The organism is Pseudomonas sp. B21-031 (assembly GCF_024748985.1).
In the GTDB taxonomy this organism is placed as follows: domain Bacteria; phylum Pseudomonadota; class Gammaproteobacteria; order Pseudomonadales; family Pseudomonadaceae; genus Aquipseudomonas; species Aquipseudomonas kermanshahensis.
Window position 1 is genome coordinate 3,662,246 of record NZ_CP087181.1, and the last position, 456,112, is coordinate 4,118,357.

At 61.3% G+C, this 456,112-nt stretch carries 438 protein-coding genes, 7 tRNA genes and 9 pseudogenes (2 of these 454 cut by a window edge); 235 read left to right on the forward strand and 219 right to left on the reverse strand.

Annotated features, from left to right (window positions below; all coding sequences use genetic code 11):
* The 5 genes from LOY53_RS16075 to LOY53_RS16095 form a co-directional block, all read right to left on the reverse strand.
* Positions 1-355, reverse strand: the 5' portion of a protein-coding gene (locus tag LOY53_RS16075; protein ID WP_252824826.1) for a phenol hydroxylase subunit P4. It extends 5 nt beyond the left edge of the window; only the first 355 of its 360 coding nucleotides appear in the window; the start codon lies at positions 353-355; its stop codon lies beyond the left edge, outside the window.
* A 73-nt stretch (positions 356-428) separates the two neighbouring features.
* Complete coding sequence (locus LOY53_RS16080; protein ID WP_252824828.1) at positions 429-1,943, reverse strand: aromatic/alkene/methane monooxygenase hydroxylase/oxygenase subunit alpha; 1,515 nt, start codon at positions 1,941-1,943, stop codon at positions 429-431.
* A 32-nt stretch (positions 1,944-1,975) separates the two neighbouring features.
* A complete protein-coding gene (locus tag LOY53_RS16085) occupies positions 1,976-2,245 on the reverse strand; it encodes an MmoB/DmpM family protein (RefSeq protein WP_085273131.1) in 270 nt (89 codons plus the stop codon).
* Positions 2,242-3,237 carry an aromatic/alkene monooxygenase hydroxylase subunit beta gene (locus tag LOY53_RS16090; protein ID WP_252824829.1) on the reverse strand — a complete coding sequence of 332 codons (996 nt, stop codon included), beginning with the start codon at positions 3,235-3,237 and terminating at the stop codon, positions 2,242-2,244. The genes LOY53_RS16085 and LOY53_RS16090 overlap by 4 nt, the downstream gene beginning before the upstream one ends.
* 55 nt (positions 3,238-3,292) lie before the next feature.
* On the reverse strand, positions 3,293-3,550 hold the full coding sequence (locus LOY53_RS16095; RefSeq protein ID WP_252824831.1) for a phenol hydroxylase subunit: 258 nt from the start codon (positions 3,548-3,550) through the stop codon (positions 3,293-3,295).
* A gap of 373 nt (positions 3,551-3,923) precedes the next feature.
* On the opposite strand from LOY53_RS16095, the gene LOY53_RS16100 reads away from it, so the two are divergent.
* From LOY53_RS16100 to LOY53_RS16115, 4 genes and pseudogenes are all read left to right on the forward strand, one after another.
* Complete coding sequence (locus tag LOY53_RS16100) at positions 3,924-5,627, forward strand: sigma-54-dependent Fis family transcriptional regulator (RefSeq protein ID WP_252824832.1); 1,704 nt, start codon at positions 3,924-3,926, stop codon at positions 5,625-5,627.
* A 159-nt stretch (positions 5,628-5,786) separates the two neighbouring features.
* Complete coding sequence (locus LOY53_RS16105; protein WP_258702964.1) at positions 5,787-8,579, forward strand: amino acid adenylation domain-containing protein; 2,793 nt, start codon at positions 5,787-5,789, stop codon at positions 8,577-8,579.
* Positions 8,580-8,620: 41 nt separating this feature from the next.
* Positions 8,621-8,815, forward strand: a pseudogene (locus LOY53_RS16110) (RNA polymerase subunit sigma); the annotation flags it as partial.
* 12 nt (positions 8,816-8,827) lie between these two features.
* Positions 8,828-8,995 (forward strand): annotated as a pseudogene (locus tag LOY53_RS16115) (hypothetical protein); the annotation flags it as partial.
* Between the two features lie 132 nt (positions 8,996-9,127).
* On the opposite strand, the gene LOY53_RS16120 reads toward LOY53_RS16115, so the two are convergent.
* Positions 9,128-9,583 (reverse strand): hypothetical protein, encoded by a 456-nt coding sequence (locus tag LOY53_RS16120; protein ID WP_252824834.1) that lies wholly within the window; start codon positions 9,581-9,583, stop codon positions 9,128-9,130.
* Positions 9,584-9,782: 199 nt separating this feature from the next.
* Here LOY53_RS16120 and LOY53_RS16125 point away from each other — a divergent pair, with 199 nt between their 5' ends.
* The 9 genes from LOY53_RS16125 to LOY53_RS16165 all read left to right on the forward strand — a co-directional run bounded on the left by LOY53_RS16125 (position 9,783) and on the right by LOY53_RS16165 (position 17,354).
* The gene (locus LOY53_RS16125) at positions 9,783-11,117 is read left to right on the forward strand and encodes a lysine N(6)-hydroxylase/L-ornithine N(5)-oxygenase family protein (protein WP_252824835.1); all 1,335 of its coding nucleotides are present in this window, start codon (positions 9,783-9,785) and stop codon (positions 11,115-11,117) included.
* Positions 11,118-11,284: 167 nt separating this feature from the next.
* Positions 11,285-12,478 carry a PepSY domain-containing protein gene (locus LOY53_RS16130; RefSeq protein WP_252824836.1) on the forward strand — a complete coding sequence of 398 codons (1,194 nt, stop codon included), beginning with the start codon at positions 11,285-11,287 and terminating at the stop codon, positions 12,476-12,478.
* Positions 12,475-13,014: a thiamine pyrophosphate-binding protein gene (locus LOY53_RS16135; RefSeq protein ID WP_099454583.1), complete on the forward strand. Its 540-nt coding sequence runs from the start codon at positions 12,475-12,477 to the stop codon at positions 13,012-13,014. The genes LOY53_RS16130 and LOY53_RS16135 overlap by 4 nt, the downstream gene beginning before the upstream one ends.
* Positions 13,011-13,331, forward strand: a complete 321-nt coding sequence (locus LOY53_RS16140) for a hypothetical protein (RefSeq protein ID WP_027596194.1) — start codon at positions 13,011-13,013, stop codon at positions 13,329-13,331. The genes LOY53_RS16135 and LOY53_RS16140 overlap by 4 nt, the downstream gene beginning before the upstream one ends.
* A 26-nt stretch (positions 13,332-13,357) precedes the next feature.
* On the forward strand, positions 13,358-13,927 hold the full coding sequence (locus LOY53_RS16145) for a DUF6162 family protein (protein WP_099428923.1): 570 nt from the start codon (positions 13,358-13,360) through the stop codon (positions 13,925-13,927).
* Positions 13,928-13,943: 16 nt separating this feature from the next.
* Positions 13,944-14,846 (forward strand): metal ABC transporter substrate-binding protein, encoded by a 903-nt coding sequence (locus LOY53_RS16150; RefSeq protein WP_258702965.1) that lies wholly within the window; start codon positions 13,944-13,946, stop codon positions 14,844-14,846.
* Entirely contained in the window at positions 14,843-15,592 is a 750-nt protein-coding gene (locus LOY53_RS16155; RefSeq protein WP_027596191.1) for a metal ABC transporter ATP-binding protein, read from the forward strand. The genes LOY53_RS16150 and LOY53_RS16155 overlap by 4 nt, the downstream gene beginning before the upstream one ends.
* Positions 15,589-16,488 (forward strand): metal ABC transporter permease, encoded by a 900-nt coding sequence (locus LOY53_RS16160; RefSeq protein WP_027596190.1) that lies wholly within the window; start codon positions 15,589-15,591, stop codon positions 16,486-16,488. The genes LOY53_RS16155 and LOY53_RS16160 overlap by 4 nt, the downstream gene beginning before the upstream one ends.
* On the forward strand, positions 16,485-17,354 hold the full coding sequence (locus LOY53_RS16165) for a metal ABC transporter solute-binding protein, Zn/Mn family (RefSeq protein ID WP_258702966.1): 870 nt from the start codon (positions 16,485-16,487) through the stop codon (positions 17,352-17,354). The genes LOY53_RS16160 and LOY53_RS16165 overlap by 4 nt, the downstream gene beginning before the upstream one ends.
* Before the next feature lie 98 nt (positions 17,355-17,452).
* Here LOY53_RS16165 and LOY53_RS16170 read toward each other — a convergent pair whose 3' ends face one another.
* From LOY53_RS16170 to LOY53_RS16190, 5 genes are all read right to left on the reverse strand, one after another.
* Positions 17,453-18,505 (reverse strand): DUF1615 domain-containing protein, encoded by a 1,053-nt coding sequence (locus LOY53_RS16170; RefSeq protein WP_252824840.1) that lies wholly within the window; start codon positions 18,503-18,505, stop codon positions 17,453-17,455.
* A gap of 26 nt (positions 18,506-18,531) precedes the next feature.
* Positions 18,532-19,083 (reverse strand): hydrolase, encoded by a 552-nt coding sequence (locus LOY53_RS16175; RefSeq protein WP_252824841.1) that lies wholly within the window; start codon positions 19,081-19,083, stop codon positions 18,532-18,534.
* A gap of 57 nt (positions 19,084-19,140) precedes the next feature.
* Positions 19,141-19,860 (reverse strand): thioesterase II family protein, encoded by a 720-nt coding sequence (locus LOY53_RS16180; protein ID WP_099454588.1) that lies wholly within the window; start codon positions 19,858-19,860, stop codon positions 19,141-19,143.
* Complete coding sequence (locus LOY53_RS16185; protein WP_003256222.1) at positions 19,857-20,078, reverse strand: MbtH family protein; 222 nt, start codon at positions 20,076-20,078, stop codon at positions 19,857-19,859. Before LOY53_RS16185 ends, LOY53_RS16180 begins: the two co-directional genes overlap by 4 nt.
* A gap of 383 nt (positions 20,079-20,461) precedes the next feature.
* Positions 20,462-20,863 carry a hypothetical protein gene (locus LOY53_RS16190; RefSeq protein WP_252824842.1) on the reverse strand — a complete coding sequence of 134 codons (402 nt, stop codon included), beginning with the start codon at positions 20,861-20,863 and terminating at the stop codon, positions 20,462-20,464.
* A 345-nt stretch (positions 20,864-21,208) separates the two neighbouring features.
* Between LOY53_RS16190 and purU the strand changes: the two genes are divergently transcribed.
* From purU to LOY53_RS16220, 6 genes are read left to right on the forward strand one after another with little or no spacing between them, the layout of a single operon-like run.
* Positions 21,209-22,075, forward strand: a complete 867-nt coding sequence (purU, locus tag LOY53_RS16195) for a formyltetrahydrofolate deformylase (RefSeq protein ID WP_252824843.1) — start codon at positions 21,209-21,211, stop codon at positions 22,073-22,075.
* Positions 22,072-22,983 carry a bifunctional methylenetetrahydrofolate dehydrogenase/methenyltetrahydrofolate cyclohydrolase FolD gene (gene folD, locus LOY53_RS16200; protein WP_258702967.1) on the forward strand — a complete coding sequence of 304 codons (912 nt, stop codon included), beginning with the start codon at positions 22,072-22,074 and terminating at the stop codon, positions 22,981-22,983. Before purU ends, folD begins: the two co-directional genes overlap by 4 nt.
* Positions 22,965-24,206 carry an FAD-dependent oxidoreductase gene (locus LOY53_RS16205; protein WP_258702968.1) on the forward strand — a complete coding sequence of 414 codons (1,242 nt, stop codon included), beginning with the start codon at positions 22,965-22,967 and terminating at the stop codon, positions 24,204-24,206. The genes folD and LOY53_RS16205 overlap by 19 nt, the downstream gene beginning before the upstream one ends.
* A gap of 12 nt (positions 24,207-24,218) precedes the next feature.
* Positions 24,219-24,524 (forward strand): sarcosine oxidase subunit delta, encoded by a 306-nt coding sequence (locus tag LOY53_RS16210; protein ID WP_252824846.1) that lies wholly within the window; start codon positions 24,219-24,221, stop codon positions 24,522-24,524.
* Positions 24,521-27,424 (forward strand): 2Fe-2S iron-sulfur cluster-binding protein, encoded by a 2,904-nt coding sequence (locus tag LOY53_RS16215; protein WP_258702969.1) that lies wholly within the window; start codon positions 24,521-24,523, stop codon positions 27,422-27,424. The genes LOY53_RS16210 and LOY53_RS16215 overlap by 4 nt, the downstream gene beginning before the upstream one ends.
* Before the next feature lie 3 nt (positions 27,425-27,427).
* Positions 27,428-28,030, forward strand: coding sequence for a sarcosine oxidase subunit gamma (locus tag LOY53_RS16220; protein ID WP_258702970.1), 603 nt, complete (start codon positions 27,428-27,430; stop codon positions 28,028-28,030).
* A gap of 116 nt (positions 28,031-28,146) precedes the next feature.
* Here LOY53_RS16220 and LOY53_RS16225 read toward each other — a convergent pair whose 3' ends face one another.
* Positions 28,147-29,322, reverse strand: coding sequence for an MFS transporter (locus tag LOY53_RS16225; RefSeq protein ID WP_258702971.1), 1,176 nt, complete (start codon positions 29,320-29,322; stop codon positions 28,147-28,149).
* A gap of 95 nt (positions 29,323-29,417) precedes the next feature.
* Between LOY53_RS16225 and LOY53_RS16230 the strand changes: the two genes are divergently transcribed.
* The 5 genes and pseudogenes from LOY53_RS16230 (at position 29,418) to LOY53_RS16250 (ending at position 35,463) form a co-directional block, all read left to right on the forward strand.
* Positions 29,418-30,347, forward strand: coding sequence for a LysR family transcriptional regulator (locus LOY53_RS16230; protein ID WP_258702972.1), 930 nt, complete (start codon positions 29,418-29,420; stop codon positions 30,345-30,347).
* A 124-nt stretch (positions 30,348-30,471) separates the two neighbouring features.
* Positions 30,472-31,203 carry a helix-turn-helix transcriptional regulator gene (locus LOY53_RS16235; RefSeq protein ID WP_252824851.1) on the forward strand — a complete coding sequence of 244 codons (732 nt, stop codon included), beginning with the start codon at positions 30,472-30,474 and terminating at the stop codon, positions 31,201-31,203.
* A 112-nt stretch (positions 31,204-31,315) separates the two neighbouring features.
* Positions 31,316-32,806 carry an efflux transporter outer membrane subunit gene (locus tag LOY53_RS16240; protein ID WP_258702973.1) on the forward strand — a complete coding sequence of 497 codons (1,491 nt, stop codon included), beginning with the start codon at positions 31,316-31,318 and terminating at the stop codon, positions 32,804-32,806.
* Positions 32,803-33,960, forward strand: coding sequence for an HlyD family secretion protein (locus tag LOY53_RS16245; RefSeq protein ID WP_258702974.1), 1,158 nt, complete (start codon positions 32,803-32,805; stop codon positions 33,958-33,960). The genes LOY53_RS16240 and LOY53_RS16245 overlap by 4 nt, the downstream gene beginning before the upstream one ends.
* Positions 33,950-35,463 (forward strand): annotated as a pseudogene (locus LOY53_RS16250) (DHA2 family efflux MFS transporter permease subunit). The gene LOY53_RS16245 and the pseudogene LOY53_RS16250 overlap by 11 nt, the downstream one beginning before the upstream one ends.
* Positions 35,464-35,522: 59 nt before the next feature.
* Here the strand turns inward: LOY53_RS16250 and adhP are convergent.
* From adhP to LOY53_RS16265, 3 genes are all read right to left on the reverse strand, one after another.
* Complete coding sequence (gene adhP, locus LOY53_RS16255) at positions 35,523-36,533, reverse strand: alcohol dehydrogenase AdhP (protein ID WP_099428906.1); 1,011 nt, start codon at positions 36,531-36,533, stop codon at positions 35,523-35,525.
* Positions 36,534-36,858: 325 nt separating this feature from the next.
* On the reverse strand, positions 36,859-37,188 hold the full coding sequence (locus tag LOY53_RS16260; protein WP_027596171.1) for a hypothetical protein: 330 nt from the start codon (positions 37,186-37,188) through the stop codon (positions 36,859-36,861).
* Between the two features lie 35 nt (positions 37,189-37,223).
* The gene (locus tag LOY53_RS16265) at positions 37,224-38,894 is read right to left on the reverse strand and encodes a hypothetical protein (RefSeq protein WP_252824855.1); all 1,671 of its coding nucleotides are present in this window, start codon (positions 38,892-38,894) and stop codon (positions 37,224-37,226) included.
* Positions 38,895-39,257: 363 nt separating this feature from the next.
* On the opposite strand from LOY53_RS16265, the gene LOY53_RS16270 reads away from it, so the two are divergent.
* From LOY53_RS16270 to LOY53_RS16280, 3 genes are all read left to right on the forward strand, one after another.
* Positions 39,258-40,253, forward strand: a complete 996-nt coding sequence (locus LOY53_RS16270) for a 5'-nucleotidase (RefSeq protein ID WP_252824856.1) — start codon at positions 39,258-39,260, stop codon at positions 40,251-40,253.
* 64 nt (positions 40,254-40,317) lie between these two features.
* Entirely contained in the window at positions 40,318-40,578 is a 261-nt protein-coding gene (locus LOY53_RS16275; protein ID WP_252824857.1) for a helix-hairpin-helix domain-containing protein, read from the forward strand.
* Positions 40,575-41,060, forward strand: a complete 486-nt coding sequence (locus tag LOY53_RS16280; RefSeq protein ID WP_252824858.1) for a GNAT family N-acetyltransferase — start codon at positions 40,575-40,577, stop codon at positions 41,058-41,060. Before LOY53_RS16275 ends, LOY53_RS16280 begins: the two co-directional genes overlap by 4 nt.
* Before the next feature lie 415 nt (positions 41,061-41,475).
* On the opposite strand, the gene LOY53_RS16285 is transcribed toward LOY53_RS16280, so the two are convergent.
* Complete coding sequence (locus tag LOY53_RS16285) at positions 41,476-42,162, reverse strand: hypothetical protein (RefSeq protein WP_408981378.1); 687 nt, start codon at positions 42,160-42,162, stop codon at positions 41,476-41,478.
* Between the two features lie 175 nt (positions 42,163-42,337).
* On the opposite strand from LOY53_RS16285, the gene LOY53_RS16290 reads away from it, so the two are divergent.
* The 3 genes from LOY53_RS16290 to LOY53_RS16300 all read left to right on the forward strand — a co-directional run bounded on the left by LOY53_RS16290 (position 42,338) and on the right by LOY53_RS16300 (position 45,973).
* Complete coding sequence (locus LOY53_RS16290; RefSeq protein ID WP_258702976.1) at positions 42,338-43,162, forward strand: AraC family transcriptional regulator; 825 nt, start codon at positions 42,338-42,340, stop codon at positions 43,160-43,162.
* 72 nt (positions 43,163-43,234) lie between these two features.
* Positions 43,235-43,609, forward strand: a complete 375-nt coding sequence (locus LOY53_RS16295) for a cupin domain-containing protein (protein WP_252824861.1) — start codon at positions 43,235-43,237, stop codon at positions 43,607-43,609.
* 318 nt (positions 43,610-43,927) lie between these two features.
* Positions 43,928-45,973 carry a TonB-dependent receptor domain-containing protein gene (locus tag LOY53_RS16300; protein WP_258702977.1) on the forward strand — a complete coding sequence of 682 codons (2,046 nt, stop codon included), beginning with the start codon at positions 43,928-43,930 and terminating at the stop codon, positions 45,971-45,973.
* A 72-nt stretch (positions 45,974-46,045) separates the two neighbouring features.
* Here the strand turns inward: LOY53_RS16300 and LOY53_RS16305 are convergent, their stop codons facing one another.
* On the reverse strand, positions 46,046-48,223 hold the full coding sequence (locus LOY53_RS16305) for a methyl-accepting chemotaxis protein (RefSeq protein ID WP_408981307.1): 2,178 nt from the start codon (positions 48,221-48,223) through the stop codon (positions 46,046-46,048).
* A gap of 1,029 nt (positions 48,224-49,252) precedes the next feature.
* On the opposite strand from LOY53_RS16305, the gene LOY53_RS16310 reads away from it, so the two are divergent.
* On the forward strand, positions 49,253-49,522 hold the full coding sequence (locus tag LOY53_RS16310; RefSeq protein ID WP_252824864.1) for a DUF3077 domain-containing protein: 270 nt from the start codon (positions 49,253-49,255) through the stop codon (positions 49,520-49,522).
* 500 nt (positions 49,523-50,022) lie between these two features.
* On the opposite strand, the gene LOY53_RS16315 is transcribed toward LOY53_RS16310, so the two are convergent.
* The 11 genes and pseudogenes from LOY53_RS16315 to thrS all read right to left on the reverse strand — a co-directional run bounded on the left by LOY53_RS16315 (position 50,023) and on the right by thrS (position 58,867).
* Positions 50,023-50,463, reverse strand: coding sequence for a pyruvate kinase (locus LOY53_RS16315; protein ID WP_252824867.1), 441 nt, complete (start codon positions 50,461-50,463; stop codon positions 50,023-50,025).
* 227 nt (positions 50,464-50,690) lie between these two features.
* Positions 50,691-51,128: pseudogene (locus LOY53_RS16320) on the reverse strand (transposase); the annotation flags it as partial.
* A gap of 264 nt (positions 51,129-51,392) precedes the next feature.
* Positions 51,393-51,469 (reverse strand) — tRNA-Pro (locus tag LOY53_RS16325).
* Between the two features lie 99 nt (positions 51,470-51,568).
* A complete protein-coding gene (locus LOY53_RS16330) occupies positions 51,569-51,925 on the reverse strand; it encodes a MerR family transcriptional regulator (RefSeq protein ID WP_008100384.1) in 357 nt (118 codons plus the stop codon).
* Positions 51,906-52,208, reverse strand: coding sequence for an integration host factor subunit alpha (gene ihfA / locus LOY53_RS16335; protein WP_003250679.1), 303 nt, complete (start codon positions 52,206-52,208; stop codon positions 51,906-51,908). The genes LOY53_RS16330 and ihfA overlap by 20 nt, the downstream gene beginning before the upstream one ends.
* Positions 52,209-52,212: 4 nt before the next feature.
* Positions 52,213-54,594: a phenylalanine--tRNA ligase subunit beta gene (pheT, locus tag LOY53_RS16340; RefSeq protein WP_252824961.1), complete on the reverse strand. Its 2,382-nt coding sequence runs from the start codon at positions 54,592-54,594 to the stop codon at positions 52,213-52,215.
* Positions 54,595-54,627: 33 nt separating this feature from the next.
* Positions 54,628-55,644: a phenylalanine--tRNA ligase subunit alpha gene (pheS, locus tag LOY53_RS16345; protein ID WP_027596148.1), complete on the reverse strand. Its 1,017-nt coding sequence runs from the start codon at positions 55,642-55,644 to the stop codon at positions 54,628-54,630.
* 109 nt (positions 55,645-55,753) lie between these two features.
* On the reverse strand, positions 55,754-56,110 hold the full coding sequence (gene rplT, locus LOY53_RS16350) for a 50S ribosomal protein L20 (RefSeq protein ID WP_003250671.1): 357 nt from the start codon (positions 56,108-56,110) through the stop codon (positions 55,754-55,756).
* Positions 56,111-56,138: 28 nt separating this feature from the next.
* Complete coding sequence (rpmI, locus tag LOY53_RS16355; protein ID WP_008100408.1) at positions 56,139-56,333, reverse strand: 50S ribosomal protein L35; 195 nt, start codon at positions 56,331-56,333, stop codon at positions 56,139-56,141.
* A gap of 60 nt (positions 56,334-56,393) precedes the next feature.
* The gene (infC, locus tag LOY53_RS16360; protein WP_016487884.1) at positions 56,394-56,945 is read right to left on the reverse strand and encodes a translation initiation factor IF-3; all 552 of its coding nucleotides are present in this window, start codon (positions 56,943-56,945) and stop codon (positions 56,394-56,396) included.
* Positions 56,945-58,867: a threonine--tRNA ligase gene (gene thrS / locus LOY53_RS16365; RefSeq protein WP_027596147.1), complete on the reverse strand. Its 1,923-nt coding sequence runs from the start codon at positions 58,865-58,867 to the stop codon at positions 56,945-56,947. Before thrS ends, infC begins: the two co-directional genes overlap by 1 nt.
* Before the next feature lie 334 nt (positions 58,868-59,201).
* Here thrS and LOY53_RS16370 point away from each other — a divergent pair, with 334 nt between their 5' ends.
* Together LOY53_RS16370 and LOY53_RS16375 are read left to right on the forward strand one after the other, a co-directional pair.
* Entirely contained in the window at positions 59,202-59,504 is a 303-nt protein-coding gene (locus LOY53_RS16370; protein WP_252824963.1) for a hypothetical protein, read from the forward strand.
* A 162-nt stretch (positions 59,505-59,666) separates the two neighbouring features.
* Positions 59,667-59,879: a cold-shock protein gene (locus tag LOY53_RS16375; RefSeq protein WP_027596145.1), complete on the forward strand. Its 213-nt coding sequence runs from the start codon at positions 59,667-59,669 to the stop codon at positions 59,877-59,879.
* A gap of 61 nt (positions 59,880-59,940) precedes the next feature.
* Here the strand turns inward: LOY53_RS16375 and LOY53_RS16380 are convergent, their stop codons facing one another.
* Entirely contained in the window at positions 59,941-60,258 is a 318-nt protein-coding gene (locus tag LOY53_RS16380; protein ID WP_027596144.1) for an I78 family peptidase inhibitor, read from the reverse strand.
* Between the two features lie 288 nt (positions 60,259-60,546).
* Here LOY53_RS16380 and LOY53_RS16385 point away from each other — a divergent pair, with 288 nt between their 5' ends.
* Positions 60,547-60,759 (forward strand): hypothetical protein, encoded by a 213-nt coding sequence (locus LOY53_RS16385; RefSeq protein WP_252824965.1) that lies wholly within the window; start codon positions 60,547-60,549, stop codon positions 60,757-60,759.
* Here the strand turns inward: LOY53_RS16385 and LOY53_RS16390 are convergent.
* The 7 genes from LOY53_RS16390 to LOY53_RS16420 form a co-directional block, all read right to left on the reverse strand.
* Entirely contained in the window at positions 60,731-61,738 is a 1,008-nt protein-coding gene (locus tag LOY53_RS16390; RefSeq protein ID WP_252824967.1) for a nucleoside hydrolase, read from the reverse strand. The genes LOY53_RS16385 and LOY53_RS16390 overlap by 29 nt on opposite strands.
* A 152-nt stretch (positions 61,739-61,890) precedes the next feature.
* A complete protein-coding gene (rbsD, locus tag LOY53_RS16395) occupies positions 61,891-62,289 on the reverse strand; it encodes a D-ribose pyranase (protein WP_027596141.1) in 399 nt (132 codons plus the stop codon).
* The gene (gene rbsK / locus LOY53_RS16400) at positions 62,286-63,194 is read right to left on the reverse strand and encodes a ribokinase (RefSeq protein ID WP_252824969.1); all 909 of its coding nucleotides are present in this window, start codon (positions 63,192-63,194) and stop codon (positions 62,286-62,288) included. The genes rbsD and rbsK overlap by 4 nt, the downstream gene beginning before the upstream one ends.
* Positions 63,195-63,203: 9 nt before the next feature.
* A complete protein-coding gene (locus LOY53_RS16405) occupies positions 63,204-64,226 on the reverse strand; it encodes a LacI family DNA-binding transcriptional regulator (RefSeq protein ID WP_252824971.1) in 1,023 nt (340 codons plus the stop codon).
* A gap of 4 nt (positions 64,227-64,230) precedes the next feature.
* Positions 64,231-65,226, reverse strand: coding sequence for an ABC transporter permease (locus LOY53_RS16410; protein WP_258702978.1), 996 nt, complete (start codon positions 65,224-65,226; stop codon positions 64,231-64,233).
* Positions 65,223-66,776, reverse strand: a complete 1,554-nt coding sequence (locus LOY53_RS16415) for a sugar ABC transporter ATP-binding protein (protein ID WP_099454637.1) — start codon at positions 66,774-66,776, stop codon at positions 65,223-65,225. Before LOY53_RS16415 ends, LOY53_RS16410 begins: the two co-directional genes overlap by 4 nt.
* Positions 66,777-66,797: 21 nt before the next feature.
* On the reverse strand, positions 66,798-67,754 hold the full coding sequence (locus tag LOY53_RS16420) for a sugar ABC transporter substrate-binding protein (RefSeq protein WP_252824973.1): 957 nt from the start codon (positions 67,752-67,754) through the stop codon (positions 66,798-66,800).
* A gap of 345 nt (positions 67,755-68,099) precedes the next feature.
* Between LOY53_RS16420 and LOY53_RS16425 the strand changes: the two genes are divergently transcribed.
* Positions 68,100-69,188: an asparaginase gene (locus LOY53_RS16425; RefSeq protein WP_027596135.1), complete on the forward strand. Its 1,089-nt coding sequence runs from the start codon at positions 68,100-68,102 to the stop codon at positions 69,186-69,188.
* Between the two features lie 183 nt (positions 69,189-69,371).
* On the opposite strand, the gene LOY53_RS16430 is transcribed toward LOY53_RS16425, so the two are convergent.
* Positions 69,372-71,495 (reverse strand): TonB-dependent receptor, encoded by a 2,124-nt coding sequence (locus LOY53_RS16430; protein WP_258702979.1) that lies wholly within the window; start codon positions 71,493-71,495, stop codon positions 69,372-69,374.
* A 219-nt stretch (positions 71,496-71,714) separates the two neighbouring features.
* Here LOY53_RS16430 and LOY53_RS16435 point away from each other — a divergent pair, with 219 nt between their 5' ends.
* Both LOY53_RS16435 and LOY53_RS16440 read left to right on the forward strand, forming a co-directional pair.
* Positions 71,715-71,957, forward strand: coding sequence for a DUF1654 domain-containing protein (locus tag LOY53_RS16435; protein WP_027596110.1), 243 nt, complete (start codon positions 71,715-71,717; stop codon positions 71,955-71,957).
* Positions 71,958-71,963: 6 nt separating this feature from the next.
* A pseudogene (locus LOY53_RS16440) lies at positions 71,964-72,655 on the forward strand (endonuclease).
* A 3-nt stretch (positions 72,656-72,658) separates the two neighbouring features.
* Here the strand turns inward: LOY53_RS16440 and LOY53_RS16445 are convergent.
* Together LOY53_RS16445 and LOY53_RS16450 are read right to left on the reverse strand one after the other, a co-directional pair.
* Entirely contained in the window at positions 72,659-73,084 is a 426-nt protein-coding gene (locus LOY53_RS16445) for a GTP pyrophosphokinase (RefSeq protein ID WP_027596108.1), read from the reverse strand.
* 177 nt (positions 73,085-73,261) lie between these two features.
* On the reverse strand, positions 73,262-73,831 hold the full coding sequence (locus LOY53_RS16450; RefSeq protein WP_027596107.1) for an SPOR domain-containing protein: 570 nt from the start codon (positions 73,829-73,831) through the stop codon (positions 73,262-73,264).
* 341 nt (positions 73,832-74,172) lie between these two features.
* Here LOY53_RS16450 and LOY53_RS16455 point away from each other — a divergent pair, with 341 nt between their 5' ends.
* Genes LOY53_RS16455 through LOY53_RS16475 form a run of 5 tightly spaced genes read left to right on the forward strand, consistent with a single transcriptional unit; the run spans position 74,173 to position 78,678 of the window.
* Positions 74,173-74,691, forward strand: coding sequence for a TRAP transporter small permease (locus LOY53_RS16455; protein ID WP_027596106.1), 519 nt, complete (start codon positions 74,173-74,175; stop codon positions 74,689-74,691).
* Positions 74,691-75,974 (forward strand): TRAP transporter large permease subunit, encoded by a 1,284-nt coding sequence (locus LOY53_RS16460; RefSeq protein WP_258702980.1) that lies wholly within the window; start codon positions 74,691-74,693, stop codon positions 75,972-75,974. The genes LOY53_RS16455 and LOY53_RS16460 overlap by 1 nt, the downstream gene beginning before the upstream one ends.
* Before the next feature lie 27 nt (positions 75,975-76,001).
* Complete coding sequence (locus LOY53_RS16465; protein WP_258702981.1) at positions 76,002-76,997, forward strand: TRAP transporter substrate-binding protein; 996 nt, start codon at positions 76,002-76,004, stop codon at positions 76,995-76,997.
* A gap of 51 nt (positions 76,998-77,048) precedes the next feature.
* Positions 77,049-77,852, forward strand: coding sequence for a carbon-nitrogen hydrolase family protein (locus tag LOY53_RS16470; protein ID WP_258702982.1), 804 nt, complete (start codon positions 77,049-77,051; stop codon positions 77,850-77,852).
* A 25-nt stretch (positions 77,853-77,877) separates the two neighbouring features.
* On the forward strand, positions 77,878-78,678 hold the full coding sequence (locus LOY53_RS16475; RefSeq protein WP_258702983.1) for an HpcH/HpaI aldolase/citrate lyase family protein: 801 nt from the start codon (positions 77,878-77,880) through the stop codon (positions 78,676-78,678).
* Between the two features lie 63 nt (positions 78,679-78,741).
* Here the strand turns inward: LOY53_RS16475 and LOY53_RS16480 are convergent, their stop codons facing one another.
* Positions 78,742-79,641 carry a LysR family transcriptional regulator gene (locus LOY53_RS16480; protein ID WP_252824981.1) on the reverse strand — a complete coding sequence of 300 codons (900 nt, stop codon included), beginning with the start codon at positions 79,639-79,641 and terminating at the stop codon, positions 78,742-78,744.
* Between the two features lie 112 nt (positions 79,642-79,753).
* Here LOY53_RS16480 and LOY53_RS16485 point away from each other — a divergent pair, with 112 nt between their 5' ends.
* From LOY53_RS16485 to LOY53_RS16500, 4 genes are read left to right on the forward strand one after another with little or no spacing between them, the layout of a single operon-like run.
* Positions 79,754-80,422 carry an RraA family protein gene (locus tag LOY53_RS16485; protein ID WP_252824983.1) on the forward strand — a complete coding sequence of 223 codons (669 nt, stop codon included), beginning with the start codon at positions 79,754-79,756 and terminating at the stop codon, positions 80,420-80,422.
* Positions 80,423-80,469: 47 nt separating this feature from the next.
* Positions 80,470-81,537 (forward strand): TRAP transporter substrate-binding protein, encoded by a 1,068-nt coding sequence (locus tag LOY53_RS16490; RefSeq protein ID WP_258702984.1) that lies wholly within the window; start codon positions 80,470-80,472, stop codon positions 81,535-81,537.
* Between the two features lie 26 nt (positions 81,538-81,563).
* A complete protein-coding gene (locus tag LOY53_RS16495; protein ID WP_258702985.1) occupies positions 81,564-82,169 on the forward strand; it encodes a TRAP transporter small permease subunit in 606 nt (201 codons plus the stop codon).
* Entirely contained in the window at positions 82,163-83,443 is a 1,281-nt protein-coding gene (locus LOY53_RS16500) for a TRAP transporter large permease (protein ID WP_258702986.1), read from the forward strand. Before LOY53_RS16495 ends, LOY53_RS16500 begins: the two co-directional genes overlap by 7 nt.
* Positions 83,444-83,489: 46 nt before the next feature.
* Here LOY53_RS16500 and LOY53_RS16505 read toward each other — a convergent pair.
* Positions 83,490-83,566: transfer RNA gene (locus LOY53_RS16505), tRNA-Val, on the reverse strand.
* A 631-nt stretch (positions 83,567-84,197) separates the two neighbouring features.
* On the opposite strand from LOY53_RS16505, the gene LOY53_RS16510 reads away from it, so the two are divergent.
* On the forward strand, positions 84,198-84,491 hold the full coding sequence (locus tag LOY53_RS16510; RefSeq protein WP_258702987.1) for a DUF3892 domain-containing protein: 294 nt from the start codon (positions 84,198-84,200) through the stop codon (positions 84,489-84,491).
* Here the strand turns inward: LOY53_RS16510 and LOY53_RS16515 are convergent, their stop codons facing one another.
* The 8 genes from LOY53_RS16515 to LOY53_RS16550 all read right to left on the reverse strand — a co-directional run bounded on the left by LOY53_RS16515 (position 84,492) and on the right by LOY53_RS16550 (position 92,454).
* Positions 84,492-84,776: a hypothetical protein gene (locus LOY53_RS16515; RefSeq protein ID WP_258702988.1), complete on the reverse strand. Its 285-nt coding sequence runs from the start codon at positions 84,774-84,776 to the stop codon at positions 84,492-84,494.
* Positions 84,773-85,135 carry a hypothetical protein gene (locus LOY53_RS16520; protein ID WP_258702989.1) on the reverse strand — a complete coding sequence of 121 codons (363 nt, stop codon included), beginning with the start codon at positions 85,133-85,135 and terminating at the stop codon, positions 84,773-84,775. The genes LOY53_RS16515 and LOY53_RS16520 overlap by 4 nt, the downstream gene beginning before the upstream one ends.
* Complete coding sequence (locus LOY53_RS16525; RefSeq protein WP_258702990.1) at positions 85,132-85,563, reverse strand: lysozyme; 432 nt, start codon at positions 85,561-85,563, stop codon at positions 85,132-85,134. Before LOY53_RS16525 ends, LOY53_RS16520 begins: the two co-directional genes overlap by 4 nt.
* A gap of 97 nt (positions 85,564-85,660) precedes the next feature.
* A complete protein-coding gene (locus LOY53_RS16530; protein WP_258702991.1) occupies positions 85,661-86,464 on the reverse strand; it encodes a hypothetical protein in 804 nt (267 codons plus the stop codon).
* Between the two features lie 13 nt (positions 86,465-86,477).
* Positions 86,478-88,427 (reverse strand): hypothetical protein, encoded by a 1,950-nt coding sequence (locus LOY53_RS16535; protein ID WP_258702992.1) that lies wholly within the window; start codon positions 88,425-88,427, stop codon positions 86,478-86,480.
* Positions 88,428-88,470: 43 nt separating this feature from the next.
* Entirely contained in the window at positions 88,471-88,953 is a 483-nt protein-coding gene (locus LOY53_RS16540) for a hypothetical protein (protein ID WP_258702993.1), read from the reverse strand.
* Positions 88,953-92,063 carry a host specificity factor TipJ family phage tail protein gene (locus tag LOY53_RS16545; RefSeq protein WP_258702994.1) on the reverse strand — a complete coding sequence of 1,037 codons (3,111 nt, stop codon included), beginning with the start codon at positions 92,061-92,063 and terminating at the stop codon, positions 88,953-88,955. The genes LOY53_RS16540 and LOY53_RS16545 overlap by 1 nt, the downstream gene beginning before the upstream one ends.
* Positions 92,035-92,454: a hypothetical protein gene (locus tag LOY53_RS16550; protein WP_258702995.1), complete on the reverse strand. Its 420-nt coding sequence runs from the start codon at positions 92,452-92,454 to the stop codon at positions 92,035-92,037. Before LOY53_RS16550 ends, LOY53_RS16545 begins: the two co-directional genes overlap by 29 nt.
* Before the next feature lie 150 nt (positions 92,455-92,604).
* Here LOY53_RS16550 and LOY53_RS16555 point away from each other — a divergent pair, with 150 nt between their 5' ends.
* Positions 92,605-92,853, forward strand: coding sequence for a hypothetical protein (locus LOY53_RS16555; RefSeq protein ID WP_258702996.1), 249 nt, complete (start codon positions 92,605-92,607; stop codon positions 92,851-92,853).
* Between the two features lie 9 nt (positions 92,854-92,862).
* Here LOY53_RS16555 and LOY53_RS16560 read toward each other — a convergent pair whose 3' ends face one another.
* The 38 genes from LOY53_RS16560 to LOY53_RS26720 all read right to left on the reverse strand — a co-directional run bounded on the left by LOY53_RS16560 (position 92,863) and on the right by LOY53_RS26720 (position 115,861).
* Positions 92,863-93,216, reverse strand: a complete 354-nt coding sequence (locus tag LOY53_RS16560; RefSeq protein ID WP_258702997.1) for a hypothetical protein — start codon at positions 93,214-93,216, stop codon at positions 92,863-92,865.
* 12 nt (positions 93,217-93,228) lie between these two features.
* On the reverse strand, positions 93,229-93,711 hold the full coding sequence (locus LOY53_RS16565) for a DUF1833 domain-containing protein (protein WP_258702998.1): 483 nt from the start codon (positions 93,709-93,711) through the stop codon (positions 93,229-93,231).
* Positions 93,708-96,134: a phage tail tape measure C-terminal domain-containing protein gene (locus tag LOY53_RS16570; RefSeq protein ID WP_258702999.1), complete on the reverse strand. Its 2,427-nt coding sequence runs from the start codon at positions 96,132-96,134 to the stop codon at positions 93,708-93,710. The genes LOY53_RS16565 and LOY53_RS16570 overlap by 4 nt, the downstream gene beginning before the upstream one ends.
* Before the next feature lie 47 nt (positions 96,135-96,181).
* Entirely contained in the window at positions 96,182-96,508 is a 327-nt protein-coding gene (locus LOY53_RS16575) for a superinfection immunity protein (protein WP_258703000.1), read from the reverse strand.
* 61 nt (positions 96,509-96,569) lie between these two features.
* Complete coding sequence (locus LOY53_RS16580; RefSeq protein ID WP_252825484.1) at positions 96,570-96,731, reverse strand: hypothetical protein; 162 nt, start codon at positions 96,729-96,731, stop codon at positions 96,570-96,572.
* Between the two features lie 62 nt (positions 96,732-96,793).
* Positions 96,794-97,264 (reverse strand): phage tail assembly chaperone family protein, TAC, encoded by a 471-nt coding sequence (locus tag LOY53_RS16585; RefSeq protein ID WP_172233624.1) that lies wholly within the window; start codon positions 97,262-97,264, stop codon positions 96,794-96,796.
* Between the two features lie 3 nt (positions 97,265-97,267).
* Positions 97,268-97,759, reverse strand: a complete 492-nt coding sequence (locus LOY53_RS16590; protein ID WP_060538367.1) for a phage tail tube protein — start codon at positions 97,757-97,759, stop codon at positions 97,268-97,270.
* A 62-nt stretch (positions 97,760-97,821) separates the two neighbouring features.
* Positions 97,822-98,190: a DUF3168 domain-containing protein gene (locus LOY53_RS16595; protein ID WP_258703001.1), complete on the reverse strand. Its 369-nt coding sequence runs from the start codon at positions 98,188-98,190 to the stop codon at positions 97,822-97,824.
* Positions 98,187-98,672 carry an HK97-gp10 family putative phage morphogenesis protein gene (locus LOY53_RS16600; protein ID WP_258703002.1) on the reverse strand — a complete coding sequence of 162 codons (486 nt, stop codon included), beginning with the start codon at positions 98,670-98,672 and terminating at the stop codon, positions 98,187-98,189. The genes LOY53_RS16595 and LOY53_RS16600 overlap by 4 nt, the downstream gene beginning before the upstream one ends.
* The gene (locus LOY53_RS16605; RefSeq protein WP_252825488.1) at positions 98,665-99,006 is read right to left on the reverse strand and encodes a phage head closure protein; all 342 of its coding nucleotides are present in this window, start codon (positions 99,004-99,006) and stop codon (positions 98,665-98,667) included. Before LOY53_RS16605 ends, LOY53_RS16600 begins: the two co-directional genes overlap by 8 nt.
* Positions 99,006-99,482 carry a head-tail connector protein gene (locus tag LOY53_RS16610; RefSeq protein WP_258703003.1) on the reverse strand — a complete coding sequence of 159 codons (477 nt, stop codon included), beginning with the start codon at positions 99,480-99,482 and terminating at the stop codon, positions 99,006-99,008. Before LOY53_RS16610 ends, LOY53_RS16605 begins: the two co-directional genes overlap by 1 nt.
* Before the next feature lie 3 nt (positions 99,483-99,485).
* A complete protein-coding gene (locus LOY53_RS16615) occupies positions 99,486-99,713 on the reverse strand; it encodes a hypothetical protein (RefSeq protein WP_258703004.1) in 228 nt (75 codons plus the stop codon).
* A gap of 41 nt (positions 99,714-99,754) precedes the next feature.
* Positions 99,755-101,011 (reverse strand): phage major capsid protein, encoded by a 1,257-nt coding sequence (locus LOY53_RS16620; protein ID WP_019752318.1) that lies wholly within the window; start codon positions 101,009-101,011, stop codon positions 99,755-99,757.
* Positions 101,012-101,020: 9 nt separating this feature from the next.
* Entirely contained in the window at positions 101,021-101,722 is a 702-nt protein-coding gene (locus LOY53_RS16625) for an HK97 family phage prohead protease (RefSeq protein WP_019752319.1), read from the reverse strand.
* Entirely contained in the window at positions 101,719-103,053 is a 1,335-nt protein-coding gene (locus tag LOY53_RS16630; protein ID WP_252825492.1) for a phage portal protein, read from the reverse strand. The genes LOY53_RS16625 and LOY53_RS16630 overlap by 4 nt, the downstream gene beginning before the upstream one ends.
* Positions 103,046-103,210 (reverse strand): hypothetical protein, encoded by a 165-nt coding sequence (locus LOY53_RS16635; RefSeq protein WP_075044692.1) that lies wholly within the window; start codon positions 103,208-103,210, stop codon positions 103,046-103,048. The genes LOY53_RS16630 and LOY53_RS16635 overlap by 8 nt, the downstream gene beginning before the upstream one ends.
* 11 nt (positions 103,211-103,221) lie before the next feature.
* Positions 103,222-104,931, reverse strand: coding sequence for a terminase large subunit (locus LOY53_RS16640; protein ID WP_258703005.1), 1,710 nt, complete (start codon positions 104,929-104,931; stop codon positions 103,222-103,224).
* On the reverse strand, positions 104,931-105,314 hold the full coding sequence (locus LOY53_RS16645; protein ID WP_019438292.1) for a hypothetical protein: 384 nt from the start codon (positions 105,312-105,314) through the stop codon (positions 104,931-104,933). Before LOY53_RS16645 ends, LOY53_RS16640 begins: the two co-directional genes overlap by 1 nt.
* Positions 105,315-105,441: 127 nt before the next feature.
* Entirely contained in the window at positions 105,442-105,810 is a 369-nt protein-coding gene (locus LOY53_RS16650; RefSeq protein WP_258703006.1) for an HNH endonuclease, read from the reverse strand.
* Complete coding sequence (locus LOY53_RS26715) at positions 105,801-106,157, reverse strand: hypothetical protein (RefSeq protein WP_309475929.1); 357 nt, start codon at positions 106,155-106,157, stop codon at positions 105,801-105,803. The genes LOY53_RS16650 and LOY53_RS26715 overlap by 10 nt, the downstream gene beginning before the upstream one ends.
* Positions 106,158-106,238: 81 nt before the next feature.
* A complete protein-coding gene (locus LOY53_RS16660; RefSeq protein WP_258703007.1) occupies positions 106,239-106,574 on the reverse strand; it encodes a hypothetical protein in 336 nt (111 codons plus the stop codon).
* 2 nt (positions 106,575-106,576) lie between these two features.
* Complete coding sequence (locus LOY53_RS16665) at positions 106,577-106,900, reverse strand: phage holin, lambda family (RefSeq protein WP_108191429.1); 324 nt, start codon at positions 106,898-106,900, stop codon at positions 106,577-106,579.
* Between the two features lie 316 nt (positions 106,901-107,216).
* A complete protein-coding gene (locus LOY53_RS16670) occupies positions 107,217-107,489 on the reverse strand; it encodes a DUF2513 domain-containing protein (RefSeq protein WP_258703008.1) in 273 nt (90 codons plus the stop codon).
* Positions 107,490-107,608: 119 nt separating this feature from the next.
* On the reverse strand, positions 107,609-107,977 hold the full coding sequence (locus LOY53_RS16675; protein WP_258703009.1) for a hypothetical protein: 369 nt from the start codon (positions 107,975-107,977) through the stop codon (positions 107,609-107,611).
* A gap of 127 nt (positions 107,978-108,104) precedes the next feature.
* Entirely contained in the window at positions 108,105-108,479 is a 375-nt protein-coding gene (locus LOY53_RS16680; protein ID WP_186703018.1) for an antiterminator Q family protein, read from the reverse strand.
* Positions 108,476-108,763, reverse strand: coding sequence for a hypothetical protein (locus tag LOY53_RS16685; protein WP_258703010.1), 288 nt, complete (start codon positions 108,761-108,763; stop codon positions 108,476-108,478). Before LOY53_RS16685 ends, LOY53_RS16680 begins: the two co-directional genes overlap by 4 nt.
* On the reverse strand, positions 108,760-109,317 hold the full coding sequence (locus tag LOY53_RS16690) for a hypothetical protein (RefSeq protein WP_252825506.1): 558 nt from the start codon (positions 109,315-109,317) through the stop codon (positions 108,760-108,762). Before LOY53_RS16690 ends, LOY53_RS16685 begins: the two co-directional genes overlap by 4 nt.
* Positions 109,314-109,820: a hypothetical protein gene (locus LOY53_RS16695; protein WP_258703011.1), complete on the reverse strand. Its 507-nt coding sequence runs from the start codon at positions 109,818-109,820 to the stop codon at positions 109,314-109,316. Before LOY53_RS16695 ends, LOY53_RS16690 begins: the two co-directional genes overlap by 4 nt.
* Positions 109,807-111,219, reverse strand: coding sequence for a DnaB-like helicase C-terminal domain-containing protein (locus tag LOY53_RS16700; protein WP_258703012.1), 1,413 nt, complete (start codon positions 111,217-111,219; stop codon positions 109,807-109,809). Before LOY53_RS16700 ends, LOY53_RS16695 begins: the two co-directional genes overlap by 14 nt.
* Positions 111,216-112,034 (reverse strand): ATP-binding protein, encoded by an 819-nt coding sequence (locus LOY53_RS16705; protein WP_258703013.1) that lies wholly within the window; start codon positions 112,032-112,034, stop codon positions 111,216-111,218. The genes LOY53_RS16700 and LOY53_RS16705 overlap by 4 nt, the downstream gene beginning before the upstream one ends.
* Positions 112,021-112,815 (reverse strand): helix-turn-helix domain-containing protein, encoded by a 795-nt coding sequence (locus LOY53_RS16710; protein WP_252825514.1) that lies wholly within the window; start codon positions 112,813-112,815, stop codon positions 112,021-112,023. The genes LOY53_RS16705 and LOY53_RS16710 overlap by 14 nt, the downstream gene beginning before the upstream one ends.
* Positions 112,812-113,042: a hypothetical protein gene (locus LOY53_RS16715; RefSeq protein ID WP_258703014.1), complete on the reverse strand. Its 231-nt coding sequence runs from the start codon at positions 113,040-113,042 to the stop codon at positions 112,812-112,814. Before LOY53_RS16715 ends, LOY53_RS16710 begins: the two co-directional genes overlap by 4 nt.
* A complete protein-coding gene (locus LOY53_RS16720; protein WP_258703015.1) occupies positions 113,039-113,656 on the reverse strand; it encodes a hypothetical protein in 618 nt (205 codons plus the stop codon). Before LOY53_RS16720 ends, LOY53_RS16715 begins: the two co-directional genes overlap by 4 nt.
* Complete coding sequence (locus LOY53_RS16725) at positions 113,653-114,399, reverse strand: Rha family transcriptional regulator (protein WP_258703016.1); 747 nt, start codon at positions 114,397-114,399, stop codon at positions 113,653-113,655. The genes LOY53_RS16720 and LOY53_RS16725 overlap by 4 nt, the downstream gene beginning before the upstream one ends.
* Positions 114,396-114,686 carry a hypothetical protein gene (locus LOY53_RS16730; protein ID WP_252825521.1) on the reverse strand — a complete coding sequence of 97 codons (291 nt, stop codon included), beginning with the start codon at positions 114,684-114,686 and terminating at the stop codon, positions 114,396-114,398. Before LOY53_RS16730 ends, LOY53_RS16725 begins: the two co-directional genes overlap by 4 nt.
* On the reverse strand, positions 114,683-114,952 hold the full coding sequence (locus tag LOY53_RS16735) for a hypothetical protein (protein WP_252825523.1): 270 nt from the start codon (positions 114,950-114,952) through the stop codon (positions 114,683-114,685). Before LOY53_RS16735 ends, LOY53_RS16730 begins: the two co-directional genes overlap by 4 nt.
* Positions 114,949-115,284 (reverse strand): hypothetical protein, encoded by a 336-nt coding sequence (locus LOY53_RS16740; RefSeq protein WP_252825524.1) that lies wholly within the window; start codon positions 115,282-115,284, stop codon positions 114,949-114,951. Before LOY53_RS16740 ends, LOY53_RS16735 begins: the two co-directional genes overlap by 4 nt.
* 253 nt (positions 115,285-115,537) lie before the next feature.
* Positions 115,538-115,861, reverse strand: a complete 324-nt coding sequence (locus tag LOY53_RS26720; protein WP_309475930.1) for a Cro/CI family transcriptional regulator — start codon at positions 115,859-115,861, stop codon at positions 115,538-115,540.
* Positions 115,862-115,966: 105 nt separating this feature from the next.
* Between LOY53_RS26720 and LOY53_RS16750 the strand changes: the two genes are divergently transcribed.
* The 10 genes from LOY53_RS16750 (at position 115,967) to LOY53_RS16795 (ending at position 121,861) form a co-directional block, all read left to right on the forward strand.
* The gene (locus LOY53_RS16750; protein WP_252825525.1) at positions 115,967-116,713 is read left to right on the forward strand and encodes a LexA family transcriptional regulator; all 747 of its coding nucleotides are present in this window, start codon (positions 115,967-115,969) and stop codon (positions 116,711-116,713) included.
* A gap of 140 nt (positions 116,714-116,853) precedes the next feature.
* Positions 116,854-117,249, forward strand: a complete 396-nt coding sequence (locus tag LOY53_RS16755; RefSeq protein WP_252825526.1) for a response regulator transcription factor — start codon at positions 116,854-116,856, stop codon at positions 117,247-117,249.
* A 92-nt stretch (positions 117,250-117,341) separates the two neighbouring features.
* Positions 117,342-117,755, forward strand: coding sequence for a carbon storage regulator (locus LOY53_RS26725; RefSeq protein WP_309475931.1), 414 nt, complete (start codon positions 117,342-117,344; stop codon positions 117,753-117,755).
* Complete coding sequence (locus tag LOY53_RS16765; protein WP_258703017.1) at positions 117,752-117,895, forward strand: hypothetical protein; 144 nt, start codon at positions 117,752-117,754, stop codon at positions 117,893-117,895. The genes LOY53_RS26725 and LOY53_RS16765 overlap by 4 nt, the downstream gene beginning before the upstream one ends.
* Entirely contained in the window at positions 117,892-118,686 is a 795-nt protein-coding gene (locus tag LOY53_RS16770) for a hypothetical protein (RefSeq protein ID WP_258703018.1), read from the forward strand. Before LOY53_RS16765 ends, LOY53_RS16770 begins: the two co-directional genes overlap by 4 nt.
* Positions 118,683-119,417 carry a DUF1566 domain-containing protein gene (locus LOY53_RS16775; RefSeq protein WP_258703019.1) on the forward strand — a complete coding sequence of 245 codons (735 nt, stop codon included), beginning with the start codon at positions 118,683-118,685 and terminating at the stop codon, positions 119,415-119,417. The genes LOY53_RS16770 and LOY53_RS16775 overlap by 4 nt, the downstream gene beginning before the upstream one ends.
* A complete protein-coding gene (locus tag LOY53_RS16780; RefSeq protein WP_258703020.1) occupies positions 119,414-119,944 on the forward strand; it encodes a hypothetical protein in 531 nt (176 codons plus the stop codon). Before LOY53_RS16775 ends, LOY53_RS16780 begins: the two co-directional genes overlap by 4 nt.
* Positions 119,941-120,483, forward strand: coding sequence for an ead/Ea22-like family protein (locus LOY53_RS16785; RefSeq protein ID WP_258703021.1), 543 nt, complete (start codon positions 119,941-119,943; stop codon positions 120,481-120,483). The genes LOY53_RS16780 and LOY53_RS16785 overlap by 4 nt, the downstream gene beginning before the upstream one ends.
* Positions 120,484-120,492: 9 nt before the next feature.
* Positions 120,493-120,723, forward strand: a complete 231-nt coding sequence (locus tag LOY53_RS16790; RefSeq protein WP_258703022.1) for a hypothetical protein — start codon at positions 120,493-120,495, stop codon at positions 120,721-120,723.
* Between the two features lies 1 nt (position 120,724).
* Positions 120,725-121,861, forward strand: coding sequence for a tyrosine-type recombinase/integrase (locus LOY53_RS16795; protein ID WP_258703023.1), 1,137 nt, complete (start codon positions 120,725-120,727; stop codon positions 121,859-121,861).
* Positions 121,862-121,993: 132 nt separating this feature from the next.
* Here LOY53_RS16795 and LOY53_RS16800 read toward each other — a convergent pair.
* Positions 121,994-122,070: transfer RNA gene (locus LOY53_RS16800), tRNA-Val, on the reverse strand.
* 201 nt (positions 122,071-122,271) lie between these two features.
* On the opposite strand from LOY53_RS16800, the gene LOY53_RS16805 reads away from it, so the two are divergent.
* The gene (locus LOY53_RS16805; protein WP_027592660.1) at positions 122,272-123,555 is read left to right on the forward strand and encodes an FAD-binding oxidoreductase; all 1,284 of its coding nucleotides are present in this window, start codon (positions 122,272-122,274) and stop codon (positions 123,553-123,555) included.
* Positions 123,556-123,621: 66 nt separating this feature from the next.
* Here LOY53_RS16805 and LOY53_RS16810 read toward each other — a convergent pair whose 3' ends face one another.
* Entirely contained in the window at positions 123,622-124,365 is a 744-nt protein-coding gene (locus LOY53_RS16810; RefSeq protein WP_258703024.1) for a peptidase C39 family protein, read from the reverse strand.
* Positions 124,366-124,531: 166 nt separating this feature from the next.
* On the opposite strand from LOY53_RS16810, the gene LOY53_RS16815 reads away from it, so the two are divergent.
* Positions 124,532-124,708: a hypothetical protein gene (locus LOY53_RS16815; protein WP_177323871.1), complete on the forward strand. Its 177-nt coding sequence runs from the start codon at positions 124,532-124,534 to the stop codon at positions 124,706-124,708.
* Between the two features lie 128 nt (positions 124,709-124,836).
* Here LOY53_RS16815 and LOY53_RS16820 read toward each other — a convergent pair whose 3' ends face one another.
* Together LOY53_RS16820 and LOY53_RS16825 are read right to left on the reverse strand one after the other, a co-directional pair.
* Positions 124,837-125,589, reverse strand: coding sequence for a TerC family protein (locus LOY53_RS16820; protein WP_027592662.1), 753 nt, complete (start codon positions 125,587-125,589; stop codon positions 124,837-124,839).
* A 28-nt stretch (positions 125,590-125,617) separates the two neighbouring features.
* Positions 125,618-125,857: a hypothetical protein gene (locus LOY53_RS16825; protein ID WP_099454668.1), complete on the reverse strand. Its 240-nt coding sequence runs from the start codon at positions 125,855-125,857 to the stop codon at positions 125,618-125,620.
* A gap of 134 nt (positions 125,858-125,991) precedes the next feature.
* On the opposite strand from LOY53_RS16825, the gene nhaR reads away from it, so the two are divergent.
* The 3 genes from nhaR (at position 125,992) to LOY53_RS16840 (ending at position 128,960) form a co-directional block, all read left to right on the forward strand.
* Positions 125,992-126,885 (forward strand): transcriptional activator NhaR, encoded by an 894-nt coding sequence (nhaR, locus tag LOY53_RS16830; RefSeq protein WP_099454669.1) that lies wholly within the window; start codon positions 125,992-125,994, stop codon positions 126,883-126,885.
* 82 nt (positions 126,886-126,967) lie between these two features.
* Positions 126,968-128,179 (forward strand): serine/threonine transporter SstT, encoded by a 1,212-nt coding sequence (gene sstT, locus LOY53_RS16835; protein ID WP_099428857.1) that lies wholly within the window; start codon positions 126,968-126,970, stop codon positions 128,177-128,179.
* A 133-nt stretch (positions 128,180-128,312) separates the two neighbouring features.
* Complete coding sequence (locus tag LOY53_RS16840) at positions 128,313-128,960, forward strand: YceH family protein (RefSeq protein WP_099454670.1); 648 nt, start codon at positions 128,313-128,315, stop codon at positions 128,958-128,960.
* A gap of 5 nt (positions 128,961-128,965) precedes the next feature.
* On the opposite strand, the gene LOY53_RS16845 is transcribed toward LOY53_RS16840, so the two are convergent.
* From LOY53_RS16845 to LOY53_RS16885, 9 genes are all read right to left on the reverse strand, one after another.
* Positions 128,966-129,154, reverse strand: coding sequence for a hypothetical protein (locus LOY53_RS16845; protein ID WP_027592667.1), 189 nt, complete (start codon positions 129,152-129,154; stop codon positions 128,966-128,968).
* A 59-nt stretch (positions 129,155-129,213) separates the two neighbouring features.
* Entirely contained in the window at positions 129,214-130,776 is a 1,563-nt protein-coding gene (gene ahpF / locus LOY53_RS16850) for an alkyl hydroperoxide reductase subunit F (RefSeq protein WP_099428855.1), read from the reverse strand.
* Positions 130,777-130,900: 124 nt separating this feature from the next.
* Positions 130,901-131,464 (reverse strand): alkyl hydroperoxide reductase subunit C, encoded by a 564-nt coding sequence (gene ahpC, locus LOY53_RS16855; RefSeq protein WP_027592669.1) that lies wholly within the window; start codon positions 131,462-131,464, stop codon positions 130,901-130,903.
* 284 nt (positions 131,465-131,748) lie between these two features.
* Entirely contained in the window at positions 131,749-133,104 is a 1,356-nt protein-coding gene (gene gorA / locus LOY53_RS16860; protein ID WP_258703025.1) for a glutathione-disulfide reductase, read from the reverse strand.
* A gap of 97 nt (positions 133,105-133,201) precedes the next feature.
* The gene (gene galU / locus LOY53_RS16865; protein WP_099454672.1) at positions 133,202-134,041 is read right to left on the reverse strand and encodes a UTP--glucose-1-phosphate uridylyltransferase GalU; all 840 of its coding nucleotides are present in this window, start codon (positions 134,039-134,041) and stop codon (positions 133,202-133,204) included.
* A 47-nt stretch (positions 134,042-134,088) separates the two neighbouring features.
* Positions 134,089-135,450: a UDP-glucose/GDP-mannose dehydrogenase family protein gene (locus LOY53_RS16870; protein WP_258703026.1), complete on the reverse strand. Its 1,362-nt coding sequence runs from the start codon at positions 135,448-135,450 to the stop codon at positions 134,089-134,091.
* Positions 135,451-135,597: 147 nt separating this feature from the next.
* Positions 135,598-136,512: a c-type cytochrome gene (locus LOY53_RS16875; protein WP_252824994.1), complete on the reverse strand. Its 915-nt coding sequence runs from the start codon at positions 136,510-136,512 to the stop codon at positions 135,598-135,600.
* Entirely contained in the window at positions 136,509-137,159 is a 651-nt protein-coding gene (locus LOY53_RS16880; protein ID WP_186681141.1) for a cytochrome c, read from the reverse strand. The genes LOY53_RS16875 and LOY53_RS16880 overlap by 4 nt, the downstream gene beginning before the upstream one ends.
* A 145-nt stretch (positions 137,160-137,304) precedes the next feature.
* Positions 137,305-137,664 (reverse strand): hypothetical protein, encoded by a 360-nt coding sequence (locus LOY53_RS16885; RefSeq protein WP_027592675.1) that lies wholly within the window; start codon positions 137,662-137,664, stop codon positions 137,305-137,307.
* A 160-nt stretch (positions 137,665-137,824) separates the two neighbouring features.
* On the opposite strand from LOY53_RS16885, the gene LOY53_RS16890 reads away from it, so the two are divergent.
* The 8 genes from LOY53_RS16890 (at position 137,825) to csrA (ending at position 143,602) form a co-directional block, all read left to right on the forward strand.
* Positions 137,825-138,127: a DUF1883 domain-containing protein gene (locus LOY53_RS16890; RefSeq protein WP_027592676.1), complete on the forward strand. Its 303-nt coding sequence runs from the start codon at positions 137,825-137,827 to the stop codon at positions 138,125-138,127.
* A gap of 7 nt (positions 138,128-138,134) precedes the next feature.
* Positions 138,135-138,305 (forward strand): hypothetical protein, encoded by a 171-nt coding sequence (locus LOY53_RS16895; RefSeq protein WP_099428851.1) that lies wholly within the window; start codon positions 138,135-138,137, stop codon positions 138,303-138,305.
* A gap of 51 nt (positions 138,306-138,356) precedes the next feature.
* Positions 138,357-139,433: a nitronate monooxygenase family protein gene (locus LOY53_RS16900; RefSeq protein ID WP_258703027.1), complete on the forward strand. Its 1,077-nt coding sequence runs from the start codon at positions 138,357-138,359 to the stop codon at positions 139,431-139,433.
* A 106-nt stretch (positions 139,434-139,539) separates the two neighbouring features.
* Positions 139,540-140,298 (forward strand): molybdate ABC transporter substrate-binding protein, encoded by a 759-nt coding sequence (gene modA, locus LOY53_RS16905; protein ID WP_258703028.1) that lies wholly within the window; start codon positions 139,540-139,542, stop codon positions 140,296-140,298.
* Positions 140,298-140,978 carry a molybdate ABC transporter permease subunit gene (gene modB / locus LOY53_RS16910; protein WP_027592679.1) on the forward strand — a complete coding sequence of 227 codons (681 nt, stop codon included), beginning with the start codon at positions 140,298-140,300 and terminating at the stop codon, positions 140,976-140,978. Before modA ends, modB begins: the two co-directional genes overlap by 1 nt.
* Before the next feature lies 1 nt (position 140,979).
* On the forward strand, positions 140,980-142,071 hold the full coding sequence (gene modC, locus LOY53_RS16915) for a molybdenum ABC transporter ATP-binding protein (RefSeq protein WP_252824999.1): 1,092 nt from the start codon (positions 140,980-140,982) through the stop codon (positions 142,069-142,071).
* A 57-nt stretch (positions 142,072-142,128) separates the two neighbouring features.
* The gene (locus tag LOY53_RS16920; protein ID WP_252825001.1) at positions 142,129-143,151 is read left to right on the forward strand and encodes a DNA topoisomerase IB; all 1,023 of its coding nucleotides are present in this window, start codon (positions 142,129-142,131) and stop codon (positions 143,149-143,151) included.
* Positions 143,152-143,404: 253 nt separating this feature from the next.
* On the forward strand, positions 143,405-143,602 hold the full coding sequence (gene csrA / locus LOY53_RS16925) for a carbon storage regulator CsrA (RefSeq protein WP_023381281.1): 198 nt from the start codon (positions 143,405-143,407) through the stop codon (positions 143,600-143,602).
* Positions 143,603-143,648: 46 nt separating this feature from the next.
* On the opposite strand, the gene LOY53_RS16930 is transcribed toward csrA, so the two are convergent.
* From LOY53_RS16930 to LOY53_RS16940, 3 genes are read right to left on the reverse strand one after another with little or no spacing between them, the layout of a single operon-like run.
* On the reverse strand, positions 143,649-144,002 hold the full coding sequence (locus tag LOY53_RS16930; RefSeq protein WP_252825003.1) for a response regulator: 354 nt from the start codon (positions 144,000-144,002) through the stop codon (positions 143,649-143,651).
* Positions 144,003-144,013: 11 nt separating this feature from the next.
* A complete protein-coding gene (locus LOY53_RS16935; protein WP_252825005.1) occupies positions 144,014-145,459 on the reverse strand; it encodes an ATPase domain-containing protein in 1,446 nt (481 codons plus the stop codon).
* Positions 145,460-145,487: 28 nt separating this feature from the next.
* Positions 145,488-146,624 (reverse strand): nitrogen regulation protein NR(II), encoded by a 1,137-nt coding sequence (locus tag LOY53_RS16940; protein WP_258703030.1) that lies wholly within the window; start codon positions 146,622-146,624, stop codon positions 145,488-145,490.
* Positions 146,625-146,900: 276 nt separating this feature from the next.
* Here LOY53_RS16940 and LOY53_RS16945 point away from each other — a divergent pair.
* Positions 146,901-146,985 (forward strand) — tRNA-Leu (locus LOY53_RS16945).
* A 104-nt stretch (positions 146,986-147,089) separates the two neighbouring features.
* Positions 147,090-147,503, forward strand: coding sequence for a DoxX family protein (locus tag LOY53_RS16950; RefSeq protein WP_099454684.1), 414 nt, complete (start codon positions 147,090-147,092; stop codon positions 147,501-147,503).
* Position 147,504: 1 nt separating this feature from the next.
* Here the strand turns inward: LOY53_RS16950 and LOY53_RS16955 are convergent, their stop codons facing one another.
* The gene (locus LOY53_RS16955; RefSeq protein ID WP_252825007.1) at positions 147,505-147,702 is read right to left on the reverse strand and encodes a hypothetical protein; all 198 of its coding nucleotides are present in this window, start codon (positions 147,700-147,702) and stop codon (positions 147,505-147,507) included.
* 333 nt (positions 147,703-148,035) lie between these two features.
* Positions 148,036-149,283 (reverse strand): IS256 family transposase, encoded by a 1,248-nt coding sequence (locus tag LOY53_RS16960; RefSeq protein ID WP_252823597.1) that lies wholly within the window; start codon positions 149,281-149,283, stop codon positions 148,036-148,038.
* A 370-nt stretch (positions 149,284-149,653) separates the two neighbouring features.
* On the opposite strand from LOY53_RS16960, the gene LOY53_RS16965 reads away from it, so the two are divergent.
* Complete coding sequence (locus LOY53_RS16965; protein WP_252825008.1) at positions 149,654-149,905, forward strand: hypothetical protein; 252 nt, start codon at positions 149,654-149,656, stop codon at positions 149,903-149,905.
* Positions 149,906-150,240: 335 nt separating this feature from the next.
* Here LOY53_RS16965 and LOY53_RS16970 read toward each other — a convergent pair whose 3' ends face one another.
* The 3 genes from LOY53_RS16970 to sohB all read right to left on the reverse strand — a co-directional run bounded on the left by LOY53_RS16970 (position 150,241) and on the right by sohB (position 152,157).
* Positions 150,241-150,465 (reverse strand): hypothetical protein, encoded by a 225-nt coding sequence (locus LOY53_RS16970; RefSeq protein ID WP_027592688.1) that lies wholly within the window; start codon positions 150,463-150,465, stop codon positions 150,241-150,243.
* A gap of 445 nt (positions 150,466-150,910) precedes the next feature.
* Positions 150,911-150,984 (reverse strand) — tRNA-Cys (locus tag LOY53_RS16975).
* A 153-nt stretch (positions 150,985-151,137) separates the two neighbouring features.
* Positions 151,138-152,157: a protease SohB gene (gene sohB, locus LOY53_RS16980; protein ID WP_085273210.1), complete on the reverse strand. Its 1,020-nt coding sequence runs from the start codon at positions 152,155-152,157 to the stop codon at positions 151,138-151,140.
* 198 nt (positions 152,158-152,355) lie between these two features.
* On the opposite strand from sohB, the gene LOY53_RS16985 reads away from it, so the two are divergent.
* The 4 genes from LOY53_RS16985 (at position 152,356) to LOY53_RS17000 (ending at position 155,489) form a co-directional block, all read left to right on the forward strand.
* Entirely contained in the window at positions 152,356-153,069 is a 714-nt protein-coding gene (locus LOY53_RS16985) for a histidine phosphatase family protein (RefSeq protein WP_252825009.1), read from the forward strand.
* A gap of 54 nt (positions 153,070-153,123) precedes the next feature.
* A complete protein-coding gene (locus LOY53_RS16990) occupies positions 153,124-153,441 on the forward strand; it encodes an SCP2 sterol-binding domain-containing protein (RefSeq protein ID WP_085273065.1) in 318 nt (105 codons plus the stop codon).
* Positions 153,442-153,630: 189 nt separating this feature from the next.
* Positions 153,631-154,698, forward strand: coding sequence for a phosphotransferase family protein (locus LOY53_RS16995; protein ID WP_252825010.1), 1,068 nt, complete (start codon positions 153,631-153,633; stop codon positions 154,696-154,698).
* Positions 154,699-154,721: 23 nt separating this feature from the next.
* Positions 154,722-155,489, forward strand: coding sequence for an SDR family oxidoreductase (locus tag LOY53_RS17000; RefSeq protein ID WP_252825011.1), 768 nt, complete (start codon positions 154,722-154,724; stop codon positions 155,487-155,489).
* Here LOY53_RS17000 and LOY53_RS17005 read toward each other — a convergent pair whose 3' ends face one another.
* Both LOY53_RS17005 and LOY53_RS17010 read right to left on the reverse strand, forming a co-directional pair.
* Complete coding sequence (locus LOY53_RS17005) at positions 155,490-156,311, reverse strand: bifunctional 2-polyprenyl-6-hydroxyphenol methylase/3-demethylubiquinol 3-O-methyltransferase UbiG (protein WP_252825012.1); 822 nt, start codon at positions 156,309-156,311, stop codon at positions 155,490-155,492.
* A 32-nt stretch (positions 156,312-156,343) separates the two neighbouring features.
* Positions 156,344-156,694, reverse strand: coding sequence for a hypothetical protein (locus tag LOY53_RS17010; protein WP_027592695.1), 351 nt, complete (start codon positions 156,692-156,694; stop codon positions 156,344-156,346).
* 113 nt (positions 156,695-156,807) lie between these two features.
* Here LOY53_RS17010 and LOY53_RS17015 point away from each other — a divergent pair, with 113 nt between their 5' ends.
* Complete coding sequence (locus LOY53_RS17015; RefSeq protein WP_252825013.1) at positions 156,808-157,110, forward strand: RcnB family protein; 303 nt, start codon at positions 156,808-156,810, stop codon at positions 157,108-157,110.
* A 1-nt stretch (position 157,111) separates the two neighbouring features.
* On the opposite strand, the gene LOY53_RS17020 is transcribed toward LOY53_RS17015, so the two are convergent.
* A complete protein-coding gene (locus LOY53_RS17020; protein WP_258703031.1) occupies positions 157,112-158,272 on the reverse strand; it encodes a GGDEF domain-containing protein in 1,161 nt (386 codons plus the stop codon).
* 221 nt (positions 158,273-158,493) lie between these two features.
* Between LOY53_RS17020 and LOY53_RS17025 the strand changes: the two genes are divergently transcribed.
* The 4 genes from LOY53_RS17025 to LOY53_RS17040 all read left to right on the forward strand — a co-directional run bounded on the left by LOY53_RS17025 (position 158,494) and on the right by LOY53_RS17040 (position 162,676).
* Positions 158,494-158,682 (forward strand): hypothetical protein, encoded by a 189-nt coding sequence (locus LOY53_RS17025; RefSeq protein WP_252825014.1) that lies wholly within the window; start codon positions 158,494-158,496, stop codon positions 158,680-158,682.
* A gap of 74 nt (positions 158,683-158,756) precedes the next feature.
* Positions 158,757-159,143: a glycine zipper domain-containing protein gene (locus LOY53_RS17030; RefSeq protein WP_027592699.1), complete on the forward strand. Its 387-nt coding sequence runs from the start codon at positions 158,757-158,759 to the stop codon at positions 159,141-159,143.
* Positions 159,144-159,283: 140 nt separating this feature from the next.
* Entirely contained in the window at positions 159,284-161,113 is a 1,830-nt protein-coding gene (locus LOY53_RS17035) for an SLC13 family permease (RefSeq protein ID WP_252825015.1), read from the forward strand.
* A 138-nt stretch (positions 161,114-161,251) separates the two neighbouring features.
* Positions 161,252-162,676 (forward strand): sensor domain-containing diguanylate cyclase, encoded by a 1,425-nt coding sequence (locus LOY53_RS17040; RefSeq protein ID WP_252825016.1) that lies wholly within the window; start codon positions 161,252-161,254, stop codon positions 162,674-162,676.
* Between the two features lies 1 nt (position 162,677).
* Here LOY53_RS17040 and LOY53_RS17045 read toward each other — a convergent pair whose 3' ends face one another.
* Positions 162,678-163,439, reverse strand: a complete 762-nt coding sequence (locus LOY53_RS17045; RefSeq protein ID WP_033696804.1) for a TSUP family transporter — start codon at positions 163,437-163,439, stop codon at positions 162,678-162,680.
* A 98-nt stretch (positions 163,440-163,537) separates the two neighbouring features.
* On the opposite strand from LOY53_RS17045, the gene LOY53_RS17050 reads away from it, so the two are divergent.
* The gene (locus LOY53_RS17050; RefSeq protein ID WP_252825019.1) at positions 163,538-164,443 is read left to right on the forward strand and encodes a LysR family transcriptional regulator; all 906 of its coding nucleotides are present in this window, start codon (positions 163,538-163,540) and stop codon (positions 164,441-164,443) included.
* A gap of 132 nt (positions 164,444-164,575) precedes the next feature.
* Here LOY53_RS17050 and LOY53_RS17055 read toward each other — a convergent pair whose 3' ends face one another.
* A complete protein-coding gene (locus LOY53_RS17055) occupies positions 164,576-164,770 on the reverse strand; it encodes a hypothetical protein (protein WP_252825021.1) in 195 nt (64 codons plus the stop codon).
* 417 nt (positions 164,771-165,187) lie between these two features.
* Positions 165,188-165,541: an SH3 domain-containing protein gene (locus tag LOY53_RS17060; RefSeq protein ID WP_085273059.1), complete on the reverse strand. Its 354-nt coding sequence runs from the start codon at positions 165,539-165,541 to the stop codon at positions 165,188-165,190.
* Positions 165,542-165,751: 210 nt separating this feature from the next.
* On the opposite strand from LOY53_RS17060, the gene LOY53_RS17065 reads away from it, so the two are divergent.
* The 7 genes from LOY53_RS17065 (at position 165,752) to LOY53_RS17095 (ending at position 170,442) form a co-directional block, all read left to right on the forward strand.
* Positions 165,752-166,798: an alpha/beta fold hydrolase gene (locus LOY53_RS17065; RefSeq protein WP_252825023.1), complete on the forward strand. Its 1,047-nt coding sequence runs from the start codon at positions 165,752-165,754 to the stop codon at positions 166,796-166,798.
* Positions 166,799-167,133: 335 nt separating this feature from the next.
* On the forward strand, positions 167,134-167,319 hold the full coding sequence (locus LOY53_RS17070) for a hypothetical protein (protein WP_252825025.1): 186 nt from the start codon (positions 167,134-167,136) through the stop codon (positions 167,317-167,319).
* A 90-nt stretch (positions 167,320-167,409) separates the two neighbouring features.
* Positions 167,410-167,616: a DUF6434 domain-containing protein gene (locus tag LOY53_RS17075; RefSeq protein ID WP_258703032.1), complete on the forward strand. Its 207-nt coding sequence runs from the start codon at positions 167,410-167,412 to the stop codon at positions 167,614-167,616.
* A gap of 166 nt (positions 167,617-167,782) precedes the next feature.
* Entirely contained in the window at positions 167,783-168,391 is a 609-nt protein-coding gene (locus tag LOY53_RS17080; protein ID WP_252825028.1) for a methyltransferase domain-containing protein, read from the forward strand.
* Positions 168,392-168,445: 54 nt separating this feature from the next.
* The gene (locus tag LOY53_RS17085) at positions 168,446-168,619 is read left to right on the forward strand and encodes a hypothetical protein (RefSeq protein WP_252825030.1); all 174 of its coding nucleotides are present in this window, start codon (positions 168,446-168,448) and stop codon (positions 168,617-168,619) included.
* 117 nt (positions 168,620-168,736) lie between these two features.
* The gene (locus tag LOY53_RS17090) at positions 168,737-168,991 is read left to right on the forward strand and encodes a type B 50S ribosomal protein L31 (RefSeq protein ID WP_252825032.1); all 255 of its coding nucleotides are present in this window, start codon (positions 168,737-168,739) and stop codon (positions 168,989-168,991) included.
* Positions 168,992-169,291: 300 nt separating this feature from the next.
* A protein-coding gene (locus tag LOY53_RS17095; protein ID WP_212624354.1) for an IS3 family transposase occupies positions 169,292-170,442 on the forward strand; the annotation gives its coding sequence in 2 pieces (ribosomal slippage) (positions 169,292-169,526 and positions 169,526-170,442; 1,152 coding nt in all).
* 21 nt (positions 170,443-170,463) lie between these two features.
* Here LOY53_RS17095 and LOY53_RS17100 read toward each other — a convergent pair.
* Together LOY53_RS17100 and tnpC are read right to left on the reverse strand one after the other, a co-directional pair.
* Positions 170,464-171,339 (reverse strand): MurR/RpiR family transcriptional regulator, encoded by an 876-nt coding sequence (locus LOY53_RS17100; RefSeq protein WP_258703033.1) that lies wholly within the window; start codon positions 171,337-171,339, stop codon positions 170,464-170,466.
* Positions 171,340-171,837: 498 nt separating this feature from the next.
* Positions 171,838-172,813 (reverse strand): annotated as a pseudogene (gene tnpC / locus LOY53_RS17105) (IS66 family transposase); the annotation flags it as partial.
* A gap of 92 nt (positions 172,814-172,905) precedes the next feature.
* Here tnpC and LOY53_RS17110 point away from each other — a divergent pair.
* Complete coding sequence (locus tag LOY53_RS17110; RefSeq protein WP_258703034.1) at positions 172,906-173,832, forward strand: bestrophin family protein; 927 nt, start codon at positions 172,906-172,908, stop codon at positions 173,830-173,832.
* Positions 173,833-173,880: 48 nt separating this feature from the next.
* Here LOY53_RS17110 and LOY53_RS17115 read toward each other — a convergent pair whose 3' ends face one another.
* Positions 173,881-174,831 carry a GlxA family transcriptional regulator gene (locus LOY53_RS17115; RefSeq protein ID WP_258703035.1) on the reverse strand — a complete coding sequence of 317 codons (951 nt, stop codon included), beginning with the start codon at positions 174,829-174,831 and terminating at the stop codon, positions 173,881-173,883.
* A 107-nt stretch (positions 174,832-174,938) separates the two neighbouring features.
* On the opposite strand from LOY53_RS17115, the gene LOY53_RS17120 reads away from it, so the two are divergent.
* The 4 genes from LOY53_RS17120 (at position 174,939) to LOY53_RS17135 (ending at position 178,222) form a co-directional block, all read left to right on the forward strand.
* Positions 174,939-175,736, forward strand: a complete 798-nt coding sequence (locus LOY53_RS17120) for an SDR family oxidoreductase (protein WP_258703036.1) — start codon at positions 174,939-174,941, stop codon at positions 175,734-175,736.
* 21 nt (positions 175,737-175,757) lie between these two features.
* Complete coding sequence (locus LOY53_RS17125) at positions 175,758-176,522, forward strand: SDR family oxidoreductase (RefSeq protein ID WP_258703037.1); 765 nt, start codon at positions 175,758-175,760, stop codon at positions 176,520-176,522.
* A gap of 26 nt (positions 176,523-176,548) precedes the next feature.
* Complete coding sequence (locus tag LOY53_RS17130) at positions 176,549-177,067, forward strand: carboxymuconolactone decarboxylase family protein (protein WP_258703038.1); 519 nt, start codon at positions 176,549-176,551, stop codon at positions 177,065-177,067.
* 147 nt (positions 177,068-177,214) lie between these two features.
* Positions 177,215-178,222: a zinc-binding alcohol dehydrogenase family protein gene (locus LOY53_RS17135; RefSeq protein WP_258703039.1), complete on the forward strand. Its 1,008-nt coding sequence runs from the start codon at positions 177,215-177,217 to the stop codon at positions 178,220-178,222.
* A 96-nt stretch (positions 178,223-178,318) separates the two neighbouring features.
* Here the strand turns inward: LOY53_RS17135 and LOY53_RS17140 are convergent, their stop codons facing one another.
* Positions 178,319-179,323: an SGNH/GDSL hydrolase family protein gene (locus LOY53_RS17140; protein ID WP_258703040.1), complete on the reverse strand. Its 1,005-nt coding sequence runs from the start codon at positions 179,321-179,323 to the stop codon at positions 178,319-178,321.
* Between the two features lie 272 nt (positions 179,324-179,595).
* On the opposite strand from LOY53_RS17140, the gene LOY53_RS17145 reads away from it, so the two are divergent.
* The 12 genes from LOY53_RS17145 to LOY53_RS17200 all read left to right on the forward strand — a co-directional run bounded on the left by LOY53_RS17145 (position 179,596) and on the right by LOY53_RS17200 (position 194,458).
* Positions 179,596-181,260 carry an FAD-dependent oxidoreductase gene (locus LOY53_RS17145; protein ID WP_309475933.1) on the forward strand — a complete coding sequence of 555 codons (1,665 nt, stop codon included), beginning with the start codon at positions 179,596-179,598 and terminating at the stop codon, positions 181,258-181,260.
* A gap of 16 nt (positions 181,261-181,276) precedes the next feature.
* A complete protein-coding gene (locus LOY53_RS17150) occupies positions 181,277-182,215 on the forward strand; it encodes a D-2-hydroxyacid dehydrogenase (RefSeq protein ID WP_258703041.1) in 939 nt (312 codons plus the stop codon).
* A gap of 211 nt (positions 182,216-182,426) precedes the next feature.
* Positions 182,427-183,527 carry an LLM class flavin-dependent oxidoreductase gene (locus tag LOY53_RS17155; RefSeq protein WP_258703042.1) on the forward strand — a complete coding sequence of 367 codons (1,101 nt, stop codon included), beginning with the start codon at positions 182,427-182,429 and terminating at the stop codon, positions 183,525-183,527.
* A 121-nt stretch (positions 183,528-183,648) separates the two neighbouring features.
* On the forward strand, positions 183,649-185,229 hold the full coding sequence (locus LOY53_RS17160; protein WP_258703043.1) for a GMC family oxidoreductase: 1,581 nt from the start codon (positions 183,649-183,651) through the stop codon (positions 185,227-185,229).
* A 344-nt stretch (positions 185,230-185,573) separates the two neighbouring features.
* Positions 185,574-187,007 (forward strand): NAD-dependent succinate-semialdehyde dehydrogenase, encoded by a 1,434-nt coding sequence (locus tag LOY53_RS17165; protein ID WP_408981379.1) that lies wholly within the window; start codon positions 185,574-185,576, stop codon positions 187,005-187,007.
* A gap of 70 nt (positions 187,008-187,077) precedes the next feature.
* On the forward strand, positions 187,078-187,581 hold the full coding sequence (locus LOY53_RS17170; RefSeq protein ID WP_258703045.1) for a flavin reductase family protein: 504 nt from the start codon (positions 187,078-187,080) through the stop codon (positions 187,579-187,581).
* A gap of 13 nt (positions 187,582-187,594) precedes the next feature.
* Positions 187,595-188,848: an FAD-binding oxidoreductase gene (locus tag LOY53_RS17175; RefSeq protein ID WP_258703046.1), complete on the forward strand. Its 1,254-nt coding sequence runs from the start codon at positions 187,595-187,597 to the stop codon at positions 188,846-188,848.
* Between the two features lie 181 nt (positions 188,849-189,029).
* Complete coding sequence (locus LOY53_RS17180; protein ID WP_258703047.1) at positions 189,030-190,970, forward strand: sigma-54-dependent Fis family transcriptional regulator; 1,941 nt, start codon at positions 189,030-189,032, stop codon at positions 190,968-190,970.
* A gap of 113 nt (positions 190,971-191,083) precedes the next feature.
* Positions 191,084-191,440 carry a RidA family protein gene (locus LOY53_RS17185; protein ID WP_258703048.1) on the forward strand — a complete coding sequence of 119 codons (357 nt, stop codon included), beginning with the start codon at positions 191,084-191,086 and terminating at the stop codon, positions 191,438-191,440.
* A gap of 131 nt (positions 191,441-191,571) precedes the next feature.
* Positions 191,572-192,693, forward strand: coding sequence for a Re/Si-specific NAD(P)(+) transhydrogenase subunit alpha (locus LOY53_RS17190; protein ID WP_258703049.1), 1,122 nt, complete (start codon positions 191,572-191,574; stop codon positions 192,691-192,693).
* A gap of 11 nt (positions 192,694-192,704) precedes the next feature.
* Positions 192,705-193,025 carry an NAD(P) transhydrogenase subunit alpha gene (locus tag LOY53_RS17195; protein WP_258703050.1) on the forward strand — a complete coding sequence of 107 codons (321 nt, stop codon included), beginning with the start codon at positions 192,705-192,707 and terminating at the stop codon, positions 193,023-193,025.
* Positions 193,022-194,458: an NAD(P)(+) transhydrogenase (Re/Si-specific) subunit beta gene (locus LOY53_RS17200; RefSeq protein ID WP_258703051.1), complete on the forward strand. Its 1,437-nt coding sequence runs from the start codon at positions 193,022-193,024 to the stop codon at positions 194,456-194,458. The genes LOY53_RS17195 and LOY53_RS17200 overlap by 4 nt, the downstream gene beginning before the upstream one ends.
* Before the next feature lie 54 nt (positions 194,459-194,512).
* Here the strand turns inward: LOY53_RS17200 and LOY53_RS17205 are convergent, their stop codons facing one another.
* Positions 194,513-195,763: an MFS transporter gene (locus tag LOY53_RS17205; protein WP_258703052.1), complete on the reverse strand. Its 1,251-nt coding sequence runs from the start codon at positions 195,761-195,763 to the stop codon at positions 194,513-194,515.
* A 744-nt stretch (positions 195,764-196,507) separates the two neighbouring features.
* On the opposite strand from LOY53_RS17205, the gene LOY53_RS17210 reads away from it, so the two are divergent.
* Positions 196,508-197,320 carry a helix-turn-helix transcriptional regulator gene (locus tag LOY53_RS17210; RefSeq protein ID WP_209967465.1) on the forward strand — a complete coding sequence of 271 codons (813 nt, stop codon included), beginning with the start codon at positions 196,508-196,510 and terminating at the stop codon, positions 197,318-197,320.
* 238 nt (positions 197,321-197,558) lie between these two features.
* Positions 197,559-198,866, forward strand: coding sequence for a histidinol dehydrogenase (gene hisD, locus LOY53_RS17215; protein ID WP_209967467.1), 1,308 nt, complete (start codon positions 197,559-197,561; stop codon positions 198,864-198,866).
* Positions 198,867-198,937: 71 nt separating this feature from the next.
* On the opposite strand, the gene LOY53_RS17220 is transcribed toward hisD, so the two are convergent.
* The 3 genes from LOY53_RS17220 to LOY53_RS17230 form a co-directional block, all read right to left on the reverse strand.
* Positions 198,938-200,092, reverse strand: a complete 1,155-nt coding sequence (locus LOY53_RS17220) for an MFS transporter (protein WP_258703053.1) — start codon at positions 200,090-200,092, stop codon at positions 198,938-198,940.
* A gap of 83 nt (positions 200,093-200,175) precedes the next feature.
* Positions 200,176-201,558 carry an amino acid permease gene (locus LOY53_RS17225; protein ID WP_258703054.1) on the reverse strand — a complete coding sequence of 461 codons (1,383 nt, stop codon included), beginning with the start codon at positions 201,556-201,558 and terminating at the stop codon, positions 200,176-200,178.
* Positions 201,559-201,734: 176 nt separating this feature from the next.
* Positions 201,735-202,793 carry a LacI family DNA-binding transcriptional regulator gene (locus tag LOY53_RS17230; protein ID WP_258703055.1) on the reverse strand — a complete coding sequence of 353 codons (1,059 nt, stop codon included), beginning with the start codon at positions 202,791-202,793 and terminating at the stop codon, positions 201,735-201,737.
* A gap of 882 nt (positions 202,794-203,675) precedes the next feature.
* On the opposite strand from LOY53_RS17230, the gene LOY53_RS17235 reads away from it, so the two are divergent.
* From LOY53_RS17235 to LOY53_RS17270, 8 genes are all read left to right on the forward strand, one after another.
* Complete coding sequence (locus LOY53_RS17235) at positions 203,676-204,335, forward strand: ThuA domain-containing protein (protein ID WP_258703056.1); 660 nt, start codon at positions 203,676-203,678, stop codon at positions 204,333-204,335.
* Between the two features lie 93 nt (positions 204,336-204,428).
* Positions 204,429-206,216 carry a thiamine pyrophosphate-binding protein gene (locus tag LOY53_RS17240; RefSeq protein WP_180688484.1) on the forward strand — a complete coding sequence of 596 codons (1,788 nt, stop codon included), beginning with the start codon at positions 204,429-204,431 and terminating at the stop codon, positions 206,214-206,216.
* Positions 206,217-206,238: 22 nt separating this feature from the next.
* On the forward strand, positions 206,239-207,831 hold the full coding sequence (locus LOY53_RS17245) for an FAD-dependent oxidoreductase (protein ID WP_258703057.1): 1,593 nt from the start codon (positions 206,239-206,241) through the stop codon (positions 207,829-207,831).
* Between the two features lie 68 nt (positions 207,832-207,899).
* A complete protein-coding gene (locus LOY53_RS17250) occupies positions 207,900-209,159 on the forward strand; it encodes an MFS transporter (RefSeq protein ID WP_258703058.1) in 1,260 nt (419 codons plus the stop codon).
* Positions 209,160-209,282: 123 nt separating this feature from the next.
* Positions 209,283-210,506, forward strand: coding sequence for a carbohydrate porin (locus LOY53_RS17255; protein ID WP_258703059.1), 1,224 nt, complete (start codon positions 209,283-209,285; stop codon positions 210,504-210,506).
* Positions 210,507-210,615: 109 nt separating this feature from the next.
* Positions 210,616-211,005, forward strand: coding sequence for a heme-binding protein (locus tag LOY53_RS17260; RefSeq protein WP_258703060.1), 390 nt, complete (start codon positions 210,616-210,618; stop codon positions 211,003-211,005).
* 262 nt (positions 211,006-211,267) lie between these two features.
* A protein-coding gene (locus LOY53_RS17265) for an IS3 family transposase (protein WP_212624354.1) occupies positions 211,268-212,418 on the forward strand; the annotation gives its coding sequence in 2 pieces (ribosomal slippage) (positions 211,268-211,502 and positions 211,502-212,418; 1,152 coding nt in all).
* A 383-nt stretch (positions 212,419-212,801) separates the two neighbouring features.
* The gene (locus LOY53_RS17270; protein WP_258703061.1) at positions 212,802-213,314 is read left to right on the forward strand and encodes a transcriptional regulator; all 513 of its coding nucleotides are present in this window, start codon (positions 212,802-212,804) and stop codon (positions 213,312-213,314) included.
* A 780-nt stretch (positions 213,315-214,094) separates the two neighbouring features.
* Here the strand turns inward: LOY53_RS17270 and LOY53_RS17275 are convergent.
* Positions 214,095-214,184: transfer RNA gene (locus LOY53_RS17275), tRNA-Ser, on the reverse strand.
* Between the two features lie 254 nt (positions 214,185-214,438).
* Here LOY53_RS17275 and LOY53_RS17280 point away from each other — a divergent pair.
* From LOY53_RS17280 to LOY53_RS17315, 8 genes are all read left to right on the forward strand, one after another.
* On the forward strand, positions 214,439-215,110 hold the full coding sequence (locus tag LOY53_RS17280) for a Bax inhibitor-1/YccA family protein (protein WP_003251184.1): 672 nt from the start codon (positions 214,439-214,441) through the stop codon (positions 215,108-215,110).
* A 181-nt stretch (positions 215,111-215,291) separates the two neighbouring features.
* Positions 215,292-216,671, forward strand: a complete 1,380-nt coding sequence (locus tag LOY53_RS17285; protein ID WP_033696754.1) for a nucleobase:cation symporter-2 family protein — start codon at positions 215,292-215,294, stop codon at positions 216,669-216,671.
* Positions 216,672-216,788: 117 nt separating this feature from the next.
* The gene (gene tusD / locus LOY53_RS17290; protein WP_099428820.1) at positions 216,789-217,181 is read left to right on the forward strand and encodes a sulfurtransferase complex subunit TusD; all 393 of its coding nucleotides are present in this window, start codon (positions 216,789-216,791) and stop codon (positions 217,179-217,181) included.
* 1 nt (position 217,182) lies between these two features.
* The gene (gene tusC, locus LOY53_RS17295; RefSeq protein ID WP_258703062.1) at positions 217,183-217,542 is read left to right on the forward strand and encodes a sulfurtransferase complex subunit TusC; all 360 of its coding nucleotides are present in this window, start codon (positions 217,183-217,185) and stop codon (positions 217,540-217,542) included.
* Positions 217,542-217,838, forward strand: a complete 297-nt coding sequence (tusB, locus tag LOY53_RS17300; protein ID WP_252825056.1) for a sulfurtransferase complex subunit TusB — start codon at positions 217,542-217,544, stop codon at positions 217,836-217,838. Before tusC ends, tusB begins: the two co-directional genes overlap by 1 nt.
* Positions 217,835-218,170, forward strand: a complete 336-nt coding sequence (locus tag LOY53_RS17305) for a TusE/DsrC/DsvC family sulfur relay protein (protein ID WP_027592724.1) — start codon at positions 217,835-217,837, stop codon at positions 218,168-218,170. The genes tusB and LOY53_RS17305 overlap by 4 nt, the downstream gene beginning before the upstream one ends.
* Positions 218,167-219,168, forward strand: a complete 1,002-nt coding sequence (locus tag LOY53_RS17310) for a glycosyl transferase family protein (RefSeq protein WP_258703063.1) — start codon at positions 218,167-218,169, stop codon at positions 219,166-219,168. The genes LOY53_RS17305 and LOY53_RS17310 overlap by 4 nt, the downstream gene beginning before the upstream one ends.
* 94 nt (positions 219,169-219,262) lie before the next feature.
* Positions 219,263-220,225: a glutathione S-transferase family protein gene (locus LOY53_RS17315; RefSeq protein ID WP_252825059.1), complete on the forward strand. Its 963-nt coding sequence runs from the start codon at positions 219,263-219,265 to the stop codon at positions 220,223-220,225.
* Positions 220,226-220,341: 116 nt separating this feature from the next.
* Here LOY53_RS17315 and cysG read toward each other — a convergent pair whose 3' ends face one another.
* From cysG to LOY53_RS17345, 6 genes are all read right to left on the reverse strand, one after another.
* Positions 220,342-221,733 carry a siroheme synthase CysG gene (gene cysG, locus LOY53_RS17320; RefSeq protein ID WP_027592727.1) on the reverse strand — a complete coding sequence of 464 codons (1,392 nt, stop codon included), beginning with the start codon at positions 221,731-221,733 and terminating at the stop codon, positions 220,342-220,344.
* On the reverse strand, positions 221,734-223,014 hold the full coding sequence (gene serS / locus LOY53_RS17325) for a serine--tRNA ligase (RefSeq protein ID WP_085273003.1): 1,281 nt from the start codon (positions 223,012-223,014) through the stop codon (positions 221,734-221,736). It lies immediately after the preceding gene.
* 30 nt (positions 223,015-223,044) lie between these two features.
* Positions 223,045-223,419 carry a fluoride efflux transporter CrcB gene (crcB, locus tag LOY53_RS17330; protein ID WP_085273002.1) on the reverse strand — a complete coding sequence of 125 codons (375 nt, stop codon included), beginning with the start codon at positions 223,417-223,419 and terminating at the stop codon, positions 223,045-223,047.
* Positions 223,416-224,741 (reverse strand): replication-associated recombination protein A, encoded by a 1,326-nt coding sequence (locus LOY53_RS17335; protein WP_085273001.1) that lies wholly within the window; start codon positions 224,739-224,741, stop codon positions 223,416-223,418. Before LOY53_RS17335 ends, crcB begins: the two co-directional genes overlap by 4 nt.
* A gap of 12 nt (positions 224,742-224,753) precedes the next feature.
* Positions 224,754-225,377 carry an outer membrane lipoprotein chaperone LolA gene (gene lolA / locus LOY53_RS17340; protein ID WP_027592731.1) on the reverse strand — a complete coding sequence of 208 codons (624 nt, stop codon included), beginning with the start codon at positions 225,375-225,377 and terminating at the stop codon, positions 224,754-224,756.
* Positions 225,378-225,438: 61 nt separating this feature from the next.
* Entirely contained in the window at positions 225,439-227,856 is a 2,418-nt protein-coding gene (locus LOY53_RS17345) for a DNA translocase FtsK (RefSeq protein WP_258703064.1), read from the reverse strand.
* 403 nt (positions 227,857-228,259) lie between these two features.
* On the opposite strand from LOY53_RS17345, the gene aat reads away from it, so the two are divergent.
* From aat to infA, 3 genes are all read left to right on the forward strand, one after another.
* Positions 228,260-228,940 (forward strand): leucyl/phenylalanyl-tRNA--protein transferase, encoded by a 681-nt coding sequence (gene aat, locus LOY53_RS17350; RefSeq protein ID WP_252825061.1) that lies wholly within the window; start codon positions 228,260-228,262, stop codon positions 228,938-228,940.
* Between the two features lie 56 nt (positions 228,941-228,996).
* Entirely contained in the window at positions 228,997-229,704 is a 708-nt protein-coding gene (locus LOY53_RS17355; RefSeq protein WP_258703065.1) for an arginyltransferase, read from the forward strand.
* 102 nt (positions 229,705-229,806) lie between these two features.
* Positions 229,807-230,025, forward strand: a complete 219-nt coding sequence (gene infA, locus LOY53_RS17360; protein ID WP_002553999.1) for a translation initiation factor IF-1 — start codon at positions 229,807-229,809, stop codon at positions 230,023-230,025.
* 169 nt (positions 230,026-230,194) lie between these two features.
* On the opposite strand, the gene clpA is transcribed toward infA, so the two are convergent.
* A complete protein-coding gene (gene clpA / locus LOY53_RS17365) occupies positions 230,195-232,465 on the reverse strand; it encodes an ATP-dependent Clp protease ATP-binding subunit ClpA (protein WP_027592735.1) in 2,271 nt (756 codons plus the stop codon).
* A 30-nt stretch (positions 232,466-232,495) separates the two neighbouring features.
* Entirely contained in the window at positions 232,496-232,858 is a 363-nt protein-coding gene (gene clpS / locus LOY53_RS17370) for an ATP-dependent Clp protease adapter ClpS (protein WP_003251220.1), read from the reverse strand.
* Positions 232,859-233,088: 230 nt separating this feature from the next.
* Between clpS and cspD the strand changes: the two are divergent.
* Positions 233,089-233,347 (forward strand): annotated as a pseudogene (gene cspD, locus LOY53_RS17375) (cold shock domain-containing protein CspD); the annotation flags it as partial.
* Between the two features lie 71 nt (positions 233,348-233,418).
* On the opposite strand, the gene icd reads toward cspD, so the two are convergent.
* Positions 233,419-234,675, reverse strand: a complete 1,257-nt coding sequence (gene icd, locus LOY53_RS17380; protein ID WP_252825063.1) for an NADP-dependent isocitrate dehydrogenase — start codon at positions 234,673-234,675, stop codon at positions 233,419-233,421.
* Between the two features lie 414 nt (positions 234,676-235,089).
* Here icd and LOY53_RS17385 point away from each other — a divergent pair, with 414 nt between their 5' ends.
* From LOY53_RS17385 to LOY53_RS17445, 13 genes are all read left to right on the forward strand, one after another.
* Positions 235,090-237,315: an NADP-dependent isocitrate dehydrogenase gene (locus LOY53_RS17385; RefSeq protein WP_027592738.1), complete on the forward strand. Its 2,226-nt coding sequence runs from the start codon at positions 235,090-235,092 to the stop codon at positions 237,313-237,315.
* A gap of 203 nt (positions 237,316-237,518) precedes the next feature.
* Complete coding sequence (locus LOY53_RS17390) at positions 237,519-237,959, forward strand: NUDIX hydrolase (protein ID WP_258703066.1); 441 nt, start codon at positions 237,519-237,521, stop codon at positions 237,957-237,959.
* Positions 237,960-238,018: 59 nt separating this feature from the next.
* A complete protein-coding gene (gene mnmA, locus LOY53_RS17395) occupies positions 238,019-239,143 on the forward strand; it encodes a tRNA 2-thiouridine(34) synthase MnmA (RefSeq protein ID WP_027592740.1) in 1,125 nt (374 codons plus the stop codon).
* Entirely contained in the window at positions 239,140-239,766 is a 627-nt protein-coding gene (hflD, locus tag LOY53_RS17400; RefSeq protein WP_027592741.1) for a high frequency lysogenization protein HflD, read from the forward strand. Before mnmA ends, hflD begins: the two co-directional genes overlap by 4 nt.
* Before the next feature lie 246 nt (positions 239,767-240,012).
* Positions 240,013-241,383: an adenylosuccinate lyase gene (purB, locus tag LOY53_RS17405; RefSeq protein ID WP_027592742.1), complete on the forward strand. Its 1,371-nt coding sequence runs from the start codon at positions 240,013-240,015 to the stop codon at positions 241,381-241,383.
* A gap of 81 nt (positions 241,384-241,464) precedes the next feature.
* Positions 241,465-242,631, forward strand: a complete 1,167-nt coding sequence (locus tag LOY53_RS17410; protein ID WP_252825065.1) for a cupin domain-containing protein — start codon at positions 241,465-241,467, stop codon at positions 242,629-242,631.
* Complete coding sequence (locus tag LOY53_RS17415) at positions 242,624-243,052, forward strand: GNAT family N-acetyltransferase (protein WP_027592744.1); 429 nt, start codon at positions 242,624-242,626, stop codon at positions 243,050-243,052. The genes LOY53_RS17410 and LOY53_RS17415 overlap by 8 nt, the downstream gene beginning before the upstream one ends.
* 235 nt (positions 243,053-243,287) lie before the next feature.
* Entirely contained in the window at positions 243,288-245,246 is a 1,959-nt protein-coding gene (locus LOY53_RS17420) for a DNA topoisomerase III (RefSeq protein WP_258704181.1), read from the forward strand.
* Positions 245,247-245,410: 164 nt separating this feature from the next.
* On the forward strand, positions 245,411-246,700 hold the full coding sequence (locus tag LOY53_RS17425) for an FAD-binding oxidoreductase (RefSeq protein ID WP_258703067.1): 1,290 nt from the start codon (positions 245,411-245,413) through the stop codon (positions 246,698-246,700).
* On the forward strand, positions 246,693-247,244 hold the full coding sequence (locus tag LOY53_RS17430; protein ID WP_099428809.1) for a helix-turn-helix domain-containing protein: 552 nt from the start codon (positions 246,693-246,695) through the stop codon (positions 247,242-247,244). Before LOY53_RS17425 ends, LOY53_RS17430 begins: the two co-directional genes overlap by 8 nt.
* Before the next feature lie 15 nt (positions 247,245-247,259).
* The gene (locus tag LOY53_RS17435; RefSeq protein ID WP_027592748.1) at positions 247,260-248,606 is read left to right on the forward strand and encodes a glutamine synthetase family protein; all 1,347 of its coding nucleotides are present in this window, start codon (positions 247,260-247,262) and stop codon (positions 248,604-248,606) included.
* Positions 248,607-248,794: 188 nt separating this feature from the next.
* Entirely contained in the window at positions 248,795-249,625 is an 831-nt protein-coding gene (locus LOY53_RS17440; protein WP_258703068.1) for an alpha/beta fold hydrolase, read from the forward strand.
* Positions 249,626-249,767: 142 nt separating this feature from the next.
* Positions 249,768-250,547: a TSUP family transporter gene (locus LOY53_RS17445; protein WP_252825071.1), complete on the forward strand. Its 780-nt coding sequence runs from the start codon at positions 249,768-249,770 to the stop codon at positions 250,545-250,547.
* Here the strand turns inward: LOY53_RS17445 and nudC are convergent.
* Both nudC and LOY53_RS17455 read right to left on the reverse strand, forming a co-directional pair.
* A complete protein-coding gene (gene nudC / locus LOY53_RS17450) occupies positions 250,515-251,345 on the reverse strand; it encodes an NAD(+) diphosphatase (RefSeq protein ID WP_252825072.1) in 831 nt (276 codons plus the stop codon). The genes LOY53_RS17445 and nudC overlap by 33 nt on opposite strands.
* 34 nt (positions 251,346-251,379) lie before the next feature.
* The gene (locus tag LOY53_RS17455) at positions 251,380-252,192 is read right to left on the reverse strand and encodes a crotonase/enoyl-CoA hydratase family protein (RefSeq protein WP_252825074.1); all 813 of its coding nucleotides are present in this window, start codon (positions 252,190-252,192) and stop codon (positions 251,380-251,382) included.
* 150 nt (positions 252,193-252,342) lie between these two features.
* Here LOY53_RS17455 and nhaB point away from each other — a divergent pair, with 150 nt between their 5' ends.
* The 5 genes and pseudogenes from nhaB (at position 252,343) to LOY53_RS17475 (ending at position 256,289) form a co-directional block, all read left to right on the forward strand.
* Positions 252,343-253,845, forward strand: coding sequence for a sodium/proton antiporter NhaB (nhaB, locus tag LOY53_RS17460; RefSeq protein WP_186681223.1), 1,503 nt, complete (start codon positions 252,343-252,345; stop codon positions 253,843-253,845).
* Between the two features lie 92 nt (positions 253,846-253,937).
* Positions 253,938-254,489 (forward strand): lipocalin family protein, encoded by a 552-nt coding sequence (locus tag LOY53_RS17465; RefSeq protein ID WP_099428804.1) that lies wholly within the window; start codon positions 253,938-253,940, stop codon positions 254,487-254,489.
* An 82-nt stretch (positions 254,490-254,571) separates the two neighbouring features.
* Positions 254,572-254,871, forward strand: a pseudogene (locus tag LOY53_RS26925) (NIPSNAP family protein); the annotation flags it as partial.
* The gene (locus LOY53_RS26930) at positions 254,866-255,312 is read left to right on the forward strand and encodes an NUDIX hydrolase (protein WP_408981380.1); all 447 of its coding nucleotides are present in this window, start codon (positions 254,866-254,868) and stop codon (positions 255,310-255,312) included. The pseudogene LOY53_RS26925 and the gene LOY53_RS26930, both read left to right, overlap by 6 nt.
* Before the next feature lie 17 nt (positions 255,313-255,329).
* On the forward strand, positions 255,330-256,289 hold the full coding sequence (locus LOY53_RS17475; RefSeq protein ID WP_258703070.1) for an MBL fold metallo-hydrolase: 960 nt from the start codon (positions 255,330-255,332) through the stop codon (positions 256,287-256,289).
* A 339-nt stretch (positions 256,290-256,628) separates the two neighbouring features.
* On the opposite strand, the gene LOY53_RS17480 is transcribed toward LOY53_RS17475, so the two are convergent.
* Both LOY53_RS17480 and LOY53_RS17485 read right to left on the reverse strand, forming a co-directional pair.
* A complete protein-coding gene (locus LOY53_RS17480; protein WP_186703736.1) occupies positions 256,629-257,912 on the reverse strand; it encodes a Zn-dependent hydrolase in 1,284 nt (427 codons plus the stop codon).
* A gap of 31 nt (positions 257,913-257,943) precedes the next feature.
* Complete coding sequence (locus LOY53_RS17485; protein ID WP_252825077.1) at positions 257,944-259,434, reverse strand: NCS1 family nucleobase:cation symporter-1; 1,491 nt, start codon at positions 259,432-259,434, stop codon at positions 257,944-257,946.
* A gap of 625 nt (positions 259,435-260,059) precedes the next feature.
* Between LOY53_RS17485 and hydA the strand changes: the two genes are divergently transcribed.
* The 3 genes from hydA (at position 260,060) to preA (ending at position 264,249) form a co-directional block, all read left to right on the forward strand.
* Positions 260,060-261,499, forward strand: a complete 1,440-nt coding sequence (gene hydA / locus LOY53_RS17490; RefSeq protein WP_258703071.1) for a dihydropyrimidinase — start codon at positions 260,060-260,062, stop codon at positions 261,497-261,499.
* A gap of 107 nt (positions 261,500-261,606) precedes the next feature.
* Complete coding sequence (locus tag LOY53_RS17495) at positions 261,607-262,974, forward strand: NAD(P)-dependent oxidoreductase (RefSeq protein ID WP_258703072.1); 1,368 nt, start codon at positions 261,607-261,609, stop codon at positions 262,972-262,974.
* Positions 262,975-264,249 (forward strand): NAD-dependent dihydropyrimidine dehydrogenase subunit PreA, encoded by a 1,275-nt coding sequence (preA, locus tag LOY53_RS17500; protein ID WP_252825083.1) that lies wholly within the window; start codon positions 262,975-262,977, stop codon positions 264,247-264,249.
* Between the two features lie 40 nt (positions 264,250-264,289).
* On the opposite strand, the gene LOY53_RS17505 is transcribed toward preA, so the two are convergent.
* From LOY53_RS17505 to gnd, 8 genes are all read right to left on the reverse strand, one after another.
* A complete protein-coding gene (locus LOY53_RS17505) occupies positions 264,290-264,685 on the reverse strand; it encodes a DUF4440 domain-containing protein (protein WP_252825084.1) in 396 nt (131 codons plus the stop codon).
* Between the two features lie 2 nt (positions 264,686-264,687).
* Complete coding sequence (locus LOY53_RS17510; protein ID WP_027592763.1) at positions 264,688-265,308, reverse strand: TetR/AcrR family transcriptional regulator; 621 nt, start codon at positions 265,306-265,308, stop codon at positions 264,688-264,690.
* Positions 265,308-265,664, reverse strand: coding sequence for a VOC family protein (locus LOY53_RS17515; protein ID WP_252825086.1), 357 nt, complete (start codon positions 265,662-265,664; stop codon positions 265,308-265,310). The genes LOY53_RS17510 and LOY53_RS17515 overlap by 1 nt, the downstream gene beginning before the upstream one ends.
* A 62-nt stretch (positions 265,665-265,726) precedes the next feature.
* Positions 265,727-266,014, reverse strand: a complete 288-nt coding sequence (locus tag LOY53_RS17520; RefSeq protein ID WP_099428796.1) for a HigA family addiction module antitoxin — start codon at positions 266,012-266,014, stop codon at positions 265,727-265,729.
* Between the two features lie 15 nt (positions 266,015-266,029).
* On the reverse strand, positions 266,030-266,308 hold the full coding sequence (locus tag LOY53_RS17525) for a type II toxin-antitoxin system RelE/ParE family toxin (protein ID WP_099454756.1): 279 nt from the start codon (positions 266,306-266,308) through the stop codon (positions 266,030-266,032).
* 127 nt (positions 266,309-266,435) lie between these two features.
* On the reverse strand, positions 266,436-268,232 hold the full coding sequence (locus tag LOY53_RS17530; protein ID WP_258703073.1) for a glycoside hydrolase family 15 protein: 1,797 nt from the start codon (positions 268,230-268,232) through the stop codon (positions 266,436-266,438).
* 47 nt (positions 268,233-268,279) lie between these two features.
* Complete coding sequence (zwf, locus tag LOY53_RS17535; RefSeq protein ID WP_099454758.1) at positions 268,280-269,785, reverse strand: glucose-6-phosphate dehydrogenase; 1,506 nt, start codon at positions 269,783-269,785, stop codon at positions 268,280-268,282.
* Positions 269,782-270,789 (reverse strand): phosphogluconate dehydrogenase (NAD(+)-dependent, decarboxylating), encoded by a 1,008-nt coding sequence (gene gnd / locus LOY53_RS17540; RefSeq protein ID WP_338110232.1) that lies wholly within the window; start codon positions 270,787-270,789, stop codon positions 269,782-269,784. The genes zwf and gnd overlap by 4 nt, the downstream gene beginning before the upstream one ends.
* Before the next feature lie 180 nt (positions 270,790-270,969).
* On the opposite strand from gnd, the gene LOY53_RS17545 reads away from it, so the two are divergent.
* From LOY53_RS17545 to LOY53_RS17585, 9 genes are all read left to right on the forward strand, one after another.
* Positions 270,970-271,137: a DUF6026 family protein gene (locus LOY53_RS17545; RefSeq protein WP_252825089.1), complete on the forward strand. Its 168-nt coding sequence runs from the start codon at positions 270,970-270,972 to the stop codon at positions 271,135-271,137.
* Positions 271,138-271,682: 545 nt separating this feature from the next.
* Complete coding sequence (gene glgA / locus LOY53_RS17550) at positions 271,683-273,242, forward strand: glycogen synthase GlgA (protein ID WP_099454759.1); 1,560 nt, start codon at positions 271,683-271,685, stop codon at positions 273,240-273,242.
* A 14-nt stretch (positions 273,243-273,256) separates the two neighbouring features.
* Positions 273,257-274,999 carry a malto-oligosyltrehalose trehalohydrolase gene (treZ, locus tag LOY53_RS17555; protein WP_258703074.1) on the forward strand — a complete coding sequence of 581 codons (1,743 nt, stop codon included), beginning with the start codon at positions 273,257-273,259 and terminating at the stop codon, positions 274,997-274,999.
* Positions 274,996-277,065 (forward strand): 4-alpha-glucanotransferase, encoded by a 2,070-nt coding sequence (gene malQ, locus LOY53_RS17560; RefSeq protein ID WP_252825094.1) that lies wholly within the window; start codon positions 274,996-274,998, stop codon positions 277,063-277,065. Before treZ ends, malQ begins: the two co-directional genes overlap by 4 nt.
* Entirely contained in the window at positions 277,062-279,836 is a 2,775-nt protein-coding gene (locus LOY53_RS17565; protein ID WP_252825096.1) for a malto-oligosyltrehalose synthase, read from the forward strand. Before malQ ends, LOY53_RS17565 begins: the two co-directional genes overlap by 4 nt.
* 14 nt (positions 279,837-279,850) lie before the next feature.
* Complete coding sequence (locus tag LOY53_RS17570) at positions 279,851-280,117, forward strand: DUF2934 domain-containing protein (protein ID WP_258703075.1); 267 nt, start codon at positions 279,851-279,853, stop codon at positions 280,115-280,117.
* A 159-nt stretch (positions 280,118-280,276) separates the two neighbouring features.
* Positions 280,277-282,430, forward strand: a complete 2,154-nt coding sequence (gene glgX, locus LOY53_RS17575; RefSeq protein WP_085272612.1) for a glycogen debranching protein GlgX — start codon at positions 280,277-280,279, stop codon at positions 282,428-282,430.
* Positions 282,431-282,494: 64 nt separating this feature from the next.
* A complete protein-coding gene (locus tag LOY53_RS17580) occupies positions 282,495-283,289 on the forward strand; it encodes an endonuclease/exonuclease/phosphatase family protein (RefSeq protein ID WP_258703076.1) in 795 nt (264 codons plus the stop codon).
* Between the two features lie 317 nt (positions 283,290-283,606).
* On the forward strand, positions 283,607-284,683 hold the full coding sequence (locus LOY53_RS17585; RefSeq protein WP_252825100.1) for an autotransporter outer membrane beta-barrel domain-containing protein: 1,077 nt from the start codon (positions 283,607-283,609) through the stop codon (positions 284,681-284,683).
* A 159-nt stretch (positions 284,684-284,842) separates the two neighbouring features.
* Here LOY53_RS17585 and glgB read toward each other — a convergent pair whose 3' ends face one another.
* From glgB to LOY53_RS17600, 3 genes are all read right to left on the reverse strand, one after another.
* On the reverse strand, positions 284,843-287,053 hold the full coding sequence (glgB, locus tag LOY53_RS17590; protein ID WP_099454766.1) for a 1,4-alpha-glucan branching protein GlgB: 2,211 nt from the start codon (positions 287,051-287,053) through the stop codon (positions 284,843-284,845).
* A complete protein-coding gene (gene treS / locus LOY53_RS17595; RefSeq protein ID WP_258703077.1) occupies positions 287,054-290,371 on the reverse strand; it encodes a maltose alpha-D-glucosyltransferase in 3,318 nt (1,105 codons plus the stop codon). It abuts the gene before it with no gap.
* Between the two features lie 211 nt (positions 290,372-290,582).
* Complete coding sequence (locus tag LOY53_RS17600) at positions 290,583-292,601, reverse strand: alpha-1,4-glucan--maltose-1-phosphate maltosyltransferase (protein WP_258703078.1); 2,019 nt, start codon at positions 292,599-292,601, stop codon at positions 290,583-290,585.
* A gap of 141 nt (positions 292,602-292,742) precedes the next feature.
* Between LOY53_RS17600 and LOY53_RS17605 the strand changes: the two genes are divergently transcribed.
* Complete coding sequence (locus LOY53_RS17605) at positions 292,743-292,904, forward strand: hypothetical protein (RefSeq protein WP_003251307.1); 162 nt, start codon at positions 292,743-292,745, stop codon at positions 292,902-292,904.
* A gap of 123 nt (positions 292,905-293,027) precedes the next feature.
* Here LOY53_RS17605 and LOY53_RS17610 read toward each other — a convergent pair whose 3' ends face one another.
* Positions 293,028-294,710 (reverse strand): AMP-binding protein, encoded by a 1,683-nt coding sequence (locus tag LOY53_RS17610; RefSeq protein ID WP_252825106.1) that lies wholly within the window; start codon positions 294,708-294,710, stop codon positions 293,028-293,030.
* Positions 294,711-295,032: 322 nt separating this feature from the next.
* Here LOY53_RS17610 and LOY53_RS17615 point away from each other — a divergent pair, with 322 nt between their 5' ends.
* Genes LOY53_RS17615 through LOY53_RS17630 form a run of 4 tightly spaced genes read left to right on the forward strand, consistent with a single transcriptional unit; the run spans position 295,033 to position 300,591 of the window.
* Positions 295,033-296,196 carry an isovaleryl-CoA dehydrogenase gene (locus LOY53_RS17615; protein WP_027592784.1) on the forward strand — a complete coding sequence of 388 codons (1,164 nt, stop codon included), beginning with the start codon at positions 295,033-295,035 and terminating at the stop codon, positions 296,194-296,196.
* 19 nt (positions 296,197-296,215) lie between these two features.
* Entirely contained in the window at positions 296,216-297,823 is a 1,608-nt protein-coding gene (locus LOY53_RS17620) for a carboxyl transferase domain-containing protein (RefSeq protein ID WP_027592785.1), read from the forward strand.
* Positions 297,824-297,826: 3 nt separating this feature from the next.
* Positions 297,827-298,642 (forward strand): gamma-carboxygeranoyl-CoA hydratase, encoded by an 816-nt coding sequence (locus tag LOY53_RS17625; RefSeq protein ID WP_099454772.1) that lies wholly within the window; start codon positions 297,827-297,829, stop codon positions 298,640-298,642.
* On the forward strand, positions 298,639-300,591 hold the full coding sequence (locus LOY53_RS17630) for an acetyl/propionyl/methylcrotonyl-CoA carboxylase subunit alpha (RefSeq protein ID WP_258703079.1): 1,953 nt from the start codon (positions 298,639-298,641) through the stop codon (positions 300,589-300,591). The genes LOY53_RS17625 and LOY53_RS17630 overlap by 4 nt, the downstream gene beginning before the upstream one ends.
* 113 nt (positions 300,592-300,704) lie before the next feature.
* Here the strand turns inward: LOY53_RS17630 and LOY53_RS17635 are convergent, their stop codons facing one another.
* Positions 300,705-301,403 carry a LexA family transcriptional regulator gene (locus LOY53_RS17635; protein WP_099454774.1) on the reverse strand — a complete coding sequence of 233 codons (699 nt, stop codon included), beginning with the start codon at positions 301,401-301,403 and terminating at the stop codon, positions 300,705-300,707.
* A gap of 88 nt (positions 301,404-301,491) precedes the next feature.
* Between LOY53_RS17635 and LOY53_RS17640 the strand changes: the two genes are divergently transcribed.
* On the forward strand, positions 301,492-301,803 hold the full coding sequence (locus LOY53_RS17640; protein WP_252825112.1) for a DUF6124 family protein: 312 nt from the start codon (positions 301,492-301,494) through the stop codon (positions 301,801-301,803).
* A 435-nt stretch (positions 301,804-302,238) separates the two neighbouring features.
* A complete protein-coding gene (locus LOY53_RS17645; RefSeq protein ID WP_027592790.1) occupies positions 302,239-302,754 on the forward strand; it encodes a DUF4880 domain-containing protein in 516 nt (171 codons plus the stop codon).
* A 38-nt stretch (positions 302,755-302,792) separates the two neighbouring features.
* Here the strand turns inward: LOY53_RS17645 and LOY53_RS17650 are convergent, their stop codons facing one another.
* From LOY53_RS17650 to vasI, 4 genes are all read right to left on the reverse strand, one after another.
* The gene (locus tag LOY53_RS17650; RefSeq protein WP_408981381.1) at positions 302,793-303,647 is read right to left on the reverse strand and encodes a DMT family transporter; all 855 of its coding nucleotides are present in this window, start codon (positions 303,645-303,647) and stop codon (positions 302,793-302,795) included.
* 75 nt (positions 303,648-303,722) lie between these two features.
* Positions 303,723-307,346 (reverse strand): type VI secretion system membrane subunit TssM, encoded by a 3,624-nt coding sequence (tssM, locus tag LOY53_RS17655; RefSeq protein WP_258703081.1) that lies wholly within the window; start codon positions 307,344-307,346, stop codon positions 303,723-303,725.
* An 8-nt stretch (positions 307,347-307,354) separates the two neighbouring features.
* Positions 307,355-308,809, reverse strand: coding sequence for a type VI secretion system protein TssA (tssA, locus tag LOY53_RS17660; RefSeq protein ID WP_258703082.1), 1,455 nt, complete (start codon positions 308,807-308,809; stop codon positions 307,355-307,357).
* Positions 308,797-309,444 carry a type VI secretion system-associated protein VasI gene (gene vasI / locus LOY53_RS17665; RefSeq protein WP_252825119.1) on the reverse strand — a complete coding sequence of 216 codons (648 nt, stop codon included), beginning with the start codon at positions 309,442-309,444 and terminating at the stop codon, positions 308,797-308,799. The genes tssA and vasI overlap by 13 nt, the downstream gene beginning before the upstream one ends.
* Before the next feature lie 354 nt (positions 309,445-309,798).
* Here vasI and tssB point away from each other — a divergent pair, with 354 nt between their 5' ends.
* From tssB to LOY53_RS26730, 17 genes and pseudogenes are all read left to right on the forward strand, one after another.
* On the forward strand, positions 309,799-310,302 hold the full coding sequence (tssB, locus tag LOY53_RS17670; protein ID WP_258703083.1) for a type VI secretion system contractile sheath small subunit: 504 nt from the start codon (positions 309,799-309,801) through the stop codon (positions 310,300-310,302).
* 17 nt (positions 310,303-310,319) lie between these two features.
* Positions 310,320-311,810, forward strand: coding sequence for a type VI secretion system contractile sheath large subunit (gene tssC, locus LOY53_RS17675; RefSeq protein WP_258703084.1), 1,491 nt, complete (start codon positions 310,320-310,322; stop codon positions 311,808-311,810).
* Positions 311,807-312,217 carry a type VI secretion system baseplate subunit TssE gene (tssE, locus tag LOY53_RS17680; RefSeq protein ID WP_252825125.1) on the forward strand — a complete coding sequence of 137 codons (411 nt, stop codon included), beginning with the start codon at positions 311,807-311,809 and terminating at the stop codon, positions 312,215-312,217. The genes tssC and tssE overlap by 4 nt, the downstream gene beginning before the upstream one ends.
* 3 nt (positions 312,218-312,220) lie before the next feature.
* Positions 312,221-313,987 carry a type VI secretion system baseplate subunit TssF gene (gene tssF, locus LOY53_RS17685; protein WP_252825127.1) on the forward strand — a complete coding sequence of 589 codons (1,767 nt, stop codon included), beginning with the start codon at positions 312,221-312,223 and terminating at the stop codon, positions 313,985-313,987.
* Positions 313,951-314,967 carry a type VI secretion system baseplate subunit TssG gene (gene tssG / locus LOY53_RS17690; RefSeq protein ID WP_258703085.1) on the forward strand — a complete coding sequence of 339 codons (1,017 nt, stop codon included), beginning with the start codon at positions 313,951-313,953 and terminating at the stop codon, positions 314,965-314,967. The genes tssF and tssG overlap by 37 nt, the downstream gene beginning before the upstream one ends.
* Positions 314,964-315,530 (forward strand): FHA domain-containing protein, encoded by a 567-nt coding sequence (locus LOY53_RS17695; RefSeq protein WP_252825130.1) that lies wholly within the window; start codon positions 314,964-314,966, stop codon positions 315,528-315,530. The genes tssG and LOY53_RS17695 overlap by 4 nt, the downstream gene beginning before the upstream one ends.
* Complete coding sequence (tssJ, locus tag LOY53_RS17700; RefSeq protein WP_252825131.1) at positions 315,527-316,321, forward strand: type VI secretion system lipoprotein TssJ; 795 nt, start codon at positions 315,527-315,529, stop codon at positions 316,319-316,321. The genes LOY53_RS17695 and tssJ overlap by 4 nt, the downstream gene beginning before the upstream one ends.
* A 55-nt stretch (positions 316,322-316,376) precedes the next feature.
* Positions 316,377-317,720, forward strand: coding sequence for a type VI secretion system baseplate subunit TssK (tssK, locus tag LOY53_RS17705; RefSeq protein ID WP_252825133.1), 1,344 nt, complete (start codon positions 316,377-316,379; stop codon positions 317,718-317,720).
* A complete protein-coding gene (gene icmH / locus LOY53_RS17710) occupies positions 317,717-318,523 on the forward strand; it encodes a type IVB secretion system protein IcmH/DotU (RefSeq protein WP_252825135.1) in 807 nt (268 codons plus the stop codon). The genes tssK and icmH overlap by 4 nt, the downstream gene beginning before the upstream one ends.
* 132 nt (positions 318,524-318,655) lie before the next feature.
* Positions 318,656-319,171: an Hcp family type VI secretion system effector gene (locus LOY53_RS17715; RefSeq protein WP_252825137.1), complete on the forward strand. Its 516-nt coding sequence runs from the start codon at positions 318,656-318,658 to the stop codon at positions 319,169-319,171.
* Positions 319,172-319,243: 72 nt separating this feature from the next.
* Positions 319,244-321,289 (forward strand): type VI secretion system Vgr family protein, encoded by a 2,046-nt coding sequence (locus LOY53_RS17720; protein WP_258703086.1) that lies wholly within the window; start codon positions 319,244-319,246, stop codon positions 321,287-321,289.
* A 14-nt stretch (positions 321,290-321,303) separates the two neighbouring features.
* Positions 321,304-322,659 carry a DUF2169 domain-containing protein gene (locus LOY53_RS17725; protein ID WP_258703087.1) on the forward strand — a complete coding sequence of 452 codons (1,356 nt, stop codon included), beginning with the start codon at positions 321,304-321,306 and terminating at the stop codon, positions 322,657-322,659.
* A 1-nt stretch (position 322,660) separates the two neighbouring features.
* Positions 322,661-323,017: a DUF4150 domain-containing protein gene (locus tag LOY53_RS17730; protein ID WP_252825140.1), complete on the forward strand. Its 357-nt coding sequence runs from the start codon at positions 322,661-322,663 to the stop codon at positions 323,015-323,017.
* A 4-nt stretch (positions 323,018-323,021) separates the two neighbouring features.
* The gene (locus LOY53_RS17735; RefSeq protein WP_258703088.1) at positions 323,022-324,353 is read left to right on the forward strand and encodes a polymorphic toxin type 15 domain-containing protein; all 1,332 of its coding nucleotides are present in this window, start codon (positions 323,022-323,024) and stop codon (positions 324,351-324,353) included.
* Between the two features lie 3 nt (positions 324,354-324,356).
* The gene (locus LOY53_RS17740; protein WP_258703089.1) at positions 324,357-325,019 is read left to right on the forward strand and encodes a GAD-like domain-containing protein; all 663 of its coding nucleotides are present in this window, start codon (positions 324,357-324,359) and stop codon (positions 325,017-325,019) included.
* Between the two features lie 9 nt (positions 325,020-325,028).
* Positions 325,029-325,262, forward strand: a pseudogene (locus LOY53_RS17745) (contractile injection system protein, VgrG/Pvc8 family); the annotation flags it as partial.
* Positions 325,263-325,420: 158 nt separating this feature from the next.
* Positions 325,421-325,807: an RHS repeat-associated core domain-containing protein gene (locus LOY53_RS26730; protein ID WP_309475934.1), complete on the forward strand. Its 387-nt coding sequence runs from the start codon at positions 325,421-325,423 to the stop codon at positions 325,805-325,807.
* A gap of 221 nt (positions 325,808-326,028) precedes the next feature.
* Here LOY53_RS26730 and LOY53_RS17755 read toward each other — a convergent pair.
* From LOY53_RS17755 to LOY53_RS17785, 7 genes are all read right to left on the reverse strand, one after another.
* Positions 326,029-326,104 (reverse strand) — tRNA-Gly (locus LOY53_RS17755).
* A 63-nt stretch (positions 326,105-326,167) separates the two neighbouring features.
* Positions 326,168-326,728, reverse strand: coding sequence for a CDP-diacylglycerol--glycerol-3-phosphate 3-phosphatidyltransferase (gene pgsA, locus LOY53_RS17760; RefSeq protein ID WP_027592792.1), 561 nt, complete (start codon positions 326,726-326,728; stop codon positions 326,168-326,170).
* Between the two features lie 33 nt (positions 326,729-326,761).
* A complete protein-coding gene (gene uvrC / locus LOY53_RS17765; protein ID WP_085272601.1) occupies positions 326,762-328,585 on the reverse strand; it encodes an excinuclease ABC subunit UvrC in 1,824 nt (607 codons plus the stop codon).
* Between the two features lie 5 nt (positions 328,586-328,590).
* Positions 328,591-329,229: a UvrY/SirA/GacA family response regulator transcription factor gene (uvrY, locus tag LOY53_RS17770; RefSeq protein ID WP_027592794.1), complete on the reverse strand. Its 639-nt coding sequence runs from the start codon at positions 329,227-329,229 to the stop codon at positions 328,591-328,593.
* A 63-nt stretch (positions 329,230-329,292) separates the two neighbouring features.
* On the reverse strand, positions 329,293-329,682 hold the full coding sequence (locus LOY53_RS17775; RefSeq protein WP_252825143.1) for a helix-turn-helix domain-containing protein: 390 nt from the start codon (positions 329,680-329,682) through the stop codon (positions 329,293-329,295).
* 121 nt (positions 329,683-329,803) lie between these two features.
* Positions 329,804-330,235, reverse strand: a complete 432-nt coding sequence (locus LOY53_RS17780) for a GNAT family N-acetyltransferase (RefSeq protein WP_258703090.1) — start codon at positions 330,233-330,235, stop codon at positions 329,804-329,806.
* A 13-nt stretch (positions 330,236-330,248) separates the two neighbouring features.
* Entirely contained in the window at positions 330,249-330,635 is a 387-nt protein-coding gene (locus LOY53_RS17785) for a DUF488 domain-containing protein (protein ID WP_027592797.1), read from the reverse strand.
* A gap of 128 nt (positions 330,636-330,763) precedes the next feature.
* On the opposite strand from LOY53_RS17785, the gene LOY53_RS17790 reads away from it, so the two are divergent.
* Positions 330,764-332,380 (forward strand): inorganic phosphate transporter, encoded by a 1,617-nt coding sequence (locus tag LOY53_RS17790; protein WP_252825145.1) that lies wholly within the window; start codon positions 330,764-330,766, stop codon positions 332,378-332,380.
* Between the two features lie 106 nt (positions 332,381-332,486).
* On the opposite strand, the gene LOY53_RS17795 is transcribed toward LOY53_RS17790, so the two are convergent.
* From LOY53_RS17795 to LOY53_RS17805, 3 genes are all read right to left on the reverse strand, one after another.
* The gene (locus tag LOY53_RS17795) at positions 332,487-333,182 is read right to left on the reverse strand and encodes a glutathione S-transferase N-terminal domain-containing protein (RefSeq protein WP_252825146.1); all 696 of its coding nucleotides are present in this window, start codon (positions 333,180-333,182) and stop codon (positions 332,487-332,489) included.
* An 87-nt stretch (positions 333,183-333,269) separates the two neighbouring features.
* Positions 333,270-333,767, reverse strand: coding sequence for a PaaI family thioesterase (locus tag LOY53_RS17800; protein ID WP_258703091.1), 498 nt, complete (start codon positions 333,765-333,767; stop codon positions 333,270-333,272).
* A 103-nt stretch (positions 333,768-333,870) separates the two neighbouring features.
* The gene (locus LOY53_RS17805) at positions 333,871-335,253 is read right to left on the reverse strand and encodes an amino acid permease (RefSeq protein ID WP_027592801.1); all 1,383 of its coding nucleotides are present in this window, start codon (positions 335,251-335,253) and stop codon (positions 333,871-333,873) included.
* 255 nt (positions 335,254-335,508) lie between these two features.
* Here LOY53_RS17805 and gcvA point away from each other — a divergent pair, with 255 nt between their 5' ends.
* Both gcvA and LOY53_RS17815 read left to right on the forward strand, forming a co-directional pair.
* Positions 335,509-336,405 (forward strand): transcriptional regulator GcvA, encoded by an 897-nt coding sequence (gene gcvA / locus LOY53_RS17810; RefSeq protein WP_027592802.1) that lies wholly within the window; start codon positions 335,509-335,511, stop codon positions 336,403-336,405.
* A 132-nt stretch (positions 336,406-336,537) separates the two neighbouring features.
* Positions 336,538-337,782 (forward strand): aspartate aminotransferase family protein, encoded by a 1,245-nt coding sequence (locus LOY53_RS17815; protein WP_258703092.1) that lies wholly within the window; start codon positions 336,538-336,540, stop codon positions 337,780-337,782.
* A 3-nt stretch (positions 337,783-337,785) separates the two neighbouring features.
* On the opposite strand, the gene LOY53_RS17820 is transcribed toward LOY53_RS17815, so the two are convergent.
* Positions 337,786-338,088 (reverse strand): hypothetical protein, encoded by a 303-nt coding sequence (locus LOY53_RS17820; RefSeq protein ID WP_027592804.1) that lies wholly within the window; start codon positions 338,086-338,088, stop codon positions 337,786-337,788.
* 173 nt (positions 338,089-338,261) lie between these two features.
* Between LOY53_RS17820 and LOY53_RS17825 the strand changes: the two genes are divergently transcribed.
* Together LOY53_RS17825 and fusA are read left to right on the forward strand one after the other, a co-directional pair.
* Positions 338,262-338,687 carry a hypothetical protein gene (locus tag LOY53_RS17825; RefSeq protein ID WP_027592805.1) on the forward strand — a complete coding sequence of 142 codons (426 nt, stop codon included), beginning with the start codon at positions 338,262-338,264 and terminating at the stop codon, positions 338,685-338,687.
* A gap of 73 nt (positions 338,688-338,760) precedes the next feature.
* Entirely contained in the window at positions 338,761-340,872 is a 2,112-nt protein-coding gene (fusA, locus tag LOY53_RS17830; protein WP_099428753.1) for an elongation factor G, read from the forward strand.
* Between the two features lie 143 nt (positions 340,873-341,015).
* Here fusA and LOY53_RS17835 read toward each other — a convergent pair whose 3' ends face one another.
* On the reverse strand, positions 341,016-342,458 hold the full coding sequence (locus LOY53_RS17835) for a SulP family inorganic anion transporter (protein ID WP_252825149.1): 1,443 nt from the start codon (positions 342,456-342,458) through the stop codon (positions 341,016-341,018).
* A gap of 176 nt (positions 342,459-342,634) precedes the next feature.
* On the opposite strand from LOY53_RS17835, the gene LOY53_RS17840 reads away from it, so the two are divergent.
* The 15 genes from LOY53_RS17840 to nuoN all read left to right on the forward strand — a co-directional run bounded on the left by LOY53_RS17840 (position 342,635) and on the right by nuoN (position 361,066).
* Positions 342,635-343,369 carry a secretin N-terminal domain-containing protein gene (locus LOY53_RS17840; protein ID WP_252827442.1) on the forward strand — a complete coding sequence of 245 codons (735 nt, stop codon included), beginning with the start codon at positions 342,635-342,637 and terminating at the stop codon, positions 343,367-343,369.
* Between the two features lie 490 nt (positions 343,370-343,859).
* Entirely contained in the window at positions 343,860-345,185 is a 1,326-nt protein-coding gene (aceA, locus tag LOY53_RS17845) for an isocitrate lyase (RefSeq protein ID WP_012273289.1), read from the forward strand.
* A gap of 908 nt (positions 345,186-346,093) precedes the next feature.
* On the forward strand, positions 346,094-346,507 hold the full coding sequence (locus LOY53_RS17850) for an NADH-quinone oxidoreductase subunit A (protein WP_003251427.1): 414 nt from the start codon (positions 346,094-346,096) through the stop codon (positions 346,505-346,507).
* Between the two features lie 10 nt (positions 346,508-346,517).
* Entirely contained in the window at positions 346,518-347,195 is a 678-nt protein-coding gene (locus tag LOY53_RS17855; RefSeq protein ID WP_012313769.1) for an NADH-quinone oxidoreductase subunit B family protein, read from the forward strand.
* A gap of 79 nt (positions 347,196-347,274) precedes the next feature.
* On the forward strand, positions 347,275-349,056 hold the full coding sequence (nuoC, locus tag LOY53_RS17860; RefSeq protein WP_027592809.1) for an NADH-quinone oxidoreductase subunit C/D: 1,782 nt from the start codon (positions 347,275-347,277) through the stop codon (positions 349,054-349,056).
* 2 nt (positions 349,057-349,058) lie between these two features.
* Positions 349,059-349,556, forward strand: coding sequence for an NADH-quinone oxidoreductase subunit NuoE (gene nuoE, locus LOY53_RS17865; protein ID WP_003251433.1), 498 nt, complete (start codon positions 349,059-349,061; stop codon positions 349,554-349,556).
* Positions 349,553-350,932, forward strand: coding sequence for an NADH-quinone oxidoreductase subunit NuoF (gene nuoF / locus LOY53_RS17870; protein ID WP_099454798.1), 1,380 nt, complete (start codon positions 349,553-349,555; stop codon positions 350,930-350,932). The genes nuoE and nuoF overlap by 4 nt, the downstream gene beginning before the upstream one ends.
* Before the next feature lie 132 nt (positions 350,933-351,064).
* A complete protein-coding gene (gene nuoG / locus LOY53_RS17875; protein WP_027592812.1) occupies positions 351,065-353,779 on the forward strand; it encodes an NADH-quinone oxidoreductase subunit NuoG in 2,715 nt (904 codons plus the stop codon).
* Positions 353,776-354,783: an NADH-quinone oxidoreductase subunit NuoH gene (nuoH, locus tag LOY53_RS17880; protein ID WP_027592813.1), complete on the forward strand. Its 1,008-nt coding sequence runs from the start codon at positions 353,776-353,778 to the stop codon at positions 354,781-354,783. The genes nuoG and nuoH overlap by 4 nt, the downstream gene beginning before the upstream one ends.
* Before the next feature lie 11 nt (positions 354,784-354,794).
* Entirely contained in the window at positions 354,795-355,343 is a 549-nt protein-coding gene (gene nuoI, locus LOY53_RS17885) for an NADH-quinone oxidoreductase subunit NuoI (RefSeq protein ID WP_027592814.1), read from the forward strand.
* 10 nt (positions 355,344-355,353) lie between these two features.
* Positions 355,354-355,854: an NADH-quinone oxidoreductase subunit J gene (gene nuoJ / locus LOY53_RS17890; protein WP_027592815.1), complete on the forward strand. Its 501-nt coding sequence runs from the start codon at positions 355,354-355,356 to the stop codon at positions 355,852-355,854.
* A 3-nt stretch (positions 355,855-355,857) separates the two neighbouring features.
* Positions 355,858-356,166 (forward strand): NADH-quinone oxidoreductase subunit NuoK, encoded by a 309-nt coding sequence (nuoK, locus tag LOY53_RS17895; protein ID WP_008096201.1) that lies wholly within the window; start codon positions 355,858-355,860, stop codon positions 356,164-356,166.
* Positions 356,163-358,016, forward strand: a complete 1,854-nt coding sequence (nuoL, locus tag LOY53_RS17900) for an NADH-quinone oxidoreductase subunit L (protein ID WP_252825151.1) — start codon at positions 356,163-356,165, stop codon at positions 358,014-358,016. Before nuoK ends, nuoL begins: the two co-directional genes overlap by 4 nt.
* Positions 358,017-358,056: 40 nt before the next feature.
* Entirely contained in the window at positions 358,057-359,589 is a 1,533-nt protein-coding gene (nuoM, locus tag LOY53_RS17905; RefSeq protein WP_085272594.1) for an NADH-quinone oxidoreductase subunit M, read from the forward strand.
* A gap of 7 nt (positions 359,590-359,596) precedes the next feature.
* The gene (nuoN, locus tag LOY53_RS17910; RefSeq protein ID WP_085272593.1) at positions 359,597-361,066 is read left to right on the forward strand and encodes an NADH-quinone oxidoreductase subunit NuoN; all 1,470 of its coding nucleotides are present in this window, start codon (positions 359,597-359,599) and stop codon (positions 361,064-361,066) included.
* A gap of 65 nt (positions 361,067-361,131) precedes the next feature.
* On the opposite strand, the gene LOY53_RS17915 is transcribed toward nuoN, so the two are convergent.
* A complete protein-coding gene (locus tag LOY53_RS17915) occupies positions 361,132-361,380 on the reverse strand; it encodes an ogr/Delta-like zinc finger family protein (protein ID WP_099454802.1) in 249 nt (82 codons plus the stop codon).
* A gap of 201 nt (positions 361,381-361,581) precedes the next feature.
* On the opposite strand from LOY53_RS17915, the gene LOY53_RS17920 reads away from it, so the two are divergent.
* On the forward strand, positions 361,582-361,971 hold the full coding sequence (locus tag LOY53_RS17920) for a helix-turn-helix domain-containing protein (protein ID WP_252825152.1): 390 nt from the start codon (positions 361,582-361,584) through the stop codon (positions 361,969-361,971).
* Here LOY53_RS17920 and LOY53_RS17925 read toward each other — a convergent pair.
* Genes LOY53_RS17925 through LOY53_RS17935 form a run of 3 tightly spaced genes read right to left on the reverse strand, consistent with a single transcriptional unit; the run spans position 361,968 to position 362,955 of the window.
* A complete protein-coding gene (locus LOY53_RS17925; RefSeq protein WP_252825153.1) occupies positions 361,968-362,330 on the reverse strand; it encodes a hypothetical protein in 363 nt (120 codons plus the stop codon). The two genes, LOY53_RS17920 and LOY53_RS17925, sit on opposite strands and share 4 nt — an antisense overlap.
* Positions 362,323-362,700 carry a head completion/stabilization protein gene (locus LOY53_RS17930; RefSeq protein ID WP_252825154.1) on the reverse strand — a complete coding sequence of 126 codons (378 nt, stop codon included), beginning with the start codon at positions 362,698-362,700 and terminating at the stop codon, positions 362,323-362,325. Before LOY53_RS17930 ends, LOY53_RS17925 begins: the two co-directional genes overlap by 8 nt.
* Positions 362,701-362,706: 6 nt before the next feature.
* Complete coding sequence (locus LOY53_RS17935) at positions 362,707-362,955, reverse strand: helix-turn-helix domain-containing protein (RefSeq protein ID WP_252825155.1); 249 nt, start codon at positions 362,953-362,955, stop codon at positions 362,707-362,709.
* A 219-nt stretch (positions 362,956-363,174) separates the two neighbouring features.
* Between LOY53_RS17935 and LOY53_RS17940 the strand changes: the two genes are divergently transcribed.
* Complete coding sequence (locus LOY53_RS17940; protein WP_252825157.1) at positions 363,175-365,241, forward strand: TonB-dependent receptor domain-containing protein; 2,067 nt, start codon at positions 363,175-363,177, stop codon at positions 365,239-365,241.
* A gap of 44 nt (positions 365,242-365,285) precedes the next feature.
* Here the strand turns inward: LOY53_RS17940 and chrR are convergent, their stop codons facing one another.
* Positions 365,286-365,843: a class I chromate reductase ChrR gene (gene chrR, locus LOY53_RS17945; RefSeq protein ID WP_252825158.1), complete on the reverse strand. Its 558-nt coding sequence runs from the start codon at positions 365,841-365,843 to the stop codon at positions 365,286-365,288.
* Between the two features lie 157 nt (positions 365,844-366,000).
* On the opposite strand from chrR, the gene LOY53_RS17950 reads away from it, so the two are divergent.
* Positions 366,001-366,219 carry a hypothetical protein gene (locus LOY53_RS17950; RefSeq protein ID WP_027592824.1) on the forward strand — a complete coding sequence of 73 codons (219 nt, stop codon included), beginning with the start codon at positions 366,001-366,003 and terminating at the stop codon, positions 366,217-366,219.
* Here the strand turns inward: LOY53_RS17950 and LOY53_RS17955 are convergent.
* The 4 genes from LOY53_RS17955 to LOY53_RS17970 all read right to left on the reverse strand — a co-directional run bounded on the left by LOY53_RS17955 (position 366,203) and on the right by LOY53_RS17970 (position 370,574).
* Entirely contained in the window at positions 366,203-368,452 is a 2,250-nt protein-coding gene (locus LOY53_RS17955; protein ID WP_027592825.1) for an Orn/Lys/Arg decarboxylase N-terminal domain-containing protein, read from the reverse strand. The two genes, LOY53_RS17950 and LOY53_RS17955, sit on opposite strands and share 17 nt — an antisense overlap.
* 70 nt (positions 368,453-368,522) lie before the next feature.
* The gene (gene dnaQ / locus LOY53_RS17960; protein ID WP_252825160.1) at positions 368,523-369,281 is read right to left on the reverse strand and encodes a DNA polymerase III subunit epsilon; all 759 of its coding nucleotides are present in this window, start codon (positions 369,279-369,281) and stop codon (positions 368,523-368,525) included.
* Positions 369,282-369,340: 59 nt separating this feature from the next.
* A complete protein-coding gene (gene rnhA / locus LOY53_RS17965; RefSeq protein ID WP_027592827.1) occupies positions 369,341-369,787 on the reverse strand; it encodes a ribonuclease HI in 447 nt (148 codons plus the stop codon).
* 13 nt (positions 369,788-369,800) lie between these two features.
* Entirely contained in the window at positions 369,801-370,574 is a 774-nt protein-coding gene (locus LOY53_RS17970; RefSeq protein ID WP_027592828.1) for a class I SAM-dependent methyltransferase, read from the reverse strand.
* A gap of 85 nt (positions 370,575-370,659) precedes the next feature.
* Here LOY53_RS17970 and gloB point away from each other — a divergent pair, with 85 nt between their 5' ends.
* From gloB to LOY53_RS18050, 16 genes are all read left to right on the forward strand, one after another.
* Positions 370,660-371,439: a hydroxyacylglutathione hydrolase gene (gene gloB / locus LOY53_RS17975; RefSeq protein ID WP_099454808.1), complete on the forward strand. Its 780-nt coding sequence runs from the start codon at positions 370,660-370,662 to the stop codon at positions 371,437-371,439.
* A 100-nt stretch (positions 371,440-371,539) separates the two neighbouring features.
* Complete coding sequence (locus tag LOY53_RS17980; RefSeq protein WP_252825161.1) at positions 371,540-372,973, forward strand: lytic transglycosylase domain-containing protein; 1,434 nt, start codon at positions 371,540-371,542, stop codon at positions 372,971-372,973.
* A 177-nt stretch (positions 372,974-373,150) separates the two neighbouring features.
* Positions 373,151-374,980, forward strand: a complete 1,830-nt coding sequence (locus LOY53_RS17985) for an extracellular solute-binding protein (protein ID WP_216642501.1) — start codon at positions 373,151-373,153, stop codon at positions 374,978-374,980.
* Positions 374,977-376,812, forward strand: a complete 1,836-nt coding sequence (locus LOY53_RS17990) for an extracellular solute-binding protein (protein WP_258703093.1) — start codon at positions 374,977-374,979, stop codon at positions 376,810-376,812. Before LOY53_RS17985 ends, LOY53_RS17990 begins: the two co-directional genes overlap by 4 nt.
* A gap of 1 nt (position 376,813) precedes the next feature.
* Complete coding sequence (locus tag LOY53_RS17995; RefSeq protein WP_027592833.1) at positions 376,814-377,887, forward strand: microcin C ABC transporter permease YejB; 1,074 nt, start codon at positions 376,814-376,816, stop codon at positions 377,885-377,887.
* 1 nt (position 377,888) lies between these two features.
* Positions 377,889-378,908, forward strand: a complete 1,020-nt coding sequence (locus tag LOY53_RS18000; protein WP_027592834.1) for an ABC transporter permease — start codon at positions 377,889-377,891, stop codon at positions 378,906-378,908.
* A 1-nt stretch (position 378,909) separates the two neighbouring features.
* Positions 378,910-380,520, forward strand: coding sequence for an ABC transporter ATP-binding protein (locus LOY53_RS18005; protein WP_099454811.1), 1,611 nt, complete (start codon positions 378,910-378,912; stop codon positions 380,518-380,520).
* A 411-nt stretch (positions 380,521-380,931) separates the two neighbouring features.
* Positions 380,932-382,974: a TonB-dependent siderophore receptor gene (locus tag LOY53_RS18010; protein WP_258703094.1), complete on the forward strand. Its 2,043-nt coding sequence runs from the start codon at positions 380,932-380,934 to the stop codon at positions 382,972-382,974.
* Positions 382,961-384,262 carry an ABC transporter substrate-binding protein gene (locus LOY53_RS18015; protein ID WP_258703095.1) on the forward strand — a complete coding sequence of 434 codons (1,302 nt, stop codon included), beginning with the start codon at positions 382,961-382,963 and terminating at the stop codon, positions 384,260-384,262. The genes LOY53_RS18010 and LOY53_RS18015 overlap by 14 nt, the downstream gene beginning before the upstream one ends.
* Complete coding sequence (locus tag LOY53_RS18020; protein ID WP_258703096.1) at positions 384,259-385,593, forward strand: di-heme oxidoredictase family protein; 1,335 nt, start codon at positions 384,259-384,261, stop codon at positions 385,591-385,593. The genes LOY53_RS18015 and LOY53_RS18020 overlap by 4 nt, the downstream gene beginning before the upstream one ends.
* 68 nt (positions 385,594-385,661) lie before the next feature.
* The gene (locus tag LOY53_RS18025) at positions 385,662-386,177 is read left to right on the forward strand and encodes a sigma-70 family RNA polymerase sigma factor (protein WP_258703097.1); all 516 of its coding nucleotides are present in this window, start codon (positions 385,662-385,664) and stop codon (positions 386,175-386,177) included.
* On the forward strand, positions 386,174-387,136 hold the full coding sequence (locus LOY53_RS18030) for a FecR domain-containing protein (RefSeq protein WP_258703098.1): 963 nt from the start codon (positions 386,174-386,176) through the stop codon (positions 387,134-387,136). Before LOY53_RS18025 ends, LOY53_RS18030 begins: the two co-directional genes overlap by 4 nt.
* Before the next feature lie 92 nt (positions 387,137-387,228).
* A complete protein-coding gene (locus LOY53_RS18035) occupies positions 387,229-389,709 on the forward strand; it encodes a TonB-dependent siderophore receptor (protein ID WP_258703099.1) in 2,481 nt (826 codons plus the stop codon).
* Between the two features lie 236 nt (positions 389,710-389,945).
* Positions 389,946-392,876 (forward strand): aminotransferase, encoded by a 2,931-nt coding sequence (locus LOY53_RS18040; RefSeq protein ID WP_258703100.1) that lies wholly within the window; start codon positions 389,946-389,948, stop codon positions 392,874-392,876.
* A gap of 195 nt (positions 392,877-393,071) precedes the next feature.
* Positions 393,072-393,977, forward strand: a complete 906-nt coding sequence (locus LOY53_RS18045) for a LysR family transcriptional regulator (protein ID WP_027592843.1) — start codon at positions 393,072-393,074, stop codon at positions 393,975-393,977.
* A gap of 58 nt (positions 393,978-394,035) precedes the next feature.
* Entirely contained in the window at positions 394,036-394,512 is a 477-nt protein-coding gene (locus LOY53_RS18050) for an ester cyclase (protein WP_027592844.1), read from the forward strand.
* Positions 394,513-394,527: 15 nt separating this feature from the next.
* Here LOY53_RS18050 and LOY53_RS18055 read toward each other — a convergent pair whose 3' ends face one another.
* From LOY53_RS18055 to LOY53_RS18120, 14 genes are all read right to left on the reverse strand, one after another.
* The gene (locus tag LOY53_RS18055; RefSeq protein ID WP_252825175.1) at positions 394,528-395,220 is read right to left on the reverse strand and encodes a response regulator; all 693 of its coding nucleotides are present in this window, start codon (positions 395,218-395,220) and stop codon (positions 394,528-394,530) included.
* On the reverse strand, positions 395,217-397,871 hold the full coding sequence (locus tag LOY53_RS18060) for a sensor histidine kinase KdpD (RefSeq protein WP_258703101.1): 2,655 nt from the start codon (positions 397,869-397,871) through the stop codon (positions 395,217-395,219). Before LOY53_RS18060 ends, LOY53_RS18055 begins: the two co-directional genes overlap by 4 nt.
* 159 nt (positions 397,872-398,030) lie before the next feature.
* Positions 398,031-398,582 carry a potassium-transporting ATPase subunit KdpC gene (gene kdpC, locus LOY53_RS18065; protein WP_186703915.1) on the reverse strand — a complete coding sequence of 184 codons (552 nt, stop codon included), beginning with the start codon at positions 398,580-398,582 and terminating at the stop codon, positions 398,031-398,033.
* 10 nt (positions 398,583-398,592) lie between these two features.
* Positions 398,593-400,647, reverse strand: a complete 2,055-nt coding sequence (gene kdpB / locus LOY53_RS18070; protein WP_258703102.1) for a potassium-transporting ATPase subunit KdpB — start codon at positions 400,645-400,647, stop codon at positions 398,593-398,595.
* A gap of 9 nt (positions 400,648-400,656) precedes the next feature.
* Positions 400,657-402,351, reverse strand: coding sequence for a potassium-transporting ATPase subunit KdpA (gene kdpA, locus LOY53_RS18075; protein ID WP_085272576.1), 1,695 nt, complete (start codon positions 402,349-402,351; stop codon positions 400,657-400,659).
* A gap of 9 nt (positions 402,352-402,360) precedes the next feature.
* Complete coding sequence (gene kdpF / locus LOY53_RS18080; protein ID WP_033693985.1) at positions 402,361-402,450, reverse strand: K(+)-transporting ATPase subunit F; 90 nt, start codon at positions 402,448-402,450, stop codon at positions 402,361-402,363.
* A 132-nt stretch (positions 402,451-402,582) separates the two neighbouring features.
* A complete protein-coding gene (locus LOY53_RS18085) occupies positions 402,583-403,629 on the reverse strand; it encodes an AI-2E family transporter (RefSeq protein WP_027592850.1) in 1,047 nt (348 codons plus the stop codon).
* Between the two features lie 12 nt (positions 403,630-403,641).
* On the reverse strand, positions 403,642-404,436 hold the full coding sequence (locus tag LOY53_RS18090; protein WP_252825179.1) for a DUF4892 domain-containing protein: 795 nt from the start codon (positions 404,434-404,436) through the stop codon (positions 403,642-403,644).
* A 109-nt stretch (positions 404,437-404,545) separates the two neighbouring features.
* Positions 404,546-405,400 carry an alpha/beta hydrolase gene (locus LOY53_RS18095; protein WP_252825180.1) on the reverse strand — a complete coding sequence of 285 codons (855 nt, stop codon included), beginning with the start codon at positions 405,398-405,400 and terminating at the stop codon, positions 404,546-404,548.
* Positions 405,397-406,185 (reverse strand): alpha/beta fold hydrolase, encoded by a 789-nt coding sequence (locus LOY53_RS18100; protein WP_099454823.1) that lies wholly within the window; start codon positions 406,183-406,185, stop codon positions 405,397-405,399. Before LOY53_RS18100 ends, LOY53_RS18095 begins: the two co-directional genes overlap by 4 nt.
* Positions 406,186-406,279: 94 nt before the next feature.
* The gene (locus LOY53_RS18105; protein ID WP_258703103.1) at positions 406,280-406,633 is read right to left on the reverse strand and encodes a hypothetical protein; all 354 of its coding nucleotides are present in this window, start codon (positions 406,631-406,633) and stop codon (positions 406,280-406,282) included.
* 98 nt (positions 406,634-406,731) lie between these two features.
* Entirely contained in the window at positions 406,732-407,190 is a 459-nt protein-coding gene (gene sixA / locus LOY53_RS18110) for a phosphohistidine phosphatase SixA (RefSeq protein WP_252825182.1), read from the reverse strand.
* Positions 407,187-407,534, reverse strand: coding sequence for a DUF4389 domain-containing protein (locus LOY53_RS18115; RefSeq protein ID WP_027592856.1), 348 nt, complete (start codon positions 407,532-407,534; stop codon positions 407,187-407,189). Before LOY53_RS18115 ends, sixA begins: the two co-directional genes overlap by 4 nt.
* A gap of 36 nt (positions 407,535-407,570) precedes the next feature.
* Complete coding sequence (locus LOY53_RS18120; protein WP_027592857.1) at positions 407,571-408,596, reverse strand: NAD(P)H-dependent glycerol-3-phosphate dehydrogenase; 1,026 nt, start codon at positions 408,594-408,596, stop codon at positions 407,571-407,573.
* A 137-nt stretch (positions 408,597-408,733) separates the two neighbouring features.
* On the opposite strand from LOY53_RS18120, the gene LOY53_RS18125 reads away from it, so the two are divergent.
* The 5 genes from LOY53_RS18125 to fabB all read left to right on the forward strand — a co-directional run bounded on the left by LOY53_RS18125 (position 408,734) and on the right by fabB (position 415,654).
* Positions 408,734-410,881 carry a TonB-dependent siderophore receptor gene (locus tag LOY53_RS18125; RefSeq protein ID WP_252825183.1) on the forward strand — a complete coding sequence of 716 codons (2,148 nt, stop codon included), beginning with the start codon at positions 408,734-408,736 and terminating at the stop codon, positions 410,879-410,881.
* On the forward strand, positions 410,881-411,771 hold the full coding sequence (locus LOY53_RS18130; RefSeq protein WP_252825184.1) for an ABC transporter substrate-binding protein: 891 nt from the start codon (positions 410,881-410,883) through the stop codon (positions 411,769-411,771). Before LOY53_RS18125 ends, LOY53_RS18130 begins: the two co-directional genes overlap by 1 nt.
* Positions 411,768-413,699, forward strand: coding sequence for an ATP-binding protein (locus LOY53_RS18135; protein WP_027592860.1), 1,932 nt, complete (start codon positions 411,768-411,770; stop codon positions 413,697-413,699). The genes LOY53_RS18130 and LOY53_RS18135 overlap by 4 nt, the downstream gene beginning before the upstream one ends.
* A 207-nt stretch (positions 413,700-413,906) precedes the next feature.
* Positions 413,907-414,422 carry a 3-hydroxyacyl-[acyl-carrier-protein] dehydratase FabA gene (fabA, locus tag LOY53_RS18140; protein WP_027592861.1) on the forward strand — a complete coding sequence of 172 codons (516 nt, stop codon included), beginning with the start codon at positions 413,907-413,909 and terminating at the stop codon, positions 414,420-414,422.
* Between the two features lie 11 nt (positions 414,423-414,433).
* Positions 414,434-415,654, forward strand: a complete 1,221-nt coding sequence (fabB, locus tag LOY53_RS18145) for a beta-ketoacyl-ACP synthase I (protein ID WP_027592862.1) — start codon at positions 414,434-414,436, stop codon at positions 415,652-415,654.
* A 54-nt stretch (positions 415,655-415,708) separates the two neighbouring features.
* On the opposite strand, the gene LOY53_RS18150 is transcribed toward fabB, so the two are convergent.
* A complete protein-coding gene (locus LOY53_RS18150) occupies positions 415,709-416,713 on the reverse strand; it encodes an amidohydrolase family protein (protein WP_252825186.1) in 1,005 nt (334 codons plus the stop codon).
* 115 nt (positions 416,714-416,828) lie between these two features.
* Here LOY53_RS18150 and LOY53_RS18155 point away from each other — a divergent pair, with 115 nt between their 5' ends.
* Complete coding sequence (locus tag LOY53_RS18155; RefSeq protein ID WP_252825187.1) at positions 416,829-417,692, forward strand: pirin family protein; 864 nt, start codon at positions 416,829-416,831, stop codon at positions 417,690-417,692.
* Between the two features lie 134 nt (positions 417,693-417,826).
* Here the strand turns inward: LOY53_RS18155 and LOY53_RS18160 are convergent, their stop codons facing one another.
* From LOY53_RS18160 to LOY53_RS18175, 4 genes are all read right to left on the reverse strand, one after another.
* Entirely contained in the window at positions 417,827-418,552 is a 726-nt protein-coding gene (locus LOY53_RS18160; RefSeq protein WP_252825188.1) for a dienelactone hydrolase family protein, read from the reverse strand.
* A gap of 64 nt (positions 418,553-418,616) precedes the next feature.
* On the reverse strand, positions 418,617-420,521 hold the full coding sequence (gene htpG, locus LOY53_RS18165) for a molecular chaperone HtpG (RefSeq protein WP_252825189.1): 1,905 nt from the start codon (positions 420,519-420,521) through the stop codon (positions 418,617-418,619).
* A gap of 70 nt (positions 420,522-420,591) precedes the next feature.
* Complete coding sequence (locus tag LOY53_RS18170) at positions 420,592-421,074, reverse strand: PaaI family thioesterase (RefSeq protein ID WP_238215980.1); 483 nt, start codon at positions 421,072-421,074, stop codon at positions 420,592-420,594.
* A complete protein-coding gene (locus LOY53_RS18175; RefSeq protein WP_252825190.1) occupies positions 421,071-421,547 on the reverse strand; it encodes a PaaI family thioesterase in 477 nt (158 codons plus the stop codon). Before LOY53_RS18175 ends, LOY53_RS18170 begins: the two co-directional genes overlap by 4 nt.
* Positions 421,548-421,700: 153 nt before the next feature.
* On the opposite strand from LOY53_RS18175, the gene LOY53_RS18180 reads away from it, so the two are divergent.
* Positions 421,701-421,976: a hypothetical protein gene (locus tag LOY53_RS18180; protein ID WP_027592869.1), complete on the forward strand. Its 276-nt coding sequence runs from the start codon at positions 421,701-421,703 to the stop codon at positions 421,974-421,976.
* A gap of 67 nt (positions 421,977-422,043) precedes the next feature.
* Here the strand turns inward: LOY53_RS18180 and LOY53_RS18185 are convergent, their stop codons facing one another.
* From LOY53_RS18185 to sdhC, 11 genes are all read right to left on the reverse strand, one after another.
* Positions 422,044-422,793, reverse strand: coding sequence for a DUF599 domain-containing protein (locus tag LOY53_RS18185; protein ID WP_099454833.1), 750 nt, complete (start codon positions 422,791-422,793; stop codon positions 422,044-422,046).
* Between the two features lie 223 nt (positions 422,794-423,016).
* Positions 423,017-424,330, reverse strand: a complete 1,314-nt coding sequence (gene brnQ / locus LOY53_RS18190) for a branched-chain amino acid transport system II carrier protein (protein ID WP_027592871.1) — start codon at positions 424,328-424,330, stop codon at positions 423,017-423,019.
* A gap of 494 nt (positions 424,331-424,824) precedes the next feature.
* The gene (gene sucD / locus LOY53_RS18195) at positions 424,825-425,709 is read right to left on the reverse strand and encodes a succinate--CoA ligase subunit alpha (RefSeq protein ID WP_003254203.1); all 885 of its coding nucleotides are present in this window, start codon (positions 425,707-425,709) and stop codon (positions 424,825-424,827) included.
* Complete coding sequence (gene sucC, locus LOY53_RS18200; RefSeq protein ID WP_008091914.1) at positions 425,709-426,875, reverse strand: ADP-forming succinate--CoA ligase subunit beta; 1,167 nt, start codon at positions 426,873-426,875, stop codon at positions 425,709-425,711. The genes sucD and sucC overlap by 1 nt, the downstream gene beginning before the upstream one ends.
* Positions 426,876-427,047: 172 nt before the next feature.
* Positions 427,048-428,484: a dihydrolipoyl dehydrogenase gene (gene lpdA, locus LOY53_RS18205; RefSeq protein WP_099454834.1), complete on the reverse strand. Its 1,437-nt coding sequence runs from the start codon at positions 428,482-428,484 to the stop codon at positions 427,048-427,050.
* A 93-nt stretch (positions 428,485-428,577) separates the two neighbouring features.
* The gene (odhB, locus tag LOY53_RS18210) at positions 428,578-429,798 is read right to left on the reverse strand and encodes a 2-oxoglutarate dehydrogenase complex dihydrolipoyllysine-residue succinyltransferase (RefSeq protein ID WP_027592873.1); all 1,221 of its coding nucleotides are present in this window, start codon (positions 429,796-429,798) and stop codon (positions 428,578-428,580) included.
* Positions 429,799-429,840: 42 nt separating this feature from the next.
* The gene (locus tag LOY53_RS18215) at positions 429,841-432,672 is read right to left on the reverse strand and encodes a 2-oxoglutarate dehydrogenase E1 component (protein WP_027592874.1); all 2,832 of its coding nucleotides are present in this window, start codon (positions 432,670-432,672) and stop codon (positions 429,841-429,843) included.
* Between the two features lie 245 nt (positions 432,673-432,917).
* The gene (locus tag LOY53_RS18220) at positions 432,918-433,622 is read right to left on the reverse strand and encodes a succinate dehydrogenase iron-sulfur subunit (RefSeq protein ID WP_008091906.1); all 705 of its coding nucleotides are present in this window, start codon (positions 433,620-433,622) and stop codon (positions 432,918-432,920) included.
* 11 nt (positions 433,623-433,633) lie between these two features.
* The gene (sdhA, locus tag LOY53_RS18225; protein ID WP_027592875.1) at positions 433,634-435,406 is read right to left on the reverse strand and encodes a succinate dehydrogenase flavoprotein subunit; all 1,773 of its coding nucleotides are present in this window, start codon (positions 435,404-435,406) and stop codon (positions 433,634-433,636) included.
* A gap of 3 nt (positions 435,407-435,409) precedes the next feature.
* Complete coding sequence (gene sdhD / locus LOY53_RS18230; protein ID WP_027592876.1) at positions 435,410-435,778, reverse strand: succinate dehydrogenase, hydrophobic membrane anchor protein; 369 nt, start codon at positions 435,776-435,778, stop codon at positions 435,410-435,412.
* Positions 435,772-436,158 carry a succinate dehydrogenase, cytochrome b556 subunit gene (sdhC, locus tag LOY53_RS18235; protein ID WP_077068487.1) on the reverse strand — a complete coding sequence of 129 codons (387 nt, stop codon included), beginning with the start codon at positions 436,156-436,158 and terminating at the stop codon, positions 435,772-435,774. Before sdhC ends, sdhD begins: the two co-directional genes overlap by 7 nt.
* A 351-nt stretch (positions 436,159-436,509) precedes the next feature.
* On the opposite strand from sdhC, the gene gltA reads away from it, so the two are divergent.
* On the forward strand, positions 436,510-437,799 hold the full coding sequence (gltA, locus tag LOY53_RS18240; protein ID WP_027592878.1) for a citrate synthase: 1,290 nt from the start codon (positions 436,510-436,512) through the stop codon (positions 437,797-437,799).
* A gap of 85 nt (positions 437,800-437,884) precedes the next feature.
* Here gltA and LOY53_RS18245 read toward each other — a convergent pair whose 3' ends face one another.
* From LOY53_RS18245 to LOY53_RS18285, 9 genes are all read right to left on the reverse strand, one after another.
* Positions 437,885-438,490, reverse strand: coding sequence for an START domain-containing protein (locus LOY53_RS18245; RefSeq protein ID WP_252827444.1), 606 nt, complete (start codon positions 438,488-438,490; stop codon positions 437,885-437,887).
* A gap of 33 nt (positions 438,491-438,523) precedes the next feature.
* Positions 438,524-438,778 carry a YkgJ family cysteine cluster protein gene (locus LOY53_RS18250; protein WP_027592880.1) on the reverse strand — a complete coding sequence of 85 codons (255 nt, stop codon included), beginning with the start codon at positions 438,776-438,778 and terminating at the stop codon, positions 438,524-438,526.
* Between the two features lie 130 nt (positions 438,779-438,908).
* Positions 438,909-439,385, reverse strand: a complete 477-nt coding sequence (locus LOY53_RS18255; RefSeq protein WP_258704182.1) for a hypothetical protein — start codon at positions 439,383-439,385, stop codon at positions 438,909-438,911.
* Positions 439,386-439,446: 61 nt separating this feature from the next.
* Positions 439,447-440,889 carry a PLP-dependent aminotransferase family protein gene (locus tag LOY53_RS18260; RefSeq protein WP_252825192.1) on the reverse strand — a complete coding sequence of 481 codons (1,443 nt, stop codon included), beginning with the start codon at positions 440,887-440,889 and terminating at the stop codon, positions 439,447-439,449.
* 274 nt (positions 440,890-441,163) lie between these two features.
* Positions 441,164-441,976, reverse strand: a complete 813-nt coding sequence (locus tag LOY53_RS18265; protein WP_252825193.1) for an OmpA family protein — start codon at positions 441,974-441,976, stop codon at positions 441,164-441,166.
* Positions 441,973-442,326 (reverse strand): DUF4398 domain-containing protein, encoded by a 354-nt coding sequence (locus tag LOY53_RS18270; RefSeq protein ID WP_027592884.1) that lies wholly within the window; start codon positions 442,324-442,326, stop codon positions 441,973-441,975. Before LOY53_RS18270 ends, LOY53_RS18265 begins: the two co-directional genes overlap by 4 nt.
* A 9-nt stretch (positions 442,327-442,335) precedes the next feature.
* On the reverse strand, positions 442,336-443,157 hold the full coding sequence (locus LOY53_RS18275) for an ABC transporter substrate-binding protein (RefSeq protein WP_258703104.1): 822 nt from the start codon (positions 443,155-443,157) through the stop codon (positions 442,336-442,338).
* A 235-nt stretch (positions 443,158-443,392) separates the two neighbouring features.
* Positions 443,393-444,322 (reverse strand): electron transfer flavoprotein subunit alpha/FixB family protein, encoded by a 930-nt coding sequence (locus LOY53_RS18280; RefSeq protein WP_027592886.1) that lies wholly within the window; start codon positions 444,320-444,322, stop codon positions 443,393-443,395.
* Positions 444,323-445,072, reverse strand: a complete 750-nt coding sequence (locus LOY53_RS18285; RefSeq protein WP_027592887.1) for an electron transfer flavoprotein subunit beta/FixA family protein — start codon at positions 445,070-445,072, stop codon at positions 444,323-444,325.
* A 538-nt stretch (positions 445,073-445,610) separates the two neighbouring features.
* On the opposite strand from LOY53_RS18285, the gene LOY53_RS18290 reads away from it, so the two are divergent.
* Positions 445,611-447,293 (forward strand): electron transfer flavoprotein-ubiquinone oxidoreductase, encoded by a 1,683-nt coding sequence (locus LOY53_RS18290; RefSeq protein ID WP_258703105.1) that lies wholly within the window; start codon positions 445,611-445,613, stop codon positions 447,291-447,293.
* Between the two features lie 71 nt (positions 447,294-447,364).
* On the opposite strand, the gene LOY53_RS18295 is transcribed toward LOY53_RS18290, so the two are convergent.
* The 5 genes from LOY53_RS18295 to LOY53_RS18315 form a co-directional block, all read right to left on the reverse strand.
* On the reverse strand, positions 447,365-447,766 hold the full coding sequence (locus tag LOY53_RS18295; protein ID WP_252825196.1) for a type II toxin-antitoxin system MqsA family antitoxin: 402 nt from the start codon (positions 447,764-447,766) through the stop codon (positions 447,365-447,367).
* A 1-nt stretch (position 447,767) separates the two neighbouring features.
* Positions 447,768-448,022: a type II toxin-antitoxin system MqsR family toxin gene (locus LOY53_RS18300; RefSeq protein ID WP_309475935.1), complete on the reverse strand. Its 255-nt coding sequence runs from the start codon at positions 448,020-448,022 to the stop codon at positions 447,768-447,770.
* A gap of 137 nt (positions 448,023-448,159) precedes the next feature.
* Positions 448,160-449,485: an MFS transporter gene (locus tag LOY53_RS18305; protein ID WP_099454840.1), complete on the reverse strand. Its 1,326-nt coding sequence runs from the start codon at positions 449,483-449,485 to the stop codon at positions 448,160-448,162.
* Positions 449,486-449,557: 72 nt separating this feature from the next.
* Positions 449,558-450,037: a histidine kinase gene (locus LOY53_RS18310; protein WP_258703106.1), complete on the reverse strand. Its 480-nt coding sequence runs from the start codon at positions 450,035-450,037 to the stop codon at positions 449,558-449,560.
* Positions 450,038-450,206: 169 nt separating this feature from the next.
* A complete protein-coding gene (locus LOY53_RS18315) occupies positions 450,207-450,683 on the reverse strand; it encodes a sigma-70 family RNA polymerase sigma factor (RefSeq protein WP_099454842.1) in 477 nt (158 codons plus the stop codon).
* 228 nt (positions 450,684-450,911) lie between these two features.
* Between LOY53_RS18315 and LOY53_RS18320 the strand changes: the two genes are divergently transcribed.
* Genes LOY53_RS18320 through LOY53_RS18330 form a run of 3 tightly spaced genes read left to right on the forward strand, consistent with a single transcriptional unit; the run spans position 450,912 to position 455,456 of the window.
* Positions 450,912-452,084 (forward strand): efflux RND transporter periplasmic adaptor subunit, encoded by a 1,173-nt coding sequence (locus LOY53_RS18320; protein WP_252825198.1) that lies wholly within the window; start codon positions 450,912-450,914, stop codon positions 452,082-452,084.
* On the forward strand, positions 452,085-454,049 hold the full coding sequence (locus tag LOY53_RS18325) for a MacB family efflux pump subunit (RefSeq protein ID WP_258703107.1): 1,965 nt from the start codon (positions 452,085-452,087) through the stop codon (positions 454,047-454,049). It abuts the gene before it with no gap.
* A 3-nt stretch (positions 454,050-454,052) separates the two neighbouring features.
* Positions 454,053-455,456, forward strand: coding sequence for an efflux transporter outer membrane subunit (locus LOY53_RS18330; RefSeq protein ID WP_258703108.1), 1,404 nt, complete (start codon positions 454,053-454,055; stop codon positions 455,454-455,456).
* Positions 455,457-455,646: 190 nt separating this feature from the next.
* Here the strand turns inward: LOY53_RS18330 and LOY53_RS18335 are convergent, their stop codons facing one another.
* A protein-coding gene (locus tag LOY53_RS18335; RefSeq protein ID WP_252825201.1) for a PvdJ/PvdD/PvdP-like protein crosses the window boundary here: on the reverse strand, positions 455,647-456,112 show its final stretch. It continues 1,160 nt past the right edge of the window; the window shows 466 of its 1,626 coding nt (coding positions 1,161-1,626); the start codon falls outside the window, past its right edge — the gene reads right to left on this strand; its stop codon occupies positions 455,647-455,649.

The following is a 456,112-nucleotide window of genomic DNA, read 5'->3' on the forward strand; positions in this document are numbered from 1 at the left end:
TATGGCTGCCGCCCAGGCCTTCAAGGCCGGGGGTATGCAGGTGCAGCAGGCTCTTGTGGACCACACCATTGGCGGCCAGCCCACTGGACAGGTCAGGCGTGAATGGCTGTTCGTCCAGGCGCCAGCGTACGGCGGTGAAATCCACCTGCGCGGCATCGGGGTGCAGGGCAATGGCCGGCTTGACCACGTGCTCGATGAAGGCCGCGAACGGCTGCGCCGGGTCCACGGGCAGGGTGAACGGCGCGCAGAACAGCAGGTGGTTTTCCCAGCACAGGTACACCAGCTGGGCGCCGTGGAAGTTGGCCTGAAGGTCCAGGGGCTGGGCGGTGTAGGTGCCGATGGCAGTCACGGGCATGGCAAGGTTCCTCTTGTTCTTGTATGGGCCCGGGCGCAGCAAGGCGCCCAGGCAGTTGCGGTGTTTTGGCGGTTCAGCCGGTCTTGCGCCCGGCACGTTGCAAGGCCTCCCAGCGCTGCTGCTCGGGCGAGCCCTGGTACTCGAAGTTGTCCTGGCCGGGGGCGATGTTGTAGTAGTCACGCACCACCGCCTCGACATCCCCACCGCCACAGTTGCCCTGCAGGATCTGGTGCACCGGCAGCCAGGCCTGCACATATTTGTCGGGCTCGTAGGCGAAGATGTCGCAGCAGCCATCGGAGCAGAAGTGGTAACGCTCGCCTTCGTGTACCAGGCTGCGGTGGCTCAGTTGCGTGGGCGCGTCCGGCTCGGTGAAGGCCAGCGGGATCTGGCAGATCTGGCAGAGCATCGGCAGGGTCGGGTTGTAGAAGCGTTCGCCGCGCGCCTGCAGGTCACGCCAATGCTCGTAACGCGGCCGGTAGTAGCGGTCGAACGTGTCCGGGTACTTGGCCGAGAGCCAGTCCAGCTCCTCGTCGGTGGGGATCCAGGTATGGAAGTTGGTGGCCTGGCTGTACTGGTAGAAAATCGACCAGGCCTGGTGGCTGATGTGTTCTTTGCCGATGGTGGTCTGCTCGACGTATTTCGGCGGGCGGATGCCATAGCGTTCCAGGTCCTTGAACAACGCGCCGCCGGCCTGCTCGAAGTACACCTCCCAGGCCTCGGCCCACGACATCACTTTGTTCGGCAGCATGTAATCCATCATCATCCCGACCAGGGTCAGCAGCCGGTAGCCACGCCAGAACCATTTGTCGATCCAGCGCTGGACGATCGGCACGTTGTCCTCGTGCTGCTCGAGCAGAAACTTGATCACCTCAAGGCCTAGGGTCATGTGCCGGGCTTCGTCCGACTGCGCCGAGAAGCCGAAAGTGACGGTGGCCATGTCGCCGTTGAACGCGGCACCGGACATGAACGGCACGAACAGCAGGTTGGTCAGCACGTACTCGAAGGAGAACGAGATGGCCGTGAGGAACTCGAACGGGCCAGCCGTGCGGGCGTCCTCGAAAAACGACTTGGGCACCGAGAGAAACCACACCCGGTCGTGCATGTGGGCAAAGTCATGCAGGCCGTTGAAGTGCTTGTTGTAGTGGCTCATCGCGTGCACTTGGGTCTGCACGTGGCGCAGTTCGTCTATCGCCTGCATCTGGCAGGCCACCCGCGCACCGGCACCGCCAAAGTGCCGGCCGACGCGGGCGAAGCCTTGGTAGGCCTGGTATTCCAGGGGCGTCACACCACTCAAAAACAGCTTCAACGCGTTGACGTAACGGGCATCGGAAATGTTCTGGTGGCCGTTGTTCTGGGCGAAGGCGTCGAAGATCGCGTACAGCTTCTTCTCTTTTTCGGCCTGGTATTTCCAGTAGGCGTCCATGGTCAAGCGGAAGGGATCTTCCCACTTGTCCCAGTCGGTGATCTTGATGCCCTCGAAGCGTTCGTAGGGGTAGATCGCGTCTTTGCTCTGGTAGCTCGGTTCCCAGCCCAGGTCGCGGGTCAGGCAACGGTATTTGTCTTTCTGGTTGAGGCGCTTGGCGGCCATGGTGGCTCTCCGAATGCTTGTCGTTGGGCGGGTCAGTTCCAGTGCAGGGCGAAGCAGTCTTCGTCTTCCTCGACGTTGCCGCCGAGGGTGATGACGTCGATCAGCATTTCCTGCACGTCCCATTCACGGCCGGTCTTTTCCTCCACCGTGGTGCGGTGAATCTCCAGGCGCCCTTCGGCCTGCACGCGGATCATCGCGGGCTGGTGCTGGACGACCGCGTGCGGGTTGTCCTGGGTGATGGCCTCGACGATGTAGCGTGCACTGTCGTTGTCCTGGAAGGCGATGTAGACGAGGGAAGTCATGCGGCGTCTCCACTGAGGCCGAGTTTTTTCAGGCGTGCGCCAAAGGCGCTGTCGATGGCATCGAGGGCTTCGCGGCCAGGGCCGACCTCGGCCAGCGGCAGCAGCGCCTCCCGTGCGCGCACGCGCCACTGGGCCACCCAGCCGTCGACCAGTTGGCGGTTGTGTGCGCTCTCCCCGACCACGGTCTTGACCAGCGCATCGACCCACCGCTGGCTCTCGGCAAACCACAGGCGCATGAACTCGGTGAGCATGCCGACCTGCCCTGCCCCGTCGGCCACCAGTTGTGCATCGAAGTGCTCGAACAGCAGCGGGTACAACAGCCCATCACTGACCAGGTTTTGCGCCAGGGTCAGCTCGAACCAGTCCTGCACCACCAGGCTGTCTTCGACATAGCGGCGCAGCCCTTGCCAGGCCGGTTCGTCCAGCCAGCGCTGCTTGGCTTCGGCCAGCAATGCCAGGCCGTCGTCTTCGAGCAGCAGGCCGATGCGCGACAGGTACTGGGCAATGGCCAGGCGGTCCATGGCCTGGAACATGTGCATCTGGGTGACGCTGGTACCGAAGGCGTCGGCGGCAATGCCGCTGTTGTTCATGTTGGCGCCCAGTTCGGCATGGCGCAGCGGCAGCAGCACGCGGGCGATCAGGGCACGCGTTGCGACGGGCAGGCTGGCCAGCAATTCGCGCTTTTCGCAGAAGGCGAAGCTGTGCTCGGCGTTTTCCTGCATCCGTGCCCGGGCCTGCACGTAGGTGCCGTAGTAGTACTGGCGCGGGTCGCTGACGGTGTACCAGTCGGCCATGCACACGGCGGTGCGGCTGGGGTCGTTGAGCAGCTTGTCGGGCTGCCACAGCGGGCGGTAGTGGAAGTTGCTGGCGGCTTCGATGTCGAAGCTGGCTTCCTGGTAGCGGCTGGCAGGTTTATCGCCGAAACGCCGGCGGGTGTGGCTGAAGGTCTGGCGGATCGGCTCGACCGTGGCCGTCTTGATCTCGATACTCATGCAAGGCGTCCTGTACTTGTTGTTGTGGGGAAGCAATGCGCCGGCAAACGGCGCGTCAGTCGTTTTCGTCGTGGCGCTCGCCGTAGCGCCACTTCTGCATGTCGGCATCGACGGCAGCGGCCATTGCGGCGTCCATGTGAAGCACCCGGTTGCTTTCGCAGAAGCGCGCGAAGGCAGCGCGTGGCAAAACCAGTTCGACGAACAGGTCCGGGTAGGCGATGGCAAAGTCGAACTCGACAAAGGCGGCATCCGGCGCGCTGCGTACCCGGACGTAGCGCGGCATCTGCTCGAAAGGCGTGGTGGCTGGGGTCATCGGTTGTGCTCCGGTAAGGCTTGCAAGGGCTAGAGCAACCGCTGTGCCAGGCCTGTTTCCAGAGCAGTAAAAACAGTTCAATTCATTGATTTAAAACGACTTTTTCACATATCAAAGATAAGCCGAGACACGATCAAGCGGGCGCCGCAGCCCGCCCGATTGATCATTTGCTCAATCGCGCAACGGCACTTCGAGCAAATGACCAACGCGTCCTGCGATTGACTTTTGCGCAGGTTTCAGGCGGTTTAGAAAGAAGAGATGACCCGAGCCTTGCCTGAGCCGCCGAGGTCGTCCCGGCGCGACCAACCACCCGCCTATGCCTGAGCGGAACGCGCCGATTCCCCATACAACTACAAGCAAGGGGCGCACGCGAATGATTACCCAGTACAGGGCGCCGGAACCTGCGCCGGCGCTGAAGGACCTCACCGAACGGGTGCGTTTCCTCGGCACCGAAGGCAAGATCTGGCTCGACGAACAACGCATGCTGCTGGTGCAGGCGGCGATGATGGCCGGTATGCGCCGCGAGCTGATCGAAATGCTCGGCGTCGAACGCGCCAAGGGGTTTTTCCTGCGCCTGGGCTACCAGTCCGGCCTCAAGGATGCCGAGCTCGCCCGCAAGCTGCGCCCCAACGGCAACCCGGTGGAGATGTTTTTCATCGGCCCTCAATTGCACTCGCTCAAAGGCATGGTCAAGGTCCGCCCGCTGCAGCTGGAGATCGACCTCGACAACGGCCATTTCTACGCCGACATCGAATGGCAAGACTCTTTCGAGGTGGAAAACTGCCAGCAAGAAAACCTGCAGTCCGAGCAGCCAATCTGCTGGATGCTGCTGGGCTACGCGATCAGCTACAGCTCGTTCTTCCTCGGCCGCCAGGTGCTGTACAAAGAGGTCAGCTGCCGCGGTTGTGGCGGCAGCGAATGCCGCATCATCGGCAAGCCGGTGGAGCAATGGGAAGACGCCGAAACGTTCATGCGCTACTTCCAGAGCGACCCGGTGATCGATGAGTTGCAGTCCTTGCAGGTGCAGGTGGCCAACCTGCGCCAGCGCCTGCAGTACGAATCGGGGCAGTTCTACGGCATCGGCCAGTCGGCGGTGTACCGGCGCTGCTGCGCGCTCACCGACAAAGTCGCCTCGGGCAAGGCCTCGGTGTTGCTGCTGGGCGAAACCGGCGTCGGCAAAGAAGTCATCGCCCGCAGCCTGCACCTGCGCAGCGAGCGCGCGGGCGCGGCATTCGTCGCCCTGAACTGCGCGACCATACCGCCCGACCTGATCGAGGCCGAACTGTTCGGTGTCGAGAAAGGTGCCTACACCGGCGCCCAGCAGGCCCGCATGGGCCGTTTCGAGCGGGCCAACGGCGGCACCCTGTTCCTCGACGAAATCGTCGAGCTTACGCCACGCGCCCAGGCCAGCCTGCTGCGGGTGTTGCAGGAAGGCGAACTGGAGCGGGTGGGCGACAGCCGCACGCGCAACGTTGATGTACGAGTGATCGCCGCCACCCACGAAGACCTGGAGCAAGCTGTCAAGGACGGGCGTTTTCGCGCCGACCTGTTCTACCGGCTGAACGTGTTCCCGGTACGCATCCCCGCACTGCGCGAGCGCCGCGAGGACATCCCGCTGCTGATCGAGCACTTCCTCGGGCGCCTGCATGAAAGCTACGGCAAGAAAACCCTCGGCCTCAGCGACCGGGCCATGGAGGTGTGCCTGCATTACGACTGGCCGGGCAACATCCGCGAGCTGGAAAACCTCATGGAGCGCGGCGTGATCATCACCGATGAGAACCAGAGTATCGGCCTGGATGCGTTGTTCCCGCATGCACCGCCCGCCATCGACAGCATCGGCCTTGGCAGCGATGGCCGGCTGGTGGCCGACAGCGACCTGTCAACGCCAGGCTGGGTGGCGCAGATCATCGACAGCGGCACCGGCCTGGATGCCGTCGAGGAGGCGCTGATGCAAGAGGCCATGGCACGCTGTCGGCAAAACGTTTCGGAAGCGGCGCGGCTGCTCGGCATGACCCGCCCTGCCCTGGCCTATCGGCTGAAAAAGGCACCCGGCGAGAGCGTGGCCGGTAAGCCTTGAGCATTTGGGGCTGCTTTGCAGCCCCTCGCGACGCAAAGCGGCCCCAACATTTCAGCGCCCACGCAAATACCGCAAGCGCATTGGCGCCATTCGCTGCCCTGCACTAGCGTTGTGCTATCCAGCCAGCCACTTGCCGTTCATGCGGAGCGAACACACAACATGCCGGATCTGCGCCCGAACCCGACGCTGAGCCTTGAGTACCGTGCCGAACGGCCGATCTTCCAGGCCTTTGTGGAGCAGGCGAGTCGCTCGCCCGAGGCAACCGCGATCATTGCCCACGAGGCCACCTGCAGCTATCGACAACTTGAGCAGATCAGCCAGGGAATCGCCACGTATCTGCTCGAAAACGGCGCCATCAGCGCCGATCGAGTAGTCATTGTCGCAAGCCGCGGCGCGGCGCTGGTCTATGCCATGCTAGGCGCTTTGCGCGCCGGGCTGACCTTCACCGTCGCCGACGCCGCGTACCCGGCTGCGCGTATTGGCCAGATCATCCGCACCCTCGAACCTGCCTTTGTATTGCGCTGTGGCGACGCCGAGGTCGAACCTGGCCGTGCGCACTGCGTGAACGTGCCGCACGCCCCCGCCGGTGCCCTGCAACACTTCGCCAGCCAGCCAGCGTCCCTGCCCGCAGTCAGCGCCACTCAGCCGGCCTACATCACCTTCACCTCGGGCAGCACTGGCGAACCGAAGGGTATCGTCACCCATCATGCGCCGCTGGTGCACTTCGTCGACTGGCACGTGCAGCAGCATGGTTTCACCCAGGATGACCGCTTTTCGCTGTTATCCGGCCTGGGCCACGACCCGGTTTACCGCGATGTGTTCACGCCACTGTCGATTGGCGCCACCATCCTCTGTCCGGCCCAGTCCACCCTGACTGACCCGTCCCGCCTGGCTGCGTGGATACACGACCACGGCGTGTCCGTCATCCACCTGACGCCGCCTTTGGGCAAACTGATCGAAACCGGCGCACGGATGCATGGGCTGCTGTTCGAACGTTTGCGTTACTTGTTCTGGGGCGGCGATGCGCTCAGCCCTACGCTGTACCAGCAGATTCGTGCGATTGCGCCACACGCCACCAGCGTCAACTTCTACGGCACCACCGAAACGCCACAGGCCATGGCCTTCCACGTGCTCGACCCGCACGCAGACAACAGCAAAATCCCGTTGGGCAAAGGCATAGACGGCGCGCAACTGTTGCTCGTCAACGAGGCCAACCACCTGGTCGAAGCCGGCGAAGTCGGGGAAATCCTGATCCGTAGCGCATACCTGTCGCTGGGTTATTGGGGCGACCCGGCTCTGACCCAGGAAAAGTTCGTGGTAAACCCGTTCACCGGCGCCCCGGCCGACCGCTGCTACCGCACCGGCGACCTGGGCACTTACCTGGCCGATGGCAGCGCTACTTTTCTAGGGCGCGGCGACAGCCAGGTGAAAATCCGCGGCCATCGCATCGAACTGGCGGAGATCGAAAACGCCATCACCCAACAGCCGCGCATCAAACAATGCGTGGTGCTGGCCAACCATGACAACGCAAGTGTCAGGCTGGTCGCCTATTGCGTCGCCGATCAGCCCTTAGCGACCGCTGAACTGCGCCAGACCATCGCAGGCATGCTGCCGGACTACATGGTGCCGGCGATGTTCCTGTTCGTGCCGAGCATTCCACTCACGCCCAACGGCAAGATCGACAAGCGTGCCTTGCCTGCGGCTTTCGATGACAGCGCCTCCAGCACCCCGCAGGCACTGTCACCGCTGGCGTTGAAACTGTCCGAGGCCTGGGCGCAGATACTGCAGGCTCCGCACATCGATGCCCGCCTCACCTTCGTGGAGCTCGGCGGCGACTCGCTGTCATTCGTCCGCGCCTCGATGGTGCTCGAAGCGCTGATTGGCCACTTGCCGGATCGTTGGGAGATGATCCCGGTACAGGACCTGGCTGAACTGGCCGAACCAAGCACCCCGGCCAACGCGTGGTCGATGCGGGTCATGGAGGTGCCGGTGTTCCTGCGCATGATCGCCATTTTGCTGATTGTCGTCGGGCATTTGAATGTGTTCTCGGAATGGCGCATTGCAGGCGAGACATCGGTGCTGTTCCTAATCTCCGGCATCAGCCTGGCCAGGTTCCAGTTCAAGGCCATCGATGAGCGCGGCGATGCGCGCATGCTGCTCAAGTCCCTGGCCGCCATCGCGGTGCCGACGATTCTGTACACAATACTGGTGCAGGCGGTGTTCGACCGAGTCCACTGGCAATCACTGCTGTTGATCTCCAACTGGTTCCCGCCCGACAAGGTCGGCGTGTTCAATTACTGGTACATCGAAGTGCTGGTGCAGATGCTGCTGATCCTCGGTGTCGTGATGTCGATCAAGCGTGTGCGCAAGGCGATCATCGCCAACCCGTTCCCCTGTCTGATCATGGCCTCGTGCGCACTGGTGGTGGCGGATGTGCTGCTCAGCCGCTTCGTGTTCGACACCACAGCCCTGCTCAACCGGGTGCCTCAGCATTACCTGGCCGTGATGGTACTGGGCATGGCCATTCACTACGCTGATACGACGCTGCGCAAAGCGGTCGCCAGTGCGGTGGCGCTGCTACTGATTGCCGAGCTCGACCTGGTGGCCCTTGCCGGCCTCGGCTGGCAGGCGTTTGCCCGTTACATCGATATCGCCCTGCCGGCGATGCTGGCCTTGATCTGGTTCCGGTCGGTGCCCGTGCCGAGCGTGGTCGCCAAGGCGGGCGCGATGATCGCCTCGTCCACCTTGTTCATCTACCTGACGCACTTCCAGTTCCAGTCGCTGGCACGGCGCATCGTCGATCAGCCGTTGTTCGCGGTGGCCCTGGCCCTTGTCGGTGGCGTGCTGGTGACGTACTGCTGGAACACGCTGACCCGGCACGTCATTGCACGCCTTGGCGGGCGGCGCAAGGCGCGTGGGGAACAGGCCGTGGAACGCGCAACCTCTCCTTGAAGCGGTAAACGTTGTCGGACCGCGGGTCATTGCCAAGCCTGATGATCGACCACCTGCGCCGCGTGCACCTGGAACGGGCCTGGTTGCAGGTACTGGCCGAGCAACCCGAAGCGTTGGACATTTCGGCAGAACAGCGTGTTGCCCTGCTGCAGACCTTGTTCGAGCTCGATGCGATGCTGGCAGCGCTCGGCACCAAGGTGCGTGAGGCGTTCTTGCTTTCGCAGGTCGATGGCCTGCCCTACAAACAAACCCTGGTGGACCTGATGACGCGCTACCAGTACAGCGAGCACCTGAGCTTCACGGTCAATGCCAACAACGTGTTCGACAAGGTGTACCTGACCGGGCTGGGCAACTTCGACACCACCTACTATGGCGAGCCACGCAACCTGATGGTCACGACCCGCTGGGATTTCTGAGGCTGCTGGTGTAGGAGCAGCCTTGTGCTGCGAAGAGGCCGGTGCAGGCCCCTGACATCTAGGGGATATGCACCGGCCTCTTCGCAGCGCAAGGCTGCTCCTACAAACAGTCCTAGGCCAGTCAGTTAGGGCCTAGGCCTGGGTGCTGACCATCCCACCCGCGCTGCTGCCACCGCTCTCTTGCAGCGCTTCGAGCAGTTGCGCGGTCGCCTGCATGATTTGCCCAGTCAGGGTGGCGATGCTGGCCTGCTTGGCGCTCACCGCAGCGGCCTTGGCAGTTTCTTCCATCTTCGACGCCATCAATGCGGCTAACTGCTTCTGTTCTTCAGCCAGCTGCTTTTGCAGTTCCTTGATCATCTGCCGCAGCTGCTGTACGGCCGCCGACTCGTCGCTGCTCTCGCTGCCCTGTGCCGACTCCGCCTGGCCACCGCCACCCGCCTTCAAGGTGTCGCCACTGATGCTCAATGGCCCGCCTTTTTCGCTCTGCGCGGCCTGCTTAGCCTGCTCGCGCTCGGCGGCAGCCGCGGCGCTCATCGCCTGGGCGGAAACACCATTGATGTGGAGGTTACTCAAAGATATTGCTGTCATGCCGATTCCCTGCCTTCGGGTCAGTCCTTGCCTTGACTCCCCTATCGGCCGGCGGACGCAGTTCTTTAGCCCGCGGCGACAAAACCCTGTAACCCCACCAGTAAATTCCCCCTCGTGTGGCTCGTTCCAACACATGTACTTGCGCAGGAGCCGGAGCCCCGGCGGGCGTCCACATTCGACCATTCAGGGAATCGCAGCCATGAGCCAGTCCTCACAGCAGGAAACAATCAAAGATCTGATCGGCGTGGGCTTCGGCCCTTCTAACCTGGCCTTGGCCATCGCCCTGGAAGAGCTCGCTCAGTCCCAGGGCCATGCCCTGGACGCGCTGTTCATCGACAAGCAGAAAGACTACCGCTGGCACGGCGAAACCCTGGCGACCCAAAGCGAGCTGCAGATTTCGTTTCTCAAGGACTTGGTCTCGCTGCGCAACCCGACCAGCCCTTACAGCTTCGTCAATTACCTGCACCAGAAGCAGCGCCTGGCCGACTTCATCAACCTCGGCACCTTCTACCCCTGCCGCCTGGAGTACAACGACTACCTGCGCTGGGCCGCCGAGCACTTCGCCACCCAGGCGGTGTATGGCGAAGAAGTGGTGCGCATCGAGCCCGAAGTGACGGCCGGCCGGGTCGAGCACCTGCGCTTGGTCTCGCGCGACCTGCAAGGCCGCGAATACAGCCGCCGCACCCGCTCGGTAGTGGTCGGCAGCGGCGGCACGCCGAAAATCCCGGAAAAGTTCAGCGCCTTCAAAGATGACCCGCGCGTCTTCCACCACTCCCAGTACCTCAGCAGCCTGAACAAACTGCCATGCACTGAAGGCAAGCCGATGCGCATCGCGGTGATCGGCTCTGGCCAGAGCGCCGCCGAGGCCTTCATCGACCTCAACGACAGCTACCCGTCGGTCAAGGTCGACATGATTCTGCGCGGCTCGGCACTCAAACCGGCCGACGACAGCCCGTTCGTCAACGAGATCTTCTCCCCAGGCTATACCGACCTGGTCTACAACGAGCCGGCCGACCAACGCAGCAAGCTGCTGGGCGAGTATCACAACACCAACTACTCGGTGGTCGACCTGAACCTGATCGAACGCATCTACGGCATCCTCTACCGCCAGAAGGTCGCCCACCAGTTCCGCCACAACGTGCTGTGCCGGCGCCAGGTGGAAGCAGTGGTGGCCACCCGCGAAGGCCTGGAACTGACCCTGCGCGACCTCGCCACTGGCCAGCACCAGACCCACCGCTACGATGCGGTGATCCTGGCCACCGGCTACGAGCGCCGCTCGCACCGCGAACTGCTGGCACCGCTAGCGGGTTACCTGGACGACTTCAGCGTCGACCGCAACTACCGCGTCCTGGCCAGCCCAGACCTGCAGGCGTCGGTATACCTGCAAGGTTTCTGCGAGAACAGCCATGGCCTGAGCGACACCTTGCTCTCGGTGCTGCCCGCCCGCGCCGCCGAGATCGGCCAGGCGCTGTACCAGGACCTGTCGCGCCTCAATGGCCGTTCGCAACCGGCTGTCGCCCTGACCAGCGCCTGATTCCCGCCTCTACTCGCCGGCCTGTCGCCCTGCGCGAAGGCCGGCCTGCGCTTTCTGAAACATTTGCTTGCATTTAAAACGGCAGGATTTCCATTCTCATTCGTCTTTATAAGTGCAGCCCTCTTGGTTGGGCATAAGCTCGACTACACATTTCAGAAGACGATCAGATGGCCAAATCCCCGAAAAAATCCAAATCCAAGTTGTGGTTCCTGGTCCACAGCTGGCTCGCCCTCCCGATCTGGTTCTTCGTGCTGATCGTCTGCTTTACCGGCATGCTCGCCGTGGTCAGCCAGGAGATCGTCTGGCTGGCCAACCCGGACGTGCGCGCCAGCAAGCCTGACGGCGATGCCGAGCGCCTGAGTTACCAGCAGGTGCTCGATGCCCTGCACAAGGCCGAGCCGGACATGGCCGTGGAGTCGCTGAGGCAGCCCGATGGCTCGCACTTTGCCCTGACCGCCAATGTGACCTTCCCCGACGGCACCAGCCCAACGCTCTACGTCAACCCGTATACCGGGGCCATCCAGGGCAAGAGCCCGGACTTCAACTTCGAAGGCTTCACCCGCGCCTTGCATGGCTGGTGGCTGGTGCCCTTCACCAATGGCTTCAGTTGGGGTTGGTACCTGGTCTCGATACTCGGCCTGCCGATGCTGGCCTCGCTGGTCACAGGCCTGGTGGTCTACAAGAAATTCTGGAAAGGCTTCTTCAAGCCCGTTCGCACCGGCCATGGCTCGCGCATCTTCTGGGGTGACCTACACCGGCTGGCCGGGGTTTGGTCGATCTGGTTCATCGCGGTCATTTCCATTACCGGTACCTGGTTCCTGATCCAGGCGATTTTGTTCGACAACAACATCAGCATCTCCAGCCGACCTATCGTGCCGGTCATCGCCCGCGAGGATGTGCCGCAGACAGCCGATGGCAGCCAGGCACCGCGCATCGATGTGGATGAAGCGGCGCGCATCGCCGGCTTGGCGATCCCGGGCCTGGAGATCAGCTCCGTTTCGCTGCCTGCTACTGCCTACAGCCATGTCACCCTGGGTGGCCGCGGCTGGTACCCGCTGATGTTCCAGTCAGCCGCCGTCAACCCCTACACCAGCAACGTCGACAGCCAGTTCCTGCTCAGCGACCGCTCTGCCCTGGAGTTCGTCACCGAGTCCATGCGCCCCTTGCACACCGGCGACTTTGGCGGCCTGGCGATCAAGCTGATCTGGTTCTTCTTTGGCCTGGTCCTCACCCTGATGGTGTTCAGCGGCCTGTTGATCTGGACCAAACGCACCGCCCAGGCGACCGCCGCCGCCCTCAAGCGCAGCGAGCGTGCGCCACGCGCGGCCAGCCGTGAAACCACCGTGGAGATCCGCCCATGAGCCAGGCCAAGACCCTGCCCGCCAGCCCGCTCAAGCAGTGGTGGCTGAAATGGCGCTTCCACCTGAACATCCTGCTAATCCTCATCCCGCTGGGCTTCATGCCCAAGTACTTCGAAAACGCCAGGCTGTTCCGTGGTGACGCCGGGTTGGGGGCGAACGTGATCAGCGACATCCAGGTCGGACCCTACAGCCTGGACCTGGCCGAACTGCGTGACGAGGCACCACGCGCCGACGGCCCGGCCGGCCATTTCAAGTCGTTCAGCGCCTCGCTGTGCAAGGCCTGCATCAATGACGTCAAGGCCGTCTACCTACGCATCGGCAAACCGCGCAGCCTGCGCGCTGCTGGCACCATTTTCTTCGGCGCGCCGTACCGCATGGGCACCAACCTGCTGATACCGCCGCGCACCCAGCCTGATGCACAGATCTGGATCACCCTCGAAGGCTGGGACGGCAGCATGCACCAGGCTTCGGTCCCCCTGGCCAAGGCCTCGCCCGCCACCGTGGCCTGGCTCGAGAAACAAGGAGGCAAGAAATGAAACACCTGATGCGTAAGCTCGCCCTGCCCTTGCTGGTACTGGCCGCCGGCCCGGCCCTGGCCCACAACCCGATGTGCGAATGCGAAGAAGTGGCCAGCGGCCAGGTCAAATGCACCGGCGGTTTCTCGGATGGCAGCGGCGCCCCTGGGGTGACCCTGGATGTGATCGGCTATGACGAGCAGGTGCTGGTCGGCGGCAAGCTCGGCGACGACTCGACCCTCACCTTCAAACGCCCCGACGGTGAGTTCTACGTGCTGTTCGATGCAGGCCCTGGGCATGTCGTCGAAGTCGACTACGCCGACATTGCCCAACCATGAACAGCCCGGCCATGAATAGCCCAGCCATGAACCGCGCCCAGGTAGTCCGCCCGGCCGGCGCCGGCCACGAAACCCTGTACGTGCTGCTGGTCAGCCTGTTGATCGTGGTGCTGGCCGCCACGGTGGTGATGCTGCGTGGCGAACGCGAGGACGAACAGACCATCGCCAGCCACCAGATCGACGCCCGCCGCGACCTGACCCCTGCCGAACAAGGCCTGTACACCGACCTGCGCGTGGCTTTCGACGAGATCCAGTTGCTGCGCGAGGAAACCGCCGCCGTGCCAAGCGTACAAGCCCTGGCCGACGACGGTTTGCCCCCTTTTGTGGTCGATGCGGGCAGCCAGAGCCGCGGTGGCCACCAGTGGTCGTGGCTGGCAACTGGCGCCTACCTGGGCCGCAGCCAGGCCCCTCAGGTGGCCGGCAGCCTGCTGCTGATTCTGCCTGACGACAGTACTGGCCAGCCGGATGTGTGGCTGCGCCGCGACAGCGCCGCCGTTACGCCGGACGACCTGGGCCACGCCGCCCTGATCGCCGCCGGCTGGCAACAGGTGGTCAGCCACTACGACGCCGGGGTCACCCGCGAACACCGTCACTGAACCCAAGGACTCCCCCATGTTCCGCTCCGCCCTCGCCCTGCTCCTGGCCCTTGCCCTGCCGGCACTGGCCCTGGCCGATAACGGCAAGCCACTGCGCATCGGCATTACCCTGCACCCGTACTACAGCTACGTCAGCAATATTGTCGGTGACAAGGCCGAAGTGGTGCCGCTGATCCAGGCGGGCTTCAACCCACATGCCTACGAGCCGCGCGCGGAGGACATCAAACGCATCGGCACGTTGGACGTGGTGGTGCTCAACGGTGTGGGCCATGACGACTTCGCCGACCGCATGATCGCGGCCAGCGAAAAACCCGGCATCGCCACCATCGAGGCCAACCAGAATGTGCCGTTGCTGGCCGCCACCGGCATCGCCGCGCGTGGCGCCGGCAAGGTGGTCAACCCACACACCTTCCTGTCGATCAGTACCACCATCGCCCAGGTCAACAACATTGCCCGCGAACTGGGCAAGCTCGACCCGGACAACGCGAAGCTCTACACGCAAAACGCCCGCGCCTATGCCAAACGCCTGCGCGCCCTGCGCGCCGAGGCCCTGGCCAAGGTCACCGAAGCGCCCAGCGCAACCTTCCGCGTGGCGACCATCCATGCGGCCTACGACTACCTGGTGCGTGACTTTGGCCTGGAGGTCACTGCAGTGGTCGAACCGGCGCACGGCATCGAGCCCAGCCCGGCCCAGCTGAAAAAGACCATCGACCAGCTCAAGGCGCTGGACGTGAAAGTGATCTTCTCGGAGATGGACTTCCCGTCCGCCTACGTCGAGACCATTCAGCGCGAATCGGGCGTGCGCCTGTACCCGCTGACGCACATTTCCTACGGTGACTACACCAAGGAAAAGTACGAAGTGGAGATGAAGCGCAACCTCGACACCGTGGTCCGCGCCATCCAGGAGAACCGCGCATGACCGCCGCCGCCCACCTCGCTGCGGCCAATGGCCCGCGCATTGAGTTTGCCGGCATCGACCTGACCTTGGGCCGCACCCGCATTCTCGAACAGGTCAGCTTCAGCGTGGCGGCCGGCAGCGTGCATGCGATCGTCGGCCCCAACGGCGGCGGCAAAAGCTCGCTGATCAAGACCCTGCTCGGGCAGATGCCGCACCAGGGCCAACTGACTCTGCACTGGCCGAGCCCCCACGAAGTGATCGGCTACGTGCCCCAGGCGCTGGAGTTCGACCGTGGCCTGCCGATGACCGTGGACGACTTCATGGCCGCCATGTGCCAGCGCCGGCCCGCCTTCCTCGGCCTGTCACGCCGCGTGCAACCGGCCATCGATGCCGCGCTGGCCCGGGTCGGCATGCTCGACAAGCGCAAGCGGCGCATGGGCGCGCTGTCCGGCGGTGAACGCCAACGCGTGCTGCTGGCTCAGGGGCTGATTCCCGAGCCGCAACTGCTGGTGCTGGATGAACCCATGTCGGCCCTCGACGAAGCAGGCATTCAGGTGTTCGAGCAGTTGCTGCACGGCTGGCGCCAGGCTGGCACCACTGTGTTGTGGATCGAGCACGACCTGGAGGCCGTGCTGCGCCTGGCCGACCGGGTCACCGGCCTGAGCCGCCAGGTGCTATTCGACGCCCCACCCGCACAGGCCCTGACCCCAGAGCGCCTGCTTGGCCTGTTCTCCGTTCACCCGCGCAGCGAGAGCCTTGCCTCATGAGTTTTGAAGCATTTCGCCAACTGGTCCAGGAATGGGCCAACACCGGCTACCTGCCCGAGGCGCTGGCCTACGGGTTCGTGGTCAATGCCCTGTTGGCCGGCCTGATGATCGGCCCGGTGCTGGGCGGCCTGGGCACCCTGGTGGTGGTCAAGCGCTTTGCCTTCTTCTCCGAGGCGGTTGGCCATGCCGCGCTCACGGGGGTGGCCATCGGCATCCTGCTGGGCGAGCCGTATACCGGCCCTTATGGCAGCCTGTTCGGTTACTGCCTGCTGTTCGGCATCCTGCTCAACTTCCTGCGTAACCGCACCGGGTTGTCGCCGGATACGCTGATCGGCGTGTTCTTGTCGGTGTCCCTGGCCCTGGGTGCGAGCCTGCTGCTGATGCTGGCGGGCAAGATCAACGTGCATATCCTCGAAAACGTGCTGTTCGGCTCGGTGCTGACGGTCAGCGCCCAAGACCTGGTGGTGCTGGGTATCGTCGCGGTGCTGGTGCTGGCGCTGGCCTTGCCGCTGTACAACCGCATCATGCTGGCCAGTTTCAACCCGCAACTGGCGGCGGTACGCGGGGTGGCGGTGAAGACCCTGGACTACCTGTTCGTGGTGCTGGTGACCCTGGTCACGGTGGCTTCGGTGAAGGTGATCGGGGCGATTTTGGTCGGTGCGCTGCTGGTGATTCCGGCGGCTGCGGCGCGCCTGGTCAGCCAGTCGCTCAAGGGCTTTTTCTTCATTTCGGTGCTGATCGCCACGCTGAGCACCCTGCTCGGCATCTTGTTGCCGATCGTTTGCGACCTGCCGGTACCTTCCGGCGCTGCGATCATCCTGGTCGCCGGCATCTGCTTCGCACTGGCCGCGCTGGCCCGCGCGCTTGTTCCACGCTTGCAAGGAAACCCGGCATGAACCTGAAACAGCTGACCTTGGCACTGACCCTGGCGGGCCTGCCTTCGCTCTCTTTTGCCACGCAAGTGCTCACCACCTTGCCGGTGACTCACAGCCTGGCCACCGCCCTGCTCGACGGCACTTCAGTGCAGCTCAAGCGCGCAGCGCCTGCCAACCTGCCGGCCAGCCGCCAACCTTCGTACTTCAGCAGCCGCGGCGGCGAAAGCCTGGCAAACGCCGCGCAACAGGCCGACGCAGTCATCGGTATACGCTCGATCTGGCGTGACGACCCGCTCTACCCGATGGCCCGGCGCAGCAATATCCGCATCGTCGAAATTGATGCGGCGCGCCCGGTGGACGGCGCCTTGCCAGGGATTGCGGTGACCGGCGACGACGCCTACGGCGCCTACCCGTGGCTGAACCCGACCAACCTCGGGCGCATGGCCGATGTGGTGGCCAATGACCTGGAACGGTTGTCGCCGGCCGACAAGGCGAAGATCCAAGGCAACCTGGCCGGCCTCAAGCGTCAGCTGCTGGAGCTGACGGCCAGCAGCCAGACCCAGCTGGCCGAGGTAGACAACTTGACCGTGGTCAGCCTGTCCGAGCGCTTGGGCTACCTGGCCAGCGGGTTGAACCTGGATGTGGTGGAGCAGGCGCTGCCGGCCGAGGGCAAGTGGGATGCGGCGGCGCTCAAGGCGCTGGGGGAAAACCTGAAAAACCAGGATGTGGCATTGGTGCTGGACCATCGCCAGCCGGAGCCGGCGGTGGCTGAGGTGATCAAGGCTGCAGGGGCCCGGTTGGTGGTGGTGGACAGTGATGCCGATGATGCGGTGGCCGGGTTGAAGGCCAGTGTTGACCAAGTGGTTGGCGCGTTGACCGAAAGCTGATGCCGCCTGTACTGGCCTCTTCGCGGGTAAACCCGCTCCCACAGGTCTCCGTCGGTGACGGGCTTGGCCGGGAAGAGGCCGGCACAGGCCATCGACATTCAGCGCTTCATGCACCGCTGATACCGCTCATCCACCCTGCCCGCAAACCACGCGGTGGTGAGCTTGCGGGTAATCTTCGGGCTCTTCAGCTCGATCCCCGGCAAGACCGCACGCGCCACCGGTTTGCCTGCCGCCGCATCCGCCAGCTCGAACACACCGCTGTACAGCTTGCTGTCTTCAAAGGCCAGGCTGTCACCCGACTCCAGCTGGCTACGAATCTGCGGGTTGCGCAAACCCAGCTTCACCCCCAATTTGCGCGCCGCCAGTTCGGTGGTACCGGGCATGATCGCGCCGGGGGCAATCAGGTCGCCATCCAACGCCAGGCTGGCGCCCGTCACCTTGCTCAGCGCTGCCTGGAACGCCGCATTGCGGCTGGCGTACCAGCCTGCATTGAAATCAGCGAAGCGGTACAGCTGGCGATCGTAATGCGCCGGGTAGCCCAGCAAGTGGGCAATGCCGAAATACAGGCCGCCACGGCGGCTGAACACTTCTTGGCGGATCGTGCCGTCATAGCTGTAGGGGTAGTCCTTGGCGTGCTTTTCGGCGAAGTCGATGCTGACCTGCATCGGCCCGCCGGTGTGCACCGGGTTGAGCCCACCCAGCAAGGTCTTGCCCAGTGGCAGGCGGGCGATGACTTCGTCGTACAGCGCACTCAGTTGCTTCTCGCTGCGCACGGCCAGCAGCCGCTGCTGGTAACTCTGGCCGTTGCCGGAGGGCGTCTTCAGCGCGCCATCCACCAGCAGGCGGGGAATGTGCAGGCGCGCGGCGCGGCGGTCAATTTCGTCGCGGGCGATGCGCCCGAGGTTGGGCACCTGGGGGTCGGCGTTGAAGGTCGACTCCTGTTCGGTGACCGCCAGTACCGCGCACAGGTTGCTTTTGCTAGGCACAATGCGCTGCGCTTCGAAGGCCTGTTGAATGTCCTTGGCCCAGCCCACACGGTCTTTGGCTTGCGCGGGTAATAAGCGCATCAGTTGGGCGCGCACCTTGGCCGGGTCCGCTTCAGGCTCTTCTTCACGACGCCCAGCACAGCCTTGCAGCAGCGCCAGGGCCATCAGGGCCGTCGCCAGTAACCGCGCGTTCAGGGCTGCTCACCGACCAGGTAGGTCTTGCTGATATGGCGGAACTGCGGGTGGCTGGCACTGCCCAGCAGTTCGAACAGCACCATCTCACGGGTGACGATGTGCGCCCCGGCTGCACGCATGCGCGCCAGGCCCGCGGCCTTGCTGGCTGCGGTGCGGCTGTCACAGGCATCCTCGACCACGAACACCTGCTTGCCCAGCGCCAGCAGGCCGAGCACGGTTTGCAGCACACAGACGTGGGTTTCCATGCCGCAGACGATCACCTGCTCACGCGCCATCAAACTGGCCGGCAGGCACTCGGCGGCCACACAGGAGAAATGGCTTTTTTCCACTACCTGGGCAGCAGGCGCTGCAGCGGTCAGTTCCGCCAAGGTAGGGCCAAGCCCTTTGGGATACTGCTCGGAAATGACCGTCGGCAGTTCCAGCTCCGCAGTCGCCGCCAGCAACCAGCGCACTCGCGCCCGAGTGCCTTCGGGGTCGCTCATGGCACCGATGAGTTTTTCCTGGATGTCGACGACCAGCAGCGTGGCCTTGTGTGGATCGATCAGCATTGTCTGCCCCTTGCCTGGGAAAAGGCCTAGCCTCCCCCAGGCAAGCGGTGACGTCAATCAGGCCGAAAGCCGATGCGGCTCAAGCGACGCAGTCAGCACGCCGAGCACACGGTCTTCGTGTTCGTGGATGAAGAAGTGGCTGCCGGGGAAGACTTCCAACGAAAAGTCGCCCAGAGTTTCCTTGCGCCAGGCCAGCAGTTGCTCCTCGCTGGCTCGGTCGTCTTCACCACCCAGTACGTGCAGCGGGCATTGCAGCGCTGGCCGCTGGCGATAGGCATAGCGGCCGCACAGCAAAAAGTCAGCGCGCAGGATCGGCAAGGTCAGGCTCATCAACTCGGCATTGCCCAGCACTTCCTCTGGCGTACCGTTGAGTTCGCGCAATTCGCTGATCAGCTCGTCGTCGCCCTTCGGGTCGCGCCAATTCTTACCATCGTAGTCTTCGCGCCGGGTGGGGGCAGCGGTGCCGCAGGCGAACAACGCCAGCGGCGGCGCACACCCCAGCGCCTGTAGCTCATGGGCCAGCTCGAAGGCCAGCAGCGCGCCCAGGCTATGACCGAGCAAGGCATACGGCGCGCTGGCGGCCAGGCGTTGCTCGGCCGCCAATTGCCGGGCGAGCGCCTGCATGTCGGTCTGCAGCGGTTCGCCCATGCGCGCACCGCGCCCAGGCAGCTCCACCGGCCGCACCTGCAACCAGGCCGGCAGCTTGCGCCGCCAGCGGCTGTAAACCATGGCGCTGGCCCCGGAATACGGCAGGCACAGCAGGTTCATCGAGGTCACTGCGCTGCGGCTTCGGCCATCTTCTGGCGCAGGCTCAGCGGGCGCATGTCGGTCCAGACCTCGTCGATGTAGGCCAGGCAGTCTTTTTTCAGGCCGCTCTTGCCTACTGCTCGCCAACCATTGGGGATTGCCTTGTAGTCGGGCCAGATCGAGTACTGCTCTTCGTGGTTGACCACTACCTGGAACTGGATATCGTCGCGGTCGAATACGGAAGTCATTGCCTGTCTCCTTGAGTGATAGGTGCCGGTACGCGCTTGGCGTAGGACGGTTCTCAAGTAGACGTAGGGCGGTGCGGGAAAATTAGGGGGTGATTGAAAGGGGCATGGCGTTGTTTTTGCTGCGCCTGGGAGATCCAGCGCCGCCCGCGCGGCGCTTCGCAGCACAAGGCTGCTCCTACAAGTGTTTCGGGCCAATTATTCCTGAGGCATAGGCGCCCACCTCGATATCACGTCGGACCAACAAAGCGGTCGCGCGCCGCCCTCACAAGCGTGACTGGCCCGAAACAGATGTAGGAGCAGCCTTGTGCTGCGAAGCGCCGCGCGGGCGGCGCTCGATCTCACAGGCGCCAAAGCAATAAAGACATGCCCTGTAACCCACCCCCTCACGCCCCCCGCAGCAGGTCATGGTCATCCAGCAACCGATAAGCCACCTGCGGATTACGCTCCAACCCCCGCCGAATCGCCGCCGGTATCAACTGCCGGGTCTTGCGACAAAGCCCCGGTTGCTCTTCCAGCTCGATGACGATCCCGCGCATGGTCCGCACCTCATTGAACCCCGGGGCAATGTGCACACGGATGCCAAGGTTTTCATACATCCGCTGTTGCAGACGCTGCAGGTCTTCCAAGTCCTTGAGGTTCTCCAAACGCTCGAGCAGGCGCTTCTCCTCCTGCCGCGTGAGCAGCAGGATGCGCTGCGCCGCTGACGGCTGCTCGGTCAGGTGCTCGCGGCCGCAGTTACAGGCGCCAGGGGGGCACGGTTGGCGAAGGTTGGGTGGTGTGCTCATGGGGCAAGCATAGCCTTCTTCGCCATCAAGCCCCAATTCGAACCTGTTAGGGCCAAAAGGGCCGCTGCGCGCCCCATCGCCGGCAAGCCAGCTCCCACGAGAATGCACGGTTCCTGTGGGAGCCGGCTTGCCGGCGAAGGGCTGTACAGCAGCCCCAGCCCCAAAAAATCCAGATTATTTCCTGCCAGGCAAAAAAATTTCACAAAACGCTAGACCTCCACCCATCACTTCGCCTATAAATCGCCTAAAGGAAATTTATATTCCTACCAAGAAACACTCTTCGCCGTCCCGCGAACCCCTTTGCCCTTGTGCCCGACCTGCCCCACTCCACCACGAGGCCCCGACATGCATCCCGCTCCCGATCATTTCATCCTGCGCGTCAGTTGCCCGGCCGTGTCCGGCATCGTCGCCGCGGTGACCACCTACCTGGCCGAGCACGGTTGCTACATCAGCGAGATGGCGCAGTTCGACGACGAGGACAATGGCCGCTTCTTCATGCGCGCGGTGTTCCGTTACAACACCGGTGTCAGCGGTGACACGCCGCAACTGGAAGCGGGCTTTGCCGACGTCGCCCAGCATTTCGACATGCAATGGAGCCTGCACAGCAGCGCCCGGCCGATGCGTGTGTTGCTGATGGTCAGCAAATTCGACCACTGCCTGTCCGACCTGCTCTACCGCCACGCCAAGGGCGAGCTGGACATGCACATCACTGCCGTGGTTTCCAACCACCTGGACCTGCGCCCCATGGCCGAACGCCAGGGCATCCGTTTCGTCTACCTGCCGGTAACCAAAGAGACCAAGGCCGAGCAGGAGGCCGCGTTGATGCGCATCGTCGAGGACACCGGCACTGAGCTGGTGGTGCTGGCGCGCTACATGCAAATCCTCTCCGACGACCTGTGCCGGCAACTGTCGGGCCGGGCGATCAATATTCACCATTCGTTCCTGCCCGGTTTCAAGGGCGCCAAACCTTACCACCAGGCTTACCAACGCGGGGTCAAGCTGATCGGCGCCACCGCCCACTACGTGACCAGCGACCTCGACGAAGGGCCGATCATCGAGCAGGAAGTGCAGCGCGTGGACCACGCCTACGCCCCCGACAACCTGGTAGCCATCGGCCGTGACACCGAGACCATCGCCCTGTCGCGTGCGGTGAAGTACCACCTGGAACACCGGGTGTTCCTCAACCACGACCGCACGGTGATCTTCAAATGAACGCCCTCCCCAGCGTCAAGCTGATCGACGGCAAGGCCACAGCGGCGCGGGTGCTGGCCGAGGTCCGTGAGCAGGTGCACACCCTGCGCCAGGGCGGTGTGCAACTGGGCCTGGCCGTGGTGCTGGTAGGCGCCGACGCCGCCAGCCAGGTGTATGTGCGCAACAAGGTGCTGCGCGCCGAGGAAGTGGGCATCCGCTCGCTGGAGCATCGCCTGCCGGCAGACACGTCTCAAGCCCACCTGCTGACCCTGATCGACCGGCTCAACCGTGACAACGCGGTCAACGGCATCCTCGTGCAACTGCCCTTGCCGGCACACATCGACGCGCACCGCGTGCTGCAAGCCATCAGCCCGCTCAAGGACGTGGACGGTTTCCACAGCGAGAACGTCGGCGGCCTGGCCCAGGGCCGCGACGTGCTCACCCCCTGCACCCCCAGTGGCTGCATGCGCCTGTTGCGCGATGCTTGCGGTGAGTTGCGCGGCAAGCACGCAGTGGTGGTGGGGCGTTCGAACATTGTCGGCAAACCCATGGCCGCCCTGCTGCTGCAAGCCGACTGCACGGTGACCGTGGTGCACTCGCGCAGCCACGACCTGCCGGCGTTGTGCCGCCAGGCCGACATCCTCGTTGCTGCGGTCGGCAAGCCGCGCCTGATCGGCGCGGACTGGCTCAAGCCCGGCGCAGTGGTGATCGACGTCGGCATCAACCGCATCGATGAAGACGGCCGCAGCCGCCTGGTCGGCGATGTCGATTTCGCCGCTGCCCTGCCCCAGGTCGCCGGCATCACCCCAGTGCCCGGTGGCGTCGGCCCGATGACCATCGCCTACCTGATGAAAAACACCCTGCTCGCCCTCGACCTGCAACAACAGGCCGCCCAACAGGAGCGCACCGCATGCCTTTCGCCCTGCTGAAATACGGCCTGAGCGCCGACTACCCGGTAGAAGTCGACCTGCCGCCACCCTGCGAACTCAAACCGCGCTACGACGTAGTGATCATCGGCGGCGGCGGCCACGGTGTGGCCATCGCCTACTACCTGGCCAAGTACCACGGCATCACCAACGTCGCGGTGCTGGAAAAGGCCTACCTGGGCGGCGGCAATACCGCACGCAACACGGCGGTGATTCGCTCCAACTACCTCACCAGTGAGGGCGTGCGCTTTTACGCAGAATCGGTGCGGATGTTCCAGAACCTGTCCAACGAGTTCGACTTCAACATCATGTACTCCGAGCGCGGCCAGCTGACCCTGGCGCACACCGACGCCACCGTGCGCGCCTTCCGCCAGCGTGCCGAGGTCAACAAGCACTTTGGCGGGCGCACCGAGATGATCGACCGCCAGCAGATCCGCGAACTGGTGCCGAGCCTGAACCTCGACCCCGGCCACCTGCCGGTGCTGGCCGGGTTGTGGCACATCGACGGCGCCACCGCACGCCACGACGCGGTGGCCTGGGGCTACGCCAAGCAGGCCGCCAAGCGCGGGGTCGAAATTCATCAACTGACCGAGGTGCAGGACCTGCTGATCCGCAATGGCCGCATCGAAGCGGTCAAAACCAACCGCGGCACCGTGCAGTGCGGTTGCGTGGTCCAGGCCGTGGCCGGCGCCAGTTCGCTGCTGATGGCCAAGGCCGGCATCCGTGCGCCGATTCACACCTATCCGCTGCAAGCCATGGTCACACAGCCGTTCAAGCCGTTCCTCGATCCGCTGGTCAGCTCGTCGGCGCTGCACTGCTATGTGCAACAGACCAGCCGTGGCGAAATCGTCTTTGGCGGCGGCTCCGACCCTTACCCGCTGTACAACACCCGCTCCACCCTCGACCTCAAGGAAAGCCTGCTGGCCCACGCCATCGAGATGTTCCCGTTCATGGCCAACGCCAAGCTGATGCGCCAATGGGCCGGGATGACCGACATGACGCCGGACTACAGCCCGATCATGGGCCTGTCGCCGGTCGACAACTACTACCTGGACGCCGGCTGGGGTACTTGGGGCTTCAAGGCCACGCCCATCTGCGGCAAGACCATGGCCGAGCTGGTCGCCAGTGGCGGCAAGGTGCCAGAGATGATCGCGCCCTTCGCCCTGGAGCGCTTCAGCCGCTTCCAGCAAGTCAACGAAATGGGCGCGACCGCCGCCAGCCACTAAAAGGACCGCACGATGAAGATCCTGACCTGCCCCTTGAACGGCCCGCGCAACATCAGCGAGTTCACCTACGGCGGCGAGTTCAAGCACATGCCCAACCCGGCCGCCTGCAGCGATGCCGAATGGGCCGACTACGTGTTCAACAGCGATAACCACGCCGGTGTGGTCATCGAGTGGTGGCTGCACAACGCCTCCAGCTACTGGTTCCTGGCTGAGCGCCACACCGTCAGCGACCAGGTGCTGCGCACCTTCGACCCGAAAGCACTGTTCGACCGCCGCGTCGACTTCACCCCCGCCGCCACCCCGGAGATCGCCGGATGAACAGCCACACTCGCCTCCCCGCGCCCATGGGCCTGCTGATTGACCGCGAGCGGCCCCTGCGTTTCAACTTCGATGGCCAGGCCTGCTCGGGCTTTGCCGGTGACAGCATCGCCAGCGCCCTGCTCGGTAACGGCCGCTGGCTGCTGTCGCGCTCGTTCAAGTACCACCGTCCGCGAGGCCCGCTGAGCCTGGCTGGGCAGGATGCCAACACTCTGGTGCAACTGCCCGACGAACCCAACGTACTGGCCGACCTGGAGGCGGCGCGTGATGGGCAGGTGGTCGAGGGGCAGAACTTCAACGGCAGCCTGGAACACGACCGTGACGCCTACCTGGGCACGTTTTCGCGGTTCATGCCGGTAGGCTTCTATTACCGCTCGTTCTACAAGCCCAAGGGCATGTGGAAGGTCTGGGAACCGCTGATCCGCAAGAAGGCCGGCCTCGGCGTGCTGGACCTCGGCTTCAAGCCGCAGTACTACGACAAGGCCTATCTGTTCGTCGATGTGGCGGTGATCGGCGGCGGCCCTGCCGGTTTGCGCGCGGCGCTGGTCGCGGCCAACGCCGGGGCCAAGGTGCTGCTGATCGAGCAGCAACCGGTGCTGGGAGGCTCGCTGACCTACGCCCGCTTCGACATTGCCGGCACCCGCGCGGCCACCCTGCGCCAGGAGCTGCTGGCGGCTGTCGAGGGCCACCCGAATATCCACGTGCTGCTCGAGGCCACCTGCAACGGCTGGTTCACCGACAACTACCTGCCGGTGATTCAGCACAAGCGCCTGTACAAGGTACGCGCCACGCGCTGCCTGGTGGCGGCGGGTTCATTCGACCAGCCGGTGGTGTTTCGCAACAACGACTTGCCCGGGGTGATGCTGACCAGCGCCGCGCAACGGCTGATGAAGCTGTACGCCGTCAAGCCGGGGCAACGGGCGGTGATCCTCACTGGCCATGACGATGGCTACCTGGCCGCACTCGACCTGCAGGAACAAGGCGTGGCCATCGCCGCCCTGGTGGACATGCGCGCCGCGCCCGCCGATGCCGCGCTGGCCAGCGAGCTCAAGCGCCGCGACATTCCCCTGCACCTGGGCAGCACCGTCTATGAAGCCTTGCATGACAAGGGCATGCGCCATGTGACTGGCGTCGATATCCGCCCGATCACCGGCCAGGGCAAGGTCGGCGACCATGGCCTGCGCCTGGCTTGCGACCTGCTGTGCATGTCGGCCGGCTACATGCCGGTGTACCAACTGCTGTGCCAGGCTGGCGGCAAGCTGGCCTATGACGTCAACCGCGACGAGTTCACCCTCAGCAACCTACCGGCAGGGCTGGATATCGCAGGCTCGGTGAACGGCCGGCATGTGCTGAGCAATGTGCTCACGGACGCCACCCGCGCAGCTAGCGAGGCCCTGGCGGCGCTTGGCCTGGAGGCCCCTGCGCAGGCAAGCTTCGTCGCAGAGGCCAAGGTCAATCATCCGTGGCCGATCTTCCCGCACCCCAAGGGCAAGGATTTCGTCGACTTCGACGAAGACTTGCAGGTGCGCGATATCGTTAACGCCACCCGCAGCGGCTATCGCGACGTGCAACTGGTCAAGCGCTTTTCCACGGTCGGCATGGGCCCGTCCCAAGGGCGCCACTCGGCGCTGCCCACCGCGCGCTTGGTGGCCCAGGCCACGGGCCGCAGCATCAGCGAAACCGGCGTGACCACGGCGCGCCCCCCATTCCAGGCGGAAAAGCTGGCGCATGTCGCTGGCCGCGCTTTCGACCCGTACCGGCAGACACCGATGCACCGCCGCCACCTGCAAGCAGGCGCGAAGATGATGCCCGCCGGCATCTGGCAGCGCCCGGCCTACTACGGCAAGCCCGAGGACCGCGAACGCTGCATGCAAGAAGAAGCGCGGCATGTGCGCGAGAAGGTTGGGCTGATCGACGTCTCCACCCTCGGCGGCCTCGACGTACGCGGCCCGGATGCCGCTGAGCTGCTCGAGCGCCTGTACACCTTCGGCTTCGCCAAACTGGCGATCGGCCGCACCCGCTATGCACTGATGACCAACGAGCACGGCGTGGTGATCGATGACGGCGTCTGCGCCCGCCTGGCCGAGCAGCACTTCTATGTCAGCGCCACCACCAGTGGCGTCGACCGCATCTACCAGCAGATGCTCAAGTGGAACGCGCAGTGGCGCCTGGACGTCGACATCACCAACGTCACCGCCGCCCTGGCCGCCGTCAACCTGGCCGGCCCCTTGTCGCGCCAGGTGCTGGCCAAGGTGTGCGAAGGCGTGGAACTGTCGGCCGAGGCCTTCCCTTACCTGGGCGTACGCCTGGGCAAGGTGGCGGGCATTTCGGCGCGCATCCTGCGGGTCGGTTTCGTCGGCGAGCTGGGCTATGAAATCCATGTGCCGGCACGCCATGCCGAACGCCTGTGGGACGCCTTGATGCAAGCAGGCGCCGGGCTGGGCATTCGCCCGTTCGGGGTCGAGACCCAGCGCCTGCTGCGGCTGGAAAAAGGCCATGTGATCATCAGCCAGGACACCGATGGCATGACCCACCCCGCTGAAATCGACATGCAGTGGGCGATCGGCCGCAAGAAACCGTTCTTCGTCGGCAAGCGCTCGATCGAGATCCTCGAAGCGCAGCCGCTCAAGCGCAAGCTGGTCGGCTTCACCCTGCCCAAGGGCAGCCCGCAGCCACTGGAAGGCCACCTGGTGCTGGACGGCCCGGACATCAGCGGCAACGTCACCTCGTGCGAGTACTCGCAAACCCTGGGGCAGATCATCGGCCTGGCTTACGCCGGCGCCCACCAGGCCACCCCCGGCATGCACATCCCGATCCGCGTGGAGGGCGGTGTGATGGTCAATGCCAAGGTGGTGCAACTGCCCTTCCATGACCCCGATAACCTGCGCCAGGAGCTGTGAGCCATGACTAGCCTGAAGACAGAACAGTGCTTCTATCCCCAGCCACAGGCCGAGCCACTGCTGACCTGCGCGCTGACCGACCTGACCGACCTGGCGCGGGTGGGTTTTCGTGGCGCCGACAGCGCGACTTACCTGCAAGCACGCGGCTATCGTTTGCCGCCACAGCCCAACCAGGCGCTGCGCCAGGACGACGGTAGCTGGGTGGCGCGGCTGTCAGCCACCGAGTACCTGCTGCTGGGCAGTTTCGCCGACCAAGGGGCGCGGATTGCCGCCGAAGAGGCCGACTGGTTGCAGGACGCCCAGCGCAACTACCTGCTGCCGCGCCAGCACAGCCACGCCTGGCTGCAACTGTCGGGGCAGCATTGCAGCGCGGTGATGGCCAAGCTATGCGGGGTTGACCTGCGTGCCCAGGCCTTCCCGGTCGGAGCCGTGGCGCAGACATCAGCGGCGCGGATCAATGTGATTGTAGTGAACGTCGGGCGTGAAGCGGTGCCGGCCTTGCAGCTGCTGTTTGACCGGGCTTCACGGGCGTATTTTTGCGAAGCGATGCGGGATGCGATGGCGGAATTTGAAGGGGTGGAGATTGCGCTGGCCGCTGCGTACTAGCGGCAGGCGCGATTGAGGTAGGAGCAGCCTTGTGCTGCGAAGAGGCCCGTACCCGCAGCGAAGATCCACGGTGTTGCCACCGGCCTCTTCGCAGCGCAAGGCTGCTCCTACCCCCCTTACAGCGTGGCCAGCCGTGAGGCCTGGACGGCCCGCGAGCGCCAGGCAAACAGCAACACCATCACCAGGCCCAACCCCGCCATCAACGCACCCGCCAGGGAAATCGCCGGGTAACCCAGCCCTGCATTGATCACCGCGCCACCCAGCGCGGCACCGATTGCATTGCCCAGGTTGAACGCCCCGATATTCACCGCAGACGCCAAGTTGGGCGCCTCCTTGGCGGCCTCCATCACGCGCATCTGCAGCGGCGGTACCAGGGCAAAACTGGCAGCACCCCACACCAGCACCGCCAGTGCGGTAGGCAGTGCCCAGGGCATCAGCAGCGGGAACACCAGCAACACGGCAATCAGCACCGCCAACGAGACGATCAGCGTGCGGTCAACCGAACGGTCCGCCGCCTTGCCCCCCCACACGTTGCCCAGCGTCAGGCCAATACCGAACAACACCAGCATGGTGGTGATAAACGCAGTGGAGGCCTGGGCTTCACTGTGCAGGATTGGCGCAATGTAGGTAAAGACGGTAAACATCGCACTAGAGCCCACCACGGTCAGAGCCAACGCCGCCAGTACCGGGCCACGGCCCAGCACGCGGATCTCGGCCATCACCCCGTCGCTTTTCGGCAGCGGCACATTAGGCAGTGCGTACCACAGCGTCGTCATCGCAATCAGCCCCAGGCCCGCAATGCCCCAGAAGGCCGTACGCCACCCCAGCAATTCGCCAAACCAGGTGGCCAGCGGCACACCGCCGATGGTCGCCAACGTCAGCCCCATGAACATGGCCGCCACGGCCCCTGCCCGTTTTTCAGGCGGCACCACGCTGGCCGCAACGATCGAACCAATGCCAAAGAACGCGCCATGGTTGAGCGAGGTCACCACGCGGGCAACCATCAGGCTGGCGTAGTCGGTCGCCAGGGCCGACATCAGGTTACCCAGGGTGAAAATGGCCATCAGCCCGATCAGCAGGTAACGCCGTGGCACCCTGCCGGTGGCCAAAGTCATCAGCGGGGCACCGATCAGCACGCCGAGGGCGTAGGCACTGACCAGCAGCCCGGCTGCGGGGATCGAAACGCCAAGGTCAGTGGCAATACTGGGCAACATGCCCATGGGAGCGAACTCGGTGACGCCGATGCCAAAGGCACCGATGGCGAGTGCGACGAGGGGTGGATTGATGCGCATGAAACGGCTCCTTATCTGTGCCTGAAATGCTACGATCCGTTTCATGCGGGCACTAGTCTGCATTTTTGCCAACCACCTTTGCGCACGAGGCACAAATGGACGTCACCGGAAGGTCTGGAGAGATGGAGATTTTTGCCAAGGTGGCGCAAGAAGGCAGCTTGTCTGCGGCGGCACGCGCGCTGGGGCTGACGCCGTCGGCTGTCAGCCGGATCATCGCGCGCACCGAACAGCGCCTGGGCACTCGCCTGCTGTTGCGCACCACCCGCGCCATTACGCTGACCCCCGAGGGCGACGCCTACCTGCGCGGCGCACGGCGCATCCTGGCCGACCTGGATGAGGTCGAGGATGCCATCACCGACCAAGGTGTACCGCGGGGCCGGCTGCGGGTCAGTGCCGCACTGGGCCATGCGCGGCTGACGGTGGTGCCTTTGCTGGCGCAGTTCAGCGCCTTGTACCCGCAAGTGCTGGTCGACCTTACCTTAAGCGACGAAGTGGTCGACATCGCCGGCGGCCAGGCCGATGTCGCGCTGCGTTTCGGCCATCTGCCGGACAGCTCGCTGAGCGCCCGCTACATTGGCGACACCGGCCAAGTGATCGTCGCCTCGCCCGACTACCTGCAACGCTGCGGTACCCCGGTGGAACCTGAAGACCTGGCCCGCCACAACTGTTTGCGCTTCAACTTCCGCCGCGCTGAAGCCGACTGGCCGTTTCGCCGGGACGGGCAGGCCTTTGCCCTGAAAGTCACCGGTAACCTGGAGTGCAGCAGCGGCGAGGCACTGGCCCAATTCGCCAGGCTGGGGGCCGGCATCGCGCGCATCGGCACCTTCACAGTGGCCGATGACCTCAACAACGGGCAACTGGTGCCCGTGCTGGAAGCCTACAACCCCGGTGACCGCGAGCCGATACACGCCGTATTCGTCGGTGGCCCGGCGATGCCGGCACGGGTGCGGGTGTTCGTGGACTTCCTGGTCCAGCATCACCAGGGCTGGCCAACCCGCCACGAACAGCCACGATTTACACCCTGAGCGCAATTCAAGCGCATATTTCTGCGTTGCACGCGAACACTTAGCAACCCCGCCTGAACGCCTTGCGATAGCATTGGATCCAATCGTTACCCCTGCTCGCCACATACGGCCCGAGGAGATTGGCATGCAAGCTTTGGGAATGGACTACCGACACGGCGAAGTGGTTGCCAGCCACTGCCATGCCGAAGATCAACTGATGTATGCCGCCAACGGCGTGATGCGCGTGTGCAGCGATGGCGGCAACTGGGTGATACCGCGCGGGCAGGCGCTGTGGATACCAGCCGGCATGAGCCACGAAGTGCGCATGCAAGGCGAAGTGGCGATGCGCACCTTGCTGCTGGGGTCGCACGTCACTCGCTGCCATGTGATCGCGGTCTCCGGCCTGCTGCGCGAGTTGATCCTGGCGGGGTCACGGATGTTGCAACGCGACGAGCCGCTGGGCGAGCACGCTCGGGCACTGATCCAACGAGAACTGGAAACGGCCGAGCGCATCGACGCCTTCGTGCCAGTACCGCAGCATGCGCGGCTGCGCGCCTGGTGCGAGGGGTTTCTCGAAGACCCGGCCCAGGACCTGACGCTAGAACAGTGTGGCGCGCAGTTGAACATGAGTGCCCGCACCCTGGCGCGGTTGTTCCAGCGTGAGGTGGGGATGTCGTATGGCGAGTGGCGGGCCCGAACCCGCATGATCCTCAGCCAGCAGTGCCTGGCCGATGGCAAGCCGATCCTGAACGTGGCGCTGGAGCACGGCTACCAGAGCGCCAGCGCATTCGCCGCGATGTTCAAGCGCATCCTTGGCTACAACCCCAGCGCCTGGCAAATCAGCGTGCTCGGCACCGGCACCGCGCCCACGCACTGACCGCCAAGGCTGAGGTTGTCCCAGTTGCGCGCACGGTTGTCCCGCTTGCGGCAGCGGGGCCGCCCTGCCGCTCGATAAGCTGGCTTCACGACCCCTCATACGACTTTGCGTGATGCCAATACGATCCCTTTCCTGCCCTGCCGGGCGCGCCGCCGCCCTTGGCTTGTTCGGCGTGCTGACGGCTTGCACCGGGCACCCCACAAACGCCGTGCCCCCCACTGCATTTCAGGCAACCCCTGCACTGCACCTGCCTGCCGGCGTCAGCGACCAGGCGCTGCCCGCGCGCTGGTGGGCGCTGTACCAAGACCCGCAGCTCAATGCCTGGGTGCTGCAAGCCTTGGCGCACAACCAGGACCTGGCGCAGGCCGAAGCCAATGTGCAGGCCATGCTCGCCGGCATTGGCGAGTTCGATGCCCGGCGCTGGCCGTCCACCTCCATTGGCATGGGCGCGAGCTATGGCAAGAGCGCCGATGACCAGACCCTGGCCGAGGCGACCGACAGCCATGCGCCCTCGCAATGGGCCTTCAACCCGGCCATCGAGCTGGCTTACCAGGTCGATGTGTGGGGCCAGGTGCGCGCCGCCATCGAGCGGGCACGGGTGCAGGCCGAGGCCAGCCGCGATGCCCTGGACCTGGTGCAGCTGCACGTGGTCAGCCAGACCACCCGCGCCTACATCGACCAGTGCGTGTACGGTGCCCGCATCGCCGCAGCCAGGCAGTCCCTGAACACCCTGGAGCGCAGTGTGCAGCTCAGCGACCGCCAGCGGCAGGCCGGGGTCGCTACGGAGCTCGATAGCGTGCGCCTGCTGGGGTTGCGCGAGCAGGTGCGGGCGCAGCTGCCGATGCTGGAGGCGCGCCGGCAGGTGGCGCTGTACGAACTGAGCATGCTCAGTGGCCAGGACCCAACAACGCTCACGGACGACACCGACACCTGCCAGCGCATCCCGACTCTCGCCGCGCCGTTGCCCGCTGGCGACGCCTGGCGCCTGCTCGAACGCCGGCCCGACGTGCGCAAGGCCGAGCGCGAACTGCAGGCTGCCGCCCTGGAAGTCGATATCGTCAAGGCCGACCTGTATCCGAAAGTCAGCTTCGGTGCCTCGTTGACCTCGTCGGACCACCACCTTGCCAACCTGGGTGACAGCCGCGCGGTGATGTTTGCCATCGGGCCGTTGATCAGCTGGGAATTCCCCAATATCAAAGCCAACCGCGCACGGGTGAACAAGGCCCAGGCCTTGCAAAACGCGCAGGTCGCTCATTACCGCGGGGTAGCGCTGGCCGCCCTCAAGGATGTGCGCCAGGCGCTGGCGCGCCTTGAGGGTGAGCGCCAACGGGCCTTGGCCCTGGGTGCGGCCCTGGCGCAAGGCGAGCGTGGCTTTGCCCTCGCGCAACGCAACTACCAGGCAGGCACCGTTGATGCATTGGCGTTGCTCGACAGCGAGCGCGACCTGATCCAGGTCAGGGCCAGCCACGTCGTGGCCCAAGGCCGCCTGGCGCGTGCCCAAATCAACCTGTTCCGCGCCCTGGGCGGGCGCTGGCAGTCGTCACCAGCACCGGCCCCAAACCAGGTGCACCGCTCCGCCCCCGAGACTGGAAGCCAATCATGAATGTTGCCGTTAGCAAAAACCCGCTGCCCGATGACCAGGCCCAGGCAGTTGCCACCGCCCCCAGGCCTACCCGTCGCCGCCTGGCGCTGTACGCCGGTGGTGGCCTGACGGTGCTGGCAGCACTGGCATTCAGCGGGTACTGGTTGACCACGGGGCGCTACCTGGAAACCACCGATGACGCTTACGTGCGCGCCGACTGGGTGGCCTTGAGCGCGCGCGTGGCCGGCTATGTGGCCAAGGTGGAAGTGGAGGACGACCAGGCCGTCAAGGCCGGCGATGTGCTGGTGCACCTGCAGCACCGCGACTACCGCGCCCGCCTCGAACAGGCCACTGCTGGCGTGGCCGAAGCGCACGCCGCGCTGGCCGCCGCCCAGGCAGGCCAGCAAGTGGCCGCCGAACGCATCAATCAGCAGCAGCAGGCCATCGTCCAGGCTGAAGCGGCCGTGCACAGTGCCAACGCCGAGCGCCAGCGCAGCGAGCTGGACATGCAGCGTTACCGTGGCTTGGTGCGCGATGACGCAGCCACTGTGCAGCGCTTGGAAGCCGCCCACGCCAACGCCGTGCAAGCCGGTGCCGCCCTGCAAGGCGCGCAGGCACATTTGCGTGAACAGCGCTCGCAGCTGGCGATGGCCAAGGCACAGGCATTGGCGGCCGATGCCCAGATCAAGCAACGGGCAGCGGGCCTGAGCCGTGCCCAGGCCCGGCAGGCGCTGGCCGACCAGGATGCACAGGACACCGTCCTGCGCGCGCCCATCGACGGCGTGGTCGGCCAACGCCGCGTGCGCGCCGGGCAGTACGTGGTGCCTGGCCAGCCGCTGCTGGCGGTGGTGCCGTTGCAACAGACCTACGTGGTTGCCAACTACAAGGAAACCCAGCTGGCACACATGCGCCCGGGGCAACCGGTGCAGGTCCGTGTCGACAGCTTCTCCAGCCAGCCTGTGCAAGGCCACGTGGCCAGCTTCTCGCCGGCGTCCGGTAACGTCTTCGCGCTGCTGCCATCGGACAACGCCACTGGCAACTTCACCAAGATCGTCCAGCGTTTTCCGGTGCGCATCGTCCTCGACCGGCCGGCAGACGGCCTGCAGATACTGCCCGGCATGTCGGTGGTGACCACGGTCGACACCCGCCCCGTGGAGCCTGCCGATGAGCAGTGAGCAACGCGTACCGTTACGCGCCTGGGTGGCCGTGTTCGGCGGCCTGCTCGGCTGCTTCATGGCCGGCATGAATGTGCACGTTACCAGCGCGGCGCTGCCCGAGATCCGCGGCTCGCTGGGCGCGAGCTTCGAGGAAGGCTCGTGGATTTCCACCGCCTACCTGGTGGCGGAAATCGTCATGATTCCGCTGACAGCCTGGCTGGTCGAAGTGTTTTCCATGCGCCGGGTGATGTGGACGGGTTCGTTCATCTTCCTGCTGGCGTCGATCGCCTGCTCGTGGGCACCCAACCTTGAGGCGATGATCACCCTCAGGGTGATTCAGGGCGCTGCCGGCGCCGTGCTGATCCCCCTCTCCTTCCAGCTGATCATCACCGAACTGCCCGCCAGCAAGATGGCCATGGGTATGGCCCTGTTCAGCCTGGCCAACAGCGTGGCCCAAGCGGCCGGCCCTTCCATTGGCGGCTGGTTGACCGATGTCTATTCGTGGCGTTGGATCTTCTACCTGCAGCTGTTCCCCGGTATCGCCTTGCTGCTCGCCATCGCCTGGTCGATCGAGGCCAAACCCTGCAACTGACCCTATTGCGCCGTGGCGACTGGCTGGGCATCACGGCCATGGTCGTTGGCCTGGGCGGCCTGCAGATCGTGCTGGAAGAAGGCGGCCGGCTGGACTGGTTCGGCTCAACGTTCATTGTCGGCATGTCAATCATCGCCGGCCTGGCGCTGGCGGTGTTCGTCTATACGCAGCTGTACGGCCAGCGCGCGTTCATCAACTTGCGCTTGCTGGGGCGGTACAACTTCGGGGTGGCCAGCGTTGCCATGTTCATCTTCGGCGGGGCTACCTTTGGCCTGGTATTTCTGGTGCCCAACTACCTCTCCCAACTGCAGGGCTACAGCGCCCGCGACGTGGGGGTGGCGCTGATCGCCTATGGCGTGGTGCAGCTGCTGCTGGCACCGTTGATGCCACGGCTGATGGCCTGGACCAGCGCCAAGTTCATGGTGGCCAGCGGTTTTCTGATCATGGCTGCCGGCTGCTGGCTGGGCGCGAGCCTGACAGTCGACAGCGCCGACAACGTCATCATCCCATCCACGGTGGTACGCGGCATTGGCCAGCCGTTCATCATGGTGGCGCTGTCGGTACTGGCGGTGGCGGGGTTGGAAAAGCGAGAAGCGGGCTCCGCTTCAGCGGTGTTTTCCATGCTGCGCAACCTCGGGGGCGCCATCGGCACTGCGGCGCTGACGCAGATCGTGGCCACGCGCGAGCGTTACCACAGCGAGCGCATTCACGAGCATGTGACGGTGTTTGCGCCCAGCGTTCAGGAGCGCATCAGCCAAACCGTGCAGAACTGGCTGCCGGCCCAGCAGCAGGCGCTGGAGGGGTTGGCGGCGACCATTCGGCGGGAGGCCTACCTGATGGCTTACAGCGATGCGTTCTACCTGGCGTGCCTGGCGCTGATCGGCTGCGCGGTGGCGGCGCTGGTGCTGCGGACCAGGCAACCGGCTTGACCCCACACTGAAAACGGCCCGCACACGCGGGCCGCCTTCATTTGGGCAGGCAGCAGCCTTCAATCGGCGAATTGAATCACCATGCGGCCTTTGATCTTGCCCGCTTGCATCTCTTCGAAGATGTCATTGATGTCTTCGATCGGGCGCAGGGTCACCTTCGGCACCACCTTGCCTTGGGCGGCAAACTCGAAGGCTTCGTGCAGGTCCTGGCGGGTGCCGACCAGCGAACCGACGACCTCGATACCGTCGAGTACCAGGCGTGGAATATCCAGGCTCATGGCTTCTGGCGGCAGCCCCACAGCCACGAGGCGACCGCCCGCGCGCAGTGCATCCACTGCAGAGTTGAACGCGCTCTTGGCCACTGCCGTGACCACGGCAGCATGGGCGCCCCCGGTCTTGGCCTGGATGACTTTCGCGGCGTCTTCGTCGCGCGGGTTGACCACCAGGTCGGCGCCCATTTCACGGGCGAAGGCCAGTTGATCATCGTTGACGTCGATGGCAATGACCCGGGCGTTGAAGACGTTTTTGGCGTACTGCAGGGCAAGGTTGCCCAGGCCGCCAAGGCCGTAGATGGCCAGCCATTGCCCAGGGCGGATATTCGATGATTTCACCGCTTTGTAGGTGGTCACGCCGGCGCAGGTGATGCTGCTGGCGGCCGCTGAATCCAGCCCATCCGGGACTTTAACCGCATAGTCGGCCACCACGATGCACGCCTCGGCCATGCCACCGTCGACCGTGTAGCCGGAGTTTTTCACCTCACGGCACAGCGTTTCGTTGCCGCTGTTGCAATATTCGCAGTGCCCGCAGCCCTGGAAGAACCACGCCACACTGGCCCGGTCACCCGGCTTGAGCGACGTGACACCCGGCCCCACTTCCACGACCACGCCAATCCCTTCGTGGCCCAGAATCACACCCGTCTTGTCGCCGAAATCGCCATTCTTGACATGCAGGTCGGTATGGCAAACGCCACAGCACTGCATCTTCAGCAACGCTTCACCGTGCGCCAGCGGCCGCAGTGTTTTCTCCACTACGTCCACGCGACGCCCTTTGGCAACGACAGCAGCTTTCATAAACACCTCCGTGTCTGTCTGAGTGAGCTTGAGAGAATGCTCGGATCAGCATAGTGGCGGATGGAGGAAGAGGCGTTGCTTCAGGTCAGGTTTTGAACGGGGAGCGGGTTTACCCTAATGCCAGTCAGTTATGCCCAATGGGTCCGCTGCGCGGCCCATCGCAGGCAAGCCAGCTCCCACAGGGTGAGCGGGGCTCTCGAGAATTACGCCTTGCCTGTAGGAGCTGGCTTGCCAGCGATGGGCTGCGCAGCAGCCCAATGAATGCCGGTAAAGCTAAACGTTTGCCGTAAACAGTGGCGATGGGCCGCAGAGCGGCCCGGTAGGGTCAGTCGACGCGCACGAACACTTGCTTGGCCATGTTGTTGCCACCAATCGACTCAAGACGCTTGCCACCGTCCAGCACGCGGACGTTGATCAGCGCGACACCGTTGGCATCACGGGCTACCACCACGTCGTCCTTGCGCTCCCACTCGTCGACCTTGATCTTGTTGCCTGCGGCAATGATGTAGTCGCTGGAGAACTCGACCGTCTGCTTGCCTGCGCTGTAGCCCATCACGCTGGTCGTGGCCTCGTAGGTGCCATCCAGCGCGTCGTTGCCGCAGCCAGCCAGTACACAGAACGGCAGTGCTGCCAGCACGTATTTGAAGTGACGCATAGGTAATCCTTGTCTGTAAATCCTGAAAGAAACAATCAACCCTTGGCGGTGCCCACCAGGGAGTCGATCAACATCGCCGAGGCCGTGTCGCCGTTTTCCAGCACCAGCTGGCGAATCGATTTGCCGAACGCCGCCAGCGGCGTGTCGAAGGTGAAGTCGGACTTGCCCTGGTAGCTGGCAGCGAAGCGGATCACGTTCTCGGACCAGCCCACACGCTGCCCGGCTGCGGCCAGGTTGTAGCTGTTGAAGAAGGCCGCGGCCACCGGCGTGGTGCCATCGACATCGGCTGCATTCAGGTCAGCGCCCGCCGCGACCAGCGCGTCGGCGTAGCTGTGGTTACGCTGGGCCATGCAGGCATGCAGGGCCGTCTCGCCGCCGTAGGCCTTGGCGTTGACGTCGCTGCCCTTGAGCAGTGCCTGGAACAGCGCTTCAGGCTGCTGGCCGGCGCCATGGCGGCGTTGCAGGCTGCCGGCTTGCTGGCAGAACACCGACAGCGCAGTGTCGCCGTAGACGTTGTGCGCCTTCAGGTCTTCCTTGCCCGCCAGGGTGATCATGTGCGCGAAGCTGCACGAGCTGTAGTCGCTGCCCGCCAGGCAGTTCATCAGGCGCGTGTTGCCGTTGATATCCCGCCCCATCGGGTCGGCGCCAACCGAGATCAGGTACTCGTAGGCGTTATCGGCGACCACGGTGATCAGCGGCTTGTTCTCGTAATGCAGGCGTTGATTGACATTGATGCCGGCGCTTTTCAGCAAGTAGGCGAAGGCGTCGAGGTCCTTGATCTCTTTTGCCCAGTCCGACGTACGCGCCTGCCCCTGGGCGGCGTCCCACAGGCGCATGGCCATGGGCGAGGTGTCTGGCGGGCTATCGACATCACGTACCTGGGCCGAGCCAGGCTGATAGTTGACCCACACACCAGCCTGCTTGTCATCCTTGTAGCTGCCCTTTTCGGACACCGTGCCGGCAGGCCAGCCGCGAATGAAGTACACCTCGTACAGGCCGTTCTTTTTACCTGCGCTGTACTCGACCTTTGTGGCCGGCAGCGACGTGCCATCCGTGAACGACGTCCAGGTCTCACGCACGCCATCGAGCTCGCCAGCCTTGTAGGTCGCGCGGTCCTTCAGTGTGCCCTGGTAGTCATAGTGCTCCACCAGGCCATCGAGCTTGCCGGAGCCATCGCTGGCGAAGGTTTCCAGCAAGGTGAGCTTTTGCTGGCCATCGACCACCTTCCACTCGCGTTGGGTGCCGACACGGATCGCGCGCTTGCGGAAATCAACGGTCGGGATCTCTGTGCTGTCACTGACCTGCAAGCCTGTGGCGCAGTCGTAGTGCTGCTCGCTGCGGCGCCCGCCCTCGAGGGTGATGACGTTGTCCAGGTGATCGGCGAACTCGCCCTTGCACCAGGTTTTCTTGGGCCCGACGAACGCACCGTCCTGCAACTGACCTTCAACCAGCAGTTTGCCGTCCTGGTCGAACTCCTTCCATTCCCCGACCACTTTGCCGTCTTCGACCTTGAACGCCTGCAGCACCCGGTCACCCACCTTGTGCACCACGGTGCCGTTCAACCGCTCGCCCGACTTGCGCTCCAGGTACAGCGCATGCGGCGACCCGACAGTGCCGGTGTAGCTGGTGACTTCGTCGAAGTTGTATTCGGAGTTGCAACCTGCCAAGGCGGAGGCCAGGGCACAGAGAACGAAACGCTTTTTCATGAATATCCTTGTTGAAATGCGTGCAGCCTGTTGCGGGGCATGGCTTCGCCAACGACCAGCAATGGCCTGGGTGCAACGGAGTTAATGCAATGCGCAAAATGGCGGGCAGTGCCGCTGGAGGACATCGGCTAGAAACGCATCAAGAAACTTGCCTTTCCATGGTTAACCGCTCTGGAATGCGGGTTTCGGCGGAATTATACATAGTAGCCTAACGATGGCAACGCTAATGATCTGTGCCGCGTTTGCAAGCATGCGCCTTCCCTGTGGGCTTGCCCGCGAAGGGGCGCGGAGCGGCCCCAATTAACCATCACCCGCCTGCATACCCGTATACTCGTCAACTGCACCCCTCAAGGAGCACGTTCAATGCCCTACCCCATCGAACACAAGCTGGTCATTGGCGTGGCCTCCAGTGCACTTTTCGACCTCACCGTGTCTGACGACATCTACAAGGCCGACGGCGTCGAGGCTTACCGGCAGCACCAAGAGCAAAACCTGGATGACCCCTTTCCGAGGGGCGTTGCGTTCCCCTTCATCCGTCGCTTCCTCAGCATCAACCAGGCCTTCCCCGACCAACTCCCCGTGGAAGTGGTGTTGCTCTCGCGCAACTCGCCCGAAACCGGCTTACGCGTGTTCCGCTCCATCAGCCACTACGCCCTGGACATCACCCGCGCCGCCTTCATGTCCGGCCGCTCGCCCCACGAGTACATCCCGGCCTTCAACGCTTCGTTGTTTCTCAGCGCCAACGAAGACGACGTGCAGCGCGCCATCGACGCCAGCTACCCCGCTGGCCTGGTGCTGCCGACGCGCATCTACGACGACGAGATCGACACCGAGCTGCGCGTGGCCTTCGACTTTGACGGCGTGATCGCCGATGACGAAGCGGAAAGCGTGTACAAGCAGAACGACAACCTGGACGACTTCCAGGCCCACGAGCGGGCCCGCAAGGCCATCCCCCACCAGCCCGGGCCACTGGCAGACCTGTACCGCAAGCTCTCCCACATTCGCACGCTCGAAGACCAGAAGCTGGCACAAGACCCGAACTACAAACGCATCTTGCGCATCGCCATCGTGACCGCGCGCAATGCGCCGTCGCACGAGCGGGTGGTGACCACGTTGAAGGATTGGGGTGTGTCGCCGGATGAGTGTTTCTTCCTAGGCGGTATGGAAAAACCCCGGGTGTTGTCGATTCTCAAACCCCACGTGTTCTTCGATGATCAACGCAGCCACCTGCAATCACCGGCCGGCGACCTGCCGATGGTGCATGTGCCGTTTGGGGTGGCAAACAGAAGTGGGCCGAAGCGGCTTTCGAAAGAGCCAGTGGAAACACCACAAGGCAATGCACTGGTGAAACTTGATTAGCCCTAGCCGGCCAGCGAGTTGGTAAACTCCGGCCGCAGCATTTGCCGATAACAGGAGTTTACGGATGCCATTTCCACTGACGGAACACACAGCATTGCTGGCCCTCAAGGGCGTAGGGCCAACCGTTGTCGCTCGCCTTGAGCAGATGGGGATTGATTCGCTGGCGATGCTTAGCGAAGCGAATGTCGATGACATTTTGGCCCAGGCATCAGCGGCCGTTGGCTCCACATGCTGGAAGAACAGCCCCCAGGCGCGGGCTGCGATCAATGCGGCTATTCAGTTGGCGAAGGAAACCCAGTTGAGTGCATCGGGGGCGCGAGCGTGAGTTGCCCTATTCGCTTGGCGAATGCAGACGATGCCGAGGGCATAAGCCGAGTCGTGATAGCGGCCTTACGCGGGTCGAACGCGGCTGACTATGATGCCGAGACTATCTTGCGCATCGAGGCGTCTTTCAGTGCGGCGGCCATTCTTGAGAGCCTGACTCGGCGGTTGGTGTTTGTGGCATTGATTGAGGATGAGGTGATTGCCACGGCCAGTCTTGACGGGGATGTGGTCAAAAGTGTGTTTGTCGAACCCCAGCATCAAGGGCTTGGGGTCGGGAAACAGATGATGGCAGTGATCGAAGATGAAGCGATTGCGCGTGGGCTGAAGGTGTTGCGTGTGCCCTCCTCCATTGCGGCGGAAGGGTTTTATGCGGGGTTGGGGTTTTGCAAAGTGCGGGATGCGTTTTATGGGGAGGAGCGGACGGTTGTCATGCAGAAAACGCTTCCAGCCTTTGACCCTTCAGGCAGGTCGCGTTTTGTGTGAGATCACCTAGCACTTGCGCTGCTATTTGCCGATCGAATGCGGCTGTGATTGGGGCTGCTGTGCAGCCCCCTTGGCCCCACCCTGGGCTCTATTGTTGCCGGTGTACGAGACATACGCCGAGCCATCAGGGTTAGCTAAGTTATCGCCCGGGGTTGCATGACAGCCCCGAACAGCCCAGCCTCACTCAGCACCCGGCGGGATTCCATCCTTGTTCTTGTCCTTAAGCTTGGCCTTTTCCTCTTCCGTGGAATGCGCCGGTACTTGGCTTTGTTGCTTCTGGTCGTCTTTGCGCTCAGTCATCGTGCTGCCCTCTGGTTGATGTTCGTTAGGCACCCCTGCAGTTGGGCAGTTCAAATATAGGGGCGCAGCACCACGGCGGTGGGTTGCCCCTCCACGCCGATAAAAACGCATTACCTCATGGCCGCATCAAAGGCTCGATACCGATCCATTTCTTCACAGGTTGGTAGCAGAGTTTGATCGGTGGAATCGGCAGTTTCTGGCCTTGGACCTCCAACGCGCCCAGGTGGATAGTCCACTTGGAATGGGCATCGAACTTGTCCGTTTGGAAAATCACATAGGCGGAGCCGTAGCGTTTGTTGTTGGTGATCTTGGGGATGTTGCGGTGTACTTCGTCGCTGTTGATGTCGTAGGGCGATGGGCGCGCGGCGGTTGGGTAAACGATCGGATAGTCGTAGGTTTTGTCGATGCCCAGGTACACCTCGGGCCGCGCCTGCAGGCGTGAGCCATCTTCGAAGGTGATATAAGCCTGGCGACTGTCGTAGAGGACCGGGATCGGTGGCTCGCCGCGGTTGGAGCTGGACGATGGGCGCTGGCGGTTTTTGTTGTAGGCGATCAGTTGCACATAAAATTCACGCCGCGCGTATTTCTCGCCGGGGTATTCAACGTGCAGGACTTGCTCGATTGGCCGGTCGCTCCAGTGGGCGGCGTGGTCGTAGAGGTAGGTTTCCAGGTAGAGGGTGGTCTCCCCTTGCGGGCCTGGCACTTTGAAGTGGAATTCGGATTGGCAAAGGTCTGCGTAGGCGGGGCGCTCGCGCTTCCAGGGGACGCAGGCGGCGAGTGTGGCCACTGCCAGCAATAGCATGAGCGATTGGGTGCATTTCACGTTGGACATAACCCTCCTTGGTTCGCGTTTTCTGTACGCTAGGACCGCCGATCTGGCTCAGGGGTTCAGGCCTCTGACCTGAGTGCAGCTTTAATCAGTAGGCAACCGTTTTCAAGTGACAGTCACGCAGGGAACCCGGCAGGAAAGCCCCTCCATGGAACGTAGAACAGCCCACGCAGCCACCTCGGACTGGGTCATACGCAGCGCTCAACCCGGCAGCGTAGAGCGGATCGAAGCATGGTTCGGTAGCCATGGCTACGATCCGCATCGTCACGACACCTACTCGATCGGCCGCACCCTCGCCGGCGTACAGAGCTTTCACTACAAGGGGACGCTGTGCCACGGCGTACCGGGTAATACGCTGGTCCTGCACCCTGACGAAGTGCATGATGGCATGGCCGGTACGGATGCGGGCTTTCGCTACCGCATGGCCTACATCGACCCGGCGCTGATCCAAAACGTGCTCAGCGGTGAGCCGTTACCCTTCATTGCTGGCGGGCTGTCCAGCGACCCGCGCCTGTACCGCGCCAGTGAAGCCTTCGTGCAGGCACTGGACCACCCGCTGGAAACACTGGAAGAGCAGGACGCCGTCTATGACCTGACCATGGCCTTGCGTGCGGTCGGCGGCAAGCCACGCGGTCGCAAACGCCTGGACTACCGCTCGGCCGAGCGCGCCCGGGCATTCATCATGGAGCACTTGCACCTGGGCATCACCCTGGAGATGCTCGAACAGGCCAGCGGGCGCGAGCAATGGAGCTTGTCACGGGACTTTCGCGCCCTTTACGGCACCAGCCCCTACCGCTTTGTCACGCTGCGGCGCCTGGACACTGTTCGGCGGCTGATGCTGGATGGCTTTTCGCTGGTCGATGCAGCCCTGGCTGCGGGCTTTCACGATCAAAGCCACATGACCCGACACTTTACCCGCTGCTATGGCGTGTCACCGTTGCGCTGGCTGGAACGGCTGCGGCCTGCGCGCTGACTTGCAGGATCGTACAAGAGCGGCGCGCTTCGGGTCCGATAGGCTGACTACCTCAACTACAGAGGGTCCGTCATGACCAACGCCAACTTGCAACCTGTAAACCTGGCCCAAAAGGCTTCGCTGATCGATCGACAGTGGAGCCCGAGGGTGGTCGCCGAAATGAACGACTACCAGTTCAAGGTCGTGCGAATCGAGGGTGAATTCATCTGGCACTCGCACCTAGAGACCGACGAAGCATTTCTTGTGCTTGAAGGCACGTTGCGCATCGACCTGCCCGAAGACTGCGTCTATGTGAACCCGGGCGAACTGTATGTGGTGCCACGTGGGGTGGAGCACAGGACAGCGGCCCAGGGGGAAGCGAAACTGATGATGATCGAGCCTCGCGGCGTGCTGAATACCGGCCATGAAGGGGGTGAGCGTACAGCCTTGAACGACGTGTGGATCTGAGTCGGTGCTGCTTCAGGGCGGCATTATTCAGGGCGCTTCAAGCGCAGCTGGATGAGCCGCTGTGGCCCTGGGTGGATTGATCGCGACCTGAACGCTCTTTCGGGACTCTCACATTCTTGGTGTGCGGTCCGGTAACAGCCGGCCGTCGAGTAGCCGTGGCTGCATGCCTGGAATGCCCTTTCGGTAGGTCATTTTTTTGTAAATGTTCAGTAAATTATTTTTCACATTTTCTTTTAAACAATTCTCATTTGCGTTAGTGTCCTGCCCCGATTGCATTCTGCCCCTGGAATCCAACCGCTCGACAAGGACTGTTTCACGATGCCATGCCCACCTTTTTCCCGTGCCCTGCTCACCGTCGCACTGCTCACCGCGACTGCCGTCCAGGCCGAGGAAGCCCATGAGCTTGAACCGCTCCCCGCCACAGAATTGGAAGCTTCGTTCGTCACCGCCACGGGCGGCGGCACTGATGTGCGCGACGCGCCAGCCAGTGTCAGCGTCATTACCCGGGAAGAGATCGAGCGACAGCCGGTCTACGACCTGAACACCCTGCTACGCCGCATACCCGGCGTCACCGGGGGCTACGGCCCGGTGGGCGAACAGTCGAAGATCAAGCTGCGCGGCCTCGACGACAAATACACCTTGATCCTGGTGGACGGTAAACGCGTCGGCAGTTCCGCCGACACCCATTACCGCCGTGATCTGGGTCGCCAGGACATCAACTGGATCTCGCCGAACATGATTGAGCGGATCGAGATCGTGCGCGGGCCGATGTCATCGTTGTATGGGTCAGACGCCATGGGCGGCGTGATCAATATCATTACCCGCAAAGTGTCCCGTGAGTGGAGCGGCTCGCTCAACGTCAACACCACGATCCCCGAAGACTCCGACCGTGGTCAGACCAACCAGACCAGCGTTAACCTTTCTGGCCCTGTCACCGACTCCCTGGGGCTGCGCCTGGGCGCGAACCTGACTCGGCGCGCTGCCGACGAAGCCGCGCCGCGCCTCGATGCATTAGGTGACTTCGTTTACAACGACGGCGCCGGCGGCGCCAAAGACCACAGCGTCAACGCGTTGCTTAATTGGCAGATCAACGAGAACCATGAGTTGTCCTTCGAAGCGATCCAAGGCGTAGAGCGTTCGTGGTCGTCGAAAAAAACCTACGGCGACTGGGGTGACACGGTAGGTGAAGCCTTCGGTGCCGGACGGCTCACACGTGATAGCTTCGTGGTCTCTCACCACGGCGACTGGGGCTTTGGCACCTCGCGTATCGACGCTTACCTGAACAAGTTCAACAACGACCTCAGCGAGGGCAAGGCTAACTCGGAAGAAAAAATCGTCGAGGGTAGCCTTAACATCCCGTTTGACCTGTTGGTAAACCAGCGCCTCACCGTTGGCGGCCAGTGGAAACGTGAGCAACTGACCAACACCGACACGCTAGGCACCGTACCCGTTGATTACCAAGGGGCAGCGGTGGGCGGCGCGGACCTTGAGGGCGACTACTCTGCGCTGTTCGTCGAGGATGAGCTGTTTCTGCTCGATAACCTATCGCTGACGTTGGGGAACCGCTTCGACCACAGCGACGAATACGGCAACCATAACAGCCCACGTGCTTACCTGGTCTATCACCCTCACCCTGACTGGACGGTGCGCGGTGGCGTGTCACGAGGCTTCCGTGCCCCCAGTCTGAAAGAAGGCAGTGCTGGCGCGGCGACCAACTCGGGCGGTCGCGGTTGTACATCGCTACGCCCACTGGGTTACGTCACCGGCAGTTGCTGGATGGCAGGCAACCCGAACCTGCGCCCAGAAATCAGCACCAATAAGGAGATTGGCGTCTCCTTCGACCGCGACGGTTGGGAGGCCAGCCTCACTTACTTTCACACCGACTTCGAGGACAAAATCGAGTACGCGCCGCTGGGGTATTTCCAGGGCCGCTGGTGGACCATGCTTGAAAATGCTGAGGAGGCCCGCACCCGCGGCTGGGAAGGCAGCACCAAAGTGCCGTTGTGGGAAAATGCCAGCTGGCGCACCAACGCCACCTACATGCTCGAAAGCCGCAACCTGTCGACCGGTGAAGACCTGATCAGCTCGCCGAAACTGTCGTTGTTCAGCGCCATTGACTGGCAGATCACTGAACGGATCGGCACAGAATTGTCAGCTCAGCACGTGGGCAAGCAACGCGGCCTGGGCACCGACTTCGTCAAGTCGTACACCACGTACGATCTGACCGCCAACTGGTCAGCCACCCGCTGGCTGACCCTGAACGTCGGCGTGCAGAACCTACTGGATGAAGACCCACGTGATGACTCGACCAGCTTTTACGTGCCCGGTCGGGCGTATTTTGCCGGGATAACCACCTACTTCTAATTGGCAGCGGACAACCCAGAATTCGCGCGTTTATACGAATTCTGGGTTAGTTGAGTGAGGCGCCGTCGGCGCTCAAGCCGCAGCGACCCGTTCGCCATCACCGCTGACCTCGAATTGCCCCACCAGCTTCTGCAGCTTGCCAGCATCCACCTTTACCTTCTGCGCGCTGTTTTGCAGCACCACAGCGGTCTGGCGCATCTCGCTGGAGGAGTGGTTAACCTGCTCGATGGTCTTGCCATACTCGATGCTGCGGCGGTTGAGCTGCTGAATGATGGCGAACATGCCCTCCACCGCCTGGTGAAGTTGCACGTTCTCCGACGACGCATCCTCAGCCAGGCGCAAACTATCATCGACGTTCTGCACGCCCTCCTCCATAAAGCTCACCGCTTGCTGCGTTTCGTTCTGCAGGCCTTCGACCATGTGCCGGATATCGTCGGCCGCCCGCGCGGTGCGGGCCGCCAGACTGCGCACCTCATCGGCTACTACCGCGAACCCACGGCCATGCTCGCCCGCCCGCGCCGCCTCAATGGCGGCATTCAACGCCAGTAGGTTGGTCTGGTTGGTGATGTCGCTGATCAGCCCGGTGATATTGCCAATCTGCGCCATGCGGCTGTCGAGCAGCTGCACACTGGAGGCCGAGCGGGCCACCACATCGCGAATCGATTGGGTGCCCGCCTGCACAGCCAGGTACTGCTCGCGGGCACGGCTGACCACCTCGTCCATGGCCTGCTTCATGTGTTCGGCGCTGACCGAAGCCTGCTGCAGCTCACCGAGCTGCTCCTCCATGATGATCATCATCTGGTGCACCGCATCGGCCACCTCGACAGAGCTCACGCTCGCTTCCTGGCTGCGCCCGAGCATCATCTGGTTGGTGCTGCCAACCGTGCGGCTGGCCTTGACCACCTGCCCCACCACGGCATCCAGGCGGTCGATGAAACTGTTGATCCAGCGCGCCATGTCGCCACTCTCGTCATTGGCCAGGGCGCCCGTGTCCAGGCGCTGGCGCAGGTTGCCCTCACCCTCGGCGATGGTGCGCAGCACACCGCTCATGCCGTTCAACCTGGCCGCCAGGCGCCTGGGCCCGAGCACGCCGAACAGCAGCGTAGCGCCGACCATGCTAAGGGCCTGGATGGCGTCGTTCACCCCCTGTGGCAGCCCGGCGTAATGCTGCACCAGGTAATTACAGCCGAACAGCCCCACCATGGTCGCCACGTAGGGTTTCATCAACCGGTAGCTCAGCGAACGACGGCGGTAGACCTCCTCCAAGTCTGCCTCGCACATCATGCCCCAGCGGTCGAGCGACCCTGGTAACTGAAAGGTCACGCCCTTGCCGACCACCGGCACATGACGGTAGTCCGAATAACCCGGGTACGTCACGAACAGGTTGGCGCCACGCCGGATGGTTTCGCGCACACCGGGGTGCAGCTCACGCGTGGCGGGGTCGGTGAAGCGCAGCTCCAACTCGGTATGGCGCTGCACCTGCACAGTGCTCCAGGGCGTACGCACGCCGCTCTTGAGGTTTTCGCCATGGGTAAACGTCCCGTCCTCGAAGCGCGAACGGGACAAGGCGGTGCCTGGTTGCACGGTCGGGTCGAAGCGTGACTGCACCATGAACAGATAATTGTCGCCCGACTCGGCATAGATATGCCCGGCCTCGCGCTGGATCAGATCGCCCAGCACATCATTGGGGACCCGGCCACACAGGCAGCCCAGGACTTTGCCCGCGTGCCTGATTGGTTGGTAGAACATCAGCGTCACCTCATCGTGAAAACGCGACGAGGATGGGCCGATCTGCAAGGTCAACGGGTCGCTGTAGGGCCCGTGAAGAAACGGCGCTTTCAAACCATGGGCCAACGCCGCGTGCTGCTCAATCTGCGTGCTGCCACGCTTTGGCCAAGTGGATACCCTGACGTTGCCAGTGCAGTCAATCACACTCAATTCGGAAAAGTCTTCGGCCTGTGCCAGCTTGTCGAGTAATGCCGAAGGCTGCACATGAGCGAAGTCTGCTGCCAGGTATTCCGCCAACTCTGCCAGGTGATCCCATTGTTCGCGCGCCCAGTTGTGCAGCAACTGCACCCGCGTCTGGGCTATGGCTTCGAACGTCTGCTCGATTTCTGCATAGTTCGAACGATTGAGGCGGCACGCCCACCCCATGCTGAACTTGCCGGCTTTGCCGAACCAAGGGAGCCAGCCCCGCTCGCTGGATGACAACTGCATGGAACTACTTGAAAGCGACATTAAGTTCACCATAAGCGACACAGATATCAAAATGCCAGCAACTTCTACGCCAACTGTAATCCAAGCGTATTGAGGGGTAGTAGCTAGCACTGGACGCTTACTGATGGTGCATAAAGGCTGTTATTTCAGGCCACTTTGCACCCTGAAGGGGCGCGGGGAGAATGAAGGGATCGTTGTCATGGTCTGCTGCAAACGGGCAACAAAAAGCCCGCTCTAGGCGGGCTCTAACGACTATTGAGGTGTACGTTAGGAAGGTTGGAATCTCGTGTTGCAGGCATGGCACAGCCAGGTACGACGCCACTCTTCGTACTGATCATATTGCACAACGTTGTGCCGCCAGTGCCGCACAAATCCGATTACACCGATGGTGATGAACGTCACACCAATGAAGAACCTGGTCCAGTCCACTTCCCAGGACAATTTGAGCCCATCGTAGAGGATGATGCCCCCCACCACTGTAAGCACTATCGGGCCACGCAGACGTTTAGCGCCTGGAGGTGCGACGCTAGCGCTCAAGTTAGTCTGCTGGCGCCCGGTTGTTTCAACAGTTACACGCGGCCCGAATCCTGAGTGCGCCTCATGAGTGGCTTGGAAATGAGAGGTTCCGGCGGCATGAATGACAGAAAGAAGCTGTACGTTTTGACCCTGACAGTGTGGGCAGGTGATGGCACTTTGACTTACCACAAGTTCAGTCCTTTGAGATGGTAGAGGCGCGAATTTTAAACTAATTCTGAATATTCTTGCACTCACATGGAGTTACGCTTCCCTGTGCGGTGAGCGCGATACAGGTAGTTAGGCCTAACCGCTGAAAAATCAGATTTCGCCCCTTTCTTGTAGGGCATTTCCCAAAGATACTCGCGACGCCTGTACCGAAGCCGTCGCCCAGCAGGCGATGATGATGCAACCCAAGTCGCCCTCCTCCTTGTTGATCATGGCCTCAGTGCACGAACTCGAAGCCCTGCGCAGAATGCTTGAAATAGCATTGGCACAGCTGCAAATGCCGATGCGTCCGACGAGCCAGCACTGAAGTGAGATCAAACCATGGCCACCGAAGAAACCAAATTCACTGTCGGCAAAACCACCTTCTACCAAGGTGAAAACCAGACCCACCCATTGTTACGCATCGAACCCGGCATCCCCTGCCAGAGCGCCCGCGAACAAGCCTCGGAACTGATGGGCTACGCCCGCGACCTGTCCATCGACGGCCTGATGGAAGACAAACCCCAGCTGCTCTGGGCCTCGCACTACCTCTGCGCCCTGGCCAAGGCCCTGCTGGACGATGCTGAACTGGGCATGATGACAACCCCTTGACCCCTACCCCATAAGCCCAGCGCCGCTCTTGTGGAGCAACAGCCTTGCTCAACATCCAAAAGTCAGCGCGGTCCTTCCCCGGTGGGAGCCGCGCTTGCCGGCGATGGGCCGCAAAGCGGCCCCAGCAATCCATACCCCGCCGACGTCGAGGAGCATTCACTCATGCCCCAAGCCACCCTCACAAACAGCCCAAGCAGCAGTAATCCAGGTCATGGTCACGGAATACCCAAGCGGTTGTTCACTGCTACCCCCGGCATACCGTCAACAAAGCCAAAGACCAAGCCTCCAAACTGATGGACTGCGCCCGCTACCTTAACCATACCGGCGTCATACTGGGCGACCACCAAATGGTCGCAGCGGTCCACCACGTCAATACGATGGTTCGTGCGCTACTGGACCAACTCGATGCTGGCCCCCTGCTGAACAGTAATAATGCAGCAGTTCGGCTGCCTTGCTAGTTCGAACATTGGAATTACTCAGCCACAAAGCGTCGTTGTTGCTCAGACCACAAGATCTAACTTTCTCTTTTTGAAGGAGCTGATGACACGGTGATGCCACTCTCGAATGATTTTTGTTGTCTCGACTTCGTTTACGCACCTTTCGAGAGTACCTCGTGGCTGAGGCAATGTCCGTCCATCCAGCTCCCAATCTAATACCCGAATTGGCCTACGATTGACGATCCAACCAAGAGCGGGGTCCTCATCGACCACTTCATACCAACCGCCAACAACCTGGACCAATGCAATCAGCTGCCCGCCATTCTTCACGGCAACTATATCGTTGACCTTCATGTCATCGCGGAACGCATCGATAGTGGATTTGCCCGCCTTCCAGTCTCCCAAACCAATGATCTTCTTGTGTTCAAGAATCGAGTGGACATTTTCCTTTGCAAAGGATGTGTCATCCGGGTGAATTTGCATGTGCCAGTAGGTAGGAGTCATGTTTATCCCTTAGATATGACTGTTTTGATGACGTAGACAACCGCTGTGCCGCGCGCCAAGCTAGCACTTAGCCATCACGGAGTCGAGTGCCCGCGATGGGCAGCACTAAACCAGATCAGTCAAAGCTCAGAGGCGAAAGCAGACAATCTCCCCTACACACAACTGCTCAAGGGTGGATAGTCAAATCGCAAAAGATAACGTCTACTCGATCTCCTACTCAGGTAGACCTAGGCACTGTACGAAAAGTAATGTTGTAAACAGCGCCGCCAGCAAGCCGGCGTAACCATCGCAGCGGAGCTTTCCGTTAGCTTGCAATAGCGTGTACCCAGGCGGCGGTACCCCTTCAACGCATCATATAGCCGTTCGATAGCGTTCCGCTGCCGATACTTGGGCTTGTCAAACAAGCGCGGTAAGCCCGGCTTCGCTTTGCGCTTCATATCACGCAGCGGAATCACCGGCTGCATCCGATAGCTGTCGCAGTATTGCCGCAAGGATTCTGTATCATAGCCTCTGTCGGCCAAGAGCCAGCGGCAGAGCTTGCGTGGCCTACCTCGATTCGAAAAGATATGGACACCGTCCAGCAGTCACTGAGCATGGGAGATGTCGCTGGCGTTACCAACTGAGAGCGTGAAGTGGAGTTGGATGCCACGGGCATCACTGACCATCGATGTGATGTGATGTGATGTGAATAGGTCTGCGATTATTTCCCATTCTGCATCGGAAAGTTCGTATCGCTTAGACAAGGCAGAACCCCTCGCCTAAAAAGCGAGAACTCTACGGAAAATCAGGCTTTCAGAGGCTCCAGCGAGGTTTCAAAGATTCTCATACAGAACCTAGGAGGAAGGCATGAGAACTAGAGAAGTCACGCAAAAGTCACGCAAATGAAAAAGGCCAATGCTCTGAACATTGGCCTTTCCCATTGGGATTATTGGTCGGGACGGAGTGATTCGAACACTCGACCCCTTGCACCCCATGCAAGTGCGCTACCGGGCTGCGCTACGCCCCGACTCTATTCTCGATACCGCTGAGAACGTTGAAGAATCTACCCTAACCTTTTGATAAATGAAAGCTTTTTCTTAAAAAATTTTCCATTCGTCGGAGCAAATCACTTCTTCAACACCACCAACACATCCTCCAACTCAACAATCATCTGCCGAATCAGCTGCTTGTACTGGCTTGACTCATCCTTCACCTCATCACTGGAGAGCCGCAACCGCGCCCCGCCAATGGTGAACCCCTGGTCATACAGCAGCGCTCGAATCTGGCGGATCATCAGCACGTCCTGGCGCTGGTAATACCGCCGATTCCCCCGCCGCTTCACGGGGTTCAACTGAGGGAACTCCTGCTCCCAATACCGCAGCACGTGCGGCTTTACCGCGCAAAGCTCGCTGACTTCACCAATGGTGAAGTAGCGTTTGCCCGGTATGGGGGGCAGTTCGTCGTTATGGCTTGGTTCCAGCATAGGCCTCAACCCGGGCCTTCAACTTCTGCCCTGGACGAAAGGTGACGACGCGGCGAGCGGTGATCGGGATCTCTTCCCCTGTCTTGGGGTTGCGGCCCGGCCGCTGACGTTTGTCGCGAAGGTCGAAGTTGCCGAAACCGGACAGCTTGACCTGCTCGTTCTCTTCAAGTGCGTGCCGAATTTCTTCGAAAAACAGCTCGACCAACTCCTTGGCCTCACGCTTGTTAAGCCCCAGCTCCTCGTACAGCCTTTCGGCCATCTCAGCTTTCGTCAGAGCACCCATGCCGTTATTTCCTTAACGTGGTGTTCAACCTTTGTTCGAGCGAGGTGAGGATATTTTGCAGGGTAACGTTCACCTCATCGTCGTTAAGAGTGCGCGATGGATGCTGCCAGGTCAAGCCGACGGCCAGGCTTTTTCTATCAGGATCAATGCCTTTACCTTGGTAGACATCAAACAGCCTGAGGTCTGTGAGCCATTCGCCTGCATTGTCACGAATTAATTCAAGCACCGCGTTAGAAGCTACATCACGTCCTGCAATCAAGGCCAGGTCACGACGGGTTTCTGGGAACTTGGACAGTTCGCTGAACTTCGGCAGGCGGCCTTCGACCACGTCACCCAATACCAGCTCGAACAGGAACACCGGGCGGTCCAGGCCCAGGGCTTTGGCAAGCTCGGGGTGAATAGCGCCGAGGTGGCCGACGGGCTTGCCGTCGCGCTCGATGAGGGCGGTCTGGCCTGGGTGCAGGGCGGGGTGTTTGCCGGCGCTGAAGGTGAAGTCGCTCAGCGCGCCGGAGTAACCCAGCAGGGCTTCCACGTCGGCTTTGACGTCGAAGAAGTCGATGCCGTCGCGGCCGTTGGCCCAGCCTTCTGGCAGGCGGCTGCCGGTGACGACGCCGGCGATCATCGGTTGCTGCTCGAGGTTACCGAGCTGGCCGACGAAGCGCAGGCCGCTTTCGAACAGGCGTACGCGGTCTTGCTGGCGGTTGAGGTTGTGCTGCAGCGCCTTGACCAGGCCCGGCCACAGGGACGCGCGCATGGCGGCCATGTCGCTGGAGATGGGGTTGGCCAGCAGCAGCGGCTCGACGCCAGGGGTGAACAGCTCGAACAACTTCGGGTCGATGAAGCTGTAGGTGATGGCTTCCTGGTAGCCGCGGGCGACCAGCAGGCGGCGCAGGTTCGGCAGGTCACCGCGGGTTTCCGGCTTGCCCTGGGGCGCGAGGCGCGCTTGTGGGTAGCGGACCGGCAGGTTGTTGTAGCCGTACAGGCGGGCCAGTTCTTCGATCAGGTCGACTTCCAGGCTGATGTCGAAGCGGTGGCTTGGGACGTTGACGGTCCACTGCCCTACCCCGTTCGCCGTGGTGGTCAGCTCCAGGGCGTTGAGCAGTTGCTCGACCTGGGCGGCTTCCAGCTCCATGCCAAGCATCTGGGTGATGCGTTCGGCGCGCAGGGTTACCGGGGCGACGTTGGGCAGGTGCTGTTCGCTGACGGCTTCGACGATCGGGCCGGCTTCGCCGCCGACGATTTCCAGGATCAGCGCGGTGGCGCGCTCCATGGCTTCGCGGGCCAGCTGCGAGTCGACGCCGCGCTCGTAGCGGTGCGAGGCATCGGTGTGCAGGCCGTAGGAACGGGCCTTGCCAGCAACGGAGATCGGCTCGAAGAAGGCGCTTTCGAGGAACAGGTCGCGGGTTTTTTCGGTGTTGACGCCGCTGTGCTCGCCACCCATGACGCCAGCAATGGCCAGGGCGCGGGTGTGGTCGGCGATGACCAGGGTATCGGCACGCAGGGCGACTTCCTGGCCGTCGAGCAGGACGAGTTTTTCGCCCTCTTCAGCCATGCGGACGCGGATGCCGCCGTTGATTTCGGCGAGGTCGAAGGCGTGCATCGGCTGGCCGAGTTCGAGCATCACGTAGTTGGTGATGTCGACGGCAGCGTCGATGCTGCGCACGTCACTGCGGCGCAGGCGTTCGACCATCCACAGCGGGGTCGGCTTGGACAGGTCGACGTTGCGGATGACGCGGCCCAGGTAGCGTGGGCAGGCAGCCGGGGCAGTCACTTCGACCGGACGCACTTCGTCGTGGGCAGCCGGTACAGCCGGGACGACTGGGCGGGTGACCGGGACGTTGTACAGGGCGCTGACATCGCGGGCCAGGCCGGCCAGGGACAAGCAGTCGCCGCGGTTCGGGGTCAGGCCGATTTCGATGCTGGCGTCGTCCAGGCTCAGGTACTGGCGAATGTCTTCGCCAACCGGGGCGTCAGACGCCAGTTCCAGCAGGCCGTCGTTTTCTTCGCTGATCTGCAGCTCGGCCGCCGAGCACAGCATGCCGAACGACTCGACGCCGCGCAGCTTGGCCTTCTTGATCTTGAAGTCACCTGGCAGTTCGGCACCGATCATGGCGAACGGGATCTTGATGCCCGGGCGCGCATTGGGGGCGCCACAGACAACCTGGAAGGTTTCCTGGCCGTTGCTGACCTGGCAGACGCGCAGCTTGTCGGCGTCCGGGTGTTGCTCGGTGGCGAGGATTTCGCCCACGACGATGCCGCTGAACTGGCCGGCAGCGGGGGTTACGCTGTCGACTTCGAGGCCGGCCATGGACAGGCGGGCGACCAGTTCGTCACGGGAGACTTGCGGGTTTACCCAACCGCGCAGCCACTGTTCACTGAATTTCATGCTGTTCTCCTGAAAGTTGCGTCGGGCATTGACCTAGCGGAATTGCGCGAGGAAGCGCAGGTCGTTGTCGAAGAACAGACGCAAATCGTTGACGCCGTAGCGCAGCATGGCCAGGCGCTCGGCGCCCATGCCGAAGGCGAAGCCCTGGAATTCTTCAGGGTCGATGCCGGACATGCGCAGCACGTTCGGGTGGACCATGCCGCAGCCCATGACTTCGAGCCAGCCGGTCTGTTTGCAGACGCGGCAGCCTTTGCCAGAACACATCACGCACTGGATGTCGACTTCAGCGGACGGCTCGGTGAAGGGGAAGAACGAGGGGCGGAAGCGCACAGCCAGTTCTTTTTCGAAGAAGACGCGCAGGAATTCTTCGATGGTGCCCTTGAGGTCGGCGAAGTTGATATCGCGATCGATCAGCAGGCCTTCGACCTGGTGGAACATCGGCGAGTGGGTGATATCCGAGTCGCAGCGGTAGACGCGGCCCGGGCAGACAATGCGAATGGGCGGCTGGCTGGACTCCATGGTCCGCACCTGCACCGGCGAGGTGTGGGTGCGCAGCAGCATATTGGCATTGAAATAGAAGGTGTCGTGCATCGCCCGTGCCGGGTGGTGGCCGGGGATGTTGAGCGCTTCGAAGTTGTGGTAGTCGTCTTCGACCTCTGGGCCTTCGGCGATGCCGTAGCCGATATGGGTGAAGAACTGCTCGATGCGCTCGAGTGTACGGGTAATCGGGTGCAGGCCGCCGGTGGTCTGGCCACGGCCTGGCAGGGTGACGTCAATGCATTCGGCAGCCAGGCGAGCGCTGAGCTCGGCTTCTTCATAGGCGGCCTTGCGTGCGTTGAGCACCTCGGTGACGCGTTCCTTGGCGTCGTTGATCAGCGCGCCGACTTTCGGCCGCTCTTCGGCTGGCAGGTTGCCCAGGGTCTTCATCACCTGGGTCAGCTCGCCTTTTTTGCCGAGATATTGAACCCGGATCTGTTCCAGGGCATTGATGTCTTCAGCGCGCTCTACGGCCTCAAGGGCTTGGGAGACCAGCGCATCCAGGTTTTCCATGTACAGACTCCAGATACGAAAATAGGGGAAGAGCTTTGAAGGCTCTTCCCCTATCGATGACGTTCAATGCCCGGCGACGCTAGCGCCGCCGGGTGATTGTCGCGGGTACTTAAGCCAGAACGGCTTTAGCTTTCTCGACAATCGCAGCAAACGCCGCTTTTTCGTTCACTGCCAGATCGGCCAGAACCTTACGGTCGATTTCGATCGACGCCTTTTTCAGGCCAGCAATCAGACGGCTGTAAGACAGACCGTTGGTGCGGGCACCGGCGTTGATACGAGCGATCCACAGTGCGCGGAACTGACGCTTCTTCTGGCGACGGTCACGGTAGGCGTATTGACCGGCCTTGATGACAGCCTGCTTGGCTACGCGGAATACGCGCGAGCGTGCACCGTAGTAACCTTTAGCCAGTTTCAGAATTTTTTTGTGACGCTTACGAGCGATAACGCCGCGCTTTACACGAGCCATGAGTAACTTCCTCTATCTTTGACCAGAATTAACGAACGCGCAGCATGCGCGCGACTTTCGCGACGTCAGACGGGTGCAGCAAGCTGCTACCACGCAGTTGACGCTTACGCTTGGTCGACATTTTGGTCAGGATGTGGCTCTTGAAAGCGTGCTTGTGCTTGAAGCCCGAAGCTGTTTTCAGGAAACGCTTCGCAGCACCGCTCTTGGTTTTCATTTTTGGCATGTTGGAACTCCGCATTCGATAAAATTACACATAATCATCAGGCCTGCCGTGCCCGGGAGATTACTTCTTTTTCTTGGGGGCGATGACCATCATAAGCTGGCGTCCTTCCATCTTAGGATGCTGCTCAACGGTGCCGTATTCAAGCAGGTCATTTTCAACCCGCTTCAACAGCTCCATGCCCAGCTCCTGGTGGGCCATCTCACGACCACGGAATCTCAGAGAGATCTTGGCCTTGTCCCCATCGGTAAGGAAACGTACCAGGTTGCGTAGTTTTACCTGGTAATCCCCATCCTCCGTCCCTGGACGAAACTTGATTTCTTTGATCTGGATCTGCTTCTGGTTTTTCTTGGCTTCGTTAGCCTGCTTCTTCTTTTCGAAGAGGTGCTTGCCGTAGTCCATGACCTTGCAGACCGGCGGTACCGCGTCTGCAGAGATTTCCACCAGATCCAGCTTCGCTTCATCAGCGATACGCAGCGCTTCATCAATCGAGACGATGCCAACCTGCTCGCCGTCTGCGCCAATTAACCGAACCTCGCGGGCCGAGATATTCTCGTTGATCGGGGCCTTCGGTACAGCACGTTTATCGTTTCTCATTTCACGCTTAATAGTCATTACTCCGATTCTTGGCGACCACGCCGGGAAACCGCTTGTGTCAGGAGCTCAGCGAATTGCGCGACGGGCATGGAGCCCAGGTCTGCGCCTTCGCGAGTACGCACAGCGACGGTTTGCGTTTCGACTTCGCGGTCCCCTATAACCAAAAGGTACGGGACCTTGAGCAAAGTATGCTCGCGGATTTTAAAGCCGATCTTCTCATTTCTCAAGTCCGACTTGGCACGGAAACCGCTACCGTTCAGAGATTTCTCAACCTCAAGGGCGAAATCGGCCTGTTTGTCGGTGATATTCATGACCACTGCCTGAGTCGGCGCCAGCCATGCCGGGAACACACCCGCGTAATGCTCGATGAGCATGCCGATGAAGCGTTCGAACGAACCGAGGATGGCGCGGTGCAGCATTACCGGGCGCTTGCGGCTGTTGTCTTCGGCGATGTAGCTGGCGTCCAGACGCTCTGGCAGGTTCGGATCGTACTGCAGGGTACCACACTGCCAGTTACGGCCGAGGCAGTCGCGCAGGGTGAATTCGATCTTAGGACCGTAGAACGCGCCCTCGCCCGGCTGGTATTCCCACTCCAGGCCAGACTCATTCAGGGCATCGGCCAGGGCGCCTTCGGCGCGGTCCCACAGCTCTTCAGAGCCCACGCGCTTGGCTGGGCGGGTCGAGAGCTTCATGGCGATGTCGCTGAAACCGAAGTCTTTGTAGACGTCCAGGGTCAGCTTGATGAAGTCGGCGGCTTCTTTCTTCACCTGATCTTCGGTGCAGAAGATGTGCGCGTCGTCCTGGGTGAAGCCACGTACACGCATGATGCCGTGCAGGGCGCCAGACGGCTCGTTACGATGGCAAGCACCGAACTCGGCCAGGCGCATCGGCAGGTCGCGGTACGACTTCAGGCCCTGGTTGAACACCTGCACGTGGCATGGGCAGTTCATCGGCTTGACCGCGTAGTCACGGTTTTCCGACGACGTGGTGAACATGTTCTCGGCGTAGTTGGACCAGTGGCCGGAACGCTCCCACAGAATACGGTCAACAACCTGCGGGGTCTTGATCTCGAGGTAGTTGTTGTCGCGCTGAACCTTGCGCATGTACTGCTCGAGCACCTGATAGACGGTCCAGCCGTCCGGGTGCCAGAACACCATGCCTGGGGCTTCTTCCTGCAGGTGGAAGAGGTCGAGCTGCTTGCCGATCTTGCGGTGGTCGCGTTTTTCGGCTTCTTCGATGCGCTGGATATAGGCGGCCAGCTGCTTCTTATCTGCCCAGGCAGTGCCGTAAACGCGTTGCAGCTGCTCGTTCTTGGCATCGCCGCGCCAGTAGGCGCCGGACAGCTTGGTCAGCTTGAATGCCTTGAGGAAGCGCGTGTTCGGCACGTGCGGGCCACGGCACATGTCGACGTATTCTTCGTGGTAGTACAGGCCCATGGCCTGTTCATCCGGCATGTCTTCGACCAGGCGCAGCTTGTAGTCTTCACCACGGGCCTTGAACACGTCGATGACTTCGGCGCGCGGGGTCATCTTCTTGACGACGTCGTAATCCTTCTCGATCAGCTGCAGCATGCGCTTTTCGATGGCGGCCATGTCTTCTGGGGTGAAGGGGCGCTCATAGGCGATGTCGTAATAGAAGCCTTCGTCGATCACCGGGCCGATCACCATCTTGGCGGTCGGGTACAGCTGTTTCACCGCGTGGCCGATCAAGTGGGCGCACGAGTGACGAATGATCTCCAGTCCCTCTTCATCTTTAGGGGTGATGATCTGCAGGGTGGCGTCGTGGGTGATCAGGTCGCAGGCGTCGACCAGCTTGCCGTCGACCTTGCCGGCCAAGGTGGCCTTGGCCAGGCCGGCACCAATAGAGGCGGCGACGTCGGCTACGGATACGGCGTGATCAAACGAACGTTGACTGCCATCGGGAAGAGTAATAGTGGGCATGGCGCCTCCTCTCCTAGTGGTGACCCCTACCAAAGGTCACGTGGGTTGGGATGAGCCAGTACAAGATCCGCGCTGTCTTTCTCAAGAGAAAGCCTGCCTCACAGTGGCAGAAGCCTTTCGGCTTACCAGGGGCGAACCAGAGTGACTGGAAGGTAAAATACAGGTGAGCTACACGTTGTCAGCTACAAGCCGAGCATGCTAGCACGCGGGGTTGGGCACGATGCAGAAATATTTGGAAATTACACAACCGGGGTGAACTTACACGGAAAAATTCCTATCAGACTTTGGGAAGCATCCTACTCTTGATGAGACCTAAACCAAGGAGTGTCTGGTTATGAGATTTCCGTCTCTTCTGGCCCTGAGCGTTGCTGGAGCCCTGCTGCTGCCGGTTGCGGCCAACGCGGGTTCGTTCCCGGCTGGCGCGAAGCAAAACTACATGTCCCAGTGCACCAAGGTCGCCTCTGGCCAGGGCCTGGACGCCAAGGCGGCGCAGCAGCACTGCACCTGTGGCGCAACAGCTATCGAAAAGAACTTCAGCGATGACGACATCAAGGACCTGAACAGCAGTGATGGCGTGGACGCCAAACTGATGCAGAAAGCTCAAACGGTTGTTAAGCAAGCATGCACGAAGGGCTGAAACCATAAAGCCGGGGTCCGCCACCCATTGTTTGCGCTGGATCAACATCCGGCGAACGTAAAAGGCGCTAGATGCGCAGAATTAGACTATGATGTTGCCGGTGCTTCGGAGCCTCGGCAACATCGCACCACTGAAAAAATCAAATGTCTGGAGATTCACCCCATGTCCAATCGCCAAAACGGCACCGTCAAATGGTTCAATGATGAAAAAGGCTACGGCTTCATCACCCCACAAAGCGGCGGCGACGACCTCTTCGTACACTTCAAGGCCATCGAATCTGACGGCTTCAAGAGCCTGAAAGAAGGCCAGGCTGTTTCCTTCGTGGCCGAGAAAGGCCAGAAAGGCATGCAGGCTGCACAGGTTCGTCCGGAGTAATTCGGACAGCTGTAAAAAAACCCGCCCTAGTGGCGGGTTTTTTTATGGGGCTTGCAAAGGCTTAGCCGCAGTTGACGCGGGTTACCACACCTTGCTCATCCACATTCAGGTTAAGGCGCTCGGAGCGGTACTCCAGGGTCACCACGTCGTGCGGCTTGAGAATACGGGCCATCTGCGAGCCACTGGCTTTGCGGGCCTGCTCCAGCAGGTCAGGGCTGCCCGGCTTGCCGATGGCAAAATCGGCACCGCTGGCTTCGCAGCGACCGTCGTTGCCTGCCGGTGCGGCAGGCGCACTGCCAGCAGAATTGCCACCGGTACTGCAACCAGCCAGTACAGCAGCCACCGCCAGGGTCGCCAGGTAAGCACGGGTACGGAACATGAATCCTCCTAAAATCGATCTGGGCACTGTCTGATCCGACAGCTGCGCGCATTGTTTGTTGCAAAACCGCACAAGTCTGCCTGAACATGCCGGTGGAGGCGAAATGCAATCGTGACTGGATTTTGCACAATACGCTTGGTTTGCCGCGCAAAGCTTTTTATTCTTATGTCGCAGAGTCATTGACGCAAAGGCATGATTTACTGCAAGAAGTGGAGCGCGCCGTGCCTCCCTCGAACATCAGGATCCGGTGTTCGCCCCTTCGTCCCAGGCCCCCAGTGAGAGCCTTTCATGAGCAGCCACAGCATCGACGCCGATATCAAGGTCAAATGGGCGGAGGGCCAGAGCGCCTACAGCCCCAGCACGCCGGAAGAGTTGCTACTGATAGCCATCGACCTGCTGGTGCGCGACCGCGGCAGCGAGGCGGCGCGCAGCTTTATCGACCAAGCATTCGAGCGCTTCGCTCGGCATTCCCCTATTGCAATCGAGCCAGGCGCGCGCTGAGCAGGTCGAAGAAGCCCTGAGCATCCCCCTCCTCTACCCACATGACGTTGGCAGGCTGTTTCAGCACGCCATACCAGTCGGCGATGGTCTGGCCAAAGGTCGGACCCTCGCGGCTGTCGATGGCGATGTGAATGCGTCGGCCACTGAACAGCTCGGGTTTTAGCAGGTAGGCAATGACGCTGGCGTCGTGCACCGGGCCGCCAGGCATGCCGTACAGGTCCATGTCGTGGGTGATGTAGGCATTGAGAATATCCACGACCCGCTTGCTGGCCTGGTTGTTGACCGCCGCGAGTTGCTTGAGGCGTGCTTCGCTGGTCAGCAGCTTGTGGGTGACGTCCAGCGGCAGGTAAGTCAGTTGTACGCCACTGGCCAGCACCACCTCGGCGGCATGCGGGTCGGCGTACAGGTTGAATTCGGCTGCAGGGGTGATGTTGCCGCCGTTGAAATGGGCGCCGCCCATGACCACGACTTCTTTGATGCCTTGGGCGATCTCCGGGCGCTGGATGAGTGCCAGGGCCAGGTTGGTCTGTGGGCCGAGCATGGCCAGGGTGATGCTGTGGGGTTTAGCACTGCCGAGGGTGTCGACCAGGTATTGCACGGCATTGCCTTGGGCCAGTGGCTTTTGCGGCGCGTGGACTTGCACACCGGTCAGGCCTTCTTCGCCATGCACTTCGGCGGCGTAGATGGGCGTGCGCACCAGCGGGCGGCCGGCGCCGGCGTATACGGGGATGTCTTCGCGGCCAGCCCATTCGCGGGCCAGGCGGGCGTTGCGCGAGGTTTTATCGAGGCGCACGTTGCCGGCCACGGTGGTGATGGCGCGGATGTTCAGCTCATCGGGCGAGGCCATGGCCAGGAACAGCGCGACCACGTCGTCGGCACCGGGGTCGGTGTCGATGATCAGGTCGCGCGGGGCGGCCTGGAGGGTGGTGGTGGTGGCTGCGGCCATGAAGGTGAGTCCTTGTAGCAGAGGTTTGAGCATGGGGCACTCCTGTTGCCTTGGTTAAAGGTTGCGGGGCCGCTTTGCGGCCCAATCGCCGGCAAGCCAGCTCCTACAGAGATTGTGAATACTTCGGCAAACTGCACAGGACCTGTGGGAGCCGGCTTGCCGGCGATCAAGGGCATCGCCCTCGGCTAGAAGGTCACCCCGGATATCAGGGCAATGTTGCTGTACGGCTGGCACTCCCCCGTACGCACCACGGCACGCGCACTGCGTGACAGCACTTTGAATTCCTCATGGCTCATCCACTCCCGCTTGCCCAGCTTACCGCGCAAGCGCTCAATCTCGACCAGCCCGGGCGGCACCACTTTCTGCATCTCCTCGGCCAGCACATGCCGCTCTACCTGCATCTCGCTCAGCACCACCCGCAGCACGCTGGCAAAGTCCGGTATGCCTGGCGTCAGCGCCAGGTCAATCAGCTCGACGCCAGGCGGCACCGGCAGCCCGGCATCGCCAATCACCAGAATGTCGCCATGCCCCAACCCGGCAATGGTCCGTGACAGGGCGATGTTGAGCAGCGCGGTTTTTTTCATGGCTGCAGCTCCGAGAGGTAGGGAATCGACGGTTGCGCCCCCACGCGGGTAACCGACAATGCCGCAGCGCGCTGGCCGAAGGCGATTGCCTCGCCCTCCTCCAGGCCCCGCACCAAAGCTGCGGCAAAACCACCCACGAAGGTGTCGCCAGCGGCCGTGGTGTCCACCGGCTGCACCACCGGCGCGGGGAAGTGCTGATGGCCCTGCGCGGTCACTAACAGGGCGCCTTGGGCGCCGAGGGTGATGATCACTTTGCCAGCGCCCAGTTGTAGCAATCGCTCACCGGCGCGCAGGGCGCTGCCCTGGTCGGTGACGGCGATACCGGTCAGAGCTTCGGCCTCGCTTTCGTTTGGGGTCAGGTAATCGATATGGCCAAACCAGGTTGAGGGCAGCGGGCCTGTAGCAGGCGCCGGATTGAGGATCACACGCTTGCCCAGTTCGTGCCCCCTGGCCAAGGCCCAGGCCACGGTTTCGGCCGGCACTTCCAACTGACAGATGATGACGTCGGCCGCCTGCAGCAACGTGTCGAAACGCTGCACCGTCTGCGGCGTCAGCAGGCCATTGCCACCCGGAATGATGACGATGCAGTTCTGACTGGCAGCGTCGACGGTGATCAGCGCCACACCGCTGGAAACCCCTTGGCACACGCTCACCGCCTGGCAATCAACGCCTTCGCGCTCCAGCGCCTTGCGCAGTTGCTGGCCATAGGCGTCATCGCCGATGTTGCCGACCATCGCCACACTGCCTCCCAACCGTGCCACCGCCACTGCCTGGTTGGCGCCCTTGCCGCCGGGCGCCGTGAAAAACGCCTCGCCGGGCAAGGTTTCACCGGCCCGCGGCAAACGCTGGGCGCGGGCGACCAAGTCCATGTTGAGGCTACCGACCACCACTACCTTGGCATGCATAAGCGCTCCTTAGCGGTAATCATTGAACAGGTCCGGGCGTGGCCCGGTGGACTCGCGCTGCACGATGCGCGGGGCGACGATGCGCTGCTCTGCCGAACCCTGCCGAGGCGTGGCGATGCGCGATAGCAGCAACGCGGCGGCGCTTTCGCCCAGCTCGCGGATCGACTGGCCCACGGTGGTCAGCGGCGGGTAGACGTAACGGCTGAGCTCGATGTCATCGAAGCCAATCACCGACAGTTCACCCGGTACGTTGATGTTGCGCTCGGCGGCGGCGCGCAGCACGCCAAAGCCAATCATGTCGTTACCGGCGAAAATCGCCGTCGGCCGGTTGCCGTCCAGCAACTGTGCGGCCGCGCCGTGGCCGCCTGGGCTGGTGAAATCGCAATGCAGCACGCGGCTGGGCTCCACCGCTACGCCCGCCTCTTGCAGGGCGCGACGGAAACCGGCCAGGCGCAGTTGGCTGACACCGGTTTCGGCCGGGCCGCCGATGTAGGCGATGTCGCGATGGCCAAGCTCCAGCAGGTGCCGAGTGGCCAGGTAAGCGCCGTGCTCGTGGTCGATGCGCACCAGGTCGGCGTCAACGCCGTCCAGCTCGCGGTCGACGATGACCATGGGCGTGCGCACGCAGGCCAGGCTTTGCAACAGGTCGCTGTCTTCACCTACAGACGCTACAACCAGGCCATCGATGCGTTTTTCCAGCAGTACACGCAGGTAGCTGCGCTGCTTTTGCGGGTTGTCGTCGGAGTTGCACAGGATCACGCAGTAGCCGTTGCGCTCGCAGGCGTCTTCGATCCCTCGCGCCAGTTCGGCGAAGTACGGGTTGACGCTGTTGGGCACCAGCAAACCGATGGTGGCGGTGCTGCGCGCCTTGAGCGAGCGCGCCACCGCGCTGGGTACATAGTCGAGCTCGACGATGGCGGCCTCGACCTTGAGCCGCACCTGTTCACTGACAGGGCGGGTCTTGTTCAACACATGGGACACGGTGGTGTAAGAAATACCCGCCAGTGCCGCGACGTCTTTAATGGTTGCCATGTTTTCAGTTCCGCCGGCCTGCACGCCGGCTACGGTAAGTGTCGAGCACCACGGCGATGACGATGACCGCCCCGGTGATGATGCGTTTTGTGGGTTCCGATGCGCCGATCTGCGCCAGCCCTGCGGCCAGCACCGAAATGATCAGCACACCAAAGAAGGTACTGATGACCGAACCGCGGCCACCCATCAGGCTGGTGCCACCGATCACCACGGCGGCAATCACCTGCAGTTCAAGGCCGGACCCGGCGTTGGGGTCGGCGGCTTCGAGGCGCGAAATCTGGAACAGCGCGGCCAGGCCGGCGAGCAGGCCCATCAGGGCGAACACCAGCACTTTGTAGGGGCGCGGGTCGATGCCCGCCAGGCGCACGGCCTCTTCGTTGGTGCCGATGCCGATCAGGTAGCGGCCGAACACCGTGCGGGTCAGCACCAGTTGGGCCAGGACAATCACCAGCAAGGCGATGAGGAATGCCGGCGAAATACCGAACACGATCGGGTTGGAGAACCAGGCATAGGCATCGCCGATATAGGCGGTGCGCGAGTCGGTGAACTGGTAGGCCAAACCGCGGGCCATCTCCAGCACGCCGAGCGAAACGATGAACGAGGGGATGCGCCAGGCCACGGTAACGCCGCCGGTGATGCTTCCGGCCAGGGCTGCCACGGCCATGCCGAGTAGCGCCGAGGGCAGCACGCCCCAGCCCCAGCCGAGAATGGCCACGCTGACTGTCGAGGCCGCCAGCGCCAGCACCGAGCCAACCGACAAGTCGATGCCGCCGATGATCAGCACGAAGGTCATGCCGACCGCCAGCACCATCAGGTCGGGGATCTGGTTGGCCAGGGTGCTGAAGGTGGCATAGGACCAGAAGTGGCTACTGAGGAACGAGAACAGCACGATCATCGCCAGCAGCGCGCCGGCCAGGCCCAGGTAAGTGCCCAGGCCAAAGTACGTGCCACTGCGGCGCACGGGGGTGGCGTTTTGGCTGTCGAGGGGAGTGGTTTTCATGCATCCATCCTGGGTGCTGCGTCATGCAGCAGTGCGTCACGTGTTTGATAGCCGGCAAAGGCAGCGGCAAGCAGCTGGTCCTGACTCCAATGGTCGCGCTCGAAGGTGTCGATCAGGCGACCGGCCGAGAGCACGGCAATGCGGTCGCAGATCAGCATCAGTTCGCGCAGGTCGCTGGACACCACCACCAGGGCCTTGCCCTGGCGGGCCAGTTCGGCCAGCAAACCGTAGATGTCGAACTTGGCGCCGACGTCGATGCCTCGGGTTGGCTCATCGAACAACAGCACCTGGCAATCACGCTCCAGCCAACGGCCGATCACCACCTTCTGCTGGTTGCCACCGGACAGTTCGCCCACAGCCTGGTGCGGGCCGGCGCTGCGGATGCGCATGGCCTGGATTTGGCGTTCGGCGAGGGCCATTTCAGCCTCGCTGTCGAGAACACCGGCGCGCGATACCGCGCCGAGGTTGCCCAAGGCGATATTGGCGCTGATCGACTGGGTCAACAGCAGGCCTTCGCCTTTGCGGTCTTCAGTGATCAGGGCGATACCGGCTTTGACGGCGGCTTTGGGTGAGTCGATGGTCACTGCCTGTGGCGGCTGGCCCAGGGCGATGCTGCCACTGTCGGCGCGGTCGGCGCCGTAGATCAGGCGCAGCAGCTCGGTGCGGCCGGCGCCAATCAGGCCAGAGATACCGAAAATCTCCCCTGCCCTGACCTCGAACGACACCTCACGCACCTTATCGCCCCGGCTAAGCCGGTCGACCTTCAGCAAGGGTGCGCCAATCTCGCGGCGCCCCAGGTCGATGTGTTCGCCCAGCTCACGGCCGACCATCAGGTTGACCAGCTCGGCGCTGCTGTAGCGCTGGATCGGTTCGTCGCACACCAGCTTGCCGTCACGCAGCACGACGATGCGCTGGGCCACGCGCTGCAGTTCTTCGAGGCGATGGGAGATATAAACGATGGCCACACCGCGCTGACGCAGGCGTTCGATTTGGGTGAACAGCAGCTCCACTTCACGCGCAGTGAGCATGGCGGTGGGTTCGTCGAAGATCAGCACATGGCAATCGCCGATCAGGTTGCGGGCGATTTCGACCATTTGCTGATGGCCGATGCCCAGCTCGCCGACCGGGGTGTCCGGGTCGATGGCGTCCAGCCCGACCTGGGCCATGGCAGCGGTGGCCAGTTGGCGCAGGCGCTTGTGGCTGATCCAGCCGAAGCGGCTGGGCAGGTTGTCGAGGAACAGATTTTCGGCCACGGTCAGGGTCGGCAGCAGGTTGAGTTCCTGCATGACCATGCGCACACCGAGGCGCTCGGCCTCGCTGCGGCTGCCGGGCGCGTAAGCCTGGCCGCGGTAGGTCATGTGCCCGGTGGTGGGCACCTCGAGGCCACTGATGAGCTTGGACAACGTGCTCTTGCCAGCACCGTTCTCGCCCGTCAGGGCCAGTACTTCACCGGCGCGCAGGCTCAGGCCGACGTCACCAAGCACCGGCTGGGCGTAGGTCTTGCCCAGCCCGCTGGCGGCGAGCACCACTTCATTGGCCGTTGCAGGCATGGCCCTCTCTCCTGGCGGGTATCAGGGCTGGGTGATGAGCGTGACGGGGGTCTGGATGACATTGTCGGCATCCACGTCCGGCTTCTCACCGTTGATCATCTTCAACGCCGCCTCGATACCGAACACCGCCTGCTTGCTGGCGGCCTGGTCAAGCGTGGCGAGTACGCGGCCGTCCTTGAGCATGGGTTTGATGGCATTGATGTTGTCGTAACCGACCACTTGCACCTGGCCGGCCTTGCCTGCGGCGCGCACGGCCGACACGGCGCCCAGGGCCATGCTGTCGTTACCGGCCAGCAGGGCCTTGAGCTCGGGGTATTCGTTGAGCATGGAGGCGGCAACGGCGTTGCCTTTGTCGATTTCCCAGTTGCCGGACTGCACCGAAACGATCTTCATCTGCGCGGCTTCCATCGCATCCTTGAAGCCGGCGGTGCGCTGCTGGGCGTTGGTGGTGGTCGGCACGCCTTCGATGATGCCGACCTGGTCACCGGCCTTGAGCTTCTGCTGGGCCAGGTAGTCGCCCACCAAGCGGGCGCCTTTGCGGTTGTCGGGGCCTACGAAGGGTACGCTGATGCCTTTGCTTTTGAGCAGGTCGGGGTCTAGGCGGTTGTCGATGTTGATCACCACCACGCCTTGATCCATGGCTTTTTTCACGGCTGAAACCAGGGCTTTGGAGTCCGCTGGCGCAATCACCAGGGCTTTGGCCCCTGCGTTGACCATCTGCTCGACGATGCGGATCTGCTCGCCGGTGTCGGTTTCGTTCTTGATGCCGTTGGCGATCAGGTCGAAATCATTGGCGTGGCTTTTTTGATAATCCTTGGCGCCGTCTTCCATGGTGCGGAAGAATTCGTTGGCGAGGGACTTCATCACCAAGGCGACTTTGGGTTTTTCTTCGGCGTGTGCAGCACTGAGCGGCAAGGCCAGGGAAAGTGACGAGACGACAGCGAGGGCCAGCAGACGACCGGGGAACGGCAGTTTCATGGACGATGACTCCGAATCTTGTGTTTTTTATCGGATCGCAAACGTTTGCGTTGACTCACTATGGAAACAGGACCTGGTTTTGTCAAATCCGTTTAACTGTTAATGGCGAGTCACGCCTGGCGCAGATTATCCGGAATTTTTCCGAAAAACCGAACAGGTTTTCCTATGCTTGTTCGGGATTCCGAATGAATAGGGCCGCTGCGCGCCCCATCGCGGTCAAGCCCGCTCCCACAGGTGCAGGGTTGCGCAGGCAAATACGGGCTCTTGCCAGGGATGGTACGAAACATGCGTTGTTTCTTGTGCGATACAGCAATCGCCTCAATAGGAAGAGAGAGAACAATAACTATGAATGCTGCACTTAAATCCTTCGCCCCCAGCGCACTCGCGTTGCTGCTGATCCTGCCGACCGCCGTTTCCGCCAAAGAAGCCGAAACCCAACAAAAGCTGGCAAACGTGGTCATCCTCGCCACCGGCGGCACCATTGCCGGCGCGGGCGCCAGCGCGGCCAACAGCGCCACCTACCAAGCGGCCAAACTGGGCGTCGACAAGCTCATCGCCGGTGTACCCGAGCTGGCCGACCTGGCCAACGTGCGCGGTGAACAGGTGATGCAGATCGCCTCCGAGAGCATCACCAACGAAGACCTGCTGAAACTGGGCAAGCGCGTCGCCGAATTGGCCGACAGCAACGACGTCGATGGCATCGTCATCACCCACGGCACCGACACCCTGGAAGAGACCGCCTTCTTCCTTAACCTGGTGGAAAAAACCGACAAGCCAATCGTGGTGGTCGGCTCGATGCGCCCGGGCACTGCCATGTCGGCAGACGGCATGCTCAACCTGTACAACGCCGTGGCCGTGGCCAGCGACAAGCAGTCGCGTGGCAAGGGCGTGTTGGTGACGATGAACGATGAGATCCAGTCTGGCCGCGATGTCAGCAAGTCGGTCAACATCAAGACCGAAGCGTTCAAGAGCGCCTGGGGCCCAATGGGCATGGTCGTTGAAGGCAAATCCTACTGGTTCCGCCTGCCGGCCAAGCGCCATACGGTCAATTCGGAATTCGACATCAAGCAGATCAGCAGCCTGCCGGCCGTGGACATCGCCTACGGCTATGGCAACGTGACCGACACCGCCTACAAGGCACTGGCGCAGAACGGCGCCAAGGCGATCATCCATGCCGGTACCGGCAATGGCTCGGTGTCGTCACGGGTAGTACCGGCGCTGCAAGAGCTGCGCAAGAACGGCGTGCAAATCATCCGTTCGTCCCACGTTAACCAAGGCGGTTTCGTGCTGCGTAACGCCGAGCAACCCGACGACAAGAACGATTGGGTCGTGGCCCATGACCTGAACCCACAAAAAGCCCGCATCCTGGCCATGGTCGCAATGACCAAGACCCAGGACAGCAAAGAGCTGCAGCGGATTTTCTGGGAATACTGAGTGCTGTAATGCGCCCATGCTTGAAGCCGGCGTGCTGCGCTCGGCGCGCGCAAGCGGTGGCCTGACTGCAGCATGCACCCCTAGGGTAGGAGCAGCCTTGTGCTGCGAAGAGGCCGGTGAAAGCAGTAACGATCACTGTGCTGTTACCGGCCTCTTCGCAGCACAAGGCTGCTCCCACCTATATCAGCGGAACTGATACTCCAACCCGGCGCCCGCATACCACGAACGCCCCGGCGCAGCTTCGTAGTAGCGTGCGTTGCCGTCACCTACGATCACTGACCCCACATACTGCCGATCAAACAGGTTATCCAAGCGGATCAGCTGGTGGAACGTCCACGGCCCAGCGTGCTGTTCGAAGCGCGTCCGCCAGTTGAAGACGGTATAGGCCGGCGCCGGTTTTGCGGTATTGCTGTCCTCCACATACACCTTGCTGCGGTACTGCCCTTCAACCCCCATGCTGACAAACGTCGCTGGCGTCCACACAAGTTCGCCGAACAGATTGTCGAGCGGCACGCCCGGCAGGCGGTTTCCATCCTCGATGGTCTGCGTGCCCTGGGCGAAGTCTTCGGCGTAGCGGGCATCGGTGCGGGTGTACACCATGGTCGTCTGCCACTGATCGCTGAGGTCGCTGTGCAGGCTCGCCTCAAACCCGCGGCGCAAGGTCTTCCCGGCGTTTCGGTAGCTGGTACGGCCGTCGGTGGCGCTGGCCACCACGATTTCGTCTTCCGTATGGATTTCGTAAACCGCGGCGTTGAGCCGGGTACGTTCGCCGAGCCGGTATTTGACGCCCACTTCATACTGGGTGCTGGAGGCAGGCTTGAGCCCGAAGTTGAAGCGTTCAACCAGGCCAGGGGCGTAGGCCATTTCGGCCTGGGTCGGGGTCTCGAAACCTTTGCCGACACTCACGTAACCACGCACATCCGGCGTAAACGCATACATCACCGACAGCGATGGCGTGTTCTGCTGGTACGTCTTCTTGCCACTGGAGTCGCCATTGGCCAGGTAGTGGTCATCGACGCGCATTTGCATCGAGCTGTGGCGCAGGCCAAGGTCAGTGGTCCAGTTGCCGAGTTCCCAATGCGCCTGGATGTAGGGGTCCAGGCTAGTTGCGGTGTCTTGCTCGTCACGCCGCAGCTCACCTTTGACACCCAGCGTGTCGCCGCTGAAATTCTGGTAGCCGCGGCGGTCGTCCTTGCTCTGGTCATAGTCGGCGCCAACCGTGACCGTGAGGTTGCCGGGGGCGGCTACAACAGGCTGTATCCAGCGCAAGGTGCCGCCATGAAAGGCACGGTCGAAATCCACGACACCACCGCCACGCTGGCTGTTGGAGGCCACTGTCTTTGGAATGGACAGGTACTGCACGACGCTACGCTGCCCCGCGTAGAGGTTGAACTGCAACGTGGCATCGCCGAAATAGCGCTCGTAGTTCATACCCAACTGCTGATGGTCGATGCTCTTGCGAGTGTTGTAGAGGTCCGCCACCGCTGCGGTGGAGCGAGGGTCATGTTTATAGGCGTCCCAGGTTTGCCCCAGCGGGTCTTGCGTGTTGTTCTGTTCGAGGCTGCTGTAGATCAGCGCCAGGCGCGAGTCAGCGTCGGGCCTTACGTGCACCTTGGCGAAGGTCTGATCGCGGCGGGCGGCGCTGTGGTCACGGTAACCGTCGGTGTCCATGCGCGATGCATCGAGCACGAAGCCGGCGGTTTCGTTGCCACCCTCGGCCGACAGGTGATTCTTGTTGAAACCGTCGCTGCCAAAGGTGGTTTCGGCCCCTACCCTTGCAGGCCCCTGCCCGTCCCGGCTGAACATCTGGATAACGCCGCCGGCGTTGCTCCCGTACAGGGTCGCTGCGGGGCCGCGCAACACTTCGATGCGATCGGCCACATCCAGGTTGAGCGAGGCGGCCTGCCCCTGGCCGTCTGGCGTACTGGCCGGGATACCATCGCTCAGCAGCTTGAGACCGCGAATACCAAAGGCCGAACGTGCGCCGTAACCGCGCGATGACACTTGCAGGTCTTGCGCATAGTTCTGCCGGTTTTGCACCACCAGGCCCGGTACTTTGGTCAGCACTTCTGAAAGATTAACGCCCAACTGGCCGTCGGTCCCGTGGGAAAGGTCCACGGTATCGATCGAAAAAGGCAGGTCGAAACTGCCGGTTGGCGCGTAGGCACCAGTGACCACCACCGGGTCGGTGATCAGCACATCGACTGCCTCGGTGCTGGCATGGCTCAACGGGCTGATGCTGCCGGTCAGCAACAGGGTCAGGCCTGTGCGCAAAGGGGCAGGTCGATGTAAACGGAATGGGTACATGTGAAGCTTCCTGAAGCTTGGGCCTGACCGATTTCGCGTCATGCCCAAGGCGTCACTGCTGTGTCCAGGCACAGAGCGCGCGAATGATAGCGGAGAGGTGATGGCACAGATGGTACCAATCCTTCACCTCGGCCACACACACTTTTGCCTCACAGGCAGTTGCGAATTTACTTACGGTGAAATACTGTACGCACATACAGCAAAAACAAGGAAATGCCTGTGGCCAGCACCTCCTCAGCAACACCGAGCAGCTATGAACAACTGGGCGTACGTATCCAGAAGATCATCAACAGCCCCACTGCCCAACGCAGCCGGGCAGCGCTGATCTTCCGCCTGGAGCAAGAGTCCCCGGATGACTGGGAGACCCTGCTCGAAGAAATCGCCGAGAACGACAACGTCACCCTCGCCCATCGCGACGATGGCGGCGTGCAGATTTTCTGGACCGTGCCCAAGGAAGACTGACTGCGCATGAGAGTTTCGCTTTTCGCTGCAGCCTGCCTGCTGTTGTCCACCCCGTTCGCCCATGCCGATGCCCCACGCACGTTCCAGGAGGCTAAGAAGGTCGCCTGGAAGCTGTACGCGCCACAATCGACGGAGTTTTATTGCGGCTGCAAGTACAAAGGCAACAAGGTCGACCTGGCCTCTTGCGGCTATACACCGCGCAAGAATGCCCAACGGGCTTCGCGCATCGAATGGGAGCACATCGTGCCGGCCTGGCAGATCGGCCACCAGCGCCAGTGTTGGCAGGACGGTGGGCGCAAACAGTGCTCGCAGCACGATGAGGTGTACAAGCGCGCCGAGGCCGACCTGCACAACCTGGTGCCCAGTATCGGTGAGGTCAAGGCGACCGCAGCAACTTCAGTTTCGGTTGGTTGCCTGAGCAGCAGGGCCAGTACGGCAGTTGCCTGACCCAAGTCGACTTCAAGGCCACGAAGGTCATGCCACGCCCTTCGATCCGCGGCATGATCGCACGCACGTACTTCTACATGAGCAAGCAGTACAACCTGCGCTTGTCGAAACAGGACCGGCAGCTGTTCGAAGCATGGAACAAAACCTACCCGCCGCAGGTATGGGAGCTGCAGCGCAACCAGCAGGTGGCCTGCGTGATGGGGCGCGGTAATGCGTTTGTCGGGCCAGTGAACCTCAAGGCCTGCGGCTGAGGCTCAAGCCAGTGTCTGCAGGTAGGCGCTGGCCTCCCGGTAACGGGCTAGCCGCGCCAGGTCGGCGGGGCCAGGAACTGGGATGCGCGAGAGGTCGCTGTTATCGGCCAGGTCGGCCAGTTTGACGGTGCGCGCCAAGGGGTCACCACCAAGGCGCTGGACGAAGTCTTGGTAAGACTCGCCATCACGTCGGCTCAGCGCCAGCAGCGCGGCAAGAATCTTCAGTGCAAAGCCTTCACGCGCCAAGTCGGACAGGGTCATCGGCGTGTCTTCGATGACATCATGAAGCACCGCGACGATCCGCTGCTCGGGCGTGGAAACCCGCATCATCACGCGTAGCGGGTGCAGGATATAGGCCGCCCCACCCTTGTCGTATTGCCCTTCATGCGCCCTGGCAGCCACGGCAATGGCCCGCTCCAGTGTAGACATGAGGCCCTCCCCGTTCAGCTCTCCCAGTGCAAGCATAGCCCGCACGGGCATATACGCCCAGCCTTTGTAGGCGCAGCCTTGTGCTGCGAAGAGGCCGGTGCAGACGCCCTGTATTCAGGTGGCTGCACCCGCCGCTTCGCAGCACAAGGCTGCGCCTACACGGTGTGGGTTGCGGGGTTAGCGCTGGGCGCCATGCTGGATGACCACCGAATCGGTGCCCAGCTTGGCCATCACCTCGGCCTTGCGCGCCTCGGCTTCTTCCTTGGTCGGGAATGGCCCCATCAGCACCACCGGCTTGCCGTTGCGGTATTCGACCGAAGACGGGATGCCCTTCTCGATCAGGCGCGCCGTCATGTCGCTCAAGGCACCCATGTTCGCCCCCTGCACCACTTCGACATCCCAGCCTTCCGGGGCCGGCTCACCGGCCAGCGCCTCGGCGCGGCGCTGCAAGTCGGCACCACCGCACAGCTCGCGGATGCGCAGGTTGTTGCCGCTGTCATCGACGATGATCTCGTATTGGCCATCACGCTTGATCGCCACGTAGCTGCGGTAGGCTTCGTATTGCCCGGCGTCGTCCTTGCCGCGAACCTGACCGCAGATGGTGCCGTGGGTGTCGATCCGCACGTTGCCGAACTTGGCAGTCTTGGGGTTGTGCAGGTGCTCGGCCACCTGTTTGTGCACGCCTTCGACTTCGTTCTCACAGCCCGCCAGGGCGAGCACTGCCATTACCACAGCCAGTTTGCGCACGCGTGTACCTCCAGATTCGAAGGGGCGGATTCTAGCATGCCGCCCCCGGGCAAGGACCGCGACCATACGTTACACCCTGCTACCGCGATGCGCCGACCACGGGCCCCTGCGCAGCCACGGCCCGTGCACTGATCGCCATTTCTTATCCCCCTGATAAAAAACTTGAGGCAGCCGAAACCGGGCGTTTCAGACAACAATCCAGGCAGTCGTACGACGACGTATGTCCAATAATAAAAAGGTGACCCCATGCCCCGCTCACACCTACAGGTGGATGTTGCTGTCCGCGCTCTCGCACCAAGCGCTTTCGGCGCTCCCTGGGCAGCTCTGCTCCAGGAGGCGCCATGAAAACACTGATCGATAGTTACTTTCTGGTTCTGAAAACGCTGGTGATCGCCTGCCTTGTGGCCATCACTTGCCTGATTTTCACCAATGTCGTGTTGCGCTATGGCTTCAACTCGGGCCTGTTCTTCAGCGAAGAGATCTCCCGCCTGGCATTCGTCTGGCTGGTATTTGCCGGCGCCCAACTGATGCTTCACGAAAACGGCCACATCGGTGTCGACATCGTCACCCGCCGTGTTTCACCCGGTGTGGCCAGGTGCCTGCTGGCACTGACGCAACTACTCATGCTCTACGTGACCTGGCTGTTCCTTGACGGCAGCTGGAAGCAGACCGTGATCAACCTGCATGTCGGCGCCCCCTCCACCGGCATTTCCATGGCTTTGTTCCATGGGGCGGGCCTGGTCTTTTGCATCCTTAGCGGGCTGCTGATCTTCACCCAACTGGTCAGAAACCTGATGGGCACCCTCCCCGCGCACACCCCGGCCGAGCCCTCGGCAGCCGAACACGGAGCAGTCGAATAATGGCCCTGTCAGTCTTCGTCGGCGTGCTAATGGCCGCCATCTTGATCGGCGCCCCCATCGCCTACGCCCTGATCCTCTGCGGCGTGGCGCTGATGTGGCTGCTGGGCCTGTTCGATGGCCAGATCATCGCGCAGAACATCATCAATTCGGCAGGCAGCTTCCCCCTGCTGGCCATTCCGTTGTTCATCATCGCTGGCGAGGTCATGAACAGCGGTGGCCTGTCCAAGCGCATCATCAAGCTGGCCATCACCCTGGTCGGCCACCTGCGCGGCGGGCTCGGCTACGTCACCATCTTCGCCGGCGTGCTGCTGTCCAGCCTGTCCGGTTCGGCACTGGCCGACGCCGCCTCGTTAACCGCCCTGCTGCTACCGATGATGGTCCTCGCCGGCTACAACCGCGACCGCTCCGGCGGCCTGATCGCCTCGGTATCGGTGCTCGGCTCGATCATCCCGCCCAGTATCGGGTTCGTCGTGCTGGGCGTCGCGTCCGGCCTGTCGATCACCAAGCTGTTCCTGGCCGGTATCGCCCCCGGGCTGATGATCGCCGCCGCCCTGGTCGTGGCCTGGTGGCTGATGTCGCGGCGCAACACTGACGTCGAACTAAGCCCGAAGGCCAGCGGCAAAGAGCGCCTAAAGGCCTTGGTCGACAGTTTCTGGGCATTGATGCTGCCGGTGATCATCGTGATCGGCCTGCGCTTTGGCGTGGTCACCCCCACCGAGGCCGGCGCGGTGGCCAGCGTCTATGCACTGCTGGTGTCGTCGTGCATCTACCGCGAACTGAGCCTCAAGTCGCTCAATGACCTGCTGCTGCGCGCCGGCAAGACCACCGCCGCCGTGATGTTCCTGGTCGCCGCCGCCTCGATACCGGCCTGGATGATCACCATCGCCGATATCCCCGGGCAGATCATCGACCTGATCCAGCCGGTGATGGACAACCCGCGCCTGCTGATCGTGGTGCTGATGCTGTTGATCCTGGTGATCTCGATGGTCATGGACCTGACCCCGACCGTGCTGCTGCTCGCCCCCATCCTGGTCCCCGTGGTGACCGCGGCGAACATCGACCCGATCTACTTCGGCGTGCTGTTCATGATCAATTGCTCGATCGGCCTGATCACCCCGCCCGTGGGCACGGTGCTCAACGTGGTCTGTGGCATCGGCAGGATGCGCTACGAAGCGCTGCTCAAGGGCACGTTCCCGTTCCTGATCGCCGAAGTCATCGTGCTGTTCCTGCTGGTCATCTTCCCCGAACTGGTCACCGTCCCTGCCCAGTGGTTTGGCCACTGATCCCCACAACAATAAAAGGTACACAGCATGAAGAAGCTCGCCGTCATCGCCGCCCTGTTGCTTTCCAGCAGCCTGAGCATGGCCGCCGACTACAACGCGCGCGTGATCAAATTCGCCGCTACCAGCCCCAAGGGCACGCCACCGGCCATCGGCATGGAGCTGTTCGCCAAGAAAGTGCAAGAACGCAGCGATGGCAAGATCAAGGTGCGCACCTTCCCCAATGGCGTGCTGGGTGGCGACGTGCAGGTGCTGTCGTCGCTGCAAGGTGGCGTGGTGGAAATGATGACCTGGAATGCCGGGCTGATGATCAACCACGTCACCGACTTCGGCATCCTCGATTTCCCGTTCCTGTACACCGACACCGCCAAGGTGGATGCCATGCTCGATGGCGAAGTGGGCAAGATGCTCACCGATCAGCTGCCTGAGAAAAACCTGGTAGGCCTGGCGTTCTGGGAGCTCGGCGTGCGCAACCTGACCAACAACGTGCGCCCGGTGCAAAACCTGGAAGACATCGCGGGCCTGAAGATCCGTGCCCAGCAATCGCCCCTGTTCCTCGACGTGTGGGCGGCGCTGGGCGCCAACCCCACGCCGCTGCCCTTCACCGAGGTGCACACGGCGCTGGAAACCGGCACGGTGGATGGCCAGGAAAACCCGGCGGCGTTGATCCTCGCCTCGCGCTTCAACGAGGTGCAGAAGTACCTGAGCCTGACCCGGCACAACTACAACCCGCAGATCGTGCTGATCAGCAAAACCTTCTGGGACACCCTCAACCGCGACGAGCAGCAACTGCTTACCGATGTCGCCCAGGAAGTGCGCCTGGAGCAGCGCCGGATCTCCCGCGAGGCCGACATCAAGGCCATCGCCGACCTGCGCAGCGATGGCATGCAGGTCAACGACTTGCCGGCCGAGGAACTCGCACGCATCCAGGCCAAGATCCGCCCTGTGGTCGACAAGTACGCCGCCCAGATCAACCCCGAATTGGTCAGCAAGGTCTACCAGGCCATGGGCTACCAGGCGCAGTGACGCTACCCGCGCCGCCCCCGGCGGCGCCCTCTATTGCCAATAAGGAACAGCATGAAAATCTCCGTCGCCCAGATTCACCCGGTGGCCGGCAACCCGGCGCGCACCCTTGAAAAAGTCGCCGAACTTGCACGCCAGACCGCCGCCGAAGGTTCACGTCTGATCGCCTTCGCAGAATGCCTGATCACCGGTGGCGCCTTCGACAGCCGCGAAGACCTCGAACGCGGCGCCATCACCCTCGACGCCCTGGCGCCATTGCTGCAGGTATCGGCAATGAGCGGCATCCTGATCGTGGTCGGGTTTTACGAACGGCATGAGGCCTCGGTCTACAACACCGCCGCGCTGATCGGCCCGCAGGGCATCATCGGCCTGCACCGCAAGCGCCATTTGCCATTCATGATCGGCGACCGCTTCACCGACCGCCCCAGCGAGTGGACACCGCCGGTATTCGACACCGAGATCGGCCGTATCGGCTTGGCCATCTGCTATGAAATCCGCTTCCCCGAAGTGGTGCGCACGCTGGCGCTCGAAGGCGCCGACATTGTCGTGCTGCCCGCCGCATGGCCCGAGCAGGCGCGCATGCTGCCGGACATTTTCAGCACCGTCCGCGCGGCAGAGAACATGGTCTATTTCGTCGCCCCCAACCGCAACGACATGGATGAAGGCATGCAGTTCATCGGTACCAGCCACATTATCGAACCCTCCGGCAAGACCTTGGTACGCGCAGGGCTCGAAGACGGTGTGTACAGCGTCGAGATCGACCTGGCCAAGGCCCGCAACAAATCGCTGATCCGCGACCCTGGCGTGTTCGAAGTGCACCCGTTCCGCGACCGGCTGCCCGAAACCTACCGCATCTGATACCCGCCAAAGGCAGACCTCAAGTATGAACCCAAACTCCCCAAACCCGTCGCTGAAGGCCCGCATGGCACGCGGTACCACCTTTGGCATGAACATCTACAGCACAGCCTGCATGGCCATCGAAGTGGCCGGCAACTGGGGGCTGGACTTTGTCTTCATCGACGCCGAGCACACTGCGCTAGGTGTCGACAGCCACATGGAAAAACTCTTGCTGGCCGCCAACAGCGCCGCCATCCCCGGCCTGGTGCGGGTGCGTGGCACGCTGGAGTGGGACATTCGTAAGGCGCTGGAAATGGGCGCGGCGGGCGTGATCGTGCCGCAGGTGCACACAGCGGCGCAGATGCGCGAGATCATCCGCTACAGCAAGTTCCCCCCGCTGGGCCGCCGCGGCGGTGACAGCTCGGTGCGCTCGGCAGGCTTCGCCGGGCCTGGCTTCGACTGGGCCACGTATACCCAGGCGGAGAACACCCGCAGTGTGATCGTGCCGATGGCCGAGAGCTTCGAGTTCTTTGACAACATCGATGAAATACTCGATGTGGAGGGGATCGACGCCGTGCATTTCGGCCCTGCCGACTACTCCCTGTCGCGACAATTGCCGGTCGACTACCGCCTCGGCAACCCGGAAGTGCTGCAACGTTTGCAGTTGCTGATCGAGAAATGCCACGCCCGCTCGATCCAGGTGATGGTGCCGTGCTTCCCCGCAGACCAGGCCACGGCGCAACGCTTGATCGAAATGGGCAGCGACATGCTGTTGATGGGCAGTGACCTGTCCTGGCTGAACCAGGTCGGGCAACAGATAGCGGCCGTGAAACACGCATTGGCTTAAATGCCGGCCGGCCAGGGTGCATGCGCCCGGCCGGCCCTATTGCTGCCTTATAAAAGCGACTAACTAATCAACCAAGAAATTCTGTTTGACCAAGGTCGCGCGAATAATCGACACCAAGGTGTCGAGTTGCATATCCGGGCGTTCGGTCAAATAGGACAGGCAGAACTTGGCTGGCGGAATCGGCGGATCGCACGGCAAGGTCTTCAACATATCCACGGCCAACATGTCGCGAATCAACGGTACCGGCAAAATGCCAATGGCATGCCCCGCCGAGACCATCTTGGCAATAAAGGCCAGTGAATTGCTTGAATGAAAGGCATGGCTAACCGAGCCACTTTCTTTCAGCCAGCGGTCCACCACTGAATACAGTGTCGAGGGCGCACTGTGGGTCACGATCGAATATTGCCGGGCATGCTCCGCCAAAAAAGGCCCCTGGGCCACGTCCAGGTGCCGCGCGGCCACCCACTGAAAGGTCATCCAGCCGAGAAACACATCGGTCACATCCTCACGCGTGGCCGGGTTGGTCAGCAGCGCGATGTCGAGTTCATGATCGTTCAGCTTGCGGTTGAGCACGGCGCCGACGTCGATGGAAATCTCCAGGGTGATCTCCGGGAAGTGCGCCTTTATATCGCTGATCACCGCGGTTAGCCCGACCATGGCCGAGCACTCGTCCGCGCCGAGGCGCAAGCGCCGGTGCTTTTTTTGCTGTGCGGCAAATTGCTCGAGTTGCGTGCTGTTGTTTAGCACCTGCTCGGCATGGCGCAAGGCGGTATGGCCATCTGCGGTGAGGCTCATGCGCTGCTTGCTGCGGTCGAACAACTTGACGCTGAGCAGCGATTCCATTTCCTTGATCCGCGCCGACACCGCAGGTTGGGTCAGGTGAAGATGGCGGGAGGCCGCGTGAACACCCCCAAGGCGGGCGGTCCAGTAGAACGCCTCGATCTGCATCAGCGTAATACGCATGATAAAAACTGCTCCGGTAACTGCTTACGGATTTTTATTATCGACCGTTCGGCGTGCTTGTTAGGATGACCGAAACCCTTCGAAAAAGCATCCGGCATAACAAGAACTTCCTATGTATATTATCGAAGCACTGCCCGCCCCGATCAGCGCCACCGAACTTGAAGTACTGATCAACGCCGAACCGGCAACGATCGGCCACTTCATTACCCACGGTATTGCCAACCCCCACATCAAGGCCCACTTTCAGAATGTGCGGGCCGTCGGTACCGCGGTCACCGTGAGGATGCCCGGCAACGATGGCGGGATTTTGCACTACGCCATGGGCTGCGTGCGCCCAGGCGACTTTCTGGTGGTAGACCGCTGCGGCGAGCGCATAACCGCCGCACTGGGCGGCGCCATGGCGTATGCCGCCAAGCAGGCTGGCGTGGCCGGGATCATCGTCGATGGCTATGTCACCGACCTGGGCGAAATCCGCGAGCATGGCGTGCCTGTGTGGTCCCGCGGCGCCAGCGCGATCACCACCCGCGTGATCGGTCAGGAGGGCGAGTTCTGCACGGCCATCCAATGTGGCGGGGTGATTGTCCACCCCGGCGATGCGGTGGTGGCCGACGAAAACGGCATGGTGTTTCTGCGCCCGGGCCAGGTCATCGAACTGGCTCAGCGTGCCATCGACTTCCAGCGCAACGAAAAGCACACACTGGCGCGGTTGGCCAAGGGTGAGAAGTTCCCTGATATCGTCGGCTCGCGGCCGGCCATCGAGGCGGCGTCCCGCCCACGCTGACTCAACATCGCCTGAAGTAGCTCCCGAACAAGAACAAGAGGACTACCGTGAAGTTCAGCCCCCTGCTCATCCCCCTGGCGCTCGGCGCGCTGCTCAGTCATTCGCCTGCGTTTGCGGACACGCCTGCGACGCAACAAGCGACCCCTGTGATCCGCTTCAACGTGGTCGGCGGTGGCAGCCACAACTATACGTTCCGCGCGGTTGAACAGCCGTTCTGGAACCAGACGTTGCCAGCGCAATCGCAAGGCAAGGTCACCGCGCAGTTGCTGGGGTTGTCGGAGAGTGGCCTGAAAGGCCCGGAGATCATTCGCCTGATGCGTTTTGGCGCAGTCGATATCGGCATGGGCGTGTTCGCCTTCGTGGCCGGCGACGATGCCACCTTCGAGGGCGTGGACCTGCCCGGCCTGGCCGATACCATCGACACCGCCCACACCATCGCCGACGCCTACAAGCCGGTGCTGGAACAACGCATGGCCGAGCGCCACGGTATCAAGCTGCTGGCCACCGTGCCGTATACCGCGCAGGTGTTCTTCTGCCGCGACGCCGTGCACGCGCTGGCCGACCTGAAGGGCCGTAAAATCCGTACACGCGGGCGCAACATGGCCGAACTGGTCAAGGCCATCGGCGCTGCGCCGGTTACCCTGCCTTTTGCCGAAGTGGTGACCGCCATGCAGACCGGCGTCATCGACTGCGCCATCACCGGTATTGGTTCTGGCAATGCCGCCAAGTGGTACGACGTTGCAGGCTACCTCTACAACCTGCCCGTCGATTGGTCGATCGGCTTCTATGGCATCGGCCTGAAGCGCTGGCAGCAACTGCCGCCCGAGGTACAGCAATTGCTGCAGGCGCAATCGCAGGTGCTGGAGGATGCCTTGTGGCGCGAGACCGCCAATGAAAACCGCTATGCCGAAGCCTGCAATGTCGGCAGCCCTGAATGCCAGATTCACCACCCCGCGCACATGACCGCCTCGGCCCCGACCGCCAGCGAAAAACAGGCGCTGCGCCAGGCTGCGCTGCACATCGCCAATGACTGGGGCAAACGCTGCGGCGGCCCTTGCGTAGCGCGCTGGAATGCTACCGTGGGCGATGCCATCGGCATGCGCCTGGCCCCATGAGCCACCTTGCCCCGGAGACTACCGACATGCACACCCCCCGCTCAGGCATGGGTGTCATCAACACCATTGCCAAAGCCAGCACCTGGGTCGGCGGCTTCGCCCTGCTCGCCTGTGCGTTGCTGATCAGCATCGACTTGATCTTGCGCAAGGCCCTGGGTCTTTCTCTGGGCGGCGCCGATGAAATGGCCGGGTACGTGCTGGCGATCACCAGCGCCTGGGCGTTTCCGGTCACCTTGCTGAAACGGGCGCACATACGCGTAGACATCCTCTACACGCGCCTAGGCCTGCGGCCCAGGGTGGCACTCGACCTGTTCGCCCTCGCCTGCATGGCGCTGCTGGTCAGCACCTTGGCCTACCACGCAGGGAACGTGCTGTGGGACTCCATCGAATACCGCTCGGTGTCGAACACGCCCTTGCAGGTATCACAGTGGATACCGCAGTCGCTGTGGTTCGCCGGTTACCTGTTCTTTGCCCTGACCCTGGCGAGCCTGGCGATCACCTGCCTGGGCCACTTGCTGAAGGGCCGCTGGCACGCTATCAGCACACTGATCGGCATCAACTCGGTGGAAGAGGACATCCAGGCAGAACAATACCCAGACAGCACCACGGGCAAGGAGCGCACGCCATGCTGAGCCTTACCCTGTTCATGCTGCTGGCGCTATTGGCGTTGAGCGTTGCCGCCGCCGTCAGTGTCGGCCTGCTGGGGATGTCGCTGTCGCAGCTGTTCTCGACGCTGCCGTTGAGTAGCGCCATGGGCGAAATTGCCTGGAACACCAGCAGCGAATTCTTGCTGGTGGCGATCCCTTTGTACATCCTGATGGGTGAGCTGCTGGTGTGTTCAGGCGTCGCCGGGCGCATGTACCAGGCCGTCGAGAAGTGGCTGTCGTGGTTGCCGGGTGGCCTGATGAATTCGAACATCGGCGCCAGCGCACTGTTCGCCACCACCAGCGGCTCCAGCGTAGCGACCGCCGCCACCATTTCGACCCTGGCCATCCCCGAGCAGGAACGCAAAGGCTATAACGCGCCGCTGTTTCTCGGTTCGATTGCCGCCGGCGGCACGCTGGGCATCCTGATTCCACCCTCGATCAACATGATCCTGTTTGCCTTGATCGCCAACGTGTCAGTGCCCAAGCTGTACCTGGCCGCGACGCTTCCCAGCATCATCCTGAGCATGCTGTTCATCGCACTGATTGTGGTGGCGTGCCTGATTCGCCCACAGTTGGGCGGCCGCAAAGAGACTACCCGCTGGGCCGAGCGCCTGGCCTGCCTGCCTGACCTACTGCCGCCGCTGGCCATCTTCGCCTTGGTGATCGGTTCGATCTACAGCGGCTTCGCCACGGCCAGCGAATCAGCCGCGCTGGGGGTGCTGAGTGCCTTTGGCCTGGGCCTGTGGCGCCGGGCATTCACCTGGCAAAGCCTGGGCCAGGCGTTCGAGGCTACCCTGCGCACCACCGGCATGATTATTTTCATCACCCTGTCAGCGTTCTTTCTCAACTTTGTGCTGGCATCCATCGGCCTGACCACCACACTGGTCAATTTTGTCACCGGCCTGAACCTGTCGCCGATGGCCACACTGCTGGCGATCATCCTCTTCTACATCGTACTGGGCTGTTTCATGGACACACTGGCCATGCTGATTACCACCGCGCCACTGATCGTGCCGATTGTCGTCGCCTTGGGCTTCGATCCGCTGTGGTTTGGGGTGGTGTTGATCGTGTTGTGCGAGATGGGCCAGATTACGCCGCCGTTCGGCATGAACCTGTTTGTGGTGCAGAGCATTCGTGGGCGGGGCAACTTCATGGACGTGGTGTACGGCGCGCTGCCGTTCTGCCTGGCGTTGCTGGTGCTGATCGGGCTGTTGATCGCTTTCCCGCAACTGGCACTGTGGTTGCCGGCGGCTTTCTAGCAGGCAATAAAAAAGGGCGATCTGTGTAGATCGCCCTTTTTCGATTTGGTAGGCACAATTGGACTCGAACCAACGACCCCCACCATGTCAAGGTGGTGCTCTAACCAACTGAGCTATGTGCCTGTCGTGTGGTGCGCATATTAGACATCGAATGCGTACCTGTAAAGCGTTTTTTTCAGAAAAATCAAAAACTTTCAGCTTTGCTGCGCTACCGGGTTTTGTAGGAGCAGCCTTGTGCTGCGAAAGGGCCCGAGTGGTCACCGCAGATCAATGTCAGCGGCACTGACCTCTTCGCAGCACAAGGCTGCTCCTACAATAAAACGCGCGCGCAATAAAAAAGGGTGACCCTTGCGGATCACCCCTTTTCGATTTGGTAGGCACAATTGGACTCGAACCAACGACCCCCACCATGTCAAGGTGGTGTGCGGATAATCGTCAAACCATTGATTTCAATAGACTTTTCCCGCCAGGCGAAAACCCCGAAAAAGCCGAAATAAGCCTATAACAATCAATAAGTTAGCGAGGGGTTTTGCAAATTGGTCTGCGTAAAGAATTTTCGACGAGCCGTCAGCGCACAAAATCCAAGCTCGCAACCCTATGGCGGCGAACAGCCAGCTATTTCCCAAATCTGCCCAATAGTTGCGAACCACTACCAATGCCATCAAATTGACACCAGCTACCTTGAAACCCCTGCCTAGGATCACCACCTTTTCTTCGCCTCACTACTGAGGCATCGCCTGGACAGGAGAAGACCGTGGCAGATTTTTGCATCACAGAAGTGAAGTACGACAGTGATCACGAACGAATTGAGTGGGTGAAAGTCCGCGAGGACAAAGGCGACAACGCCCCCGGGCCGTGGAGAGTTACGCATCGCGCCTTCATCGTAGATCTAATTCGCCTTGGCAAGGCATCGTTCCAAACCAGAACGCAGGACCGCTACGGGAATTGGAAAAAGGGCGCCAAGATTGAAGTCTACGGCGACAAGTTCCTGACCACCGAAGGCAACAGAACCGAGAAAGACAACCTTGGTGAGCTGCCCGAGTTCTGATCACTTACAAGCAGATACGGCGGCGGCCAGCTGCCGCTCGTATCCTACCCGCTGCCGGCGCTCAGCCAGCAGCGCTCTCACCTTCACTTCAAGGCTGTCGGTCTTGCGCAGTCCATCTGCCGCCCAGGCCGGTACCGCGACCTCCGGCGCCCGGCACGGCACCTGCACCGGCACCTCGACGCGTACGGTACGGATCTCCGGTTCGACCTGCCTGGCGCAGGCGGCCAGCAGCACAAAGCCTGCAAGCCCCCCCACCCCTCGCAGGAATTTGCCTGCAACCTTCATAGCCCAAGCTCCTTGTCGATGATCGAAGCCGCCGCCGCGCACTGATCGCCGCCGGTTCGCTCCTGCTGCAAGCGGTTCGCTGCGGCGTAGTCGAGAATCGAGCTGGCCTTGGCTTCGCCCACTGCCTTCTCGGCGCCGGTCTGGCGTGCGTTCGCGGCCAGGATCAGGTCGCCCAGTGCCCTGCCCTGCTCCTGAGCTAAGCCGGACAGGTTGTCGCGCGCGGCGATGCACTGAGTGGCCTTGTTTTGCTGGTCATCGAGCAGCGGCCGGAAGTGCCCGGTGGCTGCCCAGGTGCCCGCCATCATGCCGATCAGAATCAGCAGACCAGCGCCGGCAAGCCGCGTCACCCAGCCGTTCACTGCCGCTCCAGGAACAAATCCCGCTCAGCAGCGCGCCGCCGGGTGAGGCCGGCCAGCACCTGCCCGCCTGCCTTGTTCCAGCGCGGGAACTGTTCGGCAGCCGCTGGGTAGTTACCGGCGTTGAGCAGTCGGCGGAGCGTGGACGATTCGAAATTTGCGGCACCCAGGTTGTAGGTGAAGCTCATCAGGGCGTCCCACTGGTTTTGGTTCAGCGGTGCCGTGACCAGACGCTGCACCTCTGGCTCGAAGCGCTGCACATCGTTCAGCAGCATGCGCTCCGCCTGCTCCTTGGTGATCGACATCCCCGACTTCACGCCCCGGGTGGCGCCGTAGCCGATGGTCCAGACGCCGACGGAATCTTGATAGGCCTGCAGGCGCAGCCCCTCGAATGACTTGATGAGGCTCAAGCCACGTTGCGATGTCCGCATTGGGTTTCTCCAGGCGAAAAAGGCCCGCGCATGGCGGGCTGCATGAATTTCAGGCACAAAAAAACCGCTAAACGCGGCCTGGTTCACAGCATGCAGATCAGGCGATGCTGTACTCGGCCTTCAGGGCCGCTACCAGCTGGGAAAGCTGTGCAAGGTGGGTGGTGCTAGTGCGGAGCGATCGGTTGAATACGAAGACATCCCCAACTTTCGCCGTACGCAGGCTGTTGCCGCTGCCGTGATAGCCGATTTCGAGGTAGCTTTCCGCGCCTGCCGCACTGCCGGTGGTCTTGGTGTTCTCGGCGAACGTTTCTACTTGGTTCACCGCGATCGAAACTTTCTTTGTCGTATCGTCATAATCAACAATCGCGACGGCCCAGGTCCCGGCCGGGCGCGCCGCTTCGGCATGTGGCGGGCTGTTGGTGCTGCCGTAGGCAACAAGGCGCTTGACCTCCGGAGAGGCGGTGGTGGTGTCGTACCGCAGCACCGTCGCGATCGCGGCATCGCCGGTATACGCCATCATGAAATTCAGGCGGTCGGTGGGTTCGGTGATGGCGATGAGCATGACCACCGTGTAGGAGGCTGGCAGACTCCCAGGCTGGAACGCCAGCGCGCCCAAGCTGTTGTCAGCAGAGAACCCCAGCGCTGGCTTGCCACCCACGGTGCTCAGCCGCAGGACCGAAGGCACCGACCCCTTCTGCAACAGCTTTTCGCCGGTAACCCGGCAATTGCCCGAGACACCGCCCTCAGCGAGGGCCACCAAGCTCTTCGGCGCCATCGCCCGGTGGATATAGGGCATCGTCGATGCGATGCGGTCGGCGGCGGAAACATTGAGTTTAACCGCGCCAGGTGCTGCAGGTGCCTGGACGCCAGGCAGAACAATCAGTTGACCTCGCAAAGCCATGAGGTGCACTCCATCAGTTGGTGACTTGAATTCGTTGGTGGCAGGCCCAGTTGTAAACTGGGATACCAGCAGCATCGAGATCGGGCGCGCTGTCCCGGATACAGGTCCGGGCGCCGGTGGTCGGGCCAGCGCGACTTCCTGCGACCCCGATGTCGGCGATACCAACCATCTGCCCGGTACCGGTTGGCTCGTTGCTCAGGGTGAGGCGCAAGGTATCGAAGCCAGTCTTCTCGACCTTCGTCACCGTCGCGCTTGAGGTGCTGTCGACCCAGCGAAGCCCGTAGAAGCCAGGGTCCAGCACGTTAACGGTGTCGATAACCAACGGACCCGTCGGAACGTGGAAACGCAGGTCGACCGTTACGCCGGAGCGCTTGGCCGCCAGACAGTGCAGCGGGAGCCAGATACGCTTGTTTATTATCGCGCGCGCTGCCCTGGCTACCATCACCCCGTCTCGCGCGTAGGAACTTGCAGGCAGATGGATACCGTCCGTGTTGCTCGGCAACCAGTACTGCGGCCCCGCCATCACAAACTTCTCGGGGTTCTCCAGCGCCGCCTGCAGTTGCTCATGCGGAATGTTGCTGAAGGACCGGTTGTACGCCGGCGCTGTCCAGTTGCTCATCTGGGTCAACAGCATCGGGATGGTGTTCAGCTGCCCGGATACTGCCCGCAGATCGGCGTCATAGTCGGTTTGAAGTTGCAGCAAGTGACCGATGTACACCCCGGCGGCCATGCCGCCGTCATGTTGCCCCTGGTTCCAGCCAACAAACGGAATCTCGTACCCGTAGCCAAGGCGATCGGCCTCGGCCTTCGCTGCCGTGGCTGCGGTGATGCTGTTGTTGTAAGGGATGGTGCCCTTGTTCAGCGAGATGATGCCTTGGGCGCCGCGGGAGTGGTCGCTGGTGAGCAACCCTACATCTGAAGGGAGGCCACGCAGACGATTGATGTTCGCAGCAGCCTGCAGCGCAGGCGACTCCAAGGCCTTGGCAGCCAGCGGCTTGAACGGAGCCACCATCGCCGAAGACAAGGTCCCCGTTTCATCAGTAAGTTGCACCCCATCATTTAGTGTGAACAGCCGGTTAGCAGCTGGTGGCTGAACAGTAACCGGGGTGCCCGAGCCGATACCGCGCATCAGGGACTGGCCGTTGAAAAGGATGTGCAGAATTTTCTTTACATAAGGCGCCACTGCCCCCGCGATAGGGAGATCCACAGATTGGATGCTCACGGAGTTGAAGCGCCGTAGGAAGCTGACAGTACCAGACTGCAAATCAGGGTCAGTGTTGTCGCCGCTGGAAGTGAGCTGGTATGGAACCCCGCTCACCAAAACCCACACATCGCGCTGGCCTGACGGCCCTTCAACCCATGCCATGTAACTGGCTGCGCTGGCTGGAGGCTGATAGAACACAACCTCACCGCTCCATTTAATACCCAGGATAACGGTGTCGTTCTGGTCACAGAGCGCCCAGGCGAAGTCACCGACCAGCGACAGGCCGGGCAGCCGGTCGAGGATCGCATCGACGACACCGTCGGTTCTCACCCCAAGGATTACCCGAAGCAGCTCGTCAGTGAGGGCCCAGGGGTGTGTTTCCGACATGTTGCGGGGTGGTGCTGTCTCGACAGCGAACTGGGTGCTGTCCTGCACCTGCTTGACCTTCTTGGCATTCGGGTAGGTTTCAACGAACACCGCAGCCCCGGACACATTACGGTAAACGTTCACATACTCATCGTCAGCGCTCGAAAGCACGCTGAAGTTCGTGCCATCGGCAGTCCCGACCAAGCCCAGCTCGACCGATGCATAAGGCATCGCCCCGCCAAGAAGTGTGGCTAGGTTCGTCATCACCATCGCATTGGTTGGCCGGATTACACCGCCGCCAACGTCCATCATCTTGACGTCCGGAGACAGCAGTAGCTCGTTGGTTTTATCAATGGTGACCTTCAAGCGTGCGAGATCTTCTGCTCCGCTCATGTTTACTCCAGGCAAAAAAAAGCCCACCGAAGTGGGCAGGGAATTAGGTGGCCGGCGCGCCGGGCCATGATCGGGTGTACCAACGCTCAAGTAGCGCGCGCAGCTGGGCGGTCATTACCGTGATCGGCATGCCGGCCAGCAGAGAAGTGAATTCAGCCTCGTCCACCACTGGCAGCTCAAAAAGCTCAAGCTCTGCGGTGTAGCGCCACAAGTCGACGCCCACCAGCTCAGGCCCTTGGTAAATGTCGGTGAACCTGGCCCGTGTCGGCTTAATTCCAAGCGGGCTTTTGATCGGGCAGAGGAACCAGTCCGCATACCCGATCCCCCACTTGCACCAGCCTTCAAACAGGCGGGCCTGCGCGGCGGTGAGCAGCCAGGAAACGCTGACCATCGTGGGAACACTGCGGAAACGGCGGCGCTGCCGTGCGCGGCCGCTGGCCATGGTCGTCCTGACAATCGGGCTCACAGCTGAGAAGCCGTAGCCCTCGCGCAGCGGCAACGGCAGGCCGTCAGGTAAAGAGAGCATCAAGTTGATCCCCGTGGTGGTGCGAAGTTGTCATCGTCGGCGTACACGCGCACGTCGTAGTTCACGGCCTCAACATCGCTCGTGAAGTCCTTTGGAGCGATCGAGCCAATCAGGATTGGGTAGCACCACCTGGTGGTTGTGCCGAACAGCAGGTACGGTGGCTCAATGTCCCAACTCAGGTCGGGCTCAAAGTCCAACCCGGGCACCGTCAGCCGCGTGTCATCGACTCGGGTGGCCGGCCATGGGCCACTGAGCGTGCCGTCCGGCTTGCGCAAGCCAACAACGTGGCCGGCGCCTTCCTCCCAGGTGAGCGGTTCCGAGCTCTCCAGCAAGGTCAGGCTGTTTCCTACCTGGAAGTCGATGAGCACAGAGCTCTGTCCATAACCCGGGATGTCATCCGCGGCAGCGCAGTAGCTCTTGTACCGGCTATTCATCGCATCCAGCTCGGTGGTGAAGCTGTAGCCATGGCGCTGGTACTTGTAACGGCGGCGTTGCCGGATGCCGATCCGCCAGGCCCTGTCCCTGTTGATCACCCCTTGCAGCGTGATCTTTTCTGTTTTGGCCCCTACGTCGCCGGCCAACCGACACTTAACCGTCTCCTTCTGCCAGGTGCTTTCGTCGATGTACTCGACATCGACACCGTCGTAGTCGTCAGGCCGCACTGTCGTGAACTTGCGCGTCAGGTTGCCGATGATGTTCTGCGGGGTGTACATGTGCTCGTACACCGATCGCGGCTCGTCGCGCACTGGGCGTATCAACCCGCGGTCAATCGTCAGCTCAGCAAAGCCCGCCATCAGCACCGTGTTCAATGCCTCAAGCACCGTCTCCTGCCCGTTGACCTCCAGATCAAACTTGTCGCCACGGGCCCGCCAGATTGCATCCAGGCGGTCCAGTTCGACCAGATCAAGGTCGTCGTCGGTGTAGCCGATGGTCCTGGCCACATGGGCAACCCACGGCACAATGTCCCGAGTCGGCGTCTCGACCGCCCAGGCACCGCCGCTTCGTACTGGAAGCACCCGGGTAGGACGAACCGACACCATGGTTTGAGATTGCGCCGACAGCCGGTTGCTGCCCTTGATGTAGACGACCATGACCGTCACGTCGGCATAGCGGCGCGGCACGCGCTCAATCCGGGCACGCAAGCCAAACCACTGCACGCGGTCTTGCTTGTTAGAGCTGGTCGACTCCTCACCGATTCGACGCACGCGCACTTCCGGACGCATGACGGTCGGCAGCGAGATCTTCCGGGTGTAGCCCATCTGATCCGGCGATGTCGCCGTGTAGGTCGTTGTGACGGAAGTCCAAGCGCCGGCAGTGGCGATATCGCGGTACTGGATCTCGACCTTGACGCTGACCTGCCGGGGGTTGCCGTTCTTGTCGGTGTAGCGGATCAGGCCTTGCGGGAAGAAGAAGTCCACCTCAAGGCGGCGGGTAACCTCCCCGTCCGGCAGCGCAGCAATCGGGCCGGACCAGTCGCCTTCGGTCGTGGAACCGTCGAGGACGATATTCACGTCATTGCTTTGGATCGGATCGAAGCCATCCCAGTCGTCATCTTCAGCGCCGGTGTCGGTGAGCCGCGTGACGGTAATGGCTGACGGCCCATGCGCTTCGTTCTCGGGCGTGTCCTCGTCATCCTCCTCGGAGTCGTCGGAGACGGCGGTAATCCGGTAGCGTAGGTCGCGATAACCGATAGTCGAGAGCAACTCGCCAACCTGCAGACCAATCGCCGGCGCGCCGCCGTCGTAAGCCAGGGTCATTTTGGCGAGCTGGCCATCGGTGGCAGCTTCGGACTTGGTGCCGGTGGCAAAAACCGGGCTGGCCCCGAAAATATCTGAGGTGGAGCCGGTGAGTCCCAGCGCAACACCGCTGTATGGCGCTGCCTGCTCGGCGATCCGCAGGCGACCGGACGAAGCGCTGGCCAGCAGAGGTGTGCCAGCCAACCCGCTGTTTACCGCTGAGACCAGGCCCGCCAGATTAGTGGTGTCGGCATTCAGCGTTACAGGGTACGTGCTTGCACCGCGGGTAACGGTGAAGGTGAGCGGCACCACATCGAAGTTGAAGCGGTTTGGCGCAGCGCTACCAGTCACCATGGACGGGCTACCGGGAACTTCCGGAGTGCCAGGCACGTCAGGGTCGTAGGTGGCCACCAGGTAATCGCCGGCGTTGGCCCCGGCGATCTCGATCTTCATGCCCACGAAAGGCTGCAACATGGGCAGGTACTTACCGCTGATCACCGTGGCGGTGCCATCGGCGGGCGCGGTGAAGGTGTACGGGTACGGCACCTCAATGCGGGCGATCATGCCGCTGGTCCATCCCGCCGGGAACCACCCAGCACCTTCAGGAACGGTGAGCACAAAGTCGTTGGCCTGGACCGCATTGCCAGAGAACTGCTGCTGAACCGCCACCGTGGTGGTCAGCGTCAGGCCGGCATTGCCGGTGTTGGTCGCCCCTACCTCGGTTGCACTGTGCCACCACTGGGCAGCCGTCTCGCTGGCCAAGTCCTCACCCGGCCCATACACCGCGTAACTGGCCGTGCCGCCCAAGGAGGCGATCGTCGTGTCACCGACCAGAATATCGCTGGGCAGCACCTGGTACTTGCCCTTGCCGATGCACAGCAGTAGCTCTGCCCACTGCTCGGTCGGATCTCCGAAGTACCGGTGAACCGGCACAAGCATGTCGGGGAAGCGCTTCGGGTACCCGGCCAGCTCCGGAATTACATCGTTCAGCGCGGGCTGGTTGCCCTTCACTGTGGAAAGGTTGAGCTCCTTGGAAGTCCGATTTTGAGTGCTTGGCGTGGCCGGCTTCACCGGGTCGAATGGGTTTCCCAGGCCAAACAGCTTGGCCAGCGGGCCAGGCTTGAAGATGGTCTTGAGAGCACTGCCTTTCGGCTCGATGTAGATCGACACCTGGTCGCCTGGGCCAACCTCGGTTTCAGCCCAGGCGGCGGGCGCAACCAAACTGCCGTTCACCATGATGCTGATTGGTGGCACCGGCCGGGGTTCATAACTCCGCACCTTGGCCTTCAGCCAAGCCTCCAGAGTCGTGACCTGATCCAGTGGATGGCGCTCAAGCGCCCCGCCTTCAAGCTTGCTCGGAAAGATCTCGATCACGATGGTATTTCACCTTTGGATATGACCGCTCGAAGTCGATCAGGCGCATGTTGGTCACCCCCGCAATGGGGTTGATTTCGAAGACCCGCAGTTCGCCGTCAATCGGAACCACCACGCCGACGTGCGTGCACAGGCCGCCATGGATCACGGCCGCGATTGCCCCAGGCACCGGCGGGCCGACTGGCATGAGGTCGGAATACTGGGCGTAGGCTTTGGCGGATGAGCGAAGGTCCCGGCGATCAATCGGGCCGAAGGACGGCAACGGCGGGAGGCTTAGCACTTCTTCGCGGATAGCCAGGACCAAGCCCCAGCAGTCGAGCAGGTATCGTCCGTCCACGACCTCGCCCCGCGCCCCGTCTTCATACGTCGCGGTGAAATATTTGTCGTACATGGGGTGCTCTTGGCTGGCCAAAAAGCCAGTAACGCAGGCCGCTTGCTACGTAGTAGCGTTACGCCTGCATGAAGATGGATTTACCGCTCAGACGCGGGCAGCCGCGAACCGCTCGCGAACGTTGGCAACGAATGACCTAGGAGGTCTGATTTGAGTACATATGCATCGGATATAGATAACGCGCTTCAGGTAGTAGCCAGGCAGGCTGAAAACGGCCTGAATCTTAAGGACCTTGAGGAGTCCACCACCTTCGAAGCGCTCGATGCACTTTCGAAGACCGGAATGGCTAACTTCATAGTTACCCGCTTTGCGAGTGGCCGATACCGATTCAGGTGGATAGCCAGGCCGCACATCATGCCGGCAGGTGAACAGCGCCTGAAGGAGATCCGCGGCGAGTAACGGAGCTGGTCAAGCGAGAGCTTTTGCTTCGGCTAACTGCCGAGCCTTGCTCTCGCCCTCAAGCTCGAGCAACAGCTCGGTGATTGATGCGTGCAACTCCCCGCCGACACCGGTCTCATCAGAAACATCCCACCAGCGACCCTTGATCATCTCAGCCTTCCGGTGAACGCTGACCTCAAGAGCCCTGAGACGATCAAGGTCGGATATCAGCCGATTGAAGTCAGCCATTACCTCAGCCTCGGCGCCGGATTGCACCAGGTGCGAGAAAACCTTCCCACCGCCCAGATGGATGATGAGTTCGCCCCCGGCCACTGCGGCACCCAGGCTTTCGCCAGATTGATTTTTCAAGACAACTTCAGTCATGGGTATCACCTTTCAAAGGTATGTCAGCCCTGGGGCAAAGTCGGTGGTGTATCGGGACCTGTTCCACATCATGTTGATCAGGTCGTAATAGCCAGCCTCGACCTGGATGGTTGGACCATCCATGGTCCCGCCGAACGAGGTCATGCGGTACGGCCGGTCGGCAGGCTCGCCCGGCACGCTGTACAGGTACTCGCGGTAAACGATCGTGACCCTGGCCTCAGCCGCAAGCGAGGCGTCCAGCAGTTGCTGGGCCTCGCCGGTCACGTTGTCGATAACGAAGGTCAGCGTCTGGGCGCCGGTGTTGTCCTTGGCCGGGAGGGACACGTCGATAGCCGAGGCCAGGAACGTGACCGTTTTGCCGGCCTCGGTCGTTGCCCTGAAATCTTCGAAGTCCTGAACCAGGTAAAGCGTCTTGGCCCAGGCCGGACAGGAGATCTCCAGCGTCGAGATAATGTCATCGCCTCCCGAGGCATAAACGACTTCAAGCGCCGTCATTTCGGGTCCCTCCTCAGGCCGTAGGCCGCACCGGCGGCGCGGCTAACCTTGCCGGTACCGCGGGCAAATCCGCTGGCGATTCTGTCTTCAGCAGCTTCGAGGATCACCGCCAGCTCGCCTTCGGACATTTCCCGGCGGGCGCGCACCGGCGGGCCGTTGTTGATGATCTTCAACGCCCCGGGCTGAGTGGAGTTGTTCGCCACGCTATCCAGCGTGCGATCCAGCTTGGCACTGGTCTCGGCCGTGGTTACCCGCTCACCCTTCTTCAAGTTCCAGGTGCCGTCAGCCGGCACGTAATCGATGCCGTCGTGCGCCTGGCCGTCGAGGGAAGCGCCCACGGCGGTCATCAGCACGCCAGCGGCGCCGGCGGCAGCGATGGCAGCACCAGGCGCAATGGCTGGACCTACGAAGGGAACGCCGATCATGGAGACGAAGGCGTTCAGCGCGGCCATGGCCACCTGCGCGGCGGCAAAGGACAGCAGCGCATGGCCCATGGATTGAATGAACGTTGAGGCGAAACCCTTGATGTCGAGTTTGCCGGTCTCAGCCCACTCGGTAACGGCATCTGTCAGGTTGGCCAGGGTATCGGCGCCAACCTGCTGCATGCTGCCGTAAAGGTCCATCGCCGCTTCGGCCTGGGTGGCGAAGCCGCTTATGAAGCCGGCCGTACCGCTGAGCTGAAGCTTGTCGATGTCCTCGTAGTACTTCTCCTGCATGGCCCGGCGCTCTTCGAGCGCATCGTTGAGGATCTTCGTCTCGCGCTCATACGCCGAATCCGAAACGTCGCCGGCCTCATGCCGCTGGCGGAGATCCTCAAGCTGATCCTGATAGTCCTGCTCGATCGCCAGCAGATCCAGCACGCGCTGTTTCATCTCGTCGCTGCTGTAGGCATTCAGCAGCGGCGCATCCAGTGCGCGCTGGTCAATGTCCAGTTGCCGCTTCACGCTTGCGCCAAACTCGCTGACCGCCTTGTCATCCTCCTTGGCCTGTTTCAGCTTTTTCAACTGATCAAGCTCGGCCGCCAGGCCCTTCAGGCGCTCCTGCTGCTTGGCGCTCAGCCCGGTGAGGTTTCCAGACTCCAGTTCAAACTGAAGCTTGGCAACCTCGGTGGCCTCCTTGCGCTTGTCGGTCTCGGTGTTGATGAGCGCGATCTGCCGCTTGTAGCCCTCCTCAGCCGTATCGAACTGACCCTGAAGTTTCTTCGCGGCAGCCTCAGCTGATTTCGCTGCCTCCTGCTGCGCGGGCGTGAACGCTGAGAAACTGCCGGATTGACCCTTCCGCATTTGCTCAAGCAGGTCCGCCAGTTCTTTGACCTGATTCGTTGGGCCTTGGCCAGGATCCTCATCAAACGAAGCCATCAGGTCGCCGTACCCAACGGCAAGGTCACCCATTTGGGCCTTCGCATTGCTGATCGTCTTGCCCATGGCGTCGACGTTCTTGAACGCGTTGTAGATCCTGACCGGTGGCAGGTATTTATCCCACCACTTGGCGTCATCTCCGCCGACCATGGCGTTGTCAACGTCAGAAAGCGTCTTCAGGCCAACACCAAGTAAGTGAATGCCCGCCACGGTGCCCACTGCGAACTTACCAAGCGCTCGGAGGCTGGCAGCCAAGTCATCAGAAACACGCTTGGCCAACACGCCATTGATAGTGGCGTCATTTAGCCTTGTGGCAAAGTTCGCCAGAGTTGGCAACATCGCGCTGGTGATCTGATTGGAAAGGCCGCTTACCGACTGATCCACCAACCAGTTGGCCGCGCGAAGCTCTTGAGCTGCACGTATGGTCTTCTCATCCATGATCGACCCTGCCGCCTCTGCGGCATCGCCGAATCGCTTGAATCCCTCTGAATTGTTTCGCAGAAGCGGAAGCAGCGCGGTCGCGTCACTGGCGATCGCTTCGAGGTAAAAGGTCATGTCGGACTGACTGACTTTCGCTTTCTCCAGGCTCGAAACGTACAATCCCAAGGCCTGGCTACCGCTGAGGTTTCTGAATTGATCGGCAGTGACCCCTACCTTCGGCGCGATCTGTTCGAAGAAGTCGGCCATTCCGCCGCCTCCGGTGTTTAGAAAATCACCAACTTTATCGTTAACATCTTTGAGAATGTCGGAAAGTTTATCTTGCTCTATTCCAACGGTCTTAGCCCCAACTGCCAACTTCTGGAAGTCGGTTGTGCTGACGTTAGCCACAGCGGCCAAATTAGTTATTTCAGAAGCGGAGTTGATAGCCGAAATAGTCATCGCCGTAATGGCGGTGATGCCGGTGGCTAGGCCTGCACCGATGGCCGTACCTACGGCCTTAGCGTTTTTCTCAACCTGCTTTCGCCACTTCTCCGAGGTGCGCTCTGCCTTATCCATGCCAGCAACGAAGCCGCCGACTTGCGCAATGACATCAAGAGTCAAAGTGCCTAGAGATCTTGATGCCATCATTTTCTCCGGACATTAAAAAACCCGCCAACTGGCGGGTTTCGATATCACTTTAGTATTCGAGACTTTTCTCGCTCGAATTCTTCTGTAGTTAGAACACCACTAGAACGAAGCTCCGAAATTTTTTCAAGCTCTTCATACCTTGATCGCGGCAACGTGGAGGATTTGAACTCACCATAATATTTCGGCTTCCCAATGAAAGACCAAATAAGGCAAACAACCCACGCGACTACTGTCCACCCCAACAGAAGATTAACCAGGAAAATCACAGTGTAATTTTCGTGATGCCTATGAAAAGCAATCATCATAGGGATGATGTACAAAAAGAATGATGCTGCGGCGATCAATATGTAGGTGCCGGTGAGAAATTCCATGGCCACTCCCTTGGATTGAAATGGGTCAATCTAACACCTCACCGGCGAATAGCGAAAACCACTACTCCCAGGAAGCCATGGCCTCCTCTAGGGAAATCGGCCCGTCTTCGTCCTCATGCAGTGCGAAATCCTTCCAGCTGTAGGGCGCCGGGCGCTTCTCCGGGTTGCGGTTCAGGTTGGCCATCAGCGCCGCCAGCATGGCGACCGAGCGCTCAACCCGCATACCGAGATGCAGCGAGCCGCGGCGCCTACGGTACTTAACCCAGGACCTGAACTCGCTGAGGCTCAGGTTTTCCTTGGCTTGCGCGATCGTCGAGCCCCCGACGCCGGAGAGGACGAGTTCGTGCCAGACTTCGTCTCGCTCGGTGAGCTCTTCGTCTTTCCCAGGTCGTTGACCTCTTGGATGGCGAAGAGCAGGGCAACGGACAGGGCGCCGTCAAGCGAACCCAGGCGCTTGGTGCTCTCCGGATCCTTCTCCAGCTCAACCGGATCAAGCGGCCCGTGAGTGATGTCCATCGGGCTGCTGAACACCGGGTTGCCGTGCTCGTCGCAGATAGACGCTGCAATACGGCCAGCAATGCTGTCCTGCCTGCCAGTAGCCGAAAGCACGTCGCTCACCGCCGTCTGGTAGCCCATCGGCCGTACGTAAACGGTGGCGGTGTAATCCGTACCGTCCTGGCGCCACTTGATTTCCTTTTCCACCGGCCGGCCAGTGAACGAGCCTACGCCCTTGAGCGCGTCGAGTGTCAACTTCATGGGTTACTCCTTGATTACCCAGCTGAGCTTGCCGGAGCGCTGAATGGTTGCTGCAGTGCTCACCGAGGTGTTGCTGGCAAAGTCGAACGGGAAATCTGCGACGTAGCCGGCGAACAGGCACCAGGTGCGCGTAGCGGGTAGCTCGAAGTCATCGCCAGCAGTGTTGACCGTGGGGGCGATGTCCTTGCCGTCAGACCAGCCGAGCGCCCAAAGAATGTCCTCGTCGTCGTCATCCTGAGACAGCTGGAACATGCGAACGTGGCTCGCATTGCGCGGATCAGCCAGGATGGTGGCGGTAGCCTGACCCGGGGTGCGAAGCCCCTTTTTGTACTTCCGCTCGGTATCGGCCAGGCAGGTATCGTCAATCTGATCCGCCGGCGATCCGCCAGGGTTGAACGCGGTGAGGCACTCGACCTCCATCACGGTCCTTGGGCCAGTGCCACTCAAAGGCCGCACCAAAGCATAGAGCTGAGCGCCCTGGGCTTTCATCGACATGGTTTATCTCCAGTCAGGAATAAAAAAGCCCGCACTAGGCGGGCATTGGGTAGATCGACATTTCAGCGGGTAACCCACCAGTCCACGTCGAAGCTGGCTCGGAAGTTCTTGGTCTCGGGGTCACGGCCTTCGGCGCCCCAGCGAGTGACGTAAGCATCCAGTTCGATCGCATCACGGATTGCGTCTCTAACCTGGCGCGCCTTATCGCCAGTGGCGGCATAAACGTCGACCTGCAGGGTGACGCTGTCGGCATCCGGGCGGCCGGCCAAGTAGTTCTCGGGGCTGCCGCTGACGACCTGCCAGACGGCATATGGCTTGGCCACGCCCTGCTCCGCCTCCCCAAAAGAGTAGAGGCGCATGCCAGTACCAGTGCCGAGCAGCGCTGTCACGGCAGGACTCTGCAAGCAGGCCTGTACGATCGGTGGTGTCATGAGGATGCCGCCTTCTTCGCTGCCCGCCGGATGGCGCGGTCGATTGCCTTCTCGTACTCAGTGACGAAGGTATTGGTCACCTGGCTGATGTTGTCGGCCAGAGCCGGGCGCATGAAGGGTGCGGCCGGCATCTTCTCGGTACCGAACTCGATCAGGCGCCAGTGCGGCGTCGGAGCGTTTGAACTGAGGTCTCCGCCATCCTTGAGCACGGCGCCGTGCAGCACGCCTATACGAAAGCCAAGGTCGCCTGTGCGCTTGAACAATCGCCCGTTCCAGCGCAATAAGATGTTGTCCGAGATCGATCGGCCCGTGGCCTTGTCGTCGATGCGCTCGGCGCCCTCTTTGGCCTTTTGCACCACCACCTGCGCAGCCTTGCGCAGCGCAGCCCTGCCGCCCTTGCGGCGAACGTCGAAGCTGACCTCCTCCAGTTTGCCCAGCAGACTATCAAGGCCAAGAATGCTGAATTCGACGCCATCAGCCATCCTTCACCCCCTTCTCGACCAAGATCGTCAGGTAGTCGAGACCGGACTTGGCGTCAGCCAGCGGTGGGCCGACAATGCTGTACACCTCGCCCCGGTACAGGATGCGCATGGTTGGCAGTACACCAGGCCGGTGCCGTATAACTATCCGGCTGGTGGCCTGGGCCTGGCCGGCCTTAGCCGCGATGAAGTCCCTGGCTGACAGATCTTCGACACTGGCTGGGCACTTTTCCCAACGGGTCACCCATTCCGGCTCCCCAAACTCCAGGGTCACCGGGTCACGCACCGGCACCAGGTCCTGAATATCGATCCGGTGGCGCAGCCTGCCGGCCTGCATCACACACCCATCCGGATGCGGTGCGGCATCAGCAAATGCTGGGACGCCAGCGGCAGCTCGGTGGCGATGGTGCCGGTGACCACATCCTCGCGGTTGGCGAACAAGTGGCCCAGCTTGAGCAAGCAGGCCGCCTGGATCTGGGCATTGATCACCATGCCATAGGCGATTGCGTCGGCCTGGTCGTAGGCGTCGGCCAGTACCTGCCGGGCATGCTCGAGCAGACGGCAGCGTAGCGCGTGGTCCGGTTCGGCCTCGGCGTCAGCCACGGCGGCGGCATTCGCCTCTTTGGCCGCTCGCATCGACGCCGGCACGCCGGCACGGGCCTGATCGAGCGCTACCTGATCCAGATAGAAGCGTCGATTGAGGAATTGCATCGCCGCCCCTTCTGCCGCGTCAAGCTGCGCCTGTACCAACACCTGGTCGTCCGGCTCGGCCAGCAGATGGTGCATGGCGATGTCGATGGCAATGACGGACATGGATCACTCCTTCGACTGCTTCGCTACTGCTGGCTTTCCGCCCTTGTTGGCTGGCTCGGGCGCCTTTTTGTTATCGGGTTCGCTCGCTTGCTTCACGTCGTATTCCTCGATCAGGCCATTGCGTAGCAAGTCTCGAGCGCGCAGCTCGTCGACGGTAATCTCCTGGTGGCGCTTGACGTACGCGCCACCGTTGTTGAAGCCCTTGATGGTTTTGACTTTGACGTCTGGCATATGCAGTCACGCCCGGTTTCCCGGGCGCGCTCCTGGGCTGGTTACGGGGTGGCTTCGAACTCGCCGTGAACGAACGACTCTGGGCGGTAGACCGCCAGCGCCAGGCGCTCCTCGGCGCGGATGGTCACCATGTTGGTGCGGAAGTTGTCGCCGTCTTCGGTCGAGACCTCGACAGCCGCTTCCTCGCGATCGAACACCTGAGCGGCGATGTTCATCGCACCCACCAGGAACTCACCTTCCGGTACTGCATTGCTGTCCACCACGGGCAGTTTCCACAGGCGCTGTACGCCGCCTTCCTGGACGTTCACCCAGATGTAGGAGCCGTTGGCGTCCTTGGTCAGCTCGATGTCTGCCCAGTCCACGGGGTTCAGGGCAATGGCCGAGGCGCGGTACTCGGCGATGCGGACCTGCAGGATCGCGCGACGCAGGGTGTCGATCTTGGTGTCGCCGGCCTTGCGCAGCGCCTCGTTGAACGCGGTAGCCTGCGGGATCAGGCCCAGGAGGTTTTGCCCGGTGCCGTCGCCGGCCAGCAACTGCTCTTCTTCCTTGTACTTCAGGCCGTAGATCGCTCGGCCGTTGATGTAGCTCTGGAGGAGCGGGATGTCCGACAGCACCTGCTTGGAAGCGCGGAACCAGTGGGCAATGGTGATGACGTTGGTGGTCTTCAGGCCGAAGGACAGATCGGACTGGGCCTTCGCGGCGCCCTCACCCGCCTGAGGAGCGGCCATGTTCTGGAAGCCGGTTTCCTGCACGAACTCGACCGCGTTCGAGCCGGTGCGGCCTGGCATGATCAGGTCGCGAATGGTGAACTCACGCTCGGGGCCCACCACGATGCCGGGCACGCGGGTCGGCTGGATGCCTACGCCAACGCCACCGGTACCGGTGGTAGCGCTGGTGATGTTGGTCACGGCCTTGCGACCTACGCGAACGATGCCGCGACCGCGAGTTTGCAGCGACTTGAAGTCATCGCATTCGGTCAGCTCCTCGCCAGCCGACTTGAAGTCGACCGGATCATTGGCGGAGAAGCGGCGGGCCATCTTCTGCTCGATCTCCTGCAGGCGGTCCTGCAGGCCCAAGCCGTCCTTCACCAGGCCATCGAGGATGGTCTTGGTGTCGGCCAGGATGGTGCCGTGCGACTTGATTTCTTCAGTGGCCTTGGCGGCGAACGCCTTGATCTCTTTGTCGCGCTCATCGAGCAGGTCGTTGACCGCTTTCAGTTGCAGCTTGTCTTCGGCGTGCTCCTTGCGCTGGAACTGGCGATGTTCGGAGCGAGCCTGGTTGCTCATGGCGTTATGCATGATGAATCCTCAAAACGATGGGAGAGAAAGTGCCGGGCGCGACTTCAGCGCCTCGACGATTTCGATTGCTGCCAGGTCGCCCTCGGACTCGCTCCGGAGCAGGTGCTGCAACCCGCGGTTGGCAATCACCGCGGACTGAGTTTTCGAGAAGCCTGCCTCGCGCAGGAGCAGCTCAAATTCCGGCATCGAAGGCAGGCCGCCGTGGGCAAGCTTCGATTTGATGGTGTCGGTTCGCGCTTCGTCGTTGGCCGGCACCGTGACGATGGAGATCTCGATCAAGTCCAGCTTGGTCAACGTCCTGATCCGGGTCTTCTCGTCGAAGCTCGACTCTCGGACGTAGTAGCCAATCGACAAACCGGTGATCGAGCGGGTCTGCATTCCGCGGTACGCGATGCGCGCATACGGGGCGTCCTGCAGCCAGAGCTCGCCGGCGCCGAACAACCCTCGGTCGTCTTCCTTCATGCTGCCGATGTCCCAGCTGCCGATAGGCTCGCCGGTGCGGTGCTGCCAGAGCACTGGGAAGGTTCGTGCCTTGGCCCTGGCGTCCTCGATCGATTCGAGGAAGGCGCCAGGCGCGACGACCTCGTTGTAGCTGTCGACCACGCCGAACACCGAGCCGTAGCCAGAAAAAAGGCCGTCTTCACCGACAGCCTTTACGTCATAGTCGAAGGAGCGGTACTTGACCGCCGCCAGTCGATCCTTGTGTCTCATGGGGTGTTACCTCTTGGCTGGTCGTTGAGCCAGTCGAGCAGCGCCGCCTTGGCCTGGTTGGCGCCGCCGGGGTCTTCGCCCAGCTTGTCGATCGGCAGCATGTTGGATTGCACGGTGAGCTTTGCCGCGTTGCCACCCTCCGGCGGCAAGTTCTCTTTGCGCCGACAGTCGTCCCGGGTATAGATCCCGTTCTGGGTCATCGAGCTGTAGAAGGCCGCCCGTGCGGCACTGTCCATGCGAAGCAGCCCTTCCGGGTTGAACTTCACGTAGAAGCGACGGCGCTCATCGGGTCGAAGCAGACGCCGGTTGGCGCACATCTCGATGCGCTTGATCCAGGGGAGCAGGGTGAACGACAGGAAGCCGATCATCTGCTGCTCCATGCCAGTGCCCCAGCTGGTGGAGTTCTGCGTGTGCCCGACCATCCACGGCGGCACCCGGAACCAGCGGCAAATCTCCTCGACGTTGAACGCCCTGGTCTGCAGCATCTGGGCATCCTCCGGCGTCATGGAGACCTGTTGGTACTTCATGCCAGCCTCGAGGACCATGGTTTTGCCATGGTTCGTTGCGCCGGAGAACTGTTTGATCATGTCCTCGCGGATGTCCTTCCGCTGGTCCGGCTTGAGGATCTGGTCGGTGGACAGGACGCCGCCCAGCTTCATGCCGTTGGCAAACATCTTGGCCGCCGACTCATCAGCAGCCATGGCTGAGCCCAGTACCTGCCGCCCGTAGGCCAGCGGCGATAGGCCGCAAAGTGGGTCTACGCCGAAGGCCCGCACGTGCACCATCTGATCCTCGGTCAGCGTGTGAGGCTTGCCAAAGTTGTCGGTGTAGCGGTACTCGATGGAGCCGTCCGCCAAGCGCCGCGGTGGCGACATGTTCTGCGGCAGTAGAAACTCCAGGCTGGTCAGTGTTCGGCCACTCTGGTGAGGCTCACAGAAAGCGTTACCTTGGAGCAGCAGGCTCGCCATGACGTTCTCCCAGAACTCGACAGGGGTCTGGTCGGCGTTGGGCTGCTGGCTGATCACGAAGTTTACTGGGTGAGAGCTGGCTACCGTCGGCGCGCCGTTCTTGTCCTCGTACAAGGCAATCGGCAGAGTGGCGATGGTCTCAGCGATCAGTCGCACGCACGCCCATACCGTCGAGAGCTGGAGCGCCGTCTGCTGGCTGACCACCTTCCCTGACGCCGAGTCGGTTCCGTAGAAGGTGTTCCAGAACGCGGCGTCGGTCAGGCCAATCTTGCGGCCAGCCCAGCCCGCCAGGCTCGATGCTACTCCCGGCTCGGCCGACTTCACCAAGGCCTGGCCGAGGATCTGCGTTAGTGATTTAGCCACCGATCAACCCCTTGCGAATGAAGCCCGCGGCGATCAGTAGCGAACCGGAAGCGGCCAGCAGCGCGTAACCGAGGCCGGCCAGCACGTATACGCCAGCAACGCCCAGCAGCAAGCCGCCGGCGGCAAGCACCAGAAAGATGATCAGGCCAGTTTTCATAGGTCGTCCCGTTAGCCAACCACGATCGGGCTGGCAAGAAAGTCATCGAAGTGGCCGGAGTCGTCGATGCCGAGCTTGATGGCCACAGCGCAGCCGGTGATCAAGCTCACCATGCCGTCGATCTTGTTCTCCGGGCGCTCCTTGTTGGGGTAGATGTTGTCCTTCACGTCAAGCTTTGCCACGACGTTTGATGCCATCCAGGTCAGTACAGGGCAATCGCCGTGGGCCAGCTTTCGCTGCAGCACCAGGGCCTCTACCTCTTTCATGGGTTCGCTCAGGTTCTGCACCGTTTGGCGTAGCTCCACCATCGGTAAACCTTCGGCATCCATTTCCTGAGCCAACTGCGTGGCCTGCCACGGGTCGTAGGCGTAGGCCCGGATGTCGAAGCGCCCGGCAAACTCACGCATGTCCTCTTTGATGACTTCGAAGTCGGTGACCTCCCCGTCAGTCAGGGTCAGCAGGCCCAGCGCATCGAACTCGCGGTACCGCGCGGTGTTGCTGTCCAGCTCCTCGAGCACACGCGCTTCTGGCAGGTAGTACCTGGCGTGGATGTGCCAGAACGGATCGTCGCCATGCGGCGGGAAGATCAGCAGGTTGGCGGCGATGTCGATCTTGCTCGCCAGGTCGAGACTGCCGTAGCACGGTCGCCCCTCCAGCTCCGCAAGGCTCTTCCTGGCCGGAGCCTCTTTCCAGCGCAGCATGTTGAGCCAGGCATTCTTGGCACCGACCCACTCGTTCAGGTGCTTTGTACGGAAGGTGGCCTGCTTGGTCGCCGACTGCATCGCATCACGCTGCCGGGCAAGCAGGAAGTCCTCGGCGACGGATATCCCAAAGTTTGGATTCGCCTTGCGCAGCGCCATTTCGCTGGTCCAGTCGTCGCCCTGATCGATGGTGTAGAGGGCCGGCCATAGGTCCGGCCTGTCGATCACACCTTCCAGCATTCGCTCTGAATCGCGGATCAGCTGGTGGCAGGGGCCGCCAATACTTGAACCCGCCGTGGTGATCACCAACATGATGGGCTGCTCGCGGGCACCCATCCCGGTCTCCATCGTGTCGTACAGCGTGGAGTCTTGGTGTTCGTGATATTCGTCCACCACCGAACACGACGGCGATGACCCGTCTCCTGGCTTGCCGATGACAGGCTCGAAGCGCGATCCATCGGCCAGAACGACCATGTTGGATGCGTTCACGTCGACGCCATAGTGCTCCCGGAGGTCGTCGGTTCGTTCGACCATCAGCTTGGCCGGCCTGAACACCTCCCAGGCCTGCTTCTCCGTGGTCGCGCCAGAGTAGACCTCGGCGCCGAACTCTCCGTCTGCAACGAACATGTAGAGGCCAACGCCACCGCCGATGATCGATTTGCCATTCTTCCTGGGTACGAACACCAGGATCGTCCGGTAACGCCGGGTGCCATCCTTCTTGCGAACCCAGCCAAACGGCACGCAAACCGAGAACAGTTGCCATGGCTCCAGCTTGATAAGCTGCTTCTTGCCGCCCCATTTACCCTTGGTGTGCGGTAGAAGCTGCAGGAACTTGGCGACTTTCTCCGCCTTGGCGGGATCGAATTTGTACGGGAAGTCCTTTCTTTTGGATGCCACCAGGTCGTCGAGGTGACGCTGGGCCAGCAACTTGATCCATTTGCAGACGAGGATCTTCCCGGCGACGACATCCTTGGCGTACTTCTCAGCCGCCTTCATCAGCGGGAATTTCGTCTTTGCCATCACAGCTCCGCGAATGCATTGCCTTTCGGCGCGTCCTTCTTACCGCCACCAACCTTGGATCGGTCGGCCGGGGTCATGCCGAACTTGCCGAGCATGGCCTCCAGCCGCACCAGCTTGGCGGCAGGGAAATCGAGTGGGTCATTGCGGAACTGGGCCAGCAGGTTGGCGGCCAGCTCCAATGTCAGTCGGTCGGAGTTCGTCAGTACATCCCTTGGCGCGTACTTGGCGATCTCCTTCCAGGCGTGGAGCACTGCTCCATTGATGTGAGCCGGCGGGGCGGTCAGCTCACCCACCGGTTCAGCATCCTCGCGGCGCCGCTGGGGGTCTTTCTTGAACGCACCCGTCAGCTCAAGCACATTCGTCGGCTTGCGCGGTCGGGCCATTTTGGAAACCTGAATTTTGCGGAAGTGGAAAAAAAGCTGGGGGCGCGGTGTCCGAGCGAAAGGGCCTGAACTTTTGACCCTCCCCCTCCCCTTAAATGAGATTTCGTCTCATTTATGCCGTTTTCGATCATTTTTTGATCGCTTTCGACTCCCGCTGCGTCTTGGCCTTGTGGCAGTCGCGATTGATCGCCCGCAGGTTGTGATCATCATCCGTGCCGCCGTGGGCCAGCGCGACGATGTGGTCAACTTCATCTGCCTCGCGAATCCTTCCCAGCCTGGTGCAGTCGTCGCACCGGCACAGGTGCTGATCACGCTTGAGGATGCGGTCACGCAGCCGACGCCATGGCCGGCCGCCACGACCTGAGCCCTTGCGTGTAGCCCAGGCCTTAGCCTGCTCTGCCGCCACCTCTGCATGGCCGTCGCAGTAGCCATTGGCATTGCGGTGCAGGGACCGACAACCCTGGGCTCTGCATGGGCGCTGTGGCCTCAGCGGCATGGTGTGCCATCCAGGTAGGTGCCTGGCTCAGCGTCAGGATCAACATCGTCGCCGTCCGCCAGCGCCTCGATCAGCGCCAGGTTCTGGGTTGCGATCTGCTCCAGAAGCGCGGTCTGCTTCCGCTGTTCGGCCAGTAGGTCACTGACGCTTGGTTGCAGTTGGGCGGTGATGCCCGCCTCAAGCACGATCAGCTCACACTTGAGTCGATCAGCTGTCCCTGCCAGGTGCTGAGTCAGTCGCTCGCGCACCTCCGTCTTGATCGGGAACGGAACGCTGACCACCAACAGGTCGCCCTTCTTCGGGCTCAGTTGCTCGATTTGTTGCGAATAGGTTTGCTGCTCGCTCATATGCCACCTTGGTCCACTTATTGATCCACTCGCGCCGGTCGGCGCATCCACCACACGGCATTGCAACCTCCGATCAGGCCGCTACGCCAGGGCTTTAGCTCCGGCGTCAGCGTCATAGATGTAAGAGGCGCGAGCAAACTCATGGACTTGACCAGACTCTTCACGCGAGTCTTCCACGGTCCCCGTATTTGCTGCGTCTGTGCGGACGGCGTAATGAACCTGGCAGCCAGCCAGCGTTACGTTGCCGATCTCAACGTACCAATTCGTGGAACGGGCGTTCGTCCGAATTCCCAGAGTTTCTTGATCGCCGCGGACGCTACGGACGGTGCCAAAGACAGCTCGGTAGGAACGTCCATCAGGCGCGTAGAACCAGTTGTCAGTGGTGATCAGAGCCTTCTTTCCGATTTCGATATTCATGATCAACCCTGCGCTTTGCGAGACAAGAAAAGGTCGGAGTAGCCGCGAAGCTTCTCCACGCCCATGAAGCCGACCATGCCGCCGGCGAATGTGGCCATACCCTGCGGCAGCCCCATCCATTCGAGTAGCGGCACCAGGGCCAAGGTGATGAGGCCGCACAAGGCACCCTCCAAGAACATCTGTCGGCGGGTGCCGCCACCGTAAACCACCCGCAGGACGGCGATGGCGACGGACAGGCCAGCGGCATACAACTGAGGCTGATGGGCAAGCACCCAAGCGATCACTGCGGCCCACAGGCCAGGGTCCTTCTCGGGCATGTTTGGCATCTCGATTCCTCCCTTTTGGGGAGCGGAATAGGTTCGGCCCCAACAGAACTCCCAGCTCGGGGCGATGGGTGTGGTGGAGCCGAAAACGAAAAAGCCCCGGGCAAATGCCGAGGCTTGGAATTGGTGCGGAGGGCCGGTGCTTCCCGGCTTAATGGTCTGGATCGCTGGGTCACGTACCCCAGACTCTCATCGCGTAGTCGATCAGGGAGCGCACGGCTTTGATCCACGCCTCTACCGACTTAGCCCAGCTGCCTGGGCGTGTCATCCGCATAAACAAAAACCCCGCACAATGGCGGGGTCCTATTGGCAAATCTGCTCAGCTGGCATCTAGCAGGTCATGTCCAGCCCAAGTCATCTCAAAGTTGGCTAGCTCGAAGTCCTCATCCAAGTCAGGGGTGACTTTGACAAACCCGCCAGTCTCCAAGATGTGCAGGTGGTAATTCACCGCCTCTTCGCGCCCTGGCTCAACACCGGGGTACTTCTCAGCGAATACTGCTTGAATCTCGCTGCGATAAAGCCCCCCGCCTCCATTATCTTCATCGACAATGATTCTGAGCAGCTCTTTAGCCAGTCTCGCGTTCCTGATCATGCTTGTCCCTCTGCATTAAGGCCATTTGGCCATACCGAGCTTAACGCACTGATCAGATACAAAAAACCCCGACGCAATGGCCGGGGTTCATCTGTGCCGCTTCGTGCTGTATCAGGAATTTACCCGAGCTGATGGAGCAGCCTACGGATTTCTCCAGAATCGATCTCAGCATGCATCCCTTCAAAGAACGCGACCACATTTCGCCCCTGTAGAGATTCGTACAGCTCATCTCCGAACGCCGTGCGGCGCTTACAGTTCAGCATTGCCAGACCGTTGCGAGCATTAGCCGCGTTTTCGATCAAGCCAATCGCTTCCAGTTCAAGAGAAATCGAATCTGCGAACTCAGAGAACTGGTCCGAAGGGGGTAGCTGAGCTACGCCGGCCGACTTAAGTTCGCGATAGTAGGCGCCAGCGACGATTGCTGGAGAAAAGCTTTGATTTGATGTCGCACCCCCAAGAAGGCGCTTAATCAGTTCCCACATTTCCATGTGATGGATTTCCTTGCCAGGTGATGAAGAACCCCGACGCAGTGGCCGGGGTTTCTCTGTGTCGCGTTGCTTGCAAGCTGGACACGCTGCTATGAAAACAGGTGTTTATCCGTCCGGAAAGAACTTTTTACGCAGCTTCACGAAATTGTTCCAAGAACGAATCAACCCAGGCCACACCCTGCTTGACGATCTCGCGGGCTGATCGCTCGGACATCCTGGATGCCTCGCCAATCCGCACCATTGTCCACTTCGATCCAAAGTAGAGCCACACGAAATCACCCATCTGCTGGTTGCGCTTGGTCAGCCTCGCCACCGCCGAGTCGATCACCAGCGCATGATCATCGGTAAGGGAGTACTGGCAACCACCACCAGCCGCTGCCGCAGTAATCGACGGTGAGACGTACCGGGGAACCCCCATCCCATCCATTCGCCAACTGCCCCATTGCTCGAGCAGCCATTCGGTATCGCCCAGCGGCTTGTCCATGTAGGTGCGTTTCTTCATGCAGCCCTCCGGGGCGTTGGGTCGGTGTCTAGGCCGAACAGCTCGCGCAGCAGCTTGTCAGCGTGTTTGCTCTTGGCGTTGCCTTCGGTGATCCAGCCTTTGGCGAACTGCTCGAATCCCACATTGGCGCGCGCGGCGTGCCAGTCAGCCACGATGTCCATCAGGGCCGCTGATGCGATGCGGCCGTTGTTCTGCTCCAGCAGCATGCGGTTGCCCACCTTGAGGAACTTGCACTCCACGGCGGTCAGGCTTTTGCGCGGCAATGCCGCAGTTACGTTGCTCATAGTGCGGCACTCCATACGTGCAGGATTTCATTTGGGCGCTGATCACCGCGCGCCTCGATTGATACGGCGCGGGACCAAGATCGGTAAGCCTCAGCTGGTGACCCGCCGGCGCCGGCCCATGGATGCCCCTCGCTGACGCACCACCAGGTTCCCTTCCGGCAAGTGATGCTCACCTTGGGCAGGCGACCGGTGAAGCCGATCTTGTGCGAGGCCAGCCAGGCTTCCACAGCAGGCCATACAATTGCCTGCTCCTCCTTGCAGAACCGTGCAGTTACCCCGCTCGCGCGCTCACCAAGCCCCCAGTCTTCGTTCGCAACCCATAGGACGAATCCGGTCGGTATGTGGCGAAGCGTGTGGCCCTTGGTGACCCATCCCCAGTCGCCTGGGTATTCGCGCAGCGAGGCGGCAATGCGTTCTGCCTCAGGGTATTGCTTCACATTGACCATCTGCGCCCCTAGCGGAAGCACGGCAGACCCTTCGGCGACGACGGGCTGATACCCTGCCTGCTCATGCACAGGCGCCAGCACCCGAGCAATCAACTTGAGCGGATTCATTTCGCCACCTGCGATGCCATGCGGGCCTCGGCAATTCGAACAAAGCCCAGGAAATGGTCGGCTGGCATCGACTCCTTGATCACGTCGAGGATGACCCGGTCCATGTGCTGCTGGGCGTGCGCCTTGGCCTCCTTGCGCAACTGGCCACATCGGTACAGCACCCGGGTGCGGTCGTGGTTGATGTGCTTGAGCGCGGCCTTCGCCCGGTTGTACCAGCCTCGGTCGTATGGCGTGCCTTGGATGGCACGCTCGACGGCCTGCGCCAGCGACAGCTCCAGGCGGATAGCGTCAGCCACCAGCTGCTCATGCAAGGCCTCGCAGGCCTCCAGAGTGTCAGGCAACTCACGGGGCCCAACCAGACGCGGGTGCGGTTCTGCAAGCTTAGGGGTATTGCCAGTGGCAACTGGCTGTTCCGCGCCAGCACGCCTCGTCACGCTCACCGACACGACCGGGGTTGCAGATTTGCCAGCGCCAGCGCGTGGCCAGAAATTAGAAAGATTCATGCTTAGCTCCTTTGGTGCGGTGGCGGCCGGCAAATGTCCTGCCCATTTCGACTTCTTCGTTGCTTGGCTGATAGCCGACCAGCTCGACGAACCTGTGATAGGCGCCCTGGTGCTGCACGCGGCAGATACCGGTTTCGCCGTGGCGGTTTTTGTCCACGATCAGTTCGGTGACGCCCGATTGCCCCTCTTCGGATTCGCTGTCTCGGTGGACCAGCACCACCACGTCGGCGTCGGCTTCGATCTGGCCTGAGTCGCGCAGGTCGCTCTTCGTGGGGCGCTTGTTGGCGCGGTTGCTTGGGCCCCGGTTCAACTGCGCCAGCACCATCACGGGCACTCCCAGCTCCTTGGCCAGCCGCTTGATCGATTTGCTGATGTCGGTGACCTGCTCGTACCTGCTGGCCGACTTGCTCTCGCCGTTGACCAGGCCGATGTAGTCCAGCGTGACAGAGCCAAGGCCGTGCTCGCGCTTGACCGTGCGGCAGATCTGACGGATATCGCGCATCGTCAACGAGGCGTCATCGCAGAAGATCAGCGGCGCGCCATCGAGCTTGCCCACAGCCGCCGTCAGGCCTGGCCAATCGTTGTCGGCCATCGAGTGCCCTTCGGTGATGTGCTTCAGCTGCACGCTACCCACTGAGGCCAGCGACCGGTTTGTCAGCTCCACATCCGTCATCTCCAGGCTGAAGACCAGCGACGTGGACTTAGCCACCAGCGCTACCCGCTCAGCGATACCCAGGCCCAGGGTGGTCTTGCCGCTACCCGGGGCGCCAGCGATGACGACCATGTGCCCGGCGCAGATGCCGGGAATGAACTTGTCGAGCGCTGGCAGGCCGGTGTCGAAGCCCAGCACCACCTCGCGGTTGAACCGACGGTCAATCCCGTCGATTGCCTCGGGCAGGATCTCGCCCACGAAGCGATACCGCTTGCGGGCATCCAGACCTTCCGCCTCGAGGGCGATCCAAGCCTGCTGCCCCTGCGCCAGCACCTCGTCCAGCGAGTCGCCATCTCTCAGGCGCTCCGACATGATGTGCGCAGCAGCGATCACCCGGCGAGCCACCGACCGCTGTTTCACGATCCGGGCGTACTCTGCGAAGTTTGCCGCGCTCGGCGTGTTGTGAGCGATGTGAGCAGCCACTGCCAGCGTGCCACGGCCATCAGCCAAGGTCGGCCTGGCATCTGACAGGGTTACCACGTCGATCTGCCGCCCCTTCGCCTTGAGCGCCAGCAGCAGCTCGAACAGCTCGGCACAGTCGGCCTGGTAGAAATCACCGACCTCAAGCTTCACGTCATCAATGAGCGCTGGCTGGTGGATCATGGCGCCGATCAGGGCATGTTCTGACTCAGGGCTGTGCAACCGTGACACATCCTTTGTGCAAGCCGCGTAATCTTGGCTGCTCATGCCGCCCCTCCTACACGCGCTGACGACCAGGTGAAGGGCGCCAGCAGGCCGCCGTTCTCGCGCAGGCGGTCCATGGCCCGTGGCCCGATGTAGACGGGCAACTGATCACGGTCCTGGTTGCTGATCAGGATCGTCGGGCGCACAAGCTGGTAGCGGCGGTCGATGACCTCGTGCAGCAGGCTGGGCATGAAGTCCTTGCCTGGGCGGGGCGTGTGCATGCCGACCTCGTCGATAACCAGCAAGTCGACAGCGGCCAACTCAGCCAGCAGGTCGGACTTCGACGGTCCGGCGTTGCTACGGAAGCTGTCCGTCACGGCCTGCATGATTCCCTCGGCAGTGACAATCAGGCCCTTGGCGCCATACTCCCGAACAACGTGCTGCAGGATGGCGCAGGCCAGGTGAGTTTTCCCGTTCCCGACCTCGCCCAGTAGCATCAGTGCACGGCCAGCCCGGTAGTGGCCTTCGAACTCCTCGGCATAGCGGCGGCAAATAGACTGGGCACGGACCTTGGCCGAGTTGGCGTTGGTGATGAAGCTGTCGAACGTGCAGCCCCGGAAGCGCGGCGTGATGCCGGTGGCGAACAGGTCACGATTGAGTTCTTCGGCTTCTCTCTCAGCGTACGCCACGTCACGCACATTGGCCTCGCATTGGAGGTTCAGAGCCTCCCAGCGGCAGCGCGGGCACTCTGTCGCCTTCCATCCGCCATCAAACTGCTCGACCTGCTTCGCTTCGTACTGGCCGTGACCAGGCACTTCGCATTTGGCAATGCCTGCAACACGCTCGGCTGGCGCCGGCCTGAATTTAGATGAGGTCATCAGGGTACATCTCCTGGTGATGGGCAGGCACTTGCAGCACCGCGCTTGCGTTGGTCTGTGCTCCTGCTCGAGCAGGGAGGGCGCTGTCAGGGAAGAGACCTGTCCACCCCTTACCGATCGACAGCTTGATCACAGCATCGGGGTTCGGATGATTGGCCAGGTCCTCGGCCTGCTGCTTGCAGCTCGTGGCGGTCAGCGGCTTGCGGATCTCTTTGCGGTGCTGGCACCAGTCGGCCCAGGTCTGTTCGCTCACGTTGGCAGGCTTAGCTGTCAGTGGATCGAACTTTGCCGATTTCTCCCCAGCAGGCTTGCCTGCGCTCTTCTTTGGTTTATTGACGGATAACTGACGGTTATATGACGGATTGGGTGCAGCTGGTGCACCCCGTTCTGTCTTCATTTGCACCCCGTTCTGTTGCGAGCTGCACCCCGTAGCGTCTTCATTTGCACCCCGTTCGGGATCTTCTTCATTGCGGGGTGCAGCTGGTGCACCCCGATTTTCCACCATGTCGTAAACCACCGGACGCCGGTCATAGCGGTCGATGTAGGCAGCGGCTATCGCTTGATTCCCACGCTTGATAACTCCGGCGGCTTCAAGGGCATCGAGCTTGTAACGGATGGTCCGCTCGGAAAGCCCAGTGTCTTCAGACAAGCTCGACGCTGAGGGAAACGCCCCGCGCCCGCTCTTGTCGGCGTAGTTGGCCAGGCACAGAAGTACATGGCGGCAAGTGGGGTCGGTGACCAGGCGCTGCTCAAGCGCCCAGGTCATGGATTGAATACTCACAGATCAAGCTCCTCCGTAACTCGACACACGAAGGCGTCGTAGCTCTCGGCCATCTCGAAACCGTTGTCTTCCATGGCGCGTCGACCAGCCTTGGCTATTTCGTAGATCGTCCAGCCCTCGCGCTCTGGAAAGCCTTTGAACTGGATGTAGGTTGGCCAAGGGCCGTTGATGATCGTTGCGCCAGAGCGCTGCGGGCGTGCCTGGGCGGGGTTTGGGGTCGGGTTCATTGAAGAGTCTCCCCTGGCTTTACTGGAACGATCGGAGCGCCAGCGAACGGTGAGTCAGGCCCGAACAGGTCGGGCAGATCACTCTCAGGGGCCGTCTTGATCCAATCCACCATGGCCATGAAGCAGGCCTCGAACAGTGGCCCTCCCTCACCCCAGCCATCAGACTGTGGGCTGGCACTGTTTTCCAATCTTGCGACGTAGATGAGCCCCGCAAGACCTCGCTCGTCGTTCTGGATTGCTGGGCGATGTACCGTGTTGATGCTCAGCAGGTCGCACAAGCAGTCGAAGCCAATGGCGTCGTAGCTGTTGTCGGTGTCCTTGATCAGGTGGTAGCCCAGACCAATCAACCCCTGCTTGGTGGTCTTGTGGTCATCTTCACGATGGCTCTTGGATTTCGCCAGGAGGATGTCTGCCTGGTGCTGCGCCACTGGGTACGCCTTGAGCTTTGCGGCCTCGCGACGGAAGACGCGGCGCTCATCGCGAATCTGCTGCAGCTTGGCCAGGCCATTGCGTACAACTCGCTGCGTCAGAATCAGCATGGTTTTACGGGATAGGCCTTGCTTGTTCGCAATACCAGCTATCTTTTCGGCAATCTCGAGTTTGGTAATGCTCATGCGGTTTCTCCAGCAGCGCGGAACAAGTCGGCCAGGTCAATTTGGTAGACAGCCGCCCAGGCGGCCGCAGGCCAGGAGCGAACCCAGCCGAATCGAGGGTCTTGGACTTTCGGGGCGGACACCCCATGGCTGTCGCACCAGTTCTTCAATGGGCGGAATCCCTGGCTACCGAAGCTGCGGTGGGCGGCCTTCTCCACCGCGGTCACGGTGGCGTGCTGGCAACCACGACCAAGTTCGTTCTCAAGGTGCATGACCTTGCGAACAGCAGCTGATGCAGTGGCCATGGCGGTGGCTTCTCGCCGGCTGCCGATCTCGGCCTTGGTGGCAACGGCATGGTCACGCTGCTCCAGCGCCAACTGCTCCGAACGCTTCGAGGCCAGCAGGTGCTCCAGGGCCTCGATGTAGTTCTCGGGCATGGATGACTTGGCCCGGCTGCGCTCCTGGACCAACTCCCAGAACTCGCGGACCAGCTTTTTCTTGAAGGCGCGGACGATCTCGGTGTTGCGCATGTAGGTGAGTAGCAGCGTGGCCTGCGGCTCTGTCAGCAGAGCGATCTCTCGCGTCTGCACACCACCAGCCGTTTCGAAGGGGTCTACCTCGAATCGAACCCTTCCAAACTCCCAAAGATCGTCGTGATACTTGCGCACAAGAGCGATAACGCTCGCATGCTCGTTCTCGGTCCCTGAAGCGATAGCAGTGGTCGGCGTGACGGCATCGCCGTCCTTGATGACTACCAGGCTCATGCCGCACCTCCCGCGCCACGTTTTACAGCGGTAGGTTTTTGTGGCGCGGCGACTGCAGATTCGATGCGCTTCTCCAGGCTTTCTCGCTCGCTATCCAGATCGTTGTGCCATACATCGGTGTTGTAGTGGGCAAGGTTCGCGACAGTGGCGCCGCGCGCATCGCCGGCAGCCTTGAGACGATCCTCAAGCACATGCAGCACCCCGCGCAGCCAGTCGATGTGGGTCATGGCGCACTGAATCTGAAAGGTTGCGTCCTGTGCTACGGTTTCCAGTTCATCCATGCTCATACTGCACCTCCCTGCTCGGGGACGACGCCAGCGTGCGCGCTGTACACCAAAGCGAGCGCGGATTCGGCAGCGTAAAAAGTCAGCGTGGCGAGCTGCGTGACCGCCGGCTCCTGCATCAGCTCACGCAGGCCGGCAACGACCGCTTCCAGCCGATCAGTGGCGGCATCGAGTGATTCGTGGATCGGGACGCCGGCCGCCGCCTCAAAAACGTCGTGAGCACCACTGGTAGCGAACGGGTGGGCAAGCGTTTCAGGCTGAGGAGTCATTGCTCACCCCCGCGGCCAGCTGCGCAGGCAACGCTCTTCTCAACCGACCAGATCAGCGCGCTGACGGTCTCGCCCAGGAAGCTCAGCGTGGCCATACCGTCGCAGTACGCCATCTCGCCCATGTTCAGGCTGTCGTGCAGATGCTGGCAGAGCTGGCTCATCCCTGAAGAAAGCGTGCGGGCTGCACGCAGAGCGTCTTCTGCATTCGCGCCAGGCGCAACAGCGAGCAGTTGAATGCCCCGGTTGTCGATTGGCGTGCTGAGGAAACCAGTCTCGCTGGTGAGGATGGGTTGCGCCGGTGATGGCGTGGTGGTATTTTTTGGGTGCGACATATCGCATCCTCCTAAGACAAGGTGATGTTGCAAGACCTCCTGGCAGAGGTCGGTTAAAGAACCCGCCTGGCAGCGGGTTTTTTGTTGCCCGGAGAAAACTCAGCCGGACAACAAAAACTGGGATGGGGCGTGCTGACTCATGCTGTGTTCCTTTTTATTGGGCAGGCAAAAGCCAACCATTGGAAGTCTCTGAAAAGGCGCTGTTGGGGGCCTTCCCTTTGCACCTCAAATGTGCGTGTTCGGACGATACCCATTAAACGAGGGCCTCAGGAGGGCCAAAATTCTGCCCATGCTGAACACTGGATGGATTCACAGAGGGTTTGCCCGTCTGAACGGTCAAGGCCAGATGGCGTATCGTTTCATCCAAGGTCGGGCCGGAGTCAGCCTCCCGATCATTCCTGGCAGGGAACAAACGAAATTCGACGGCAGCAAAAGAACCGTCTTCTTGCTGCGTGACGTAGACCGTACGTCCAATGCGGATAGCCTTACTCAGGGCACCCTGCGTCATTCCCAGTAGGGATGCTGCATGCGGCTGCCCGTGGCCCTTAGCGAAATCTTTCAGGGGGACCATGGTCATGGCCTGCCTCCAGCTAGTACTTTGCATGGATAGTACCTTTGGCATTTATTGCTTGCAATACCTTTGGCATTTGATGGGCATTACTAACGGGAATATTATGGGATTATGAAAAAGCCCTTACCTCCAGATCGCGCGGAAGAATGCCAGAGACTCAAGGCGATCTTCGACGGCAAAAAAAAAGAGCTGAAGCTCACTCAAGAGAAGCTTGCGCACCGCTTGGGTATTAACCAGAGCTCTGTTAGCCATTATCTGAACGGCGTGAACCCACTGAACGCCTCAGTCGCCGCAGCCTTCGCCAAGATTCTTGGGGTATCCGTGAGGGATTTCAGCCCTCGCCTTGCGGACGTGATTGAGTCCTTTGCGGACTCCTTTAAGGAAACCTGGTCTCGCAGCGCCAAGGTTTTGGATGCTGTTCCTCACGAGCAGTACGTGCTCATTCCTCAGCTTTTGGACGATAACTCATTTGTCCCTGGGGTAAATGATGAGCATGTGGGGCTTACTGAGGGGATGTTGTTTCGCCGCGGCTGGCTTAGGGACATGGGCCTGCATTACCCCTACCTCAGGATCTTGTATGCTATAGACGACAGCATGGCTCCACATATCGCTCGCGAAGACGTGGTCATGATCGACACATCCAAGAAGATACTAGAGGATGGAAAGATTTTTTTGATCAGGCGCCCCGATGGTAAGACCAGCATCCGCAGAGTCTTCCAAATGATTTCCGGCGGCTGGGCGCTGAGGTGTGACAATCTGGATAAGCAGAGGTATCCAGATGAGACGCTTAGCAGTGAGGCTGCCGATGGGCTTCCTGTTGTAGGCCAAATAGCATGGCGTGGAGGAAGCTCCAGATGACCAGGTCAATAGGGCCAGACCGAAACCGCTCTCGAGCGGTTTTTTTGCGCATTGCCAAAAAAATATTACTAAAGGTATTTACACAATAAATTGCCTTTGGTAATTTTCTCTCCATCGACTCATCGCATGGAGCAACCCGCATGACCAATCACACGATCACCGCCAGCGGCTGGACCGGTTTTCTCGGCATGGGGCTTGCTCCGCGTGAACTTGAGGCGACGCTGCATGCAGCCAACGACCTGACCCAGAAAGAGATTGCTCGCTTGATGGGTATCAGCCCCAAGACTGTTGAAAAGCGCATCGAGGACGCCCGGCTCAAGCTCGGCGCTAAGACCATGCGCGGCCTGGTGCTCGAAGCGTTCAAGCGCCAGATCATCAGCCCCGCCGCCACCACCCTAGCCCTGCTGATGGCCATCCACGGCATGATCGGAGACGACCAAGCCATGCGTGTTCGTCGTGGCGGCAACAGCGGCGAACGCAAGATTGAAACCCGTATAGCAACCCGGCGCGCTGAGTGCGCCTTGGCGGTGGCGTGACGCTCCCCGCCTGATCTGATCCAACCCTGACTTTTGCGAAAGCCAACAACCGCGGCAGGCCACCGGCTTGCTCGAAATAAGGAGATTCAAACATGCTCATGCTAAGTCGCAACATCGGCAAGGCCGTCATCATCGGCGGCAACATTCGCGTCACCGTGGCCCAGGTGAACGGTTGCCAGGTCCGTCTGGGTATTGAGGCTCCGCGCGGTGTGATCGTTGACCGCGAGGAAATCCACGCACGCCGAGTGGCTGAAGGTACCACCGAGAAAGAGCCGGTATTCAGCATCGACGACCACGTCCGCATGGCTGCCGACGCGCGCCGGTACCGCTGGCTGCGCGACGAGGCTCTGTCCACCGGTTCCGGATTCACACCAGCCGTATACGACAGGGCGGGTGGTATCGGCACGGTGCGTGTTGGTGAGGATCTGGACCAGCGTATTGACTCAGCGATCCGTCACCTCACCAAACAGCAGGTGACGCAGGACACGCAGGAGCAGAAGCCATGAGCCAGGCCGACCTGCTACTGCAGCTGTGGGAAGCCCTGCAGCACCGTGAAACCACCTTTGGCCAGGTATTCAATATGTCAGCAGCCTGCGGCCTGGACGGGCGCCTGGTTCTGGCTAATCACTTTCGGGGGATAGCATGATCAATCTGACCGACAACCTGGCGCACCGCGCCCTCTTCACCCTTCCCTCGATCCGGCCAAGCGCGGAGACGGCGCCAGCAGTTCAGGTGCTGCCCGAACAGAAGGTCGTCACCGGCGACAAGGAAGTGGATGCAGTTCTGTGGCTGCGCGAGGTCATCAAGACCGGCCAGGCCGGGCCGATCGCCACTGCTTTGGATGCAGCCAAGCAGATCAACACGCCGCTCAAGCAGATCGAGCAACGGTATGTCGAGTACGTGAAGCGCAACAGCGGGGGAAACCCCTTCGCGGTCATGTTCTCATTCGGCTTTGCTGACCTTGAAGGGCTGGCCAAGTCTTCGCTGGCTACGGCCGCGCTGGTATCTGAGGCGCAGGCCCGCTTCGAGGGCGAGACGATTTTCGAGGACACGCCCGCCGAGCAGTTCTGCGAGAGGGCCCTAAAGCGCTGTAAGGGTTTCAAGGACTACATCGACAACGACAAGGCCGAGGTCGCCAAGCGCTTCCGCAAGCACTCCGACCTGATGCCGAACACCCTCGACGACTGTCTGCATGAGATCGCGTATTGGGATCGGCTGTATGCCCTGCGGCACGCTGCTGGCGAATGGGGCGACGGAATGCATGAAGCGATAGCCAGGGACTGGTTCGTCCAAGGGCTGCTGTCGGAGATCAAGCCGCGCACCCAGGCCGAGGCCCTGCGCGTTCTGGATTACGCCGAGCACGCCGAGAGCATCGAGAGCGATGACCTGGTCGCGATTGCGCGAAACCTGATTGCATCGGGAGGGTTGCCAGAATGATCAAGCGCCGAGCAATCAACCACTCCGCCCTCCCCGCCATCGGCCAGCCCCTGGGCGGGGGCTTCTTCGCCGGGCGGATCTTCTTCGCCGGCGCCGAGCACGCAATCATCGACGCAGGCCGTGAGTTCGAGACCGCTGCCCAGTGGTGGGAGCAACCCGGCCCGCGCGTGAACGTCCGCGGCGCCCTGTCGTTCCATGACGGCCTGGAGAACACCCGCGCCATGGCCGAGGCCGGTAGTGCGATCGCCCGAAAGGTGCTTGGAATGACCATCCGTGGGCAGCGAGGGTGGCATCTGCCAAGTATTGAGCAATTGCAGGTCATGCGGGCGAACCTTCTCCAACTGCCGGACTGGGACCGTTACTACAGCGCTCTCCGTGCCGGCGGGCCGACCCAGGCCTTCACCCACATGGAATACTGGTCCAGCACGCAGAACTCCGCCGGAAGCTCTTGGTGCCTACACATGCTGCCCTGGTGTACACCGACTACCAACTGGGCCAGCAAGTGCAAGGGTATTCGCCCGGTGCGCACCCTGGTGATCAGCCAAGAGACCTTCGTACATGAGCCATCGACCGATGCAGCCGTGGCCAGCGCCGATCTGCGCGGCCTGGCCAACCAGCAGGCGGTGGCCACCGTACTCGAGCGGTTCGTGAACGAGGACACCGGGAAGTTCTACGGGCGCACTGAGGCGCTGGTGGCTGAGCTGGCAGAATTGGCAGGAGGTCGGGCATGAGCATTGTGCTGCGCGAACACAAACTGAACCAGCGCCAGCTGGACGCCATCACGCCGACCATGAACGACCTGATCCAAGGCCGGGTCAGCCAGAGGACTTTCGAGCAGGCTTGCGTCGACGCCTTGGAAAGGGCCGGCTGTCCACTTGGCTACGACACCACCATGCCGGGCGCTGACAAGACCGTCGAGCAGCGTGCCGCTGCGTGGGTGCGTGACGGCGAGGTAGGCATGTCGTCGCGAGCTATTCACGACCACATGCTGGGACTGACGCCGAAGAACGGCTACTTCGACTATCCGCTCGATCCAGACGACCTGAATCGCTGCATCAAGCTCCTTGAATTGATCCCTGAGTGGAAGCCCCGTATGGGTGAGATGGTCTGCCACGGGAAGGATTGGGCAGGACTGGCCAGCCACTGGGAGGAAATCAGCCAGTGCTTCCTTGATGAGGTCGGCCTGGACTGGTGCAAGGGTAGCCGCGCACCGAAAACGTACGCGCTGATGAAGCAGGCTATGGGAGAGCGGGCATGACCATCGATAAAGCAAAGCTGAAGGCGCTAGCCCAACGCGCCACACCTGGCCAGTGGGTCACGGAAGGCGAATACATCAATGAGCACGGCCACCTCCTGTACGCCTACGTGGCGCATGAGAACAGCGGGATGATCGCGGAGGCCTTCGCCAACTGCCGGGTTAAAACGGATGAAGAGTGCCGCGCCAATGCGGCTTTCATCGCCGGCGCCAATCCGGCCAATGTCCTCGTCCTGCTGGCCGAGATGGAAGCGCTACACGACCAGGCTGCCTACTGGCGCCAGCGGGCCAAGAGCGCCGAGGGCCACCTATACGCGTCTGACTTCCAGGCGGCATGCGATGCACTGCACCTGGATAGCAACTATGCCGACACCCCAGCGGAGCAGCTCACCGAAGTTCAGAAGGCGCGGATCAGCTCAGCAGTTAACACGGTGTTGCGGGCGGTGAATGCGCGGAGAGATCTGCGCCGGCCGACTGACGTGACAGGCCGGCCTGACAACCAAAACCTGACGCATCAGGCGTCGGATCACAGTGTCGATTGAGGCTCCGTCATGGCTAAAGTTATAGCTCAGATCACCGCCAGCCTACCCAGGCTCATGGAGGTGGGCGAGTATCGGAAGCTGCGCTACGCCGGCGGAAAGCCGAGCTTGCAGCAGCTTAAAAAATGGATTGACGAGGGAGAGTTGGCGGGCGAAATCCGTGGAGGCATGTACTTCGTCGACCTTCAGTCCGCCGTGATCGGCTCGAACGACCCGCTATTGGCTCAGATGCTGGATATTTGAAATGGCACCACGACCGCGAAGCCCGAAGAACAAGACGCTTCCGCCCAACCTGTACGCCAACGGGAAGTATTGGCGGTACAAGAACCCGATCACGGGGAAGATGACCAGCATCAATAAGCCCTATGACGAGGCGGTGCGCCTGGCCAAAGCCGCCAACGCCAAGCTGGCGTTCCTGATGACCGACAGCGGCGAGATGCTGGCGACCATCACCGGGGACCGCCTGCCCACTATCGGCGCCCTAATTGATCGCTTCGAAACCGAATGGCTGCCCGAGCGCGGCTATGCGCGTTCGTCTCTGGACGAGATCGGCTACAAGCTCAAGCGGTACCGGACGGACATCGGGCACATGCTGGTGGGGCAGTTCGACGTGTTGGCGGCAGCGGAATACCTGGACCAGTTCAGCAACAATGCCTACACGAAGCATAGAGCCCTGTTGGTTAGCCTGCTGACATTCGCTATCGCCAAGGGTATGGCGGAGCGCAACGCCGCCGACATGACCCTGCTGAAGAAGGAAGCCAAGAAGAAGCGCCAGCGCCACACTCTAGAGGGCGTACAGAAGATCCTGGACGCAGATACAACTCCGGGGTGGCTAAAGCGCGCCATTCGATTGGGCCTGACCAGCCTGCAGCGCCGTGAAGACATCGTGACCTGGAAGAAGTCGGCAGTTGACCTGATCAAGAACACCATCAAGGTGTCCCCCGGCAAGACCGACAACTACGACACGCCGATTCACCTGCAGATAATCATGGGCAAGGCTCTGCGCGAGACGGTGAACGAGTGCTTTCGGTCGCCAATCATTTCACCCCTCCTGATCCATTATCGCCCGAAGGCGCGCCGTCAGGACCAGATCGAGGCGAAGGAGCACTGGACGGCGGTTACCCCGGACTACCTGTCCAAGAGCTTCAGGAAGGCCAGGGACGCTGCGAAGGCCTACGATCACCTAGACTTCGATGAGCGCCCAACTTTCCATGAGATCCGGGCCCTGGGCGCCTGGCTTTACGAGCAGCAAAAATTTTCAACCGAGTACGTTCAGTTGCTGATGGGGCATGCCACTGCCGAGATGACGGAGCGGTATCAAGACGGGCACGCACCGAAGGGAATTCAGTACGTCGAAGTGAAGGCTGACCTGGCCATCTGACGGACGGCAAGTACCAGCGAAGACCGGATAAAGGTGGGTGGTTTTGCAAATATTTTGCAAAAGTTTTGCAAAAGCAAAAAGGGCGACCCTCTCGGATCGCCCTTCAAGTGCCCGGAAACCGGGGCTTTTGTTTGGTAGGCACAATTGGACTCGAACCAACGACCCCCACCATGTCAAGGTGGTGCTCTAACCAACTGAGCTATGTGCCTGTCGTGTGGTGCGCATTCTACGCAATCCAAAAACCCTGTCAACACTTTTTTTCGCGCTAACTCACTGAATCTTAACCTCTTTATAGAAAGGCTTCGACGACAGCCGGGTAAAGGATTTTTAACGGACGACTAGCGGGTGTTTATTATTATTGATAGCATCGCTACATTCGTTAAAAATATAAAACACGAGGTTCCTCGAGCATGGCCAACACCCCCTACCCCCAGTCCTACTACGCCGCCTCGGCTAACCCGGTGCCGCCACGTCCGGCGCTGCAGGGTGAGGTGGAAACCGATGTGTGCATCATCGGCGCCGGCTACACCGGCCTGTCCAGCGCCCTGTTCCTGCTGGAAAACGGCTTCAAGGTCAGCATCGTCGAAGCGGCCAAGGTCGGCTTCGGCGCATCCGGCCGCAACGGTGGCCAGATCGTCAACAGCTATAGCCGTGACATCGACGTGATCGAACGCACCGTCGGCCCCAAGCAGGCACAACTGCTGGGCCAGATGGCGTTCGAAGGTGGCCGCATCATTCGTGAGCGCGTCGCCAAGTACAACATCCAGTGCGACCTTAAAGACGGTGGCGTATTCGCTGCCCTCACCTCCAAGCAGATGGGCCACCTGGAGTCGCAAAAGCGCCTGTGGGAACGATTCGGCCACAATCAGCTGGAGCTGATGGACCAGAAGCGCATCCGTGAAGTCGTCGCCTGCGACAGCTACATCGGCGGCATGCTGGACATGAGCGGCGGCCACATCCACCCGCTGAACCTGGCCTTGGGCGAAGCTGCTGCAGTCGAATCGCTGGGCGGCATCATTTATGAGCAGACCCCGGCCGTTCGCATCGAGCGTGGGGCCAACCCGGTCGTTCATACCCCACAGGGTAAAGTGCGCGCCAAGTTCATCATCGTCGCCGGCAACGCCTACCTGGGCAACCTGGTGCCAGAACTGGCCTCCAAGTCTATGCCGTGCGGTACTCAGGTGATCACCACCGAGCCCTTGGACGCAGACCTGGCTCGCACCCTGCTGCCGCAGGACTACTGTGTCGAAGACTGCAACTACCTGCTCGACTACTACCGCCTGACCAGCGACAAGCGCCTGATCTTCGGCGGTGGCGTGGTGTACGGCGCACGCGACCCGGCAAACATCGAGGCGATCATCCGTCCGAAGATGCTCAAGGCCTTCCCGCAGCTGCAGAACGTGAAGATCGACTACGCCTGGACCGGCAACTTCCTGCTGACCCTGTCGCGCCTGCCTCAGGTCGGCCGCATTGGCGACAACATCTATTACTCCCAGGGCTGCTCGGGCCACGGTGTGACCTACACGCACCTGGCAGGCAAAGTGCTGGCCGAAGCGCTGCGTGGTCAGGCCGAACGTTTCGACGCATTCGCCGGCCTGCCGCACTATCCGTTCCCGGGTGGCCAGATGCTGCGTGTACCGTTCAGCGCCATTGGTGCCTGGTACTACAGCCTGCGCGACCGCCTGGGCTTCTGATACCTCTGTAACAACGCACCGGCCGCTTTGCGGGTAAACCCGCGAAGCGGCCGGTGCGCGGCTTACTTACCGTCCCAGGCTGTTCACCGCCTGTTTGGCGGCGACTTCCTGCCCTGCGCGGGCCAGCTCATCGGCAGCCTGCAACCAACGTTGCCGGTCAACCTGGGCCGGCAGTTGCCGCGGCGGTTGCAGCAGCACCGCCCAACTCCCCTGCTTGGCCCAGGCCGAGGCAAAGTCATCAAAGGCCATCAGTTGCCGACGGTGCATGCCTGAGCGCAGCAGCACCCGTTGCTTGTAGCGGTCATATCCAATCAGCACGGCGTAGCGTGGCTCGCTCCACCAGGCCGAACCCTCCTCGTAACGCAGCAACACCGGGTTGCCCGCCGCCACTTGTGTCAGCAAGGCGTCCAGTTGTTTGTCCAGCGCATACACCACCATGCCGTAGTCCCGTGCGACACGGGGGATACTGGTATCCAGCGTTTCGGCGCCTTGAGGCAAGTTCAAAGGTTTATCCAGCAGCCCGGGGGTGATCGGCGCGCCCTGTTGCGAAAGCAGCGCCGCCAGGGCCATGGCCCCGCTGTGGTTGGCATTGCCCCGGTAGAACGGCACGCTGCTGATTTCGACCCGCTGCGGCAGGCCTTTGAGGCTGGCGGGCGGTGCGCTGGCGCAACCGGCCAGGCTGACGGCCAAAAGGCCAGCCAGCAGCAACCGGCGTGGGACCGAAGCCAGCGATTTGAAGGAAACTTGCTGCATGGGCACTCGCTTGTTCCGATGCCAGGCAGGCAGCGCCCGGCTCTGGGCACCGATCATAGGGCCCACAGGTGCGCGGGTATAGTCCGACACCGGCTTGTAGCGAATCGGCCTCAGCAATAGACCTAAGGTCAATGGAACGTCACAAGGGGCAGGCTAGACTAATGAAGTGTCTGTAAGGCGAGCCCTGGCTGACAGCGCGCTGGCCCGAGAGAAGGAGGCACACATGAGCCTGACCCTGGCAATCCTCATGCTGGTAGGTATGTGGCTGAGCGTCGCAGCCGCCATGCTGTGGGGTGTACTGCGTATCGTACGGCGTCATTCCCATCATCACCTGCCACCGCAGGGTGTGGCCGAACCTCAGGCTGTGCGCGGGGCGCGGCGGCAGGTAGAGGCACATTAAACGCACGTAGTTGATGTATACCTGTGGGAGCGGGCTTGACCCGCGAATGGGGCCACGCGGTGGTTGGCACCGGCTTCGCCGGTGTTCGCGGGGCAAGCCCGCTCCCACATGGCCCCGCTTTTTCTAGATCAACCCTCAGCCGCTTCGCGCTTCATCCGCGCCCGACGGGCCATGATGTTGAGGATCTCGATCAAGGTCGAGAACGCCATCGCCGCATACACATACCCTTTTGGCACGTGAGCGCCCATGCCTTCGGCAATCAGGGTCATGCCGATCATGATCAGGAAGCCCAGGGCCAGCATCACCACGGTCGGGTTGTCATTGATGAACTTGGCCAGCGGGTCGGCCGCCACCAACATCACGATCACAGCAGCGATCACGGCAATGATCATGATCGGCAGGTGTTCGGTCATGCCCACGGCGGTGATGATGCTGTCGATCGAGAAGACGATATCCAGCAACAGGATCTGGCCGATGGCCGCGGCGAAGCCCAAGGTGATGGTGGAACCGGCCTTGGATTCTTCCTTGGCGCCGTGCGGGTCGACGTTTTCGTGAATTTCCTTGGTCGCCTTCCACAGCAGGAACAGGCCACCCGCGATCAGGATCATGTCCTTCCACGAGAAGCTATGGCCGAACACATCGACCACAGGCTCGGTCAGCTGGACGATCCAGGCCACGGTGCTGAGCAGCGCCAGACGCATGACCAAGGCCATGCTGATACCAATGCGCCGCGCCTTGGAGCGGTACTCCAGCGGCAGCTTGTTGGTGAGGATGGAGATGAAGATCAGGTTGTCGATACCCAGCACGATCTCCATGGCCACCAGCGTGGCGAGGGCGACCCAGGCGGTCGGGCTTGCGGCGAGTTCCAGCAAATATTCCATTTAATCAATCCTGCATCGGGTCTTGGGGTCAGATGTCCTGGGTCTTTTCTTGCTTTTCAACGTCTTTTGGCGCCTGGCCTTCGCTGCCGATGGCATCGCTCAGGGCCTGCTGCGCCGCTTCGTTGGTCTTGTCGATGGCCTGCTTGGCCGACTGGGCGGCCTGGTCGAGCATCTGCTGGGCGGATTTCTCGGCCTGATCGCAGCCGGCCAGGGTGAACAGGGCCAGGGCCAACACCAAAGGCGTGCCAATGGATTTAAGCTGCAACATGGGTTCCTCGCTTGTCGATATTCCGGCGGCGCACGCAGCGCCTGATGGAGTCGCATTCTAAAGAGGCCAATACATCAGGAAAATTCGTATTTTCAGCGGTTATACTTCGGTTTTTACGAATCGAGAAAAAACCGATGCTCAACTACCGCCAGTTGCACTACTTCTGGGCCGTGGCCAAGACCGGCAGCATTGCGCGGGCCAGTGAGCAATTGAACCTGACTCCGCAGACCATCAGCGGGCAGATCAGCCTGTTCGAGCAGACCTATGGCCTGGAGCTGTTTCAACGGGTCGGGCGGCAACTGGAGTTGACCGAAACCGGCCGCCAGACGCTGGTGTATGCCGAGCAGATGTTCCAGATCGGCGGCGAGCTCGAAGCCCTGCTGCGTGCCGGCCCACAGGAACAGATCCTGTTCCGTGTGGGCGTGGCCGACGTGGTCCCCAAATCCATCGTCTACCGCCTGCTGGCGCCGACCATGGAGCTGGACGAGGTGCTGCGCATCAACTGCCGCGAAGACAAGCTCGAGCGGCTGCTGGCAGACCTGGCGATTCAGCGCCTGGACCTGGTCATCTCCGACAGCCCGATGCCCAACCACCTGGATATCAAGGGCTACAGCCAGAAGCTGGGCGAGTGCGGCCTGAGTTTCTTCGCCACCCAGGCCTTGGCACAACGCCATGCCGGCCCCTTCCCGGCCTGCCTGCAGGATGCCCCCCTGCTGATTCCGGGCCAGGAAACCGTGGTGCGCAGCCGCTTGCTGCGTTGGCTGGGCGAGCAACAGGTGCAACCGCGCATCGTTGGCGAGTTCGACGACAGCGCCTTGATGCAGGCATTCGGGCAATCGGGCAGCGGCATTTTCGTCGCGCCCAGCGTCATCGCCGAGGAGGTGTGCCGCCAGTATGGCGTGCAGTTGATCGGGCAGACTGAGGCGGTGCATGAGTCGTTCTATGCCATCTCAGTGGAGCGCAAGGTCAAGCACCCAGGCATCGTGGCCATTACCGAGGGGGCACGGCGGGAGCTGTTTCACTGGTAACTTTTCCCACTTCATTGCCGGCAAGCCCTACAGCGGTCTGTGGTAAAGTCCCGCCCTTTCAAAAACCGAGACTGCGCTGCACATGACCCCTGTCTTCCGCCTCCTCAACCGCACCAGCCTGGTGACGCAGATCGTCATCGGCCTGCTCGCGGGCATCGCCCTGGCACTGCTGGCGCCCGACGTCGCCCGCAACCTGGCCTTCCTCGGCAAGGTGTTCGTCAGCGCCCTCAAGGCCGTGGCGCCGATCCTGGTGTTCATCCTGGTCATGGCCTCGATCGCCAACCACCGCCACGGCCAGGAAACCCATATCCGCCCGATCCTGTGGCTGTACCTGCTGGGTACCTTTGCCGCAGCCGTGGTGGCCGTGGTCGCCAGCATGCTGTTCCCGTCGCACTTGGCACTGAGCGCCGGCGACGCCGCCCTGAGTGCGCCCGGCGGCATCACGGAAGTGCTGCAGAACCTGCTGCTGAGCGCCGTCGACAACCCGGTCAACGCCTTGCTCAACGCTAACTTCATCGGCGTGCTGACCTGGGCGATCGGCCTGGGCGTGGCGCTGCGCCATGCCGGCGAAACCACCCGCACTGTGGTCGAGGACCTGTCCAACGGCGTGACCCTGATCGTGCGCGTGGTCATCCGCTTCGCCCCGCTGGGCATCTTCGGCCTGGTCAGCGCGACCCTGGCCCAGTCGGGCTTGAGCGCCCTGCTCGGCTACTTGCACCTGCTGGCCGTGCTGATTGGCTGCATGCTGTTCGTGGCCCTGGTGATGAACCCGCTGATCGTGTTCTGGAAGATTCGCCGCAACCCGTACCCACTGACGTTGTTGTGCCTGCGCGAAAGCGGTATCACGGCGTTCTTCACCCGCAGCTCGGCCGCCAACATCCCGGTCAACCTGGCGCTGTCGGAGCGCCTTGGCCTGCATGAAGACACCTATTCGGTGTCGATCCCCCTGGGCGCGACCATCAATATGGCCGGCGCGGCGATCACCATCACCGTGCTGACCCTGGCGGCCGTGCACACCCTGGGTATCCCGGTCGACTTGCCGACTGCGGTGTTGCTGAGTGTGGTGGCAGCGGTCTGCGCGTGCGGCGCTTCGGGCGTGGCTGGTGGTTCGCTGCTGTTGATTCCGCTGGCTTGTAGCCTGTTTGGCATCCCCAGCGAGATCGCCATGCAGGTGGTTGCCGTGGGCTTCATCATTGGCGTGCTGCAGGACTCGGCCGAGACTGCGCTGAATTCTTCGACCGACGTGCTGTTCACGGCAGCCGCGTGTCAGGCCGAAGAGCGACGCGGGGCTTAAGCGTGTTGGGGCCGCTTTGCGGCCCTTTCGGCCGCGCCTACAAGCCCGTGCGCACAGTGCAACGCGGTGCCAATTGCCTAATGCAGCGGCTTTACCTACGCTAGTGGCCTTTTCCTCGCAATGAGACTGGGCCATGTCAGAACACGAACCCGCAGGTGAAGGCCGTTTCAACAGCACCGAGATCCGCATTCTCGGCTCGCTGATCGAAAAACAGGCCACCAGCCCGGAAAGCTACCCACTGACCCTCAATGCCCTGGTCCTGGCCTGTAACCAGAAGACCAGCCGCGAGCCGGTGATGAACCTCACCCAAGGCCAGGTCGGCCAGGCCTTGCGCGCACTCGAAGGCCAAGGCATGACACGCTTGCAGATGGGCAGCCGCGCCGACCGCTGGGAGCAGCGCGTGGACAAAGCCCTGGAGCTGGTGCCGGCGCAGCTGGTGCTGATGGGCCTGATGTTCCTGCGCGGCCCGCAAACCCTCAACGAGCTGCTCAGCCGCAGCAACCGCCTGCACGACTTTGACGACACCGAACAGATCCAGCACCAGCTCGAGCGCCTGATATCACGGGATTTGGCATTGCACCTGCCGCGCCAGGCAGGCCAACGCGAAGACCGCTATACCCATGCGCTGGGTGACCCGGCAGAAATCGAGGCGATTTTGGCCGCGCGCCAGCAGGAGGGGGGCGCCCGCAGCAGTGGCGGCAGTGTGTCGGAGGAGCGCATAGAGGCCTTGGAAGCCCGGATTGCAGCGCTGGAGGCGCGCCTGGCCGAGCTCGAAGGCTGAGCCCTTCAGTGCTCGGGGTCGGGGAAGTTGCGGCAGCTTTTGCGCTCGGCCAGTTCTTTATCGCTGGGGCGCTGGTCGACGAACACAGTGCGGCCGTCGGCGTAGATTTCCAGATAGCCCCAGTGCAGGTCCTGCTCCTTTTGCCCGGGCTTGGGTGGCACTAGCCACCAGGGTTCGCGGCTGATCAGGGTCATGGGTGAGATTCCTGAGGGTGTCTGGGGTAATCATAGACACCCTCAGGCTTGTGCTTGGCTTACGCCGGCGCCGAGGTGCGGATCAGGTGATCGAAGGCTGCCAGCGAAGCCTTGGCGCCCTCGCCTACTGCGATGACGATCTGCTTGTACGGCACCGTGGTCACATCCCCCGCGGCAAACACGCCTGGGATGTTGGTCGCGCCCTTGGCATCGACAATGATCTCGCCACGCGGCGACAGCTCCACCGTACCTTTCAGCCAGTCAGTGTTCGGCAGCAGACCGATCTGTACGAAGATGCCCTCCAGCGCCAGGTCATGCAGCTCATCGGTGGTGCGATCCTTGTAGCGCAAACCGGACACTTTCTCACCATTGCCCAGCACTTCGGTGGTCAGCGCGCTGGTGATCACCTTCACGTTCGGCAAGCTGTGCAGCTTGCGTTGCAACACGGCGTCAGCACGCAGTTGGCTGTCGAACTCGATCAGCGTCACCTGGGCGACAATGCCGGCCAGGTCGATGGCCGCTTCCACGCCAGAGTTGCCGCCGCCGATCACCGCCACACGCTTGCCCTTGAACAGCGGGCCGTCACAGTGCGGGCAGTAGGCCACGCCGCGACCGCGGTATTCCTGTTCACCCGGCACGTTCATTTCGCGCCAGCGGGCACCGGTGGCCAGGATCACGGTCTTGGCCTTGAGCGAGGCACCACCGGCCAGGCGTACTTCGTGCAGGCCGCCGTCGGTGGCAGGGATCAACGCCTCGCCGCGCTGCAGGTTCATGATGTCGACGTCGTACTGCTTGACGTGTTCTTCCAGCGCGGTGGCCAGCTTCGGCCCTTCGGTTTCCTGCACTGAAATGAAGTTTTCGATGGCCAGGGTGTCGAGCACCTGCCCACCAAAGCGCTCGGCGGCAACACCGGTGCGGATGCCTTTACGCGCGGCATAGATCGCCGCCGCGGCGCCGGCTGGGCCACCACCGACCACCAATACGTCGAATGCGTCCTTGGCGTTGATCTTCTCGGCCTGGCGGGTGCCGGCGCTGGTGTCGATCTTGCCCAGAATCTCTTCCAGGCCCATGCGGCCCTGGCCAAACACTTCGCCGTTCAGGTAAACGCTCGGCACCGCCATGATCTTGCGCGCTTCGACTTCGTCCTGGAACAGCGCGCCATCGATGGCCACATGGCGCACGTTGGGGTTGAGCACCGCCATCAGGTTCAGCGCCTGGACCACGTCCGGGCAGTTCTGGCACGACAGCGAGAAGTAGGTTTCGAAGGTGAATTCGCCTTCCAGCCCTTGGATCTGCTCGATCACGTCGGCGCTGGCCTTGGACGGGTGACCGCCGACTTGCAGCAGCGCCAGCACCAGGGAGGTGAATTCGTGGCCCATGGGGATGCCGGCGAAACGCAGGCTGATGTCAGCCCCCGGGCGGTTGAGCGAGAACGAAGGACGACGGGCGTCGCTTCCGTCCGCGCGCAGGGTAATCAGGTTCGACAGGCCGGCGATTTCCACCAGCAGGTCGTGCAATTCGCGGGACTTCGCGCCGTCGTCGAGGGAGGCAACGATCTCGATCGGCTGGGTGACCCGCTCCAGGTAGGTTTTCAGTTGCGATTTAAGCGTGGCGTCCAACATACGGGCGATTCCTTTTTCAATCTTCAGATACAAAAACGCCCAGGCAGTAGCGCCCGGGCGTTTGGCGGGGCGGTAGGTATTTCAGCTTTGGCGGCTGCTTACCGCCCGCGACTGGCGCACGACCTTAGATCTTGCCAACCAGGTCCAGCGACGGTGCCAGGGTGGCTTCGCCTTCTTTCCACTTGGCCGGGCAGACTTCGCCTGGGTGGGCGGCAACGTACTGGGCTGCCTTGACCTTGCGCAGCAGCTCGCTGGCGTCACGGCCTACACCACCGTCGTTGAGTTCGACGATCTTGATCTGGCCTTCTGGGTTAATCACGAAGGTACCGCGATCAGCCAGGCCGGCTTCTTCGATCAGTACGTCGAAGTTGCGCGAGATGATGTGGGTCGGGTCACCGATCAGCGGGTATTCGATCTTGCCGATGGTGTCCGAAGTGTCGTGCCAGGCTTTGTGGGTGAAGTGGGTGTCGGTGGACACGCCGTAGATCTCGACGCCCAGCTTCTGGAACTCGGCGTAGTTGTCAGCGAGGTCACCCAGTTCGGTTGGGCAGACGAAGGTGAAGTCGGCCGGGTAGAAGAACACGACAGACCACTTGCCTTTCAGGTCGGCTTCGCTGACCTGGACGAACTCGCCCTTGTGGTAGGCGGTGGCGTTGAACGGTTTGACTTGGCTGTTGATGATAGGCATGAGAGACGCTCCTTCATGGGGTTGGAATCAGTTGATGGAGAGAATCCTAACCGTTCATCCCATTGAAGGCTCATTGGCAAAGCTGATGCTGCTGATTGGTTTTGGCTATAACCAGGGTTTATTAATAGAAGAGATTGCGCTGAACAACGCGGCTGCTGCTTGTGTAGCAGAACCCTGTGGGAGCGGGTTTACCCACGAACACCGGCAAAACCGGTGCCATACACCGCGTTGTATTCTTCGCGGGTAAACCCGCTCCCACAGGGTGGTGTCGTCATACGCAATTATCAGCGTGTAACGGTACGCATGGTCACGAACTCTTCGGCCGCCGTCGGGTGTACACCGATGGTCTCGTCGAACTGCTGCTTGGTCGCCCCGGCTTTCAGCGCAATCCCCAGGCCCTGGACGATCTCGCCGGCATCCGGCCCGACCATGTGGCAACCCAGGACCTTGTCGGTCTCGGCATCGACCACCAGCTTCATCAGGGTCTTTTCCTGGATGTCGGTCAGGGTCAGCTTCATGGCCCGGAAACGGCTCTCGAAGATCTGCACCTTATGCCCAGCTTCCAGCGCCTGCTCTTCGGTCAGGCCGACAGTACCGATCGGCGGCTGGCTGAACACTGCGGTGGGGATGTTCTGGTAGTCCACCGGGCGGTACTGCTCGGGCTTGAACAACCGCCGTGCAACGGCCATGCCCTCGGCCAGGGCCACGGGGGTAAGCTGCACCCGGCCGATCACATCGCCGATGGCGAGGATCGATGGCGCGGTGGTCTGATACTGGTCGTCGACGCGAATGTAGCCGCGTGCATCCAGTTCGACGCCGGTGTTTTCCAGGCCCAGGTTGTCCAGCATCGGCCGGCGACCGGTGGCGTAGAACACGCAGTCGGCAACCAGCTCTCGGCCGTCCTTGAGGGTGGCCTTGAGGCTGCCGTCGTCCAGCTTGTCGATACGCTGGATGTCCGCATTGAACTGCAGCTCGAGGCCGCGTTTTTCCAGCTCTTCTTTCAGGTGCGTGCGCACCGAACCGTCGAAGCCACGCAGGAACAGGTCGCCGCGGTACAGCAAGGTGGTGTCGGCACCCAGGCCCTGGAAGATGCCGGCAAACTCGACGGCAATGTAACCACCGCCCACTACCAGCACACGGCGTGGCAATGCCTTGAGGTAGAACGCCTCGTTAGAGGTAATGGCCAGTTCTTTACCAGGGATGTCTGGCACCTGCGGCCAGCCACCGGTGGCGATGAGAATGTGCTCGGCCGTGTAGCGCTGGCCGTCGACGTCCACTTCGTTGGCGCCGGTCAGCCGTGCATGGCCTTGCAATAAGGTCACCCCGCTGTTGACCAGCAGGTTGCGGTAGATGCCGTTGAGGCGCTCGATTTCCCGGTTCTTGTTGGCAATCAGGGTGCCCCAGTCGAAATGCCCTTCTTCCAAGGTCCAGCCGAAGCCTGCGGCTTGCTCCAGCTCATCAGCGACGTGCGCACCATACACCAGCAGTTTTTTCGGCACACAGCCGACGTTGACGCAGGTACCACCCAGGTAGCGGCTCTCGGCCACTGCCACTTTCGCGCCAAAGCCCGCGGCAAAGCGCGCGGCGCGCACACCGCCGGACCCGGCACCAATCACGAACAAATCAAAATCGTAGGCCATTTATTCAGTCTCCTAGGCTGGCGCCCAGCATACCGCCGTTGGCCGCCGCAAACAAAAAAGCCACCCCGAAGGGTGGCTCTCAGACCTGCCAGGCTTATCAGTAAGCCTTGCCAGTCTTGTAGTAGTTCTCGAAGCAGAAGTTGGTTGCGTCGATGTAGCCTTCGGCGCCACCGCAGTCGAAACGCTGGCCCTTGAACTTGTAGGCAATCACACAGCCATCTTTGGCCTGCTGCAGCAGGGCGTCGGTGATCTGGATTTCACCACCTTTGCCCGGCTTGGTGTTGGCGATGATATCGAAGATATCCGGGGTCAGGATGTAGCGACCAATGATCGCCAGGTTCGATGGCGCGTCTTCAGGGGCCGGTTTTTCGACCATGTCAGTGACGCGGAAGATGTCGTCGCGGATCATTTCGCCGGCGATCACACCGTACTTGTTGGTTTCCTGCGGGTCGACTTCCTGGATGGCAACGATCGAGCAGCGGTACTGCTTGAACAGTTTGACCATCTGGGTCAGTACACCGTCACCTTCCGGGTTGACGCACAGGTCGTCGGCCAGGACGACGGCGAACGGTTCGTCGCCGATCAGCGGGCGGCCGGTGAGGATCGCGTGGCCCAGGCCCTTCATTTCGGTCTGACGGGTGTAGGAGAAAGAGCACTCGTTGAGCAGACGACGGATGCCGACCAGGTATTTTTCCTTATCGGTGCCCTTGATCTGGTTTTCCAGCTCGTAGCTGATGTCGAAGTGGTCTTCCAGGGCACGCTTGCCACGGCCAGTCACGATGGAGATCTCGTTCAGCCCGGCATCCAGCGCTTCTTCAACGCCATACTGGATCAGCGGCTTGTTGACCACCGGCAGCATTTCCTTGGGCATGGCTTTGGTAGCGGGCAGGAAGCGGGTGCCGTAGCCGGCGGCCGGGAACAAGCATTTTTTGATCATATACGTCCTTAACGAAGGCTAGGCCTGTGGAATTCGGCGCAGTCTAATCAGGCGGCAGTCACCTTACAATGCCCCACCTGAGGCCGACCGATGCCATGATAGAGATAACCCAGTGTAGATAGTTCCTGAGCATCGTAAATATTGCGACCATCGAATACCACTGGCATGCGCATAAGCCCCCGCACCCGCACGAAATCCGGCTGCCTGAACTGCTTCCATTCGGTCACCAGTACCAGGGCGTCCGCACCTTCGACGCAGGCGTAAGGGTCTTCGCTCAAGCGCAGTTGGCCCGTGGCCAAGGCGTGCGGGTAGCGCCCTGCCATGCCGCCCAGCGCCACCGGGTCGCAGGCCTGTACCCGCGCCCCAGCCGCCAGCAAGGCGTCGATCAGCACCAGGCTGGGCGCCTCGCGCAGGTCGTCGGTACCGGGTTTGAACGCCAACCCCCACAGCGCCACGCTACGCCCACGCATGAAGCCGCCAAAATGCTGGTGCAGCGCTTTGAACAATAAGGTCTTCTGCACTTCGTTGCGGGCTTGCACCGCCTGCAGGATACCCGCCGGGTAGCCAAGCTGCTCGGCGGTGCGGATCAGCGCCCGGACATCCTTGGGGAAGCACGAGCCGCCATAACCACACCCGGCATAGATGAAATGGCTGCCGATGCGCCGGTCGCTGCCAATGCCTCGTCGCACCTGCTCGATATCCACGTCCAACTGCGCACAAAGCCCGGCCAGCTCGTTGATGAAGGAGATCTTGGTGGCCAGAAAGGCATTGGCGGCGTATTTGCTGAATTCGGCGGCGCGCGGCGCCATCAACAGAATGCGTTCACGGTTACGCACAAACGGCGCATACAGCCGCTGCAGGCACTGGCTGGCGGCTGCGCTGTCGGTGCCGATAATGATGCGGTCCGGGCGCATGAAGTCTTCGAGGGCGCTACCCTCCTTGAGAAACTCGGGGTTGCTCGCCACCTCGACAACGAAGCCTGCGCCACGCTCGCGCAGGCCAAGCGCAATGTGCCGAGCTACGCGTTCTGCGGTGCCTACGGGAACAGTCGACTTGTTCACCACCAGGCACGGGTGGGTCAGGTGTCGCCCCAGGCTGTCGGCCACGGCCAGCACATGCTGCAGGTCGGCTGAGCCGTCTTCCTGGCTCGGTGTGCCGACCGCGATGAACACCACCTCGGCGCCGGCCAGGGCCTGCTGCCAGTCATCGCTAAAGGCCAGCCGGCCCGCCTGCATGCCGCTGTGCAACAGCGCCTGCAGGCCTGGCTCGTGGATCGGGCAGTGGCCTTGGCGCAGTTGCATCAGGCGTTGCGGGTCGCGTTCCAGGCAGACCACGCGATTGCCCATTTCGGCAAAACAGGCCGCCGTCACCAAACCGACATACCCCGCCCCGATCACACAGAGTTCCATGGCCGCGCTCCTTGAGGATGATGGCGGCCATTGCAACCCGGCAGTGGTTGCAGGGCGGTGACGGGTAGATGACAAAAAACGGTTGTTGCCTGTACTGGCCTCTTCGCGGTCCGACTTGTCCGCGAAGACGCCAGCACATCAACCCTATCAGCTACCGGTTCCCTGCCCGATCAGCACCCCCTCGACCTTCTGCCCATACAGGTTCACCCCGTCATTGGCATGAAACTTCAGCCGCGTCTTCTCAATAGAGCCCTCCACCAACCGGGGGTCCTGCGGCCGCTCATGGCGGTTGATCCATGCCGCCACATCCCAGGCCTGTTCATCGCTGAGGCTGCCAGGCCTGCCCAGCGGCATGTTGTATTTGATGAAGGACGCCGCCGTGTTGATACGGTGCATCCCGGCCCCCCAGTTGTAGGAATCCTTGCCCCACAGCGGCGGCATCACATACTCGCCGGCCACCTGCTGCCCTTCCCCATTGTCGCCGTGGCAAATCGCACACTGGTCACGGTAGACCTGCTGGCCACGCTTGAAGTCGTAGCCACCCTTGGGCTGAGGGACATCCGGGTAGCCGCGCCCGGCGATCTCCACGCCTGTCGGCGCCTTGGTCGACAACCAGTAGGCATACACCGACAACGCCGTCATCTGCGGGCTGTCTGCCGCCGGTGGTTTGCCATTCATGCTGAACTGGAAACACCCCTGAATGCGCTCGGCATAGGTGTTGACCTTGTCGTTTTTCTTGCGATACGCCGGGTACATCGGATACGCACCCCACATCGGCGCGGAGTGGGCCAGACGCCCCTGATCAAGGTGGCAGTTGCTGCAATTCATGCCGTTGCCGACGGCTTCCGGCATCAGCCGCCGGGTATCGACAAACAGCGCATGGCCCTGGCGGACCATCTTGCCAAAGGCATTGTCCGGCAACTCGCTCTCGGCTGGCGGGACGAACTGCGGTGCGGCCTGCACGCCCGGCACTTTCAACTGCGACTGGTCTTCCATGGCGATCGGGGCTGCCTGGGCACTGCCCATGGCCAGCAGCAGCACGGCTGGAATCATCGGCTTCATGGCGTGACCTCCGGGTGGGCGGGACGGGCGAAGAACGCGGCAATCGCCTTGACCTCGTCATCGGTCATGGCCTTGGCCACGCCGACCATCAGTTGGTTGGGGTCATTGCTGCGGCTGCCGTCGCGCCAGGCATTCAGTTGGGCTACCAGGTAAGCCGCAGGCTGGCCTGCAAGCGGTGGGAAATGCTCACCCACGCCGCTGCCGCCTGGGCCGTGGCATTGCACACACCCCGGAATCTGCCGCCCCCAGTCGCCATACAGTGCCAGGCGCGTGGTGGGGTCATCGGCTATCTGCTGGCGGCGCAGATCGGCTGCTGGCTCAGCCGGGAGGCTGGCCAGGTAGGCACTGACGGCTTTGATTTCGTCGTCGCTCAGGGCCTTGGCAAGCGGCTCCATAACCGGCTGCTTGCGGGTGCCATTGCGCCAATCCTGCAATTGCTTGCTGAGGTAACCGGCCGGCAGGCCGGCCAAGCGAGGGAACCCGGCAGCGGCAATGCCCTTGCCGTCTGGGCCATGGCAACCTATACAGGCCATGGCGGCGGGGTTCGCCCCGCCCTGGGTGAAGATCTTCTGGCCATCGGCGGCATGCGCCGTGGGCCAGGCCAGGATCAGCAGGCTGCCGATCACGACTCGACTCAACGGGGTCATCACGAATCTCCATTTCTTTTGTTATAAGCTTAGGCTTAAAAAACATAAGCAAATGGATACTAGACCCGTAGGGCAAGTCGCAACAACGCCAACACCTACCAGGTGACAGCTATTGGCCTTTTAACCGCGCATCCGTTGCGCCAGATCAATGGCCAGAAATGCACTGCGTCGCTGCGGTGCGCACATCACCCAGGCGCAACGGGAAGTTGTTCAACCGTTCATGCAATTTGATGCTGCTGCCGCTGCCACGCGAGTCGATATCGACCAGTGCCGCCGGCCCAGCCCCGGCCGTGAGCTTTTGCGGGACGATCAGGCGCAAGCCATCACCGCGTTGCTCCTCGACCAACGGATCACGGGTATCGGCCAGCTTCTGCTTGACGCAATCGGCGTATTCACGCGGTGTCTTGCCAGACATCACATCCAGCGTTTCATGTGACTGTTCAAGCTCCGAAACGCTGACACAGCCCCCAAGCCCCAGGAACAACGCCGCCACCATCCACTTCATTTGCAGCACCTCTGCCATCAAGAATCCAGTTCGACCACAGCCAGGCCTGTTTGCTCCCTGCTTTGGCAGAATTATCTGCGCCTGGCCATCGAGCGCGGCAGCTTAGCGTGACATCGTGGTATCTTTCGCCTTTGCAGATCCAAACCTTGCGGAGCATCACATGAAATTCGTACACCAGCGCGAGCACCTCAACGAGGACGATATCGTCGTCATCGAGTGTTCCCAGCGCTGCAACATCCGCCTGATGAACGACGCCAACTTCCGCAGCTTCAAAAATGGCGGTCGACACACCTACCATGGTGGTGCCTTCGACAAGTTCCCGGCCAAGATCACCGTTCCAAGTACCGGTTTCTGGAACATCACCCTCGATACCGTGACCACGCGCCCGATCTCGGTAACGCGCAAGCCGACCTTGACCCACAAGATCAAGATCATCCGTCGCTCGTCGTCGAAACTCAGATAAGACCGCCATGACCCAGACCATCAAGTACGTCATCAAATACAAACTCGACGGCGAGCGCCGTTGGGATTTCGCACTCATGACCGATGCCTCCCAGGAGCAGGCGCTGCAAGCGCTGCGCAAGATCCACGGCGATGACGCCGAAAAGATCAGCGACATCCAGGTCAGCAAGGCCCTGTAAACGCCCCGCAGTTACTGCCGCACCGATCACACCGCCCGCAAGGAGAGCCGCATGAGCCCTTGGCCCGACCGCCGTATCCTCGATCTGCTGGGCATTGAAGTGCCTATTCTGCAGGCACCGATGGCAGGTGCGACGGGCTCGGCCATGGCCATTGCCGTGGGCGCTGCGGGCGGCCTTGGCGCACTGCCCTGCGCCATGTTGAGCAGTGACCAGCTACGTGATGAGATCGAAGCGTTCCGCGCCGCCTGCCCTGCCCGGCCGCTGAACCTGAACTTCTTCTGCCACCAACCACCACCGCCCGACGCGATCCGCGAGACGCGCTGGAAGCAGGCACTCAAGCCTTACTACAACGAGGTGGGTGCCGATTTCGACGCCCCTACCCCGATCTCCAACCGCGCGCCGTTCGATGAGCAAAGCTGCCAGTTGGTCGAGCAGTTGCGCCCTGAAGTGGTGAGCTTTCACTTTGGCCTGCCCGAGCCCCACCTGCTGCAACGGGTCAAGGCCAGTGGTGCCAAGGTGCTGTCCAGTGCTACCACGGTGGAAGAAGCGCTGTGGCTGGAGCGTAACGGCTGCGACGCGATCATCGCCATGGGCTATGAAGCGGGTGGCCATCGCGGCATGTTCCTCAGCGAAGACATCAGCAGCCAGATTGGCACCTTCGCCCTGGTGCCGCAGATCGTCGACGCGGTCACGCTGCCTGTGATTGCGGCCGGGGGCATCGCCGACCACCGTGGCCTGGTCGCGGCCCTTGCCTTGGGCGCTTCGGCCGTGCAGATCGGCACGGCCTACCTGTTCTGCCCCGAAGCCAAGGTGTCTGCGGCCCACCGCCGCGCGCTGGACACCGCGCCCGCCAGCGACACGGCCCTGACCAACCTGTTCACCGGCCGCCCGGCGCGGGGCATCAACAACCGCATCATGCGTGAACTAGGGCCGATGAGCGACCTGGCACCGCGCTTCCCGCTGGCGGGTGGCGCATTGATGCCACTGCGTGCAATCACCGACCCGCAAGGCAACAGCGACTTCAGCAACCTGTGGTCGGGCCAGGCGCTGCGCTTGGGCAGGCACATGCCGGCAGCTGAGCTGACCCAGGAAATTGCTAGCAAGGCACTGCAAACGCTATCGCGCTGAACAGCACTTGCAGGCCATTACCGCCGTCGTCGTCCAGCCCCCTTCCCGGCCAATGGCCTATCGCTATATAGTTCACGCTATAACGATAACCCTAGGAGCTGTCTTCATGCGTATCCGCCCACTCCACCTGGCCGCCACTGCCCTGGCCAGCCTGATCTGCCTGAACACTGCCTGGGCCGACGAAGTCCAGGTCGCGGTCGCAGCGAACTTCACAGCCCCCATCCAGGCCATTGCCAAAGACTTTGAAAAGGACACCGGCCACACGCTGGTCGCCGCCTATGGTGCTACCGGGCAGTTCTACGCCCAGATCAAGAATGGCGCACCGTTCGAAGTGTTCCTCGCCGCCGACGACAGCACCCCAGCCAAGCTCGAGCAGGAAAAGGAAATCGTCCCAGGTTCGCGTTTCACCTACGCCATCGGCACCCTGGCCCTGTGGTCGGCGAAGGAAGGGTACGTGGATGCCAAGGGAGACGTGCTGAAGCAGAACACGTACAAGCACCTGTCCATTGCCAACCCTAAAGCCGCCCCCTACGGCCTGGCCGCGACCCAGGTGATCGACAAGCTGAAACTGACCGAGGCCACCCAGGGGAAGATCGTCGAAGGGCAGAACATCACCCAAGCCTTCCAGTTCGTGTCCACCGGCAATGCCGAACTGGGCTTCGTCGCGCTGTCGCAGATCTACAAGGACGGCAAAGTCACCAGCGGCTCGGCCTGGATCGTGCCATCCAACCTGCACGACCCGATCCGCCAGGACGCCGTGATCCTTAACAAAGGTAAGGACAGTGCCGCTGCCAAGGCGCTGGTCGAGTACCTGAAAGGCCCGAAAGCCGCCGCGGTAATCAAATCCTACGGTTATGAGCTCTGATGCCACTGGACGCCAGTGACCTGGGTGCCATCTGGCTGACCATCAAACTGGCCAGCCTGACCACCTTGATCCTGCTGATCGTCGGCACGCCCATCGCCTGGTGGCTGGCGCGCACGCGCTCTTGGCTGCGCGGGCCGGTGGGCGCGGTGGTGGCCCTGCCGCTGGTGCTACCACCGACGGTCATCGGCTTTTACCTGCTGATCGCCCTCGGGCCCCATGGCTGGCTTGGCCAGGCCACCCAGGCATTGGGCCTGGGCAGCGTGGTATTCAGCTTCAGCGGGTTAGTGATCGGCTCGGTGATTTACTCCATGCCCTTCGTGGTGCAGCCCTTGCAAAACGCCTTTGGCGCGATCGGCCAACGGCCGCTGGAAGTCGCTGCCACCCTGCGCGCCAGCCCATGGGACACCTTCGTCCATGTGGTACTGCCGCTGGCCCGCCCCGGGTTCATCACCGCCAGCATTCTGGGCTTTGCCCATACCGTGGGCGAGTTCGGCGTGGTGCTGATGATCGGTGGCAACATCCCCGACAAAACCCGTGTGGTCTCGGTGCAGATCTTCGATCACGTCGAGGCCATGGAGTATGCGCAAGCCCACTGGCTGGCCGGTGCCATGCTGGTGTTCTCGTTCCTGGTGCTGCTCCTACTGTACGCTGGGCGCCGCGGCAAAGCTGGCTGGAGCTGAAATGACTGCATCGATTGTGGCGCGCCTGAAGCTGGCGCGCGACGACTTTACCCTGGATGTCGACCTGCAACTGCCAGGGCGCGGGATCAGCGCGCTGTTCGGCCATTCCGGGTCTGGCAAAACCTCCTGCCTGCGCTGCCTGGCAGGGCTGGAGCGCGCCGCCAGCGCCTACATCGAAGTCAATGGCGAGGTCTGGGAAGACAGCAGCCGCGGCTATTTTCAAGCACCTCACCTGCGCCCGGTGGGCTATGTATTCCAAGAAGCCAGCCTGTTCCCGCACTTGTCGGTGCGCGGCAACCTGGAGTTTGGCTGGCGCCGGGTCGCACCAACCGAGCGCAAGGTCAGCCTCGAACAGGCCTGCCAGTTGCTGGGCATCGGCCACCTGCTTGCACGTCGGCCCGCTACGTTGTCCGGCGGTGAGGCGCAGCGGGTCGGTATCGCCCGCGCGCTGCTGAGCAGCCCACGGCTATTGTTGATGGACGAGCCGTTGGCTGCCCTCGATGGGCCGCGCAAGCGCGAAATCCTGCCGTACCTGGAGCGCCTGCATGACGAGCTGGATATCCCGCTGGTGTATGTCAGCCATGCCCAGGACGAAGTAGCGCGCCTTGCCGACCACCTGGTGTTGCTGGAGCAAGGCCAGGCCGTGGCCAGCGGCCCGATAGGCGAAACGCTTGCACGCCTGGACCTGTCGCTGGCCCAGGGCGAAGATGCCGGCGTCGTGTTCGAAGGCTTGGTAGTCGGGCATGACCCCCATTACGACCTGCTCGACCTGCGCCTGCCCGGCAGCGGCGCGCCGATACTGCGCATTGCCCACCCCGCCCACGTCATGGGCAGCACCCTGCGGGTAAAGGTGCAGGCACGCGACGTGAGCCTGGCCCTGACGGCGGACAGCGCCTCCAGCATTCTCAACCGGTTACCGGTACAGGTGCGTGAAAGCCGCCCGGCAGACAACCCGGCCCATGTGCTGGTGAGCCTGGATGCCGGGGGCAATGCCTTGCTCGCGCGCATCACCCGCTTCTCGGCAGATCAGCTCGGCCTGCACCCAGGCCAGGCCCTTATCGCCCAGATCAAGTCGGTGGCTTTATTGGGCTGAGCAACCCTGACGCGGCCGTTGTCCATTGTTCAGAGACCTGATCGAGGCCTGCCGCCAATGCTCGACTGCCCCCTGCCCCGCACCCTGCATTACGTTGACGACAGCCAACCTGGCCTGAGCCGACGGCGCTGGCGCGACCGCTTCATCTACTTGGACACCGAGGGGCAGCGGGTTCGCGACGCCGACACCCTCGCACGCATTGCCGCACTGGTGATCCCCCCGGCCTACAGCGATGTGTGGATCTGCGCCGACCCGCAAGGTCATCTGCAAGCCACCGGACGCGACGCCCGTGGCCGCAAGCAGTACCGCTACCACGAACAATGGCGCGAACTGCGCGATCAGCACAAATATGGACGCATGTTGGCGTTTGCCCAGGCACTGCCAAAATTGCGCTCGCAACTGGAGGCCCACCTGGCCCGCCCGGGCCTGGACCGGGAAAAGGTGATGGCACTGGTCGTCAGCCTGCTGGATCACACCCTGATCCGTATTGGCAACCAGCGTTACCTGCGCGACAACCAGTCATACGGGCTGACCACGCTGCGCAACCGTCACGTCAAGGTGCAAGGCGGCACCATCCGCTTCCAGTTCCGCGGCAAGCGTGGCGTCGAGCACGATGTCACCTTGCACGACCGGCGCCTGGCCAACCTACTCAAGCGCTGCATGGAGCTGCCGGGCCAGGCGCTGTTCCAGTACCTCGACGAAGAGGGCCAACGCCACAGCATCGGTTCCAGCGATATCAACCAGTTCTTGCAGGCGCTCACTGGCGCTGACTTCACCGCCAAAGACTACCGCACCTGGGCCGGCAGCAGCCTTGCGCTGAACCTGCTCAGGCCGCTGGCCTGGGAGCCGGAAACTGAAGCGAAACGCCAGGTCGCTGCCATCGTCAAGCAGGTCGCCACGCGCTTGGGCAATACCCCGGCGGTGTGCCGGCGCTGCTACATCCACCCGGCCGTGCTCGAACACTTTGCCCTCGGCCGCCTGGCCAGCTTGCCACGCAAACGTAATCGCAAAGGCCTGGACCCAGAGGAAGTGGCGCTATTGTTATTTCTGCAGGCGTTGGAGGAACAGGACGATCATTGACACTGTCTATTTAGGCCATGATGCAGAGAAATTTCCCATCCGAGCTGAACCCCCCTATTCTTGCCACCGAGCACCTTCGCCGGGACACCGCTTGCGGCAGTTACCGGCGCCTGCACCTGAAGATACGCAACAGAATTTGTCTGTCGGGGAATTCCTATCCGCCGAAAGCGTCTTTAATGAGAAGGAAGAGGGACTGGCTCCCACCGCCGCGGCAATTAGCCCGACGGATTTCAACATTACCAAGGAGAACTACATGCTGATACTCACCCGTAAGGTTGGCGAAAGCATCGTCATCAACGATGACATCAAAGTCACCATTCTGGGCGTCAAAGGGATGCAGGTGAGGATTGGCATCGATGCACCGAAAGATGTTCAGGTGCACCGCGAAGAGATCTTCAAGCGTATCCAAGCTGGCAACCCAGCCCCGGAAAAGCACGACGACTCGCACTGAGCGGCCCTGCCTCAAGCCGCACGGACGCGCTTGATCGACCTGCGCCTCAGGTGCCCAGCAGTTCGCGCACCTTGGCGATCATCCTGTCCATATCGAAGGGCTTGTCAAACACCGCGGCGAACAGCTCCGGGCATCCTTGGCTGGCCTGCGCGCCGCTCATGAGGATGACCGGCAAGTCGCTGAGCTGCAGCTCATCGCGCATCCTGCGTGCCAGCTCTTCACCATTGAGCAATGGCATCATGTAGTCGGTGATCACCAGTTCGACGCGTTTTTCCTTCAGTGCTTCCAGCGCCCTCAGGCCATTGCTCGCCTTTTCCACCAGATAACCTTCATCCTCCAGGGCAAAGCCGAGGATGTCGGCGATCAGGTATTCGTCATCGACAATCAGAATGGTGTTCATCAGCCGTCCCGTCACCCGCCGCCTTGCTGCACCGGCGTCCCCGAGAGCACGCCGCTGGCACCCTCGAAGGCCTTGCGCAAAGTAATGCCCTGCGGGCCGAGCAACAGCTCGTGCAGCGCGGGATCATGGTGGCTGTCACGCACCTTGAGAATCGACAGCATGCGCCGCAGCTGGGAATCCAGTTCGACGAAGCGCATCAGCATCAAGTTGTCGACGATGCTCGACAAATCCGGTGCCGGGGCCATGATTTCCGACCCGAACATGTCACGCATCTCCCAGGTCAGCAGCACACTGACGTCTCTCGCCCGCAATTCGCCGGTCAAGGCGCGGAAAAAAGCGTTGAGCCGCGCCGGGTCAACTGCCAAACGACTGAAAGCGCCCAGGCTGTCGATCACCACACGCTTGCTGCCTTGGGCCTCTACACGCGCCAATAAGCGCGCACCAACCTGGTCCAGCAAACCCTCCGTGGTGGGCTGCCAGCACAGCTGCAGCGCACCTTCGCGCTCCAGTGCGGCAAAATCGTAGCCCAGCGATGCCGCCTTGAGGCGCAGGCGTTCGGGCGTTTCGTAGAAGCCGAAATGCACACCAGGGGCTTCTTTCGTGCACGCGCTAAGGAAGGCCAGGCCCAGGGACGTCTTGCCGATACCGGAGGGCCCCATGATCAGGCTGACCGAGCCTGTGGCCAGCCCGCCGTCGAGCATTTCATCCAGGCTCGGAATGCCCGAAGAAACACGGCTCAGGCTGGCGTTGCCCAGGTGGCTGGGGTGGCTGAACAGCGATTCCAGACGTGGAAAAACATGCATGCCCGCTTCATCGATCAAGCATTCATGGCGCCCCGACAGGGCTGCGCTGCCACGCGTCTTGCGCAGTTGAATATGGCGCACGGCACGGCTGCCCACCAGTTGCTCGCCCAGTTCGAGCACACCATCGACCATGGTGTGCTCCGGGCTACCCTCGTCCAGCCGGGCGCTGGTCAACAACAGCAGGGTGCAGCCGGCAAAAGCGGCGTGGCCTTGCAGTTCTGACACGAATTTCTTGGTGTCCAGGGTCGTTTCGGCGCGCACGCGGGCATTGAGCACCCCATCGACGATCAGCAGGCTGGCCTGCTGCCGGTTGATTTCCTGGCGCAGCAGCTTGACCACGGCATCGAGCCCTTCCTGCTCCAGGGTATCGAAGGCACTGACAAACTGGATCTGGTCGCCCACCAGGGTCGGATCAAAAAACGCCAGCGTCCCAAGGTATTGGAACAGCCGCTCGTGCGATTCACTGAGCAACGTCGCCACCAACACCCTGCCGCCACCCTGTACGTGGCCACAGGCCAACTGATTGGCGAGTATGGTTTTGCCCGCCCCAGGCGGGCCTTGAATAATGTAGGACGCGCCCGCGACCAGCCCGCCCTTGAGCAGGGCATCGAGCCCTTCGATCCCCGTCACCAGCCGCTTGAGTGCTTGTGCCATGGTGTGTACCTGTAGGTTGGCGATCCGCTTATGGGTCACACGCGGGCAAATAGAGACGCATGCACGTGCCTTGGCCAGGCACGCTGTCGACGCTGATGGCGCCATTGCTCTGCTTGGCAAAGCCATAGACCTGGCTGAGGCCAAGGCCGGTGCCCTTGCCGAAGGCCTTGGTGGTGAAAAACGGCTCGAAGATACGTGGCAGTACGTCAGGAGCAATCCCGCTGCCGCTGTCCTGCACCTCGAAGCACACATAACGGCCCCGCAACCCTTCCACATCCCCAACCAGTTCGACAACATCGACCGCCAGGCCAATGCTGCCTTTACCCTCAATGGCGTCACGGGCGTTGAACAGCAAATTGAGCAGCACCATCTGCAACTGCCCGGCATCCACTTCGATGGCGGGCAGACTCGCGGGCAAATGGTGTTGCAGGTCTATTTCACTTGTCAGCGAATGCTCGAGCAAGCCACGCGTGGCAGCGATCAATTCCAGGGGCGCGATGCGCGCGACAGCCAGTTTACGGTGGCGGGCAAAGCTGAGCAGTTGCTGGGTCAGCTCGGTGCCCCGCTCGCCGGCCTCGAGGATGTGATGCAACAGGCGCTGGACGCGCGCCGGGTCGTGGGAGGTCAGGGCCAGCCGGGCGGAACTCAGGATGATCGTGAGCATGTTGTTGAAATCATGCGCCAGCCCACCGGTCAGCTGGCCGAGCGCTTCGAGCTTCTGCGCCTGGAACAGCTGCGCACGCACAGCGTCGAGCTGCAGTGCCGATTCGCGCCGGTCGGTAATGTCTCGGGTGACCTTGGCCAGGCCAATGATCTGCCCGAGGTCATCGCGAATCACATCCAGCGCGGCCAGCGCCCAGAATTGCGAGCCGTCCTTGCGTACGCGCCACCCCTCATCCTGCGCCACGCCTTGCTCGAGCGCCTGGCGCAGCAAGCGCTCGGGGCGCCCTTGCGCGCAATCCTGGGGGGTGAAGAACAACGAGAAATGCTGGCCGATCACTTCATCGGCCCGGTAGCCCTTGATGCGTTCGGCGCCAGCGTTCCACGACACCACATGCCCCGTCGGGTCGAGCATGTAGATGGCGTAGTCAACCACCGATTGAACCAGCTGTTCATAGCGGTGCGCGGGCATGACAGGGTGTTCGAGACAGTCAGCTGAAACCATGCAGACTCCACAGGCACAGCGGGGAGGAATTGGGTTTAATCAGGAGTGTCCTCTGCAGCCGCCCCCGTGGCAACTGATTGTCAGTGTTATCGATCGACGAGTACAGGCACCGAGGCGAATCCTGCTGCCTGCGGTGAGGGCCAACTTCACCTTGATAATAGGTGCTGGAGTTGACTCAACTATAACAATGGGTTATAAAGCGCGCTTGAATGCAAGGCGCTTTCTACTTAGATGCATCTGCTTAGAAGCCCGCCGGTCGTCAAGGCCCATTCAAGTGCGAGTGTGGTGGAATTGGTATACACAGCAGACTTAAAATCTGTCGGCGTGAGCCTTGCGGGTTCGAGTCCCGCCACTCGCACCAAATTCCTTCGAAAAGGCGCCCTGGTGGCGCCTTTTTGCTGCCCAGCGGAAATCCCCGGTGCAACTGCTAGAGTGGAGCTTGTCCCCGTCCACTGGTATGCCGCCATGCGCTACTCCCTGTTCGATGGTCAACGCGACTTCATCATCCTGGTTGCCCGCATTCTGCTGATGATTCTGTTTGTTGTGTCCGGGTGGGCCAAATTGACCGGCTTTGAAGGCACGGTCAGCTACATGACCTCTCTCGGCGCCCCCGCCCCTACAGTTGCCGCGGCCGTTGCGGTGATCATGGAGTTTTTCGTCGGCATCGTGCTGATTCTGGGGTTCTACACGCGCCCGCTGGCCTTCCTGTTTGCACTGTTCGTGCTGGGCACCGCATTGATCGGCCACCCGTTCTGGAACATGGTCGACCCCGAGCGCAGCGCCAACATGACCCAGTTCCTGAAAAACCTGAGCATCATCGGCGGCTTGCTGTTGCTGGCCGTGAGTGGCCCCGGCCGCTTCTCGCTGGACCGTCGCTGACTCACGCGTCTTCGCAGTCGTCGAACCAGGCTGGGTGATCACGCTCCTCGTCATCGAGGTCATCCAGCGCTTCCTCATCTTCCTCGACAGGGTCTTCTGCGCCTTGGGCGTCTGCCTCGGGGTCGATGCCGTCGTAAAGGAATTCGTGGTCGAGCAGGTGATCATGCTCGGGCTCGTGCAGATCGTCTTCGTCGCGCATGCGGGGCGGGCTCCTGGAGTGGCGGGAGGCCTGTATAGGCTGAACAGGGGGCGAGGTCAATGGGTTGCGGCTTAATGCTGAGTTAACGGAGTGGGCGCAACCTGCAGGCTCTCCCTTCAAACGTTATTTGCCCGCCTGTTCATGGCGGGCTTTTTTTGGGGTGGTGATTTTTGATAGTGGGGCGAAGGGCCTGGCTTGAGAGTTCTAGCGCCTTTGAGATCGAGCGCCGCGCGGGCGGCGCTCGATCTTATAAGCGCAGAAGCTCCTACGCCGAGAGTGTCAGTTTTTTTGTGTGCGGGCCGATAACGGCCTGCCGTCAGGCAGGCCATGCTTTTACCAGGTCGGCCTGATAAATCGATCTCCGTACAGAATCGCAAATTGATTCATCGCACTCTTCCAGTCATGAGCCGCCGATCCCCAGTTTGCCGTGATGTTACGCAGCCCAAGCCAGATCAGCTTGGTCGCTGCGTCATCCGTCGGGAAGTGGCCTCGGGTCTTGATGATCTTGCGTAGCTGAGCGTTGATGCTTTCGATAGCGTTGGTCGTATAGATCACTTTTCGAATGGCAGGCGGGAAGACAAAGAATGGAATCACTCGATCCCAGGCTCGTCTCCAGGCCGCCACCACCGTTGGGTATTGCTTACCCCAAGGGCCATTTTCAAAGGCATCCAGTGCTTCCTCAGCCGCTTCTGCGTTGATGGCCTGATAGATCGGTTTTAGCGCCTTGGCCAGCTCACGGCGCTTGTCCCACGCCGCGTAATCGAGGCTGTTGCGGATCAAGTGGACGATGCATGTTTGCAGCGTTGTTCCCGGAAATACTGCGCTTAGCGCCTCTGGCATGCCTTTGAGACCGTCGGTCACGGCGATCAGCACGTCCTCTACGCCGCGGGTCTTGAGGTCGTTGAAGACCTTCATCCAGAACTTCGCACCCTCGGTGTTTTCGATCCAGATACCAAGAATATCGCGCGTTCCATCGGGTAAAACACCCAGCGCCAAGTAAATCGCCTTGTTGCGGACAAGGCCTTCTTCTCGGATCTTGACCCGCAGCGCATCGAAGAAAATGACTGGGTACATCGGCTCAAGCGGTCGCTGTTGCCACGCACCAATTTCCTCCATCACCTCGTCCGTGACTGAGCTGATGAAGTCATGGGAAACGTCCGTCCCGTATTGCTCAGAGAGGAAAGCGCGGATTTCTCGAACGGTCATGCCTCGGGCATACATGGCGATGATCTTGTCATCAAAACCGGTGTAACGCCGCTCATGCTTGGGGATCAGAATGGGGGCAAAACTGCCATCCCGATCACGGGGAATCTCCAGCCGCAGCGGGCCATCCCCCGTCAAAACCGTCTTGCCCGTTTTGCCATTGCGCTGGTTGGTTTCATCCTCTGGGCGCTGCGCGCCCGGCGGATACCCCAGGTGGTGACCGAGCTCGGCACTCAATGCTCGCTCGATCAAGGCCTTCTTGAAGGCCGCAGAAGCGTCTTCGATAGCCTCTGCGGTCATCAGCCCCTCACCGAACTGTTCGAGCAGCTCCTTGGGGATTTTTGGTAGGTCACGAAGGGGTTTCTTTTTGGTTGGCATACATGCACCTCTTACTCATGTTATGCCCGAACACAAAATTTCTGACACCCCCCCTACGCCTTACACTTCGCAGCCCACCCAAAATTGAACCCTACCCACACCAAAACGACAGCCTAATGACCCCCGCTTCACGTATTACCGACAATAGGGGCGGCACACTGGCCTTGCTCCGTACGTTCTTTTAGCCCGCCCCTTGTAGGCGGGCTTTTCTTTGTCTGCCTCGTCCGACGCTGACCTACGAGCGCCCCCTTCAAAACGCACTAAGCTCCACTATCCGATACTCGGGTATTCGGCTTTTCCACACATTGCCCATCGTCGCTCTGGCGATCCACACCGACGTGCCGATTTTCGGCGCAAAGAGGGTGCTCCAATGGCGACAATCGAGACAAAAGCCTTCGCTCGCGGGTTGCTCAAAGTAGAGAACTGCTGGCAGGCCTACATGCTGTCACGCCAATCCATCAAGGGGCTTGCCGGCCACGAACTCACGGCCGCGCAAGAAGCGTGCGACCGCGACTACATTCGGTTTCAGAACCAAAGCCAGCAGTTTTACGCCGAAGTGCGCAAGCGGGTAGGCGACGCTGAAAAGCTGGAAGCGGACTTGGCACGCTACCCACCTCAATAACGCTTCTTCAGCCGTCATTGGGGTCGCTGTGCGACCCCATTCGCCTTATCTGACGACTTTGGAGCTGGGCCACCTCGCCGATGGCAGCTTGGGGCCAACACGATCGGATGCACCAATGCCAGACGCCACTTCCTGGATGGCTCCGCCTTTTGAGAGAAATACTTTGATCTGCTCATCTAGCCGCAAGTGGGCTTTGTGCGTGGGGGACTGATGGGAGGCATTCATGACTGAACCTCGATAGAGGAGTCACTGAAATGCAGCAACTCGTCTGTCACTATACGCTGCATCGGCCACAGAATGGGCGAAATCCCCTGCCCTTGCCACCCGTGCGGCCGTTACAGGGCCTCCACTCGCCGGTCACCGGCCGGCGGCGCCGCTTTCAAGATGTGGGTAAAGCTCCCGGTCAGGCCGAACCGAAGCTCTTTGGGCATCAAGAATGTGAAGTGGATGAGCCATGACCCATCACCGAGCAATAACGTCTCGCTTCTGTATCGGATGACTTCCGCTTCGCTAATGCCGATCGCCACAGCGACTTCCTGATTGCTTGGCTTGCGATCCATTAAGGTGACTCCCTCCGACATTGCGCCGGGAAGCCATCAATACTCCTCCAGGGTCGGAAGCGCTACTTATAAATTTCCACCCTGGCCCACCGCTTCATGCTGCAGTAGCCCTTTGAGTATAAAACGTCATCAAAAGGCAATGAGGTATGCAGCAACGCCCTTAGCTAAACGCCAGGGTTTCCACAGAGAAAGGTGGTCGAACACTCGGCTGGAATGGCCCGCAACACCTGCAATAGCGAGGTAGACGAACCATTTTCGCAGCGCTCTGGAGAGTTTCTTTTTTGTGAATCGCAACAGTCGGTACACCTTGAAAAATAACCCTGTCGCTAAAAACGGAAAAGCGCAACACGTGCTGAGCTTAGGCGTCACGCCTCAAGGGGCTTATGTATTTTCCGCCCCACAAAGAAAAACCCCGCAGACGTTAATCTGCGGGGCTTTCGAATAATGGAGGCCGAGGTCGGAATCGAACCGGCGTAGACGGATTTGCAATCCGGAGCATAACCACTTTGCTACTCGGCCTCAAAGTCGGATCTAGCTGCTTACGCTTTGCTATCTCCTTGAAACACTGAACCTTTTTCAAAGTTCGCTGCGTTTCGATGGGCGCCATTATGTCTTCAATCATCGAACCTTGCAACCCCCTGAACATAAAAAAATTTCAAGGGGTTCAAGGTGTTAGCGCAAGCGGCCGAGTTTGCTCCAAAGCCCCACCACGGTGTTCTCCACCGTGCCGCTGGCAGCCATGCCGATACGCTCCTGCAGGCTCTTGCGTTCGGCATAGTGCAGGTGGAACAGGTTGGCGTTGCGGGCGCGGTCGCTGAGGTACTCGTCGCTGGTCTGCAGCTCGTCAACCAGCTTGCGGTTGAGAGCCGCCACGCCCAGCCAGACTTCGCCGGTGGCCACTTCGTCGATGTGCAACTGCGGGCGATAGCGCGAGACAAAGTCCTTGAACAGCTGGTGGGTGATGTCCAGGTCTTCCTGGAATTTCTCCCTGCCCTTTTCGGTGTTTTCGCCGAACACGGTGAGGGTGCGTTTGTATTCACCCGCCGTGAGCACTTCGAAATCGATGTCGTGCTTCTTCAACAGGCGATTGACGTTAGGCAGTTGCGCCACCACACCAATCGAACCCAGCACGGCAAATGGCGCGCTGACGATCTTCTCGCCAATGCAGGCCATCATGTAACCGCCGCTGGCCGCCACCTTGTCGATGCACACGGTCAGTGGGATGCCCGCCTGGCGAATACGCGCCAGCTGCGAAGCCGCCAGGCCGTAGCTGTGTACCAGACCACCGCCACTCTCGAGGCGCAGCACCACTTCGTCCTGCGGGGTGGCGAGGGTCAGCAGCGCGGTGATTTCGTTGCGCAGGCTCTCAGTGGCCGAAGCTTTGATATCGCCATCAAAATCGAGCACGAAAACTCGGCCCTTTTCTTCGGCCTTGCCTTTTTTCTGCTGTTTTTCCGCCTTGGCCTGCTGCTTGCGCAGGGCCTTGAGCTGGGCCTTGTCGAGCAGGCCCGACTCCAGGCGCTCACGCAGCTCTTTATAGAACTCGTTGAGGCGGGTGACCTGCAATTGCCCGCCCGGTTTGCGCCGCCCTTTACCGCGCAAACCGGCGATGGCCGACAGCACTACCAGGATGGCAATCACCAAGGTGGCAGTTTTGGCGAGAAAGCTTGCGTATTCGGCAAGAAACTCCACGTTGACTCCTTCATAGACCAGCGCCAGTTCGGCGCGTAACTGCTGCAAGCATACCGGTGCGCCTGAGGCGCTGCCAGCCGGTGTAAACGCTGGCAACACAGTTCAAACAACCTTTTCAAACGCTTGTATGTTTTTTCGTTGACAGCCTGTGTGGCACATCCTAACCTCGCAGCAACCTCCAACAGGCCGGACACCTCCGTGGGCAACCTCTACCTGATCCGACATGGCCAAGCCTCCTTCGGTGCCGAAGACTACGACGTCCTCTCGACCATCGGTGTGCGTCAGAGCCAAGCCCTGGGTGAACACCTGGCCCTGCTCGGCGTGCAGCTGGATCGTTGCGTGGCCGGCGGCCTGCGCCGCCAGCAGGACACCGCACGCCTGGCGCTGGAGGCCTTGCACGCCACAGGCTGCCCGGCTCCGGCTGTTGAGACCGATGCGGCGTTCAATGAGTTCGATGCCGATGGCGTGATCCGCGTCCTGCTGCCCGGCCTGCTGGCGCAAGAACCCGATGCACTGCACATCCTGCGCAATGGCGCGCAGCACCGCAGCGAATTCCAGCGCCTGTTCGCGCTGATGGTGCAGCGCTGGCACGCGGGCGATCATCCTGCCGACGATGGCCTGGAGACCTGGCAGGCCTTCACCGCGCGCGTCCAGCGTGGCCTGCAACGTGTGCTCGAAGGCGCGGGCAGTGGCGACAATATCGCCATCTTCACCTCGGGCGGCACCATTGCGGCCCTGCTCCATCTGGTTACCGGCATTACCCCCAGACAAGCCTTCGCGCTGAACTGGCAGATCATCAACACGTCGCTCAGCCAACTGAAGTTTCGGGGCCGCGACGTGGCACTGGCCTCCTTCAACAGCCAAGCCCACGTGCAGCTGTTGAGGGCGCCGGAGCTTGTCACCTACCGATGAGCCCGGCTTGTTGTGTCCCTGCGGACGCGAATATAACTTAATAAGGATTACGCCATGAGCGATGTAGCTAAAGCCGTCGAAGCGATGAAAGCAAAGTTCAATCCAGCTGCCGCTGCCGGCCTGGACCTGGTGTTCGGCTTCGACATCACCGACGAAGACAAAAAGTACGCCCTGATCATCAAGGACGGTACGTGTGACATCCAAGAAGGCGAAAACCCAGACGCCAACTGCACCCTGGTGCTGGACAGCGAGACCCTCAAGGGTATCGTCAGTGGCGAGACCGACGGCATGCAGGCCTTCATGGGCGGCAAGCTGCGCGTCGAGGGCGACATGATGCTGTCGATGAAGCTCAGCGAGCTGTTCCCGTCCTGAGTGTTGGGCACGCCGATTGATCAAAAAACCGAAGCCTGACCGGCTTCGGTTTTTTTTTTGCCCGATCACATCAAGGCGATTGATCCATCAGCAACACCCTCACCTATATGACGGCTGGCACGCTTGTTCCAACGCCGGCAGGCCATTAGATTAGCCAATAGTTGTTGCGAACGAAAATAAGGAAAACGCATGACGCTCACCGATCAGTCCACCCAGGTCCGCCCCGGCGAAGAACTCGACGCGGCCGTCATCGACCCTTATCTCAAGGCCCATATTCCCGGCCTCGAAGGCTTGCCGAGCATCAGCCAGTTCCCCGGCGGCGCCTCCAACCTCACCTACCTGGTCACCTACCCCGGCCGAGAGTTCGTACTGCGCCGCCCGCCGTTCGGGCAGAAGGCCAAGTCGGCCCACGACATGGGCCGTGAATTTCGCATCCTTAATCAGCTCAACAGCGGCTTCCCTTACTGCCCTAAGGCGTACGTGCACTGCACCGACGAAACCCTGATCGGCGGCGAGTTCTATGTGATGGAGCGGGTCAACGGCATCATCCTGCGTTCGGACATCCCGGCTGAATTCAAGCTCGACGCAGCCAGCACCGAAGCCTTGTGCAAAAGCTTCATCGACCGCCTGGTCGAGCTGCATCAGGTCGACTACCAAGCCTGCGGCCTGGCCGACCTGGGCAAGCCGGAAGGCTACGTGCAACGCCAGATCGAGGGGTGGACCAGCCGCTACGCAAAAGCCATCACCGACGATGCCCCGCGCTGGGAGCATGTTATCGCCTGGTTGCACGACAAGATGCCCGCCGACCACCCACGCCCCGGCATCGTTCACAACGACTACCGCTTCGATAACGTGATACTCGATGCCGACAACCCGATGCGCATCATCGGTGTGCTGGATTGGGAGATGGCCACCCTCGGTGACCCACTGATGGACCTGGGCAACAGCCTGGCCTACTGGATCGAGGCAGCAGACCCGGCGCCCGTGCAACTGATGCGCCGCCAACCCAGTAACGCGCCCGGCATGCTCACCCGCCGGCAGTTCGTCGACTACTACGCCGAGCGCGCCGGCATTCGCCTCGACAACTTCGATTACTACTATTGCTATGGCCTGTTCCGCCTCGCCGGCATCGTCCAGCAGATCTACTACCGCTACTACCACGGCCAAACCCAGGACAAACGCTTCGCTCAGTTCATCCACATGAACCGGCTGCTGGAGCAGATGGCCTTGCAGGTGACCCGCACCTCCACGCTCTGACGACAGATAACAAGGAAAACAGCATGTCCAAGACCCACTTGTTCGACCTTGACGGCAAGATCGCCTTCGTTTCCGGCGCCAGCCGCGGCATTGGTGAGGCCATTGCCCATCTGCTGGCGCAGCAGGGCGCCCATGTCATTGTCTCCAGCCGCAAACTGGACGGCTGCCAGCACGTTGCCGACGCGATCATCGCCGCCGGGGGCAAGGCCACTGCGGTGGCCTGCCATATCGGCGAAATGGAGCAGATCCAGCAGGTGTTCGCGGGGATACGCGAACAGTTCGGGCGCCTGGATATCCTGGTCAACAACGCGGCCACCAACCCGCAGTTCTGCAACGTGCTGGACACCGACCTGCTCGCCTTCCAGAAGACCGTGGACGTCAATATCCGCGGCTACTTTTTCATGTCGGTAGAAGCCGGCAAGCTGATGCGCGAACACGGCGGCGGCAGCATCATCAACGTGGCCTCGATCAACGGTGTTTCGCCTGGGCACTTCCAAGGCATCTATTCAGTGACCAAGGCTGCGGTGATCAACATGACCAAGGTCTTCGCCAAGGAATGCGCGCCGTTCGGCATCCGCTGCAATGCCCTGCTGCCGGGCCTGACCGATACCAAGTTCGCCTCGGCGCTGGTGAAGAACGAGGCCATCCTCAACGCCGCCCTGCAGCAAATCCCGCTCAAGCGCGTGGCCGACCCCAAGGAAATGGCCGGCGCGGTGCTGTACCTGGCCAGCGACGCCTCCAGCTACACCACCGGCACCGCACTCAACGTCGACGGTGGTTACCTGTCCTGATCAGGCCTTGATCGCCTGCAAGGTGTAGCTCAAGGGCAGGCGTGTCGGCTGGTGGCGCAAACGCCACTCGCCGTCGGCGCCCTTGTCCATCTGCCCAGGCAGCGCTTCCCAAGGGATGCTCGGGTGCTCGACCAGGCCGGTCAGTTGCAGCCCGTGCGCCAGCAAGGCACTGATAACCTCGCCCAAGCCGTGGTTCCACTCATGGGTCTCGGTATGGACGAGGCGCTGGTCGGTTTCGACGTAGGTTTGGTCGGTGTGCCACACCGTCGGGGTTTCGTGCTCGAAGTACGGATACTCGATCAACAGGCGGTCCTGGTGGTCTTCGTTGACGGCCATCAGCATCGGGTGGCCATCGCGCAGGAACAGGCGCCCACCCGGTTTCAACAAGGCCGCCACAGCGCGCGCCCACGGCTCGATGCGGGGCAGCCAGCAGAGCGCGCCGATACCGGTGTAGACCAGGTCGAATGTGCCTGCCGGCAACACCTGGTCGGCGGCGTAGACATCTGACTCCACATACGCGATTGGCGCTGCGCAGCGTTCGGCCAACGCCCGCGCCTGCGCCAGCGAAGCCGCGGAATAATCCAGACCACAGACCTGCGCGCCAAGGCGGGCGAGCGACAGGGTATCGGTGCCGATGTGGCACTGCAGGTGAACGGCGTTGAGCCCGTGGATATCGCCCAGCAGCGGCAAGTCGAAACGAACGGTTTCGGAAAGATGCGCGGGGCGTTCGACCAGCAGCTCGACCTCATAGTCTTTCGAGGCAGCGTGCAAAGGGGCGCGTTCGTCCCAGCTGGTGCGGTTGAGTTGCAGCGATCGGTCCATGGTTGACGTCCTTGTCTGCTCGTACTGTTTTATTACAGGCACGTCGCCGCAGCAGCACGCCGCTGCAGCGCCACGCCGTCATTTTTTTGCGCGTAGTAATCGACCCGTGCCCCACCCGCCTGCGGATAAACGTCCACGAACGCCTCGGCCTCGCGGGTATACACGGTGAAACCACCCTGTTTGCGCGGCTCCAGGTAGCCGCTGGCATCGTCCCCGAACACCGCCTCTTCCTGCCAACTGAACTGAATGCATTGAGCGACCAATTCTGGCGCCTTGTGCGAATCGAGCTGCGCGGTCGGCTTGCCGCCACGTGCCGTTTCCATGGTCGCGGAAGCGCAACCGACCAGCATCAGTACTGCGGCCATCGGCAGAATCGCTCGCATGTTCAATCCTCAGGGCAAAAAAGAAGGCGACTCTAGCATTGGCGACACCGCGAGTGAATTGTCGGGCGCATGCTGCTGTCGCAGTAGGAACATGCCGTCACAAGGAAACCGCGATGAAAAAGCATTACCTGATACCCGCCTTGCTGCTCGCCGCCCTGCCCTGCCTACCGTTGGCCGCTTCTGCCGCCCCGTCCGCCGAAGAAAGCATTACGGGGCCAGAAACCCACAACCGTGAACTCAAAGTGGGTGACAAGGCCCCCGACCAATACAAGCGCGATGATGAGACAGTAAAAGACTGGAAGGCCAAAGGCCTGCCCACCCCAGAAAAGGAAAGCCATTGGGTACGCATGGGCGAGCACTACGTGCTGGTGCAGATCACCAATGGGGTAGTGTTGGCGATCCACCCGGCCAGCTGAATCAACTGACCTGCACCAAGGCCGCCATGTGCACGGTGTTGCGCCCGGCGGCCTTGGCCTGATAAAGCGCTGCATCCGCCTGCGCCAGCAGGCTGGAGGTGCTGTCCCTGGGCGACGGCACACCGCACCACAGCCCTACACTGAAACGCAGCTCGATCTCATCACCGGCAAAACGCGCGGGGCTGCTGGCAATCGCTTCGCGCAAACCCTGCAGCGCGGCCATCGCCCCGCTTCTGTCGGTGCCTGGCAACAGCAGCAGGAATTCTTCACCGCCATAGCGCCCGAGGCTGTCCCCCTGGCGCAAACGCTGCTGCAACTGACGCACGCAATGGCACAACACCTCGTCACCCGCCAAGTGCCCATACAGGTCGTTGATCCGCTTGAAGTGATCAATATCGATCATGGCCACGGCCAGGCTGCTCTGCACCTCGCGGGCGCGGTCCAACTCGACGCCGAAGCGTTCAAGGATCGCCCGGCGGTTGTAGGTGCCGGTCAACACATCGCGCAAGGCCAGGTGCTGCAAGCGCGATTCGCTACGCTCCTTGGCCATCAACACCAGACCGATCGAATACATCATCACCGTGACTGTGCCGATCGCCACCGAAATGCTCTGTTTGAGGTTGCTGGTGTCATAGCGCATTTCCACCGCCGTGCCATTGGCCACCGCCACGGCCCGCATGCCCAACCCTACCAGACTGATCAGCGCACCGATCTGCAGCAGCAGGTGCGCCCTGCCTGGCCGCTCGACGTACCGCCTGGCCCAGTAAAGGATCATCGAGCATTGCAACATCAGCACCAGCGTCGCCAGCAGCATGCGTGGTTCGAGGGTGTCGAGCAGCAGCATCAGCCCCACCAGCATGCACGCCGGAATAATGAAGATCAGCCGCCACGGGATCACTTGCTCACGCACCCGGAACAAGCTGGCCGAATAAAACGCCAGGGCCAGTGACAGCAAGCTGTTGCCCAGGCCATAGCTGAGCCACAGCGGCGCTTGCGCGTAAACGGTGTAGCAGACGTACGCCAAGGCATGCACCAGCAGCCCGCAGCCGGTAAGCAGCAGGTTGTCGCGGCGGTTGCTGCGGCCGACCAGCAGCAGGCAGAAAGCCAGAATGGTCGCTACCAGGGCGACCGCGGCGAACAGCGTGGGGGTGTGGGCGATCATCGTGATTCACCGTGTGGCAGTTTGCCGTCTTGGCTGCGGCTTACCGTGCAGTCTAGGTGCCGACGGCCGGCTCGGCCATGACCGAGCGAGACAGAACAGCAGCCGGCAAGCACGCCACTCATCGCTGGAAGGACAATTTTTTGCCCGCCCAGGAAACCAAATGGATCGATCCCAGTCTCAGGAAGTGTCCCGTAAACCTTTGCGGATCAAGGACCTATATCGTGACGACCCGCCTTGCAAGCTTTTCGCTGATTGCCGCCATCCTGCTGACTGCTGGCTGCCACAGCCATCGCTACCATGACGACGACGATGGCTGGCGTGATCGCGACCGTGGCCATGGCCACCATCATCGGCATGACCGTGACGATGACGACGACCGTCAATACCGCGGTGACCGCTACTACCGCTGAAGCGTCTTTGCAACCCTGACCCGCCGCCCGCTGCGCGGCACCTTAACCTGATGATTCCTTTTGAGGTTCGTACCATGCGTCTGACTCTGCCTTCCCTTGCCCTCGGCCTGCTGCTGTGCCAGGGCGCTTTCGCCGGTGACGGTACCGCCGCCATTGGCGGTGGCCTGGGTGGTGTACTGGGTAACGTTGTCGGCCAACAGATCGGCGGCAGCACAGGCGCTGCCATCGGCGCCGGTGTCGGCGGCGCTGCCGGCAGCGCGGTAGGCGCTCGCAAGGGCAACCGCACCGAGGCTGCCATCGGCGGTGGCCTGGGTTCTGCGGGCGGTTCGCTGCTCGGTGGCAAAGTCGGCGGTTCTGCCGGCTCCACCATCGGTGCCGGCCTGGGTGGCGCGGCCGGTGGTGCCATCGGCAACCACATGGGCGACAACAACGGCAAGAAGCACCACCGTCACCGTCACTGATCCAGGCGATAAACAGGGGCCGCATAGCGGCCCCTTTTGCTTCTTAAACCCTGCAACACATCAACACACCCTTCATCCCAAGCTGGCACACTGGCTGCTAATGTCTACCGTGCCCCTGTGTGAAGGAACACCCCCTCCCCATGAACCACGAGCTGCTCTGGGTCCTCGGCCTGCTGGCCATCGTCGTCGTCCTCTTCATCATCAACCGCCCGCGCATGGACGTGGTCGCCCTCATGGTGATCCTCGCCCTGCCGTTATCGGGCATCCTCACGGTGGAGCAGGCGCTGGCCGGTTTCAGCGACCCCAACGTGGTACTGATCGCTGCCCTGTTCGTGATCGGCGAAGGCCTGGTACGCACCGGCATTGCCTACCGCATCGGCGAATGGATGAGCGAACGCGCGGGCAACAGTGAAGCGCGCTTGTTGGTACTGCTGATGGTGGCGGTGGCGGGCCTGGGGTCGGTGATGAGTTCTACGGGAGTGGTGGCGATCTTCATCCCGGTGGTGCTGAGCATCGCCGCACGCCTCAAGCTCTCACCCAGCCGCCTGATGATGCCGCTGAGCTTTGCCGGCCTGATCAGCGGCATGCTCAGCCTGGTGGCCACGCCCCCCAACGTGGTGGTGCACAGTGAACTGGTGCGCCATGGCGAGCAGGGCTTCAACTTCTTCAGCTTTACCCCGTTCGGCCTGGTGGTGCTGGTGCTGGGCATCGGCTACATGCTGCTCACCCGCCAATGGCTCAACGGCGAAGTGCGCAAGGACGGCCGGGTGGAAACACGCCGCACGTTGCTTGACCTGGTACTGGATTACAAGCTCAGCGGCCGCGAGCGGCGCCTGCGCATCCGCCCGCACTCACCGCTGATTGGCCACACCCTGGGCGAGCTGGAACTGCGTACAAAGCATGGCGCCAACGTGATCGGCATCGAGCGCCAGCACAAATTCAGCACACGGGTGATCACCGCCGACTCCAATACCGTGCTGCACCAGGGCGACGTGCTGCTGCTCGACCTGTTCGCCAACCGCGACGACCTGCGCAGCCTCTGCCAGACCATGCAACTGGAGCCCCTGCATTTCAAGGCGGCCTACTTCATCGATCAGTCGCAGGAACTGGGCATGGCCGAAGTGTCGCTGCCACCCGGCTCGCAACTGATCGGCAAGAGCATCCTCGAGCTGGCGTTCCGCACCCGTTTCGACCTTAACGTGGTCGGCTTGCGCCGCGATCAGGTGGCCATCGAAGAGCAACTGGTGGAAGAAAAGCTGCGCCTGGGCGATACCTTGCTGGTGGTCGGCCCCTGGAAAGCCGTGCGTCAACTGCAGAGCAAACCGCACGACTTTCTGGTGTTGAGCTTACCCGCCGAGGTCGACCAGGTCGCCCCGGCCCGCACGCGTGCGCCGCAGGCCTTGTTGAGCCTGGCGGTGATGGTCGGGCTGATGATCAGCGGCGCGGTGCCCAATGTGATCGCCGCGCTGATCGGCTGCCTGCTGATGGGCGCAGGCCGGTGCATCGACATGAACAGCGCCTACCGGGCAATCCATTGGCAGAGCCTGGTACTGATCGTCGGCATGCTGCCGTTCGCCCAGGCCCTGCAAAAAACCGGCGGCATCGACTTGGCCGTGACCGGGCTGGTCAGCGTGCTGGGCGGGGCCGGCCCCAGTGCCATTCTTGCCTGCCTGTTTGCCGTGACGGCGGTGATTGGCCTATTCATTTCCAACACCGCCACTGCCGTGCTGATGGCGCCGGTGGCAATCAGCACGGCCACGCAACTGGGCATGTCGCCCTACCCCTTCGCCATGACCGTGGCCCTCGCCGCATCGGCTGCGTTCATGACGCCCGTCTCGTCACCGGTCAACACCCTGGTGCTGGGTCCGGGGCAATACCGGTTCGGTGATTTCGTCAAAGTCGGCGTGCCATTCACCTTGCTGGTGATGCTGGTGACTGTGGTGATGGTCCCGTGGTTCTTCGGCTTGTAAGGAAATCGACTCTGGATACCGGCAATTTGGCATTATCTTGCAGGATCGCGGCAGATTGACATCAAGTACCCTGTCGAAACACACTGACACGTAATTGCCCCAGGTGCTTCAAGCCGTTGTCCTGGATTTCGTTTCCGCTTGCCGGTCGAGTTCATGGTTTTTCCAGCCCAATCGCGCTTGTTGCCTTATGTCGCGTTGCTTTGCCTGACGTTTGCCCTGACCCTCGGCGGCATCCTGGCACGCCCCATCGAGTCCCTCTCCCTGTTCTGGCCAGTGAATGCGGTATTGGTCGGCGTGCTGTTGCGCTACCCCCGCCAGGCCAACGCCCTCGGCTTCATGCTGGTGTGGCTGGCCATGGTGCTCGCCGACCTGCTGTGCGGCAGCGCCTGGAAGCCGGCGTTGTGGTTCAACCTGTGCAACCTCGGCATGGTGTTCACCGTGTGGCAGTTGTTGTCACGCGTGCCGCGCCTGCACCGACGCATGCGCAGCCCGCATGGCGTACTCAGTGTGTTTGCCGCATGCGCCGCTGGCGCGATGGTTGCCGCGAGCCTGGCCTCGGTGATGGCCGCACCGTGGTTCGAGCAATCGCTGCAGGCCACCTGGCTGGCCTGGTTCAGTGAACAGTTCTCGACTGGCGTACTGGTGCTGCCGGTGCTGCTGACGGCGCCCTCGGTGCGGGCGATGGTGCGCGGTGGCGCCCAGGCAGTGCGTTTGCCGCCGCTGCTGGTGCTGCTTGGCTCGCTGGCCTTCAGCATCGCCTTCGGTGGGCCAGGGGCGATCGCATTCCCGATCGCCGCCCTGCTGTGGTGTGCCTGGACCTACCCGCCGTTTCTGGTCTCGATGCTGACGCTCACCGCCGGCAGTACCCTCATCGTCGCAGTCGCGCAAAACCTCATGCACTTCAGCGTGCCGCAGAGCGAACCCGGGGTTACCACCCTGATGTCGGCGCGCCTGGGCATCGCCATGCTGGTGCTCGGGCCGCTGGTGGTGGCCTGCGTCAGCCAGGCCAACCGCAGCCTGATGGCACGCCTGGCGCACCAGGCCACCATCGACCACCTGACCGGGGTACTGACCCGCAGCGCGTTCACCCGCCGCGCCAACGCACTGCTCGACAGCCGCCAGCAACATGCCCAAGCGCTGCCGCTGACGTTGATGATGCTGGATATCGATCACTTCAAGGCGATCAACGACGCGCATGGCCACGCAATCGGTGACCAGGTACTGCGCCAGTTCGCCCGCACCCTGCAAGACCAGTTGCACGAAGGTGAGCTGTTCGCGCGCATGGGCGGCGAGGAGTTCGTCGTGATCCTCCCAGGCCTTACGCCAGATCGCGCCAAATTCACTGCCGAACGCCTGCGCCGGGCCGTACAGGACCTGCACGTGGTGCACGCCGACCATCGCCTGCAGATCACCGTGAGCATCGGCCTGGACGGCTGCGCCGCCGACACCCCGGCGCCGAGCCTGGACGAGCTGCTGGCGCGCGCTGACCAGGCGCTATACCGGGCCAAGGCGCATGGCCGCAACCGCGTCGAACAGGCCGAGGCACAGCGCCAGGTGGTCTGACTCAACCGGCCAGCAAATCCCAGGACAACTTGGCAATCAGTACGCACAGCAAAATCAGGAACAGCCCACGCACGAAGCCTGCGCCCTTGCGCACCGCCAGCCAGGTGCCGGTCAACGCACCGAGGATGTTGCAGGCCGCCATGGGCAAGGCGATGGCATACAGCACGTTGCCCGACGGCACGAAGAACACCAGCGCCGCCAGGTTGGTGGCGATGTTCACCACCTTGGCCGAGGCCGAAGCGTGCAGGAAGTCCAGGGCAAAAAAACGAATGAACAGAAAGATCAGGAAGCTGCCGGTCCCTGGCCCGAACAGGCCATCGTAAAAACCAATGGCCCCGCCGATCAGCACCGCCAGGCATTGCTCCTTGCGGCCGATCTGCGTGGGCTTGTGCAATGTGCCGAAGTCCTTTTTGCAGAACGTGTAGATCGCCATCAGCACGATCATCACCAGCACGGCCGGGCGCATCACGCTGGGCGGCACCAGCGATACCGTGGCGGCGCCGACAAACGACATGACAAAGGCGCTGAGCGCTGCCGGCACGATCAGTCCCCAGTCCAATGTGACCTTGCGGATAAACGAGCGGGCCGCAAAGGCAGTGCCGCACACTGAGGCCAATTTGTTGGTGCCGAGCAAGGCCGCCGGTTGCGCGGTGGGCAGCACGTTGAACAGCGCCGGGATCTGAATCAGCCCGCCACCGCCTACAGCGGCATCGATCAAACCGGCGGCAAAGGCGAACACAGAAAGTACAGCGATATCCATCATGACGCGGCTCCAGGCAGTAAGACAGGCTGCAAGGCTAATCAAAGTGCCGCGCTTGTGTTGAAATGCCATATTGCGAAAACTGCAATGAGGAGCAGGCAATGGCCTTGGACATGCTGCGGGAGATTCAGGCGTTCGTCAGTGTCGCCCACAAGCGCAGCTTCGTCGCTGCGGCACGAGCCCTGGGGCGTTCACCCAGCGCGGTAACCCGAGCGGTGCAAACCCTGGAAGACAACGCGGGCAGTAAACTGCTCAACCGCAACGCCAACGCGGTGACCTTGACCGAAGCCGGCGAGCGCCTGCTCCCCCATGCCGAACGCTTGCTGGATGTGCAACGTGATGCCGTCGACGAATTGGCCGCGCTAAGCGGTAGCGCCCAAGGCTGGATCCGTTTCGCCGTGCCGCAATTGCTCGGTGAGCATGTGCTGCCCCAGGTGCTCGCCGAGTTTTCCCAGCGCCATCCACAGGTGACCCTGGACGTGCAGTACAGCGATGCCGCCCTGGACCCGCTGCTGGACAAGTTCGACTTCGTGGTGCGCGGTGCCTTTCCGCAATCCAGCGAACTGATCGGCTATCCGCTGTGGGATTACCAACGCCATCTGTATGCAAGCCCGGCTTACTTGGCCAGGGCCGGCAACCCGCAACACCCAGAAGACCTGGAACACCACGCACTGATTCTGCATACCGCCCCACGCATACTCAAAGCCTGGCATTTCTGCCGAGATGGCCAGATCACCAGCCTGCGCCCCACGCCACGGCTTCGGCTGGGTTCCGGCGATGCGGTGCACCACAGCGCACTGGCCGGGGCCGGTATCGCCCGCCTGGCGGCCTGGGTGGGCGAAGCTCAGGTCAAGGCTGGCCGCCTGGTACGGGTGTGCCCGCACTACCGCCTGACCTCAAGCACCGGCCAAGACCCTCAAATGCACGCGCTGTACCCGGCCGGCGAGTTGCCCGCGCGGGTTCGTGAGCTGCTGCAGGCCCTGCGCCGCGCCGGCCTGTCGGCCTAACGGCGACGGCTCAAAAGGACTGTTCAAATTCTGCTCAATTTAACAGAGCCCGCTTCCGGCTTGGCTTACAGCATTTTATCCACAGACCTACCCACGTTTTTTGTGGACAGATTTCCCAGCGCAAAGAACGACTTATCGCACATGCAGCAACGCTGTATTGGCCAGCCTGACCAACTCGATCCACTCAAGCGTGCTGATCTCACCCGCCTGTTCCAATACGCCCGCACTGTGCAGTGCTTCGTCGTACGCGTCCTCATCGAGCGTGCCTTCAGCGAGAAAACGGCTACGCCACTCCAGCATGGCTGAAGTGCCTTTCTTGCATTCCATGTGTGTTCTGACTCCAAGGCAAAAGACCGGCCCGTCAACGTGGGCCGCAGAACGGCGGCGGGAGATTACACGAGCCATTCGCACTTGAGAATTACTTGCAGGTACCACTGATCAGTCATGGTGAATGAACGGGGTAGCCGGGGGCGCAGGCGGGTGGGCCCATCTGGCGAATCAGACGGGCCGCGAAGGGAGCAATCGGGTGAAAGTCAGCTTGGCGGAATGGTGCCCAAAATACCTATCAGAATGGTCAGGAGCAGAAAACCACCCAGGAACAGCGTCAGCTTGCCCATCGGAACCTCTACAGTGTGATGCGGGGATGGGCCTATTGTCGGTCCATGGCTGATACGGTTACAGATGCAGGTTTGTAGAAAAAAAGCGGATCAGATGCCAGTGATGAGCACAGCGGTGCGCCCCACCTCAACTCAGTTGCTCCAGTTTTGCCAGCGGCAACCAACCGAACTCATCATCGTCATGGCGCCGGCACCACATCCAGCCATTGAGCGAGCGCACTTTCTGCACCAGTTGCCCGGGGTCGGCATCCAGTTCATGGGCCGAGTAGTGATCAAGCGCCCTGCCTTTCTCCACACTGAACCGCTCGATCAATTGCGCTGGCACCCACCCCGGCTCCTGCCCAGGGCATGAACACAGGTACCAGTCCTGCCAGCCCGGCTCGCCTTCATAGCGCGGGCCGATATCCAGCAGCGTGCCCTTGGCAAAACGAATCGGCCTTGGGTATTCGCTGCGGTGGCGCTCGATCACGACGTAATGCATAGGGCCTCTCCTTGGCCTGGGGGAAATTATCGATCGTAGCAGAAGCGGTCTGACACGCTGCGACGGCATGGTTGTATCTTTATGTGTACAAACTGAGACCTGATACACAAGAACGTTTCCTACAGCTAAATCGGACATACCCTTGATACAGAGGTCCTCTTTACTGGCTTGCATCAACCCATACCTATGGCCTTGCCAAGGAGATGCCCGATGCTTGCCCACCCCTCGACACCGTCAAGCCACCCAACACGCCGCATCCGCCACCTCCTCGCCTGTGCCCTTCTTCCCGTTGGCCTGATGGCGACTGCCGCCTGCTCGGCTGCGTCAGCACCGGCTCAGGCAACAGCCACCTCAGCGGAGCGTTTCGGCCCACTCAAGCACGTTGAAGCTGGCGTTCTCGATGTGGCCTATGTCGAGCAAGGCCCAGCCGATGGCCCTGTGGTCATCTTGCTGCATGGGTGGCCCTACGACATTCACAGTTTCGAGGCGGTGGCACCGAAGCTCGCCGCAAAAGGCTACCGCGTGCTCGTGCCGTACGTACGGGGCTATGGGCAGACCCGCTTCCTTTCAGCGCAGACCCTACGCAATGCCCAGCCCTCGGCCCTGGCCAGCGACGTCATCGCCTTCATGGACGCCCTTCACATCCAGCACGCCGTGCTCGCCGGTTTCGACTGGGGCGCCCGTACTGCCGACATCGTCTCGGCCCTGTGGCCCGAGCGGGTCAAAGCACTGGTGTCAGTCAGTGGCTACCTGATCAGCAGCCAGGAAGCCGCCAAGGCGCCGCTCCCGCCCAGTGCCGAACTGCAATGGTGGTACCAGTACTACTTCGCCACCGAGCGTGGCCAAGCCGGTTACGACAAGAACCGCCATGCGTTCGCCAAGCTGATCTGGCAAACCGCCTCACCCAAGTGGGCCTTTGATGACACCACCTTCGAGCGCAGTGCCAAGGCGCTGGACAACCCCGATCAGGTTGCCATCACCGTGCACAACTACCGCTGGCGCTTGGGGCTGGCACAAGGCGAGGCCCGCTACGCCCCACTGGAAGCGAAACTGGCCACCTTCCCCAGCATCAGTGTGCCGACCATTACCTTGGAAGGTGATGCCAACGGTGCACCGCACCCACCGGCAGAAAGCTATGCACAACGCTTCACCGGCAAGTACGCGTACCGGTTGATCAGTGGCGGCATTGGCCACAACCTGCCCCAGGAAGCCCCCGATGCGTTCGCTCAAGCAGTGATCGACGCGGACCACCTGTAGTCACCGACGTGTTTCCCGCGTCAGCAGCCCCTACTCCAGGGGCTGTAATTGCTACATAAGGTTTCTCAACGTTCGGTGACCTTGCTTTACACCGCTGCGGACGACGGCGCGACCGAAATTGCTCAGAACCCTTGAGCCTGGGGCGTTGAGGACCTTCTGCAACACACGATTTGAAACGGTCAGATGCGAAGTTTGTAGGATCTTTACCCGTGCATCGTAGGAGAAATCCAATCAGTGGCATTTCCCTGTATGAAACATCAGTTTCATCGGCAAAATCGAGCTGCTACGGTCCCATTTTCCTACAACGGCACGGATGCCCACCGCATGAGAAAAGCATGGACCCGTTCGACGCCTCGGCCCTGAAACTGCAAAAAAACCTGCTCACCCTGCGCCAGTCGCGTGATCGATTCAGAAAGGAGGGCTATGACAAGGAAGCCGATGACCTTGAGAAGTCGATCGCGCGAATAGAGGCGGTGTTGAGCAAGATGGCGGGCACGGTCAAACCACCGACCTTGCAGTAGCCCCTGTTCAGCCAGCGGCCAGCGCATCAGTGATTTCTAGCGTCTGCGCGGGTAAGCTCTTTGCTCATGCCTTCGTACGGGAATAGGGAAATGAGCGTTGACTGGCACACAGGGCCGATCACCAGAAGCACCCCGCTGGATAAACACTACCGGAGCACGCATAAAGTTCGACGATTTCTGACGGATGAGTGCGGAAGCGCATTCAAGTTTGATCGCGCCTTCATGGCCTGGATCAAGAGCGGCGAGCCGTTGACGATGGGCGACGTGGCTGACGGGTGGACACGTACCCATCTTTGAAGCCGGCACGCTGAGGGTGAGGGTTAACTCAAGCAGATGTACTCGGTAACGTGCGGTAATACACCGAGCCCAGGCGGGGTGGGTTACCGAGATAATATCCATCGATGATGCAGGGCCATCCCCTCAATGGCCTGATGAACAATGGACGGGTCAGGACGCTTTATCAATGACGAGCTGGAACGCTTTCTATGAGCGCACGGATAAACGTGCCCCCTCCCCACTGCTCAATTACGCGATCGACCACGTCAAAGATCAATACCCCCGTCACGCAGTCGACCTGGGGTGCGGCGCCGGCAATGAGGCTTGGCAACTCATCCAGGCAGGCTGGCAAGTTCTGGCAATAGACAAAGAACCTGAAGCCATCGCCAGGACGATCCGCAAGTGCTCATTGAGCGACGCCCGCATGCTCGACGCGAAAGTCGCAGACTTTGAGCACCTCACCGAGTTGCCTGCCTCGAACTTGATCCACGCCGGCCTTTCCCTGCCTTTTTGCCAGCCTGGTCGGCTCGATTACCTCTGGAGCCAGGTGCGCAATGCACTACTGCCAGGTGGCGTCTTCGTGGGCCACTTCTTCGGCCTGAGGCACAGCTGGGCGAGCCAAGTGCAGATGTCATTTCAAAGCGTGGAAGACGTTCAGCGGCTTTCAGAAGGGCTTGAGGTTATTCTGTTGCGTGAAACGGAATCCCCTATGGTCATCGACTCTGAATCCGTGAATTGGCATCGGATCGATGTGATCGTCCGCAAGATGCACTCCGCCAAGGCTGACCAAGCCTAATGACCCGAACCGTAACCCCTTTACGCCCTTTGTCGTTCTCCGCTGGAAGCCCTAATGAATAAATTGATCCTGCCTGTCGCCATCTTCTTTAGCGTACTCATCGCTGGGAAGGCCTCCGAGCATTTTGGGCTGGAGGGCAGCTGGAAAATCGCCCTGCTTTGCGTCGTAGCGGCTGCCGTGCAGATCGCCGTGACTCGTTTCCAGCGCCGGCAACAGCAAAAAGTATAACGCTGGACCTCTGACGGAACCGCCCTAGCCCGCCTTGGCGGGCTTTGTTTTGCCCGTTGAAATCAGAATCGATATCATTTATTTTGTTACTTTATATCATATCGATTGGAGATTCTGATGAAGCCTGGCATCCACCCCAATTATCGCCCTGTCCTTTTTCATGACGTATCGGCGAACGCGTTCTGGTTGATCGGCTCCACCATTGAGACTGACAAGTCCTACGTTCACAGCGATGGTGGAACCTATCCCTACGTCACACTCGACGTCTCCAGCGCGTCTCACCCGGTGTATACCGGGCAAGAACGTAAGGCCAAAACTGAAGGGCGAGTAGCCGGGTTCAACAAGCGGTTTGCTGGGTTCGCTTCTAGGTAGGAAGGAGCCTAGCCTTGGGGATGAGGGGATATAGGGCAGCCCGGCGCTTGGATCTCGCAGTTGTTGCGCAGAAGGCCACGTGCGTAGGTTTTTAGGCTGGAGGAACGGAGAGATTCGAGCGAAAGCGTCGAGGGCATGCCCCCAAAAACGCAAAAAGCCCTGAATAATCAGGGCTTTGAATATGGCGGAAGCGTAGTCCGCCAAATAACGTTCCAACGACTTCCACTGCCGTATGCCTGAATCGCCCCTGGTTTCGTAGACACCTCCAAGCCTCATAATGAGGCCCAAATAGGAGGAGCCATGAGCCGTCAGCGTTACCCTGAAGAATTCAAGATCGAAGCGGTCAAGCAAGTGACCGAGAAAGGCAATCCTGTCGCCGATGTTGCCCAGCGCCTGGGCATGTCTGTTCACAGCCTCTACGCCTGGATCAAGCTCTACAGCAAACCCCAAGAGCAGCGTCAGCAAGACGATGAGCAGCAAGCCGAACTGCGCAAGCTTCGCGCAGAACTCAAGCGCGTGACTGAAGAGCGAGACATCTTAAAAAAGGCCGCCGCGTACTTTGCCAAGGAGTGCAACTGAAGTACGCCTTCATCAAGAAGCACTCGACGGATTACCCGGTGCGGCGCCTTTGCCAAACCCTCAAGGTGCATCCCAGCGGCTACTACGCCTGGCTGGCCGAGCCTCAATCTGCCCGAGCAAAAGAAGATAACCGTCTTCTTGGCTTGATCAAACATGCTTGGCTCGAAAGCGGAGGTGTGTACGGCTATCGCAAAATTCATGATGACCTGCGTGAGCTGGGAGAGACATGCGGGCGAAATCGAGTCGGTCGTTTGATGCAGGTAGAGGGGTTGCGTTCGCAAACGGGCTATCGCCGTCGTCCTGCGTTTTATGGCGGAAAACCAACAGTGGCCTCGCCTAACCACCTTGCCCGGCAGTTCAAGGTCAGCGAGCCGAACAAGGTCTGGGTGACAGATATCACTTACATCCGCACCTATGAAGGATGGCTTTATCTGGCGGTAGTGCTGGATCTCTTCTCACGCCAAGTAATTGGTTGGTCAATGAAGCCAAGGATGTGCAGCGACCTTGCTATCGACGCGATGCTGATGGCCGTTTGGCGACGTAAGCCACAGCAGCAAGTGATGATTCACTCAGACCAAGGCAGTCAGTTCAGTAGCTCAGATTGGCAAAGCTTCCTTAAGGCCAATAATGTGATCAGCAGCATGAGCCGACGGGGAAACTGCCACGACAATGCCGTAGCCGAGAGCTTTTTCCAGCTTTTGAAGCGGGAGCGAATCCGACGAAAAATCTACGCAACGCGTGACGAAGCCCGAAGTGATATTTTCGATTACATCGAGATGTTCTATAACCCAAAGCGTCGACACAGCAGTGCTATGCAGCTGTCTCCAGTAGAGTATGAGAAACGCTATTTTCTGAGCTTGGAGAGTGTCTAGGAAATCAGGGGCGATTCACACCTACCTGGTCGTCGGAAGATAGACATTGAAATGCTTCAATTGGCTCTCGCTCCTAGCGATTTCCTCAAGGCTCTCCTCGCCGCAGTTTGCCAACAGCAAGGCTGCTAAGGTTTGTGACATTGCCAGGGCCGGAGTGACAGAAGGAAGCAAGGAGGGAGTGGCATTGGGCGCGAGAAGTAGCACCACCGCGTGAGCTGCAACAGGGGCTACTTGACTATCGGTGATAGCGACAATTTTGGCATTTTTTGAAGATGCGAACTCAATCGCTCGCATTGAGTCCTGGGTATAGGGGTGATAACTAAAGGCCAAGAGAACATCCCGCTCATCAATTCTCCGCAGCTCATCCGCAAATGTGCCTCCCGTACTACTAACCAAGGTTATATTATCCATAAACATGCCACATACGTAGTTGAAGTAGCATGCAGCTGAAAACAGACTACGCAGACCCATCACATAAATTCGCCGAGCGTTCTGCAAATAACCAAGAGCAGCAGTGATTTGTTCATACCCTTCTGGGCCCAAGGTTTCGGCCAGATTCTTAGCCTCAGTATTGTACAATTCCGAAAGCAGTTCTGAGTTCGCGTCACCATGAGGCCCACGCCGTAGCGCACTGGCTCGGCCTGCTAATGGTGAGTTATGGTTTGCCAGCCATATTCTGTAGTGTTCTCGGTAAGCGTCGTAGCTATCGAATCCTAGTTGTCGGGCTAGACGGAGCATGGCTGCTGGCTGTACACCTGCCTTACGTGCGACACTACGCATCGATTCGAGCGCGACTTCATTCGGATTACCTATGACGAAACGAGCAGCTTGCTGAAGTACTCTAGGGAGCATTTCAAATTCTGCTTCGATTAGCTTATCGATAGCTTGCTTGTCCATTTCACCATTCCAGATAGCACATCATTTTCAATCTCCGACGCCCCTTTCATTTAAGCTTTTCATGCATCGATCACTTCAACGCAACGGCCCAATTTTCTTGTTGAGAATTAGAGGAAAACGCCGGATCTAAATTTTTCATGTGTGGCATCTTCACGGAGGGAAACGAGCCCCACTTCGCAAAATGCAACAAATGCTCCACCAATAGTACTGATAAATCACTTGAATTTCCAGTAACCGCCACCTTTTGCGTCCTTATCAAGCTTAGTGGTCGAGGAACTGCCCTTCAACGGTCTGGTACGAGCAGAAGACTTAACCAGTAGCACTAACATTCGGGGCAAATTCAACTCCTCTTCTTCCTGTTTACCTCTCACACGTAGGAAGTCGATTTCCCTTGACTGCCTGCTGAATCCTCAGTCTCGGTCGCTTGTCCTAATATCATTAACTAGTTCGTAAGCCAGACGCGACGAGTATTGATGCCCCGGATCTGGAATGACTCAGACGGATCTGGCTCTTCACCTGGTTGTTGTCGATGGGCACAGCCCCATCGTCCAGGTAGCGCGTCAGCGCTACCCAGCGTTTCAGGCTGTAATCGAGGGCTTTAACTGTAGCTGATCCGTTGGGCACCAGTCGCGCTGGGCCAACATCCAGTCATGCAGTGTTTTGAGGATCGGCACCGCCATTTCCTGACGTATTCGCCAACGATCTTCATCACTCGTGTCCCGCGCTTGGCGCTCGACCTCGTACATGCCGCTGAAAGAGTGCAGCGGTTGTTCGGCTAGCTGACTTTTGTTCGCCACGTGCAGATCGAAAAACTTGCGACGGGCGTGAGCCATGCAGCCGATTTCAGTGATGCCTTGCTCAAAACCAGCTTTGTGGCCAGCGAAGTCATCGCAAACCAGCTTGCCGTTCCAGTCGCCCAAGAAGTTGCGTGCATGTGGTCCGGCACGGCTTGGGCTGAAGTCGTAAACCACCGCATTGAGCGCCGAAAACGGTGTAGTGCTATAAGCCCAGACGTAGGCCTGGTGGGTTTTCTTCTCGCCTGACGCAAGCATTTGCACGGGTGTTTCATCGGCGTGAATCACGCCCTGATTCAGCACCGCTTCACGCAGTGCATCGACCAGCGGCTGGAGCCGCACACCGGTTTGTCCTACCCACTGGCCCAAGGTCGAGCGAGCAATGGCCAGCCCGGCGCGGCCAAAGATCTTATCCTGCCGGTACAGCGGCAAGTGATCGGCAAACTTGGCCACCATGACGTGGGCCAGCAAGCCTGCGGTCGGGATACCTTTGTCGATCACCTGCGCCGGCACAGTCGCCTGGATCAGTGTTTCGCACTGACGGTAGGCCCATTGGCCACGCAAATGTTGCTCTACGGTAAACACGCCCGGCGTGTAATCCAGCTTCTCGCTGAAGTCTTTGCTGATGCGTTGGAGTGGCAGCCACAGGCGCACTGGGTGTTTTCGGGTTCGTGACGAACACTCAGGCATTAAGTTCCTGTTAAGGATCACGCCGTAGTCTCCTCAATCACGCAATGAGCCCCGGCGCCCGGTTGATGAGGAGAGATGCGATATGGAAGCTGCACTGGCGAAGAAATGGAAATGTCTGGCTCGGACAATCACGTATGTAGGATGGGCCCTGTTCTGGCTATTGCTGTGGGACGTTGCCGTCACGCTGGATGCGATGCTCGTGGCGGGATACGGGTTTGAGCTGCCGTTGATGCCCCTGACATTGCTGTGCTCGGCGCTGGTGGTGCTGATCAGTTTTCGTAATTCCAGTGCTTACAACCGCTGGTGGGAAGCACGAACATTGTGGGGTTCGATGGTCAACAGTTCTAGAAGCTATGGCCGCCAGGTGCTGACGCTGATCGACGATGACCAGCACGCCAATCCGGTCAAGGCTCGGCTCATTCAGCGTCACTTGGCTTACCTCCAGGCCTTGCGAATGCATCTGCAAGGGGAACGGGACATCTCTGCATTGACGCCGCTGCTCCCCAACCACGACCTGCAGTTGCTCACCACAGCAAGCAATTTGCCAAACGACATCCTTAGCGGCTCCGCAGAGATCATCGCCAAGGAGTTTCAGGAAGGCCACCTCGACAGCATCCGCCTTGCCCGCCTCGAGTCCACGCTGGTCGATATTTCGAACTGGCAAGGCGGAATGGAGCGGATTGCCAATACTCCACTTCCCTACCCTTACACCTATTTCCCTAGGATATTCAGCACCCTGTTTTGCGTGATCATGCCGCTCAGCCTGGTGCCCTCTTTGGGCTGGTTCACCCCGATCGTCTCTACGGTGGTAGGTTGCATGCTGCTGGCCATGGAGCGGATCGGCACAGACCTACAAGCACCATTCGGGCATAGCCAGCACAGCATTCGTACCGATGAGCTCTGCCGAAATATCGAGAAAAATCTTCAGTCGATGTTTAACTCTCCGGAGCGTGGCCGCTTGTCACTGACGCCATGCCTCGCTATTGAAGGGCATTCCTCTGCTTCATGAGGTACTGGCTGGGTGGGTTGCAGGGGGGCCACAACAGTGCCCCTATCATCAAGCAGATACCACCCGCCTCGCATCCCTCCGTACAGCTTGTGGCGGTACGCCATATCCACGAATGAACACCTCTCGCATGTGTCGACGATCCCTGAACCCCGCTTCCCTCGCCACAACGTCGAGGCTGTGCCGGCTCTGCTCGATCATCAAACGGGCAGCCTCAAGACGCAGACTCTCCACGGCCTTGGCCGGTGACTGCCCTGTCTCGGCAGTGAATACGCGGGTGAATTGTCGGGGACTCAGGTGCACGGCTTCGGCGAGCTCTTCAACACTCAGTGGGCGACTCAGGTTTTTGCGGGCATAGTCCAACGCGCTCTGTATGCGATCCGACTTCGGAGAAAGCGTCAGCAGCTCGGAATGTTGGGACTGTCCACCGGAGCGGCGCTGATTCATCACCAGCTTTCGAGCGACTGACCTGGCCATCTCGGTTCCCAGATCCTTTTCCACCATGCCCAACGCCATATCCAGGGCGGCGGTCATTCCTGCGGACGTCCAGATCTGCCCATCGACGATGAAGATCCGATCTTCCTCGACTTCAATTTTCGGATGCAGCTCACGCAGCTTTTTCGAGAAGGCCCAGTGCGTCGTGGCTCGCCGATTATCCAGGACGCCCGCCTGAGCCAGGATGAAACAGCCGGTACACAGACCTGCGGTGCGGCGAGCGCCGTCGACAAAGCCTCGCACGCTGGCCAGCACTTCCTCGCTCGGCGGCGTCAGCGGAGTCAATGTCCCCGTGATCATCCAGGTGTCGGCCAAACCAGGTGCGCCGAGAGGAAGCGTGTCCATGTACATCCCCAGCGAAGAGCGCACCGTGCCGCCCTCGATGGAAAAGTTCTGGATCTTGTAAACCGCTTCGCCCGCAACGATGTTCGCGAACTCGAACACGGCCTGCGTCGCTAGCGACATGACCTGAAAACCTTCGGTAATCAGATAGCCCACTCGGTGCATGGTGGAGGCTCCGTTATTCAATGTCCTGAAAACGTACCATATGCGTCGTTTAAGACGAAAGCCCCCCGCTGCATCATGGCTCCACATTCAAACACCGGAGCACGACCATGACGCAGCAATTCAAAGGTACTGCCCTCATCACCGGCGCCTCCACCGGCATCGGTTCCATCTACGCGGAACGCTTGGCACGTCGGGGATACGACCTAGTGCTGGTCGCCCGGAACCGGGATCGCCTCAACACCCTGGCAAGCAGGCTTACGACCGAAACCCGCCAGAACGTGGAGGTTTTTCCGGCAGATCTCGCCAACCCGGCTGACCTCGCCAAGGTAGAACGCAAGTTGCGTGAAGACGCCAGCATCAGCTTGTTGGTAAACAACGCAGGGATCGGCACCCACACCAGCCTCCTGGACAGTGACGTCGAGCGCATGGCCGAAATGATCACCCTCAATGTTACCGCCCTCACCCGCCTCACCTACGCAGCCATCCCGGGGTTCGTGGCGCGCAAACAAGGCGCCGTGATCAACATCTCGTCCATCGTGAGCCTGGCGCCAGAGCTACTCAACGGCGTGTACGGCGGCAGCAAGGCTTATGTCACTGCCTTTACCCAGTCCCTGCACAAGGAGCTGGCGGACAAGGGCATCAGAATTCAGGCGGTTCTTCCAGGAGCCACCGCAACCGACTTTTGGCAAATCGGTGGCTTACCGGTCGAGAACCTCGATCCAGGCATCGTGATGTCGGCCCAGGATCTGGTGGACGGTGCCCTGCAGGACTTCGACGACGAGGTGCTGATCTCCATCCCCTCGATGCATGACCTGCAGTCTTTTGAACGCTACGAAACCAGCCGGCAGGCGTTGTTCAGCCAGCTGTCCAGCAATCAGCTCGCTCCGCGTTACAACGCCAATTGATCTCTTAAAAGGACACGAATCATGAAACTCAGCGCGAACACCATTTTCATTACCGGCGGTACTTCAGGCATTGGCCGTGCCCTGGCCGAGGCATTCCATCAACGTGGCAACAAAGTGATCGTGGCAGGGCGCCGGCAGGCACTGCTGGATGAAATCGCCCAAGCCAACCCAGGCATCGATACCGTGCGCATGGATATCAATGATCCGCAGCAAATCAAGGAGGTGGCCCAAGAGGTGATCCGCCGCCATCCAGCACTGAACGTGATCATCAACAATGCGGGCGTCATGCCGTTCGACAATCCGGCTTCAGGCAACTACGACGACGAACAGGCGGTGAGCCTGCTGCAAACCAATCTGCTCGGCCCGGTACGTGTCAGCGCTGCCTTCGTCGAGCACCTCAAGCTTCAACCGGATGCCTACATCATCAACAACAGTTCGGTGCTGGCCTATCTGCCTCTGGCGGCCACCGCGCTGTATTCGGCGACCAAGGCGGCCATCCACTCCTACTCGCTATCGCAACGATTCAGCCTGCGTGACACCAGCGTCAAGGTATTGGAAATCGCACCGCCATGGGTCGACACCGACCTGATTCACAAGAGCGGTGACCTGCGGGCCATGCCATTAGGTGACTTCATCCATGAGACCCTGGCCAAGCTTGAATTCGCTACCACGGAAGTATTGGTGGATCGGGTCATCCCGCTGCGCGCCAACCAAGGGGCGAACGAGCACGACCTGATTCACCAGTTCAACCAGTCGCTGGTTGAAAATCCGATCCCCGTTGCCTGAACCCCAATCTTTCAAGGAACTGACTCATGACTCGCATCACCGCTCTGTCGCTCGACCAGGCCCCTGCCGCTGCCCGCACCGCCCTGCAAGGCGTAGAGAAAGGCCTGGGCTTCATCCCGAACGCGTTTGCCACCCTCGCCCATTCGCCAGCAGCGCTGAGCGGCTATCTGGCTCTGTCGCAAGCGCTGAACAAGAACAGCCTGACACCCGCCGAACGCGAGATTGCGGCACTGGCAGCATCTGAGGTCAATGGCTGTGACTACTGTGTTGCCGCACACAGCTTTTTTGGTAACAAGGTAGGCCTCCAGGCGGATGACCTCTTGGCAGCCCGCGCCGGCACACTCGATGGCGTGGCTGCACTGGCCAGGGCCGTTACGTTGAGCCGGGGCCAAGTGAGCGATGCCCAATTGGCAGCGGCAAGGGAGGCTGGCCTGGACGAAGCTAAAATCGTCGATGTCATCGCCCAGGTTTCCCTGCTGACCTTGACCAACTACCTCAACAATGTGGCCAAGACAGACATTGATTTCCCTCCCAGTGGCAAATGAAGTGGCGTGTGAAGCGAACAGGTTCGGATAAGGCCGCTTCACACCCTATTTTCATCGCCAGCAAGAAAGTCTTACTCCACTCGGACTGTTTGTTCAGTGAATCGAAACGAATAGCCTGAGCCCACATCAAGTGTGAGGTTGAGCCAAATGAAGGCAGTCGTTTACACCCAACCCGGTTTGCCGATACAAGACCCAAAATCGCTGTACGATGCGGAGCTACCCACGCCGAAACCTGGCGCCCGCGATCTGCTTGTTGAGGTCAAGGCTATCGCAGTCAATCCAGTTGATACGAAGATCCGGGCAAGCCGTGGTGGTGAGCAGCCAAAGGTTCTCGGCTGGGACGCAGTCGGCGTTGTCCGCGAGGTCGGCGGTGAAGTGACATTATTTCAACCAGGCGATGAGGTGTTCTACGCCGGTGCCATTGATCGTCCTGGCACCTACAGCGAGCTTCACGTGGTAGATGAGCGCATCGTGGGCCACAAGCCTCGCAGCCTGGATAACGCCAGCACCGCCGCCCTGCCCCTTACCTCCATAACCGCTTGGGAGCTGCTGTTTGATCGTCTGGCCGTCGAACAGAACGGCGGTAAAGGTCAGCGTCTTTTGGTCATAGGCGCTGCCGGTGGAGTAGGTTCAATCTTGGTTCAGCTCGCCAGCAAGCTTACCCAACTTACGGTCATCGGCACTGCGTCAAGGCCTGAAACGCAGGGGTGGGTCAAGCAACTGGGGGCGCATCATGTCATCGACCACTCGCAATCGATCCCACTTCAGTTGGAAGCGCTCAAGCTTAATCCGGTTGATTATGTGATCAGCCTGACGCACACCGATACCTACTTGGCCCAGTTGGTAGAGGTGCTGCGCCCTCAGGGCAAGCTTGCGCTGATCGATGATCCCGCGCAGCTGGATGTCATGCCGCTCAAACGCAAATCACTGTCGCTGCACTGGGAGCTCATGTTCACGCGTTCGCTGTACAAGACCGAAGACATGATCAAACAGCACCAGCTGCTTGAGCGTGTTTCGCAGCTGGTTGATGACGGTGTTCTCAAGACCACCATGGGTGACCATTTCGGTGCGATCAGTGCTGAGAACCTCAAACGCGCTCACGCGGTCATCGAAAGCGGTAAAGCTCAGGGCAAGATTGTTCTGGAAGGTTTCTGATTACTGCTACAAATTCGAGCCTACGCTCAGGTGCAGGCTCGAGTCATTAGATCCAGCTATCCAGTTCGTCCCTAACGATCTTGCCGTATTGCGGATCTATTTCAGATCGCTCAGTGACAGCTTCTCCAAAACATATTCAGCCAGCAATTCATTAGTCTTAGTTGCCATATGCTCTCCTGCCGCATAAATATATGTCTTATCTGCATCAGGACTCTTCAAAGAATCAGGATAACAATAATCCTGATCAAGCTCCTTGCAAGCATCTTCATGCAGGCCATATTTAAACCCTAACACGCCGGCATCCTTCACCAAACGGCCAATAAAATCAGGCGTATCAACGATCAATATTCGAGAATCCTTCGGAAGAGAACCCACCAACTCTTTATTGAATAGAGCACTCAGATCAGACATAAAGGTTTGGCTTGCTTGTGATCTAAACCAAGGCATGCCCCCCATGTCGACCAGTTTCAGAATCATCAAGCGCTCCGCACCGTTGTCTAGGATATCCCGTGCAACATGTGCAGTGTCCTTTGCCGCTGTAATTACACGACTTCTTTCCGCCTTCATCACCTCTTCACTTGGAAGAACATTATCCCTGAGCTGCTTAGCCAACACAGCATCATTGGACAAATCATAGTTATAAGCCACATCATTAGTGCCGACGAATAACGTCACCAAATCTTCCGACTCAAATCTATGGTGCTGCTTAATGAATCTCTGAACTTGAACCTTCGTAGAAATCGGAACCCCTTCTGGATTCTGTGACACCTGAGAGTACGCACTATTGGCTCTGGCCCCACCCTGAGCATAGTTATATCCACCTGGCCCATCCAATCCGGGCAGCCCTTTGTAAACTTGACTGTATGAAATCACATGCTGATTCGGAAGTGGCTCCTGCCCGAAGTGAAGAGCCACATGCTGCGCCCAAGTAAAACCAGGATTAGTCGTAAATCGAAACCCGTAAGTTCCTGCATCCGTCAAACTATCTCCAAATGAAATCACCCTTTTTATTGGAGGAAGCGGTTTTTTTGATACCTCAGCTTGCGCCATACCGCCCAATAAAAACAGCAACATGAAAAACACCGACTTAACCGATTTCATCTTAGCACCTCCAAATCCTTGAACATATTAAAAAGCCAACTCGCAAGCATCAAGCCAAACCACCACAACGCTGAATACCTGATATTACTTCCTAGACCATCATCTCCATTGGCGCAAACCCATAGGCGCAATTATCAAACCCTTCTCGCACCAAGACAGAAAAATCGCAAATACGCATAATATTTCGCAAACCTGCCACTCGAAATTAGATAAAACTCAGCAACACCCAGATTTCTCGGCAGTTTGTCAAAGCCTTACAACTGGCACATGACTTGCTTTATCTCTCAGTCAATAACAACAAGTTTTTGGGCAGCCTAAAAATGCGTGAATTTGACTTTATCGTGGTCGGGGGTGGATCTACAGGCGGAGTAGTTGCCGCGCGTCTTGCGGAAAACCCCAATGTTTCAGTAGCACTGCTTGAGGAAGGGCCGAGCGACTGGTATCCGTGGGTTCACATCCCAGGCATGCTTTACAAAACCGCCACTGGGGGGCTTCTTCGGCACTTGGATTACAACCGATCGGATGAGTCAAGCTCTGCGGCCACCACAACAGTGCAAGGTCAAGTGCTGGGTGGTGGAAGCTCGGTTAACGGCATGGTTCACGTACGCGGTGTGCCGCAGGACTATGATCACTGGGAAGCCCAAGGTGCTGTGGGCTGGAGCTTCCAGAATGTGCTGCCCTTTTTTCTTCGCGCTGAAGGCAATGACACCTATCGCAGTGCCGTTCATCAGGGGAACGGGCCACTAAAGGTTTCCAATCCCCGGGTTTTACACCCGCTGAGCCGGGCCTGGGTTCAGGCATGTCAAGAAGCCGGGATGCCTTTCAACCCTGACTTTAATTCTGGGGAGCAGCTCGGATGCGGCTTCTATCAAACAGCCACCCATAATGGACGCCGCAGCAGCGTAGCTCGTGCCTATATTCACCCCGCTGTGAAACAGCACGGCCTGACAGTTTTGACGAACTGCCGCGTTGAGAAAGTTATTTTTGGGGGAAAGAAAGCTGCTGGTGTAGCTGTCACCCGTGACGGGCGCCAGGAGGTTCTACGAGCTCGACACGAAATAGTACTGAGTGCCGGCGCCTTCAATACTCCGCGACTTCTCATGTTGTCAGGCATAGGCCCTGCTGATCACCTGCGCCAGGCAGGCGTTGAAGTGGTCTCTGATGCTCCTGGCGTGGGAGAGAATCTGCAGGATCACATGGACGTATACCTTATCTACAAGCTCGGCGCGACTCGCAGCTACGATCGCTACAAGTCCCTCCCCATGAAGCTTGCAGCAGGCACAGAGTATGCCCTCTTCCGAAATGGCCCAGCAGCATCGAACATCATTGAAGGCGGGGCTTTTTGGTGGGCGCGCAAGGATGACACCCGACCGACCATACAGTACTGCTTCTTACCTGGTACTGGCGTTGAGTCTGGGGTTACCCCGTTACACGGTGCCGATGGCTGTACGCTGAACGTATGCCTCACTCAGCCTGACTCTCGCGGTTCACTACGCCTGAATGTACATAACCCATCGGGTAAATCGGTCATCACACCCAACTTCCTGTCGCACGAACAGGACATGCTGCGAATGATTGAAGGCATGAGGGTTGGCTTGGAGATCATGGCGCAGCCCAGCATCTCTCAGCACATCAGCTCGCTGCATCAGCCAAGCAAGCCTTTCGCCAACGATGCAGAAATCGCCAGCTATGTGAGGCGTTACGCCCAAGGAGCGTTACACCCCGTAGGCACATGCCGGATGGGCACCGACGATAAGGCCGTAGTCGATCCACAACTTCGTGTATACGGCGTGGAGGGCCTTCGGGTGGCCGATGCATCAGTAATGCCTACCCTCCCCTCCGGCAATACAAATGCAGCCTGCATCATGATCGGTGAAAGGGCAGCGCACGTTTTAAAAGTCTCAAATAAATGCTCTGAAGCAGCAATTAGCCACTAAATATACGGTGAACAACATGAAAGTCGTATTCTTGGACAGCGACAGCTTGCCCACTCCTTTCCCGCGACCAGAAGAAGCCACTTCATGGCTTGAACGGCCCAGCACTATGGCGAGCGAAGTCGTGAGTGCGCTTGCAGGAGCGGATGTTGCGATAACCAACAAGGTCGCCATACGTCGCGAGCATCTGGAGCAACTCCCTGATCTCAAACTGATATGCGTCGCTGCAACCGGCTACGACTGCATCGACATTGCAGCCTGTCGCGATCGAGGTGTTGTAGTGTGCAATGTCCCGGCTTACTCGACTCGCAGCGTATCTGAAGCTGTGATTGGGTCGATGTTTGCGCTCCGACGCCACCTCACGTCATACCTTGTTGCGGCCCGTGAATGGCCAGCCTCCAGCCACTTCTGCGTCCACAAGCAACCTATTAAGGATGTTGAGGGCTCTGTGATGGGCATCGTAGGACGAGGTGCCATTGGCACCGCAACAGCGCGCCTTGCCCAGGCTCTCGGGATGACTGTGATCTACGCAGAACATGCTCATGCCCGTGAAGTCAGGGAGGGATATGTCGCCTTTGATGAGGTGCTTGCGCATGCCGACGTAGTTTCGCTGCACTGCCCACTGACCCCACAAACAGCGAAGTTGATAGGGCCATCCCAGCTCCGGAGAATGAAGCGTGGCGCTCTGCTGATCAACACAGCGCGCGGTGCCCTGATAGACGAACAGGCTCTATTCGAAGCTCTTAGCTGCGGAACATTAGGCGGTGCAGCGCTTGATGTACTGGATGGAGAACCTCCTCGCGCAGATCATCCTTTGCTGAAGATTCAACATCCCAATTTACTCATCACTCCGCACGTAGCGTGGGCAAGTACAAGCAGCATTCAAAATTTGTGCACTGTAATCACCTGCAATATTCGCGATTATGCAAATGGCCAAGCGCGAAATGTCGTCTCTTGAATCTGCGCCCCCTGCAACCGAACCGAACCATCCAACAGCAGTCGCATTTACGCACAATTAAATAACAACCGTGTCACTAATTTCGCAAATACGCGAAAAACCCCGACCAAAACTCCATATTCTATAGGAGTTTGTTTTTGGCATAAGGGTTGCTAGATACGGACAGCTAGTAAAAAAACAAATCCCTAGTGAGTCCATTTGAGGAGTGAGTATGAAACTCGGAATGTTCATGATGCCCCTGCATAGTCCAGAAACTCCTATTGCAGACATGCTGGCCCAGGATCGCGAAGCGATCATTTTGGCCGATCAATTGGGCTTTTCTGAGGCTTGGGTTGGCGAACACTACACGTCCAACATTGAGCCTATTCCCAATCCGTTGCAGTTTATGGCCACCCTCATTCACCAGACCAAGCAAATTAAATTCGCGACTGGCGTATTGAATCTACCTCAACATCACCCTGCAACGATTGCGGGTGACGTGGCCCAGTTTGACTACCTGTCGAATGGTCGATTCATCATGGGTGTAGGCCCTGGCGGGCTGGTGTCCGACATGGAGCTGTTTGGTCTGCGCGATAAAAATCGTGCTGAGATGACTGTGGACTCGCTGGAGATCATTCACAAAATCTGGGCGAGCGACCCTCCATACAACATCACCGGCAAATATTGGGATGTAAAGGTTGAGCAAACCGTGAACAAACGGCTTGGCTTTGGCCCCATTCTGAAACCTTTGCAGCAGCCGCACCCACCGGTTGGGATTTCGGTGATGAGCCCCTCCTCCTCCACGGCACGCCAAGCTGGCGAACGCGGCTGGAGCGTTGTATCCGCGAATTTCATTGCTGATCGAGTCGTAAAATCTCACTGGGAACAATACGTAATTGGTTGCGAGAAAGCCGGCCGGCCGGCCGATCGTAATCAATGGCGTGTCGCCAGATCGGTGTTCGTTGGTGAGTCCGACTCTCAAGCGCAGGAGTACCTGGAGCAGCAACGCTCGAGCTACTACCAATACTACGATTACATCATCGACGACATGGACAGCTTCAAAATGCGCCACATCCTGGCACCGTCTGAGAACACGCCAGACTCAGAAATCACTGTGGCGAAGTGCCTGGACTGGATGGTCATGTCCGGCTCCCCGAAAACCGTCCTTGACCGGATGGTGGCCTTTGTCGACTATTTGGGAGGGCCGTTTGGCACCTTGCTGATGACCCATACCGAATGGGACGTGCCACAGCTTCACAAACGTTCCATGGAGCTTCTGGCAACTGAGGTGATGCCCAAACTCAACGACTACTGCTCGAAGTTCAAGGACTGAGCCTAAGGGCAAGCCGAATAATGACAAGCCAGCGTCGCATTTTGAAAGGGTGCGACCGCTGGCGTATGCCTGTTGGGCGACGGCCCAGCAGGCTTCCTCAAGCGTGCATTTGAGGTTGAATATGATCGATTACATCATAGTGGGCGCAGGCCCCGCCGGTTGTGTGGCGGCTGGGCGTCTGAGTGAGGATCCTGAGGTATCCGTCCTGCTGTTTGAGCAGGGGCCTAAGGACAGCAATCCATACATACACATCCCCGCCACATACTACAAAACGTGCAAGGGACAGTTTCTGACCCACTACCGCACTGAGCCGCAATCGCACCAACAAGGCATGGTGCACGACATCATTCAGGGGCGTGTCCTTGGTGGTGGCAGCTCGGTCAACGCCATGGTCTCAATTCGCGGCATTCCTCGGGACTATGATGAATGGGAGCGTCTAGGCTGCAGCGGCTGGTCGTATGACGATGTGTTGCCTTACTTTCGCAAAGCAGAACACAACGACACATTTTCGGGTGAGACGCATGGCACGGGTGGCCTTGCCCACACATCGTCCCAGCGCACTACGCATTACCTTGCCAAAGCATGGGTTCAGGCTTGCCAGGAGCAAGGCATCCCCTACAACCCCGACTTCAACTCTGGACATCAAGCCGGCGCCGGCCTCTATCAAGTGGCTATGAAAGATGGCCGACGCTGCAGTGCGGCCGCCGCGTACCTAACGCCCGCCCGCAAGCGTAAGAACCTGCAGGTGTTAACCGATCGAAAAGTCACTCGAATAATTATGGAGGGCAAGCGTGCGGTAGGGGTTGAGTATCTCGAAGACGGGGAGCTCAAATCTGTATCTGCCCGCAGAGAGATTATTCTGAGCGCGGGGGCAATTGGATCACCCCACCTCTTGATGCTGTCAGGTATAGGCGCATCTGAAGAGCTCAAAGCTGTAGGTGTACCCGTGGTTCATGACCTCCCGGGAGTAGGGAAAAACCTACAAGACCACATGGATGTCTTTCTCATCTATGACCTGAATGGTCAACACAGCTACGATAAGTACAAGCAACTCCACTGGCAGGCTCAAGCCGGTCTGCAATATGCGATGTTCAGGGGCGGCCCAGCAGCCTCCAATCTATGCGAAGGGGCCCTTTTTTGGCACGGTGATCCGAACGATCCAGAGCCAAACCTGCAGTACCACTTCCTACCTGGCGCAGGCGTAGAGCAAGGCACTGACGGAGCTCCCAGCGGTAACGGCTGTACAATAAATATTTGTCAGACACGCCCCCGCTCTTCCGGCACTGTTCGCCTGAAATCGGCCAGTCATGAGGATCACCCCGCTATTGATCCCAACTATCTCGCCGACCCTTACGACCTTGATTGCCTCGCCGAAGGCGTACGTCTTGCGGAGGAAATCATGCAAAAGCCCTCCATCTCACGTTACATCAATCGTATCCATCGGCCACGTGCTGCATTCGTAAACCAGGAGGCACGTCGGCACTTTGTCCGCACAACCGCCCAGGGTGCGCTGCACCCTAGCGGCACCTGCAAGATGGGCAACGACGCACTAGCCGTTGTCGACTCTGAGCTGCGAGTGCGGGGCGTTGAAGGCCTTCGGGTAGCTGATACCTCGATCATGCCAAGGCTGGTGTCCGGCAATACCACGGCGCCTTCAGTCATGATTGGGGAAAGACTGGCGGCGTTCATTCGAGGCAAATGATCTTTTTGTCAGTTGAAAAAGGGGATTGAAAATCCCCTTTTTCGTTCTGAATTCGCTTCAATGCAAAAAGTCTCTCAATAAAGCGGAACAATTCAGCCCCCACACAGCTAGCGATCTATAGCCGAGATTAAATACCCATCTTTTTTTCGCATCAACGCGAAAACCTATCGCACGCATGCGAAAACTTTCGCAAAAACCTAGCATATCTCCCGCCCAGAGCGCATTAACTGCACTGGCACGGCACTTGCTAACTTGAATATTAGGCTGCACCTTCTTTCACGACTAAAACAACAGCAGTGAACTTGCAATCAATGCATGACGGCAAAGTTCTAGAGAGGATGATGATGCTTCAATCTCACTTGTTCATTGATGGCCATTGGATCCCAGGCTCTGAAGAGCGCTATCTGGATGTGATCAATCCGGCAAACGGAGAGGTCGAGGGCAGAGTCGCTCATGCTAGCCGCTATGACATGGATCGAGCATTGGCCGCAGCTGAGCGGGGCTTCAAAGTTTGGAAAGAAACCTCCGTCTTCGAGCGCAGCAAAATCATGCGGGGTGCAGCAACCTTGCTCCGCCAGCGTAGCGAGGAAATCGCGACCTTGCTCGTAGCGCAGGCAGGCAAACCACTCGCAGAGGCTCGACTGGAGCTAGCTTCAGCAGCCGACGTCCTGGACTGGTTTTCAGAGGAGGCACGCAGAGCCTATGGTCGGGTGATATCTCCACGCTCCAGTGCAGTGAGCCAGCAAGTTATTAAAGAACCGATCGGCCCCGCTGTAGGTTTTACACCTTGGAACTTCCCTGTAGCGCAGATTGTTAGGAAAGTAGGCCCAGCGCTTGCTGCGGGTTGCTCCATTATCATCAAAGGCCCTGAAGAAGCGCCAGCAGCACCAGTTGAATTTTTCCGTTGCCTACATGATGCAGGCGTACCGGCAGGTGTTGTCGGGCTGCTCTTCGGTACTCCAGCGGAGATTTCCGGCTACCTGGTTCCGCACCCTACCATTCGCAAGGTCAGCTTCACCGGCTCGGTACCCGTCGGCAAGCACCTCGCCTCCGTGGCCGGTGCGCATATGAAGCGGGCGACCATGGAGCTGGGGGGTCATGCGCCCGTGATTATCTGTGCAGACGCGAACCTGGAACTGGCAGCCGATGTGCTGCTGACTACGAAGTTCCGACATGCCGGCCAGGCGTGCGTAGCCCCTACCCGCTTTTTGATCGAACGATCCGTCTACAGCAAATTCATCCAGCTGTACAAAGCGCGTTGCGAAAACTTGATCATCGGTGACGGGCGTGATCCTGCGACCACCCTGGGCCCGCTCAACAGTGAGCGTCGACTGGCCACCTTGCAATCGCTGATTGAGGACGCCGTTTCGAAAGGCGCCACTCTCGAACATGGCGGACGCCGAGTTGGTACCAAAGGGTTCTTCCTCGAACCCACTATCCTCAGCGGCGTTACACCTGACATGCGAGTGATGAACGAGGAGCCATTCGGCCCGCTAGCCCTAATGGTGCCATTCGACTCCTTGGACGAAGCGATTGATGAAGCCAATCGCCTGCCGTTTGGCTTAGCAGCCTACGCGTGGACTGCAGATCTGCGAGCTGCCAACAAAATATCCCGTAGCGTTGAATCCGGAATGATCAGCACAAACCACTTTGGCTTGGCCATTCCAGAGACTCCCTATGGTGGAATCAAGGACTCTGGTATCGGTTCAGAAGGTGGCCTTGAGGCAATCGAAGCCTACCTGAACAGCAAGTTTGTCACCCAGATGGATCCAGCCTAACCGCTCAATATCGCAATACATGCTGCCCGCACCGGCGGGCAGCCCCAAAACAAAGATAAAGGGGTTTGCCATGTGCCTAGTAGACGACTTCCGTAAAGCAATGGGCCAGTTCGCTGGTGCTGTAAATGCCATTACCACCCAGGAAAATGGCCAACCCGTCGGACTAATCGCGACAGCTGTTTGCAGCCTTTCTGCTGAGCCTCCATCAGTACTGGTATGCGTGAACCGGTCAGCTTCCGCCCATGACGTCATTCTGCGCAACAGGGCGTTTGCTGTGAATCTCCTGCATCCCAGCCAGTGTGAGGTCGTAGAAGCCTTCACGCGCCTGAAAGGAACAGATCGCTTTGCCAGCCATGATTGGTCTTTCGACACCGGCGTCCCAATGCTTGAAGGTGCTGTAGCGGCGATCCACTGCGAGCTAAAAGAAGCCTTGGATGGCTTTAGCCACAGCATCATGATCGGTGTAATCAAGGAGATTCGGCTTCGGGACGCGGACAGCGAAGGTTGTCTGCTTTGGAAGGGCAAAGGCTTGCACTGCGCTGTACCAATGGCTGAATTGGCTCGTACGGCTTGATCGGAGCACGGCAATGATGAGTTTTACTGATCGTCCCGTTGTAGTTGTCGGGGCGGGCATTGTGGGCCTGTGCTGCGCTTACTTTTTGCGTAAAGAAGGCAAACAGGTACTCCTAGTTGATCCCTCTCTTCCTGGAACTGGCTGCTCTTTCGGGAATTCAGGTGCGCTCTCGGAGAATTCTGTGACTCCAATTGGAATGCCTGGGGTTTTGCGACAGGCACCCGGCATGCTCTTGAATTCCCAGAGCCCCTTGTCGGTACCGCTGAGCTACATGCACAAGGCAGCACCGTGGTTACTCTCATTCCTCCGCTCAGCCAATGAGCCGAACGTCACGCGTACTGCCGACGTTTTATCAAAATTCCTGGCAGGTTCACTGGACAATCACACGCAGCTGATGAAGGAGATCAGCGCGCTGGATCTACTGCGCTCCGGAGGACAGCTTCACGTTTACACATCACGTCGAAGCCTGGAGTCCGACGCCCTCACCTGGCGACTGCGAATGGAGCGCGGGCTCGTATGCGAAGCGCTGGGTCGAGGTGAAATGCAAGAACTGGAACCAGCGCTCAGTGATCGCTACCAGGCTGCCATGTTTCTACCCCAGCAGAGCTGGCTGGCTGATCCGTATGAGTATTGCCAGAGAATATTCAAAGCGTTGCTGACTTCTGGCACTCACTACCTCCAGGCAGAGGTCAAGCAACTTCAAAAAGTTGATGGCTCGTGGAAGGTAGATGTTGGGGCTGGAACAGTAGTTTATGCCGAAGACGTAATCATCGCTGCTGGGGTTGCCTCACGTAGACTTCTGCAACCACTGGGAGTGAAGCTCCCACTGATCAGCCAGCGTGGTTATCACGTGCATTCCTGGAGCCCCAACGTTAAGGTCAATCGTATCATCGCTCTTGCAGACCGTAAGGCGTTCGTCTGCCCAATGGGAGACAGCGTACGAATCGCGGGCACCGTTGAGTTTCAGGATCCGGACAAGGCCCCAAATGATCAGCGCGCAGCACATTTGGCCAATCACCTAGCTGACGCATTGAAAGGGGTCAATGTGGCACATTCCACGCGCTGGATGGGCAATAGGCCTTGTAGCCCTGACTCGATACCATTGATAGGTACGCCACCGGGCTTGCCCGGCTTGTGGTACGCCACAGGTCACGGACATTTAGGTCTCACTGGAGCAGTAAATACGGGCAAGCTGCTCTGTGCTTCGATAAAGCAGAAAAAAGCAGTCCCAGATTTAGCCCCTCTGTCATTCGAGCGCTTAGGGTAGTCAGAGGCAGGATCTGCCGGCGGCGTGAAATCCTCGAATGGATTTTATCCTGCCCAGGCCCTACCTCCTGCCGAACGTAGCTGGATGCTGGTAAAAACCGGTGCATAAATTGCTTTTCGATTGAGATTGTGAGAATGCACGGAGGCCTACCTGTAAGTATGCATGGCCTGGAGGAGACGCAATGCCCAGTGAGCACAGTTCCCGGATTCTCGTCAGTGTTGCCGATGAAGGCGTGCAGCGTGACGCAACCTCGTGGCGACCGTATCTCAAGTCATGGAAACGGTGCATTGAGGAATTTGGTCTAAACCCTGAGCAGGCCATGGAGATCCCCGTCTTACAGCAGACCCAATGGCGCATCGCCCGAGAAAAACTTGGAGAGCGAACCCTGGTGTACGCCATGGAAGAGCTCGAAGCGGTTATGCAGATCGCATCGAACGCCGGGTACGGTGCAGCACTAGCTGATAATGATGGGATTCTACTAGGCGAGGTTGCAGCCATTCCCGAGTTCCGGTGTGACAACGAAAGAATGGGCTCTGTGTGGCTCGAGAACTTTGGTGGCACCAATGGCGTGGGCACCTGCCTGATTGAGCAGCGGCCAGTCGCCGTATTTAGGGAGGATCATTTCTTTGAAGAATTCGCCCACCAGGCTTGCGTCGCGGCGCCATTCCGAGACGCGTACGGAAACGTGCTGGGGGTGATCAACCTGACCACTCGCAATCCCCGCATTCTCGAAGAAACGCATCGCGTCATTTACCACGTTACTCAACAGAGTGCTGCACGTCTGGAAAAGCGTTTCTTTTTTGAAGATTTTTGCAATGAGTATGTGTTTAGCATCCGTAGCGGTGAAGGTAGGGCTTTACACCTGGCCATCAACGATCAGGGCTACATCGTAGGCGCCAACCATTCAGCTCAAGCGCATTTTGGCTTAGATCCTAGAGAGTCTCAGCTGTCGTTCTGGGACGTCTTTGAGAAAGACAGCTCATCTGGAATCGCCAGTGCCTCGGCTGGGCGCGTGCAACTTAGGCTGCTGCGCGACGGCACCTTGATGACCGCCAAGGTACAGCAACCTGACAGGCTTCTTACCTCGTTCATTCAACCAAGCAAGAATACCAAGACCCATGATGCGCTGACGCCGTCTTACGCTGCCAGCGTCGACCTAGACAGTATCGCCGGTCGTGATGCGAAAATTGCCAAGCAGGTAGGGTTGGTTCGAAAGCTCACGGACAAAGGTCTCCCATACTTGCTGCTAGGTGAGACGGGAGTAGGTAAGGACACCTTGGCTAAAGCCATTCACGCCAATAGTGATCGGCGCGATAAGCCCTATGTGGCTTTTAACTGCGCTGCGGTACCTGAGTCCCTGATCGACAGTGAGCTTTTCGGATATGGCAAAGGGGCCTTCACGGGGGCGAATCGTGAAGGCAATAAGGGGCGGCTGTTAGAGGCCAACGGAGGCACGCTGTTCCTTGACGAAATTGGGGACATGCCGCTGGCGCTTCAGACCCGCTTACTACGGGTACTCGAGTCCGGCGAAGTCTCACCTTTAGGTGCTGGCAAAGCTATCAGGGTCGACCTACAAATCATCGCGGCCACCAACCGCAACGTTCACGAAAAAATCGAACGTGGAGAGTTTCGCTCCGATTTGTACTACCGGCTTGCAGGTCTGGTCGTCGAGTTGCCGGCGTTGCGTGAGCGAGCCGATCTGGAGCACCTCATCGAATCAATCCTGCACAAGTGCTCCGACAAGGTGGCGCTATCGGAGCAAGCAAAGCTCGCATTGATGGGTCACTCGTGGCCAGGAAACATCCGTGAGCTTCGGAATGTATTACAAAGAGCCGTCCACATTGCAGATGCAGGCGTGATCCGAGTGGAGGATCTGCTACTTCCGACCGGCCGAAAACTTCAAGCTACATTGCCACCACCTGCTGCTGGAACAGAAGAGCGCAGTGGGTGTGCACTGGCCGAGGCAGAAAAACTTGCTCTCATCGATATACTAATTCGGTACGACTCCAACATTGAGCTAGCAGCAAGCGCTCTATCGTTAAACAAGGCGACTCTGTACCGAAAAGTTAAAAAACACGGCATTGATCTTAAGGCGATACTTAAAGGTCACCATTTGGATTAAAGGATACAGATAAGGCAAGGATGCCGTCCAAAAAAAATAGACTTAAACTCTGCCCCTGCGTTTATTGCGTCAGGTGGCATACGTGTGTCCATTCATCAACAAGGAGACGAGTCATGAGTGATATTCAACGTATTGAAACCAACCAGCGCATGAGCCGAGTAGTCCGCTATAACGGATTGGTCTTTGTAGGCGGGCAAGTCGCCAATGAGCGTTCTGAGGACATTAAGGGTCAAACTCTTCAAGTGCTGGCAAAAATCGACGGATGGCTAGATAAAGCTGGGATAGACAAAACTCGAATTCTCAGCGCCCAAATCTGGCTCAAAGATATTGAAAACCACCTAGACGGTATGAATCAAGTTTGGGACGAATGGGCAGCTTCGGGAGAAGCTCCTGCCCGCGCCACTGTGCAAGCTCTGCTAGGGACACCCGACACCTTAGTAGAAATTGCTGTTATTGCTGCAGACAAATAATTTTCCTCAACCGGGCATGCTAATTCACGCTCGGGTTACGTTCCTCTTCAAACAATAAATCGCTACACCTGTCGTCACGGTGATCTCAATTCGCCGTGGCGATGAACTGTGGCTCAAAAGGAGTGTGTGCCTTGCATATCGGTATACCCGCAGAAACACAAACGAACGAAACACGCGTCGCCACTACGCCCGAAATCGTCAAAAAATTATGTTCGTTAGGGCACCAGGTAGTCATTGAACGGGGCGCAGGGGTTAAGGCTAGCATCCCAGATAGCGCCTATGAGGCGGTTGGAGCCTCCATTGGTACTGCTGCGGATGCTTTCGGTGCTCAACTGGTTCTAAAGGTAGTCGCGCCAAATGAGCAGGAGTTGGCCCTGATCAATAGTGGCAGCCTGCTGGTGGGCATGCTCAACCCGTTCAACAGCGAACTGATCGGCAAGATGGCCGAACGCGGTATCACCGCCTTCGCCCTGGAAGCCGCGCCGCGCACCTCGCGCGCTCAAAGCCTCGACGTACTCTCCTCCCAGGCCAACATCGCTGGCTACAAGGCCGTACTGCTGGCTGTTCATCATTACCCCCGGTTCATGCCTATGCTGATGACCGCCGCCGGTACCGTAAAGGCTGCCCTCGTGTTGATCCTCGGCGCTGGCGTTGCCGGCCTGCAGGCCATCGCCACGGCCAAGCGCCTGGGTGCAGTGATCGAGGCGTCGGACGTACGTCCGGCGGTGAGGGAGCAGATCGAGTCGCTGGGCGCCAAGTTCATCGACGTGCCCTACGAGACCGACGAAGAGCGTGAATGCGCCGAAGGTGTCGGTGGTTATGCACGACCGATGCCTGCCAGCTGGATGCAACGCCAGGCCCAGGCCGTGCACGAGCGCGCCAGGCAAGCGGATATCGTCATCACCACGGCGCTGATCCCAGGTCGTAAGGCTCCGACCCTGCTCAGCGCCGAAACCGTGGCGCAGATGAAGCCTGGCTCGGTGGTCATCGACCTAGCTGCGGCCCAAGGCGGCAACTGCCCGCTGACCGTCGCCGATCAGGTGGTGATGGAGAACGGCGTGACCATCGTCGGCCCGACCAACCTGCCAGCCCAGTTGGGTGCCGATGCCTCGGCGCTGTACGCACGCAACCTGCTGGACTTCATGAAGCTGCTGTTCGACAAAGACGGCGCGCTGGTCATCAACCTCGAAGACGACATCGTCGCCGCGTGCCTGATGTGCCGCGACGGCCAGGTCATGCGCAAGAACGGCTAAGGAGCACGACAATGGAAGACATGCTGATTTCCCATGGCATCTACAACCTGATCATCTTCGTGCTGGCCATCTATGTGGGCTACCACGTGGTCTGGAACGTCACTCCGGCCCTACACACGCCGCTGATGGCAGTCACCAACGCCATTTCCGCGATCGTAATCGTCGGCGCCATACTGGCCGCCGCCCTGACCGTGACCCCGGCCGGCAAGGTGATGGGCACTCTGGCGGTGGCTCTAGCTGCAGTCAACGTATTCGGTGGTTTCCTAGTCACCCGTCGTATGTTGGAAATGTTCAAGAAGAAAACTAAGAACGAGGCGCAGAAACAAGCATGAGCATGAATCTGGTAACACTTCTCTACCTCGTCGCCTCGATCTGTTTCATCCAGGCGCTCAAGGGCCTGTCGCATCCAACCACGTCACGGCGCGGCAACCTGTTCGGCATGATCGGCATGGGCATCGCCATGCTCACCACGGTTGGCCTCATCTATAAGCTGGGCGCCGAGCTGGCAACAGCGGGCATCGGCTACGTCATCGTCGGCCTGTTGGTCGGTGGTACCGCCGGTTCGACCATGGCCAAGCGCGTCGAGATGACCAAGATGCCGGAACTGGTCGCCTTCATGCACAGCATGATCGGCCTGGCTGCGGTGTTCATCGCCATCGCCGCCGTGCTTGAGCCGCAGTCGATGGGCATCGTTGCCGCGATCAGCGACCCGATCCCCACAGGTAACCGCCTGGAGCTGTTCCTGGGCGCAGCCATCGGTGCCATTACCTTCTCCGGTTCGGTAATCGCTTTCGGCAAGCTGTCAGGCAAGTACAAGTTCCGCCTGTTCCAGGGCGCTCCGGTAGAGTTCTCCGGTCAGCACAAGCTGAACCTGATCCTGGGCCTGACCACCATCGCCCTGGGCCTGCTGTTCACCTTCACCGGCCACTACAGCGCCTTCACCCTGATGCTGGTTCTGGCCTTCATCATGGGTGTGCTGATCATCATCCCGATCAGGGGGGCCGACATGCCGGTGGTGGTGTCGATGCTCAACAGCTACTCGGGCTGGGCAGCGGCGGGTATCGGCTTCTCGCTGAACAACTCGATGCTGATCATCGCAGGCTCCCTGGTGGGCTCCAGCGGTGCGATCCTCTCGTACATCATGTGCAAGGCGATGAACCGCTCGTTCTTCAACGTCATCCTGGGCGGCTTCGGCGGCGATACCGATGCCGGCGCGGCACAAGGCTCGAAAGAGCAGCGCCCGGTGAAGTCCGGCTCGGCCGACGATGCCACTTTCCTGCTCAGCAACGCCGACAGCGTGATCATCGTCCCGGGCTACGGCCTGGCGGTGGCCCGTGCCCAACATGCGCTCAAGGAACTGACGGAAAAACTGACCCACAACGGCGTGACCGTGAAGTACGCGATCCACCCGGTGGCGGGCCGCATGCCCGGGCACATGAACGTGCTGCTGGCCGAGGCCGAAGTGCCGTACGACCAGGTATTCGAGATGGAGGATATCAACGCGGAGTTTGGCCAGGCCGACGTGGTACTGGTGCTGGGTGCCAACGACGTGGTCAACCCGGCGGCGAAGAACGATCCGAAGTCGCCGATCGCCGGCATGCCTATTCTGGAGGCGTTCAAGGCCAAGACCATCATCGTCAACAAACGCTCAATGGCCAGCGGTTATGCCGGCCTGGACAACGATCTGTTCTACCTGGACAAGACCATGATGGTGTTCGGTGACGCGAAGAAGGTAATCGAGGATATGGTTAAAGCAGTGGCGTGAATCTTACAAAAAAAGGCCCTCTAGCTAGAGGGCCTTTCTCAGTTCTTCAGTAAATCACTTAGGGGTAGCAGCCCACTGGGTTGTAGGCGATACAGAGGATTGACTCTTGGGCGTACGCAACATCAGCGGCCCAAACAATGCTAGAAGCATCATCATCACAATCGGCAGGTAGATGAGAGCCCCCAGCCCAAATGCATTGACAATGACGGTGATAGCCGCAGGAGCTACCAGCATGCCTGAGTACCCAATGCTGTTCACAATGGCAATGTTACGGCCAGCATTTGCTGGATCCATCCGCCCTGCGCTCGAAAGCAGGAGGGGAGCAATGCAGGACATACCAAGCCCAAAGAGTCCGAAGCCAGCGATGGAGGTAGCAGCTGAACCTCCCAGCACCACCACCACAAGCCCAACAATCGCAATGATGCTGCTGCAGAAAATGACCTGAGTTGATCCGAAGCGGGCAGCCAATCGATCACCAAGGAAGCGTCCCACAAATTCTGCCCCAGTAAAGGTCGAAACGGCTACGCCGGCCAAGGCTGCAGTGGTCGCGAATTCACGACGGACAAATTCTTGCCCCCAGTCGCCAATGACACTTTCGCCAATCATTGCGCCAAGCAGAAGCAGCCCCAGGCCCACCATGAGGATTACTATAGCTTTGCTAGTTGGAGCAACCGGTGGCGAGCTGGATACTTCTGCTCCAGCCGGCGCAGCTTCAAGGGCAGGCACGTCGTTCTTCCCCAGCAGCCAGAAGCTTACCAAGGCACCGCTTACCAGGATCACTCCGCCCATGACTGAGAACTGCACTGAAGCGCTTTCGTGGTAGAGCCCACTGAACCAGCTACCTGCCATGCCCGCAAAGAAACCGCCCAAAGCATAGAAAGCATGAAATGCTGACATGATTGGTCGCTGGTAGAAGCGTTCCACCTGAATACCGTGAGCGTTAATGGCGGTATCCAATGCGCCGCGTAACAGACCTAGCACGGCACCAAAAGTGAGAGCGAAGTAGAATTCGCTGACGAACCCCATAGGAATGATGGACAGGGGATAACCGATTAGGCATGCGCAAACGACCGCTTTGGCTCCAAACCGGTCAATAAGCCCGCCTACAATGAATGCCCCTACCGAACTGCCTATCCCAATACCTAAGGCTAGAAGACCAAAGTTAACATCCCCTGCATCACCTGATAACCCCATCTGGTGACGGAATGCACTTACACCCGTAGACCACACATACATCATTGCCCCGAGGAGGAGGAAGCCGATGAAGGTGGCGACCCTTGCTTTTCTAACTTTATTAGTAATCACACTCAGTCCTCATTCTTGTGTTTATGGAGGATCGTGCGGCTGCACGCAGTGCGCGAGCGTATTCAGGACTGTCCTTATTAGACAGTGGCCATTCCGACGCGACGAGTCTGCAATCTGCCCTCAGCCATCAAGCGTCAAGGCAGAAAAACACGACATCCTTCCGGTTGTAATGGCAGTAAGAAATACGCCCCCTGCTTTTTTATATTTATATGCGAAACCAGGGAAGAAAATGGCCTCATTGATCGTCAATCACCTCCATTTTTATCAATCCCTCCAGAGCTCAGGAACTGATAACCCAGACTCTTAAAAAACAACACCCACGACCATATGAGAGCAAGTTTCCTGCCAACAAACGCAAAGCGTCTAGCTCGGGGCTAAATGACTGCCCGGGTGAAAAAACAAAATGCATTATTGCGAAAACCCAAGGTGAGTTCGCATTTTAGCGACAGCTAGGAGGCTCATTGAATATGGTATTGCCCCCAAACCATTTAAACGGTGAAAAGCTACTCCTCGTATTGGCTAATCAGATTTCCTACCCCTCCGGTCGCCGCACCGTCCTGAAGCGCTGACCGATTTTTAGGTATCGCCCAATCCAACGCCCCATCCCTAGAATCTGAGCGGAGCGCTGGTACCCAGCGCCATCGATGATCGGAACTCAGGCGCACCAAAATCCCACTTCCCGTTGATGATGAGCTGGAAACCCCATAAGATGAGCTCATCGATATATCTGAACCAAGACAAGCCATGCACAATCAAGAAAATTTTCAAGAAAACCTGAAAATGCTATGTGAACAAGTTGGCACAGTTTCAGAGATGTGCCGGCGAGTAGGAATCAACCGACAGCAATTCAATAAGTATTTAGCTGGAACGCATCAACCTTCAAAATCCAACCTGCGCTCAATAGCTAACTTTTTCGGCCTAAGCAACGACATACTATTCAGCAACCCGAACGACTTCCGATCAATGATCGAAGGCGGTCATTTTCATCTTTTCAGAAACCTGATCCAAACACCAAAGATGCTCATGTTTATCAATGAGCTCCTACAAGAAAATGACTCTAGCCTATCAGAACTAACGGGCGTCTATGAACGATATCATCATTCATCCATCTACAAAGGGAAAATTGTTAGATCCGTTTTCTGCATTTATGAAAAAAACGGGATGCTCATGCATTATTACATCGAGAGATTCCCTAACCAGGATGGCAGTGGCAAGATAGATTACCACTTCAAGTATCATGGCTTGACCTTCTTGATATCCAGCCGGATCTTTTGCATAGATTTCGAAAGCATTCAGAAGAACGAAATCACTTTCACCAACCTCGCAGCGGTAAGTAGAAACTCTAGGAAATTCGTTTTTGGTGTCTCTAGTGGCATCGCAGCAACCATGGTACGTCAGCCTGTCGCCGCAAAAGTTGCGATGCATTTCGTCACCAAGGGGCTCATGAAAAAAGAACACATTCGCCGTGCAACCGTTCTCTCTCCTGATGATCCCTCCATTCCCAAGGAGGTCGTGGATTATCTGGGAGCCGGCACCTCTTCAATCGATCCCGTCTGAGGGCAACCCAAGACGTCGACTCTAAATGCGTCTAACTCATCACAAATGTGCGTCACATTGCGTCATATGTCGTTCATGTGAGAAATTGTTTGCGTCATCCGTCAACGGTAATTTGATTCAAGCAGCTCGATATTCGAAAGGGTCGCAGATCGCATTACGCAATCCCTGCTAAGCGGCGACCACCCTCGAGTGCTGCTCAATAATCCTAATACTGTGTGCGCCCGATAGAGGTGATGTGATGGCTGAGTGGATCAAAAAGGCTAAACCTACTGAACAGCAGGTTGATCGCAACGAGCAGGTGAAGTCTGATGTCTCCCGCATCCTGCTGGACATCGAAAAACGCGGCGATGCCGCTGTCCGCGAGCTCTCGGTTAAGTTCGATGGCTGGGATCGCACCGACTACCGCCTGACCGACGCCGAAGTCAAAGAATGTGTATCCAGGCTCACCGAGCGTGAATACAACGACATTCTGTTCGCTCAAGAGCAGGTGCGCCGCTTCGCTGATGCTCAGCGTAAATCCCTCCTGGATGTTGAAATTGAGAGCATTCCAGGTGTGATCCTCGGCCATAAGCACATCCCTGTGAATGCAGCTGGCTGCTATGTGCCAGGTGGCAAGTACCCACTGCTGGCATCGGCCCACATGTCGATCGTTACCGCCAAATCGGCTGGCGTGAAGAACATCACCACTGCTGCCCCGCCCTTCCAAGGCAAGCCGGCTCCTTACATCGTTGCTGCACAGGCGCTGGGCGGTGCTGACGCCATCTACAGCCTGGGTGGCATTCAGGCAGTTGCGGCGATGGCGATCGGCACTGAGTCGATCAGTCCAGTAGATATCATTGTTGGCCCAGGCAACGCTTATGTTGCCGAAGCAAAGCGTCAACTCTTCGGGCGTGTTGGCATCGATCTGTTCGCAGGCCCAACCGAGACACTGCTCATCACCGATGACTCGGTCGACGGCGAACTGTGTGCGACCGATCTGCTGGGCCAAGCCGAGCACGGTGTCGACTCCCCAGCGGTCATGCTGACCACTTCTCGCGAACTGGCAGTGGAAACGCTGAAAGAGATCGAACGCCTCCTGGTCAAGCTGCCAACCCAGAAAATCGCCCGTGAGGCGTGGGATAACTTCGGCGAGATCATCCTGTGTGAAAACTACGAAGAAATGGTCAAGCTCTCGGATGAATACGCATCTGAGCACGTCCAGATCATGACTCACGATGACGATTACTTCGTTAAGAACCTGACCAACTTCGGCGCTCTGTTCGTAGGTGCCCGTACCAACGTTTCCTACGGCGACAAAGTGATCGGCACCAACCACACCCTGCCAACCAACAAAGCCGCTCGCTACACCGGTGGCCTGTGGGTTGGTAAGTACATCAAGACCTGCACCTATCAGCGCATCCTGACCGACGAAGCTTCTTCGCTGATCGGCGAATACTGCTCGCGCCTGTGCTTGATGGAAGGTTTTGTCGGCCACGCTGAGCAAGCGAACATCCGTGTTCGTCGCTATGGCAAGAAAGAAGTAGGCTTCGGCGAACCAGCGATTTAAATCCACTGGCTCAAAAAATGCCAGCTCACTTGGTGGGCTGGCATTTTTATTGGGCAGGTGAAAATCAAACCTCAAGACTGCTTCACGACAGTCCTTGAGGTAGCAATGACAAACACCAGAAGGATTCCAGTCAGCAGCAGTGCAATGCTCAATGTGGTCAAGTGAGCCACAAATCCTATGACTGCTGGCCCCATCAGGATGCCCAGATAGCCAATTGCATTGACTGTTGAAAGCGCCATGGCTACCGGCATAGCCCCCTGCTTGCCGGCTGCAGAGCAATACACTGGGACTAGGTTCGCGATTCCAGCCCCAATCAGGACGAAACCTGCCAAGGTGGCAAATGGGTTGTCGACCAAAATGGCGATCATGACCCCTACCAGCGCCACGCACCCGCCACCTAAGAGCACAACGCGCTCCGTCAGTTTCGGAACCAACCAGTCCCCTGACAGCCTCCCGATTGCCATCGTAACGGAGAAGAGTGCGAAACCAATCCCAGAATGACTGATATCCATGCCCCTGACGGTATTCAAGAATACTGCACTCCAGTCGAGCATTGACCCTTCAACAAGGAAGGCAATCAGGCAGAGCACACCCAAGAGCAGCACGTAGGGTGTTGGCTTGGCGAACATTGAGCCTCCGCTACCCTCTCCATAAGGAAGCATGTGTCGGCCTACGCCCAGTAACAGAGCTATGACCAATGCTACGAGAGCAAAGACAGCCTCCACCGGTGACAGCCCGCACCACAAGAGCCCAGAAACGACCAGGGCGCTGACAATATTCCCAACGCTGAATAAGCCATGAAAGCCAGACATCATCGAACGTCCGAGACCTCTCTCGACGATGGAACCTTGCAGGTTCATCGTCACGTCGGCTGTCCCCAGGCAAGCACCGAAGATCAGCAGAAATACGACAAGCAGCGAAAACTGCGAAACGCTAGCAAGAAACATCAAACTGATGATCGCCCCGAGAAGAGCCGTGATCATTGTCGCCCTGCACCCTACTTTGCTGACGATCTTTGCAACGAACGGCATCATGCATAGAGAGCCAGTCCCTAAGCAGAGCAGCAAGATACCCAGTTCCCCATCACCAATTCCAGCCCGCTCCCTGGCGAACGGCACCAGTGGCGCCCATGCACCCATCGCCACCCCAGGAAGGAAAAAGGCTGTTCGGCATGCAACCAGGCTCCTCCTGCTAATCGTGTAAAAATCATCGGTTAACGCATTCATAAATTATCCCAAAAAAAACGCCCATCAGGAGATGGGCAAAGTTTGGTGAGTACCGCACACAACAAGAACCGTGGTTTGGAAGCTTAACCCCTATCGCGTTTCTGAAGGATCACACCAATGATTACCAAAGCCATCGTTAGGACTGATGACACCAGCAACTCCATTTGGTGCCCTGGCACAACAGCCATCAAAATCAAGAACGACACGATCGCAGCAATGGTGAAATAGGAAAGCGCGGGGAAGAGAGGGAATTTGACGATCAGAGCCCTCCCTTCAGCGATGGCCCGCTTGCGTAAAATCACCTGGCTCACGGCGATGACCAGATACATCACGAGAGCAATCGTACCGATCGTGGCAATCAGTGGAACCAGCACTGCTTGAGGCAAGGTGTAGTTGGCCACCAGTAGAATGAGAGCCCCAGCGCTTGCGTAGAAAATCGAAACCTTCGGTACGCCATTGGCGGTCGTCTGAGCCCATGACTGAGGCGCATCTCGGCGAACCGCAAGCGAATAGCCCATACGAGACGCAGTGAAAATCGCAGAGTTGAGGGTGCTCGCAACCCCCACCAGAATTACCGCTTGAATGATGCCCGCAGCTCCAGGGATACCCATCACTTCCAGAGCCGATTGGAAAGAGCCAACCTCCAGGCGAGGTGAGTTCCATGCCACCAACGCAACAATGACGAAGATCGAACCGAAGTAGAAGATCAGCATCCGCCACACCACAGAGCGGATTGCCCTCCGAATATTTGCTCGGGGGTCTTCAGATTCAGCTGCCGCAATGGTCACGATTTCCATGCCTGTAAAACTGAACAGAGCGAGAACCAACGCTGATGCTATTCCCGGCAAACCTGTGGGCGCAAAGCCGCCATCCTGCCAGAGGTGACCGACGCCACTAGCTGAGCTTGTAGGAAGCAATCCAGAAATGGCGATTACACCAAGGGCAATGAAAGCCAAAATGGTGACGACTTTGATCAGGGAGAACCAGTACTCGAGCGTACCGAAGTTTTTCACGCTGAGGATATTGGTCAGAGTGAGGCCAACAATGAGCGCCACACCAACTGCCATGGAGGGCACTCCAAGCCAGCCGCCGAGAATGTCGGAGGCAACGATAGCTTCTAGCGGGATGACAAGCACATAAAACCACCAGTACAGCCAGCCAATGGAGAAGCCCGCCCAACGCCCCATCGCTTGCTGCGCATAAGTGGAAAATGAACCCGTGTCTGGGTTGGCAGTTGCGAGTTCGGCAAGCATGCCCATCACAAGTACAACCAGTACCGCAGCAATAGCAAAGGAGACCAATACCGCTGGCCCAGCAGCACTAATGGCGCTCGCGGAGCCCACGAAGAAGCCTGCACCGATTACACCACCAATAGAGATCATGGTGATCTGGCGACTACTCAAACCCTTAGACAACGCCCCATGAGACACCGCCTTCTCTGAGGCAGAATCCAGTTGATATTCCATGCCTAGCCCCATCAGGAACTTCCACCCACCGCCTAAGCGGTACAGCCTGGAGGCTGGCGGAAGTGAGCTTCACGTTATTTTTAGAAACCGCCGCATTGCGATCTCAGATTAAGTTGTGAAACTCACTGGGCCAATTTCTCAATCAAACACAAAGTGACGCAGATTGACGCACAGCGCTACAGTCGGCGCGTAGTGGTTCGCACGACAAGCGATGTTTCGAAGATCTTGACTATCGGCTGTAGGGGCTCCGACGCCTCGAGTTCATCGAGCAAAATACGAGCAGCACACTCGCCCTTACCGATGATGGACTGACGGATGGTGGTCAGGCCTCTCGGCGCCGCATCGGGGACGTCGTCGAACCCGATAACCGATAGCTGCCCGGGAACGGCTACACCCTCCTCCTCCGCTTTTGACAAACACGCTAATGCCATCACATCAGAGCTCGCTACAACAGCCGTGACCCCGGACTCACGTAGCAGTGTGGACGCAGCCTCCCGACCGAGCGCATCGGTAAATCCGCCTGCTTCGATAATCACCAACTCGTCGTAAGCAATGCCGTGCCTTTCGGCAGTCTCGACGTAGGCCGTGAGCCGCTCTCTAGCGATTCTCTCCGTCGACTGCCTAAAGCGCTTTTGACTCACTCGCCCCCTCTTCCCGTCGGGGATCAAGCGCTCGACCAGAACCGCGATCTTGGTATGACCAAGGCCAAGAATGTGCTCCATTTGATCCGTTGCAGCTTGCCGGTCGTCGATCCCAACAAAATGCACCCCCTCCAGTCTGGGCGAGTCGATAATCACCGCAGGTATGTTGCGTTTCACGATGAACTGGGTGATTGGATGATCGTCAGGCAATGTGGAGATGATCAGGCCGTCGACCAGCCCCCGTACAGCCAGGTTGGAATCACCTTCCTGATCGCCCTCCAGTTTTTTGCTCTTCAAGGGGAAGAGGGTCAATGCGACGTTGGCGAGTTCGTTGACCTTGGCGATTCCTTTCAGAAGAGACATCGCCCAAGGGTCATCAAACGCATAGGACAACTGATCCATTACGACCAGGCCAATGGCACCGACTCGCCCCGAGCGCAGGCTTCTCCCGCGAAGGTTCGGCCCTGGATATCCCAAGCTCGCAGCGACTGAAAGAATGTGCTCCCGCTGGCTGGCTGAGACCTTACTCGAGCCGCTGTAGGCATAGGAAACCGCTGGCTGAGAAACGCCCGCTGCTTTTGCCACATCTTTCATCGAAACCATCTGAAGATCTGCCCTATATTTATTTCTATGACATGCAGGAATTACTCTGCATACGCTGACTGCAGAGCTGGTGAGGATAACGGCTCGAGCTCAGGGTGGATAACTATTTTCCCTGGCTCGATTGCTGCCACACACCTAGCTCGAACCCTTCCCCAAGACAGAAAAGATCGCACTGGCACATTTTTTTTGGCTCGCTACTGGCCTAGCGACAAAGAAAAATGCGATCAAAATCGCTGATCACCATCCCCCTTGATGCCACAAACCACGCGGCTTCCAACCACAAATTTGATGCGCCACTGCCAGAGGTATGTGCCCAATCGAGGCCCCGACCTTTTGTCGTGTGCGGGTATTGACAACGTCAAAACGCGTGTTACCTTGTGCTCACAGGTTATACGAATAACCACCCAAACAAGAAACGAGGCTGCTTATGTCTAGCGCCCAAAAGCTGAACGAACTAGCTCAGCGAAACCATCAAGCGAGATGCGTGCCGTCACTAGCTCTGCGGCTCACATCCCAGCTATCTCTTAGATTCACTGCCCATAAAGCCCGAAATGCGTCCGTGCGTCGGAGCCCTAGTGCCGAGACCCAGACCCACTCAGCTGTATTAACGGCTAGGAACGCCTTTGCCTGGAGTTTAAGTGCGCAGTGAAATCGTCGTTAGATAAACCCCCTACTTTGAACGCAAGATACCCGCAGCAACCATTTCGCTTGCTGTGACAATGTAGGCAGGTAAAGGCTCACGCCAAGTTATCACCCCGAATTTATTTCGGTGACTTCGTGCAGCCCCAATAAAGGCAAGTTAATAGCTAAAAATTCTGTCGAAGTTTTATCGACGGCTGCTCTTCGTCAAAAATAAATACTGGAGGTATAACCGTGACTCGTGCTCTCTATCTTTACGGCGGCTGGCCTGGACATTACCCATACGAAATCGCTGGCTGGGCTCGCGAGCTCTTCAAGGAGCTGGACTTTGACGTTGAAGAGTCCACCGACATCTTCACCCTGGATCGTGACCTTAAGGGTTATGACCTGATCATCATCGGATGGAACAACGCTGTCACCACCGAAACCCTGACTGCTTCGCAGGAAAAGCATCTCTCTGAAGCAGTCGAAAGCGGCGTGGGCCTTGTTGGCTGGCACGGCGCAGGCGCGGCATTCCGCGCAAGCCTGAAATATCACTTTATGCTGGGCGGCTCGTTCCTTGAGCATCCGGCTGGCGAAGGTTACCCACACCCGTACATGGTCAACTTCATCGACCGTGATCACGAGGTGACCCAAGGCGTTGAGGATTTTGAGGTTCGCTCCGAGCAGTACTACATGCAGGTAGACCCAAACATACACGTCTTGGCTGAAACCACCTTTGATGGCAACCCTATGCCATGGCTTAAAGGCCACCGAAGCCCAGTTGCTTGGATTCGTAACTGGGGCGAGGGCCGAGTGTTCTATCACTCGATCGGCCACGACACCAGCAACCTCGCTGACCCCAATATCCGTCGTCTCACTAAGCAAGGCTTGGTGTGGGCAGCGCGTAAGTAAATACCTGACCGGTAATTCGAGATCTTCAGGGTTACTCCACGCGGTTTCCCTGAAGAACGTTTAGTGAAACCCTCCAACTAGGAGCGATGCAACATGCCTAAACTCACAGGCAGCCAAGTGGTTGCCCAAACACTAAAAAATTACGGCGTCGAGTACGTTGCCGGTATTCCTGGGCACGGCATCTGGACTTTGATGGACGCCTTCATGGAAGAGGAGTCCAAGCTCCGGTTCATTCAGGTTTTCCATGAGCAAAGTGCCGTGCACTTGGCCGACGGCTTCTACCGTGTTTCGGGCAAACCAATGGCTGCAATCACTTCGATTGGCGCCGGTGCAAGCAACACCGTTATCGGTATGGCGACCGCATACACCGACTCGACCAGCTGCATGCTGATCACCGGTGGCCCACCCACTCACATGCGCGGCCATGGCTTGCTGCAGGAGTTGGAGCGCTACACTGACAACGACTTCCCGAAGATCGCCGAAGCAGTATCCAAGCGGCACTGGGTTGCCACTCGCACCGAAGAGATGCCATTCATCATGCACCGGGCTTTCAGCTCGATGCTGACCGGTCGTCCCGGCCCTGTTCACATCGAAATCCCGATGGACGTACAGGCTGAAGCGGCTGAGGTGACTCTGCACGACCTGCAAGAGCGCATTCCCGTTGGTAAGGTCTACCCAGATCCGAAAGCCATCAAGCGCGCGGCCGAAGTACTGCGTGAGGCTAAGCGTCCAATGATCGTTATCGGCGGCGGCGTTATCACTGCCGAAGCATTTGACGAAGTTGTAGCACTGGCTGAAACCTGGAAAATCCCAGTCGTTACGACTTGGAACGGTAAAGGTGGCTTCCCGGAAGACCACGCGCTGTTCGCAGGTAGTGTTGGCCAGACCGGCACGCTCTGCGGCAACAAGATGGCATCGAGTGCTGACGTGATCCTGGCAGTAGGCTGCCGATTCACTGACTGGTCGTCTTCGAGCTACGCCCAAGGCGTAACGTTCTCGATCCCACCAGGACGCTTGATCCACATCGATATCGACCCGCATGAGATCGGCAAAAACTACCCAGTTGCTGTCGGTATCGTTTCGGACGCAAAGTACGCTCTGGCGCACATTGTTGAAGAGCTGAAAGACGAAACTGTTGATCGCACCGAGTACCTGCAAGATCTGAAAGAGAACCAAGACTTGTGGGAAGCCAAGCTGGCGACCCGACGCGACTCTGATCGCTTCCCGTTCACCTCGCAGCGTCCTCTGGGCGCTCTGCGTAAGATCTTCCCACGGGACACCATCGTTGTCGTAGGTTCCGGTAATGCGCAGGGCGCAGTGAAGCAGACCTTCCCTGTTTACTCTCCGCGCACCCACCTGACCTCGGGTGGCTTCTCCTCGATGGGTTGGGCTGTACCTGCAGCAATCGGCGCCAAATTGGCGGCTCCGAATCAGCCAGTTGTGTGCATCCTGGGTGACGGTGACTTCCTGATGAACTCTCAGGAAATCGCCATCTGCAAAACCAACGACATCCCTGTTGTCTTCATCATTCAGAACAACGCAGGCTACATGTCGATTCGCGGCGGCCAGCGCAAGCAGACGGATCGACACATCGGTAGCGAATTCAACACTCCTGATGGCAAGCCTTACTCCCCGGACTACGAGGCACTGGGCAAGGCGTTCGGCCTGAAGTCCTTCTGCGTTCGCAGCAACGATGAGCTGGAGCCAATCCTTCAAGAAGCCTTGGAATCCAATGAGGCCGTTCTGATCGAAATTCCAACCGACCGTGACGCGGCAGGCCCGTGGGTTCCAGGCTGGTGGGACTTCCCGGTTCCAGAGTACATCACCGACGAACGTCAGGATGAGTACTGGGAACTGCGCAACAAAGAACAGCACCTGTAACTAAAACTGAGGCATGCAGGAAATGAGTACTGAAGTATTAAACACTCATTCAGAGCAAGCCCGCTTGGAAGGAGCGCCGGCCCGCCGGCGCTCCAATCCAACCGTGAAGCCTGATGAAAATGGTGTAGTGACCTGCGACGTGCTGATCATCGGATCCGGCATGGGAGGCTCCACATTTGCTCATGCTCTGACCAAGAAAGGGCTCGATGTCCTGGTCGTAGAGCGCGGCGATTTCCTTCCTCGTGAAACCGAAAACTGGAGTGCGGAAGCTGTTTTCGGTGAAGGCCGCTACAGGAACGCGGAACAGTGGCTGGACAGGGATAACAAGCCTTTCTCGCCAGGCGTATTCTATTACGTAGGTGGCAATACCAAATTTTATGGGGCAATGCTGCCGCGCTTCCGGGAGGTAGACTTCTCGGATGTAAAGCACGCAGAAGGTGTCGCGCCAGGCTGGCCAATCAGTTACGCGGAATTGGAACCATACTATTGCCAAGCCGAGCAGCTCTATAAAGTGCACGGCAACGCAGGCCAAGACCCCAGCGAGCCATGGCGGTCGCAACCATACCCATGGCCAGGCCTGCAGCACGATCCCGCACTGCTCTCACTCGAGAAAGTGATGAAAGATGACGGACTGTCGCCTTTCGTAATGCCGGCTGCTGTTGACTACGGCGAGGATCGCGCCTGCGTACTCTGCTCTACGTGCGACGGTTACCCATGCTTGCTCGAAGCCAAAGGCGACGCCGAAATTTCGACCTTGCGTCCAGCGTTGGAGTCAGGCGCCAGGCTGATGGTAGGTACCAAAATCGACAAGCTCGTGACCAGCAAAGACGGAAAGCGGGTTACTGAAGCTTTAGGTGTCAAGGACGGTCAACCGGTCAGAATTCTGGCAAATCGTATCGCGCTAGCATGTGGCGCGGTTAACAGTGCCGCCCTGCTTTTCCGTTCAAAGAACGAGCTGCATCCTACGGGCCTTGGTAATAGCTCTGACCAACTAGGTCGGAACTACATGGTGCATAACAGCACGTTCATGATCGCTGTTGACCCACTGCACACCAACAAGGTGAAGTTCCAAAAAACACTGGCTATCAACGATTGGTACTCGGCAGGCCGTCACAACACATTCCCGTTGGGGAATGTGCAAATGCTTGGCAAGATTCGAGAGCCAATGATCACGCCAATGCGGCCATGGATTCCGAAGATTGTCTCTCGGTTTATCACCGGCCACAGCGTTGACCTTTATCTGACCTCTGAAGATATTCCAACGCAGGACAATCGCGTGGAATACGATGAAAAACGTGATTCCATCAAGGTTCATTGGACGCCTAACAATCTCAGTGCTCATGATCAGCTGGTTGAAAAAACCACTGCAATCATGAAAAAAGCTGGTTTCCCAGTTGTACTGACCGAGCGTATGGGCATCGCGACAAACTCTCACCAATGTGGTACTGCGGTAATGGGTGCTGACCCGAAGAAAAGCGTTCTTGACCCTAACTGCAAAATGCATGACCTGGACAACGTATGGATCGTTGACAGCTCATCATTCCCATCTTCAGCAGCAGTTAACCCTGCACTGACAATTGCGGCAAATGCGCTAAGGATAGCGGATAAATTTTAATAAAAATGCCATCCATTCTTTGCAAACGGATGACACCCCGACCTTAACCGACAGGAACGTGTTAAAAAATGAATAACATGAACAATAGCCTTGTCACCCCTCGAATTAGAAGGGCTCGTGCTGCTACATTTGCGGGCTTTATGATTCTCGGGGCAATGATGTACATCTGGTCAACTGGCGTATCAGCATTTCGTCACCATATGGGACTGAATGGTGACCTAGGTGACGCCAATTTTGGCATGATTGCGTTTGGTATTGGTGTGGGCAGTGCGGTAGGTTCGTTCATTGTCGGCATGTTCCTGGACAGGTTTGGTGCCAAAAAAGTTATTCTTACAACCGCAATTGCGTACCCGCTCTCCATCATCCCGATGGGCTACGCCACCGACGTTTACTTTGCGTTGAGCTTCGGGGTCGTCTTGGGGTTGCTTCGTGGTGCTGCAGACACCGCGTACAACACTCATGGTGTGCAGGTAGAACGTTTCTACCAGCGCTCGATCATGACCACATTCCACGCAGCTTACTCCTTGGGTGGCTTCGTTCTCGGCATGGTGGGTAGTGGGTTTGCGGCACGTTACACCGAAAGTGCCGCCGTCCCATTCACTGTTCTGGGCGTGCTGTTACTCGCAATCGGCATCATTTCCAGCGTCTTCATGCTCGATCAGCATGAAGTAGTTCCAGAGGCAGCTACTGATGCGAAGGGAGCCAAACCGGCCAGCTCCGCTTCCCTTGGCGTGATCGCGCTGATGGTGGGGTTCGGTATCCTGTTGCTGGGCAGCATGGTTGGTGAAGGGGCTGTCGCAGACTGGGGCCAAGAGTATGGACGTCGTGTTCTTGGTGTCACCGCTGCCGATGCTGGTGTTGCCGTTTCGGTCTTCATCGGGGCCCAGTTCATTGGTCGAGTGATTGGCGACCGTCTCGCAGCACTAATCGGCGCTGTTCGTCTCGTATTCTTGAGCGCTGTCATCGCCATCGCTGGTCTGATTCTGATCGTAGTAGTCAATACAGAGTTCGCGGGCCTGGTTGGCTTTGCAATGTTCGGCCTGGGTCTTGCCAGCATCGCACCGCTCATGCTGTCCAGCGCTGGTCGTAAAGACCCGGCCAACGCAGGACGCAACATCGGCATCGTGAACTGCATTGGTTATTCGGGCATGCTTATCGGGCCGGCGGCCATTGCGCTCGTTGTCAGCACCTTCGGTATCGACAAACTGCTCTACTTCCCAATTGTCCTCCTCATCCCGCTCGCCGTATTCGGCCCAGCATTGATGAAACAAGGTCGCTCAAGCAATTCCTCGCTTCAAACCCCCATCAGCGAACACAAGGTAGGCTGATTCTTTGGGGCTGCCTGCTCGGGCAGCCCTTTTTTCTACACAACCCATTCAATAAAAGCATAAGTCAAACTACTTCCTGAACAATCACTACCTACCATAAAACAAATAATAAAGGAAACATTCATGCTCAATAGCAAGAAGCTAGGGCTGTCGGCTGCAATCAGTATGCTATCCCCACTAGCAGCAGATGCATTCGAGTTCAATGGTTATCTTCGTAGCGGCATTGGTGGCGCGACCTCGGGCGGAACTCAGTCATGTTTTCAGTTACCTGGCGCACCCACTAAATACCGTTTAGGCAACGAGTGCGAGCAGTACGCCGAATTCGGTGTTCGCCACGACCTTGCCACACTTGATGATGGATCGGTTCTTAGTGTTGAAGGGATGGCCGCCCTACAAAATCAGTATGGGCACACTCCGAAGTTCTCAGATGACTACGGATACGCTCGCGTAGTTCAAGCCTACGCCGAGTGGAGCAAAGTACCACAACTCAATAATGGCTCCTTGTGGGCGGGCCGTCGCTTTTACAAGCGCAATGACATACACATTTCAGACTTTTACTATTGGGATCAAAGTGGTACCGGCGCAGGCATTGAAGATTTCGAACTCGGCGGCCTCAAATACAGCTACGCATTCTCTAGGAAGGATAACGTCTTTCAAAAGGACTATACCAACCGACATGACTTCAATATCGGCGGCATCAACACCAACCCCGGCGGCGAGCTCGAGTTTGGCTTCAGCTACATAGAAGATCCGGATCGTGGTGACACCCACAGCGGATGGGCGGTCACTGCCCAGCATCGCCAGAGTGATGTGCTCGGTGGAAACGCCAACACCGTAGCAATCCAGCATGGCCAGGGCCCAGGTACCAGCTTGGGTTACACAGGGGATGTGGAGCTCGAGCGCAGCAACCGAAGCTGGCGAGCCTTGGATTATTTCGACTGGCAAATCACTCCTCGATTCGGCGGCCAGTTCCAGGTCGTAGCTCAGCGGGATTATCGCGACGGTGGGGAAAAACAGGATTGGGTATCGGTGGGCGTCAGGCCTGTTTATGCGATCTCTGATCAGTTCAAGCTCATTGCGGAAATCGGCCACGACCAGATTGATGCCGCCGATGGCACTCGGAAGCTGAGCAAATTCACCGTAGCCCCTACATGGTCTCCCAAAGGGCCTGGCTTCTGGGATCGACCAGAAATCCGCCTGTACTACACCTACGCGAAGTGGAACCGGGCCGCCCAACAGGCTGCGGATGAAATGGATGAAGGATCTGCCCTATCGTCCACCGGAGCATTCAACAGCGCACGCCACGGCAGCAATTTCGGCGTCCAGGTCGAGTACTGGTGGGAATGACGAAATAGAGCTTCGCCCTCCTCTTCTAAAACGTAACTTCACCTTGCTCTCGAATGGTGCTCAGGGTGCCACTTGAGCGCAAGGTGCTACTGCTCAGGACAATTTGAAAATGGAAGTAATTGCACAGCAAGTCATCAGTCGCGCTCAAGAAATTGCCCATCGACTGGGGCACACCGTCTGCATCTCCGTAGTCGATCCCTCCGGGCTTCCATTCGCCTTCTTGCGTATGGACAACGCAATACCTGGGGCTATTGATATCGCAGTGAAGAAGGCTCGTACCGCGGCCCTCTTCCGAACAGACAGCATCACTATCGGCGCCGAAGCGAGGCCCTCTGGATCGATCTATACATTGGAGGCAACCAATGGCGGGTTGATCAGTTTCGGAGGCGGCGTAGTGCTCTATGACGAAACGGGCAACGTGATAGGAGCTCTTGGCATTTCTGGGGCCCCTGTAGAGGTCGACCAGACGATCGCCATGGAGGCTGCAGGCCGGCTATGAACGCTTCGAAGTCTCTTCATGTGGGTGTCTGGGCGCTCGCAATTGCGGCATTTGCCATCGGTGTTTCTGAGTTCGTTGTGGTTGGCGTGCTCCCTTCCATTGCCCAAGAATTCAGTATCTCGCTCGCCCACGCGGGGGGACTCGTTAGCTATTACGCCCTAGCTCTCGCATTGGGCACCCCCATAACCGTTCTAATGATTGAATCGCCCCTGGTTTCGTAGACACCTCCAAGCCTCATAATGAGGCCCAAATAGGAGGAGCCATGAGCCGTCAGCGTTACCCTGAAGAATTCAAGATCGAAGCGGTCAAGCAAGTGACCGAGAAAGGCAATCCTGTCGCCGATGTTGCCCAGCGCCTGGGCATGTCTGTTCACAGCCTCTACGCCTGGATCAAGCTCTACAGCAAACCCCAAGAGCAGCGTCAGCAAGACGATGAGCAGCAAGCCGAACTGCGCAAGCTTCGCGCAGAACTCAAGCGCGTGACTGAAGAGCGAGACATCTTAAAAAAGGCCGCCGCGTACTTTGCCAAGGAGTGCAACTGAAGTACGCCTTCATCAAGAAGCACTCGACGGATTACCCGGTGCGGCGCCTTTGCCAAACCCTCAAGGTGCATCCCAGCGGCTACTACGCCTGGCTGGCCGAGCCTCAATCTGCCCGAGCAAAAGAAGATAACCGTCTTCTTGGCTTGATCAAACATGCTTGGCTCGAAAGCGGAGGTGTGTACGGCTATCGCAAAATTCATGATGACCTGCGTGAGCTGGGAGAGACATGCGGGCGAAATCGAGTCGGTCGTTTGATGCAGGTAGAGGGGTTGCGTTCGCAAACGGGCTATCGCCGTCGTCCTGCGTTTTATGGCGGAAAACCAACAGTGGCCTCGCCTAACCACCTTGCCCGGCAGTTCAAGGTCAGCGAGCCGAACAAGGTCTGGGTGACAGATATCACTTACATCCGCACCTATGAAGGATGGCTTTATCTGGCGGTAGTGCTGGATCTCTTCTCACGCCAAGTAATTGGTTGGTCAATGAAGCCAAGGATGTGCAGCGACCTTGCTATCGACGCGATGCTGATGGCCGTTTGGCGACGTAAGCCACAGCAGCAAGTGATGATTCACTCAGACCAAGGCAGTCAGTTCAGTAGCTCAGATTGGCAAAGCTTCCTTAAGGCCAATAATGTGATCAGCAGCATGAGCCGACGGGGAAACTGCCACGACAATGCCGTAGCCGAGAGCTTTTTCCAGCTTTTGAAGCGGGAGCGAATCCGACGAAAAATCTACGCAACGCGTGACGAAGCCCGAAGTGATATTTTCGATTACATCGAGATGTTCTATAACCCAAAGCGTCGACACAGCAGTGCTATGCAGCTGTCTCCAGTAGAGTATGAGAAACGCTATTTTCTGAGCTTGGAGAGTGTCTAGGAAATCAGGGGCGATTCAAGAAGTTATGGTAGCTTTGCCATTCCACAATCCTCATGCACGTGTGACCCTCACCTAACAGTGCAGACGCATTCGAACTCCAAGACTCATGGGTGACAAACATTTTTCGATCCTTTCATTTTTACTCGCACACGAGGTCTTGGCCGACAGCCAACGCCTTGCAGTAAAGACCCACAGAACACATATGCAGACTCGCCAAATTGACCACCCTCTAGGCTCAAGCCATCTGTGCTTCCATCCCAACTTTTGTCAATTTATGGCATATATTGGAACCGCATGAATTTGGGGTGCAGGACTACCCCGCATGATTTCTGCGCATTGGGAATAGAGGCTTTCGATCCTTAAAGGTCATTATATGGCGTGTTATGGATCGACGCAATGTGGCTTCATCCTGTCTTTTACGGGTGAAGAACATGTCTCTTAGCGAGGCCATGGCGGCGGTTGTCAGAGCATTGAGACAAAACCGGAAAATGACTCAGGACGATCTGACCATGATCGGTCGGAGGGGAAGAAGCCGCATCGAGGGCGGGAAGGCTAACGTGACGATCGACACGCTTTCTAATGTAGCCTCAATGCTCGAAGTCGACCCCGCTCTCCTGCTTCTACTCGCCCATTCTGCTCACTCAGGTGAACCTGTCGACGTCGCGCTCAAGCGCATCTCGTCCAAGCTCAACGCTCTCAAACAGGATGGTGTCATCGAGAACATCGCTGCACAGCCCGAGCGCCCTATTGGTAGACCTGCTACCCGCGACATCCAGAAAGCACTCCAACGTGCCCCCCTTTTGAAGGAAGCCGGCATGTCGAACGCTGAGATAGCCCAGGAATTGGGCGTGTCAAAAACGACTGTGCAGCGCTATCTCACCAAGCCGTTGAGCTAAACGAGGATTAGGCTCCAAACAAAACCTGCCCGCCCTGAAATAACCTATCTGCTTGAATGCTGCACACTAAAACTTGGCCTTGGCTGCAAGAAACGCAGCAGGATAGCTCGTGAATCACACGAATTCGTAGGTCATTACGAGCAGAGTACTATGCCAGTACCCAACACTGCGTCGGACGCCTGCCGATGAGCGCCTCAGGTGGGATCGGTCAAGCTTCCCCACCTCTGACACCGCCTTCACCCTGACCAACGGGCGATCGATAAGACACTTGAAGAGCTCATCGGACACTACAGACGATGATTGGGCCACGCACCGGAATGTCCGTCAGCCCCCCGCCTGCATCCGCCACACGAATCTCATGAACTGCAGGTGCAATCCTGATCAGATCGCCACCTCATCAGCTCTAGTAAGACAGAGATAGTTTGGAACGCTTCTTCGTGGCGTAACCACAGGTAAGCCGGCCAGGGGTTTAGCTAGGGACGCAGTGTAAATCCATGCCGCGTAGTCACAGAAGCTATGCGCCCCTTCATGAAATGGGCATGAACCTCGCCCCACCAGCATCTATTGTCTGCGCGCCACAAGCTGGCCCGACGATGCGTTTACCACCCCGCCAAGTATGCATCTGGGCTACCTGGCATTTCTTCAGGAATTCAAATGCGCAGTAATGTGCATTTGCTTCACTGAATCGGGGAGCCTGCCTCAAACCACTTTACTCTACGCCAAAAATTATAGACACAAAAAAAGGGCTTAGATTTCTCTAGCCCTTGATTTGTCTATGTCTGGCGGGGAACCAGGGATTCGAACCCTGGGAACGCTCTCACGTTCGCCGGTTTTCAAGACCGGTGCATTCAACCACTCTGCCAATTCCCCGATGCAATCGCTTGACTATCTTGAAGTATGCATCTGGGGACTACCTGAGATAAGAACTCTAGGATAGTTGCCCATCGACGGTTTTCAAGACCGTTGCCTTAAACCACTCGGCCACGCTTCCAGCTCGTTTTGCGGCCGCCATAATACCGTAATGAAACACGCTGTCAAACTCTCTGTGTCGCGGGTTGCAGGACGTCTGATAGACTCCTAGCATCTGAACGTCTGAAACCACAGGTTTACCAAGGAGCCTCGCCATGCGCGAACAGGATTACGCCGTACACCACGGCCAGCAGGTCGAGCAGCAGGAGATCAGCAAAGTCCTGCGCAACACGTACAGCCTGCTGGCACTCACCCTCGCCTTCAGCGGTGTCATGGCCTTTGTGGCCCAGCAGATGCGCGTCGGCTACCCGAACGTGTTCGTGGTGCTGATCGGCTTCTACGGGTTGTTCTTCCTCACCAACAAACTGCGTGATTCGGCCTGGGGCCTGGTGTCCACCTTCGCCCTCACCGGTTTCATGGGCTTCATCCTCGGCCCTATCCTCAACCGTTACCTGGGCATGGCCGGTGGCGCTGAAGTGGTCAGCTCGGCATTCGCCATGACCGCACTGGTGTTCGGTGGCCTGTCGGCCTATGTGCTGATCACCCGCAAAGACATGAGCTTCCTCAGCGGCTTCATCACGGCAGGCTTCTTCGTGCTGCTGGGTGCGGTGGTTGCCAGCTTCTTCTTCCAGATCAGCGGCCTGCAACTGGCGATCAGCGCTGGCTTCGTGCTGTTCTCGTCGGTCTGCATTCTGTTCCAGACCAGCGCGATCATCCATGGCGGCGAGCGTAACTACATCATGGCGACCATCAGCCTGTATGTATCGATCTACAACCTGTTCGTCAGCCTGCTGCAGCTGTTCGGCATCATGGGCCGCGACGACTGATACCGCGCCTCATGACAAAAAGCCCGCTTCGGCGGGCTTTTTTGTGCGCCAAAGACTGACTTAAAAGTCAGCTTATTGAGCGAATAGACACCGATCATGCCGCCATCGTGCTTGCCACTACCCCAATTGCACTTCAGCCCGTAGAATGCGCTCCTTTTTTCTTCCGGGGCGGCTTTCTGCAATGAGCTCACACGAACACAGCCCAGGCGCATCGGCGCCTGCCAATGAACTGGTGCTGGGTCTTGAGGACAAGCCACGGCTGCTGATCGGCCTGTTGGCGGCGCTGCAGCACCTGCTGGCGATCATCGTGCCGATCGTGACACCTGGCCTGCTTATTTGCCAGGCGCTGGGTGTTTCGGCGCGAGACACCAACCTGATCGTATCCATGTCGCTGGTGATCTCCGGCATCGCCACCTTTGTTCAGTGCAAGCGCTTCGGGCCGTTTGGCGCGGGGTTGCTGATTGTTCAGGGCACCAGCTTCAACTTCGTCGGGCCGCTGATCGCTGGCGGTGCGCTGATGGTCAAACAAGGCACGCCGGTAGAAGGCGTGATGGCGGCCATTTTTGGCGTGGTGATCGCAGGCTCCTTCGTGGAGATGGGCGTGTCGCGCATCCTGCCGTTCGTCAAACGCCTGATCACGCCACTGGTGACCGGCATCGTCGTGCTGATGATTGGCCTGACCCTGATCAAGGTCGGCCTGATCAGCATGGGCGGTGGCTTTGGCGCGATGGCCAACGGCACCTTCGCCAATGGCGAAAACCTGCTGCTGTCGGGCGTGGTGCTGGCAATCATCGTCATTCTCAACCGCATCCCGGTGGTATGGATGCGCAGCTGCGCCATCGTCATCGCCTTGGCGGTGGGCTATGCGCTGGCGGGCTACCTGGGCCGCCTGGACTTCACCGGCATGCACGAGGCTGCGCTGTTCCAGGTGCCCACGCCGCTGCACTTTGGCCTGAGCTTCTCGTGGGCACTGTTCATTCCGATGCTGGTGATCTACCTGGTGACATCGCTGGAAGCCATTGGTGACGTTACCGCCACCAGCAAGGTCTCGCGCCAACCGGTCGAAGGCCCAGTGTGGATGCAGCGGATCAAAGGCGGCGTGCTGGTCAACGGCGCCAACTCGCTGCTGGCCGGCTTGTTCAACACCTTCCCCAGCTCGATCTTCGCCCAGAACAACGGTGTTATTCAGCTGACCGGCATCGCCAGCCGCCATATTGGCATCTGGATCGCCGTGATGCTGGTGCTGTTGGGCCTGTTCCCGTCGGTTGCTGGAGTAATTCAGGCGGTACCAGAGCCAGTACTGGGTGGCGCGGCCATGGTGATGTTCGGCGCGGTAGCGGCCTCGGGTATCAACATCCTGGCCAGCACGCAGCTGGACCGTCGCGCCCTGCTGATCATTGCCGTGTCGCTGGCCTTGGGCCTGGGCGTGGCCCAGGTACCTGAGTTCCTGGCCCACATGCCGGCGGCAATCCGCAATGTGCTGGAGTCGGGCGTCGCCACCGGCGGTATTTGCGCCCTGGTGCTGAACTGGTTCCTGCCAGAGAGCAAAGAGCGCGCCTGACCCTTCAGCACCTCGCTGAAAAGCCCACCCCCTCTGCACAAGGCCACGAGGTCCTTGTATGAGCGGGGTTGGGCTTTTTTGCTTTATCATGGCGGCATTCCTTTGCATGAGTTGTCCATGAAATTCGCTATCGCGGTTTTTTCCCCGGCCCATGCGCCCTCCTCGCGCCGCGCCCTGCGCTTTGCCGAGGCGGTGCTGGCCGGCGGGCATGAGATTGCCCGGTTGTTCTTCTATCAGGACGGGGTACACAGTGCCTCGGCCAACGTGGTCACGCCTCAGGATGAGCTGGATGTCGCGGCCCAATGGCGCACCTTCATCGACCACCACCAGTTGGACGCGGTGGTGTGCATTGCCGCTGCGTTGCGCCGTGGCGTGCTCGACGAGGCCGAAGCCAGCCGCTATCAACGGCCGGCCGCGAACCTGCCCAAGCCCTGGGAGCTGTCCGGGCTCGGCCAACTGCACGAGGCGGCGCAGAGTGCCGATCGGCTGATCTGCTTCGGAGGCGATTGAAATGGCCAAATCCTTGTTGATCATCAGCCGCCAGGCACCCTGGAACGGCCCATCGGCCCGTGAGGCACTGGACATCGCACTGGCCGGTGGCGCGTTCGATCTGCCGCTGGGCATGCTGTTTCTGGACGATGGCGTGTTCCAGCTCGCCCTGGGCCAGCAGCCAGCAGCCCTGCAACAGAAGAACCTGGCGGCCAACCTGCAGGCCTTGCCGATATTCGGCGTCGAAGCACTCTTCGCCTGCAGCCATAGCCTGCGCCAGCGCGGCCTTGCCGCCGACACCCTGGCGCTACCGGTGCAGGTGTTGGACGACGCGGCACTGACCGCATTGATCGCCCGTTTTGACCAGGTGGTAACGCTGTGATGACAACGCTGCATGTAATTGCCCACTCGCCCTTCGGCGACGACCGCCTGGCCAGTTGCCTGCGCCTGATCGGTGCCGACGATGCACTGCTGCTGTGCGGTGATGCGGTCTATGCACTGCACGCCGGCAGCGAGCCCCAGCACCTGCTGCAAGCCGCCGCGCTCGAGCAGCGCTTGTTCGCCCTCGACGAAGACCTGCACGCCCGCGCGGTCGCCAACGACCTGGCCAAGCCTGTGGACTACGCTGCATTCGTCGAGCTGTCGCTGCATTACGACAAGGTCAACAGCTGGCTATGAGTACGCTGAACGTTGGCGATCAAACGATTGCCCTGGACAAGGACGGCTTTCTGGTCGACCTGCACGACTGGTCCCCTGCCGTCGCCGATGCCCTCGCCACACGTGAAGGCATCCCGCTGACCGCTGACCACTGGGAAATCCTCGAGCTGCTGCGCCAGTTCTACCAGGAATTCCAGCTTTCGCCGGCCACACGCCCGCTAATCAAGTACACCGCGCTGAAGCTGGGCCCTGAAAAGGGCAACAGCCCGCACCTGAACCGCCTGTTCAACGGCACTCCTGCCAAACTTGCCGCCAAGCTGGCGGGCCTGCCCAAGCCGACCAACTGCATATGATCGAACCACGCCCGCTCACCCTGGAAACACCTGCCGAACACCCGTTCGCCGAATTCGTGCGCATCCTTGGCAAAGGCAAGCGCGGCGCGCGCGGCCTAACCCGCGAAGAAGCCCGCGCGGCCATGACCTTGCTGCTGGAAGGCAAGGTCGAGGACACCCAGCTCGGTGCCTTCCTCATGCTGCTGCGGCACAAGGAAGAAAGCGCCGATGAACTGGCCGGTTTCACCGAGGCCCTGCGCGCGCACTTGCAAGCGCCGCACATTGCCGTAGACCTGGACTGGCCCACGTACGCAGGCAAGAAGCGCCACCTGCCCTGGTACCTGCTGGCGGCCAAGTGCCTGGCCAACAATGGGGTGCGCATCCTGATGCATGGCGGCGGCGCCCACACCGCCGGGCGCATGTTCACTGAACAACTGCTCGCACAGCTGCAGATTCCGCTGTGCCGCGACTGGGCGGCCGTCAGCTCCGCGCTCAACCAGCAGCGGCTGGCGTTTTTCCCGCTGCAGGACTGGGCACCCCAGTTGCAACGCATGATTGACCTGCGCAACACCTTGGGCCTGCGCTCGCCAATTCATTCCTTGGCTCGGGTACTGAACCCGCTGGGTGCACGCTGCGGCCTGCAGAGCATCTTCCACCCTGGCTACCAGGCGGTTCACCGCGAAGCTAGCCGTCTGCTCGGCGACCATGCCGTGGTGATCAAGGGCGATGGCGGCGAGATCGAGGTCAATCCCGATGTCATCAGCCATCTCTATGGCACTACGGCGGGTGAGGCCTGGGATGAAGAGTGGCCAGCCCTGAGCGAACGCCGCCATGTCAAACCACCGAGCCTGCAACCGCAGCAACTGCTCGCCGTATGGCAGGGCGAAGCCGAAGACAGCTACGGCGAAATGGCCGTGGTCGCCACCATGGCCCTGGCCTTGCGCGGACTGGGGCAGAACCGTGACGACGCCTTCGCCACAGCGCGCCGCTACTGGAGCGAACGCAACGCATCGATTTAATCGATTAAAGACCCCGAGTCTTTGCGCTATTTCTTCGAACGATATTCCCTAGACTGGGCTCCAACGACAAACAACTTTGTTCCAGGAGCTCAACATGGGCCTTTTGATCGACGGCCGCTGGCACGACCAGTGGTATGAAACCGGCAAAGACGGGGCCTTCAAACGCGAAAACGCCCAGCGCCGCAACGCCTTGCCCGCACCCGAGGCAGGCCGTTATCACCTGTACGTGTCACTGGCTTGCCCATGGGCGCACCGCACTCTGATTTTCCGTGCCCTAAAGGGCCTGTCGCCGCTCATCGATGTGTCGGTGGTGAGCTGGCTCATGCAAGAGAATGGCTGGACCTTCGACCAGCAGCAGGGCTCCACCGGCGACCACCTCGATGCACTCGAATTCCTGCACCAACGCTACACCCAGGATGACCCGCACTACACCGGGCGCGTTACCGTGCCGGTGCTGTGGGACAAAAAAGAGAAGCGTATCGTCAACAACGAATCGGCCGAGATTATCCGCATCTTCAACAGCGCCTTCGACGAGCTGACCGGCAACCGCCTGGACCTCTACCCCGAGCCCTTGCGCCCGGCGATCGAAGCGCTGAATGAGCGGATCTACCCGGCCGTGAACAATGGGGTCTATCGCGCAGGCTTCGCCACCACGCAAGAGGCCTACGAGGCCGCGTTCGACGACGTGTTCAATGAGCTGGATTACCTGGAAGACGTGCTGAGCCGCAATCGCTACCTTGCTGGCGAGTACCTCACCGAGGCGGATGTACGACTGTTCACTACGCTGGTGCGCTTTGATGCGGTGTACCACGGGCACTTCAAGTGCAACCTGCGACGCCTGAGCGACTACCACAACCTGTCAAACTGGCTGCGCGAAGTGTACCAGTGGCCGGGGGTGGCGCAGACGGTGGATATGGAGCATATCCAGAAGCATTACTACATGAGCCACAAGACCATCAACCCGAATGGGATCGTGCCTAAAGGGCCGTTGCAGGACTTTGGTCTGGCGCATGATCGGGAGCGATTGGCGGGCCAGGGGATCTGGGTTAACCGGTGATACAGCGGGGCTGCTTTGCAGCCCTTCGCAGCACAAGGCTGCTCCTACACGGGCGTGCACCAAACGTGTAGGAGCAGCCTTGTGCTGCGAAGGGCCGCAACGCGGCCCCACCCGTTTCAGCTATGTTGCGACCCTTCAAACCACGCCAGCTTCTCACGCAACTGCACCACTTCCCCAACAATCACCAGGGTCGGCGCATGCACTTCATGCTGGGCGACAAGCGCCGGCAGATCCGCCAGGGTGCCCGTAAACACCCGTTGATTGCGCGTAGTGCCTTGCTGCACCAGTGCCGCTGGCGTACTGGCCGCACGCCCATGACGAATCAGTTCGGCACAAATGGTCGGCAAGCCTACCAACCCCATGTAGAACACCAGGGTTTGCGCCGGTGCCACCAGGTCGTCCCAAGGCAAATTGCTGGTGCCATCCTTGAGGTGCCCGGTCACGAAGCGCACCGACTGGGCATAGTCGCGGTGGGTCAGCGGGATACCGCCATAGGCTGAACAACCACTGGCCGCGGTAATACCGGGCACCACCTGGAAGGGGATGCCCTGCTCGGCCAGCTGTTCGATCTCCTCGCCACCACGGCCAAAGATGAACGGATCGCCACCCTTGAGCCGCAGCACGCGCTTGCCCTGCTTGGCCAAGTCGACCAGCAGGCGGTTGATCTGGTCCTGCGGCACAGCATGGTCAGCGCGGCGCTTGCCGACGTAGATACGCTCAGCATCACGCCGGCACATGTCGATGATGGCCGGGGCCACCAGGCGGTCGTACAGCACCACATCGGCCTGCTGCATCAGGCGCAAGGCGCGGAAGGTCAGCAAGTCCGGATCGCCCGGCCCTGCCCCCACCAGATACACCTCACCGCCCTGCTGCACCGGCGCGCCATCGACCATGGCCTGCAACAGGCGTTCGGCCTCGGCACCCTGCCCGGCCAGCTGACGCTCGGCGATCGGGCCCTGGAAGACATTTTCCCAAAAGCCGCGACGCTGGTTGACGTCTGGGTACAGGCGTTTGACCTGGTGCCGAAACCGCGCCGCAAGCCCGGCGAGTTCGCCGTAGGCCGAAGGGATCCACGCTTCCAGCTTGGCGCGAATCAAACGCGCCAGTACGGGCGCATCACCCCCACTGGAGACTGCCACCACCAACGGCGAGCGGTCGACGATGGCCGGGAAGATCACCGTGCACAGGGCCGGCGCGTCCACCACGTTGACCGGCAGGTTGAGCGCCTGGGCATCGGCCGACACCTGAGCGTTCAGCCCAGCGTCGTCAGTGGCCGCGATCACCAGCCGGCAACCGACCAGGTCGGGCGCCTGATAGCCGCGCACCAGGACCTCGCCGCCACCTTCCCGGGCCAGTGCGGCCAGTTGGCCGTCAACCTCGGGCGCCACCACGCGCAGCGCGGCGCCGGCATCCGCCAGCAGGCGCGCTTTGCGCAAGGCAATTTCACCGCCGCCGACGACCAGTACCCGGCCGCCCTGCAGCTTGTGGAACAGTGGCAGGTAATCCATTTAGCGGATGACCTCGACACCACCCATGTACGGCTTGAGCACCTCAGGCACACGGATCGAACCGTCGGCCTGCTGGTAGTTCTCCAATACCGCCACCAGGGTGCGGCCTACAGCCAGGCCAGAACCGTTGAGGGTATGCACCAGCTCTGGTTTGCCGGTTTCCGGGTTGCGCCAGCGGGCTTGCATGCGACGCGCCTGAAAATCACCGCAGTTGGAGCAGGAGCTGATCTCGCGATACTTGTCCTGGCTCGGTACCCACACTTCCAGGTCGTAGGTTTTCACCGCACCGAAGCCCATGTCGCCGGTGCACAGCGCCAGTACCCGGTAGGGCAGTTCCAACAGCTGCAGCACGCGCTCGGCGTTGCCGGTCAGGCCTTCGAGGGCCTCCATCGACTTGGATGGCTCGACCACCTGGACCATTTCGACCTTGTCGAACTGGTGCTGGCGGATCATGCCACGGGTGTCACGGCCCGATGCGCCGGCTTCACTGCGGAAGCAAGGCGTGTGGGCGACCAGCTTGAGCGGCAGTTGCTTGGCATCGAGGATTTCACCGGCAACCAGGTTGGTCAGCGAAACCTCGGCAGTTGGGATCAGGTAGAAGTCAGCTTCGCCTTCGCGGCTGATCTTGAACAGGTCTTCCTCGAACTTGGGCAACTGGCCGGTGCCCTGCAGGGCCGGCGCCTGTACCAGGTACGGGGTGTAGTGCTCTTCGTAGCCGTGCTCACCGGTGTGCAGGTTGATCATGAACTGCGCCAGGGCGCGGTGCAGGCGGGCAATCGGGCCACGTAGCACGGCAAAGCGTGCGCCAGACAGCTTGGCTGCCGCCTCGAAGTCCAGGCCACCGCTGATTTCGCCCAGGGCAACGTGGTCTTTGATTTCAAAGTCGAAGGCCTTAGGGGTGCCCCAGCGGCGGACTTCAACGTTATCGTCTTCACTGGCGCCGACCGGCACGCTGGCGTCCGGCAGGTTAGGAATGGTCAGCAGGATGCCATCCAGTTCAGCCTGGATGCCGTCCAGCTCGACTTTGCCTGCGGCCAGCTCATTGGCCATGCGCTCGACGTCGGCCATCAGCGGCGCGATATCTTCGCCCTTGGCCTTGGCCTGGCCGATGGACTTGGAACGGGCGTTACGCTCGGCCTGCAGTTGCTCGGTGCGCGTCTGCACGGCCTTGCGGCGCTCTTCCAGTGATTCGATGCGCGCGACATCCAGGCTGAAGCCACGGGAGGCCAGGCGATCCGCCACTTCCTGAAGTTGGCCGCGTAACAGTTTGGAATCGAGCATATCGTTCTCTCGTTATGTGTAGGTGTTGGTTCAGAATCGGGTCAAGGACAGGCCAGCCCAGGTCGCGAGCAGCCCGCCCACCACGCTGATACCGGTATAGCCCAAAGCCAGGGGCATCTGCCCGCTTTCCATGAGGCGTACGGTATCAAGCGAAAAGGAGGAAAACGTGGTTAAGCCGCCCAGGAAGCCGACGATCAGGCCCGCGCGCAGCTCGACCGGCACCATGGGCTTGTGCAAAAACAGGCCATACAGCAGGCCGATCAACAGGCAGCCGATCAGGTTGACCGCCAGCGTACCGAGATAGAAGTGCCGTGGCCAGTGGGCGACCACCCAGTTGGTGGTCGCAAAGCGCAGCAAAGTACCCGCGATACCGCCTGCACTGACAGCAGCGATCAGTGCAATCATGGTTTTCTCCGTTGACGGGGGCTGCTGCGATCCAGCTCGGCCAGGTGCCGCAGCTTCTCGCCGATCTTCAGCTCCAGGCCGCGGGGCACGGGTTGGTAATACTGGCGAGGCTCGAGTTGGTCAGGGAAGTAGTCTTCACCTGCCGCGTAGGCATCGGGCTCGTCATGGGCATAGCGGTATTCGTCGCCGTAGCCCAACTGCTTCATCAACTTGGTCGGGGCGTTGCGCAGGTGCAGCGGCACTTCCAGCGAACCATGCTCGGCCGCCTCGCGCAGGGCAGTCTTGAAGCCCATGTACACCGCATTGCTCTTTGGCGCACAGGCGATGTAGGTGATGGCCTGGGCCACGGCCAGCTCACCCTCGGGGCTGCCCAGGCGCTCTTGAACGTCCCACGCCGACAGGCACAGGCTCAGGGCACGAGGGTCGGCGTTGCCGATGTCTTCGCTGGCCATGCGCACCACGCGGCGGGCGATGTACAGCGGGTCGCAACCCCCATCGAGCATGCGCGCGAACCAGTACAGCGCCGCATCGGGGTTGGAGCCACGCACCGATTTGTGCAACGCCGAGATCTGGTCATAGAACGCCTCGCCGCCCTTATCGAAGCGCCGACGGCTGTCGCCGAGCAGGCTTTGCAGCAGCTCGACGCCAATTTCGCTGCCATCTTCAGCCAGGTCCGAGGCGTTTTCCAGAAAGTTGAGCATGCGCCGGCCATCGCCGTCAGCGGCAGCCATGAGCATCTTGAAGGCCTCGTCGCCCACCTGCAGGTTGTGCTTGCCCAGGCCGCGCTCTTCGCTCAAGGCACGGTCGACCAGCTTGCGAAGCGCCGGCTCGTCCAGGCTCTTGAGCACGTACACCCGCGCGCGGGAAAGCAATGCATTGTTCAGCTCGAAGGACGGGTTTTCGGTGGTGGCGCCAATGAAGATCAGCGTGCCGTCTTCCACGTAGGGCAAAAAGGCGTCCTGCTGCGACTTGTTGAAGCGGTGCACTTCGTCGACGAACAGGATGGTGCGGCGGCCATACTGGGCAGCCTGCTGCTTGGCCACTTCGACCGCCTGGCGGATCTCCTTGACCCCTGCCAGTACCGCCGAGACCGTTTCGAAGTGCGCATCACAGAACTGCGCCAGCAGCCGCGCCAGGGTGGTCTTGCCCACCCCAGGCGGCCCCCAGAAGATCATCGAGTGCAACGCCCCCTGCTCCAGCGCCTCGCGCAGCGGCTTGCCGCGCGCCAGCAGGTGCTCCTGGCCAACGTACTCGTCCAGGTTGGACGGGCGCAGGCGAGCAGCCAGGGGCTGGGCGACGGGTTCGCTTCGAAACAGGTCCATCACGGGCTCCGGTTACTCCTGGATGATATCCGCGCCTTTCGGGACATCGAACTTGAACTTGCTGTCAGGCACTGCCTGGTTGGCCTTCACCCCACTGAACAGGATGTTGGTCCGCTGGCCGACGCTGTCGATCAGCTGCATGTCATTGATCAGGCCCTTGCGGAACGACACGCGCAGGGAGTCGAACAAGGTGTCCTTGGTTTTCGGCTTCAAGGTGAAGTCCATGACTTCGCCCTGCTCCTTGGACGCGATGTCAAAGCTTTGGCTGATCTTCGACACGTCACCGGACAGCAGCAGTGCTGGGGTCTGGTTCAGGCGTACATCAAGCTTCTTGATGGTGGCCTGCTCAAGGTCCGGGTCCCACAGGGTGACCATCTTGCCATCAGACACCACCACCTGCTCCTGCGGGGCATCGGTGTGCCAGTAGAACAGGCCAGGGCGCTTGACGGTCATCTGGCCCTTCGTCTCCTGCAGGCTGGTGCCATCGGCACCCAGCGTCAGCTGAGAGAAATTGGCATCGATCGTCTGCGACTTTTCCAGCAACTGGGTCAGGCGCTTCACGTCCAACTCGCCGGCATGGGCCGACACAGAGCCCATGGCCAGGGCAGAAACCAACAGCATGCGAATCGCGCGCATGGAAATCCTCGTAGGACAGTAAATGAGCCAGGCGCCGATCAGGCGCCCGGCAAGGTGTTCATCAATCGCGCGGGCCGCCTGGGGCTATCACTTCCCGCGAGCCGTTGCTGTTCATCGGGGTGACCACGCCGGCCATCTCCATTGCCTCGATCATGCGTGCGGCACGGTTGTAGCCAATCTTCAGCTTGCGCTGCACAGCCGAAATGGAGGCACGGCGGCTCTCGAGCACGAACTGTACGGCTTCATCATACAGTGCATCGCTTTCCGAATCGTCGCCGTCACCGCCACCGCCACCGCCACCGCCTTCGAAGCCGCTGCCGGCCTCTTCGACGCCGTTGAGGATGTCATCGTTGTAGTCCGGCGCGCCACGCAGCTTCCAGGCTTCCACCACGCGGTGCACTTCGTCATCGGAAACGAACGCGCCGTGCACGCGGATCGGCAGGCTGGTGCCGGGCGGCATGTACAACATGTCACCGTGACCGAGCAACTGTTCGGCGCCACCCTGGTCGATGATGGTGCGGGAGTCGATCTTGCTCGACACCTGGAACGCCATACGCGTCGGGATGTTGGCCTTGATCAGGCCGGTGATCACGTCAACCGACGGACGCTGGGTGGCGAGGATCAGGTGAATACCAGCGGCCCGCGCTTTCTGGGCGATACGGGCGATCAGTTCTTCGACCTTCTTGCCGACGATCATCATCATGTCGGCGAATTCGTCGACCACCACCACGATGGTCGGCAGGGTCTTCAGTGCAGGTGGCTCGTCGTCCATGCTTTCGCGACGGTACAACGGGTCGTGGATGACCTCGCCGGCCTCCTGGGCGTCTTTGATCTTGCGGTTGAAGCCGCCCAGGTTTCGCACGCCCATCGCGGCCATCAGCTTGTAGCGCCGCTCCATCTCGGCGACGCTCCAGCGCAGCGCGTTGGCGGCATCCTTCATGTCGGTGACCACCGGGCACAACAGGTGCGGGATGCCTTCGTAGATCGACAGTTCGAGCATCTTCGGGTCGATCATGATCAGCCGCGCGTCTTCCGGGCCGGACTTGAACAGGATGGACAGGATCATCGCGTTCACACCCACCGACTTACCAGAACCGGTAGTACCGGCCACCAGCAGGTGGGGCATCTTGGCCAGGTCGGTGATCACCGGTTTGCCACCGATGTCATGGCCCAAGGCCAACGCAACCGGGGACTTGGACTCGTCGAACTGCGGCGACGACAGCACTTCAGAGAAGCGCACCATCTGCCGGTTTTCGTTAGGGATCTCGATACCCACAGTGGTCTTGCCCGGGATCACCTCGACCACGCGCACGCTGGTCACTGCCAGCGAGCGCGCCAGGTCCTTGGCCAGGTTGGCGATACGGCTGACCTTGACCCCTGCCGCGGGCTGGATTTCGTAGCGGGTAATGACCGGGCCTGGGTGGATGGAGTCCACAGAGACTTCCACGCCGAATTCCTTGAGCTTGATTTCCAGCAACTGGCCAACACCGGCCAGGGATTCTGGCGAGTACTCGATCTTTTTCTGCTCGGCCGGATCGAGAATGGAGATCGAAGGCAACGTGCCTTCCACGGCGCTGTCGACGAACAGCGGGGTCTGTTTTTCCTTCATCACCCGCTTGCTCGGCTCCGGCGCCTTGGCCGGGGCTGGCGGGATGATCACTGGCGCAGCAGGTTGCTCGCGGGGCACCACCGTCTCGCGCGCCACCACGGGTTCGCGCGGTACGGCAGGCCGGGCCGGCGCCTCCTCGCGCTCGACGCTACGCTCACGCAGCTGAGGCTTGAGCGGCTCGCGCTTCTGCGCAGCCGCTGGTGCGGTGTTGAAACTCGGTTCATCCACCTCACGCAACTGCGCTTCCAGGCGCTTGCGCTCGTTGCGGGCTTCCCACCAGCGGTTGGCGGCGCCCTGCACCAGTTCGAACAGGTCGAGGGTGATCTTGCCGGTAAGGTCCATCACCTTGAACCAGGACAGGTCGGTGAACACCGTCAAGCCGAATAGGAACAGGGCGATGAACATCAACGTGCTGCCCTGCACGTTCAGCAGGCTGCGCGCCAGTTCGCCCAGGCTTTCGCCGAGGGCACCGCCCGCGGAGAACGGAATGCTCGCCGGCGGGTGGAAATGGATATGCGCCAGGGCTGCGCCCGACAGCACCAGAAACACCAGCCCGATCAGGCGCCAGGAGAACAGCCAGCCGCTCCACTCCCAGGGTTGGTGGCGCTCGCGGAAGATCTGCCAGGTCTTGATCGCCAGCAGCAGCGGGAAGATGTAGGCGAAATAGCCCAGCACCATGAACAGGATGTCGGCGAAGTAGGCCCCTGCTCGCCCGGCGGCGTTTTGCACCTGGTCAATGTTGCTGGTGTGGCTGAAGCCAGGGTCGGAAGTGTCGTAGGTCAGCAGCGCCATCCACAGGTACAGGCACAGGGCGCCGACAGCGATCAACGCACCTTCCTTGAGACGATAGTGCAGCTGCTGCCGCCACATAGGCACTGGCAAGGGAGCTGGAGTTGCGGTGGATTTCTTCAAAACGCGTCTATTCCTGCGCGTGCTGCGCGTCCAATAGTGATCGGCCGGTGTCTGGCCAATGAACCACTACTTTTAACATTACTGCCCGCCAGCCGCCATGGCGGCGCGCCGCACATGGGCTTGAGGGGGCTGCTTTCACTTAGCTGCAATTTGAGCATGCATTTTCTTTTGTGACAAAGGCTTATGCTGTGTTTTTGCACAGGTGTGACAGCAAATGTCTCGGATGGTGCCTGAGGCCTCATGAATGTGTAGGAAAATGCCTAAAGGGCTGCCTGCGGTATGGCGAATGAACCGCAGTGATTGACCCTGCTTTTCAGCCACGCCATGCTGACCACTCCCCTCCCCCACCGCACGATAGACCATGCTTACCTGGCTGACCCGCGACTCGCTGACCTTTCCACCCCTGGAAAAGGCCCTGCACGAACCCAACGGCTTGCTCGCCGCCGGCGGCGACCTGAGCCCCGAACGCCTGGTGCAGGCCTATCGCCACGGCTGCTTCCCCTGGTACCAGGACGGCCAGCCGATCCTCTGGTGGTCACCCAACCCTCGCACGGTGCTGCTGCCAGACGAACTGCACGTCTCGCGCTCGCTGGCCAAATTCATCCGCCAGGGCCACTACCAGGTCAGTTTCGACACCGACTTCGCCGGCGTGATCGCCGCCTGCGCCGCGCCGCGTGACTACGCCGATGGCACCTGGATCACCGACACCCTGCGCGCCGCCTACTGCGAGCTGCACCGGCTCGGCTACGCCCATTCGGTGGAGGTGCGCCAGGACGGTGAGCTGGTCGGCGGCCTGTACGGCCTGGCCATGGGCCGCCTGTTCTTCGGCGAATCGATGTTCAGCCGCGCCGACAATGCCTCCAAGGTCGGCTTCGTGACCCTGGTCGCACACCTGCGCCAGGCCGGTTTTGTGCTGATCGACTGCCAGATGCCGACCAACCACCTGCACAGCCTTGGCGCGCGCGCCATCAGCCGCGCCGACTTTGCGGACTACCTGGCACGCTACCTCGACCAGCCCAATAGCGCCACCTGGGTTCCCTAGGCGAGTTCCCAGAGCTGGCTTACACTTAAGGCAAAGTCTCACCGAAGGGGTTGATCATGACAGAGTTGGCGCGGTTGAAGTTTTATGCCACTCAACCCCACTCCTGCAGCTACCTGCCCGAGGAGCAGGCAACCACGCTGTTCCTCGACCCCAGCCAGCCAATGGACGTGAATGTCTACGCCGACCTGTCGGAGATGGGTTTTCGGCGCAGTGGCGATCACCTGTACCGCCCCCATTGCCAAAACTGCAACGCCTGTGTGCCGGCACGCATTCCGGCGGCGCGCTTTATCCCCAACCGCCAGCAGCGGCGCATTCTCAAGCGCAACGCCGACTTGACCGTGACCGCCGCACGCCCAGCGTTCAAAGAAGAGTATTTCGACCTGTACCGGCGCTACATCGAGACCCGTCATGCCGACGGCGACATGTACCCGCCCAGCCGTGATCAGTTTTCCACCTTCCTGGTTCGCGACCTGCCCTTCTGCTGGTTCTATGAGTTCCGCCTGGTGGGGCGCCTGCTGGCGGTGGCGGTGTGCGACCTGCTGCCCAACGGCCTGTCGGCGGTCTACACCTTCTACGAGCCCGACGAAGAGCGCCGCAGCCTGGGCCGTTTCGCCATCCTCTGGCAGATCACCGAAGCCCTTCGACAGAACCTGGAGGCGGTTTACCTCGGGTACTGGATCAAGAACTGCAAGAAGATGAACTATAAGACCCAGTATCGCCCCATCGAGCTGCTGATCAACCAGCGCTGGGTCACCCTCAACTGAAAGCATTGGCTTGAAATACTATTTTCCGGCATAATCCACGCCACTTTTTTGCCCGGTGCGGTTATGCGTCGGGCCAACACTGGACACCGAGGGCTCAACTGCATGTCGAAAGAAGACAGCTTCGAAATGGAAGGTACTGTCGTCGACACCCTGCCCAACACCATGTTCCGCGTGGAGTTGGAAAACGGGCACGTCGTAACCGCGCACATCTCCGGAAAGATGCGCAAGAACTACATCCGTATTCTCACTGGCGACAAGGTCCGCGTCGAACTGACACCTTACGACCTGAGCAAAGGCCGCATCACGTATCGTGCGCGCTAAGCCCAAGCCATGAGAAAGCCCGGCCAAGTGCCGGGCTTTTTTGTGCCTGCAAGAGTGGTTGGGGCTGCTTTGCAGCCCATTCGCAGCGCAAGGCTGCTCCTACAGGGGGTCACATTCCCAGGTAGGAGCAGCCTTGCGCTGCGAATGGGCCGCAAAGCGGCCCCCGCTGTCACGCCACCTCAGCCGTGGTCTCGAAGTCGAACACCAACTCGCCATCGCGCAAGTCGACGTGCACCACGCCGCCATGCTCGGCCAGCTCACCGAACAGGATCTCTTCAGCCAGCGGCCGTTTGATCTTGTCCTGGATCAGCCGCGCCATCGGCCGTGCACCCATCTGCACGTCGTAGCCCGACGCCGCCAGCCAGCCGCGTGCTTCATCACTGACCTCCAGCAGCACACGTTTATCTTCCAGCTGCGCCTGCAGTTCGATAAGGAACTTGTCGACGATGCTCTTGATGGTTTCGTGGCTCAGGCGGCCAAACTGAATGATGGTGTCCAGGCGGTTGCGGAACTCCGGCGTGAAGCTCTTGCGAATGACTTCCATGGCATCGGACGCATGGTCCTGATGGGTAAACCCGATCGAAGCCCGCGCCGCAGTCTCTGCCCCGGCGTTGGTGGTCATGATCAGGATCACGTTACGGAAGTCTGCCTTGCGCCCGTTGTTGTCGGTCAGCGTGCCGTGGTCCATCACCTGCAGCAGCAGGTTGAAGACTTCAGGGTGCGCCTTTTCGATTTCGTCCAGCAGCAACACGCAATGCGGCTGCTTGGTGATCGCCTCGGTCAACAGGCCACCTTGGTCGAACCCGACGTAACCTGGCGGTGCACCGATCAAGCGTGAAACGGTATGCCGCTCCATGTACTCAGACATGTCGAAGCGCACCAGCTCCACACCCAGCGCCTTGGCCAACTGCCGCGCCGCTTCGGTTTTGCCGACACCGGTAGGCCCGGCGAACAGGAACGAACCCACCGGCTTGTCGGGTGCCTTGAGCCCCGCACGGGACAGCTTGATCGCCGTCGCCAGCGAGTCGATGGCCGCGTCCTGCCCGAACACGGTCAGCTTGAGGTCACGCTCAAGGTTGCGCAGCAGCTCCTTGTCGGAACTGGTGACATGCTTTGGCGGAATCCGCGCGATCTTGGCGACGATGTCTTCGACTTGTGGCACCTCGATACGCTTGACCCGGTTTGCCTCAGGCTGCAGGCGCTGGTAGGCACCCGCCTCGTCGATCACGTCGATGGCCTTGTCCGGCATGTGCCGGTCGTTGATGTAGCGCGAGGCCAGCTCTGCAGCGGCGCGCAGGGCTTCATCGCTGTACTCGATGTTGTGGTGGCTCTCGAACCGGCCCTTGAGCCCGCGCAGGATCCCCACGGTGTCTTCCACCGAAGGCTCGCTGACATCGACCTTCTGGAAACGCCGCGCCAGGGCACGGTCCTTCTCGAAGATGCCGCGGAATTCCTGGAAGGTGGTCGAACCGATGCAGCGAATGTCGCCAGACGACAGCAGCGGCTTGAGCAGGTTGGACGCATCCATGACCCCACCGGAAGCCGCACCGGCGCCGATGATGGTGTGGATCTCGTCAATGAACAGGATCGCCTGCGGGCGTTTGCGCAGTTCGCCGAGCAGCGCCTTGAAGCGCTTCTCGAAGTCGCCGCGGTACTTGGTACCGGCCAGCAGCGCACCCAGGTCAAGTGAATACACCACGCTCTGGGCCAGCAGGTCAGGCACCTGACCGTCGACGATACGCTTGGCCAGGCCTTCGGCGATGGCGGTCTTACCCACCCCGGCCTCACCGACCAGCAGTGGGTTGTTCTTGCGCCGGCGCGCCAGGATCTGCGCGACACGCTCGACTTCCTGCTCACGGCCCACCAGCGGGTCGATGCGCCCGGCACGTGCCAGTTCGTTCAGGTTGCTGGCATAGGCATCCAGCGGGTTGCTCGACGATGACGTTTCGCCACCGTCCTCGTCCTGCATCTCCTGGTCGCCTTCGGTGTTGGGGCCATGGCCCGGCACCTTGGAAATACCATGAGCGATGTAGTTGACCACGTCGATACGGGCCACGCTCTGCTGCTTGAGCAGGAACACGGCTTGGCTTTCCTGTTCGCTGAAGATCGCCACCAGCACATTGGCGCCGGTCACTTCGCGCTTGCCGGAGCTCTGCACATGGAACACGGCACGCTGCAGCACACGCTGAAAGCCCAGGGTAGGCTGGGTTTCGCGGTCTTCGTCGTTGACTGGAATCAGGGGTGTGGTGGAATCGATGAACTCTTGCAGGTCGTGCTTGAGTTTGTCGAGATTGGCGCCACAGGCGCGCAGAACGGTCGCAGCAGCCTCATTGTCAAGGAGTGCCAGCAGCAGATGTTCGACGGTCATGAACTCATGACGCTTCGAACGAGCCTCCTTGAAGGCCAGATTGAGGGTGACTTCGAGCTCGCGGTTTAACATAGCTTCACCTCATACCCAAGTGGTCGGCGATTAACCGTCCTTCTCGATTTCACAGAGTAGCGGATGCTGGCTTTCCCTGGCGTATTGGTTGACCTGCATGGCCTTAGTTTCGGCGATGTCACGGGTAAACAATCCGCACACTGCCCGCCCCTCGGTATGGACGGTCAGCATGATCTTGGTCGCCAGCTCGCGGTTCAGACTGAAGAACGTCTCGAGCACTTCGACGACGAAATCCATTGGTGTGTAGTCATCGTTGAACAAAACCACCTTGTACATCGGTGGCGCCTGCAGGATCGGCTTGGCTTCCTGGACAGCAAGACCTGAGCCGTCGTCCTCATTCGATTGCGGGCGATCCTGATTGAATGTTAGTCGAATCTCACTAGGTGCATGCATGGAAAGAATTTCATCATGATCGACAGGTTAAAGTTGTGGGTTGAGCGCAAAGTCAGCCTCCGGCGCACGCGCCGCATGACCTTGACTATCGGCAAAACGGTGTTACAACCAATAAGAACCCACCGTGGTCGATAAAGATCCGCGCAGTCAACCAGATTTTTCGCATGGTTCGTATGCGGATGAAGTGGATGATACTCCAGTGATGGAGTCCTTTGCAGAGGGACATAGGGATGGCAAGCGGTAAAGTCAAGTGGTTCAACAATGCCAAGGGCTACGGATTCATCAACGAGGAAGGTAAATCCGATGACCTTTTCGCTCATTACTCGGCCATCCAGATGGACGGATACAAGACGCTGAAGGCTGGCCAGTCCGTGGAGTTCGACATCATCCAGGGCCCTAAAGGCCTGCACGCGGTCAACATAAAGGACGCCGCTGCCGCTGCGGCTGCCAAGGCCCAAAGCCAGACCGCAAGCGAAACCGCCAGAGCCTGACCACTGCTCCGTGTGGGTATACGAAAAAACCGGTCGCCTCTTTAGCCAGGCGACCGGTTTTCTCTTGCCTCACATATGCTTGATCATCTCATCGCCAAAGCCCGAGCTGCCCACCAACTTCGCGCCGTCCATCAGGCGTTCGAAGTCATAGGTCACGGTCTTGGCGGCAATCGCGCCATTGGTGCCCTTGATGATCAGGTCGGCCGCCTCGGTCCATCCCATGTGGCGCAGCATCATCTCTGCAGACAGAATCACTGATCCCGGGTTGACCTTGTCCTGCCCGGCGTACTTGGGCGCGGTGCCGTGGGTGGCCTCGAACATGGCCACGGTATCGGACAAGTTGGCGCCCGGCGCAATGCCGATGCCACCCACCTCTGCCGCCAGGGCATCGGACAGGTAGTCGCCGTTGAGGTTAAGGGTGGCGATCACGTCGTATTCGGCCGGGCGCAGCAGGATCTGCTGGAGCATGGCGTCGGCGATGGCATCCTTGACGATGACCTCACGCCCAGTCTTGGGGTTTTTGAACTTCATCCAGGGACCGCCGTCGAGCAGCTCGGCAGCAAACTCGTCGCGGGCCACCTCGTAGCCCCAATCCTTGAAGGCCCCTTCGGTGAACTTCATGATGTTGCCCTTGTGCACCAGGGTCAGCGACTCGCGGTCGTTGTCCACCACGTATTGCAGAGCCTTGCGCACCAGGCGCTTGGTGCCCTCGCGGGAAACCGGTTTGACGCCGATACCGCAGTCCTGGTCGAAACGGATCTTGGTGACACCCATTTCCTCCTTGAGGAACTTGATCACCTTGTTCGCCTCGGGCGAACCGGCTTTCCATTCGATGCCGGCGTAGATGTCTTCGGAGTTCTCGCGGAAGATCACCATGTCGACATCGCCCGGTTTTTTCACCGGGCTCGGCACGCCCTGGAACCACACCACCGGGCGCAGGCACACATACAGGTCAAGCTGCTGGCGCAACGCCACGTTCAGTGAGCGGATGCCGCCCCCGACCGGCGTGGTCAACGGGCCCTTGATCGACACCACGTACTCGCGCACCGCGTCGAGGGTTTCCTGCGGCAGCCAGGTATCCTGGTCATAGACCTGGGTGGCCTTCTCGCCCGCGTACACCTCCATCCAAGCAATCTTGCGCTTGCCGCCGTAGGCCTTCTGCACGGCGGCGTCCACGACCTTGATCATCACCGGCGAGACATCGACGCCAATCCCATCGCCTTCGATATAAGGAATGATGGGGTTATCGGGCACATTGAGCGAATGGTCTGCATTGACGGTGATCTTGGTGCCGTCGGTCGGAACCTTGATTTTCTGGTATCCCATGCTTGCACTACTCCGCTTTCGGGTGTGATTGGACATCCTGCAATCCAATGAGCCTAAACCACATCTGCTGACCTGCAAGGGCTGCGACATCGCGCCACATTGCCCCTACGTCTTTGGTCTTATAAATGGCGTCGATGTCACTTGGCCTTGCTGATTAGCCCAAAGGGTTTGATATACTCCGCCGCGACCGAAGGGTCATTGGGGCGATCCCTAGGAAAATGCGGCTCGCCCTTGGCCAAGAACGGCCACAAAGCCTGGGCTGTTACCGCAGCTCAGCACTTGACGCTCGACTGATGCATCCACCATCACCGCTCGCAGCCTCTCGACTTTCCGCTCATGGCGTCGCCAGGGCGAAGCGCCTACCCTGCGCACCTCGAGACTCGAGTACGCTCAGCACATAGAGAGTTAACCCGCATGCCCACCCGTTCCAAGATCATCTATACCTTCACCGACGAAGCCCCCGCCCTCGCCACCTACTCGCTGCTGCCGATCGTCGAAGCCTTCACCGCTTCCGCTGACATCGCCGTCGAAACTCGCGACATCTCCCTGGCTGGCCGTATCCTCGCGGCTTTCCCGGAGCAACTGGGCGCCGAGAAGCAAGTAGGCGATCACCTGGCGGAACTGGGCCAACTGGCTACCACGCCTGAAGCGAACATCATCAAGCTGCCGAACATCAGCGCCTCGGTACCGCAGCTCAAGGCCGCGATCAAGGAACTGCAAGGCAAGGGCTTCAACATCCCTGACTACGCCGATGAGCCGTCCACCGAGGCCGAGAAAGAATCTCGCGCCCGTTACGACCGCATCAAAGGCAGCGCCGTTAACCCGGTACTGCGCGAAGGCAACTCTGACCGCCGCGCGCCGCTGTCGGTCAAGAACTACGCACGCAAGCACCCGCACAAGATGGGCGCCTGGGCTGCCGACTCGCAGTCGCACGTTGCCCACATGACCCAAGGCGACTTCTACGGCAGCGAAAAAGCCGCCCTGATCGAGGCTGACGACAGCCTGCGCATCGAGCTGGTCGCCAAAGACGGCACCACCACCGTCCTGAAAGCCAAGACCGCGGTCAAGGCTGCCGAAATCGTTGACTGCGCGACCATGAGCCGCAAAGCCCTGAAAGCCTTCATCGCCGAGCAGATCGCCGATGCCAAGGCCTCCGGCGTGCTGCTGTCGGTGCACCTGAAAGCCACCATGATGAAGGTCTCCGACCCGATCATGTTCGGTGTCATCGTCGAAGAGTTCTATAACGACGTGCTGGCCAAGCACGCCGCTGCACTGGCTGAAGTAGGCTTCAACGCCAACAACGGCATCGGCGACCTGTACGCCCGCATCAAGGACCTGCCAGCTGACAAGCAGGCCGAGATCGAAGCCGACATCCAGGCCCTGTACGCCGTTCGCCCAGCCCTGGCCATGGTCAACTCAGACAAAGGCATCACCAACCTGCACGTGCCGAGCGACGTCATCGTCGACGCCTCGATGCCGGCCATGATCCGTGACTCGGGCAAGATGTGGAACACCGCCGGTGAGCTGCAAGACGCCAAGGCGATCATCCCGGACCGCTGCTACGCCGGCATCTACCAGGCCACCATCGAAGACTGCAAAGTCAACGGTGCCTTCGACCCGACCACCATGGGCAGCGTACCGAACGTTGGCCTGATGGCGCAGAAAGCCGAAGAGTACGGCTCCCACGACAAGACCTTCCAGATCCAGGCCGATGGCGTGGTACGTGTGGTCGATGGCAAAGGCCAGGTCGTGCTGCAGCAGAACGTCGAAGCCGGTGACATCTTCCGCATGTGCCAGACCAAAGACGCGCCGATCCAAGACTGGGTCAAGCTGGCCGTCAACCGTGCCCGCCTGAGCAACACCCCGGCGGTGTTCTGGCTGGACCCGGCTCGCGCCCACGACGGCGTGATGATCGAGAAGGTCCAGAAGTACCTGAAGGATCACGACACCGCTGGCCTGGACATCCGTGTCCTGGCACCGGTCGATGCCATCAAGTTCTCCCTGGCTCGCATCCGCGAAGGCAAGGACACCATCTCGGTGACCGGCAACGTGCTGCGCGACTACCTGACCGACCTGTTCCCGATCATGGAGCTGGGCACCAGCGCCAAGATGCTGTCGATCGTCCCGCTGATGAACGGCGGTGGCCTGTTCGAAACCGGCGCTGGCGGTTCGGCACCGAAGCACGTGCAGCAGCTGGTTGAAGAGAACTTCCTGCGTTGGGACTCGCTGGGTGAATTCCTGGCCCTGGCCGCCTCCCTGGAGCACCTGGGCAACACCTACGACAACCCGCGCGCCAAAGTCCTGGCCAACACTCTGGACCAGGCCACCGGCAAGTTCCTCGACACCAACAAGTCGCCTTCGCGCAAAGTCGGCGGTATCGACAACCGCGGCAGCCACTTCTACCTGACCCTGTACTGGGCCGAGGCCCTGGCTGCTCAGGCTGACGACGCTGCCCTGCAGGCGCGTTTCGCACCGCTGGCAAAAGCCCTGGCCGAGAACGAAGCGACCATCGTCGCCGAGCTCAACGCCGTTCAAGGCAAGCCGGCCGACATCGGTGGCTACTACGCCCCGAATGCCGAGCTGACCGCCAAGGTGATGCGCCCAAGCCAGACCTTCAACAGCGCCATTGCCGCCCTGTAAGGTCCGCTTGAAGTAACCCCACAAACCCCGGCCACGCACCGGGGTTTGTGCTTTCTGGATCTTGGGGCTGCTTTGCAGCCCATCGCCGGCAAGCCAGCTCCCACAGGCAATGTGCATACCCTGAGATTTATGCACCACCTGTGGGAGCTGGCTTGCCGGCGATGGACCGCAACGCGGTCCCGGCAATCGACAAGGACACTTCAATGACCTGGCAACCCCACATCACCGTCGCCACCCTCGTCGAGCACGAAGGTAAATTCCTGTTCGTCGAAGAGTTCAAAGCCGGCCAGCACGTCTTCAATCAACCCGCCGGCCACCTCGAACCCAACGAAACCCTGCCCCAGGCCGCCCTGCGCGAAACCCTCGAAGAAACCGCCTGGGAAGTCGAACTGACCGGCGTGGTCGGCATCTACCTGTACACCGCCCCCAGCAATGGCGTGACTTATCAGCGCATCTGCTTCGCCGCCCGCCCCGTGCGCCATCATGCCGGCCTGGCACTGGACAGCGACATCGTCCGCGCCGTCTGGCTGACCCGCGACGAACTGCTGGCCGACCCTAGCCGCTGGCGTAGCGAGCTGGTGCCGCGCTGCCTCGACGACTACCTCGCTGGCCCGCTGCACAGCCTCACGCTGCTGCGCGACTGACGTGCAGCCTCGGGTTTGATAGAATCGGCGTTTTTCCCCTCTGATACACATCGGTAGCCATGACCAGCCCAGCACTCAAAGACCCCGCCAAGACCCGCGTCATCGTCGGCATGTCCGGCGGCGTGGACTCCTCCGTCTCCGCCCTTCTGCTCATGGAGCAGGGCTACCAGGTGGAAGGGCTGTTCATGAAGAACTGGGAAGAGGACGACGGCACCGAATACTGCACCGCCCGCGAAGACCTGGCCGACGCTCAGGCCGTGTGCGACCGCATCGGTATCAAGCTCCACACCGCCAACTTCGCCGCCGAGTACTGGGATCACGTGTTCGAGCACTTCCTCGAAGAGTACAAAGCCGGCCGCACGCCCAACCCAGACATCCTCTGCAACCGCGAAATCAAGTTCAAGGCGTTCCTTGACTACGCCCTGTCGCTGGGCGCCGACCTGATCGCCACCGGCCACTACGTGCGCCGACGCGACACCGGCGCGCTCACCGAGCTGCTAAAGGGCCTGGACCCGAACAAGGACCAGAGCTACTTCCTGCATGCGGTTGGCGGCAAAGAGATCGCCCGCACCCTGTTCCCAGTCGGGGAGTTGGAAAAGCCAGAGGTACGCGCCATTGCCGAAAAGCACGGCTTGGCCACCGCCAAGAAGAAAGACTCCACCGGTATCTGCTTCATCGGCGAGCGACGTTTCAGCGACTTCCTCAAGCAGTACCTGCCAGCCCAGCCCGGTGAAATCCAGACCACCGACGGCGAAGTCATCGGCCGCCACCATGGCCTGATGTACCACACCATCGGCCAGCGTCAGGGCCTGGGTATCGGCGGTCTGAAGGACGCCGGCGACGAGCCGTGGTACGTGCTGCACAAGGACCTGGCCCGCAATGTACTAGTGGTCGGCCAGGGCAATGAACACCCTTGGCTGTTCTCCCGCGCCCTGCTCGCCTCGGAAATCTACTGGGTCAACCCGATCGACCTCAGCAGCCCGCGCAAGCTCACGGCCAAAGTGCGCTACCGCCAGAGCGACCAGCACTGCACCCTGGAACTGACCGAGAGCGGTTACCGCGCCGTGTTCGACGAACCGCAACGCGCGGTCACCCCAGGCCAGTCGGTGGTGTTCTATGACGGTGAAGTGTGCCTGGGCGGCGGCGTGATCGAGACTGCCGAGCCCTGGAGCCCGCGCGCATGAGCAACCTGCAGGAGCAATTGATTGCCCTGGGCGGCGTGTTCCAGGCCGCCGTGCTGGTCGACCGCATCGCCCGCACCGGCCAGGCCAGCGAAGCCAACATCGGCTGCATGCTGGGTAGCCTGCTGGTGCGCGACCCCAAGGACACCCTGGAGGTGTTCGGCGGTGACGACCTCAACCTGCGGGACGGCTACCGCGCCCTGGTCGGCGCCCTGGAGCGCGACCCCAGCAGCCTGCAGCGCGAGCCCCTGCGCTATGCCCTGTCCATGTTGGGCCTGGAACGCCAACTGGCCAAGCGCGGCGACCTGCTCGACACCATCGGCAACCGCCTGCCGCAAATCCAGTCACAGGCCGACCACTTTGGCCTGGTTCATGAAAACGTCATCGCCTCCAGTGGCGCCTTGTACCAGGACACCCTGAGCACCTTGCGCCAGCGTATTCAGGTACACGGCGACATGCGCTTCCTGCAGCAGGCCAGCAATGCCTCCAAAATCCGCGCCCTGCTGCTGGCTGGTATCCGCGCCGCGCGCCTGTGGCGCCAGCTTGGCGGCCATCGCTGGCAGCTGGTGTTCAGCCGTCGCAAGCTGCTCAACGAACTGTACGACATGATGCGTACGCCTTCCTGAAGGCAACGCCGACCCTTGTAGGAGCAGCCTTGTGCTGCGAATGGGCTGCACAGCAGCCCCAGCCTCTCTGGCCTGACTCAAGATTGCCGGGGCTGCCGCGCAGCCCTTTCGCGACACAAGGCCGCTCCCACAAAGGCACTGCGACATGTTTTTATAGGCCCGACCTTTGGTCAGCCACCCGACCCGGGCGCTTTTTTCATGTATGATATGCGCCCTTCCAAAAGCCTGACTGTCCGAGAACACCCCATGCAGCTTTCCTCGCTCACTGCGGTTTCCCCTGTAGACGGCCGTTATGCCGGCAAAACCCAGGCCTTGCGCCCCATTTTCAGCGAATACGGCCTGATCCGTTTCCGCGCCCTGGTCGAAGTGCGCTGGTTGCAGCGCCTGGCCGCCCACCCGCAGATCGGCGAAGTGCCGGCGTTCTCCGCCGAAGCCAACGCCCTGCTGGACACCCTGGCCACCGACTTCAAGCTCGAGCACGCCGAACGCGTCAAGGAAATCGAGCGCACCACCAACCACGACGTCAAGGCCATCGAGTACCTGCTCAAAGAGCAGGCTGCCCAACTGCCTGAACTGGCTAAAGTCAGCGAGTTCATCCACTTCGCCTGCACCAGCGAGGACATCAACAACCTGTCCCACGCCCTGATGCTGCGCGCTGGCCGTGACGACGTGCTGCTGCCGCTGATGCGCCAGATCGCCGACGCCATCCGCGCCCAGGCCCACGCCTTGGCCGACGTGCCGATGCTGTCGCGCACCCACGGCCAACCGGCTTCGCCGACCACCCTGGGTAAAGAGCTGGCCAACGTCGTGTACCGCCTGGAGCGCCAGATCGCCCAGGTAGCCGCCGTGCCACTGCTGGGCAAGATCAACGGCGCCGTGGGCAACTACAACGCCCACCTGTCGGCCTATTCGCAGATCGACTGGGAAGCCAACGCCCGCGCCTTCATCGAAGACGAGCTGGGCCTGCAGTTCAACCCGTACACCACGCAGATCGAGCCGCACGACTACATCGCCGAGCTGTTCGACGCGATCGCCCGCTTCAACACCATCCTGATCGACTTCGACCGCGACGTCTGGGGCTATATCTCCCTGGGCTACTTCAAGCAGAAGACCGTCGCCGGTGAAATCGGCTCGTCGACCATGCCGCACAAGGTCAACCCGATCGACTTCGAAAACTCCGAAGGCAACCTGGGTATCGCCAACGCGCTGTTCCAGCACCTGGCCAGCAAGCTGCCGATCTCGCGCTGGCAGCGCGACCTGACCGACTCCACCGTGCTGCGCAACCTGGGCGTGGGCTTTGCTCACAGCGTCATCGCCTACGAAGCCAGCCTGAAGGGTATCGGCAAGCTGGAAGTCAACACCGCGCGTATCGCCGCCGACCTGGACGCCTGCTGGGAAGTCCTGGCCGAGCCGATCCAGACGGTCATGCGCCGCTTCAACATCGAGAACCCGTACGAGAAGCTCAAAGAGCTGACCCGTGGCAAGGGCATCACCCCTGAGGCGCTGCTGACCTTCATCGACGGCCTGGACATGCCAGCCGACGCCAAGGCCGAGCTCAAGCAGCTGACCCCTGCCACTTACATCGGTAACGCGGCAGCGCAGGCCAAACGCATCTAAGCTGACCGTCGCGTTCAACGCCCGGCTTAGCCGGGCGTTTTTATTCCCGTACGAAAATTACGTTTTTTCAATAGGTTGAACATGAATCCTGATACTCCACTGCAGCTGCTGGGCGGCATCTCGGCCCGCGAATTCATGCGCGACTACTGGCAGAAGAAGCCCCTGCTGGTACGCCAGGCCTTCCCCGACTTCATCAGCCCGATCGAGCCCGACGAACTGGCCGGCCTGGCGCTGGAAGAAGAAGTCGAATCGCGCCTGGTGCTCGAACACGGCGAGCGCCCATGGGAGCTGCGCCGCGGCCCGTTCGAAGAAGAGGTCTTCGCCACCTTGCCCGAGCGTGATTGGACCTTGCTGGTGCAGGCTGTGGACCAGTTCGTCCCGGAAGTGGCCGAACTGCTGGAAGAATTCCGCTTCCTGCCCAGCTGGCGCATCGACGACGTGATGGTCAGCTTCGCCGCCCCAGGTGGCAGCGTCGGCCCGCACTTCGACAACTACGACGTGTTCCTGCTGCAAGGCCACGGCAAGCGCAACTGGAAGATCGGCCAGATGTGCAACAGCGACAGCCCGCTGATCGAGCACGCCGACCTGCGCATCCTCGCCGAATTCGAACAAAGCGGTGAGTGGACCCTGGAACCTGGCGACATGCTCTACCTGCCGCCGCGCCTGGCCCACTACGGCGTAGCCGAAGACGACTGCCTGACCTACTCGGTCGGCTTCCGCGCGCCAAGCGCTGCCGAAGTGCTGACCCACTTCACCGACTTCCTCGGCCAGTTCCTGCCGGACGAAGAGCGCTACAGCGACGCCGACGCCCAGCCGGTCAGCGACCCGCACCAGATCCAGCACGACGCCCTCGACCGCCTCAAAGGCCTGCTCGACAAGCACATGGGTGACAAAGACCTGCTGCTGACCTGGTTCGGCCAGTTCATGACCGAGCCGCGTTACCCGGAGCAGGTCGTGGGTGAAGAGCTCACTGAGGAGCAGCTGATCGAAGCGCTGGAAGATGGCGCCATCCTGATCCGCAACCCAAGCGCGCGCATGGCCTGGTCCGAGCTCAACGACGACCTGATGCTGTTCGCCAGCGGCCGCAGCTGCCCATTGCCGGCCAAACTGCGTGAGCTGCTGAAGCTGGTCTGTGCTGCCGATGCGTTACACATCGAAAACCTTGCAGAGTGGCTGCAGGATGAAGATGGCCTTATGCTGGTACAGCAGCTGATCAAACAAGGAAGCCTGGGATTCGCCAATGAATAAAATTCGTGTGCGCCTCGCTGACTGGCACAAGGACAACGCCGACATCCGCCGCATCCGTGAGGCGGTGTTCATTGCCGAACAGCACGTACCACCGGAGCTTGAGTGGGACTCGGACGATCCGACCGCGGTGCACTTCCTGGCCCTGGAGGGTGACTACCCGATCGGGACCGCCCGCCTGCTGCCTGACGGCACCATTGGCCGGGTCTCGGTGCTCAAGGATTGGCGCGGCCTGAAGGTTGGCGATGCACTGATGAATGCGGTCATCGTCGAGGCCCAGAACAGCGACCTGAAGCAGCAGATGCTCAGTGCCCAAGTACACGCCACGCCGTTCTACGAGCGCCTGGGCTTTCGCGTAGTCAGCGAGGAATTCCTAGAGGCCGGGATCCCGCATGTGGACATGGTGCGCGACTCGCGCGCCTGATCCATAAGCAGTGGTTTCACTGACCCCTTCGCGGGGCAAGCCCGCTCCCACAAGTCTTGCACTGATCCTGAATGCAGTGGAGGGCTTGTGGGAGCGGGCTTGCCCCGCGAAGAGGCCAGCAAAGAGAATACATCTCCACTGACAAAAACCTGTACATCCATCCAGATAAAACTTGCCTCTGCGCCCCTGCTTGCGCATCCTAGTGCCTATCACCCCCGATGAAGCGTGCTCGGCCATGCGCCTGTTCCTCTGCGAAAAACCCTCCCAGGCAAAAGACATCGCCAAAGTGCTCGGCGCCAACCGCAAGGCCGACGGCTGCTGGCAAGGCACCGACGTCTGCGTCACTTGGTGCATCGGCCACCTGCTCGAAACCGCCCCACCCGACAGTTATGACCAACGCTACAAGCGCTGGAACCTCGCCGACCTGCCGATCATTCCCGAAAAATGGAAGATGCTGGTCAAGCCCAAGACCGCCAGCCAGTTCAAGGCCGTCAAACGCCTGCTGGGTGAGGCGCGCGAGCTGGTCATCGCCACCGACGCCGACCGCGAAGGCGAAATGATCGCCCGTGAGCTGGTCGAACACTGCCGTTACCGCGGGCCGATCCAGCGTTTGTGGCTGTCGGCCCTCGATGACGCCTCCATCCGCAAGGCCCTGGCACGCCTGCTGCCGGGCCAGGAAACCTTCAGCCTTTATCACTCGGCGCTGGGCCGCTCCCGCGCCGACTGGCTGATCGGCATGAACATGAGCCGGCTGTTCACCTTGCTCGGGCGCCAATCCGGGTACCAGGGCGTACTGCCGGTTGGCCGGGTACAGACCCCGACCCTGCGCCTGGTGGTGGACCGTGATCGCAGCATCGCCGACTTCGTCCCCGTGCCCTTCTGGGCCATCGACGTGCAACTCGAACAGGCTGGCCAGGGCTTCAATGCCCAATGGCGGGCCCCGGACGATGCCTGTGACGACCAGGGCCGGTGCCTCAATCAGGCGCTGGCGCAACAAGCTGCCGCCGACATGAGCAATGCGCGCACTGCCCGCGTGGCCAAGGTGGCGACTGAACGCGTCCGCGAAGCCGCCCCCCTGCCCTTCGACCTGGGCACCCTGCAGGAGCTGTGCTCAAAGAAGTTCGGCTTCGGCGCCCAGGAAACCCTCGACATCGCCCAGGCCCTGTACGAAACCCACAAACTGATCACGTACCCGCGCAGCGACTGTGGTTACCTGCCGCTGAGCCAGCACGCCGAAGCCCCCGCGATCCTTGCCGCCCTGCAGCGCGCCGATGCCAGCCTGGCGCCGCTTCAGGCTCACCTGGAGCCCCAGCGACGCTCCCGCGCCTGGAACGACGCCAAGGTCAGTGCCCACCACGGCATCATCCCCACTGCCGCGGCCAGCGACCCCTCGCGCCTGCCCGCCAAGTACAAGGCGGTCTACACCCTTATCCGTGCCCGTTACCTGGCTCAGTTCCTGCCCAACCACGAGTACGACCGCACCCAGGCCGATTTCGACTGTGCAGGCCATGCCTTGCGTGCCGTGGGTAAGCAAATCGTCGAGCCTGGCTGGCGCCGTGCCTTGCCCGAGGCGCTGACCCCGGCCAAAGGCCGCGAGGCGCCGCCGGCCCAGGTTCTGCCAGCCCTGCGCGAAGGCCAGGACTGCAACGTGCAAGGGCTGCAACTCAAGGACATGTGGACCCAGCCACCCAAGCCCTTTACCGAAGGCGACCTGATCAAGGCCATGAAAAACGTCGCCAAACTGGTAGATGACCCGCGGTTGAAGCAGAAGCTCAAGGAAACCACCGGTATCGGCACCGAAGCGACACGGGCCAGCATCATCCAAGGCCTGCTCGACCGTGGTTATCTGGTCAAGAACGGCAAGGCCTTGTCCGCGACGCCCGCAGCCTTCAGCCTCATCGACGCCGTACCCAGGGCCATTGCCGACCCCGGAACCACGGCCATCTGGGAGCAGGCACTGGACATGGTGCAGAGCGGTGAAATGAGCCTGGAAGAATTCGTCGCCCGGCAGTCGGCCTGGATGGGCAAGCTGGTCGAACGCTGCAGCGGCATGCGCATGACCATTACCGCGCCAGCGGCCGGCGCCGCGCCACCTTGGAAAAAGAAGCGCCGAGGCGGCGGTAAAAGCAAAGCCACCGGAAGCAAACCAGCAGCAGGCAAGCCAAGGCAACCTCGTAAAAAGGCAGCGACCTGAAGCCTGCGCTGTATCTGTACTAGCGGGCTTGCCCGCGAAAGGGCCAACACAGGCACCACCAAAACACAGGTAAACCATAAAACCCGACCAACGCACTGGCGCCGTGAAATTTACCTGCTAAATTTTCATGAAAATAATCACAATAATTTTCATGAGGCACCGGCATGTTCAAGCAATCCGCGCAACACATCCCCAGCTACTACGCCCAGACCTACCCCACCCGCATTCCCCTGCGCCCCACCCTGCAAGGCCGCCACGACACCGACATCCTCATTGTCGGCGCAGGTTTCAGCGGCCTGCACACCGCCCTGAGACTGACCATGGCCGGCAAGCGTGTAACGCTGCTGGAAGCGAGCCGTGTGGCGTGGGCCGCTTCCGGGCGCAACGGCGGCCAGGCGTTGCTGGGCTGGTCGTGCGACATGCCACCGCTGGAGAAGGCCCTTGGCGCAGAACGCACCCGCCGCCTATGGGACAGCATGTGCTGGGCCGCCGATGAAATGCGTGAACTGCCACAGCGCCATGGTTTCGATATCGACTATCGGCTTGGCAGCTTGTGGACAGCCGTGCTGCCGCGCCGCGTAAAAATGCTTGAAGAAGCCCTGCACGACGCCGAAGCCAAATGGGGCTATGACGCCCTGCGCCTGATAGGGCGCGACGAGCTGCCCCAGTGGATCGACAGCCCACGCTACCAAGCCGCGCTGTATGACGCCAAAGGCGCCCACCTCAACCCCCTCAAGCTCGCCCAAGGCCTTGCCAGCACCGTCGAGGCAGCCGGTGGCCAAATCTTTGAGCAAAGCCAGGTGCTCGGCTACCAGCAGACCGGCAACGGTTATGTGACCCGCACTGAGCATGGCGAGGTACACAGCCAAATTCTGGTACTGGCCTGCAACGCCTATATCGACCGCCTCGACCCGGCCCTGTCGCGCCGCTTGCTGCCCGTCGGCTCCTACCAAGTCGCCACCGCGCCCCTGGAAGCCGACTTCGCCAAGTCATTGCTGCCACGCAACAGCTGCGTGATCGACAACCAGTTCGTGCCCGACTATTTCCGCCTTACCCCCGACAATCGCCTGCTGTTCGGCGGCGGCTGCACCTACCTGGGCGGCATCCCCAAGGATGTGGCCAGCGCCACCCGCCCCTACCTTGAACGGGTGTTTCCGCAGTTGGCCGGTGTGGCCATCGACTATGCCTGGGGCGGCCACATCGACTGCAGCATCCAGCGTACCCCCGACATCGGCCGGGACGGCGAGCGCTATTGGTTACAAGGCTTCTCGGGCCACGGCGTGCTGCCGACCCTGGCCGGCGCGCGGGCGGTTAGCGATGCGATCCTTGGCAACGATGACCTGCTGGCGCTGTACCAGGGTATCGATAACGGCCGCTTCCCAGGCGGCGAATTGATGGCCGCACCGCTGGAAGCAGCAGCCAAGGCCTGGTACAGGTTGCGCGACCATGTCTGATGAAGTTCAAACACTGGCGCTGCTGATTCGCGACCTGCGCAAGCACCGCGGGTTGACGCTCGACGAGCTGGCCAGCAAGGTCAAGCGCTCACTGGGGTTTCTGTCCCAGGTCGAGCGCGGCTTGTCACGGCCAACCGTGGCCGACCTGACCGCAATCAGCGAAGCGCTGCACGTACCGACCACCTACTTCTACCAGGCCGGCCAACCCCGGCCGCTGGACTGGGTTACCCGACCAGGTGAGCGGCGCACCATTTACTACGCCGAAGGCATCAGCGACGTGCTGGTGTCGCCTACCTTGAATGGCGGCTTTTCCATGCTCGAAAGCCACTTGGCGCCCGGCGCCAGCAGCGGCGAGGGGCACCTGAACGACAGTTCCGAGCAAGGCGGTTTCGTCCTCGAAGGTGAGCTGACGCTGTGGCGCGATGGCCACGCCGAGGCCGTCACGCTCCGGCGCAACGACAGCTTTCAGCTGCCGCCACACAGCCAGTTCCGCTACGCCAACCTGACCGACCAGACGACCCGGGTTCTCTGGGTCTTCCGATGAGAGCACAGCATGACCATCACAACAGGTTTTCCCGATCTGCTCAGTGAAGTACGCGCCTTCCGTGCCCGCTACCCCGAAGTACGCCATGTCGACCTGCTGAGCCTGGACATCCCCGGGCATTTCTACGGCAAGCGCTACCCCGTCGACATGCTGGAAAAGGTCGCCGCCGGCAGCCCGCTGAAACTACCGCAGAACTGCGTGTTGCTAGGGGTACAGGGCGGGTTGTTCCCGATTGGTGACTACTGTTTCAGCGACGGTGACCCGGATGCCGTGCGGCGCCTGATCCCCGGCACCCTCAAGCCAGTCACCTGGGAGCGCGAGCCGCTGGGGCAGATGTTGATCAGCTCCGACGGCACCGCCGCGCCCATCGAGTTCGAGCCCCGGGAAGTGCTCGCCCGCGTACTGCAACGCCTGGCGCGGCGTGGCATTCGCCCGGTGGTGGCGTTCGAGCTGGAGTTTTACCTGTTCGAACGGGCACTCAAGGAAGGGCTGCCGCAGTTCCCCCGCGACCCGTTCAGCGATGACCCGGACGATCAGCCCAACATGCACATCGAGCGCCTGTCGCGCTTCAGCGACGTGCTGCGCGACATGGTCGAAACGGCTAATGCCCAAGGGGTGGATGCCAACGTCATCACGGCCGAGCTGGGGCCGGGCCAGTTCGAGATCAATTTCGGCCACTGCGACGACGGCCTGCGTGCCGCCGACTGGGCAGCCCTGTTCTGCCGCAGCACCCGTGGCGTGGCGCTCAAGCACGGGCTGCGTGCTTCGTTCATGAGCAAACCCTACCTGCACGCACCTGGCAGCGGCATGCATGTACACGTCAGCCTGTACGACAACGACGGCAACAACCTGCTGGCTGCCGATGGGCAACGCCCGCTGCGCCATGCGGTGGCAGGCTGCCTGGCGGTCCTGCCGCACTGCATGCCGATCTTTGCAGCCAACCACAATGCGTTCCGTCGCTACGGCGCCATGGTCAACGCCGCCAGCCGTGCGAGCTGGGGCTATGAAGACCGCGATGCGTGCATACGCATTCCCGAGTCCGATGTACGCAATTTGCGCATCGAGCATCGTCTGGCTGGCGCGGACGCCAACCCTTATCTGGTGCTGGCGGCGATCCTGTGCGGGATGGAGCATGGGCTGGATGCGGCGCAGGAGCCGATCACACCGCTAAACGAAGACCGCGGCAGCGGCATCGACTTCCCCAAAGACATGCTCAGCGCAGTCACCGCGATGCGCAGCCACCCCGCAGTGAATGAGGGGCTGGGGGAAGAATTCGTGATGGTGTATTGCGAGAACAAGCGGCAAGACCACCTGGCATTCATGCAAGAAGTCAGTGCCAGGGAGTACCGCTGGTTCCTGTAATGGCTTGACTACCAGTGCCGACCCTTTCGCGGGGCAAGCCCACTCCCACAGGTTTACTACCAGGTTAAAGACGGTGATATACCTGTGGGAGCGGGCTTGCCCCGCGAAGAGGCCAGTACTGACAACACAGAAATCTCTCCTATTCTCAATAGCTCACTTGGCATCCCCTGCACAGAGGAGACGCGACCATGAGCTACGTAACCACGAAGGATGGCGTTCAGATCTTCTACAAAGACTGGGGCCCGCGCGATGCGCCGGTCATTCACTTCCACCACGGCTGGCCGCTCAGTGCCGATGACTGGGATGCCCAGTTGCTGTACTTCCTGGCCCAAGGCTTTCGCGTAGTCGCCCACGACCGCCGCGGCCATGGGCGCTCCAGCCAGGTGTGGGATGGCCATGACATGGACCACTACGCCGATGACGTAGCCGCCGTGGTCGACCACCTGGGCATCCAGGGCGCCGTGCATGTCGGCCATTCCACGGGTGGCGGCGAAGTGGTGCGCTACATGGCACGCTACCCCGGCGATAAGGTGGCCAAGGCGGTACTGATTGCCGCAGTGCCGCCACTGATGGTGCAGACACCGGCCAACCCAGGCGGCCTGCCCAAGTCGGTATTCGACGGCTTCCAGGCCCAGGTCGCAAGTAACCGGGCGCAGTTCTACCGCGACGTGCCCACGGGGCCTTTCTACGGTTACAACCGGCCCGGGGCCAAACCGTCGGAAGGCATCATCGGCAACTGGTGGCGCCAAGGCATGATCGGCAGTGCCAAGGCGCACTACGACGGCATCGTGGCGTTTTCGCAGACCGACTTCACCGAGGACCTCAAGCGCATCACACAACCGGTGCTGGTAATGCACGGTGACGATGACCAGATCGTGCCATACGAGAATTCGGGCCCGTTGTCGGCCAAGTTGCTGCCCACTGGCACGTTGAAGACCTACAAAGGGTATCCGCACGGCATGCCGACCACCCATGCCGATGTGATCAATGCGGATTTGCTGGCGTTTATCCGGGGTTGATGTAATCCCCTGTACCGGCCCTTTCGCGGGCTTGCCCGCGAAAGGGCCGGCATTGGCAACATACAGCCGCCAGGACTAACATGTGGCACTTCGAGCGCGGCCGTTTGCCGCGCCCTTGCCTTCCTGTGTGCACAAAAAACCAATGCCCTTCGAACTCACCGTAGAACCCCTCACCCTATTGATCCTGGCCCTGGTTGCCTTCGTCGCCGGCTTCATCGACGCCATCGCCGGCGGCGGCGGCCTGCTCACCACCCCAGCCCTGCTCACCGCCGGCATGCCGCCACACCTGGTGCTGGGCACCAACAAGCTCAGTTCCACCTTCGGCTCGGCCACGGCCGGCTTCACTTACTACAAACGCAAACTGTTCCACCCCGCGCAGTGGCGCCCGGCATTGTTCGCCACCCTGCTAGGCGCCTCGCTGGGCGCGGTGATCGCCCACTACCTGCCCGCCGAATGGCTGAACAAGATGCTCCCGGTCGTAGTCTTCGCCTGCGGCGTCTACTTGCTGTTCGGCGGCACGCCCAAGGCGCCGCTGGATGCCGACGCACCGATCAAGAAGAAATGGCAGGTCCCCCAAGGCTTCACCCTGGGTTTCTACGATGGCGTGGCGGGCCCCGGCACTGGCGCGTTCTGGACCGTGAGCACCCTGCTGCTGTACCCAATCGACCTGGTGCGCGCCAGCGGCGTGGCGCGCAGCATGAACTTCGTCAGCAACATCGCGGCGCTGACGGTGTTCATCATTTCCGGGCAGGTGGATTATGTCGTCGGCCTGTGCATGGGCCTGTCGGTGATGGTGGGTGCGTTCTTCGGCGCACGCACGGCGATCAGCGGCGGCAGCAAGTTCATCCGCCCGGTCTTCATCACCGTGGTGCTGGCGCTTACCGTGCGCCTAGCGTGGCAGCACTGGTTCGGGCAGGCCTAAGCGTTCAGCCACGTACAAATCGATCAGGTAACGGGCGATGGAGCGCCCAGCCGGCAGCGGCGGCAGGTCATGCACGCTGAACCACTGGGCATCCTCGATCTCGTCCGGCTGCATGACGATCTCGCCGCCCGCGTACTCGGCATGGAACCCCAGCATCATCGAATGCGGGAACGGCCAGCACTGGCTGCCGACGTAGCGGATGTTCTGCACCTCGACCGCCACCTCTTCACGCACTTCGCGCACCAGGCAATCCTCGGCCGACTCGCCAGGCTCGGCAAAGCCCGCCAAGGTGCTATAGACACCGGTGACGAAACGCGGCGAGCGGGCCAGCAGAATCTCGTCACCGCGGGTGACCAGCACGATCATGCTCGGCGAAATGCGCGGGTAGCTGCGCAGGTCGCACGGCTGGCAGTACATCGCTCGCTCCCAGCGGATTTGCGTCATCGCCTGGCCGCAGCTGCCGCAAAAACGGTGCTCACGGGCCCAGGTACCGATCTGCGCGGCATAACCCAGCACCTTGTACAGGTCGAAGTCGCCTTCGAGCATGAACGCGCGCAGGCCACGCCAGCTGCAACCTGGCAGGTCGGTGGCGCCGCGCAGTTCAAGCAGGAACACCGGCTCGCCATCGAAGTGACCGATGCCATGCTCGCACAGCACGTCCAGGTTCTGGCGCTTGAGCCATTCGCGGGGGAACAGCGCGCCGTTGTCGTCCACCAGGAACCCTTCCGGGCTGCGGGCGACGGCCAAGCCCCCGGTGATCTGCGGGTCGAGTACTGCGGTAGTCCAGCGTGCTGACATGTCGGGGTTCCTTGCTGCGCGCCCCCCGACCCAGTCAGTCGGCGAACGTCGGTTTCTGTTTGCTCATGTGCGCCGCCACGGCCACGCGCAGGTCTTCGGACTGGAGCATCGCGGCGTTCCAGGTGGCGATGTATTCCAGGCCATCGTCAATGCGATGGTCACGCATGTAGCTGAGCATTTCCTTGGTGCCGGCCACGGCGATCGGCGATTTTGCGGCAATCTCACGGGCGATGGCAAAGACCCCGTCAAGTAGCGCGGCCTGATCATCATAGACCCGGTTGACCAGGCCGATGCGCAGTGCCTCATCGGCCTCGACGTTGCGCCCGGTGAATGCCAGCTCGCGCATGATGCCGTCGCCAATGATACGTGGCAAACGTTGCAGCGTGCCGACATCGGCAGCCATACCCATGTCGATTTCCTTGATCGAGAACTGCGCATCCTGGCTGCAGTAGCGCATGTCGCACGCCGAGATGAGGTCGATGGCGCCCCCAATGCAGTAGCCCTGGACTGCCGCCAGCACCGGCTTGCGGCATTTGTCGACGGCATTGAACGACGCCTGCAGGCGCAGGATGGTGCTGCGCAGCAAGCGCGCATTACGGCCAACGTCCTTGCCCAACTGGCCGGCCAGCGAGGCCAGCATCATCAGGTCGATGCCGGCAGAGAAATGCTTGCCCGCACCGCTGATGACAACGGCGCGCACCGCATCGGTGTCGTCGATCCACTGGAAGATGTCGATGATCTCCTCCCAGAAGGCAGCGTTCATTGCGTTGACTTTCTCGGGGCGGTTGATCTGGACGTGGGCGATGCTATCAGTCAGTTCAACCTTGAACGCGCTGTACTCGGTCACGGGCGGCACTCCTGCTGGGAAAGGGTCATGACGCAGGATGTTAACCCAGCCAGGAGGCCGCACTTGTGCCAAAAGCAGGACGGCAAATCTTGCCTAAGTCGGCACGATCCGGCACCGTGCGCCATCGCTGAATCATAAGGATACATATTCATGCCCCGCTCCCTGCCCGGCGCGCTCGCCCACAACTTCCTGGGCCAGTCACCGCTTTGGTACAAGGCTGTCATCGGCCTGTTCCTGGTGCTCAACCCCTTGCTGCTGCTGACTGCGGGCCCGGTCACGGCAGGCTGGGTGCTGGTGATCGAATTCATCTTCACCCTGGGCATGGCGCTCAAGTGCTACCCGTTGATGCCTGGCGGCTTGTTGCTGGTCGAAGCACTGCTGCTCGAGATGACCACCCCGCAGGCCTTGTACGAAGAGCTGCTGCACAATTTCCCGGTGATCCTGCTGTTGATGTTCATGGTCGCCGGCATTCACTTCATGAAAGAGCTGCTGCTGTTCCTGTTCTCGCGGATCTTGCTCGGTGTGCGCTCGAAGGCGGCCCTGTCGCTGCTGTTCTGCGTGCTGTCAGCGTTCCTCTCGGCCTTTCTCGATGCGCTGACAGTCACGGCGGTGATCATCAGTGCAGCCGTGGGCTTCTACGCGGTCTTTCACCGCGTTGCCTCGGGTGCCAACCCGCGTGAAGAAAGCGCGCTCGACAGCGACCAGCAGATCCCGCAACTGCACCGCGAAGACCTCGACCAGTTCCGCGCCTTCCTGCGCAGCCTGTTGATGCACGGTGCGGTCGGCACTGCATTGGGCGGCGTGTGCACGCTGGTGGGCGAACCGCAAAACCTGCTGATCGGCCATGAGATGGGCTGGCACTTCGCCGACTTCTTCCTCAAGGTCGCCCCGGTGTCGTTGCCGGTGCTCGGCGCCGGGCTGCTGACCTGCGTAGCGCTGGAAAAACTACGCCTGTTCGGCTACGGCACACTGATGCCTGAACGCGTGCGCCAGGTGCTGGCTGCCTACGCCGCCGAAGATGACGCCGCCCGTACGCCGGCCCAGCGTGCCGCGCTGTGGGTACAAGGCAGCGCCGCGCTGATCCTGATCATCTGCCTGGGCCTGCACATTGCCGAAGTGGGCCTGATCGGCCTACTGGTGATCGTGTTGATCACTGCGTTCACCGGCATCACCGACGAACACCGCCTGGGCCGCGCCTTCCAGGACGCCATGCCATTCACCGCGCTGCTGGTGGTGTTCTTTGCCGTCGTCGCGGTGATCCATCAGCAGCAGTTGTTCAGCCCGCTGATTGCCTGGGTACTGGCACTGCCTGCCGAACAACAACCGGGCATGCTGTACCTGGCCAACGGTTTGCTGTCGGCGATCAGCGACAACGTGTTCGTCGCCACCATCTACATTACCGAGGTCAAGCAGGCCTTCATGAACGGTGGCATGAGCCGGGAGCATTTCGAGACGCTGGCGGTGGCGATCAATACCGGCACCAACCTGCCGAGCGTGGCGACGCCGAATGGGCAGGCGGCGTTCCTGTTCCTGCTGACCTCGGCGATTGCACCGCTGATTCGCCTGTCGTATGGGCGCATGGTGTGGATGGCGCTGCCCTATACCGTGGTCATGGGTGGGCTGGGCTGGTGGGCTGTGACTTACTGGCTGTAAAACCTGGCGGCGTGGGGATATTCGATACAACTTTTCCCGCACGCCCGCATCGAAGCAAAGGTAAGTCCCCATCCGCTTCAAGGAGGTTCGCTATGGCGATGCGCACGGCACTGATGCTTTCCTGCATGACCCTGGCCTTGGTCGGCTGCGCGGGTTCGAACGATGAACACCGCACGCCGCCGACCACCCAGCAGGTCGACCTGCAACGCTACCAGGGCACCTGGTATGAGCTGGCGCGCCTGCCGATGTTCTTCCAGCGCAACTGCGTGCAATCCGAAGCGCGTTACGGCCTGCGTGAGGACGGGCGCATCGACGTCAACAACCGCTGCAAGGAAAAGGACGGCCAGTGGAACGAGGCCAAGGGCATCGCCGAAGCCCAGCAACCGGGCAAGACCGACAAGCTCTGGGTGCAGTTCGACAACTGGTTCAGCCGGCTGGCTCCGGGCCTGACCAAGGGTGAGTACTGGGTGCTTTACCACGACAAGGACTACCGCGTGGCCTTGGTCGGGCACCCCAACCGCGAGTACCTGTGGTTGCTCTCGCGCACGCCGGCAATCACCGACCAGGAACGCGAGCAACTGCTGTCGATTGCCCGCAAGCAAGGCTACGACACCAGCAAGCTGATTTGGCGCCAGGAAGGCTAGCCCGCTGCACGGCTGGCACGTCGACGACGCGGGGCAATCAGGCTAAGGTGTGCGCCCCGCCTCCCCTCGAAGGAACGAGCCGTTGATCACCTGCCACGTCAAATACACCGTCGACCCTTACCAGCTGCCGGCCTTCGAAGTCTATTCACGCCTGTGGATGCGCCTGGTAACGCGCATGGGCGGCAAGCACCATGGCTATTTCCTGCCTGCCGAAGGTGCCAACAACATCGCCTACTGCCTGTTCAGCTTTTCCAGCCTGGCGGCCTACGAGCAGTACCGTAAGCAGGCAGAAACCGACCCGGAATGCATCGCTGCAGTTGCCCTGGCCACTGAGCAACGGTTCATCCTCAGCTATGAACGCAGCTTCCTCAAGCCTTTGCTCGAACCGCGTATTCGCTCGCTGGCGCTGTGCGTTTTCCATCATCAAGGGAAGATTCTGGTCAACGTCTTCGACGACCCGGTGACGCAGCAGACGCTGTGCCGCCCACTCGGGGGTGGCATCGAGTTTGGTGAGCGGGGCCGTGACGCCATCGCCCGGGAAATCGAAGAAGAACTGGGGCAGTCGATCAGCGATGTGCGGTTGCTCGGCACGCTGGAGAGCCTGTTCCACTATGCCGACACGCCGGGGCATGAGATTGTGCAGGTATTCGATGCACGCTTCGACGACGCCAGCCTTTACCGGCAGCCCTGGGTAGAAGGCCGAGAGTCCGACGGCAGCCCCTTCCGCGCCCGGTGGTGCGACAGCGCCGACTTCGCGCGCATCGGCCCGCTTGTGCCGCAGGGCCTGCAAGCGTTGTTGCGCGACTTGTCGCTGCTGGGCTGAAGCAAAGGAGCCTGATCATGGACCTGCTGTTTCTAGGCACCAGTGCCGGGGTGCCGACCAAGGCCCGCAACGTCAGTGCCACGGCCCTCATCGAGGCCAGCGGCAGCCACTGGTACCTGATCGATTGCGGCGAAGGCACGCAGCATCGGCTGCTGCAGACGCCGCTGTCGATACGCGACCTGCGCGGCATCTTCATCACCCATGTACACGGCGACCATTGCTTCGGCCTGCCCGGCCTGCTGGCCAGCGCCGGGATGAGCGGGCGTACCCAGCCGCTGGATATCATCCTGCCCGCCGCCCTGCATGACTGGGTACGCCTGGGCCTGAGCGCCAGCGACACTTACCTGCCTTTCGAGGTGCGCCTGCTGGCTGTTGAAAGCCTGAGTGACTGGCGTAGCGAGACGCTGCAGGTCAGTACCGTGCAGCTCTCGCACCGGGTACCGAGCGTGGGCTTCGTGTTCACCGAGCTCAACCCTGAACCGCGCCTGGACCTGCAGCGCCTGGATGCCGAAGGCATTCCACGCGGGCCGTTGTGGGGCGACTTGGCCAAAGGGCTGTCGGTCGAGCATGAGGGGCGGACCCTGCACGGCCAGGATTACCTGCGCGCATCGCGGCCGGCGCGACGGGTGATCGTGTGCGGTGACAACGACAACCCCGAGCTGTTGGCGGAGGCGGCCAAGGGCGCGGATGTGATGGTGCACGAAGCGACCTTTACCCAGGCGGTCGTCGAGCGCACGGGGGCTACCTTCGGCCACAGCACAGCGGCGCAAGTGGCACGGTTTGCCGAGGTGGCGGGTGTGCGCAACCTGGTGCTTACCCATTTCAGTGCACGCTACCAGGGCGATCCGCGGCGCAGCCCGTGCATCGACGATGTACGTGTGGAGGCCCTGGCACACTACAGCGGGCATCTGACCTTGGCGCAGGACCTGCAGCGGTATCACATTGGGCGGGATGGGTGTCTTGTGGTGGTGGGGTAGATAGGGTTGCGGCTGATAGGTGCATGCCGTTTGGGCTGTGGCGCCTATGAGATCGAGCGCCGCCCGCGCGGCGCTTCGCAGCACAAGGCTGCTCCCACATTTGTTTCGGGCCAGTTATTCCTGAGGCATGGGCGCGCGGCCCCTTGGTGCCCACCTTGATATCGAGTCGGACAAACAAGGCGGTCGCGCGCAGACTTCACAGGCCTCACTGGCCCGAAACAGATGTAGGAGCAGCCTTGTGCTGCGAAGCGCCGCGCGGGCGGCGCTCGATCTCATAGGCGCCCCAAACCTCCCGCCAGGCACCCGTCAGCCGAACCACCCCCTCAAGACATACCGCCCCTACGCCGCCAACCGCCCACTGGCAATCGCCTCCGACGCTGCCAGCATCGCCCGCAACAACACCGCACACCCCGCCGCCAGGTCCTCCGGTGTGGCGTTCTCGATTTCGTTGTGGCTGATGCCATTCTCGCAAGGCACGAAGATCATCCCCGCTGGCCCCAATTCGGCCAGGAAGATCGCGTCATGCCCCGCTCCACTGACGATATCCATGTGCGGCAGGCCCAGCGCACCTGCCGAATCGCGCACGGCATCGACGCAGGCCTTGTCGAAATACAGGGCAGGGAAATCCGCCGTAGGGATCAGCTCATGCGCCAGGCCATGCTTGGCGCAGGTGCTTTCGATCACCCCGCGCACTTCGGCAATCATCGCGTCCAGTTGCTCGCCTTCAAGGTGACGGAAGTCCAGGGTCATGCGCACCTCACCCGGGATCACGTTGCGTGACCCAGGGTAAGCCTGCAGGCAACCCACCGTGCCACAGGCATGTGGCTGGTGCCCAAGGGCCGTACGGTTGACTGCCTCGACCACGGCGGCAGCGCCTACCAAGGCATCCTTGCGCAGGTGCATGGGCGTTGGGCCGGCATGGGCTTCGACCCCGCGCAGGGTCAGGTCGAACCACTTCTGGCCCAGGGCACCCAACACCACGCCGATGGTCTTGGCCTGGTCTTCAAGGATCGGCCCCTGCTCGATATGCGCTTCAAAATAAGCCCCCACCGGGTGGCCGAGTACCGCGCGCTGGCCGGCGTAGCCGATAGCATCGAGCGCCTCGCCAACACTCACCCCCTGTGCATCACGCTTGGCCAGCGTCTCTTCCAGCGTGAACTTACCGGCGAACACCCCAGAGCCCATCATGCAGGGGGCAAAGCGCGAACCCTCCTCGTTGGTCCACACCACTACTTCCAGCGGCGCTTCGGTTTCGACGCCGAGGTCGTTGAGGGTGCGGATCACCTCCAGCCCGGCCATCACCCCATAGCAACCATCAAACTTGCCGCCGGTGGGCTGGGTATCGATATGGCTGCCGGTCATCACCGGTGGCAGCTTGGGGTTGCGCCCTGGGCGGCGGGCGAAAATATTGCCAACCGCGTCGACACTGACGGTACAACCGGCCGCTTCGCACCACTCGACGAAGAGGTCGCGGGCCTGACGGTCGAGGTCGGTCAGCGCCAGCCGGCAGACACCGCCTTTGGCTGTGGCGCCGAGGCGGGCAAGGTCCATTAGCGATTGCCACAGGCGTGCGCTATCGACGTGGCGGGCGGTGGTCTTGAGGATATCGTGGACTGGAGTCATGGGTTTTTCCCTCAGGCTTTTTTGTTGTTTATCAAGGCAACGGCTTGGCCAACCGCGCCGGGCTGCGCGCCGCCAAGCCACCCAGGACGTAATACAACGCCCCACCCAGCAGCGAGCCGGTGAACCAGCCATAGTCGTAGAACCAGCTGAAACTGCTGTTGCCGATCGACATCACGGTCAGCGCCACCGGCACGCCGAAGGCGGCGAAGCCAGCCCAGTTCCAGGCCGGATACACGTCATCGCGGTATAGCCCGGCCAGGTCCAGGCGCTGGCGACGGATCAGGAAGTAGTCCACCACCATGATCCCGGCAATCGGCCCGAGCAGGCTCGAGTAACCCAGTAACCAGTTGGAATAGACGCTTTCCAGGCTCAGGTCCGAGACGATCCAACCCAGCTTCTTGAGCAGTTCATGGCCCATCAGCGCCAAGCCGATAAACCCGGTCAGCCACACCGCGCGGCTACGCCCGATCAGGCGTGGCGCAATGTTCTGGAAGTCGTTGGTGGGCGAGACGATGTTCGCCGCCGTGTTGGTCGACAGCGTGGCGATCACGATCAACGCCATGGCCAGCGCCACCCAGCCCGGGCTTTGGATCTTGCCGATCAGGCTGACCGGGTCAGACACCGTTTCGCCCACCAGCGAAGCGGACGCTGCGGTCAGCACCACACCCAATGCCGCGAACAGGAACATGGTCAGCGGCAGGCCGAAGATCTGCCCGAGTATCTGGTCTTTCTGGCTTTTGGCGTACCGGCTGAAGTCGGGAATATTCAGCGACAGCGTGGCCCAGAAACCGACCATGGCGGTGAGCCCGGCACAGAAGTAGCTGACCACGCTGGCGCCCTCTGGCCGCTTGGGCGGCTGCGCCAGCAACTCGGTCATCGACATGTGCGGCAGTGCCCAGAACAGCAGGCCCACGCCCACCGCCACCAGCAGCGGCGCCGAAAGCGTTTCGAGCCACTTGATCGACTCCGCCCCGCGCAACACCACCCACAGGTTGAGGGCCCAGAAGATCATGAAGCCGATCACCTCCCCGGTGCCCTCCAGGGCCTTCCAGCCATCGAACATCGAGCCGAGGAACAGGTGAATGGCCAGGCCGCCGAACATCGTCTGGATGCCGAACCAGCCGCAAGCGACCACCGCGCGAATCAAGCACGGCACGTTCGAGCCGAGGATGCCAAACGAGGAACGCAACAGCACCGGAAACGGGATGCCGTACTTGGTGCCAGGGAACGCGTTGAGGGTCAGCGGGATCAACACGATGAGGTTGGCCAACAGGATCGCCAGCAGCGCCTCGCCCACGCTCAGGCCAAAGTAGGCCGTGAGCACGCCGCCGAGGGTGTAGGTGGGCACGCAGATGGACATACCCACCCACAGGGCGGTGATGTGCCATTTGTTCCAGGTGCGTTGGTGCACCTTGGTGGGTGCGATGTCGTGGTTGTAGCGCGAGCTGTCGAGCACGTCAGTGCCTGCGTCCAGCTCGAACAGGCCATCCTGCTCGATCACTTGCGATCTGCTCTGTTGCATGGGGCCTTCTCCAGGTTTTTCTAATTGTTTGCTCATCGGGCTAAAGCGATGGCCGGAGTACACACACCACCAGTACTGCTCCTCCGGTCCGGCCTGGCGGTTGTGGCCGTACTCAAATTACGTGCCGGGTTGGCCTGAGCCGTCCCGGGTGGCCGCCGCCGACCGGAGGTAATCAACTGAACTGCAAGGCATTTATCGACGCAAAGCGAAAGCACGGTTATCCCTTCGCCTGCCTGTTGCGCCCGCTCAAGCCAGGCTTGCGCCCGGCGCGTGTTTCAAACCGGTGCAGCCGGTTTTTTCAGCCGCGCGGCAGGCGTCTTCTGGCCCGCTATCAAGCAGCTGATTTTGCATGGAAAATCTTGACCAATTTGGCTTCTTGTCAAGTGCGTCAAAATGGTGAAAGGCCTCACCATTTTGGTGATTCAAACAATAATTATCTAAATATCAATAAGTTACAAAAGTTATAAGCTCATAAATTATTTTCTTGAACAATCCCAAATCACCATCTAGATTCCATTCTTGTCAGGTCTGACAGGATTGTAGGCTACCCTTCGATCACCGGCAGTCACTGGCGTATAACAATTCAAGAACCGGCCCAGACCGGTCAGCCTGCGAGGAAGACGGCATGTCCCTGTTGATCCGTGGTGCCACCGTGATCACCCACGAAGAGCGTTACACCGCCGATGTCCTATGTGTCGATGGCCTGATCGCGGCCATTGGCGCAAACCTCGAACCGCCCACCGACTGCGAAATCCTCGACGGCAGTGGCCAGTACCTGATGCCCGGCGGCATCGACCCGCACACCCACATGCAGCTGCCCTTCATGGGCACCGTGGCCAGCGAAGACTTCTTCAGCGGCACCGCTGCCGGCCTGGCCGGTGGTACCACCTCGATCATCGACTTCGTCATCCCCAACCCACAGCAGTCATTGCTGGAGGCCTTTCACACCTGGCGTGGCTGGGCGCAAAAGAGTGCTTCCGACTACGGCTTCCACGTCGCCATTACCTGGTGGAGCGAGCAGGTCGCAGAAGAGATGGGCGAGCTGGTGGCCAACCACGGGGTGAACAGCTTCAAGCACTTCATGGCATACAAGAACGCCATCATGGCGGCCGACGATACCTTGGTCGCGAGCTTCGAGCGCTGCCTGCAACTGGGCGCGGTGCCTACCGTGCATGCCGAGAACGGCGAGCTGGTCTACCACCTGCAGAAAAAGCTGCTGGCCCAAGGCCTGACCGGGCCAGAGGCACACCCGCTGTCGCGCCCTTCGCAGGTCGAAGGCGAGGCGGCCAGCCGGGCTATCCGTATTGCCGAAACCATCGGTACGCCGCTGTATGTGGTGCACATCTCGAGCCGCGAAGCGCTGGACGAGATCACCTACGCCCGGGCCAAAGGCCAGCCGGTGTACGGTGAGGTACTGCCAGGCCACCTGCTGCTCGACGACAGCGTCTACCGCAATCCGGATTGGGCCACGGCCGCAGGCTATGTGATGAGCCCACCCTTCCGCCCGCGGGAACACCAGGAAGCCCTGTGGCGCGGCCTGCAGTCGGGCAACCTGCACACCACCGCCACCGACCACTGCTGCTTCTGCGCCGAACAAAAGGCCATGGGCCGCGACGACTTCAGCCGCATCCCCAATGGCACCGCCGGTATCGAAGACCGCATGGCGGTGCTCTGGGATGCGGGGGTCAACAGTGGGCGCCTGTCGATGCAGGAGTTCGTCGCGCTGACCTCCACCAACACGGCCAAGATCTTCAACCTGTTCCCGCGCAAGGGCGCGATTCGCGTCGGTGCCGACGCCGACATGGTGCTGTGGGACCCGCAGGGCACGCGGACGATCTCAGCGCAAACCCACCACCAGCGCGTGGACTTCAACATTTTCGAAGGCCGCACCGTTCGCGGCATCCCCAGCCACACCATCAGCCAGGGCCGTGTGCTGTGGGCCGATGGCGATTTGCGCGCCGAACCTGGCGCCGGTCGTTACGTGGAGCGCCCGGCCTACCCCTCGGTGTACGAGGTGTTGGGCCGCCGCGCCGAGCAGCAGCGCCCGACACCCGTTCAGCGCTGAGCATTACCCGCACTGCACCTGCACTGCCGTACCGGCCCTGAAGAGGCCGGGCGGCGCCGTATTGCCGTTGACTGCCACATCCAAAAAAGAAAAGAGAGGCTACAACCGTGATCGATGCCCTGAACCACTTGCCGCGCCCCCGGGCCGGCGCCGACCAGCTGGCCGAGCGCTTCGGCGATCTCGCCCCTCCCCTCACCGCCCGCCAGGCCGCCGTCGAAAGCGCACGCTGCCTGTATTGCTACGACGCGCCCTGCGTCAATGCGTGCCCCAGCGAAATCGACATTCCCTCGTTCATCCACCGCATCAGTGACGAAAACCTGCAAGGCGCCGCCGAACGCATTCTCTCGGCCAATATCCTCGGCGGCAGTTGCGCCCGTGTCTGCCCGACCGAAATCCTCTGCCAGCAGGCCTGCGTACGCAACAACGCCCAGGAATGCGCGCCGGTACTGATCGGCCAGTTGCAACGCTATGCGCTGGACAACGCGCACTTCGCCGAGCACCCCTTCTCCCGCTCCCCCGCCACCGGCAAGCGCATCGCTGTAGTCGGCGCCGGCCCTGCGGGGTTGTCCTGTGCGCACCGCCTGGCCATGCATGGGCATGACGTGGTGGTGTTCGAAGCCTGCGAAAAAGCCGGTGGCCTCAACGAATACGGTATTGCCCGCTACAAACTGGTAGACGACTACGCCCAGCGCGAAGTGGAATTCCTGCTGGGCATCGGTGGCATCGAAATCCGCCACGGCCAACGCCTAGGTGACAACCTTGGCCTGGGCGAGCTGCGCGATCAATACGACGCGGTGTTCCTGGGCCTGGGCCTGAATGCGGTGCGCCAGCTCGGCTTGGCCGATGAAGAGGCTCCAGGGGTGCTCGCCGCCACGCAGTACATCCGCGAACTGCGCCAGGCCGATGACCTGAGCCAACTGCCGCTGGCCGACCGCTGCCTGGTGATTGGCGCCGGCAACACCGCCATCGACATGGCCGTGCAGATGAGCCGCCTGGGCGCCCGTGACGTCAACTTGGTGTACCGCCGCGGCCACGCCGACATGGGCGCCACCGATCACGAGCAAGACATCGCCAAGGCCAACCAGGTACGCCTGCACACCTGGGCGCGCCCCGAGGCGGTACTGCTGGACGATGCCGGCCAGGTGCGCGGCATGCGCTTCGCCCGCACCGAGCTTGCCGACGGGCGCCTGCGCGACACCGGCGAAACCTTCGAGCTGGCCGCCGATGCGATCTTCAAGGCCATCGGCCAACGCTTCGATGACGCCAGCCTCGCCGACCCCGTGGCGGCGCAACTGGCCCGCGACGGTGAACGCATCCGCGTCGACGCGCACATGCGCACCAGCCTGGCGGGCGTCTACGCGGGCGGCGACTGTACCGCCTTGGGCCAGGACCTCACCGTCCAGGCTGTGCAGCACGGCAAGCTGGCCGCTGAAGCCATCCATGCCCAACTCATGCTCAACGTGGAGGCAGCGTAAATGGCCGACTTGTCTATCGAATTTGCCGGCATCAAGGCACCCAACCCGTTCTGGCTGGCCTCGGCGCCACCCACCGACAAGGCCTACAACGTGGTCCGCGCCTTCGAGGCTGGCTGGGGCGGTGTGGTCTGGAAAACCCTGGGCGAGGACCCGGCGGCGGTCAACGTGTCGTCACGCTACTCGGCGCACTACGGCCCCAACCGCCAGGTGCAGGGGATCAACAACATCGAACTGATCACCGACCGCTCGCTGGAGATCAACCTGCGCGAGATCACCCAGGTGAAGAAGGACTGGCCCGACCGTGCGCTGATCGTGTCGTTGATGGTGCCGTGCGAGGAAGAGTCCTGGAAGTTCATCCTGCCTCTGGTAGAGGCCACGGGCGCTGATGGTATCGAGCTGAACTTCGGCTGCCCCCACGGCATGCCTGAGCGCGGCATGGGCGCGGCAGTCGGCCAGGTACCGGAATATGTGGAGATGGTCACCCGCTGGTGCAAGACCTATTGCGCCCTGCCGGTGATCGTAAAGCTCACGCCCAACATCACCGACATTCGCCAATCGGCCCGCGCCGCGCACCGTGGCGGGGCGGATGCGGTGTCGTTGATCAACACCATCAATTCGATCACCAGCGTGGACCTGGACCGCATGGTGGCCCACCCCATTGTCGGCGACCAGAGCACCCATGGCGGCTATTGCGGTTCGGCGGTCAAGCCGATCGCGCTCAACATGGTCGCGGAAATTGCCCGCGACCCGCAAACGCGCGGCTTGCCCATCTGTGGCATCGGCGGCATCGGCAACTGGCGAGACGCGGCCGAGTTCATTGCCCTGGGCAGTGGCGCCGTGCAGGTGTGCACGGCAGCGATGCTGCACGGCTTCCGCATTGTCGACGACATGAAAGATGGCCTGGCGCGCTGGATGGACCAGCATGGGCACCGCAACCTGGAAGCGTTCAGAGGCCAGGCGGTGGGGCACACCACTGACTGGAAGTACCTGGACATCAACTACAAGTCAGTGGCGCACATTGACCAGGATGCCTGCATTGGGTGCGGGCGCTGCCATATCGCCTGCGAAGACACCTCGCACCAGGCCATTGCCAGCACGGCCAAGGCCGACGGTACGCACGTCTACAGCGTGATCGAGGAGGAATGCGTGGGCTGCAACCTGTGCCAGATCACCTGCCCGGTGGAAAACTGCATCGACATGGTGGCGCAGGATACCGGCAAGCCTTACCTGAACTGGACGCAGGATCCGCGTAACCCCTATCGCGAGGCGAGCTGAGGCTGAAAAGGCCGGGGCCGCTGCGCGGCCCCAACTCTGGTCAAACCACCGCCGTCTCATGCAGGTACACCCACACCACCCGCTGCTCGCCACACTCAACAATCGCCAACGAATACCGCGCAGTCTCCTGCCCCTGCAAGCGGTGGGTCTCCTTGTAGCGCACCGCCACACTCGCACCCGCCTGCCACACTACCTGCACGTCGCTGACCTCGATTTCCAGCCCTGGCCGGGCGCCGCTCCCCCGCTCGAACAACTGCCCCACCTGCTGGCGATCAACAATCGCGCCCATCGTGGTGACCATACTGAAGTTGTCGGCAAACACCGCCATCAACTCGCTGCGAAGTGCCTCGGTCTGCGCAGCGGGCCGGGTGAATACGGCATGGATCAGATCATGTACATCGTGGATGCTGCGTACAGCCCGTTCACTCAAGGTCATATTCAAGGTTCCAACCCAATGCCGCGCAGGATGACACTGGTCACCGTCTGCACCGCGTTTTCAAACGCCCTGTCCGACAACGCCTCGCCGCCATTGAGCAACGCCACCTGATAACCGAAGTCCGCATAGTGCTGGGTCGATGCCCAAATCATGTACAGCAGTGCAGAAGGCTCCACCGGCAGGATGCGCCCCTCTTCCACCCAACGGCGGATCTTGGCCTCCTTCAGCTTTGCCCACGGCACGAGGCTTTCGTCCAGGCTCACACCCAGCACAGGCGCCCCGTGCAGCATTTCTTCAGCCCAGATCTTGGAACCCAGCGAGCGCGAGCGCGAGTGGCCCATCTTGGCCCGGATGTAACTGGTGAGCACCACCCGCGGGTCATCGAAATTTTCGAAGCACAGCGCGTCCTGCTTCCACACGTCCAGCAGGTCCTGCAGCACCGCGCGGAACAGTTCGTCCTTGGTACTGAAGTAGTAATGCAGGTTGGAGCGCGGCAACTCAGCCTGTTCGGCGATATCGCCCATGGAGGTAGCGCCGTAGCCTTTTTCGGCGAATACCTTTTCTGCTGCCTGAAGAATCTTCTCGATATTGCGCCGACGGATCTCGATCTTGTGGTTGGCCATTAAGGTTGGGCCGTCCACACCGCCAGTTCATAGCCGTCCGGGTCCACGAAATGGAACCGGCGGCCCCCCGGGAACGCAAACGTCGCCCGGCTGATCACCGCCCCCGCCGCCTCGATCCGCTGCTGCGTTGCCTGCAGATCGTCCGCATACAGGATGACCAGCGGGCCACCCGGGCGCACCGGCTCACCCGTGGTAAAGCCCCCGGTCAGGCGACCATCGCTGAACTCCGTGTAACTGGGCCCGTAATCGGTGAAACGCCAGCCGAACACGCTGCCGTAAAAAGCCTTGCTCCGTGCGATATCGCCGACGTTGAATTCGATGTTGTCGATCTGCCGATCGTGGCCACGAACGCTCATGCATAGTCCTTGCTGAGAGAGGTAATTGCCCCAGTCTACTCCGGTCGTTTCGCCCAATCGAATCAGGCAGCCTGGAACAATCGCGTGACCACGGGCTGCTGACGGTGACGCGCTTGCCAAATGTCGTAATCGGCCTGGATGGCAAGCCAGAGCCTGGCCGTACTGATACCGGCCATTTCCAGGCGTAATGCGAGGTCTGGAGACATTGCGGCACGGCCATGCAACACCCGAGAAAGCGCTTCACGCGAGAACCCCAGGTGCGACGCAAAGGCTTTCACCGTCAGGCCCAACGCCGGCAGAACGTCCTCACGCAAGGTTTCGCCGGGGTGTGGCGGATTGTGCAAAGGCATGATCAGCCCTCCTGTTCAGTGATAATCAAGGTAATCAACCAGTTCGACATCCGAACCCACAAAACGAAAAATCAGCCGCCAGTTACCCGAAACACTGACTGACCAGAAGCCCGATAACTCACCCTTTAGTGGGTGCAACTGCCATCCCGGCAGGCTCAAATCCTGCGCAGTCATGGCCCGGTCGAGGAACTGCAACTGACGCTTCAAGCGATTGGCATGAGTGGCCTGGATCCCTCGGGTGTTGCCTGTTTCATGAAGAATTCTCAATCCCTTGTGTCGAAAACTGATGATCATGGGTAGCTCGCCGCGTCCATTTGGGAGACAGGCATAGCGTGACCCTATACATCACACATGGCAAAGTATCATATGTGACGTCATGCGTCACACACTGATTGAGACCAGAACACATGCAGGTAGCACACTATCCACACCGCGCCCGGTCCCGCGCCGGGCACTGCGCACGGTGCAGGTTCAGTGCCGTGTTGATGATGCCGATATGGCTGAACGCCTGTGGGAAGTTGCCCAACATTCGCTTGCCGGCCGGGTCGTACTGTTCCGCCAGCAAACCGAGGTCGTTGCACAGGCCGCTCAGCCGTTCGTACAAGGCTTGCGCCTGCGCTTGCCGGCCCAGTAGGACATAGACGTCGGCGAGCCAGAACGAACACACCAGGAAGGTGCCCTCGCCCGGGGTCAGGCCATCGCTGCAGCTGTCGGTGTCATAGCGCAACAGCAAGCCATTTTTCAGCAGTCGCTGCTCGATTTCCTGCAGGGTGCGCAGAAAACGAGGGTCATCCGCAGGCAAAAAACCGGTCAAGGCGATGTGCAGCAGGCTGGCGTCCAACTCGTTGGCGCCATAGGCCTGCACGAAAAATGTGCCGCTGGGGTCCAGCCCGTTCTCACACACTTCCCGATGGATCTCATCCGCCACCTGGCGGTAATGTCGCCCGCGTGCGCGGTCTTCTTCGGTGGTGTCAGCCAAGCCTGCGGCGCGGTCGAATGCCACCCAGGCCATCACCTTGGAGTGCACGAAATGCTGCCTGCCGCCGCGCACTTCCCAGATCCCTTCATCGGGCTCGCGCCAGATGCGCTCGACATACGGCAGGATCAACCGGGCAATCGCGGCGCTGCGTGGGTGGCGGGGCAAACCGCCTTTGATTGCCTGGCTCATGGCATCGGCCAGCTCGCCGTAGATATCCAGCTGCCGCTGCCCCGACGCCGCGTTGCCCACCCGCACCGGCTGCGAGTGCTCGTAACCGGCCAACCACGGCAAGGTGTATTCCTGCAGGTCGCGCTCGCCGGCCAGGCCGTACATGATCTGCATCTGCTCGGGGTTGCCGGCGACCGAACGCAGCAACCATTCACGCCAGGCCTGGGCTTCGTCGAAGTAGCCAAGGTTCATGAACGCCAACAAGGTCATGGTGGCGTCACGCAGCCAGCAGAAGCGGTAGTCCCAGTTGCGTTCACCGCCGATACGTTCGGGCAGCGACGTGGTAACCGCGGCAACGATCCCGCCGGTGGGCGCGTAGGTCATCGCCTTGAGCGTGAGCAGCGAACGACGCACCAGGGCGGTATAAGGGCCGACCTCCGGGCAGCGGGCGGCAAAAGCCTGCCATTGGTCGATGGTTTGCCCCAGCGCGGTGTCGACATCGCAATCGGGCTGAACAGGCAGGTGCGAGGGCTGGTGGCGCAGGCTGAAGACCTGGCGTTCACCGGCACGCACGCGAAAACGTGCAACGGTGTGGTGGTCGCGGGCATGCGGGGGCACGGTGCTGCTGAGGATCAGCCGGTCTGGGCCGGCGACGGCGCTGAGGGTCAAGGGCGCGAGCCGTTCCACCCACGGCACGCTGCGGCCGTAGTCGAAACGCATCACCAGGTCCATTTCGAAGTTGGTTTCGCCAGCAAGGCCTTCGACGATGCGGATGACCGAGTTGACCTCGCCCAAAGGCATCAAGTCCAACACGCGGGCCCGGCCTGAGGCGGTGACCCAGGTGGTCTCCAGCACCAGGGTGTCTTCCAGGTATTGCCGGCTGGTGTGTTCGACCGGGTCGCAGGGGGCCAGGCGCCAACGGCCGTTTTCTTCGTTGCCTAGCAGCGCTGCGAATACCGCTGGGGCGTCGAAGCGGGGTAGGCACAGCCAGTCGAGCGAGCCATCCCGGCTGACCAGGGCGGCGCTGCGGCAATTGCCGAGCAGGGCGTAGTCTTCGATAGCTGCGGGCATTGGGTCTCCTTTCGTTGAGCCGGCACAGGCAATACCGTTTGATCAGGTCACCCCAGGCGGTGCCATTCCCGCTTGTCCCGGGTCAGCAGTTCATTGCCTGCCTCGGGCCCATCCTCACCCGCCGGGTACTCATGCACTTCCCCTTCCTTGGCCCAGGCATCGAGAAACGGCTGCACCGCGCGCCAGCCGTTCTCGATGTTGTCGGCGCGCTGGAACAACGTCTGATCGCCGGTCAAGCAGTCGTAGATCAGCGTCTCGTAGCCCGTCGCCGGGGTCATCTTGAAGAAGTCCTTGTAGGCAAAGCCCAGCTCGACGTTCTCCATCACCAGCTCCGGCCCTGGGCGCTTGGCCTGCAAGTCGAACCACATGCCCTCATTGGGCTGGATCTGGATTTTCAGGTAGTTGGGCTTGGGCCGTTCCAGCTCCGATTCGCGAAACTGCGCATACGGCGCAGGCTTGAAGCAGATGGCGATCTCGGTGTCGCGTACGCTCATGCGCTTGCCGGTACGCAGGTAGAACGGCACGCCGGCCCAGCGCCAGTTGTCGATCATCACCTTCAGCGCCACGTAGGTTTCGGTCTGGCTGTTTTCCGCTACGTTGGCCTCCTGGCGGTAACCGGCCAAGCGCTTGCGCCCCTGCTTGCCAGCGCTGTACTGACCACGCACGGAGTTCTTCAGCGCCATCTTCGTCGACCACGGGCGAATAGCGCCGATCACCTTGGCTTTTTCGCCACGCACCGCATCAGCGCCAAAGGCGGCCGGTGGCTCCATGGCGACCATCGCCAACAGCTGGAACAAGTGGTTGGGGACCATGTCGCGCAGGGCCCCGGTGTTGTCATAGAACGCACCCCGGGTCTCGACGCCAACGGTCTCGGCGGCGGTAATTTGCACATGATCGATGTAGTGGTTGTTCCAGAACGACTCGAACAGGCCGTTGGAGAAGCGGCTGACCAGGATGTTCTGCACCGTCTCTTTACCCAGGTAATGGTCGATGCGGTAGATCTGCCGCTCGCCCATCACCTTCAGCAAACAGGCGTTGAGCGCCTCGGCGCTGGCAAGGTCGGTCCCGAAAGGTTTCTCCACCACGACCCGACGGAAGCCCCCGCCGGACTCGTCGAGCAAACCGGCCTGGCCCAGGCGTTGGGCCACTTCGGGGAAGAAGCGCGGGGATGTCGCCAGGTAGAAAATTGCGTTGCCATGCCGGGTCGCGTCAATGCGCTTGGCGATGGCCTGGTAAGTGGTCGGGTCCAGGAAGTCGCCGGTCTGGTAGTCGAGCTGTTTGGCCAGGCGCGCCCAGAGCTTCTCGTCCAGGCACTTGGCGCCACCCTCACTGCCCTTGTCCCGCTCGAGCATAAAGGCGTGCAGACGGTCGGCGAACGCTTCGGCAGTGGCCGCGTTGTGGTCGACACCGACAATGCGCAGGTTGCGGTCCAGCAACCCGTCGCGGCTAAGGTTGTACAGCGCCGGCATCAGCAGGCGCTTGACCAGGTCGCCATTGGCGCCAAACAGAAACAAGGTACAAGGCGGTGCGGCAGGGATCGTCTGTTTAGTCATTCGCCTTTCTTCTCGACATGGCCACCGAAGCCCAGGCGCATGGCCGAGAGGATCTTGTCACCGTAAGTACCCTGCTGCTGGCGCGAACGGAAGCGGGCAAACAGCGCGCTGGACAGCACGGGCACTGGCACGGCTTGCTCAACGGCGGCGTCGATGGTCCAACGCCCTTCGCCACTGTCCGACACCGAACCACTGAACTGCGCCAACTGCGGGTCGGCCACCAAGGCGTCAGCGGTGAGGTCGAGCAGCCAGGAGGTGACCACACTGCCGCGACGCCAGACCTCAGCGATTTCGGCCACGTTGAGGTCAAAACGCTGCTCTTCCGGCAACTCGTTGCCGCCTTTGCTGCGCAGCAAATCGAAGCCTTCGGCGTAGGCCTGCATCAGGCCGTATTCGATGCCGTTGTGAACCATTTTCACGTAGTGACCGGCGCCGGGCGGGCCTGCGTGAATGTAGCCATGCTCAGCGCGCTGGTGCTCACCCTCGCGGCCATGGGTACGCGGGATGTCACCAACGCCGGGGGCCAACGCCTTGAACAGCGGCTCCAGGCGTTCGAACACGTCCTTTTCGCCACCGATCATCATGCAGTAGCCACGGTCCAGCCCCCACACGCCACCCGAGGTACCGACATCCAGGTAATGCAGGCCGCGCTTGGCCAATTCGCCAGCACGGCGCATGTCATCTTTATAGAAAGTGTTGCCACCGTCGATGATCGCATCGCCCGGTTCCAGCAGCTCGGCCAGTTGGGCGATGGTCTGCTCGGTTGGCTCCCCGGCCGGCAGCATCACCCACACCGCGCGCGGTGCCTTGAGCTTCTGTACCAGTGCACCGAGGTCGTGCGCACCTTGGGCGCCCTCGCCCTCCAGCCCCACGATGGCGTCACGGTTGCGGTCGTGCACCACGGTGCGGTGGCCGGCGCGCATCAGGCGCCTTGCAATATTGCCGCCCATGCGGCCCAGCCCGACGATTCCCAGTTGCATGAGCCGATGCTCCCTTTGCGAAATAGATGACGACTACAGTTCAGCGTTTCAGATTAGTCCAGCGTACCGCCGAAGGGTTCAGCGACGAACGGCAAGACCACGATAAACAAAAAAGTTCCCACGGGCGGTGAAAGAATTCAGAATGCGCCCCGCGTGAAGCGACTACGCTTTATCTGTCACCAGCCAAAACCGCGAGGTGTGTTCATGGGTACTTTGATGCCTGCTGCTCCAACCCAGACCCTCTATGTGTCCGTGCGCCGTGATGAGCTGCGCAAATTGAAAGACGAACGTGACCAACTCCGCCAGCAGGTCGCTCAGTTGCACAGAATGCTCGAGCAAGCACGCGGCGGCGAGAACGTCGTCACGCTCTGATTCACCCCCTCCTCCAGTGGGAGCTGAATAGCTCCCACGCTGCTACACCACCCCCTCTCTAAACCTCCGTTAGCACGCACCAAAATGGCGCACTCGTTTGCCTTGCGCGACCCAATGATGCATGTCGAAAGCCCCGTGCCCCACCCTTGATCACCCGTGTTCACATCCGGTCACATTCGCCAACGTTTGCGTCTAAATCAGCCATAACGAAAGTGACCAGTGGGTCACCTTTTTTACTTCTTCTCTCCTACACTCAGCTTTCGGCCCGCCATTTGCTCAGAGGAAGAGTGACGTAGAAAAGTCGAACTTTCACAAACGGCGGTGGGTCAGGAATTAAGTAGGGCACGTGCAAAGGGGGCTTCCCCAGCCAGGGCCCGCCAACCCCAATCAGTCCAATCGCCGTCGGCCGGAATGCTGATCGCGTTGAGCCTGTGCGCACGACTCAGGGGCATGGATAGCACTACACAGTTTTGTATTAGAGAGAACCAACACGAGATAACACCACGGGTGCCAGCACCCGGCCAAGCATAGGGACGGAGAGAAGTATGATCAGTGCCGCTGTCGAGCCTCACGTAGATTCATTCAACCCGGACAACCGCGAGCCGCTTACCCCGGATTTCGCCACGACAGGCAAGGCACCCGGCGCCCAGCGCCAGCACAACCCAAACAAACGCAAGATTCTGTTCGTCACCTCGGAGATCGCCGACCTGGTCAAGACCGGCGGCCTGGGCGATGTTTCCGCTGCCCTGCCCCGCGCCTTGGCGCATTTGCATGATGTACGGGTACTGATCCCCGGCTACCGCCAGGTGATGGAAAGCGACAACCCGATTCACATTGTCGGCGAACTGGGCGGCCATGCGGCGCTGCCGCCGTGCAAGATCGGGCGTATGGACCTGGCCGACGGCCTGGTCATCTATGTGTTGATCTGCCCTGAGTTGTACCAGCGTGACGGCACTCCCTATGGTGCCAACAATGGTCGCGACTGGCCCGATAACCACATCCGCTTCGCCCGCCTGGGCCTGGCCGCCGCCGAAATTGCCGCAGGCGAAGGCATGATCCACTGGAAGCCCGAAGTGGTTCACGCCCACGACTGGCCCGCCGGCCTGGCCCCGGCCTACATGCATTGGCGCGGGCTGAATACGCCGACCCTGTTCACTATTCACAACCTGGCCTACCAGGGCGTTTATAGCCGTGGCTGCAGCCCGGAACTGGCAATCCCCGAGCATGCCATGCAGCAGGAAGGCATGGAGTTCTACGGCAAGCTGTCGTTCCTCAAGGCGGGCCTGGCCTACTCCAGCCACATCACCACGGTCAGCGCCACCTATGCCCGGGAAATCACCACACCGGAGTTTGGCTGCGGCCTGGATGGTTTCCTCTCGGCCAAGGCCCAGCAAGGCCTGCTGGGCGGCATCCCCAACGGCATTGACGAAAGCTGGGATTCGGCCACCGACAAACACCTGCAACACAACTTCAGCATCAACGACTGGGCCGGCAAGGCGCGTAACGCCGAAGCGGTGCGCCAGCTGTTCGAGCTGGAACCTTCCGAAGGGCCGTTGTTTGCCGTGGTTTCGCGCCTGGTCTACCAGAAAGGCCTGGACCTGACCCTGGGCGTGGCCGACTACATCGTCGAGCAAGGCGGGCAGATCGCGATCATCGGCCGTGGCGAGCCGGAAGAAGAACAGGCCATGCGCGAACTGGCGCTGCGTCACCCAGGCCGCATCGGCGTGCGCATCGGCTTCAACGAAACCGACGCCCGGCGCATGTTCGCCGGCAGTGATTTCCTGCTGATGCCCTCGCGCTATGAGCCGTGCGGCCTCAGCCAGATGTACGCGCAGCGCTTCGGTTCGCTGCCGGTGGCGCGTAATACCGGTGGCCTGGCCGATACCATCGAGTGCGGTGTCACCGGCTTTCTGTTCAACGAATCGACCATCGAGAGCTACCGCGAGGCGCTCAGCCGCGCCTTCTATGTCTACGGCAAGAAAGACCTGCTCAACGCCATGCGCTGCCTGTCGATGACCCAACCGTTCAACTGGTGCCAGGCGGTGGAACCCTACGCCCGCCTTTACGAGGACTTGGTCAAGCAGGCACAGGTCAGCCATTACTGAGCGGAGAACCGAAGATGCACAGGCATGGCGCACACTTGCTGGACGCCACGTCGGCGCGCTTCGCCCTCTGGGCGCCGGATGCGCGCAGCGTGAGCGTGGAACTGGAGCAGCAGCCTGCTGTAGAACTGCTGCCCGACAATGATGGCTGGTACACAGGCGTTGCCCCGTGTCAGGCCGGTGATCGGTATCGTTACCGGGTCGACGGCACATTGCGGGTCGCCGACCCCGCGTCGCGCTACCAGCCCGAAGGGGTGCAAGGGCCCAGCGAAGTGGTGGATGTTGCCAGCTATGCCTGGCAACACCCCTGGCAGGGCCGACCGTGGCATGAGGCCGTCATCCAGGAATTGCACGTCGGCGTGCTGGACGGTTACACCGGGGTTGCCCGGCAGTTGCCGCGCCTGGCCGAAATCGGCATCAGCGCCATCGAGCTGATGCCGTTGGGGCAGTTCCCGGGCGAACGCAATTGGGGTTATGACGGCGTGCTGCCGTTCGCGCCGCAAAACACCTACGGCAGCCCGCAGCAGCTGTGCGCGCTGGTCGACAAGGCACACGGCGAAGGGCTGATGGTGCTGGTGGACGTGGTCTACAACCACTTCGGCCCGGAGGGTAATTACCTGCACCAGTACGCCAGCCCGTTCTTTCGCGAAGACCGGCAAACGCCTTGGGGCGCGGCGATCGACTTCCGCCGCGCAGAAGTGCGGGAGTTTTTCATCCAAAACGCCCTGATGTGGCTGTGCGACTACCGCTGCGACGGCCTGCGCCTGGATGCGGTGCATGCCATCGACCAGCCGGACTTTCTGGTCGAGCTGGCGCAACGGGTGCGTGCTGCCGTGGCGCCCGGCCGGCATATCTGGCTGGTGCTGGAGAACGAGCACAACCAAGCCTTTTTGCTGGAGCAGGGTTTCGATGCCCAGTGGAACGACGACGGCCACAACGCCCTGCACGTGCTGCTCACCGGCGAGACCGAAGGCTACTACGCCGACTACAAACAGCGCCCCATCGACCAGTTGGCCCGCTGCCTGTCGGAAGGCTTCGTGTTCCAGGGCCAGGCCAACCGCCATGGCACACCGCGTGGCGAGCCAAGCGGGCATCTTGAGCCCAGCGCATTCGTGCTGTTCTTGCAAAACCACGACCAAATCGGCAATCGCGCACTGGGTGAGCGCCTGACCCGCCTCTGCCCGCCGCAGGCGTTGCGGGCAGCCACCGGCCTGTTGCTGCTGGCGCCAATGATCCCGTTGTTGTTCATGGGCGAGGATGATGGCAGTTGCAGCCCCTTCCTGTTCTTTACCGACTTCCATGACGAACTGGCCGATGCGGTGCGCGAAGGCCGGCGCGGTGAGTTCGCCCACTTCGCCGCGTTCGCCGACCCCGAGCAGCGTGAACGCATCCCCGACCCCAATGCCGCGCAAACCTTCGCTTCGTCACGGCCGCAAAACACGGACGTCATTGCCGGTTGGCATGGCCTCTATCACCAGTTGCTCGACTTGCGCCGCCGCCACGTCATCCCGCACTTGCCGGGCAGCCGCGCGTTGGGCGCTGACGTGCACGGCGACAAAGCGCTGACCGCGCGCTGGCAGCTGGGCGACGGCAACACCTTGCGCATTGACCTCAACCTGGCCGCAAGCCCCCAAGCCGTCGCGCTGCCGCCCGCCGAAAGCCGGCTGTTCGACAGCAGTGACACCCGCCACCCCGATACGTCCCTGGCCGCGTACAGCTGCGTGGTCAGCCTGCTTCCCCCTGGCCAGGAGCGCCCATGAGCGAAACCGCCCTGCACCGTTTGGCGGCCCGCGTCGGGCTTAGCCGCGACTGGATCGATGCCAATGCCCGGCCGCAGCAAGTCAGCGATGACGTACTGCGCAATGTCCTCGAAGGCCTGGGCCACCCCGCCGCCGACGAAAACGCCATCCAAGCCAGCCTGCGCGCCGTGGAGGCCGCCGAAGACAGCGAACACCTGCCGCCCTTGTTGACCGTTGAGCTTGGCCAACCCCTGGCGCTGGGCCGCTACTTCAGCGCCAACAGCACCGTGCGTTGCACATTGGAAGACAACAGCCAGCGCACCCTCACCCTGGACAACCAGGGGCGCCTGCCTGCCGAGCTGCCCCTCGGCTACCACGCACTGGCGATCGACGGCCGCACCTGCACCGTGGCCGTGGCGCCTTCACGCTGCTACAGCCTGGCCGACAGCGTGGCGCAACCACCCCCACGCTGTTGGGGCCTGGCCGTGCAGTTGTACAGCCTGCGGCGCACTGGCGATGGTGGCTATGGCGACTGCCTGGCACTGGAACAACTGGCGCGCACCGCCGCCGAGCGCGGCGCCGATGCCTTGGCGATCAGCCCGATTCACGCGCTGTCAGCCATCGACCAGGAGCACTACAGCCCCTACTCGCCGTCCAGCCGCCTGTTGCTCAATACCCTCTATGCCAGCCCGGCTGCCCTGTTCGGCGAGCGCGCCGTGCGCATGGCGATCGAAGCCTGCGGCTTGGAACAGGTGCTCGAAGACCTGGAGCAGCAGCCACTGGTCGACTGGCCGCGCGCCGCTGCCGCTCGTCTGCGCCTGCTCGAAGCCCTGTACCAGGACTTCAGCCAGGGCGACCACCCGCTGCGCAAGGACTTCGACAGCTACCGCACGGCCGCCGGCCAAGCCCTGGAACACCATTGCCGCTTCGAAGTGTTGCAAGCGCAAGCGGTGGAGCATGGCCTGGGCGCCGACTGGCGCAATTGGCCCCGCGCCTGGCACGACCCTTACCACCCCGAAGTCGAGGCCTTCGCCAGCGCCTACCCGGCCAAGGTCGAGTTCCACGCCTTTTGCCAGTGGTTGACCGAACGTAGCCTGCAACGCGCCCAAGAGGCCGCACGAGGCAATGGCATGTCGGTCGGCCTGATCGCCGACCTGGCGGTGGGTGCCGACGGCGCCGGCAGCCAGGCCTGGAGCCGCCAGGACGAGTTGCTGGCCAACCTAAAAGTCGGCGCGCCGCCCGACATTCTCAACCGTTCGGGGCAGGACTGGGGCATTTGCGCGTTCTCGCCCGAAGGCCTTAAACGCAACGGCTACCGCGCGTTCATCGAGATGCTGCGGGCCAACCTCGCCCACGCCGGCGGCCTGCGCATCGACCACGTCATGGGCCTGCGCCGGCTGTGGTTGATCCCGCGTGGCGCCAAACCCAGCGAAGGCGCTTACCTGAACTACCCGCTCGACGACCTGCTGCGTCTGCTGGCGCTGGAATCGGTTCGGCACCAGGCGGTCATCCTCGGCGAAGACCTTGGTACCGTGCCCGAAGGCCTGCGCGAACAGCTGGCCGACAAGGCCGTGCTGGGCATGCGCGTGCTGCCTTTCGAGCAGACCCAACCTGGCCACTTCAAGGCCATTCTCGACTGGCCCGACAGCGCCCTGGCCACCACCGGCACCCATGACCTGGCGCCGCTGGCCGGCTGGTTGGAAAACCGTGACATCGACTGGTGCCATCGCCTGCACTTGATCGATGCCGCCACCGAACTGCACTGGCGCCACGACCGGCAGAAAGAACACAACGGCCTGCGTCGCACCCTGGAGGCCAATTACGGCCCGCTACCCGATAACGACGCCGTGATCGACGCCGCCATCCGCTACGTCGGCCACACCCGCGCCCCGCTGGTACTGGTGCCCCTCGAAGACCTGCTGGGCTGCGACGAGCAACCCAACCTGCCTGGCACCACCGCAGGCCACCCCAACTGGCGCCGACGCTTTGCCCTGCCGGTGCGCGAACTGCTCGACGATGAAGACGCCGCACGGCGCCTGGAACTGCTGGCCCAGGCCCGCGAACAAGCCTGGGAGCGTGACCGATGAAACCCCTGACCGCGACCTTACGCCTGCAATTTCACAGCGACTTCACCCTTGACCACGCGGTGCCGCTGGTGCCGTACTTCGCCCAGTTGGGCATCAGCCACCTGTATGCCTCGCCGATCCTCAAAGCCCGCGCCGGCTCACGCCATGGCTACGATGTGGTCGACCCGACCCAGGTCAACCCGGAGCTCGGCGGCGAGGCGGCCCTGCAGCGTCTGGTCGCCGCCCTGCGCCAGCACGGCATGGGGCTGATCCTCGACACTGTGTCCAACCACATGGCTGTGGGCGGTGCCGACAACCCCTGGTGGCAAAGCCTGCTGGCCTGGGGCCGGCGCAGCCCGTATGCGGAGTTTTTCGACATTCAGTGGCACTCCAGCGACCCGCTGCTGGCCGGCCAATTACTGCTGCCCTTCCTCGGCAGCGACTACGGCGCGGCCTTGAAGCAAGGCGAGATCCCGCTGACCTTCGACAAGCAGCACGGCGTGCTGGAAGTTGCCCATTACGACCATCGCTTCCCGATCTGCCCAATCGACTATGGCTGGATCCTTGCGCAAAGCCCTGAGCCGGCCTTGCAGGCGTTGGCTGCGCATTTCACCGCGCTGAGCGACAGTGCCCAACCGCTGAACGATGCCCTGCCCTTGCAGGCTGAGCTGGCGCGCCTGGTAAACGACGGCGCCGACCTCGAATCGGCGCTGATCGCGTTCGATAGCCGCAGCGAGGCCGGCCTCAAACGCCTGCACCTGCTGCTTGAACGCCAGACCTATCGCCTGGCCAGCTGGCGTACCGCCGCCGACGACATCAACTGGCGGCGCTTCTTCGACATCAACGAGCTGGGCGGCCTGCGGGTCGAGCGCGCAGCGGTGTTCGAGGCCACCCACGCCAAGCTGTTCGAGCTGATCGAGCGCGGCCTGGTGGATGGCCTGCGCATCGACCATATCGACGGCCTGGCCGACCCCCGCGGCTATTGCCGCAAACTGCGCCGCCGGGTCGACAGCCTGTTGGCGCGGCGGCCACTGAACGCGGCGCTGGAACACTTCCCCCTCTACGTGGAAAAAATCCTCGGCGCCGACGAGCACCTGCACCAGGACTGGCTTACCGACGGCACCACCGGCTACGAGTTCATGAACCAGGTCTCGCTGTTGCAGCATGACCCGGCCGGCGAGGCGCCATTGACCGAACTGTGGGCCAACGTCAGCGAGCGCCCAGACTTCCCCGAGGAAGTGCGCCTGGCACGCCACCTGGTGCTCAATGCCAGCCTGGCCGGTGACTGCGAATCGGTGGCCCAGGCCTTGCTGCAGGTGGCCCGCGACGACCTGATGACGCGTGACCTGACCCTGGGCGCGATCCGCCGGGCGTTGCAGGCGCTGGTCGCGCACTACCCGGTGTACCGCACCTACTTCAACGCCTGCGGCCGCCCTGCCGAGGATGAAGCCTTCTTCCAGCAAGCCCTGGCCAATGCCCGCCAAGACCTCAGCGAGGCGGACTGGCCGCTGCTCGACCAGCTCGAACAGTGGCTCGGTGGCCAGCCCTGGCGCCGCCTGCCGCCTGGCCGGCCACGCAAGCACTTGCGCCATGCCTGTGTGCGCTTCCAGCAATTGACCGCGCCCAGCGCCGCCAAGGCGGTGGAAGACACCGCGTTCTACCGCAGCGCCCGGTTGCTGTCGCGCAACGATGTGGGCTTCGAGGCCGAGCGTTTCAGCGCAGGCAGCGAAGTGTTCCACAACGAAGCCCAACGGCGCCTGCGCGACTTCCCCGACAACCTGCTGGCCACCGCCACCCACGACCACAAGCGCGGCGAAGACACCCGCGCCCGCCTGGCCGTGCTCAGCGAACGCGGCCCGTGGCTGGCCAGCCGGGTGGAGCATTGGCGCGAGTTGGCGGCGCCGCTGCGGGCGCAACTGGATGACGGCCTGGCCCCCAGCCCTGGCGATGAGCTGATGCTGCTGCAGACGTTGCTGGGCAGTTGGCCGCTAAACCTGGACACGCACGATAACGGCGCCCTGCGCCAGTACGCCGAGCGCCTGCGGCAATGGCAACAGAAGGCCCTGCGTGAAGCCAAGTTGCGCAGCAGCTGGAATGCCCCGAACGAAGCCTACGAGGCCGCCTGCGCCAGCTACATCGACGGCCTTCTGCTGGATGACGAGAACCAGCAGTTGCGCAAGTCCGTGGCCGATGCCGCCCAGCTCATCGCCTGCCCTGGCGCACTCAATGGGTTGGTCCAGGCGCTGTTGCGCATGACCGTGCCCGGCGTGCCCGACCTGTACCAGGGTAACGAATACTGGGACTTCAGCCTGGTCGACCCGGACAACCGCCGCCCCGTCGATTACGCGCTCAGGCGCCGCACCCTGGACGACGCCACAGCCCCCGCCGAGCTGCTGGCGCACTGGCGCGACGGCCGCATTAAACAGGCCTTGATCGCGCGGGTGCTGGACTGCCGCCAGGCGCATGCTGAGCTGTTCCGGCGTGGCGCCTACCTGCCGCTGACCGTGCAAGGCAGGCATGCCGACAAGGTGCTGGCGTTTGCCCGCCTGGGTGACGACGAACGCGCCATTGTCATTGCGCCACGCCTGGCCAGCAGCCTGCTCGGCGGCGCCCCTACACCGTTGATCCCGGCACATAACTGGGACGACACCCGGCTGATACTGCCGTTTGCCTTGTCGCCTGCCAACTCGACGGGACTTTTCCCCAGTGCCGCGGTCAGCCCTACAAAGGAGCTGCTGTTGAGCGCCGTACTGTCGGAATTTCCGGTCAATGTGTTGATACAACAATCTTGAGCATCAGGAGCGTCATGATGAGTGTCGATGAGAAACGTATTCGTGAATTTGCCTACCAGATCTGGGAATCGGAAGGTAAGCCTGTGGGTGAGGAGGAACGCCACTGGGAGATGGCGCGCAAGCTTGCCGAAGCTGAAGCACTTGCCCCCAAGGCAGCACCGCGTAAGAAAGCCGCGGCCAAGCCGAAGGCCCCCGCCGAGCCCAAGGTGGCCGCGTTGCCTGGGGTAAAACCAGCCGCTGCGAAAAAGCCCAGAGCGGTGAAAAAGCCCTCTGCCGGTTAAACCTGCACCGGCCTCTTCGCGGGTAAACCCGCTCCCACAGGACCATAACAGCCTGATGTGTAGTGGTGGTCCTGTGGGAGCGGGCTTGCCCGCGAAGAGGCCAGCACAGAACCACACAGAACCAAAGCCCCCTTCCACCACGGTCACTCGAGGACTGCCATGAGCCCCCGTACCCCGAAAAAAACCCGCTCGGTCGCCCCCTCGCGCATTCGCGAAGGCATGCCCTTCCCCCTCGGCGCCACCTGGGACGGGCTTGGGGTCAACTTCGCCCTGTTCTCGGCCAACGCCACCAAGGTCGAGCTGTGCCTGTTCGACTCCACCGGCGAGCAGGAAATCGAACGCATCGAGCTGCCGGAATACACCGACGAGATCTACCACGGCTACCTGCCCGATGCGCACCCGGGGCTGGTCTACGGCTACCGCGTCTACGGCCCCTACGAGCCCGAGAACGGCCACCGTTTCAACCCCAACAAGCTGCTGATCGACCCGTACGCCAAACAATTGGTCGGCAGCCTGAAATGGTCCGAGGCACTGTTCGGCTACACCATCGGCCACCCTGACGGCGACCTGTCGTTCGATGAACGCGACAGCGCGCCCTTCGTGCCCAAATGCAAAGTCATCGACCCGGCCTTCACCTGGGGCCGCGATCAGCGTGTGCAGGTGCCCTGGGAGCGCACCATCCTCTACGAAGCCCACACCCGCGGCATCAGCATGCGCCACCCGGCGGTGCCGGAAGAACTGCGCGGCACCTTCGCGGGCCTGGCCAACGACGAGCTGCTCAAGCACATCAAAGAGCTGGGCGTTTCCAGTATCGAGCTGCTGCCGATCCATGCCTTCGTCAACGACCAGCACCTGCTGGACAAAGGCCTGAACAATTACTGGGGCTACAACAGCATCGCCTTCTTCGCACCACACCCCCGTTACCTCGCCAGCGGCAAGATCGCCGAGTTCAAGGAGATGGTCGCGCACCTGCATGACGCCGGGCTGGAGGTGATCCTGGATGTGGTCTACAACCACACCGCCGAGGGCAACGAGCGGGGCCCGACGCTGTCCATGCGCGGCATCGACAACGCCTCCTACTACCGGCTGATGCCCGACGACAAGCGTTACTACATCAACGACTCCGGCACCGGCAATACCCTGGACCTGAGCCACCCGTGCGTGCTGCAACTGGTCACAGACTCGCTGCGCTACTGGGCCGGCGAGATGCATGTGGATGGCTTCCGCTTCGACCTGGCCACCATCCTCGGCCGCTACCACGACGGCTACAGCGAACGCCACGGCTTCCTCGTCGCGTGCCGCCAGGACCCGATGCTGAGCCAGGTCAAACTGATTGCCGAACCGTGGGACTGCGGCCCTGGCGGCTATCAGGTGGGTAACTTCGCGCCGGGCTGGGCAGAGTGGAATGACCGCTTCCGCGACACCGTGCGGGCATTCTGGAAAGGTGACGAAGGCCAGTTGGCCGACTTCGCCTCGCGCATGACCGCGTCAGGCGACATGTTCAACAACCGTGGCCGGCGCCCCTATGCCTCGGTCAACTTCGTCACCGCCCACGATGGCTTCACGTTGCGCGACCTGGTGTCGTACAACGGCAAGCACAACGAGGACAACGACGAGAATAACCAGGATGGCACCGACAACAACCTGTCTTGGAACTGCGGCGCTGAAGGGCCTACCGAGGACCCTGAAATCAATGCCCTGCGCATGCGCCAGATGCGCAACTTCTTCGCCACCCTGCTGTTCGCCCAGGGCACGCCGATGATTGTCGCTGGCGACGAGTTCAGCCGCACCCAGCATGGCAACAACAACGCCTATTGCCAGGACAGCGAGATCGGCTGGGTCAACTGGGACCTGGACGAAGACGGCACCGCGCTGCTGGCCTTCGTCAAGCGCCTGACCCGGCTGCGCCTGGCCTACCCGGTGCTGCGCCGCTCACGCTTTTTGGTCGGCGACTACAACGAGGCAATCGGGGTCAAGGATGTCACCTGGCTGGCGCCGGATGGCAGCGAGATGAGCGTCGAGCAGTGGGAAGACCCCCATGGCCGCTGCCTGGGCATGTTGATCGACGGGCGTGCACAGGTCAGCGGCATTGCCCGGCCGGGCGCAGAGGCGACGGTGCTGCTGATCGTCAATGCCCACCACGACACCGTGCCGTTCCAGCTGCCGGCGGTGCCTGAAGGGGACTACTGGAGCTGCCTGGTCGACACGGATCGGCCAGAACTGCGCAAGGGCCAGCACTTGCAGTTCGAGAGTACCTTCGAGGTGAAGGGGCGCTCGATGTTGTTGATGGTGTTGCAGCACGAGGAAGAGTGAACCCACCTACCCCAGGCAGGTCCTAGCATTAAACCGCCCCGATGATGACCTTGTGGGAGCCCCTGTGAAGCTCGAAGCCAGCAACCCAGGTTTCGCCACTGTTGACCAGGCCCCAGCCGTGCACCGGCTGCGGGTGCTGACAGTCAACACCCACAAGGGCTTCACGGCCTTCAACCGGCGCTTCATCCTGCCGGAACTGCGCGAAGCGGTGCGCAGTACCCAGGCCGACATCGTGTTCTTGCAGGAGGTGCTCGGCAGCCACGATCGCTACGCCGCACGCTACCCCGGCTGGCCGCAGACCTCCCAGTACGAATTTCTCGCTGACAGCATGTGGAGCGACTTCGCCTACGGCCGCAATGCCGTATACCCCGACGGCCACCACGGCAACGCCCTGCTGTCGAAATACCCGATCATCGAACACCGCAACCTCGACGTGTCGATCACCGGCCCCGAGCGCCGTGGCTTGCTGCATTGCGTGCTCGACGTGCCTGGCCCGCATCAGGTGCATGCCATCTGCGTGCACTTATCGTTGCTGGAGAGCCATCGCCAACAGCAACTGCAGTTGCTGCGCAGGCTGCTCGAGTCACTGCCCGAGGGTGCACCCGTAATCATCGCTGGCGACTTCAACGACTGGAAGCTGCGCGGCAATCGCACCCTGGGCCTGCGCAACGACCTGCACGAAGCGTTCGAACGCCACCACGGCCACCTCGCACGTACCTACCCAGCGCGTATGCCGCTGCTGCGCCTGGACCGCATCTACCTGCGCAATGCGCAAAGCCATGCGCCGCAGATTCTGGGGCACAAACCTTGGACGCACCTCTCCGACCATCTGCCATTGTCGGTCGAGGTCAAGCTGTAGCAATCATTCTTCATAGCCAAGCAGCGGCAAATAGCGAACCTTGCTATACCCGACTATTTAACTCAACAAATCAGCCACTTGAACCAAATCATGTGCAATGAACACAACCTTCACGCTTTCTTGACGCAAGCCGCTCCCTCTCCTTAGCTGAACATTATCTAGTCGTAAAGATCTCGCGCCGGGCCTCTAGCTCGCGCCCTCGTGCGCGTTTGCGAAAGCAGGCGTGCTGGTTTGGGTCGCCCACTGTTTTTGCCGTACAGCTCGTGACAACAGGCCAGGTCCTTGGGCTGTACCACAAAAATAAACGGAGATCCGCCATGAAAAGAACCTCGAATCCCTTGCGCTTCGACAGCATTTTCTACGCGGTTTCCACGTCGCTGCTTCTGGCAACCCCAGTGGAAACTTTCGCGTTCGAACTGCAGGACGACCCAACCTCCCCCAGCTTCCTGCAGCAACCGGCGATGCCGCAGCTATCGCTCGACCCGGTCAGCGCCAGCGGCGTGAGCCTCGGCACATTGAACGCATTCTCAGAAAAAATGACCGAACGCCACGGGCAGGCGGCACCGGACCTGGTCGCCAGCCAGTGGTCGCAGTTTTTCCCAGGTGCCACGCGCACCGGTGCACAACCGCCTGACCAGCTCGAAGCCCCCAGCCAGCAACTGCTGGTTGGCCCAGACCTGTTCCTGCGCGAGACCGGCGCAGGCAATGTGCACCGCGCGGGGATTTTTTTCGGCCACAACAACCTGCAAAGCAGCTTCAACGGCATTCGCCCGCTGCTGGGCGACAAGCAACGCAATGCGGTGAACCTGAGTGGCGAGAGCCTGGGGGTGTACTGGAGCATGACCCATGAACGGGGCTGGCACCTGGATGCCGTGGCCATGGGTTCGCGCATCGACATCAATGGCCGTGGCGAAAGCGGCCAGCGCCTGGACGACAGCGGCCATGCCATGACCTTCTCCCTGGAAGGCGGCTTCCCGATCGGCTTGGGCGGCGGTTGGGTGATCGAGCCACAGGCGCAGTTGATCAACCAACAGTTTTTCCCCGGCAGCCGCGTGCAGGAAGAGACGCTGCAGGCGTTCGACAGCCAGCCCAGCTGGAGCGGCCGGGTCGGTGCCAAATTGTCCGGGCGCTACGAAGTGCGCGGCATGCCCATCGAACCCTATGTACGCACCAACGTCTGGTATGACTTCAGCAATGCTGAAGAGGTGAAGCTGGACCAGGTCGACAAGATCTCCAGCTCGCGGTACTCGACCACCGTGGAATTAGGGTTGGGCCTGGTGGCCCGAGTGACGCCGAATGTGGCGCTGTTCGTGAGTGCGGATTACAGCAGCGATGTGGATGACAATGACCTCAATGGGCTGATCGGCAGCCTCGGGGTGCGGATGCGGTGGTAGCCGGCCTGTAGCCCTTGTGCTGCGCATGCGGTGGTATGCCTGCCTGTAGGAGCAGCCTTGTGCTGCGAAGAGGCCGGTGAAAGCAGCCTAGAGTCACTGTGCTTTCACCGGCCTCTTCGCAGCACAAGGCTGCTCCTACACGGGCAATGTTTGCCCCGCTCAGGCAGGTTTGAGAATCAACACGCCCAGCGGCGGCAAGTTGAGCGCCAGCGACAACGGCTGCCCATGGCTGGTGACAGCTTCGCTTACCACCGCCCCCAGGTTACCCACGTTGGACCCGGCATACAGTTCTGCATCGCTGTTGAGCAGCTCTTCCCAACGCTCGCCAAACGGCACGCCAATGCGGTAGCCCTCGCGCGGCACCGGGGTGAAGTTGGCCACCACCAGCAACGGCTCGCCATTGCTGCTCCAGCGCAGCCAGGCATACACGCTGTTTTGCGCGTCATCACCGATCAACCACTGGAAGCCCTGGGGCTGGCAATCCTGCTCATGCAGCGCAGGCACCTCGCGGTACAGGCGGTTAAGGTCGCCGACCAGGCGCTGCACGCCCTTGTGCTCAGGGTACTGCAGCAGGTACCAGTCCAGCTCGCTGTCGTGGTTCCACTCGCGCCACTGGCCAAATTCGCAGCCCATGAACAACAGCTTCTTGCCCGGGTGCGCCCACATGAACGTGAGGTAGGCACGCAGGTTGGCGAACTTCTGCCAGCGGTCGCCTGGCATCTTGTCGATCAGCGAGTGCTTGCCGTGCACCACCTCATCGTGGGAAATCGGCAGGATGAAGTGCTCGGAATAGGCATAGATCAGCCCGAAACTCATCTCGTTGTGATGATAAGTGCGGTGAATCGGGTCGTTCTGGATGTAGTGCAAGGTGTCGTGCATCCAGCCCATGTTCCACTTGTAGGCAAAGCCCAGGCCGCCCTGCTGGATCGGCTGGCTGACGCCGGGCCAGGCGGTGGATTCTTCGGCGATGATCAACGCGCCAGGGGCTTCGTGCGCCGCGACGCCATTGAGGTGGCGGATGAAATCGATGGCCTCCAGGTTCTCGCGCCCACCATGGCGGTTAGGCACCCATTCGCCCGCCTTGCGCGAGTAGTCGCGGTACAGCATCGACGCCACGGCATCGACACGCAGGCCGTCGATGTGGAACTGCTTGAGCCAGAGCAATGCCGAGGCCAGCATGAAGCCACGCACCTCGTTGCGCCCAAGGTTGTAGATCAGCGTGTTCCAGTCCTGGTGGTAGCCCTCCAGGGGGTTTTCGTATTCGTACAGGGCCGTGCCGTCGAAGCGGGCCAGGCCGTGCTCGTCGGTAGGGAAATGCGCCGGCACCCAATCGAGGATGACGCCGATGCCGCCTTGGTGGCAGGCATCGATGAAGGCGGCGAAGTCTTCGGCACTGCCGTAGCGCGAGGTGGGCGCGAACATCGAAAGGGGCTGATAGCCCCAAGAGCCGCCGAACGGGTGCTCCATGATCGGCATCAGTTCGATGTGGGTAAAGCCCAGCGCCTGCACATAGGGCACCAGGCGCTCGGCCAGCTCGCGCCAGTTGTAGTAACGCGCCACCTCGCCCAGGTCATCCAGCTCGCACTGCCACGAGCCGACATGCAATTCGTAGATCGACAGGGGCGCGTTGTAGGCGTGACGTTGCGCACGCTGCGCCATCCAGTCGTGGTCTTGCCAGGGGTGGCTGAGCGCACCGGCGACCTTCGACGCGGTGCTCGGCGGCAGCTCGGTGGCGCGGGCCAGCGGGTCGGCTTTCAGGGGCAGTACGCCCTCTTTGCCCAACACTTCGAACTTGTAGGTTTCACCCACGCCAAGCCGCGGCACGAACAGCTCCCACACCCCCGCGCTGTGGCGCAGGCGCATCGGGTGGCGGCGGCCGTCCCAATTGTTGAAGTCACCCACCACCGACACCCGCCGCGCATTCGGCGCCCACACCGAGAAGCACACGCCGTCGATGCCATCGGCCTGCATCGGCTGGGCACCAAAGCGCCCGGACAGGTCGCGGTGGTTGCCTTCGGCGAACAGGTAAAGGTCCATATCACCCAACTGCGGGCCAAAGCTGTACGGGTCTTCGGTCACCTGCTCACCACCGGCCCAGCCGATTTGCAACAGGTAGGGCTGTGCGTCATCAAGGTGCGCGGTAAACAGGCCAGGCAAGCTGGCCTGCACCATTTCGGCGAGCACGCGGCCGTCGTGGCGCGACAGCACGCGCGCATTCAGGGCATTGGGCAGGAAGGCGCGGACCCACTGCCCGCCGGCGCCGTCGCCATGGGGGCCAAGTACCGCAAATGGATCGGCGTGCTCGGCGCGGGCCAGGGCGTCGAGGTCCCGTTGCCGAAGACCGCCGGTATCACGCGTGGTTGCATTCATCTATGACTCTCCCCAGGTACTGATCAGTCCATGCAAGCCATGCAAAGGCACGGCCAGCCAATTCGGTCGATTTTCAGCTTCGTATGTAATTTCGTACGCGGCCTTTTCCAGGCAGAACAATTCCAGCGCGGCGCGCTCGCCTTCGGCCTGTTGCCAGGCGTGGGGCATAGCAGCGGTCGCCAAGCCATAAGCCTCGACAAACGCATGGCGGGATTGGTGCAGGTAGTGCCTGGCAACCCGGTGCCGAGCCTTGCGCGCCGGGTCGGAAAGGTCCACCGCAGAGGCGTTGCGCAGAATCATCGCAGCAGCATAGTCGAAGGATCGCAGCACGCCGCTGACATCTTTGTAGGGGCTGTGACGCGCCCGGCGTTCTTCCAATGGGCGCGCCGGTTCGCCCTCGAAATCGATCAGGTAAGCATCGCCCTGCACCACCAGTACCTGGCCCAGGTGCAGGTCGCCATGCACGCGCATCAACAGGCCGCCTTGGGCTTGTCGGGCGAGGTTGTCGATGTGCTGGGTCAGGCCGTCGCGCTGTTGCTGCAGGTCGTCGACCAACGCCTGGCTGTCGCTGTCCAGGCTGTCGCGGTGCTGGGCCAGCAGGTCGAGGGCGTGGGTCAGCTCGGCAGTAATTTGGGTGCTCCAGCGCTCGCTGTCCTGGGCATCGCTTGTGCGCGGCTGGAAGGCCGCATCTTCGGTTGGCGCTGCCAACAACACGTGCATCTCGCCCAGACGCTGGCCCAACAAGGCAGCAAAGCCATCGAGTTCGGCCAGGGCATCGGTGTGGGCTTCGCTGGCCGAACTGGTCGGTTCCATCTCGTCGCGGATGGCCCGCTCCAGGGTGTTCTGGGTCCAGGCCCAGGCATCGCCCTGATTGCTCAGGTAGCCCTGAGCGATCATCAACAGGTGCGGGGTGGCGTGCTCGTCCACGCGGCTGACCCACCCCAGCAACGGCGAAATATTGGTAAAGCCCGCAGCAGTCAGGTAGGCGCTCATCTCAAGTTCCGGATGAATGCCTGGGTTGACCCGGCGGATCAGCTTGAGCACTACCCGATCGGCAACCACCACCGAGCTGTTGGACTGCTCGGCGCTGAGGTAGCGCACAGGGCTCTCTTCGGTGAGCCCCAGCTTGGCAAGCTGTTCGGTGCACTCGAAACGCAGCTCGCCCAGGCCATTGCCGCAGGGCAGCCGGTGGCGTTCCTGGCAGGCCCGCAGCACGGCGCGGATGAATGGCTCAAGGACGAAGGCGTCGGTGATCAAACCAACCTGTCGGCCACGGCGCACGCGCGACAATGCCAACTGCTGGGGCAAGGCGCTGTTGATCTGCTCTTCGGGCAACAGGCCGAACGGCAGTTGGTAGTGGTTGGCGACGCCATCGCTGAGCACTTCCAGTTCGCCGAGCAATACCGGCGTGGTGGCCGTGCCAAAACGCACGCCATAACGCAGGCGAACCTGGTCGATCGGCCCTTCCTTGCCGGCGAACCAGCGCCGTTTGGGCAGGTATTGCGGCAGGATCGAGCTTTCTAACATCTCGCTGGAAGGCGCCTCGAGCAGCTCTTCCAGGCGCTTGCGCAGCACCAGTGTAGTCAATTCGGGTAACCCCTCGATGGCCTGGATGTGCCAGCTGGGCATGCGGTCGTGCGACGCCAGCAGGAACCAGTAAAAAGCATAGGGCGGCAATGTCAGCAAAAACGGCAGTTGGCCGATCGGGGGAAAGGCGCTGCCGCCCAGCATCTCCACCGGTACTTTATCGGCGTATTGCGACAGCTCGAGTTCCGCGGCCTGGGCGGCGCGTGACACGTTGGCCACGCAAAGAATCACTTCACTGTTGCCCTCTTGATCGGTGTACTCGCGGATGTACGCGAGGATGCGCCGGTTGCTCGGTGTGAGCATGCGGATGCTGCCACGGCCAAACGCCTTCTGCTGGTTGCGCACCGCCAGCAGGCGGCGGTTCCAGTTGAGCAACGAATGCGGGTCGTGGGACTGGGCCTCGACGTTGACCGTCTGGTAGCCGTACAGCGGGTCCATGATCGGTGGCAGCACCAGGCGCTGCGGGTCGGCGCGGGAAAAGCCACCGTTGCGGTCCGGCGACCATTGCATGGGGGTGCGCACGCCGTCGCGGTCGCCCAGGTAGATGTTATCGCCCATGCCCAGTTCATCGCCGTAGTACAAGGTCGGGGTGCCGGGCATCGACAGCAGCAGGCTGGTCAGCAGTTCGATGCGCCGTCGGTCACGTTGCAACAGCGGCGCCAGGCGACGGCGGATGCCAAGGTTGATGCGGGCGCGGCGGTCTTCGGCGTAGTAGTTCCACAGGTAGTCGCGTTCGCGGTCGGTGACCATCTCCAGGGTCAGCTCATCGTGGTTGCGCAGGAAAATCGCCCACTGGCTGTTGGCGGGGATTTCCGGGGTTTGGCGCAGGATGTCGGTGATCGGGAAGCGGTCCTCCATGGCCAGGGCCATGTACATGCGCGGCATCAGCGGGAAGTGGAAGGCCATGTGGCATTCGTCGCCATCGCCCTCGCCAAAGTACGGGCGGGTGTCTTCGGGCCATTGATTAGCTTCGGCCAGCAGCATGCGGTCGGGGTAGTTGGCGTCGATTTCGGCGCGGATCGCCTTGAGCACCCGGTGGGTCTCGGGGAGGTTTTCGTTGTTGGTGCCGTCGCGCTCGATCAGGTAGGGGATGGCGTCCAGGCGCAGGCCATCAACGCCCAGGTCGAGCCAGAAGCGCATCACCCCGATCACCGCCTTGAGCACTTGCGGGTTGTCGAAGTTCAGGTCTGGCTGGTGCGAATAGAAGCGGTGCCAAAAGTACTGGCCGGCGACAGGGTCCCAGGTCCAGTTGGACTTCTCGGTGTCGAGGAAGATGATGCGGGTGCCGTCGTACTTCTGGTCGTCATCCGACCACACGTAGAAGTCGCGTGCCTTGCTGCCCCGCTTGGCCAGGCGGGCGCGCTGGAACCACGGGTGCTGGTCGGAGGTGTGGTTGATGACCAGTTCGGTGATCACCCGCAGGCCGCGCTTGTGCGCCTCGGCGATGAAGCGCCGGGCATCGGCCATGCTGCCGTAGTCGGGGTGCACAGCTTTGTATTCGGCGATGTCGTAGCCGTCATCGCGCCGTGGCGAGGGGTAGAACGGCAGCAGCCAGAGGGTGTTGACGCCCAGTTCGGCGATGTAGTCGAGCTTGCTGATCAACCCGGCGAAATCGCCGATGCCGTCGTTGTTGGCGTCGAAGAACGACTTGATGTGCAGCTGATAAATCACCGCGTCCTTGTACCACAGCGGGTCATCGATGAAGGCTGCTGGTCGGGAACGCTTGGCCATGGGTGACTCCTTTCGTTCTGCGGATGCGCGCTACCTGGTTTTAGGGCTGTTGCGCAGCCCATCGCCGGCAAGCCAGCTCCCACAGGTTTTGTGCTGGTTTCACAGGCAGCACCGGGCCTGTCATTTGTCTGCAAAGCTTGCAGCCGACGCCGGCCCCTGTGGGAGCCGGCTTGCCGGCGATGGGCCGCACAGCGGCCCCCGGTTTGAAGGCCTAACGGGCCTTTTCTATTCGCCAGATACCAAACGGCTGATGCCAGGGCTCAATGCGCATCCATTGAGTCTTGCCACGCCACGTCCAGCGATGGCCGTTCATCAGGTCTTCGCCAACAGTGTCGGCGTTGTCGTCCAGGCCCAACTCCCACAGCGGCAGCTCGAAGCTGGCCTCCTGGGCGTTGTGCGGGTCGAGGCTGATCGCCACCAAAATGAAGTTGTCGCGCTCGGGCGTGCGCTTGGCGAAGTACAGGATGTTGTCGTTCCAGCAATTGAAAAACGCCACCCCAAGGTGAGTCTGCAAGGCGCGGTTCTGCCGGCGGATGCGGTTGAGCTGGGCGATTTCGGCAATGATGTTGCCGGGTTGGGTGAAATCACGCGGGCGGATTTCGTACTTCTCCGAGTCCAGGTATTCCTCTTTGCCGGGCAGCGGCGTGGCTTCGCACAGCTCGAAGCCCGAATACATACCCCATAACCCCGAGCCCATGGTCGCCAAGGCCGCGCGAATAAGAAAACCCGCCCGACCCGAGGTGTGCAGGAAAAACGGGTTGATATCTGGCGTGTTGACGAAGAAGTTGGGCCGGTAGCACAGGCTCCACGGCGGCTGATTCAGCTCTTCGTAAAACTCGCGCAGCTCCTGCTTGCTGTTGCGCCAGGTGAAATAGGTGTAGCTCTGGGTGTAACCGACCTTGCCCAAGCGCGCCATCATCGCCGGCTTGGTGAAGGCCTCGGCCAGGAAGATCACGTCCGGGTGCTGGCTGCGCACATTGGCGATCAGCCATTGCCAGAACGGCAACGGTTTGGTGTGCGGGTTGTCGACGCGGAAGGTCTTCACGCCCTCCTCGACCCAACCAACCACCACGTCGCGCAGCGCCAACCACAGCGAAGGCACGGCCTCTGGGGCATAGAAGTCGACGTTGACAATGTCCTGGTATTTTTTCGGCGGGTTTTCCGCATAGCGGATGGTGCCGTCGGGGCGCCAACTGAACCAGCCGGGGTGCTCTGTGAGCCAAGGGTGGTCTTGCGAGCACTGGATGGCGAAGTCCAGGGCGATTTCCAGGCCATGCTCTGCGGCGGCGGCCACCAGGCGGCGGAAGTCTTCGCGGCTGCCCAGTTCCGGGTGAATGGCGTCGTGCCCACCTTCCGGGCTGCCGATGGCGTAAGGGCTGCCTGGGTCGTTAGGCTCTGCCTGCAAGGCATTGTTGCGGCCCTTGCGGTGTTTTTTGCCAATCGGGTGAATGGGCGGGAAGTACAGCACGTCAAAGCCCATGTCGCGGATCATGGGGAGACGTTCGTGCACGTCGTTAAAAGTGCCGTGGCGCTCGGGGCTGTCGGTGATCGAGCGCGGGAACAGTTCATACCAGCTGGCGAACTGCGCCGCTGGGCGGTCGACGTCGACCGGGAATTCGCTGCTGCGCGTAAGGTAGCTGCGGTGCTCGGCCTCGGTCATCAGCCGGGTGGCTTCGGGGCCCAGCAACAGCGCCACCTGGTCATCTTCGGGCAGTGCCGGCAGCCGTGCCTGCAAGGCTTCGATCTGTTCACGCAAGAAGCCCTCGCTGCGTTCTGCGCCTTTGCCCAACAGAAGACGGCCTTCTTCAAGCTCCAGCTTGACCTCGACGCCAGCGTGGTACTTCTTCTCCAGGTCGTGGCAATAGGTGGCGAACGGGTCGATCCAGGCCTCGATGCTGAACAGGTGCGGGCCCAGCTCAGTTGGGGTGAACTCGCCCAGCCACAGGTCATTGCCGGGCGAATTCATAGGCACGCAGTGCCAGCGTCGGCTGTGGGCCTGGCGCCAGTTGAGCATCACAGCGAGGCGGTCATGGCCGTCGCTGTAAACCTTGCTGCTGACCGCGACCGCCTGGCCGCTGATGGCCTTGGTGGCGAACGTGCCGCCGTCGAGCGCAGGTTGCGTGCTTTCGATCACGATGCGCGGCGCCAGCAGCGCCTGGGCCAGGCTGATGGCCTGGTCTGGGTGATCGTTCGCCATGGGCACGCTTTCGAAGGGCTCGTTTCGTGACATCGGACCTTGCTCCCTTAGGCTGGTGGCGGTAAGGGTTCAGAGCCGGGCGCGGGCGTAGGGGTTCAAATAAATTGAGCGAACGGCAGCCCCTGACAGTCAGAGCCTGCAGCACCTCTTCATCCACCCACGCGAGGTCAGGCCATGAACATTCCCATTCCACCGGAAACCCCCGATCCGAACATCGACGACCCCAGCTTGCCGCCACCCGTGCCGGAGGAGGACCCGGACGAGCTGCCGATCAAGCCGACCGTACCGCCGACGGTGGGCGACCCACCGAGCCAGGAGCCACCGGTGAAGGCTTAAGGGTAGACCACCGCTACTGATATTTTTGCCAGTAGCGGTGCCTGCCGGTTGTGCTGATGATAAGTTCTCCTTACTGCCAACAGGAGGGCGAGGCGATAAGGTTTCGCTGACACAACCGGCCTATCAATCGACAGTAGCAGCCATCAATTCCGCCACACTGATCTCCCGCATCCTGAACTTCTGCACCTTCCCCGTCACCGTCATCGGGAACTCGTCAACAAAGCGGAAATGCCGCGGCACCTTGTAATGCGCGATGCGTGCCTTGCACCAGCCCTGCAGCTCATCGACCGTGGCGCTGTGCCCGGGGTGCAGTTTGATCCAGGCCACGATTTCTTCGCCGTAACGGTTGCACGGGATGCCGATCACTTGGGCATCCGCGATTGCCGGGTGGGTATAGAAAAACTCCTCCAGCTCGCGCGGATAGATGTTCTCGCCGCCGCGGATGATCATGTCCTTGTTGCGCCCGACGATACGCACATACCCCTGTTCGTCCATGACCGCCAAGTCGCCCGAGTGCATCCAGCCGGCTGGGTCGATGGCATCCGCCGTGGCCTGCGGGTTGTCCCAATACCCGAGCATCACGCTGTAGCCCCGCGTGCACAGCTCGCCGATTTCGCCCCTGGCAACAATGCAGCCGTCGGCGTCCACCAGCTTGTTTTCCAGCTGCGGCTGGGTGCGCCCGACCGTGGTCACGCGCAGCTCAAGCTCGTCGTCCGGGCCGGTTTGCAGGGACACCGGGCTGGTCTCGGTCATGCCATAGGCAATTTGCACTTCGGCCATGTGCATCTGGTCGATAACCCGGCGCATCACTTCGATCGGGCAGGTGGCACCGGCCATGATGCCGCTGCGCAGGCTCGAGAGGTCCATGGCCTGGCGGGCCGGGTGGTCGAGCATGGCGATGAACATGGTGGGCACGCCATAGAGGATGCTGGCGCGTTCTTCGGCCACGGCGCGCAGGGTGAGTTCGGCGTCGAAAGCGTCGTTGGGGTAGACCATGGTGCTGCCGTGGGTGATGCAACCGAGGTTGGCCATGACCATGCCGAAGCAGTGGTACAGCGGCACCGGGATGACCATGCGGTCGGCCGAGGTCAGGCCCAGGCTTTCGCCGACCATCAAGCCATTGTTGAGGATGTTGTAGTGGCTGAGGGTGGCGCCCTTGGGCGCGCCGGTGGTGCCGGAGGTGTACTGGATGTTCACCGGTTGGTCGAACTGCTGGCTCTGCTGGCGGGCCGTGAAGGCCTCGAGCGTGGTCTGCCCTGCCCGCTCGACCAGCGCCTGCCAGGGCAAGAAGCCCTGCGGCGGTTGGGCAGCCAGGCTGATCACCCCGCGCAGCTCGGGCAGGCGTTCACTGGCCAATTCACCGGGGGCAACGCTGGCAAGCTCCGGCACCAGGCCTTGGACCATGGCGTGGTAATCCGACGTCTTGAAGGCATCGGCGCACACCAGCCAGCGGCAGCCGGACTGGCGCAGCACGTATTCCAGCTCGCCGACGCGATACGCCGGGTTGATGTTGACCAGGATCGCGCCAACCTTGGCGCTGGCCAGTTGCAGGATGCACCACTGGGCGCAGTTGGGCGACCAGATGCCCACGCGGTCGCCGGTGTTCACGCCCAGGGCCATCAAGGCGCGGGCGTGCACATCGACCTGTTCGGCCAACTGCCGCCAGCTGTAACGCAGGCCCTGGTGGCGCGCCACCAACGCTTCGCCATCGGCGCAGCGGGCCACGGTGGCATCGAAGGCCTGGCCGATGGTCTGGGTCAGCAAGGGCCGGTCCTGGCGACCGCGGGTATAGCTCGGTTGACTCATGGGTGTCCCTTCTTGTGGTTGTTCTGGGCACGACTGAAGCAAGCGGGAGATACTCTGGCGCAGATTTACGTTTACGTAAAGGTGATGAGGCGATTGACAGTGACCGAAGGCAGGTTTACGTTAACGTAAAGGTGATGAACGACACCGGCCATCAGGCAAGAGTCGACCCCTGTGGGAGCGGGCTTGCCCGCGAATGCGATCACTCAGGCAATGACGGTGATCCTGCTGACGCATTCGCGGGCAAGCCCGCTCCCACAGGGGGCGGCGGCGAATCCATGAGCTACGGTGTTACCCAATTTCAAGAACAAGAAGGTGCCCCCGCATGCATTACCCCTCCCTGAACTTCGCCCTGGGCGAAACCATCGACATGCTCCGCGACCAGGTCAGCACCTTCGTCGCCGCCGAACTGGCGCCGCGCGCCGCGCAGATCGACCACGACAACCTGTTCCCCGCCGACATGTGGCGTAAATTCGGTGACATGGGCCTGCTGGGCATCACCGTGTCGGAAGAGTACGGCGGCGCCGGCCTGGGCTACCTGGCCCACGTGGTGTCGATGGAAGAAATCAGCCGCGCCTCGGCCTCGGTCGCCCTGTCCTACGGCGCCCACTCCAACCTCTGCGTCAACCAGATCAACCGCAACGGCACCCATGAGCAAAAGCTCAAGTACCTGCCTAAGCTGATCAGCGGCGAGCACATCGGCGCCCTGGCCATGAGCGAACCTAACGCCGGCTCCGACGTGGTGTCGATGAAGCTGCGCGCCGAAAAACGCGGCGACCGCTACGTGCTCAACGGCAGCAAGACCTGGATCACCAACGGCCCCGACGCCAACACCTACGTGATCTACGCCAAGACCGACCTGGACAAGGGCGCACACGGCATTACCGCGTTCATTGTCGAACGCGACTGGAAAGGCTTCAGCCGCAGCAACAAGTTCGACAAGCTGGGCATGCGCGGCTCCAACACCTGCGAGCTGTTCTTCGATGACGTCGAAGTACCGGAAGAAAACATCCTCGGCCAACTCAACGGCGGCGTACGCGTGCTGATGAGCGGCCTGGACTACGAACGCGTGGTGCTGTCCGGCGGCCCGACCGGCATCATGCAAAGCTGCATGGACCTGGTGGTGCCCTACATCCACGACCGCAAGCAGTTTGGCCAAAGCATCGGTGAGTTCCAGCTGATCCAAGGCAAGATCGCCGACATGTACACCCAGCTCAACGCCAGCCGCGCCTACTTGTACGCCGTGGCCCAGGCCTGCGACCGCGGCGAGACCACCCGCAAGGACGCCGCCGGGGTCATCCTGTACACCGCCGAACGCGCCACGCAAATGGCCCTGGAAGCGATCCAGATTCTGGGCGGCAACGGCTACATCAACGAGTTCCCGGCAGGCCGCCTGCTGCGCGACGCCAAACTGTACGAAATCGGCGCTGGCACCAGCGAAATCCGCCGGATGTTGATCGGCCGCGAATTGTTCAACGAAACCCGCTGAGCACAAGGGACGGGCGCACATGGCTACCTTGCATACCCAGATCAACCCGCGATCGGCGGAATTCGCCGGCAATAGCGCGGCCATGCTCGAACAGGTCCAGGCCCTGCGTGGCCTGCTTGCGCACATTGCGCAGGGCGGCGGCCCCAAGGCCCAGGAACGGCACACCTCACGCGGCAAACTGCTGCCGCGTGAACGCATCGACCGCCTGCTGGACGCAGGCTCCCCCTTCCTTGAAATCGGCCAGCTGGCGGCCCACGAGGTGTATGGCGAAGACGTGCCGGCCGCCGGCGTGATTGCTGGCATTGGCCGGGTAGAAGGCGTGGAATGCATGATCGTGGCCAACGACGCCACGGTCAAAGGCGGCTCGTACTACCCGCTGACCGTCAAAAAGCACCTGCGCGCGCAGACCATCGCCCTGCAGAACCGCCTGCCGTGCATCTACCTGGTGGACTCCGGCGGCGCCAACCTGCCCCGCCAGGACGAAGTGTTCCCCGACCGCGAGCACTTCGGGCGCATTTTCTTCAACCAGGCCAACATGAGCGCGCTGGGCATCCCGCAGCTCGCCGTGGTCATGGGCTCGTGCACCGCCGGTGGCGCCTATGTGCCCGCCATGGCCGACGAAGCGATCATGGTGCGCCAGCAAGCCACTATCTTCCTGGCTGGCCCGCCGCTGGTGAAAGCCGCCACCGGTGAAGTGGTGAGTGCCGAAGACCTCGGCGGCGCCGACGTGCACTGCCGCATCAGCGGCGTGGCCGACCACTACGCCGACAATGACGAACATGCCCTGGCCCTGGCCCGGCGCAGCGTGGCCAACCTCAACTGGCACAAGCTGGGCAAACTGCAGTGCCAGGCGCCGATCGCCCCGCTGTACGCCGCCGATGAGTTGTACGGCGTGGTGCCGGCCGACGCCAAGCAACCGTTCGATGTGCGCGAGGTCATCGCCCGCCTGGTCGATGGCTCGGTGTTCGACGAGTTCAAGGCACTGTTCGGCACCACCTTGGTGTGCGGCTTCGCCCACCTGCACGGCTACCCGATCGCGATCCTGGCCAACAACGGCATTTTATTTGCCGAAGCCGCGCAAAAAGGCGCGCACTTCATCGAACTGGCCTGCCAGCGCGGCATCCCGCTGCTGTTCCTGCAGAACATCACCGGCTTCATGGTCGGCAAAAAATACGAAGAAGGCGGCATCGCCAAGCACGGCGCCAAACTGGTGACTGCAGTGGCCTGTGCCCAGGTGCCGAAGTTCACCGTGATCATCGGTGGCAGCTTCGGTGCCGGCAACTATGGCATGTGCGGCCGCGCTTACGACCCCCGCTTCCTGTGGATGTGGCCCAACGCACGCATCGGCGTGATGGGTGCCGAGCAGGCCGCTGGCGTGCTGGCCCAGGTCAAGCGCGAACAAAGCGAGCGCAGCGGCCAGCCGTTCAGCGCCGAAGACGAAGCCAAGCTCAAGCAGCCGATCCTCGACCAGTACGAACACCAGGGCCACCCCTACTACTCCAGCGCCCGGCTGTGGGACGACGGCGTTATCGACCCGGCGCAAACCCGCGACGTGCTCGGCCTGGCGTTGTCTGCCGCGCTGAACGCCCCGATCGAACAGAGCCGCTTCGGCATTTTCCGGATGTGACCCATGAGCGATTTCAGCACCCTAGAAGTGGTCAAGGACCCTCGCGGCTTCGCCACCCTGTGGCTCAGCCGCGAAGACAAGAACAACGCCTTCAACGCACAGATGATCCGCGAACTGATCGTCGCCCTCGGCCAGATCGCCGAAGACAGCAGCCTGCGTTTTCTCCTGCTGCGTGGCCGTGGCCGGCACTTCAGCGCCGGCGCCGACCTGGCCTGGATGCAGCAGTCTGCGCAATTGGACTTCAACACCAACCTCGATGACGCCCACGAGCTCGGCGAGCTGATGTACGCCCTGCACCGGCTCAAGGCGCCGACCCTGGCCGTGGTGCAAGGCGCGGCCTTTGGCGGCGCCCTGGGCCTGATCAGTTGCTGCGACATGGCCATCGGCGCCGAAGACGCCCAACTGTGCCTGTCGGAAGTGCGCATCGGCCTGGCCCCGGCCGTGATCAGCCCATTCGTGGTCAAGGCCATCGGCGAACGCGCTACCCGCCGCTACGCCCTCACCGCCGAGCGCTTCAGCGGCGTGCGGGCCCGTGAACTGGGCCTGCTGGCCGAGGTGTACCCCGCCCACGAGCTGGATGCCCACGTCGAGGCCTGGGTCGCCAACCTGCTGCTAAACAGCCCGCAAGCCCTGCGCGCCAGCAAAGACTTGCTGCGCGAGGTCGACGATGGCGAGCTGAGCCCTGCCCTGCGCCGCTACTGCGAAAACACCATCGCCCGCATCCGCGTCAGCGCCGAAGGCCAGGAGGGCCTACGCGCCTTCCTCGAAAAGCGCCGCCCTGCCTGGCAAACCGACGACAACAAGGAGCCGCGCCCATGAGCCGCACCCCGTTGACCACCCTGCTGGTCGCCAACCGCGGTGAAATCGCCTGCCGGGTGATGCGCACTGCCAAGGCCATGGGCCTGACCACCGTCGCCGTGCACAGCGCCACCGACCGTGACGCCCGGCACAGCCGCGAGGCCGATATCCGCGTCGACCTCGGCGGCACCAAGGCCGCCGAAAGCTACCTGCAGGTCGACAAACTGCTGGCCGCCGCCAAAGCCAGCGGCGCACAGGCCATCCACCCGGGCTATGGCTTTCTTTCAGAAAACGCAGGCTTTGCCCGCGCCATCGAACACGCCGGGCTGATCTTCCTCGGCCCACCGGCCAGCGCCATCGACGCGATGGGCAGCAAGTCAGCGGCCAAAACACTGATGGAAGCCGCCGGCGTGCCGCTAGTACCGGGCTACCATGGCGACGCTCAAGATTTGGAAACCTTCCGCGCCGCCGCTGAACGCATCGGCTACCCGGTACTGCTGAAGGCCAGCGCCGGTGGTGGTGGCAAGGGCATGAAAGTGGTCGAGGACGAAAGCCAACTGGCCGACGCCCTGGCCTCGGCGCAGCGCGAGGCGCAATCGTCGTTCGGCGATGCCCGCATGCTGGTTGAAAAGTACGTACTCAAGCCCCGCCACGTAGAAATCCAGGTGTTCGCCGACCAGCACGGCAACTGCCTGTACCTCAACGAACGTGACTGCTCGATCCAGCGCCGCCACCAGAAGGTGGTCGAAGAAGCCCCCGCACCCGGCTTGTCGCCCGAGCTGCGCCGGGCCATGGGCGAGGCCGCAGTGCGCGCCGCCCAGGCCATCGGCTATGTGGGTGCAGGTACAGTGGAATTCCTGCTCGATGCCCGTGGCGAGTTCTTCTTCATGGAGATGAACACCCGCCTGCAGGTCGAGCACCCGGTCACCGAAGCCATCACCGGCCTCGACCTGGTGGCCTGGCAGATCCGCGTGGCCTGTGGCGAGGCGTTGCCGATCACGCAGGACCAAGTACCGCTGATTGGCCACGCCATCGAGGTGCGCCTGTATGCCGAGGACCCAGCCAACGAGTTTCTGCCGGCCACTGGCACGCTGACGTTGTACCGCGAGTCGGCGCCGGGCGAAGGGCGCCGGGTCGACAGCGGGGTTAGCGAAGGGGACGTGGTGTCGCCGTTCTACGACCCGATGCTAGGCAAGCTGATTGCCTGGGGTGAAGACCGCGAGCAGGCACGCCTGCGCCTGCTGGCGATGCTTGATGAGTTTGCCATCGGCGGCCTGAAGACCAACATTGCCTTCCTGCGACGCATCCTCGCGCACCCAGCGTTTGCCGACGCCGAGCTCGACACCGGGTTTATCCCACGTCACCAGGACGTTCTGCTGCCCGCCCCCCAAGCGCTGCCGGCGCCCTTCTGGGAAGCCGCCGCAGAAGCCTGGCTGCAGGGCCAGGCGGGCCAGCAACGGGATGACGACAACCGCTCGCCGTGGGCTGAACGCAATGGCCTGCGCCTGGGCTTGCCCGCGCGCAGCAGCCTGCACCTGACCAGCGCCGGGCAAGACCAGGCGGTGGCGCTGGAACGTAGCGCGGCATCCACCTGGCAACTTAACGGCGAGCAACTGGTGCACGACCAGGCAGGCGTGCGCCGCCGGCACTTGGCGATACGCCGCGGTGGCACGTTGTACCTGCGCTGGGAAGGTGAAATGCATGCCATCGAAGCCTTCGACCCCATTGCCGAAGCCGAGGCCAGCCACAGCCACCAAGGGGGCCTGGGCGCGCCCATGAACGGCAGCATCGTGCGGGTACTGGTCGAGCCGGGTCAGGTGGTAGAAGCCGGCACAGCGCTAGTGGTGCTGGAGGCCATGAAGATGGAGCACAGCATTCGTGCGCCGCATGCCGGCACGGTGAAGGCGCTGTTCTGCCAGGAAGGGGATATGGTCAGCGAAGGGACCGTGCTGGTCGAGTTGGTGGAGTAAGTTAACCGCAGCCGGCAAGCCGGCCCCCACAGGGATGACGCGGGCTTTCGGAGCATCGCCAAACCTGTGGGAGCTGGCTTGCCGGCGATTGGCCCGCGCAGGCTGGGTTCTCTCTAGAAAGTGCCGTGCACCCGCACAACCACCCCCAAAAACTCACAGCCGTCTTCGCACAACAGCGTTGGGTAATTGCTGTTCAAGGCCTTCAGGTACCGCTGCCCACCTTCCTCAGCCAGCTCACGGAAAATCGCCGGTTTGCCCGGCTGCCGAGCGATAACCAAACGCCCCGGCTCAACCTCCACCCCAGGGTCCACCAGCATCCGCATCCCCTGCGGCACACTGCGGCCACTGGCGGCGCTCATCGCTTCATTCTCAACGGTCAGCCAGAACGCCTTGCCCTTGGCCAGGTAGTCCGTCTGCTCGAATACGCTCGCCTCTGCCCCCTCTAGCTCATCCCAACCCAGCACCGGGTAGCGGAAGCACACGATGTACTGCATGAGGTCCAGGTCATCGTCGGTGTCATCCATGTCATAGCCGCCGCGGTCCTCGCCTACCTGGCCCAGAATGCGCAGTTGCAAACTGACGTTGTAGTGGGGCATGCCAATCTCGACGAACGTGCGGTTCATCGACTCGATCTTCGGCTGGCGCCTTTTGTTCACCCAATGCCCCACGCTGCCTTGAGACACGCCAACGCGTTCGGCCAGCTGCTCTTGGGTGAGCCCAAGCTCCTCCATCCGGTCACGGACGAGGGCAATCCATTTATCCATATTCATCGCTGGCACGATACGGACTGCCTTCAAGCGCTCAATAAACATCCTGTATTATTTATCAGAAAGCATGAAAATACTTAAGGTATTAGTATCGACCTGAACCTTTTCCCTATTGGCATTCGCAGGTATCAGGATGAAACCACCGAAAAACGAAGAAACAGATCTCGACAGCGAAGCGGCCCGCCGCGCCCTCGACTACTACCTCAACCCCAACCCACCACGCCCCACCATCGAGAACAAAATCTGGACCCTGCACGAAGGCGTAACCGGCGACCAAGCCCAGGAGCACGCGATTGCCCTGCTCCGCTGCGCCGCCGCCACCGCACAAGAAACCGCCGTGCACCAGCAGGGTACGCAGCGCGAGCTGACCTTTGCCTTGATGCACATGATGGACATGGCACGCGCACTGCTGGAGCACAAACGCACCGTGCAGACGGGTCTGTAGGTAAAAAAGGAAGGGAAAGACGTGATGGCCGGGTAACGGCAATGGCCCCGATTGCCGGGACAAGGAAGCGCATCGGTAAAACTTTTTTACCGAATTAGCGAAATATCATTTGACTGGCAAATGATAACGATTATTATTGCACTCAGCTGATCGCGAGATCTGCTGGATAACCTGGAGCTTAGGTCGCTCTCAGATTATCTCCTCATCAGGCTAATCACGGTTTTTGACCCGGCTTTTTGCCGGGTCTTTTTTTTGGCTCTTCAGGCTAATGAAGATCGTGAATGGCCGGCATGATAGCAAAAGTGTGTCAGACCGTGAACGCTCATTACAAAACTTTGCGGAATCAGCACTTGAGAATCAATCTCGTTTCCACTACGCTGATTACGCATCAAGGAAGATGCCCCCATCCCTCCCCCTTTGAGCAAGGAGCTGTCCATGACCCGTCTGCTGCTGCCCCTTGAGCACGAATCTCCTGCCGCCGCGCCCGATGCCGACAATGAACTGTTGCACGGCTTGAAACGGCTGCCTCGGCGTGTCCAGCAAGTGTTCCTGCTCAACCGCCTCGACCAACTGGACTTTGCCAGCATTGCTGCCCGGCTCGATTTGCCCTTGGCAAGCATCGAGCGGCATATGGACCAGGCACTGCAAGCAGGCCGCTCCCGCCGCGATGTGTTGGCGAGTGTTGCCGGGCAATGGTATGTGCGATTGCAAAGCCCCCAGGTGACCGCCTGCGAGCGAATCGACTTTCGCCGTTGGCTGGATGCGGACCAGGCGAACTTACAGGCGTTTCACGATACGGAGCTGCGCTGGCGCAGCCTGCTGGCGCCAGCACGGCAGCTAGGCCATGACGGTTGGTACCGGCAAGGCCGGGCGGCACTGTCGTTGGGTGGGTGTTCGATTGCGGTTGGGTTGGGGGTGGCGGCGTTGGTGCTGTTTGGCTTTTGGGCCTGATGAAGCTACGACACTCGCATTCATTGGCTCGCGCTAACTCAGGCTACGAAGTGCAGTACCACCGCGCCCAGTAAAACGAGACAGACGCCTGCAATCTGCATCAGCGTTAACCTGTCTTTGTAGAACAGATAACCCAGAATGGCCGCTATCCCGCCCGACATCGTACTTATCACAGTGACGATAGCTACAGCCCCAGTCAACGCACCGTACGAAAACGCCGTAAAACCCGCCAAGTTAAACAGGCTTGCGCAACAGAGCGCACAATAGCCTTTTAGGCCCGGTGAATCCGCAGGTTTGAGCTTGAACATGATGGGCGACAGAAGCACCACCCCCACCAGATAGCTTATCCAAAGCATGTTGACCGGGCCGATAGCAGGCAACGTGTATTTGCCTTGAACCCAGAAGCTAGTCCCGTACAACGCGGCAGCAACCAACGCAAAAAAGTTCGCCGTCCCCGCCGACCTGTATTGCCTGGGGTCATTGTTACCGGATCCACGCCCCACTATTGCAACGCCGCTGGCACATATCACCAATCCCACCCATTGTATGACTGTGATGTGTTCACCCCCCATCCAGGCCAGTAACGTTGTGAACATGCCATAGGAGGTGACCAGTGGCGCGACCACGGCAGTCTTCCCTTGCGCAAACGCTCGCGAGAGAGAGACCGCCCCCATTACAGTCAGGAGTGCGGCTGCGAGACAAGTCAGCAGCAACTGCCATTTCACTTCATACAGAACGTCGATTTGCCGGCCGAGAACCAACAGCAGGGTACTGAGTAGAATCAAGCCCAGCAATTGCCCGAGGAATACCGAGCGCTGGACACCAAATAGCCGTGCGTTCAGGCCAACCAGAAAGTCTGTAGCGCCCCAGCACAGGGCCGCTACGACACCCATCAATATGTCCAAGATCAATTCCTTTTTAGTTCTTATTGTTGAATTGCCTCTCGCTCCGTAAAGCGTGGGCTAGCACTACAGCACCGTAGGTACTTCGGCCACTCCCCCTCTTGACGCTGACTGCTCAAGCAAACCTCGCGGTAAGGTGAAACCTTTGAAGGGCTGCTGGGTAATGGGGTTGAATGCTTTTTCGGCGTTCAGCCGATAACGCATCACGCCGTCTCCCGTTCTAAAGCTCAAGTCCACGCTGGTGGCTGTACGGCCATTAAGCGAACCTCGGCTGAGCAGGCGGAACATCGACCAAGGGCCGCGATACTCCAAACTGCTGCTATTGCCGTTTTGTCGGAGCAAGGTGAGGTTGCTGCGCACTTGCTGCCCCAACGTATTGGGCCAGACAACACCGACAATCTGGGTGGGGCCATGCGTGTAGGAAATCAGCTGGCCATCCAGATCCAGCAAGCTGGTGCGCTGGTTAGCACTCAGTCCCAAGGGCTCGATACTGAACTGCACGCTCAAGTTGCCGCGCTGATCGAAGAAGGTTTCGCGAATGCGATCCGCCAGTTCCAACTGCTCGATCACATCGCTGCGGATCAAGGAGTGCCCCTGCCGACTGGCCTGCAAGGCTTCGAGATTGTCCTTGAGGAAGACTTTGAGGTATTGGTCATGAAACTGCTGCAGGCGTCCTTTCGGCCCGAAGAACGCCTCGAAGTCATCCAAAGAAGCATCGGGCGCTCGCACCACGAAGGGATAGCGCCCTGCCAAGCGCTGCTGGAAGAAGCTGTAAACATCGGCATCCCAACGTCGTTCCAGCTCACGGAGCGCTTCAACGTTCAGCACGCGCGCTGTCTGGTCCGCAACTTTCTTGACCTGTTGATTGATCGGTTCAGGCAAACCGGTGGCGACCCGCTGCAATGTGCCAATGGGGTCGTGCCCGGTCATGGAGAAACGTTGAAGCACGGCGTGCAACGCGGCCTTGCCACGCTCAGGGCTGTCCTGCACGGCCTTGACGTAATCATGAACAGCGGCAATGGCAGCGACCGTTTCATCGTAGTAGCTCGGCTTTTCTCCCGTTGCCTGCAGCATGGCATTCAGGCCGGCGAACGCACGCTGGATGGCCACGGCTTGTAGCTGCTCGGGCTTGCTGTTGGTGGGCCGCAGGCCAGTTGTCTCGTCGGGCACCTCGATAGCCACCGAAGAAGACAGCGAAGTATTGTCTTTCACTGTTTCGAGCAATCTGTGCAGCGGCGCCGCAGGACCAGTCAGCTGCTCCAGAATATCGACACCATGGTCTAAATCATTGAAGTCAGCCACTGAAAAGGCATTCAAGGCACGTCGCCAGCTGTCGATGTAGTCCGCGCTGTAGAGGTTACGTAAGCGCTCGCTCAATGCATTGCGGTCGACGTCCGAATAGTCGAGTTGAGCGCGCTCACCCAATGCCCACTGATCGATCATCGCCATCTCGGCGAAGCGCTGGCTGCGGGGCTCAAAATAGTCCCTGAACCCTTTGGCCGTCAGCATGGGGGCAAGCAGGACGCCATCATCGCCCAGCTTCGACCCGGAAGAAGATTTGTAAACGATATCGAAGGCTGGCCCTACCTGGTGACGCAGGTCCAAGCCGGCGTGCAGCTGTTCTTGGGCCTGCTGCTTGAGGCTTGCGTACACGCGCTGTGGCATAGGCACTTTACGTAATATCTGCTGCACTTCGCTGACCCGCTGCTTGTATTGCGGCAGGTCGGTATCGGCATAGGCCAGGGCGTACTTCAGATGCTGCATGAGGTCGCGCTGCAATTGTCCCTGCCCTGGGAAGGCCTGTTGCCACTTCTGGGCCATCCAGTCTTCGACCCACTCGGGCCGGCGACTCTGGCGGTCCTCGATCATGCGGTAAACCCTAAGCGAGGCCATCTGCTGTTCACTGCCGGGCGGTGCCGCATTCATGGCATCAATCACGCCGCTGGCCAACGCCGGCAAGAAACGCCTGGAGAGCAGGCTCAAGTAAGCTTCGTCGACCCGAGGCCCGATGGCGCGCCCTTGATACAGGCCGAAATCAGCCACACCCGGCCAGGCGGCGCGATAGTCACCGAATACCGATACTGCATCACGGATTTGATCCAGTGGTTGCAGCAGGTTACGCCCTGTCGGGTCCAGGTGCTGGTCCACTTCGTGATTGCTGAATTCTCGACTTTTAGCAAGCACGCTGGCTGCCTTGGCACCATTGACATCGAAGTAGCGCTGCCAACTGGCAATGGCAACACACACAGCAAGCACGCCTACACCAGAGCCCACCCAGAGCAATCGCCGCTTGCTACGCGCCACTCTGACGTTATCCCCAGCAAGCCCGGCTTCCTGGTAGATGACACGACCGAAAGCCTGCTGGATGAAGTAGACCAACGCTTTGCCGTGCGGCTTGCCTTCGCGCAGTGGGGGCTTGGTTTTGTATGGCTGCGCCGCCTCACGCACGAATGCATTGAGCATGTCGCCTTGCTGCTCGACCGACGACCAATACACCCCACGCACCAGGGCAGGCGTGGTGAAACGATCACTTGCCAAGGTCTCACGCAAGAAGCCTAGTAAAATCGGGCGCAATCCAACCAACTGGGCATGCAGCGAGAACAAACGCGATCGATGCGGCGCACTGCCCAGCCCATCAATCTGGTCCACGACCTGCTCGAACAACAGCCTGATCAAGCGATCATAGAAGTCGCTGTACTCCTCCAACCAAGCGTCGTAAGTATCGACTGCATCCAGCTTGAACGTAAAGCCCAGCAGGTTCTCTCGCTTAGCCGCTGAGAGCTTGCTGTAAAGCGCGTCAAAGCCATCGAGCAGATCGAACTTGGATAACACCACATACAAGGGCAGGCGCGAACCCAGCTGACTGCTGACTTCATACAGCCGTGTACGCAATACATGAGCCAGTGCGACACGTTGCTCGGGCGTACCCTGTAACAGCGCAGGCAGATCAATAACCAGCAACAGGCCATTGAGTGCCCGCTGGCTGCGATTGCGCAGCAACCAACTCAGCAGGTGGTGCCACAACCTGGCCGGGGTTCCGGGAGGTATGGAAGGTTCAGACTCATTGGCGTTCCCGGACACCGCGCCAGCCGAAGACGCTTGGCTGATGAAAGCACCGGGCGGGTCGATGATTACCGCGTCATCACTGACCCACCAGCCGACCGGATATGCGAGAGGTTGCGCTTGTCGGCCACGTGCCTGGACCTTGTCGATGCGGGTCAAGGAAAAACTTTGGTCAGTGCGATCAATGAAGCTGGTTTTGCCAGCCTGTTCGTCACCCAGCACCAGATACCATGGCAATCGGTACAGCGCCCTTCGCCCTCCCGCGTTGTCGAGGTAACGCGAAAGCGCCTGGTTCAACGCCTTCTCTTGTGTGCGAACCAACGGCAATACACGATCCAGTTCGGCGGCCACTGCATCCTTGTGCTCCGCTTGCAGGCGGTGAAAGCGTGTGCGCAACACAATAAGCCAGCAAAGCAATGGCATCAGTACGAGCACCAGACTGGCCACACTGCGGTGCGCCACGCTGGCGAGGGGTTGGTGCTCTCGCCACGTCCATTGCGGGCCGAGCCACCAAATGGCGATCAGGATCAGTACAGCACCGAGCCCAAGCAACAGCGGCATCGCCAAGCCGATGCGCGAAATCAACGGTATGCCCCATCGTTTGAGTTGTTTCCATAGTGGGTTCATGAGGGCTCCTAAACCTTGTTCTGATCAGCTAACGCTGGAGAGGTGGCGTACTGGAGGAGCCGCTGGAATACCCCGGGCTCCCAGGCATCGGCGGTCGTTCGCTGCATCGTCTGGGCAACACCGGCGCACAGGTCCTGGGCTAACCAGGACACGCCGCGTGCGGCCAACAAGTCGGCGGCAATTATTGTGGTGTGGCAGCGCTCACGCGGCGTACGGAGCTCCGCTTGCAGGCTTTGCAAGCGGAGGAGGACTGGCTCCACACCTGCCGTGTCCAGCTGACTCACCAGTTCCTCGCGCAGGCTGCTGAACTCAGCGGTGGATGCTCCATGGTCGCCCTGCCCTTGCGCCCCCTTCAGCCAGGCCATGCAGGCGTCATCGACGAACCCTGTGCCGTCGCTGAAGCACAACTGCTGCAGTGCTGGCATGCGCTGCACAAAACGCGCAGTCGCGCAGCGAATAGCCTCCGCGACCTCGCCCATCGCCAGCCGCGTGGCGACGGTAGCGGCTAGAAAACTGCCTCGAATCCAGTAAGGGCAGGCTGCGACACTTTTTTCGATACGCTGGAGTAACGCGGGGTCAATTGCCGTTCCGGCGATGGCATCGTCATAGCTTCCGGAAATATCCACCGGCACCGCCATCAACTCCGTGCGGTTACCTTGCCTCGCTTGAGGCGCCGCTTGAATGTGCGCCCACAAGCCAAAGCGACGTAGTTGGTAGCCGGTAGGGTCATAGGGATCCTGTTGGTTGATGAACTCGGCCATGCTCAACACCGCTCGCCGTGTCTCGCGCTCATTGCCAATGGATACATGGGGGATGGGTGCAGCCATGACATCGGCCAATGGCACAGGCTTGATGTTTGTAGCAGGCGCCTGGGGCGCTGCGACCTCGCTGACACCCGCGCCAAGTTCTGCATACTTGCGCAGAAGGCGCTCAAGTTTATGGATGACGGCCGCGTCCAGTTGCGCAACGGCCTGCTGCTGTTGCAAGCGTGTTAAAGCATGCTGTGCTGCAGTTGCATGAGTCGGGGTATAGGTGAAGCGGTCAAGGCACGGCAACGCATCAGTCAAGCGATTGAGGACCAGGCCAACCAGCTTACGCTTGCCAAGGAAACCCTTGGGCCCTGGCTTGGGATGAGAAGACTCCCAGTAGGATTCGACCATGCCGGCTAATAACGCCAGGGTGAACCCCCAGCGCTCCCAGCAGCCGCTACGCAGCCACGCGACACTCAAGTGCGCGACGATCCGCAGGTGCTTGCACTGCTGGCCCAAATACTGCCGGGACGCCTCTTCGATGTAGGTCCAGTCGATTGAAGATTCCTGCAAACCACCCAGTTTGACCATCTCCTGGTCAATGGCCTGGTAGGTTTCATCCTCGATGTCGAACAGCCCGGCCGGAACCGCTGGCTCAATCGGCATGAGCAGCCGACTGACTTCATCCCCTGATACCCGCACTACCACCGGCATGTGCTCCGCGCCTGACTGATCAGCGGGTCTAGACCTTGGGCATCGAACGTCAGCCCATCGACCTCGCTGTGGTTGCTCGTCACTTCTATCCGATGGGCCCTAATCAACTTTTTGATCTGCTCGATGGCAGGGAGGCCTCGTCCTGCGTCGAGTACCTGCCCGTTTTCCATCACCTTCCAGGGGGTCTCATTCGTAGAACCGCCGTCCCCTTTCAGGCGTACCGTGACCCAGCCCGTCTCGATGTGTTTATGGGTGATCAACTGGAGCCGGGAGATGTTCTGGATGCAGCTGATGACCAGATAAGAACGTTGGTCACCGGATGCAATGGCGGGTGCGGAAATGACCAGTTCAGTAACGTCACTGCCCTCGCTTCGTTCCCCGCTGCGAAACGTCAGGTCATCCGGCCTGCGTGCGGCCTCGTTGGCCATCACGCGCAACACACTGGGCGCCTCGTGCTCCGGGGCGGACCATGGCTTTTGGGTCGTATGCGCAGGTGTTCCTGCCGCCTGATCGAAACACGCCAGACGCTCGATGTTAGACACGATCCCAGGACAGTTCTGGGCATGACTGGCCAACGCTGGCTGCAAACAAAACAGTAGCCAAACACCAGCGCCATATGCGCTGCGAATAATCATTGAATACTCACTCTTTGCCAAACAACAGGAAGACTCATATGCGTCAATGAGTAAATTTTCCTACAACAATATTCCATTAACTCCTCGCCATACCCACACCACCAAGAAGTGTTTCGCCACGAGCCTAGTACACACAATCAACTGCACACAAATAAATATTTACTTACATTTTTTAACTCGACCAAAAGTCCTTGTCACATGCATGGTTTTTATAGCGACGGGGAACTAACCCTCTCAATCGGCGATATGTAGGAAATTCCCCACAACTCATAAACCAGAATAACCACAACGTTTAAACACGCAGTAAAAAACCCACTACGCAACACCAAATCCACACCATGGAGTTATGGATTGATGTCTAAGAACATTGGCTCCGTTGCGCCAAAAGAGCGCATCAACATCAAGTACGTCCCTGCCACCGGCGATGAGCAGGTCGAAATAGAGCTGCCACACAAGATGTTGGTACTGGGAGATTTCGGTTTGGAGGACAGCCGCGCACTGGAAGACCGCCCGGTCATGCGCATCGATAAACACAGTTTCAACAACGTGTTGCATGACGCTGATGTGAGCTTGGACATGTCCGTGCCTTCCATGCTCAGCGCAACTCCAGACGCCGAGCTCGCTGTCAACCTGCAGTTCAAGTCCATCAACGATTTCGGGCCAGACCAGATCGCCCAACAGGTACCGGAGCTGAACAAGCTACTGGAGCTGCGTGAAGCGCTGGTAGCCCTTAAAGGCCCACTCGGTAACGTGCCGACATTCCGCAAGCAGCTGCAACACCTGTTGAACAACGAGCAGGCCCGCAAGCAGCTCGCCGAAGAACTGGACCTGGTGCTTGAGGCGCCAAAAGAAGATTGAGACCACGGAGCGTCCCCATGCCAAAGCAGAACAGCACCCCTGTCGCCGTCGACACAACTACCGAGACATTAAGCAAGGCCACGCTGCTGGATCAGATTATGGCGGAAACCAAACTGGTGCCGGCTCAAGAGGGCTATCAAGTCGCTAGGCAAGGTGTATCTGCCTTTATTGCCGAGATCCTCAAGAGCAATGATCCCGATCAACTCATCAACAAGCACCGTGTCGATCAAATGATTGCGGAACTGGATCGGGTGCTCGGCAAGCAGATGGATGCCATTCTGCACCAACCTGAGTTCCAGCAACTTGAGTCAGCCTGGCGCAGCCTCAAACTTCTTGTCGATCGAACGGACTTCCGCGAGAACATCAAGCTTGAGGTATTGCATGTCAGCAAAGAAGAATTGCTCGATGACTTCGAGAACGCTGCCGACATCACCTGCAGCGGACTGTACAAACACGTTTATACCGCAGGTTATGGGCAGTTCGGGGGTGAGCCGGTTGCTGCCATGGTTGGCAATTATAACTTCGGGCCTTCTTCCCCCGATCTCAAGCTCTTGAGTTACATGGCCTCTGTCGGTGCCATGTCCCACGCGCCCTTCCTGGCTGCACCGGCCCCTGAATTCTTCAACCTGAGCACCTTCGAAGACTTGCCCAACCTCAAGGAGATCAAGGACATCTTTGCCGGCCCCCGCCATGCCAAATGGCGGGCGTTCCGTGAAAGCGAGGATGCTCGCCACACCGCCCTGACCGGACCACGCTTCATGCTTCGCTCCGCTTACCATCATCAGGACCAGCCGTGCAGAAGCTTCAACTACGACGAGAACATCAACGGTCGGCATGATAACTACCTGTGGGGCAACTCTGCCTTCCTGTTGGCCAGTTGCATCAACGAAAGCTTTGCCCGCTACCGCTGGTGCCCGAACATCATCGGCCCACAATCGGGGGGAGCCGTCGAAGACCTGCCGGTTCATCTGTACGAATCGCTGGGCCAACTGCAGGCCAAGATTCCTACCGAAGTGCTGATCTCTGACCGCAAGGAGTTCGAGTTGGCTGAAGAGGGCTTCATCACCCTGACCATGCGCAAGGACAGCGATAACGCGGCGTTCTTCTCTGCCAATTCGGTGCAGAAACCTAAGAACTTTCCCAAGACCCCCGAAGGCTTGCAGGCTCAGACCAACTACAAGCTCGGCACCCAGTTGCCCTATCTGTTCATCGTCAACCGCCTGGCTCACTACATCAAAGTGCTACAGCGCGAACAGATCGGCAGCTGGAAGGAACGACGCGACCTTGAATCCGAGCTCAACAAATGGATCAAGCAATACGTCGCCGACCAGGAAAACCCCTCGGCCGATGTTCGCAGCCGTCGCCCGCTGCGTGCTGCCAGGGTTGAAGTCTCTGACGTTGCCGGCGATCCGGGCTGGTACCAGGTCTCGCTCTCCGTTCGCCCGCATTTCAAATACATGGGCGCGAACTTCGAGATCTCACTGGTTGGGCGGCTCGACACGCAATGACCGGTTTTTTTGATCGTTTGATGGCGGATCAGTCCCTCTGCCGGCAAACATCCCGGCAGGAGAGTACTTCGCAAAAATTCGCCGCCATCAAACGCCACCTCGAAACCCTGCTCAACGCTCGCCAGGGGTGCTCCCAGAGCAGCCCTGAGCTGGGCCTGCGCGACTTCAACGGGCATGACGTAAGCAGCGGCGAGTTGCTCGCACAAGTGAGTGCGGATATCCGCCGCACCCTCCAGCGCTTTGAGCCACGCATCAAGGTACGCGCACTTAAGGCAGTGCCCGATTGTCACGCTCCGCTTGAGTTGCATTTCAGGCTGGACTGCCATGTGCAGGTCAACAACCAGACGGAACAGTTGCAATTGGAGTTGTTGGTCAACGGGCACAACCGACACACCCGAGTAAGGTGAACCATGTCATTGAAGGACCGATTCAGCGAAGAGCTGCGCTACTTGCGTGAGCTGGGAAATGACTTCGCCAAGGATAATCCACAGCTTGCCCGGTTTCTTGGAAGCAGTGGTAGCGACCCCGATGTCGAGCGGCTGATGGAGGGCTTTGCGTTCCTGACGGCCAAGCTGCGGCTCAAGCTGGAAGATGACCTGCCGGAACTGACGCACCCCATGCTGCAGTTGCTGTGGCCGAACTACCTGCGGCCGCTGCCAAGCGCGACGATTATCCAGTTCACGCCACGCAAGCAGTCGCTGAGCCAATCGCAGAGTATCCCAAAGGGCTCGCGTCTCTTTTCCAAGCTTGTAGACGGTATCGCCTGCGAGTACCGCACTTGCACGGAAGTGAAGGTGCACCCTTTTGCAATATGCAGTGTGGGCTCCACACAGACACTGGACAACTCGATTGTACGCATCGACCTCGAAACGTTGGTCGAGCGCCCACTGAATACCTTGGGCTGTACACGGCTGGACTTTCACCTGGGTGGGGACGATCTCGCTGCGCGCACGCTGTACCTGTGGCTCTCGCAATACCTCAAGCATGTCAGCGTGACCATCAATGATGAGGTTCGCCGACTACCCGCCAGCTGTATCGCATTTCCCGGATTTAGCCCTGAAGAGGCCTTGCTGCCCTATCCGCAGAATGTCTTCGATGGCTATCGGATCCTGCAGGAATACTTCGTCTTCCCTCAGCGGTTCCATTTCTTCAGCATCACCGATCTGCAAAAACTATGGCCGGCACAACACAGCTCGCAGGTAGTCATCGAATTCCAGTTCTCACGTCCGTTGCCGGAAACGCTGCGTCTTGGAAAGAGTGACTTCAACCTGTTCTGTAGCCCCGCGGTCAACTTGTTCAAGCACAGTGCCGAGCCCATTGACCTGTCCTGTAATGCCGCCCATGTGCAGCTGAAACCTAAAGGCACAGAACAACACGCTTACGAGATTTTCAGTGTCGATCAGGTCATCAGCACCCGAACGACGTCCGATGGCAGTACCCGTGAGCACTTACGGACCTTTCGTCCTTTCGACTCATTTGCACATGAAATCGAACATGTTCAAGGGCGCACGGCCTTGTACTACCGCTACCAGCTCGAAGACTCCCTGCGTGGCGATGGCGTCACCCACAGCATCGCTTTCGTCCGCGCCGATGCCAGCCACTACATCGGCGAGCTGGAAACGGCGTCCATTGACCTGACCTGCACCAACAGAGATTTGCCACAGGCGCTGGGTGTCGATGACATCAACGTTATAACCGAGTTTACGCCGCCTCTGGCGACCTACTCCAACATCCGTCCCCCCACCCGTGCCTATCGGCCGGTGCTGGACGGCGAATTGCAGTGGGCCTTGATCTCAAACATGTCGCTCAACTACCTGTCGCTGCTCTCGGCCGACCCGCTGAAAGAGATCATCCGCGCTTACGACTTCGCGGCCCTGCACGACATCCAGCAAACACGCACCACCCGCAAGCGCCTCGACGGCATCCGCGAGATCCACACAGAACCCATGGATTGGCTGATCAAAGGGCAACCCATTCGCGGCCTGCGCAGCCGCCTGAAATTGGATCAGGCCGCCTTTCTTTGCGAGGGCGACTTGTACCTCTTCAGCTGTGTGCTGGCGCACTTCTTTGCCCTGTACGCCAGCATCAATTCCTTCCATCAACTGGAAGTGATCAATATCACCAACAACGAGCACTACACATGGCCAATCCAGACCGGCAAACAACCGCTGATCTAGCCGACAAGCTGCTCGCCGACGCGCACCGCTACAACTACTTCCAGTTGCTGGAGCGCTTGCATGGCTTGCACGGAGATGACCTGGAGCCCCGTTGGCCAAACGAGGCCACCCGGCGGCGCGTGCGGCTGGCCTGCGACCCGCGGCTGACCTTTCCGGTCTCGGATGTCTACAAAGCCGAGCGTATGCCCGATGAGGAGCAACGCTACCGTGTCTGCACCACCTTCATGGGCTTGCACGGCACAGATTCGCCTTTGCCCACCTATTACCTGGAACAGGTGGCCTATGAGCATGCACAGGGTATCGGCGTGCGTCCGGCCTTTTTCGACTTCTTCAACCACTACCTGTTGAGCCTGTTGCATCGCGGTTGGCGCAAGTACCGCTACTACATCCGTTTTCAGCCAGGCGCCAAAGATGGATTCTCACAGTACGTCTTTGCCCTGCTCGGGCTGAATGACAAACAGCTGCGAGGTGACACGGCATTGCCCTGGAGCCGGCTGCTCAGCTTTGCTGGCGTGATCGCCAGCCGCAGCCGCGCGCCCGGCACCGTCGCCGGCATCATTGGCCATTGCTTCGACCTGAAGCATGTGCAAATCCGCGAATTTGAAACGCGCTCGGTGCCCACCACAGGTAGGCAGCTTGTCAGCCTTGGGCGTAGCAATGGCCAGTTAGGGAGTACGTTCACCGTCGGTGGCCGTTCGCGCACCCGCAGCAGCAAATTCACCATCGTCATCAGCGAGCTCGATCAAACGCAACTGCGCCAGTTGCTGCCCAGCGGCGTCAACTTTGACCGGTTACGCGCATTGATCGATTTCCTCTTGCGGGACGGCATGGCCTACGACTTGGAATTGCGCCTCAAGCAGTACGCGCTGTCACCGTTCTGCCTGCACCGCAGTCAGGGCGCCTACTTGGGTTGGACCAGTTTCATCGATGACCGACATGGCGAAATCAGCCCTGTCGTTCGTTTCCGGGGGCGCTCATGAGCACGTTGATGATGAGCATCACCAACCTCGACCAGTTACAGCCTAACGTCATCGTTCGACACACGTTCGATTGCAAAGGCGGCACCATCGGCAGTGAAGGTGCGAGTTGGCTGATGAATGATCGAAATCACAGCGTTGCGTCGATCCACTGCGAGATTCGCTGGATCGAAGACAGCTTCTGCGTGATCGACCGCTGCGCACGCACCTATCTAAACGACAGCATCAACAGCCTCGGGGCACGTTCGCCCCGGCGTCTGCTTGAAGGCGATCAGATCCGCATTGGCGCTTACCGGTTGCTGGTTCAGCACTCGCAAGAGCATGCCAACGCGCGCTCGCTGGAAGATTTGCTCAGCACTGATGCGAGCGTACTTGATCGCCTGATCGCCGACCCGCCCGCCAACGGTGGTCGCAGCAGCACAACCACCCAAGCCATCACCGAGATTTGCTCGGCCTTTGAAACGCACAAGGGCAATGACCCTTTGCTAGCACTGAACGCCGTGGGAGATACAAGCGCGTCACAAGAAGACCCACTGCAACGCTTGATTGCAGGAGGACGCCCATGACGCGCCATCTGTTCACAGCCGCCCTGCTGACCGCGCTGATAGGGCTTTCAGGTTGCACCTACCTGAGCAGAGTGAGCCAAGTGGCCATGGACCCCTCGTTGCCCATTGGGTCACCCAAAGATCATCCGACCCAGGTTGCGTTCAGCATCAATGCCAGCCCTACCCTCAATGGCAACCCGAACAGCCTCGACATTTCGGCCGATCATGAAAACGCTCTGGAGCCAAGCCCCTACGCGGTCAGCCTGAGTGCCGGCGACCCTCACGCATTGACAGAAAAAGTCGGAAGCCTGTTCGCGTTCCTGCAAGAGCAATTTCCAGCGATGTCCCCTGTCGTGATCATCGAAGACGACGAAGATCAGCTGCAACGCTCTTCCCTGGAAGAAAGCACACCTGGCAGCTACGACGACCCAACGGTAGTGCTGACCTTACCGCGCACCCCAACCGTGACCACAGAGCCTGTCGCTACTCCCATCGCCATCAAGATCCTGCAACTGCGCGACGACTCACTGCTGCGCAACAGCGTGTATCAACTGCTGGATGAGGACCCAGCCAAGGTCCTGCGCAGCACCTACATCCGCGATGACGATTACCAGATGCGCCCCGGCCAGTTCAAGTTCATCCCCTTCGTGCCCATCGACCCCGAGACCCGCTTCGTCGCGGTGATCGGCGATTACCGAAACCAGGAGAACGCCACCTGGCAGCAAGTGCTGCGCATTCCCCCGCGTGGGCGCCAGATCATTCTTTCGGTGCTGGTCAACGACAGGCAGATCCTGCTCAAGGAGGAAGACTGATGGGGCGTCCACAGCGCTTGTCCTTTTCGCTTACTCACGCTGACACGGAGCGCTCATGAGTTCACGTAATCCCGTCCTGTGGCCTGAAGGCCTGTTCGTCAAACCACAGCATTTCCAACAGGCGGCCCGGGCGAGCGAAGCGGCCCTGCATCAGCGCCTCGGCAGCCTTAACGCAGCCTTCTACGGCTTCAGCGAACTTCAGTTGAGCGACGAGTACCTGAGCCTGGGCAAGATCGCCATCACCCGCGCGCGAGGCATCATGCCCGACGGCACGGTGTTCGATATTCCTGCAGACCTACCGCCACCGCCGCCGCTGGAAATCGACGATGACGGCTCGAATGACAGCGAAGTTTACCTGTGCCTACCGCTGCGCACCGAGGGCGGCCGCGAGGTGAGCTGGCCCGACAATACTGCCAACTTCCGCTACATCGCCCAAGCGCACGAGATCAAGGATACCCACACCGCCGACGGTGACTTGGTCCAGGTCGACCTTGCCGTACCCAACTTGCAGCTCAAGCGCAAGGCAGAAGACAGCAGCGCCTTCACCCGCCTGGCACTGGCACGCATTATGGAGCGGCGCCCCGATGGTAGCCTGCAACTGGATGAGGCCTTCTACCCCACCAGCGTTTCGGTGCGGGCGGTACCGGCGCTGCAGCGGTTTCTTGAAGAAATCACCAATACCCTGCGCGAACGGGCACGCAACCTCGCCGCCCGCATTGGCGGCGCTGGCCAGTCGGGTATCGCCGACATTCGCGACTTCAACCTGCTGCAAGCCATGAACCGCTGGTGGCCCTGCTTTCAGCACTTGGCCAGACAGGCGCAGACGCACCCTGAGCAGCTCTACCTGTGCATGAGCCAGGCCTGTGGCGAGTTCGTGACCTTTACCGACGAAAGCAGGCTGCCGCAGGAATACCCCGCGTATCACCACGCGGCGCTGCGCACCTCCTTCAAGCCGTTGGAAGACACCCTGCGCCGCTGCCTCAGCACCGTCCTGCAACCGCGCGCAGTATCGCTTCCGCTCGAAGCGCTGGATTACGGCGTAATGACGACCACCTTGGAAGATCGCCGGCTAATCGACGAAGCCGACTTCATACTCGCCGTGCGGGCTAACGTGCCGCCACAGGTGTTGCGACAGATGTTCGTGCAGAAAGCCAAGGTCACGTCACTGGAGTCCCTCAATGATCTGGTGCCCTTGCAACTGCCAGGTATCCCCTTGAACCCATTGCCGGTAGCACCTCGCGACCTGCCCTTCCATGCAGGTTTCAGCTATTTCGAACTGGACCGACGTGACCCTGCGTGGGCGTGCATGAAAACAGCCAATGGCTTCGGAATTCATATTGCGGGGGACTTCCCTGGGCTAGAGCTGCAGTTCTGGGCGATCAGGGAAGAACAGAAATGACAAGGCATTTCAGCAATGAGGACGATGTCTGCCAGCGCTTAGTGGCGTCGATTCAGGAAGCCAACAAAGAAAGGGATGAGTCGCCAGGGTATGCAGCAGACCCAGACTTTCAACTGCGCGGTGGCTACGCAAACCTGATGCTGGATGCCGCTGCGCCTCTGTTCGGCCTGGTGATACGTCTGCGCACACTGGATGCCTTGCCCAATATCAAGGATGTGCACCAGCAGGTGCGCAATCAGATCGAAAACATTCGCGAGGAGATGCGCCAGCACGGCTACGAACCCGCTCAGTTGCTCGCGTATTCATACGGTCTTTGCCTTTTCATCGATGAAGCCGTCATGGAAAGGCCCTGGGGCAAGAACAGTTGCTGGAGCCATGAACCCCTGCTCAGTATCTTTCACGATGAAACCTGGGGAGGAGAAAAGTTCTTCACCGTGCTCTCCCGCCTTATGCAGGAACCCAAGTGTTATCAGGAAGTACTGGAGTTCATGTACTTCGCCCTGTGCCTCGGCTTGAAGGGCAAGTACGCCATCGCGCCGAAAGGTGAAGAGTCCCTCAACGCATTGATACATCAACTCCACGGGATCATTCGCGAGCTGCGCGGCCCGACACCAGAGACCGTCTGCGATCCGTACACCAACGTCGCCCCGCGCAACTTCCGCATGAATCGGCAATGGCCTTGGTGGAGCCCGCTGGCACTCTCCGCCCTCGCCATGGCGGTGGCCTACGGCATCTACAGCTACCGACTGCACCTGATTACCACCGAGGTGCTGGAGTCGCTAAACGGCATTTTGCAGCAGTAGTGAACCGGTACTCGGCTCAACGAAATTCAAAAAATTAGCGAGGCGTTTGCTTCGTTGACAAGCCCATCGTTCCCGATGGCCACGCCACCCTGAGTGCGCGTGTTTATCCACATGGACGCAGGAGAGACTGCCATGCCAACACCCGCTTACGTCACAATCACTGGTGAAACTCAAGGCGATATCACCGCTGGCGCATTCACCGCTGACTCCGTCGGCAATGTTTACCAGGTAGGCCATGAAGATGAAATCTTGGTTCAGGAAATCAAGCATGAGGTGATCACGCCCACTGACCCACAGAGCGGCCAACCCAGCGGTCCGCGCGTACACAAGCCGCTCACATTCTCCAGTTCGCTAAATAAGGCCTCGCCTCTGATGTATCAAGCACTGGCTAATGGCGAAATGCTAACTATCGTCGAGTTCAAATGGTACCGCACCTCAATAGAAGGCAAACAAGAGCATTTTTTCACAACCAAGCTTTTTGACGCGACCATCGTCAGAATCAATACCGTTTTACCCCACGCTCAGGATAAGAAAAACGAAAACTATACGCAGCTGATCGAGGTTTCGCTGGCCTATCGGATGATCATCTGGGAGCACCGTATAGCCGGTACCATGGGCTCTGATGACTGGCGCGCGCCAAACGTCTGATAGTTACGAATGCTCCGGGCGGTTTACCCGCCCGGACTTTGTGTCACCTCAGACGGCGGACAAGGATTGCTTATGCCTAGCCAATCTGACTTGCGTTACAGCTTCCAGCCACTGGTTGGAGAAGCTGAATTCGAAGTGGTTTCGTTCGAACTTCGAGAAGGGATAAGCAAGCCCTTCGAGTTGGAGCTGAAATTGATCAGTTTCGAAAGCGACATAGACTTCGGCCATTTGCTCGACAAACCCGTCCTCTTCTCCATCTGGGAAGCGGGACGCCCAGTACGCTATGTACACGGTCTGGTGAGCAGTTTCAGCCAGGCTGAAAGTGGCTTCTACCGCACCTACTATCACGCGTTGGTCGAGCCGCAACTGGCCCGTGCCAGTCTTCGCTCGAACTGGCGCATCTTCCAGCAAAAGACTGTCCCGCAGATTCTTGAGCTTATGCTCCAGCGCCAGGGCATCAATCAGTACGAACTGCGCGCCAGCATGGACCATCAGGTTCGCGAATTCTGCGTTCAGGCCGGTGAGACGGACCTGGCATTCATCGCCCGTATTGCTGCGGAAGAGGGCTTCGTCTACCGCTTCGCACACAGTGAAAAGCTGCACAAGCTGATTATCACCGATCGCCTGCAGTCCCTTGGTTTGATCAGCCATGGCGCCATCAAAACCGAGGATGAAGACGAGCCTGTAAACCCCAACATCGTCTTGTACCACGCCAACAGCGGTGGCGATCAAGCCATACCCTGCCTTCGTCGCTTGCGCTACAGCGAGCAGGTGCGCACCGCTCGCCAGGTTCAGCGCGACCACACCTTTACCAACCCAGCCTACCGCCAGGAACACAGAGCTGCAGGGCCCTTCCTGGAGCATCAGTCCAAGGAGTACGAATACTTTGATTACCCGGGCCGTTATAAACGCGATGCCGTGGGCAAGCCGTTCACCGAAAACCGCATCAGCGCGCTACGTCATGATGTCCGTATTGCAGAAGTTGTGGGTGACGATGTTCGCTTGCAACCGGGCCTGAGCTTCACCCTGACAGGTCACCCGCGTGATGACCTCAATGCCCATTGGCGGGTGAACACAGTTACCCATAAAGGCAGCCAGTTCACCAGCCTGCAGGAAGAAGCCGCCGGCGCCGACGTAAGCACGCGCTACGAGCAGACCGCCGTGCTGGTCCCCGGCCGGACCGAATGGCGCCCTGCTCCATTGGAAAGACCGCGAGTCGACGGCCCGCACATGGCTACCGTGGTCGGCCCGAAGGGAGAAGAGATCTATTGCGATGAGTGGGGCCGGGTCAAGGTCAGCTTCCCCTGGGACCGCGAAAGCCAAAACAACGAGTTCAGCTCCTGCTGGGTACGTGTATCACAAGGCTGGGCCGGTGGTAGCTGGGGCTCGATGGCCATCCCGCGCATCGGCCAGGACGTGATCATCCAGTACGTCAATGGCGACCCCGATCAGCCGATGATCACTGGGCGCACCTACTGTGGCGATCAGTTGCCACCGTACGACCTGCCCAATCACAAAACCCGCATGACCATCAAGAGCCAGACCCACAAAGGTGCTGGCTTCAATGAGTTGCGTTTCGAAGATGAGCTGGGCCGGCAAGAGGTGTTCATCCATGCCGAGAAGGACCAGAACAACGTCGTCAAGCACAACGAAACCACCTTCGTCGGCAAAGACCGCAGCGAACGGGTTGACCACAACGAGAAGATCTCCATCGGCGACCACCGTACCGAAGACGTTGGCAAGGACGAAACCATCAGCATTGGCGCCAACCGCAGCGTGACCATCGGTGCCAACAAGACCGAAACCATCAAGCTCGCCAAGGCAGAAACCATCGGTTTGGCCAAGGCCCTGACCATCGGTGCGGGCTACCAGGTGAGTGTGGGGGCGGCCATGAATACAACGGTTGGGCTCAGCCAGAGCGAACAGGTGGGGATTCATAAGTCGATGGTAGTCGGAAACAAGTTCAGCATCACCGCAGGTGACGAACTGTGCATCACGGTTGGCAAGGCCACTCTGGTCATGAAGTCCGATGGGACTGTGCTGATCAACGGTAGCAACTTCGACTTCAGTGCCACAGGGCCTGTGCAAATCAGCGGCAAGGATGTCGATCTCAACTGAAGGGGTAACCCAAGATGGAATTTCGCAACCTGACGCCATTTGACGTCATGTGCTTCAGCGCGCTCGCGCCTGACGGTCGGGAACATCCTGTCATCGCCATGAAGGTCGGATATCGACTCGAACCGATTGAGGGCTGTCCTGGCCGATTCCGGGCTGTCGTCATCGATGATGAACCACTGCCGCTGTGCATGGCTGATACTTACTATGCAGAGACCGGCAGCAGCTCCGCACTCGAAGAGAGCGACCTGGCGCCATTCAAGCCACGCTGCGATGTCATTGTCGTCGGCCATTCGTATGCGCCGAAAGGGCAACCTGCAAATTCGTGGAAAGCGGGTATACGTGTTACATCCACCCGCCCCAGGCAAGTACTTCCTGATCCGCCAGCCCCGAAGCGGGCTCCAAATGTTTACCTTACAGCCGATGAATTACAGGCGCACCAGGCAAGAATACTAGAGGTTCGACAACGCAACAGAGAGCAACTCACACCACGCGTGCTGTTGGACAAGACCCTGCGCTTTACCGGTCCACGCGAGTTTCATCGCAACTTCTTCGGCTGGCATCTCACCGACCCAGAGCTTGCCACGCGCGTTCCTCTGCGTTGGGAATATGCTTTTGGAGGCGCCAGCCAGTTCGCCAATCCCGAATATGGGCATAACCCCGATGCCCCTGAGTTCCTGCTCAATGAAGTCTCCTTCAGTAATCCGCTGGGCTGTGGCTGGCTGGAGCATCGCCATGAAAAGCTGCACTACGAGCAGACCGGCGAAAAGCTCGCCAGCCTGCCGGCGCCTCAGATCGAGCATTTAGACGCCCCCATCGAGCGCATGCTGCGCTCGCGGCATCCAGCTGGCCCGCTAAATGCCGCTGCCATGGCTGAGGTGGCGACCTCCTACGGATGCAGGCCGGCCGGCTTCGGCATTGTTGGCCGCGCTTGGGCACCGCGCTTGGCACTTGCTGGCACCTATGACGAAAGCTGGGAGGACAACCACTGGCCGGGATTGCCACAGGACTTCGATTTTGGCTATTGGAACGGAGCGCCAGTTGACCAGCAGGTAGCTTTTCCTACACCAGATGCACGCGTTTCCCTGTTCAACCTGATTGATCCATCCCTGAGCCAGGATGGGCACTGTGAAGTCCAGCTTCCAGGCCACCGCCCCTTCGTACTCATGCGCATGACCAACGGCGTAATGCTGCCGCTGCCGATGCTCACCGACACACTGCGCATCGACACCGATGCCATGACCCTGTCGATGACGCACCGCATTAGCCTGCCCAATTCGCTTGATATTCGCGTGCTCGAAGCGCGTTTCGAAACCAATCCCAACGCTCCCATCATTCGGCGCGCCCCACGCCGCAGCGGGGAGCACGTCTGATATGGCCGATAACGTAATGGCTCGGCAACAGACGAAATGGACGGTCATCAGCATTGCGCCCGACGTATGCAAAACACCGATGGGCAGCAGCGTTCCACCAGTGCCCTATCCCGTCACAGCCGAGCTGGATACCAGCACGGGTGTAGCAAAGAGCGTTCGCGCCAATGGACATCCGGTAGTTGTGTACAAGCGCAGTTTCACACCCAAGACCATCGGTGACGCTGCTGGCCAGGCCAAAGGCGTCAAGAGCAGTACCGTCGAAGGCAAATGCCACCCGTTGGAGCACAGCAGTTCCGTGCGTGCGGAAGGGCGTCATCTTGTTCGCCACGGCGACCTGTTCTGGATGAATGGGAGCTGATGCCATGAGCGAGCAGCCCATTCAACTGGACACACTAGTCGTCCAGGTACGCGAAGTGCGGCTGCGTAAGCTATCCGGCGGGCCAGACAAGATGTTCGTGCAGACCGACGGCGCAGGCAAAGTGCTGGTCGACTTCGCCGATGGCGCCCAAGAGTGGGGCAAATCCCTGGAGCTGGATGAAACGCAGTATGAGGCCCTGCGTCAGGAAGCGTTCCGCAGGGAACTGGCTGAATTGGAGGACATACCGACCTACACTCAACTCTACCCTTCGTCGCGCAGCGGTGACGCTGATACCAGGCCCAATGGCAATACGCTGGGTCGGGTGAACGGTGAAACACCTGCTTCCGGTAAAGCCGCCAATGACGCCAATGCCGAAGTCGAAAGCGAAACACCGGCAGAAGGCGTTACGGGCGATGAGATTCTCGATGGTGTTCAGCTGGGGCTGGATATCGTTGGCCTGATTCCGGTGGTGGGCGAGATCGCTGACATCGCCAACGCGGGCATTAGCCTTGCGCGGGGGGACTATACAGGCGCGGCCCTGTCATTGGTTTCGGCTATTCCCTTTGTGGGGTACTTAGGTACAGCAGGCAAAATAGGAAGGCATGGCACCAAAGCAGTGGTGGAGGGCTCCGTCAAGACTTCAAAGGAAGTAGTTGAGCGAACGGCGAGAGAAGCAGCACAGAAGCGAGCGAAAGAGACAACTGCCCGTAAACGGACCTCAGGCGGAAAGGTAAGGCCGAAGAGGCTGCAGAAGAAAAAACCAGAGTGCTTTGACCCTCGGCAGTCCGAGGCCTACAAGAAAATGAGTGAGACAGACAAGAAGAAGTACCTCAAAGAGTATGCTCGCCAGCTCAAGCGACACGAGGATGCAATCAACAACATGTCGGCCAAGGAGTTCTCCCGCGCAAGGGGAATGTTCAACGAAACCAAGCGAAAAACTGGAGATTCCGGTCGAAATCCGCTGGCAGACAAAGCGCAACGCGATTACCGGCGCGACCGGCGCAAGGAAATCGAAAAAAGCATATATGAAAGCAAAAGAACTAAGAATATAGATCCTAAATCAGCGAAAGCCGAGGCCAAATTAGAGAGCGGTCTGATTATGGAAAAGCTGGCTGCGCTGCACGAGCCTGATATGATTGCGGGAGGCTGGGCCAAACCCGATCCAACAGGATTAGGAGACAAACGTATAAACAGCGCTATTGGTGGAAACTGGGGACACAAGGGAAGAATAGAGACGATCGAACGCGCAGCGACAAGAGCCATGGAGCGCGGCGAAGGCACAGACATGATGAATGTAGAGCTAACCATCTGCCCACCAGGTAAGAAAGGGAAATAATAAATGCGAGATCTAGACTTTTCTGAGTTCATCGAGTGCTTTGGAGAAGCTACTCAACGGATCCGAGTTCCAGAAAGCAGCTTTGCAAAATGGGAAAGCATTCTCCCTCCCGTATTAATTCAGTACTGGAAAAATGAAGGATGGGCAGCCTATGCAAACGGACTTCTCTGGACCGTTAACCCCGACGATTACGAACACATTAAAGATGCCTGGCTCAAGGAAACACCATTAGAATGCCTTGATAGATTTCACGTCATAGCCAGAAGCGCGTTCGGAAACCTTTACTTGTGCGGCGAGAAAACCGGCCATAGCGCATCAATTATCTGCAACCACAATGAAATACTTGCATTAAATAACCGCCTAAAGCCCAAAGAATTAACCACTCAAAACATTACGATCCAATCGCTATTTGGCACCAGTGAGCCTGATGATTACGACAACTCCGACTCAAATGGCAAGCCTTTATTTAAGCGCGCCTTGAAAAAGTACGGCCCACTCGCCCCAGATGAAATGTACGGTTTCGAGCCTGCTCTTGTGGCCGGAGGAAAACCTACTCTGGAGAGTCTTTGTAAACTAAAGCTCGATCCGCACCTGCTAATCCTGCGCAATTTCGACACGCCGAAACTCCCCTTCTCTAGCACAGACCTAACAAAACTTATGAAATAGTGGCTCCCCTACCCGGGCCGTTATAAACGCGATGCCGTGGGCAAGCCGTTCACCGAAAACCGCATCACCGCGCTTCGCCATGATGTACGCACTGCCGAAGTCCAAGGTGACGATGTTCGCCTGCAACCGGGCCTGAGCTTCACCCTGACTGGCCACCCGCGTGACGATCTCAATGAGCATTGGCGGGTGAACACGGTTACCCACAAAGGCAGCCAGTTCACCAGCCTGCAGGAAGAGGCCGCCAAGGGCTGCGCTTGCTACAGGAAGTACAGCGTGGCATGCCCAGCCTCTACGTCTATGCCAGCCCGGGCAGCTAAGAACCGCTGGCCCGAATCGACGGGAGGCCGGGCCAGGAAGACATTCACTATTTCCACACCAACCTGGCCGGTCTGCCCGAGCAGTTGACGGATGAACAGGGGCATACGCTGTGGCGCAGTGATTATCGCGGTTGGGGGAACACAAGGGACGAGTGGCACAGTCCACGACAAGAGCGCGAGCAGAACTTGCGGTATCAGGGGCAGTACCTTGACCGGGAGATAGGCCTACACTACAACACGTTTAGGTTTTATGATCCAGAAGTTGGCTGTTTTACAACATGTGATCCGATAGGACTTAACGGGATCATTAGCCTATACACCTACGCTTCAAATCCGACAGTATGGATTGATCCTCTCGGCCTAGCACCTAAAGCATCGGTAACAATCGGAGGCAGCGCTTCTCGTATGACGCCGAGCACCGGCTGGTGTGACCCGATCCGGGGATGTCGAACGCATTGTGTTCGGCTATGACCCGCTGGGGCGAAGGATCAGCAAGGCCGTGTACAAGCCACATGTAGTGCCCCGGGACGGCGTTACGGCCCGCTACCATAGTCCGGCGCCCGAGCAAGCCAGCACCTACAAGCACAGGACAAACCCCACAGCGCGCGACCCAAACGCCAAATCCCAGGCACAAAAAAAGAGGCCCTAAGGCCTCTTCTTTGTGATCCCAGCGACGCACTGAGGATCGAATTTGGAGCGGGAAACGAGACTCGAACTCGCGACCCCGACCTTGGCAAGGTCGTGCTCTACCAACTGAGCTATTCCCGCGTCGTGATGGGTGCCATTCTAGCGATATCTAAAACGGCGTCAACCCCTTGATTCAAAAAAGTTTTATTTTTGTTCCGAGCCTTCGCGCAGGTGGGGCCAGGCGGCCAGCAGGTAATGCGCCATCGACCACAACGTCAACCCTGCCGCTACCAGCAGCAGGCCGTAACCCAGAATCACCCACATCGTCACCGCAGGTGGGTTGCCCAGCAGAATGACCAGCGCCAGCATCTGCGCCGCGGTCTTCCACTTGCCGAGGTTGGACACCGCCACGTGCGCCCTCGCCCCCAGTTCGGCCATCCACTCGCGCAGCGCCGAAACGACGATCTCGCGGCCGATGATCACCGCTGCGGGCAAGGTCAGCCAGAAGTTGGCGTGTACCTGCACCAGCAGCACCAGCGCCACGGCGACCATCAGTTTGTCTGCCACTGGGTCCAGGAAGGCACCGAACGGCGTGCTCTGCTGCAGGCGACGCGCCAGGTAGCCGTCCAGCCAGTCGGTGGCGGCGGCAACGGCGAACACACTGCTGGCGGCCATATAGCTCCAGTGATAGGGCATATAGAACAGCAGGATGAAGATCGGGATGAGCAGGACGCGTAGAACGGTGAGCAGGTTTGGAATATTCATCGGTACGACTGGCTGCGGGTTGAGCCCGGCATTCTACTCGCTATGCAGGCTGGCATAAATCGACTCGGCAAGCTTTTTACTGATGCCGGGGGCTTTGGCGATCTCATCGATACTGGCGCGGTTGAGCTCTTGCAGGCCGCCGAAGTGTTTCAGCAGGTCGCGCCGGCGCTTGGGGCCGACCCCGGCCACGTCTTCCAGGCTGGACACGCGACGGGCCTTGCCACGGCGCGCGCGGTGGCCGGTGATGGCGAAGCGGTGGGCTTCGTCGCGGATCTGCTGGATAAGGTGCAGCGCCGGTGAGTCGCCCTTGAGAGTGAACTCGTGGTGCACGTCATTGAGGTACAGGGTTTCGAAACCGGCCTTGCGGGTTACGCCTTTGGCCACGCCGAGCAGGGTCAGGTCGGTGAAGGCCAGCTCCTGCATCACGTCGCGGGCCATGTTCAACTGGCCTTTGCCGCCGTCCACCAGCAAGACGTCGGGCAACTTGCCCTCGCCGTCCTTGATGCGCCCGTAGCGGCGGGTCAGGGCCTGGTGCATGGCGGCGTAGTCGTCACCGGCGGTGACGCCTTCGATGTTGAAGCGGCGGTAGTCGGACTTGATCGGGCCTTCGGGGCCGAACACTACGCAGCTGGCCACGGTGGCTTCGCCGCTGGAGTGGCTGATGTCGTAGCACTCCAGGCGTTGCGGCACTTCGTCCAGGCCCAGCACCTGGGCCAGGGCCTCGAAGCGCGCGGCCATGTGCTGGCGGTTGGCCAGGCGGGCGTTGAGGGCCTGTTCGGCGTTGGTCACGGCCAATTGCTGCCAGCGGGCCCGAGTGCCGCGCACCCGGTGGGTGATGGTCAGCTCGCGGCCGCGTAGCGTCTGCAGTGCTTCGCTGATGGCTTCGAAGTCTTCGTGCACCACATTGACGATGAGTTCGCCAGGCAGTTCACGCTCAGCGTTGCCCACGTAGTACTGGGACAGGAACGCGGCCATGACTTCAGCCACCTCCTCCTCGATACCCACCTGTGGGAAGAAGTTTTTGCTGCCCAGCACCCGCCCGCCACGCACGCTGATCAGGTGCACGCAGGCGCCACCAGGGTTGACGAAGGCCGCGATGACGTCGACGTCGCCGGTACCGCCTTCGATGTACTGCTGGTCCTGCACGCGGCGCAGCAGGGCGATCTGGTCGCGCAGTTCGGCGGCCTTCTCGAAATTGAGGGCCATGGCGGCCTTCTCCATTTCGGCATTGAGCTCGTTGCCCAACTGTTGGCTGCGGCCTTCGAGGAACATCACCGAGTGGCGGATATCGTCGGCGTACTCGTCTTTATCGACTAAGCCGACACACGGCCCTTTGCAGCGTTTGATCTGGTACTGCAAGCAGGGCCGGGTGCGGTTGGCGTAGTAGCTGTCTTCGCACTGGCGCACCGAAAAGGCCTTTTGCAACAGGCTGAGGCTTTCGCGAATGGCGCCGGCGCTGGGGTACGGGCCGAAGTATCGGCCCTTGGCTTTTTTTGCACCGCGGTGGATGCCCAGGCGCGGGAAGTCGCCGTCAGACAGGAAGACATAGGGGTAAGACTTGTCGTCGCGCAACAGGATGTTGTACGGCGGCCGCCACTCCTTGATCAGGTTCTGCTCCAGCAGCAGCGCCTCGGTCTCGTTGGCGGTGATGGTGGTCTCGACCTGGGCGATACGGCCCACCAGCGCGGCGGTCTTGGGCGCCAGGCCGGTTTTGCGGAAATAGCTGGCCAGACGCTTCTTGAGGTTTTTGGCCTTGCCCACGTAGAGCAGCCGCGCCTCGGCGTCGAACATACGGTAGACGCCCGGGCGACCGCTGCAGGTCGCCAGGAACGCGCTGGCATCAAAAGCTTGGGACATGAGGTTTACAGGCTTGCGTCAACCATACCGTGGCGAACGGCCAGCAAGGTCAGTTCGACGTCGCTGGTGACCGAGAGTTTTTCAAAGATCCGATAACGGTAAGTATTGACGGTCTTGGGCGAGAGGCACAACTTGTCCGAGATGATCTGCACCTTCTGGCAGCCGACGATCATCAGGGCGATCTGGATTTCCCGCTCAGACAAGGCGTCAAACGGCGAGCCTTGCGGCTGGAACGACTTCAGCGCCAATTGCTGGGCGATTTGCGGGCTGATGTAGCGCTGGCCGGCAAAGGCCAGGCGAATGGCCTGGACCATTTCGTCGAGCCCGGCACCTTTGGTCAGGTAACCGGCTGCGCCGGCTTGCAGCAAGCGGGTGGGGAATGGGTCTTCCTCGCACACGGTGACCGCGACCACCTTGATGTCGGGGTGGCTGCGCAACAGTTTACGGGTAGCCTCCAGGCCACCGATGCCCGGCATTTTCACGTCCATCAGGACGACGTCCGGCTTCAGTTCCCGGGCCAGCTTCAGCGCCGCCTCCCCCGAATCCCCCTCACCCACCACCTGCAAGCCGTCGATGTCGGCCAGCATGCGTGTAATACCGGTTCGTACCAGATCGTGATCATCGACCACTAAGACCCTAATCAAGCACACACCTCGTCTACAGGGCGATTGGATCCCGCCACCTTAACAAAATTTTTCATGGCGGGCCTAACGCAAAACTTCTGTCAGATAGGCCTGACGGCCAAGTGTGAAAGGCCTCACTGTTTCGCGGCTTTTGACCTCACCTGACAAACGCCCCAGCAAGTGCCAGAGCGCTGCTTGATCGGCGAGCGGCAATTGCCGAAAGGCCCCCAGCAATTCGGCCTCATCCTGGGTCATGTTTTCCAGCGGCTCCGGGGTGCGTACACCGCTGAGCACGTAAAGGGCATCCACGCCATGGGCGGCCACTGCGGCCAGGTAATCGGCACGCGGCGTGCGTTCGCCACTTTCGTATTTACCCTGGGCATTGGGCTCGACCCCGCCAATGTCACCAAACACCCGCTGGGTCATCCCCAACCGCTCACGTTCTTCCCGCAGTCGCGGACCGAATCCATTCATAGGGTGCATCTCCTTAGTCCCCAGACATCATCCAACGCCGCTCACCTTCCTGTAAGCAGCTGTAAATTCCTGGGTCCACTATGCCCATGGTCACCGGCCACGACAAGCCATCACTGAGCTATCACTCGATTGCGCGCTGCATGCGCACGAAGCACTCATCCTCGCCCATTTCGACAAAGCCCCTGCGCTGATACAGCTGCCTGGCCGGGTTGCTGCGGAACACCATCAAACGCAGCAGTGGCAGACGCCGCTGCTGCGCCCAACCGGCGAGCGCCTCCAGCACCCGGCTGCCGATACCGCGCCCGCGGTGCTCGGGCAGCAGATGCAACTCGCGAATGAACAGTGCCTGGCGGTCTTGGCTGAGGCTGCAGTAGCCCAGCACCGTGTCACCGTCCATCACCAGCCATTGCTCACGCCAGCCCCAGGCCTGATCGAAGGCATCTTCGAGCCACAACAGGTCGAACTCTCGGTAGTACGGCAGCATGGCCCGGCGCGTAAGGTCGCGGGCAAAGCTGCGGTGGGCGTCGGTGGCAGGTACAAGGTTCATGGCCATTATTGTGCACTGCTCAGGTGGCGTAGCACACTGGCGAGCTGCCTGGGCCACGGCGTTCCAGCTCATCCTCCAGCCACTCGGCGAGCACCTGGGCATTGTTGTGCTCGGTGTTTTTGGCGGCATAAAGCAAGGTCAGCGGCCCTTTGGCCGCCAGGTCCAGCAGTGGGTACCAGTGCTCGGGGTGGGCGGCCAGCTGTTGCTGGTAGCGCTGGGTGAAACCGGCGAAATCCACCTCCCCCTGGTGAAACGCCCTCCGCAATTCGTCCGAAGGTGCCACCTCGCGCAACCATTGGCCCTGCAGGTCTTCCTTGCGTTTGTTGCGCGGCCACAGGCGGTCGACCAGCACGCGCTGGCCATCTTCGTCGGCGGCCGCTTCGTAGACACGTTTGCAGCGGATCATGGCTTTCTCCTGCATTTACCGTCCGTCTTGAGCCTAGTGAATTCATTGACCGAGGTCACGGACCGGTCACGAATTGCTCCTAAGCTCACAGCCTTCGGCACCTTCGCCCGACGCCAACCGGAGCCCCCATGGCAACCCCGTCCCTGGCCAGCCAGCCGCCACTGGCCCAACGCGATTCCCGCCCGCAGCTGTCCCACAAGCCCGGGCGTGCCACCCTGGTTTTGTTCTTCGGCCTGCTGCTGGCAGGCATCGCCTACACCGCCTGGAGCTTGAAACAGGATGTCAGCGCCAGCGGCACGGTAATCACCACCGTCACCCCCTTCCTGTTGTTGGGCCTGGCGCTGCTGATTGCCCTGGGCTTCGAGTTCGTCAACGGTTTCCATGACACCGCCAACGCCGTCGCCACGGTTATTTACACCCACTCTTTGCCGGCACCGGTGGCTGTGGTCTGGTCGGGGTTGTGCAACTTCCTGGGGGTGCTGCTTTCCAGCGGCGCGGTGGCCTTTGGCATCATCGCCTTGTTGCCGGTAGAGCTGATTTTGCAGGTAGGTTCTTCGGCCGGTTTCGCCATGGTCTTCGCCCTGCTGCTGGCCGCGATCATCTGGAACCTGGGCACTTGGTGGCTGGGCTTGCCGGCGTCCTCCTCGCACACACTAATCGGCTCGATCATCGGCGTAGGCGTGGCCAATGCGCTGATGCATGGGCGCGACGGCACCAGCGGCGTGGATTGGACCCAAGCCAGCAAGGTGGGGTATGCCCTGCTGTTTTCGCCACTGATCGGCTTTGCCTGCGCGGCCCTGTTGCTGCTGGCGCTGCGCGCGCTGGTCAAGCGCAAAGAGCTGTACCAGGCGCCGGAAGGCCAGACGCCGCCACCGTGGTGGATCCGCGGCGTACTGATCCTGACCTGCACCGGGGTATCGTTTGCCCACGGCTCCAACGATGGGCAAAAAGGCATGGGGCTGATCATGCTGATTCTGGTCGGCACGCTGCCGATGGCGTATGCGCTGAACAAGACCATGCCCAGCGAACAGGCCCTGCAGTTCTCGGCCGTGGCCGAAGTGACGCGTCAGGCCCTGGTGCGCCATGACCCGCAAGCGGCGCCCGCAGACCCGCGTCAAACGCTGACCGCGTTCATCGCCGAGCCCAAGCCCAATCCGCAACTGGTACCAGCCCTGGCCGCCCTTACCGGCATGATCGGCGAAGAGGTGAAGGGTTACGGTTCGCTCAAGCGCGTGCCGGCCGAAGCCATGGCCAACGTACGCAATGACATGTACCTGACCAGCGAAGCCATCCGCTTGCTCGACAAGCACCAGCTGACAAACTTCGATGCCGACACCCGCAGCCATGTGCAACTGTTCAAGACACAGCTGGACGACGCCACGCGCTACATTCCTCTGTGGGTCAAGGTAGCTGTGGCCATCGCGCTGGGGCTGGGGACCATGGTCGGCTGGCGGCGCATCGTAGTGACAGTGGGCGAGAAGATCGGCAAGACCCACCTGAGCTATGCCCAAGGCGCATCGGCGGAGGTGGTTGCGATGTGCACCATCGGGGCGGCCGACATGTTCGGGCTGCCGGTCTCGACTACCCACGTGCTGAGCTCGGGTGTGGCCGGGACGATGGTCGCCAATGGCTCGGGGATTCAGAAGCGTACGTTGATCAACCTGCTGATGGCCTGGGTGCTGACCCTGCCCGCGGCAATGCTGCTGGCAGGTAGCCTGTACTGGCTTCTTAACCAGATTTTCTAGGCTGCAATAAAGAACCTGCTGGGAGCGGGCTTGCCCGCGAATGCGATGGTGGACCTACTACAGCATTCGCGGGCAAGCCCGCTCCCACAGGTTCAGGGATGCCCGATCATCCCGGGATTTTCAGGCCACGCTGAACCGCCGGCCGCTCCAAAAACTTCGCCAGCACCCGCTGCACTTCCTTGAACGCATCGAACCCGACCAGTTCACGGGCGTTGTAGCGCTCCACGAGGTTGCGCACCCAAGGGAAAATGGCGATGTCGGCGATGCTGTATTCGTCGACCATCCACTCGCGGCCTTGCAGGTGGCGGTCCAGCACACCCAGCAAGCGCTTCGATTCGTTGACGTAGCGATCCCGCGGGCGTTTGTCTTCGTATTCCTTGCCCGCAAAGAAATGGAAGAACCCGACCTGGCCGAACATCGGCCCGATGCCGCCCATCTGGAACATCAACCACTGCAGGGTCTGGTAACGGGTAGCGGGGTCCTGGCTGAGCAACTGCCCGCTCTTTTCCGCGAGGTACTGCAGGATCGCGCCCGACTCGAACAACGGAAGCGGCTGGCCGCCGGGGCCGTTCGGGTCGAGGATGGCGGGGATCTTGTTGTTGGCGCTGAGGGAAATGAACTCCGGGCTCATCTGGTCATCGTTGTCGAAGCTGACCTTGTGCGGCTCGTACGCCAGGCCGATCTCTTCGAGCATGATCGACACCTTGACCCCATTCGGCGTCGGCAACGAATACAGCTGCAAGCGCTCGGGGTGCTGGGCGGGCCATTTGCGGGTGATGGGGAATGCGCTCAGATCGGTCATGGTCAACCTTGCCTGGGGAATGGAGTTGTCACTTTAGTGACATCCCGCGCGGCTGACCATCACCGACCCTTCATCGGCACAGGCGGCTCATGCCTGGCCGTGGGCCTTGAGCTTGAGCTTTGCGGTGTCGACCCGAACGAACACCGAGTCCGCCGTCACCGTGAGTACATTGTCTGCCCAGACCTCACAGACAACCCGGCTCTTGCGCCCGACTTCGCCTTCTACGCGTGCCTTGAGCAGCAACTCGACACCCATGGGGGTCGGTTTCAGGTAGCTGAGGTTGAGTGTGCCCGTGACACAGTCAATACGCGGCAGGCTGCCCGGTTCGCGGCCTTCGTTGCGGTAGTGGTAGGCCATGGCGGTCCAGTTGGAATGGCAATCGACCAGCATGGCCAGCAAGCCGCCATAAACCAGGCCGGGCCAGCCGATGAAGGTGCTGTCGGGTGCGTGGCGGCACAGCAGGTGGATGCCGTCGGCGTCCCAATGGCTTTGCAGGTGCAGGCCGCTGGGGTGGGAGCAGCCACAGCCGTAGCAGGTGCCTTCCGGTGCAGCAAGCTGCTGGAGGGAAAGAGTGTGCTCGTTCATACGCTTCCTGTGCTTGTTGGAATGGGAAGTGAGGCAAGCGTCGATGGTAGCGCCGCGCTGGGACAGCGCCAATGAGAAAGGGGCGCCAAGCGCCCCCTCTGGATCAAGCAGTCTGTGCGACCACCTTGCCGCGCCGCTGGGTCAGCGACACCAGCAGGATGAACAGCGTCACCCCCGCAGTCATCAGCGTCTCGTAGCGGTAGGCATCGCTAAACAGCATGTAGCCCAGGACCATGACAATGGTGCCGATCACCAGCCAGGTCAGATAAGGGAACAGCCACATCTTAAGCTCCAGCGGCGTGCCCTCACGGTCTGCACGGGCCCGCATGCGCAGCTGGGACACGGCGATCACCAGGTACACCAGCAAGGCAATGGCGCCGGTGGTGGACAGCAGGAAACCGAACACCTTGCCGGGGAACACATAGTTGACGAAGCAACCGGCAAAGCCTGCCAGGGTCGAGAAGATAACCGCTACCGTTGGCACGCCAGCACCCGAAATGCGCTTGGTCATGCTCAACGCCTGGCCACGGGCACCCAGGGAGTAGAGCATCCGCGAGGCCGTGTACAGGCCGGAGTTCATGCAGCTGGTGACCGCCACCAGCACCACCAGGTCGACCAGCAGCTTGGCGCCCGGCACGTTGAGCACTTCCAGCACCCGCTGGAACGAACCCACGGCTTTCAGGGCTGGGTCGTTCCAGGCCACCAGCGACACCACCAGGAAGATCGAGGCCAGGTAGAAGATCGCGATGCGGTACACCACCAGGTTGGTGGCACGGCGGATCTTGTCTTTCGGGTTGGCTGTTTCGTCAGCGGCAATGGTGACGATCTCGGCGCCGAAGAACGAGAAGATGGTGATCAGCACGCCACCCAGCACGGTGCCGAAGCCATTGGGCATGAAGCCGCCATTGTCCCACAGCCGGCTCACGCCCGAGACCTCGGCCAACGGCCAGAAGCCGAACACGGCCAGGCTGCAGACGATGATGAAGGCAACGATGGCAACCACCTTGACCAGCGCAAACCAGTACTCGAAGGCACCGAAGTTCTTCACGCTGATCAGGTTGGTACCCGACAGCACGACCATGATCAGGAAGGCGAACAACCACGAAGGCACGCCGGGGAAGTAGGCATGCAGGATGTCTGCGCCGGCAATCGCCTCGACCGGGATGATCAGCACCCAGAACCACCAGTACAACCAACCGATGGTAAAGCCTGCCCAAGGGCCGATGGCCTCGGAGGCGTAAGTGGAGAACGAGCCGCTGTTGGGGTTGGCGATGGCCATTTCGCCCAGCATGCGCATCACCAGCAGCACCAGCAGGCCGGTCATGGCGTAGGAGATGAGGATGGCCGGGCCGGCGGTGGCAATGGCGTTGGAGGAACCGATGAACAGGCCGGCGCCGATGATGCCGGCGATGGAGATCATGGAAACCTGACGGGACGTCAGGCCGTGCTGCAAGGACCGCTGTTTCTTGTTTTCTAGCGAAGCCATGGAGAACCCTCGAATGGGTCGCCGTCGTGGGACGGCTAAAAAATGGAGCAGAATTCTTATTAATTTCTGGTGTGCGTTTTTTGTTGTTTTGTAGATGCCGGCGGTGGCTACTTCCCTCCTCTTCGCACGACCGGTTGTAATCGTTGATCCAGGTCAGTATTAATCTATAGGCCTGGGTCAACAAACGACCTTTTCGAAGCACATGATTCCAATACGGAATGAACTTCTTCCTTTTTTGCTCGGTACGCGCCTGTCATGTCCAAACGCCTGATGCCCTCGACCACCGCCCTTCAGTGCTTCGAAGCGGCTGCCCGCCACCTGAGCTTCACCCGCGCGGCGCAAGAGCTGCACCTGACCCAGAGCGCGGTCAGCAAACAGGTCGCGCAACTGGAGGACATGCTGTCGCACTCGCTGTTCCAGCGCATTCGCCGGCGCCTGCACCTGACCCCGGCCGGTGCGCTGTACCTGACCGAGGTGAACAAGATCCTCACCCAGATCGACATCTCCAGCCGCTACATCCTCAGCTATGGCGATGAGACCGAAGTGCTGCGCATCGCCACCCAGCCGACCTTCGGCGCGCGCTGGCTGGTGCCCAGGCTAAAGGGGTTTGGTGATCGCTATCCGCGTATTCACCTGGATATCCGTAACGAGCTGGAACCCTTCGACTTGGTGCAGTCCAAGGCCGACATCGCCTTCTTCTTCGGCCAGGGCACCTGGCCTGGGGCAACGTGTATCGAGCTGTTCAGCGAGGAAGTGGTGCCGGTGTGCGCCCCAGAGCTGCTCGCCAACCACCGTTTCACCAGCGCCGAGGCGCTGACCGAACACCGCCTGCTGCAGTGTGTGTCGCGCCCGGAAGCCTGGCATGAGTGGTTTTTGGGGCTGGGGCTGCACAGCCAGAACAGCTACCACGGCCCACGTTTCGACACGTTTTACCTGTGCATCCGGGCCGCTATCGCCGGCTGTGGCATTGCCCTGATTCCGCGGTACCTGGTGGCGGAGGAGTTGAACGAAGGCAAGCTGGTGGTGGCCTGGGACCACCCGGTGCCGAGCAATGGCCGGCACTTCATCGCCCATGCCGAGCATGCGGCGGAGGTGCCGAAGGTCAGGGCCTTCGTGCAGTGGATTCGCGAGCGGGTGGCTGAGGGGGATTGAGGCCAGTGCAGGTAACACAAAATCTTATAAGATTACGAATCCAAGGAATGATCGCAATCAAATAATTCGTTTGCGCAATACAGCCCCGGCACGCTTCGATAGTGGGAAACTCGAACAAGGTCCGCGTGCACCATGAATCAGGAAAGTATCAGCCAGTCCATTGCCATCGTTCACCCAATTACACTTTCCCACGGCAAGAATGCGGAGGTCTGGGACACCGACGGCAAACGTTATATCGACTTCGTCGGCGGTATCGGCGTACTCAACTTGGGCCATTGCAACCCAGCCGTGGTCGAGGCAATTCAGGCCCAAGCCACCCGCCTCACCCACTATGCCTTCAACGCCGCCCCCCACGGCCCGTACCTTGCGCTGATGGAACGCCTTAGCGAGTTTGTCCCGGTCAGCTATCCGCTGGCCGGCATGCTCACCAACAGTGGCGCGGAAGCGGCGGAAAACGCCCTGAAAGTGGCCCGTGGCGCCACCGGTAAGCGCGCGATGATTGCCTTCGACGGTGGCTTCCATGGCCGTACCCTGGCAACCCTGAACCTCAATGGCAAGGTCGCCCCGTACAAGCAACGCGTCGGCGACCTGCCAGGCCCGGTCTACCACCTGCCCTACCCCAGTGCCGACACCGGCGTCACCTGCGAACAGGCACTCAAGGCCATGGACCGGCTGTTCAGCGTCGAGCTGGCGGTTGAAGACGTGGCGGCTTTCATCCTCGAACCGGTCCAGGGTGAAGGCGGCTTCCTCGCCCTCGACCCGGCATTCGCACAGGCACTGCGCCGCTTCTGCGACGAGCACGGGATTTTGATCATCATTGACGAGATCCAGTCGGGCTTTGGCCGTACCGGCCAGCGCTTTGCCTTCCCGCGCCTGGGCATCGAGCCCGACCTGCTGCTGCTCGCCAAAAGCATCGCGGGCGGCATGCCACTGGGTGCGGTCGTGGGCCGTAAAGAATTGATGGCATCGCTGCCCAAGGGTGGCCTGGGCGGGACCTATTCGGGCAACCCGATTGCCTGCGCAGCGGCGCTGGCGAGCCTGGCGCAGATGACTGATGAGAACGTCGCCACCTGGGGCGAACGCCAGGAGCAGGCGATTGTCAGCCGCGTCGAGCGCTGGAAAGCCCAGTACCCGTTCATCGGGCGGCTGACCGGTGTCGGCGCGATGCGCGGCATCGAGTTCGTCAACGCCGACGGTAGCCCGGCACCGGCCCAGCTGGCCAAGGTCACGGAAGCAGCACGCGCCAAAGGCCTGTTGCTGATGCCCAGCGGCAAGGCGCGGCATATCATCCGCCTGCTCGCACCACTGACCATCGAAGCCGAGGTGCTCGAAGAGGGGTTGGATATCCTCGAGCAGTGCCTGGCAGAGTTGAACTAAGGCTTACAGGCCCAGCTCTTCAGGGGTGAGCATGTCGGACTCGAAGGCGATCCAGCCCCCTTCGAGCTCGGCGTGGCCGTTGACGATCGGGCCGTAGTAGGTCAGGCCGTTTTCCAGGGTAACGCAGATGTGCGTGGCCGGCTTTTCGGGAGCTGCGAGCGTACCGACGAAATGCACCTTCTTCAGGGTTTCGGTCACCGCTTCAAGGCCCACGCGCATGCTAGGGTTTTCCGAGGCCTCGATGTCGCCCCCGCGGTCTTCAGCGCTGATGGTCACGGTGGCGGTGTACGGGAACTTGCTGCTCAAGCGGGGTTACCTCAATAAGATGTGTAGGCGTTTTGGCGCGTAGAGTACGGCAGCCTTTGTCTGTTGTCTCTACTGGCGCCATACCGGCCGGCAGGGTCAGATCAAAATGGCCTCCCCCGCCCCGATCTGTTAGGGTGCCCGCCGATGCACGCCACACCACACGAGGATCCCGAGTGAGCGCCGAAGAACCCCTGATCGCCGACCTGTTCGAGGTCGACAAACGCCTGTCCCTCAAGCCCGTCGTGGACTTCAACACTTACCTGCGCAACGCGTTCGCCGAAGGCCCGTGCCAGTGCCACCGCTGCCGTGACGGTGGCGACCAGAGCAGCTACAGCCATGCGCACAACTTCACCCTCGAAGGCCGCCCGCTCAACCGCCGCTTCGCCAACACCGCAGGCAGCGACGTGCTGCTGGTGCTGAAAAAAGCCTGGCTGTCGTACCACAAAGAAGACCTCAACCTGGTCGGCGCGCTGGACATGGCCAAGCTCAAGACCTTCACCGACGGCGCCCTGCACGAGCGCTTGCTGGCCCTGCTGCCTGCTAGCGGCCTGGCCCGTGAAGTGGACGGCCAATGGCTGCTGCAGGCCCAGGCCGACTGACGGCCCGGCGGTAAAGCAGGATTCTTCCGGTCTGCTAACGTGGGAGAATCCGCCCATCCGCAGGTAGTCCGCCATGGCCCGCACAACGCCCATCGAGCTGTATCGCAATATCGGCATCGTCGCCCACGTGGATGCCGGCAAGACCACCACCACCGAGCGCATCCTGTTTTACACTGGGGTCAATCACAAGATGGGCGAGGTGCACGATGGCGCCGCGACCATGGACTGGATGGCCCAGGAACAAGAGCGCGGCATCACCATCACCTCGGCAGCCACCACGGCCTTCTGGCAGGGCTCGACCAAGCAGTTCCCCGACAAGTACCGCTTCAACATCATCGATACCCCTGGCCACGTCGACTTCACCATCGAGGTAGAACGCTCGCTGCGTGTGCTCGACGGCGCGGTGGTGGTGTTCAGCGGCGCCGACGGGGTCGAACCGCAATCGGAAACCGTGTGGCGCCAGGCCAACAAGTACCACGTGCCGCGCCTGGCCTACATCAACAAGATGGACCGCCAGGGCGCCGACTTCCTGCGCGTGGTCAAGCAGATCGACAAGCGCCTGGGGCATCACCCGGTGCCGATCCAGCTGGCCATCGGCAGCGAAGAGCACTTTATCGGCCAGATCGACCTGGTGAAGATGAAGGCCATCTACTGGAACGATGCCGATAACGGCACCACCTACCGCGAAGAAGCGATCCCTACCGAGCTCCAGGCGCTCGCCGACGAATGGCGCGCACACATGATCGAAGCTGCGGCAGAGGCCAACGATGAACTGACCATGAAGTTTCTCGATGGCGAGGAGCTCAGCATTGACGAGATCAAGGCCGCCCTGCGCCAGCGCACCATTGCTAACGAAATTGTGCCGACCATCCTTGGCTCGTCGTTCAAGAACAAGGGCGTGCCGTTGATGCTCGATGCAGTCATCGACTACCTGCCAGCCCCCTCAGAAATCCCGGCGATCAAAGGCACCGACCCCGACGACGAAGAAAAGCACCTGGAGCGCCACGCCGATGACAAAGAGCCCTTCTCGGCCCTGGCCTTCAAGATCGCCACCGACCCCTTCGTCGGCACCCTCACGTTTGCCCGGGTGTATTCCGGCGTGCTCAGTTCCGGCCATGCGGTACTGAATTCGGTCAAGGGCAAGAAAGAACGCATCGGCCGCATGGTGCAGATGCACGCCAACCAGCGCGCTGAAATCAAGGACGTGTGCGCCGGCGACATTGCTGCCTTGATCGGCATGAAGGACGTAACCACGGGCGATACCCTGTGCGACATCAACAACCCCATCATTCTTGAGCGCATGGACTTCCCCGACCCGGTGATCTCCGTGGCCGTGGAGCCTAAGACCAAGGCCGACCAAGAAAAAATGGGCATAGCCCTTGGCAAGCTGGCCCAGGAAGACCCGTCGTTCCGCGTGCGCACCGATGAGGAAACCGGCCAGACCATCATCTCCGGCATGGGCGAGTTGCACCTGGACATCATCGTCGACCGCATGCGCCGCGAGTTCAACGTCGAGGCCAATATCGGCAAGCCGCAGGTGGCCTATCGCGAAAAAATCCGCAACACCTGCGAGATCGAAGGCCGCTTCGTTCGCCAATCCGGCGGGCGCGGCCAATACGGCCACTGCTGGATCCGCTTCGCCCCGGGCGACGAAGGCAAGGAAGGCCTGGAATTCATCAACGAGATCGTCGGTGGCGTGGTACCCCGCGAGTACATCCCGGCCATTCAGAAGGGTATCGAAGAGCAGATGAAGAATGGCGTGCTCGCCGGCTACCCACTGATCAACTTGAAGGCAGCCGTGTTCGACGGTTCCTACCACGACGTCGACTCCAACGAAATGGCCTACAAGATAGCCGCGTCCATGGCCACCAAGCAGCTCTCGCAAAAAGGCGGGGCAGTGCTGCTAGAGCCGGTGATGAAGGTTGAGGTGGTGACCCCCGAGGAATACCAGGGCGACATCATGGGCGACCTGAGCCGGCGCCGCGGGATGATCCAGGATGGCGACGAGACGCCAGCCGGCAAAGTGATACGCGCCGAAGTGCCGCTGGGCGAGATGTTCGGCTATGCCACCTCCATGCGTTCGATGACCCAGGGCCGCGCCAGCTACACGATGGAGTTCATCCGCTATGCCGAGGCGCCGGCCAGTATTGCTGACGGGATTGTGAAGAAGAACCGCGGGGAATAATTTGCATGATCTGTGGGAGCGGGCTTGCCCCGCAAAGAGGCCGGCCCAGGCATTAAAGGCGCCTGGCACCGGCATCGCCGGTGTTCGCGGGGCAAGTCGGACCGCCGCACCGCCACTCCCACAGTGGATCGCGTCGCGAAACCTTAGTGCAGTTCACCGGCCCGCTTCAGCAGCTTCTTGCAGCGCTCGGAAAGATGCACCACCCGCAGTTGCTTGCCAGCCTTCGCATAGCGCTCGCGCAAGGTCTTGAGGGCCGCAATCGCCGAGTAATCGACAAAGCTCAGGTGCTGGCAATCCAAGGTAACTTTGGCCGGGTCGCCCGCTGCATCGAACTGGTTAAGGAACGGCGTGACCGAGGCAAAGAACAACGTACCATGTACCTGATAACGCTTGCCGCCGCCCGCGTCCTCGTGGCTGTCGGCATACAGCTCCCGCGCGTGCTGCCAGGCAAAGTTCACCGCCGCGATGACAATACCAAACAGTACCGCCACGGCCAGGTCGGTAAACACCGTGACAATCGTCACCGCAATGATCGCCAGCACATCGTTCACCGGCACCTTGTGCAACACGCGCAACGAGGCCCAGGCGAAGGTCTGCTGGGCAACCACGAACATCACCCCCACCAGGGCTGCCAGCGGAATACGCTCGATCAGCGGCGACAAAAACAACACGAACAGCAGGATCATTACCCCGGCAACCACGCCCGATAGCCGGCCGCGGCCATTGGAGCTGAGGTTGATCACCGTCTGCCCGATCATCGCGCAGCCGCCCATGCCACCGCACAGGCCCGAAACCATGTTGGCGGCGCCCAGGGCCACGCACTCACGGTCAGGGAAGCCACGGCTTTCGGTGATTTCGTCGGTGAGGTTGAGGGTCAGCAGGGTCTCCAGCAGGCCGACCATGGCCATCAGCACCGCGTAGGGGGCGATGATCTTGAGCGTTTCAAGGTTCCATGGCACATCTGGCAGCGTCACGTGCGGCAGGCCACCGGCGATGTGCGCCATGTCGCCGAGGGTGCGGGTCGGCAAGCCCAGCAGGTACACCAATAGGCCTACCCCCAGGATGGCCACCAGCGCAGGCGGTACGGCGCGGGTCAGCTTGGGCAGGATGTAGACCACCAGCATGGTCAGGGCCACCAGGCCGACCATCAGGTACAGCGGCGAACCGCTGAGCCACTGACCGCCCTGCTTGAAGTGCTCCAACTGAGCCAGGGCGATGACGATCGCCAGGCCGTTGACGAAGCCCAGCATCACCGGGTAAGGCACCAGGCGTACCAGCTTGCCCAGGCGCAGCAGGCCAAACAAGATCATCACCACCCCGCCAAGCAGCACCGTGGCCAGCAAGTACTGCACACCGTGTTGCACCACCAACGCGACGATCACCACCGCCATGGAGCCGGCAGCACCAGAAATCATGCCCGGACGGCCGCCGAACAGTGCAGTCAGGGTACAAATGATGAAAGCGCCGTACAGGCCCATCAGCGGGTTAAGGTGCGCCACCAGGGCGAAGGCGATGCACTCGGGCACCAGGGCGAACGAAGTGGTCAGGCCGGCGAGCAGGTCGGCGCGCAGTCGTACGGGTTTCATGAAGTTCCTGTGAGGCGGTCCAGGCGGACGGGCTGGCAATCGAGGGGCGCGATGTTACGGAATTTGTCTGACAGCGGCCACCGCTCAAACGTGCAGGATGCCGCCCCTTGATGCATAACCTGCACAACTTGGGCAAATTTGCCATCATGTTGATACCCACTGCGGAGATCATGGACATGCCGCTACGCCCGCTTTTCACTTCCTTGCTGCTGGCTGCCACCCTGAGCGCTCACGCCGCCACCGAAGTCCTCCCCTTGCAGTACCGCAGCAGCGCCGAACTGCTGCCCGCTGCGCAATCGTTCATCGGCAAGGACGGCACCGTCAGCGCCTTCGAGAACAAGCTGATCGTCAATGCCAGCCCCGAGCGCATTGACGACCTGCGCAGCCTGCTGCAACAGCTGGACACCGCACCCAAGCGCCTGCTGATCAGCGTCGACAACAACGACAGCAACTTCCAGGACAGCCGCGGCAACGCCCACGTCACCCGCTACGGCACCAGCAACCGCGAAGGCGGCATGCAGCAGGTTCAGGCCAGCGAAGGCCAGGCCGCGCTGATCCAGGTTGGCCAGAGCATCCCGGTCACCAGCACCAGTACTGACGGTTATGGGCGCATTCAAAGCAACACCGAATACCGCAATGTGACTCAAGGTTTCTACGTTACCCCGAGCCTGAGCGGCGAAACGGTTCGTCTGCAAATAAGCACCAATAATGATCGCATCAGCCAGGAACGTGCAGATGTAGTGAAAGTGCAAAGCACCGACACGACAGTCACCGGCAAGCTCGGGGAATGGATCACCTTGGCGGGGTTCAACCAGCAGAGCCAGTCCGATCGTGGCGCGTCAAGCCACACTTACAGTACCCAGCGCGGTGAAAACATGACTTTACGTGTAAAAGTCGACCTTCTGGACTGATCCCAGGCAATTCAAGGCCTCGACCAATGGCCTAGAAACTGACTGCCGAGTCGTATTAGACCAAAGATGTAGTAAGTGAAAAAAGTCACTACAAAACATTTGACAGGTACTTTTTCTCAAGGGCATGATGGCCTCGCTCCCGCTAATCAGGGGCCCTGGCAAGGGCCTTCGAGGCGTGCTCCTCCCACCCCTGGAGGCGCCTCGTGTCTATACGGCCCACAAGGCGGTTCGACGGGATTGCGACTGCAACGAAGAAGTTGTCCCGAGGGACGGAAGCGCATCACCGCAGTACCGGCAATCGCGTAGCACCGCAGCAAGGCAACCACGAGCCGACCTGCAGGGCACACCTTCGCCTGGCCTGCACCTCCTTCCCCTTCGAGCCTTCGCGTTCGCCGTCGCACTCCCCCGGACAGGACAGCCGCCAGGCCTCTGATCTGCACCCGAGCATCAGCACAATTACCCCAAGATCGATGCGACGAGGTTTATTTCCATGGCACTGACACGCGAACAGCAAATTGCAGCCCTCGAGAAAGACTGGGCCGAAAACCCGCGCTGGAAAGGCGTGACCCGTACCTATACCGCCGCTGATGTCGTTCGCCTGCGTGGCTCCCTGCAGCCGGAGCACACCCTGGCCCGTCAGGGTGCAGAAAAACTGTGGAAGCTGGTCACCCAGGGTGCCCACCCGTCCTTCCGCCCAGAAAAAGATTTCGTCAACTGCATGGGCGCCCTGACCGGCGGTCAGGCAGTACAACAGGTCAAAGCCGGCATCCAGGCTATCTACCTGTCCGGCTGGCAAGTTGCCGCCGACAACAACTCGGCCGAGTCCATGTACCCTGACCAGTCGCTGTACCCGGTCGACTCGGTACCGACCGTGGTCAAGCGCATCAACAACTCGTTCCGCCGCGCCGACCAGATCCAGTGGAAAGCCGGCAAGAACCCAGGCGACGAAGGCTACATCGACTACTTCGCGCCAATCGTGGCTGACGCCGAAGCCGGTTTCGGCGGTGTACTGAACGCCTATGAGCTGATGAAGAACATGATCGAAGCGGGCGCCGCCGGCGTGCACTTCGAAGACCAGCTGGCCTCGGTGAAAAAATGCGGCCACATGGGTGGCAAGGTACTGGTACCGACCCAGGAAGCTGTACAGAAGCTGGTTGCCGCGCGCCTGGCAGCTGACGTTTCGGGCGTGCCGACCATCATTCTGGCCCGTACCGACGCCAACGCCGCCGACCTGCTGACCAGCGACTGCGACCCGTACGACCAACCGTTCGTGATCGGCGAGCGCACCCGTGAAGGCTTCTACAAAGTGCGTGCAGGCCTCGACCAGGCAATCTCCCGCGGCCTGGCCTACGCACCGTATGCCGACCTGATCTGGTGCGAGACCGCCAAGCCGGACCTGGACGAAGCCCGCCGCTTCGCCGAAGCGATCAAGAAGGAATACCCGGACCAGATCCTGTCGTACAACTGCTCGCCTTCCTTCAACTGGAAGAAAAACCTGGACGACGCGACCATCGCCAAGTTCCAACGCGAGCTGTCGGCCATGGGCTACAAGCACCAGTTCATCACCCTGGCTGGCATTCACAACATGTGGCACGGCATGTTCAACCTGGCGCACGACTACGCCCGCAACGACATGACTGCCTACGTGAAGCTGCAGGAGCAGGAATTCGCTGATGCCAGCAAAGGCTACACCTTCGTTGCGCACCAGCAGGAAGTGGGCACTGGCTACTTCGATGACATGACCACTGTGATTCAAGGTGGGGCTTCGTCGGTGACTGCGCTGACCGGTTCGACTGAGGAAGAGCAGTTCCACTGATAGCAGTGGGCTGCTGAAGGAAGGCCCAGGGTTCGCGAGGACCCTGGGCTTTTTTTTGCAGAAGTGATCGTCACGACATATTCAGCGCGTATGAGATCGAGCGCCGCCCGCGTGGTGCTTCGCAGCACAAGGCTGCTCCTACATCTGTTTCGGGCCAAACAATCCTGTGGAATGGGCGCGCGCCCCTTTGCGCATGGCACGATATTGTGTCGGGTATACAAGGCGGTCGCGCGCAAATGCCACATGCCCACTGGCCCGAAACAAATGTAGGAGCAGCCTTGTGCTGCGAAGCGCCGCGCGGGCGGCGCTCGATTTGCGCACCACCGATAATCTCAAGACCTGCGCTTGGCAATCTCACTCACTCTCGCTGGAGGCAAAGCAGGCCCCAGTATCCGGACTATGCTTGTGGCAACCCAACAGCAACCCACCCTCCACAACCTGAGCGACATCCACCGCTTCATCGGCCCGCCACGGCTTAACCGATAAAGTATTGACCCAGAGCGGTGCGCGAGGTGCTGGCAGCTGTTAGAACGAAGCTTTTTCGTATTTGCAAGTAGCCAACCCGCCCGGGCAACTTTACAAGGCTCACAAGAGGAGAATTTCACCGCACCAAGCTCAATGCGATTAATTATCATTACATAATTAGGAATTCGTTACATCGCGCAAGAAACATAATTAACAAAAACGCGCGCAATGCCCGAAATTCAAGGCTTTCAGCCAGTTACGAAAGATTTTTGTTCTTAATCCTACGAATAAATTGCCACAGAAATTTTACTTGCACCGGGTTTACCCATAAAATCAGCGCGATTGATTCAGCTGCGACATTTGGTCACTGCATGTGCGACACCAGGTCGCCGCTCTACTTATTTCAGACTGCAGAGCTGGGTCTCTGTATAAGGATCTCTAGCATGTCCGATTCGGCAGGACTCATCGCCCACAACTGGGGCTTTGCCATCTTCCTTTTGGGTGTCGTCGGCCTGTGTGCCTTCATGCTCGGCCTGTCCAGCCTGCTCGGTAGCAAGGCTTGGGGCCGCGCCAAGAACGAACCCTTCGAATCCGGCATGCTGCCCGTCGGCAGCGCCCGCCTGCGCCTGTCCGCCAAATTCTATCTGGTCGCGATGCTGTTCGTGATCTTCGATATCGAAGCCCTCTTCCTCTTTGCATGGTCTGTGTCCGTCCGCGAAAGCGGCTGGACCGGGTTCGTCGAAGCGCTCGTTTTCATAGCAATTCTGTTGGCAGGTCTTGTCTACCTTTGGCGCGTCGGTGCTCTTGATTGGGCTCCCGAAGGTCGCCGCAAGCGGCAAGCGAAGCTGAAACAATGAGGCTTTGGCAATGCAATACAATCTCACCAGAATCGATCCGGATGCGCCCAACGAGCAGTACCCGGTAGGTGAACGGGAAACCGTCACCGACCAACTGCTCGAGGACCAGGTCCACAAGAACATCTACATGGGGAAACTCGAAGATGTGCTGCGTGGCGCGGTCAACTGGGGTCGCAAGAACTCCCTCTGGCCGTATAACTTCGGCCTGTCCTGCTGCTACGTGGAAATGACCACGGCCTTCACGGCGCCCCACGACATCGCCCGCTTCGGCGCCGAAGTCATCCGGGCCTCGCCGCGTCAGGCCGACTTCATGGTCATCGCCGGTACCTGCTTCATCAAGATGGCGCCGATCATTCAGCGCCTGTACGAGCAGATGCTCGAGCCGAAGTGGGTCATCTCCATGGGTTCGTGCGCCAACTCCGGTGGCATGTACGACATTTACTCGGTCGTTCAGGGGGTCGACAAGTTCCTCCCCGTGGATGTTTACGTGCCTGGCTGCCCGCCTCGCCCTGAAGCATTCCTGCAAGGCTTGATGCTGCTGCAGGAGTCGATTGGCCAGGAGCGACGCCCGCTTTCCTGGGTTGTTGGTGATCAAGGCATTTACCGTGCCGAGATGCCTGCCCAGAAAGACCTGCGTCGTGAACAGCGTATCGCGGTAACCAACCTGCGCAGCCCCGACGAAGTCTGATCCAGCGACCTGCCGCCCGCTCCCCAAGGAGCCGGCGGCCTGGCTTCATTCTCTACGTTGACTCAAAGCGACCGAGACCATGACAGCGGACACCGCTATTTATATTCCGCCTTACAAGGCTGACGACCAGGATGTGGTCGTCGAATTGCACAACCGTTTTGGTGCCGACGCCTTCGTCGCCCAGGAAACCCGCACCGGCATGCCGGTGCTGTGGGTAAAACGTGCACAGCTCAAAGAAGTCCTCAGCTTCCTGCGCAACGTCGCCAAGCCGTACAGCATGCTGTACGACCTGCATGGCGTCGACGAGCGCCTGCGCACCCAGCGCCGCGGCCTGCCCGCCGCCGATTTCAGCGTGTTCTACCACCTGCTGTCGGTTGAACGTAACAGCGACGTAATGATCAAGGTATCGCTCAGCGAAGGCGACCTGAACCTACCGACCGTGACGGGCATCTGGCCAAACGCCAACTGGTACGAGCGCGAAGTCTGGGACATGTTCGGCATCGACTTTGCCGGCCACCCGCACCTGAGCCGCATCATGATGCCGCCCACCTGGGAAGGCCACCCGCTGCGCAAGGACTACCCTGCCCGCGCCACCGAGTTCGACCCCTACAGCCTGACCCTGGCCAAGCAGCAGCTTGAAGAGGAATCGGCACGTTTCAACCCGGAAGCCTGGGGTATGAAGCGCCAGGGCGCCAACGAGGACTACATGTTCCTCAACCTCGGCCCCAACCACCCCTCTGCCCACGGTGCGTTCCGTATCGTCCTGCAACTGGACGGTGAAGAGATCGTCGACTGCGTCCCGGACATCGGCTACCACCACCGTGGTGCCGAGAAAATGGCCGAGCGCCAGTCCTGGCACAGCTTCATCCCCTACACCGACCGTATCGACTACCTCGGCGGGGTGATGAACAACCTGCCGTACGTACTGGCGGTAGAGAAGCTGGCCGGTATCAAGGTGCCGCAGAAGGTCGACGTGATTCGCATCATGCTCGCCGAATTCTTCCGCATCACCAGCCACCTGTTGTTCCTGGGTACCTACATCCAGGACGTCGGCGCCATGACCCCGGTGTTCTTCACCTTCACCGACCGCCAGCGCGCCTACACCGTGATCGAAGCGATCACCGGTTTCCGCCTGCACCCGGCCTGGTACCGCATCGGTGGCGTCGCCCACGACCTGCCGCGCGGCTGGGACAAGCTGGTCAAGGACTTCGTCGACTGGCTGCCTAAGCGCCTCGACGAATACACCAAGGCCGCCCTGCAGAACAGCATCCTCAAGGGCCGTACCGTCGGCGTCGCCGCATACAACACCAAGGAAGCGCTGGAATGGGGCACTACCGGTGCCGGCCTGCGTTCCACCGGTTGCGACTTCGACCTGCGTAAAGCGCGCCCGTATTCCGGCTACGAAAACTTCGAGTTCGAAGTACCGCTGGCCCACAACGGCGATGCCTACGATCGCTGCATGGTCCGTGTCGAGGAGATGCGTCAGAGTATCCGCATCATCGACCAATGCCTGCGCAACATGCCGGAAGGCCCGTACAAGGCGGATCACCCGCTGACCACGCCGCCGCCGAAAGAGCGCACCCTGCAGCACATCGAAACCTTGATCACGCACTTCCTGCAAGTCTCGTGGGGCCCGGTCATGCCGGCCAACGAGTCGTTCCAGATGATCGAAGCGACCAAGGGCATCAACAGTTACTACCTGACGAGCGATGGCGGCACCATGAGCTACCGCACCCGGATCCGTACCCCGAGCTACCCGCACCTGCAGCAGATCCCTTCGGTGATCAAAGGCAGCATGGTCGCCGACCTCATTGCGTACCTGGGCAGTATCGACTTCGTTATGGCTGACGTGGACCGCTAAGCATGAACAGCACGCTTATCCAGACAGACCGTTTCGCCCTGAGCGAAACCGAGCGCTCGGCCATCGAGCACGAGATGCATCACTACGAGGACCCGCGCGCGGCGTCCATCGAAGCCTTGAAGATCGTCCAGAAGGAACGTGGCTGGGTGCCGGACGGCGCCATTCACGCCATCGGCGAAGTGCTGGGCATCCCGGCCAGTGACGTCGAGGGCGTAGCGACGTTCTACAGCCAGATCTTCCGTCAGCCGGTCGGCCGCCACATCATCCGTGTGTGCGACAGCATGGTCTGCTACATCGGTGGCCACGAGTCGGTGGTCAGCCAGATCCAAAGCGAACTGGGCATCGGCCTCGGCCAGACCACCGCCGACGGGCGCTTCACCCTGCTGCCGGTCTGCTGCCTGGGCAACTGCGACAAGGCCCCGGCCCTGATGATCGACGATGACACCTTTGGCGACGTGCAGCCTGCTGGCGTTTCCAAACTGCTGGAGGGTTACGTATGACCATTACTTCCTTCGGCCCGGCCAACCGCATCGCGCGTTCGGCCGAAACCCACCCACTGACCTGGCGTCTGCGTGACGACGGCGAGCCGGTCTGGCTTGCCGAGTACCAGGCCAAGAACGGCTACGCTGCTGCCCGCAAGGCACTGAGCGAGATGTCGCAAGACGACATCGTGCAGAACGTCAAAGACTCCGGCCTCAAGGGCCGCGGCGGCGCAGGCTTCCCCACCGGGGTGAAGTGGGGCCTGATGCCTAAAGACGAATCCATGAACATCCGCTACCTGCTGTGCAACGCGGATGAAATGGAGCCGAACACCTGGAAGGACCGCATGCTGATGGAGCAACAGCCCCATCTGCTGGTCGAGGGGATGCTGATCAGCGCCCGCGCCCTGAAGGCCTACCGCGGCTACATCTTCCTGCGTGGCGAGTACACCACCGCAGCGAAAAACCTCAACCGCGCCATCGACGAAGCCAAGGCCGCTGGCCTCCTGGGCAAGAACATCCTGGGCTCGGGCTTTGACTTCGAGCTGTTCGTGCACACCGGCGCCGGTCGCTACATCTGCGGTGAAGAAACCGCACTGATCAACTCGCTGGAAGGCCGCCGCGCCAACCCACGGTCCAAGCCGCCCTTCCCTGCCGCCGTAGGCGTATGGGGCAAGCCGACCTGCGTGAACAACGTCGAGACCCTGTGCAACGTGCCGGCCATCGTCGCCAACGGCAACGACTGGTACAAGTCGCTGGCCCGCGAAGGCAGCGAAGACCACGGCACCAAGCTGATGGGCTTCTCCGGCAAGGTGAAAAACCCTGGCCTGTGGGAACTGCCTTTCGGCGTCACCGCCCGTGAGCTGTTCGAAGACTACGCCGGCGGCATGCGTGACGGCTTCAAGCTCAAGTGCTGGCAGCCAGGTGGCGCCGGTACCGGCTTCCTGCTGCCCGAGCACCTCGACGCACAGATGTACGCCGGCGGCATCGCCAAGGTTGGCACCCGGATGGGTACTGGCCTGGCCATGGCGGTCGACGACAGCATCAACATGGTCTCGCTGCTGCGCAACATGGAAGAGTTCTTCGCCCGCGAATCGTGCGGCTGGTGCACCCCATGCCGTGACGGCCTGCCGTGGAGCGTGAAGATGCTGCGCGCACTGGAGAACGGCCAAGGCCGCGCCGAAGACATCGAGACCCTGCTGGGTCTGGTCAACTTCCTCGGCCCAGGCCGTACCTTCTGTGCTCACGCACCGGGTGCGGTCGAGCCGTTGGGCAGTGCCATCAAATACTTCCGCTCCGAATTCGAGGCCGGTGTCGCCCCAGCCAGTGCTGCCGATGCCCTGCGCCCGAACCTGGCCAAGCCAGTGCCGAGCGGGCCGATCGTGGTCGGCGCATAACAAGATGAGCTGCGGGTGGTCCGTGCCACCCGCCAGCCTGCAGGCCGGCCCGAACGATTCGCGGCGGGCCGCAGGCGTACAGATTTCCATTAGCCACGCCCGCTCACGCGGGCCAACGAAGAACTTTGAACAATGGCCACTATCCACGTAGACGGCAAAGCGCTCGAAGTCAACGGTGCAGACAACCTGTTACAGGCGTGTCTGTCGCTCGGCCTCGACATCCCTTATTTCTGCTGGCACCCCGCGCTTGGTAGCGTTGGCGCCTGCCGGCAGTGCGCGGTCAAGCAGTACACCGACGAGAACGACACCCGTGGTCGTATCGTCATGTCCTGCATGACCCCTGCCTCCGACGGCACCTGGATCTCCATCGAAGATGAAGAGTCCAAGGCGTTTCGCGCCAGCGTCGTCGAATGGCTGATGACCAACCACCCGCACGACTGCCCAGTGTGCGAGGAAGGCGGTCACTGCCACCTGCAGGACATGACGGTAATGACCGGCCACAACGAGCGCCGCTACCGTTTCACCAAGCGTACCCACCAGAACCAGGACCTCGGCCCGTTCATCGCACACGAGATGAACCGCTGCATCGCCTGCTACCGCTGCGTGCGCTACTACAAAGACTACGCAGGCGGTACCGACCTGGGTGTCTATGGCGCCCACGACAACGTGTACTTCGGCCGCGTTGAAGACGGCGTGCTGGAAAGCGAGTTCTCCGGCAACCTGACCGAGGTCTGCCCGACCGGCGTGTTCACCGACAAGACCCACTCCGAGCGCTACAACCGCAAGTGGGACATGCAGTTCGCACCGAGCATCTGCCACGGCTGCTCCAGTGGCTGCAACATCAGCCCCGGCGAGCGCTACGGTGAACTGCGTCGCATCGAAAACCGCTTCAACGGCTCGGTCAACCAGTACTTCCTGTGCGACCGCGGCCGCTTCGGCTATGGCTACGTCAACCGCACCGACCGCCCACGCCAGCCACGCCTGGCCGATGGCACCAAGCTGAGCCTGGACGCCGCACTGGACAAGGCCGCTGACCTGCTGCGCGGTCGCACCATCGTCGGTATCGGCTCGCCGCGCGCCAGCCTCGAAAGCAACTACGGCCTGCGTGAACTGGTCGGCGCCGACTACTTCTATTCCGGTATGGAAGCGGGCGAACTGGCCCGCGTGCGCCTGGCCCTGAACGTGCTGAACAACAGCCCGCTGCCAGTGCCAACCCTGCGCGACATCGAAGACCACGACGCTGTATTCGTGCTCGGTGAAGACCTGACCCAGACCGCCGCCCGCGTTGCCCTGTCCGTACGCCAGGCCACCAAAGGCAAGGCCGAAGCCATGGCCGAGGCGATGAAAGTGCAGCCTTGGCTGGACGCCGCGGTGAAAAACATCGGCCAGCACGCGCTGTACCCGCTGTTCATCGCCAGCCTGGCTGAAACCAAGCTCGATGACGTCGCTGAAGAATGCGTACACGCAGCCCCGGCTGACCTGGCCCGCATCGGCTTCGCCGTAGCCCACGCCATCGACCCGAGCGCCCCGGCCGTTGCTGGCCTGGACGAAGAAGCCAAGGCCCTGGCCCAGCGCATCGCCGATGCCCTGGTTGCGGCCAAGCGCCCATTGGTGGTTGCCGGTACCTCGCTGGCCGACCCGGCGCTGATCGAAGCTGCCGCCAACATCGCCAAGGCCCTGAAGCTGCGCGAGAAAAACGGTTCGCTGAGCCTGGTCGTGCCTGAAGCCAACAGCTTCGGCCTGGCGATGCTGGGCGGTGAATCCGTCGATGCCGCGCTGGACGCGGTCATCAGCGGCAAGGCCGACGCCATCGTGGTCCTGGAAAACGACCTGTACACCCGCGTCTCGGCCGCCAAGGTCGATGCCGCCCTGGCTGCCGCCAAGGTCGTGATCGTTGCCGACCACTCCAACACCGCCACCCTGGAACGCGCTCACTTGGTACTGCCGGCAGCCTCGTTCGCCGAAGGTGACGGTACCCTGGTCAGCCAGGAAGGCCGCGCCCAGCGCTTCTTCCAGGTGTTCGACCCGCAATACCTGGACAGCAGCATCCTGGTTCACGAAGGCTGGCGCTGGATGCACGCCCTGCGTGCGACCCTGCTGAACAAGCCGGTCGACTGGACCCAACTGGACCACGTCACCAGCGCCTGCGCCGAAGCCGCCCCGCAACTGGCTGGCATCGTCAACGCAGCGCCTTCCGCCGCGTTCCGCATCAAGGGCATGAAACTGGCCCGTGAGCCGCTGCGCTACTCCGGCCGTACCGCCATGCGCGCCAACATCAGCGTGCACGAGCCGCGTACCCCGCAAGACAAGGACACCGCGTTCGCCTTCTCGATGGAAGGTTACTCGGGCTCCGTCGAACCGCGCCAGCAAGTGCCGTTCGCCTGGTCGCCGGGCTGGAACTCGCCGCAAGCCTGGAACAAGTTCCAGGACGAAGTCGGTGGCCATCTGCGTGCCGGTGACCCGGGTGTGCGCCTGATCGAATCGCAAGGTGATCGCCTGAACTGGTTCAACGCCATCCCGGGCGCATTCAACCCGGCGCGTGGCACCTGGACCGCCGTGCCGTTCTTCCACCTGTTCGGCAGCGAAGAGAACTCCTCGCGCGCCGCTCCGGTACAAGAGCGCATCCCTGCTGCCTACGTTGGCCTGGCCAAGTCCGAAGCGGACCGCCTGGGCGTCAACGAAGGTGCGCTGCTCAGCCTCAACGTGGCGGGCGTGGCACTGCGTCTGCCGCTGCGCATCAATGAAGAGCTGGGCGCTGGCCTGGTCGCGCTGCCGAAAGGCCTGGCCGGTATTCCGCCTGCCATCTTCGGTGCATCCGTCGAAGGCCTGCAGGAGGCAGCACAATGAGCTGGTTCACCCCCGAAGTGATCGATGTGATCATCCAGGTCGTCAAGGCTATCGTGGTGCTGCTGGCAGTGGTCGTCTGCGGCGCCCTGCTCAGCTTCGTCGAGCGCCGCCTGCTGGGCTGGTGGCAGGACCGCTACGGTCCGAACCGGGTCGGCCCGTTCGGCATGTTCCAGATCGCCGCCGACATGCTGAAGATGTTCTTCAAGGAAGACTGGAACCCGCCCTTCGTTGACAAGATGATCTTCACCCTGGCGCCGGTCGTGGCCATGAGCGCCCTGCTGATCGGCTTCTCGATCATCCCGATCACACCGGGCTGGGGCGTCGCCGACCTGAACATCGGCCTGCTGTTCTTCTTCGCCATGGCCGGCCTGTCGGTGTACGCCGTGCTGTTCGCCGGTTGGTCGTCGAACAACAAGTACGCGTTGCTGGGCAGCCTGCGGGCGTCGGCACAGACCGTCTCGTACGAGGTGTTCCTGGGCCTGGCGCTGATGGGCGTGGTGGTGCAGGTGGGTTCGTTCAACATGCGCGACATCGTTGAATACCAGGCCCAGAACCTGTGGTTCATCATTCCGCAGTTCTTCGGCTTCTGCACCTTCTTCATCGCTGGCGTCGCCGTGACTCACCGTCACCCGTTCGACCAGCCGGAAGCGGAACAGGAACTGGCCGACGGCTACCACATCGAGTATGCCGGCATGAAATGGGGCATGTTCTTCGTCGGTGAGTACATCGGCATCATCCTCATCTCGGCGCTGCTGGTGACCCTGTTCTTCGGCGGTTGGCACGGTCCGTTCGACCTGCTGCCTCAGGTGCCTTTCCTGTGGTTCGCGCTGAAAACCGCGTTCTTCATCATGCTGTTCATCCTGCTGCGCGCCTCGATCCCGCGCCCACGCTATGACCAGGTGATGGACTTCAGCTGGAAGTTCTGCCTGCCGCTGACCCTGATCAATTTGCTGGTGACCGCTGCGATCGTGCTTTACAACACGCCAGCCGTCGCGGCCCAGTGAGGATTTGACCCATGTTCAAGTATATCGGCGACATCGTTAAGGGCACCGGCACTCAGCTGCGCAGCCTGGCCATGGTGTTCTCCCACGGGTTCCGCAAGCGCGACACCCTGCAGTACCCCGAAGAAGCGGTGTACCTGCCGCCGCGCTACCGCGGCCGCATCGTCCTCACCCGCGACCCCGATGGCGAGGAGCGCTGCGTAGCGTGCAACCTCTGCGCGGTGGCCTGCCCGGTCGGCTGCATTTCGCTGCAGAAGGCCGAGACCGAGGACGGTCGTTGGTACCCCGAGTTCTTCCGCATCAACTTCTCGCGCTGCATCTTCTGCGGCCTGTGCGAAGAGGCGTGCCCGACCACCGCGATCCAGCTGACTCCGGATTTCGAAATGGCCGAGTTCAAGCGTCAGGACCTGGTGTACGAGAAAGAAGATCTGCTGATCTCCGGCCCCGGCAAGAACCCTGACTACAACTTCTACCGTGTTGCGGGTATGGCGATCGCTGGCAAGCCGAAAGGCTCTGCACAGAACGAAGCCGAGCCGATCAACGTGAAGAGCTTGCTCCCATAAGGACAGAAAGATGGAATTCGCTTTCTACTTCGCATCCGGGATCGCCGTGGTCTCCACCCTTCGGGTGGTGACCGGCACCAACCCCGTGCACGCCCTGCTCTACCTGATCATTTCGCTGATCTCCGTGGCAATGATCTTCTTCGCCCTGGGTGCGCCGTTCGCCGGCGCCCTGGAAGTGATCGCCTACGCCGGCGCCATCATGGTGCTGTTCGTCTTCGTGGTGATGATGCTCAACCTGGGGCCGGCGTCGGTCGCCCAGGAGCGCGGCTGGCTCAAGCCTGGCATATGGGCCGGGCCGGTGATCCTCGCCGCCCTGCTGCTGCTCGAGCTGCTGTACGTGCTGTTCGTCACCCCAAGCGGCGCAGCCATCAGCGGTACCACCGTGGACGCCAAGGCCGTGGGCATCAGCCTGTTCGGCCCCTACCTGCTGGTGGTCGAACTGGCCTCGATGCTGCTGCTTGCCGCAGCCGTCACCGCCTTCCACCTGGGCCGCAACGAGGCGAAGGAGTAAATCATGGGTGCTATCCCTCTCGAGCATGGTCTGGCGGTCGCCGGCATCCTGTTCTGCTTAGGTCTGGTTGGCCTGATGGTCCGCCGCAACATCCTCTTCGTGCTCATGAGCCTGGAAGTCATGATGAACGCCTCTGCGCTGGCGTTCATCGTCGCCGGTGCCCGTTGGGTCCAACCCGATGGCCAGGTGATGTTCATTCTGGTGATCAGCCTGGCAGCCGCCGAGGCCAGTATTGGCCTGGCGATCCTGCTGCAGCTGTATCGCCGCTTCCACACTCTCGACATCGATGCTGCCAGTGAGATGCGCGGATGAACCTTATCTTCCTGACTTTCGTCTTCCCCCTGATCGGCTTCTTGCTGCTGTCGTTCTCGCGCGGGCGGTTCTCGGAGAACCTGTCTGCCCTGATCGGCGTCGGCTCGGTGGGCCTCTCGGCCGCGACAGCCGCCTACGTCATCTGGCAATTCAACGTCGCCCCGCCTGAAGGCGGCGCGTACAGCCAGCTGCTGTGGCAGTGGATGTCGGTGGACGGTTTTGCGCCGAACTTCACCCTGTACGTGGACGGCCTGTCGGTCACCATGCTCGGCGTAGTCACCGGCGTAGGCTTCCTGATCCACCTGTTCGCGTCCTGGTACATGCGTGGCGAAGCCGGTTACTCGCGCTTCTTCTCGTACACCAACCTGTTCATCGCCAGCATGCTGTTCCTGGTGCTGGGCGATAACCTGCTGTTCATCTACTTCGGCTGGGAAGGCGTGGGCCTGTGCTCGTACCTGTTGATCGGTTTCTACTACAGCAACCGCAACAACGGGAACGCAGCACTCAAGGCCTTCATCGTCACCCGTATCGGCGACGTGTTCATGGCCATCGGCCTGTTCATCCTGTTCGCCCAGCTGGGTACCCTGAACGTGCAGGAACTGCTGGTACTGGCACCACAGAAGTTCCAGGCGGGTGACACCTGGATGGTCCTGGCAACCCTGATGCTGCTGGGCGGCGCGGTCGGTAAATCGGCCCAGCTGCCATTGCAGACCTGGTTGGCCGACGCGATGGCGGGCCCGACCCCGGTTTCGGCACTGATCCACGCCGCAACCATGGTGACCGCAGGCGTGTACCTGATTGCCCGTACCAACGGCCTGTTCCTGCTGGCGCCGGACATCCTGCACCTGGTGGGCGTGGTCGGCGGTGTGACCCTGGTACTGGCCGGCTTCGCTGCGCTGGTTCAGACCGACATCAAGCGTATCCTCGCCTACTCGACCATGAGCCAGATCGGCTACATGTTCCTGGCCCTGGGCGTTGGCGCCTGGGACGCGGCGATCTTCCACCTGATGACCCACGCCTTCTTCAAGGCCCTGCTTTTCCTTGCCTCCGGTGCGGTGATCGTTGCCTGCCACCACGAGCAGAACATCTTCAAGATGGGCGGCCTGTGGAAGAAACTGCCGCTGGCCTACGCCAGCTTCGTGGTCGGTGGTGCCGCCCTGGCTGCTCTGCCAATCGTCACCGTGGGCTTCTATTCCAAGGACGAGATCCTTTGGGAAGCCTTCGCCAGCGGCAACACCGGCTTGCTGTACGCCGGCCTGGTCGGTGCGTTCATGACCTCGCTGTACACCTTCCGCCTGATCTTCATCGCCTTCCACGGCGAAGCCAAGACCGAAGCCCACGCGGGCCACGGCATCAGCCACTGGCTGCCGCTGGGCGTGCTGATCGTGCTGTCGACCTTCGTCGGCGCCTGGATCACCCCGCCACTGGCCGGTGTACTGCCTGAAAGCGCCGGCCATGCCGGTGGCGACGCCAAGCACTCGCTGGAAATCGCCTCGGGTGCCATCGCCATCGCCGGTATCCTGCTGTCAGCCCTGCTGTTCCTGGGCAAGCGTCGTTTCGTCAGCGCCGTCGCCAACAGCAGCATCGGCCGCGTCCTGTCGGCCTGGTGGTTCGCTGCCTGGGGCTTCGACTGGATCTACGACAAGCTCTTCGTCAAACCTTACCTGCTGATCAGCCACATCCTGCGCAAGGACCCGGTTGACCGCAGCATTGGCCTGATCCCTCGGATGGCCCGTGGCGGCCACGTCGCCATGAGCAAGACCGAGACCGGCCAGCTGCGTTGGTACACCGCCTCGATCGCCGTCGGCGCCGTGCTGGTACTCGGTGCTGTGGTAGTGGCCGCGGTATGACTATGAATCTTGCGACTTTGCCAAAGGAAACCAACCCGTCATGATTTTGCCTTGGCTGATCCTGATCCCCTTCATCGGCGGCTTCCTGTGCTGGCTGGGTGAGCGCTTCGGCGCCACCCTGCCGCGCTGGATCGCGCTGCTGACCATGTCCCTGCTGCTCGGCATCGGCCTGTACCTGTGGGGCACCGGCGACTACACCCTGGCCCCCGCTCCGGGCGCCGAACCTGCCTGGGCACTCGAATACAAAGTCGAGTGGATCAAGCGCTTCGGCATCAGCATCCACCTGGCCCTCGACGGCCTGTCGCTGCTGATGATCCTGCTGACCGGCCTGCTCGGTGTGCTGTCGGTACTGTGCTCCTGGAAAGAGATCCAGCGCCACGTCGGCTTCTTCCACCTCAACCTGATGTGGATCCTCGGCGGCGTGGTCGGTGTGTTCCTGGCCCTGGACCTGTTCCTGTTCTTCTTCTTCTGGGAAATGATGCTGGTGCCGATGTATTTCCTCATCGCGCTCTGGGGTCACAGCTCTGCAGACGGCAAGAAGACCCGGATCTACGCTGCAACCAAGTTCTTCATCTTCACCCAGGCCAGCGGCCTGATCATGTTGGTGGCGATCCTTGGCCTGGTGCTGGTCAACTACAACACCACCGGCGTACTCACCTTCAACTACAGCGACCTGCTCAAGGCCGAACTGCCAGCCGGTGTCGAGTACGTGCTGATGCTGGGCTTCTTCATCGCCTTCGCGGTCAAGCTGCCGGTGGTGCCGTTCCACTCCTGGCTGCCTGATGCGCACGCCCAGGCACCGACTGCAGGTTCCGTGGACCTGGCGGGTATCTTGCTGAAGACGGCGGCCTACGGCCTGCTGCGCTTCGCCCTGCCGCTGTTCCCGAACGCCTCGGCCGAGTTTGCGCCGATCGCCATGACCCTGGGCCTGATCGGTATCTTCTACGGTGCCTTCCTGGCCTTCGCGCAAACCGACATCAAGCGCCTGATCGCCTTCTCCAGCGTTTCGCATATGGGCTTCGTGCTGATCGGTATCTACTCCGGCAGCCAGCAAGCCCTGCAAGGCGCGGTGATCCAGATGCTGGCCCACGGCCTGTCGGCTGCTGCGCTGTTCATCCTGTCCGGCCAGCTGTACGAGCGCCTGCACACCCGTGACATGCGTCAAATGGGTGGCCTGTGGCACCGCATCGCCTACCTGCCTGCAATCAGCCTGTTCTTCGCCGCCGCATCGCTGGGCCTGCCAGGCACCGGCAACTTCGTCGGCGAGTTCCTGATCCTGATCGGCAGCTTCGCCAGCGTGCCATGGATCACCGTGATCGCCACCACCGGCCTGGTCTTCGGCTCGGTCTACTCGCTGATCATGATCCACCGCGCCTACTTCGGCCCAAGCAAAAGCGACACCGTGCTGGCCGGGATGGACGGCCGCGAGCTGATCATGGTGCTGGGCCTGGCAGTGCTGCTGATCGTGCTTGGTGTGTACCCGCAGCCGTTCCTCGACACTTCTGCCGCCACCATGAGCGGTGTGCAGCAGTGGCTTGGTTCCGCTTTCACTCAACTCGCTTCGGCCCGGTAAGAGCGCTATGGAATTCACCACTCAACACTTCATCGCATTGGCGCCGATGCTGATCACCACCATCACCACGGTGGTGGTGATGCTGGCGATCGCCTGGAAGCGCAACCACTCGCAAACCTTCCTGCTGTCCACCGTGGGCCTGAACCTGGCCTTGCTGTCGATCTTGCCGGCACTGAAGGTCGCGCCCCTGGCGGTGACCTCGCTGATCACCATCGACAAGTTCGCCTGCCTGTACATGGCGATCATCCTGGTGGCCACGCTGGCCTGCGTGACGCTGGCCCACGCCTACCTTGGCGAAGGCGCCAAAGGCTTCCCGGGCAACCGTGAAGAACTCTACCTGCTGCTGCTGATGTCGGCACTGGGTGGCCTGGTGCTGGTCAGTGCCAACCACTTAGCCGGCCTGTTCATCGGCCTGGAACTGCTGTCGGTGCCGGTCTATGGCCTGGTGGCGTATGCCTTCTTCAACAAGCGTTCGCTGGAAGCCGGCATCAAGTACATGGTGCTGTCAGCTGCAGGTTCTGCGTTCCTGCTGTTCGGCATGGCACTGCTGTACGCCGATGCCGGTAGCTTGAGCTTTGACCAGATCGGCAAAGCCCTGGCAGCCACCAACATGCCAAGCCTGGTCGCACAACTGGGCCTGGGCATGATGCTGGTCGGCCTGGCCTTCAAACTGTCGCTGGTGCCGTTCCACCTGTGGACCCCGGACGTGTATGAAGGTGCTCCGGCGCCAGTCGCTGCGTTCCTGGCCACCGCCAGCAAGGTTGCGGTATTCGCCGTGGTCGTGCGTCTGTTCATGCTCTCCCCTGCTGCCAGCAGCGGCGTGCTGAGCACCGTTCTGGCGGTGATCGCGGTGGCCTCGATCCTGGTCGGTAACCTGTTGGCACTGACCCAGAGTAACCTCAAGCGTCTGCTGGGTTACTCGTCGATCGCCCACTTCGGTTACCTGGTCATCGCCCTGGTCGCCAGCAAGGGCCTGGCCCTGGAAGCCATGGGCGTGTACCTGGTCACCTACGTGATCACCAGCCTGGGTGCCTTCGGCGTCATCACATTGATGTCCTCGCCGTACGGCGGCCGTGATGCCGACGCCCTGTACGAGTACCGTGGCCTGTTCTGGCGCCGTCCGTACCTGACTGCCGTGCTGACCGTGATGATGCTGTCGCTGGCCGGCATCCCGCTGACCGCTGGCTTCATCGGCAAGTTCTACATCATCGCCACCGGCGTCGAGTCGCACCTGTGGTGGCTGGTCGGTGCCTTGGTGATCGGTAGCGCCATCGGTGTTTACTACTACCTGCGCGTCATGGTCACCCTGTACCTGGTCGAGCCAAACCTGCGTCGTCACGATGCCCCGCTGAAGTGGGAACAGCGCACCGGCGGCGTCATGCTGCTGGCCATCGCTATCCTGGCCTTCGTGCTCGGTGTCTACCCGCAACCGCTGCTGGAAATGGTTCAGCAGGCCGGCCTGCAACTGATCGGCTGATCAGCCCTGCAATACAAAACACCCCGCTCATGCGGGGTGTTTTTTTTTCTGCGCCAAAGGGCTGTTTACTCGACCGCTTCAGGCAACGCGGCCCTGCGCAGCTCGCCATTGGCCGATGGCAGGTGGACTTCAGGGTTGGGCATCCCGCTGGGAGAAAGTTCATGGGTCATTTCAAACTCGGCTCGCACTGACCAGCCACAGGCCTCGGTGGTGCATTGCAGGTAGGCGACCCGAAGAAATATATGGCGCCCCTCACTGGTGCGTATGCGCATACGGCTGTTGCAATGCGGGCAGACCAGCTTATACGTACTCACGGCCGGCACCTGCAGGCATTACACACGCCGTTGATCTGTGAGAATGATCGTTTAGTTTTGTCAGTATTTACTGCATAAGTGAATGTATTCTTCAGTTTGATGCTTCTCATTGCAGAAATGCTCCTTAAAAACGCAGGGCTGTATTCATAACGAGTAGTTTAAGCCCATGGATTATCATTAAACCAGACATGGATAATTGTTATGAGTACTCACTTGCTAGCGCCTGTACTTACGCGCCTGAAGCTGTTAATCGGTTGCGAGACGGATGCTGAGCTATCCAGAGCACTAGCCATCAGCCCACAGACGTTGAGCAGCTGGAAAGTACGCGACAGCATTCCATACTCAATATGCATAGAAATCGCCAGGCAGCATGCGTGTTCACTCGACTGGCTACTGCTGGGTGAACCCGTACAAAACCGCAAGACGGACAAAGATGACTGGGAGCGCGACATGCTCGAGCGGCTACGGACGCTTTCCGCAGCCGACCGCCAGGCAGTGCTCCTGCTCATCCAGGACAAGCAACGTATCCAACAACTGGAACAGCAACTGAGGGAGCTTGCCAAAAAACTGCCGGATGCCATCTGCAGTTAACCTCTGCGGCGCCAGCGCTGAATGATTTCGCTCGGGTCCAGCGCATCCAGCGAAGCCATGACCTTTAGGCTGATCGGGATTACCGCCACGGCTGCCACGAAGGCGGCCATGCCACGGGTAAGCATGGGTGCCAGGGACGACACCAAGGGTTCAAACAGGTGGCCCACACCTACGGCTACGAACACCAGCAGCATTTTCTTGCAGATCGTCAGGCGCGTGGATGTATTGGTGATCAAGCGGTCTTGAGCCGCGCTGACCAACAGGCCCCCCAGCAACGCGCTGAACAGGACCGTGCCATCCATGCCCACTAGCTCCAGAGCAGCCACGAACAGGTTCTCGAAAAATGTGCCTTCAAGCATAAACACCTCCCCTGCGCGACGCCTTCCGGTGGGGAAATGCGCGCAGATCTCGCAGAATCGAGGCCTCTACAAAGCGTGTGTAGCAAACCAGCAGTGCCCGCCCATGATCGTGCCCGGACACATCTTCCAGACGCTTGTAGCCCCGCTCACGCAGTGCCGCGCGCCAACGAGCGAACTCTCGCGCTGCATCGATAGCGGCGCATTGTGCTGCAACCTCGAAATGCGCTTGGCTGGTGCCCGGCTGAAGCTGCAAGCGTTCACGCAATGCCGCCAGCTCCAGCCGCGGCCAGAACGGGTCATGGCAGTCCGGGAATCGGGGCCGTATGGCAGTAGGTTCAAGATGAGTTGCTGCACGATGATTCATGTTCATCCCCCCTCACTGCTCGGCCAGCATGCCGTAGCGAATCGCCCTGATGACGGCCGCCACACGTGTAGGCACATCAAACTTGCGCAAGATATTGGCAACGTGAAAGTTCACCGTTGACTCCTTGCACTCCAGTATCTGGCCAATTTCCCACGAGCTCTTGCCGTAGGCGCACCACAGCAATACCTGCCGCTCACGCGGCGTCAGGTGGATGGGTGAATCCGAGAGGGATTCGGGCGAGTATCGTGCGTTGTCATTCATCGTTGAACTCCACGAGTGTTTGAGAGAGGCATCACTGCCGATCTGCAAACACCTTACGAAGCACCCCGTACCCTCTCCACCCGAGCAACTTGTAAAGAACTTCCCTACAGAATCGTCTGACGAAGGTTGCGCGAGATTTACTGCAGTTCTTCGTGCTCCAAGCGCCGTTTCGCTCGTCTCAACGCCGTTGTCCATTCGCCTTTCGCCTGGAGTCGTACGATGCGTTCCGTTTTACCCCTTTCGTCTTGCCTTGGCCTGCTGGCTGCCATCACCGCCACGCCACCGGCCCTGGCCGCTCAATCGGTCGAGTTGGGGCAGGTGCTGATCACCGACGAGGAGCAAAGCGAACTGACGGCCGCCAGCGAGCGTTTACGCGCAATCCCAGGCGCCAGCAACCTGGTGGACATGCAGCGTGTGGGGCAAGGCCGGGTCGCCAGTAACCAGGATGTACTCGCCTACCAGCCTGGTGTGTTCGCCCAATCGGCGGGCAATGACGGTATCAAGCTGTCGATCCGTGGGTCGGGTATCAACCGGGCACCCGGCGCGCACGGTTCCGGGGTCTACACGATGTTCGACGGTTTGCCGCTCACCGGCCCAGGCGGTACGCCATACGAGCTGTTCGAGCCGCTGTGGCTGAGCCGTGCCGAGGTTTTGCGCGGGGCCAATGGCTTCGATCAAGGCGCCCTCGCCCTGGGTGGCGCCATCAACTACGTCACCCATACCGGCTACGATGCCGCGCCCTTACAGGTGCGATACGAGGTCGGCAGCCGCGGCTACCAGCATCGGCACATCAGCTCTGGGCAGGTGCTGGGCAACCTCGATTACTACGTGGCGCTGACCGACTCGGAATACGATGGCTATCAGGTGCACAGCAGTGGCAGTGCCAAAGGTATTGCCGCGAACGTCGGCTACCGTTTCAACCCGAACCTGGAAACGCGTTTCTACCTGCGCTACCGGGAAACCGAGAACGACCTGGCCGGGCGCCTGACCAAGGACCAGATCAAGCATGACCCGCGTGCCGCCAACCCGGCGTACCTGGCGCGCGACGACAGCCGCCCGCAACCGGGCAGCACCTGGGTGGCCAACAAGACCACCTTCTACCTCGAGGACGATGCCCGGGTGGAAGCCGGGCTGGTCTATCACGACTTCCCAATGGACCTGCGCGAAGGCCCGATGCGCCTGAAGGTCGCTTACACCGATGTCAGCGGCACCCTGAACTATTTCCGCCGCGACACCCTGCTGGGCCGCGAGAGCAAGACCACCCTAGGCTGGCGAACCACCAAACACCTGCCCAACAGTGGTGCCTCACAATTTGCCCGTACCAGCGGCGATAACTTCGGCGCACGCAGCCGCGACTTCAGCTACCAGGGCTCAGACACCGTGCTGCATGCGGGCAACGATCTGGAGCTGATCCCGGACCTGTGGCTGACCACTGGCCTGGCGATGATCTATACCCGCCGCGAAAGCGATGTCAGCTACCCGCTCAATGGTGGCAAGGTCAGTCAGCATGACTGGGACTACGCGCCGCGCCTGGGCCTACGCTACGACATCAGCCCGCAACTGCAGGTTTACGGCAACCTGAGCCGCTCGGTCGAACCGCCACACCCCTGGTCGCTGATCTGGAGCTCACCGGTAGCTACGCAACCGATCGACCTGCAAAATCAGACAGCCACCACGCTGGAGCTGGGCGCGCGCGGCGACTCTGCGCTGGGGCGCTGGGACCTGGCCTGGTATTACTCGCAAGTGCGCCACGAACTACTGGCCGTTGAAATCGTGCCAGGCTTGCCGGCCAAAGAGTTCAATGCCAGCGCCACCGTGCACCAGGGTGTCGAGGCAGGCCTGGACACTACGCTGTGGGAGCGAGCAGGCACAGGCAAGCTGAGCCTGCGCCAGGCCTACACCTTCAGTGACTTCCACTACCGCGACGACGAGCAGTTCGGCGATAACCGCCTGCCCGGCATCCCCATGCACTACTACCAAGGTGAGCTGCGTTATGACTGGCCCAGCGGTTTCTATGCCGGGGTCAACACGCAGATGGCGTCGAAGGTGCAGGTGGATTATGCCAACAGCTATCACGCCGACGCCTATGCCTTGCTGGGCGCGCGCCTGGGCTGGGACTCACCGAAACAGGACTGGCAGACCTGGCTGGACCTGCGCAACCTGACCAACAAACGCTACGCCGCGACAGTGACGCCGGGCTACAACGACGCCGGGCAGGACATTGCCCGCTCGACGCCGGGTGAAGGGGTTGGGGTTTATGCGGGGGTTTCCTACAGCTTCCGATAAAACGACCGGGGGCCGCCATAGGCCCCCTGCGCCTGAGCAGGGCTTCAGACCGCCCTGTTCAACTTCACCCACGTAGCGAACTTGTCGACAAACCCCTGCAGAAACGGCCGCGTCTTATCGTTGAGCTTGCCGGATTCCTCGAACAGGTTCGCCGCGCCCCCGAGGTACGCCTCAGGCATCTGCATGCAAGGCATGTCGAGGAACACCAGCGACTGGCGCACGGCATGGTTGGCACCAAAGCCGCCAATGGCGCCCGGCGACACACTCACCACTGCCGTCGGCTTGCCACTCCAGGCGCTTTGGCCATAAGGCCGGGAGCCAACATCAATTGCGTTCTTCAGGCAACCCGGCACCGAACGGTTGTACTCGGGCGTGACGAACAGCACTGCGTCACTGCGGCGAATCTCGTCACGAAAGCGCTTCCAGGAGTCTGGCGCGGTGGCCTCGACGTCTTCGTTATACAGGGGTAGATCGCCAATCTCGACAATCTTCAAGGCAAGGCTGGACGGCGCCAGCTCCGAAAGTGCGCGGGCTACCTTGCGGTTGTAGGAATCCTTGCGCAAGCTGCCGACGACGACCGCTACCGAATACACCTGGCTCATGGCGATTTCCAACCTTTGCTGGCTAAGAGGACGTTGTAGTTATAGATGACCGTTTCTCGGCGCTTTGGTTTTTTTTCCACCCGGCGAAAACTTCCGGGTATCTTGTACGGTCTATGTTTCCAGACATTTCTTACGTAATTCAGAGGTTTTCACCTAAATGGCAGCAGTAATGGTCGGCCAATTCCACGCCCGTGACGCCGAAGGCCGCATCTACCCCGTCCACGAGTTCCAAGAGTCGACCCTCCAGGTCGACGGCAGCACATTGGGCGCGCCAATCACCACCTATCGCCTGGCCATCGGCGATCGGGTCAACCACCTGGGCGAAAACCGTTTCGAGCTGGCACAGACCGGCGTCGAGATCATTCGTATTCCTTGATGCAATCCACGGTGTAGCGACCGTTTTCGTTCTGCAGGCCATGCACGTCGGCGACGAAACCGGGGAAGCCATCGTTGAACGCCCGGGCAAATGCCAGGTAGTCGAGTATCGAGCGGGTCGCTTCGGTGAACCGCTCTCCCGGCATGATCAACGGAATGCCCGGCGGATACGGCACCAGCATCACCGCCGCCACCCGCCCCAGTAGTGCCTCGATTGGTACGGCCTCCACTTCGCCGCGCACCATTTGGTCATACGCCCGGGCCGGGCTGACAGCCACCTCTGGCAAACGCGTGAACAGCCGTTTGAGCTGCTTGGCCGTGGCATTGGCGCGGTAGCATTCGTGCAACTGGTCACACAGGTCGCGCAGCCCTATCCCCTGATAACGTGAGGCATCGGCTGCCACCACACTGGGCAGGCAGGCGCTCAACCGCGTGTTGCCATCGTAGTGGCGCTTGAACTCCAGCAACTCGGTCAGCAAGGTGCTCCATTTGCCCTTGGTGATGCCCATGGAGAACAGCACCAGGAAGCTGTACAGGCCGGTCTTTTCCACCACCAGCCCACGTTCCCAGAGAAACTTGCTGACCACCGCTGCCGGAATGCCCTGCTCGCCCAGCACACCGCCTGCGCTCAAACCGGGCATCACCAAGGTCACCTTCAGCGGGTCGAGCAGCACGTAGTTGCCCGCCACCTCCCCAAAACCGTGCCACTCAGCCCCTGGCTGCAGCAGCCAGTCCTGCGCGGCCAGGTGCTGGATGCCTTCTGCCGTCGGCGGCTGCCAGATGCTGAACCACCAGTCGGCGGCAGCGATGTGCGTGCGCAGATTGGCCAGCGCGCGGCGAAAGCTGAGCGCCTCGTCGAACATTTCTTGCAACAGCGAACGCCCGGCCGGCCCTTCCATCATGGTCGAGGCCACGTCCAGCGACGCCAGGATGCTGTACTGCGGAGAGGTCGAGATGTGCATCATGAACGCTTCATTGAAGCGGTCCCGGTCCAACTGGCGCCTGGCGCCGTCCTGCACATGAATCATCGACGCCTGGCTGAACGCCGCCAGCAACTTGTGCGTGGAATGGGTGCTGAACACCAGCGGGCTGTCGGCCGCGCAGGCCGTGCCCATGGCGTAGCGCCCCTCGAAGAATTCATGAAACGCCGCATAAGCGAACCAGGCCTCGTCAAAGTGCAGCACTTCGACGCTGGCACCGAGCGTCTGCTTGATCAGCCCGGCGTGATAGCACAGGCCGTCGTAGGTGGAATTGGTCACCACCGCCAGCTTGATGCGCTGCCCGCGGTCACGGGCCAGGGGGTTGGCCTGGATCTTTGCCTGGATCGAAGCTGGGCTGAATTCACTGAGCGGGATCGGGCCGATGATGCCCAGCTCATTGCGTTCCGGGCAAAGATAGATCGGGATGGCCCCGGTCATGATGATCGCGTGGACCACCGACTTGTGGCAGTTGCGGTCCACCAGCACCAGGTCATCACGGCCGACCATGGCGTGCCAGACGATCTTGTTGGCGGTGGAGGTGCCGTTGATTACGAAGAAGGTGTGGTCGGCACCAAAATTACGCGCGGCCCTGGCCTCTGCCTGGGCCAGCGGGCCCGTGTGATCAAGCAACGAACCCAGCTCTGGCACCGAGACTGACAAGTCCGAGCGCAGGGTGTTTTCCCCAAAAAACTGATGGAAAGCCTGGCCTACAGGGCTCTTGTGATAGGCCACGCCGCCGCCGTGGCCCGGTGTATGCCAGGAGTAATTGGATTGCGCGGTGTGCTGCACCAGGGCTTTGAAAAAGGGCGGCAGCAGGCCGTCGAGGTAGCTGTGGGCAGCGCGGGCCACCTGGCGTGCGAGAAACGGCACGGTGTCTTCGAACAGATACAGAATGCCGCGCAGCTGGTTCAGCTCGCTCATGACCTCGGCGGGGGCGTTTTCCAGGGTGACCTGTTCGCCCAAGGCGAAAATCGGCAGGTCTGGGGCGCGCAAGCGGGCCAGGCGAATCAGCTCGGCCATGTTCTGCAGCAGGTGGGTGTTTTCGCCCACGCCTTCGGCTGCGATCAGCATGCAGGCAAGGCCGTGGTGGGTGGCGGCGACCAGTCGCGCCTCGGCGTGGTCCGCTGCGGCCAGAATGGCAAAGCCATCCTGGCTCAACTCTTCGGCAATCCCCCGAATGCGGTCACCGGCGACGCTGTCGGCCTTGATCGCACGGTGGACGATGAGGATGGGGAACTTGAGGTCCTTGTACATCAGGCAACTACCTCTGAAGGACGGGTGTCCTTTTCAGGGTAGTTGCAGGTGCGGCCTTGTGTGGTGGGGTTTAGCCCGCAGAGGCCTCGGTCAACGCCTGCCACATCGAAGGCGCCCCGGCCGACTTGGCAATTGCCGCCAGCCGCTCGGCATGCGCCTCGAGCTCTTCGGCACTGGCCATGATCACCCGCCCGGGCGCACGGCCGACAATGCGGCGAATTTCGCTGCCGCCACTGCCCTGCCCTTCGTTATCACCTTCCGCGCCATTGCCAGCCAGCGACAGGCTGGTCTGGCCACCGGTCATCGCCAGGTAGACGTCGGCCAGCAGTTCCGAGTCGAGCAAAGCGCCGTGCAGCTCACGGCCCGAGTTGTCGATGTCGTAGCGTTTGCACAGGGCGTCGAGGCTGTTGCGCTGCCCCGGGTGCCGGGAACGCGCCAGCAGCAGGGTATCGAGGATGGTGCAATGCTGCGAAAGGTCGGCGCGGTCGTGCTGGCCCAGCAGGGCAAACTCGTTGTTGATGAAGCCAACGTCGAACGCCGCGTTGTGGATGACCAGCGTGGCGCCCTGGATGAAGTCGAAGAACTCCTCGGCGACCTCGGCGAACCGCGGCTTGCCGATCAGGAAGGTGTCGGTGATGCCGTGAACCCCAATCGCGCCTTCGTCACTCTCGCGATCGGGTTGCAGGTAGACGTGGAAATGCCGCCCGGTCAGGCGACGGCCAATGACCTCGACACAACCGATCTCGATGATGCGATGGCCTTCACTGACCGGCATACCGGTGGTTTCGGTGTCGAGAATGACCAGGCGTTTATCTTGCTGCTGCTCCACGCGGGGGCTCCCACTTGCTTCAGTGACAAAGGTGACAAAGCCGGCGATTGTACCCCAGCTCAGCGCGCGGCGCGCACCTCATCCACCCCACGGTTGGCCAGCTGGTCGGCGCGTTCGTTGCCCGGGTGGCCGATGTGGCCGCGCACCCACTTCCAGCTCACCTTGTGCCGGTTGACCTGTTCGTCAAGCAGCTGCCAAAGGTCGGCGTTTTTCACCGGCTCCTTGGCGGCGGTCTTCCAGCCGCGCTTCTTCCAGTTGACCATCCATTCGTTGATGCCCTTCATCACGTATTGCGAGTCTGTGGTCAGCACCACCTCGCATTCACGCTTGAGTGACATCAGGCCCTGGATCGCGGCCATCAGCTCCATGCGGTTGTTGGTGGTCTCGCGTTCGCCGCCCCACAGTTCCTTCTCGACGCCCTTGTAGATCATCAGCACGCCCCAGCCGCCAGGGCCCGGGTTGCCCTTGCAGGCGCCATCGGTAAACATTTCGACGCTATCGCTCATGTACCACTCTTGTTCAGTGCTTTTCAGAATCAGGATTGGCCGCCGTACGGTTGACCTTGGCCAGCGGCAGCGGCAGCAGTTTGCCCATGGGTTCGCGGCGCTCCAGGCGCAACGGCCGTAGGCCGACCACCATCTTGCGCGCCACCAGCAGGTAGACGCCGCCGCCCGAGGTTTGCCAGTTGCCTGCCGCGCGTTCCCAGCCCGCCAGGCGTTGCTGCCAGGCCGGCGAGGCAAGCGGCGGACGATAGCACCCGAAGCGGCGTTTCTCCAGCGCGAAGCCCAGCAGGTTGAGCCAGTCGCCCACCCGCGAAGCCGAGATACAGCGCGCCTTGCGCAGGGCGCCATGGCTGAACAGGTGGCGCATGCCCCAACCGCTCCAGGGGTTGATACCGACGATCAGCAGATGCCCACCCGGGCGAACGGCGCTGGCGGCCTCGCGCAACAGCCCATGGGGTGACAGACTGAAGTCCAGGCCATGCTGCAGCACCACCACGTCGGCGGCGTGCTCGCTCAACGGCCAGGCTTGCTCCTCACAGACGATCTCCACCCCCGGCAGCGGCGCCCCAAGGCGTACGTTGCGTTGCACCTGAGGCGCGCTGGGCGGTGCTTCGGCGCAGGGCCCATAGTGCACAAGGTAACCGCCGAAAAAGCGCCCAAGCTCTTCTTCCAGCAATTTTTCCTCTTCCTTGAGCATCAGTTGCCCGAGCGGGCCGTTGAACCACTCACGGGCCAGGCTGATCAGCTCGACCCAGTCGGGGTCGGCCTGGGCAAAGGCTTGGTCGGTCATTGCGTTCTCCCTCGAAGGTTCTCGCGCCACGCCATCGCGGCTAAGATGCCCTCATGTCCCACGCTTGGCGATACGGATCCGCACCATGATACAGATCGATGCTCTCCCCGCTTTCTCCGACAACTACATCTGGTTGTTACAGGATACTGCCAAACGCCGCTGTGCGGTGGTCGACCCTGGCGATGCCGGCCCAGTGGAACGCTGGCTGGCGGCCCACCCCGACTGGGTATTGACCGATATTCTGGTGACCCACCACCACAACGACCATGTTGGCGGTGTCGAACGGCTCAAACAATTGACCGATGCCAAGGTCTACGGCCCGGCCAACGAACGCATCCCCGCCCGCGATGTAGCGCTGACGGACGGCGATGAAATCACAGTACTCGGCCTGCCCTTCCAGGTCATCGGCGTTCCCGGGCACACGCTTGGCCATATCGCCTTCTATTCGGCGCAACCGGCAACGCCCCTGCTGTTCAGTGGCGACACCCTGTTCGCGGCCGGCTGTGGGCGCATGTTCGAGGGCACCGCCGAACAGATGCACCCATCGCTGCAGCGCCTGGCCGCCCTGCCTGAGCACACCGAGGTGTATTGCGCCCACGAATACACACTGAGCAACCTGCGTTTTGCCAAAGCCGTCGAACCGCAAAACCTGCACGTTCTGCAACGCTTCGACGAGGTTACCCGGCTGCGCGCCGAAAATCGCATCACATTGCCATCAACCATCGGTTTGGAACGCCTGACGAACCCCTTCATTCGCACGACTGAAACATCCGTTAAACAAAAAGCAGACGAATGGAAGGGACATTCAAACACCACGCATGTCGCTGTTTTTGCTGCCTTGAGGTCTTGGAAGGACACCTTCTGATAACCTCAAGATATATCGCATGTGCGGGACAACGGTTGACCCGGCGGGTAGCGGTTTCTAGAATCGCCGAAATTTTTCGCCCGGAAACCTGTCCCAGCCGATGCCTTCCCGTAGCCGCAGAACCTCTCATTCCGTCGCCCTGACGCGCCTGGCCCAGATCAGTGCGCTGGCCCTGGCCGCCACCTTGGTGGGCTGCCAGAGCACCCGTCAGCTCGACGAATCCGATAGCGTTCGCGCGCATAACTACCAGGCGCGGATCAAGCACAAACCGGCCCCGCTGTTGGTCAAACCGGCCGAGCAGGTGCCGCAGGACGTGTGGGAACGCATGCGTCAAGGCTTCGCCCTGCAGGACAGCATCGACGTCAACCCGCGCATCGAACAGCAGCGCCTGTGGTTTGCCAGCAACCCACGTTTCATCGAAAGCGCGGGCGAACGTGGCAGCCTCTACCTGCACTACATCGTCGAACGCCTCGAAGAGCGCGATATGCCGCTGGAACTGGCCCTGCTGCCAGCCATCGAAAGCGCCTACAACCCGATGGCTTACTCGCGTGCCCATGCAGCGGGCATGTGGCAGTTCATCCCGTCCACCGGGCGCCATTTCAACCTGCGCCAGACCAATTTCTACGACGGCCGCCGCGACGTGACCGCGTCGACCAACGCCGCGCTGGATTACCTGAGCCGCCTGCACGACATGTTCAACGGTGACTGGCTGCTGGCCCTGGCGGCCTACAATGCCGGTGAAGGTACCGTCAGCCGTGCGATCGAACGCAACGAACGGCTCGGCCTGCCGACCGACTACTGGAACCTGCCACTGCCGCAGGAAACCCGCGACTACGTGCCCAAGCTTTTGGCCCTGTCGCAAGTGGTGTCCACCCCTGACGCTTATGGCGTCAACCTGAACCCGATCGCCAACGAACCCTACTTCGAGGCGGTGGCCATCAATGATCGCCTCGACCTGTCGCGCGTTGCCGCCTTTGCCGACATCGACGAAGACGAGTTGATCCAGCTCAACCCGGCCTTCAAGAAGCGCATGACCGTGGACGGTCCCCAGCAGCTGCTGGTACCGACTGCCAAAGCGCAATTGCTGTCCGCCAGCCTGTCCAACCTCAAGCCTGAGCAGTTAGTCAGCCTGCAACCGAACAAGGCCGTGTTCGCCCGCGCCGTAGCCGAAGCTAAAGCACCCGCCACGGCTGCGCGCAGCTACCGGGTAAAACGCGGCGATAACCTGGGCAGCATCGCCAAGGCCAACCGCGTGTCGGTCCGGGACATCAAGCGCTGGAACCGTATGTCGGGCAACAGCCTGAAGGCTGGCCAGGTATTGGCACTGCGCGGTGGCAATGCGCCGAGTGCAGCGGGCAATCGGGTAGCGGCGTCTTCGCAGCGCTCAACCCAATACAAGGTGCGCAAGGGCGACTCGCTGTACCTCGTGGCCAAGCGCTTCAATGTCGAGATGAAGCACCTCAAGCGCTGGAACCCGCGCAGCGGGCATGCGCTCAAGCCTGGTCAGACGCTGACTGTTTACCTGTCGCATTGATGTAACGCCAGGGGCCGCGCTGCGGCCCTTATGCGACGCAAGGCCGCTCCTACCGGTACAGCGTTACCTGCACTGGGCTTTCCCGCCAAGACCGCCTTCAAAACCTCTCTTTTTCCAACCCCACCAAGCTGTTACTGTACTCGATCAAAGCCCAACGCCTCTGGATCGGATGCCGACTTGATACGTCCCCTCCTGCTGTCAATCAGCCTGGCCTTGAGCTTTCCCGCCGTCGCGATGGTGAGCGAAAGCCACGGATACGCGCAGTTCGGCACGCTCAAGTACCCAGCCACATTCACCCACTTCGACTGGGTCAACCCGCAAGCGCCTAAAGGCGGCACCTTGCGGGCCATGGCATTCGGTACCTTCGACACGCTCAACCCTTACACCTTCAAGGGATCGAGCCCGATTACCACGCCAAACTTCCAGCAATATGGCATCAGCGAGCTGAACGAGCCGTTGATGATCGGCACCGGGCAGTACGACCCCTCGGGCGACGAACCGACCTCAAGCTACGGCCTGATCGCGCGCTCGGTGGAGTACAGCGAGGACCGCAGCTGGGTGGTGTTCAACCTGCGCCCGCAGGCACGCTTCCATGACGGCCACCCGATCACCTCGGCGGACGTCGCGTTCTCCTATCGCACGCTGCTCAAGGATGGCCACCCCCTCTACCGCACCAACCTGCAGGAAGTGCAGCGGGTAGACATACTTGGCCCCTTGCGCATCCGCTTCGTCTTCAAGCGCGCCGGCAACCCACTACTGATCCTGCGCTTGGGCGAAATGCCGGTGCTGCCCAAGCACTACTGGCAGGGCCGCGATTTCAAGGCCACCACCTTCGAGCCGCCGCTGGGCAGTGGCCCCTACCGCATTACCCAGGTTGAGCCTGGCCGGCGGCTGGTGTTCGAGCGGGTGAAGAACTACTGGGGCAAGGACCTCGCCGTCAACCGTGGCAAGTACAACTTCAAGCGGGTCGAATACGAGTTCTACCGTGACGCCACCGTGGCGTTCGAAGCGTTCAAGGCCGGCGAGTTCGATATCTATATCGAACACCAGGCCAAGAACTGGGCCAATGGCTACAACTTCCCGGCGGTGCGCCGTGGTGATGTGATCAAGGCGCAGATCCCGCACCGTATTCCGACCCAGACCCAAGGCCTGTTCATGAACAGCCGCAGGGCCACGTTCAGCGACCCGCGCGTGCGCCAGGCACTGGGCCTGATGCTCGACTTCGAGTGGACCAACCGCGCCCTGTTCAGCAGCGCCTACCGCCGCTCGACCAGCTACTACCCCAACAGCGAATTCGCCGCCAGTGGCCTGCCCACCGGCAAGGAATGGCTGTTGCTGGCACCGTTCCGCGACCAACTGCCCGAAAAGCTGTTCAGCGAGCCCTACAAGGTCAGCCAGACCGATGGCCGCGGCATCAACCGCCAAACCCTGCGCCAAGCCCTAGCCCTGCTCGGCGAAGCGGGCTGGAAGCTCAACGGCCAGCGCCTGGTGGACAGCAAAGGCCAGCAGTTGCGCCTGGAGCTGCTGCTGGTAAACCCGAACCTCGAACGTATCCTGCAACCTTATGTCGAAAATCTGTCCAGCATCGGTATCGACGCACGCTTGCGCACCGTGGACCGCGCCCAGTACAAACAACGCCTGGACCAGTTCGATTTCGACATGATTCTGATGACCCTGAACCAGACCCTGAGCCCAGGCCTAGAACAGTGGCTGTACTTTCACTCAAGCCAAGCCGCGACCAAGGGCAGCAAGAACTATGCTGGGGTCAAGGACCCGGTGGTCGACCACCTGCTCGACACCTTGCTCGCCGCGCGCACCCGCGACGACCAGGTCGCCGCCGCACGCGCCCTGGACCGCGTGCTTTCATGGCAGTACTACATGATCCCCAACTGGTATCTCGACAATCACCGCCTGGCCTACCGCAACCGGTTCGCCTTTGTCACCACGCCGCCCTACACCCTCGGGCTGAACAGCTGGTGGATCAAGCCTTCGGAGAAAGCCAAATGATGCCAACGCACCGCCTGCACCAGCTGGCCGGCAGCCTGCTGCTCGTGTGCCTGAGCCTGCCCACGCTGGCCGCCCCGCAACACGCGCTGACGCTCTACGACGAGGCGCCGAAATACCCGGCCGACTTCAAGCATTTCGACTATGTGAACCCCGATGCGCCCAAGGGCGGCACGTTCCGCCAGTCCAGCTTTGGTGGCTTCGACAGCCTCAACCCCTTCATCAACAAGGGTGTGGCCGCCGAAAACATCAGCGTCATCTACGACACCCTGATGCGCCAGAGCCAGGACGAGCCGTTCACCGAATACGGCCTGGTTGCCGGCAAGATCGAAAAAGCCCCGGACAACAGCTGGGTACGCTTCTACCTGCGCCCCGAAGCCCGCTTCCATGACGGCCAGCCGATGCGTGCCGACGACGTGGTCTTCACCTTCAATGCTCTGATCAAGGACGGCGCGCCGCTGTACCGCCAGTACTACGCCGACGTTGCCGAAGTGGTCGCCGAAGACCCGCTGCGGGTGCTGTTCAAATTCAAGCACCAGAACAACCGCGAACTGCCGCTGATTCTCGGCCAGCTGCCTGTGCTTCCCAAACACTGGTACGAAAACCGCGACTTCAACCGCGGCAACCTGGAAATCCCCCTGGGCAGCGGCCCGTACAAGGTCGCCGAGGTCAAGGCCGGGCGTACCATCCGCTACGAGCGGGTCAAGGACTACTGGGCCAAGGATCTGCCGATCAACCGCGGTCAGTTCAACTTCGATGCCATGACCTTCGACGCTTACCGCGACACAGCCGTAGCGTTGGAGGCATTGAAGGCCGGGGCGTTCGACTATGCGCTCGAGGTAAGCGCAAAAAACTGGGCCACCGCCTACAACGTCCCGGCGGTCCGCGATGGCCGCCTGATCAAGGAAGAGCTGCCCAACGGCAACCCCACCGGCATGCAGGGTTTCATCTTCAACCTGCGCAAACCGGTCTTCCAGGACATCCGCGTGCGCCAGGCGCTGAGCCTGCTGCTGGACTTCGAGTGGACCAACAAGCAGCTGTTCAACGGCGCCTATACCCGCACCGGCAGCTACTTCGAAAACTCCGACATGGCCGCCAGGGGCGTGCCCTCCCCTGACGAGCTGAAAATACTCGAACCGCTGCGCGGCAAGGTGCCCGAGCAGGTCTATAGCGAGGCCTTCCACAACCCGGTCACCGACGCCAGCGGCATGATCCGTGAACAGCAGCGCCAGGCCTACAAGCTTCTGCAGGAAGCCGGCTGGAAAATCGTCGACGACAAGATGGTCGACAAGGACGGCAAGCCGGTGTCCATCGAGTTTCTGCTGGCCCAAACCGAATTCGAACGCATTCTGCTGCCGTTCAAACGCAACCTCGCCGACTTGGGCATTGACCTGAACATCCGTCGGGTCGACGTTTCGCAATACATCAACCGCCTGCGCTCGCGCGATTACGACATGATCGTCGGCGGTTACCCACAATCCAATTCGCCGGGCAACGAACAGCGCGAGTTCTGGTCCAGCGCCGCCGCCGACAACCCCGGCAGCCGCAACTTCATCGGCCTGCGTGACCCGGCCATCGACCAACTGGTCGAACAGTTGATCAACGCCGACTCACGCCAGAGCCTGATCAACCACGCACGGGCGCTCGACCGCGTACTGCTGTGGGGCTACTACGTGATCCCCAACTGGCACATCAAGACCTGGCGCGTGGCCTACTGGAACCACATCGGCCACCCGAGCGTCTCGCCCAAGTACGACATCGGCATCGACACCTGGTGGATCAAGCCTGGCGTGACCCCAGCCGTCACCGATGCCTCCGCAGGCGAGGCCAACTGAGATGCTGGCCTATATCCTGCGCCGCCTGCTGCTGATCATCCCGACCCTGTTCGGCATCCTGATCATCAACTTCATCATCGTCCAGGCCGCGCCCGGCGGCCCGGTCGAGCAAATGATCGCCAAGCTCGAAGGCTTCGAAGGCGCCACCAGCCGCATCGCCGGCGGCGGCGCCGAAGTCTCGGTGGCCGGTTCCAGCTACCGCGGCGCGCAGGGCCTGGACCCGGCGCTGATCGCCGAGATCGAGCGCATGTACGGTTTCGACAAGTCGCCGCCCGAACGCCTGTGGATCATGATCAAGAACTACGCCCAGCTGGATTTTGGCGACAGCTTCTTCCGCGATGCCAAGGTCATCGACCTGATCATCGAGAAGATGCCGGTGTCGATCTCGCTAGGGTTATGGAGCACCCTGATCATGTACCTGGTGTCCATCCCCCTGGGCATCGCCAAGGCCGTGCGCCACGGCAGCCACTTCGACGTCTGGACCAGCTCGGCGATCATCGTCGGCTACGCCATCCCGGCGTTCCTGTTCGCCATCCTGCTGATCGTATTGTTCGCCGGCGGCAGCTACTTCGACTGGTTCCCGCTGCGGGGGCTGACCTCGAACAACTTCGATGAGCTGTCCACCACCGGCAAAGTACTCGACTACTTCTGGCACCTGGTGCTGCCGATCACCGCTCTGGTCATCGGCAACTTCGCCACCATGACCCTGCTGACCAAAAACAGCTTCCTCGACGAGATCAACAAGCAGTACGTGGTCACTGCCAAGGCCAAGGGCCTGAGCCGCTCGCGGGTGCTGTACGGGCATGTGTTCCGTAACGCCATGCTGCTGGTGATTGCCGGTTTCCCTTCGGCCTTCATCGGCATCTTCTTCACAGGCTCGCTGCTGATCGAGGTGATTTTCTCGCTCGACGGCCTGGGCCTGATGAGCTTCGAGGCGGCCATCAACCGCGACTACCCGGTGGTCTTCGGCACCCTGTTCATCTTCACCCTGCTGGGGCTGGTGGTGAAACTGATCGGCGACCTGACCTACACCCTGGTCGATCCACGCATCGACTTCGCCAGCCGGGAGCACTGACATGGCCTTGTCCCCTCTCAACCGTCGGCGCTTCGAGCGCTTCAAGGCCAACCGCCGCGGCTGGTGGTCGTTGTGGCTGTTCCTTATCCTGTTCGGCCTGAGCCTGGGCGCCGAGCTGATCGCCAACGACAAACCGATTGCCGTGCGTTACGACGGCGAGTGGTACTTCCCTGCGTTCAAGCGCTACCCGGAGACCACCTTTGGCGGCGAGTTCCCGCTGGAGGCCAACTACAAGAGCCCGTACATCCGCGAACTGCTGGCCAAGAAAGACAGCTTCGTGCTGTGGGCGCCAATCCCCTTCAGTTACCAAAGCATCAACTACGACCTCAAGGTCCCGGCCCCCGCCCCGCCTTCGGCGGACAACTGGCTGGGCACCGATGACCAGGGCCGTGATGTGATGGCGCGGGTGATCTACGGCTTCCGCGTGTCGGTGCTGTTCGCCCTGACCCTGACCATCCTCAGTTCCATCGTCGGCGTCATCGCCGGTGCCTTGCAGGGCTTTTATGGCGGCTGGGTCGACCTGGCCGGCCAGCGCTTTCTGGAGATCTGGTCGGGCTTGCCGGTGCTGTACCTGCTGATCATCCTCGCAAGCTTCGTGCAGCCCAACTTCTGGTGGCTGCTGGGGATCATGCTGCTGTTCTCGTGGATGAGCCTGGTGGACGTGGTGCGCGCCGAATTCCTGCGTGGCCGCAACCTCGAATACGTGCGCGCCGCCCGCGCCTTGGGCATGCGTAACGGCGCGATCATGTACCGGCACATTCTGCCCAACGCGATGATCTCGACCATGACCTTCATGCCGTTCATCCTCACCGGCGCCATCGGCACGCTGACCGCCCTGGACTTCCTCGGCTTTGGCCTGCCGGCTGGCTCGCCGTCGCTGGGCGAGCTGGTCGCCCAGGGCAAATCCAACCTGCAGGCGCCATGGCTGGGCATCAGCGCCTTCGCTGTGCTGGCGGTGATGCTGAGCTTGCTGGTGTTCATCGGCGAATCCGCCCGCGATGCCTTCGACCCAAGGAAATGACATGAGCGAACATAACCTGATCGAAGTGCGTGATCTCGCGGTGGAGTTCGTCACCGGCGAGCAGGTCAACCGGGTGGTCGACGGCATCAGTTTCGACATCCGCAAGGGCGAGACCCTGGCCCTGGTCGGCGAGAGCGGCTCGGGCAAATCGGTGACCGCCCACTCGATCTTGCGCCTACTGCCCTACCCCCTCGCCCGCCACCCCAGCGGCAGCATCCGCTACGAGGGCAAAGACCTGCTGCAGCAGAGCGAGAAGGCCTTGCGGCATATCCGGGGCAACCGCATTGCCATGATCTTCCAGGAGCCGATGACCTCGCTGAACCCGCTGCACTGCATCGAGAAGCAGATCAACGAAATCCTGCTGCTGCACAAAGGCCTGACCGGCAAGGAAGCCACCGCACGCACGCTGGAGCTGTTGGAACTGGTCGGGATTCCCGAACCGCGCAAACGCCTCAAGGCCCTGCCCCACGAGCTGTCGGGTGGGCAGCGGCAGCGGGTGATGATCGCCATGGCACTGGCCAACGAGCCAGAACTGCTCATTGCCGACGAACCCACCACCGCGCTGGACGTGACCGTGCAGTTGAAGATTCTCGACCTGCTCAAGGAGCTGCAGGCGCGCTTGGGCATGGCGCTATTGTTGATAAGCCATGACCTGAACCTGGTGCGGCGCATTGCCCACCGCGTGTGTGTGATGCAGCGCGGGCAGATTGTCGAGCAGGCGGATTGCGCGACGCTGTTCAGTGCGCCGCAGCATCACTACACGCAGATGCTGATCAATGCCGAACCCAGCGGCCAGCCTGCCCACAACCCAGTCGGCGCGCCGTTGCTGGAGGTTGACGACCTCAAGGTCTGGTTCCCGATCAAGAAAGGCTTCTTGCGGCGCACCGTGGACCATGTGAAGGCGGTGGATGGCATCAACTTCAGCTTGCCCCAAGGGCAGACGCTGGGGATTGTCGGCGAGAGTGGCTCGGGCAAGTCGACGCTCGGGCTGGCCATCTTGCGCTTGATTTCAAGCCAGGGCGGCATTCGCTTTCACGGCCAGAACCTCGCAGGGCTGAACCAGAAGGAAGTACGCCCGCTGCGGCGAGAAATGCAGGTGGTGTTCCAAGACCCGTTTGGCAGCCTCAGCCCACGCATGTGTGTGGCAGACATCGTAGGTGAAGGGTTGCGGATTCACCGCATCGGCACCGCTGAAGAGCAGGAAGCGGCGATCATTGCCGCGCTGGAGGAAGTGGGGCTGGACCCACGGACACGCCACCGCTACCCGCATGAGTTCTCGGGCGGGCAGCGCCAGCGCATTGCGATTGCCCGGGCGTTGGTGTTGAAGCCAGCGTTGATCCTGCTCGATGAACCCACCTCGGCACTGGACCGCACGGTGCAACGGCAAGTGGTGGAGCTGCTGCGCAGCCTGCAGCAGAAATACAACCTGACCTACCTGTTCATCAGCCATGACCTGGCAGTGGTCAAGGCGCTGAGCCATCAGTTGATGGTGATCAAGCAGGGGCAGGTGGTGGAGCAAGGGGATGCGCAGGCGATCTTCCACGCGCCGCAGCATGCGTATACGCGGCAGTTGTTGGAGGCGGCGTTTTTGGAAGTTGAGACGGCGGGCTAGCGTGCGGAGCGTTGTTTGACCCTCAAGGCATACGCATTCCACTGTAGGAGCAGCCTTGTGCTGCGAAGAGGCCCGTGACCCCACCGGGAATCTTCAGCGCTGCCACCGGCCTCTTCGCAGCACAAGGCTGCTCCTACACAGATCGCGCATGACCGGAGGGGCACCATTGCGACCTCCCTCCTTACCGACCTCGGCACACGCTATATATTTTTGTATACGTCGTTGTAACCCCCCGTAAACAACGCTAGGATTTCCCGCGGTTGGCCATCTGCCATCCTGCTATCTCTTTTTGCGATCGCTGACTGATCACGGCCTGGGGAGGTCGTGGTCGGTTAATTTCGCCTATCGCTATATACAACAATATATAACGTCGCCAGGCCCGCCACTGCCATGGCCGACTCAGGAGCAGTAATGAAGCCGCTAACACCGCGCACCGTGATGGTTGCCGTCGCAGCCCTCGGTGCTCAACCCGCTGTCGCCGAACAGAACAACACCTTCAACCTCGGCGAAATCCAGATTTCCGCACCACGGGACGAAACGCTGTCCACGGGTGGTAGCGTCATCGACTTGAAAGACATTCGCCTGCACGACCGCGAGACCGTCGGTAGCGCGCTGACATTGGCCCCTGGGGTCAACCTCGGTTACATCGGTGGTCGCGCCGAGCAGGTGGTATTCGTACGTGGTTTCGATCGCCTGCAAGTGCCGGTGTTCATCGACGGCATCCCCACCTACGTGCCTTACGACGGCAACATCGACCTGGGCCGTTTCACCACCTACGACCTGTCACGCATCCAGGTGGACAAGGGCTTCGCCTCGCTGCTGTACGGCCCCAATACCTTGGGCGGGGCGATCAACCTGGTGACCCGCCGCCCCACGCAAGCGTTCGAGGGCGAAGTGGGTGGGGGGCTGGAGCTGACCGATCACGGTAACGTGAACGCCTACCGCAGTTACGCCAACGTGGGTTCCAACCAGGGCCTGTGGTGGGTTCAGGGCGGCGTGTCGTATGTCGATTACGACTACACCCTGCTGCCCGATGACTTCAAGCCAACCAACAACCAGCAGGGCGCGGGGCGGCGCGAGAACAGCAACCACCGCGACAGCAAATTCAGCTTCAAAGTGGGCTTCACCCCCAGTGAAACCGACGAGTACGTGCTCGGCTACGTTCAGCAGGAAGGCAGCAAGGGCCAACCACCGTATGCCGGCGACCTGCCGACCACCGGCCAACGTGCGCGCTGGTGGGAGTGGCCGCGGTCGGACAATACCAGTGTGTTCATCGCCACCAAGACCGGCTTTGGCGAGCACGCCCTGAAAACGCGCGTGTACCACGACACCTTCAAGAACTCGCTGGAAAGCTTCACCTATCGCAATGGCGTGGTCGGCGCTTTGCAGTCGGGCTTCCCCAGCAAATACGATGACGAGAGCAGCGGCTTCTCGGTGGAAGGCGACCTCGCCTTGAGCGAGGCCAACCGCCTGGGCATTGCCTATCACTTCAAAGACGATGTGCATCGCTCGCGTGATGGCGCCAACCCCCAGACCCACTTCCGCGACCAGACTCAATCGATTGCCCTGGAAGACACGCTGCGCCTGAACGACATCTTCAGCGTGGTGGGCGGCGTCTCGTACAACTACCGCAAGAGTCTGGATGCGCAGAACTACGGCACCAACGCCAGCTCGCCATCGCAGGCCACGCGCTATGACGAACCCACCGGCAGCAACGACGCCGTCAACGCGCAACTGGGCCTGTTCGCCAATACCAACCCGCTACTGGGCACCCACGACGACGGCCAACTGCGCCTGACCGTGGCACGCAAAAGCCGCTTCGCGACCATCAAGGACCGCTACTCGACGCGCTTCGGCACGGTGATCCCCAGCCCCGACTTGAAGTCTGAGCGGGCGACTCACTATGAGCTCGGCTACAGCGGCCAGATCGCCCCGCAATGGAAGCTGGACGCCGCGCTGTTCGTAGCCAACATCGAGGACTCCATTCAAAACGTCACGGTGCCCGCGCAACCTAACTGCGCCGCGCCCTGTGGCCAGTACCAGAACATTGCCAAAGCGCGAAACCAGGGTGTGGAGCTTGGCATCAACGGCGACCTGGGCAACTGGGAGTTGGCGGCAAACTACACCTGGCTCGACCGCGAGAACCTCAGCGACCACGACCTGCACCCAACCGACACCCCACGCCACAGCGCGTTCGGCTCGGCCTCGTGGCATCTGGGCGACTGGCAACACACCGCCAGCGTGGAGGCCGCATCACGTCGCTACAACACCTCGGACGGCAACCAGATGGCGCCCGGCTACGCGGTGTACAACCTCAAGAGCGGCTACCGGTTCAGCAACGATGTGCTGATCGAGGGCGGCATTCGCAACCTGTTCGACCGGCTGTATGAGTACAGCGAGGGCTACCCTGAAATGGGCCGTCAATACTTCGTGCAATTCAATGTGCCGCTGTAACCGCTGGCTAGCGGGCCTGCTGCTGACGGTCAGCACGCTGCTGAGCGCTGCCCCGCAAACCGTGGTGGTCATGACCAGCTACCCCGAGGAGGTGATGACGCGGATCGAGGATGGTTTTGCTCAAGCCAACCCGGGCTATCGCCTGCACATCCTCTGGCGCCAGGGCTTCGATACCCTGCCCTATCTGCTGCAAGCACAGCAGGGGGGGGTCGATGTCTATTGGGCACCGTCGCCGGGCAACTTCGCCCGGCTGGCGAAAGCCGGTAGCTGGCAACCCCTGGGGATCAGCCTGAAGGGCCTGCCGGCACAGATCGGTGGATTGTCATTGCGTGACCAACGGCAGCTCTACCAGGCAACCGAGCTCGCGGGCTACGGCTTTGCCATCAATGCCACGTCGCTGGGCGAGCTGGGGGTTCCGACACCAAGGGACTGGCCAGACTTGCTCGACCCACGACTGCGCGGGCGCATTGCGCTGCCAGACCCAGGCCGGGTCGGCTTTGCACCGGTCCTGCTGGATATTGTCTTGCGTGCCTATGGCTGGGAACGCGGCTGGGCCCTCTGGAGTGAACTGGCCGGCCAAGCGCGCTTGGTGACGCGGGGTGGAACCTTGGTCAGTGATGAAGTGACCAGCGGGCGTGCAGCAGTCGGTTTGTCGATCGATTTTTTTGTCGCTTCGGCCAAAGCCAATGGCGAGCCCGTGGATTTCGTCTATCCGGCCCATGGCGGCCTTAACCCAGCCTTCATCGCCATTACCGCCCACAGCCAGGCATTGGCCGGTGCCCGGGCGTTTGTGCAGTTCGTGCTGTCGGAAGCAGGCCAAGGGCTGCTGGCCGATGCCGACATCCGCAAACTGCCCGTTCGTCCCAGTGTTTATCGGCATTTGCCAGCGGACTACCATGACCCGTTCGTAGCTGCGGGCCTGGGTGCCTATGACTACGGCAACGGCAGCTCGCGCGAACGCCTGGCCTTGATCAGCTCATTGTTCACCCAATGGCTCGGCATGCCCCATGAAGCCTTGGGCGAGCTCTGGGCTCGGCTGCACGCGGCCGAAGCAGCTGGGCTGGACGTCACCGCCATACGCCAACAGTTGACCGCACCGCCCCTGGATGCTGAACACGCCGAAGCGAAGCCCTTACTGGCACTGTTCGCGGCGCGCCAGGACCAGGGCATGGCGCAAGCGCCGGCCACCGACGCGGACCAACTCGGCCGCCGGGAAATCAGCTGGCAGTTCCAGGCCGCGCTACACCGGGCAGAGGCAGCCCGTTTGCTCGATGGCTTGGGGCAGTGACTGGCGTGCGCGCCGCTTGGTTGATGATGGGTGTGCTGACGAGCCTGCACGCCAGCGCCGAGACCACGCACACGGCGGCCAACCGTGAAGCCTACGCCCAACCGTTCAGCGGGCTGGACGAAGGCCAACTGGAACGCTTCTTCCGCGGGCGCAGCCTGTTTCGCCAGGCCTGGGTGGTTGCACCGTCCCGAGACGAGGCGGTGGATGGCCTTGGGCCGCTGTACAACCGGGTGTCGTGCATCGCCTGCCACCCCAAGAACGGCCGCGGCCAGGCACCTGAACACGGGCAGCCGATGCGCAGCATGTTGCTGCGCTTGTCCCTGCCGGGGCACGATGACCATGGCGGGCCAAAGCCACACCCCATCTACGGCGATCAGCTGAACGACCAGGGGGTGCCTGGCGTGCCAGGTGAAGGGCGCGCCCATGTGCACTGGGAGGAGCAGGCGGTGCAGCTGGGGGATGGCAAAACCGTCATGCTGCGCAAGCCGCGTGTCGAGCTGCGTGAGCTGGCTTATGGGCCATTGGACGCAGTGTTAACCTCGGCACGCGTGGGTTCGCCAGTTATTGGCCTCGGCTTGCTGGAGGCTATCGATGAGCGCACCCTGCACGCCATGGCCTCCGAAGCCAAACCAGATGGCGTGACGGGGCAGGTCAATCAGGTGTGGAGTGTCGAGCGACAACGCACCGAGGCAGGCCGCTTTGGCCTCAAGGCCAACCAGCCGGACCTGCGCCAACAGATCGCCCACGCCATGCTGGGTGATCTTGGCATCACCTCCCCGCTCGCCCCCGTGCAGAACTGCACGCCCACTCAACAGGCCTGTGCCCACGCGGCGCACGGCGGCGAGCCGGAGCTGGACGCCCTGCAACTCGGCGACCTGCATTTCTACCTCGCTCACCTGGCCGTACCGGCCCGTCGACAACAGGCCGAACCTGCGGTCATTGAGGGCGAAAAACTGTTCGCTGCCAGTGGCTGCACCGCCTGCCACCGCCCCGAGCTGATCACCGGCACACACCCGCTTTATCCAGCCCTGACACAGCAACGCATCGCGCCTTATACCGACCTGTTACTGCACGACATGGGCCCAGGCCTGGCCGATGGCCGTGAAGACGCTCTCGCCAACGGCCGGCAGTGGCGCACGGCGGCGCTGTGGGGGCTTGGCCTGAGCGAACGGATTACCCCCGGCAGCGGCTATCTGCACGACGGCCGAGCGCGCACCCTGGAAGAAGCGATTGTCTGGCATGGCGGTGAGGCAGAAGTGGCCCGGCAACGCTATGTGGCGCTGGGCAAGGGCGAGCGGCAGGCGATACGTGCGTTTCTTGAATCTTTGTAGCGCTTGCAAAAAAACTACAGCCCGCACGACAATAAGATTCATTACCACTCGCGAACCATTCCATCACCATGCCCGCCAACGATCTATCCCTGCGTAGCGCCGTCAATGATCTGTACTGCGAACATCACGGCTGGCTCAATGGCTGGCTGCGAAAACGCCTGGGCAATGCGTTCGATGCCGCCGACCTGACGCAGGACACCTTCGTGCGGGTGATCAATGCACGCAGTGCGCTGGATATTCGCGAGCCACGCCCCTACCTGTCGCGAATCGCCAAGGGCCTGCTGATCGATCTGTTCCGACGGCGCTCACTGGAGCAGGCCTACCTGGAGGCCTTGGCTAGCCTGCCGGAGGCGTTGCAGCCTTCGCTGGAGGAACAGGCGATCCTGTTGCAGGCACTGGTAGAAATCGACCGCCTGCTGCAAGGGCTTGGCCCGAAGGTGAAGCAGGTGTTCATGCTGTCGCAGCTCGACGGCCTGACCTACCCGCAGATTGCCGAGCACATGAACATCAGCGTGCGCAGCGTCAACAACTACATGGCCAAAGCCATGGAGCATTGCTGTTTGATGCAGTTGCAACTGGCATGAGCCTGTCGCCCGCCGAATTGAACGCCATCAGTGTCGCCGCGCGCTGGTACGCGCGGCTGCACTCCGGCATCGCCACCGACGCCGACCGCAGCGCCTGGAACGACTGGCTGGTTGCCGACCCGGCCCACCGTCAGGCCTGGCAACGCATGGCCGCCGTGGGCGAGCAGATGGCCCGCGTGCCCGGTGCCCTGGCGGCCCCTGCCTTGCGCGGCGCCGGGCGCTCTCGGCGCCAGCTGTTGCGCAGTGTCGTGATACTGGTGCCGGCCACTTCGCTGGGCTGGCTGGGTTGGCGCAGCGACACCTCGCAACAACTGCTGGCCGACTACCGCACCGCTGTGGGTGAACGCCGCGCGTTTCGTTTGCCCGATGGCGGCTCCCTGCTGCTGAACACCGACACGTCGGTGAACCTCAAGTACGACGGCCAGCAACGGGTGCTGGAACTGTTGCGCGGCGAAATTCTGGTCACCACGGCGGCCGACCCCGCGCAACGGCCGTTCATTGTGCGCACCCGGCATGGCCAGGTACGGGCGCTGGGCACGCGTTTTCTGGTTCGCTCCCAAGCCTTGGAGGGTGACGTGGCCGTGCTCGAGAAGGCGGTGGAAGTGAGGGCATCCAGCGGTGCTTTGGCAGTGCGTGTGGAAGCTGGGCAATCCATTGCGTTTTCTGACCGTTCGGTGGGCTCAATTCGGCGCAATGACGCCTCTGCAGGGGCCTGGCAACAAGGCAGCATCATCGCCTTGGATCGCCCCTTGGGTGAACTGCTGGCGGACCTGTCGCGCTATCGCACCGGGGTGCTGCGCTGTGATCCACGCATTGCCCAGTTGAAGGTTTCTGGCGCGTTCCCCATCGATGACACCGACCGGGCATTGGCGGCACTGGAAACCGGGTTTGCGCTGCACGTCACGCGCTACAGCCGTTTTTGGGTCACCGTATCGCCGCCCCCTCCCCCAGCGGGCTGAAAAAACTTTCGCGGGTTTTGCACTTTTCTTACACGACATTCGGCTCATCCCCCAAAGGCTTCTATTGATCGTTTTCAGGGGGGAGGATAGGTATGTCTGCTGTGTTCAAGCGTGGTCGTCTGGCGACTGCAATAAATGTCGGGCTGTTGGCGGCAACCACCGCCGGTGCCTGGCCCATGACGACGTATGCAGCGCCGCAGCCGACGCAGCAAAATGCCGTCCGGTCGTACAATATTGCGGGGGGCAGCCTGACTGAAGTCCTCAGCCGCTTCGCCAGTGCGGCGGGCGCTGCGATTTCGTTCGATGCCCGGCAAACAGACGGTTTGCAGAGCCCCGGCCTCAAAGGTGCGTTCGGTGTCAGCGAGGGATTTACCCAGATTCTGGCAGGCAGCGGCCTGCAGGCCGAGCCGCGGTCAAACGGCACTTATGTGCTGCAGGCGGTGCCGTCGTCGGGCTCGGCGCTGGAGCTGGGGGCCACCAACATCACCAGCCAGGTGCTGGGCGCAACCACTGAGAACAGCGGCTCGTACACCACGGGCGCGGTGACCATCGGCAAGGGCGAGCACTCGCTCAAGGAGACGCCGCAATCGGTCACGGTGATGACGCGCAAGATGATGGACGACCAGAACCTGTACACCATCGATCAGGTCATGGAAAAGACGCCCGGCATCACCGTGTACGACTCGACCATGGGCGGCAAATACTTCTATTCGCGCGGGTTCCGCATGTCGGGCCAGTACCAGTACGACGGTGTGCCGCTGGACATGGGCAACCTCTATGTCCAGGCCGACAGCTTCAGCAGTGACATGGCCTACTACGACCGGGTCGAGGTGTTGCGCGGCGCAGCCGGCATGATGAAAGGGTCGGGCGGTACCGCTGGCGGGGTGAACTTCGTGCGCAAGCGTGGCCTGGCGGCGGCGCATACCGACATCACCCTGTCCGGCGGCAGTTGGGACAACTACCGCGGGCAGCTCGACACCGGTGGGCCGCTGAACGCAGCCGGCACCTTGCGTGGCCGGGCAGTCGTGGCGGAGCAGAGCCGGCATTACTCGGTCGACGATGCCAACCGCAAGGACCAGGTGTACTACGGCGCCCTCGACGTCGATGTCAGCCCCGACACGACTTTGGGCCTAGGCGTTGCCTACGAGGACGTGGATGCCAACCCCTGCTGGGGCGGCCTACCACGCTATCGGGACCGCAGCGATCTGAACCTCAGCCGCTCGACCTGCCTCGACCCTTCGTGGAATACCTGGCGCAGCCAGCGCACCACGGTGTTCACCGACCTTACCCACCAGCTCGACGAAGACTGGAAGCTCAAGGTGGCGAGTGTTTATACAAAGAACACCCAGGACATCAAGTACGCCTTCGCCTCCGGTGCGGTGACGCCTGGCATCGATACTACTGGCATGTTGGGCAGTATGTATGACTATGACCAGGTCGATTACGGCCTGGATGCGTATGTGGATGGCAAGTTCGCTGCCTTCGGCCAGCAACATGAACTGGTGCTGGGCATGAACGCCAGCCGCTCGAAGAAAGATGACTTCTACTCGGTGGCGTTCCTTGCGCAACGGCAGAACGTGTTCAACCCCGACAAGTTCATCCCTGAGCCAGATGACAGCTACTTCATCGAGCACTCGTCGCGCGGTGGCCCGGTCAAGTCCGTGACCACACAAAAAGGCCTCTACTCGACCCTGCGCCTGAAACTGGCCGACCCATTGACCCTGGTGATGGGGGGCCGGGTGAGTTGGTATAACGCCGAGACCGATACCGTCTTCATCGACACCGCCACGCCGCCGCAGCACTCCAACGCCCGCGAGACCGGGCAGGTCACACCCTTTGCCGGCGTGCTGCTGGACCTGAACGAAAACCTGACGGCCTACGCTAGCTATTCGGACATCTTCACCCCGCAAGGCAGCTACCGGGACGAACAAGGTTCGGCGCTCAAACCGCTGGTGGGCCAGAGCTATGAACTGGGGATCAAGGGGGCCTGGTTCGACGGGCGTTTGAACGGCGCCTTCAACCTGTTCCGCACCCTTCAGAAGGACCAGGCGCAGACCGACTACAACTCGTCGTGCCCCTCCTCGGATGGCTACTGCTATGTCAACGCTGGCAAGGTCCGCGCTCAGGGTTTCGAAGCCGAGATCAGTGGTGAAGTCATCGAGCGCCTGCAATTGCTGGCGGGCTACACCTACACGCAGACCAAGACCCTCGACGATATCGACACCAGCCTGAACGGCGCGGCGTTCAACAGCTATGTGCCTCGGCACGTGCTGCGCCTGTGGGGCGAGTACGCACTCGGTGGCGCTTTTGAGCGGTTCAGCCTGGGTGCCGGGGTGAATGCGCAGAGCGATAACTTCCGGGTTTCGCCTGCCAGTGGCGAGAAGATCAGCCAGGCGGGGTACGCGGTGTGGAATGGCCGGATCGGTTACCGGATCGACGATACCTGGTCGGTGGCGGTTAACGGCAACAACCTGTTCGACAAGCGTTATTACGCCAGTATCGGGACGGAGACGTTTGGTAATTATTATGGGGAACCGCGTAATTTCATGGTGTCGGTCAAGGCCAGTTTTTGATGTGAGGGGTGGGTGGCGGTAGATTGAGATAGGGCCGCCAGGTGCATGGGGATGGATTTGCAGCGCCTATCAGATCGAGCGCCGCGCGGGCGGCGCTCGATCTCATAGGCACTGCAAAGCTCAAGACATGCACCCACACCCAATCATCAAAAATTCTGACAACAATCGTCTTCCATCATCAGCCAAAACGGGCATAAATTCCCTACCGTCAACCCCAGCACCAACGGTAGAGCCCAATGCCCAGCCACCACCAAACGCCCGCCTCCCCTGCCCTGGACATCCTGATCCAGCGCTCCGCCCTGCCCAGCCCTGCGCTCAGCGAGGCCCAGGCACACGCCTTGCTGCAGGCGCACTACGGCCTGGCGGGCAGCCTGTCATCGCTGGGCAGCCAGCAAGACTTGAACTTCCGCGTGGATGCCGCCCAGGGCCGTTTCGTGCTCAAGGCCTGCCACGGCAGCTATGCCCAGGTCGAACTGAAGGCGCAGCATGCCGCGCTGGCGTACCTGCGCGAACAGGGCTTGCCGGTACCCGCAGTGCGCCCGGCGCAAAACGGGCAGGCATTGCTGGCCCTGGACATCGACGGGCAACCGCTGCGGGTACGCCTGCTCGACTACATCGACGGCCAACCGCTGACCCGCCTCAAGCACATGGCGCCGCGCCTGATTGCCGAGCTGGGCGGGCTGTGCGCGAAAGTGGATCAAGCCTTGGCCGAATTTGACCACCCTGGCCTGAGCCGCACCCTGCAATGGGACCCACAGCACGCGCAGGCGTTGATCCAGCACCTGCTGCCGGTGCTGCAGGACGCCGGGCAACGCGCCCGTGTCGAGCAAACCACTCAACTGGCCGCCGAGCGCCTGGCGCCGCTGGTGGAGCAGCTGCCAAGCCAAGCTGTGCACCTGGACATCACCGATGACAACGCCGTGTGGGCCCGCGATGACGAACGCCAGTGGCAGGTGCAGGGCGTCATCGACTTCGGCGACCTGCTGCGCACCTGGCGCATTGCCGACCTCTCGGTGACCTGCGCGGCGCTGCTGCACCATGCCGAAGGCGACCCACTGCGCATTCTGCCGGCGGTGCGGGCCTACCAGGCCCTCAACCCGCTGAGCGAAGCCGAGCTGCGTGCCCTGTGGCCACTGGTGCTCAACCGCGCTGCGGTGCTGGTGCTGAGCAGCGAGCAACAGCTGGCCGTAGACCCGGGCAACCAGTACATCCGCAACAACATCGCCCACGAATGGGAGATTTTCGACACGGCTACTGCCGTGCCTTTCGCGCTGATGGAGGCGGCTATTCTGCTGGCGGCCGGTATTCAACCCAGCCGGCCCGACCTGGCCAGTTGCGCGCCCCTGCTGCCTGAACGGGTCGGCCAGCCAGTGGCTCGCCTCGACCTGGGCGTGCTCAGCCCGCACTGCGAAGCGGGCAACTGGGAACAACCAGGCTTCGACCAACGCCTGCTGGCAGCACAACCGACCCCGGCGTGCACGCTGCATGGCCAGTACCGCCTGTCACAAACCCAAATCGACCGTGCTGAAGAACCTGCTACCTGCGCGCTGGGTGTCGAATTGCATGTGCCCAACGCCAGCACCGTGCAGGCGCCGCAGGCCGGTACCTGGCAGCGCCATGGCGATGGCCGCGGTTGCCTGCGCACCCCCTACTGGAGCTTGTGGCTAGGTGGCCTGGAGGATGCTCCGGCAGAGGGGCAGCCCCTGGCAAAAGGTCAAAAACTGGGCAGCAGCGGTGGCTTGCTCAGCATTCAGCTGTGCCTGGATAACGACACCCAACCGCCGTTTTTCGCCACCCCCTCCCAGGCCGCTGCCTGGCTGGCGCTGTGCCCGTCGCCTGCCGCGCTGCTGGGCTTTGATTGCGACGCCGAACCGCTGCCCGATGCACAGGCGCTGCTGGCACGTCGTGATGCCAGCTTCGCCCGTTCGCAAAAGCACTATTACGCGCAACCGCCCCATATCGAACGCGGCTGGCGCAATTACTTGATCGACATGCAGGGCCGGTCTTACCTGGACATGCTCAACAACGTGGCCGTGCTTGGCCACGGGCACCCACGCATGGTGGCGGAATCGGCGCGGCAGTGGTCGCTGCTGAACACCAACTCGCGCTTCCACTACGCGGCCATCGCCGAATTCTCCGAACGCCTGTTGAAGCTGGCGCCAGCAGGCTTTGACCGGGTGTTCCTGGTCAACAGCGGCACCGAGGCCAACGACCTGGCCATCCGCCTGGCCTGGGCCTACAGCGGCGGGCGCGACCTGCTCAGCGTGCTGGAGGCCTACCACGGCTGGTCGGTGGCTACAGACGCCATTTCCACTTCTATCGCCGACAACCCGCAAGCCCTGGAAACCCGGCCAGACTGGGTGCACCCGGTCGAGGCACCGAACACCTTCCGTGGGCGCTTCCGGGGTGCCGACAGTGCCGCCGACTACCTGCGCGACGTCGACGCCAAGCTGGCTGACCTCGATGCCCGTGGTCGCCAACTGGCCGGTTTCATTTGCGAGCCGGTGTACGGCAACGCCGGGGGCATCTCGCTGCCAGCGGGCTACCTGCAGGACGCCTACACCAAGGTGCGCGCCCGCGGTGGCGTGTGCATCGCCGACGAGGTGCAGGTGGGTTATGGCCGACTGGGCGAGTACTTCTGGGGCTTCGAAGAGCAAGGGGTGGTGCCCGACATCATCACCATGGCCAAGGGCATGGGCAACGGCCAGCCGCTGGGGGTGGTGATCACCCGCCGCGAAATCGCCGAGGCGCTGGAGGCGCAGGGCTACTTCTTCTCATCGGCGGGGGGCAGCCCGGTCAGTTGCCGCATCGGCATGGCGGTGCTGGACGTGATGCAAGAGGAAGGGCTGTGGGACAACGCCCGCGACACCGGCCGCTACTTCAAGGCGCGCTTGCAGGCACTGGTCGACAAGCACCCGCTCGCAGGTGCGGCGCATGGCTCGGGCTTCTACCTGGGGCTTGAGCTGGTGCGCAACCGGCAGACGCTGGAGCCGGCGACCGAGGAGACCCTGCTGCTGTGCGACCGCTTGCGTGACCTGGGCATCTTCATGCAGCCGACTGGCGACTACCTGAACATCCTCAAGATCAAACCCCCGATGTGCACCACACGGGCGAGCGTGGACTACTTTGTCGACAGCGTGGACCGTATCCTGTCGGAAGATCTGTAACCTGCCCGTGAGGGATTGTTATAGGCTGTGAGGCCAGTGCCTTCGCACTATCCCGATCCCCTGTAGGAGCAGCCTTGCGCTGCGAAGAGGCCATAGGACCACGCAGTGAATTTTGCTGCTGTCACCGGCCTCTTCGCAGCACAAGGCTGCTCCTACACGCTACGCGGCTCAACCGATCAATCAGGTTTTCTGACAATGGCCTTCACCAGCGACTCACTTGCAGTTTTCCTGGCCGTACTGGAGGCAGGGTCGTTTTCCGCAGCAGCGCGCAAGCTGGGCCGCGTGCCTTCGGCCGTGAGCATGGCCATCGCCCAGCTGGAAGCCGAACTGGACCTGGCCCTGTTCGACCGGGCCACGCGTAAAGCCTTGCCAACCAGCGCCGCCTTGGCCCTCGAACCCCAGGCCCGGCAGGTGATCTGCCAGCTCAACCTGCTCGACGCCCAGGCCCTACAGCTGCACAAAGGGCTGGAAAAGCGCCTGACCATCGCCATGGCACCCGAGCTGCAAACCGGCCGCTGGAGCCAACCGCTGGAAACCCTCGCGCAAGAATTCCCAAGCCTTGAGATCGAAGTGCGTTCGGCCACGCAAGCCGAAGCGATTCGTTTGCTGCATGACGGCAGCGTGCAGCTGGCGCTGGTTTTCGAACGGCCCGGCATCGATGAGCGTGAGTCGTTTCTTGAAGCCGGCAGCCAGTTGCTGGTCGCCGTCGCGTCCCCCCGCCACCCCGCCGGGCGCAACAGCGGCACGCCACTGCCTGAAGAAGCCTTCGCCGAGCAACGGCAAATCATCGTGGCCTCCGGCAAAGCCACCGGCTCCGACCCGCGCATGGTGTTGTCGCGACGCATCTGGCTGACCGACAGTTATCTGGCTACGCTGGATCTGGTGCAATCCGGCCTGGGGTGGGCCTACCTGCCGCAGCCGCTGGTCGAACCGTTGATTGCCTCGGGCGCCTTGGCCGAGGTGCGCTTCGACAACATGGCCAGCCGCTTACGGCTGTGGGTCGACATCATCTGGGTCAAACCGCGGCCCCTGGGCCTGGGCGCGCGGCGTTACCTGGAAGTCGTACGGCAACTGTTCGAAAAGGAGCCGCCAAGGGCCTGAGCACGCGCAATGGCCGTCCGGCCGACAACCCGCGGGCACGCCCGCAAGCGAGGCAAACATGCGTCCTTTGATTAGAGCGTTCTACCTGCTGTCGCTTTTCACCTTCGCCAGCCTCGCCCAGGCGGCCGAAACCCCCAGGCAGATCGTCGACGCCTACATGGCAGCCTGGAACGCCCATGACGCCGAAAAGGCCGCCAGCTACCTGGCCAAGGACGCCGAGTACTTCGACGTCACCGTCGGCACCCCTCAAAAGGGCCGTGAAGCCGCACGCGACAACGTGATCAAAGTGTTCGTGGGCGCCGTGCCAGACCTCAAATGGAAGATCAACGGCACGCCGATCGTCGACAAGGACGGCATCGCCTTCCAGTGGACCTTCAGCGGCACCAACACGGGCGCCTGGGACGCGCAAACGCCCGCCACCCACAAAGCACTGTCGTTCGATGGCGTGAGCTATGTGAAGGTCAAAGACGGCAAGATCATCTACCAAGGGGACTACTACGACGCCCTCGGCTTGCACAAGCAGTTGGGGTGGTAACAGCGGCCGGCATCATCAGGCGGGCGCGACCAACCGGTAGCCGACGCCCGCCTCGGTGATGATGAAACGCGGCGCCATGGGGTCATCCCCGAGTTTTTGCCGCAGGTGCCCGACCACGATCCGCAGGTAGTGGGTATCGTCCACATGGGTCGGCCCCCAGATGTCCTTGAGCAACTGCTGCTGGGTAATCACCCGGCCCGGGTGCCCGGCCAGCTGGGCCAGCAACGCATATTCCTTACGGGTCAGCGCCACCTCGACGCCCTCCAGGGTCACGCGGCGGAAGGCAAAGTCTACGGTCAACGGCCCAAAATTGGCCGCCACCTCGCCCCCGCCGGCCTGCGGAACCTGGCGCAGCAAGGCGCGCACCCGCGCCAGAAACTCCTGAATACCAAACGGTTTGGTCACGTAGTCATTCGCGCCGCCGTCCAGCGCATCGACCTTCTGCACCTCACTGGCACGCACCGACAGCACCAGCACCGGCACTGCGCTCCATTCACGCAGCTCGCGCAGCACTTGCTGGCCGTCCATGTCCGGCAGGCCGAGGTCGAGCACCACCAGGTCGGGCTTGCCCAAGGCGGCCTGCGCCAGGCCCTCGCTGCCAGTGGCGGCCTCGATCACCTTGTAGCCCTGGGACGTCAGGCTGATGCGCAAAAACTTGCGGATCTGCGGTTCGTCGTCGATGACCAGGAGGGTGGCGGTCTGGCTCATGGGGCTTCGCTTTCGGCTTCAGGTTGAGGGGGCAGCGGCAAGCATAAAGTGATGCCGGTGCCCTGGCCATCGATCCCTTCGCCCACCAGGATCTGCCCGCCATGAGCGCCGATCATGCCCTGGCAGATCGCCAGGCCCAGGCCAGTGCCCTGCCCGCCCCGGTCACCGCGGGCGGCGGTGTAGAACATGTCGAAAATCTTCTCCCGCTCGGCCACAGGAATGCCGGGGCCCTGATCGCTGACGGCAATGCGCAGTTGTTCGCCCTGCACAGACACCTGCAGTTCCAGCCGACCCTGGGCCGGCGAGAAGCGTGCAGCGTTCTCCAGCACGTTGACCAGGGCCTGCTCGATCAGTGCCGCATGCACGAACAGCAATGGCAGCTCGGCCGGCACATCGGTGTGCACGCGCAGGGGTGCAAGCACCACCCACAGGCGGTTCAGCGCACTGCCGACGATGTCTGCGGGGGCCACCCAGTCGCGGGCCAGTTTTAGGCCGCCATGGCCCAGGCGGGTCATGTCGAGCAGGTTCTGGATGTAGCGGTCCAGGCGCTCGGCCTCGTTGCGCGTGCCTTCCAGCAGCTCGCGGCGGTCGTCCTCGGGGATCGCCTCACCCAGCGCCAGCAAGCTGTCGATGCTGCCGCGCATGGCGGTCAAGGGCGTGCGCAGGTCGTGGGAGACCGAGGCTAACAAGGCGCTGCGCAGTTGCTCGGTTTCGCCATGCAGGCGCGCCGCTTCCAATTGTTCGGCCAGCCGGGCGCGGGCCAGGGCTTGGGCCAGGGGTTGGCCGAGGGCCATGAGCAGGCGCCGGCGCTGGGCGCTGAGCGGTTCGCCAGAACGCGGGCGCACGCCGAGCAGGGCCAGCGGATGGTCTTCGACTGCCAGCGGCCACCACCACCAGCGGCCATTGGGCAAGGTATCGCTGCCATGGCCCGCCGCCTGCCCGTGCTGCCAGGCCCACTCGGCGGCGGCGCGCTCGTTGTCACTGAAGCCCTGGGCCTCACCACTGGCCAGGTGCAGCTGGCCTTCGGGGTTACGTTCGAGCACGCAGACTTGCACATCCTGCCAACCGTCAAGGTGTTGGCCGGCGGCGTTGAACACCGCTTGGCGGTCGGCGGCAACGGTCAAGCGGCGGGATAAATCAAGCAACTGGTTGGTCTGCGCCTGCGTCTCGCGCAGCGCCTGCAACTGGCGGCGCTGGCGGGCCGCAAGGTTGCCGGTGAGGGCCGCCATCAGCAGGAAGAACACCAAGGTCAGCACGTCTTCTTCGCGCTGGATACTGAACGAGAAATTGGGCGGGATGAACAGGAAGTCGTAGGTCAGAAACGACAGCGCGGCGCAGGCCAAGGCCGGCCCCAGGCTGCTGCGCACCGCTACCAGCAGCACGGCGGCAAGGAACACCAGGGAGATATTGGGCAGCGCCAGCACGCTGGACACGGCCCACGACAAACCGGCCGCCAGCAGCGTGGCAACCAGGGCCAGCAGGTAGTGCCGCCACACCCATACCCGTTGCACCGCCGCACTGGCAGGGGCCGGCTGGGCATCGCGGTCGAGCACGTTGATCTCCAGGCCGTGGCTTTCGCGCAGCAGCCGCGCCGCTACACCGGCGCCGAAGAAGCGACGGCGCAAGCGATCACGCGACTGCCCCACCAGCACCAGGCTGGCCCGCCGCTCGCCGGCATGCTGGATCAGCGTGTGCGCCACTTCACCGGCGCGCAGCAGCACCACTTCGCCGCCCAGGCGCTCAGCCAGTTGCTGCGCGGCTTGCAGGCGTTGGCGTGCAGCTTCGTCGCGCAGCTTACCGTTGTCGACATGCACCAGGCTCCAGGGCAGGTGCCGGCGTTGCGCTACGCGGCTGGCGTGGCGCACCAAGCGTTCGGCCTGGTCGTCGCCATCGATGCCCACCAGCAGGCGCCCGCGCAGGGCCGGAGCCTCCTGGCCACGCTGGCGGTAGCCGTGGGCCAGGTCGGCGTCGACCTGGGCGGCGGCGGTCTGCATGGCCAGCTCGCGCAATGCGGTGAGGTTGGTCTGGGAAAAATAGGCATCGATCGCAGCCCGCGCCTGCTCGGGCACGTACACCTTGCCTTCGCGCAGGCGCTCCAGCAATTCGCGCGGTGGCAGGTCGATCAACACCAATTCGAAAGCTTCCTGCAGTACCCAGTCCGGCAGGGTTTCGCGCACCTGCACGCCGGTGATGTCGCGGACTTTGTCGTTGAGGCTTTCCAGGTGCTGGACGTTGACCGTGGTGTACACGTCGATGCCGGCGGCGAGCAGTTCCTGAACGTCCTGCCAGCGCTTGGCGTGGCGGCTGCCGGGGGCGTTGGTGTGGGCCAGTTCGTCGACCAGGGCCAGCGCAGGTGCGGCCTTGAGCAGGCCGTCGAGGTCCATTTCCTCAAGGGTGACGCCGCGGTACTCGCTGCGCAGCAGGGGCTGCTGGGGCAGGCCACCAAGCAGCGACTCGGTTTCGGCACGGCCATGGGTTTCGACGACCCCGGCCAGCAGGTGTACGCCCTGGCGTTGCTGGCTGTGGGCGGCTTGCAGCATGGCGTAGGTCTTGCCCACACCCGGTGCGGCGCCGAGGAACACCTTCAGCCTGCCGCGGCCTTCGTGCGGGAGGTTGGCCAACAACGCGTCTGCGCGGGCGGAATCACTCATGTTTCATCCTTCGATTGTGCGGCGATCGGTGAAGCTGGGCCTGCTTTGCAGGCCTTCGCGGGTAAGCCCGCGCCTACAGGGACCTCACAGCCCTTGCGAACGGTGCGATACCTGTGGGAGCCGGCTTGCCGGCGATTGGGCCGCAAAGCGGCCCCAAGCTCACTGCCCCAACCTCTCCAAGGCCTGGTTCAGGGCCAGAACATTGACCACAGGCGGCCCGATCAATGGGTGGAGGGTGGCCTCTTCCACCAGGGCTTGCAAGCGCTCAACGGGCACCTTGCGAGCCGCTGCCACACGCGCTACCTGATAAGCCACCGCCTCCGGCGGCAAATGCGGGTCCAGGCCACTGCCCGAGGTGGTCAGCAAGGCTTGCGGCACAGGCCCTTGCTCAGCCCGGTACAGCTTCGCGGCCTCGCTGCCTACCCGCTCGGCCAGCGCCGGGTTGCTCGGCGACAGGTTGCTGGCACTGCTGGCAACCGTGGCATAAGCCCCTGCCGAGGGCCGCGAATGGAACCAGCCATCGCCCTGGAAATCCTGGGCGATCAGTGCCGAGCCGCGCACCTCGCCACGTGCGTCACGCACCAGGCTGCCATTGGCCTGTTCAGGGAAGGCGACCTGGGCAATACCGGTCACCGCCAACGGGTACAACGCGCCGGTGACCAGCGTCATCAGCAAGGCCAGGCTCAAGGCCGGGCGTACATAGGTGTTCATGGCGGCCTCCTCAGACCAGGTGCAAGGCATTGAGCAGCATGTCGATCAGCTTGATCCCGGCGAATGGCACGATGATCCCGCCCAGCCCGTAGATCAGCAGGTTGCGCCGCAGCAGGTGGGCCGCGCTCGCCGCGTGCACGCGCACACCGCGCAGCGCCAGCGGGATCAACACGATGATGATCAGCGCGTTGAACACGATCGCCGACAAGATCGCGCTCTGCGGGCTGGCCAGGTGCATCAGGTTGAGCACGCCCAGCTGCGGGTAGATGGCCGCGAACAACGCCGGCAGGATGGCGAAGTACTTGGCCACGTCGTTGGCAATCGAGAAGGTGGTCAAGGCGCCACGGGTCACCAGCAGTTCCTTGCCCACCTGGACCACGTCCAGCAGCTTGGTCGGGTCGCTGTCCAGGTCGACCATGTTGGCCGCCTCACGGGCTGCCTGGGTACCGTCGTTCATGGCCATGCCCACATCGGCCTGGGCCAGCGCCGGGGCGTCGTTGGCGCCGTCGCCGCACATGGCGACCAGGCGGCCGTCGTTTTGCTCCTGACGGATGCGCGCCAGCTTCTTCTCTGGGGTGGCCTCGGCCAGCACGTCATCGACCCCGGCCTCGGCGGCAATGGCAGCGGCGGTCAGCGGGTTGTCACCGGTCACCATCACGGTGCGGATGCCCAGCTTGCGCAGCTCTGCAAAGCGCTCGCGAATACCGGGCTTGACCACGTCCTTGAGGTGGATCACCCCAAGCAAGCGCTGGTCGACACACACCAACAGCGGCGTGCCGCCACTCTGGGCAATGCGCTCGACCTCGCGGGCCAATGCCGGCGGCATTTCCAGCCGTAGCAGGCCAACGAATGCCAGCACCGCATCGACAGCACCCTTGCGGTAGCGGTGCTGCTGGAAGTCGACACCCGACAACCGCGTCTCGGCGCTGAAGGCGATCGGTTCGAGCTGCTGCCCGGAGGGTTCGACGAAGTCGTGCAACTGGCGCAGGTACTCGACGATCGATTTGCCCTCGGCCGTGTCATCGGCCAGCGAGGCAAACAAGGCGCCCTCCCCCAGCTCCTTGGCGGTGACGCCTGGCGCGGCATGCAGCGCGCTGCAGCGGCGGTTGCCGAAGGTGATGGTGCCGGTCTTGTCGAGCATCAGGGTGTGCACGTCGCCCGCAGCTTCCACCGCGCGCCCGGAGCGGGCAATGACATTGAGCCGGACCAGGCGGTCCATGCCGGCAATACCAATGGCCGACAGCAAGCCGCCGATGGTGGTGGGGATCAACGTCACCAGCAGTGCGGCCAGGAAGATCAACGGCAGGCTACCGCCGGCAAAGTGGGCGAACGGCTGCAGGGTCACGACCACGATCAGGAAGATCAGGGTCAGGCCGATCAGCAGGATATCCAGGGCGATCTCGTTGGGCGTTTTCTGCCGTTTGGCCCCTTCGACCAAGGCGATCATGCGGTCCAGGGTCGATTCGCCAGGGTTACTGGTGATACGGATCAGCAACCAGTCAGACACCAGCCGCGTGTTGCCGGTGACCGCCGAGCGGTCGCCGCCGGACTCGCGGATCACCGGGGCGGACTCACCGGTGATGGCCGCCTCGTTGACCGCCGCGATGCCTTCGATCACCTCACCATCACCCGGGATCAGTTCACCCGCGATCACCTTGACCACATCGCCCTTGCGCAGCGCGGTCGCGGCAACCGTTTCGAAAGCGCCAGCGCTGTCGCGACGCTGGGCGCTCAGCCCCTGGCTCCCAGCCTTGAGGCTGTCGGCGCGGGCCTTGCCACGGCCTTCGGCGAGGGCTTCGGCAAAGTTGGCGAACAGCACGGTAAACCACAGCCACAGGGCAATTTGCACCGCCACTGTTGTGCTCACGCCACTGCCGGGGGAAAAACACAAAACAGTGGTCAGCGCGGCAGTCAGCGCCACCACCAGCATCACTGGCGAGCGCTTGAGCTGCCGAGGGTCCAGTTTAACGAAGGCCTGGATCAGGGCCGGGCGCCAGAGCGCGGCGAAGCGGGTCTGGTCCTTGGCGCTGTGGGGGGCTTTTACTTCAGGAATGGGCATGTTCATGGTGGTTCCTCAGAAGCCCAGGCTCAGGTGTTCGGCAATTGGCCCGAGGGCCAAGGTCGGCAGGAAGGTCAGGCCACCCACCAACAGGATGGTCACCAGCAACAGGCCGGTGAACAGCGGGCCATGGGTGGGGAAGCTGTTCAGCCCCTGGGGTGCGCTCTTTTTCGCCGCCAGGCTGCCGGCCAGGGCCAATATCGGCAGGATGTAGCCGAAGCGGCCGACCAGCATGGCCAGGCCGATCATCAGGTTGTGGTAGACCGTGTTGGCACCAAAACCGGCAAAGGCCGAACCGTTGTTGGCGGTGCCGGAGGTGTAGGCGTACAGCAGTTGGCTAAAGCCATGGGCACCGGGGTTACTCACCGCCGCCGCCGGGCCCGGCAGGCTGGCGGCGATGGCGCCCAGCACCAGCACGCCGACCGGCATCACCAGCAAGGTCGCCACCAACAGTTGCACCTCACGCGCCTGCAGCTTCTTGCCCAGGTATTCCGGGGTACGACCAATCATCAGCCCGGCCAGGAACACGGCGATAAGCACAAATAACAGCATGCCGTAGAGCCCTGCACCGACGCCGCCGAAGATCACCTCGCCGACCATCATGTTGACCATCGCAACCATGCCGGTCAGCGGGTTGAGGCTGTCGTGCATGGCATTGACCGAGCCATTGGAGGCTGCCGTAGTGGTCACTGTCCACAGCACCGAACCGGTGGTGCCGAAGCGGCTTTCCTTGCCTTCGAGCGGCGCGCTTTGCTGCACCTGCGCGCTCTGCAGGGCCGGGTTGGGCTGGTATTCGGACCACAGCGCTGTAGCCCCACCGATAAGGAACAGGCTCAGCATGCAGGCAAGAATCGCCCGGCTCTGGCGCAGGTCTTTCACGTAATGGCCGAAGGTGAACACCAGCGCCGCCGGGATGAGGATGATCGACGCCACCTCGAACAGGTTGCTCCAGGCCGTGGGGTTTTCGAAGGGGTGTGCCGCGTTGACGCCGAAGAAGCCGCCGCCGTTGGTGCCCAACTGCTTGATGGCGATCTGGCTGGCGGCCGGGCCGAGCGGGATGGTCTGGTCAGTGCCTTGCAGGGTCAGTGCGTGCGCATAGTCGGCAAAGGTCTGCGGCACACCCTGCCACACCAGCAACAGCGCCAGCACCAGGCACAGGGGCAACAAGCCATAGAGCGTGGCGCGGGTCATGTCGACCCAGAAGTTACCCAATGTGGCGGCCGAACGGCGGGCAATGCCGCGGCACAGGGCCACAAGTACTGCCAGGCCAGTGGCAGCACTGACAAAGTTCTGCACCGTCAGGCCCAGCATCTGGCTCAGGTAGCTGACCGATGACTCGCCGCTGTAAGCCTGCCAGTTGGTGTTGGTGACGAAGCTTACGGCGGTGTTGAACGCCAACGACCATTCCTGCCCGGGCAGTTGCTGTGGGTTGAGCGGCAAGTAGCCTTGTAACAGCAGTACGGCAAACAACAGCAGGAAGCCGGCCAGGTTGAAGGCCAGCAACGCCAGGGTGTATTGCTTCCAGTTCTGCTCCTGGTCGGCGCGTACGCCTGCCAGTCGATAGCAGGCCTGCTCTACCGGGCCCACCACCGGTGACAGCCAAGTGCGCTGGCCTTCCATCACCTTGTAGTAGAACCGCCCGAGCCAGGGTGCCGGTAGCAGCACGATGGCGAAAAACGCCAGTAACAAGGCAAAGTCGTAACTGTGCATGGCCACTCCCTAGCTGCGATCGGCGCGCAGCAGCGCCATCAGCAGGTAAATCGCCAATGCCACTGCCAGCAGCAGTGACAGCCCGTCGAGCATGTTCATGTGTGGAGCTCCCCGTGGTGCGGCGCTTGGGCCGCTTTGGGGAGATTGTCCGAGGGAGGGGCGTAAAGGGGCGAGATCGAGGGATGGATCAGCGCATAAAGAATGCGTAAAAACGCAGCCCGTTCAAAGGCGCTACGGTGTTTGCTGACCGGCGTTGCGGCTCCAGTCCAGCAGCAGGCTATACCCCACCGCCAGCAAAGTCGGCCCAATGAACAGGCCAATGAAGCCAAAGGCGATCAACCCGCCGAACACACCGAGCAGCACGATGACCAGCGGCAGGTTGCCGCCACGGCTAATCAGGTAGGGCTTGAGCACGTTGTCCACGCCGCTGATGACGAAGGTGCCCCAGATGCCCAGGAACACCGCCATGCCGTACTCCCCTTTCCACGCCAACCAGGCAGTCGCGGGGATCCACGCAAGGGGTGGCCCCATGGGGATCAGGCTGAGCATGAAGGTCACCAGGCCCAGCACGATGGCCCCGGGGACGCCGGCAATCAGGAACCCGATCAGCGCAAGCAAGGCCTGGGCCGCTGCCGTGCCAATGACACCGTTGACCACGCGTTGCACGGTGCCCGCCACCAGGTCCAGGTAGTACTCGGCGCGATCGCCGGTCAAGCGCTGCAACAGGCGCAGCACGAACGCCGACAAGCGCGGGCCGTCACGGTAGAAGAAGAACACGAAGACCAGGCTCAAGCTCAGTTCGAGCATGCCGCTGCCGATCTGCGCACTGCGCGCCAGCAACCAGTTGCCCACCTGGCCCAGGTAAGGTTTGATCGAAGCGATCAAGGCCGCACCTTGCTGGTCGAGCGACTGCCACCAATTGACCATGCGCTCACCCACCAGGGGGATGCTGCCCAGCCAGGCCGGCGCCTCGGGCAGGCCATCCACCTGCACATCACGGACAAACGCCGTGGCATCACGGATGTGATCCGCCAGGTTGAAACCCAGCCATACCAGCGGCAACGCCACGATAAGGATCCAGGCCGCCGTCAGCAGGCTGGCGGCCAACGTTTCGCGCCCGCCCAGCGCGCGCGTCAGCAAGCGCATCAGCGGCCAGCTGGCAAAGGCCAGAATGGCACCCCACAGCAGCGCAGAAATGAACGGTGCCATGACCCACAAGGCAGCGCCGAGCAACGTCAACAGGACGATCTGGATCAGCAGGCGGTCATTATTGGCCATGGCGGTGCTCGTTCAACGGATCAGTTCCAGGTGCAGGCCATCGGTGGGGGCGCTGCCAACCTCGAGCCGGTTGCTGCGCACGCCCGCCTTGACCAGTTGCTCACGCCACGCTTCGGCCTCTTTGCCGCTGAGGCTGGCGCGCAAGGTGCTGTCCAGGTTGAGGCAACGCCCCAACAACGCCACCCAGGCAGGTTGCGGCGTGCTCAGGTCAGGGTAGTCGAGCTTGCCGGTGTCGCGCATTTCACGCAGCACCGTGCCGGCCGTGGGCAGCAGCTCACCCAGCGGGCTGGCAGCGACGAACTCTTCCACGTGCAGGTAGGCGCGGCGGTTGCCGCGGGTGACGCTGTACAACGCCACCAGTGTGTCGGCCTCTTCTGCAGAACGGCGCAGGAGGATGAACGCCTGTTGCTCGTCACCGCCATTGAGCCGTGCATTGGCGAATACATCATTGGCCCAAAGGCTGGCCTCGCCGCAGTCGCGGCCCTGGCACCAGAACAACGGGTAACCCCCGTCGTGTTGCAGTGTTTCGCGGGCGCTGGTGAACGCCTCGCGGGCCGTGCGCTCCACCGGCAGTTCATAGGTGACCGAGCTGACCTGGCCACGGCTTTCGACTTTGTCGTCGACCCGCAGGCGGCCGCTGATCTTGCGCAAAGGCCCCATGGGGTACACGCGCTCCTGCTCCACCGCAGGGCGTTGGTCGACCACTTTGGCATCCACGGGAACGGGCAGGCTACCCGCCCACAGCAAGGGGCTGGCGAGCACGAAGCAGGCAGCGAGGGTAGTACGGAGGGTTACGGGCGCGCTCATCGGCAGCCCAGTCGGCGCGGGGCGCCGAAGCTAAGGTCCAGCGTGTCTGGCATGTGCATGGTTGTCTCCCTGTTCAACCCGCCAAGCCTCGGCACTTGTCCGGTGCAAGTCAAGCAAAGCCAAAGAAGCGATTGAAACAGTCTGCGACAAGGGCCGCGCCCTGCTCATCGTTCAGGTGCAGGTGATGCCCTCCAGGCAGCGTCACCTGTTCAAAGGGTAGCTGCTCCAGCAGCTCAGTGTGGCGCGCCAACATGCCGTCGGCGGCCACCACCAGGCAGGCCGGGCAACTTACCCGCCTGACAAAGGCCATGGCTTGCGCGTGGCTCAGGCGAACAGGGGACGGCAAGGTCAGGCGGCTGTCACTGCGCCAGCTGTGCCCCCCCGCTACCGGCATCAGCCCACGTTGGGCCAGCAGTTCGGCTGCCTCGCGGCTGACGGCGACCATGCCCTTCATGCGCGCCTGCACGCCCTGCTCCAACGCGGGGTAGACCGACTTGCGTTTGCCATCCAGGCGCAGCTGCGCCTGCAATGCCATGCCCAGGCGTTCACCGGCGTCCTGCTCGGCCCCGGTGGGCGGAATGACGCCATCGATCAGCGCCAGGTGGCTGACCCGCTCCGGCAAGGCGCCCGCCAGTTGCACCGAAATGATCGCCCCCAGTGAATGGCCCAGCAAGGCAAAGCGCTGCCAACCCAACTGCTCGGCCACCCGCAACACATCGTGGGCGTAGTCGGCCAGGGCATAACTGGCGCCAGGCGGGCGATGCTCCGAGTAACCATGGCCCGCCAGGTCAAGGGCGACGATGCGCAGCCCCTGCAGCCGCGGCGCCAGCCGGGCGAAGCTGTTGGCGTTGTCCAGCCAGCCGTGCAGGGCAATCACCGGCAGCCCATCCTCAGGGCCAAACAGGTGCGCAGCCAGTTCGATATGGCCCAGACTCAGGCGGATTTCCTCCATGTGCGCGCTCATTCATGGCTCCAGCGGTCGAACAGGCCCTTGATCAGGCTGGCGGTGTCGGTCGGGCGTTCCAGCGGGAACATGTGCCCGCCCGGCACGCTGTGGTACTCGCCTTTGGCCATGCCGCGCACGGCCAGCGTGTGGTGCCGGCGGATCACGTTGCTGCGCTCGCCGCGCACCATCGCCAGTGGTACCTGCAGTTGCCTGGCAGGCGCTGGGCTGGCGTGGGGGATGCTGCGGTAGATACTGATCTCGGTAGCCGGGTCGAAACGCAGGCGCAGCCCTTCTTGCGCGGGCTCCAGGCCGTGCTCCAGGTAGGCTTCCAGGCAGTCGGGGTCAAAGTGGCGGAACAAGCGTTTGCTGGCGAAATAGTCCCGTGCGCTGTCGCGATCGGCAAACGCCTCACGCCGCCCCAAGGTGCGGCCGGCCGGGGTGATGCGGTCGATAAAGCCAAAACGCTTGGCAGTGCGCAGCAGCCATTGATCGGCGCGAGTCAGCACCGGCGAGTCGAGCATCACCACCCCGCGGTAATACTCGGGGCAACGCAAGGCGGCATGCAGGTGCAGTACCCCGCCCAACGAATGGCCAACCCCCCAGACCGGCGCGTCCTGCTGCGCCAGGTGGTGCAGCAACTCATCGACCAGGTTCTGCCAGTTTTCATTCACCGGGAAGCGTGGGTCGTGGGCATGCTGGGGCAGGTGGCGAACGTGATAGTCCGGCGCCAGGGCAGCGAACAGCTTGCCGTAGGTGGCAGACGGGAAACCATTGGCGTGGGCAAAGAAGATGTGCTGCGACATGGCGCCGGGTCCGGACGGTGAAATGATGGCCCATTGTCGGCATCGCGGGGCCGCTCGGCAATGTCCGGAAAGGTCATCGGCGAGGGCTATCAGGTCATCGGGGGCGCACAAAACTGGCCAGCGAACGCTGCAGGCAGGCCCCCATATAGGCCAGCTGGCTCTCGAGCACTTCACGCGCCAGGCATTGGTCCTCATAGTCGAGCTGCAATCGGCGCAGCGCCAGGCAACTGGTCTGCAGCAAGCGGGACACCCGCAGGCAGGCCTCCTGCAGCTCGTGAAGGTCGTCTTTAGCACCGCCCACCTTGCCTATCAGGTGGTAAAGCTTGGCGTCGGCCGAGTCGCGCAACATGCTGTACTGGGCAAAGTCCAACACCACGCCTTCCTGCACTTTTTCTACTGTGGGTTGCAAGTCCAGCGAGCGCAACAGCGCTTGCATCTCCCCCTTCATCAACTGCTCCCTGCCTGGCCACTCATCTGATGTGGCGCCACGCTAGCAAGCGGTCGAGTGAAGCGGCAACTGGCAGAAATGCCAGTTGCCAAGAGGCATCAGGCTGGCGAACTGATTGCGCGCAAGGTCATCAGGCCTGCCAACGGCCACTCCCCTTCCAGCACCGCCAGGCTGGCGGTGCTCATGGGCGCGGGTTGCTGCACATGGCCATGCTCCAGGGCGCAGACCAAGGCCCCCACCAGCGGTTGGTGGCTGACCAATAGCACGTGCTCCAGGCCGAGCTTTTCGATTTCACCGATCACCTGCTGCACATTGCTGTCCGGCGTCAGCCAGGCCACGGTGCGCACTGGCTCGGGGAAATCCAAGGTGTCATGCACCAGCGCTGCCGTTTGCTGGGCACGGACATAAGGGCTGGCGATGATCGCCTGCAACGGCTGCCCAAGCAGGCGCGCGGCACTGTGCAGCACCTGCTCGCGGCCATGGCTGGTCAGGCGGCGTTCAGCGTCGCTGTTGGCCCGCGGCTCTGCCTCACCGTGGCGCAGCACCCACAGCTTCACAGCTTGGGCTCTTCGTCACGCACCGGGTGCGGCGCGGGAGCCACAGCATGGGGCGCCTCACCTTCCGGCGCGCGCGGGGCTGGCCAGTCGGCGAATGGCCAAGGCTTCTGGTCGCTGTGGAAGCTGCCGAAGCGGCCGATCTGCGCCAGGTACTGGCTGAGGCTATCGCCGAAGTTCATCAGGCTGGCGCTGGGGGCGCCGTAGACCAGGCGGTAGATCAGCTGTACCAGCACCAGGCCGCCCAACAGCAGCTCGGCCAATTGCCAGACCACCAGGAACACCAACATCCACAGCACCCGCAGGATGATCGACTCGCGCTGGGCGCGTTCGGGCGTATCGTTCATGTGTCGCTCCTTGTTCCGGTCGAAGCCGCTGACGGCTTAATTAAAACCACTGATGGAAATGAAATCGACGTCGGTCTTGGGCTCGGCGCGCATCAGGTGCTCGATCACCTGGTTCAAGGTACGGCCCTCGAACAGGATGGCGTGCAGGCCCGCCACCAGCGGCATGTACACCTGAACTTCCTGCGCCTTGGCCTTGAGCACCTTGAGGGTGTTCACCCCTTCGGCAACTTCGCCCAGCCGATTGACGGCCTGCTCCAGGCTCAGGCCTTGGCCCAAGGCGTGGCCGACTTGATAGTTGCGGCTCTTGGGCGAGGAACAGGTGACGATCAGGTCACCGACACCGGCCAGGCCCAGGAAGGTCATGGGGTTGGCACCCTGGCTCACGGCGAAGCGGGTCATCTCGGCCAGGGCACGGGTAATCAGCATGCTCTTGGTGTTCTCGCCCATGCCCAGGGCCACGGCCATGCCGGCAATAATGGCGTAGACGTTTTTCAGTGCCCCGCCCAGCTCGACCCCGAAGCGGTCGGCACTTGCGTAGACGCGGAAGGTACGCCCGTGCAATACCGCCTGCACCTGTTGGCAGAGTTGTTCGTCCTCGCTGGCGACCACGGTAGCGGTCAGCGCATGCTCGGCGATCTCGCGGGCCAGGTTTGGCCCCGACAGGACGCCGATGCGGGCTTGAGGTGCGATTTCTTCGATGATCTGGCTCATCAGCTTGAAGCTCTGCGCCTCGATGCCCTTGGTCAGGCTGACCAGGCCCTTGCCGCGCAACAACTCGGCATGGGGCGCCAGCACGCTGCGCAGGGCGCTCGACGGCAAGGCGACGAACACCAGGTCGCAGGCCTGCAAGGTGGCCAGCAGGTCGTTGACCGGCTCTACGCCGTCGTGCAGGCGAATGCCTTTGAGGTAGCGTGGGTTCTCGCGGTTGACACGCATGGCCTCGGCCTGCTCCGGGTCGCGCATCCATTGGCGCACCGGCACACCGTTTTCCGCCAGCAGGTTCGCCACGGCGGTGCCGAAGCTGCCGCCTCCCAGAACTGCAACAGGCTGCTGTTCAGTCATATCTAATCCGTTAAAGCCAAAAGTTAAGTGGCGACGCTGCATTATACGGTGCGTATTCGGCAGGGCCAGTGCCAGCGCCTACGAAAGGGCCGGCAAGGAAGCCCAGATCACTGGCAAAAGCCCTGCGGTCGGTTAACATGCCTGTTTCATCCCTGAAACAAGGTCGTACCGTGTTCCCAGGCACGCCTCCTTACCCACGTCTTCTGCTTCTGACTGCCCTGCTCGGCGGCCCGGCCATGGCCGACGATCTGTTCATCGACAACACCGACCTGCCGCAGGTTCTGACCGCTACCCGGCTCAAACAATCCCCGGCGGCGGTCCCTGGCAGCATGACCGTGCTCGACAGTGAGCTGATCCGCGCCAGCGGCGCCCGCGATATCCCCGAACTGCTGCGCCTGGTGCCGGGCATGATGATCGGCTATGGCGCCGGCAACCAGCCGACGGTCAACTACCATGGCAGCAACGTCAACGATGCGCGGCGCATGCAGGTGCTGATCGATGGCCGCTCGGTGTACCGCGCGGGCCTGGCGACGGTGGACTGGAGCGACATCCCCCTGGCCCTGGAAGACATCGAGCGCATCGAGGTGTTCCGCGGCCCCAACACCGTCAGCTATGGCGCCAACGCCTTGATGGCCGTGGTCAACATCCTCACCCGCAACCCGGCGGACAGCCATGGCACGCGCCTCAAGGTGACCCGCGGCGAGGATGGCATCAACGACTTCTACGCCAGCCATGGTTTTGGCTGGGACGGCGGCGACATGCGCCTGTCGGTGTCCGGCCAGCAAGACGATGGCTTCGATCAGGACCAGTACGGCCAGGACTACCGTGACAGCCGCCGCCTCACCCGCGTCAACCTCAGCGCCAGCCACACCCTGGCCCCCGACCAGACCCTGGAATGGCAACTGGCGGCCAAGGAAGGCAGCAACCAGCGCCCCTATACCTACCAGCCGGTGTTCCCCTACGTCACCGAGCGCGGCGACAACACCGACGCCAACGCCAAGGATTACGCGGGTTCGGTACGCTGGAACATCGACTTCAACCCCGAGCACAGCCTGTACGTGCAGGGTTCGGCCCAGCACTTCGACCGCCAGCAAGTCTGGCGCGCCTGCGATGCGGCGCTGTCGTTCAGCCCAGAGCTGACCCGCCTGTGGCAGTTGAACCCGAACTTTGCCGAGCTGGTGGCGCGCGGCGCAAACGATCCACCGCGCAGCAGCAACCCCGAAGAACAGGCACTGGTCGATGCCATCAAGGACCAGTGGAACAACCAGGGTGGCCGCGATGTGGTCTGCGGCGATGTCGACCAGAGCACCCGCGAAACCCGCTACGACCTGGAAATCCAGGACACCCTGAGCCTGACCGACAGCCTGCGCCTGCTCAGCGGCATGAACTACCGCTATGATCGTGCCGACTCGCAGACGTACTTCAATGGCAGCCTCGTCGACCAGACCTGGCGCCTGTTCGGCCAACTGGAATGGCGCGCCGATGAACACTGGATCATCCAGGGCGGGGCGATGTTCGAAGACGCGCGCCTGTCTGGCAGTTCGCTGACCCCACGGGTGGCGGTCAACTACCTGATCACCCCGCGCCATGGCCTGCGTGCGGTCTATTCCGAAGCGGTTCGCTCCCCCGACATGTTCGAGAACAACGTCAACTGGAGCTACACGGTCAAAAACCTCAACCCCAGTGCGTTTGGCCAGCCGCACGGTGAGTATTTCGTCAAGACCCGCGGCCCGGGCGACCTCGAGCAAGAGCGCATGCGCTCGCGCGAGCTGGGCTACAACGGCTATTTCAGCGACATCGACCTGAGCATGGATGTGAAGCTGTTCTACGACGAGATCACCGGAATGATCAGCGAGCCTTTGAAGAACAACCAGTACATCGCCAGCAACAGCAACAAGGCGCGCTTCACCGGCAGCGAGGCGCAACTGGACTGGCGCCCCACCCTGCGTGACCGCCTGCGCGTGACCTACGCCTACGTTGACGCCTGGGCCAGCAACCCCGACGACCGCCGCCTCAGCGCCCGCAACAGCGGCTCGGCGGGCTGGATGCGCGAGTGGGGCGACGGCTGGTCGAGTGCGCTGTTCTATTACGGTGACGATGCCCTCAACCAGTACCGCTACGAGCGCCTGGACCTGCGCCTGGCCAAGCGCTTCCGGGTACAGGGCAGCAACCTTGAGCTGGCGGCGCTGTGGCAACAACGCCTGGACGATGAGCCCACTACTGCGCTGCAAAACCGCTACGACAGCCGCCACCGCCTGAGTGTCAGCGCGGAGCTGGAGTTCTGATGGCCCGCCTGCTGCGCGTGCTGCTGCTTTGCCTGTGGCCCCTGGGGCCGCTGTCCGCCGGTGAAATCTTGCTGGTCGGTGGCGAGGATCAGCCCGGCATTCGCAGCTTCGTCGCAGCATTCGAAAGCCATCGCCCGCATGACCGGGTGCGTTTCCAGACCACTGCCGACCTGCCCCGCCCTGGCCAGCTCAAGGGCGATCAACGCCTGGTGCTGCTAGACAGTGCGGCGCTGAACTGGCGCTTGAGTGAAAACGCCGGGCCGCCAGCATTGGCCATGCGGGTCAGCCGGGTACAGGCTGAACAGCGCCTGGGAAAGTCGCGCCCCCCTTTCCTCACCCTGCTGTGGAGCGACCCGCCCCTGGCCCGGCAACTGCGCCTGGCGCGCTACCTGCTGCCACAGGCGCAACGCATCGGTGTGCTTTACGGTAGGCAAAGTGCCTTTTTGCTTGATGAACTGCGCCATGCCGCCCGCCCGCTGGGCCTGGAGATCATTGCCCAGGACTGGCCCGACCAACGTGACAGCCGGCCCCTGCAACAGCTGTTAGGCAACAGCGATGTACTGCTGGGCCTCGACGACCCCGCGCTGTACAACCCCAAGACAGCGAAAAACCTGCTGCTCAGCAGCTACGGCCGGCAAATGGCGTTGATTGGCCCAAATGCCGGCTTCGTTCGCGCAGGCGCCCTGGCCAGCACCTACAGCGACCAGGACGACTGGCTGGCCGTGCTCGACCAATTGCTCGACCAGCCACCCGCGCGCTGGCCGCGAAGCCTTTACCCGGCGCGCTACGGCGTCAGTGGCAACCAGCAGGTGGCACGCGCCCTGGGCCTTGAACCGATCGACCCGAACGCCGCTGCCAAGGCCCTGGCCGAAGGAGAATCCACCCCATGAGCAGACGCCTGAGCTGGGACATCCACACCCGCACCCAGATCATCAGCCTTGGCCCGGCCCTGCTGCTGACCTTGCTGCTGATCAGCTTCTTTACCTTCGTGCGTATCCAGGACTTGCGCCAGGAACTCAACCACACCGGCCAACTGATCGCCAACCAACTCGCGCCCGCCTCCGAATACGGGGTGATCTCGGGCAACAACGAGGTGCTCGAAGGGCTGATGCGCGCCACCCTAAGCATTCCGCACGTGCGCTTCCTCGAGGTGCAGGACAGCCGCAACCACATCCTGGTCTACGTCGAGCAGTCCGACGAAAGCGCCAACCGGGCGCAGCAGGTGGAAGTGTTCCAGGCGCCGATCCGCCTTCAGCAAATTCGCCTGGACACCGACTTCCTACAGCCCGGCAACACCTCCACGCCAGCCATCGGCGACGACTACCTGGGGCGGGTGATCGTCGGCATGTCCGATGACGCCTTCAGCCAGCGCCAGCAGGAAATCGTCATCAAGGCGGGCATCCTGGCCCTGTTCGCCCTGCTGTTCACCTTCCTGCTGGCCCGCCGCCTGGCCATGAGCCTGGCCAAGCCGATCAGCGACATGGGCCACGCGGTCAAGGCCATTCAACAAGGCGAGTACAACACGCCGCTGCCCGTGGTGGATGACAGTGAACTGGGCCATCTGGCGCACCACATCAACAACCTGGCCAATGCCCTGGAGCAAGCCAGTGACGAGCAGAAGCGCGCCATCGCCCAGTTGACCCAGGCGCGCGAGGAAGCTGAACAGGCCAACCGGGCCAAGTCGGACTTCCTGGCGATGATGAGCCATGAGCTGCGCACCCCCATGAATGGCGTGCTAGGTATGCTGCAATTGCTCGAAACCACGCCCCTGACCAGCGAGCAGGCCGAGTACACCGCCGTTGCCAGCGAGTCCACCGGGCACCTGCTCAAGGTCATCAACGACATTCTCGACTTCTCGCGCATCGAACGCACCGCACTGGAGCTGGAGCGCATCGACTTCAACCTCGGCGAGCTGATCGCCAGCAGTGTCCAGTCGTTCCAGCACAGTGCCCAGCAACGTGGCCTTGGCCTGCACCTGAACATGCCGACGGGCATCGAGCACCTGAACGTGAACGGCGACCCCACGCGTATTCGGCAGATTCTGCTGAACCTTGTCGGCAATGCCCTGAAATTCACCGAGCAGGGCCAGGTGCAGGTCGAAGCGCGCTGCCAGGTGCTGGACCGTCAACTGCTGTGGTTCACCTGCAGCGTGCGCGACACCGGTATCGGCATCGACAGCGACCGCCTGGAAATGATGTTCGTCGCCTTCCAGCAGGCCGACAGCTCGATTTCCCGGCGCTATGGCGGCACTGGCCTGGGCCTGTCGATCGCACGTACGCTGGCCGAGCGCATGGGCGGCAAGCTGCGCGGTGAGAGCCGCGAAGGCCTGGGCTCGACCTTCACCCTGGAAATGCCCTTGGCCCTGGCCGCACCGGCCCAGGCGCCACTGCCCGGGGCGGTGCGTGAACAGCGCCCGCTTACCGGCAGCGAGCGGGTACTGCTGGTGGAGGACAACCCGGTCAACCAGAACGTCATCGAAGCCATGCTGCGCAGCCTGGGGCTTGAGGTGAGCGTGGCGGCAGACGGTATCCAGGCGGTCGAGCAGGTCAGCCAGCAACCGTTCGCCGCCATTCTGATGGACTGCCGGTTGCCGAACCTGGATGGCTATGAAGCCACCCAGCGCATCCGCCTGCTGCCAAACGGCATCCACGTGCCGATCATCGCCTTGACCGCTAACGCCTTGCAGGGCGACCGTGAGCGTTGCATGGCCGCAGGCATGGACGACTACCTGAGCAAACCCTTGCGCCGCACCGAGCTGCAGCGGGCGCTGCAACGCTGGTTACCCGGTCAGACAACCGCGACTGGCGATAAATGCTAAAGTGCGGCAGTCTTAAGGACTGGACAGGACGTTCTTCGGACCTGAAAATAGACGTTTCAGTGAACACCTGTACTTCTTTCGCCAGGTGCACTGTGACTTTCACCACAACGCAATAGTCTACCTGTAGGCTGCCGCCCCGGAGTCATCGCTTTTCGGGCCGGCCGGGAAGATTCATCCCCTGCCGCAGGGGGTTATTGAGGAGCTCGCATGACCAAACAACACGCCTTTACTCGGGAAGACCTGCTGCGCTGCAGTCGCGGTGAGCTGTTCGGCCCAGGTAATGCGCAACTGCCCGCGCCGAACATGCTGATGGTCGATCGCATCACCCATATCAGCGAAGAAGGCGGCAAGTACGGCAAAGGTGAATTGGTCGCCGAGCTGGATATCAATCCGGACCTGTGGTTCTTCGCCTGCCACTTCGAAGGCGACCCGGTGATGCCGGGCTGCCTGGGCCTTGACGCCATGTGGCAGCTGGTCGGTTTCTTCCTCGGCTGGCAAGGCCTGCCGGGCCGCGGCCGTGCGCTGGGTTCGGGTGAAGTGAAGTTCTTCGGCCAGGTATTGCCTACCGCCAAGAAAGTCACTTACAACATTCATATCAAGCGCGTCCTGAAGGGCAAGCTGAACATGGCCATCGCCGATGGCTCGGTCAGCGTCGACGGCCGCGAGATCTACACCGCCGAAGCCCTGCGGGTCGGCGTGTTCACCTCCACTGACAATTTCTAAGGGTTATTCGCATGCGCCGCGTCGTTATCACTGGTCTGGGCATCGTATCGTGCCTGGGCAATGACAAAGAGACCGTCACCGAAAACCTGCGTAACAGCCGTCCGGGTATCCGTTTCAACCCGGAATACAAGGAAATGGGGCTGCGCAGCCAGGTTTCCGGGTCGATCGACCTCAACCTCGAAGAACTGATCGACCGCAAGGTCTACCGCTTCGTCGGCCACGCCGCGGCCTACGCCTACCTGGCGATGCAGGACGCGATCAAGGACGCCGGCCTGACTGAAGAGCAGGTTTCCAACCCGCGTACCGGCCTGGTTGCCGGCTCCGGCGGCGCCTCGACCCTGAACCAGATGGAAGCGCTGGACACCCTGCGCGAGAAAGGCGTCAAGCGCGTCGGCCCCTACCGTGTTACCCGCACCATGGGCAGCACCGTTTCGGCTTGCCTGGCCACGCCGTTCAAGATCAAGGGCTTGAACTACTCGATCTCCTCCGCCTGCGCCACCAGTGCACACTGCATCGGCACCGCGCTGGAGCAAATCCAGTGGGGCAAGCAAGACATCGTCTTCGCCGGTGGTGGTGAAGAAGAGCATTGGAGCCAGTCGTTCCTGTTCGATGCCATGGGCGCCCTGTCGACCAAGCGCAACGAAACCCCGGAACTGGCCTCGCGCGCCTACGACAACGACCGTGATGGCTTCGTCATCGCGGGCGGTGGCGGCATGGTAGTAGTCGAGGAGCTGGAGCACGCTCTGGCCCGTGGCGCCAAGATCTACGCCGAAATCGTCGGCTACGGCGCGACCTCCGACGGCTACGACATGGTTGCCCCAAGCGGCGAAGGCGCCATCCGCTGCATGCAGCAGGCGCTGTCCACCGTCGACACCCCGATCGACTACCTGAACACCCACGGCACCTCGACCCCGGTCGGTGACGTTGCCGAGATCAAAGGTGTTCGCGCCGTGTTCGGCGACAAGGCGCCGAAGATCAGCTCGACCAAGAGCCTGTCGGGCCACTCGCTGGGCGCCGCAGGCGTGCACGAGGCGATCTACTGCCTGCTGATGATGGAAAACAATTTCATCGCCGGTTCCGCCAACATTGACGAGCTGGACCCGGAGGTCGCTGACCTGCCGATCCTGCGTCAAACCGAAGAAAACGCCAAGATCGATACGGTCATGAGCAACAGCTTCGGCTTCGGCGGCACCAACGCTACCCTGGTGCTCAAGCGCTGGGAAGGCAAGTAAGGCCTTGATGCGGTAATGAAACGCCCCGACTGGTTCGGGGCGTTTTCTTTTGTGTTACCTAGCCTTGGGCAACACAGCCAGAAAATTATCCTTGGCCACCTTGTGCGCCACCGCCTCCGGCAACGCATCCAGAAACGGCTTGAACCCGTGCATCTGCTCGCCAAGGCTCCCAAACTTGCCCACCACATCCGACCCGAGCATGAACCGCTCCGGGTAACGTTCTACCAACGCCACCCAAGCCTTGCGCGGCACACCCTTGTCATCCAGCAGATAAGGCTCCAGCACGCTCCACGACAGGTCGACATACAGGTTCGGGTAATCCTCTAGCAAGCGCGTCAGCACCGGCAGCAGAAAGTCCATCTGCGACTGATGCCGATGAATTTCCATGCTGCTGCCAGCATGCGCCCAGATGAAACGCGTGTGCGGGTGATTGCGCAGCGGCTCTTCGATTTCGGCCAGGTACAGCGGGTTGCGCTCACGCTTGGAGGTGATGTTGGAGTGCAGCAGCACTGGCAAGTCCCGTTCGGCCGCCAGGTGATAGATGCGGGTCATGGCCTCGTTGTTGGCGCGCGGCGTGTCACCGCTGGTCAACGCCGTCAGGTCGTCGTGGCGGGTGAACACCTCGCCAATGCCCTGCCAGAGCCCAGGGTAGAGATCGAGCATGCGCTCGATATGGCTGACCGCGTTCTTGTCCACCGGGTTGAAGCCGGTCAAAAACGGATGAAAGCGCTTGCGCTGCGCTGCGGGCAGTTCTTGCACCGCTGCCGCCACGTAGGTATCGGTCGCGCTGTACCAATAGGCATCGGCGTCGTCCCCGGCGTAGTAGCGCGGGCGCTTGGGTTCGTCCTCGTGCCATTTCTTGGCCACCGGAATACCAGAAATCATCGACTGCTCGATGCCGGCTTCATCCATGGCCTTGATCAACGCCGGCATGCCTTCCGTCTCCTGGAAAAAGTCGACGTAGTGCAGGTGGGCGTCACTGTAGCGGTAATCACGCGCCTGCGCCGACAGGCACACCCCTGCGCACAACAACGCGCCAGCCAGCAATCTGGCGATCATAGGCAGCTTCCTTCTCCTGGTTCGAACAGGGTAGACCGACCGCCAAGCGCAGCAGTTCAGCCCTGCCCGGCAAACCGCTATGCTTGGAGCACTTGCAACCTGCCTGGAGCCCCTCATGAGCAGCCCCCTGGTCATCCGCCCACGTGCCGAGTCGGTCGAGGGCCAGCCGATTTTGCGCCCGCTGCCCTCGGCCCAATGCCGCAGCGTCGGCCCGTTCGTGTTCTTCGACCATATGCTCGAAACGGACTACGCCCCAGGCCATGGCATGGACATCCGCCAGCACCCGCATATCGGCCTGTCGACGCTGACGTACCTGTTCGAAGGCGAGATCCTGCATAAGGACAGCCTCGGCTCCGAACAGCACGTGAAGCCGGGCGATGTCAGCTGGATGACGGCAGGCAGTGGCGTGGCGCATGTCGAGCGCACCCCTGCCGGTGCACGTGCCCACGGCTCGCGCCTGCATGGCCTGCAAGTGTGGTTGGCGTCACCCCGCGCGCTGGAGCAAGGCACGCCCCATTACAGCCACCACCCAGCGCCTAGCCTGCCGGTGAGCGATAGCCTTGGTGTGCGCATCTGCATGATTGCGGGCAGTGGCTTCTGCCTGGAATCGCCAGTACCCGTGCTCTCCCCTACCCTTTACGCGCATGTGCAGATGCAGCCCGCCACCACATTGCAGGTGCCTGATGAGCCAGTGCAAAGGGCGCTTTACCTGCTGGATGGCGAGCTGATGCTCAATGATGAGGAGGTTGAGCCTTGCAGCCTGGTGGTGCTGCCCGAGGGTGAGCAGATCACATTGTATGCAGAGGGTGAATGCCAGCTGGTGTTGATCGGCGGCGAGCCTCTGGATGGGCCGCGGCGGATGAACTGGAATTTCGTGGCGAGCGATCCGGCCTTGATCGAGCAGGCCAGGGTGAGGTGGGCTGCGGGGGATTGGCCTACGGTACCGGGGGAGACCTCGCGTATCGAGCTACCCAGATAAATGGGGGGGCCGCTTTGCGGCCCAATCGCTGGCAAGCCAGCGCCCACAGCTGCGGCGCTAGACTTGGAGGCTACACAGTTCGGGTGGGAGCCGGCTTGCCGGCGAAAGGGCCGCGCAGCGGCCCCCATGCACTGTCAGCGCTGGAACACTTCAGTCAGCAGATTGTGCATCGAGCGGAACGCCCGCTCCGCTGTCTTGCGGTCGTACTGCATCTTGCCCGGTACATTAGCATTTGGGTCAGTGAACGAGTGCACCGCGCCACCGTAGCTCAGCAGCTGCCAATCGACCTTGGCCGCGTTCATCTCCTCCTCGAACGCTGGCAGCTGCTCCTTCGGCACCAGCGGGTCCGCTGCGCCGTGCAACACCAGCACCGAGCCCTTGATACGCTTGGCATCTTCAGGGTTCGGGGTGTCCAGCGTGCCATGGAACGACACCGCCGCCTTCAGGTCGGCGCCCGTACGCGCCAGCTCCAACGCACAGCAACCGCCGAAGCAGAAGCCGAAGGTGGCCACCTTGCCAGGCTCCAGCAATGCCTTCGACTGCGCCAGCAACTGCGACAGCGCTTCATTCATGCGCTTGCGCAGTTCGGCGCGGTCGTTCTTCAGTGGCATCATCGCCGCACCTGCCTCGTCGGCATTGGACGGCCGCACCGACTGCCCATAGAGGTCGGCAATCAGCACCACATAGCCCTTTTCGGCCACTTCCTTGGCAATGCGCTCGGCACCTTCGCCAATACCCATCCAGTTCGGCGCCATCACCAGGCCAGGCTTAGGCAGCGCACCGGGCTCATGGACCAGACGGCTTTCATACGTTTTGCCGGACAGGTGATAAACCAGCGATTCGACGATTACCTTGCTCATCAAGCACTCCTTAAGGCTTCACCATGAAAAAAGCCCGCCGAAGCGGGCTTTCCTTTGCATCAACTCAAGCAGATAGCTCGACCAGCAGCTTGTTCAGGCGACGAACGTAGGCCGCCGGGTCTTTCAAGCTGTCACCGGCTGCCAGGGCCGCCTGATCGAACAGGATGTGCGACAGCTCGGCGAAGCGGTCTTCGCTCTGCTCGTTATCCAGCTTCTCGATCAGCGGGTGGGTCGGGTTGAACTCGAAGATCGGCTTAGAATCCGGCACCTTCTGCCCGCTGGCTTCGAGGATCTGACGCATCTGCAGGCCCAGGTCCTGTTCGCCGATGGCGAGGATGGCCGGCGAGTCGGTCAGGCGGTGAGAAACACGCACCTCGGCAACACTTTCACCCAGCGCGCCTTTCAGGCGCTCGACCAGGCCTTCTTTGTCTTTGGCGACTTCTTCCTGGGCTTTCTTGTCTTCCTCGGAGTCCAGCTTGCCCAAGTCCAGGTCGCCGCGGGCAACGTCGACGAAGCTCTTGCCGTCGAACTCGTTGAGGTAGCTCATCAGCCACTCATCGATACGGTCGGTCAGCAGCAGGACCTCGATGCCTTTCTTGCGGAAGACTTCCAGGTGCGGGCTGTTCTTGACCTGCGCGTAGGTCTCGCCGGTGAGGAAGTAGATCTTGTCCTGGCCTTCCTTGGCACGGGCCAGGTAGTCGGCCAGGGCGACGCTCTGCTCACCGCTGTCGTCATGGGTGGAGGCGAAGCGCAGCAGGCCTGCGATCTTCTCTTTGTTGGCGAAGTCCTCGGCCGGGCCTTCCTTCAGCACCTGGCCGAAGTTTTTCCAGAAGCCCTTGTACTGCTCAGGCTCGTTCTTCGCCAGCTTCTCCAGCATGTCCAGCACGCGCTTGGTCAACGCGGTCTTCATCGAATCGATGATCGGGTCTTTCTGCAGGATCTCGCGCGATACGTTCAGCGACAGGTCGTTGGAATCGACCACGCCCTTGATAAAGCGCAGGTACAGCGGCAGGAACGACTCGGCCTGGTCCATGATGAACACGCGCTGCACATACAGCTTCAGACCACGCGGTGCTTCACGCTGGTACAGGTCGAACGGCGCGCGGGCCGGCACGTACAGCAGCGAGTTGTATTCGAGCTTGCCTTCAACCTTGTTGTGGCTCCAGGCCAGCGGGTTTTCGAAGTCATGGCCAATATGCTTGTAGAACTCCTGGTACTCCTCGTCCTTGATCTCGGTACGCGGACGGGTCCACAAGGCACTGGCGCGGTTGACGGTTTCCCATTCCTCGGCGGGCTGTTCTTCGCCTTCGGCAGCGGCTTGCTCCTTCGGCAACTGGATCGGCAGGGCAATGTGGTCGGAGTACTTCTTGACCAGGTTGCGCAGGCGCCAGCCATCGGCGAACTCCTGCTCGTCCTTCTTCAGGTGCAGGACGATGCGGGTACCGCGCTCTGGCTTGTCGACGGTTGCGACTTCGAACTCGCCCTCGCCTTTCGACGACCAGTGCACACCCTCGGAGGCTGGCTGGCCAGCACGACGGCTGTAGACGTCGACCTTGTCGGCCACGATGAAGGCCGAATAGAAGCCCACACCGAACTGACCGATCAGGTGCGAGTCCTTCTTCTGGTCACCGGTGAGGTTTTTCATGAAGTCGGCGGTGCCGGACTTGGCGATGGTACCCAGGTGGGTGATGACGTCTTCGCGGCTCATGCCGATGCCGTTGTCGTCGAGCGTGATCGTACCGGCGTCCTTGTCGAAGCTCAGCCGAATGCGCAGATCTGCGTCGCCTTCGAGCAATTCTGGCTTGCCCAGGGCCTCGAAGCGCAGCTTGTCAGCGGCGTCGGAGGCGTTGGAAACCAGCTCACGCAGGAAGATTTCCTTGTTGGAATACAGCGAGTGAATCATGAGGTGCAGCAGCTGCTTTACCTCGGTCTGGAAGCCCAGGGTTTCCTTTTGTGTTTCCACACTCATGGTCTTCAAAACTCCGATCAGATGACAGTGGGCGCCTGGCAGCCGGTTCGGCCTGCGTTGATGGCGGATGTCATGCAGATGGGGGCTGCCCAGACGATTTCAAGGGCTTTTCCGGTTCGATCTTGAAATGCGCCCGCGCAGTGGCGATTGGCGACTGCCGATCACCCTGCCAGGCGGTGATGGCGACATTGGTCACCCGACGCCCCTGGCGCCACAACTGGCACTGGGCATACGTGTCGCGAAAATGCCCGGCGCGCAGGTAGTCGATGGAGAAGTCGATGACCTTCGGAATGCTCGCACTCTCGCTGAAGATCAGCAGGTACAGCGCTGCAGAAAGCTCCATGAAGCCTGCGATCACACCGCCGTGGATCGCAGGCAGTAAAGGGTTACCAATGTTGTCCGCACTGGCGGGCAGGCGAAACAACAGGTCCTCGCCCTCGCGCTCGCATTCGATACCGATCAACCCGGCATAGGGAATCAACGCCAGCAGTGGCCGATAGTCACCGACCGCGTGGGCCGCATTGAGCTGTTGACGGACCTCGAGCGGGATCATGCGTCACCTTCCTTGAGCCGGTTGCCAAAGCCAAGGCCGCCCTTGACCTGCGGCCCCAGGCGCATGAATGTGCCCACCACCTGGCAGATCGGCCGGTCGGGGTCGTCCTGGTAGGCGCTGCCACGGGTGAAGATCACGTCCCGGGTAACCCGATAACACTGGGCGTGGCCAAAGATGTCCTTGCCGGCTTCGGCCGCGTGCATGTAGTCGATGCGCAGGTCCAGGGTCGGGCACACCTCGAATCGTGGCAGTGCACACAGGGTGGCCATGCCGCAGGTGGTGTCCAGCAACGTGGTCAGCGCACCGCCGTGCACCGCGCCGGTTTGCGGGTTGCCGACGATCGCAGGCGACCACGGCAGGATCAACGTCATGCCGTCGGCGTCGGCATGTGTCACACGCATGTGCAACAACTGACAATGCTTCAAGGCCGACAGAAAACGTTCGGCCATGGCCATCAAGCTTGAATCGCTCATCGCAAGTTCCAGGGCCGTTGATGCAACGGCATAAAAACGTTAAAAAGTCTATATAGAACGGGGGGTTATATATCTGTAACCTTCGCGGAACTTCTTCCGCGTAGTTGCACTCGAAGGAACAAGTCACTTATTCCACCAAGGAGATACACCCCCATGCGTAAACCTTTTGCTTTTGCTCTCATGCTGGCTGCTACCATGGGCCTGGCCGCTTGCGATAAAGCGAGCGAAGATAAAGCCCAGGACGCGCAGCAACACGCTGAGCAAGCCCAGGAAAAGATGGGCGAAGCTCAGGATAAGATGAACGAAGCCGCCAAGGAAAACGCCGAAGCCGCCAAAGATCAGGCCGAAGCGCAGCAGAAGGCAGCTGAAGAAGCCGCTCCGTCGACGGAAGCAGCACCTGCTACTCCGGCCGAACCTGCCAAGCAGTAATCGGCGCGTACAAAAAAACCCGACAATGTCGGGTTTTTTTGTACCTGCAGTTTAAAGATTAAACGTTTCAGGCGCCGGAAACGGAACTTTCTTTAGCGGCGTCAATCGGCGCACTTTCCGTGGGCGTGTACACCATCACATCCAGCACATCGGAATGGAACTCGCGGCGGTACAGAATCAGCACTACCCCGACACTCATGACCATAAATAACCACGGGCTGATAAACCAGCTCAACATGGCCATGCCAAAGTAATAAGCGCGCAACCCGAAGTTGAACTGGTTGGCCGCCAGCGACAGCACCCTCGCCGCCCGTGAGGCAAATGCCTTGCGCTCCAGTTCATTGACCAGGCGCTCACCAATCATCGGCGCCGAGCCGACCAGCACGGCTGCAAAGTTGTACTGGCGCATGCACCAGCTGAAGGTGAAAAAGGCATAGACGAACACGGTTGCCAGGCACAGCAGTTTGATTTCCGACATGCCCTGAGACGCCTGCTGCACCAAGGGCAAGTCAGCCAGCAGCGACAGCGCGCGGTCCGAAGCGCCGAGCACAGTCAGAATGCCGGCAAGAATAATCAGCGTGCTGGAGGCAAAAAACGAGGCGTTGCGCTCCAGGTTGCCGATCACGCTGGCGTCAGCGATGCGGTTGTCGCGCAACAGCATGCGGCGCATCCAGTCTTCACGGTACAAGTGCAGCACGCTAGCCAGGCAGGCGGTATCGCGGCCTTTCCAGATGGCATAGCGGGTATAGCCGCCCCAGCAGGCGACAAACCAGGCGATTGCCAGCAGGTTGTTGAGATTGCTTTGAATGAAGTTCATGCAGGTTTCCCGAAAGCCAGGTGCACAAGAGTAGAGACCGCATTTCGACGCCCGCAAGCCCGGAAAGACACACCGCTGTCACAAATTGTTTTTGCCTGCCCAGCCCATCGCCGGTGCAGACAAACAAAAACCCCGCGCCCTTTCGGACGCGGGGTTTTCAGGTGGGAACCGTTGGCAAGCACCCTACGGCTTGTGGCCGGTGCCGCCCTCAGGCTTCAACCTATCAAGCCAGCGCTTCGCGCGGCTTGCCCAGCATGCGGTCGCAGACCACGGCAGCGGCCAGGGTGACCACCGACGGCACCAGCCAGGCCAGGCCTTGATCGCTCAGCGGCAGGTGTGCGGCGGCGTCCGGCAGGACATGCGCCAAGCTGCTGCCTTTGATCGCATCGACGATACCGAACACCAGCGACACCAGCATGACCGGCGCAAGAATACGCGTTGGCGAGTTCCACAGGTCCTTCACGAAGCTCAGGCCCACCACCACGATGCACGGCGGATAGATCGCCGTCAGCACCGGGATCGAGAACATGATCAGCTTGGTCAGGCCTAAGTTGGAGATCAGCAGCGAGAAGCCCGCCAGGATCACCACCAGTGCGCGGTACGACAGCGGCAGAATCTGGCTGAAGTACTCGGCGCACGCGCAGGTCAGGCCAACCGCGGTCACCAGGCACGCCAGGGCGATCAACACGGCCAGGAAGCCACTGCCCAGCGAACCGAAGGTATGCTGCACATAGGCATGCAGTACGGCTGCGCCGTTGGTAGCGTCAGCCGCGATTTCGTGGCTGCCGGCACCCAGGCGGAACAGGCTGATGTACACCAGTGCCAGGCCCACACCCGCGATCAGGCCAGCGATGATGGCATAGCGGGTGATCAGCTTCGGCGATTCGACACCGCGCGAGCGGATGGCATTGACGATGACGATACCGAAGACCAGCGCGCCCAGGGTGTCCATGGTCAGGTAACCATCGGAGAAGCCCTTGGAAAACGCCGCGGCGGCATAGGCCGGTTGCGCTTCACCAATGGTGCCGGCAGGCAGCGCGAACGCGGCGATGCCCAGCACGGCCAAGGCGATGATCTTCAGCGGTGCAAGGAAACGCCCCACGGTATCGAGCAATTTGCCCGGATACATGGACACCGCCAGCACCACGATGAAATACACCAGGCTGTAGATGAACAACGCCAACGGGCTTTCACCGGTCAACGGCGCCACACCGACTTCGAACGACACGGTCGCGGTACGCGGCGTCGCGAACAGCGGGCCGACCGACAGGTAGCACACAGCGGCCAGCAGGCCACCGAAGAACTTACCGATCGGGCTGCTCAGGGCATCCATGCCGCCACCGACCTTGGCCAGCGCGACCACGGTGATGACGGGTAGGCCCACGGCGGTCACCAGGAAGCCAAGGGCCGCCATCCACACATGCGGGCCAGACTGCAGACCGACGATAGGCGGGAAGATGATATTGCCGGCGCCTACGAAAAGCGCAAACGTCATAAAGCCAAGCGCCAGGATATCCTGGCCTTTTAGAACTTTCATTTAAGGTAGTACCACACTGCTGAAATCGGGATTCGAGAGGGGATTTCCCTATGGATGAGGGAAATGCTGCCCGGCTTGGTGAGCCAGACCCGTTTAGCGTGTCGTTCCCTTTTGGGGGACGGGCACAGAGTGAACGCGTAGATTAACTGTTTTAGCAGTTAAACGCACTGGCACAGTGCTGCTTGTCCGATGTGCGTATGTGTTTGTCGTCTGTGTGACCGGGGACGGGGGTAATTATCGCAGCAGGGCGGAAAGTGTCTGTGTGAAAATCCCTATCAAACCCATCGAAAAACCCACTGCTTGCCGCTCATCTTGTAGGAGCAGCCTTGTGCTGCGAAGAGGCCAGTGTGGGCAATAGAGATTAAGGGTGGCTGCACCGGCCTCTTCGCAGCACAAGGCTGCTCCTACAGAATCGGCTAGCTGTGGATTGCCGCACCCGTAAACGACAAAGGCCACCCGAAGGTGGCCTTTGTGCGCGTGGGGGGTGAAGCGTATTACTTCTTGGCTTCCCAGCCAGTCAGCTCGGCCAGGGCCTTGCCGATGTCGGCCAGCGAACGCACGGTTTTAACACCTGCGTCCTGCAGCGCAGCGAACTTCTCGTCCGCAGTGCCTTTGCCGCCAGAGATGATGGCGCCAGCGTGGCCCATGCGCTTGCCCGCAGGTGCGGTAACACCCGCGATGTAGGAAACGACAGGCTTGGTGACGTGGGCCTTGATGTAGGCCGCGGCTTCTTCTTCAGCCGAACCGCCGATCTCACCGATCATGACGATCGCTTCGGTCTTCGGGTCTTCCTGGAACAGCTTCAGGATGTCGATGAAGTTGGAGCCTGGGATCGGGTCACCGCCGATGCCGACGCAGGTCGACTGGCCGAAGCCGGCGTCGGTGGTTTGCTTAACGGCTTCATAGGTCAGGGTGCCGGAACGCGAAACGATACCGACCTTGCCTGGCAAGTGAATGTGACCTGGCATGATGCCGATCTTGCATTCGCCTGGAGTGATGACGCCTGGGCAGTTAGGGCCGATCAGGGTAACGCCCAGCTCGTCGCACTTGACCTTGGCATCCAGCATGTCCAGGGTAGGAATGCCTTCGGTGATGCAGACGATCAGCTTGATGCCGCCGAAGGCCGCTTCCAGGATCGAGTCTTTGCAGAACGGAGCCGGAACGTAGATGACCGAAGCGTCAGCGCCGGTCGCTTCCACAGCTTCCTTGACGGTGTTGAACACCGGCAGGCCCAGGTGGGTGGTGCCACCCTTGCCTGGGGTAACGCCGCCGACCATCTTGGTGCCGTAGGCGATGGCTTGTTCGGAGTGGAAAGTACCCTGCGAGCCGGTGAAGCCCTGGCAGATGACTTTGGTGTCTTTATTGATCAGGACGCTCATTACTTGCCCTCCGCAGCTTTGACAACTTGTTGAGCAGCGTCGGTCAGGCTGGTTGCCGCAATGATGTTCAAACCGCTTTCTGCCAGTACTTTAGCGCCCAGTTCGGCGTTGTTGCCTTCGAGGCGAACGACAACCGGAACTTTAACGCCGACTTCTTTCACTGCACCGATGATGCCTTCGGCAATCATGTCGCAGCGAACGATGCCGCCGAAGATGTTGACCAGAACGGCCGCGACATTGCTGTCGGACAGAATGATCTTGAAGGCTTCGGTAACGCGCTCTTTGGTAGCACCACCACCTACGTCGAGGAAGTTGGCTGGCTTGCCGCCGTGCAGGTTGACGATGTCCATGGTACCCATGGCCAGGCCGGCACCGTTGACCATGCAGCCGATGTTGCCTTCCAGGGCCACGTAGTTCAGCTCGAAGCTGGCAGCGTGGGCTTCACGAGGATCGTCCTGCGACGGGTCGTGGAAGGTTTTCAGCTTAGGCTGACGGTACATGGCGTTTGCGTCGATGTTGATCTTCGCATCCAGGCAGTGCAGGTCGCCGTCGGCCTTGATGACCAGCGGGTTGACTTCCAGCAGGGCCAGGTCGTGTTCTTTGAACAGTTTGGCCAGGCCTACGAAAATCTTGGCGAACTGTGCAACTTGCTTGCCTTCCAGACCCAGCTGGAATGCCAGTTCACGACCCTGGAACGGCTGAGCGCCGACCAGCGGATCGATAGTAGCCTTGATGATCTTCTCAGGAGTTTCGTGAGCGACTTTCTCGATGTCCACACCACCTTCGGTGGAGGCCATGAACACGATGCGGCGGCTCGAGCGATCGACTACAGCGCCCAGGTACAGCTCTTTGGCGATGTCAGTGCAGGATTCGACCAGGATCTTGGTCACTGGCTGACCGTTGGCGTCGGTCTGGTAGGTTACCAGGCGCTTGCCCAACCATTGCGCAGCGAACGCCTTGGCGTCTTCCTTGCTGCGAACCAGCTTGACGCCGCCCGCTTTACCGCGACCACCTGCGTGAACCTGGGCTTTAACAACCCACTCGGAACCGCCGATCTTGTCGCAAGCTTCTGCTGCAGCTTCAGGGGTATCGACAGCGAAACCCTTGGAAACTGGCAGGCCGTATTCAGCGAACAGCTGCTTACCCTGATACTCGTGAAGATTCATGCTTTTTACCGTCTTCGTTAGGTACTGCGCTTCGGCGCTGCGCCATTGCTGGCGCCGCACCACCTGTGACCGTTAACCCCGGGTTATCCCGTGTAGTCCGATCCGGCGGACTTTCCGCGGTGAGTCATGCACGCAAGACTCACGACGGGCAGCCCGCCGTGGTTTCTTATAATTAACGCTTCTTACGGTTGGCCACGTGAATGGCGCCGCCATTCACTGCCAGCGCTGCTTCATGCAACGCTTCGGACAGGGTTGGATGGCTGAAGACCATCATGCCCAGATCCTCGGCACTGGTGCCGAATTCCATTGCGATTGCGCCCTGCTGTACCAGTTCGGCAGCCGATGGGCCAATCACGTGCACACCCAGTACGCGGTCGGTCTTGGCGTCAGCGATAACCTTGACGAAACCACCGGTGTCGTTGGCTGCCATCGCACGGCCGCTGGCCGCGAACGGGAAGGTGCCTACGTTAACCTCAACACCCTCGGCCTTCAAGGACTGTTCGGTCTTGCCGACCCACGCGATCTCTGGGTGGGTGTAGATAACCGATGGGATCAGGTCGTAGTTCATCTGGGCTTTGTGGCCTTTGATGCGCTCGACAACCATGATGCCCTCTTCCGAGGCCTTGTGCGCCAGCATCATGCCACGTACCACGTCACCGATGGCGAACACGCCCGGCACGCTGGTAGCGCAGTGATCGTCGACGAAGATGTAGCCACGTTCGTCGATGGTGACGCCGCTGTCGGCAGCCAGCAGATCAGTGGTCACCGGACGACGGCCGACCGCAACGATCAGCTTGTCGAAGGTGATCTTCTGTTCGCCTTCGGCATTGGTGTAAGTCACTTCGACTTCGTTGCCGTTGACTTTCGAGCCGGTGACGCGCGCGCCCAGCTTGATGTCCAAGCCTTGCTTGGTCAGGGTCTTCTGGGCTTCTTTCGACACGGCGGTGTCGGCAGCCATCAGGAAGGTGTCCAGGGCTTCCAGGACGGTGACTTCAGCGCCCAGGCGCGCCCATACGGAGCCCAGCTCCAGGCCGATCACGCCAGCACCGATCACACCCAGACGCTTGGGAACCGATTGGAATTCCAGGGCGCCGGTGGAGTCGACGATGACGTTCTGGTCGACCGGAGCCGGCGGAATGTCGATTGGACGCGAGCCGGAGGCCAGGATCACGTTGTCGGCTTCGATGATTTCGGTGGTGCCGTCAGCCTTGGTGACTTCGACTTTCTTGCCGGCCAGCAGTTTGCCGTGGCCCTGGATCGAAGTTACGCCGTTAGCCTTGAACAGGGTGGCAACGCCACCGGTCAGGTTCTTGACGATGCCAGCCTTGCGGCCGACCATCGCGGCGACGTCCATCTTCACTTCGCCAGTGGAGATACCGTGGACGTTGAAGCTCTCTTTGGCTTCCTTGTACTTCCAGGAGCTGTCCAGCAGCGCCTTGGACGGGATGCAACCTACGTTCAGGCAGGTGCCGCCCAGGGCCAGTTTGCCCTCGGCGTCGGTGTATTTCTCGATACAGGCAGTCTTCAGACCAAGTTGGGCAGCCTTGATGGCAGCCACATAGCCGCCAGGACCTGCACCAATCACCACTACGTCGAATTTCTGGGTCATAAAAGATTCCTTATCAGCTACAAGCTACAAGCCGCGAACCGCGCGGCCCCGCCTCTTTCGAAGCCAGGGGCCGAACGGTACGCAGCCAGAGGGTTAGATGTCCAGCAGCAGGCGAGACGGATCTTCCAGCAGGTTCTTGATGGTGACCAGGAAGGTTACCGCTTCCTTGCCGTCGATCAGGCGGTGATCGTACGACAGCGCCAGGTACATCATCGGGCGGATGACCACTTGACCATTGATGGCCATCGGGCGCTGGATGATGTTGTGCATGCCGAGAATGGCAGCCTGCGGCGGGTTGACGATCGGGGTCGACATCATCGAACCGAAGGTACCACCGTTGGTGATGGTGAAGGTGCCGCCGGTCATTTCTTCGATCGACAGTTTGCCATCACGGGCCTTCTTGCCGAAGGTGGCGATGCCGTTCTCGATTTCAGCCAGGCTCATCGACTCGGCGTTACGCAGTACCGGTACTACCAGGCCACGATCGCTGGAGACGGCAACGCCGACGTCGGCGAAACCGTGGTAGACGATGTCGTTGCCGTCGATCGAGGCGTTGACAGCCGGGAAGCGCTTCAGGGCTTCGGTGGCAGCCTTGACGAAGAACGACATGAAGCCCAGGCGTACGCCGTTGTGGGTCTTCTCGAACAGGTCCTTGTACTTCGAACGCAGGGCCATGACTTCGGTCATGTCGACTTCGTTGAAGGTGGTCAGCATCGCCATGTTGGACTGGGCTTCAACCAGACGCTCGGCGATCTTGGCACGCAGACGGGTCATCGGCACGCGCTTCTCGGTGCGATCGCCAGCGGCGGTCACAACCGGGGCAGCAGCGGCAGCGGCAGGCTTGGCAGCCGGTGCAGCAGCAGGTGCAGACTTCTTGTTGGCGACTGCAGCGACAACGTCTTCCTTGGTAACGCGACCGCCTTTGCCGGTGCCGGCAACGGTAGCCAGGTCGATGCCGTTCTCTTCAGCCAGCTTGCGTGCGGCAGGCGCGGCAACCGGGTCGTCTTCGCCAGCATCGGCGGCAGCCGCAGCCGGGGCAGCAGCGGCCGGAGCAGCAGCAGGCGCGGCGGCAGCGCCACCTTCAACGATCGAACCCAGCAGCTCGTCGGACAGGACGGTATCGCCCTCGCCCTTGACGATGTCGCCCAGCACGCCATCGGCGGTGGCCAGGACTTCCAGGACGACTTTGTCAGTCTCGATGTCGACGATCAGCTCGTCACGCTTGACGGCGTCGCCCGGCTTCTTGTGCCAGGTGGCAACGGTGCCGTCGGCGACCGATTCCGGGAAGGTTGGGGCTTTGATCTCGATAGCCATTATCAGTGTTTCCTTAAATTCGGTTTCAGGTGCGCGAAGGCGTTAAACAGTGAAGGCGTCTTGCAGCAGTTTTTCCTGCTGTTCGGCGTGCTTCGAAGCGTAACCACAGGCTGGCGCGGCAGATGCGTCGCGGCCGGCGTATTCCAGGACCAGTGCCTTGTTGTGGCGGCCCAGGATACGGCGCATGTGGTGCTGGCTGCTGTACCAGGCGCCCTGGTTCATCGGCTCTTCCTGACACCAGACTGCATGCTTGAGGTTGGTGTACGGCGCCAGGATTTCGACCAGGTCGTCTTCCGGGAACGGGTACAGCTGCTCGATACGCACGATGGCGATGTCTTCGCGGCCTTCGGCACGGCGTTTTTCCAGCAGGTCGTAGTACACCTTGCCGCCACACAGCACCAGGCGCTCGACCTTGGCCGGATCTTGGGTGTCGATTTCCGGGATCACGGTCTGGAACGAGCCTTCTGCCAGGTCTTCCAAGGTCGAGACGGCCAACTTGTGGCGCAGCAGCGACTTCGGCGTCAGGACGATCAGCGGCTTGCGCAGCGGACGGATGACCTGGCGACGCAGCAGGTGGTAGATCTGAGCTGGGGTGGTCGGTACGCAGACCTGAATGTTGTGCTCGGCGCACAGCTGCAGGTAACGCTCCAGACGCGCGGAGGAGTGCTCCGGGCCCTGCCCTTCATAGCCGTGCGGCAGCAGCATGGTCAGACCGCACAGACGGCCCCACTTGTGCTCGCCGCTGGTGATGAACTGGTCGATCACCACTTGCGCGCCGTTGGCGAAGTCGCCGAACTGGGCTTCCCAGATCACCAGCGCGTTCGGCGTGGTGGTCGAGTAGCCGTATTCGAATGCCAGTACCGCTTCTTCCGACAGGAAGGAGTCGTACAGGTCGAAGCGCGGCTGGCCTGGGAACAGGTTCTGCAGCGGCACGTAGGTGCTGGCGTCCTTCTGGTTGTGCAAGACCGCGTGGCGGTGCGAGAAGGTGCCACGGCCGATGTCCTGGCCGGTCATGCGGATCGGGTGACCTTCGAACTGCAGGGTGGCGTACGCCATGGTCTCTGCATAACCCCAGTTGATCGGCAAGCCACCGGCCTGCATCTTCTGGCGATCTTCGTAGATCTTCGATACCTGACGCTGAACCACGAAACCTTCTGGCAGCTCAAGCAGCTTGGCCGACAGGTCTTGCAGGGTCTTGAGGTCGAAGCGGGTGTCGTGACGCGCAGTCCAGGCATGGCCCAGGTACGGACGCCAGTCGACGAACAGCTCGCGGTTCGGCTCCTTGACCAGGCTCTTGACCACGTGCAGGCCATTGTCCAGGGCGTTGCGGTACTCGTCGATCTTGGCCTGAGCACGCTCGGCGTCGATGCGACCGGCCTGGATCAGCGCTTCGGCATACAGCTCACGGGTGGTGCGCTGCTTGCTGATCTGCTGATACATCAGCGGCTGGGTACCGTTCGGCTCGTCGGCCTCGTTGTGGCCGCGGCGGCGGTAGCAAACCAGGTCGATAACCACGTCACGCTTGAACTGCATGCGGTAATCGATGGCCAGCTGGGTCACGAACAGCACGGCTTCCGGGTCATCACCGTTGACGTGCAGGATCGGCGCCTGAATCATCTTGGCAACGTCGGTGGCGTACTCGGTGGAACGCGAGTCCAGCGGGTTGCTGATGGTGAAACCAACCTGGTTGTTGATCACGATGTGCACGGTACCGCCGGTCTTGAAACCGCGGGTCTGCGACATCTGGAAGGTTTCCATCACCACGCCCTGGCCTGCGAACGCAGCATCGCCGTGGATTGAAATCGGCAGTACCTTGTCGCCAACGGTGTCGTTGCGGCGGTCCTGACGGGCGCGCACCGAACCCTCGACCACTGGCGAAACGATCTCCAGGTGGGACGGGTTGAACGCCATGGCCAGGTGAACTTCGCCACCGGTGGTCATCACGTTGGAGGAGAAGCCCTGGTGATATTTCACGTCACCGGAGCCCAACTCGTTCATCTTCTTGCCTTCGAACTCGTCGAACAGCTCGCGCGGGTTCTTGCCGAAGGTGTTGACCAGCACGTTCAGACGGCCACGGTGGGCCATGCCGATCACGACTTCCTTGGTACCGTAGGAGCCGGAGCGCTGGATCATCTCGTCCAGCATCGGAATCAGGCTTTCGCCGCCTTCCAGGCCGAAACGCTTGGTGCCTGGGTATTTGGTGCCCAGGTACTTCTCAAGGCCCTCACCGGCCGTGACGCGCTCGAGCAGGTGAGCCTGCACGTCAGCGGAAAATTCCGGACGGCCGCGCACGCTTTCAAGGCGCTGCTGGAACCAGCTGCGCTGCTCGGAATCGACGATGTGGGTGAACTCGGCGCCAATGGTGCGACAATATGTCTTCTGGAGCGCCTCGGAGATCTCGCGTAGGCTCGCTTCCTCTTTGCCGATGAACAGGTCGCCGGCACGGAAGGTCGTATCAAGATCGGCATTGGTCAAGCCGTAGTGATTGATCGACAGGTCTACGGGCGCAGGGCGCTGCCACAACCCCAACGGGTCGAGCTTGGCAGCCTGATGGCCGCGCATACGATAGGCCTGGATCAGTCGCAGAACTTCAACCTGCTTCTTCTCGTGTTCACTGCTCACGCTCCCGGCGGATACCGGTTGGGCGCGGCGCTGGTTCTTTGCCAGCAGTACGAAATGGTCGCGGATTGTCGAGTGCGATACATCGGTAGCGGTGCTGCCGTCGGCTGGCAACTTCTGGAAGTAAGTGCGCCACTCTTCTGGCACAGCGTTAGGGTCGTGCAGGTAAAGCTCGTAGAGCTCTTCCACATATGCAGCGTTACCACCTGAAAGGTGGGCGCTTTCCCACATGCGCTGCATCACGCTTTCTTGCATGCTTGGTCACCCTCGGTTAGGGGACGATCGGCGAGAGCCACAGCAAACCTGGAAAAGTCCGAACACAGCGACTGAACCACGCCACTTGGATCTTGCTGATTTTCCGGGTACCAGCCCGGAAAGCCCCTGCTGGTCTCATATCTTCATAGGTAATGAGCGCGGGCTTTGTGGGCCCTTGCTCGAGTTTTACCTCAGTGCGGGCTCACCACCCGCACCTCGGCTTACTGCAGGTACAACGCTTTGAATCAGGTACCGCTTTGCAGCAGCATGTTACGTACGTGACCGATTGCCTTGGTTGGGTTCAGACCCTTAGGGCAAACGTTTACGCAGTTCATGATCCCACGGCAGCGGAAGACGCTGAACGGGTCATCCAGGGACGCCAGGCGCTCCTGGGTCTTGGTATCACGGCTGTCGGCCAGGAAGCGATAGGCCTGCAGCAAGGCAGCGGGGCCCAGGAACTTGTCTGGGTTCCACCAGAACGACGGGCAAGAGGTCGAGCAGCAAGCGCACAGGATGCACTCGTACAGACCGTCCAGCTTGTCACGCTCTTCCGGCGACTGCAGACGCTCGATGGCCGGGGCCGGCGTGTCGTTCTGCAGGAACGGCTTCACCTTCTCGTACTGCTTGTAGAAGATGCTCATGTCGACGACCAGGTCACGAATGACCGGCAGGCCCGGCAGCGGGCGCAGTACCAGCTTGTTGCCCTTGACCACGCCCGACAGCGGGGTGATGCAGGCCAGGCCGTTCTTGCCGTTCATGTTCATGCCATCGGAACCGCACACGCCTTCACGGCAGGAGCGACGGTACGAGAAACCCTCGTCCTTTTCCTTGATCAGTGCCAGTACGTCCAGGACCATCAGGTCCTTGCCGCCGGTATCGACGTCGAACGACTCCATCTTGGGCGCCGAGTCGGTGTCGGGGTTGTAACGATAAACTTCGACTTTCAACATAGCAGCCACCCTTAGTAAGTCCGGATTTTAGGCTCGAAGGCCGGCACGGTCTTCGGCGCAAAGTTGACGCCGCGCTTGGCAACGCGCTTCTCACCCGGGTAGTACAGGGTGTGGCACAGCCAGTTTTCGTCGTCACGGTCTTCGAAGTCTTCACGGGCGTGAGCACCGCGCGACTCTTTACGGGCTTCGGCTGCAATGGCGGTAGCTTCGGCAACTTCCAGCAGGTTCTGCAGCTCCAGCGCTTCGATACGCGCGGTGTTGAAGGCCTGGGACTTGTCGTTGATCTTGACGTTGGCGATGCGGTCACGCAGGCCAGCCAACTGCTCGATACCCTTCTGCATGTATTCGCCAGTACGGAATACACCGAAGTAGTTCTGCATGCAGCTTTGCAGCTCGCGCTTCAGGCTTGCCACGTCTTCGCCAGTGGTGCGCTCGTTGAGCTTGTTCAGGCGGTTCAGGGCAACATCGACGTCGGTGTCGCTGGCATCGCGGTACTCGACGCCTTCGGTCAGCGCCTTTTCCAGGTGCAGGCCGGCAGCACGGCCGAACACGACCAGGTCGAGCAGCGAGTTACCGCCCAGGCGGTTGGCGCCGTGGACCGATACGCATGCCACTTCACCTACGGCGAACAGACCCGGAATGATGTGGTCCTTGCCTTCGGCGTCCATGGTGATGGCCTGGCCATGAATGTTGGTGGCAACACCACCCATCATGTAGTGGCAGGTCGGCACGACCGGCACCGGCGCGACCACTGGGTCGACGTGGGCGAAGGTCTTGGACAGTTCGCAGATACCTGGCAGGCGGCTGTGCAGCACTTCCTCGCCCAGGTGGTCCAGCTTCAGCAATACGTGGTCCTTGTTCGGGCCCACGCCGTTGCCGGCGATGATTTCTTTGACCATGGAACGGGCAACGACGTCGCGGCCGGCCAGGTCTTTCGCGTTCGGCGCGTAACGCTCCATGAAGCGCTCGCCGTGGGCGTTGATCAGGTAGCCACCCTCACCGCGGCAACCCTCGGTGACCAGTACACCGGCGCCGGCGATGCCGGTTGGGTGGAACTGCCACATTTCGATGTCCTGCACCGGTACACCGGCACGCAGGGCCATGCCGACACCGTCACCGGTGTTGATCAGGGCGTTGGTGGTGGAGGCGTAGATACGGCCCGCACCGCCAGTAGCCAGAACGGTGGCCTTGGACTTGATGTACAGGGTTTCGCCGGTTTCGATGCAGATGGCGATCACACCAACGAACGCACCGTCCTGGTTCTTCACCAGGTCAACGGCGTAGTACTCGTTGAGGAAGGTGGTGCCGGCTTTCAGGTTGCCCTGGTACAGGGTGTGCAGCAGCGCGTGACCGGTACGGTCGGAAGCGGCGCAGGTACGGGCAGCCTGGCCACCCTTGCCGAAGTCCTTGGACTGGCCACCGAACGGACGCTGGTAGATACGGCCGGTTTCGGTACGCGAGAACGGCAGGCCCATGTGGTCCAGCTCGAAGACCGCAGCCGGGCCTTCCTGACACATGTATTCGATAGCGTCCTGGTCACCGATGTAGTCGGAACCTTTGACGGTATCGTACATGTGCCAGCGCCAGTCATCGTTCGGGTCGGCCGATGCGATGGCGCAGGTGATGCCGCCCTGGGCGGATACAGTGTGCGAACGGGTCGGGAAGACCTTGGTCACTACGGCAGTCTTGTGACCACCTTGAGCCAGCTGCAGCGCTGCGCGCATGCCGGCGCCGCCGCCACCAATAATGATGGCGTCGAAGGAAATAGTTGGAATGCTAGCCATGGATCAGATACCCCAGAGAATCTGCACACCCCAGACGAAGTAAGCGAACATCGCAACGCCGCATACCGCCTGGAACAGGAAACGAATCGCAGTTGCCGACTTGCCGAACGCCATTGGCGTCAGGTAGTCGGTGGCAATGGTCCACATGCCGACCCAGGCGTGAGCGCCCAGGGCAACGAGGGCCAGCAGACTGAAGATCCGCATCGCGTTGTTGGAGAACAGACCGTGCCACTGGGCATAGTCGATACCTGGGTGGGCTACGACGTAACCGATCAGGAAGAGGAAGTAAGCCGCGAGAACGACCGCAGAGACGCGCTGTGCCATCCAGTCATAGAGGCCCGAACGCGACAGGTTCGTGACATTGGTTACCATACCCAAACTCCCACCAGAACGATCACCACCACGGAGATGACAATCACGATTTTCGAGCCCAGTTTGCCGCCTTCCAGCGTCTCACCGATGCCCATGTCCATGATCAGGTGGCGAACACCTGCCACCAGGTGATACAGCAGGGCGGACAGCAGGGCCCAGGTCACCAGTTTGGCCAGCGGACTGGTCAGACACGCCTTCACCTCACCGAAGCCTTCCTCGGAACCCAGGGACTTGCCCAATGCATAAAGCATGATGGCCAGGCCGAGGAACAGGATGACGCCGGAGATACGGTGCAGAATGGACGTGTACGCGGTGATCGGGAGCTTGATGGTCCTTAGGTCTAGGTTTACAGGTCGTTGGCTTTTCACGGCTTTTTTCACACTGAAGAGCCCCTAGCGAACAGGGCAAAGTTGTTGGTAAGTGTACTGGTCAGGTACCCACCACCCAGGGAACGGCGACCCCCAGCAGTTCGGGCTTGCAAGCCCCTGGCGGTCGGGTGCCGAGTATAGACAGTTAGGCTGCTTATGACAACGTGATGGGGTAGCCCAAATAGCGCATTGCCTTTAGCGAGCAAAAGGCGTAAATGGGCGACAATTTCGAGAAAAATCAGGCCTCAGGCCCCGTTTCAACCAGCCTTTAGGCAAATTGACATCTGAATTTATCCCTCTATAGTGGTGCGGGCCCTGCGTGGGGGGTCTGTCTGATGATTTCAAGCATTAATAGGAGGCCACATGGCTGACAAAAAAGCGCAGTTGGTCATCGAGGGCGCTGCCCCCGTCGAGCTGCCCATTTTAACCGGCACCGTTGGTCCTGATGTAATCGACGTCCGCGGGTTGGGGGCCACTGGTCACTTCACCTTCGACCCTGGTTTCATGGCGACTGCCTCGTGCGAGTCGAAGATCACCTACATCGACGGCGACAAGGGTATTCTGCTGCACCGCGGCTACCCGATCGAACAGCTCGCCGAACAATCGGACTACCTCGAAACCTGCTACCTGCTGCTCAACGGCGAACTGCCGAATGCCGAGCAGAAGGCCCAGTTCGTCAGCACCGTGAAAAACCACACCATGGTTCACGAGCAGCTGAAGTCCTTCTTCAACGGTTTCCGCCGCGACGCTCACCCCATGGCGGTGATGTGCGGTGTGGTCGGCGCCCTGTCGGCGTTCTACCACGACTCCCTGGACATCAATAACCCGCAACACCGCGAAATTTCCGCGGTGCGCCTGGTCGCCAAGATGCCGACCCTGGCCGCGATGGTTTACAAGTACTCCATGGGTCAGCCGATGATGTATCCGCGCAACGACCTGTCGTACGCGGAAAACTTCCTGCACATGATGTTCAACACCCCGTGCGAGATCAAACCGATCAGCCCGGTGTTGGCCAAGGCAATGGACCGGATCTTCATCCTCCACGCCGACCACGAGCAGAACGCCTCCACCTCCACCGTACGCCTGGCAGGCTCCTCGGGTGCCAACCCGTTCGCCTGTATCGCCGCCGGTATCGCCGCACTGTGGGGCCCTGCCCACGGCGGTGCGAACGAAGCCGTACTGACCATGCTCGATGAAATCGGCGATGTCTCGAACATCGACACCTTCATCGCCAAGGCCAAGGACAAGAACGATCCGTTCAAGCTCATGGGCTTCGGTCACCGCGTTTATAAAAACCGCGACCCACGCGCCACCGTGATGAAGCAGACCTGCGACGAAGTCCTGCGCGAGCTGGGCATCAAGAACGACCCGCAGCTGGAACTGGCCATGCGCCTGGAAGAGATCGCCCTCACCGATCCTTACTTCATCGAGCGCTCGCTGTACCCGAACGTCGACTTCTACTCGGGGATCATCCTCAAGGCGATCGGCATTCCGACCAGCATGTTCACTGTGATCTTCGCCCTGGCGCGTACTGTCGGCTGGATCTCGCACTGGAAAGAAATGCTCTCCAGCCCGTACAAGATTGGCCGCCCGCGCCAGCTGTACACCGGCGAGCAGAAGCGCGACATCGTCGCCCTGACCGACCGCAAGTAAGCTCCTCGAGCCGAACGCAAAAAGGCTGCCCTCGGGCAGCCTTTTTTATTGCCTTGTCCTGTGCCAGAGCAGGCAGCGCGAACCCTCAGTTTTTCTCAGCCCGCTCACGCAACCCTTTCAGGGTATTGAACGGCGCATCGACCACGAACTTGTTGGCCACCATCGCCGGCACACTGCCGCCCGGCTCGGTGTGCACCTGATAGGTCACTTCTGTAGCGTCACCCTTGGGCACCAACTTCCAGAAGCCCTCGACTTTCGCCACCCGCACGAAGCCCTTCTCCTCCGGGAGATAGGTCGGCTCTTCCTTCAGATTACGCGTCAGGCTACCGTCCGCCTCCTTGACCGTGGTGATGTGCAGCACCGAGTCCCGCGGGGTGACCGGCCATGGGGTGTTGAACTGGGTGTAGGTCCAGCTCTGATCACCTTCATGCTTGAGCAGCTTCTGCGACTTGCACTCGTGAATCCAGGCACACGCCCCGGCCACGTCCTCTTGCAGCGCCTCGACCTTGGCCAGCGGCGCCTTGATCACGGTAACGCCGCGGTAGGCCTTGTACTTGGAGCCCGCCACTTCACTGGTGGAAACCTTGATCCCCTCCTCGTCCTTGGCCACCTGCCAGTTCTCGGCCCAGGCAGCGGGCGCCAACAACACACCCATGCCACACAGCAGTGCAATACGCTTGAACGATCTCATCATCTTTATCCTTATTGTCGAAGATCCAGCCTGTCACGCCGCCGTCATCTGCTCCCACCAACCGAGAATCCTGATTGCCTCATCGCGATCACTGCCGCACACCTCGATGTCTGCCTTGAACCCACCGCACACCGCCGGGCGCTCGGGCTTGCCGAACAGGTCGCAGAGGTTGTCGACGGTCAGGTGCAGGCAGCGCTCGCCGGCCGGTTTGCCTTGGGGCATGCGCGGCATTGCAGAGCTGATGGACGGGGCGATGCAGCAGGCACCGCAACCCTCACGGCAATTCATGGTTATTCACCAAAATCAGGTCTCCCTGGAGCAAAACGGGACGAACGTCCCCGGATAGTAACCGCTCAAACATGCGTTTGAAATTGCTGGCCCGATGAAATATGCCGTGACCCAGCAGTCAGTTGCCTGGCTATTGGCGGTACTCAAACTCGATTGCCGCCCCTTCTACCTCGCGGCGGCTTTCATTGCGCAGTTGCAGCTGCATTTCGTTGCTGATCAAGCGGCCATTGAGCTGGAACGGGCTTTCATCGCTCTGTGGCTTTTCAGTGAACATGGCCGGCAGCAAAGGTTTGCGTCGCGTGGCCGAACTGCCCACATTCGGTTCAAGGTCGTTGACCATGTCGACAGGTAAACTCAGATCCAGCGCGGGCTTGGGCAACGGTGTAGCCACCGCCTTGCTGACCGGTTTATGCGGCGTACGCTTTTTGGCAGGCTTGGCAGCTTTGTTAGCGGCCTGCTTCGACGCAGGCTTGGCCACGGGCTTTTGCACGGGCTTGGCTTGGGAGGCCTGCGCCTGGCCGGCAGGCTGCGCAGCCTGGGCGACACCGCTTAAACAGCAGACCGGTACCAGGCAAAAACTCAGAGCGATACAGCGCAACAGTTTCATGGACATCGGCAGTCAGGCTGGAAAATGCATATGCTCCCTGTTCCGCCTGCGCCTGACAAGCCTACAAAAGTGAACCTGTAGTCTCTCTGCACAATTGCTGGGCCAAAAGCCCCAGGGTAATCACCGCCCGCTCCGCCTCTTTGTTCCACGGGATGCCGCAGTTAAGCCGGATGCAGTGGTTGAATTGCTCGGTGTTACTGAAGATCAACCCCGGCGCGATACTGATGCCCTGCTCCAGCGCCCGCACATGCAGGTCCTGGGTATTGACCCGCCCCGGCAGGCTCACCCAAAGAATGAAACCGCCGGTAGGCCGGGTCATCTGCGTGCCTTCTGGGAAGTGCTGCTGCACCGCCAACTGATAAGCACTGAGGTTCTTGCGGTACTCCTGGCGGATGTAGCGCAGGTGCCGGTCATAGCCGCCGTTTTCCAGGTAAGCGGCCACCCCCATCTGCGTCACGCTGCACGCCGAATGGGTGGTGAAGGTCTGCAGGCGCTGGATCTCGTCCTGGTATCGCCCCGCCACCATCCAGCCGACCCGCACCCCCGGCGACAAAGTCTTGGAAAAGCTCGAGCAATAGATCACCCGGTCCAGCCGGTCGAACGCCTTCAGCGCCTTGGTCTTGCCTTGTTCGAACATCAATTCGCCATAGATGTCGTCTTCGACGATCTGGATATCGAAGTCCGAAGCCAGGCGCAGCAACTGTTTTTGCCGCTCCTCAGGGATGGTGCCGCCCAGCGGGTTACTCAGGCGCGAAGTCAGCACCAACGCCTTGATCGACCACTGGTTGGCGGCCAACTGCAAGGCTTCCAGGCTGATCCCGGTGGACGGGTCGCTTGGAATTTCGATCACTTTCAGGCCCAACAGGTCAGCCAACTGCAGCAAACCGTAGTAAGTCGGCGACTCGGCGGCGATCAGGTCCCCCGGGCGGGTCAGCACGCGCAGCGACATCTGCAAGGCATCGACGCAGCCATGGGTCACGATGATTTCACGCGGGTCGACCAGCACACCGGCATCGCGCATGCGGATGGCGACCTGTCGGCGCAGCGGCTCGAAGCCTGGGCTGAACATGTAACTGAACGCACGTGGGCTATGGAAGCGGGTCACCTTGGCAATTTGCTGGTGCAGGGCGCGCACGGGCAGGTAATCCACATGAGGCACCGCAGCACCGAACGGAAACACGCCGTCGCGGCGCGCCTCGGTCAATACCTGCTGAATGATGCTGGCCCGGGTCACCAGGCCAGGGCGTTCTACCCGGGCGATATCCGGTGTTTGCGCGGTCAGGGCGGGGGTCTGGTGAACGTAGTAGCCCGACTGCGGGCGCGCGCGGATCAGCCCCTGGTCTTCAAGATTGGCATAAGCCTGCAGCACCGTGGCGTGGCTGACATTGAGCTGGGCGCTCATCTTGCGCACGGAGGGCACGCGCTCACCCGGCTGGTAGACACCGCGACGGATGTCCTCGGCCAGTTGCTGGGCGATACGTTGGTAAAGCAGCAGGTTGGTCATGGCGATATCTCGACGCGCGGACGGGCTCGTTATTGTTGTGCGACTCACTGACGGCAGAGAATACCGTAACAGTTGCGAAGTGTACTGGGACAGATTGCAGAATAGCCAACACTACAGTCGCGTGACAGTACCCCAGCGCAGGAACTCACCCACTCACCGATAATCGGCGTAGGAGCAGCCTTGTGCTGCGAAGAGGCCGGGAGCAGCACTAGAGAATTGTGCTGTCGCCACCGGCCTCTTCGCAGCGCAAGGCTGCTCCTACAAGGATCGGGGATCAACGCGCGGGGGCGAGCTTGCCCTTGTCGTCAGAAAAGACGATTTCCACCCGGCGATTCTGCGCCCTGCCCCGCTCCGAGGCATTGGCTTCGATCGGGTACTGGTCACCATAGCCTTCAACCTGCAGACGCTTTTCGTCGATGCCCAGGTCCACCAGCATGTCAGCCACCGCCTGCGCGCGATCACGTGAGAGCTTCAGGTTGTCTTCCGGGGCGCCGGTGCTGTCGGTGTAACCCTCGATACGCACCACACGGCGCGGGTTGAGCTGGAGGAACTGCACCAGCTTGAGCACCGTGCGGCTGGCCGAGTTCTTCAGGTCGGCACGCCCGGTATCGAACAGCACATCGCCCAAGGTCATCACCAAGCCACGGTCCGTCTGCTCCGAGGCCAATGCGGCAATCTGCGACTCGACCCACTTGCCTTGCTGCTGCACGCTGGCAAGCTTCGCTTCACGCAGCGCCAATTGCAGGCGCTGGCGCTCCAGGTCGAGCTTGGCCAGGCGCTCCTGATTCAGCGCAAGCTTGGCATGTTCGCTGGCAATTTCGCTGTAGCGCTGGCTCAGGTAGGCGTAGTGGCGCACATCGGAACCGGTACCGATATAACTGGACAGGCGCTCGGCCCGCGCCAGCGATTCACCGGCACGAATCACATCGCGCGGCGCACTGCGCAGCACATCGGAGTCGTCTTTTACCTTCTGGAAGGTGGCACTGGCTTCATCCAGCGCCGCCTCGCTGCGATGGCTGGCGCACCCGTGCAAGCCTGCCGTCAACGCCAGCAACACCAGCGCCGTCATGGGTGTATGGCGCATCATGGCTGCACCTCCAGCTGTTTGCGCAGGCGCGTAACCCGCGATTGCAGCACTTGCAGCTGCTCTTCACTCTTCTGGTTCAACACCTGGGCCTCGGCCAGGCGTGCATCCAGCTCGGCCTGCTCGGCACGCATGCGCGCATCGCGAAAATCTTCGGTAAGCATGTTGGTCTTGGCCCGGGCCAGCTTGTCTTCGGCCAGCTTCAGCGCCTCGACCTGCTCGGTGGCGCCAACGGCCTTGGCCTGTTCCAGCGCCTGCTCGGAAATGCGCAGCTGCTCGTTCGGCGCCGGGTCGTTGGCGCAACCCGCCAGGCCGAGCATGGCCAGAGCAAGGAATAGTGGTTGGATTCTCACGCAATCTTCCTAATGTTTGGGGGCGTCCAGCGGCACCTGCATCTGCGCCTTCCAGCGCTCGACATTTCGTTGCAGCACAGCCTCGGACGCACCGGAGATCGGCAATTCTGTCAGTTTTTTCGCCAATTGCCCACGCAACCAGCTGTCATTGCACGCCGAGTTGTGCGACACGGCCAGGTACAGCCCTGGGCGATCGACTGGCAGGCCACGGGCAATCAGGTCGTTGCTCATGCCCAGGCTCTGGGTCATGGCCATGCCGGAATAGCGCCCGGCGAGCACATAGTCCACCTGCCCCAGCACCAGTTTCTGGAATGCCTGGGTCAGGTTTTGCGCGGGCTGCAACTTCAGGTGGGCTTTGGCGAACGCTTCAAAGGCCGGCGTGAGACGCGCGCGCTCAGACAAACTGCCCTGGTACTTGGCCAGGTCTGCCGGGCCATCGAAGGCCAGCTCGGCGTCATGCCGCGTCCAGACCAGGTATTCGTTCAACTGCAACGGCGGGTGGATGTAGTCCAGTGCGGTCAGCTGGCCGACCTGCAGGGGTGTATCGAGCAGCAGGTCCATACGCCCACTGCGCACCTCTTCCAGCGCCTGGTCGCGTCGCCCTGCACTCAGCACGTCCACCTTCACACCCAGCTCATTGGCCACCTGCTGCAACAGGTCGACATTGGCGCCTATCAGGTGCTTGGGGTCTTTCGGGTCCTGCCAGGAATACGGGGGCGCATCGGGGCTGCCAGTCGCGACCAAACGTTCGCACTTGCCTGCCGCCATCGCGACGGGCGCCAGCATCGCCGCCATGCATGCCAGTACACCGCCTGCTTTACGCAGCACCATTGCTCACTCCTTGTATTGCTTGGCCCGGCCCATCAGGTACACGCCGCACCTGTAGGAGCAGCCTTGTGCTGCGAAAGGGCCGGCATGACCAACAAATTTCTGTGACTGTGACTGCCTCTTCTCAGCACAAGGCTGCTCCTACAGGAACCGCGACAAGCACTGCATCGGAAAAGGCCATAAAAAAACCCGGCCCTCAGTACGAGGGCCGGGCTTCTTTATAAGTGAAGCAGGCGGATCAGACCAGCTTTTCCAGCTCCGGAACCGCTTCGAACAGGTCAGCGACCAGGCCGTAGTCGGCCACCTGGAAGATCGGCGCTTCTTCGTCCTTGTTGATCGCAACGATCACCTTGGAGTCTTTCATGCCGGCCAGGTGTTGGATCGCGCCGGAGATACCGACGGCGATGTACAGCTGCGGTGCGACGATTTTGCCGGTCTGGCCGACCTGCATGTCGTTCGGCACAAAGCCTGCGTCGACCGCGGCGCGCGAGGCACCCACGGCAGCGCCGAGCTTGTCGGCCAGGCTGTACAGGTGCTTGAAGTTGTCACCGTTGCCCATGCCACGGCCGCCGGAAACGACGATCTTGGCAGCGGTCAGCTCTGGGCGATCAGACTTGGCCAGCTCTTCGCCGACGAAGGTGGAGATACCGGCGTTGTGCGCAGCGCCAACAGTTTCGACAGCAGCGGAACCGCCTTCGGCAGCAACGGCGTCGAAACCAGTGGTGCGCACGGTGATGACCTTGACCGCAGCGCTCGATTGCACGGTGGCAATGGCGTTACCGGCATAGATCGGGCGCTTGAAGGTATCAGCCGATTCTACCGAGATGATCTCGGAGATCTGGTCAACGTCCAGCAGTGCGGCGACGCGCGGCAGGATGTTCTTGCCGTTGGTGGTGGCCGGGGCCAGCACGTGGCTGTAACCCTTTGCCAGCTCGACGATCAGCGGCGCGACGTTTTCCGGCAGGACGTGGGCGTAGGCTGCGTTGTCAGCAACCAGTACCTTGGCAACACCCGCGATCTTGGCAGCAGATTCGGCAACGCCGCCGACGTTCTGGCCAGCGACCAGCACGTGCACATCACCACCGATCTTGGCGGCTGCGGCGACAGTGTTCAGGGTGGACGGGGCAACAGCACCGTTCTCGTATTCAGCGACAACCAGGATAGTCATTTAGATTACCTTCGCTTCGTTCTTCAGCTTCTCGACCAGTTCGGCCACCGACTTGACCTTGATACCCGCGCTGCGTGCAGCCGGCGCTTCGACTTTCAGGGTCTTGTTGGTGGACGCGAGCGATACGCCCAGCGCGTCTGGCGTAACGGTCTCCAGCGGCTTCTTCTTGGCCTTCATGATGTTCGGCAGCGACGCGTAGCGCGGCTCGTTCAGGCGCAGGTCGGTGGTGACGATCGCTGGCAGGCTCAGCGATACGGTCTGCAAGCCGCCATCGATTTCACGGGTGACGTTCAGTTTGTCGCCAGCGACTTCGACCTTGGAGGCGAAGGTGCCTTGGGCGTAGCCGGTCAGCGCAGCCAGCATCTGGCCGGTCTGGTTGTTGTCGCTGTCGATGGCCTGCTTGCCGAGAATGACCAGCTGTGGCTGCTCTTTGTCGACAACGGCTTTCAGCGCCTTGGCCACGGCCAGCGAATTCAGCTCATCAGCGGCTTCGACCAGAATGGCACGATCGGCACCCAGTGCCAGCGCAGTACGCAGCTGCTCCTGGGCAGTGGTCGGGCCGACGGAAACAACGACGATCTCGGTCGCAACGCCCTTCTCTTTCAGGCGTACAGCTTCCTCAACGGCGATTTCGCAGAAGGGGTTCATGGACATCTTGACGTTTGCAAGGTCGACGCCGGAGTTGTCCGCTTTGACGCGAACCTTGACGTTGTAGTCGACCACTCGTTTGACAGCTACAAGAACCTTCATGGATTCCTCGTTACTCTCCGGTGAATAGAAAGTCGCCTGGGGACATGCCCGGCGATGCGCGTGGGTACAAGGGCACCTCTAAAAACGTACCGGAAGAAGCAAACTTCAAGGTGACCGAGCAGTCTTGTCGCGACGCTTGCGGCAAATACCCGCGGGTCATTTTCTGTGGTGGCGTGTAAACTCCACTACATACCGTGAATTGGCCCGAAAGCCTTACTCCACACCTGGTCTTTAGAGGTGTACCTGCGCCCGGCGGTAAGCCTACGGCGAACGTAAAACCGCTCGTATCTTGACCGCAACACCCAATCCGGTCAATACGGCAAATCGGTCACCCTCCAGCCGTACGCCTGTGATTTTACTGGCCTGCGGCAAATTCAAACAAACGTTTGTATTGGACCCGCCAAGTGGTGTAGATATAATGCGCGGCCAAGACAAAACGGTGTAGTCCATCCTCTGCGCTGCTACAGCTCCGCTCCCGTGAAGCGCGGTGCGCATGATCACCCCACACCCATAAGACAAAGCAACAGCACGAGCCTTGATGAGTAGGAGAGAACCAGTGGAACGCGAATACATGGAATTCGACGTGGTCATCGTCGGCGCCGGCCCGGCGGGGCTGTCCGCCGCCTGCCGCCTGAAGCAGAAGGCCGCCGAAGCCGGTAGCGAGATCAGCGTCTGCGTGGTCGAAAAAGGCTCCGAAGTCGGTGCGCACATCCTCTCCGGCGCGGTGTTCGAGCCGCGCGCACTGAACGAACTGTTCCCTGACTGGAAGGCACTCGGCGCGCCGCTGAACACCGAGGTCAAGCGCGACGATATCTATGTGCTGAAGGATGCAGGCAGCTCGACCAAGGTCCCCGACCTGTTCGTGCCCAAGACCATGCACAACCACGGCAACTACATCATCTCCCTGGGCAACCTGTGCCGCTGGCTGGCCCAGCAGGCCGAAAACCTGGGCGTTGAAATCTACCCAGGCTTCGCTGCCCAGGAAGCGCTGTTCGATGAAGACGGCGTGGTACGCGGCATCGTCACCGGCGACCTGGGTGTCGACCGCGAAGGCAACCCGAAAGACGGCCTGTACACCCCTGGCATGGAACTGCGTGCCAAGTACACCCTGTTCGCCGAAGGTTGCCGCGGCCATATCGGCAAGCAGCTGATCAAGCGCTTCAACCTCGACAGCGAGTCCGACGTCCAGCACTACGGCATCGGCCTCAAGGAAATCTGGGAAATCGACCCAAGCAAGCACGAGCAGGGCCTGGTGGTGCACACCGCAGGCTGGCCGCTGGACGTGATGAGCGCCGAAAACACCGGTGGTTCGTTCCTCTATCACCTGGAAAACAACCAGGTGGTGGTGGGCCTGATCGTCGACCTGTCCTACAGCAATGCCTACCTGTCGCCGTTCGATGAGTTCCAGCGCCTCAAGCACCACCCGGTGATGAAGCAGTACCTCGAAGGCGGCAAGCGCATCAGCTACGGCGCCCGCGCCATCTGCAAAGGCGGCCTCAACTCGTTGCCCAAGATGGTATTCAACGGTGGCGCATTGATCGGCTGCGACCTCGGCACCCTGAACTTCGCCAAGATCAAGGGTAGCCACACCGCAATGAAATCCGGCATGCTCGCCGCAGAAGCGGTCGCCGATGCGTTGATCGCAGGCAGCGAGGGCGGCGACGCACTCACTACCTATGTCGATGCCTTCAAGGCCAGCTGGCTGCACGAAGAGCTGTTCGCCAGCCGAAACTTCGGCCCGGCGCTGCACAAGTTCGGGCCGATCCTGGGTGGTGCGTTCAACTACATCGATCAGAACTGGTTCGCCGGCAAGCTGCCCTTCACGCTGCACGACACCAAGCCGGATTACGCCTGCCTCAAGCTCGCAGCCGACTCGAAAAAAATCGACTACCCGAAACCAGACGGCAAGCTCAGCTTCGACAAGCTCAGCTCGGTATTCCTCTCCAGCACCAACCATGAAGAGGAACAACCCTGCCACCTGAAACTGACCGACCCGAGCATTCCAATCGCCAGCAACCTGCCGCTGTACGACGAGCCGGCCCAGCGTTACTGCCCTGCCGGCGTGTACGAAGTGGTCAGCCAGGATGACGGCAGCAAGCGCTTCCAGATCAACGCGCAAAACTGCGTGCACTGCAAGACCTGCGACATCAAGGACCCCGCCCAGAACATCACCTGGGTAACCCCTGAAGGCGCCGGCGGGCCGAACTACCCGAACATGTAAGGCCCCTGCCCTCGCGGCACTAAAAAGCCCCCGCCTCGTCAGAGCCGGGGGCTTTTTGCTGCCTACCTGCATCAGGCAGTGCGTACTTCTTCGAACAGTTCCGGGTGGCGATCCAGCAGTTTGAACAGTTTGACCAACGCCACGGGTGGCCTGGTTTTACCGTTTTCGTAACGGGAGAACGCATTGACGCCACCCCCGAAGATCTCCCCTGCTTCACGCTGGTCGAGATCGAATTTCTTGCGCACTGAGACGATGAAACCCGGGTCGACCGCCGCAGCGTTGACCTGGCGATTGAACGCCGACATCAGGTCACTGATGCGCTGAGCTTCATCCATACTCAGCACACTCTCGCCGCATGCAGCGCAGTAATCGCCGAAGACATCGGGAATTACAGTTGCCTCACCTTTATACTGGTATGGCATGTCATGCGCCTGTGCGACTAGCTCCGCTCCTCCACACATCGGGCATTTCATATCAAAGCTCCTTGAATGACACGATCAGCAGATCATCAATCACCATTAACTTGAGATAGACCCTACCAACTGTAGTTTGGGGGCGATAGACATCTTGCCAAAGGCGGTGATCATGGTAGGTCGTCATGCTTTTATAGAAATCCTTGACGGACAAGCCACGAACGATGTCGACGATGTCAAAGGGCCCTAAACCCAACGCCAGCGCTCCCTGCGTCGCCGATTGTGTTGTATTGACCTTGCCCTGGCTCAACAGCACTCGCACCCGATCGAGTGGGCAATTGAGGCGTTCTCTTTTCCATGAGAAATTAACCTTCCAGGTTAAATTTGGCTAATAGGTTATTCCAATAGCCCCCACCCGGAAGTCTGCCTCACCACCTGCCAGCGGCTACTGGCTCATTTGTCACCGCACATGATCGGCATGGGCTCCGCCGCAAACGCCAAGGGCTCGCGACGCCCGAAGTACAGGGCAGTGAGCAGCCCCACCATGCCCATGATCAGACAAAACCCGACACACACCCATGGGCTCCACGGCATCAAGGCGATCAGCGCCAGCGGCGTGGTACTGGCCCACAGGGCATAGGCGACGTTATACGTGAAGGAAATGCCCGACACTCGGATCTGCGCAGGGAACAGCCCGACCATCACCGACGGCACCACGCCCACCACGCCACAGCACAGCCCTGCCACGGCATAAGCCAGCCAGGTTGCGCCCCACTGGCCCACCAGGCTTGCATACAACACACCGATGCCCAGCGGCAGCAGCAGGCTGTAGATCATCAGCGCTCGCCAGGCGCCCAGGCGATCGACCAGCAGGCCGGCCAGCACACAACCGATATTAAGGAAGACAATGCCCGCACTGCTGAGGGCAAAGGTGTGCCCGGCAGTCATGCCAAAACGCTGTTGCATCACCGTCGGCGTGATCACCACCAGCACCACCACCGCCGACGTCAGCACACAGGTCAGCAGCGCCGCTGGGATCAGCGCCCGGCGATGCTCGCCCAGCACGCGCCGCAGCGGAAACGCCACCGGCTGCTCTTGGCGCTCGCGCAAGGCCAGGAACACGGGCGTTTCGCTGAGCCATCGGCGCAGCCACACGCCTATCACGCCAAACACCCCACCCAGCAGGAAGGGGTAGCGCCAGGCATGGTCGAGAATTTCTTCAGGGGTGAACACCTGCGCCAGCAGCGTGGCCGTCAGTGCGCCCAGCAAGTAACCGAAGGTAAGCCCAGCCTGCAAGAAGCCCAGGGCGTAGCCTCGTCGCCCAGGTGGCGCATGCTCGGCGACGAACGTCCAGGCACTGGGCACTTCGCCCCCGACTGCCGCCCCCTGCAGAATGCGCAGCGCCAGCAGGATCAACGGCGCGGCATAGCCGATATCGGCGTACGTCGGCATTACACCGATCAGCAGGCATGGCAGGGCCATCATCAGGATGCTTAGGCTAAACACCCGCTTGCGCCCCAGATGATCGGCGAAATGCGCCATCAGGATGCCGCCCAGTGGCCGCGCCAGGTAACCAGTGACGAAGATCCCGAAGCTTTGCAGCAAGCGCAGCCATTCAGGCATCTCTGGCGGGAAAAATAGCTTGCTGAGGGTCAGGGCGAAGAACACGAAGATGATGAAATCGTAGATTTCCAGCGCGCCACCCAGTGCCGCCAGGCCCAAGGTCCGGTGGTCGCCACGGCTGAACCGTGGCGGGCGAGCGGTATCGATGGCAGTCATGGCAGAGTCCGCAGATCGGCAAAGGGCAAGAGGATAGCAAATAGCTGCCCCCTTGCCCCGCCCACATCGGCGCTAGCGGCTGAAGACCGTGTGCGCGAAGTTCACCCGCGGGCGCGGGCGCAGCGCGCTGGCGGGCACGGCAGCTGGCAGAGGAAGCTTGCCGACCAAAAGCGGCGTATCGATGATCGCCATGAACGATTCCAGTGCCTCGTTATCGGGCGCTTGCGGCAGGCTCACGCTGACGGACTGGCGCTCGGTTTGCGGTACCGAAGGCACTTGCAACTGCTGGGAGTGGTAAAGCAGGGCGTGCTGGATTTGCGTACTGACCCGGCAGAAGCGCGCCAGATCGACGCCGACGTGGCTGGCCAGTTCGATGTTGCCAAGCAACAGATGAAAAGGCTGCAAGGCAGATTGCACCAGGCGTTGCAGCTCCTCGAAGCTGTCCACGGGCGCAATTCGGTAATAGCCCAGGCCATTGAGCAACTTCTCCAGCTGCAAGCGCTGGCTGGGGTGCTCGTCGGCGATGAGGATGCGCAGGGTCTTGTTTGCCATGTTCGGACCTGGGCAGTTAGGTAATAAGGGACACTCCCTGACCATACTGCGCCAGTAACGGCAATCGCCAAAGCTTTGCCTGGCTGGGGTCTACCTAGATAGTTGTCGGGAAACCCGCAGAAATCAAGTCGATGCTTGACGGAATTTTCATTCCTCTTTCACCAGACTTTCAGGATTCCCACTCGCGCATGCGCACTCGGCAGTGCTTCATGGCATTGACGATGTGCTTTTCCACCACACTGCGGGACACCCCCAGGTGCTCGGCAATCTGCTGATGCGACAGGCCATCGAGCTTGCGCATCAGAAAGCAGTCGCGGCAGACCTTGCCCAGTTCATCCAGGGCGCGCTGCATCAGCGCCAGGCGCTGATCGAGCTGCATGTCGTGGGCGGGCGCCGGGCTGTGCCAGCGCTCGTCGCTGTCGAGCACCTCCAGTGGCTCGGCCTGGCGAACCTGATGCCGCCGGTGGCGGTCGACCACCAGGTTGAGCGCCGTGCGGTACAGAAAGGCACGCGGGTGCTCGATCCGTTCCGCATCGGTGCGCTCCAGCACCCGCAGATACGCATCGTGCGCAACATCTTCGGCCGCCTGACGACTGCCCAGGCGCGCGGAAAGGAAGCCCACCAGTTCGCGATAGTAATGTTCCACGACGTTACCTGAGAGGGCCCTGCTGCTTTTTCTGAAAGCCATTTCCCAAAGCTGTGCAGGACCGAAGTGATGTCAACGTGCGATCTTACAAATTATAATTATTCTCAGCAACACGACTTCCTCCTGCCCTGTACGCTAAATCCCGCCCGCTAGCCTTCGTCTATTTGGCACCTCAGTGCGCGCCGCTTTTGCGCTGCGCGTAGCCTTCACTCCTGGCTGGAAGTCTGCATGCGACGTTTACCCCACCCCCGCCGTCGGCTACTGCTCAGTGCCTTGGCCCTGCTGAGCCTGGGCAGTTTGCTGGCCTGGAAGACCCTGCCCTTTGGCGCGCAGCCGATCAGCACGGTCGCCGTCACCCGTGCCGATATCGAAAGCAGCGTGACCGCCCTGGGCACCCTGCAGCCGCGGCGCTACGTCGACGTAGGCGCACAGGCTTCCGGGCAGATCCACAAGCTGCACGTTGAAGCCGGTGACCAGGTACGCAAAGGCCAACTGCTGGTCGAGATCGACCCGTCCACCCAGCAAGCCAGGCTCGATGCCGGGCGTTACTCGATCGACAACCTCAAGGCGCAACTGGCCGAGCAACGTGCACAGTTTCAACTGGCCCAACAGCAGCTCAAGCGCCAGCGTGACCTGGCTGCCGCCGGTGCGACCCGTGACGAAGACGTGCAGACGGCCCATGCCCAGCTCAAGGTAACTCAGGCCCGCATCGACATGTTCCAGGCGCAGATTCGACAGGCCCAGGCTAACCTGCGCAGTGACGAGGCAGAACTGGGCTACACGCGTATCTATGCGCCCATGGACGGCACCGTGGTCGCGGTCGATGCCCGAGAAGGCCAGACCCTCAACGCCCAACAGCAGACCCCTCTGATCCTGCGCATCGCCAGGCTTTCGCCCATGACCGTCTGGGCCCAGGTGTCGGAAGCCGACATCGGCAAGGTCAAGCCCGGCATGACCGCTTACTTCACCACCTTGGCCGGCGGCAAGCGCCGCTGGACCAGCACGGTTCGGCAGATTCTACCGATCCCGCCCAAACCGCTGGACCAGAGCAGCCAGGGCGGCGGCAGCCCGACCAGCGCCACCAATGGCACCACCGGCAGCCAGGTGGTGCAGTACACCGTGCTGCTGGATGTCGACAACCCGGACGGCGCCCTGATGGCTGAGATGACCACGCAGGTGTTCTTTGTCGCCGGCCAGGCCAGCCAAGTGCTGACCGTGCCGCTTGCCGCACTGGACGACAACAATGGCTTGCGCCTCGCCCGGGTACTCAACAGCAAAGGCGAAGTGGAACAGCGCCAGGTCCAGACCGGCCTGAGCGACCGGCTGCGGGTGCAGGTACTTGACGGCCTCAGCGAAGGCGAGCGCCTGGTGATCGGCGCCCCCAGCGTCAGCGGAGGTTGAATGACTACGCCCCTGATCGAACTGATGGACATCCGTAAATCCTACGGCGGCGTCGACACACCCAAGGTCGACATCCTCCAAGGCATCAGCCTGAGCATCCACCCCGGCGAGTTCGTCGCCATTGTCGGCGCATCCGGCTCCGGCAAATCGACGCTGATGAACATCCTCGGCTGCCTCGACCGGCCAACCGCTGGCAGCTACCACTTTGCGGGCAAGGACGTGGCCGAGCTGGACAGCGACGAACTGGCCTGGTTACGCCGTGAAGCCTTTGGCTTCGTCTTCCAGGGCTACCACCTGATCCCCTCGGGCTCGGCCCAGGAGAACGTCGAGATGCCGGCCATCTATGCCGGTATCGCCGCCAGCGAGCGGCACGCGCGCGCCACCGCCCTGCTCACCCGCCTGGGCCTGGCCAGCCGCACGGGCAACCGCCCGCACCAGTTGTCCGGCGGCCAGCAACAGCGCGTATCGATTGCCCGGGCACTGATGAACGGTGGCCACATCATCCTCGCCGACGAACCTACCGGCGCGCTCGACAGCCACAGCGGCACCGAGGTCATGGCGCTGCTCGACGAACTGGCCAGCCAGGGCCATGTAATCATCCTGATCACCCACGACCGCGAAGTAGCAGCGCGGGCGCAGCGGGTCATTGAAATTCGCGATGGCCTGATCATCAGTGATTCGGCCGCCGAGCAGCCACCGCCCCCCACACGCCAAGGGCTGCAGGCCGACGACCTGCGCCAGCGCCTGGGCCGCGGTGCCACCCTGCGCGGGGCCTGGAAAGGTGAACTGATCGAAGCCCTGCAGGCCGCCTGGCGGGTGATGTGGGTCAACCGTTTTCGCACCGCCCTGACCCTGCTCGGCATCATCATCGGGGTAGCCTCGGTGGTGGTCATGCTCGCCGTCGGCGAAGGCAGCAAGCGCCAGGTCATGGCGCAAATGGCGGCGTTTGGCTCGAGCGTGCTCTACCTCAATGGCAAGCCGGCATCCCTGGGTGAGCAGGCCGGCACCATCACCCTCGACGACGTCGCGGCCATCGGCGAGCTGCCTCAGGTCAAGCACGTCATGCCGGTGATCGGCGACAAACTGATGGTGCGCCACGGCAACAACAGCCAACAGTTCTATGTCGGCGGCAACAACATCTGGTTCCCGGAGATCTTCAACTGGCCGGCGGTCGAGGGCACCTTCTACACCGAGGCCGACGAAGCCAGTGCCGCGCCTGTGGCGGTGATCGGCCAGAAGGTGCGGGAAAAGATGCTCGACCCTGCGCGCGACCCGCTGGGGCAGTACATCCTGATCGGCAATGTGCCCTTCCAGGTCGTCGGCATTCTCGCCGGTAAAGGCGCCAGCTCCGGCGACCAGGACAGCGACGGGCGAATCGCGGTGCCTTACTCAGCCGCGGCTATCCGCCTGTTCGGCCAGCGCGACCCAAACTACATCGCCGTCGCCGCGCACGACTCCTCCCAGGTCAACGAAGCGGAAGTGGCCATCGATCACCTGCTGCGCCAGCGTCATCAGGGCCGTCAGGATTTCGAGCTGACCAACGACGCGGCACTGATCCAGGCCGAGGCACGCACGCAGAACAGCCTGTCGCTGATGCTGGGCGCGATCGCGGCAATTTCGTTGTTGGTGGGCGGCATCGGGGTGATGAACATCATGCTCATGACCGTGCGCGAGCGTACGCGTGAAATTGGCATTCGCATGGCCACGGGCGCGCGCCAGCGCGACATCCTGCGGCAGTTTCTCAGCGAGGCCGTGATGCTGTCGATGGTTGGCGGCGTGGCCGGCATCGTCCTGGCCCTGGCCATCGGCGGCAGCCTGATGCTGGCCGAGGTTGCCGTAGCCTTCGCCCTGCCGGCCATATTCGGCGCGTTCGCCTGCGCTGTCGTCACCGGCATCGTGTTCGGCTTCATGCCGGCCCGCAAAGCCGCCCGACTCGACCCGGTCAAAGCCCTTACCAGCGAATAATCCATGACCTTGCCAAGCCGTATCAGCCTGTTGACCTTGTGCCTGAGCCTCGCCGCCTGCAGCACGCCGCCCACGCCTGACAGTGGGATTGCCGCGCCGCACGCCTGGCAGGGTGAGGCCGCGCCGCCCTCCACCCAGCTGCCGCAAGCACAGTGGTGGCGAGCGTTTGCCAGCAGCGAGCTGGACCGCCTGGTCGAGCGCGCCCGGCTCAACGCCTATGACCTCGCGGCCGCCACGGCGCGTGTGCGCCAGGCCCAGGCCCAGGCGGTCATCGCTGGCGCGCCATTGCTGCCCGAACTGAACCTGGGTCTGGATGGCAGCCGCCAGCGGCTGTTGAAGGGTGAAGGCAACGACCAACTGGACGTCAGCAGCAGCGAACGCACCAGCACCTCGTTCGACCTGAAACTCAGCGCCAGTTACGAGATTGATTTCTGGGGTGGCCTGCGCGCAGCACGGGCCAGCGCCTTGCGCAGCCTTGATGCCAGCCGCTTCGACCGGCAGACAGTCGAGCTGACCTTGGTCAGCGCCGTTGCCGACAGCTACCTGCAAGGCCTGGCCCTGGAAGCGCAACTTAACATCGCCCGGCTCAACCTGCGCAATGCCCGTGACGTGCTGGGCCTGGTCGAAGCCCGCCAGCGCATCGGCTCGGCCACACGCCTGGAACTGGCCCAGCAGCGCAGCCTGGTGGCCGCCCAGGAACGGCAAGTGCCGTTACTCGAGCAGCAGTGGCAAGACAGCCGGGTCACCTTGGCGACGCTGCTCGGCGACCCGGTCCAGGCCCTGCCGCCCAGCCGTGAAGCATTCGATGCGCTGCAGTGGCCGTCCATTGGCAGCGGCGTCCCCAGCGAACTGCTGGCCCGTCGCCCCGACATCGCCGCCGCCGAAGCACGGCTGGCGGCGGCCAGCGCCAACGTGCAGGTGGCCAGGGCGGCGATGCTGCCCAAGCTGACACTGGGGGCCAACCTGGGCAGTGGCGCCAATACCTTTGCTCATGTGCTCGACAGCTCTTTTTATACCCTCAGCGCCGGGCTGGTCGCGCCGATCTTCAATAACGGCCGGCTGCGCGCTTCTCGCGATCTGGCCGAGGCCCAGCAAGCTGAATTGCTGGAGACTTACCGGGGCAGCATCCTGGCCGGTTTCGCCGATGTCGAGAAAGCGCTCAATGCCATTCACGGCGTCGACCGCCAGCGCCGGTGGCAGGACGAGGAGGTACAGGAGGCGCGCCTGGCTTTCGAGCTGGCCCAACAGCGCTATGGCGCGGGCGCCGAGACCCTGCTCAGCGTGCTTGAAACCCAGCGCACCCTGTACCTGGCCCAGGATCAGCAGGCGCAGCTACGCTTGGCACGGCTGCAAGGGAGTGTGGCGCTGTACAAGGCGTTGGGGGGTGGGTGGAAGGTTGAGCGGTAGTGTAGGGCGATGGATTTGCTGCGGGTTTAAGATCGAGCGCCGCCCGCGCGGCGCTTCGCAGCACAAGGCTGCTCCTACATCTGTTTCGGGCCAATTAGTCCTGGGCTATTGGCGCTCGGCCCTTGGGCGGCGCTCGATCTAAAACCCACCGAAAATCCCTCGCCCTACACCCCAGGCCCCACCATCACGATCAAAGCGACCGCTGCGCCACCTTCAGATTGCGCGCATACCAAGGCCGCTGGGGCACCTTCGGCCGTAACTTGCCGAACAGGTCTTCATCGCTGTAGATGATGCGCAAAGCCAGCTTCATCGTCTCTGGGTCCATCTCGACGCTGCGCCCCGGCCGCAAGCCCGGCACCGTCGAGCACCCATGGGTGTCAGGCCCTAGCCAAGGGTCCGCCACTTCGACCCAGCGCCCCGGCGCAAACCAAGGCACGCCATTGATTTCCAGGCGCCGCACTTCGCCAGGGTGAACCCGCTCATGGGCGCGGAACCAGTCCTCGATGCGGTCATCGATCCAGCCATGAAAGTGCCAGAACACCGGGTTCACATGGGATGAAAACGGGTCACCCAGAAAGTCGTTTTCGGCCGCAAACCAACGCGCTGCAAAGTCGTCAGGCGTGCGCGCCGTCGGCACTGGCATGCCGTTGGCCGGG

Bases quoted from the DNA above. Each gene is read 5' to 3' on its own strand.
- LOY53_RS18055 (WP_252825175.1), bottom strand. From the start codon at position 395,220: ATGAGCCAGACCGCCACCCTCCTGGTCATCGACGACGAACCGCAGATC.
- LOY53_RS17195 (WP_258703050.1), top strand. From the start codon at position 192,705: ATGGAAGACATGCTGATTTCCCATGGCATCTACAACCTGATCATCTTC.
- LOY53_RS17075 (WP_258703032.1), top strand. From the start codon at position 167,410: ATGAGCGTTGACTGGCACACAGGGCCGATCACCAGAAGCACCCCGCTG.
- LOY53_RS16880 (WP_186681141.1), bottom strand. From the start codon at position 137,159: ATGACCCCGTTGAGTCGAGTCGTGATCGGCAGCCTGCTGATCCTGGCC.
- LOY53_RS16175 (WP_252824841.1), bottom strand. From the start codon at position 19,083: ATGCTGATCGATCCACACAAGGCCACGCTGCTGGTCGTCGACATCCAG.
- LOY53_RS17175 (WP_258703046.1), top strand. From the start codon at position 187,595: ATGATGAGTTTTACTGATCGTCCCGTTGTAGTTGTCGGGGCGGGCATT.
- LOY53_RS16170 (WP_252824840.1), bottom strand. From the start codon at position 18,505: ATGGCCCTGGCGCTGCTGCAAGGCTGTGCTGGGCGTCGTGAAGAAGAG.
- LOY53_RS16965 (WP_252825008.1), top strand. From the start codon at position 149,654: ATGGCGACAATCGAGACAAAAGCCTTCGCTCGCGGGTTGCTCAAAGTA.
- LOY53_RS18000 (WP_027592834.1), top strand. From the start codon at position 377,889: ATGGCCTTGTCCCCTCTCAACCGTCGGCGCTTCGAGCGCTTCAAGGCC.
- LOY53_RS18100 (WP_099454823.1), bottom strand. From the start codon at position 406,185: ATGTCGCAGCACATCTTCTTTGCCCACGCCAATGGTTTCCCGTCTGCC.
- LOY53_RS17645 (WP_027592790.1), top strand. From the start codon at position 302,239: ATGACCCGTCTGCTGCTGCCCCTTGAGCACGAATCTCCTGCCGCCGCG.
- LOY53_RS17520 (WP_099428796.1), bottom strand. From the start codon at position 266,014: ATGCCTTTGCACAATCCGCCACACCCCGGCGAAACCTTGCGTGAGGAC.
- nuoF (WP_099454798.1), top strand. From the start codon at position 349,553: ATGACCATTACTTCCTTCGGCCCGGCCAACCGCATCGCGCGTTCGGCC.
- brnQ (WP_027592871.1), bottom strand. From the start codon at position 424,330: ATGAAAGTTCTAAAAGGCCAGGATATCCTGGCGCTTGGCTTTATGACG.
- kdpF (WP_033693985.1), bottom strand. From the start codon at position 402,450: ATGAACATGCTCGACGGGCTGTCACTGCTGCTGGCAGTGGCATTGGCG.
- LOY53_RS16100 (WP_252824832.1), top strand. From the start codon at position 3,924: ATGATTACCCAGTACAGGGCGCCGGAACCTGCGCCGGCGCTGAAGGAC.
- kdpC (WP_186703915.1), bottom strand. From the start codon at position 398,582: ATGAACACCTATGTACGCCCGGCCTTGAGCCTGGCCTTGCTGATGACG.
- LOY53_RS18330 (WP_258703108.1), top strand. From the start codon at position 454,053: ATGACCTTGCCAAGCCGTATCAGCCTGTTGACCTTGTGCCTGAGCCTC.
- rnhA (WP_027592827.1), bottom strand. From the start codon at position 369,787: ATGAGCGATAGCGTCGAAATGTTTACCGATGGCGCCTGCAAGGGCAAC.
- LOY53_RS16590 (WP_060538367.1), bottom strand. From the start codon at position 97,759: ATGTCGATGAAAGCCCAGGGCGCTCAGCTCTATGCTTTGGTGCGGCCT.
- LOY53_RS16455 (WP_027596106.1), top strand. From the start codon at position 74,173: ATGAAAACACTGATCGATAGTTACTTTCTGGTTCTGAAAACGCTGGTG.
- LOY53_RS17010 (WP_027592695.1), bottom strand. From the start codon at position 156,694: ATGCGAGCGATTCTGCCGATGGCCGCAGTACTGATGCTGGTCGGTTGC.
- LOY53_RS17940 (WP_252825157.1), top strand. From the start codon at position 363,175: ATGCGTTCCGTTTTACCCCTTTCGTCTTGCCTTGGCCTGCTGGCTGCC.
- LOY53_RS26725 (WP_309475931.1), top strand. From the start codon at position 117,342: ATGCTCATGCTAAGTCGCAACATCGGCAAGGCCGTCATCATCGGCGGC.
- LOY53_RS18280 (WP_027592886.1), bottom strand. From the start codon at position 444,322: ATGACTATCCTGGTTGTCGCTGAATACGAGAACGGTGCTGTTGCCCCG.
- LOY53_RS17285 (WP_033696754.1), top strand. From the start codon at position 215,292: ATGAGCTCACACGAACACAGCCCAGGCGCATCGGCGCCTGCCAATGAA.
- LOY53_RS17165 (WP_408981379.1), top strand. From the start codon at position 185,574: ATGCTTCAATCTCACTTGTTCATTGATGGCCATTGGATCCCAGGCTCT.
- lpdA (WP_099454834.1), bottom strand. From the start codon at position 428,484: ATGACCCAGAAATTCGACGTAGTGGTGATTGGTGCAGGTCCTGGCGGC.
- LOY53_RS17070 (WP_252825025.1), top strand. From the start codon at position 167,134: ATGGACCCGTTCGACGCCTCGGCCCTGAAACTGCAAAAAAACCTGCTC.
- LOY53_RS18250 (WP_027592880.1), bottom strand. From the start codon at position 438,778: ATGAATTGCCGTGAGGGTTGCGGTGCCTGCTGCATCGCCCCGTCCATC.
- LOY53_RS18265 (WP_252825193.1), bottom strand. From the start codon at position 441,976: ATGATGCGCCATACACCCATGACGGCGCTGGTGTTGCTGGCGTTGACG.
- LOY53_RS16580 (WP_252825484.1), bottom strand. From the start codon at position 96,731: ATGCGGGTTGAGCGCTCGGTCGCCATGCTGGCGGCGCTGATGGCCAAC.
- LOY53_RS16165 (WP_258702966.1), top strand. From the start codon at position 16,485: ATGAACCTGAAACAGCTGACCTTGGCACTGACCCTGGCGGGCCTGCCT.
- LOY53_RS16645 (WP_019438292.1), bottom strand. From the start codon at position 105,314: ATGGCCCGACCGCGCAAGCCGACGAATGTGCTTGAGCTGACGGGTGCG.
- preA (WP_252825083.1), top strand. From the start codon at position 262,975: ATGGCCGACTTGTCTATCGAATTTGCCGGCATCAAGGCACCCAACCCG.
- LOY53_RS17255 (WP_258703059.1), top strand. From the start codon at position 209,283: ATGCTCAATAGCAAGAAGCTAGGGCTGTCGGCTGCAATCAGTATGCTA.
- LOY53_RS17085 (WP_252825030.1), top strand. From the start codon at position 168,446: ATGAATAAATTGATCCTGCCTGTCGCCATCTTCTTTAGCGTACTCATC.
- LOY53_RS16420 (WP_252824973.1), bottom strand. From the start codon at position 67,754: ATGAAACTGCCGTTCCCCGGTCGTCTGCTGGCCCTCGCTGTCGTCTCG.
- LOY53_RS18305 (WP_099454840.1), bottom strand. From the start codon at position 449,485: ATGACTGCCATCGATACCGCTCGCCCGCCACGGTTCAGCCGTGGCGAC.
- LOY53_RS16330 (WP_008100384.1), bottom strand. From the start codon at position 51,925: ATGCTGGAACCAAGCCATAACGACGAACTGCCCCCCATACCGGGCAAA.
- rbsD (WP_027596141.1), bottom strand. From the start codon at position 62,289: ATGAAAAAAACCGCGCTGCTCAACATCGCCCTGTCACGGACCATTGCC.
- LOY53_RS17210 (WP_209967465.1), top strand. From the start codon at position 196,508: ATGCACAATCAAGAAAATTTTCAAGAAAACCTGAAAATGCTATGTGAA.
- treS (WP_258703077.1), bottom strand. From the start codon at position 290,371: ATGGCCAAGCGTTCCCGACCAGCAGCCTTCATCGATGACCCGCTGTGG.
- LOY53_RS16565 (WP_258702998.1), bottom strand. From the start codon at position 93,711: ATGACGGCGCTTGAAGTCGTTTATGCCTCGGGAGGCGATGACATTATC.
- LOY53_RS16150 (WP_258702965.1), top strand. From the start codon at position 13,944: ATGTTCCGCTCCGCCCTCGCCCTGCTCCTGGCCCTTGCCCTGCCGGCA.
- LOY53_RS17635 (WP_099454774.1), bottom strand. From the start codon at position 301,403: ATGTTTATTGAGCGCTTGAAGGCAGTCCGTATCGTGCCAGCGATGAAT.
- tssF (WP_252825127.1), top strand. From the start codon at position 312,221: ATGTCATTGAAGGACCGATTCAGCGAAGAGCTGCGCTACTTGCGTGAG.
- LOY53_RS17840 (WP_252827442.1), top strand. From the start codon at position 342,635: ATGCCGCTACGCCCGCTTTTCACTTCCTTGCTGCTGGCTGCCACCCTG.
- LOY53_RS16405 (WP_252824971.1), bottom strand. From the start codon at position 64,226: ATGGCAACCATTAAAGACGTCGCGGCACTGGCGGGTATTTCTTACACC.
- LOY53_RS17090 (WP_252825032.1), top strand. From the start codon at position 168,737: ATGAAGCCTGGCATCCACCCCAATTATCGCCCTGTCCTTTTTCATGAC.
- nuoN (WP_085272593.1), top strand. From the start codon at position 359,597: ATGGAATTCACCACTCAACACTTCATCGCATTGGCGCCGATGCTGATC.
- LOY53_RS17790 (WP_252825145.1), top strand. From the start codon at position 330,764: ATGGCAACCCCGTCCCTGGCCAGCCAGCCGCCACTGGCCCAACGCGAT.
- LOY53_RS16430 (WP_258702979.1), bottom strand. From the start codon at position 71,495: ATGTACCCATTCCGTTTACATCGACCTGCCCCTTTGCGCACAGGCCTG.
- infC (WP_016487884.1), bottom strand. From the start codon at position 56,945: ATGACTATTAAGCGTGAAATGAGAAACGATAAACGTGCTGTACCGAAG.
- LOY53_RS16525 (WP_258702990.1), bottom strand. From the start codon at position 85,563: ATGCGGACATCGCAACGTGGCTTGAGCCTCATCAAGTCATTCGAGGGG.
- LOY53_RS17640 (WP_252825112.1), top strand. From the start codon at position 301,492: ATGAAACCACCGAAAAACGAAGAAACAGATCTCGACAGCGAAGCGGCC.
- LOY53_RS17515 (WP_252825086.1), bottom strand. From the start codon at position 265,664: ATGAGCGTTCGTGGCCACGATCGGCAGATCGACAACATCGAATTCAAC.
- gcvA (WP_027592802.1), top strand. From the start codon at position 335,509: ATGTCCAAACGCCTGATGCCCTCGACCACCGCCCTTCAGTGCTTCGAA.
- LOY53_RS17225 (WP_258703054.1), bottom strand. From the start codon at position 201,558: ATGGAATATCAACTGGATTCTGCCTCAGAGAAGGCGGTGTCTCATGGG.
- hisD (WP_209967467.1), top strand. From the start codon at position 197,559: ATGGCTGAGTGGATCAAAAAGGCTAAACCTACTGAACAGCAGGTTGAT.
- nudC (WP_252825072.1), bottom strand. From the start codon at position 251,345: ATGTCAGCACGCTGGACTACCGCAGTACTCGACCCGCAGATCACCGGG.
- pheS (WP_027596148.1), bottom strand. From the start codon at position 55,644: ATGGAAAACCTGGATGCGCTGGTCTCCCAAGCCCTTGAGGCCGTAGAG.
- LOY53_RS16585 (WP_172233624.1), bottom strand. From the start codon at position 97,264: ATGAAGTTGACACTCGACGCGCTCAAGGGCGTAGGCTCGTTCACTGGC.
- LOY53_RS17995 (WP_027592833.1), top strand. From the start codon at position 376,814: ATGCTGGCCTATATCCTGCGCCGCCTGCTGCTGATCATCCCGACCCTG.
- LOY53_RS16870 (WP_258703026.1), bottom strand. From the start codon at position 135,450: ATGGAACTCTGTGTGATCGGGGCGGGGTATGTCGGTTTGGTGACGGCG.
- LOY53_RS16470 (WP_258702982.1), top strand. From the start codon at position 77,049: ATGAAAATCTCCGTCGCCCAGATTCACCCGGTGGCCGGCAACCCGGCG.
- LOY53_RS18325 (WP_258703107.1), top strand. From the start codon at position 452,085: ATGACTACGCCCCTGATCGAACTGATGGACATCCGTAAATCCTACGGC.
- LOY53_RS16205 (WP_258702968.1), top strand. From the start codon at position 22,965: ATGCCTTTCGCCCTGCTGAAATACGGCCTGAGCGCCGACTACCCGGTA.
- LOY53_RS17000 (WP_252825011.1), top strand. From the start codon at position 154,722: ATGTCCAAGACCCACTTGTTCGACCTTGACGGCAAGATCGCCTTCGTT.
- LOY53_RS16445 (WP_027596108.1), bottom strand. From the start codon at position 73,084: ATGTCTACACTGGAGCGGGCCATTGCCGTGGCTGCCAGGGCGCATGAA.
- pgsA (WP_027592792.1), bottom strand. From the start codon at position 326,728: ATGAATATTCCAAACCTGCTCACCGTTCTACGCGTCCTGCTCATCCCG.
- LOY53_RS16300 (WP_258702977.1), top strand. From the start codon at position 43,928: ATGCCATGCCCACCTTTTTCCCGTGCCCTGCTCACCGTCGCACTGCTC.
- LOY53_RS18025 (WP_258703097.1), top strand. From the start codon at position 385,662: ATGCCCGCCAACGATCTATCCCTGCGTAGCGCCGTCAATGATCTGTAC.
- nuoE (WP_003251433.1), top strand. From the start codon at position 349,059: ATGAACAGCACGCTTATCCAGACAGACCGTTTCGCCCTGAGCGAAACC.
- LOY53_RS17100 (WP_258703033.1), bottom strand. From the start codon at position 171,339: ATGGACAAGCAAGCTATCGATAAGCTAATCGAAGCAGAATTTGAAATG.
- LOY53_RS16410 (WP_258702978.1), bottom strand. From the start codon at position 65,226: ATGAAAACCACTCCCCTCGACAGCCAAAACGCCACCCCCGTGCGCCGC.
- LOY53_RS16605 (WP_252825488.1), bottom strand. From the start codon at position 99,006: ATGCAGGCCGGCAGGCTGCGCCACCGGATCGATATTCAGGACCTGGTG.
- LOY53_RS16755 (WP_252825526.1), top strand. From the start codon at position 116,854: ATGACCAATCACACGATCACCGCCAGCGGCTGGACCGGTTTTCTCGGC.
- LOY53_RS16610 (WP_258703003.1), bottom strand. From the start codon at position 99,482: ATGTCCGTCATTGCCATCGACATCGCCATGCACCATCTGCTGGCCGAG.
- nuoJ (WP_027592815.1), top strand. From the start codon at position 355,354: ATGGAATTCGCTTTCTACTTCGCATCCGGGATCGCCGTGGTCTCCACC.
- modB (WP_027592679.1), top strand. From the start codon at position 140,298: ATGCCACTGGACGCCAGTGACCTGGGTGCCATCTGGCTGACCATCAAA.
- fusA (WP_099428753.1), top strand. From the start codon at position 338,761: ATGGCCCGCACAACGCCCATCGAGCTGTATCGCAATATCGGCATCGTC.
- LOY53_RS17525 (WP_099454756.1), bottom strand. From the start codon at position 266,308: ATGATCATCAGTTTTCGACACAAGGGATTGAGAATTCTTCATGAAACA.
- LOY53_RS16735 (WP_252825523.1), bottom strand. From the start codon at position 114,952: ATGACTCCTCAGCCTGAAACGCTTGCCCACCCGTTCGCTACCAGTGGT.
- LOY53_RS16295 (WP_252824861.1), top strand. From the start codon at position 43,235: ATGACCAACGCCAACTTGCAACCTGTAAACCTGGCCCAAAAGGCTTCG.
- LOY53_RS16085 (WP_085273131.1), bottom strand. From the start codon at position 2,245: ATGACTTCCCTCGTCTACATCGCCTTCCAGGACAACGACAGTGCACGC.
- LOY53_RS17625 (WP_099454772.1), top strand. From the start codon at position 297,827: ATGAGCGATTTCAGCACCCTAGAAGTGGTCAAGGACCCTCGCGGCTTC.
- LOY53_RS18085 (WP_027592850.1), bottom strand. From the start codon at position 403,629: ATGGCCAATAATGACCGCCTGCTGATCCAGATCGTCCTGTTGACGTTG.
- LOY53_RS16160 (WP_027596190.1), top strand. From the start codon at position 15,589: ATGAGTTTTGAAGCATTTCGCCAACTGGTCCAGGAATGGGCCAACACC.
- LOY53_RS16105 (WP_258702964.1), top strand. From the start codon at position 5,787: ATGCCGGATCTGCGCCCGAACCCGACGCTGAGCCTTGAGTACCGTGCC.
- infA (WP_002553999.1), top strand. From the start codon at position 229,807: ATGTCGAAAGAAGACAGCTTCGAAATGGAAGGTACTGTCGTCGACACC.
- LOY53_RS17620 (WP_027592785.1), top strand. From the start codon at position 296,216: ATGGCTACCTTGCATACCCAGATCAACCCGCGATCGGCGGAATTCGCC.
- LOY53_RS16890 (WP_027592676.1), top strand. From the start codon at position 137,825: ATGAAATTCGTACACCAGCGCGAGCACCTCAACGAGGACGATATCGTC.
- LOY53_RS17730 (WP_252825140.1), top strand. From the start codon at position 322,661: ATGGCCGATAACGTAATGGCTCGGCAACAGACGAAATGGACGGTCATC.
- tssJ (WP_252825131.1), top strand. From the start codon at position 315,527: ATGACGCGCCATCTGTTCACAGCCGCCCTGCTGACCGCGCTGATAGGG.
- LOY53_RS16875 (WP_252824994.1), bottom strand. From the start codon at position 136,512: ATGAAGCCGATGATTCCAGCCGTGCTGCTGCTGGCCATGGGCAGTGCC.
- LOY53_RS17605 (WP_003251307.1), top strand. From the start codon at position 292,743: ATGAACATTCCCATTCCACCGGAAACCCCCGATCCGAACATCGACGAC.
- LOY53_RS17355 (WP_258703065.1), top strand. From the start codon at position 228,997: ATGACAGAGTTGGCGCGGTTGAAGTTTTATGCCACTCAACCCCACTCC.
- LOY53_RS17180 (WP_258703047.1), top strand. From the start codon at position 189,030: ATGCCCAGTGAGCACAGTTCCCGGATTCTCGTCAGTGTTGCCGATGAA.
- LOY53_RS16265 (WP_252824855.1), bottom strand. From the start codon at position 38,894: ATGAAAAAGCGTTTCGTTCTCTGTGCCCTGGCCTCCGCCTTGGCAGGT.
- LOY53_RS18125 (WP_252825183.1), top strand. From the start codon at position 408,734: ATGCCTGTTTCATCCCTGAAACAAGGTCGTACCGTGTTCCCAGGCACG.
- LOY53_RS16120 (WP_252824834.1), bottom strand. From the start codon at position 9,583: ATGACAGCAATATCTTTGAGTAACCTCCACATCAATGGTGTTTCCGCC.
- LOY53_RS17050 (WP_252825019.1), top strand. From the start codon at position 163,538: ATGGCCTTGGACATGCTGCGGGAGATTCAGGCGTTCGTCAGTGTCGCC.
- LOY53_RS18090 (WP_252825179.1), bottom strand. From the start codon at position 404,436: ATGAGCGCGCCCGTAACCCTCCGTACTACCCTCGCTGCCTGCTTCGTG.
- LOY53_RS17220 (WP_258703053.1), bottom strand. From the start codon at position 200,092: ATGAATGCGTTAACCGATGATTTTTACACGATTAGCAGGAGGAGCCTG.
- LOY53_RS16675 (WP_258703009.1), bottom strand. From the start codon at position 107,977: ATGGAAATGTGGGAACTGATTAAGCGCCTTCTTGGGGGTGCGACATCA.
- LOY53_RS17980 (WP_252825161.1), top strand. From the start codon at position 371,540: ATGCCTTCCCGTAGCCGCAGAACCTCTCATTCCGTCGCCCTGACGCGC.
- folD (WP_258702967.1), top strand. From the start codon at position 22,072: ATGAACGCCCTCCCCAGCGTCAAGCTGATCGACGGCAAGGCCACAGCG.
- LOY53_RS17440 (WP_258703068.1), top strand. From the start codon at position 248,795: ATGAGCTACGTAACCACGAAGGATGGCGTTCAGATCTTCTACAAAGAC.
- LOY53_RS17160 (WP_258703043.1), top strand. From the start codon at position 183,649: ATGATCGATTACATCATAGTGGGCGCAGGCCCCGCCGGTTGTGTGGCG.
- LOY53_RS18290 (WP_258703105.1), top strand. From the start codon at position 445,611: ATGAGTAGGAGAGAACCAGTGGAACGCGAATACATGGAATTCGACGTG.
- LOY53_RS18180 (WP_027592869.1), top strand. From the start codon at position 421,701: ATGCGTAAACCTTTTGCTTTTGCTCTCATGCTGGCTGCTACCATGGGC.
- LOY53_RS17200 (WP_258703051.1), top strand. From the start codon at position 193,022: ATGAGCATGAATCTGGTAACACTTCTCTACCTCGTCGCCTCGATCTGT.
- LOY53_RS16210 (WP_252824846.1), top strand. From the start codon at position 24,219: ATGAAGATCCTGACCTGCCCCTTGAACGGCCCGCGCAACATCAGCGAG.
- LOY53_RS17130 (WP_258703038.1), top strand. From the start codon at position 176,549: ATGACTCGCATCACCGCTCTGTCGCTCGACCAGGCCCCTGCCGCTGCC.
- LOY53_RS17045 (WP_033696804.1), bottom strand. From the start codon at position 163,439: ATGATGGATATCGCTGTACTTTCTGTGTTCGCCTTTGCCGCCGGTTTG.
- LOY53_RS17565 (WP_252825096.1), top strand. From the start codon at position 277,062: ATGAAACCCCTGACCGCGACCTTACGCCTGCAATTTCACAGCGACTTC.
- nuoI (WP_027592814.1), top strand. From the start codon at position 354,795: ATGTTCAAGTATATCGGCGACATCGTTAAGGGCACCGGCACTCAGCTG.
- LOY53_RS16500 (WP_258702986.1), top strand. From the start codon at position 82,163: ATGCTGAGCCTTACCCTGTTCATGCTGCTGGCGCTATTGGCGTTGAGC.
- LOY53_RS16960 (WP_252823597.1), bottom strand. From the start codon at position 149,283: ATGCCAACCAAAAAGAAACCCCTTCGTGACCTACCAAAAATCCCCAAG.
- LOY53_RS16705 (WP_258703013.1), bottom strand. From the start codon at position 112,034: ATGACCTCATCTAAATTCAGGCCGGCGCCAGCCGAGCGTGTTGCAGGC.
- LOY53_RS16815 (WP_177323871.1), top strand. From the start codon at position 124,532: ATGAGCCTGACCCTGGCAATCCTCATGCTGGTAGGTATGTGGCTGAGC.
- LOY53_RS16785 (WP_258703021.1), top strand. From the start codon at position 119,941: ATGACCATCGATAAAGCAAAGCTGAAGGCGCTAGCCCAACGCGCCACA.
- LOY53_RS16515 (WP_258702988.1), bottom strand. From the start codon at position 84,776: ATGAAGGTTGCAGGCAAATTCCTGCGAGGGGTGGGGGGGCTTGCAGGC.
- LOY53_RS16845 (WP_027592667.1), bottom strand. From the start codon at position 129,154: ATGACCCTGATCAGCCGCGAACCCTGGTGGCTAGTGCCACCCAAGCCC.
- LOY53_RS17920 (WP_252825152.1), top strand. From the start codon at position 361,582: ATGAGTACTCACTTGCTAGCGCCTGTACTTACGCGCCTGAAGCTGTTA.
- LOY53_RS18045 (WP_027592843.1), top strand. From the start codon at position 393,072: ATGGCCTTCACCAGCGACTCACTTGCAGTTTTCCTGGCCGTACTGGAG.
- gloB (WP_099454808.1), top strand. From the start codon at position 370,660: ATGATACAGATCGATGCTCTCCCCGCTTTCTCCGACAACTACATCTGG.
- LOY53_RS16460 (WP_258702980.1), top strand. From the start codon at position 74,691: ATGGCCCTGTCAGTCTTCGTCGGCGTGCTAATGGCCGCCATCTTGATC.
- LOY53_RS18130 (WP_252825184.1), top strand. From the start codon at position 410,881: ATGGCCCGCCTGCTGCGCGTGCTGCTGCTTTGCCTGTGGCCCCTGGGG.
- LOY53_RS16950 (WP_099454684.1), top strand. From the start codon at position 147,090: ATGCGCTACTCCCTGTTCGATGGTCAACGCGACTTCATCATCCTGGTT.
- LOY53_RS16665 (WP_108191429.1), bottom strand. From the start codon at position 106,900: ATGCCAAACATGCCCGAGAAGGACCCTGGCCTGTGGGCCGCAGTGATC.
- LOY53_RS17530 (WP_258703073.1), bottom strand. From the start codon at position 268,232: ATGCCCGCAGCTATCGAAGACTACGCCCTGCTCGGCAATTGCCGCAGC.
- LOY53_RS17055 (WP_252825021.1), bottom strand. From the start codon at position 164,770: ATGGAATGCAAGAAAGGCACTTCAGCCATGCTGGAGTGGCGTAGCCGT.
- LOY53_RS17475 (WP_258703070.1), top strand. From the start codon at position 255,330: ATGGACCTGCTGTTTCTAGGCACCAGTGCCGGGGTGCCGACCAAGGCC.
- LOY53_RS17170 (WP_258703045.1), top strand. From the start codon at position 187,078: ATGTGCCTAGTAGACGACTTCCGTAAAGCAATGGGCCAGTTCGCTGGT.
- LOY53_RS17445 (WP_252825071.1), top strand. From the start codon at position 249,768: ATGCCCTTCGAACTCACCGTAGAACCCCTCACCCTATTGATCCTGGCC.
- LOY53_RS17510 (WP_027592763.1), bottom strand. From the start codon at position 265,308: ATGGCCAACCACAAGATCGAGATCCGTCGGCGCAATATCGAGAAGATT.
- LOY53_RS16535 (WP_258702992.1), bottom strand. From the start codon at position 88,427: ATGAGCGGAGCAGAAGATCTCGCACGCTTGAAGGTCACCATTGATAAA.
- LOY53_RS16475 (WP_258702983.1), top strand. From the start codon at position 77,878: ATGAACCCAAACTCCCCAAACCCGTCGCTGAAGGCCCGCATGGCACGC.
- LOY53_RS16135 (WP_099454583.1), top strand. From the start codon at position 12,475: ATGAGCCAGGCCAAGACCCTGCCCGCCAGCCCGCTCAAGCAGTGGTGG.
- clpA (WP_027592735.1), bottom strand. From the start codon at position 232,465: ATGTTAAACCGCGAGCTCGAAGTCACCCTCAATCTGGCCTTCAAGGAG.
- LOY53_RS16540 (WP_258702993.1), bottom strand. From the start codon at position 88,953: ATGCTCTCTTTACCTGACGGCCTGCCGTTGCCGCTGCGCGAGGGCTAC.
- LOY53_RS17410 (WP_252825065.1), top strand. From the start codon at position 241,465: ATGAATCCTGATACTCCACTGCAGCTGCTGGGCGGCATCTCGGCCCGC.
- LOY53_RS16920 (WP_252825001.1), top strand. From the start codon at position 142,129: ATGCTCGACTGCCCCCTGCCCCGCACCCTGCATTACGTTGACGACAGC.
- LOY53_RS18160 (WP_252825188.1), bottom strand. From the start codon at position 418,552: ATGAGCAAGGTAATCGTCGAATCGCTGGTTTATCACCTGTCCGGCAAA.
- LOY53_RS17775 (WP_252825143.1), bottom strand. From the start codon at position 329,682: ATGAATGGATTCGGTCCGCGACTGCGGGAAGAACGTGAGCGGTTGGGG.
- LOY53_RS18060 (WP_258703101.1), bottom strand. From the start codon at position 397,871: ATGAGTGATTCCGCCCGCGCAGACGCGTTGTTGGCCAACCTCCCGCAC.
- LOY53_RS16595 (WP_258703001.1), bottom strand. From the start codon at position 98,190: ATGACACCACCGATCGTACAGGCCTGCTTGCAGAGTCCTGCCGTGACA.
- LOY53_RS16750 (WP_252825525.1), top strand. From the start codon at position 115,967: ATGAAAAAGCCCTTACCTCCAGATCGCGCGGAAGAATGCCAGAGACTC.
- LOY53_RS16315 (WP_252824867.1), bottom strand. From the start codon at position 50,463: ATGACTCCTACCTACTGGCACATGCAAATTCACCCGGATGACACATCC.
- adhP (WP_099428906.1), bottom strand. From the start codon at position 36,533: ATGAAAGCTGCTGTCGTTGCCAAAGGGCGTCGCGTGGACGTAGTGGAG.
- nuoG (WP_027592812.1), top strand. From the start codon at position 351,065: ATGGCCACTATCCACGTAGACGGCAAAGCGCTCGAAGTCAACGGTGCA.
- LOY53_RS16290 (WP_258702976.1), top strand. From the start codon at position 42,338: ATGGAACGTAGAACAGCCCACGCAGCCACCTCGGACTGGGTCATACGC.
- LOY53_RS16190 (WP_252824842.1), bottom strand. From the start codon at position 20,863: ATGAGCACACCACCCAACCTTCGCCAACCGTGCCCCCCTGGCGCCTGT.
- nuoM (WP_085272594.1), top strand. From the start codon at position 358,057: ATGATTTTGCCTTGGCTGATCCTGATCCCCTTCATCGGCGGCTTCCTG.
- fabA (WP_027592861.1), top strand. From the start codon at position 413,907: ATGACCAAACAACACGCCTTTACTCGGGAAGACCTGCTGCGCTGCAGT.
- aceA (WP_012273289.1), top strand. From the start codon at position 343,860: ATGGCACTGACACGCGAACAGCAAATTGCAGCCCTCGAGAAAGACTGG.
- LOY53_RS16670 (WP_258703008.1), bottom strand. From the start codon at position 107,489: ATGATCAGGAACGCGAGACTGGCTAAAGAGCTGCTCAGAATCATTGTC.
- LOY53_RS17850 (WP_003251427.1), top strand. From the start codon at position 346,094: ATGTCCGATTCGGCAGGACTCATCGCCCACAACTGGGGCTTTGCCATC.
- LOY53_RS16310 (WP_252824864.1), top strand. From the start codon at position 49,253: ATGGCCACCGAAGAAACCAAATTCACTGTCGGCAAAACCACCTTCTAC.
- rplT (WP_003250671.1), bottom strand. From the start codon at position 56,110: ATGGCTCGTGTAAAGCGCGGCGTTATCGCTCGTAAGCGTCACAAAAAA.
- LOY53_RS18255 (WP_258704182.1), bottom strand. From the start codon at position 439,385: ATGAAACTGTTGCGCTGTATCGCTCTGAGTTTTTGCCTGGTACCGGTC.
- LOY53_RS18320 (WP_252825198.1), top strand. From the start codon at position 450,912: ATGCGACGTTTACCCCACCCCCGCCGTCGGCTACTGCTCAGTGCCTTG.
- kdpB (WP_258703102.1), bottom strand. From the start codon at position 400,647: ATGAACATGCCCATTCCTGAAGTAAAAGCCCCCCACAGCGCCAAGGAC.
- LOY53_RS17925 (WP_252825153.1), bottom strand. From the start codon at position 362,330: ATGCTTGAAGGCACATTTTTCGAGAACCTGTTCGTGGCTGCTCTGGAG.
- LOY53_RS16990 (WP_085273065.1), top strand. From the start codon at position 153,124: ATGAGCGATGTAGCTAAAGCCGTCGAAGCGATGAAAGCAAAGTTCAAT.
- sstT (WP_099428857.1), top strand. From the start codon at position 126,968: ATGACCCCTGTCTTCCGCCTCCTCAACCGCACCAGCCTGGTGACGCAG.
- LOY53_RS16715 (WP_258703014.1), bottom strand. From the start codon at position 113,042: ATGAACCCGACCCCAAACCCCGCCCAGGCACGCCCGCAGCGCTCTGGC.
- LOY53_RS17465 (WP_099428804.1), top strand. From the start codon at position 253,938: ATGGCGATGCGCACGGCACTGATGCTTTCCTGCATGACCCTGGCCTTG.
- LOY53_RS16640 (WP_258703005.1), bottom strand. From the start codon at position 104,931: ATGGCAAAGACGAAATTCCCGCTGATGAAGGCGGCTGAGAAGTACGCC.
- LOY53_RS16840 (WP_099454670.1), top strand. From the start codon at position 128,313: ATGTCAGAACACGAACCCGCAGGTGAAGGCCGTTTCAACAGCACCGAG.
- tssK (WP_252825133.1), top strand. From the start codon at position 316,377: ATGAGTTCACGTAATCCCGTCCTGTGGCCTGAAGGCCTGTTCGTCAAA.
- LOY53_RS16495 (WP_258702985.1), top strand. From the start codon at position 81,564: ATGCACACCCCCCGCTCAGGCATGGGTGTCATCAACACCATTGCCAAA.
- rbsK (WP_252824969.1), bottom strand. From the start codon at position 63,194: ATGCATGCCAAGGTAGTGGTGGTCGGTAGCCTCAACATGGACTTGGTC.
- LOY53_RS16560 (WP_258702997.1), bottom strand. From the start codon at position 93,216: ATGACTGAAGTTGTCTTGAAAAATCAATCTGGCGAAAGCCTGGGTGCC.
- LOY53_RS16245 (WP_258702974.1), top strand. From the start codon at position 32,803: ATGAATGTTGCCGTTAGCAAAAACCCGCTGCCCGATGACCAGGCCCAG.
- LOY53_RS17155 (WP_258703042.1), top strand. From the start codon at position 182,427: ATGAAACTCGGAATGTTCATGATGCCCCTGCATAGTCCAGAAACTCCT.
- LOY53_RS17545 (WP_252825089.1), top strand. From the start codon at position 270,970: ATGGGTACTTTGATGCCTGCTGCTCCAACCCAGACCCTCTATGTGTCC.
- LOY53_RS16125 (WP_252824835.1), top strand. From the start codon at position 9,783: ATGAGCCAGTCCTCACAGCAGGAAACAATCAAAGATCTGATCGGCGTG.
- nhaR (WP_099454669.1), top strand. From the start codon at position 125,992: ATGCTCAACTACCGCCAGTTGCACTACTTCTGGGCCGTGGCCAAGACC.
- tssC (WP_258703084.1), top strand. From the start codon at position 310,320: ATGCCAAAGCAGAACAGCACCCCTGTCGCCGTCGACACAACTACCGAG.
- LOY53_RS17935 (WP_252825155.1), bottom strand. From the start codon at position 362,955: ATGAATGACAACGCACGATACTCGCCCGAATCCCTCTCGGATTCACCC.
- purB (WP_027592742.1), top strand. From the start codon at position 240,013: ATGCAGCTTTCCTCGCTCACTGCGGTTTCCCCTGTAGACGGCCGTTAT.
- LOY53_RS17125 (WP_258703037.1), top strand. From the start codon at position 175,758: ATGAAACTCAGCGCGAACACCATTTTCATTACCGGCGGTACTTCAGGC.
- LOY53_RS17835 (WP_252825149.1), bottom strand. From the start codon at position 342,458: ATGAAACCCGTACGACTGCGCGCCGACCTGCTCGCCGGCCTGACCACT.
- ihfA (WP_003250679.1), bottom strand. From the start codon at position 52,208: ATGGGTGCTCTGACGAAAGCTGAGATGGCCGAAAGGCTGTACGAGGAG.
- LOY53_RS16240 (WP_258702973.1), top strand. From the start codon at position 31,316: ATGCCAATACGATCCCTTTCCTGCCCTGCCGGGCGCGCCGCCGCCCTT.
- LOY53_RS17110 (WP_258703034.1), top strand. From the start codon at position 172,906: ATGGAAGCTGCACTGGCGAAGAAATGGAAATGTCTGGCTCGGACAATC.
- LOY53_RS17950 (WP_027592824.1), top strand. From the start codon at position 366,001: ATGGCAGCAGTAATGGTCGGCCAATTCCACGCCCGTGACGCCGAAGGC.
- uvrC (WP_085272601.1), bottom strand. From the start codon at position 328,585: ATGTCCCAAGCTTTTGATGCCAGCGCGTTCCTGGCGACCTGCAGCGGT.
- LOY53_RS16465 (WP_258702981.1), top strand. From the start codon at position 76,002: ATGAAGAAGCTCGCCGTCATCGCCGCCCTGTTGCTTTCCAGCAGCCTG.
- LOY53_RS17630 (WP_258703079.1), top strand. From the start codon at position 298,639: ATGAGCCGCACCCCGTTGACCACCCTGCTGGTCGCCAACCGCGGTGAA.
- LOY53_RS17425 (WP_258703067.1), top strand. From the start codon at position 245,411: ATGTTCAAGCAATCCGCGCAACACATCCCCAGCTACTACGCCCAGACC.
- LOY53_RS17115 (WP_258703035.1), bottom strand. From the start codon at position 174,831: ATGCACCGAGTGGGCTATCTGATTACCGAAGGTTTTCAGGTCATGTCG.
- LOY53_RS17345 (WP_258703064.1), bottom strand. From the start codon at position 227,856: ATGTGGCGGCAGCAGCTGCACTATCGTCTCAAGGAAGGTGCGTTGATC.
- serS (WP_085273003.1), bottom strand. From the start codon at position 223,014: ATGCTCGATTCCAAACTGTTACGCGGCCAACTTCAGGAAGTGGCGGAT.
- LOY53_RS17140 (WP_258703040.1), bottom strand. From the start codon at position 179,323: ATGAAATCGGTTAAGTCGGTGTTTTTCATGTTGCTGTTTTTATTGGGC.
- mnmA (WP_027592740.1), top strand. From the start codon at position 238,019: ATGACCAGCCCAGCACTCAAAGACCCCGCCAAGACCCGCGTCATCGTC.
- ahpF (WP_099428855.1), bottom strand. From the start codon at position 130,776: ATGTTGGACGCCACGCTTAAATCGCAACTGAAAACCTACCTGGAGCGG.
- LOY53_RS16795 (WP_258703023.1), top strand. From the start codon at position 120,725: ATGGCACCACGACCGCGAAGCCCGAAGAACAAGACGCTTCCGCCCAAC.
- modC (WP_252824999.1), top strand. From the start codon at position 140,980: ATGACTGCATCGATTGTGGCGCGCCTGAAGCTGGCGCGCGACGACTTT.
- LOY53_RS18215 (WP_027592874.1), bottom strand. From the start codon at position 432,672: ATGCAAGAAAGCGTGATGCAGCGCATGTGGGAAAGCGCCCACCTTTCA.
- LOY53_RS17650 (WP_408981381.1), bottom strand. From the start codon at position 303,647: ATGGGTGTCGTAGCGGCCCTGTGCTGGGGCGCTACAGACTTTCTGGTT.
- LOY53_RS16685 (WP_258703010.1), bottom strand. From the start codon at position 108,763: ATGAGCAACGTAACTGCGGCATTGCCGCGCAAAAGCCTGACCGCCGTG.
- LOY53_RS18220 (WP_008091906.1), bottom strand. From the start codon at position 433,622: ATGTTGAAAGTCGAAGTTTATCGTTACAACCCCGACACCGACTCGGCG.
- LOY53_RS16725 (WP_258703016.1), bottom strand. From the start codon at position 114,399: ATGAGCCTGGTAGTCATCAAGGACGGCGATGCCGTCACGCCGACCACT.
- LOY53_RS16895 (WP_099428851.1), top strand. From the start codon at position 138,135: ATGACCCAGACCATCAAGTACGTCATCAAATACAAACTCGACGGCGAG.
- nuoC (WP_027592809.1), top strand. From the start codon at position 347,275: ATGACAGCGGACACCGCTATTTATATTCCGCCTTACAAGGCTGACGAC.
- LOY53_RS16385 (WP_252824965.1), top strand. From the start codon at position 60,547: ATGAGCAGCCACAGCATCGACGCCGATATCAAGGTCAAATGGGCGGAG.
- zwf (WP_099454758.1), bottom strand. From the start codon at position 269,785: ATGACTAAACAGACGATCCCTGCCGCACCGCCTTGTACCTTGTTTCTG.
- LOY53_RS16415 (WP_099454637.1), bottom strand. From the start codon at position 66,776: ATGCCTGCAACGGCCAATGAAGTGGTGCTCGCCGCCAGCGGGCTGGGC.
- LOY53_RS17930 (WP_252825154.1), bottom strand. From the start codon at position 362,700: ATGAACATGAATCATCGTGCAGCAACTCATCTTGAACCTACTGCCATA.
- LOY53_RS16225 (WP_258702971.1), bottom strand. From the start codon at position 29,322: ATGCGCATCAATCCACCCCTCGTCGCACTCGCCATCGGTGCCTTTGGC.
- LOY53_RS16995 (WP_252825010.1), top strand. From the start codon at position 153,631: ATGACGCTCACCGATCAGTCCACCCAGGTCCGCCCCGGCGAAGAACTC.
- sdhA (WP_027592875.1), bottom strand. From the start codon at position 435,406: ATGGCTAGCATTCCAACTATTTCCTTCGACGCCATCATTATTGGTGGC.
- LOY53_RS16650 (WP_258703006.1), bottom strand. From the start codon at position 105,810: ATGCCGCTGAGGCCACAGCGCCCATGCAGAGCCCAGGGTTGTCGGTCC.
- LOY53_RS16770 (WP_258703018.1), top strand. From the start codon at position 117,892: ATGATCAATCTGACCGACAACCTGGCGCACCGCGCCCTCTTCACCCTT.
- LOY53_RS18155 (WP_252825187.1), top strand. From the start codon at position 416,829: ATGAGCAGCCCCCTGGTCATCCGCCCACGTGCCGAGTCGGTCGAGGGC.
- thrS (WP_027596147.1), bottom strand. From the start codon at position 58,867: ATGCCCACTATTACTCTTCCCGATGGCAGTCAACGTTCGTTTGATCAC.
- LOY53_RS18035 (WP_258703099.1), top strand. From the start codon at position 387,229: ATGTCTGCTGTGTTCAAGCGTGGTCGTCTGGCGACTGCAATAAATGTC.
- LOY53_RS17735 (WP_258703088.1), top strand. From the start codon at position 323,022: ATGAGCGAGCAGCCCATTCAACTGGACACACTAGTCGTCCAGGTACGC.
- LOY53_RS16570 (WP_258702999.1), bottom strand. From the start codon at position 96,134: ATGGCATCAAGATCTCTAGGCACTTTGACTCTTGATGTCATTGCGCAA.
- LOY53_RS16935 (WP_252825005.1), bottom strand. From the start codon at position 145,459: ATGGCACAAGCACTCAAGCGGCTGGTGACGGGGATCGAAGGGCTCGAT.
- LOY53_RS17740 (WP_258703089.1), top strand. From the start codon at position 324,357: ATGCGAGATCTAGACTTTTCTGAGTTCATCGAGTGCTTTGGAGAAGCT.
- LOY53_RS17970 (WP_027592828.1), bottom strand. From the start codon at position 370,574: ATGACCGACCAAGCCTTTGCCCAGGCCGACCCCGACTGGGTCGAGCTG.
- LOY53_RS17245 (WP_258703057.1), top strand. From the start codon at position 206,239: ATGAGTACTGAAGTATTAAACACTCATTCAGAGCAAGCCCGCTTGGAA.
- LOY53_RS17260 (WP_258703060.1), top strand. From the start codon at position 210,616: ATGGAAGTAATTGCACAGCAAGTCATCAGTCGCGCTCAAGAAATTGCC.
- LOY53_RS16900 (WP_258703027.1), top strand. From the start codon at position 138,357: ATGAGCCCTTGGCCCGACCGCCGTATCCTCGATCTGCTGGGCATTGAA.
- LOY53_RS16805 (WP_027592660.1), top strand. From the start codon at position 122,272: ATGGCCAACACCCCCTACCCCCAGTCCTACTACGCCGCCTCGGCTAAC.
- LOY53_RS16485 (WP_252824983.1), top strand. From the start codon at position 79,754: ATGTATATTATCGAAGCACTGCCCGCCCCGATCAGCGCCACCGAACTT.
- LOY53_RS16720 (WP_258703015.1), bottom strand. From the start codon at position 113,656: ATGAGCATTACCAAACTCGAGATTGCCGAAAAGATAGCTGGTATTGCG.
- hydA (WP_258703071.1), top strand. From the start codon at position 260,060: ATGTCCCTGTTGATCCGTGGTGCCACCGTGATCACCCACGAAGAGCGT.
- vasI (WP_252825119.1), bottom strand. From the start codon at position 309,444: ATGATTATTCGCAGCGCATATGGCGCTGGTGTTTGGCTACTGTTTTGT.
- LOY53_RS16285 (WP_408981378.1), bottom strand. From the start codon at position 42,162: ATGCTATTGCTGGCAGTGGCCACACTCGCCGCCTGCGTCCCCTGGAAG.
- LOY53_RS17270 (WP_258703061.1), top strand. From the start codon at position 212,802: ATGGATCGACGCAATGTGGCTTCATCCTGTCTTTTACGGGTGAAGAAC.
- treZ (WP_258703074.1), top strand. From the start codon at position 273,257: ATGCACAGGCATGGCGCACACTTGCTGGACGCCACGTCGGCGCGCTTC.
- nuoK (WP_008096201.1), top strand. From the start codon at position 355,858: ATGGGTGCTATCCCTCTCGAGCATGGTCTGGCGGTCGCCGGCATCCTG.
- LOY53_RS17240 (WP_180688484.1), top strand. From the start codon at position 204,429: ATGCCTAAACTCACAGGCAGCCAAGTGGTTGCCCAAACACTAAAAAAT.
- LOY53_RS17585 (WP_252825100.1), top strand. From the start codon at position 283,607: ATGAAAAGAACCTCGAATCCCTTGCGCTTCGACAGCATTTTCTACGCG.
- LOY53_RS17420 (WP_258704181.1), top strand. From the start codon at position 243,288: ATGCGCCTGTTCCTCTGCGAAAAACCCTCCCAGGCAAAAGACATCGCC.
- LOY53_RS17230 (WP_258703055.1), bottom strand. From the start codon at position 202,793: ATGAAAGATGTGGCAAAAGCAGCGGGCGTTTCTCAGCCAGCGGTTTCC.
- LOY53_RS17430 (WP_099428809.1), top strand. From the start codon at position 246,693: ATGTCTGATGAAGTTCAAACACTGGCGCTGCTGATTCGCGACCTGCGC.
- hflD (WP_027592741.1), top strand. From the start codon at position 239,140: ATGAGCAACCTGCAGGAGCAATTGATTGCCCTGGGCGGCGTGTTCCAG.
- LOY53_RS18135 (WP_027592860.1), top strand. From the start codon at position 411,768: ATGAGCAGACGCCTGAGCTGGGACATCCACACCCGCACCCAGATCATC.
- LOY53_RS16885 (WP_027592675.1), bottom strand. From the start codon at position 137,664: ATGAAGTGGATGGTGGCGGCGTTGTTCCTGGGGCTTGGGGGCTGTGTC.
- csrA (WP_023381281.1), top strand. From the start codon at position 143,405: ATGCTGATACTCACCCGTAAGGTTGGCGAAAGCATCGTCATCAACGAT.
- LOY53_RS16955 (WP_252825007.1), bottom strand. From the start codon at position 147,702: ATGCGCGACGAAGACGATCTGCACGAGCCCGAGCATGATCACCTGCTC.
- LOY53_RS17485 (WP_252825077.1), bottom strand. From the start codon at position 259,434: ATGCAACAGAGCAGATCGCAAGTGATCGAGCAGGATGGCCTGTTCGAG.
- LOY53_RS17080 (WP_252825028.1), top strand. From the start codon at position 167,783: ATGACGAGCTGGAACGCTTTCTATGAGCGCACGGATAAACGTGCCCCC.
- LOY53_RS16695 (WP_258703011.1), bottom strand. From the start codon at position 109,820: ATGAATCTTTCTAATTTCTGGCCACGCGCTGGCGCTGGCAAATCTGCA.
- LOY53_RS16480 (WP_252824981.1), bottom strand. From the start codon at position 79,641: ATGCGTATTACGCTGATGCAGATCGAGGCGTTCTACTGGACCGCCCGC.
- LOY53_RS16080 (WP_252824828.1), bottom strand. From the start codon at position 1,943: ATGGCCGCCAAGCGCCTCAACCAGAAAGACAAATACCGTTGCCTGACC.
- LOY53_RS16275 (WP_252824857.1), top strand. From the start codon at position 40,318: ATGCCATTTCCACTGACGGAACACACAGCATTGCTGGCCCTCAAGGGC.
- tssG (WP_258703085.1), top strand. From the start codon at position 313,951: ATGGCCAATCCAGACCGGCAAACAACCGCTGATCTAGCCGACAAGCTG.
- tssE (WP_252825125.1), top strand. From the start codon at position 311,807: ATGACCGGTTTTTTTGATCGTTTGATGGCGGATCAGTCCCTCTGCCGG.
- LOY53_RS16970 (WP_027592688.1), bottom strand. From the start codon at position 150,465: ATGGATCGCAAGCCAAGCAATCAGGAAGTCGCTGTGGCGATCGGCATT.
- LOY53_RS17990 (WP_258703093.1), top strand. From the start codon at position 374,977: ATGATGCCAACGCACCGCCTGCACCAGCTGGCCGGCAGCCTGCTGCTC.
- odhB (WP_027592873.1), bottom strand. From the start codon at position 429,798: ATGGCTATCGAGATCAAAGCCCCAACCTTCCCGGAATCGGTCGCCGAC.
- glgB (WP_099454766.1), bottom strand. From the start codon at position 287,053: ATGAATGCAACCACGCGTGATACCGGCGGTCTTCGGCAACGGGACCTC.
- tssB (WP_258703083.1), top strand. From the start codon at position 309,799: ATGTCTAAGAACATTGGCTCCGTTGCGCCAAAAGAGCGCATCAACATC.
- LOY53_RS18095 (WP_252825180.1), bottom strand. From the start codon at position 405,400: ATGAGCGCGCACATGGAGGAAATCCGCCTGAGTCTGGGCCATATCGAA.
- LOY53_RS16260 (WP_027596171.1), bottom strand. From the start codon at position 37,188: ATGCGTCACTTCAAATACGTGCTGGCAGCACTGCCGTTCTGTGTACTG.
- LOY53_RS18050 (WP_027592844.1), top strand. From the start codon at position 394,036: ATGCGTCCTTTGATTAGAGCGTTCTACCTGCTGTCGCTTTTCACCTTC.
- LOY53_RS17020 (WP_258703031.1), bottom strand. From the start codon at position 158,272: ATGATCGCCCACACCCCCACGCTGTTCGCCGCGGTCGCCCTGGTAGCG.
- ahpC (WP_027592669.1), bottom strand. From the start codon at position 131,464: ATGCCTATCATCAACAGCCAAGTCAAACCGTTCAACGCCACCGCCTAC.
- LOY53_RS16550 (WP_258702995.1), bottom strand. From the start codon at position 92,454: ATGTACGACAAATATTTCACCGCGACGTATGAAGACGGGGCGCGGGGC.
- tusC (WP_258703062.1), top strand. From the start codon at position 217,183: ATGGCCAAATCCTTGTTGATCATCAGCCGCCAGGCACCCTGGAACGGC.
- LOY53_RS16220 (WP_258702970.1), top strand. From the start codon at position 27,428: ATGACTAGCCTGAAGACAGAACAGTGCTTCTATCCCCAGCCACAGGCC.
- LOY53_RS18030 (WP_258703098.1), top strand. From the start codon at position 386,174: ATGAGCCTGTCGCCCGCCGAATTGAACGCCATCAGTGTCGCCGCGCGC.
- glgX (WP_085272612.1), top strand. From the start codon at position 280,277: ATGAGCCCCCGTACCCCGAAAAAAACCCGCTCGGTCGCCCCCTCGCGC.
- LOY53_RS17720 (WP_258703086.1), top strand. From the start codon at position 319,244: ATGCCTAGCCAATCTGACTTGCGTTACAGCTTCCAGCCACTGGTTGGA.
- LOY53_RS16145 (WP_099428923.1), top strand. From the start codon at position 13,358: ATGAACCGCGCCCAGGTAGTCCGCCCGGCCGGCGCCGGCCACGAAACC.
- chrR (WP_252825158.1), bottom strand. From the start codon at position 365,843: ATGAGCCAGGTGTATTCGGTAGCGGTCGTCGTCGGCAGCTTGCGCAAG.
- LOY53_RS17780 (WP_258703090.1), bottom strand. From the start codon at position 330,235: ATGGCCATGAACCTTGTACCTGCCACCGACGCCCACCGCAGCTTTGCC.
- LOY53_RS17505 (WP_252825084.1), bottom strand. From the start codon at position 264,685: ATGACCTTGAGTGAACGGGCTGTACGCAGCATCCACGATGTACATGAT.
- LOY53_RS17135 (WP_258703039.1), top strand. From the start codon at position 177,215: ATGAAGGCAGTCGTTTACACCCAACCCGGTTTGCCGATACAAGACCCA.
- LOY53_RS16820 (WP_027592662.1), bottom strand. From the start codon at position 125,589: ATGGAATATTTGCTGGAACTCGCCGCAAGCCCGACCGCCTGGGTCGCC.
- LOY53_RS16700 (WP_258703012.1), bottom strand. From the start codon at position 111,219: ATGAGCAGCCAAGATTACGCGGCTTGCACAAAGGATGTGTCACGGTTG.
- LOY53_RS17335 (WP_085273001.1), bottom strand. From the start codon at position 224,741: ATGGACCTGTTTCGAAGCGAACCCGTCGCCCAGCCCCTGGCTGCTCGC.
- LOY53_RS16660 (WP_258703007.1), bottom strand. From the start codon at position 106,574: ATGAATATCGAAATCGGAAAGAAGGCTCTGATCACCACTGACAACTGG.
- gltA (WP_027592878.1), top strand. From the start codon at position 436,510: ATGGCTGACAAAAAAGCGCAGTTGGTCATCGAGGGCGCTGCCCCCGTC.
- LOY53_RS17415 (WP_027592744.1), top strand. From the start codon at position 242,624: ATGAATAAAATTCGTGTGCGCCTCGCTGACTGGCACAAGGACAACGCC.
- LOY53_RS17015 (WP_252825013.1), top strand. From the start codon at position 156,808: ATGAAAAAGCATTACCTGATACCCGCCTTGCTGCTCGCCGCCCTGCCC.
- LOY53_RS16790 (WP_258703022.1), top strand. From the start codon at position 120,493: ATGGCTAAAGTTATAGCTCAGATCACCGCCAGCCTACCCAGGCTCATG.
- LOY53_RS17785 (WP_027592797.1), bottom strand. From the start codon at position 330,635: ATGATCCGCTGCAAACGTGTCTACGAAGCGGCCGCCGACGAAGATGGC.
- LOY53_RS17305 (WP_027592724.1), top strand. From the start codon at position 217,835: ATGAGTACGCTGAACGTTGGCGATCAAACGATTGCCCTGGACAAGGAC.
- LOY53_RS16390 (WP_252824967.1), bottom strand. From the start codon at position 61,738: ATGCTCAAACCTCTGCTACAAGGACTCACCTTCATGGCCGCAGCCACC.
- nuoL (WP_252825151.1), top strand. From the start codon at position 356,163: ATGAACCTTATCTTCCTGACTTTCGTCTTCCCCCTGATCGGCTTCTTG.
- LOY53_RS17005 (WP_252825012.1), bottom strand. From the start codon at position 156,311: ATGGACCGATCGCTGCAACTCAACCGCACCAGCTGGGACGAACGCGCC.
- LOY53_RS18010 (WP_258703094.1), top strand. From the start codon at position 380,932: ATGAAGCCGCTAACACCGCGCACCGTGATGGTTGCCGTCGCAGCCCTC.
- crcB (WP_085273002.1), bottom strand. From the start codon at position 223,419: ATGATTGCACTGATCGCTGCTGTCAGTGCAGGCGGTATCGCGGGTACT.
- LOY53_RS26715 (WP_309475929.1), bottom strand. From the start codon at position 106,157: ATGAGCGAGCAGCAAACCTATTCGCAACAAATCGAGCAACTGAGCCCG.
- LOY53_RS17570 (WP_258703075.1), top strand. From the start codon at position 279,851: ATGATGAGTGTCGATGAGAAACGTATTCGTGAATTTGCCTACCAGATC.
- LOY53_RS16370 (WP_252824963.1), top strand. From the start codon at position 59,202: ATGAGATTTCCGTCTCTTCTGGCCCTGAGCGTTGCTGGAGCCCTGCTG.
- LOY53_RS18015 (WP_258703095.1), top strand. From the start codon at position 382,961: ATGTGCCGCTGTAACCGCTGGCTAGCGGGCCTGCTGCTGACGGTCAGC.
- sucD (WP_003254203.1), bottom strand. From the start codon at position 425,709: ATGAGCGTCCTGATCAATAAAGACACCAAAGTCATCTGCCAGGGCTTC.
- LOY53_RS17610 (WP_252825106.1), bottom strand. From the start codon at position 294,710: ATGAGTCAACCGAGCTATACCCGCGGTCGCCAGGACCGGCCCTTGCTG.
- LOY53_RS16380 (WP_027596144.1), bottom strand. From the start codon at position 60,258: ATGTTCCGTACCCGTGCTTACCTGGCGACCCTGGCGGTGGCTGCTGTA.
- clpS (WP_003251220.1), bottom strand. From the start codon at position 232,858: ATGCATGCACCTAGTGAGATTCGACTAACATTCAATCAGGATCGCCCG.
- LOY53_RS17060 (WP_085273059.1), bottom strand. From the start codon at position 165,541: ATGCATTACGTCGTGATCGAGCGCCACCGCAGCGAATACCCAAGGCCG.
- kdpA (WP_085272576.1), bottom strand. From the start codon at position 402,351: ATGCACAGTTACGACTTTGCCTTGTTACTGGCGTTTTTCGCCATCGTG.
- malQ (WP_252825094.1), top strand. From the start codon at position 274,996: ATGAGCGAAACCGCCCTGCACCGTTTGGCGGCCCGCGTCGGGCTTAGC.
- LOY53_RS17815 (WP_258703092.1), top strand. From the start codon at position 336,538: ATGAATCAGGAAAGTATCAGCCAGTCCATTGCCATCGTTCACCCAATT.
- pheT (WP_252824961.1), bottom strand. From the start codon at position 54,594: ATGAAATTCAGTGAACAGTGGCTGCGCGGTTGGGTAAACCCGCAAGTC.
- LOY53_RS18260 (WP_252825192.1), bottom strand. From the start codon at position 440,889: ATGACCAACCTGCTGCTTTACCAACGTATCGCCCAGCAACTGGCCGAG.
- lolA (WP_027592731.1), bottom strand. From the start codon at position 225,377: ATGCGCGCGATTCGCATGCTGTTGGTTTCTGCCCTGGCCATGGGCTCT.
- tssM (WP_258703081.1), bottom strand. From the start codon at position 307,346: ATGAACCCACTATGGAAACAACTCAAACGATGGGGCATACCGTTGATT.
- LOY53_RS17250 (WP_258703058.1), top strand. From the start codon at position 207,900: ATGAATAACATGAACAATAGCCTTGTCACCCCTCGAATTAGAAGGGCT.
- tusD (WP_099428820.1), top strand. From the start codon at position 216,789: ATGAAATTCGCTATCGCGGTTTTTTCCCCGGCCCATGCGCCCTCCTCG.
- LOY53_RS16140 (WP_027596194.1), top strand. From the start codon at position 13,011: ATGAAACACCTGATGCGTAAGCTCGCCCTGCCCTTGCTGGTACTGGCC.
- sdhD (WP_027592876.1), bottom strand. From the start codon at position 435,778: ATGGTAACCAATGTCACGAACCTGTCGCGTTCGGGCCTCTATGACTGG.
- LOY53_RS18105 (WP_258703103.1), bottom strand. From the start codon at position 406,633: ATGAAGGGGGAGATGCAAGCGCTGTTGCGCTCGCTGGACTTGCAACCC.
- LOY53_RS18040 (WP_258703100.1), top strand. From the start codon at position 389,946: ATGCCCAGCCACCACCAAACGCCCGCCTCCCCTGCCCTGGACATCCTG.
- glgA (WP_099454759.1), top strand. From the start codon at position 271,683: ATGATCAGTGCCGCTGTCGAGCCTCACGTAGATTCATTCAACCCGGAC.
- tssA (WP_258703082.1), bottom strand. From the start codon at position 308,809: ATGCCGGTGGTAGTGCGGGTATCAGGGGATGAAGTCAGTCGGCTGCTC.
- LOY53_RS18275 (WP_258703104.1), bottom strand. From the start codon at position 443,157: ATGGTGCTGCGTAAAGCAGGCGGTGTACTGGCATGCATGGCGGCGATG.
- LOY53_RS18170 (WP_238215980.1), bottom strand. From the start codon at position 421,074: ATGATCCCGCTCGAGGTCCGTCAACAGCTCAATGCGGCCCACGCGGTC.
- LOY53_RS16930 (WP_252825003.1), bottom strand. From the start codon at position 144,002: ATGAACACCATTCTGATTGTCGATGACGAATACCTGATCGCCGACATC.
- LOY53_RS18005 (WP_099454811.1), top strand. From the start codon at position 378,910: ATGAGCGAACATAACCTGATCGAAGTGCGTGATCTCGCGGTGGAGTTC.
- LOY53_RS17715 (WP_252825137.1), top strand. From the start codon at position 318,656: ATGCCAACACCCGCTTACGTCACAATCACTGGTGAAACTCAAGGCGAT.
- LOY53_RS16305 (WP_408981307.1), bottom strand. From the start codon at position 48,223: ATGGTGAACTTAATGTCGCTTTCAAGTAGTTCCATGCAGTTGTCATCC.
- LOY53_RS16780 (WP_258703020.1), top strand. From the start codon at position 119,414: ATGAGCATTGTGCTGCGCGAACACAAACTGAACCAGCGCCAGCTGGAC.
- LOY53_RS18120 (WP_027592857.1), bottom strand. From the start codon at position 408,596: ATGACTGAACAGCAGCCTGTTGCAGTTCTGGGAGGCGGCAGCTTCGGC.
- gorA (WP_258703025.1), bottom strand. From the start codon at position 133,104: ATGGCCTACGATTTTGATTTGTTCGTGATTGGTGCCGGGTCCGGCGGT.
- LOY53_RS16825 (WP_099454668.1), bottom strand. From the start codon at position 125,857: ATGTTGCAGCTTAAATCCATTGGCACGCCTTTGGTGTTGGCCCTGGCC.
- LOY53_RS26720 (WP_309475930.1), bottom strand. From the start codon at position 115,861: ATGACCATGGTCCCCCTGAAAGATTTCGCTAAGGGCCACGGGCAGCCG.
- purU (WP_252824843.1), top strand. From the start codon at position 21,209: ATGCATCCCGCTCCCGATCATTTCATCCTGCGCGTCAGTTGCCCGGCC.
- icmH (WP_252825135.1), top strand. From the start codon at position 317,717: ATGACAAGGCATTTCAGCAATGAGGACGATGTCTGCCAGCGCTTAGTG.
- LOY53_RS17315 (WP_252825059.1), top strand. From the start codon at position 219,263: ATGGGCCTTTTGATCGACGGCCGCTGGCACGACCAGTGGTATGAAACC.
- LOY53_RS17615 (WP_027592784.1), top strand. From the start codon at position 295,033: ATGCATTACCCCTCCCTGAACTTCGCCCTGGGCGAAACCATCGACATG.
- modA (WP_258703028.1), top strand. From the start codon at position 139,540: ATGCGTATCCGCCCACTCCACCTGGCCGCCACTGCCCTGGCCAGCCTG.
- LOY53_RS16215 (WP_258702969.1), top strand. From the start codon at position 24,521: ATGAACAGCCACACTCGCCTCCCCGCGCCCATGGGCCTGCTGATTGAC.
- icd (WP_252825063.1), bottom strand. From the start codon at position 234,675: ATGGGATACCAGAAAATCAAGGTTCCGACCGACGGCACCAAGATCACC.
- LOY53_RS17390 (WP_258703066.1), top strand. From the start codon at position 237,519: ATGACCTGGCAACCCCACATCACCGTCGCCACCCTCGTCGAGCACGAA.
- LOY53_RS16090 (WP_252824829.1), bottom strand. From the start codon at position 3,237: ATGAGTATCGAGATCAAGACGGCCACGGTCGAGCCGATCCGCCAGACC.
- LOY53_RS18285 (WP_027592887.1), bottom strand. From the start codon at position 445,072: ATGAAGGTTCTTGTAGCTGTCAAACGAGTGGTCGACTACAACGTCAAG.
- LOY53_RS17150 (WP_258703041.1), top strand. From the start codon at position 181,277: ATGAAAGTCGTATTCTTGGACAGCGACAGCTTGCCCACTCCTTTCCCG.
- LOY53_RS16730 (WP_252825521.1), bottom strand. From the start codon at position 114,686: ATGAGCATGGATGAACTGGAAACCGTAGCACAGGACGCAACCTTTCAG.
- LOY53_RS17035 (WP_252825015.1), top strand. From the start codon at position 159,284: ATGAACCACGAGCTGCTCTGGGTCCTCGGCCTGCTGGCCATCGTCGTC.
- cysG (WP_027592727.1), bottom strand. From the start codon at position 221,733: ATGGATTACCTGCCACTGTTCCACAAGCTGCAGGGCGGCCGGGTACTG.
- galU (WP_099454672.1), bottom strand. From the start codon at position 134,041: ATGATCAAAAAATGCTTGTTCCCGGCCGCCGGCTACGGCACCCGCTTC.
- nhaB (WP_186681223.1), top strand. From the start codon at position 252,343: ATGCCCCGCTCCCTGCCCGGCGCGCTCGCCCACAACTTCCTGGGCCAG.
- LOY53_RS16095 (WP_252824831.1), bottom strand. From the start codon at position 3,550: ATGACCCCAGCCACCACGCCTTTCGAGCAGATGCCGCGCTACGTCCGG.
- LOY53_RS16940 (WP_258703030.1), bottom strand. From the start codon at position 146,624: ATGGTTTCAGCTGACTGTCTCGAACACCCTGTCATGCCCGCGCACCGC.
- LOY53_RS17385 (WP_027592738.1), top strand. From the start codon at position 235,090: ATGCCCACCCGTTCCAAGATCATCTATACCTTCACCGACGAAGCCCCC.
- LOY53_RS18175 (WP_252825190.1), bottom strand. From the start codon at position 421,547: ATGAGCGATTCAAGCTTGATGGCCATGGCCGAACGTTTTCTGTCGGCC.
- LOY53_RS16775 (WP_258703019.1), top strand. From the start codon at position 118,683: ATGATCAAGCGCCGAGCAATCAACCACTCCGCCCTCCCCGCCATCGGC.
- htpG (WP_252825189.1), bottom strand. From the start codon at position 420,521: ATGAGTGTGGAAACACAAAAGGAAACCCTGGGCTTCCAGACCGAGGTA.
- LOY53_RS18150 (WP_252825186.1), bottom strand. From the start codon at position 416,713: ATGATCGCCAGATTGCTGGCTGGCGCGTTGTTGTGCGCAGGGGTGTGC.
- LOY53_RS18295 (WP_252825196.1), bottom strand. From the start codon at position 447,766: ATGAAATGCCCGATGTGTGGAGGAGCGGAGCTAGTCGCACAGGCGCAT.
- LOY53_RS16615 (WP_258703004.1), bottom strand. From the start codon at position 99,713: ATGCCAGACGTCAAAGTCAAAACCATCAAGGGCTTCAACAACGGTGGC.
- aat (WP_252825061.1), top strand. From the start codon at position 228,260: ATGCTTACCTGGCTGACCCGCGACTCGCTGACCTTTCCACCCCTGGAA.
- LOY53_RS16425 (WP_027596135.1), top strand. From the start codon at position 68,100: ATGAATGCTGCACTTAAATCCTTCGCCCCCAGCGCACTCGCGTTGCTG.
- LOY53_RS16155 (WP_027596191.1), top strand. From the start codon at position 14,843: ATGACCGCCGCCGCCCACCTCGCTGCGGCCAATGGCCCGCGCATTGAG.
- LOY53_RS16270 (WP_252824856.1), top strand. From the start codon at position 39,258: ATGCCCTACCCCATCGAACACAAGCTGGTCATTGGCGTGGCCTCCAGT.
- LOY53_RS17695 (WP_252825130.1), top strand. From the start codon at position 314,964: ATGAGCACGTTGATGATGAGCATCACCAACCTCGACCAGTTACAGCCT.
- tusB (WP_252825056.1), top strand. From the start codon at position 217,542: ATGACAACGCTGCATGTAATTGCCCACTCGCCCTTCGGCGACGACCGC.
- LOY53_RS16375 (WP_027596145.1), top strand. From the start codon at position 59,667: ATGTCCAATCGCCAAAACGGCACCGTCAAATGGTTCAATGATGAAAAA.
- fabB (WP_027592862.1), top strand. From the start codon at position 414,434: ATGCGCCGCGTCGTTATCACTGGTCTGGGCATCGTATCGTGCCTGGGC.
- LOY53_RS16185 (WP_003256222.1), bottom strand. From the start codon at position 20,078: ATGACTTCCGTATTCGACCGCGACGATATCCAGTTCCAGGTAGTGGTC.
- LOY53_RS17030 (WP_027592699.1), top strand. From the start codon at position 158,757: ATGCGTCTGACTCTGCCTTCCCTTGCCCTCGGCCTGCTGCTGTGCCAG.
- LOY53_RS17280 (WP_003251184.1), top strand. From the start codon at position 214,439: ATGCGCGAACAGGATTACGCCGTACACCACGGCCAGCAGGTCGAGCAG.
- LOY53_RS18245 (WP_252827444.1), bottom strand. From the start codon at position 438,490: ATGAGATCGTTCAAGCGTATTGCACTGCTGTGTGGCATGGGTGTGTTG.
- LOY53_RS16680 (WP_186703018.1), bottom strand. From the start codon at position 108,479: ATGAAGAAACGCACCTACATGGACAAGCCGCTGGGCGATACCGAATGG.
- LOY53_RS16620 (WP_019752318.1), bottom strand. From the start codon at position 101,011: ATGCATAACGCCATGAGCAACCAGGCTCGCTCCGAACATCGCCAGTTC.
- LOY53_RS17805 (WP_027592801.1), bottom strand. From the start codon at position 335,253: ATGGCTTCGCTAGAAAACAAGAAACAGCGGTCCTTGCAGCACGGCCTG.
- LOY53_RS17480 (WP_186703736.1), bottom strand. From the start codon at position 257,912: ATGACTCCAGTCCACGATATCCTCAAGACCACCGCCCGCCACGTCGAT.
- LOY53_RS16600 (WP_258703002.1), bottom strand. From the start codon at position 98,672: ATGGCTGATGGCGTCGAATTCAGCATTCTTGGCCTTGATAGTCTGCTG.
- LOY53_RS17310 (WP_258703063.1), top strand. From the start codon at position 218,167: ATGATCGAACCACGCCCGCTCACCCTGGAAACACCTGCCGAACACCCG.
- LOY53_RS17600 (WP_258703078.1), bottom strand. From the start codon at position 292,601: ATGTCACGAAACGAGCCCTTCGAAAGCGTGCCCATGGCGAACGATCAC.
- LOY53_RS16530 (WP_258702991.1), bottom strand. From the start codon at position 86,464: ATGGCTTTGCGAGGTCAACTGATTGTTCTGCCTGGCGTCCAGGCACCT.
- LOY53_RS16810 (WP_258703024.1), bottom strand. From the start codon at position 124,365: ATGATCGGTGCCCAGAGCCGGGCGCTGCCTGCCTGGCATCGGAACAAG.
- nuoH (WP_027592813.1), top strand. From the start codon at position 353,776: ATGAGCTGGTTCACCCCCGAAGTGATCGATGTGATCATCCAGGTCGTC.
- LOY53_RS17185 (WP_258703048.1), top strand. From the start codon at position 191,084: ATGAGTGATATTCAACGTATTGAAACCAACCAGCGCATGAGCCGAGTA.
- LOY53_RS16230 (WP_258702972.1), top strand. From the start codon at position 29,418: ATGGACGTCACCGGAAGGTCTGGAGAGATGGAGATTTTTGCCAAGGTG.
- sucC (WP_008091914.1), bottom strand. From the start codon at position 426,875: ATGAATCTTCACGAGTATCAGGGTAAGCAGCTGTTCGCTGAATACGGC.
- LOY53_RS17725 (WP_258703087.1), top strand. From the start codon at position 321,304: ATGGAATTTCGCAACCTGACGCCATTTGACGTCATGTGCTTCAGCGCG.
- LOY53_RS16625 (WP_019752319.1), bottom strand. From the start codon at position 101,722: ATGAGACACAAGGATCGACTGGCGGCGGTCAAGTACCGCTCCTTCGAC.
- LOY53_RS17855 (WP_012313769.1), top strand. From the start codon at position 346,518: ATGCAATACAATCTCACCAGAATCGATCCGGATGCGCCCAACGAGCAG.
- LOY53_RS16690 (WP_252825506.1), bottom strand. From the start codon at position 109,317: ATGAATCCGCTCAAGTTGATTGCTCGGGTGCTGGCGCCTGTGCATGAG.
- rpmI (WP_008100408.1), bottom strand. From the start codon at position 56,333: ATGCCAAAAATGAAAACCAAGAGCGGTGCTGCGAAGCGTTTCCTGAAA.
- LOY53_RS17795 (WP_252825146.1), bottom strand. From the start codon at position 333,182: ATGACCGATCTGAGCGCATTCCCCATCACCCGCAAATGGCCCGCCCAG.
- LOY53_RS17800 (WP_258703091.1), bottom strand. From the start codon at position 333,767: ATGAACGAGCACACTCTTTCCCTCCAGCAGCTTGCTGCACCGGAAGGC.
- LOY53_RS16235 (WP_252824851.1), top strand. From the start codon at position 30,472: ATGCAAGCTTTGGGAATGGACTACCGACACGGCGAAGTGGTTGCCAGC.
- LOY53_RS18310 (WP_258703106.1), bottom strand. From the start codon at position 450,037: ATGGCAAACAAGACCCTGCGCATCCTCATCGCCGACGAGCACCCCAGC.
- LOY53_RS16635 (WP_075044692.1), bottom strand. From the start codon at position 103,210: ATGAAAACTGGCCTGATCATCTTTCTGGTGCTTGCCGCCGGCGGCTTG.
- LOY53_RS16765 (WP_258703017.1), top strand. From the start codon at position 117,752: ATGAGCCAGGCCGACCTGCTACTGCAGCTGTGGGAAGCCCTGCAGCAC.
- LOY53_RS17120 (WP_258703036.1), top strand. From the start codon at position 174,939: ATGACGCAGCAATTCAAAGGTACTGCCCTCATCACCGGCGCCTCCACC.
- LOY53_RS18115 (WP_027592856.1), bottom strand. From the start codon at position 407,534: ATGAACGATACGCCCGAACGCGCCCAGCGCGAGTCGATCATCCTGCGG.
- LOY53_RS16130 (WP_252824836.1), top strand. From the start codon at position 11,285: ATGGCCAAATCCCCGAAAAAATCCAAATCCAAGTTGTGGTTCCTGGTC.
- LOY53_RS17065 (WP_252825023.1), top strand. From the start codon at position 165,752: ATGCTTGCCCACCCCTCGACACCGTCAAGCCACCCAACACGCCGCATC.
- LOY53_RS18185 (WP_099454833.1), bottom strand. From the start codon at position 422,793: ATGAACTTCATTCAAAGCAATCTCAACAACCTGCTGGCAATCGCCTGG.
- LOY53_RS17955 (WP_027592825.1), bottom strand. From the start codon at position 368,452: ATGTACAAGGACCTCAAGTTCCCCATCCTCATCGTCCACCGTGCGATC.
- LOY53_RS16740 (WP_252825524.1), bottom strand. From the start codon at position 115,284: ATGTCGCACCCAAAAAATACCACCACGCCATCACCGGCGCAACCCATC.
- LOY53_RS16575 (WP_258703000.1), bottom strand. From the start codon at position 96,508: ATGGAATTTCTCACCGGCACCTACATATTGATCGCCGCAGCATCATTC.